General features: G+C 68.0%; 427 protein-coding genes, 7 tRNA genes, 1 other RNA gene and 1 pseudogene (2 of these 436 running past the window's edge). 174 read left to right on the forward strand and 262 right to left on the reverse strand.

Translation table 11 applies throughout. From position 1 onward, the window contains the following. Positions 1-649: the 5' portion of a lysophospholipid acyltransferase family protein gene (locus IEV96_RS02755; protein WP_188509179.1), read on the reverse strand. The gene continues 131 nt to the left of window position 1, outside the view; only the first 649 of its 780 coding nucleotides appear in the window; the start codon lies at positions 647-649; its stop codon lies beyond the left edge, outside the window. A 128-nt stretch (positions 650-777) separates the two neighbouring features. On the opposite strand from IEV96_RS02755, the gene IEV96_RS02760 reads away from it, so the two are divergent. Continuing rightward, a complete protein-coding gene (locus IEV96_RS02760; protein ID WP_188509180.1) occupies positions 778-1743 on the forward strand; it encodes a siderophore-interacting protein in 966 nt (321 codons plus the stop codon). A gap of 6 nt (positions 1744-1749) precedes the next feature. Here IEV96_RS02760 and IEV96_RS02765 read toward each other — a convergent pair whose 3' ends face one another. Then, positions 1750-2196: a hypothetical protein gene (locus tag IEV96_RS02765; protein WP_188509181.1), complete on the reverse strand. Its 447-nt coding sequence runs from the start codon at positions 2194-2196 to the stop codon at positions 1750-1752. A gap of 9 nt (positions 2197-2205) precedes the next feature. Next, positions 2206-3030: a DUF1295 domain-containing protein gene (locus IEV96_RS02770; RefSeq protein WP_188509182.1), complete on the reverse strand. Its 825-nt coding sequence runs from the start codon at positions 3028-3030 to the stop codon at positions 2206-2208. Between the two features lie 43 nt (positions 3031-3073). Here IEV96_RS02770 and IEV96_RS02775 point away from each other — a divergent pair, with 43 nt between their 5' ends. The 4 genes from IEV96_RS02775 to IEV96_RS02790 all read left to right on the forward strand — a co-directional run bounded on the left by IEV96_RS02775 (position 3074) and on the right by IEV96_RS02790 (position 5712). Further along, positions 3074-3652: a CDP-alcohol phosphatidyltransferase family protein gene (locus IEV96_RS02775; protein WP_229732975.1), complete on the forward strand. Its 579-nt coding sequence runs from the start codon at positions 3074-3076 to the stop codon at positions 3650-3652. A 161-nt stretch (positions 3653-3813) separates the two neighbouring features. Continuing rightward, a complete protein-coding gene (locus IEV96_RS02780; protein WP_373282408.1) occupies positions 3814-4329 on the forward strand; it encodes an FHA domain-containing protein in 516 nt (171 codons plus the stop codon). Beyond that, the gene (ftsR, locus tag IEV96_RS02785) at positions 4329-5027 is read left to right on the forward strand and encodes a transcriptional regulator FtsR (RefSeq protein WP_188509184.1); all 699 of its coding nucleotides are present in this window, start codon (positions 4329-4331) and stop codon (positions 5025-5027) included. Before IEV96_RS02780 ends, ftsR begins: the two co-directional genes overlap by 1 nt. Before the next feature lie 136 nt (positions 5028-5163). Continuing rightward, positions 5164-5712 carry a MerR family transcriptional regulator gene (locus IEV96_RS02790; protein ID WP_188509185.1) on the forward strand — a complete coding sequence of 183 codons (549 nt, stop codon included), beginning with the start codon at positions 5164-5166 and terminating at the stop codon, positions 5710-5712. Positions 5713-5781: 69 nt separating this feature from the next. Here IEV96_RS02790 and IEV96_RS02795 read toward each other — a convergent pair whose 3' ends face one another. Then, positions 5782-6588, reverse strand: coding sequence for a ParA family protein (locus IEV96_RS02795; protein ID WP_188509186.1), 807 nt, complete (start codon positions 6586-6588; stop codon positions 5782-5784). Between the two features lie 67 nt (positions 6589-6655). On the opposite strand from IEV96_RS02795, the gene IEV96_RS02800 reads away from it, so the two are divergent. The 3 genes from IEV96_RS02800 to def all read left to right on the forward strand — a co-directional run bounded on the left by IEV96_RS02800 (position 6656) and on the right by def (position 11988). After that, positions 6656-10060 (forward strand): pyruvate carboxylase, encoded by a 3405-nt coding sequence (locus IEV96_RS02800; protein ID WP_188509187.1) that lies wholly within the window; start codon positions 6656-6658, stop codon positions 10058-10060. Positions 10061-10136: 76 nt separating this feature from the next. Continuing rightward, complete coding sequence (locus IEV96_RS02805) at positions 10137-11489, forward strand: MinD/ParA family ATP-binding protein (RefSeq protein WP_229732977.1); 1353 nt, start codon at positions 10137-10139, stop codon at positions 11487-11489. 4 nt (positions 11490-11493) lie between these two features. Continuing rightward, complete coding sequence (gene def / locus IEV96_RS02810; RefSeq protein ID WP_188509188.1) at positions 11494-11988, forward strand: peptide deformylase; 495 nt, start codon at positions 11494-11496, stop codon at positions 11986-11988. Between the two features lie 18 nt (positions 11989-12006). Here def and IEV96_RS02815 read toward each other — a convergent pair whose 3' ends face one another. Next, entirely contained in the window at positions 12007-13830 is a 1824-nt protein-coding gene (locus IEV96_RS02815; RefSeq protein ID WP_188509189.1) for an AMP-dependent synthetase/ligase, read from the reverse strand. Between the two features lie 115 nt (positions 13831-13945). On the opposite strand from IEV96_RS02815, the gene IEV96_RS02820 reads away from it, so the two are divergent. The 3 genes from IEV96_RS02820 (at position 13946) to IEV96_RS02830 (ending at position 17135) form a co-directional block, all read left to right on the forward strand. Next, positions 13946-14893 (forward strand): ROK family glucokinase, encoded by a 948-nt coding sequence (locus tag IEV96_RS02820; protein ID WP_188509190.1) that lies wholly within the window; start codon positions 13946-13948, stop codon positions 14891-14893. Positions 14894-14924: 31 nt separating this feature from the next. Next, positions 14925-15671, forward strand: a complete 747-nt coding sequence (locus IEV96_RS02825; protein WP_188509191.1) for a lysophospholipid acyltransferase family protein — start codon at positions 14925-14927, stop codon at positions 15669-15671. Positions 15672-15764: 93 nt separating this feature from the next. Beyond that, complete coding sequence (locus IEV96_RS02830) at positions 15765-17135, forward strand: class II 3-deoxy-7-phosphoheptulonate synthase (protein ID WP_229732978.1); 1371 nt, start codon at positions 15765-15767, stop codon at positions 17133-17135. Between the two features lie 57 nt (positions 17136-17192). Here IEV96_RS02830 and pknB read toward each other — a convergent pair whose 3' ends face one another. Continuing rightward, a complete protein-coding gene (pknB, locus tag IEV96_RS02835; protein WP_188511093.1) occupies positions 17193-19142 on the reverse strand; it encodes a Stk1 family PASTA domain-containing Ser/Thr kinase in 1950 nt (649 codons plus the stop codon). Between the two features lie 103 nt (positions 19143-19245). After that, complete coding sequence (locus tag IEV96_RS02840; RefSeq protein WP_188511094.1) at positions 19246-20478, reverse strand: LysM peptidoglycan-binding domain-containing protein; 1233 nt, start codon at positions 20476-20478, stop codon at positions 19246-19248. Between the two features lie 330 nt (positions 20479-20808). On the opposite strand from IEV96_RS02840, the gene IEV96_RS02845 reads away from it, so the two are divergent. Continuing rightward, positions 20809-21147, forward strand: coding sequence for an Rv2175c family DNA-binding protein (locus IEV96_RS02845; protein WP_188509192.1), 339 nt, complete (start codon positions 20809-20811; stop codon positions 21145-21147). 23 nt (positions 21148-21170) lie between these two features. Here IEV96_RS02845 and IEV96_RS02850 read toward each other — a convergent pair whose 3' ends face one another. Continuing rightward, the gene (locus tag IEV96_RS02850; RefSeq protein WP_188509193.1) at positions 21171-22289 is read right to left on the reverse strand and encodes a polyprenyl synthetase family protein; all 1119 of its coding nucleotides are present in this window, start codon (positions 22287-22289) and stop codon (positions 21171-21173) included. 77 nt (positions 22290-22366) lie between these two features. On the opposite strand from IEV96_RS02850, the gene IEV96_RS02855 reads away from it, so the two are divergent. The 22 genes from IEV96_RS02855 (at position 22367) to IEV96_RS02960 (ending at position 47534) form a co-directional block, all read left to right on the forward strand. Next, entirely contained in the window at positions 22367-22738 is a 372-nt protein-coding gene (locus tag IEV96_RS02855) for an SCO2097 family morphological protein (protein ID WP_188509194.1), read from the forward strand. A 234-nt stretch (positions 22739-22972) separates the two neighbouring features. Beyond that, entirely contained in the window at positions 22973-23404 is a 432-nt protein-coding gene (mraZ, locus tag IEV96_RS02860; RefSeq protein ID WP_188509195.1) for a division/cell wall cluster transcriptional repressor MraZ, read from the forward strand. 103 nt (positions 23405-23507) lie between these two features. Then, the gene (gene rsmH, locus IEV96_RS02865; protein WP_188509196.1) at positions 23508-24461 is read left to right on the forward strand and encodes a 16S rRNA (cytosine(1402)-N(4))-methyltransferase RsmH; all 954 of its coding nucleotides are present in this window, start codon (positions 23508-23510) and stop codon (positions 24459-24461) included. Further along, positions 24458-25102, forward strand: coding sequence for a cell division protein FtsL (gene ftsL, locus IEV96_RS02870; protein WP_188509197.1), 645 nt, complete (start codon positions 24458-24460; stop codon positions 25100-25102). The genes rsmH and ftsL overlap by 4 nt, the downstream gene beginning before the upstream one ends. An 82-nt stretch (positions 25103-25184) precedes the next feature. Further along, the gene (locus IEV96_RS02875) at positions 25185-26948 is read left to right on the forward strand and encodes a peptidoglycan D,D-transpeptidase FtsI family protein (RefSeq protein WP_229732985.1); all 1764 of its coding nucleotides are present in this window, start codon (positions 25185-25187) and stop codon (positions 26946-26948) included. A 33-nt stretch (positions 26949-26981) separates the two neighbouring features. Next, on the forward strand, positions 26982-28574 hold the full coding sequence (locus tag IEV96_RS02880) for a Mur ligase family protein (protein WP_188509198.1): 1593 nt from the start codon (positions 26982-26984) through the stop codon (positions 28572-28574). Further along, on the forward strand, positions 28571-29512 hold the full coding sequence (locus IEV96_RS02885) for a UDP-N-acetylmuramoyl-tripeptide--D-alanyl-D-alanine ligase (protein WP_188509199.1): 942 nt from the start codon (positions 28571-28573) through the stop codon (positions 29510-29512). The genes IEV96_RS02880 and IEV96_RS02885 overlap by 4 nt, the downstream gene beginning before the upstream one ends. Then, positions 29513-30646 carry a phospho-N-acetylmuramoyl-pentapeptide-transferase gene (gene mraY / locus IEV96_RS02890; RefSeq protein ID WP_188509200.1) on the forward strand — a complete coding sequence of 378 codons (1134 nt, stop codon included), beginning with the start codon at positions 29513-29515 and terminating at the stop codon, positions 30644-30646. Continuing rightward, entirely contained in the window at positions 30625-32193 is a 1569-nt protein-coding gene (gene murD / locus IEV96_RS02895) for a UDP-N-acetylmuramoyl-L-alanine--D-glutamate ligase (protein ID WP_188509201.1), read from the forward strand. Before mraY ends, murD begins: the two co-directional genes overlap by 22 nt. Continuing rightward, entirely contained in the window at positions 32138-33604 is a 1467-nt protein-coding gene (gene ftsW / locus IEV96_RS02900) for a putative lipid II flippase FtsW (RefSeq protein ID WP_188509202.1), read from the forward strand. Before murD ends, ftsW begins: the two co-directional genes overlap by 56 nt. After that, complete coding sequence (locus IEV96_RS02905; protein ID WP_188509203.1) at positions 33601-34704, forward strand: UDP-N-acetylglucosamine--N-acetylmuramyl-(pentapeptide) pyrophosphoryl-undecaprenol N-acetylglucosamine transferase; 1104 nt, start codon at positions 33601-33603, stop codon at positions 34702-34704. Before ftsW ends, IEV96_RS02905 begins: the two co-directional genes overlap by 4 nt. A gap of 11 nt (positions 34705-34715) precedes the next feature. Further along, complete coding sequence (gene murC, locus IEV96_RS02910) at positions 34716-36140, forward strand: UDP-N-acetylmuramate--L-alanine ligase (protein WP_188509204.1); 1425 nt, start codon at positions 34716-34718, stop codon at positions 36138-36140. Between the two features lie 8 nt (positions 36141-36148). Further along, on the forward strand, positions 36149-37351 hold the full coding sequence (locus tag IEV96_RS02915) for an FtsQ-type POTRA domain-containing protein (protein ID WP_229732987.1): 1203 nt from the start codon (positions 36149-36151) through the stop codon (positions 37349-37351). A 178-nt stretch (positions 37352-37529) separates the two neighbouring features. Beyond that, entirely contained in the window at positions 37530-38687 is a 1158-nt protein-coding gene (gene ftsZ, locus IEV96_RS02920) for a cell division protein FtsZ (RefSeq protein WP_188509205.1), read from the forward strand. Then, positions 38688-39377, forward strand: coding sequence for a YggS family pyridoxal phosphate-dependent enzyme (locus tag IEV96_RS02925; RefSeq protein WP_188509206.1), 690 nt, complete (start codon positions 38688-38690; stop codon positions 39375-39377). Positions 39378-39410: 33 nt separating this feature from the next. Beyond that, positions 39411-39926, forward strand: coding sequence for a cell division protein SepF (locus IEV96_RS02930; protein ID WP_188509207.1), 516 nt, complete (start codon positions 39411-39413; stop codon positions 39924-39926). A gap of 70 nt (positions 39927-39996) precedes the next feature. Next, positions 39997-40296, forward strand: a complete 300-nt coding sequence (locus IEV96_RS02935; protein WP_188509208.1) for a YggT family protein — start codon at positions 39997-39999, stop codon at positions 40294-40296. Between the two features lie 134 nt (positions 40297-40430). Next, complete coding sequence (locus IEV96_RS02940; protein ID WP_188509209.1) at positions 40431-41282, forward strand: DivIVA domain-containing protein; 852 nt, start codon at positions 40431-40433, stop codon at positions 41280-41282. Then, positions 41266-41844 (forward strand): signal peptidase II, encoded by a 579-nt coding sequence (lspA, locus tag IEV96_RS02945; protein WP_229732989.1) that lies wholly within the window; start codon positions 41266-41268, stop codon positions 41842-41844. The genes IEV96_RS02940 and lspA overlap by 17 nt, the downstream gene beginning before the upstream one ends. Beyond that, the gene (locus tag IEV96_RS02950; protein ID WP_188509210.1) at positions 41844-42764 is read left to right on the forward strand and encodes an RluA family pseudouridine synthase; all 921 of its coding nucleotides are present in this window, start codon (positions 41844-41846) and stop codon (positions 42762-42764) included. Before lspA ends, IEV96_RS02950 begins: the two co-directional genes overlap by 1 nt. 48 nt (positions 42765-42812) lie before the next feature. Beyond that, positions 42813-46355 carry a DNA polymerase III subunit alpha gene (gene dnaE, locus IEV96_RS02955; protein WP_188509211.1) on the forward strand — a complete coding sequence of 1181 codons (3543 nt, stop codon included), beginning with the start codon at positions 42813-42815 and terminating at the stop codon, positions 46353-46355. Positions 46356-46580: 225 nt separating this feature from the next. Beyond that, positions 46581-47534 carry a hypothetical protein gene (locus IEV96_RS02960; RefSeq protein WP_188509212.1) on the forward strand — a complete coding sequence of 318 codons (954 nt, stop codon included), beginning with the start codon at positions 46581-46583 and terminating at the stop codon, positions 47532-47534. A gap of 88 nt (positions 47535-47622) precedes the next feature. Here IEV96_RS02960 and IEV96_RS02965 read toward each other — a convergent pair whose 3' ends face one another. Continuing rightward, complete coding sequence (locus tag IEV96_RS02965; protein WP_188509213.1) at positions 47623-48159, reverse strand: flavin reductase family protein; 537 nt, start codon at positions 48157-48159, stop codon at positions 47623-47625. A 79-nt stretch (positions 48160-48238) separates the two neighbouring features. On the opposite strand from IEV96_RS02965, the gene hisD reads away from it, so the two are divergent. The 3 genes from hisD (at position 48239) to IEV96_RS02980 (ending at position 51168) form a co-directional block, all read left to right on the forward strand. After that, complete coding sequence (gene hisD, locus IEV96_RS02970) at positions 48239-49549, forward strand: histidinol dehydrogenase (RefSeq protein WP_188509214.1); 1311 nt, start codon at positions 48239-48241, stop codon at positions 49547-49549. 61 nt (positions 49550-49610) lie between these two features. After that, positions 49611-50090, forward strand: coding sequence for a transcriptional regulator NrdR (gene nrdR, locus IEV96_RS02975; RefSeq protein WP_188509215.1), 480 nt, complete (start codon positions 49611-49613; stop codon positions 50088-50090). A gap of 49 nt (positions 50091-50139) precedes the next feature. Next, entirely contained in the window at positions 50140-51168 is a 1029-nt protein-coding gene (locus tag IEV96_RS02980) for a quinone-dependent dihydroorotate dehydrogenase (protein ID WP_188509216.1), read from the forward strand. Between the two features lie 84 nt (positions 51169-51252). Here IEV96_RS02980 and IEV96_RS02985 read toward each other — a convergent pair whose 3' ends face one another. After that, complete coding sequence (locus tag IEV96_RS02985) at positions 51253-51837, reverse strand: DUF3043 domain-containing protein (RefSeq protein ID WP_229732992.1); 585 nt, start codon at positions 51835-51837, stop codon at positions 51253-51255. A gap of 40 nt (positions 51838-51877) precedes the next feature. On the opposite strand from IEV96_RS02985, the gene IEV96_RS02990 reads away from it, so the two are divergent. From IEV96_RS02990 to IEV96_RS03015, 6 genes are all read left to right on the forward strand, one after another. Further along, a complete protein-coding gene (locus IEV96_RS02990; protein ID WP_188509218.1) occupies positions 51878-53293 on the forward strand; it encodes a dipeptidase in 1416 nt (471 codons plus the stop codon). Positions 53294-53303: 10 nt separating this feature from the next. Next, positions 53304-53672, forward strand: a complete 369-nt coding sequence (locus IEV96_RS02995) for a HesB/IscA family protein (RefSeq protein WP_188509219.1) — start codon at positions 53304-53306, stop codon at positions 53670-53672. A 106-nt stretch (positions 53673-53778) separates the two neighbouring features. Next, the gene (ctaC, locus tag IEV96_RS03000) at positions 53779-54648 is read left to right on the forward strand and encodes an aa3-type cytochrome oxidase subunit II (RefSeq protein ID WP_373282434.1); all 870 of its coding nucleotides are present in this window, start codon (positions 53779-53781) and stop codon (positions 54646-54648) included. 6 nt (positions 54649-54654) lie between these two features. Then, complete coding sequence (gene ctaD / locus IEV96_RS03005; protein WP_188509221.1) at positions 54655-56373, forward strand: aa3-type cytochrome oxidase subunit I; 1719 nt, start codon at positions 54655-54657, stop codon at positions 56371-56373. A gap of 2 nt (positions 56374-56375) precedes the next feature. Next, complete coding sequence (locus IEV96_RS03010) at positions 56376-56801, forward strand: cytochrome c oxidase subunit 4 (RefSeq protein ID WP_188509222.1); 426 nt, start codon at positions 56376-56378, stop codon at positions 56799-56801. Then, positions 56770-57228 carry a GNAT family N-acetyltransferase gene (locus tag IEV96_RS03015; protein ID WP_188509223.1) on the forward strand — a complete coding sequence of 153 codons (459 nt, stop codon included), beginning with the start codon at positions 56770-56772 and terminating at the stop codon, positions 57226-57228. Before IEV96_RS03010 ends, IEV96_RS03015 begins: the two co-directional genes overlap by 32 nt. A 13-nt stretch (positions 57229-57241) precedes the next feature. Here IEV96_RS03015 and IEV96_RS03020 read toward each other — a convergent pair whose 3' ends face one another. From IEV96_RS03020 to ctaE, 5 genes are all read right to left on the reverse strand, one after another. Continuing rightward, positions 57242-57976, reverse strand: coding sequence for a methyltransferase domain-containing protein (locus IEV96_RS03020; RefSeq protein ID WP_188509224.1), 735 nt, complete (start codon positions 57974-57976; stop codon positions 57242-57244). A gap of 92 nt (positions 57977-58068) precedes the next feature. After that, the gene (gene qcrB, locus IEV96_RS03025) at positions 58069-59742 is read right to left on the reverse strand and encodes a cytochrome bc1 complex cytochrome b subunit (RefSeq protein WP_188509225.1); all 1674 of its coding nucleotides are present in this window, start codon (positions 59740-59742) and stop codon (positions 58069-58071) included. Then, positions 59739-60833: a cytochrome bc1 complex Rieske iron-sulfur subunit gene (gene qcrA, locus IEV96_RS03030; protein ID WP_188509226.1), complete on the reverse strand. Its 1095-nt coding sequence runs from the start codon at positions 60831-60833 to the stop codon at positions 59739-59741. Before qcrA ends, qcrB begins: the two co-directional genes overlap by 4 nt. Positions 60834-60914: 81 nt before the next feature. After that, positions 60915-61724, reverse strand: a complete 810-nt coding sequence (qcrC, locus tag IEV96_RS03035) for a cytochrome bc1 complex diheme cytochrome c subunit (protein ID WP_188509227.1) — start codon at positions 61722-61724, stop codon at positions 60915-60917. A gap of 21 nt (positions 61725-61745) precedes the next feature. Continuing rightward, entirely contained in the window at positions 61746-62375 is a 630-nt protein-coding gene (ctaE, locus tag IEV96_RS03040; RefSeq protein WP_229732994.1) for an aa3-type cytochrome oxidase subunit III, read from the reverse strand. A 94-nt stretch (positions 62376-62469) separates the two neighbouring features. Here ctaE and trpD point away from each other — a divergent pair, with 94 nt between their 5' ends. Further along, the gene (trpD, locus tag IEV96_RS03045) at positions 62470-63525 is read left to right on the forward strand and encodes an anthranilate phosphoribosyltransferase (protein ID WP_188509229.1); all 1056 of its coding nucleotides are present in this window, start codon (positions 62470-62472) and stop codon (positions 63523-63525) included. Positions 63526-63534: 9 nt separating this feature from the next. Here the strand turns inward: trpD and IEV96_RS03050 are convergent, their stop codons facing one another. After that, positions 63535-63942, reverse strand: coding sequence for a YchJ family protein (locus tag IEV96_RS03050; RefSeq protein ID WP_188509230.1), 408 nt, complete (start codon positions 63940-63942; stop codon positions 63535-63537). Positions 63943-64048: 106 nt separating this feature from the next. Between IEV96_RS03050 and IEV96_RS03055 the strand changes: the two genes are divergently transcribed. Then, positions 64049-64879: a universal stress protein gene (locus IEV96_RS03055; RefSeq protein WP_188509231.1), complete on the forward strand. Its 831-nt coding sequence runs from the start codon at positions 64049-64051 to the stop codon at positions 64877-64879. 7 nt (positions 64880-64886) lie between these two features. Here IEV96_RS03055 and IEV96_RS03060 read toward each other — a convergent pair whose 3' ends face one another. Beyond that, positions 64887-65255, reverse strand: coding sequence for a DUF4180 domain-containing protein (locus IEV96_RS03060; protein ID WP_188509232.1), 369 nt, complete (start codon positions 65253-65255; stop codon positions 64887-64889). An 86-nt stretch (positions 65256-65341) separates the two neighbouring features. Between IEV96_RS03060 and IEV96_RS03065 the strand changes: the two genes are divergently transcribed. Continuing rightward, positions 65342-65902: a dihydrofolate reductase family protein gene (locus tag IEV96_RS03065; RefSeq protein ID WP_188509233.1), complete on the forward strand. Its 561-nt coding sequence runs from the start codon at positions 65342-65344 to the stop codon at positions 65900-65902. Positions 65903-65919: 17 nt separating this feature from the next. Here the strand turns inward: IEV96_RS03065 and IEV96_RS03070 are convergent, their stop codons facing one another. From IEV96_RS03070 to IEV96_RS03090, 5 genes are read right to left on the reverse strand one after another with little or no spacing between them, the layout of a single operon-like run. After that, entirely contained in the window at positions 65920-66738 is an 819-nt protein-coding gene (locus IEV96_RS03070) for an MBL fold metallo-hydrolase (protein WP_188509234.1), read from the reverse strand. Continuing rightward, positions 66735-67922, reverse strand: a complete 1188-nt coding sequence (locus IEV96_RS03075; protein ID WP_188509235.1) for an ABC transporter ATP-binding protein — start codon at positions 67920-67922, stop codon at positions 66735-66737. Before IEV96_RS03075 ends, IEV96_RS03070 begins: the two co-directional genes overlap by 4 nt. Further along, on the reverse strand, positions 67919-68716 hold the full coding sequence (locus IEV96_RS03080; RefSeq protein WP_188509236.1) for an ABC transporter permease: 798 nt from the start codon (positions 68714-68716) through the stop codon (positions 67919-67921). The genes IEV96_RS03075 and IEV96_RS03080 overlap by 4 nt, the downstream gene beginning before the upstream one ends. Further along, positions 68713-69624, reverse strand: coding sequence for an ABC transporter permease (locus tag IEV96_RS03085; RefSeq protein ID WP_188509237.1), 912 nt, complete (start codon positions 69622-69624; stop codon positions 68713-68715). Before IEV96_RS03085 ends, IEV96_RS03080 begins: the two co-directional genes overlap by 4 nt. A 3-nt stretch (positions 69625-69627) precedes the next feature. After that, positions 69628-70689 carry an extracellular solute-binding protein gene (locus tag IEV96_RS03090; protein ID WP_188509238.1) on the reverse strand — a complete coding sequence of 354 codons (1062 nt, stop codon included), beginning with the start codon at positions 70687-70689 and terminating at the stop codon, positions 69628-69630. A 158-nt stretch (positions 70690-70847) separates the two neighbouring features. Between IEV96_RS03090 and IEV96_RS03095 the strand changes: the two genes are divergently transcribed. Continuing rightward, positions 70848-71876 (forward strand): LacI family DNA-binding transcriptional regulator, encoded by a 1029-nt coding sequence (locus IEV96_RS03095; protein WP_188509239.1) that lies wholly within the window; start codon positions 70848-70850, stop codon positions 71874-71876. On the opposite strand, the gene IEV96_RS03100 is transcribed toward IEV96_RS03095, so the two are convergent. Beyond that, entirely contained in the window at positions 71873-72631 is a 759-nt protein-coding gene (locus IEV96_RS03100; protein WP_229732996.1) for a lytic transglycosylase domain-containing protein, read from the reverse strand. The genes IEV96_RS03095 and IEV96_RS03100 overlap by 4 nt on opposite strands. A gap of 220 nt (positions 72632-72851) precedes the next feature. Here IEV96_RS03100 and IEV96_RS03105 point away from each other — a divergent pair, with 220 nt between their 5' ends. The 3 genes from IEV96_RS03105 to lanKC all read left to right on the forward strand — a co-directional run bounded on the left by IEV96_RS03105 (position 72852) and on the right by lanKC (position 77515). Further along, complete coding sequence (locus IEV96_RS03105; RefSeq protein WP_188509240.1) at positions 72852-74090, forward strand: sensor histidine kinase; 1239 nt, start codon at positions 72852-72854, stop codon at positions 74088-74090. Positions 74091-74104: 14 nt separating this feature from the next. Continuing rightward, positions 74105-74734, forward strand: coding sequence for a response regulator (locus IEV96_RS03110; RefSeq protein ID WP_308419461.1), 630 nt, complete (start codon positions 74105-74107; stop codon positions 74732-74734). 84 nt (positions 74735-74818) lie between these two features. Further along, on the forward strand, positions 74819-77515 hold the full coding sequence (lanKC, locus tag IEV96_RS03115) for a class III lanthionine synthetase LanKC (protein WP_188509242.1): 2697 nt from the start codon (positions 74819-74821) through the stop codon (positions 77513-77515). Between the two features lie 69 nt (positions 77516-77584). On the opposite strand, the gene IEV96_RS03120 is transcribed toward lanKC, so the two are convergent. The 3 genes from IEV96_RS03120 to IEV96_RS03130 form a co-directional block, all read right to left on the reverse strand. Then, positions 77585-77797 (reverse strand): three-helix bundle dimerization domain-containing protein, encoded by a 213-nt coding sequence (locus tag IEV96_RS03120; RefSeq protein ID WP_188509243.1) that lies wholly within the window; start codon positions 77795-77797, stop codon positions 77585-77587. Between the two features lie 78 nt (positions 77798-77875). Then, positions 77876-78112: a hypothetical protein gene (locus IEV96_RS03125; protein WP_188509244.1), complete on the reverse strand. Its 237-nt coding sequence runs from the start codon at positions 78110-78112 to the stop codon at positions 77876-77878. Between the two features lie 92 nt (positions 78113-78204). Next, entirely contained in the window at positions 78205-78774 is a 570-nt protein-coding gene (locus IEV96_RS03130) for a small multidrug efflux protein (RefSeq protein WP_188509245.1), read from the reverse strand. Positions 78775-78935: 161 nt separating this feature from the next. Between IEV96_RS03130 and IEV96_RS03135 the strand changes: the two genes are divergently transcribed. Both IEV96_RS03135 and IEV96_RS03140 read left to right on the forward strand, forming a co-directional pair. Continuing rightward, positions 78936-80183 carry a sensor histidine kinase gene (locus tag IEV96_RS03135; protein ID WP_229732998.1) on the forward strand — a complete coding sequence of 416 codons (1248 nt, stop codon included), beginning with the start codon at positions 78936-78938 and terminating at the stop codon, positions 80181-80183. After that, positions 80180-80806 carry a response regulator transcription factor gene (locus tag IEV96_RS03140; protein WP_268235573.1) on the forward strand — a complete coding sequence of 209 codons (627 nt, stop codon included), beginning with the start codon at positions 80180-80182 and terminating at the stop codon, positions 80804-80806. Before IEV96_RS03135 ends, IEV96_RS03140 begins: the two co-directional genes overlap by 4 nt. A gap of 6 nt (positions 80807-80812) precedes the next feature. Here the strand turns inward: IEV96_RS03140 and pgi are convergent, their stop codons facing one another. Next, complete coding sequence (pgi, locus tag IEV96_RS03145) at positions 80813-82540, reverse strand: glucose-6-phosphate isomerase (protein WP_229733000.1); 1728 nt, start codon at positions 82538-82540, stop codon at positions 80813-80815. 145 nt (positions 82541-82685) lie between these two features. After that, positions 82686-83165, reverse strand: coding sequence for a MarR family winged helix-turn-helix transcriptional regulator (locus IEV96_RS03150; RefSeq protein ID WP_188509248.1), 480 nt, complete (start codon positions 83163-83165; stop codon positions 82686-82688). Positions 83166-83188: 23 nt separating this feature from the next. On the opposite strand from IEV96_RS03150, the gene IEV96_RS03155 reads away from it, so the two are divergent. Then, complete coding sequence (locus IEV96_RS03155) at positions 83189-83449, forward strand: hypothetical protein (RefSeq protein WP_229733002.1); 261 nt, start codon at positions 83189-83191, stop codon at positions 83447-83449. A gap of 484 nt (positions 83450-83933) precedes the next feature. On the opposite strand, the gene IEV96_RS03160 is transcribed toward IEV96_RS03155, so the two are convergent. The 4 genes from IEV96_RS03160 to IEV96_RS03175 form a co-directional block, all read right to left on the reverse strand. Further along, complete coding sequence (locus IEV96_RS03160; RefSeq protein ID WP_188509249.1) at positions 83934-86321, reverse strand: ATP-binding cassette domain-containing protein; 2388 nt, start codon at positions 86319-86321, stop codon at positions 83934-83936. A gap of 137 nt (positions 86322-86458) precedes the next feature. Further along, complete coding sequence (locus IEV96_RS03165; RefSeq protein ID WP_188509250.1) at positions 86459-86932, reverse strand: heme-degrading domain-containing protein; 474 nt, start codon at positions 86930-86932, stop codon at positions 86459-86461. Between the two features lie 13 nt (positions 86933-86945). Further along, on the reverse strand, positions 86946-87407 hold the full coding sequence (locus IEV96_RS03170) for an NUDIX hydrolase (RefSeq protein ID WP_229733004.1): 462 nt from the start codon (positions 87405-87407) through the stop codon (positions 86946-86948). Then, positions 87400-88161, reverse strand: a complete 762-nt coding sequence (locus IEV96_RS03175) for an SDR family oxidoreductase (protein WP_188509251.1) — start codon at positions 88159-88161, stop codon at positions 87400-87402. Before IEV96_RS03175 ends, IEV96_RS03170 begins: the two co-directional genes overlap by 8 nt. A gap of 83 nt (positions 88162-88244) precedes the next feature. On the opposite strand from IEV96_RS03175, the gene IEV96_RS03180 reads away from it, so the two are divergent. The 4 genes from IEV96_RS03180 to IEV96_RS03195 all read left to right on the forward strand — a co-directional run bounded on the left by IEV96_RS03180 (position 88245) and on the right by IEV96_RS03195 (position 90968). Then, a complete protein-coding gene (locus tag IEV96_RS03180; RefSeq protein WP_188509252.1) occupies positions 88245-88721 on the forward strand; it encodes an NfeD family protein in 477 nt (158 codons plus the stop codon). 23 nt (positions 88722-88744) lie between these two features. Further along, positions 88745-89644: an SPFH domain-containing protein gene (locus IEV96_RS03185; RefSeq protein ID WP_373282435.1), complete on the forward strand. Its 900-nt coding sequence runs from the start codon at positions 88745-88747 to the stop codon at positions 89642-89644. A 53-nt stretch (positions 89645-89697) separates the two neighbouring features. Further along, the gene (locus IEV96_RS03190) at positions 89698-90420 is read left to right on the forward strand and encodes a glycerophosphodiester phosphodiesterase family protein (protein ID WP_229733006.1); all 723 of its coding nucleotides are present in this window, start codon (positions 89698-89700) and stop codon (positions 90418-90420) included. 182 nt (positions 90421-90602) lie between these two features. Continuing rightward, complete coding sequence (locus IEV96_RS03195; RefSeq protein ID WP_188509254.1) at positions 90603-90968, forward strand: RNA polymerase-binding protein RbpA; 366 nt, start codon at positions 90603-90605, stop codon at positions 90966-90968. A 51-nt stretch (positions 90969-91019) separates the two neighbouring features. Here IEV96_RS03195 and lnt read toward each other — a convergent pair whose 3' ends face one another. The 10 genes from lnt to IEV96_RS03250 all read right to left on the reverse strand — a co-directional run bounded on the left by lnt (position 91020) and on the right by IEV96_RS03250 (position 101334). Next, the gene (gene lnt / locus IEV96_RS03200; RefSeq protein WP_188509255.1) at positions 91020-92582 is read right to left on the reverse strand and encodes an apolipoprotein N-acyltransferase; all 1563 of its coding nucleotides are present in this window, start codon (positions 92580-92582) and stop codon (positions 91020-91022) included. Between the two features lie 9 nt (positions 92583-92591). Continuing rightward, positions 92592-95222 (reverse strand): DEAD/DEAH box helicase, encoded by a 2631-nt coding sequence (locus IEV96_RS03205; RefSeq protein ID WP_229733007.1) that lies wholly within the window; start codon positions 95220-95222, stop codon positions 92592-92594. Next, positions 95219-95974, reverse strand: coding sequence for a twin-arginine translocase subunit TatC (gene tatC, locus IEV96_RS03215; RefSeq protein ID WP_188511104.1), 756 nt, complete (start codon positions 95972-95974; stop codon positions 95219-95221). The genes IEV96_RS03205 and tatC overlap by 4 nt, the downstream gene beginning before the upstream one ends. 59 nt (positions 95975-96033) lie before the next feature. After that, positions 96034-96249 carry a twin-arginine translocase TatA/TatE family subunit gene (tatA, locus tag IEV96_RS03220; RefSeq protein WP_188509256.1) on the reverse strand — a complete coding sequence of 72 codons (216 nt, stop codon included), beginning with the start codon at positions 96247-96249 and terminating at the stop codon, positions 96034-96036. After that, positions 96236-96586 carry a hypothetical protein gene (locus IEV96_RS03225; protein WP_188509257.1) on the reverse strand — a complete coding sequence of 117 codons (351 nt, stop codon included), beginning with the start codon at positions 96584-96586 and terminating at the stop codon, positions 96236-96238. The genes tatA and IEV96_RS03225 overlap by 14 nt, the downstream gene beginning before the upstream one ends. Beyond that, positions 96583-97575 carry a helix-turn-helix transcriptional regulator gene (locus tag IEV96_RS03230; RefSeq protein WP_188509258.1) on the reverse strand — a complete coding sequence of 331 codons (993 nt, stop codon included), beginning with the start codon at positions 97573-97575 and terminating at the stop codon, positions 96583-96585. Before IEV96_RS03230 ends, IEV96_RS03225 begins: the two co-directional genes overlap by 4 nt. Beyond that, positions 97568-98557, reverse strand: coding sequence for a helix-turn-helix transcriptional regulator (locus tag IEV96_RS03235; protein WP_188509259.1), 990 nt, complete (start codon positions 98555-98557; stop codon positions 97568-97570). Before IEV96_RS03235 ends, IEV96_RS03230 begins: the two co-directional genes overlap by 8 nt. Before the next feature lie 73 nt (positions 98558-98630). Continuing rightward, positions 98631-99611, reverse strand: a complete 981-nt coding sequence (locus tag IEV96_RS03240; protein WP_188509260.1) for an FKBP-type peptidyl-prolyl cis-trans isomerase — start codon at positions 99609-99611, stop codon at positions 98631-98633. 47 nt (positions 99612-99658) lie between these two features. Next, positions 99659-100660: a tRNA (adenine-N1)-methyltransferase gene (locus IEV96_RS03245; RefSeq protein ID WP_188509261.1), complete on the reverse strand. Its 1002-nt coding sequence runs from the start codon at positions 100658-100660 to the stop codon at positions 99659-99661. Then, on the reverse strand, positions 100657-101334 hold the full coding sequence (locus tag IEV96_RS03250; protein ID WP_188509262.1) for an HAD family hydrolase: 678 nt from the start codon (positions 101332-101334) through the stop codon (positions 100657-100659). The genes IEV96_RS03245 and IEV96_RS03250 overlap by 4 nt, the downstream gene beginning before the upstream one ends. A 76-nt stretch (positions 101335-101410) precedes the next feature. Between IEV96_RS03250 and IEV96_RS03255 the strand changes: the two genes are divergently transcribed. Continuing rightward, positions 101411-102334 (forward strand): PAC2 family protein, encoded by a 924-nt coding sequence (locus tag IEV96_RS03255; protein ID WP_188509263.1) that lies wholly within the window; start codon positions 101411-101413, stop codon positions 102332-102334. On the opposite strand, the gene mshC is transcribed toward IEV96_RS03255, so the two are convergent. From mshC to IEV96_RS03285, 6 genes are all read right to left on the reverse strand, one after another. Continuing rightward, positions 102335-103549, reverse strand: a complete 1215-nt coding sequence (gene mshC / locus IEV96_RS03260; RefSeq protein ID WP_188509264.1) for a cysteine--1-D-myo-inosityl 2-amino-2-deoxy-alpha-D-glucopyranoside ligase — start codon at positions 103547-103549, stop codon at positions 102335-102337. A 54-nt stretch (positions 103550-103603) separates the two neighbouring features. Beyond that, positions 103604-103768: a hypothetical protein gene (locus tag IEV96_RS03265; protein WP_188509265.1), complete on the reverse strand. Its 165-nt coding sequence runs from the start codon at positions 103766-103768 to the stop codon at positions 103604-103606. Between the two features lie 98 nt (positions 103769-103866). Continuing rightward, positions 103867-104580 (reverse strand): GAF and ANTAR domain-containing protein, encoded by a 714-nt coding sequence (locus IEV96_RS03270; protein WP_188509266.1) that lies wholly within the window; start codon positions 104578-104580, stop codon positions 103867-103869. A gap of 40 nt (positions 104581-104620) precedes the next feature. Next, positions 104621-105331: a GAF domain-containing protein gene (locus IEV96_RS03275; protein WP_188509267.1), complete on the reverse strand. Its 711-nt coding sequence runs from the start codon at positions 105329-105331 to the stop codon at positions 104621-104623. A gap of 75 nt (positions 105332-105406) precedes the next feature. Beyond that, the gene (locus IEV96_RS03280; RefSeq protein WP_188509268.1) at positions 105407-106258 is read right to left on the reverse strand and encodes an undecaprenyl-diphosphate phosphatase; all 852 of its coding nucleotides are present in this window, start codon (positions 106256-106258) and stop codon (positions 105407-105409) included. Between the two features lie 19 nt (positions 106259-106277). Then, entirely contained in the window at positions 106278-107582 is a 1305-nt protein-coding gene (locus tag IEV96_RS03285) for a M20/M25/M40 family metallo-hydrolase (RefSeq protein WP_188509269.1), read from the reverse strand. A 132-nt stretch (positions 107583-107714) separates the two neighbouring features. On the opposite strand from IEV96_RS03285, the gene IEV96_RS03290 reads away from it, so the two are divergent. Continuing rightward, positions 107715-107798: transfer RNA gene (locus IEV96_RS03290), tRNA-Leu, on the forward strand. Positions 107799-107971: 173 nt separating this feature from the next. On the opposite strand, the gene IEV96_RS03295 is transcribed toward IEV96_RS03290, so the two are convergent. Continuing rightward, complete coding sequence (locus tag IEV96_RS03295) at positions 107972-108958, reverse strand: NAD(P)-dependent oxidoreductase (protein WP_268235574.1); 987 nt, start codon at positions 108956-108958, stop codon at positions 107972-107974. Then, positions 108868-109785 (reverse strand): SDR family NAD(P)-dependent oxidoreductase, encoded by a 918-nt coding sequence (locus IEV96_RS03300; RefSeq protein ID WP_188509271.1) that lies wholly within the window; start codon positions 109783-109785, stop codon positions 108868-108870. The genes IEV96_RS03295 and IEV96_RS03300 overlap by 91 nt, the downstream gene beginning before the upstream one ends. Positions 109786-110060: 275 nt before the next feature. Between IEV96_RS03300 and IEV96_RS03305 the strand changes: the two genes are divergently transcribed. Further along, positions 110061-110897, forward strand: coding sequence for a helix-turn-helix domain-containing protein (locus tag IEV96_RS03305; protein ID WP_188509272.1), 837 nt, complete (start codon positions 110061-110063; stop codon positions 110895-110897). Between the two features lie 58 nt (positions 110898-110955). Here IEV96_RS03305 and IEV96_RS03310 read toward each other — a convergent pair whose 3' ends face one another. The 8 genes from IEV96_RS03310 to IEV96_RS03345 form a co-directional block, all read right to left on the reverse strand. Next, positions 110956-112554 carry a cation:proton antiporter gene (locus IEV96_RS03310; RefSeq protein ID WP_229733008.1) on the reverse strand — a complete coding sequence of 533 codons (1599 nt, stop codon included), beginning with the start codon at positions 112552-112554 and terminating at the stop codon, positions 110956-110958. 239 nt (positions 112555-112793) lie between these two features. Further along, positions 112794-113159: a RidA family protein gene (locus IEV96_RS03315; protein ID WP_188509274.1), complete on the reverse strand. Its 366-nt coding sequence runs from the start codon at positions 113157-113159 to the stop codon at positions 112794-112796. A gap of 36 nt (positions 113160-113195) precedes the next feature. Next, a complete protein-coding gene (locus IEV96_RS03320; RefSeq protein WP_188509275.1) occupies positions 113196-113927 on the reverse strand; it encodes an alpha/beta fold hydrolase in 732 nt (243 codons plus the stop codon). Between the two features lie 107 nt (positions 113928-114034). Further along, positions 114035-114373, reverse strand: a complete 339-nt coding sequence (locus IEV96_RS03325; protein WP_229733011.1) for a winged helix-turn-helix transcriptional regulator — start codon at positions 114371-114373, stop codon at positions 114035-114037. A gap of 338 nt (positions 114374-114711) precedes the next feature. Continuing rightward, a complete protein-coding gene (locus tag IEV96_RS03330) occupies positions 114712-117462 on the reverse strand; it encodes a helix-turn-helix transcriptional regulator (RefSeq protein ID WP_188509277.1) in 2751 nt (916 codons plus the stop codon). 254 nt (positions 117463-117716) lie between these two features. Next, the gene (locus tag IEV96_RS03335) at positions 117717-119390 is read right to left on the reverse strand and encodes an FAD-dependent oxidoreductase (protein ID WP_188509278.1); all 1674 of its coding nucleotides are present in this window, start codon (positions 119388-119390) and stop codon (positions 117717-117719) included. Between the two features lies 1 nt (position 119391). Next, entirely contained in the window at positions 119392-120282 is an 891-nt protein-coding gene (locus IEV96_RS03340) for a LysR family transcriptional regulator (protein ID WP_188509279.1), read from the reverse strand. 208 nt (positions 120283-120490) lie between these two features. Next, on the reverse strand, positions 120491-120859 hold the full coding sequence (locus tag IEV96_RS03345) for a cupin domain-containing protein (RefSeq protein ID WP_229733013.1): 369 nt from the start codon (positions 120857-120859) through the stop codon (positions 120491-120493). Between the two features lie 234 nt (positions 120860-121093). Between IEV96_RS03345 and IEV96_RS16840 the strand changes: the two are divergent. Beyond that, positions 121094-121504, forward strand: a pseudogene (locus IEV96_RS16840) (pyridoxamine 5'-phosphate oxidase family protein); the annotation flags it as partial. Between the two features lie 201 nt (positions 121505-121705). Here the strand turns inward: IEV96_RS16840 and IEV96_RS03355 are convergent. After that, positions 121706-122449: a DNA-3-methyladenine glycosylase I gene (locus IEV96_RS03355; RefSeq protein WP_188509280.1), complete on the reverse strand. Its 744-nt coding sequence runs from the start codon at positions 122447-122449 to the stop codon at positions 121706-121708. A gap of 126 nt (positions 122450-122575) precedes the next feature. On the opposite strand from IEV96_RS03355, the gene IEV96_RS03360 reads away from it, so the two are divergent. Further along, the gene (locus IEV96_RS03360; protein WP_188509281.1) at positions 122576-123598 is read left to right on the forward strand and encodes a TDT family transporter; all 1023 of its coding nucleotides are present in this window, start codon (positions 122576-122578) and stop codon (positions 123596-123598) included. Positions 123599-123626: 28 nt separating this feature from the next. Here IEV96_RS03360 and IEV96_RS03365 read toward each other — a convergent pair whose 3' ends face one another. Both IEV96_RS03365 and IEV96_RS03370 read right to left on the reverse strand, forming a co-directional pair. Beyond that, positions 123627-124556, reverse strand: a complete 930-nt coding sequence (locus IEV96_RS03365) for an alpha/beta fold hydrolase (protein ID WP_188509282.1) — start codon at positions 124554-124556, stop codon at positions 123627-123629. Positions 124557-124774: 218 nt separating this feature from the next. Further along, complete coding sequence (locus IEV96_RS03370; protein ID WP_188509283.1) at positions 124775-125740, reverse strand: alpha/beta hydrolase; 966 nt, start codon at positions 125738-125740, stop codon at positions 124775-124777. Positions 125741-126103: 363 nt separating this feature from the next. On the opposite strand from IEV96_RS03370, the gene IEV96_RS03375 reads away from it, so the two are divergent. Next, positions 126104-126670, forward strand: coding sequence for an NADPH-dependent FMN reductase (locus IEV96_RS03375; RefSeq protein ID WP_188509284.1), 567 nt, complete (start codon positions 126104-126106; stop codon positions 126668-126670). A gap of 84 nt (positions 126671-126754) precedes the next feature. On the opposite strand, the gene IEV96_RS03380 is transcribed toward IEV96_RS03375, so the two are convergent. Next, positions 126755-127072, reverse strand: coding sequence for a hypothetical protein (locus IEV96_RS03380; protein WP_188509285.1), 318 nt, complete (start codon positions 127070-127072; stop codon positions 126755-126757). Between the two features lie 65 nt (positions 127073-127137). On the opposite strand from IEV96_RS03380, the gene IEV96_RS03385 reads away from it, so the two are divergent. Beyond that, positions 127138-128355, forward strand: a complete 1218-nt coding sequence (locus IEV96_RS03385) for a glycosyltransferase family 4 protein (RefSeq protein ID WP_188509286.1) — start codon at positions 127138-127140, stop codon at positions 128353-128355. On the opposite strand, the gene IEV96_RS03390 is transcribed toward IEV96_RS03385, so the two are convergent. Beyond that, a complete protein-coding gene (locus tag IEV96_RS03390; RefSeq protein WP_229733015.1) occupies positions 128328-129356 on the reverse strand; it encodes a glycosyltransferase family protein in 1029 nt (342 codons plus the stop codon). The two genes, IEV96_RS03385 and IEV96_RS03390, sit on opposite strands and share 28 nt — an antisense overlap. Positions 129357-129591: 235 nt before the next feature. Between IEV96_RS03390 and IEV96_RS03395 the strand changes: the two genes are divergently transcribed. Together IEV96_RS03395 and IEV96_RS03400 are read left to right on the forward strand one after the other, a co-directional pair. After that, positions 129592-130578 (forward strand): glycosyltransferase family protein, encoded by a 987-nt coding sequence (locus IEV96_RS03395; protein WP_188509287.1) that lies wholly within the window; start codon positions 129592-129594, stop codon positions 130576-130578. Beyond that, complete coding sequence (locus IEV96_RS03400; RefSeq protein ID WP_188509288.1) at positions 130575-131846, forward strand: glycosyltransferase family 2 protein; 1272 nt, start codon at positions 130575-130577, stop codon at positions 131844-131846. Before IEV96_RS03395 ends, IEV96_RS03400 begins: the two co-directional genes overlap by 4 nt. 3 nt (positions 131847-131849) lie before the next feature. Here IEV96_RS03400 and IEV96_RS16615 read toward each other — a convergent pair whose 3' ends face one another. Next, a complete protein-coding gene (locus IEV96_RS16615) occupies positions 131850-133301 on the reverse strand; it encodes an ATP-grasp fold amidoligase family protein (protein WP_229733017.1) in 1452 nt (483 codons plus the stop codon). A gap of 254 nt (positions 133302-133555) precedes the next feature. Here IEV96_RS16615 and IEV96_RS03410 point away from each other — a divergent pair, with 254 nt between their 5' ends. The 3 genes from IEV96_RS03410 (at position 133556) to IEV96_RS16620 (ending at position 138553) form a co-directional block, all read left to right on the forward strand. Next, the gene (locus tag IEV96_RS03410; RefSeq protein ID WP_188509289.1) at positions 133556-135013 is read left to right on the forward strand and encodes an Hsp70 family protein; all 1458 of its coding nucleotides are present in this window, start codon (positions 133556-133558) and stop codon (positions 135011-135013) included. A gap of 15 nt (positions 135014-135028) precedes the next feature. Continuing rightward, on the forward strand, positions 135029-137551 hold the full coding sequence (locus tag IEV96_RS03415) for a LuxR C-terminal-related transcriptional regulator (protein ID WP_188509290.1): 2523 nt from the start codon (positions 135029-135031) through the stop codon (positions 137549-137551). A 177-nt stretch (positions 137552-137728) separates the two neighbouring features. Further along, entirely contained in the window at positions 137729-138553 is an 825-nt protein-coding gene (locus IEV96_RS16620; protein ID WP_229733019.1) for an IniB N-terminal domain-containing protein, read from the forward strand. A 525-nt stretch (positions 138554-139078) separates the two neighbouring features. On the opposite strand, the gene IEV96_RS03425 is transcribed toward IEV96_RS16620, so the two are convergent. From IEV96_RS03425 to IEV96_RS03475, 11 genes are all read right to left on the reverse strand, one after another. After that, complete coding sequence (locus IEV96_RS03425; RefSeq protein WP_229733021.1) at positions 139079-140698, reverse strand: dynamin family protein; 1620 nt, start codon at positions 140696-140698, stop codon at positions 139079-139081. A 5-nt stretch (positions 140699-140703) separates the two neighbouring features. Next, positions 140704-142659 (reverse strand): dynamin family protein, encoded by a 1956-nt coding sequence (locus IEV96_RS03430; protein WP_229733023.1) that lies wholly within the window; start codon positions 142657-142659, stop codon positions 140704-140706. 11 nt (positions 142660-142670) lie between these two features. After that, the gene (locus tag IEV96_RS03435; protein ID WP_188509292.1) at positions 142671-142814 is read right to left on the reverse strand and encodes a hypothetical protein; all 144 of its coding nucleotides are present in this window, start codon (positions 142812-142814) and stop codon (positions 142671-142673) included. A gap of 141 nt (positions 142815-142955) precedes the next feature. Next, positions 142956-143987: a hypothetical protein gene (locus tag IEV96_RS03440; RefSeq protein ID WP_188509293.1), complete on the reverse strand. Its 1032-nt coding sequence runs from the start codon at positions 143985-143987 to the stop codon at positions 142956-142958. Between the two features lie 236 nt (positions 143988-144223). Next, positions 144224-144607: a RidA family protein gene (locus IEV96_RS03445; RefSeq protein ID WP_188509294.1), complete on the reverse strand. Its 384-nt coding sequence runs from the start codon at positions 144605-144607 to the stop codon at positions 144224-144226. A gap of 16 nt (positions 144608-144623) precedes the next feature. Beyond that, positions 144624-145517, reverse strand: coding sequence for a formylglycine-generating enzyme family protein (locus IEV96_RS03450; protein ID WP_268235575.1), 894 nt, complete (start codon positions 145515-145517; stop codon positions 144624-144626). Further along, positions 145517-147058 (reverse strand): arylsulfatase, encoded by a 1542-nt coding sequence (locus IEV96_RS03455; protein WP_188509295.1) that lies wholly within the window; start codon positions 147056-147058, stop codon positions 145517-145519. Before IEV96_RS03455 ends, IEV96_RS03450 begins: the two co-directional genes overlap by 1 nt. A gap of 24 nt (positions 147059-147082) precedes the next feature. After that, the gene (locus IEV96_RS03460) at positions 147083-147388 is read right to left on the reverse strand and encodes an SHOCT domain-containing protein (protein WP_188509296.1); all 306 of its coding nucleotides are present in this window, start codon (positions 147386-147388) and stop codon (positions 147083-147085) included. A 26-nt stretch (positions 147389-147414) separates the two neighbouring features. Then, positions 147415-147849, reverse strand: coding sequence for a DUF6325 family protein (locus IEV96_RS03465; RefSeq protein ID WP_188509297.1), 435 nt, complete (start codon positions 147847-147849; stop codon positions 147415-147417). Between the two features lie 88 nt (positions 147850-147937). Further along, entirely contained in the window at positions 147938-148837 is a 900-nt protein-coding gene (locus IEV96_RS03470; protein WP_188509298.1) for an HAD family hydrolase, read from the reverse strand. A gap of 52 nt (positions 148838-148889) precedes the next feature. After that, positions 148890-149573, reverse strand: a complete 684-nt coding sequence (locus tag IEV96_RS03475; protein WP_188511110.1) for an endonuclease/exonuclease/phosphatase family protein — start codon at positions 149571-149573, stop codon at positions 148890-148892. Positions 149574-149705: 132 nt separating this feature from the next. On the opposite strand from IEV96_RS03475, the gene IEV96_RS03480 reads away from it, so the two are divergent. Continuing rightward, positions 149706-149981 carry an acylphosphatase gene (locus IEV96_RS03480; RefSeq protein WP_188511111.1) on the forward strand — a complete coding sequence of 92 codons (276 nt, stop codon included), beginning with the start codon at positions 149706-149708 and terminating at the stop codon, positions 149979-149981. 14 nt (positions 149982-149995) lie between these two features. On the opposite strand, the gene IEV96_RS03485 is transcribed toward IEV96_RS03480, so the two are convergent. After that, positions 149996-150928 carry a J domain-containing protein gene (locus IEV96_RS03485; protein ID WP_188509299.1) on the reverse strand — a complete coding sequence of 311 codons (933 nt, stop codon included), beginning with the start codon at positions 150926-150928 and terminating at the stop codon, positions 149996-149998. 147 nt (positions 150929-151075) lie between these two features. On the opposite strand from IEV96_RS03485, the gene IEV96_RS03490 reads away from it, so the two are divergent. The 3 genes from IEV96_RS03490 to IEV96_RS03500 all read left to right on the forward strand — a co-directional run bounded on the left by IEV96_RS03490 (position 151076) and on the right by IEV96_RS03500 (position 154640). Continuing rightward, complete coding sequence (locus IEV96_RS03490; protein ID WP_188509300.1) at positions 151076-153199, forward strand: RecQ family ATP-dependent DNA helicase; 2124 nt, start codon at positions 151076-151078, stop codon at positions 153197-153199. A gap of 74 nt (positions 153200-153273) precedes the next feature. After that, positions 153274-153780, forward strand: a complete 507-nt coding sequence (locus IEV96_RS03495; RefSeq protein ID WP_188509301.1) for a glutathione peroxidase — start codon at positions 153274-153276, stop codon at positions 153778-153780. Beyond that, positions 153777-154640: an aldo/keto reductase gene (locus tag IEV96_RS03500; RefSeq protein ID WP_188509302.1), complete on the forward strand. Its 864-nt coding sequence runs from the start codon at positions 153777-153779 to the stop codon at positions 154638-154640. Before IEV96_RS03495 ends, IEV96_RS03500 begins: the two co-directional genes overlap by 4 nt. Positions 154641-154676: 36 nt before the next feature. Here IEV96_RS03500 and IEV96_RS03505 read toward each other — a convergent pair whose 3' ends face one another. Beyond that, positions 154677-155090 carry a hypothetical protein gene (locus tag IEV96_RS03505; RefSeq protein ID WP_188509303.1) on the reverse strand — a complete coding sequence of 138 codons (414 nt, stop codon included), beginning with the start codon at positions 155088-155090 and terminating at the stop codon, positions 154677-154679. Positions 155091-155233: 143 nt separating this feature from the next. Between IEV96_RS03505 and IEV96_RS03510 the strand changes: the two genes are divergently transcribed. Further along, the gene (locus IEV96_RS03510; RefSeq protein WP_188509304.1) at positions 155234-155440 is read left to right on the forward strand and encodes a hypothetical protein; all 207 of its coding nucleotides are present in this window, start codon (positions 155234-155236) and stop codon (positions 155438-155440) included. A gap of 38 nt (positions 155441-155478) precedes the next feature. Here IEV96_RS03510 and IEV96_RS03515 read toward each other — a convergent pair whose 3' ends face one another. The 5 genes from IEV96_RS03515 to IEV96_RS03535 form a co-directional block, all read right to left on the reverse strand. Then, positions 155479-155769 carry a hypothetical protein gene (locus tag IEV96_RS03515; protein WP_188509305.1) on the reverse strand — a complete coding sequence of 97 codons (291 nt, stop codon included), beginning with the start codon at positions 155767-155769 and terminating at the stop codon, positions 155479-155481. A gap of 9 nt (positions 155770-155778) precedes the next feature. Beyond that, the gene (locus IEV96_RS03520; RefSeq protein ID WP_188509306.1) at positions 155779-156630 is read right to left on the reverse strand and encodes an ABC transporter permease; all 852 of its coding nucleotides are present in this window, start codon (positions 156628-156630) and stop codon (positions 155779-155781) included. Next, positions 156627-157631 carry an ATP-binding cassette domain-containing protein gene (locus IEV96_RS03525; protein ID WP_188509307.1) on the reverse strand — a complete coding sequence of 335 codons (1005 nt, stop codon included), beginning with the start codon at positions 157629-157631 and terminating at the stop codon, positions 156627-156629. The genes IEV96_RS03520 and IEV96_RS03525 overlap by 4 nt, the downstream gene beginning before the upstream one ends. A gap of 101 nt (positions 157632-157732) precedes the next feature. Then, the gene (locus tag IEV96_RS03530) at positions 157733-159166 is read right to left on the reverse strand and encodes an MATE family efflux transporter (protein ID WP_188509308.1); all 1434 of its coding nucleotides are present in this window, start codon (positions 159164-159166) and stop codon (positions 157733-157735) included. Positions 159167-159302: 136 nt separating this feature from the next. After that, positions 159303-159749, reverse strand: a complete 447-nt coding sequence (locus tag IEV96_RS03535; RefSeq protein WP_188509309.1) for a MarR family winged helix-turn-helix transcriptional regulator — start codon at positions 159747-159749, stop codon at positions 159303-159305. Positions 159750-159814: 65 nt separating this feature from the next. Between IEV96_RS03535 and IEV96_RS03540 the strand changes: the two genes are divergently transcribed. Then, on the forward strand, positions 159815-161482 hold the full coding sequence (locus IEV96_RS03540; RefSeq protein ID WP_188509310.1) for a cation:proton antiporter: 1668 nt from the start codon (positions 159815-159817) through the stop codon (positions 161480-161482). Here IEV96_RS03540 and IEV96_RS03545 read toward each other — a convergent pair. Further along, positions 161479-164406 (reverse strand): AAA family ATPase, encoded by a 2928-nt coding sequence (locus IEV96_RS03545; RefSeq protein WP_188509311.1) that lies wholly within the window; start codon positions 164404-164406, stop codon positions 161479-161481. The genes IEV96_RS03540 and IEV96_RS03545 overlap by 4 nt on opposite strands. After that, positions 164403-165566 carry an exonuclease SbcCD subunit D gene (locus IEV96_RS03550; RefSeq protein ID WP_188509312.1) on the reverse strand — a complete coding sequence of 388 codons (1164 nt, stop codon included), beginning with the start codon at positions 165564-165566 and terminating at the stop codon, positions 164403-164405. The genes IEV96_RS03545 and IEV96_RS03550 overlap by 4 nt, the downstream gene beginning before the upstream one ends. Positions 165567-165647: 81 nt before the next feature. On the opposite strand from IEV96_RS03550, the gene IEV96_RS03555 reads away from it, so the two are divergent. Together IEV96_RS03555 and IEV96_RS03560 are read left to right on the forward strand one after the other, a co-directional pair. Further along, entirely contained in the window at positions 165648-166319 is a 672-nt protein-coding gene (locus IEV96_RS03555; RefSeq protein WP_188509313.1) for a histidine phosphatase family protein, read from the forward strand. 49 nt (positions 166320-166368) lie between these two features. Beyond that, the gene (locus tag IEV96_RS03560; protein WP_188509314.1) at positions 166369-166932 is read left to right on the forward strand and encodes a dihydrofolate reductase family protein; all 564 of its coding nucleotides are present in this window, start codon (positions 166369-166371) and stop codon (positions 166930-166932) included. On the opposite strand, the gene IEV96_RS03565 is transcribed toward IEV96_RS03560, so the two are convergent. Next, complete coding sequence (locus IEV96_RS03565) at positions 166929-167951, reverse strand: LLM class flavin-dependent oxidoreductase (protein ID WP_188509315.1); 1023 nt, start codon at positions 167949-167951, stop codon at positions 166929-166931. The two genes, IEV96_RS03560 and IEV96_RS03565, sit on opposite strands and share 4 nt — an antisense overlap. 88 nt (positions 167952-168039) lie before the next feature. Here IEV96_RS03565 and IEV96_RS03570 point away from each other — a divergent pair, with 88 nt between their 5' ends. The 5 genes from IEV96_RS03570 to IEV96_RS03590 all read left to right on the forward strand — a co-directional run bounded on the left by IEV96_RS03570 (position 168040) and on the right by IEV96_RS03590 (position 171646). After that, positions 168040-168324 carry a GNAT family N-acetyltransferase gene (locus IEV96_RS03570; RefSeq protein WP_188509316.1) on the forward strand — a complete coding sequence of 95 codons (285 nt, stop codon included), beginning with the start codon at positions 168040-168042 and terminating at the stop codon, positions 168322-168324. Between the two features lie 6 nt (positions 168325-168330). Continuing rightward, entirely contained in the window at positions 168331-168978 is a 648-nt protein-coding gene (locus tag IEV96_RS03575) for a phosphoribosyltransferase (RefSeq protein ID WP_188509317.1), read from the forward strand. A gap of 78 nt (positions 168979-169056) precedes the next feature. Beyond that, positions 169057-169713 carry a M50 family metallopeptidase gene (locus IEV96_RS03580; RefSeq protein WP_188509318.1) on the forward strand — a complete coding sequence of 219 codons (657 nt, stop codon included), beginning with the start codon at positions 169057-169059 and terminating at the stop codon, positions 169711-169713. Positions 169714-169722: 9 nt separating this feature from the next. Then, positions 169723-171189, forward strand: a complete 1467-nt coding sequence (locus IEV96_RS03585) for a phytoene desaturase family protein (RefSeq protein ID WP_188509319.1) — start codon at positions 169723-169725, stop codon at positions 171187-171189. Between the two features lie 7 nt (positions 171190-171196). Continuing rightward, on the forward strand, positions 171197-171646 hold the full coding sequence (locus tag IEV96_RS03590; RefSeq protein WP_188509320.1) for an SRPBCC family protein: 450 nt from the start codon (positions 171197-171199) through the stop codon (positions 171644-171646). A gap of 18 nt (positions 171647-171664) precedes the next feature. Here the strand turns inward: IEV96_RS03590 and IEV96_RS03595 are convergent, their stop codons facing one another. Then, positions 171665-172699 (reverse strand): SDR family oxidoreductase, encoded by a 1035-nt coding sequence (locus IEV96_RS03595; protein ID WP_188509321.1) that lies wholly within the window; start codon positions 172697-172699, stop codon positions 171665-171667. A 222-nt stretch (positions 172700-172921) separates the two neighbouring features. Here IEV96_RS03595 and IEV96_RS03600 point away from each other — a divergent pair, with 222 nt between their 5' ends. Further along, the gene (locus IEV96_RS03600; protein ID WP_188509322.1) at positions 172922-173908 is read left to right on the forward strand and encodes a hypothetical protein; all 987 of its coding nucleotides are present in this window, start codon (positions 172922-172924) and stop codon (positions 173906-173908) included. Here IEV96_RS03600 and IEV96_RS03605 read toward each other — a convergent pair. The 4 genes from IEV96_RS03605 to IEV96_RS03620 form a co-directional block, all read right to left on the reverse strand. Further along, entirely contained in the window at positions 173905-174444 is a 540-nt protein-coding gene (locus tag IEV96_RS03605) for an SRPBCC domain-containing protein (RefSeq protein WP_188509323.1), read from the reverse strand. The two genes, IEV96_RS03600 and IEV96_RS03605, sit on opposite strands and share 4 nt — an antisense overlap. Continuing rightward, complete coding sequence (locus IEV96_RS03610) at positions 174441-175010, reverse strand: TetR/AcrR family transcriptional regulator (RefSeq protein ID WP_188509324.1); 570 nt, start codon at positions 175008-175010, stop codon at positions 174441-174443. Before IEV96_RS03610 ends, IEV96_RS03605 begins: the two co-directional genes overlap by 4 nt. 62 nt (positions 175011-175072) lie before the next feature. Continuing rightward, the gene (locus IEV96_RS03615; protein WP_188509325.1) at positions 175073-178549 is read right to left on the reverse strand and encodes an AAA domain-containing protein; all 3477 of its coding nucleotides are present in this window, start codon (positions 178547-178549) and stop codon (positions 175073-175075) included. 58 nt (positions 178550-178607) lie between these two features. Further along, positions 178608-180128, reverse strand: a complete 1521-nt coding sequence (locus IEV96_RS03620; protein WP_188509326.1) for an HNH endonuclease signature motif containing protein — start codon at positions 180126-180128, stop codon at positions 178608-178610. Between the two features lie 161 nt (positions 180129-180289). Between IEV96_RS03620 and IEV96_RS03625 the strand changes: the two genes are divergently transcribed. Beyond that, a complete protein-coding gene (locus IEV96_RS03625) occupies positions 180290-180877 on the forward strand; it encodes a GNAT family N-acetyltransferase (protein WP_188509327.1) in 588 nt (195 codons plus the stop codon). A gap of 36 nt (positions 180878-180913) precedes the next feature. Here IEV96_RS03625 and IEV96_RS03630 read toward each other — a convergent pair whose 3' ends face one another. The 3 genes from IEV96_RS03630 to IEV96_RS03640 are packed head-to-tail and all read right to left on the reverse strand — an operon-like array spanning position 180914 to position 182798. Further along, complete coding sequence (locus IEV96_RS03630; RefSeq protein ID WP_188509328.1) at positions 180914-181612, reverse strand: bleomycin resistance protein; 699 nt, start codon at positions 181610-181612, stop codon at positions 180914-180916. Position 181613: 1 nt separating this feature from the next. After that, positions 181614-181748 carry a PDDEXK family nuclease gene (locus tag IEV96_RS03635; protein WP_188509329.1) on the reverse strand — a complete coding sequence of 45 codons (135 nt, stop codon included), beginning with the start codon at positions 181746-181748 and terminating at the stop codon, positions 181614-181616. Positions 181749-181757: 9 nt separating this feature from the next. Continuing rightward, positions 181758-182798: an aldo/keto reductase gene (locus IEV96_RS03640; RefSeq protein WP_188509330.1), complete on the reverse strand. Its 1041-nt coding sequence runs from the start codon at positions 182796-182798 to the stop codon at positions 181758-181760. A gap of 219 nt (positions 182799-183017) precedes the next feature. Here IEV96_RS03640 and IEV96_RS03645 point away from each other — a divergent pair, with 219 nt between their 5' ends. Continuing rightward, the gene (locus IEV96_RS03645) at positions 183018-185216 is read left to right on the forward strand and encodes a transglycosylase domain-containing protein (protein WP_188509331.1); all 2199 of its coding nucleotides are present in this window, start codon (positions 183018-183020) and stop codon (positions 185214-185216) included. Here the strand turns inward: IEV96_RS03645 and IEV96_RS03650 are convergent. From IEV96_RS03650 to IEV96_RS03665, 4 genes are read right to left on the reverse strand one after another with little or no spacing between them, the layout of a single operon-like run. Further along, positions 185213-185914, reverse strand: a complete 702-nt coding sequence (locus IEV96_RS03650; RefSeq protein WP_188509332.1) for a hypothetical protein — start codon at positions 185912-185914, stop codon at positions 185213-185215. The genes IEV96_RS03645 and IEV96_RS03650 overlap by 4 nt on opposite strands. A 2-nt stretch (positions 185915-185916) precedes the next feature. Continuing rightward, entirely contained in the window at positions 185917-187767 is a 1851-nt protein-coding gene (locus IEV96_RS03655) for a DUF2207 family protein (protein ID WP_188509333.1), read from the reverse strand. Between the two features lie 10 nt (positions 187768-187777). After that, entirely contained in the window at positions 187778-189283 is a 1506-nt protein-coding gene (locus tag IEV96_RS03660; protein ID WP_188509334.1) for a serine hydrolase domain-containing protein, read from the reverse strand. Between the two features lie 52 nt (positions 189284-189335). Next, positions 189336-190670, reverse strand: a complete 1335-nt coding sequence (locus IEV96_RS03665) for an FAD-binding oxidoreductase (RefSeq protein ID WP_188509335.1) — start codon at positions 190668-190670, stop codon at positions 189336-189338. 84 nt (positions 190671-190754) lie between these two features. Between IEV96_RS03665 and IEV96_RS03670 the strand changes: the two genes are divergently transcribed. Then, positions 190755-191303: an MOSC domain-containing protein gene (locus IEV96_RS03670; RefSeq protein WP_188509336.1), complete on the forward strand. Its 549-nt coding sequence runs from the start codon at positions 190755-190757 to the stop codon at positions 191301-191303. Positions 191304-191345: 42 nt separating this feature from the next. Then, positions 191346-191906 (forward strand): J domain-containing protein, encoded by a 561-nt coding sequence (locus IEV96_RS03675; RefSeq protein ID WP_188509337.1) that lies wholly within the window; start codon positions 191346-191348, stop codon positions 191904-191906. On the opposite strand, the gene IEV96_RS03680 is transcribed toward IEV96_RS03675, so the two are convergent. Continuing rightward, the gene (locus IEV96_RS03680; protein WP_188509338.1) at positions 191903-192718 is read right to left on the reverse strand and encodes an SDR family oxidoreductase; all 816 of its coding nucleotides are present in this window, start codon (positions 192716-192718) and stop codon (positions 191903-191905) included. The two genes, IEV96_RS03675 and IEV96_RS03680, sit on opposite strands and share 4 nt — an antisense overlap. Positions 192719-192779: 61 nt before the next feature. On the opposite strand from IEV96_RS03680, the gene IEV96_RS03685 reads away from it, so the two are divergent. From IEV96_RS03685 to IEV96_RS03695, 3 genes are read left to right on the forward strand one after another with little or no spacing between them, the layout of a single operon-like run. Then, on the forward strand, positions 192780-193106 hold the full coding sequence (locus IEV96_RS03685; protein ID WP_188509339.1) for a tryptophan synthase subunit alpha: 327 nt from the start codon (positions 192780-192782) through the stop codon (positions 193104-193106). Positions 193107-193160: 54 nt separating this feature from the next. Further along, complete coding sequence (locus IEV96_RS03690) at positions 193161-196481, forward strand: DEAD/DEAH box helicase (protein WP_188509340.1); 3321 nt, start codon at positions 193161-193163, stop codon at positions 196479-196481. Between the two features lie 25 nt (positions 196482-196506). Beyond that, positions 196507-197832: a GNAT family N-acetyltransferase gene (locus IEV96_RS03695; protein ID WP_188509341.1), complete on the forward strand. Its 1326-nt coding sequence runs from the start codon at positions 196507-196509 to the stop codon at positions 197830-197832. A gap of 3 nt (positions 197833-197835) precedes the next feature. Here IEV96_RS03695 and IEV96_RS03700 read toward each other — a convergent pair whose 3' ends face one another. Continuing rightward, positions 197836-198672, reverse strand: coding sequence for a DarT ssDNA thymidine ADP-ribosyltransferase family protein (locus IEV96_RS03700; protein WP_188509342.1), 837 nt, complete (start codon positions 198670-198672; stop codon positions 197836-197838). A gap of 93 nt (positions 198673-198765) precedes the next feature. On the opposite strand from IEV96_RS03700, the gene IEV96_RS03705 reads away from it, so the two are divergent. Then, positions 198766-199455, forward strand: coding sequence for an HNH endonuclease family protein (locus IEV96_RS03705; RefSeq protein ID WP_188509343.1), 690 nt, complete (start codon positions 198766-198768; stop codon positions 199453-199455). A gap of 30 nt (positions 199456-199485) precedes the next feature. On the opposite strand, the gene IEV96_RS03710 is transcribed toward IEV96_RS03705, so the two are convergent. Then, positions 199486-200706: a GAF domain-containing protein gene (locus IEV96_RS03710; RefSeq protein WP_188509344.1), complete on the reverse strand. Its 1221-nt coding sequence runs from the start codon at positions 200704-200706 to the stop codon at positions 199486-199488. Positions 200707-200820: 114 nt separating this feature from the next. Continuing rightward, on the reverse strand, positions 200821-201591 hold the full coding sequence (locus tag IEV96_RS03715; RefSeq protein ID WP_188509345.1) for an SGNH/GDSL hydrolase family protein: 771 nt from the start codon (positions 201589-201591) through the stop codon (positions 200821-200823). Between the two features lie 101 nt (positions 201592-201692). Here IEV96_RS03715 and IEV96_RS03720 point away from each other — a divergent pair, with 101 nt between their 5' ends. After that, on the forward strand, positions 201693-203792 hold the full coding sequence (locus tag IEV96_RS03720; protein ID WP_188509346.1) for a S9 family peptidase: 2100 nt from the start codon (positions 201693-201695) through the stop codon (positions 203790-203792). Here IEV96_RS03720 and IEV96_RS03725 read toward each other — a convergent pair. Next, positions 203789-204295 carry a MarR family winged helix-turn-helix transcriptional regulator gene (locus IEV96_RS03725; RefSeq protein WP_188509347.1) on the reverse strand — a complete coding sequence of 169 codons (507 nt, stop codon included), beginning with the start codon at positions 204293-204295 and terminating at the stop codon, positions 203789-203791. The two genes, IEV96_RS03720 and IEV96_RS03725, sit on opposite strands and share 4 nt — an antisense overlap. Positions 204296-204536: 241 nt before the next feature. Here IEV96_RS03725 and IEV96_RS03730 point away from each other — a divergent pair, with 241 nt between their 5' ends. Next, a complete protein-coding gene (locus IEV96_RS03730; protein ID WP_229733027.1) occupies positions 204537-204761 on the forward strand; it encodes a hypothetical protein in 225 nt (74 codons plus the stop codon). On the opposite strand, the gene IEV96_RS03735 is transcribed toward IEV96_RS03730, so the two are convergent. Further along, the gene (locus IEV96_RS03735; RefSeq protein WP_188509348.1) at positions 204758-205102 is read right to left on the reverse strand and encodes a hypothetical protein; all 345 of its coding nucleotides are present in this window, start codon (positions 205100-205102) and stop codon (positions 204758-204760) included. The two genes, IEV96_RS03730 and IEV96_RS03735, sit on opposite strands and share 4 nt — an antisense overlap. An 88-nt stretch (positions 205103-205190) precedes the next feature. Here IEV96_RS03735 and IEV96_RS03740 point away from each other — a divergent pair, with 88 nt between their 5' ends. The 3 genes from IEV96_RS03740 (at position 205191) to IEV96_RS03750 (ending at position 208690) form a co-directional block, all read left to right on the forward strand. Further along, complete coding sequence (locus IEV96_RS03740; protein ID WP_188509349.1) at positions 205191-205802, forward strand: DedA family protein; 612 nt, start codon at positions 205191-205193, stop codon at positions 205800-205802. Between the two features lie 75 nt (positions 205803-205877). Continuing rightward, positions 205878-207182 (forward strand): maltokinase N-terminal cap-like domain-containing protein, encoded by a 1305-nt coding sequence (locus tag IEV96_RS03745; RefSeq protein WP_188509350.1) that lies wholly within the window; start codon positions 205878-205880, stop codon positions 207180-207182. Positions 207183-207298: 116 nt separating this feature from the next. Beyond that, positions 207299-208690, forward strand: coding sequence for a flavin monoamine oxidase family protein (locus IEV96_RS03750; RefSeq protein WP_188509351.1), 1392 nt, complete (start codon positions 207299-207301; stop codon positions 208688-208690). Here the strand turns inward: IEV96_RS03750 and IEV96_RS03755 are convergent. Next, positions 208650-209321 carry a Pr6Pr family membrane protein gene (locus tag IEV96_RS03755; RefSeq protein ID WP_188509352.1) on the reverse strand — a complete coding sequence of 224 codons (672 nt, stop codon included), beginning with the start codon at positions 209319-209321 and terminating at the stop codon, positions 208650-208652. The genes IEV96_RS03750 and IEV96_RS03755 overlap by 41 nt on opposite strands. Before the next feature lie 44 nt (positions 209322-209365). On the opposite strand from IEV96_RS03755, the gene IEV96_RS03760 reads away from it, so the two are divergent. Continuing rightward, positions 209366-209581 carry a toxin-antitoxin system YwqK family antitoxin gene (locus IEV96_RS03760; RefSeq protein ID WP_188509353.1) on the forward strand — a complete coding sequence of 72 codons (216 nt, stop codon included), beginning with the start codon at positions 209366-209368 and terminating at the stop codon, positions 209579-209581. Positions 209582-209613: 32 nt separating this feature from the next. Beyond that, positions 209614-210222 carry a nucleoside deaminase gene (locus IEV96_RS03765; protein ID WP_188509354.1) on the forward strand — a complete coding sequence of 203 codons (609 nt, stop codon included), beginning with the start codon at positions 209614-209616 and terminating at the stop codon, positions 210220-210222. A 37-nt stretch (positions 210223-210259) separates the two neighbouring features. Here the strand turns inward: IEV96_RS03765 and IEV96_RS03770 are convergent, their stop codons facing one another. Next, the gene (locus IEV96_RS03770; protein WP_188509355.1) at positions 210260-210727 is read right to left on the reverse strand and encodes a DUF5997 family protein; all 468 of its coding nucleotides are present in this window, start codon (positions 210725-210727) and stop codon (positions 210260-210262) included. Positions 210728-210799: 72 nt separating this feature from the next. Here IEV96_RS03770 and IEV96_RS03775 point away from each other — a divergent pair, with 72 nt between their 5' ends. Further along, positions 210800-211492 (forward strand): LysR family substrate-binding domain-containing protein, encoded by a 693-nt coding sequence (locus IEV96_RS03775; RefSeq protein ID WP_188509356.1) that lies wholly within the window; start codon positions 210800-210802, stop codon positions 211490-211492. 7 nt (positions 211493-211499) lie between these two features. Here the strand turns inward: IEV96_RS03775 and IEV96_RS03780 are convergent, their stop codons facing one another. Together IEV96_RS03780 and IEV96_RS03785 are read right to left on the reverse strand one after the other, a co-directional pair. After that, positions 211500-212171 carry a GAP family protein gene (locus IEV96_RS03780; RefSeq protein WP_188509357.1) on the reverse strand — a complete coding sequence of 224 codons (672 nt, stop codon included), beginning with the start codon at positions 212169-212171 and terminating at the stop codon, positions 211500-211502. 15 nt (positions 212172-212186) lie between these two features. Then, positions 212187-213371: an AI-2E family transporter gene (locus IEV96_RS03785; RefSeq protein ID WP_229733028.1), complete on the reverse strand. Its 1185-nt coding sequence runs from the start codon at positions 213369-213371 to the stop codon at positions 212187-212189. 89 nt (positions 213372-213460) lie between these two features. Here IEV96_RS03785 and IEV96_RS03790 point away from each other — a divergent pair, with 89 nt between their 5' ends. Genes IEV96_RS03790 through IEV96_RS03800 form a run of 3 tightly spaced genes read left to right on the forward strand, consistent with a single transcriptional unit; the run spans position 213461 to position 215921 of the window. After that, positions 213461-213856: an SHOCT domain-containing protein gene (locus tag IEV96_RS03790; RefSeq protein WP_229733030.1), complete on the forward strand. Its 396-nt coding sequence runs from the start codon at positions 213461-213463 to the stop codon at positions 213854-213856. Between the two features lie 47 nt (positions 213857-213903). After that, on the forward strand, positions 213904-215004 hold the full coding sequence (locus IEV96_RS03795; RefSeq protein WP_229733032.1) for an FUSC family protein: 1101 nt from the start codon (positions 213904-213906) through the stop codon (positions 215002-215004). An 11-nt stretch (positions 215005-215015) separates the two neighbouring features. Then, entirely contained in the window at positions 215016-215921 is a 906-nt protein-coding gene (locus IEV96_RS03800) for a hypothetical protein (RefSeq protein ID WP_188509358.1), read from the forward strand. Between the two features lie 39 nt (positions 215922-215960). Here the strand turns inward: IEV96_RS03800 and IEV96_RS03805 are convergent, their stop codons facing one another. Then, entirely contained in the window at positions 215961-216443 is a 483-nt protein-coding gene (locus tag IEV96_RS03805) for a GNAT family N-acetyltransferase (protein ID WP_188509359.1), read from the reverse strand. Positions 216444-216494: 51 nt separating this feature from the next. Between IEV96_RS03805 and IEV96_RS03810 the strand changes: the two genes are divergently transcribed. The 5 genes from IEV96_RS03810 (at position 216495) to IEV96_RS03830 (ending at position 223611) form a co-directional block, all read left to right on the forward strand. Then, positions 216495-217241: a hypothetical protein gene (locus IEV96_RS03810; RefSeq protein ID WP_188509360.1), complete on the forward strand. Its 747-nt coding sequence runs from the start codon at positions 216495-216497 to the stop codon at positions 217239-217241. A gap of 237 nt (positions 217242-217478) precedes the next feature. Next, positions 217479-218198, forward strand: coding sequence for a DnaE2-dependent mutagenesis accessory factor ImuA' (gene imuA', locus IEV96_RS03815; RefSeq protein ID WP_229733034.1), 720 nt, complete (start codon positions 217479-217481; stop codon positions 218196-218198). Beyond that, positions 218195-219754, forward strand: coding sequence for a DNA polymerase Y family protein (locus IEV96_RS03820; RefSeq protein ID WP_188509361.1), 1560 nt, complete (start codon positions 218195-218197; stop codon positions 219752-219754). Before imuA' ends, IEV96_RS03820 begins: the two co-directional genes overlap by 4 nt. A gap of 16 nt (positions 219755-219770) precedes the next feature. Next, a complete protein-coding gene (locus tag IEV96_RS03825; protein WP_188509362.1) occupies positions 219771-223229 on the forward strand; it encodes an error-prone DNA polymerase in 3459 nt (1152 codons plus the stop codon). A 178-nt stretch (positions 223230-223407) separates the two neighbouring features. Continuing rightward, positions 223408-223611 (forward strand): cold-shock protein, encoded by a 204-nt coding sequence (locus IEV96_RS03830; protein WP_131418413.1) that lies wholly within the window; start codon positions 223408-223410, stop codon positions 223609-223611. Between the two features lie 117 nt (positions 223612-223728). Here the strand turns inward: IEV96_RS03830 and IEV96_RS03835 are convergent, their stop codons facing one another. The 3 genes from IEV96_RS03835 to IEV96_RS03845 all read right to left on the reverse strand — a co-directional run bounded on the left by IEV96_RS03835 (position 223729) and on the right by IEV96_RS03845 (position 227291). Further along, the gene (locus IEV96_RS03835) at positions 223729-225534 is read right to left on the reverse strand and encodes a DEAD/DEAH box helicase (protein WP_229733347.1); all 1806 of its coding nucleotides are present in this window, start codon (positions 225532-225534) and stop codon (positions 223729-223731) included. Positions 225535-225687: 153 nt separating this feature from the next. Continuing rightward, positions 225688-226944, reverse strand: a complete 1257-nt coding sequence (dinB, locus tag IEV96_RS03840; protein WP_188509364.1) for a DNA polymerase IV — start codon at positions 226942-226944, stop codon at positions 225688-225690. 80 nt (positions 226945-227024) lie between these two features. Then, positions 227025-227291, reverse strand: coding sequence for a GlsB/YeaQ/YmgE family stress response membrane protein (locus IEV96_RS03845; protein ID WP_188509365.1), 267 nt, complete (start codon positions 227289-227291; stop codon positions 227025-227027). A 166-nt stretch (positions 227292-227457) separates the two neighbouring features. Between IEV96_RS03845 and IEV96_RS03850 the strand changes: the two genes are divergently transcribed. Further along, positions 227458-228231 (forward strand): SGNH/GDSL hydrolase family protein, encoded by a 774-nt coding sequence (locus IEV96_RS03850; RefSeq protein WP_188509366.1) that lies wholly within the window; start codon positions 227458-227460, stop codon positions 228229-228231. A gap of 82 nt (positions 228232-228313) precedes the next feature. Here IEV96_RS03850 and IEV96_RS03855 read toward each other — a convergent pair whose 3' ends face one another. The 3 genes from IEV96_RS03855 to IEV96_RS03865 form a co-directional block, all read right to left on the reverse strand. Then, the gene (locus IEV96_RS03855) at positions 228314-229417 is read right to left on the reverse strand and encodes a fatty acid desaturase family protein (RefSeq protein WP_229733036.1); all 1104 of its coding nucleotides are present in this window, start codon (positions 229415-229417) and stop codon (positions 228314-228316) included. Between the two features lie 137 nt (positions 229418-229554). After that, positions 229555-230781, reverse strand: a complete 1227-nt coding sequence (locus IEV96_RS03860; protein ID WP_188509368.1) for a D-alanyl-D-alanine carboxypeptidase family protein — start codon at positions 230779-230781, stop codon at positions 229555-229557. 14 nt (positions 230782-230795) lie between these two features. Continuing rightward, positions 230796-232337, reverse strand: a complete 1542-nt coding sequence (locus IEV96_RS03865; RefSeq protein WP_188509369.1) for an APC family permease — start codon at positions 232335-232337, stop codon at positions 230796-230798. Between the two features lie 105 nt (positions 232338-232442). On the opposite strand from IEV96_RS03865, the gene IEV96_RS03870 reads away from it, so the two are divergent. Then, complete coding sequence (locus IEV96_RS03870) at positions 232443-232694, forward strand: hypothetical protein (protein ID WP_188509370.1); 252 nt, start codon at positions 232443-232445, stop codon at positions 232692-232694. A gap of 1 nt (position 232695) precedes the next feature. On the opposite strand, the gene IEV96_RS03875 is transcribed toward IEV96_RS03870, so the two are convergent. After that, the gene (locus IEV96_RS03875; protein ID WP_188509371.1) at positions 232696-233508 is read right to left on the reverse strand and encodes a TrmH family RNA methyltransferase; all 813 of its coding nucleotides are present in this window, start codon (positions 233506-233508) and stop codon (positions 232696-232698) included. 122 nt (positions 233509-233630) lie between these two features. On the opposite strand from IEV96_RS03875, the gene IEV96_RS03880 reads away from it, so the two are divergent. Further along, complete coding sequence (locus IEV96_RS03880) at positions 233631-234494, forward strand: Sir2 family NAD-dependent protein deacetylase (protein ID WP_229733037.1); 864 nt, start codon at positions 233631-233633, stop codon at positions 234492-234494. Between the two features lie 39 nt (positions 234495-234533). After that, complete coding sequence (locus IEV96_RS03885; protein ID WP_188509372.1) at positions 234534-235166, forward strand: histidine phosphatase family protein; 633 nt, start codon at positions 234534-234536, stop codon at positions 235164-235166. Here the strand turns inward: IEV96_RS03885 and IEV96_RS03890 are convergent. Next, positions 235163-236086 (reverse strand): alpha/beta fold hydrolase, encoded by a 924-nt coding sequence (locus IEV96_RS03890; RefSeq protein ID WP_188509373.1) that lies wholly within the window; start codon positions 236084-236086, stop codon positions 235163-235165. The genes IEV96_RS03885 and IEV96_RS03890 overlap by 4 nt on opposite strands. Before the next feature lie 104 nt (positions 236087-236190). Between IEV96_RS03890 and treS the strand changes: the two genes are divergently transcribed. The 3 genes from treS to IEV96_RS03905 all read left to right on the forward strand — a co-directional run bounded on the left by treS (position 236191) and on the right by IEV96_RS03905 (position 239078). Next, the gene (gene treS, locus IEV96_RS03895; RefSeq protein ID WP_188509374.1) at positions 236191-237915 is read left to right on the forward strand and encodes a maltose alpha-D-glucosyltransferase; all 1725 of its coding nucleotides are present in this window, start codon (positions 236191-236193) and stop codon (positions 237913-237915) included. 9 nt (positions 237916-237924) lie between these two features. After that, positions 237925-238617 carry a 3'-5' exonuclease gene (locus IEV96_RS03900; RefSeq protein WP_188509375.1) on the forward strand — a complete coding sequence of 231 codons (693 nt, stop codon included), beginning with the start codon at positions 237925-237927 and terminating at the stop codon, positions 238615-238617. Between the two features lie 131 nt (positions 238618-238748). Beyond that, positions 238749-239078 (forward strand): nuclear transport factor 2 family protein, encoded by a 330-nt coding sequence (locus tag IEV96_RS03905; RefSeq protein WP_188509376.1) that lies wholly within the window; start codon positions 238749-238751, stop codon positions 239076-239078. A gap of 173 nt (positions 239079-239251) precedes the next feature. On the opposite strand, the gene IEV96_RS03910 is transcribed toward IEV96_RS03905, so the two are convergent. The 3 genes from IEV96_RS03910 to glgA all read right to left on the reverse strand — a co-directional run bounded on the left by IEV96_RS03910 (position 239252) and on the right by glgA (position 241600). After that, complete coding sequence (locus tag IEV96_RS03910; RefSeq protein WP_188509377.1) at positions 239252-239500, reverse strand: type B 50S ribosomal protein L31; 249 nt, start codon at positions 239498-239500, stop codon at positions 239252-239254. A gap of 93 nt (positions 239501-239593) precedes the next feature. Then, positions 239594-240376 (reverse strand): ABC transporter ATP-binding protein, encoded by a 783-nt coding sequence (locus IEV96_RS03915; protein ID WP_188509378.1) that lies wholly within the window; start codon positions 240374-240376, stop codon positions 239594-239596. 33 nt (positions 240377-240409) lie between these two features. Continuing rightward, a complete protein-coding gene (gene glgA, locus IEV96_RS03920; protein ID WP_188509379.1) occupies positions 240410-241600 on the reverse strand; it encodes a glycogen synthase in 1191 nt (396 codons plus the stop codon). A 45-nt stretch (positions 241601-241645) separates the two neighbouring features. Here glgA and IEV96_RS03925 point away from each other — a divergent pair, with 45 nt between their 5' ends. Beyond that, entirely contained in the window at positions 241646-242887 is a 1242-nt protein-coding gene (locus tag IEV96_RS03925) for a glucose-1-phosphate adenylyltransferase (RefSeq protein ID WP_188509380.1), read from the forward strand. Between the two features lie 112 nt (positions 242888-242999). Beyond that, the gene (gene serB, locus IEV96_RS03930) at positions 243000-243638 is read left to right on the forward strand and encodes a phosphoserine phosphatase SerB (RefSeq protein WP_188509381.1); all 639 of its coding nucleotides are present in this window, start codon (positions 243000-243002) and stop codon (positions 243636-243638) included. A gap of 30 nt (positions 243639-243668) precedes the next feature. Here serB and fabG read toward each other — a convergent pair whose 3' ends face one another. Beyond that, a complete protein-coding gene (gene fabG / locus IEV96_RS03935; RefSeq protein ID WP_188509382.1) occupies positions 243669-244391 on the reverse strand; it encodes a 3-oxoacyl-ACP reductase FabG in 723 nt (240 codons plus the stop codon). A 79-nt stretch (positions 244392-244470) separates the two neighbouring features. On the opposite strand from fabG, the gene IEV96_RS03940 reads away from it, so the two are divergent. Genes IEV96_RS03940 through IEV96_RS03950 form a run of 3 tightly spaced genes read left to right on the forward strand, consistent with a single transcriptional unit; the run spans position 244471 to position 245842 of the window. Next, positions 244471-244773 carry a DUF3099 domain-containing protein gene (locus tag IEV96_RS03940; protein WP_188509383.1) on the forward strand — a complete coding sequence of 101 codons (303 nt, stop codon included), beginning with the start codon at positions 244471-244473 and terminating at the stop codon, positions 244771-244773. Further along, entirely contained in the window at positions 244770-245003 is a 234-nt protein-coding gene (locus tag IEV96_RS03945) for a hypothetical protein (RefSeq protein ID WP_188509384.1), read from the forward strand. The genes IEV96_RS03940 and IEV96_RS03945 overlap by 4 nt, the downstream gene beginning before the upstream one ends. Then, positions 245000-245842 carry an SURF1 family cytochrome oxidase biogenesis protein gene (locus IEV96_RS03950; RefSeq protein WP_188509385.1) on the forward strand — a complete coding sequence of 281 codons (843 nt, stop codon included), beginning with the start codon at positions 245000-245002 and terminating at the stop codon, positions 245840-245842. Before IEV96_RS03945 ends, IEV96_RS03950 begins: the two co-directional genes overlap by 4 nt. 29 nt (positions 245843-245871) lie before the next feature. Here the strand turns inward: IEV96_RS03950 and IEV96_RS03955 are convergent, their stop codons facing one another. Next, positions 245872-247470, reverse strand: coding sequence for an ABC-F family ATP-binding cassette domain-containing protein (locus tag IEV96_RS03955; RefSeq protein ID WP_188511117.1), 1599 nt, complete (start codon positions 247468-247470; stop codon positions 245872-245874). Positions 247471-247612: 142 nt separating this feature from the next. Here IEV96_RS03955 and IEV96_RS03960 point away from each other — a divergent pair, with 142 nt between their 5' ends. From IEV96_RS03960 to IEV96_RS03970, 3 genes are all read left to right on the forward strand, one after another. After that, positions 247613-248218 (forward strand): biotin transporter BioY, encoded by a 606-nt coding sequence (locus IEV96_RS03960; RefSeq protein ID WP_188509386.1) that lies wholly within the window; start codon positions 247613-247615, stop codon positions 248216-248218. Positions 248219-248327: 109 nt separating this feature from the next. Next, complete coding sequence (locus tag IEV96_RS03965) at positions 248328-249335, forward strand: glycoside hydrolase family 6 protein (RefSeq protein WP_188509387.1); 1008 nt, start codon at positions 248328-248330, stop codon at positions 249333-249335. A gap of 60 nt (positions 249336-249395) precedes the next feature. Then, a complete protein-coding gene (locus IEV96_RS03970) occupies positions 249396-250325 on the forward strand; it encodes a response regulator transcription factor (RefSeq protein WP_188509388.1) in 930 nt (309 codons plus the stop codon). A 63-nt stretch (positions 250326-250388) separates the two neighbouring features. Here IEV96_RS03970 and IEV96_RS03975 read toward each other — a convergent pair whose 3' ends face one another. After that, entirely contained in the window at positions 250389-251825 is a 1437-nt protein-coding gene (locus IEV96_RS03975; RefSeq protein WP_229733039.1) for a glycosyltransferase family 2 protein, read from the reverse strand. 189 nt (positions 251826-252014) lie between these two features. On the opposite strand from IEV96_RS03975, the gene IEV96_RS03980 reads away from it, so the two are divergent. Beyond that, positions 252015-252617 (forward strand): hypothetical protein, encoded by a 603-nt coding sequence (locus IEV96_RS03980; RefSeq protein WP_188509389.1) that lies wholly within the window; start codon positions 252015-252017, stop codon positions 252615-252617. Here the strand turns inward: IEV96_RS03980 and IEV96_RS03985 are convergent. From IEV96_RS03985 to sufB, 7 genes are read right to left on the reverse strand one after another with little or no spacing between them, the layout of a single operon-like run. Then, complete coding sequence (locus IEV96_RS03985; protein ID WP_188509390.1) at positions 252614-253732, reverse strand: GGDEF domain-containing protein; 1119 nt, start codon at positions 253730-253732, stop codon at positions 252614-252616. The two genes, IEV96_RS03980 and IEV96_RS03985, sit on opposite strands and share 4 nt — an antisense overlap. Continuing rightward, positions 253729-255375, reverse strand: a complete 1647-nt coding sequence (locus tag IEV96_RS03990) for a sensor histidine kinase (protein WP_188509391.1) — start codon at positions 255373-255375, stop codon at positions 253729-253731. Before IEV96_RS03990 ends, IEV96_RS03985 begins: the two co-directional genes overlap by 4 nt. A 50-nt stretch (positions 255376-255425) precedes the next feature. After that, positions 255426-255755 (reverse strand): metal-sulfur cluster assembly factor, encoded by a 330-nt coding sequence (locus IEV96_RS03995; protein ID WP_188509392.1) that lies wholly within the window; start codon positions 255753-255755, stop codon positions 255426-255428. Positions 255756-255759: 4 nt separating this feature from the next. Beyond that, the gene (gene sufC, locus IEV96_RS04000; protein WP_188509393.1) at positions 255760-256524 is read right to left on the reverse strand and encodes a Fe-S cluster assembly ATPase SufC; all 765 of its coding nucleotides are present in this window, start codon (positions 256522-256524) and stop codon (positions 255760-255762) included. An 11-nt stretch (positions 256525-256535) separates the two neighbouring features. After that, positions 256536-256880 (reverse strand): non-heme iron oxygenase ferredoxin subunit, encoded by a 345-nt coding sequence (locus IEV96_RS04005; RefSeq protein ID WP_188509394.1) that lies wholly within the window; start codon positions 256878-256880, stop codon positions 256536-256538. Next, positions 256880-258112 (reverse strand): Fe-S cluster assembly protein SufD, encoded by a 1233-nt coding sequence (gene sufD / locus IEV96_RS04010; RefSeq protein WP_188509395.1) that lies wholly within the window; start codon positions 258110-258112, stop codon positions 256880-256882. Before sufD ends, IEV96_RS04005 begins: the two co-directional genes overlap by 1 nt. Beyond that, on the reverse strand, positions 258113-259531 hold the full coding sequence (gene sufB, locus IEV96_RS04015; RefSeq protein WP_188509396.1) for a Fe-S cluster assembly protein SufB: 1419 nt from the start codon (positions 259529-259531) through the stop codon (positions 258113-258115). A 268-nt stretch (positions 259532-259799) separates the two neighbouring features. On the opposite strand from sufB, the gene IEV96_RS04020 reads away from it, so the two are divergent. Further along, complete coding sequence (locus tag IEV96_RS04020) at positions 259800-260765, forward strand: COX15/CtaA family protein (protein ID WP_188509397.1); 966 nt, start codon at positions 259800-259802, stop codon at positions 260763-260765. Positions 260766-261084: 319 nt separating this feature from the next. On the opposite strand, the gene IEV96_RS04025 is transcribed toward IEV96_RS04020, so the two are convergent. Then, complete coding sequence (locus IEV96_RS04025; protein WP_188509398.1) at positions 261085-262005, reverse strand: heme o synthase; 921 nt, start codon at positions 262003-262005, stop codon at positions 261085-261087. Positions 262006-262303: 298 nt separating this feature from the next. Between IEV96_RS04025 and tkt the strand changes: the two genes are divergently transcribed. Genes tkt through pgl form a run of 6 tightly spaced genes read left to right on the forward strand, consistent with a single transcriptional unit; the run spans position 262304 to position 270511 of the window. After that, a complete protein-coding gene (gene tkt, locus IEV96_RS04030) occupies positions 262304-264397 on the forward strand; it encodes a transketolase (protein ID WP_188509399.1) in 2094 nt (697 codons plus the stop codon). A 34-nt stretch (positions 264398-264431) separates the two neighbouring features. Continuing rightward, complete coding sequence (gene tal / locus IEV96_RS04035) at positions 264432-265544, forward strand: transaldolase (RefSeq protein ID WP_188509400.1); 1113 nt, start codon at positions 264432-264434, stop codon at positions 265542-265544. Next, the gene (locus tag IEV96_RS04040; protein WP_188509401.1) at positions 265541-267139 is read left to right on the forward strand and encodes a phosphoglucose isomerase-related protein; all 1599 of its coding nucleotides are present in this window, start codon (positions 265541-265543) and stop codon (positions 267137-267139) included. The genes tal and IEV96_RS04040 overlap by 4 nt, the downstream gene beginning before the upstream one ends. 32 nt (positions 267140-267171) lie before the next feature. Continuing rightward, positions 267172-268713: a glucose-6-phosphate dehydrogenase gene (gene zwf, locus IEV96_RS04045; RefSeq protein WP_188509402.1), complete on the forward strand. Its 1542-nt coding sequence runs from the start codon at positions 267172-267174 to the stop codon at positions 268711-268713. Next, a complete protein-coding gene (locus IEV96_RS04050; RefSeq protein WP_188509403.1) occupies positions 268710-269717 on the forward strand; it encodes a glucose-6-phosphate dehydrogenase assembly protein OpcA in 1008 nt (335 codons plus the stop codon). Before zwf ends, IEV96_RS04050 begins: the two co-directional genes overlap by 4 nt. Further along, positions 269714-270511: a 6-phosphogluconolactonase gene (gene pgl, locus IEV96_RS04055; RefSeq protein ID WP_188509404.1), complete on the forward strand. Its 798-nt coding sequence runs from the start codon at positions 269714-269716 to the stop codon at positions 270509-270511. Before IEV96_RS04050 ends, pgl begins: the two co-directional genes overlap by 4 nt. Positions 270512-270773: 262 nt before the next feature. Here pgl and IEV96_RS04060 read toward each other — a convergent pair whose 3' ends face one another. From IEV96_RS04060 to coaE, 12 genes are all read right to left on the reverse strand, one after another. Next, a complete protein-coding gene (locus IEV96_RS04060; RefSeq protein WP_188509405.1) occupies positions 270774-271139 on the reverse strand; it encodes an RNA polymerase-binding protein RbpA in 366 nt (121 codons plus the stop codon). A 23-nt stretch (positions 271140-271162) separates the two neighbouring features. Further along, positions 271163-271411, reverse strand: a complete 249-nt coding sequence (gene secG / locus IEV96_RS04065; protein WP_188509406.1) for a preprotein translocase subunit SecG — start codon at positions 271409-271411, stop codon at positions 271163-271165. A gap of 85 nt (positions 271412-271496) precedes the next feature. Next, a complete protein-coding gene (gene tpiA / locus IEV96_RS04070) occupies positions 271497-272303 on the reverse strand; it encodes a triose-phosphate isomerase (RefSeq protein ID WP_188509407.1) in 807 nt (268 codons plus the stop codon). Then, complete coding sequence (locus IEV96_RS04075; protein ID WP_188509408.1) at positions 272294-273508, reverse strand: phosphoglycerate kinase; 1215 nt, start codon at positions 273506-273508, stop codon at positions 272294-272296. Before IEV96_RS04075 ends, tpiA begins: the two co-directional genes overlap by 10 nt. Before the next feature lie 21 nt (positions 273509-273529). Next, positions 273530-274537, reverse strand: a complete 1008-nt coding sequence (gene gap, locus IEV96_RS04080; protein WP_188509409.1) for a type I glyceraldehyde-3-phosphate dehydrogenase — start codon at positions 274535-274537, stop codon at positions 273530-273532. Between the two features lie 90 nt (positions 274538-274627). Continuing rightward, positions 274628-275254: a superoxide dismutase gene (locus tag IEV96_RS04085; protein WP_188509410.1), complete on the reverse strand. Its 627-nt coding sequence runs from the start codon at positions 275252-275254 to the stop codon at positions 274628-274630. Positions 275255-275390: 136 nt separating this feature from the next. Further along, the gene (gene whiA / locus IEV96_RS04090) at positions 275391-276371 is read right to left on the reverse strand and encodes a DNA-binding protein WhiA (RefSeq protein ID WP_188509411.1); all 981 of its coding nucleotides are present in this window, start codon (positions 276369-276371) and stop codon (positions 275391-275393) included. Positions 276372-276428: 57 nt separating this feature from the next. Further along, positions 276429-277304: an RNase adapter RapZ gene (gene rapZ, locus IEV96_RS04095; RefSeq protein WP_188509412.1), complete on the reverse strand. Its 876-nt coding sequence runs from the start codon at positions 277302-277304 to the stop codon at positions 276429-276431. Between the two features lie 28 nt (positions 277305-277332). Next, positions 277333-279252, reverse strand: coding sequence for an excinuclease ABC subunit UvrC (gene uvrC / locus IEV96_RS04100; RefSeq protein ID WP_188509413.1), 1920 nt, complete (start codon positions 279250-279252; stop codon positions 277333-277335). A 47-nt stretch (positions 279253-279299) separates the two neighbouring features. After that, positions 279300-282173 carry an excinuclease ABC subunit UvrA gene (gene uvrA, locus IEV96_RS04105; protein ID WP_188509414.1) on the reverse strand — a complete coding sequence of 958 codons (2874 nt, stop codon included), beginning with the start codon at positions 282171-282173 and terminating at the stop codon, positions 279300-279302. Between the two features lie 101 nt (positions 282174-282274). Next, positions 282275-284344: an excinuclease ABC subunit UvrB gene (uvrB, locus tag IEV96_RS04110; RefSeq protein WP_188509415.1), complete on the reverse strand. Its 2070-nt coding sequence runs from the start codon at positions 284342-284344 to the stop codon at positions 282275-282277. A gap of 52 nt (positions 284345-284396) precedes the next feature. Beyond that, positions 284397-285002: a dephospho-CoA kinase gene (coaE, locus tag IEV96_RS04115; protein WP_188509416.1), complete on the reverse strand. Its 606-nt coding sequence runs from the start codon at positions 285000-285002 to the stop codon at positions 284397-284399. A gap of 39 nt (positions 285003-285041) precedes the next feature. On the opposite strand from coaE, the gene IEV96_RS04120 reads away from it, so the two are divergent. After that, the gene (locus IEV96_RS04120) at positions 285042-285656 is read left to right on the forward strand and encodes a DUF4126 domain-containing protein (RefSeq protein ID WP_229733041.1); all 615 of its coding nucleotides are present in this window, start codon (positions 285042-285044) and stop codon (positions 285654-285656) included. On the opposite strand, the gene rpsA is transcribed toward IEV96_RS04120, so the two are convergent. The 5 genes from rpsA to polA all read right to left on the reverse strand — a co-directional run bounded on the left by rpsA (position 285653) and on the right by polA (position 292343). Further along, on the reverse strand, positions 285653-287113 hold the full coding sequence (gene rpsA / locus IEV96_RS04125; RefSeq protein WP_188509417.1) for a 30S ribosomal protein S1: 1461 nt from the start codon (positions 287111-287113) through the stop codon (positions 285653-285655). The genes IEV96_RS04120 and rpsA overlap by 4 nt on opposite strands. Before the next feature lie 122 nt (positions 287114-287235). Further along, positions 287236-288924, reverse strand: coding sequence for a DUF885 domain-containing protein (locus tag IEV96_RS04130; RefSeq protein ID WP_188509418.1), 1689 nt, complete (start codon positions 288922-288924; stop codon positions 287236-287238). 17 nt (positions 288925-288941) lie between these two features. Next, positions 288942-289211 (reverse strand): HPr family phosphocarrier protein, encoded by a 270-nt coding sequence (locus tag IEV96_RS04135; RefSeq protein WP_188509419.1) that lies wholly within the window; start codon positions 289209-289211, stop codon positions 288942-288944. A gap of 19 nt (positions 289212-289230) precedes the next feature. Next, a complete protein-coding gene (locus tag IEV96_RS04140) occupies positions 289231-289665 on the reverse strand; it encodes a PTS mannitol transporter subunit IIA (RefSeq protein WP_188509420.1) in 435 nt (144 codons plus the stop codon). Beyond that, entirely contained in the window at positions 289665-292343 is a 2679-nt protein-coding gene (polA, locus tag IEV96_RS04145) for a DNA polymerase I (protein WP_188509421.1), read from the reverse strand. The genes IEV96_RS04140 and polA overlap by 1 nt, the downstream gene beginning before the upstream one ends. Before the next feature lie 53 nt (positions 292344-292396). On the opposite strand from polA, the gene IEV96_RS04150 reads away from it, so the two are divergent. Next, the gene (locus tag IEV96_RS04150; protein WP_188509422.1) at positions 292397-292825 is read left to right on the forward strand and encodes a PaaI family thioesterase; all 429 of its coding nucleotides are present in this window, start codon (positions 292397-292399) and stop codon (positions 292823-292825) included. A gap of 175 nt (positions 292826-293000) precedes the next feature. On the opposite strand, the gene IEV96_RS04155 is transcribed toward IEV96_RS04150, so the two are convergent. Further along, the gene (locus tag IEV96_RS04155; RefSeq protein ID WP_188509423.1) at positions 293001-293606 is read right to left on the reverse strand and encodes an ANTAR domain-containing response regulator; all 606 of its coding nucleotides are present in this window, start codon (positions 293604-293606) and stop codon (positions 293001-293003) included. Positions 293607-293644: 38 nt separating this feature from the next. Here IEV96_RS04155 and IEV96_RS04160 point away from each other — a divergent pair. Further along, positions 293645-293727, forward strand: a tRNA-Leu gene (locus IEV96_RS04160). A gap of 285 nt (positions 293728-294012) precedes the next feature. Next, positions 294013-294195, forward strand: coding sequence for a hypothetical protein (locus IEV96_RS04165; protein WP_188509424.1), 183 nt, complete (start codon positions 294013-294015; stop codon positions 294193-294195). 84 nt (positions 294196-294279) lie between these two features. Here the strand turns inward: IEV96_RS04165 and pyk are convergent, their stop codons facing one another. From pyk to IEV96_RS04235, 14 genes are all read right to left on the reverse strand, one after another. After that, complete coding sequence (gene pyk, locus IEV96_RS04170; RefSeq protein WP_188509425.1) at positions 294280-295728, reverse strand: pyruvate kinase; 1449 nt, start codon at positions 295726-295728, stop codon at positions 294280-294282. Between the two features lie 66 nt (positions 295729-295794). Further along, positions 295795-297252 carry a glutamate synthase subunit beta gene (locus IEV96_RS04175; protein ID WP_188509426.1) on the reverse strand — a complete coding sequence of 486 codons (1458 nt, stop codon included), beginning with the start codon at positions 297250-297252 and terminating at the stop codon, positions 295795-295797. Further along, complete coding sequence (gene gltB / locus IEV96_RS04180) at positions 297245-301822, reverse strand: glutamate synthase large subunit (RefSeq protein ID WP_188509427.1); 4578 nt, start codon at positions 301820-301822, stop codon at positions 297245-297247. The genes IEV96_RS04175 and gltB overlap by 8 nt, the downstream gene beginning before the upstream one ends. Before the next feature lie 75 nt (positions 301823-301897). Further along, complete coding sequence (gene lgt / locus IEV96_RS04185; protein WP_188509428.1) at positions 301898-302932, reverse strand: prolipoprotein diacylglyceryl transferase; 1035 nt, start codon at positions 302930-302932, stop codon at positions 301898-301900. 66 nt (positions 302933-302998) lie between these two features. After that, the gene (gene trpA / locus IEV96_RS04190; protein WP_188509429.1) at positions 302999-303781 is read right to left on the reverse strand and encodes a tryptophan synthase subunit alpha; all 783 of its coding nucleotides are present in this window, start codon (positions 303779-303781) and stop codon (positions 302999-303001) included. Then, positions 303778-305028, reverse strand: a complete 1251-nt coding sequence (trpB, locus tag IEV96_RS04195; protein ID WP_188509430.1) for a tryptophan synthase subunit beta — start codon at positions 305026-305028, stop codon at positions 303778-303780. Before trpB ends, trpA begins: the two co-directional genes overlap by 4 nt. Beyond that, on the reverse strand, positions 305028-305798 hold the full coding sequence (gene trpC / locus IEV96_RS04200; protein ID WP_188509431.1) for an indole-3-glycerol phosphate synthase TrpC: 771 nt from the start codon (positions 305796-305798) through the stop codon (positions 305028-305030). Before trpC ends, trpB begins: the two co-directional genes overlap by 1 nt. Before the next feature lies 1 nt (position 305799). Further along, positions 305800-306030, reverse strand: a complete 231-nt coding sequence (locus IEV96_RS04205; RefSeq protein ID WP_188509432.1) for a DUF6704 family protein — start codon at positions 306028-306030, stop codon at positions 305800-305802. 93 nt (positions 306031-306123) lie between these two features. Further along, complete coding sequence (locus tag IEV96_RS04210) at positions 306124-306726, reverse strand: Trp biosynthesis-associated membrane protein (protein ID WP_229733043.1); 603 nt, start codon at positions 306724-306726, stop codon at positions 306124-306126. Beyond that, positions 306723-308261, reverse strand: coding sequence for an anthranilate synthase component I (locus IEV96_RS04215; RefSeq protein WP_188509433.1), 1539 nt, complete (start codon positions 308259-308261; stop codon positions 306723-306725). The genes IEV96_RS04210 and IEV96_RS04215 overlap by 4 nt, the downstream gene beginning before the upstream one ends. Beyond that, complete coding sequence (gene hisI, locus IEV96_RS04220; RefSeq protein WP_188509434.1) at positions 308258-308638, reverse strand: phosphoribosyl-AMP cyclohydrolase; 381 nt, start codon at positions 308636-308638, stop codon at positions 308258-308260. The genes IEV96_RS04215 and hisI overlap by 4 nt, the downstream gene beginning before the upstream one ends. Further along, positions 308635-309396, reverse strand: coding sequence for an imidazole glycerol phosphate synthase subunit HisF (hisF, locus tag IEV96_RS04225; RefSeq protein ID WP_188509435.1), 762 nt, complete (start codon positions 309394-309396; stop codon positions 308635-308637). Before hisF ends, hisI begins: the two co-directional genes overlap by 4 nt. A 2-nt stretch (positions 309397-309398) precedes the next feature. Then, complete coding sequence (hisG, locus tag IEV96_RS04230; RefSeq protein WP_188509436.1) at positions 309399-310238, reverse strand: ATP phosphoribosyltransferase; 840 nt, start codon at positions 310236-310238, stop codon at positions 309399-309401. A gap of 45 nt (positions 310239-310283) precedes the next feature. Beyond that, a complete protein-coding gene (locus IEV96_RS04235) occupies positions 310284-310547 on the reverse strand; it encodes a phosphoribosyl-ATP diphosphatase (protein ID WP_188509437.1) in 264 nt (87 codons plus the stop codon). A 62-nt stretch (positions 310548-310609) separates the two neighbouring features. On the opposite strand from IEV96_RS04235, the gene IEV96_RS04240 reads away from it, so the two are divergent. Beyond that, positions 310610-311563: an LLM class flavin-dependent oxidoreductase gene (locus IEV96_RS04240; RefSeq protein WP_188509438.1), complete on the forward strand. Its 954-nt coding sequence runs from the start codon at positions 310610-310612 to the stop codon at positions 311561-311563. A gap of 61 nt (positions 311564-311624) precedes the next feature. On the opposite strand, the gene IEV96_RS04245 is transcribed toward IEV96_RS04240, so the two are convergent. From IEV96_RS04245 to IEV96_RS04425, 37 genes are all read right to left on the reverse strand, one after another. Next, positions 311625-311999, reverse strand: a complete 375-nt coding sequence (locus tag IEV96_RS04245; RefSeq protein ID WP_184235498.1) for an FKBP-type peptidyl-prolyl cis-trans isomerase — start codon at positions 311997-311999, stop codon at positions 311625-311627. Positions 312000-312430: 431 nt separating this feature from the next. Further along, positions 312431-313837, reverse strand: a complete 1407-nt coding sequence (locus IEV96_RS04250) for an 8-oxoguanine deaminase (RefSeq protein WP_188509439.1) — start codon at positions 313835-313837, stop codon at positions 312431-312433. A gap of 16 nt (positions 313838-313853) precedes the next feature. Then, positions 313854-314618: a nucleoside phosphorylase gene (locus tag IEV96_RS04255; RefSeq protein WP_188509440.1), complete on the reverse strand. Its 765-nt coding sequence runs from the start codon at positions 314616-314618 to the stop codon at positions 313854-313856. Positions 314619-314630: 12 nt separating this feature from the next. Then, positions 314631-315608 (reverse strand): nucleoside hydrolase, encoded by a 978-nt coding sequence (locus tag IEV96_RS04260; protein WP_188509441.1) that lies wholly within the window; start codon positions 315606-315608, stop codon positions 314631-314633. 78 nt (positions 315609-315686) lie between these two features. Beyond that, positions 315687-316346: a ribulose-phosphate 3-epimerase gene (gene rpe, locus IEV96_RS04265; protein ID WP_188509442.1), complete on the reverse strand. Its 660-nt coding sequence runs from the start codon at positions 316344-316346 to the stop codon at positions 315687-315689. Positions 316347-316348: 2 nt separating this feature from the next. Next, positions 316349-317710 carry an RsmB/NOP family class I SAM-dependent RNA methyltransferase gene (locus IEV96_RS04270; RefSeq protein ID WP_188509443.1) on the reverse strand — a complete coding sequence of 454 codons (1362 nt, stop codon included), beginning with the start codon at positions 317708-317710 and terminating at the stop codon, positions 316349-316351. Continuing rightward, complete coding sequence (fmt, locus tag IEV96_RS04275; protein ID WP_188511121.1) at positions 317707-318645, reverse strand: methionyl-tRNA formyltransferase; 939 nt, start codon at positions 318643-318645, stop codon at positions 317707-317709. The genes IEV96_RS04270 and fmt overlap by 4 nt, the downstream gene beginning before the upstream one ends. Before the next feature lie 128 nt (positions 318646-318773). Then, on the reverse strand, positions 318774-320777 hold the full coding sequence (locus IEV96_RS04280) for a primosomal protein N' family DNA-binding protein (protein WP_188509444.1): 2004 nt from the start codon (positions 320775-320777) through the stop codon (positions 318774-318776). A 29-nt stretch (positions 320778-320806) separates the two neighbouring features. Further along, a complete protein-coding gene (gene metK / locus IEV96_RS04285; RefSeq protein ID WP_188509445.1) occupies positions 320807-322003 on the reverse strand; it encodes a methionine adenosyltransferase in 1197 nt (398 codons plus the stop codon). A gap of 35 nt (positions 322004-322038) precedes the next feature. Then, complete coding sequence (coaBC, locus tag IEV96_RS04290; RefSeq protein WP_188511122.1) at positions 322039-323223, reverse strand: bifunctional phosphopantothenoylcysteine decarboxylase/phosphopantothenate--cysteine ligase CoaBC; 1185 nt, start codon at positions 323221-323223, stop codon at positions 322039-322041. Between the two features lie 29 nt (positions 323224-323252). Then, positions 323253-323513: a DNA-directed RNA polymerase subunit omega gene (rpoZ, locus tag IEV96_RS04295; RefSeq protein ID WP_184235522.1), complete on the reverse strand. Its 261-nt coding sequence runs from the start codon at positions 323511-323513 to the stop codon at positions 323253-323255. Positions 323514-323562: 49 nt separating this feature from the next. Further along, positions 323563-324459, reverse strand: a complete 897-nt coding sequence (gene gmk, locus IEV96_RS04300) for a guanylate kinase (RefSeq protein WP_188509446.1) — start codon at positions 324457-324459, stop codon at positions 323563-323565. Next, complete coding sequence (gene pyrF / locus IEV96_RS04305) at positions 324456-325304, reverse strand: orotidine-5'-phosphate decarboxylase (RefSeq protein WP_188509447.1); 849 nt, start codon at positions 325302-325304, stop codon at positions 324456-324458. Before pyrF ends, gmk begins: the two co-directional genes overlap by 4 nt. Next, entirely contained in the window at positions 325301-328603 is a 3303-nt protein-coding gene (gene carB / locus IEV96_RS04310) for a carbamoyl-phosphate synthase large subunit (protein ID WP_188509448.1), read from the reverse strand. The genes pyrF and carB overlap by 4 nt, the downstream gene beginning before the upstream one ends. Then, positions 328603-329781 carry a glutamine-hydrolyzing carbamoyl-phosphate synthase small subunit gene (gene carA, locus IEV96_RS04315; RefSeq protein ID WP_188509449.1) on the reverse strand — a complete coding sequence of 393 codons (1179 nt, stop codon included), beginning with the start codon at positions 329779-329781 and terminating at the stop codon, positions 328603-328605. Before carA ends, carB begins: the two co-directional genes overlap by 1 nt. After that, on the reverse strand, positions 329778-330278 hold the full coding sequence (locus IEV96_RS04320; protein ID WP_188509450.1) for a PH-like domain-containing protein: 501 nt from the start codon (positions 330276-330278) through the stop codon (positions 329778-329780). The genes carA and IEV96_RS04320 overlap by 4 nt, the downstream gene beginning before the upstream one ends. Continuing rightward, entirely contained in the window at positions 330271-331596 is a 1326-nt protein-coding gene (locus IEV96_RS04325; RefSeq protein WP_188509451.1) for a dihydroorotase, read from the reverse strand. Before IEV96_RS04325 ends, IEV96_RS04320 begins: the two co-directional genes overlap by 8 nt. A 5-nt stretch (positions 331597-331601) precedes the next feature. Continuing rightward, on the reverse strand, positions 331602-332549 hold the full coding sequence (locus IEV96_RS04330; RefSeq protein ID WP_188509452.1) for an aspartate carbamoyltransferase catalytic subunit: 948 nt from the start codon (positions 332547-332549) through the stop codon (positions 331602-331604). Positions 332550-332551: 2 nt separating this feature from the next. Beyond that, a complete protein-coding gene (gene pyrR / locus IEV96_RS04335; protein WP_188509453.1) occupies positions 332552-333085 on the reverse strand; it encodes a bifunctional pyr operon transcriptional regulator/uracil phosphoribosyltransferase PyrR in 534 nt (177 codons plus the stop codon). Between the two features lie 56 nt (positions 333086-333141). Further along, positions 333142-333729: a DUF2238 domain-containing protein gene (locus IEV96_RS04340; protein WP_188509454.1), complete on the reverse strand. Its 588-nt coding sequence runs from the start codon at positions 333727-333729 to the stop codon at positions 333142-333144. A gap of 67 nt (positions 333730-333796) precedes the next feature. After that, on the reverse strand, positions 333797-334384 hold the full coding sequence (locus IEV96_RS04345; RefSeq protein WP_188509455.1) for a mismatch-specific DNA-glycosylase: 588 nt from the start codon (positions 334382-334384) through the stop codon (positions 333797-333799). Beyond that, positions 334384-335241, reverse strand: a complete 858-nt coding sequence (locus tag IEV96_RS04350; RefSeq protein WP_188509456.1) for an endonuclease/exonuclease/phosphatase family protein — start codon at positions 335239-335241, stop codon at positions 334384-334386. The genes IEV96_RS04345 and IEV96_RS04350 overlap by 1 nt, the downstream gene beginning before the upstream one ends. Positions 335242-335363: 122 nt before the next feature. After that, positions 335364-335777: a transcription antitermination factor NusB gene (nusB, locus tag IEV96_RS04355; protein ID WP_188509457.1), complete on the reverse strand. Its 414-nt coding sequence runs from the start codon at positions 335775-335777 to the stop codon at positions 335364-335366. An 11-nt stretch (positions 335778-335788) separates the two neighbouring features. Next, complete coding sequence (gene efp, locus IEV96_RS04360) at positions 335789-336352, reverse strand: elongation factor P (protein WP_188509458.1); 564 nt, start codon at positions 336350-336352, stop codon at positions 335789-335791. Between the two features lie 92 nt (positions 336353-336444). Next, on the reverse strand, positions 336445-336885 hold the full coding sequence (locus IEV96_RS04365; RefSeq protein ID WP_188509459.1) for a type II 3-dehydroquinate dehydratase: 441 nt from the start codon (positions 336883-336885) through the stop codon (positions 336445-336447). 21 nt (positions 336886-336906) lie between these two features. Further along, positions 336907-337122: an SHOCT domain-containing protein gene (locus tag IEV96_RS04370; protein WP_188509460.1), complete on the reverse strand. Its 216-nt coding sequence runs from the start codon at positions 337120-337122 to the stop codon at positions 336907-336909. A 10-nt stretch (positions 337123-337132) separates the two neighbouring features. Continuing rightward, positions 337133-338209 carry a 3-dehydroquinate synthase gene (gene aroB, locus IEV96_RS04375; RefSeq protein WP_188509461.1) on the reverse strand — a complete coding sequence of 359 codons (1077 nt, stop codon included), beginning with the start codon at positions 338207-338209 and terminating at the stop codon, positions 337133-337135. After that, entirely contained in the window at positions 338206-338730 is a 525-nt protein-coding gene (locus IEV96_RS04380) for a shikimate kinase (RefSeq protein ID WP_188509462.1), read from the reverse strand. Before IEV96_RS04380 ends, aroB begins: the two co-directional genes overlap by 4 nt. Then, positions 338717-339925, reverse strand: coding sequence for a chorismate synthase (gene aroC, locus IEV96_RS04385; protein WP_188509463.1), 1209 nt, complete (start codon positions 339923-339925; stop codon positions 338717-338719). Before aroC ends, IEV96_RS04380 begins: the two co-directional genes overlap by 14 nt. 78 nt (positions 339926-340003) lie before the next feature. After that, complete coding sequence (locus IEV96_RS04390) at positions 340004-340843, reverse strand: shikimate dehydrogenase (RefSeq protein ID WP_229733045.1); 840 nt, start codon at positions 340841-340843, stop codon at positions 340004-340006. Next, positions 340840-342114: an endolytic transglycosylase MltG gene (gene mltG, locus IEV96_RS04395; RefSeq protein ID WP_188509464.1), complete on the reverse strand. Its 1275-nt coding sequence runs from the start codon at positions 342112-342114 to the stop codon at positions 340840-340842. The genes IEV96_RS04390 and mltG overlap by 4 nt, the downstream gene beginning before the upstream one ends. Continuing rightward, a complete protein-coding gene (gene ruvX / locus IEV96_RS04400) occupies positions 342111-342578 on the reverse strand; it encodes a Holliday junction resolvase RuvX (RefSeq protein ID WP_188509465.1) in 468 nt (155 codons plus the stop codon). Before ruvX ends, mltG begins: the two co-directional genes overlap by 4 nt. A gap of 3 nt (positions 342579-342581) precedes the next feature. Then, positions 342582-345236: an alanine--tRNA ligase gene (gene alaS, locus IEV96_RS04405; RefSeq protein WP_188509466.1), complete on the reverse strand. Its 2655-nt coding sequence runs from the start codon at positions 345234-345236 to the stop codon at positions 342582-342584. A 65-nt stretch (positions 345237-345301) separates the two neighbouring features. Further along, positions 345302-345496 carry a hypothetical protein gene (locus tag IEV96_RS04410; RefSeq protein WP_188509467.1) on the reverse strand — a complete coding sequence of 65 codons (195 nt, stop codon included), beginning with the start codon at positions 345494-345496 and terminating at the stop codon, positions 345302-345304. Positions 345497-345525: 29 nt separating this feature from the next. Then, positions 345526-345900, reverse strand: coding sequence for a DUF948 domain-containing protein (locus IEV96_RS04415; RefSeq protein ID WP_188509468.1), 375 nt, complete (start codon positions 345898-345900; stop codon positions 345526-345528). A gap of 157 nt (positions 345901-346057) precedes the next feature. Continuing rightward, positions 346058-346687, reverse strand: coding sequence for a 30S ribosomal protein S4 (gene rpsD / locus IEV96_RS04420; RefSeq protein WP_184235596.1), 630 nt, complete (start codon positions 346685-346687; stop codon positions 346058-346060). A 212-nt stretch (positions 346688-346899) separates the two neighbouring features. After that, positions 346900-348324 (reverse strand): replication-associated recombination protein A, encoded by a 1425-nt coding sequence (locus tag IEV96_RS04425; RefSeq protein WP_188509469.1) that lies wholly within the window; start codon positions 348322-348324, stop codon positions 346900-346902. 106 nt (positions 348325-348430) lie between these two features. Here IEV96_RS04425 and IEV96_RS04430 point away from each other — a divergent pair, with 106 nt between their 5' ends. From IEV96_RS04430 to IEV96_RS04440, 3 genes are all read left to right on the forward strand, one after another. Further along, on the forward strand, positions 348431-349219 hold the full coding sequence (locus IEV96_RS04430; RefSeq protein WP_308419463.1) for a peptidylprolyl isomerase: 789 nt from the start codon (positions 348431-348433) through the stop codon (positions 349217-349219). 94 nt (positions 349220-349313) lie between these two features. Continuing rightward, complete coding sequence (locus tag IEV96_RS04435; RefSeq protein ID WP_188509470.1) at positions 349314-350546, forward strand: DUF349 domain-containing protein; 1233 nt, start codon at positions 349314-349316, stop codon at positions 350544-350546. A gap of 92 nt (positions 350547-350638) precedes the next feature. Continuing rightward, positions 350639-351193: a type IV toxin-antitoxin system AbiEi family antitoxin gene (locus tag IEV96_RS04440; RefSeq protein ID WP_188509471.1), complete on the forward strand. Its 555-nt coding sequence runs from the start codon at positions 350639-350641 to the stop codon at positions 351191-351193. On the opposite strand, the gene IEV96_RS04445 is transcribed toward IEV96_RS04440, so the two are convergent. From IEV96_RS04445 to IEV96_RS04520, 16 genes are all read right to left on the reverse strand, one after another. Beyond that, positions 351180-353432: a RelA/SpoT family protein gene (locus IEV96_RS04445; protein ID WP_188509472.1), complete on the reverse strand. Its 2253-nt coding sequence runs from the start codon at positions 353430-353432 to the stop codon at positions 351180-351182. The two genes, IEV96_RS04440 and IEV96_RS04445, sit on opposite strands and share 14 nt — an antisense overlap. A gap of 31 nt (positions 353433-353463) precedes the next feature. Further along, positions 353464-354498 (reverse strand): protein translocase subunit SecF, encoded by a 1035-nt coding sequence (gene secF / locus IEV96_RS04450; RefSeq protein WP_188509473.1) that lies wholly within the window; start codon positions 354496-354498, stop codon positions 353464-353466. After that, positions 354498-356228, reverse strand: a complete 1731-nt coding sequence (secD, locus tag IEV96_RS04455) for a protein translocase subunit SecD (protein ID WP_188509474.1) — start codon at positions 356226-356228, stop codon at positions 354498-354500. Before secD ends, secF begins: the two co-directional genes overlap by 1 nt. Positions 356229-356318: 90 nt before the next feature. After that, entirely contained in the window at positions 356319-356834 is a 516-nt protein-coding gene (locus tag IEV96_RS04460; protein ID WP_188509475.1) for a preprotein translocase subunit YajC, read from the reverse strand. A gap of 68 nt (positions 356835-356902) precedes the next feature. After that, positions 356903-357946 carry a Holliday junction branch migration DNA helicase RuvB gene (gene ruvB / locus IEV96_RS04465; protein WP_188509476.1) on the reverse strand — a complete coding sequence of 348 codons (1044 nt, stop codon included), beginning with the start codon at positions 357944-357946 and terminating at the stop codon, positions 356903-356905. Beyond that, on the reverse strand, positions 357943-358554 hold the full coding sequence (ruvA, locus tag IEV96_RS04470; RefSeq protein WP_188509477.1) for a Holliday junction branch migration protein RuvA: 612 nt from the start codon (positions 358552-358554) through the stop codon (positions 357943-357945). Before ruvA ends, ruvB begins: the two co-directional genes overlap by 4 nt. After that, positions 358551-359159, reverse strand: coding sequence for a crossover junction endodeoxyribonuclease RuvC (gene ruvC, locus IEV96_RS04475; RefSeq protein WP_188509478.1), 609 nt, complete (start codon positions 359157-359159; stop codon positions 358551-358553). The genes ruvA and ruvC overlap by 4 nt, the downstream gene beginning before the upstream one ends. A gap of 6 nt (positions 359160-359165) precedes the next feature. Then, complete coding sequence (locus IEV96_RS04480; protein ID WP_188509479.1) at positions 359166-359924, reverse strand: YebC/PmpR family DNA-binding transcriptional regulator; 759 nt, start codon at positions 359922-359924, stop codon at positions 359166-359168. A gap of 44 nt (positions 359925-359968) precedes the next feature. Further along, positions 359969-360571 carry a hypothetical protein gene (locus tag IEV96_RS04485; RefSeq protein WP_188509480.1) on the reverse strand — a complete coding sequence of 201 codons (603 nt, stop codon included), beginning with the start codon at positions 360569-360571 and terminating at the stop codon, positions 359969-359971. 20 nt (positions 360572-360591) lie between these two features. Continuing rightward, a complete protein-coding gene (gene pdxT, locus IEV96_RS04490) occupies positions 360592-361194 on the reverse strand; it encodes a pyridoxal 5'-phosphate synthase glutaminase subunit PdxT (RefSeq protein ID WP_188511125.1) in 603 nt (200 codons plus the stop codon). Positions 361195-361200: 6 nt separating this feature from the next. Beyond that, on the reverse strand, positions 361201-362103 hold the full coding sequence (gene pdxS / locus IEV96_RS04495; protein ID WP_188509481.1) for a pyridoxal 5'-phosphate synthase lyase subunit PdxS: 903 nt from the start codon (positions 362101-362103) through the stop codon (positions 361201-361203). Between the two features lie 40 nt (positions 362104-362143). Continuing rightward, entirely contained in the window at positions 362144-362701 is a 558-nt protein-coding gene (locus tag IEV96_RS04500; protein WP_188509482.1) for an HIT family protein, read from the reverse strand. Further along, complete coding sequence (gene thrS / locus IEV96_RS04505) at positions 362701-364680, reverse strand: threonine--tRNA ligase (RefSeq protein ID WP_188509483.1); 1980 nt, start codon at positions 364678-364680, stop codon at positions 362701-362703. Before thrS ends, IEV96_RS04500 begins: the two co-directional genes overlap by 1 nt. Before the next feature lie 467 nt (positions 364681-365147). Beyond that, positions 365148-365219: transfer RNA gene (locus tag IEV96_RS04510), tRNA-Val, on the reverse strand. A 25-nt stretch (positions 365220-365244) separates the two neighbouring features. Further along, positions 365245-365315, reverse strand: a tRNA-Cys gene (locus IEV96_RS04515). 41 nt (positions 365316-365356) lie between these two features. After that, a tRNA-Gly gene (locus IEV96_RS04520) sits at positions 365357-365428 on the reverse strand. Positions 365429-365696: 268 nt separating this feature from the next. Here IEV96_RS04520 and IEV96_RS04525 point away from each other — a divergent pair. Continuing rightward, positions 365697-365769, forward strand: a tRNA-Val gene (locus IEV96_RS04525). A 71-nt stretch (positions 365770-365840) separates the two neighbouring features. Next, the gene (locus tag IEV96_RS04530) at positions 365841-366644 is read left to right on the forward strand and encodes an EI24 domain-containing protein (RefSeq protein ID WP_188509484.1); all 804 of its coding nucleotides are present in this window, start codon (positions 365841-365843) and stop codon (positions 366642-366644) included. On the opposite strand, the gene IEV96_RS04535 is transcribed toward IEV96_RS04530, so the two are convergent. The 5 genes from IEV96_RS04535 to zapE form a co-directional block, all read right to left on the reverse strand. Next, complete coding sequence (locus IEV96_RS04535) at positions 366628-367407, reverse strand: amino acid ABC transporter ATP-binding protein (RefSeq protein WP_188509485.1); 780 nt, start codon at positions 367405-367407, stop codon at positions 366628-366630. The two genes, IEV96_RS04530 and IEV96_RS04535, sit on opposite strands and share 17 nt — an antisense overlap. Continuing rightward, positions 367394-368062 (reverse strand): amino acid ABC transporter permease, encoded by a 669-nt coding sequence (locus tag IEV96_RS04540; protein WP_188509486.1) that lies wholly within the window; start codon positions 368060-368062, stop codon positions 367394-367396. The genes IEV96_RS04535 and IEV96_RS04540 overlap by 14 nt, the downstream gene beginning before the upstream one ends. After that, positions 368059-368877, reverse strand: coding sequence for an amino acid ABC transporter substrate-binding protein (locus tag IEV96_RS04545; RefSeq protein ID WP_188509487.1), 819 nt, complete (start codon positions 368875-368877; stop codon positions 368059-368061). The genes IEV96_RS04540 and IEV96_RS04545 overlap by 4 nt, the downstream gene beginning before the upstream one ends. Positions 368878-369025: 148 nt before the next feature. After that, positions 369026-370291 (reverse strand): ammonium transporter, encoded by a 1266-nt coding sequence (locus IEV96_RS04550; protein ID WP_188509488.1) that lies wholly within the window; start codon positions 370289-370291, stop codon positions 369026-369028. A gap of 197 nt (positions 370292-370488) precedes the next feature. Next, the gene (gene zapE / locus IEV96_RS04555) at positions 370489-371508 is read right to left on the reverse strand and encodes a cell division protein ZapE (RefSeq protein ID WP_188509489.1); all 1020 of its coding nucleotides are present in this window, start codon (positions 371506-371508) and stop codon (positions 370489-370491) included. Positions 371509-371638: 130 nt separating this feature from the next. Between zapE and IEV96_RS04560 the strand changes: the two genes are divergently transcribed. Then, a complete protein-coding gene (locus IEV96_RS04560) occupies positions 371639-372541 on the forward strand; it encodes a sulfurtransferase (RefSeq protein WP_188509490.1) in 903 nt (300 codons plus the stop codon). Positions 372542-372543: 2 nt separating this feature from the next. Next, positions 372544-372981, forward strand: a complete 438-nt coding sequence (locus tag IEV96_RS04565; protein ID WP_188509491.1) for a SufE family protein — start codon at positions 372544-372546, stop codon at positions 372979-372981. Here the strand turns inward: IEV96_RS04565 and IEV96_RS04570 are convergent. Continuing rightward, on the reverse strand, positions 372978-374141 hold the full coding sequence (locus tag IEV96_RS04570) for an alpha/beta hydrolase family protein (RefSeq protein WP_188509492.1): 1164 nt from the start codon (positions 374139-374141) through the stop codon (positions 372978-372980). The genes IEV96_RS04565 and IEV96_RS04570 overlap by 4 nt on opposite strands. Before the next feature lie 129 nt (positions 374142-374270). On the opposite strand from IEV96_RS04570, the gene IEV96_RS04575 reads away from it, so the two are divergent. The 4 genes from IEV96_RS04575 to IEV96_RS04590 all read left to right on the forward strand — a co-directional run bounded on the left by IEV96_RS04575 (position 374271) and on the right by IEV96_RS04590 (position 379528). Continuing rightward, the gene (locus tag IEV96_RS04575; RefSeq protein ID WP_188509493.1) at positions 374271-374867 is read left to right on the forward strand and encodes a DUF3000 domain-containing protein; all 597 of its coding nucleotides are present in this window, start codon (positions 374271-374273) and stop codon (positions 374865-374867) included. Between the two features lie 52 nt (positions 374868-374919). Continuing rightward, positions 374920-376110 (forward strand): HRDC domain-containing protein, encoded by a 1191-nt coding sequence (locus IEV96_RS04580; RefSeq protein ID WP_229733355.1) that lies wholly within the window; start codon positions 374920-374922, stop codon positions 376108-376110. Positions 376111-376184: 74 nt separating this feature from the next. Continuing rightward, positions 376185-377390 carry a thiolase family protein gene (locus IEV96_RS04585; protein ID WP_188509495.1) on the forward strand — a complete coding sequence of 402 codons (1206 nt, stop codon included), beginning with the start codon at positions 376185-376187 and terminating at the stop codon, positions 377388-377390. Then, a complete protein-coding gene (locus tag IEV96_RS04590; RefSeq protein WP_188509496.1) occupies positions 377390-379528 on the forward strand; it encodes a 3-hydroxyacyl-CoA dehydrogenase NAD-binding domain-containing protein in 2139 nt (712 codons plus the stop codon). The genes IEV96_RS04585 and IEV96_RS04590 overlap by 1 nt, the downstream gene beginning before the upstream one ends. An 85-nt stretch (positions 379529-379613) precedes the next feature. Here the strand turns inward: IEV96_RS04590 and IEV96_RS04595 are convergent, their stop codons facing one another. The 8 genes from IEV96_RS04595 to dut form a co-directional block, all read right to left on the reverse strand. After that, on the reverse strand, positions 379614-380591 hold the full coding sequence (locus tag IEV96_RS04595) for an aldo/keto reductase (protein ID WP_188509497.1): 978 nt from the start codon (positions 380589-380591) through the stop codon (positions 379614-379616). After that, a complete protein-coding gene (locus IEV96_RS04600) occupies positions 380588-380974 on the reverse strand; it encodes a MerR family transcriptional regulator (RefSeq protein WP_188509498.1) in 387 nt (128 codons plus the stop codon). The genes IEV96_RS04595 and IEV96_RS04600 overlap by 4 nt, the downstream gene beginning before the upstream one ends. 58 nt (positions 380975-381032) lie before the next feature. Continuing rightward, positions 381033-381632, reverse strand: coding sequence for a hypothetical protein (locus IEV96_RS04605; RefSeq protein WP_188509499.1), 600 nt, complete (start codon positions 381630-381632; stop codon positions 381033-381035). 37 nt (positions 381633-381669) lie between these two features. Further along, complete coding sequence (gene dxs / locus IEV96_RS04610; RefSeq protein ID WP_188509500.1) at positions 381670-383616, reverse strand: 1-deoxy-D-xylulose-5-phosphate synthase; 1947 nt, start codon at positions 383614-383616, stop codon at positions 381670-381672. Between the two features lie 9 nt (positions 383617-383625). Beyond that, a complete protein-coding gene (acnA, locus tag IEV96_RS04615) occupies positions 383626-386454 on the reverse strand; it encodes an aconitate hydratase AcnA (protein WP_188509501.1) in 2829 nt (942 codons plus the stop codon). 148 nt (positions 386455-386602) lie between these two features. Beyond that, positions 386603-387334 (reverse strand): DUF3159 domain-containing protein, encoded by a 732-nt coding sequence (locus tag IEV96_RS04620; protein ID WP_188509502.1) that lies wholly within the window; start codon positions 387332-387334, stop codon positions 386603-386605. A 2-nt stretch (positions 387335-387336) separates the two neighbouring features. Further along, positions 387337-387966 carry a DUF3710 domain-containing protein gene (locus tag IEV96_RS04625; protein WP_188509503.1) on the reverse strand — a complete coding sequence of 210 codons (630 nt, stop codon included), beginning with the start codon at positions 387964-387966 and terminating at the stop codon, positions 387337-387339. Next, positions 387963-388421: a dUTP diphosphatase gene (gene dut / locus IEV96_RS04630; protein WP_188509504.1), complete on the reverse strand. Its 459-nt coding sequence runs from the start codon at positions 388419-388421 to the stop codon at positions 387963-387965. Before dut ends, IEV96_RS04625 begins: the two co-directional genes overlap by 4 nt. 55 nt (positions 388422-388476) lie before the next feature. Between dut and IEV96_RS04635 the strand changes: the two genes are divergently transcribed. Further along, positions 388477-388941, forward strand: a complete 465-nt coding sequence (locus IEV96_RS04635) for a DUF3093 domain-containing protein (protein ID WP_188509505.1) — start codon at positions 388477-388479, stop codon at positions 388939-388941. Here IEV96_RS04635 and IEV96_RS04640 read toward each other — a convergent pair. Then, the gene (locus tag IEV96_RS04640; protein WP_184235691.1) at positions 388938-389231 is read right to left on the reverse strand and encodes a DUF4193 domain-containing protein; all 294 of its coding nucleotides are present in this window, start codon (positions 389229-389231) and stop codon (positions 388938-388940) included. The genes IEV96_RS04635 and IEV96_RS04640 overlap by 4 nt on opposite strands. A 202-nt stretch (positions 389232-389433) precedes the next feature. On the opposite strand from IEV96_RS04640, the gene sepH reads away from it, so the two are divergent. Beyond that, positions 389434-390471 (forward strand): septation protein SepH, encoded by a 1038-nt coding sequence (gene sepH, locus IEV96_RS04645; RefSeq protein ID WP_188509506.1) that lies wholly within the window; start codon positions 389434-389436, stop codon positions 390469-390471. 2 nt (positions 390472-390473) lie between these two features. On the opposite strand, the gene IEV96_RS04650 is transcribed toward sepH, so the two are convergent. After that, positions 390474-391568, reverse strand: coding sequence for an alkaline phosphatase family protein (locus IEV96_RS04650; RefSeq protein ID WP_229733047.1), 1095 nt, complete (start codon positions 391566-391568; stop codon positions 390474-390476). Positions 391569-391625: 57 nt separating this feature from the next. On the opposite strand from IEV96_RS04650, the gene IEV96_RS04655 reads away from it, so the two are divergent. Continuing rightward, positions 391626-394112 (forward strand): DNA gyrase/topoisomerase IV subunit A, encoded by a 2487-nt coding sequence (locus IEV96_RS04655; RefSeq protein WP_188509508.1) that lies wholly within the window; start codon positions 391626-391628, stop codon positions 394110-394112. A 101-nt stretch (positions 394113-394213) separates the two neighbouring features. On the opposite strand, the gene IEV96_RS04660 is transcribed toward IEV96_RS04655, so the two are convergent. The 3 genes from IEV96_RS04660 to IEV96_RS04670 all read right to left on the reverse strand — a co-directional run bounded on the left by IEV96_RS04660 (position 394214) and on the right by IEV96_RS04670 (position 397590). Next, a complete protein-coding gene (locus IEV96_RS04660) occupies positions 394214-394903 on the reverse strand; it encodes a tetratricopeptide repeat protein (protein ID WP_188509509.1) in 690 nt (229 codons plus the stop codon). Between the two features lie 177 nt (positions 394904-395080). Beyond that, positions 395081-395479: a hypothetical protein gene (locus tag IEV96_RS04665; RefSeq protein ID WP_188509510.1), complete on the reverse strand. Its 399-nt coding sequence runs from the start codon at positions 395477-395479 to the stop codon at positions 395081-395083. 23 nt (positions 395480-395502) lie between these two features. After that, complete coding sequence (locus IEV96_RS04670) at positions 395503-397590, reverse strand: DNA gyrase/topoisomerase IV subunit B (protein WP_188509511.1); 2088 nt, start codon at positions 397588-397590, stop codon at positions 395503-395505. Positions 397591-397825: 235 nt separating this feature from the next. Between IEV96_RS04670 and IEV96_RS04675 the strand changes: the two genes are divergently transcribed. The 3 genes from IEV96_RS04675 to alr are packed head-to-tail and all read left to right on the forward strand — an operon-like array spanning position 397826 to position 400010. Beyond that, positions 397826-398059 carry a DUF7455 domain-containing protein gene (locus IEV96_RS04675; RefSeq protein ID WP_188509512.1) on the forward strand — a complete coding sequence of 78 codons (234 nt, stop codon included), beginning with the start codon at positions 397826-397828 and terminating at the stop codon, positions 398057-398059. A gap of 38 nt (positions 398060-398097) precedes the next feature. Continuing rightward, positions 398098-398853, forward strand: a complete 756-nt coding sequence (locus tag IEV96_RS04680) for an alanine racemase (RefSeq protein WP_268235598.1) — start codon at positions 398098-398100, stop codon at positions 398851-398853. Beyond that, a complete protein-coding gene (gene alr / locus IEV96_RS04685; protein WP_229733048.1) occupies positions 398850-400010 on the forward strand; it encodes an alanine racemase in 1161 nt (386 codons plus the stop codon). The genes IEV96_RS04680 and alr overlap by 4 nt, the downstream gene beginning before the upstream one ends. On the opposite strand, the gene IEV96_RS04690 is transcribed toward alr, so the two are convergent. From IEV96_RS04690 to IEV96_RS04715, 6 genes are all read right to left on the reverse strand, one after another. Then, complete coding sequence (locus IEV96_RS04690) at positions 400003-400740, reverse strand: ParA family protein (protein WP_188509515.1); 738 nt, start codon at positions 400738-400740, stop codon at positions 400003-400005. The two genes, alr and IEV96_RS04690, sit on opposite strands and share 8 nt — an antisense overlap. A 34-nt stretch (positions 400741-400774) precedes the next feature. Then, the gene (locus IEV96_RS04695) at positions 400775-401524 is read right to left on the reverse strand and encodes a type 1 glutamine amidotransferase (protein WP_229733050.1); all 750 of its coding nucleotides are present in this window, start codon (positions 401522-401524) and stop codon (positions 400775-400777) included. Further along, positions 401521-402789 carry a MurT ligase domain-containing protein gene (locus tag IEV96_RS04700; RefSeq protein WP_188509516.1) on the reverse strand — a complete coding sequence of 423 codons (1269 nt, stop codon included), beginning with the start codon at positions 402787-402789 and terminating at the stop codon, positions 401521-401523. The genes IEV96_RS04695 and IEV96_RS04700 overlap by 4 nt, the downstream gene beginning before the upstream one ends. 4 nt (positions 402790-402793) lie before the next feature. Then, positions 402794-404173, reverse strand: a complete 1380-nt coding sequence (locus tag IEV96_RS04705) for an RNA polymerase sigma factor (RefSeq protein WP_188509517.1) — start codon at positions 404171-404173, stop codon at positions 402794-402796. A gap of 153 nt (positions 404174-404326) precedes the next feature. Continuing rightward, positions 404327-405661, reverse strand: a complete 1335-nt coding sequence (locus tag IEV96_RS04710) for an MFS transporter (protein ID WP_188509518.1) — start codon at positions 405659-405661, stop codon at positions 404327-404329. Positions 405662-405703: 42 nt separating this feature from the next. Next, entirely contained in the window at positions 405704-406630 is a 927-nt protein-coding gene (locus IEV96_RS04715; protein ID WP_188509519.1) for a proteasome assembly chaperone family protein, read from the reverse strand. A gap of 105 nt (positions 406631-406735) precedes the next feature. Between IEV96_RS04715 and IEV96_RS04720 the strand changes: the two genes are divergently transcribed. The 3 genes from IEV96_RS04720 (at position 406736) to sucB (ending at position 411335) form a co-directional block, all read left to right on the forward strand. Next, positions 406736-408232: a leucyl aminopeptidase gene (locus IEV96_RS04720; RefSeq protein WP_188509520.1), complete on the forward strand. Its 1497-nt coding sequence runs from the start codon at positions 406736-406738 to the stop codon at positions 408230-408232. Positions 408233-408327: 95 nt separating this feature from the next. Beyond that, a complete protein-coding gene (gene lpdA, locus IEV96_RS04725) occupies positions 408328-409701 on the forward strand; it encodes a dihydrolipoyl dehydrogenase (RefSeq protein ID WP_188509521.1) in 1374 nt (457 codons plus the stop codon). Positions 409702-409784: 83 nt separating this feature from the next. Then, a complete protein-coding gene (sucB, locus tag IEV96_RS04730; RefSeq protein WP_188509522.1) occupies positions 409785-411335 on the forward strand; it encodes a 2-oxoglutarate dehydrogenase, E2 component, dihydrolipoamide succinyltransferase in 1551 nt (516 codons plus the stop codon). A 36-nt stretch (positions 411336-411371) separates the two neighbouring features. Here the strand turns inward: sucB and IEV96_RS04735 are convergent, their stop codons facing one another. Beyond that, positions 411372-412895 (reverse strand): protein kinase domain-containing protein, encoded by a 1524-nt coding sequence (locus tag IEV96_RS04735; protein ID WP_188509523.1) that lies wholly within the window; start codon positions 412893-412895, stop codon positions 411372-411374. Between the two features lie 130 nt (positions 412896-413025). Between IEV96_RS04735 and IEV96_RS04740 the strand changes: the two genes are divergently transcribed. Beyond that, positions 413026-413736, forward strand: a complete 711-nt coding sequence (locus IEV96_RS04740) for a DUF4191 domain-containing protein (protein WP_188509524.1) — start codon at positions 413026-413028, stop codon at positions 413734-413736. 304 nt (positions 413737-414040) lie between these two features. Here the strand turns inward: IEV96_RS04740 and IEV96_RS04745 are convergent, their stop codons facing one another. Beyond that, positions 414041-414478: an RDD family protein gene (locus IEV96_RS04745; protein WP_188509525.1), complete on the reverse strand. Its 438-nt coding sequence runs from the start codon at positions 414476-414478 to the stop codon at positions 414041-414043. A 136-nt stretch (positions 414479-414614) separates the two neighbouring features. Between IEV96_RS04745 and glnA the strand changes: the two genes are divergently transcribed. Further along, the gene (gene glnA, locus IEV96_RS04750) at positions 414615-416039 is read left to right on the forward strand and encodes a type I glutamate--ammonia ligase (protein WP_188509526.1); all 1425 of its coding nucleotides are present in this window, start codon (positions 414615-414617) and stop codon (positions 416037-416039) included. 173 nt (positions 416040-416212) lie between these two features. Here glnA and IEV96_RS04755 read toward each other — a convergent pair whose 3' ends face one another. The 6 genes from IEV96_RS04755 to IEV96_RS04780 all read right to left on the reverse strand — a co-directional run bounded on the left by IEV96_RS04755 (position 416213) and on the right by IEV96_RS04780 (position 426190). Further along, positions 416213-416659, reverse strand: a complete 447-nt coding sequence (locus tag IEV96_RS04755) for a nitroreductase family deazaflavin-dependent oxidoreductase (RefSeq protein WP_188509527.1) — start codon at positions 416657-416659, stop codon at positions 416213-416215. 96 nt (positions 416660-416755) lie between these two features. After that, positions 416756-418192 carry a UDP-glucose dehydrogenase family protein gene (locus IEV96_RS04760; protein WP_188509528.1) on the reverse strand — a complete coding sequence of 479 codons (1437 nt, stop codon included), beginning with the start codon at positions 418190-418192 and terminating at the stop codon, positions 416756-416758. A 56-nt stretch (positions 418193-418248) separates the two neighbouring features. After that, on the reverse strand, positions 418249-419742 hold the full coding sequence (locus tag IEV96_RS04765) for a glycosyl hydrolase (RefSeq protein ID WP_188509529.1): 1494 nt from the start codon (positions 419740-419742) through the stop codon (positions 418249-418251). After that, entirely contained in the window at positions 419729-421309 is a 1581-nt protein-coding gene (locus IEV96_RS04770) for a glycosyltransferase family 2 protein (RefSeq protein WP_188509530.1), read from the reverse strand. The genes IEV96_RS04765 and IEV96_RS04770 overlap by 14 nt, the downstream gene beginning before the upstream one ends. Positions 421310-421879: 570 nt before the next feature. Next, the gene (locus tag IEV96_RS04775) at positions 421880-424825 is read right to left on the reverse strand and encodes a bifunctional [glutamine synthetase] adenylyltransferase/[glutamine synthetase]-adenylyl-L-tyrosine phosphorylase (protein ID WP_188509531.1); all 2946 of its coding nucleotides are present in this window, start codon (positions 424823-424825) and stop codon (positions 421880-421882) included. 27 nt (positions 424826-424852) lie between these two features. Further along, positions 424853-426190, reverse strand: coding sequence for a glutamine synthetase family protein (locus IEV96_RS04780; protein WP_188509532.1), 1338 nt, complete (start codon positions 426188-426190; stop codon positions 424853-424855). A 106-nt stretch (positions 426191-426296) separates the two neighbouring features. Here IEV96_RS04780 and IEV96_RS04785 point away from each other — a divergent pair, with 106 nt between their 5' ends. Together IEV96_RS04785 and panB are read left to right on the forward strand one after the other, a co-directional pair. Next, a complete protein-coding gene (locus tag IEV96_RS04785) occupies positions 426297-426650 on the forward strand; it encodes a hypothetical protein (RefSeq protein WP_188509533.1) in 354 nt (117 codons plus the stop codon). Between the two features lie 43 nt (positions 426651-426693). Beyond that, the gene (gene panB, locus IEV96_RS04790; protein ID WP_188509534.1) at positions 426694-427509 is read left to right on the forward strand and encodes a 3-methyl-2-oxobutanoate hydroxymethyltransferase; all 816 of its coding nucleotides are present in this window, start codon (positions 426694-426696) and stop codon (positions 427507-427509) included. A 4-nt stretch (positions 427510-427513) separates the two neighbouring features. On the opposite strand, the gene IEV96_RS04795 is transcribed toward panB, so the two are convergent. Next, a complete protein-coding gene (locus IEV96_RS04795) occupies positions 427514-427684 on the reverse strand; it encodes a methionine aminopeptidase (RefSeq protein ID WP_188509535.1) in 171 nt (56 codons plus the stop codon). Positions 427685-427764: 80 nt separating this feature from the next. Here IEV96_RS04795 and map point away from each other — a divergent pair, with 80 nt between their 5' ends. The 8 genes from map to IEV96_RS04835 all read left to right on the forward strand — a co-directional run bounded on the left by map (position 427765) and on the right by IEV96_RS04835 (position 437663). Next, positions 427765-428634, forward strand: coding sequence for a type I methionyl aminopeptidase (gene map, locus IEV96_RS04800; protein ID WP_188509536.1), 870 nt, complete (start codon positions 427765-427767; stop codon positions 428632-428634). Positions 428635-428658: 24 nt separating this feature from the next. Beyond that, positions 428659-429423, forward strand: a complete 765-nt coding sequence (gene ppgK, locus IEV96_RS04805; RefSeq protein ID WP_188509537.1) for a polyphosphate--glucose phosphotransferase — start codon at positions 428659-428661, stop codon at positions 429421-429423. Positions 429424-429926: 503 nt separating this feature from the next. Then, positions 429927-430016 carry a K(+)-transporting ATPase subunit F gene (kdpF, locus tag IEV96_RS16590; protein WP_194425753.1) on the forward strand — a complete coding sequence of 30 codons (90 nt, stop codon included), beginning with the start codon at positions 429927-429929 and terminating at the stop codon, positions 430014-430016. After that, complete coding sequence (gene kdpA / locus IEV96_RS04815) at positions 430016-431692, forward strand: potassium-transporting ATPase subunit KdpA (protein ID WP_188509539.1); 1677 nt, start codon at positions 430016-430018, stop codon at positions 431690-431692. Before kdpF ends, kdpA begins: the two co-directional genes overlap by 1 nt. Positions 431693-431695: 3 nt before the next feature. Continuing rightward, a complete protein-coding gene (kdpB, locus tag IEV96_RS04820; protein ID WP_188509540.1) occupies positions 431696-433852 on the forward strand; it encodes a potassium-transporting ATPase subunit KdpB in 2157 nt (718 codons plus the stop codon). Between the two features lie 14 nt (positions 433853-433866). Then, positions 433867-434475: a potassium-transporting ATPase subunit KdpC gene (gene kdpC, locus IEV96_RS04825; RefSeq protein ID WP_188509541.1), complete on the forward strand. Its 609-nt coding sequence runs from the start codon at positions 433867-433869 to the stop codon at positions 434473-434475. A gap of 18 nt (positions 434476-434493) precedes the next feature. Next, positions 434494-436986, forward strand: a complete 2493-nt coding sequence (locus IEV96_RS04830) for a DUF4118 domain-containing protein (RefSeq protein WP_188509542.1) — start codon at positions 434494-434496, stop codon at positions 436984-436986. Beyond that, a complete protein-coding gene (locus IEV96_RS04835) occupies positions 436983-437663 on the forward strand; it encodes a response regulator (protein WP_188509543.1) in 681 nt (226 codons plus the stop codon). The genes IEV96_RS04830 and IEV96_RS04835 overlap by 4 nt, the downstream gene beginning before the upstream one ends. On the opposite strand, the gene IEV96_RS04840 is transcribed toward IEV96_RS04835, so the two are convergent. Further along, the gene (locus IEV96_RS04840; RefSeq protein ID WP_188509544.1) at positions 437660-438031 is read right to left on the reverse strand and encodes a DUF1801 domain-containing protein; all 372 of its coding nucleotides are present in this window, start codon (positions 438029-438031) and stop codon (positions 437660-437662) included. The two genes, IEV96_RS04835 and IEV96_RS04840, sit on opposite strands and share 4 nt — an antisense overlap. 45 nt (positions 438032-438076) lie before the next feature. Here IEV96_RS04840 and IEV96_RS04845 point away from each other — a divergent pair, with 45 nt between their 5' ends. Beyond that, positions 438077-438508, forward strand: coding sequence for an SRPBCC family protein (locus tag IEV96_RS04845; RefSeq protein ID WP_188509545.1), 432 nt, complete (start codon positions 438077-438079; stop codon positions 438506-438508). Here IEV96_RS04845 and IEV96_RS04850 read toward each other — a convergent pair. Next, positions 438505-438969 (reverse strand): Lrp/AsnC family transcriptional regulator, encoded by a 465-nt coding sequence (locus IEV96_RS04850; protein WP_188509546.1) that lies wholly within the window; start codon positions 438967-438969, stop codon positions 438505-438507. The genes IEV96_RS04845 and IEV96_RS04850 overlap by 4 nt on opposite strands. Before the next feature lie 94 nt (positions 438970-439063). On the opposite strand from IEV96_RS04850, the gene IEV96_RS04855 reads away from it, so the two are divergent. Further along, positions 439064-439528, forward strand: coding sequence for a DUF2000 domain-containing protein (locus tag IEV96_RS04855; RefSeq protein WP_188509547.1), 465 nt, complete (start codon positions 439064-439066; stop codon positions 439526-439528). A gap of 9 nt (positions 439529-439537) precedes the next feature. After that, a complete protein-coding gene (locus tag IEV96_RS04860) occupies positions 439538-439999 on the forward strand; it encodes a GNAT family N-acetyltransferase (protein WP_188509548.1) in 462 nt (153 codons plus the stop codon). 12 nt (positions 440000-440011) lie between these two features. Here IEV96_RS04860 and rnpB read toward each other — a convergent pair. The 9 genes from rnpB to IEV96_RS04905 all read right to left on the reverse strand — a co-directional run bounded on the left by rnpB (position 440012) and on the right by IEV96_RS04905 (position 451245). Beyond that, an RNA gene (gene rnpB / locus IEV96_RS04865) (RNase P RNA component class A) lies at positions 440012-440384 on the reverse strand. A gap of 25 nt (positions 440385-440409) precedes the next feature. Next, positions 440410-441150: a zinc ribbon domain-containing protein gene (locus IEV96_RS04870; protein ID WP_188509549.1), complete on the reverse strand. Its 741-nt coding sequence runs from the start codon at positions 441148-441150 to the stop codon at positions 440410-440412. Between the two features lie 44 nt (positions 441151-441194). Continuing rightward, the gene (locus tag IEV96_RS04875; RefSeq protein ID WP_188509550.1) at positions 441195-442016 is read right to left on the reverse strand and encodes a Nif3-like dinuclear metal center hexameric protein; all 822 of its coding nucleotides are present in this window, start codon (positions 442014-442016) and stop codon (positions 441195-441197) included. 9 nt (positions 442017-442025) lie between these two features. After that, positions 442026-445184 (reverse strand): cytosine permease, encoded by a 3159-nt coding sequence (locus IEV96_RS04880; protein ID WP_188509551.1) that lies wholly within the window; start codon positions 445182-445184, stop codon positions 442026-442028. 9 nt (positions 445185-445193) lie between these two features. Beyond that, on the reverse strand, positions 445194-446108 hold the full coding sequence (locus IEV96_RS04885) for a DMT family transporter (protein ID WP_188509552.1): 915 nt from the start codon (positions 446106-446108) through the stop codon (positions 445194-445196). 84 nt (positions 446109-446192) lie between these two features. Further along, positions 446193-449024: a metallophosphoesterase gene (locus IEV96_RS04890; protein WP_188509553.1), complete on the reverse strand. Its 2832-nt coding sequence runs from the start codon at positions 449022-449024 to the stop codon at positions 446193-446195. A gap of 53 nt (positions 449025-449077) precedes the next feature. Beyond that, complete coding sequence (locus tag IEV96_RS04895) at positions 449078-450601, reverse strand: Ig-like domain-containing protein (RefSeq protein ID WP_188509554.1); 1524 nt, start codon at positions 450599-450601, stop codon at positions 449078-449080. 215 nt (positions 450602-450816) lie between these two features. After that, the gene (locus tag IEV96_RS04900; protein WP_188509555.1) at positions 450817-451038 is read right to left on the reverse strand and encodes a hypothetical protein; all 222 of its coding nucleotides are present in this window, start codon (positions 451036-451038) and stop codon (positions 450817-450819) included. A gap of 134 nt (positions 451039-451172) precedes the next feature. Next, a tRNA-Val gene (locus tag IEV96_RS04905) sits at positions 451173-451245 on the reverse strand. 57 nt (positions 451246-451302) lie between these two features. On the opposite strand from IEV96_RS04905, the gene IEV96_RS04910 reads away from it, so the two are divergent. After that, entirely contained in the window at positions 451303-451995 is a 693-nt protein-coding gene (locus IEV96_RS04910; protein WP_229733051.1) for a DUF1345 domain-containing protein, read from the forward strand. A gap of 307 nt (positions 451996-452302) precedes the next feature. On the opposite strand, the gene IEV96_RS04915 is transcribed toward IEV96_RS04910, so the two are convergent. Both IEV96_RS04915 and IEV96_RS04920 read right to left on the reverse strand, forming a co-directional pair. Next, positions 452303-453562 carry a M18 family aminopeptidase gene (locus IEV96_RS04915; protein ID WP_188509556.1) on the reverse strand — a complete coding sequence of 420 codons (1260 nt, stop codon included), beginning with the start codon at positions 453560-453562 and terminating at the stop codon, positions 452303-452305. A 40-nt stretch (positions 453563-453602) separates the two neighbouring features. Beyond that, entirely contained in the window at positions 453603-454082 is a 480-nt protein-coding gene (locus IEV96_RS04920; RefSeq protein ID WP_188509557.1) for a peroxiredoxin, read from the reverse strand. 218 nt (positions 454083-454300) lie between these two features. Between IEV96_RS04920 and aceE the strand changes: the two genes are divergently transcribed. The 3 genes from aceE to IEV96_RS04935 form a co-directional block, all read left to right on the forward strand. Then, positions 454301-457027, forward strand: a complete 2727-nt coding sequence (aceE, locus tag IEV96_RS04925) for a pyruvate dehydrogenase (acetyl-transferring), homodimeric type (RefSeq protein ID WP_188509558.1) — start codon at positions 454301-454303, stop codon at positions 457025-457027. Positions 457028-457029: 2 nt separating this feature from the next. Then, a complete protein-coding gene (locus IEV96_RS04930; protein WP_229733053.1) occupies positions 457030-458220 on the forward strand; it encodes a PucR family transcriptional regulator in 1191 nt (396 codons plus the stop codon). Positions 458221-458362: 142 nt separating this feature from the next. Beyond that, positions 458363-458500 carry the start of an alpha/beta fold hydrolase gene (locus IEV96_RS04935; RefSeq protein WP_188509559.1) on the forward strand. It continues 717 nt past the right edge of the window, so 138 of the gene's 855 nt are visible here — the first part of the coding sequence; the start codon lies at positions 458363-458365; its stop codon lies off the right edge, out of view.

Here is a 458500-nt window from a genome sequence, read left to right on the forward strand (position 1 = left end):
TGGGGTAGCGCTCCTGCAGCGAGTGGACCAGCGACTGCAGCGTGTGCTGCAGCTCACGGGTTACGGCGGCCGCGTCATCCGTCTCGCTGGGGAGGATGGGCGCCCCGATCGCGAAGCCGACGGGCACACCGAACTTCTGGCGGAGCGTCGATCCGACCGCCTTCGTGAGCAGGCGCTGGCCGCCCCACACCGCGACGGGGATCACCGGCACGCCGGCCTCGGCGGCCATGCGGATCGCGCCCGACTTGAGTTCACGCACCTCGAACGAGGCGCTCACGCCGCCCTCGGGGAAGATGCCGAGCATCTCGCCGTCGCGCAGCGCCCGCACGGCGAGGCGGTAGGCGTCGGCTCCGGCCTTCATGTCGACCGGGATGTGGCGCATGCCGCGCAGCAGGAATCCGACGCCCGGCTTGTCGAACGCTCCCTTGGTCGCGAGGAAGCGCACGTGGCGGCGGTTGCGCATCCACACCACCCACTCGGTGAGGGCGAAGTCCAGGTAGCCGAAGTGGGTGATCGCGAGCACGGCGCCCCCGGTCTCGGGAAGGTGCTCCGCTCCCGTCACCGTCGGTTTGACACCGAGCAGACCGAACAGGGTGCGCCCGGCACCGATTGCCACTCCGTAGATGGGGTCAGCCCCGCGCCTCGTCATGGGTTCAGGATACGGCCTGCGTCGGAGGCGTTGCCCGGCCCGCTGGCGCCCGGTATTATCCGGCGGACCGGACGGGCGTGCTGATCGCGCGAATAGGTGGCCGAGGTTAGGTCTGCCATACTTAGGCGATGCTTACTTCCAGCGAGACGCTCGTCGCCCGACCGACGACCGTCCCGGATTCCCGTCCGGCGTACCGGCCGTTCCGGGTGCGGGTGCGTCGCGTGACCCCGTTGAGCGAGCACTTCGTGCGCGTCACCTTCACCGGCGACGACCTCGCGACGTTCGGCACGCTCGGCCTCGACCAGCGCATCAACCTCGTCTTCCCGCTCCCCGGGATCGGCTTCAGCGACTGTGGCTGGGACGACGCACAGCCGTTGGCCGACGGCCACTGGTACTCGAAGTGGCGCGCGCTGCCCAACGAGGCACGCAATCCGCTCCGGGTCTACACGGTGCGCGACATCCGCCCGCTCGAGCGCGAGCTCGATGTGGACTTCGTCGTGCACGGCGACGGTCCGGCAGCGCGCTGGCTGGCGGCCGTGAGCGTCGGCGCCGAGATCATCGTCATCGGACCGGACGCGCTGAGCGAGAAGTCGAGCGCCGGAAGCGACTGGCACCCGGGAGCGGCGCGGAACCTGCTGCTCGTGGGCGACGCCACGGCGGCGCCCGCCATCGCATCCATCCTCGAGTCCCTGCCGCCCGAGCGCGCGGCCCACGCCATCATCGAGATTCCGGACGCCGCCGACCGCTTCGAGATCCGCCACTCCGCGCGGGTTACCGTCGACTGGATCTCGAGGGACGACGCTGCCCCCGGCGGCCGACTGCTTCCCGCCGTCCACGAGTGGGTCGCCGACCGACCCGACGTCGTCGGATCGACGCTCGCGGCAGCCGCGCAGACCGTCGTCGAGTCGACCGATCCCGACGCGATCCTCTGGGACGTGCCGGAGGCGCCGGAGGGGGCGAGCCTCTACGCCTGGGTCGCGGGCGAGGCGGGCGCCATCACGAGCATCCGCCGCTACCTCGTGCGCGACGTGGGCATCGACCGCGGGCAGGTGGCCTTTATGGGCTACTGGCGTAACGGACGCTCGAACGACTGACCGCCGCTAGTTCGCGACCGCGAGCTCCGATTTCCAGCGCACGAGCGAGCGCACGGTGTCGGAGGCGTCGTCGGCGAGCCGGTCCATCACGTCGGCCGGAACGAAGAAGTTGACGGCGAGCCAGCCGCGCACCGTCTCCGACTCGTCGTCGGCGAGCGAACGCAGGATGTCGCACGGCACCGACTCGTTGCGGGCCAGGCATGCGCGCACGCCCGCGTCGGGATCGTGGGCGAGTGCCTCGAACAGGTCTTCGGGCGCGTGGTAGCTGCTCGCTACGCTCTCGCGGATCTTCGGGTTCTCGTGGGTCGCGAGCAGTCGCAACCGCGCGATCTTCGACTCGGTCACCGCGGGGGCGGGATGCAGCGCGGCCGCCTCCTCGGGCGTGAGCATGACGGGGGCGTGGTCGCGCATGGCCTGGCGCTGCGCCGGGGTGTTGAATCGGATGCAGGACATGCGTCAACGCTATACGTCCGTCGCCGGGGCCGGGGGAGCGACCCTCCGGCGCCGCGGCCACCACGGCACGATGGCCGAGGTCGTCGCCTGGTACTCGGCGTACTCCGGGTATTTGCCGCGCGTGATGCTCTCGGTGAAGATCGTCGATCCGACGAACAGCAGCGTGAGCAGCAGCGGTCCGAGCACCGTCCACTGCAGCAGCGAGCCGGCGGCCGAGGCGCCGATGAGGAAGAACACCCACCACTGCGCCTGTTCGAAGAAGAAATTCGGATGTCGCGAAAGGCGCCACAATCCCGTCTGCAGAAACCGTGGACCGGCCGCGCCCCGTGCGCGTTTCCACGCATGGAACCGCCACTGCTGTTCGTCGGCGACCGTCTCGCCCACGAGCAGGGCGACGAAGACCGCGGCGAGCAGCCCGTCCACCGCGCCGAAGGGGGTTCCGCGGTGTTGCCAAGCGGTGAGGGCCGGCAGCGCGAGCAGCACCAGCACGGTGTTCTGGTACAGCACGATGAAGAAGAGGTTGAAGAAACCGAACTGCCAGCGTCGCATCCGGCCCCGCAGAACCGCCCAACGATAGTCCTCCGTGCCGGTGTAGCCGCCCTTCCTCGCGAAGTTGAAGGTGAGGCGGGCGCCCCAGAGCGTCACGAGAACCGCCATCACGGTGAGGCGCGCGTCGTCGAGTCCGGCGGACAGGGCGAAGACCCACACGTAGGCCACCGGGACGATCGACCAGAACCTGTCGACCCAAGAATGGTCGTGGGTGACGAGCGACAGCACCCAGGCGACGACGCACACCGCGGCGGCGATAGTGACGACCACGGCGAGAGGACCCATGGCATAAATGGTAGAACCGCAGGCGTGACTAGACTCCTGTCTTGTGACAGCCGACGATGCGCCCACGGTCAGCTCGAGGGTGTTCACCGTGCCGAACATCCTCAGTTTCCTGCGGCTGGCGTTGGTGCCCGTGTTCCTCGTGCTCATCCTGCGCGGCGACGACGCTCTCGCCCTGCTCGTGCTGGTGATTTCGAGCGTGACCGACTACCTCGACGGCGTGATCGCGCGGCGGTTCCACCAGATAACCCGTCTGGGCCAGCTGCTCGACCCCGCCGCAGACCGGCTGTTCATCTTCGCGGCTCTCGTCGGACTGGCAGCGCGGGAGATCCTGCCCTGGTGGCTCCTCGCCGCCATCGTGGGGCGGGACGTCATGCTGCTCGTCGTCGGCGTCGTGCTGGCCAACCACGGGTACGGACCGCTGCCGGTGCACCACCTCGGCAAGGTGGCGACATTCTGCCTGTTCTACGCGCTGCCGATCATCATGATCGCGCACGCGTTCCCCGTTACCGCGCCCGTCGCCGTGCCCGTCGGGTTCGCGTTCGCGCTGTGGGGAGCGTTCCTCTACTGGTGGGCCGGGGGCGTCTATCTGCGCGAGGCAGCGCGGGTTTCCCGGCTTCACTAACAGTTGCGGATTCTTTCGACTCGGAACCGGCCCCGCATCCGTTACGCTGGACAATCAGCAAGGCCGGTCAAGCGGCTCGCTCTAGCCGGCTGGCTAGCCGGGCGTTTGGCCAGTATGGGAGGTTCACGATGACTGATTCCGAGATTCCGGACCGTTCTGACATGAATCGACCAGGCGACGATCCCGCTGACGAGAACCCGACCCGAGATGCCCCCAGAGCGCAAGAGGAAAAAGCCAACGTGCCCCAGGAAAACGACACGACGCTGACATTCGGCAACGAATTCGGCGCGCAGCTTGCCGCTCTCGAGGGAGAGGTATCGGCCGAAGAGCAAGAAGCCATCGCGGCACTCCCGTCCGGTTCGGCCCTCCTCATCGTGCGTCGCGGTCCCACCGCCGGCGCACGCTTCCTGCTCGATGCAGACGTGACCACCGCCGGGCGTCACCCCGAGGCGGACATCTTCCTCGACGACGTCACCGTCTCGCGTCGTCACGCGCAGTTCCTGCGCCACGGCACGCGCTTCGAGGTTAAAGACCTCGGCTCGCTCAACGGCACCTACCTCAACGGCGAGCGCATCGCCACCGAGGCGCTCGGCGACCGGTCCGAGGTGCAGGTGGGCAAGTTCCGCCTCACGTTCTACGCTTCGCGCGTCGACCTCGCGACCGCGGCTGGTAAATAGTGGCTCGAGCAGCCGCCCAGGCCGGTGTGCCTGGGGGTTCGGGTCTGTTGAGCATCGGGCAGGTGCTCGCCAAGCTGAACCCTGAGTTTCCCGACCTCACCCCGTCGAAGCTCCGCTTTCTCGAGGAACGCCAGCTGATCACCCCCGCCCGCACCGACTCGGGCTACCGCAAGTTCTCGGGCGCCGACATGGACCGCCTGCGGTTCGTGCTCAGCATGCAGCGCGACCACTACCTGCCGCTCAAGGTCATCCGCGGCTACCTCGACGAACTCGACGCCGGCCGCCAGCCCGAGTTGCCCGGCGGAGCCGTGCAGGCGCCCTCCATGCTCAGCGCCGAACGCCGACTGTCGCGCGACGAACTCGTACGCGAGGCGGGCGCGAACGCGATGCTGCTCAACGACGCGGTATCCGCCTCGCTCATCGTCGCCGCCGACACCTTCGGCGAAGACGTGCTCGCCGTCCTCAAGTCGCTCGTCGAGCTGCAGCGCTCGGGAATCGAGCCGCGGCACCTCCGCGGATTCCGCGCGGCGGCCGAGCGTGAGCTCGGTCTGATCGAGAACGCGCTTATGCCCGTCGCCCGTCGCAAAGACGCCTCCAGCCGCGCCAAAGCGGCCGAAATGGCCCGCGAGATCGCGAGCCAACTCGAAATCGTCCGCAGCAGTCTCATCCGGTCTGCCCTCACGCGACTCGATTCGTAGTACCGTCGAATATCAGCACGTGCGACACGCCGGGCAGTTTCGCCGGATGAGCCGCACGAGCGTCGGGTGTCTCGGTACCGTGGAGTTCGACAACATTAAGCGTCAACTTCACGATGAAGGTTAAGAGGACAGAGCCATGAGTGAACTCAGCCGTAGCGAGGCATCCCGCTACGACCTAGGCCTCCTCTTCACCGACGGAATGCCCGACCACGACGACGCCACCGGCTACCGCGGCGCCGTAGCCGCCCGTGCCGCAGGCATCAGCTACCGCCAGCTCGACTACTGGGCCCGCACCGACCTCGTCGTCCCCACCGTGCGCGGAGCGGCCGGCAGCGGGTCGCAGCGCCTCTACGGTTTCCGCGACATCCTCGTTCTCAAGCTCGTCAAGCGCCTGCTCGACACCGGCATTTCCCTGCAGCAGATCCGCATCGCCGTGAACCAGCTGCGCGAGTCGGGCATCAACGACCTGGCCCAGACCACGCTGATGAGCGACGGCGCGAGCGTCTACCTGTGCACGAGCAACGACGAGGTCATCGACCTCGTCAGCCGCGGCCAGGGCGTCTTCGGCATCGCCGTGGGCAAGGTGCTGCGCGAGGTCGAGACCAGCCTCATCGAGCTCGACTCGGTCGCGGCCGAAGACCCGGCAGACGAACTGGCCAAGCGCCGCGTGAGCAAGGCCAGCTAGCTGGCACTCAGACACAAAAAACCCCGGCTCGCGATGAGCCGGGGATTTTTTATGTCAGGATGTCGCGGCTCAGCGAACCTCGCTGTAGTCACCGATCTTCGCCGTGCGCATAATGCGGTCGAGCAGCTGGTCGAAGTTGTGGGCCATCTCCTCGGCACTCTCGCCCGGCCAGACGTGCAGCGGCTTCGCGGCACCCTGCGCCTGCTGAAGCGAGGTGCGCTCCGGCAGCTGCGGGCTGAGCACGAGCGGGCCGAACATGTCGCGCAGTTCCTTGATGCGGAACTGGTGCTCGAGCGACTGGATGCGCACGCGGTTCACGATGATGCCGAGCGGCTGCAGCCGGGGGGAGAGACCACGGCGGATCTCCTCGATCGCGCGCAGGGCGCGGTCGGCGGCCGCGACCGAGAACAGGCCGGGCTCGGTGACGACCGTCACGCGGTCGCTCGCCGCCCACGCGGTGCGCGTGAGGGCGTTGAGCGATGGCGCGCAGTCGATGAGAACGAGGTCGTAGTCGCTCTCGACGTTGGCGAGGGCCTCCTCGAGCTTCCAGATCTCCCGGATGCTCGGGTGAGGGCCGTCGAAGTTGATGGCCGAGGGCGAACCGATGAGGACGTCGATCTTGCCGGGGCGTCCGCGGGTCCACCCGCTCGGGGCGATCGCTGCTCGAACGACTTTTTCTTTCGGCGACGCGAGCACATCCGCGATATTCAGGCGACCCGTGACGTCGATATCCATGCCGGTCGAAACGTCGGCTTGTGGATCGAGGTCCACCACGAGCGTTCGCAGGCCTTTCGCGAAGGCGGCAGAGGCGAGTCCAAGGGTGACCGTGGTCTTGCCCACACCCCCCTTGAGGGAACTGACGCTGAGTACATGCACGAGTAACGACGATACCTTCACTAGTCTTAAAGAACCTAAACGTCTGCGGTGTGCCGAAGGGGCTCAATTGTTCAAGAAGATTCTCGTCGCCAACCGAGGTGAAATTGCGATCCGTGCTTTCCGGGCTGCCTACGAGCTCGGTGCCAAGACCGTGGCGGTGTTCCCCTACGAGGACCGCAACTCGATGCACCGGCTGAAGGCCGACGAGGCATACCAGATCGGCGAGCCGGGTCACCCGGTGCGCGCGTACCTCGACGTCGACGAGATCATCCGGGTCGCCGTCGAGTGCGGCGCGGACGCCATTTACCCGGGTTATGGCTTCCTCTCCGAGAATCCCGACCTCGCACAGGCCGCCGCGGCCGCGGGCATCACCTTCATCGGCCCGCCCACCAAGGTGCTGCAGATGGCAGGCAACAAGGTCACCGCGAAGGAACACGCGATCGCCGCGAACGTGCCCGTTCTCAAGTCGACGGCCGCCAGCAAAGACATCGAACTGCTGCTCGAGCAGGCCGCCGACATCGGCTTCCCGATCTTCGCGAAGGCCGTCGCCGGAGGCGGTGGACGCGGAATGCGCCGCGTGAACACACAGGAAGAACTCAGGGGAGCGCTCGAGGAAGCGATGCGCGAGGCCGACAGCGCCTTCGGCGACGCCACCATGTTCCTCGAGCAGGCCGTCGTGCGCCCGCGTCACATCGAGGTCCAGATCCTCGCTGACGCCCACGGCGGCACCGTGCACCTGTTTGAGCGCGACTGCTCGGTGCAGCGGCGCCACCAGAAGGTCATCGAGATCGCCCCCGCGCCGAACCTCGACGAGAACATCCGCCAGGCCATGTACCGCGACGCCATCGCGTTCGCGAAGTCGATCGGCTACGTGAACGCCGGCACGGTCGAGTTCCTCCTCGACACGGTGGGGGAGCGCGCGGGCAAGCACTTCTTCATCGAGATGAACCCGCGCATCCAGGTCGAGCACACCGTGACCGAGGAGGTCACCGACGTCGACCTCGTGCAGTCGCAAATGCGCATCGCGTTCGGCCAGAGCCTGGCCGAGCTCGGCCTCGAACAGCAGGACATCCACCTGCGCGGCGCCGCCCTGCAGTGCCGCATCACCACGGAGGACCCGGCCGCCGGCTTCCGCCCCGACACCGGCAAGATCACCACCTACCGCTCGCCCGGCGGCGCGGGCATCCGCCTCGACGGCGGAACGGTGAGCGCCGGCGCGCAGATCTCCCCGCACTTCGACTCCATGCTGGTGAAGATGACGTGCCGCGGCCGCAACTTCGCCGCGGCCGTCACACGGGCACGCCGTGGTCTCGCCGAGTTCCGGCTGCGCGGTGTCTCCACCAACATCCCGTTCCTGCAGGCCGTGCTCGACGACCCCGACTTCATCGCCGGCGACCTCAGCACCTCGTTCATCGAGGAACGCCCCCAGCTGCTCAACTCGCACCAGTCGAAGGACCGCGGCACCAAGATCCTCAACTGGCTCGCCGATGTGACGGTCAACCAGCCCAACGGCGATGGCGCCGGCCTCATCAGCCCGCAGGTCAAGCTGCCGGTCGTCGACCTCGAGGCGGAGGCTCCCGCCGGGTCTCGACAGAAGCTGCTCGAGCTCGGCCCCGTCGGATTCGCGACCGCCCTGCGCGCGCAGACCGCCCTCGCCGTGACGGACACCACGTTCCGCGACGCCCACCAGTCGCTACTCGCCACCCGCGTGCGCACCCGCGACCTGGTCGCGGTGCTGCCGCACGTCGCGCGCATGACGCCCGAGCTGCTCTCCGTCGAGGCCTGGGGCGGGGCGACCTACGACGTCGCGCTGCGCTTCCTCGGCGAAGACCCCTGGGAACGCCTGGCCACGATGCGCGAGGCGCTGCCGAACATCAACATCCAGATGCTGCTGCGCGGCCGCAACACCGTCGGCTACACCCCGTACCCGACGAAGGTGACCGACGCGTTCGTGCGCGAGGCCGCGTCGACGGGTGTCGACATCTTCCGCATCTTCGACGCGCTCAATGACGTCTCGCAGATGCGCCCGGCGATCGACTCGGTGCTCGAGACGGGCAGCACCCTCGCCGAGGTGGCGTTCTGCTACACGGGCGACCTGCTCGACCCGAACGAGAAGCTCTACACCCTCGACTACTACCTGCGTCTCGCCGAACAGATCGTCGACACCGGCGCGCACGTGCTCGCCATCAAGGACATGGCCGGCGTTATGCGCGCGGGAGCCGCCGAGACGCTCGTCACCGCCCTGCGGGAGCGTTTCGACCTCCCGGTGCACGTGCACACGCACGACACCGCCGGCGGCCAGCTGGCCACCTTGCTCGCTGCGGCCCGCGCGGGCGCCGACGCGGTCGACGTCGCCAGCGCGCCGATGGCCGGCACCACGAGCCAGCCCTCCGCCTCGGCGCTCGTCGCCGCGCTCGCCCACACCGATCGTGACACCGGCCTCTCGCTGCAGGCCGTGAGCGACCTCGAGCCCTATTGGGAGGCCGTGCGCCACGTCTACAAGCCCTTCGAGTCCGGCCTCGCCGGCCCGACCGGCCGCGTCTACCGGCACGAGATCCCCGGCGGCCAGCTGTCCAACCTGCGCCAGCAGGCGATCGCCCTCGGCCTGGCCGACCAGTTCGAGAAGATCGAGGACCTCTACGCCGCGGCGAACGAGATGCTCGGACGCCCGCCCAAGGTGACCCCGTCGTCGAAGGTGGTGGGCGACCTCGCCCTCGCCCTCGCCGCCGCGGACGCCGACCCGGCCGACTTCGAGGAGAACCCCTCCAAGTACGACATCCCCGACTCGGTCATCGGCTTTATGGCCGGCGAGCTCGGAGAACTGCCCGGCGGATGGCCGGAGCCGTTCAGATCGAAAGTACTCGCCGGCCGCACGGTTAAAATCGGCGTCGAGGAGCTGAGCGCATCCGACCTCGAGGCCCTTGACAGCGACCCCAAGACCCGTCGTGCCGCCCTCAACCGTCTGCTCTTCGCCGCTCCGGCGAAGACCTACGAGCAGGTCCGCGAGAACTACGGCGACCTCTCGGTGCTCGACACCACCGACTACCTCTACGGCCTGCACCAGGGCGTCGAGCACGTCGTCGCGATCGACAAGGGCGTGAGCCTGTTCGTCGGGCTCGAGGCGATCGGCGACGCGGACGACAAGGGCATCCGCACGGTGATGGCCACGTTGAACGGCCAGCTGCGCCCAGTGTTTGTGCGGGACAGGGGCATTTCGGTGACCACCGCGAGTGCCGAGAAGGCGGATGCCGCGGTGCCCGGCCACGTCGCGGCGCCGTTCTCCGGCGTCGTCACGGTGCAGGTCGAGGTGGGCGACACGGTCGAGGTCGGCCAGAGTGTCGCGACCATCGAGGCGATGAAAATGGAGGCCGCCATCACGTCCAGCGTCGCCGGAACCGTCGTCCGTCTGGCGATCCCGAAGACGCAACAGGTCGACGGCGGCGACCTGCTGCTCGAGGTCAAGGCGAAGTAGTTTCGCACTAGCGGGCGGGCCACGGCGGCTCGGGCAGTAAACTGAGGGTTGTACTGCACCGAAAGGGAATGCCGCCGTGGCTATTAGACGCATAAGGGAAGACGGGTCGATCCAGGTTCTCGACGACGAGACCGCCGACTCCACCCCCGAAACTGGAGAGTTCCACAGCGAGCTCGCCGACGACTCCGGTGCCGACCTCGCTGCCGCCCTGCCCGAGAGCCTGACGGTGAACGTCGAGCTGCCCGCGCCGGTGCACTCCGCGCCCGAAGACGAAGTGGCCGTCGCGATCGACGAGAACACGATCAACCCCGGGGAGGTCGTGCTCAGCGCCGATCCCACGACGACCACCATCTCGGTCGTCGCCGAAGACGTGACCATCCACCCGGAAGAGCCCGTCGTCGAGCCGAAGGTCATCCCCGAGCTGCCCACGGCCGACCGCCAGTTCAGCCGCCGTGACCGTCTTCGCGGCCAGACGTCGAACGCTCCCGAGACCGCGGCGATGCTCACCGCAGACCGCCTGCTCGAGACCAAGGGCAAGCGCCGTCACGCGCCCGAGGGCGGCTGGCCCGCCTTCGTCTACGCCGCCTCGCTGCACACTATCAACCTCGGCGACTCGCAGAAGGTGCGCGAGCGCAAGGCGGTCGAGGCCCGCATCGACCGGCAATGGGAGGGCTCGGCACGGTTCGTGCCCGTACTCACCCGCAAGGGCGGCGTCGGAAAGACCACGATCACCACCATCATGGGGATGGCGTTCGCCGACGCGCGCGAAGACCGCATCGTGGCTATCGACGCCAACCCCGACCGCGGAACCCTCGCCGAGCGCATCAACAAGCAGACCCGCGCGACCGTGCGCGACGTCGTGACCCGCGCCCCCTCGATCAACGGCTTCACCGACTTCTCGACCCTCGTCTCCCGCGACGAGACCCGGCTCGACGTGCTGGCTTCCGACACCGACCCGCTGCTCTCCGAGGCGTTCGACGAGAACGACTACAACGTCGTCGCCGACCTCACCGAGCGGTACTACTCGCTCGTGCTCACCGACTGCGGAACCGGCATCGTGCACTCGGTCATGCGGGCCACCCTGCAGCGCGCCGATTCGATCGTGATCGTGTCGGGCGGCAGCGTCGACGAGGCCAGGCTCGCCTCCGAGACCCTCACCTGGCTCGAGGCCAACGGCTACGGCGACCTCGTGCGCAATGCCGTCGTCGCTCTCAACACGGCGACTCAGGGCACCAACCTGATCAAGCTCGAGGAGATCGAGGCCCACTTCCGTTCGCGCGTGCGCGAGATCGTGCGCATCCCGTACGACCCGCAGCTCGCCGCCGGTTCCGTCGTCAACTACCGCGAACTGCGCCCCATCACGCGCAACGCGGCCCGCGAGCTCGCGGCCCTCGTCGCCGACGGCCTGCCCGTCCGTCGTAACTCGTAGCGCCGTGACGGTCAGAGAGATCCGCCTCTTCGGCGACCCCGTTCTCCGTTCCTCCTGCGACCCGATCCGCCCGGGCGACGCCAAAGCCTCGGCACTCATCGGCGACCTGCTCGACACCGTGCGCGTGCCGGGCCGCGCCGGCGTCGCCGCGAACCAGATCGGCGTCGGACAGCGCGCCTTCAGCTACAACGTCGACGACGTCGTCGGGTACATCATCAACCCGGTGCTGGTCGAGGTGTCGGGGGAACCACACACCGTCGACGAGGGCTGCCTGTCGGTTCCCGGCTTCTACTTCCCGCGGTTGCGCTACCCGTACGCCCGCGTCACCGGCATCGACCTCGAGGGCAACCCGGTCGAGCTGAAAGGCGACGGCCTCATGGCCCAGGCCCTCCAGCACGAAACCGACCACCTCGACGGGCACCTCTTCATCGAGGGGCTCGAGCCCGAAGCGAAGCGCGAGGCGATGAAGCTCATCCGCCAGTCGGAGTGGTGGGCGTAGCGCCTGCTTCGGGCAGTGCTACTTGAGGCTCAACCCCATCGTGGCGTTGTTGTCGCTGTAGAGGTCCGCGATCTCCTGGGCGAAGTCCTCGAGGATCACGGCCCGTTTGATACTGAGCTTGGGCGTCAGATGACCGCTCGCCTCGGTCAGTTCGGTCTTCAGGATCGCGAACTTGCGGATCGACTCGGCCCGCGACACGAGCGCGTTCGCCGCGTCGATGGCCTTCTGGATCTCCGCGACGACGCGCGGGTTGACGGATGCCTCGGCGAGAGTGAGCGACGTGTCCTCGCCGTTGTTCTTCAGCCAGGTCGGCAGCATGTCGGCGTCGAGCGTCACGAGGGCGGCGATGAACGGCTTCTTGTCGCCCACCACGATGACCTGGCCGACGAGCGGGTTCGCGCGAATCGGATCCTCGAGCGCCGCGGGGGAGACGTTCTTGCCGCCGGCGGTGACGATGATCTCCTTCTTACGTCCGGTGATGGTGAGATAGCCGTCGGTGTCGACGGCGCCGATGTCGCCGGTCTTGAACCACTCGCCGTCCATGACCTCGGCCGTGGCCTCCGGGTTGTTCCAGTAGCCGCCGAAGACGTTCACGCCCTTGATCGAGATCTCGCCGTCGTCGCCGATGCGGATGCCGACGCCGGGCAGCGCCGGTCCGGTCGTGCCGATCTTGAACTTGTCCGGCAGGTTCACGGTCGCCGGCGCGGTGGACTCGGTGAGTCCGTAGCCCTCGAGGATGCGCAGGTCGAGGCTGCGGAAGAAGTGACCGAGGCGCGGCCCGAGCGGGGCGGAACCGGAGACGGCGAACTTCACCCGTCCGCCGAGCGCCGCGCGGATCTTGCTGAGCACGAGCCGGTCGTAGAGCGCGAACTGCAGCTTGAGGCCGAGCGGCACCGTGCCCGCGTCGAGGGCCTTCGAGTGCGCGATCGCCACGTCGGCGGCTTTGCGGAAGATCTTGCCCTTGCCGGCGCTCTCGGCCTTCTGCTCCGAGGAGTTGTAGACCTTCTCGAACACGCGGGGCACCGCGAGGAGGAAGGTCGGCCGGAACGACGCCATCGACGGCAGCAGCAGCTTGGTGTCGGGCTGGTGGCCGACCTTCACGCCGGCGTGGATGGAGAGCACCGAGATGAAGCGGGCGAAGATGTGCGCGGTCGTGATGAAGAGCAGGGTGGATGATCCGGGCGCCAGCACCTCGTGCATCACGACGGCGGCGTTCCTGGTGAGTTCCACGAAGTTGGAGTGGGTGAGGACGACGCCCTTGGGGCGGCCGGTCGACCCGGACGTGTAGATCAGTGTCGCCACGTCGGAACCCGTGGCGATCGAACGACGGCGTTCGACCTCGGCGTCCGTGACATCCGCCCCCGATGCCGCGAGCTTCTTCAGGTCTCCGAGGTCGACCTGCCATACGTTCTCGATGGTGTCGATGTCGCCGCGCACCTCGTCGAACTTGGCGAAATGGTCGGCGGTCTCGAGGATGATCGACGTGGCGCCGGAATCGGTGAGGTTCCATAGAACCTGGGTGGGCGAGGACGTCTCGTAGATCGGCACCATGATGGCGCCGCTGAACCAGAGGGCGAAGTCGACGAGTGTCCACTCATACCGGGTCTTGCACATGAAGGCGACCTTGTCGCCCGGCTCGACGCCGTTCGCGATGAAGCCCTTCGCGAGGGCCACGACCTGGCGCAGGAACTCCTCGGCCGAGAGATCGGACCAACCGCCGTCGGCGGTGGGGAGAGCGAAGAGCGGCTCTGTGGGCGTCGCTTTGACGCGGGCGACCAGAAGATCGGTCGCGTTGGCATCGGGATCCGGCTCCACCACGGGTGGGACGAAGTATTCGGTCACGGTATCTCCTTTGGCACCGGTCGGACTGCTTGACTTTTCTTACTCTAATGGGGTTTGCCACCGCCGACGCCGCGAAGTCGCGGGGGTGTGCCGCGGCTAACTAGACTGACTCCTCGTGCATGCCATCGGAATAGACATCGGCGGGACCAAAATCGCCGGAGCGCTCGTGAGCGAGAACGGCGAGATCATCGCCGAAGACCGCCAGCCGACACCGGCCGGGGATGCGGCGCACATCGTCGACATCGTCTCCTCGATGATCACGAGGCTGCAGGCCGGGCACGAGGTCGTCGCCGCCGGCGTCGCGGCGGCCGGATTCGTCGACGCGGGCCAATCCACCGTGTACTACGCCCCGAACATCGACTGGCGCAACGAACCGCTGCAGCGCTACATCTCCGAGCGCGTGAGCCTCCCCATCACCGTCGACAACGACGCCAACGCGGCCGGCTGGGCAGAGTTCCGGTTCGGCGCCGGCCGCCTCCTCACCGACATGACGATGCTCACCATCGGCACGGGCGTCGGCGGAGCCATCGTCACCCAGGGCCGCCTCTTCCGCGGCGGCTTCGGCGCCGGCGCGGAGCTCGGCCACCTGCGCGTCGTGCCCGATGGGCTGCCCTGCGGTTGCGGCGCCCGCGGCTGCATCGAACAGTACGGTTCCGGCCGCGCCCTGCTGCGCATGGCCAACGGCATCGCAGACGCCGGCGGCATCGGTCTCGCCCTCGCCGACGCGCGCTCGCGTCACGGCGAACTCAACGGAACCATCGTCGGCGAGATGATCGCCGCTGGCGACCCCGGCGCCGTGAACGCGCTGCAGGAGCTGGGCCGCTGGCTCGGACAGGCCTGCGCCTCCCTCGCCGCCGTTCTCGACCCGCAGGTGTTCGTGTTCGGCGGCGGGGTGTCGGTGGCCGGCGACCTGCTGCTCGACCCGATCCGCGAATCGTTCCTGCAGCACCTCCCGGCGCGCGGGTACCACCCCGAACCCGGCTTCGTGATCGCCGAGCTCGTGAACGACGCGGGGGTGGTCGGCGCGGCCGACCTCGCGCGAATCCACGCGGGCCGGCGTTAGAGTAGTGACCCCAAGCGGAGGCAGATAAACGATGTTCTACTGGTTCATGAAGAACCTCGTGGCCGGCCCGATCCTGAAGACGGTGTTCCGTCCGTGGGTGACGGGTCTCGACAACATCCCGAAAAAGGGTGGCGTCATCATCGCGAGCAACCACCTCTCGTTCATCGACTCGGTCTTCCTGCCGCTCGTGCTCGACCGTCGCATCTTCTTCCTCGCCAAGAGCGACTACTTCAAGGGTCGCGGCCTCAAGGGCTGGGCCACGAAGGCGTTTATGAACGGCACGGGCATGCTGCCCATCGACCGTTCCGGCGGCAAGGCTTCGGAAGCCAGCCTCAACACCGGCCTGAAGGTTCTGCACGACGGCGAGGTGCTCGGCATCTATCCCGAGGGAACCCGCAGCCCCGACGGCAAGCTCTACCGCGGCCGCACCGGCGTGGCCCGGATGATCCTCGAGGGCAATGTGCCCGTCGTGCCCGTCGCCATGATCGACACCGAGAAGGTGATGCCGATCGGAACCAAGATCCCCAAGGTGCAGCGCATCGGGATCGTCATCGGCGAACCGCTCGACTTCTCCCGCTTCGCCGGGCTCGAGGGCGACCGGTTCATCCTGCGCTCCATCACCGACGAGATCATGTACGAGCTCAACCGCCTCAGCGGCCAGGAGTACGTCGACATCTATGCGTCGAGCGTCAAGGACCGTCTCGGCGCCGCTGCTGCGAAGGCCGGCACCGCAGCCAAGGCTGGCGCTGCTGCGGAGGCCGGCGCTGCGAAGCGCTGACCGCGCACTCCGTAACACACCACCCCCGTGCCGATAAGCTCGGTAGTCGGGCCGTCGTGCCCGCCCAGTCCCATCCCCAACGAAGGAAATACCGTGGTAGACCCGTCAGAGCAAGTCGTTCTCGCCGATCCAGCAGTGATCGCCGGGCTCGACTATTGGCGTGAACTGCCCATCAAGCAGCAGCCGGAATGGCCGGATGCCGCGGCTGTCGCCGAGGCGAGCAGCCAGATCGCCAGCTTCCCGCCCCTCGTCTTCGCCGGCGAGGTCGACGAGCTGCGGGGCAAGCTCGCCCGTGCCGCTGCCGGCAACGCGTTCCTGCTGCAGGGCGGCGACTGCGCCGAGACCTTCGCGGGCGCGACCGCCGAGCAGATCAAGAACCGCGTGAAGACCATCCTGCAGATGGCCGTGGTGCTCACCTACGGTGCATCCATGCCCATCGTCAAGATGGGACGTATGGCCGGCCAGTTCGCCAAGCCACGCTCGACCGACACCGAGACGCGGGGAGACGTGACGCTTCCCGCCTACCGCGGCGACATCGTTAACGGCTACCCGTTCACCGCCGAGTCGCGCACCCCCGACCCGCAGCGTCTCGTGCAGGGCTACCACACGGCCGTCTCGACGCTGAACCTCGTGCGCGCCTTCACGCAGGGCGGCTTCGCCGATCTGCGCGAGGTGCACCGCTGGAACCAGGGCTTCGCCCGCAACCCGGCGAACAAGCGCTACGAACTGCTCGCCCGCGACATCGACCGCGCCATCAAGTTCATGGAGGCCGCGGGCGCGGACTTCGAAGAGCTCAAGCGCGTCGACTTCTACGCGAGCCACGAGGGCCTGCTCATGGACTACGAGCGCCCCATGACCCGCATCGACTCGCGCACCGGCACGCCGTACAACACGAGCGCGCACTTCCTCTGGGTGGGTGAGCGCACCCGCGACCTCGACGGCGCGCACATCGACTACTTCTCGCGCGTGCGCAACCCGATAGGTGTGAAGCTGGGCCCGACCACGAGTCCCGACGACATGCTGCGTCTCATCGACAAGCTCGACCCCGACCGCGAACCCGGCCGCCTCACGTTCATCACCCGCATGGGCGCGAGCAAGGTGCGCGACGCGCTGCCGCCGCTGCTCGAGGCCATCAAGGGACACGAGGCGACGCCGCTCTGGGTTTCCGATCCGATGCACGGCAACGGCCTCACCACGTCGACCGGCTACAAGACCCGCCGCTTCGACGACGTGGTCGACGAGGTCAAAGGCTTCTTCGAGGCGCACCGCGCCGCGGGAACGCACCCGGGTGGCATCCACATCGAGCTCACCGGCGACGACGTCACCGAGTGCCTCGGCGGATCAGAGCACATCGACGAGGCCGACCTCGCGACGCGCTACGAGTCGCTCTGCGACCCGCGCCTGAACCACATGCAGTCGCTCGAGTTGGCGTTCCTCGTGGCGGAAGAGCTCGCGGCGGTCTGACAGCCTGAATAGAAAAGGCGGTCCGCTCTGGCGGGCCGCCTTTTCTGTGTCGACGCGTTAGTAGTTCAGGTTGATCTCGATGGTGGCGCCGCGAAGGAGTTGCTCGTCGCCGGGTGTCAGGCTCTTGACGACTACGCGCCTGTCGTTCTGGAAGTCGCCGGGAAGGCTGCTATTCACGTCGCCGACGACAAAGCCGGCACCCTCGAGCGCTTCGCGCGCGGCGGCTAGCGATCCGCCAACGACATCCGGCACCTCGACCAGGTCGGGGCCCTTCGACACGACCAGGTTCACTCCGGCGTCACCCGGGGCGAGCGGGGTGTCGGCGGTCACCGGCTGCATGCTGACGACGCCACCGTCGGCGACGTCGTTGCTGAACACGCGTTCGGGCAGCTCCGTGGCGGCGATGTTCTTGGTGCCAAGAAGGGCGATCGCGTCGTCGACGGGCAGTCCGGTCACGTCGGGTACCGCCCCCGCCGAAACGAGGAAGGTCACAGGCTTCTGGTCGAAGTACTCGTTGCCGGTCGCGAGCTGGATGCGCGCACCGTCGGGACCGACGCCGTAGGTCGCGAGCACGGTGCCTTCGGCGACTCCCTCGTCGAACCGACGTTCGCTGTCGGTCGGTTGGAAGCCGGTCGTCGTCGCGAGGTCTTTTGCGGCCTGCTCGGCCAGGCCGGTGAACTCCGGCACGGGGACGGGCTGCGGGCCCTTGGAGATCTTGAGCGCCACCACCGTGTCGCGAGCCAGGGGGACGCCGAGGGCCGGGTCGGTCTCGGCGACGCTGCCGACGGGCACGTCCACGGAGAACACCTCGTCGCGTGAGTCGGCGACGGAGAGCCCCGCCTCGGTGAGAACCGCCGTCGCGGCATCCGGATTCTGACCGATCACGTCCGACGGCTCCACGGTGACCTGCGACAGCGGGCCCGAGCTCAGCGCCCAGCCGACGCCGCCCGCGGCTCCGGCGAGGAGGATGAACAGCACGATCCACCACCAGGCGCGATTGTGGCGTTTGGTGGCCTGCGCGGTGAGCGCGGCCGTCGCGTCGGAGACCGGGGCCACGGGACCGGACGGCTGTGGGGCGCGGATGACCTGGGTCTGGTCGCCGGTTCCGAAGGTGGTGGCGGCGAAGCCGGCGGCCGGAAGCACGGTGGTGCGCTGGATGATCGACGTCGCACCGGTGGGCAGCGCCGTCTGCAGCTGGTTCTGTGTCTCGATGACCTGCTCGAGCATCACGCGCGCGTCGCGTGGGCGTTCGTTGGGCTCGCGCGCGGTGGCCCAGAGCACGAGCTCGTCGAGCTCGGCCGGCACGTTGGGGTTCTTGGTGCTCGGCGTCGGCACGGAGTCGTTGGCGTGCTGGTAGGCGATCTGCATCGGCTGCTCGCCGCGGAAGGGCTGCTCGCCGGCCAGCATCTCGTACATCATGATGCCGATGGCGTAGATGTCACTGCGTGCGTCGGCGATGCCCCGCGTCACGAGTTCGGGGGAGAGGTAGGCGATCGTGCCGAGCAGGGCGGCACCCGTCGCGGTGTTCGCGCTCACGGCACGGGCCAGTCCGAAGTCGCCGATCTTGATGCGGCCGTCGTCGGCCAGCAGCACGTTCTCGGGCTTCAGGTCACGGTGGACGATGCCCGACTTGTGGGCGGCGGCGAGACCCGCGAGCACGGCCTCGAGGATGTCGAGGGTCTGCTCGGGAGTGAGGATCTTGTGCTCGGTGAGCAGGTCGCGCAGCGTGATGCCGTTGAGGTACTCCATCACGAGGTAGGCCATGTCGCTGTCCTGACCCTGGTCGTAGACGTTGACGACGTTGGGGTGGGCGAGACGCGCGGCGCTTCTCGCCTCCTGGATGAAGCGTTCCTTGAACTGGCTGTCGTCGGCGAGGTGGCCGTGCATGATCTTGATCGCGACGCGACGCTCGAGGCGCAGGTCGGTCGCCAGGTAGACGGTTGCCATTCCGCCGCGGGCGATGCGCGATTTGACCTGATAGCGACCGTCGATGAGACGGCCAATCATCGGGTCGGTAGTCTGCGTGCTCACGTGGCCATTCTAAAGATCGTGGGCCGCAAGACCCCTCCCAACACGGGGTGTTCGCCAACCTCGCCGGGCCGGGCCACGGTTACTTCAGGTCGGCGAGCCAGAAGCGCGCGGAAGCTTCCCATTTCGCGTAGGCGTCGGGGTACGCCGAGATCTGTACCTTCTGCGCCGCCTGCGTCACGGTGAGCGACGACCAGCCCGGGATGTCGAGCAGGCCGCGGGTGATGCCCTTGTTCGGGTTGGTCGGCCCGCCGTAGAAGAGTTTCGCGGCATGGGTCGCGTTCGTGAGCTGACCGACGGAGCCCCAGCCCGAGCTCGGGCGCTGCTGGAACAGGCCGACCGAGTCGAGGTGTCCGTAGTTGAGGTTGCGCATGCTCGACTCCTGCATAGCCGTCGCGAGCGCGATGACGATGCCGTAGTCGCTGACGCCCAGGTTGCGGCCGACCGACACGATGACGCGCGCGTTGGCCTCCATCTCGGCGTCGAGCAGGGTGATGGCGCCGGCGCTGGCCGTCGGGACCGAGGCGGTGACCGCGCCGGGCACGGTGAGCGTGCGGCCGGCGAAGATGACGCTCGTCGTGGTGAGGTTGTTGGCCTTCAGCAGTGACGTGAGGCTCACCTTGAGCTTGCTGGCGATCTTGGTGAGGTTGTCGCCGGAGACGATGGTGTAGGTGCCGGATGACGCGACGGGGGCGGCGGTGACCGGCGCGGATACCGGCGTGGCCTTGACCGGAGTGGCCTTGACCGGAGCGGCCTTCACCGGCGCGGTGGAGGTCGCGCCGCCTGGGATGGCGAGCGACTGTCCGGGGTAGATGATGCTCGAGCCGGCGAGTCCGTTGGCGCTGAGGATGGCCTGCGTGGTCACGCCGAACTTCGACGCGATGCGGCTCACCGTGTCTCCGCTGACGATCGTGTAGCGTCCGCTCGAGGCGGCCGGAGCCGCTGTGATCGCGACCGGGGCCGCGGCGACGGCGCCCGAGTTCAGCTTCAGTTCTTGGCCGGGGAAGATCGTCGACTTCCAGCCGAGGCCGTTGAGGGCGAGCACCGAGGCGGTCGACAGGCCGTACCGGCCGGCGATGCTGCTCACTGTGTCACCGGAGGCGACGCGGTAGGTTGCGGGCGCGGCAGCGGTGCTGGTCTCGCCCTCCGGCGTGGCGTCCGCGACGGGCACGCCCGCGTCCTCGATCGCGACGTCGGCGTCGTCCGCGGCCGGCTTGTGCGCCTTGTCGTTCGATGGCGATTTGGCTTCGACCCGCTCGATCGGACCGGTGAGGTTCATCGACAGGGCGAGCGACCCGACCACGAGGATGGGCATCGTGGCGTACATCGTCTTGCTCAACTTGCTCTGGTCGCGCGAGGCGACCGAACGCACAAACGGTGAGGCGGGAGTCGGCACCAGCCCTGAGAGGATCGTTCCAGCTGTGGTCTGCGTGTCGTGCTCGAAGTTGTGTGACATGAGTTCCCCGTGTTGCTCCCGGCCAGGATGTGCCGCACGCAATTGTGGTGCGACTACTCCAAAGTGGCACAGATGTATATGAGAGTCAATCAGTGTGGATGATGTGACTGGGGTTAATCTGCCTGAAACATTTGCGTCCTGGGCACGTCACTACCGGCGAAAGCAGGTCGGTCGTGGCACTCTTAATGGGTGACTGAAACTCCCGACGCCACGTGGCTCACCGTTCCCGACCTCACCGAACTGCTCGGAATCAAGGTCAGCCAGGTCCGCAGACTGATCGAAGACCGCGCCCTTCTCGCCCGCAAAATCGACGGCGTGTGGAAGGTCCCCGCCGCGTTCATCGTCGACGGCGAGCCCATGAGCGAACTACGCGGAACGCTCGTTGTGCTCGGTGACAGCGGGTTCACCGACGACGAAGCCATGGACTGGCTGTTGAACCCCGAAGACAGCTTGGGCGTCAGCCCCATCGAAGCACTGCACGCCGGGCGCAAGGCCGAGGTCCGTCGCGTCGCCCAGGCGCTGGGCTAGTACCACTTTACCCGGTACCGCGACTAGGCGGTGCGCTGGATGACCGTGTCGGCAAGCTGCGTGAGCTGAGCCCGCGCACTCGCGCTGAGCGGGGCATCCTGTAGGGCCGCCCTCGCCAGACCCACGTTGTGCGCGATGATGCGTTCGACCCGGTCGATCGCGCCGCTCTCACGGATGATGCCCTGCAGGACCTGCACCTGCTGGGCGTCGAGCTCGGGGTCGCCGAGCAACTCGTCGAGGAGCGTTCGCGCGTTGGCGGGCAGCGCGGTCCGGGCGAGCGCGATGATGACCGTGCGCTTGCCCTCGCGCAGGTCGTCGCCGGCCGGTTTTCCCGTCACCTGCGGGTCGCCGAAGACGCCGAGCAGGTCGTCGCGCAGCTGGTACGCAACACCGAGTGGGAGTCCGAAGCCGCGGAGCGACTCCGTCTGTTCGGCCGTGGCACCGCCGAGCGCAGCCCCGATCGCGAGGGGCGCCTCCACGCTGTACTTCGCCGACTTGTAGACGATGACCCGGTGGGCGCGGGGGAGCAGCTCGCTCTCGGGGTGATTGCGCCAGGCGTTCTCCTCGACGATGTCGAGGTACTGGCCCACGGTGACCTCGGTGCGCATGAGGTTGAACTCCTTGCGCGCCGCCGCCGCCGCGTCGGGGTCGGAGAGCGTGCGCAGGCCGGAATCGAACACCTCGTCGCTCCAACCGAGCAGCAGGTCACCGAGCAGGAGGCCGGCCGAGTCGCCGAAGGTACGGGCGCTGCCGAGCCACGCGTTGTCGGTGTGGAGCGATTCGAAGCGCTTGTGGGCCGACGGACGGCCGCGGCGCGTATCGGAGTTGTCCATGATGTCGTCGTGCACGAGTGCGGCCGCGTGGAACACCTCGAGGGCGGCGGCGGCGGTCACGACGGCGGGGAAGTCGACGCTCGTGGCATCTTCCGTCACGTCGAACCCGATTCCCGGGGTACTCACGGAATGCCAGCCCCAGTAACAGAAGAGTGCACGGAAGCGCTTCCCTCCCGACAGCAGATCCCGCGAGAACCCGAGGAAATCGTCGATCTCGGGGGCGATCGCCGTCAATTGCGGTGCCCGATCCTCCAGAAATTCGTCTATGCGTTCTTGAACCAGATCAACTAACCGCGTACTCTCAGCCACACTCATAGCCTAGCGAGCCTCGCGAGGCGTAACATTGAACTCAATCGCGTCAACAATCCGAGCCGGAGGGGATCAGGATGCCACTTTCCGAGCAGGAGCAGCGTCTCCTGGAAGAGATGGAGCGGGGTCTCTACCAAAACGACGCCGATTTCGTCGCGACAGTAGGCCAGCGCAGAGGTAAGCCCAACTACACGGTCGTAGTGGTCGGTGCCCTGCTCGCGGTACTCGGTATCGCCACGCTGCTCGTCGGCGTCGTCATCCAGCAGCCGCTGGTGGGCGTTCTCGGATTCATCATCATGTTCGGCGGGGTACTGCTCGCCATCGCCCCGCCGCGCAGGCTGCAGGCCGCCGCCCCCGAACGCAAACCGGGCAAGCCGACGAAGGCCACCGGGTTTATGGACGGGCTCGGCAATCGCTGGGACAAGCGCCAGGGCGAACGAGGCCGCTAAAACCCCGCCATCCGTCAAAAGCAGGACCGACCCCCGGGTCGGTCCTTTTTTTGTGCCCAAAACTGCCCCGAAACAGCCAAAATCACTCCATTTCCCTCCACCCGCTATACGCCGCATATTTGCTGGGCTGTTTGCCCCCAGAACGGGAATATATCCGGGGTTTCCTAGTTTTGTGGTGGATTGTGGAGTAAAGTGGAGGATATCTATCCGGGCCGGAGTGAAGGGGAGTGTTCCGTGTTTCTTGGCACCTACGCCCCCAAGCTCGACGACAAAGGCCGGGTCATCCTTCCCGCGAAGTTTCGCGACGAGCTCTCCGGCGGGCTTGTCATCACGCGCGGTCAGGAACGCTGCCTCTACGTCTTCACCGAACGCGAGTTCGAGAACGTGCACGAGAAGATCCGACAGGCGCCCGTCTCGAACAAGCAGGCGCGCGACTTCCTGCGCGTGTTCCTCTCCGGTGCCAGCCAGGAACGCCCCGACAACCAGCACCGCGTCACCATCCCGGCGACGCTGCGCGACTACGCCAACCTCGGCCGCGACCTGACGATCATCGGAGCGGGCAGCCGCGCCGAGATCTGGGACACCGAGACCTGGAACGCCTACTACGAGAGCACCGAGGCCGCGTTCTCCGACACCGACGAGGAGGTGATCCCCGGACTCTTCTAGATCGCCGGCAGTGACTCCCAGCCGATTTGCCCTGACTTTCTTCCCCGATGTCAGGTCACTCCGGATGGGGATCAGTGCCAGTGAGGCAAGGAACCGAAAGATTATGAGCGACAACGACATCCACACCCCGGTGAACCTCGAGCGCAGCATCGAGCTCCTAAGCCCCGCGCTCGAACGTGACGGAGCCGTCCTCGTCGACGCCACCCTGGGAATGGGCGGACACGCCGAGGCCTTCCTTACGCGCTTCCCCGGCATCACCTTCGTCGGCATCGACCGCGACACCGACGCGCTGGCGATCGCGGGGAAGCGTCTCGCGCCGTTCGGCGACCGGGTGCACCTCGTGCACGCCGTCTACGACGAGATCCCCGACGCGCTCGACGCCCTCGGCATCCCCGAGGTGTCCGCCTACCTCTTCGACCTCGGCGTCTCGTCGCTGCAGCTCGACGAGGTCGACCGCGGCTTCTCCTACTCCAAGGACGCCCCGCTGGACATGCGTATGGATGCGACGTCGCCGCTCACCGCGGAGCGCATCCTCGCCGAGTACAGCGAATTCGAACTTCGTCGGATCTTCTATGACTACGGCGAGGAGAAGCTCGCCCCTCGCTACGCGAGCAAGATCGTGCAGCGTCGCGAGATCGAACCGTTCGTTCGTTCGTCGCAGCTCGTCGAGGTCATCATCGCCGCGACGCCGGCGGCGGTGCAGCGAGCAGGTCACCCCGCGAAGCGGGTGTTCCAGGCCCTCCGCATCGAGGTGAACCAGGAGCTCGCCGTGCTTGAGCGCGCCATTCCCGCGGCGATCGACACGCTCGAGGTCGGCGGCCGCATCGTCGTGCTCTCCTACCAGTCGCTCGAGGACCGCATCGTCAAGCGCATCCTCGCGGCCCGATCGGCATCGACCGCGCCCGCCGGACTGCCGGTCGAGCTTCCCGAACACCGCCCTGAACTCAAGCTGCTCGTTCGCGGAGCCGAACTCGCGTCCGAGGCCGAAAAGGCCGCCAACCCCCGAGCGACACCCGTGCGACTGCGCGCCGCCGAACGACTGAGGAGAATCACGTGAGCAACCTTGCTTTCGCCACACCGCTGCGCGCCCCCGCCGAAGAACAGCACCCGCGCCACATCGAGATCGTCTCGAGCCGCGCACAGCGTCGCGCCCGGCCGCGCGCCGTCTACGCGGTCGTCGCCGTCGCCGGACTCTTCGTGCTGTTCATCGCCCAGCTGCTGCTGAGCATCGTCGTCTCCGACGGCGCGTACCGCATCGCCGCCCTGCAGACCTCGCAGCGCGACCTCGGACGCGAGCAGCAGGCTCTCAGCGAGCAGCTCGACATGCTCTCGTCGCCGCAGAACCTCGCGACGCAGGCCGAGTCGCTCGGCATGGTGCTGAGCAACACCAACCCCGTCTTCCTCCGTCTCGCCGACGGCGCCATCCTCGGCACGGCGGCGGCCGCCGACGCCGGCGAGAGCGTCATCACCGGCAGCGCGGGCAGCCTCGTTCCCAACTCGCTGCTCGGGGGCGTGCCGCTGGTCACCGCGACGCCCACCGTGGACCCGGCGGCAGCCGCGGACGCGGCTGCTGCCGCGGCGGCCGCCGGCGCCGCCGCGACCGCGGGTCAGGCCGCCGCTGGCGCGCCTGCGACGGCCCCGACCCCCGGGTCTGTACCGTCGAACCCGACAACGTTGCCCTCGCCCGTCACCCGCTGATCGCGATCGGGCCGGCTCCCGCGGTTAGTGGGGGAGCCGGGCAACCGGGGGAACCGGGCAGTCAAGGTAAGGAATCGATGCAGTGAACGACGCTCGCAAGACCAAACGACGCACGGCGCTGGCGGTTCTCGCCATTTTCGCTGTCGTCGCTCTGTTTGTGGTGCGCCTCGTCGACATCCAGGTCGTGAGCGCCGCAGAACTCAACAAGGAATCGTTGAGCAAGCGGTCGGTGAGCCAGACGACCTACGGTTCCCGCGGCAACATCGTCGACACCAACGGCAACGTCCTCGCCGACAGCGTCGACCGGTTCGACATCACCGCGAGCCCTCTGCTCGTGAATACCTTCGAGCGCGAGACCGACGACGGCGCGTCGAGCGTCGAGGTTCCCGTCACCGACGCCATCGCCGAATTGTCGGTCGCGACCGGCGCCACCGTCGCCGACATCACGACCGCCCTCACCGAGAAGCCCGGCTCGAACTTCGCCTACGTGGCCAAGTCGGTGACGCTCGAACAGCTCACCGCGGTGCGCGCGCTCGGCATCCCCTGGGTCTACGACGTCCTGCACCCGAGCCGCACCTACCCGATGGGCAGCGTGGCCGGCAACCTCGTGGGCTTCATCGGAACCGACGGCCCGCAGAACGGCCTGGAAGTCACGCAGGACACGTGCGTCGGCAGCGCCAACGGGACCTCCACCTACGAGCGTGGGGCCGACGGCATCCGAATCCCCGGCAGCACGGTCACGACCAAGGAAGCCAGCGACGGCGGCACCCTCAAGCTCACGATCGACAGCGACTTCCAGTGGTACGCCCAGCAGACCCTCGCCCAGCGCTCGATGGAACTCGGCGCCGACTGGGGGACCATCGTCGTCGTCCGTGTGAGCGACGGGCACCTGATGGCCGTCGCCGACTACCCCTCGGTCGACCCGAACAACGTCGACGGTGTCTCGAGCAGCGACCTCGGGTCGCGCGCGTTCAGCTCACCGTTCGAGCCGGGCTCCACCATGAAGTCGCTCACCATAGCGTCGCTGCTCGACGCCGGCACCATCACACCGACGACCACGGTCAACGTGCCCGGCCGACGCGACCTCGGCAACGGCCAGTCGATCAAGGACTCCTGGGCGCACGGCGACATCCGCTACACGGCGACGGGCATCCTCACGAACTCGTCCAACATCGGCACGTCGTACCTCACCGACTCGCTGCCCAACAAGGAAGCGCGTCGCGACTACATGACGAAGTTCGGGTTGAACTCGCTCACCGCGGTGAACTTCCAGGGCGAATCATCCGGTCTCATCCTCCCCACCAGCCAGTGGGACGCCGTCACCAACTACGCCGTGCAGTTCGGCCAGGGCATGACGGCGACCTCGGCGCAGATGGCCTCGGCCTATCAGGCGCTCGGCAACAACGGCGTCCGCATGCCGCTGACCCTCGTCGAGGGCTGCACGCTCCCTGACGGCACGGTGACCGGACTGCCGTCGACCGAGGGAACCCGGGTCGTCTCCGAAAGCGCCGCCGACACGACGGTCGCGATGATGGAGAACGTCGTCAACCAGGGCAGCCTGAAGAACGCGCTCACCATCCCCGGCTACAACGTGGCGGCGAAGACCGGAACCGCCGAGGTCGCGGACGCCAGCGGTTACGGCAGCGACCGCATCATCTCGATCGCCGGTCTCGTTCCGGCCGAGGCGCCCGAGTACGCGATTGTGGTCACCTTTGCCAAGCCGGATACCATGAAGACATCGGGCGCCGTGGCGTCCACGTTCAAGAAGATCACGACACAGGTGATCAAGACCTTCAAGATCGCACCCTCGACGGTGCCGCCCACGCAGTTCCCGCTCAACTACTGATGCGCGACGTGGGACCCAGACAAGCAGCACAACATGAGAAATGAGAATCGCGTGACCGCCAGGATCCCCCCGGTACTTCGACCGGAGCATCCGTCGGCCCGATCTCTCGCCGAGCTCGCGAGCGCGTTCGGTCTCGACCACCGCGGTTCGCTCGACACTGTGGAGATCACGGGAGTGACTCTCTCCACCGCCGACCTGCACCCCGGCGACCTCTACATCGGCATGCCGGGCGCCCACAGCCACGGTGCCAGCTACGCCGAGCGTGCCAAGGAGGGCGGCGCCGTCGCCGTGCTGACCGACGCCGCGGGGGCCGAACTGGCCGCCTCGTCCGGGCTCCCCATCCTCGTCGTCGATTCGCCGCGCGCCGCGCTCGGCGAGATTTCCGCCTGGGTCTACCGCACCAACGAGCACCCGCCGCTGCTGTTCGCCACGACGGGCACCAACGGCAAGACCTCCACGTCGTACCTGCTCGAGGGCATCCTCAAGCAGCTCGGCCTCGTGACCGGGCTCAGCTCCACGGCCGAGCGCCACATCGGCGACCTCACCGTGGTGAGCCGCCTCACGACCCCCGAGGCCAGCGAGATGCACGCCCTGCTCGCCCGCATGCGCGAGAGCGAGGTGCGCGCCGTCGTCGTCGAGGTGAGCGCCCAGGCCCTCAGCCGCAACCGCGTCGACGGACTGCTGTTCGACGTCGTCGCGTTCACGAACCTGAGCCACGACCACCTCGACGACTACGCCGACATGGAGGAGTACTTCTACGCGAAGCTCCCGCTCTTCCAGCCCGACCGCGGAAAGCGCGGCGTCGTCTCGCTCGACTCGCCCTACGGCCAGCGTGTCGTCGACGAGTCGCGCATCCCGCTCACGACAATCTCGTCGACCCCCGGCGTCGTGGGGGAGTGGAACGTCGACATCACGGCCGAGGAGGCCGCGTACACCGCGTTCACCCTCACCGGCCCCGAGGGCCGTTCGCTATCGAGCCGGGTTCCGATCATCGGCCGCCACATGGCCGCCAACGGCGCGCTCGCCATCGTGATGCTCGTCGAGGCGGGTTTCGAACTCGAGGCCATCGGCCAGGCCCTCGAGCCGAGCGAGGACAACCCGGAGGGCGGCATCGACGCCTACCTCCCCGGCCGCACGGAGCGCGTCTCGGGCGACCGCGGGCCCAGCGTCTTCGTCGACTTCGGCCACAGCCCCGATGCGTTCCTCAACACCCTCGATGCCGTGCGCACCTTCACCACCGGCAAGGTCATCATGGTGTTCGGCGCCGACGGCGACCGCGACGCGACCAAGCGGCACGAGATGGCGCGGGTCGCATCCGAGGGTTCCGACATCCTCGTGATCACCGACCACCACCCCCGTTTCGAGAACGCGGCCTCGATCCGCGCGACCCTCGTCGAGGGTGCGGCTCTTGCCGAGCATCAGGCCGAACTGCACGAGGTGAGCCCGCCGGAGAAGGCGATCCGCGTCGCCGTGTCGCTCGCTCAGGAGGGTGATTCGATCCTCTGGGCCGGCCCCGGACACCAGGACTACCGCGACATCGAGGGCGTACGCACGCCCTACTCGGCACGCGAAGAGGCCCGCGCGGCCCTGCGCGAAGCCGGCTGGGACGAAGCCGGCCGGGTGTGATCGTCGCCATCGCCGGCAGGCGTGCAGCGTCAACCCGCGTCCTGCTGGACGCGTTGCTCGCCGATGTCGCCCACACGTTCACCACCGACCCGGCCGAGGCCGACGTCGTGGTGCTGTTCGACGCTGAATCCGACCTCGGTCGTCTGCGCGACGAGGTCTTGGTCGTCGCCTATGCGGATGACCCCGCCCTCGCACAGGCAACGCAGCAGCTCGCGGCTCGGGTCGTGACCTTCGGGTTGGCTGCGTCGAACGACGTGCGGGCCGAGGCGATCGAGTCGACCGTCGATGGCACGGGCTTCGTGCTCGTCTCCGGCGACTCCAGCGCGCCCGTCGCCGTCAGCGTGCTCGGCGAATCGGTGGTTCCGCTCGTGCTCGCCGCCCTCGCGGTGACGGCCGCGGCGGGCATCCCGACTGCGCAGTCCATCGCGGCCCTCGCCGGGCTCACCGAGCTGGCCCCCCACGACATGCGCGTCGCGCGCCCCGAGCCCGGGGTCCTGATCGTCGACGACACCGCCGACGGCTCGCCACGCTCCACCGCCGACGCCCTCAAGGCGCTCGCCCAGTTCACCACCGACGGAACCCGTTCGGTCGCCGTGCTGGGCGAACTCGACCTGCCCGCACACGCCGACGCCATCGACTCCCGCGACGAACACGACCGAATCGGCCGCCTCGTCGTGCGGCTGAACGTGTCACGGCTCATCGTCGTCGGGCAGTCGGCACGCCACATCCATAACGCTGCCGGCCTCGAAGGTTCGTGGGACGGGGAGTCGGTGCTCGTCGATACCCTCGATGAGGCATACGATTTGCTGCGGGACACCGAGCTCTCATCGAGCCGCACCGAACCAGTGGTGCTGCTCGTGAAGTGCGGCGCATCCGCGAATCCCGGCGACCTGGTAGACAGACTTGCCCTCACCACACGATCAAGAAGGGCGACCTAAATGATCGCGCTCCTCACGGGGGCGGGCTTCTCGCTCATCTTCACGCTGCTCACCACACCGCTGTTCATCAAGCTGTTCAACCGCATCGGGTGGGGCCAGTTCATCCGCGACGACGGCCCCCAGTCGCACCACGCCAAGCGCGGCACACCGACGATGGGCGGCATCGTCTTCATCATCGGCGCGGTGCTCGGCTACTTCGTCGGTCACCTCGTCGCGGACGCGCCGTTCACGCTCGTCGCGTTCCTCGTGATGTTCCTCATGGTGGGCCTCGGTGCCGTCGGCTTCCTCGACGACTTCCTGAAGACGCGCAACCAGCGCAGCCTCGGCCTCGGTGGCTGGTCGAAGATCCTCGGCCAAGTGATTGTCGCAGCGATCTTCGCCGCGATCGCGCTGAACTTCCCCGACGAGAACAATCTGACCCCGGTCTCCAAGATGCTCGACGGGGTGCAGCACACCTACATCTCGTTCGTGCGTGACATCGAGTGGCTCGACTTCGCGACCTTCGGCCTGATCGGCGGCGGGATCCTGTTCGCCCTCTGGTCGATCATCATCGTGGTGAGCGCCTCGAACGGCGTCAACGTCGCCGACGGTCTCGACGGCCTGGCAACCGGGGCCTCGATCCTTGCCATCACGTCGTACATCTTCATCGGCTTCTGGCAGAACAACCAGTCGTGCTTCAACCCCAATGTCTACGACGACGTCGACCTCGCGTTCAAGTGCTACCAGGTGCGTGACCCGCTCGACCTCGCCGTCATCGCGGCGTGCATCGTGGGAAGCCTCATCGGATTCCTCTGGTGGAACACCAGCCCCGCGCAGATCTTCATGGGCGACACCGGCTCGCTCGGCCTCGGCGGCGCCCTCGCGGCCCTCGCGATCCTCACCCGCACCGACCTCCTCCTCGTGTTCATCGGCGGCCTGTTCCTCATCGTCACCGGTTCGGTGATCCTGCAGCGGGCATACTTCAAGATCACCAAGGGCAAGCGCATCTTCCTGATGAGCCCCCTCCACCACCACTTCGAACTCAAGGGCTGGGCCGAGATCACCGTCGTGGTGAGGTTCTGGATTATCGCGGGCCTCTTCGTCGCCGCCGGCGTCGGAATCTTCTACCTCGAATGGGCGACAGCGCGACCGTGACGGATCTGACAACACTCACGAGCTGGCACTCCGACTGGGAGGGCCTGCGCGTAGCCGTGCTGGGGCTCGGGATGACCGGGTTCGCCGCGGCAGACACGCTCGTCGAACTCGGCGCCGAGGTGCTCGTCGTCGCGGCCAGCGCTCCCGCGGAGACGGCCGACCTGCTCGACGTGATCGGCGCCGAGCTCTTGCACGAGCCGAACCTCGATACCGTTCCGCAGCGGCTCGCCGACTTCGCCCCCGAACTCGTGATCGTCTCGCCGGGCTTCCACCCCGACCACGCCCTCCTGTTGTGGGCGGCGGCCGCGGGCATCGCCGTATGGGGCGACATAGAACTCGCCTGGCGGGTGCGCGACAAGGTGCGCGCCGCCGAGTGGATCACCGTCACCGGAACCAACGGCAAGACCACGACCGTGCAGCTCACGGCCCACCTGCTCGCCACGGCCGGCCACCGCGTCGCCGCGGTGGGCAACATCGGGGTACCCGTGCTCGACGCGGTGCGCGACCCGATCGGCTTCGACGTGCTCGTCGTCGAGCTGTCGAGCTATCAGCTGCACTGGATCAACCAGACTCCCGAGGGGGCGATCTCGCCGTTCGCGAGCGTCTGCCTGAACCTCGCGGACGACCACCTCGACTGGCACGGCTCGGCCGACGCCTACGCCGCGGCCAAGGGCAAGGTCTACGACAACACGCGCGTCGCCTGCGTCTACAACCTCGACGACGACGCGACGCGGCACATGGTCGAAGAGGCCGACGTGGTCGAAGGATGCCGCGCCATTGGCTTCGGACTCGGTGCGCCCGGCCCCAGCGACCTCGGCATCGTCGACGGCATCATCGTGGACCGTGCGTTCCACGACGACCGCCGCAACTCCGCGTTCGAGCTCACCACCCACGGCGAGTTGGCGCAGGCGGGACTCACGGCGCCGCACTCCGTTGCGAACGTGCTCGCGGCATCCGCCCTCGTGCGCGCCTTCGGGGTCGCCCCCGCGGTCGTCCGCGAGGCCATCGCGACCTTCCGAATCGACCACCACCGCACCGAGACGGTGCTCGAGTCCGACGGCGTGCTCTGGGTCGACGACTCCAAGGCCACCAATCCGCACGCTGCGCAGGCCGCCCTGCTCGCGTTCGACCCGATCGTCTGGGTCGTCGGCGGACTGCTCAAGGGCGTCGACATCGACCCGCTCGTCGAACAGAACGTCAAGCGGCTGCGGGCCGCGATCATCATCGGCGAGGATCGGCTGGCGCTTCGCTCGGCATTCGCGCGACACGCGCCCTCCCTCCCGGTGTTTGAGGTTCAGGCAACCGAGACTGATGGGGTAATGCCGCAGGTCGTGCGATTCGCGATCGCGGCCGCTCAGCCCGGCGACACGGTCCTCCTGGCACCGGCCGCAGCATCCATGGACCAGTTCGACAGCTATTCCGACCGCGGCAGACAGTTCGCCGCAGCGGTGCACGACCAGACGAGAACCACGAACCCAGGAGGTGCAGCGGATGACGACGACACGCGATCCGGGCACGAACCGGGCCCGGACACCACGGCCGCCTGAGCCGACTGAGTCGAACGAACCGAACGGTTCGAACCGGCGAACGGCTCCGCCCAAGACCGACTCGCCCAAGACCGACTCGGGGCCGGCCGTCGTCGTCGGAGTGCGCAAGCTGTTCCAGGCGGAGACACCCAACTACTTCCTGCTGCTCGGCACCACGATCTTCCTGGTGGCCTTCGGGCTCGTGATGGTGCTGTCGTCGTCGTCGGTGGAGTCGCACCTCGAGAGCGACGACTTCTTCGCCTCGTTCTCGAAGCAGGGCCTCTTCGCGCTGATCGGCGTGCCGTTTATGCTCGTCGCCTCCCGCATGCCGATCACCTTCTGGAAGCGCTGGGCCTGGCCCGCGATCTTCGTCGGCATGGGCCTGCAGCTGCTCGTCTTCGTGCCGGGAATCGGCTGGGGCTACGGCGGCAACCAGAACTGGATCCGGATCGGTAACATCAGCGCGCAGCCCTCCGAGGTCCTGAAGCTGGCCGTGATCGTCTGGATCGCCTTCATCCTCACCACCAAGCCGGGCGTTATGGGCAACTGGAAGCAGCTGGTGCTCACCATCGGCCCCGTCGCGGGCGCGGCCATCGGCCTCGTGCTGTTCGGCCAGGACCTCGGCACCGTGGTCGTCATGGCGCTGATCGTCTACGCCTGCCTCTTCATCGCGGGCGTCAAACTCAGCTGGCTCGTGACCTCCGCGGTGCTCATCGGCACCTTCGGCATCCTCTTCGCCTTCTCCGGCGAGTCCCGCACCGAGCGCATCAACGCCTGGATCAACGGCTGCACCACCGCCCAGTACGAGACCTTCTGCTGGCAACCGACACACGGCAAGTGGGCGCTCGCGTCCGGCGGCTTCTTCGGCGTCGGGCTCGGCAACTCCAAGGCCAAGTGGTCGTGGCTGCCCGAGGCGGACAACGACTACATCTTTGCGATCATCGGCGAAGAACTCGGCCTCATCGGCGCGGTCGTGGTGCTCGTGCTGTTCATCGTGCTGGCCTTCGCGTTCATCCGCGTCATCCGCTCGAACAACGACCCCTTCGCGCGCATCGTAACCGCGGGCGTCGGCATCTGGATCGTCGGACAGGCTTTCATCAACATCGCCGTGGTGCTCGGCGTGCTCCCGGTGCTCGGGGTGCCGCTGCCGCTCATCTCCGCCGGCGGGTCCGCGCTCATCGCGACGCTGCTCGCTATCGGTGTGGTGCTGTCGTTCGCGCGGGAACCGTCGACCGCTCCCGATGCGCCCCTCGCTCCCGGCCCGCGCACCGCCGGCTCCCCGCGCGGGCGTCGACAGACCCCGCAGGCCCCGACGGTCGCGCAGACCCCGGCCGAACGCTCGCGCCTCGCTGCCGCCGAGCGCGCCCGAAGCTCCCAGCGCGCGCAGGCCTCGCAGCGCACCCAAGCCTCACAGAATCGAACCACCCGTTGACCACCTATCTCCTCGCGGGCGGTGGAACGGCCGGACACGTCAACCCGCTCCTGGCCACCGCCGACCGCATCGTCGACCGTCACCCCGAATCATCCGTTCTCGTGCTCGGAACCAAGGAGGGACTCGAGGCGCGCCTCGTGCCCCTGCGTGGCTATGAACTGCTGACAATCGCCCGACTGCCCTTCCCCCGGCGACCGAACGCGGCCGCGCTGCGCTTCCCGAAGGCGTTCGCGAATGCCGTCGCCGAGACGCGGGCCATCATCCGCGACCGCGGGGTCGACGTCGTCGTCGGGTTCGGCGGGTACGCCTCCGCGCCGGCCTACATCGCGGCCTGGCGCGAGAAGGTGCCCCTTGTCGTGCACGAGGCCAACGCCAAGCCGGGCATCGCCAACCGGCTCGGCAGCTGGGTCACCGACTACGTCGGCGTCGCGTTCGCCTCCACCCGGCTGCGCCATCGCCGCCTCGTCGGCATGCCGTTGCGTCGCGAGGTCGAGACCCTGGACCGTCACGCCGAGCGCGCCGCCGCGATCCGATACTTCAAGTTGGATGAAACGAAGCCCACGCTTCTCGTGACGGGCGGCTCGAGCGGCGCCCGCAGCGTCAACGCCACCGTGTCCAACGCCATCGCCCTCATCCTCGGGGCCGGTTGGCAGGTCGTGCACATCGCGGGTGCGAAGTCCGAGGTCGTCGACCCCGGGCTCGCCGGGTACCGGCTGCTGAAGTACTGCGACCGCATGGAGCTCGCGATGGCCGTCGCCGACCTCGCCGTCTCGCGTGCCGGTTCGGCGACCGTCAGCGAATTCTCGGCCGTCGGCGTTCCCGCGGTCTACGTTCCGTACCCGGTGGGCAACGGCGAGCAGCGGTTCAACGCGGCCGACGCGGTCGCCGCCGGGGGAGCACTGCTCGTCTCCGACGCCGACTTCACCCCCGACTGGGTGCTCTCGATGCTCGTGCCGCTGTTGCTCGACCGCGCGCTCATCGCCGAGATGGCTGCAAGCGTCACGAGCGTCGGTATGCTCGACGGCGCCGACCGCATGGTCGACCTCATCGATGTGGCCCTGACCGACACGGCCCTGACCGAGCCCACAGCAGAGAAGTAAAATCGAGACCGATGATCTATCCTGACTTTTCCCAGCCGCTCCCCGGCGACCTCGGCCCCGTGCACTTCGTCGGCATCGGCGGCTCGGGAATGAGTGGTATCGCCCGACTCTTCCTCGCCGCCGGACACACGGTGACCGGCTCCGACCGCAGCGAGAACCACAACACCGAGGCACTGCGCGCGCTCGGCGCCACGGTGCACATCGGCCACGCCGCCGCCAACCTCGGCGACGCCGACGCGCTCGTCTTCACCGGTGCGCTCTGGCCCGACAACCCCGAGTACCTCGCGGCGGTCGAGCGGGGCATCCCGGTCCTCCACCGCTCGCAGGCGCTCGCGTGGCTCATCAGCGGACAGCGCCTCATCGCGGTTGCCGGAGCCCACGGCAAGACCACCTCGACGGGCATGATCATCACCGCCCTGCTCGAGACGGGTGCCGACCCGAGCTTCGTCAACGGCGGTGTCATCCAGTCGATCGGTACGAGCGCCGCGGCGGGCAGCGGCGAGCTCTTCGTGATCGAGGCCGACGAGTCCGACCGCTCGTTCCTCCTCTACGACAAGGCGGTCGCCCTCGTCACGAACGTCGACGCCGACCACCTCGACCTCTACGGTTCGCACGAGGCGTTCGACGATGCCTTCGTCGAATTCACCTCGACCGCGCGCGAGCTCGTCGTCATCTCGAGCGACGACCCGGGCGCCGTGCGGGTCACCCGCGCGCTGCGGGAGAAGGCCGACGCTCCGCGCATCCTGACCTTCGGCGAAGACGCCGCGTCCGACGTGCGCCTGCACTCGATCGTGGCCGACGGCCCGGTCTCGTTCAGTCTCGCCTGGCAGGGCGTCGACTACGCGGCCCGCCTGCGGGTGCCGGGCGTTCACAACGCCCTCAACGCGGCTGGTGCCTTCGCCGCCCTCGTCGGCCTGGGATTCGAGCCGGAAGCGACGCTCGCCGGCATCGAGGCGTTCGGCGGCACCGAGCGCCGCTTCGAGCTGCACGGCGTCGTGCGGGGCGTGAGCGTCTACGACGACTACGCCCACCACCCGACCGAGGTGGCCGCGGCCCTGTCCGCCGCCCGCAGCGTGGTGGGGGAGGGCAGGCTCATCGCGATCCACCAGCCCCACCTCTACAGCCGCACCCAGCTCATGGCCGGCGACTTCGCCCGGGTCTACGAGCAGCTGGCCGACCAGACCATCGTGCTCGACGTCTTCGGTGCGCGCGAAGACCCGATCGAGGGCGTCACCGGCGCCCTCGTCTCCGAGCGTTTCAGCGACGCCGGGCGGGTCGACTACCTCCCCGACTGGCAGCAGGCGGCCGACCGCGCCGCGGCGATCGCCCGCCCGGGCGACATCATCATGACGCTCAGCTGCGGGGACGTGTACCGCATCGTGCCGCAGGTGCTCGAGGCGCTCGCGCAGCCGGCCACCGCGGCGAACCAGGGCTAGCGGCAACGGTGAAGAGGCCAGAAGGGTTCGACCCCAAAGGCCCGGACGCTGACGCGTCGGGCAAGCAGCGCGCACCCCGCAGGGGCGCCGCGCAGCCGCCGACGAACCGCCAGGTGCCGACGAAGACGCAGCCCCCCGCGGCCGTCCAGCCGCCCACACCACCGACGAGCCCCCGAGAGCCGTCCACACAGCGTCGGCCCGCCACACCGACGACCCAGCCGCGGCAGTCCGGTACCGCCGGGGGACCACGTCGGCCGGTGCTGCCGGGCAGCGTGACCTCGCCCCCTGAGCCGTCGACAGCCCCGCGCGAACCCAGGCGGCTCTTCCCCGACCGTGAGCCGCGTGACAAGCGCGAAGCGCGAATCACGCCCGAGCCAGCGGCGAAGTCGGCACGCACACCGAAGGCACCCAAACAACCCACCGCCGCCACCACCGAGCGCGAGGCCCGCCGCGAGCTCGCCCGCGCCGCCCGTGCGCGCCGACGTTTCGAACGAGGCGAGGTCAAGCGGTTCACCCGCCGGTCGCGCAGCCGCCGCCGGGTGTGGATCTCGCTCGCCGGCGTCGCAGCGGTGCTCATCGGGGTGCTCGCCGTCGCGGTCTACTCCCCGCTGCTCGCGCTCCGCACGGTGTCCGTCGACGGCACCGCGCGCGTCAACGCGCAGGAGGTCGTCGACGCCGTCGACTCCCAGCTGGGCACTCCGCTCGCCCTCATCGACTACGGCGACATCACCGAGAAGCTCGCCGACTTCCCGCTCATCCGCAGCTACGTCACCGAGATGGTGCCGCCGGACACCCTCGTCATCCACATCGTCGAGCGCGCGCCGGTCGCCGCCGTCGTCAACGGTCCCGAGTTCGACCTGCTCGATCCCGCCGGCGTGGTCGTGCAGTCGAGCACGACGCGTCCCGACGGCGTGCCGATCATCAGCATCGGCGACCAGGGGGTCGAGAGCGCGGCGTTCGCCTCCGTCATCGAGGTGCTCCTCGCACTGCCGCCCGAACTGCTCCCGCAGGTCGACACCATCTCGGCCACCACAAAAGACAACGTGACCTTCTCGCTGCGCGGTGTCGGGCAGACCGTCGTCTGGGGCAGTTCCGAGAACTCCGCCTACAAGGCGAAGGTCTTGGCCGCGATGGTGGCCAACGAGGATGCCGCGGCGAAGGTCGAATACGACGTGTCGGCTCCCGGCAGCGTCGTGGTCACTCCGAAATAGGTTCGGTTTCGCGTCATCCGTCGCTCGCGCCCCGATTGTTTGCGACACGCTGAGAGTCCTACACCTCCTCGCCAAGCGCCCGACCTACCCTCAGAGCAGTAAAAGATAAACTGAGTATAACTTTAGACCTCAAGTAGAGGTTGAGAGTTTCGGTACTGATTTCCAGCGGAGGCCGGACGTGACATCAAACCAAAACTACCTAGCCGTGATCAAGGTCGTCGGCATAGGCGGCGGCGGCGTCAACGCCGTCAACCGCATGATCGAACTCGGTCTGCGGGGCGTTGAATTCATCGCCATCAACACCGACGCGCAGGCCCTGCTGATGAGCGACGCCGATGTCAAGCTCGACGTCGGTCGCGAACTCACCCGCGGCCTCGGCGCGGGCGCCGACCCGGAGGTCGGCCGACGTGCCGCCGAAGACCACGCGGAGGAGATCGAAGAGGCCCTCGCCGGGGCCGACATGGTCTTCGTCACCGCGGGCGAGGGTGGCGGAACCGGAACCGGCGGCGCCCCCGTCGTCGCGCGCATCGCCAAGTCGATCGGCGCGCTCACCATCGGTGTGGTCACGAAGCCGTTCGGCTTCGAGGGCAAGCGCCGCGCCTCGCAGGCCGAGATCGGTGTCTCCACCCTCAAGAACGAGGTCGACACCCTCATCGTCGTTCCCAACGACCGTCTGCTCGAGATCAGCGACCGCGGCATCAGCATGCTCGAGGCGTTCGCCACGGCAGACCAGGTGCTTCTCGCCGGTGTCCAGGGCATCACCGACCTCATCACGACCCCCGGTCTCATCAACCTCGACTTCGCCGACGTCAAGTCGGTCATGCAGGGCGCGGGATCGGCCCTCATGGGAATCGGATCCGCGCGCGGCGCCGACCGCTCGATCAAGGCGGCAGAACTCGCGGTCGCCAGCCCGCTGCTCGAGGCGTCGATCGACGGCGCCCACGGTGTGCTCATCTCGATCCAGGGCGGTTCGAACCTCGGTATCTTCGAGATCAACGACGCGGCCCGGCTCATCCAGGAGGCCGTGCACCCCGAGGCGAACATCATCTTCGGAGCGGTCATCGACGACACCCTCGGCGACGAGGTGCGCGTCACCGTGATCGCCGCGGGCTTCGACGGGGGCGAGCCGGCTCCGAAGGCGCTCGAGTCGAAGCGCACCAACTTCGTCGCTGCGGAGTCCGGCCAGCCGGTCGCTCCCGCCGCCGCGGCAGCCGAACCCCGTCCCGAGGCCAGTGCGTGGACTCCCGAGCCCGAGAGCGTTCCGTCGGCCCCCGTCGACCGCACGTTCGACGACGACGAGAGCAACGACCTCGACATCCCGGACTTCCTCAAGTAGGTGCAGTCCACACCGTCTCTCGCCGACCGCCTCGCGCTCGTCCGCTCAGCTGTCGCTGACGCCGTGCGCGAGGCCGGCCGTGCCGAGAGCGAGGTGACGACCATCGTCGTCACCAAGTTCCACCCCGCGAGCCTCGTGCGGGAACTTGCCGCGCTCGGCGTGACCGACGTGGGCGAGAACCGGCAGCAGGAGGCGAGCGAGAAGGCCGCGGAACTCGCCGACCTCGATCTCGCCTGGCACTTCATCGGGCAGCTGCAGAGCAAGAAGACCCGGGCCGTGCTGGCCTTCGCGAGCGCCATCCACTCGCTCGACCGTCCGTCGCTCGTGACGGCGCTCGGCAACGCGCTCGAGCCGGGTGCCAGCGTCGACGCCTTCATCCAGCTCAACCTCACCGACGACCCGGCGCGCGGGGGAGTGCGACCGGTCGACCTCGAACCGCTGGCCGAATCCGTGCTCGCGACCGACGGCATCCGTATGCGCGGACTCATGGCAGTCGCTCCGCTCGATTCCGACCCCCGCGCGCAATTCGCGCGCGTGCGCAAGCTCGGCGAGAGGGTGCAAAGGATGGCCCCGGATGCCACGGACCTCTCCATGGGGATGTCGGGCGATTACCGCGCCGCCATCCTCGAAGGCGCGACACACCTACGCATCGGCACGGCAATCACGGGAAACCGGCCGGTCGCCGGTTAATCTGGCTGCACGAGCTATCACCGGAGGAACACAATGGCAGGTCCACTGCGCAAGACCATGGTTTACCTTGGCCTCGCTGACGAAGAATACGACTACGAAGCAGCGCAGCCGAGTGCCCCAGCCGCACCCGCGGCCCACACCCCCGCTGCGGCGCACAACGGCCCCGCACAGGGTGCTGCCTCGAACAGCGCGCCGACCCAGAACCGCGCCCCCGTTACCCCGCTGCGTCGCCCTACGGCCGCACGCCAGGCAGGACCCGCAGACATGAACGAGATCCTCACGGTTCACCCCCAGCACTACAAAGACGCGCAGATGATCGCGGAGAACTTCCGCGAGGGCATCCCCGTCATCATCAACCTGTCGCAGATGAGCGAGCCCGACGCCCGCCGTCTGGTCGACTTCGCGAGCGGACTCTCTCAGGGTCTGTATGGAAAGATCGAGCGTGTGACGGGCAAGGTCTTCTTGCTGTCTCCCGCCCACGTCGTTGTGAGCGGCGATCACGCCGAGGCCGAGACCGACGTCGAAGCATCCTTCTTCTCGCAGCCGTGATCTCCGATTTCCGGGCGCGGGCCTGTGTTGCTCGCAACGCAGGTGCGCCCGCTGAGCATGTGATGGCCCAGTGAACGGTGTTTCCGTAATAGCGACGATTATCTATGTCGCGTTGAATATCTTCGTCGTCGTGATGTGGGCGCGGTTCGTGCTCGACCTCGTGGCAATGCTCGCGAGGGACTGGCGCCCGCGCGGCTTCGTCCTCGTGCTGGCCGAATTGGCGTACACGATCACCGATCCTCCGGTGAAGGCCGTGCGTAAAATCGTTCCTCCGCTGCGCGCCGGCGGCATCCAGATCGACTTTTCCTGGAGCATCGTGCTCATCGCCACGATCATCCTCAGCTATATCGTCGCGGGATTTATCAATTAGTCTCGCGCATGTACTCTGGAGAGCATTGATCAGCTCGATAGGGACCAATCTGGGGCGACCAAAGCTCCCGTGAAGTATTTGTAGCGTTAGCTAAACGTTACGTTCAGTTTGAGAAAGTTTTAGAGGTGACGGATATGGCTTTGACTCCCGAAGACGTAGTCAACAAGCGGTTCCAACCAACGAAGTTCCGCGAAGGTTATGACCAGGATGAGGTCGACGACTTCCTCGACGAGGTAGTGGTCGAGCTCCGACGTCTCAATCAGGAGAACGAAGAACTCCGCCAGCGTCTGATCGCGAGCGACTCGCGCATCAACGAACTGCAGCGCAGCCAGGGTTCGGCCCCGGCCGCGGCACCCAGCTTCGTCTCGGCTCCCACCGAGTCGTTCAGCCAGCCCGAGCCGGCGAGCCAGCCCGAGGCCCCCGTCGAGGCGCCCGCCGCACAGCCGGCGCCCGCGTCGTACGCCGCCCCCGACACCTCGGTCGACCCCAACAACACGAACAACCTCCTGCAGCTCGCTCGTCGCCTGCACGAGGAGCACGTGCGTGAGGGTGTCGAGAAGCGCGACGCGCTCATCGCCGAGGGCCACGAAGAAGCCACCCGCGTCGTCCAGGAGGCGGAGGCCGCCCAGCGTGCCGCCGCAGCCGAGGCGGAGGCCGCCCAGCGCGCCGCCGCGGCAGAAGCGGAGGCCGCCCAGCGCGCCGCCGCAGCCGAGGCCGAATCCGCCCAGCGTGCGCAGCTCGCGACCCTCGAGCAGGAGCGTCAGCGGCTCGAGCAGGAGCGTCAGCAGCTCGAGGGCAAGGTCGAGGAGCTCCGCAACTTCGAGCGCGACTACCGCCAGAAGCTGAAGAGCTACATCGAGGGCCAGTTGCGCGAGCTCGACTCGACCAACGCGATCGGCAACTCGAACGGTTCGTCGTCGGCCTACGCCGCACCGAGCGGCCAGTCGAACGCTGCTAACTACACGGGTTTTGCCGGCACCAACTAGCACCGCCACGGAGGCCAGTGCGCCGAAGGTCAGGTTTCTGGCCCTCGGTGTGCTGGCCCTCGTTGCTGTGTGCGTCTACGCCCTCGACCAGCTCGCCAAGTTCCTGATCGTCGAGAACCTCACCGAACGCCAGCCCGTCGAGGTCATCGGCCACCTCGTGCAGTTTTACTTCGTGAAGAACGCGGGCGCGGCGTTCTCGCTGGGTAGCGGCAGCACCTGGATCTTCGCGATCATCGCCTCCGCTGTCGCCATCTTTATAGTCGCGTTCGCCCCGCGCATCCGCTCGCTCGCCTGGGCCGCCCTGTTCGGCCTGCTGCTCGGCGGCAACCTGGGCAACCTCACCGACCGGCTCTTCCGCGAGCCCGGCTTCGGCGTGGGGCACGTCATCGACTTCATCCAGGTGCAGTATTTCCCCGCCATCTTCAACGTCGCCGACATCGCTATCGTCGCGAGCATGGGAGTCTTCATCATCCTCACCGTCCGCGGTGTGCCCCTCTCGGGCAAGCAGCCCGCGATTTCGCAGACGATCGCTCCGGATGCCACGTCTACGGATGTCTCGTAGTGGAAACCCGTAGCCTTCCCGTGCCCAACGGCCTCGTCGGCCAGCGCGTCGACGCCGCCATCGCCAAACTGCTCGGTTTCTCGCGCACCTTCGCCGCCGAGGTGGCCGAGGCCGGGGGAGTGACCGCCGACGGCGTCGTGCTCGGCAAGTCCGACCGCCTGCAGGATGGCGCATGGCTCGAGGTCTCGTGGGAGGACAAGCACGCCCCCGAGGTCGTTCCCGTCGTCGTCGCCGATCTCGGCATCGTCTACGACGACGACGATTTCGTCGTCATCGACAAGCCCGTGGGCGTCGCCGCTCACCCCTCGGTCGGTTGGACCGGCCCCACCGTGCTCGGCGCCCTCGCCGGCGCCGGCTTCCGCATCTCCACCTCGGGAGCGTCCGAGCGCGCGGGAATCGTGCACCGGCTCGACGTCGGCACGAGCGGCCTTATGGTCGTCGCCAAGTCGGAGCGCGCGTATACCGAGCTCAAGCGCCAGTTCCACGACCGCGAGGTCGAGAAGATCTACCACGCCGTCGTGCAGGGCCACCCCGACCCGCTCGCCGGAACCATCGACGCGCCGATCGGGCGCCACCCCGGCAGCTCGTGGAAGTTCGCCATCACGGCCGACGGCAAGCCCTCCGTCACGCACTACGAGACGCTCGAGGCCTTCCCCAGCGCGTCACTGCTGGAGGTGCACCTGGAGACGGGACGCACGCACCAGATCCGCGTGCACATGGCGGCGCAGCGTCATCCGTGCGTCGGCGACGCGATGTACGGCGCAGACCCGACCATCAGCGCCAGACTGGGGCTCTCGCGACAGTGGCTGCACGCCATGAAACTGGAGTTCACCCATCCGGGCAGCGGGGAGCGGGTGCGCTTCGAATCGCGCTACCCCGACGACCTGCAGCACGCCCTCGATGTCCTCCGTGAGGCTTAGGCTTAACCCCTCCCGATCGTCCGTCGTTCTCTTCTAGTCGGAGTTGTTTTGCCCAGTAACGATTCATTCGTTCACCTGCATGTCCACAGCGAGTATTCGATGCTCGACGGCGCGGCGCGCGTCGGCCCGCTCATGAAAGCCGCGGCGGCTGAGGGCATGCCCGCGATCGCCATGACCGACCACGGAAACATGTTCGGCGCCTACGACTTCTGGAAACAGGCCACGGCCAACGGTGTCAAACCGATCATCGGCACCGAGGCCTACATCACTCCTGGCACGGCCAGGGGCGACCGCACGCGCGTGCGCTGGGGTGGCCAGCACCAGAACCAGGACGACGTCGGCGGTTCCGGTTCGTACACCCACATGACGCTGCTCTCCGAGAACAACGAGGGCATGCACAACCTGTTCCGGTTGTCGTCGCTCGCCTCGATCGAGGGCTTCTACTTCAAGCCGCGCATGGACCGCGAACTGCTCAGCCAGTACGGCAAGGGCATCATCGCGACCACCGGTTGCGTGGGCGGCGAAGTGCAGACCCGCCTGCGGCTCGGACAGTACGAGGAGGCCAGGCAGGCCGCATCCGACTTCCAAGACATCTTCGGCAAGGAGAACTTCTTCGCCGAGGTCATGGACCACGGCATCGACATCGAGCGCCGCACGATGCAAGACCTGTTCCGGCTCGCCAAAGAGCTCGACATGCCGCTCGTCGCCACCAACGACCTGCACTACACGCACGCCCACGACGCCACGGCACACGCCGCGCTGCTCTGCGTGCAGTCGGCCTCGACCCTCGACGACCCGAACCGCTTCAAGTTCGACTCCGACGAGTTCTACCTCAAGTCGGCGGCGCAGATGCGTCACCTCTTCCGCGACCACCCCGAGGCTTGCGACAACACGCTGCTCATCGCCGAGCGCTGCGAGGTCAACTTCGAGCACCGCGACCTCATGCCGCGCTTCCCGGTCCCCGAGGGCGAGACCGAGGCCAGCTGGTTCGAGAAAGAGGTCGCGGCCGGCATGATGCGCCGGTTCCACAACGCGCCCTCCGAGGCCCACCTGGCGCAGGCCAAGTACGAGGTCGACGTCATCAAGCAGATGGGGTTCCCCGGCTACTTCCTGGTAGTCGCCGACTTCATCACCTGGGCCAAGCAGCAGGGCATCCGTGTGGGTCCCGGCCGTGGTTCCGCCGCCGGCTCGATGGCCTCGTACGCGATGGGCATCACCGAGCTCGACCCGCTGGCGCACGGCCTCATCTTCGAGCGCTTCCTCAACCCCGACCGCGTCTCCATGCCCGACGTCGACGTCGACTTCGACGACCGGCGCCGCGGCGAGGTCATCCGCTACGTCACCGACAAGTACGGCGACGACCGCGTCGCGCAGATCGTGACCTACGGCACCATCAAGGCGAAGCAGGCGCTGAAAGACTCGTCGCGTGTTCTCGGCATGCCGTACTCGGTCGGCGAGAAGCTGACCAAGGCCATGCCTCCGGCCATCATGGGCAAGGACATCGCGCTCGGCGACATCATGAACAAGGATGCGCCCCGCTGGAAAGAGGCGAGCGACATCCGGGCGGTCATCGAGACCGACATGGAGGCCGCCAAGGTCTTCGAGACCGCGCTCGGCATCGAGAACCTCAAGCGCCAGTGGGGGGTGCACGCGGCAGGTGTCATCCTGTCGGCGGAGCCGCTCCTCGACGTGCTGCCGATCATGAAGCGCGAAGACGACGGCGCCATCATCACCCAGTTCGACCAGCCGCCGCTCGAAGACCTCGGCCTGATCAAGATGGACTTCCTCGGGCTGCGCAACCTGACGATCATCGAAGACGCGCTCAAGATGATCGAGAAGAACACGGGCTCGAAGCTCGTGATCGAAGACCTCGACCTCGACGCCGACCAGAAGACCTACGACCTGCTCGCCCGCGGCGACACGCTCGGCGTGTTCCAGCTCGACGGCGGGCCGATGCGCGCGCTGCTCAAGCAGCTCAAGCCCACCAGCTTCGAAGACATCTCGGCCGTCATCGCCCTCTACCGCCCCGGGCCCATGGGCATGAACTCGCACACCAACTACGCCCTGCGTAAGAACGGTCTGCAGGCGATCGAGGCCATCCACCCCGAACTCGAAGAGCCACTGCGCGAGAGCCTCGGCATAACCTACGGTCTCATCGTCTACCAAGAGCAAGTGATGTTCGTGGCGCAGAAGGTCGCCGGGTTCTCGCTCGGCCAGGCCGACGTGCTGCGCCGCGCGATGGGCAAGAAGAAGAAGAGCGAGCTCGACAAGCAGTTCGCCGACTTCGAGGCCGGAATGGTCGGCAACGGCTACAGCGCGGGCGCCGTCAAGGTGCTCTGGGACACCCTGATGCCCTTCGCCGACTACGCGTTCAACAAGGCGCACTCGGCCGGCTACGGCGTGCTCAGCTACTGGACCGCGTACCTCAAAGCCAACTACCCCGCCGAGTACATGGCGGCGCTGCTCACGAGCGTCGGCGACTCGAAAGACAAGCTCGGCATGTACCTCAACGAGTGCCGCCGCATGGGCATCAAGGTGCTCGCGCCCGACGTCAACGAGTCGTTCGTCGACTTCACCGCCGTACCGACCGCCGAGGGCGCCACCGGCATCGGCGACATCCGCTTCGGCCTCGGTGCCGTGCGCAACGTCGGCGCCAACGTCGTCGAAGGAATCCGCGCGGCGCGCGAGGCGAAAGGACGCTTCGAGTCGTTCCACGACTTCCTCGCCAAGGTGCCGCTGCAGGTCACGAACAAGCGCACCGTCGAGTCGCTCATCAAGGCGGGCGCGTTCGACTCGCTGGGTTCGACGCGCCGGGCGCTGCTGGAGATCCACGAAGACGCCGTCGACGGCTCGGTCAACGTCAAGCGCACCGAGGCGACGGGGCAGGCCGGCTTCGACTTCGACAGCCTCTTCGACGAGCCGCAGGAGACCAGCAAGGTCCCCGACCGCCCCGAGTGGGCCAAGCGCGACAAGCTCGCCTTCGAGCGCGAGATGCTCGGCCTCTACGTCTCCGACCACCCACTCGCCGGGCTCGAGGTCGCACTCGCCAAGCACGCGAGCGCCACGATCACCGACCTGCTCGCGGGCGAGGTGGCGGGCGACGGCGAACACGTCACGGTCGCCGGACTCATCACCAGCGTGCAGCACCGCGTGGCCAAGAACTCGGGCAACCAGTACGGCATCATCTCGGTGGAGGACTTCGGCGCCCAGATCGACGTGATGTTCCTCGGCAAGGCCTACCAGGAGTTCGCGCCCGAACTCGTCAACGACTCCGTGGTGGTCATCCGCGGACGGGTGAGCCTGCGCGACGACGGCATGAACCTGCACGGCTCGAGCCTGATGGTGCCCGAACTCGGCCAGGGCGGCGTCGCCGGATCGATCATGATCTCGCTGCCCGACACGAGGGCGACGCCGCCGACGATCCGCGCGCTCAAAGAAATGCTGCTGCGCCACAAGGGCGACGGCGAGGTGCGCCTGCGACTGACCAAGGGCGACACGGGCCGCATCTACGAGGTGCCCTACTCGGTGCAGACCACCGGGGACTTCTTCGGCGAACTGAAGAGCCTGCTCGGGCCCGGCTGCCTGGTGTAGCCGGGCCGGTGGGCGGCCGCGCACGTGGCCGCCGCACACGTGGCCGCCGCACATGAGGCGATTCCGGCGATATGAGCCAACCGCGGCTGGCTCATTTCGCCGAAACCGGCTCGGTACCGGTCGGCACTCGCCTGGTAGTGCTTGGGGCCGTCCTCCACAGGGTGCGTTATGCACCGGATCGCGTTCGGCGTGCCGGTGGCCACTCCGCTGGACCACGCTCGGGGGATGTCTAAACTCCCCGTTCTTTTCTTGAGCCGCGAGGCCGAGCAGCTCGGCTCCGCGCGTCTGTTGCGGCAGCAGTGCGCGGCCGGGATCTTCACGCGCGTCGCGCCCGGCGTCTATGTGGATCGTGCCGAATGGACCGGGCTGAATGACGACGACCGCTATCGCGTCCGCGTGCGTGCGGCGGCTTCGCGTTCCGCCCCCGGGTCACAGTTCTCACACGACTCGGCAGCTGCGATGCTGCGCCTGCCTTCGATCGGAGCATGGCCGGCGAGGGTACACGAACTCGTGGCACCGGCCGCCGGCGGTACCTCGCGCCGGGGCATCCTGCGACACGGCCTCGGTCTCGACCCGAGGGCGACGGAGATCGACGGCGTGTGCGTCACCTCCATCGAGCGCACAGTGATCGACGTGGCGTGCACCACGACCTTCGTGCGCTCGGTCGCCATGATCGATCAGGCGCTGCGGCCCGAGCGGGAGGGCGAGCCGCGTTGGAACCTCGGTATCCCACTCGCGACGAAGCCGGGGCTCCTGACCCTGATCGACGAACTCGACCCGTACCGCGGGCTCGTGTCGGCGCGCCGGGCGGTCGAGTTCGCCGACGGGGGAGCGGGCTCCCCGGCCGAGTCGCTCGGGCGCGTACAGTTCCATGCTCTGCGGTTGCCGCCGCCCGAGTTGCAGGTGCCGTTCTTCGATGACCGGGGTCTCATCGGGTACGCCGACTTCTACTGGCGCGAGTTCGACCTCATCGGCGAGGTCGATGGTCGGTCGAAATACGGGCCGCAGCGGCACTTCCAACGGGGTATCCCGCTCGAAGAACTCCTGTGGCAGGAGAAGCAGCGCGAGGACCGCCTGCGCGCGGCTGTGCGCGCGTTCGTCCGTCTGGATTGGGCGGCATTGAACGACCGCTCCGGTCTCGCCTCGCGCATGTCGCAGCACGGACTAAGGCGCAAATGAGGCTCTTCCGGCGATATGAGCCCGCCGTGCCAGGCTCATCTTGCCGAAAGTGGCTCGCGAACCGGTTGGAGCCGGCGGCCGGCCGCGCTCAGCCCAGCTCGCCCGGCTTCATGTAGGTGCGTTCGTGGTACAGCAGCGCGTCGTCCTCGGCGCCCAGCGCGCCCTCTTCGATCTGCACGACGACAACCGCGTTGTTGTGCACCGGGTGCACCTCGATGATGCGGCCGACCATCCAGGCCGTGACATCCTTCAGGATCGGCACCCCGTGCGGGCCGGGCGCCCAGTGACCGCCGACGAACCGCACCGCGTTGTCCGCGGCCAGCTTCTCGGCCTGGTGCCGCGACCGCGGGCCGAGCGTGTGGATGGCGACGCGGTTTCCGACCGTCATGGCGGGCCAGGCGCTCGCGATGCGAGCCATGTTGAACGTGACGAGCGGCGGCACCGCGGCGAGGCTCGCGAGGCTCGTGGCCGTGAAGCCGACCGGGCTGCCCTCGGGGGACAGCGACGTGATCGCCGCAACTCCCGCGGCGTGCCGGCGGAAGGTCTGCTTGAAGGCCTCCAGGTCGCCGGGCTGCTCGACGGGCGGTTGCGAGCCTGGATCGTGAGGGGGAGTGGTCTCGTTCATACGCAGGTATCAATCATCAGCGGGCTTTGCCTATTCCCTGCACGTCGTCACCGGTGCACACAACTAACATGGTGAGGCCATGATCCAACTCATTGACCTCCGTGACCTCCAGCCTAATCGCGTCGACCTCACCGAACTGATTCCCCGTTCCCAGAACGACCCCTCCCAGGTCACCGACGTGGCGCAGGGCCTCATCGACGCCGTTCGCGAGCGCGGCGAAGCCGCCCTGCTCGACCAGGCCGAGCGCCTCGACGGGGTGCGCCCCGCGCAGATCCGCATCCACGCCGACGAGATCAACAGGGCCGTCCGCGACCTCGACCCCGCGGTTCGCGACGCGATCGAGGAGGCCATCCGCCGCGTCACGATCGCCTCGCAGGCTCAGCTTCCCGCACCCGTCGTCACGACCCTCGGCGACGGCGCCCAGGTCATCCAGCGCTGGCAGCCGGTCAAGCGGGTCGGTCTCTACGTTCCGGGCGGCAAGGCGGTCTACCCGTCGAGCGTCGTGATGAACGTCGTTCCGGCACAGGTCGCCGGCGTGTCATCCATCGCTCTCGCCTCTCCCGCACAGAAGCACTTCGACGGTTCCGTGCACCCGACCATCCTCGCGGCCGCCGGCCTGCTCGGAGTCGACGAGGTCTACGCCATGGGCGGCGCGGGCGCGGTCGGCGCCTTCGCCTACGGCGTGCCGTCGATTGGGCTCGACCCGGTGCACGTCATCACCGGCCCCGGCAACCAGTACGTCACGGCGGCCAAGCGCCTCGTGCGCGGTGTCGCCGGGATCGACTCCGAGGCCGGCCCCACCGAGATCCTGGTGATTGCGGATGCCACGGCCAACGCCCGCCTCATCGCCGCCGACCTCGTCAGCCAGGCCGAACACGACGAACTGGCTGCCGCGGTTCTCGTCACCGACTCCCCGGAGCTCGCCGAGCGCGTGCGCGTCGAACTCGTGTCGGTTGCCGCGTCCACCCACCACACCGCGCGCGTCGCGGAGGCTCTCGCCGGCCAGCAGTCGGCGATCGTCCTGGTCGCCGACCTGGCCGCCGCGGCCGCCTTCAGCAACGCCTACGGCCCCGAGCACCTCGAGATCCAGACCGAGGAACCCGGCGCGGTTCTCGACCTCATCGACAGCGCGGGCGCGATCTTCCTCGGCGAGAACTCGCCGGTGAGCCTCGGCGACTATCTGGCTGGCTCGAACCACGTACTGCCGACCGGCGGCCAGTCCCGCTTCTCCTCGGGGCTCGGCGCCTACACGTTCCTGCGCCCGCAGCAGGTCATCAACTACGACCGTGCCGCGCTGCAGGCGGTGGAGGCCCGCATCGTCGCCCTCAGTTCGGCCGAAGACCTGCCCGCGCACGGCGACGCCGTCACGGCCCGGTTCACGCAGCAGTAGCACCGCGGCGCACCGCCGGCCTCCCGCGCCGCGGGGGTGACCGGGGTACAATCGAGCCACCATGTTCTGCCCCTTTTGCCGCCACCCCGACAGCAGGGTCGTCGATTCCCGCACGAGTGACGACGGCATGTCCATCCGCCGCCGTCGCCAGTGCCCCGAGTGCGGCCGTCGTTTCAGCACCACCGAAACCGCGAGTCTCATGGTGATCAAACGCAACGGCGTCGTCGAGCCGTTCAGCCGCGAGAAGATCGTGAGCGGCGTGCGCAAGGCCTGCCAGGGCCGCCCCGTGACCGACACCGATCTCGCGGTTCTCGCGCAGAAGGTCGAGGAGTCCATCCGCGCCACCGGGGCAGCGCAGATCGAGGCGAACGACATCGGCCTCGCGATCCTGCCGCCGCTGCGCGACCTCGACGAGGTGGCCTACCTGCGCTTCGCGAGCGTCTACCAGGGCTTCGACTCGCTCGACGATTTCGAGAGCGCGATCACGTCGCTCCGCGTGGCCCACGCGCACACCGCGGCCCTCGACAAGAGCGGCGAGTAGGCACCCGCGAAGAGCCGCAACCGGTCGGCGCTGTAGCGTTGACCCCAGCATGTACAGACTCTTCTTCTCCACGGTCCTCACCCGCATCGACCCGGAGCGCGCCCACCACCTGGCCTTCATGGTCATCCAGCGGCTGCCGCTCATCGGCATCGGTGCGCTCGTGCGCCGGTTCACCCGGCCCGACCCGAGCCTCGCGGTCTCGGCGCTCGGCCTGACGTTCGACTCGCCGTTCGGTGTGGCGGCCGGGTTCGACAAAGACGGCAAGGCCATCCGCGGACTCGGGCAGCTCGGCTTCGGCCACGTGGAGGTCGGTACCATCACCGCACGCCCGCAGCCGGGCAACCCGCGGCCGCGACTGTTCCGCCTGGTCGCCGACAGCGCCGTCATCAACCGCATGGGCTTCAACAACTACGGCGCCGCCGCCGCGCGCGACCGCCTCGCGAAAGAGGCGTCGCGGTCGTCACGGCCGATCATCGGCGTCAATATCGGTAAGTCCCGGGTGGTCGAGGTGGATGACGCGGTCTCCGACTACCTCGAGAGCACCATGCTGTTGGCGCCGGCCGCCGATTACCTCGTGGTGAACGTGAGCTCGCCCAACACCCCCGGCCTGCGGGGCCTGCAGGAGCTCGACAAGCTGGCGCCCCTGCTCTCCGCCGTGCAGGGCGCCGCGGGAAACACGCCGGTGCTCGTAAAAATCGCGCCCGACCTTTCCGACGGCGAGGTGCGCCGCATCACCGAGCTCGCCCTCGAACTCGGCCTCGACGGCATCATCGCCAACAACACGACCCTGTCGCGCGAGAACCTCGCCACCGACCCCGCGATCGTGACGGCGGCCGGGGCGGGCGGCCTCTCCGGCGCACCACTGGCCGCGCGGTCGCTCGAACTGCTCGTCCTGATCCGGTCGCTCGTGCCGGACGATTTCTGCGTCATCTCGGTCGGCGGCGTCGACACCGCCGCCGACGTGCGCGCGCGTTTGGCCGCTGGGGCCACCCTCGTGCAGGGCTACACCGCGTTCCTCTACCGCGGCCCGTTCTGGGCGAGGTCGATCAACCGCGGACTCGCGGCGCACGGCGCGTAGCCGAAACGAGGCTCAGCCAAAACGAGAAGAGCCCGTCGAGAATCTCGACGGGCTCTTCTCACACTCTGTCAGCTCGGTACCGGGTCAGCTCGGGTACTGGCGGCGCTTGACCTGCGGCTTCGGCAGGCGCATCAGGCGCAGCTGCAGCGCGCGCATCGCGGCGTACCAGCGCAGGCCGGCCTCGACCTTGTCGGCGCCGAACTTCGCGGCCAGCTTCTTACGGATGATGAGCCCGACGATCACGCAGTCGATCACCGCGGCTATGAAGAACAGCCAGAGCAGGCCGAACGCGCCGACCTGGACCTCGGGGGACGGCACGACGGTGGCGATCAGCACGATGACCATCACGGGGATGAGGAACTCGCCGATGCTCGTGCGTGCGTCGATGTAGTCGCGCACGTAACGGCGCTGCACGCCGCGGTCACGGGCGGGCATGTACTTCTCGACGCCGTTGGCCATGCCGATGCGCTGCTTCTCGCGTTCGGTGGCGAGCACGGCGCGCGACTGGCGACGGGCCTCCGCGCGGTCGTTGGACACGAGGGGCCGCTTGCGGGCCTCCTCCTTCTCTTTGCGCGTGGGCGTCGGGCGCCCCTTGCCAGCAGAGGTGCTGTCTTGGTTGAGCTCGTACCGGGCGTCGTTGTCGGTCGAGTTGTCGGTGTTCCTGGCCACGATGAGTCCTTGCGATTGGGGGCGTCTTAAGATTACCTCTATGACAGATTTCGAGCAGACAATCCCGACAGGCTCCCACCCGGAGCTCGCCGCCCTGAGGGAGTCCGTGCAGCTCGGGCTGCCCGCGGCGATCGCCGACCTCTCCCGGCTCGTGCGCATCCCCTCCGTCTCCTGGGACGGCTTCGACCCCGCCCACGTGGCCGCGAGCGCAAACGCCGTGAAGGGTCTCCTCGACGACCTCGGCGTCTTCGACTCGGTCGAGATCGCCCGCGCCCCGATCGGCTCGACCGAGACGCTCGGCCAGCCCGCCGTGCTCGCTACCCGCGCGGCCCGCAACGGCCGCCCGACCATCCTGCTCTACGCCCACCACGACGTGCAGCCGCAGGGCAACGAAGACGACTGGGACTCGGCGCCGTTCGAACCCACCGTGCGCGGCGACCGCCTCTACGGCCGAGGCGCCTCCGACGACAAGGCCGGGGTGATGTCGCACATCGCGGCCATCCGCGCCTTCGCCGCAACGGTCGGCTCCGACTTCGATCTCGGCCTCGCCGTCTTCATCGAGGGGGAGGAGGAGTTCGGCTCGCGTTCGTTCTCGAACTTCCTCGCCGAGAACGAGACCGCCCTGCGCGCCGACGTCATCATCGTCGCCGACTCCGACAACTGGAACGTCACCACCCCGTCGCTCACCGTCGCCCTGCGCGGCAACGTCGCCTTCAAGCTGAAGGTCTCCACCCTCGCGCACGCCTCGCACTCGGGCATGTACGGGGGAGCGGTTCCGGATGCCATGCTCGCGACGATCAGATTGCTCGCGACCCTGCACGACGAGACCGGATCCGTCGCGGTCGCCGGTCTCACGACGCACGAGGCCGACACGCCCGATTACCCCGAGCAGCAGTTGCGCGACGAGACGGGCCTGCTCGACGGTGTCTCACCGATCGGCACCGGACCCGTTCTCAGTCGCCTCTGGTGGCAACCGGCCATCACGATCACCGGTATCGACGCGCCGACCGTCGTCAACGCGTCCAACACGCTCATCCCCTCGGTCACGGTGAAGCTGAGCGCCCGTATCGCCCCCGGCCAGACGGCGAGCGACGCGTACGCGGCCATCGAGGCGCACCTGACCGCCAACGCCCCCTTCGGCGCGCATCTGGAGATCACCGACGTCGACCCGGGCAACCCGTTCCTCGTCGACACGTCCGGCTGGGCCGCCGTCGAAGCCAAGGCGGCCATGCACGAGGCGTGGGGTACCGCGCCGGTCGAGACCGGCATCGGCGGCTCGATCCCGTTCATCGCCGACCTCGTCGACGTCTTCGGCGACGCCCAGATCCTCGTCACCGGCGTCGAAGACCCCGACACGCGCGCGCACAGCCCGAACGAGTCGCAGCACCTGGGAGTCTTCCAGCGCGCCATCCTCACCGAGGCCGTTTTGTTCGCAAAACTCAACGACCGCGCGTAGAATCGCGAACATGACTGACACCACCCTGACCACTGCTGCGCCAGTAGCCGCGCACGGCGTCGGACTTTCGGATGCGGCAGCGCAGAAAGTCCGCAGCCTCATGACCCAGGAGGGTCGCGACGACCTTCGCCTGCGTGTCGCCGTCCAGCCGGGCGGCTGCTCGGGCCTCATCTACCAGCTGTACTTCGACGAACGCTTCCTCGACGGCGACGCCTCGGTCGACTTCGGCGAGGGCGTAGAGGTCGTCGTCGACAAGATGAGCGTGCCCTACCTCGACGGCGCGTCGATCGATTTCGAAGACACGATTCAGAAGCAGGGCTTCACCATCGACAACCCCAATGCCGCGGGAAGCTGCGCATGTGGAGACTCGTTCCACTAAAAAAGGGTCGAGACACGACGCACAAGGGGCACTGACCGGAAGGTCGGTGCCCCTTCGGCGTTATAGACTCGAATAGTTCCAGTCCGTGTCATCCGAGAGGTTCCAGGTGCGCTCCAAACGCCTAAGTCGATGGGCCATAATCCCCATTGCGTTAGCAGTCTCGGTGGTTCTCGCCGGGTGCACGCAGGCCCAGTTGCAGGGTTACCTGCCTGGTGATCCCGATACCACCAACCACACGAGCCGCATCATGGGCCTGTGGGTCACCTCCTGGATCGTGCTCCTCGCGGTCGGTGTCACGACCTGGGCTCTCGTCATCTGGGCCGCGGTCGTCTTCCGCCGCCGCCGTGGCCAGACCGGTCTCCCCGTGCAGCTGCGTTACAACCTCCCGGTCGAGATCTTCTACACGATCGTGCCGCTCATCCTCGTGCTGGGCTTCTTCGCCTTCACCGCGCGTGACCAAGCCGAGATCGAGGCAGACCCGGGCAACCCCGACGTCAAGGTCGAGGTCTTCGGCAAGCGTTGGGCGTGGGACTTCAACTACCTCAACGAGAACGTCTACAGCGCCGGCGTTCAGGCCACCGAGCTCGAGACCACCGACGGTGTCGACAACGACGCCCTCCCCGTTCTCTACCTGCCGGTAGACAAGAAGGTCGAGATCGACATCGAGTCCCGCGATGTCATCCACTCGTTCTGGGTCATCGACTTCTTGTACAAGAAAGACATGATCCCCGGCAAGACGAACCACATGTACTTCACGCCGACCAAGATCGGCACCTACCAGGGCAAATGCGCCGAGCTGTGTGGCGAATACCACTCGCTCATGCTGTTCCAGGTGAAGGTCGTCTCTCAGGACGACTACGACGCCTACATCGATGCTCAGCGTGCCGCCGGCTTCGAGGGTCGCCTCGGCGCCGAATACAACACGAACACCAACCTGCCGGGCACCGGCGCGGTTGACCACAGCGAAGAAGGCTAAGTCGCGATGAGCACAGCAACAGCAACGAGGCCAGGCCTCAGCACTCCAGCGGTAGTGCGTCGGGGCAACGTCCTGGTCAGTTGGATCACCTCCACCGACCACAAGACGATCGGGTACATGTACCTGATCAGCTCCTTCGTCTACTTCTGCATCGGCGGGGTGATGGCGCTCATCATCCGCGCCCAGCTCTTCGCTCCGGGTCTGAACATCGTCGACTCCAAAGAGCAGTACAACCAGCTCTTCACGATGCACGGCACGATCATGCTCCTCATGTTCGCGACGCCGCTGTTCGCGGGGTTCGCCAACGTGCTGATGCCCCTCCAGATCGGTGCACCGGATGTCGCGTTCCCGCGACTCAACGCGTTCGCCTACTGGCTCTACAGCTTCGGCAGCCTGATGGCCGTCGCTGGCTTCCTCACCCCGCAGGGTGCCGCGTCGTTCGGCTGGTTCGCCTACGCCCCGCTCTCGAGCACGACGTTCTCGCCCGGAGTGGGCGGCAACCTCTGGGTCTTCGGCCTCGCGATGAGCGGTTTCGGAACGATTCTCGGTGCCGTCAACTTCATCACGACCATCATCACGATGCGCGCCCCCGGCATGACGATGTTCCGCATGTCGATCTTCACGTGGAACGTCATGGTCACCTCGATCCTCGTTCTGATGGCCTTCCCGGTTCTCGCCGCGGCCCTGTTCGGACTCGGCGCAGACCGCGTGTTCAACGCCCACGTCTACGACCCCGCCAACGGCGGTGTCATCCTTTGGCAGCACCTCTTCTGGTTCTTCGGCCACCCCGAGGTGTACATCATCGCGCTACCGTTCTTCGGAATCATCTCCGAGGTGCTGCCGGTGTTCAGCCGCAAGCCGATCTTCGGCTACAAGACGCTCATCTACGCGACCATCGCGATCGCCGCGCTTTCCGTGACCGTGTGGGCTCACCACATGTACGTGACCGGATCCGTGCTGCTTCCGTTCTTCTCGCTTATGACGATGCTCATCGCGGTCCCGACCGGTGTGAAGATCTTCAACTGGATCGGCACCATGTGGCGCGGCTCCGTGACGTTCGAGACACCCATGCTGTGGGCCATCGGCTTCCTCATCACGTTCACCTTCGGCGGACTGACCGGCATCATCCTGGCCTCGCCGCCGCTCGACTTCCACGTCTCCGACTCGTACTTCGTCGTCGCCCACTTCCACTACGTGGTGTTCGGCACCGTGGTGTTCGCGATGTTCTCGGGCTTCTACTTCTGGTGGCCCAAGTGGACCGGCACGATGCTCAACGAGCGCCTCGGCAAGATCCACTTCTGGCTGCTGTTCATCGGCTTCCACACCACGTTCCTCATCCAGCACTGGATCGGTGTCGTCGGTATGCCGCGTCGTTACGCGACGTACCTCCCCGAAGACGGCGTGACGTGGATGAATCAGGTTTCCACGGTCGGAGCGGCGATCCTCGCCACCTCGATGCTGCCGTTCTTCTACAACGTGTACCTCACGGCGCGTACCGCGCCCAAGGTCACCGTGAACGATCCGTGGGGCTTCTCCCGCTCGCTCGAGTGGGCCACCTCGTGCCCGCCTCCCCGCCACAACTTCACCTCGATCCCGCGCATTCGTTCCGAGGCTCCCGCGTTCGACCTGAACCACCCCGAGGCAGAAGTGCCGATCGGTATCGGTCCGGGTAAGGACGCGCCCGACGCCCCCGTGTACGACATGTCAGACGAGAAGGTCAAGTAAGCATGAAGGCCAATATCAACCTCTTCTGGGTGCTGTTCGCGTTCTGCGTGGTCGCCGACATCGCCTACATCATCTGGTCGCTGGCCGACCCGATCCACGGCGGCCGGATCGAATGGGTGGGAACCCTCGGAATCGGTCTCGCCGGCGTGCTGTCGGGCTTCATCGCTTTCTACGTCGGTGCGGTCCACCGCTCGCAGGGCGGGGTTCTCCCCGAAGACCGTCTCGACGCGAACATCGACGACGGCGACGCCGAGCAGGGCTTCTTCAGCCCGTGGAGCTGGTGGCCGGTAATGCTCGCGGCCGCGCTCTCGCTCATGTTCCTCGGGCTCGCAGTCGGTGTCTGGATCTCGATCATCGGCGCCGCGATCGTCGCCATCAGCATCGTTGGGTGGGTTTATGAGTACTACCGAGGCAACTTCGCCCACTAGCCAGGTGCTGATCCGTCCGGCGCGTGCGAGCGACGCCGACGTGGTCTTCACCCTGCTCAACGAGCTCGCGGTCAGCTATCTGCCCGACCGCGATGCCTTCGATCTCACGTTCGACTCCTTCGCAGCGGGGGAGTCGAACGCCCTCCTCCTGGTGGCCGAGGTCGACGGCGTGGTGCACGGCTACGCCCTGACCACCATCTCCCGACTGCTGTACACCAACGGTAGCTCGGCCCAGTTGCAGGAGCTCGTCGTCGAATCGTCCGCCCAGGGTGCCGGCCTCGGCTCGCTGCTGGTCGAGGCGACCGAGCGCGAGTGCAGGGAGCGCGGCGTGCGCCAGCTCACCGTCGCGAGCCGTCGGGCCTCGGGCTTCTACGAACGCCTGGGCTACGGCTCTACGGCCGACTACCTCAAGCGCTCCTTCGACTAGAGCCTGCTTTCGACTAGAGGCTGGTGTAGACCGACACGTCGACCGCGACGGTCACGGTCGTCGACGATGCGTCGTCGGGCCGCGGATGCGCCCCGTGGTGTCCGCTCGGACCCATCGCCGCGAGGTCGGCGACCTCCGCCTCGTCGAGCCGTACGTCGTAGGCCGTCGACAGCCTGTCCCGCAGCGCGAACCGAGCCCCGAGGGTCTCGTCGAGGTGCCCGAGCTTGTGCGGCTGGATGCCGATGAGCTGCCCGCGCTGGCGGAGCTGCTCGAGGTGGCTCGGCGCCGGGGTCACGACCACGAGGGTCCCGTCCGGGCGCAGCATTCGCGCGAACTCGTCGGCGTTGCGCGGGGCGAAGACGCACAACACGACGTCGGCGCGGGCGGAACGCACCGGCAGCGGCCGCCAGACGTCCGCGACCACCCCGGGAGCCCCTGTGGCCCGCACGGCTAGCGTGACGGCGTCGAGTGACACGTCGAGCTCGAGCAGGCGCGTGAGCGGTCTGCGGGCCCTGAGAGCGGCCGCGTAGTAGCCGGAGCCGCATCCGGAATCTACGACGTCGAGGGCGGCCTGTGTCGGCAGCGCCGCGTCGAGCAGGTCGACTATGGGGGAGTAGTGGCCGAGGGCGAGGAATCGCTCCCGAGCCTCGAGGATCTCACGCGTGTCGCCGAGGATGCCGCGCGAGCGGTCGACGAGGTTGAGGTAGCCACGCTTGTTCGCGTCGAAGGTGTGACCGGAGGAACACAAAAGCGACCAGGAGGCGGACCCTGCGCTGTCGAGATCTCTCTCGCAGCGCGGGCACCGCAACCAGGTCGCCAGTGTCTGAGCGTCCGAACCGATTAGTGGTCGTCTCCGTGGTGAGCGCCCTCGATCTCGCCCTTCGAGACCGGAAGGATGCGGTCTTCGAAGAACCAGCGCGAGAAGCCGGCGCGGAGGCGCTGGGTGACCGTGATGCGGCCGTCGCTGTTCGGGCGGATCATGAGCGGCTCGTAGTCGGTGTAGCTGGTCAGTCTCCAGCGCTCGGCATCGCTGAGCGGCTGGTGGACCTCGATGTACTCGCCGCCGGGGAGGCGCACGATGCGGCCCGACTCGAAGCCGTGGAGCGCGATCTCGCGGTCCTTCTTCTGCAGGCCGAAGCAGATGCGCTTGGTGACGATGTACGCGATGATCGGGCCGAGGAAGAACAGCGCCTGCAGGGCATGGATGACGCCCTCGATGCTGAGCTTGAAGTGCGTGGCGATGAGGTCGGAGCTCGCCGCCGCCCACAGCACCGCGTAGAACGTCACGCCGGCCGCGCCGATCGCCGTGCGCACCGGGGTGTTGCGCGGGCGGTCGAGGATGTGGTGCTCGCGCTTGTCGCCGGTGATCCACGCCTCGATGAAGGGGTAGAAGGCGACGAGGCCGAGGAACACGGGCAGGATGATGAGCGGAAGCAGCACGTTCATCGAGAGCGTATAGCCCCAGACCACGAACTCGAGTCCCGGCGGTACGAGACGCAGGGCGCCGTCGGCGAAGCCGATGTACCAGTCGGGCTGGGTTCCCGCGGACACCGGCGAGGGGTCGTAGGGGCCGTAGTTCCAGATCGGGTTGATCGTGAAGGTCGCGGCGATCAGCATGATCACGCCGAAGACGATGAAGAAGAAGCCACCGGCCTTCGCGGCGAACACCGGCATGACCGGAACGCCGACGACGTTGTTGTTGGTCTTGCCCGGGCCGGCGAACTGGGTGTGCTTGTTGATCACGAGCAGCAGGAGGTGCACGCCGAGTGCGGCGACCAGGATGGCCGGCAGCAGCAGGATGTGCAGCGTGTAGAAGCGGCTCACGACGTCGGTTCCGGGGAACTCGCCGCCGAAGAGCAGGTAGGAGATCCAGACGCCGATGATCGGGACGGCCTTGACCATTCCGTCGATGATGCGCAGGCCGTTACCGGAGAGCAGGTCGTCGGGGAGCGAGTAGCCGGTGAAGCCCTCTGCCATCGCGAGGATGAAGAGGACGAAGCCGATGATCCAGTTGATCTCGCGCGGCTTGCGGAAGGCACCCGTGAAGTAGATGCGCAGCATGTGCAGACCGATGGATGCCACGAAGAGCAGCGCAGCCCAGTGGTGTACCTGGCGCATGAGCAGTCCGCCGCGGATGTCGAACGAGATGTCGAGGCTCGACGCGTACGCGGCCGACATCTCGATGCCCTTGAGCGGCACGAACGAGCCGTCGTAATGCACCTCGACCATGCTGGGCTGGAAGAAGAAGGTGAGGAACGTGCCCGAGAGCAGGATCGCCACGAAGCTGTAGAGGGCGACCTCGCCGAGCATGAACGACCAGTGGTCGGGGAAGATCTTGCGACCGACCTCCTTCACCAGGCCCGAGATGCTCGTGCGCTCGTCGATGTAGTTCGCTGCCGCGCCGGTGAAGCGCGCGCCGCGGGTGGGCGACGCGAACGGGCCGTAGGCGGTCGAGGTCGAGCCCGCGGTGGTGGCGGGTTTTGCGGTGACGGGGGTTTCCGTTGCTGTGCTCACAGCTCACGCTCCCAGAAGCTCGGGCCGACGGGTTCTAGGAAGTCGCTTTGGGCCACCAGGTATCCCTCGTCGTCGATGGCGATAGGTAGTTGGGGTAGGGGCCGGCTTGCCGGTCCGAAGATCACCTTCGCCTGGTCCGAAACATCGAACTGCGACTGGTGACACGGGCAGAGAAGGTTGTGGGTCTGCTGTTCGTACAGCGCGACCGGGCAACCGACGTGGGTGCAGATCTTCGAGTAGGCGACGATTCCCTGGTACGACCAGCTGGCCTTCTCTTCGGTCTCGATGAGGTCTTCGGGACGCAGGCGCATAAGCAGCACCGCGGCCTTGGCCTTCTCTTCGAGCTTGTGTTCTTCGTCGTTGAGACCCTCGGGGATCACGTGGAAAGCCGATCCGTACGTGACATCCGAAGCTTTGATGGGGGTACCGGAGGGGTCGCGCGTAAGGCGGGTTCCCTCTTTCCACATGGTGTGACGCAGCAGTTCGCCGGGCTCTTCGGCCGGGGCGAGGTCGCGGAACAGCACGACAGCCGGGATTGGCGTGACGGCGAGGGCCGCGATCAGGCTGTTACGGATGAGCGTGCGGCGGCCGAAGCCCGACTCCTTGTTACCCAGGGTGAAGACCTCGACGGCCTTCGCGCGGGTGGTATCGCTGCCGCGGGTACCGTGACGCTCCTCGGTGATCTCCGCGTCGGACATGAGCGCCTTGGCCCAGTGCACGGCGCCGACTCCGATGCCGAGCAGGCCGAGGCTGATCGCCACACCGAGGCTCAGGTTGCTGATGCGCACCGAGTCGAGGTTGCTCGGGTCGATCGGGAACAGGAAGTAGAACACGACCGCGAGAACGCTGCCGATGAGCGACAGGAAGAAGAGGGCGGAGACGCGGCGGGCGGCCTCCTTGTCTTTCTTCGGGTCGAGGTCGGTGACGCGAAGGCGGTGCGGCTGGTGTCCGGGGTTCGGGATGCCGTCTGACACGACGACTGCGGTACCCGAGGAGACCGTACGAGGCACGGACGTCTCGACAGCGGTGCCGGCCTCTGTGCTGCCGGACTGGCCTGTGCTGCCGGACTGGCCACCGTTATGGTCTGCCATGGTGTTCCCTTCAACTGTGCGCGGTGCGCGAAGTGCGATGTAGTTGTGAAGCTGTCGGCCGACCGGGGTCGGCCTCGGCGGTTAGTTGGACTTGGCGGTGAGCCAGACGGTGATCGCTACGATCGCGCCGAGGCCGAAGATCCAGATAAACAGACCCTCGGAGACCGGACCGAGGTTGCCCAGGTCGAAGCCGCCGGGAGACGGGTTCTCGTCGAGGAACTGCAGGTAGGTGATGATGTCTGCTTTGTCTTCGAGCGTGAGGTTGTTGTTGTTGAACACCGGCATGTTCTGCGGGCCGGTGACCATGGCCTCGTAGACGTGGGTCGAGGTGACACCCGAGAGCGACGGGGCGAACTTGCCCTGGGTGAGCGCTCCACCGGCGCCGGCGACGTTGTGGCACATGGCGCAGTTGATGCGGAACAGTTCGCCACCGAGGGCGGCGTCGCCTTCTCCGGCGATCGTCTCTTCATCGGGGAGGCCCGGGCCGGGCGACTGTGCGCCGACGTAGGTGTAGAGGGCCTCGATCTGGTCCTCGGTGAACTGCACGGGTTTCTCTTCGGCCTGCGGGCCGCTGGCCGCGAGCGGCATGCGGCCGGTGGAGACCTGGAAGTGAACGGATGCTTCGCCGACACCGATGAGCGTCGGGCCGACGTCGGTGCCCTCGAGTGCGAGCCCGTGGCAGGAGGCGCAGTTCGCCGCGAACAGCTTGCCGCCCTCTTCGACGAGCTGCTGCTGCGAGGCCGAGGTGTCAGCCGTGGCGCTCGTGGTGGCGAGCGCGTAGACGCCGCCGGTGCTGAGGAGGCCGATCACGATGAGGGCGACGGACGCGAGGGGGTGCCTGCGGCCAACTTTTCGCTGGTCGGTTGTGGTGCGTGAAGACTTCTTCGCCATGGTGCTTACGGGTTCCGATTCTTACTTGAGGATGTAAATGATGAGGAAGAGGCCGACCCAGACGACATCGACGAAGTGCCAGTAGTAGGACACGACGATCGCGCTGGTCGCCTCCTTGTGGCCGAAGTTCTTGACCGCGTAGCCGCGGCCGATGATAAGCAGGAAGGCCATGAGCCCGCCGATCACGTGCAGGCCGTGGAAGCCCGTCGTGAGGTAGAAGGCCGATCCGTAGGAATCGGAGGAGAGGCTGAGGCCCTCGCTGACGAGTACCGCGTACTCGTAGATCTGGCCGACGACGAAGATCGCGCCCATGGCGTAGGTGAGGAAGAACCACTCGACCATGCCCCACTGGGTGGGCTTCCATCCGGTGCGTCGCGGCTGCAAGCGCTCGGCGGCGAAGACACCGAACTGGCAGGTGAGCGACGAGAGCACGAGGATGATCGTGTTCGCGAGCGAGAACGGCACCGTCAGCAGGCTCGACTGGGATTCCCACAGCTCGGGGCTGGTCGAACGCAGCGTGAAGTAGATCGCGAAGAGGCCGGCGAAGAACATGACTTCGCTTCCGAGCCACACGATGGTGCCAACCGCTACCGAGTTGGGGCGGTTAACCACAGGGGCGCCGACAGATGGGCTGATGGAGGTCGTAGTCACCTCTCCATTATGTCCGATAACCGAGGCTCCGTTTCCCTTTCGGGCGGTCTGTCGCGAGCCGGCGCGGACGAATGCGGTCATTAGAATTCGTTCTATGTCGTCCCCACTGACCTGGCCCCGCATTCTCGGAACCCTCGTGAACGGGGAGAACCTCTCCATTTTCGAGTCGACCTGGGCGATGAAGCAGGTCATGGCCGGTGAAGCGACCTCGGCGCAGCTGGCAGGACTGCTCGTCGCCCTGCGGATCAAAGGCGAAACCGTCGACGAAATCGTCGGCTTCCGCGATGCGGTGCTCGAGAACGCACTTCCCCTCGACGTCGACCCGATGGTGCTCGACATCGTCGGCACGGGGGGAGACCCGTACGGCGCCGTGCTGAACATCTCCTCGGTCGCCTCGGTCATCGCCGCCGCCGCAGGGGTGCCCGTCATCAAGCACGGCAACCGCGGCGCCAGCAGCGCCTCCGGTGCATCCGATGTTCTTTCCGAGCTGGGTCTCAACCTCACCATCCCGCCGGAGCGCGTGGCCGAGGTGCAGCGCGAGACCGGCATCACGTTCGCCTATGCGGCGATGTTCCACCCCGGGTTCCGCCACGCGGGACCGACCCGCAGCGAGCTCGGCATCTCCACCCTGTTCAACGTGCTCGGCCCGCTCTGCAATCCCGCGCGTCCCGAGGCGTCGGCGGTCGGCGTGGCAAGCCTCGAGCGCGTGCCGCTCGTGGTCGGCGTCTTCCAGACGCGGGGTGCGACGGCGCTCGTCTACCGCGGGGACGACGGCATCGACAAGCTCACGACGACCGGTCACAGCCACATCTGGGAGGTCTCCCTCGGCTCGGTGACCGAGCACGACCTCGACCCGCTCGACCTCGGCATCCCGCGCGCGCCGATCGAGGCGCTGTTGGGTGCATCGCCGGCCCACAACGCGGGAGTCATCCGCTCCGTGCTCGCCGGCGACACCGGCCCCGTGCGCGACGTCGTGCTGCTCAACGCCGCCGCGGGCCTTGTCTCGTTCGCCCTGGCGGAAGACCCCGACCAGTCGCGCGTCCCGATCCTCGACCGGCTGGCACAGAAGATGGAAATCGCCGCGCGGGTCGTCGATTCGGGCGCGGCAGCGGCGAAGCTCGACGAGTGGGTCGCGGCGACGAACCGCTAGATCGACCGGCTACAGCGCGTCGACGTAGTACCAGCGGCGCCGTTCGCGCACGAAGCGGCTGTTCTCGTGCTGCTCGCCCGCGCGGCCGCCGAGCCGGTACTTCGCGATGAACTCGACGGTGCCGACGTCGTCGAGCATGCCGCCGCGCGACGTGCGCACGATGTCGAGCAGGAACCAGCGCTGGTCGGCGTCCAGTTCGAGGGTCGAGGGCCGGGTGGTCGGATGCCACGTGGCGAGCAGATAGCGCACGTTGCCGGTGACGTAGGCCGAGTAGCGCGACCGCATCAACCGTTCGGCCGACGGGGCGAGGGCCTCTCCCCGGTGGAACGGGGCGCAGCAGGCGCCGTAGGTCGCACCGCTCAGGCAGGGGCAGCGCGCCGAGTCGTCGGGCTTCGGCCACGGCGCTGAATCGGTCATGCGCCCATTATCGGCCGATTCTTCCGCCGCGTCGGGGTAATGATTGTTGCGTTTATACCGTCTCGGGGGACTTGGCTGGGCGGCACGGCGGTGGAAAAATAGCAGCGTGGAGAGAGTCTGCGTTGCCATCGACGGCACCGCCTCGGGCGAGGCGGCGATCGACTGGGTCGTCGAGCGCAGCGCACACACCGACCTCGAGATATCGGTCACGGCCGTATACGACCCGCTGCCCTCCGAATCGGTGCTCGCGGGAGGCGACTACCGCGCTCTGTTCTCCACCCTCCTCGGCGAGGCGGTGCGCAGAATCGAGGAAGCGGCGCCCGGCGCCCGGGTCGAGGGCACCCTGCGCACCGGCCAGCCGCGGGCCCAGCTCGTTGCGGCGTCGAGCGAGGCCGACCTGCTCGTGATCGGGACCGGCCGTTCGGGGGCCGGGTCGTACGCGACGCTGCCCATCCGGATCGCCTCGACCGCCCGGTGTCCCGTCGTGGTGGTTCCGGCTCCGCGTCCGGCACCCGACAGCGGAGTCGTCGTGGGTCTGGAGAGCACGGCGCAGCAGCCGCTCGTCGTCGACTTCGCCGCGAGCGAGGCGCAGAAGTCGGGCCAGCCGCTCACCGTCGCGCACTGCTGGAGCGTTCCGAAGCTGATCGCCGTGGCGATGTTCGCCCATCCGGGCGTCTGGTCGAGGATGCAGGACCTGCACGCGAGAGCCCTGGCCGAGACGCTCGCGCACGTGCGAGCCGGGTGGCCGGGCCTCGAGCTGCACCAGCGGTTTCGGGAAGGGCCGTCGGCGGTCATCCTCGCCGAGGAGGCCGCGGGCGCATCGCTGCTCGTGGTCGGACGGCACGACCGAGCGACGGTCGGGGATACTCTGCTCGGCAGCACGAGCCACGAGCTGCTGCTCGGCATGACCTGCCCGATCGCGGTGGTACCCGAGTAGTCGGTCGCTAGACGGCTCGTGTCGCGAGCTTGCCGGTGAGTGTCGCCTCGTCGGGCACGAACCAGATGTGCTCGCCGCGATTCGACTCCCAGACGAAGTCGCGGAAGGCGGCGCTGCGCGACTCGAACGCGCCGATGTCGCCGATGACCGCGACGGTGACGCGGTAGTTGACCGCCTTCTGCGCGAACTGGCCGGCGAACTGCGAGCTCAGGTCGAAGAAGGCCGGGTCGATGCGCTCGACCGGGATCGCCACGACGCCGACGTGCTCGAACCAGGCGTTGCCGATCAGGTCGGAGGTCTCCTCGGCGGTGGAGAGGGCGGGACCGTCGGTCTCGAGGAAGAGGATGCGGGTGCCGCCGACGCCTTCGATGCGCATGCTCACACGGTAGTGCTCGAGGGCGGCCGGGCGCACCGGTATCCGGGGCCTGTTTCGTGTCGGTGGCTATCGCTAACATCGCCCGCATGGGACGCATACTCTTCGACACCGCGACCACGATCAACGGGTGGATCGCCGACAGCAACAACTCACTCGCCTGGCTTTTCGCCGTCGACGGGGGTGAACACCCCGACAAGGGGCTGTTCCCCGCCGGCGTCGGGGCACAGGTCGAGGGTTCGACGACCTACGAGTGGGTTCTGGCCGAGTCCGACATTCTCGCCCACCCCGAGAAGTGGGCCGAGTTTCACGGCGACCGTCCGACCTTCGTGTTCACGACCCGCGACCTGCCGGTGCCCGAGGGCGCCGACATCCGGTTCGTGCGCGGTTCGGTGGCCGAGCACCTGCCCGCCATCCGTGAGGCAGCGGGCGACGGCGACATCTGGGTGGTCGGCGGCGGCGATCTCGCCGGGCAGTTTCTCGACGCCGGAGCGCTCGACACGATCGCCCTGTCGGTCGCGCCGGTCGCGCTCGAGGGTGGGGCGCCGCTGTTCCCTCGCCGCATCGAGTCCGACCGGCTACGGCTCGTCTCGGCCGAGGCGCACGGCCAGTTCGCGCGGCTGATCTACGACGTGGTGCCGCAGGCCTAGGGAGGAGTGGCGGCGCGTCAGGCGGGCTGCGCGACCCCCGCGGTGTGCCGGTCGCCCGGACGGGCGAGCACGGTAGCGACGGTGTCGCCCGCCGCCGCGACGGCGTCGGCGAGAATCTCCGACGCGAGCGAGGGGTCTGCGATGTGGGTGACGAGCAGCGTGGTGGCCCCGACCGCCATGGCGAGCGCACCCGCGCCGGCGCCGGTGAGGTGGCCGTGTCCCTCGAGCTCCTGCTCGGTGGCCCGCAGGTAGGTCGCCTCGCAGACGAACACGTCGGCGCGGTCGGCGGCGGCGCGCACGCCCGCGCAGTCGGCTGTGTCGCTCGAGAACGCGACGACGGCACCCGACGCGTGGTGCTCGAAGCGCAGGGCGGCGCTCGGCACCGCGTGCTTCGCGGCGTGGGCGGTGAGCACGAGACCGTCGAGGATCTCGATCGGCGTCGGGGTCACGAGGTCGAGGCCGCGCACGTCGAAGGCCTGCGCGAGAGGCTGCTGCAGGGTCGGCACGGTGGGGATGCCGATGAGGTCGTCGAAGGATGCCACGTAGTCGAGGCTCTCGGCCGGGAGGTAGAGCGGGATGCGTTCGGCGCGGGGGGTCGGGAACTGCACCCGGAAGGCGAACGCGCCGAGGTCGAGCGCGTGGTCGGCATGCCGGTGCGTGACGACGATCGCACGGACGTCGTCGAGCAGTCCGCGGCGGGCGAGCTCCATCACTACGCCGGGGCCACAGTCGACGAGCACGGAGCCGCTCTCGGTGGTGAGCAGGTAGCCGCTGGCGGCCGAGGTCAGCACCGGCGCGGTGGCGGCGACGCCGATGATGTCGAGGGTGAGGGTCATGCGTGGGACTCCTGGTGGATCGAGGGCGAGAGTGTTGGCTGGTGGGGCGCCGGGGTGGGGGCGGTGCGGCCCCGGTCACGGTGCACGGTGGTCCCCGTCATCCGGAGTTCGAATCGCAACCGCGTGCCCGGCAGCCACGGCGTCTCGGCGGCGACCGTGATTTCGGGCCAGCGCGGGTCGGCGACGCCATCGGTCAGCAGGCGCACGCGCAGGGCCCAGTGGCCGCCGTGCGGTTCGGCGTCGACGACGACGCAGTCGCGGACGCCAGGATCGAGCGCGCCGAGCAGATCGTCCGCGGCAGCCTTGTAGACCGAGGCGCCGTTGTCGGGGCGGATCACGACGAAGGCCGAGGCACCCGCGACGGCGTCGGACGGCGAGAAGACGTCGCGCGGCACCTTCCAGTCGTCGGCGATGTGCACGCGGCGTTCGGTGACGCGGGCCGGCAGTACGGCGGCGCCGGCGACGAACTCGGCGACGAACGGCTCGGCGGGGTGGTTCCAGATGCGTTCGACGGTGTCGGCCTGCACGACGCGCCCGGCGCGCATCACGGCGACACGGTCGGCGAGGGCGAGGGCCTCGGACTGGTCGTGCGTGACGATGATCGTGGTGCAGTCGGCCGCCGCGAGCAGCGCGCGCAGGTCGCGCCGCATGCCGTCGCGCAGCTGCGGGTCGAGCGCCGACAGCGGCTCGTCGAGCAGCAGTACGGTCGGGCGGATCGCGAGCGCGCGGGCGAGCGCCACGCGCTGGCGCTGTCCACCGGAGAGTTCGGCGGGCATGCGGGCGGCGAATTCGGTCATGCGGGTCAGCTCGAGTGCCTCGTCGATGCGTGCTCCGCGTTCGGCGCGCGGGACCCGTTGGGCCGCGAGCCCGTAGGCGACGTTCTCACGCACGCTCAGGTGCGGGAACAGCGCGTACGACTGCGGCACGTAGCCGATGCCGCGGCGCTCGGCGCGCAGGCGGGTCGCGTCGTCGCCGCCGAGCCAGACGGTCCCGGTCGACGGAGTCAGCAGGCCGGCGATGAGGCGCAGCAGAGTGGACTTGCCACAACCGCTTGGCCCCACGAGCGCGAGCACCTCGCCGTCGCCGACCGAGAGCGTGACGTCGTCGACGGCGACCGTGCTGCCGTAGGCGTGGCCGACGCCCTCGAGGTGCACGGCGCTGCGGATGGAGGGGGTGGTGATCACGAGGCGTCCTTCCGGGACAGCGAACGACGGGCGAGCAGGGCGGCGGCGATCGCGGCGGGAATCAGCGCGACGCCGAACAGCACCGACCCGGCCGCCCCGAGTTCGAGGCGCTGGGTGGTGAAGGCCGAGTAGAGGGCGAACGGCGCCGTCTGATGCGCCGGAGGCACAACGAAGAAGCTGAGGTTGAACTCGCCGATGGAGAGAGCGGCCGCCATGAGCAGGGCCGCCGCGAGCGGCAGCCGGATGCCGGGCAGGGTGATGGTGAGGAGTCTCCGAAGCGGTCCTGCGCCGAGCGTCGACGCGACCCGTTCCGCCTCGATCAGCTTCGGGTCGGCCAGGGCCGGCACGAGACCGGCGACGAGGAACGGCACCGTCACGAGAAGCTGACCGGCGACGAGCAGTGCGCCGCTGGAGCGCAGCGCGGGGTCGGAGGCCGCGAGGGCGAGGCCAAGTGCGACCCCGGGCACGGCGAGCGGAAGCATCGTGATCTGGCGGATGACCGCTGTTCCCGGCACGATCCGGCGGGCGATCGCGTGGCAGAGCGGCAACACCACGAGCACCGCGCCGACCAGCACGCAGGCGGTGACGGCGAGAGTGGGACCGACCTTCGGCTGCAGGAGCTGCCACGCCAGCACGTACCAGTCGCCCGTGATCCCGCCGACGAACGGGCCGCGCGACGCGTCGGGCGAGAGGGAGACGGCGATCGTGCCGAGGATGGGGACGAGCACGAAGACGAGCACGACACCGAGGGCGAGCGGGCCCACGCGTTCGCGGTAGCCGGGCCGGCGGGTCATCGTGCGACCTGCGCGACGGGAGCGAGCACGAGCGGGAGATCGGCACCGGTTCGCGGCGACCGGCGCTCGAGCAGGCGAGCGACGGCGGTGCAGAGCACGAGCGAGAGCACGGCGAGGAGCGCGAGCACGACGGAGAGGGCGGCGGCGCTGCCCTGGTCGCCGCGGGTGTAGAGGGCGTCGGCGACGTCGAGCGGCAGCACCCGGATGCCCTCGGACAGCGTCGCGGCCGTTCCGTAGGCGCCGAGGCAGGTCGCCATGCAGACGCCGGCGGAAGCGAGCAGGGGAGCGCGAAGCAGCGGCACGGTGACGGTCGCGGCGACACGCAGCGGATAGGCGCCGAGCGAGGCGGCCACGACGGGGAGGTCGGGGTTGAGGGTGGAGGCCGCGCCGCGCAGTGTGCCGATCACGCGCGGGATGCAGAAGTAGACGTACGCGGCGGCGAGACCGCCTGCCGTGTACGCCCAGCGGGCGCCCGGCTCGCCGGTCGTGGTCTCGAGCAGCTGCGAGGCGAGGCCGTTACGGCCGAGAAGAACGATCACGAAGAAGCCGATGACGATTCCGGGGAAGGCGAGGGGGAAGACCAGGATCGCGTCGACCACGGCGGAGAGGCGGGGCCCGGAGCGGGCCAGTGTGAGCGCGGCGGGCGTGCAGACGACGAGGGTGATCGCGGTCACGGCGGCGGAGAGCACGATGGTGGTGACGAGCGACTGTCGCAGGCCGGCGTCGACGAAGACGGCCTGGTAGTTGGCGAGCGTGAATCCGGGCGCGGTCACACCGAAGGTGGTCTGTCTGAAGGAGTCGACGACCAGCTGGGCGAGGGGGCGCAGCAGGAACCAGGCGAGGAAAGCGAGCCCGGGCAGGGCGACCAGAAGGCCGCCCCACCCGGTCCGTCGTGCGAGTGCAGACACGGGTCAGCGGACCTGCGCCTGGTACGCCGTCACGAAGTCGGCCTGGGCGGCGGCGAGTGCCGCATAGTCGACGACCTCCGCGCGCTCGAAGTCGTCGGCGTCGGCGACCTTGGCCGCGACGTCGTCGGGAACCTCGCCCGAGATGGGGCGCACGTAGCCGCCGGCGAGCGTGGCCTGGCCCTCGTCGGAGAGCAGGTAGTCGAGCCACTTCTTGCCGAGCTCGGGGTGCGGCGCGTTCTTGACGAGGCCCGCGATGTAGGGAACCTGGATCGAGCCCTCTTCGGGGATCGTCACTGTGAGCGGCGCGTCCTCGTTGTACTGGGCGGCGTAGCCGTTGAAGTCGGCGTCGATGAGGATGGGGATCTCGCCCTGCACGACCTTCGCCGTGGCGGTCTGGGCCGGGGTCACGGCGCCGTTCGCCTTGAGCTTCGTGAGGTAGTCGAGCCCGGGGCCGAAGTCGTCGATGGTCCCGCCGAGCGCGAGGTTGACAGCGGCGGCGACCGAGTAGCCGACGGCTGCCTGCGAGGGGTCGAGGTATCCGACCATGCCGGCGTACTTCGGGTCGAGCAGGTCGGCCCAGCTCGTCGGGCAGTCGAGGTCGCCGATCGCCTCGGTGTTGCAGATGAAGGCGATGGCGCCGGTGTGCACGGCGAACCACTTGCCGTCCGGGTCCTTCAGGCCGTCGGGGATATCCTCGAAGCCCTCGGGCTTGTAGGCCTCGGTGACGTCTGCGGTAACCGCGCTCGGTCCGAAGGCGATGCCGAGGTAGACGGCGTCGGCCTGGGGCGCGCTCGCCTCGGCGACGAGGGCGGCGAGGGCCTGCCCGGAGTTCTTGGTGTCGCTGGGGGCCTCGACGGAGTTCTCTGCGCCGAACTGTTCGAGAAGGGCGCCGAAGTTGGCGAAGGACTCGGGGGAGTTGTACGTGATCAGGGTGCCTCCGCTGACATCCGACGACCCTCCCGAGGCGGACGAGCCGTCGACGTCTGTGGACGCGCAGCCGGCGAGGGCGAGCAGGACAGCGCCGGATGCCACGGCTGCTGTGGCTCGGGAACGGGTGAAGATCATGGTGAACCTTTCATCGGGGTGGGGTAGCTATAACGTTATAGTCGGTGATGGCGGGGCAATTCGCCTTCCGGTAAATGGAAGATGAACAGCACCCGTCGGATTACCCGGGCGGCCCGCAATCCGCCCGAACCACCCGCCGACGACGCTAGGAATATGCGATGACCGCCGATCAGTCACACCGCCGACGCGTCTCGCTCGCCGACGTCGCGCGCGAGGCGGGAGTGTCGACCTCGGCGGCGAGCTTCGCCCTGAACGGACGCACCGGGGTGAGCGAGCCGGTGCGCGAGCGGGTCAAAGCCGCCGCCGAGGCGCTGGGGTACGTGCCGTGGAATTCGGCCGTCGCCCTACGCACCGGGCGGTCGGGGGCGGTCGCGCTGCTCATCCGCAACCTGCGCAATCCCTTCTTCCTCGACGTGATCAACGGCTTCGACGCGACCTGCGCTACCGCGGGGCTCGCGGTCATCATCGGGTCGGCCGACTACTCCTCCGATCGCGAGCGGGAGCTGGTCTCGACCTTCATCGCCCGGGAGGCCGACGGGCTGGCGCTCGCGCCGATCGGCGGCGGCGACGCGGCAGCGCGCTGGCAGAAATCGACGGGAAAACCGCTCGTGCTCATCAACGCCGCCAACCACTCGCCGCAGCTCGACGTGAGCAGGGCGCACGTCGACAGCGAGTCTGCCGTGCGCCAGGCGGTGGACCATCTGCGCGAGCTCGGCCACCGCCGAATCGCGATCGTCGCGGCGCCGCACGACCGCAGCGCCGACGACGAGCGGGTCGACACGTTCCGGGCGGAGATGACGCGCCACCGGCTCGAGGGTCGGGTCGTCGAGACCGCGATGCAGCACGACCGGGCCGCGGAGGTCGTGGGCGCCGTGATGCGCGAAGACCCCGCGACCCGTCCGACGGCCTACATCACGAACAGCGACTACATCGCGTCGGCGCTCTACTTCGCCGCGGCCGGCGCGGGGGTGCGCGTCGGCGAGGACATCAGCATCGTCGGCCACGACGACCTCTCGACCAGCCGGCTGCTGGCGCCGGCCCTCTCCACGGTGGCGGTAGACCGCTTCGAGATCGGCGTCGCCGCCGCCACCCTGCTGATCCAGGAGCTCGACGGCGGCGAGCGCGACACGGTCGTCATCCCCGCGACCCTCGTGCCGCGCGGGTCGTCGGCTACGGCGGTGAATTAACCGGCTGCCGGCTGCGATCCGACGGCGGTTGTATACCGGTTGGCCATCGCGGCCACGTCGTCGACGTAGCTCTCGAGGTGGTTGTACGAGAACACCGCCGCCCGCCAGTTCTGCGGGCTGCTGAGATCGCCCGTCGCACACAGGTAGCGGGCCGTGGCGAGTGCGGCGTCGTCGATCTGGTTCGGATCGGTCATTCCGTCGCCGTTGCCGTCGGCTGCCCAGTCGGCCCAGGTCGACGGTATGAACTGCATCGGGCCCACCGCCCGGTCCCAGACCGCGTCGCCGTCCCAGACACCGTCTTCGGTGTCGGCGATGGCGGCGAAACCGTGCCCGTCGAGGGCCGGGCCGCGGATCGGGGGCGACGGGTATCCCTGGCCGTCGAGGCGGCTGCCGTCGATGGTGGCGTGCACCGACTCGATCGCGCCGATCGCCGCGATCGTGTTCCAGCCGAGACCGCAGCCGGGCTGCTCCGCGCCGACGGTGAGGTCGGCCGAGGCATAGGCGATTATCGCCCTGGCCGGAATCCCCGTGGCGGCGCCCGTTTCCGCGGCCCACAGCGGGTCGACCCGATCGGTCGGAGCGACGAGCGCCGCGGCATTCGGAGCCACAGGGGCGGCGGCGGCCATCGGCGCCGCAACGGAAGCCGCAATGCGAGCCTCGGGTGCTTCGATCGAGGTGAGCCGCGTCAGCATCACCGCCGCCCCCACGATCACGACGATGCCCCCGTACACGATGACGCGCAGGAAAGCGCTCACGGTGTGATCGCCGCCGCGGCCGGGGAGGGCTGGGTGCGTTGCATTTCGGGTTCTTTCGTCCAGGGCCGGGCAGACGGCGACGAGGCGGCGGCGGCGCTGACATTGTCGTACATCAACGTGGCCGGGAGGTGTCGGGTTCCCGGCTGCCCGCTAACCTATGAGAGCAATCCCCACGTTGCGCGGCATCCCCGGCACTATTCCTCCACAGACTAGAGACGCTTTGGCTTTCAGAACCCCCGTCGCGATGATGAGGCACGTGCCCCTTCCCGACTGGGCGTGGGCGATCATCTCCGGCGTCGCATCCATCGCCTACTTCCTCATCACCATCGAGACGGGCACCAGCTTCTTCGAGGCGAACGGCGGCCCATCCGTCAGCGCCCTGAGCGTGTGGGGGAGCGTCGCGCTCTTCGCGGTGCAGGCCGTTCCGATGATCTGGCGCACACGGGCGCCCGTTCTCTGTTTTGTACTCGTCTACCTGTGCTTCCTCGCGGCGGTCTACATCTCGATCGACCGCAACCTCACGATCACGATCACGTTCCTGTTCGCGATCTTCAACCTCGCCGCACTCACCCCGTGGCGCACCTGGGGTGCAGTCTTGGGCGCGGCGTTCGCCGTCGACCTCGCCGTCCACCTCGTCCTCGCCGCGATGAGCATCGGGGCACTGCCTCCCGTGGCGGTCCTGGCGACGCTCATCCGCATCGTGCCCTCGTATGTCACCCCGATCCTGGCCGGCCTGCTCTACGGTTCGCAGCGCCGCCGAGCCGAGCTCGCCGCCGAGGCCGCCAACGCGCAGCGCCAGGCCCGCGACGGCCAACTCGCCGCCGCCGTCGCCGAAGAGCGCAATCGCATGGCGCGCGAGCTGCACGACGTGGCGGCACACCATCTCTCGGGCATCCTGCTGCAGACGAAGGCGGCGATCCGGGTGCAGACCTCCAACCCGTCGACCACCGCCGAGCTGCTCGAATCGATCAACAGCGAGGGCGAGCTGACGCTGCAGAACCTGCGCGAGGTCGTCGGCGTGCTGCGCGAAGACGACGAGACCGGCGCGGTGTCCGAACCCACCCTCAGCCGGCTTCCCGACCTCATCGAGTCGGTCCGCACATTGCACCCCGCGATCGATCTCACCGTCGAGGGAGACATCGACGACCTGTCGCCCGCCACCTCGTTGGCCTGCTACCGGATCATCCAGGAGTCCCTGACCAACGTGCGCAAGCACGCGCCGGGCGCGTACGTGGCCATCCACGTCGATCGCTCCGCCCGCGAGGTGGTGCTCACCGTCTCGAACTCGGCGCCGCCGACCGACGACGCGACCGCCCCCTCGACGCGCGCCGGCCACGGCGTGGTCGGTATGCGGGAGCGCGCCACGATGCTCGGAGGTCGCCTGGACAGTGGCCGCACGCCCGATGGCGGCTGGCAGACCCGTGCCGTCATCCCGATAGAACGGCGGCCCGTCTCATGATCCGAGTCCTCATCGTGGACGACCAGCTTGTGGTGCGCCGCGGGCTACGGGTGCTGCTCGACGACTTCCCCGACATCGAGGTGGTGGCGGAGGCGGCGTCGGGTCCCGAGGCAGTCGCTCGGGTCACCGAGGTCACACCCGATGTCGTGATCATGGACATCCGCATGCCCGACGGCGACGGCATTGCGGCCACGCGCGCCATCGCGACGAGCGACGACCCGGTCCCCGTGATCGTGATCACCACGTTCGACGTCGACGAGTACGTGTTCGGTGCCATCGAGGCGGGCGCGGTGGGCTTTCTGCTGAAGAACACCGAACCCGACGACCTGGCCGACGCGGTGCGCGCCGCCGCCCGCGGCGACGGACTCGTCTCGCCGGCCGTCACACGCCGCGTGCTCGCCGAGTTCGCACAGCGACGCCGGTCGCCCGTCGCCTCCGACGCCGTCACCGCGGTTCTCACCGCCCGCGAACTCGACATCGTGCGCGCCCTGAGCCAAGGCCTTTCCAACGCGCAGATCGGCGGACTGCTGCACCTCGAGCCCGGAACCGTGAAGACGCACCTCTCGCGCATCATGGGCAAACTCGACATGCAGAGCCGGGTGCAGCTGGTGATCTGGTCGTTCCGCAACGGAATCGCCTCGTAGCGCCGGCGCGTGGCCGAACGGCATACGCCCACTAGTGACTTTCGGCAGACGCGCTGAAGGGCGATTTCGGGCGAGGCTTCTCCCGTGCCATTGACCCACCTGAGTTTCGCGAGCGCCGACCCGTTCTTCTACGACACCCCCTCGCGCGGTCCGGCGGCGCGACGCTCGAACACCTTCGTTCCCGACGCCCAGAGCGATTGGACCGGATGGCGCCACGACGCCGACGACGACCTGTCGGGATGGCGCCCTCGCGATTCGAGGCTGCCCGAGCAGGGGTGGAAGATCCACGTGTCGGCGACGCCGTCCGGCGCCGCCGACATCCTGCGGCTCGTGTCCGGCTACTGCAACGCCGCCGGTCTTCCCTTCACGCACGCGCCCACCGCCGTGGCCCTCCTCTCTCGCAACTCCAAAGACGCCGACCGCACCGCTTCCGGCCGATTCATCACCGTCTACCCGGCCGACGAAACGCAACTGCGCGACGCATTGCTCGCGCTCGACGCTCTGGTCGGCGGGCGGCCAGGACCGTACCTCCTCTCCGACCTGCGCTATAAAGCCGGTCCGCTCCACGTCGGTTACGGCGCCTTCGCCCCGCTCACCGTGCGCGGCGACGGCGAGGACCTGCCCGCGATCCGCACCCCCGAGGGCGACCTGGTCGAAGACCGGCGCACCGCGGGTTTCACGCGCCCGCCCTGGGTCGAGCTGCCGGCATTCCTGCGCGAGCAGCCCGCCGCGCTGGGCGGCGCCGACGCGCTCGACGGTCTCGCCTTCGCGATCACCCGGGTTCTGCACCGATCGAACGCGGGCGGCGTCTACGAGGCGACGGATGCAGCGGGGGAGCGGGTCATCCTCAAGGAGGCCCGACCCCACGCCGGACTCACCCCCGACGGTCGCGACGCGGTGGCCAGGCTTCTGGACGAAGAGAGCCGCTTACGCGCCCTGGCGGATGACACGGTCGTCGGCGTGCGCGCATCCGTCGACCTGCACGGCCACCGATTCCTCGCACTCGACTTCGTCGACGGCGACGACCTTCACTCGGCGGTCGTGGCGCGCACCCCCGCCACCCGCGCGAACGCGGCGGCGGCCGACTACCTCGAGTACCGCCAGTGGGCGCTCGAGGTGGCCGCGCAGACCCAGGCCGCCCTCGAGCGGGTGCATCGACTCGGCTACGTGCACGGCGATCTGCACCCCGGGAACGTGCGGGTCACCGCTGGGGGCCGTGTGACGCTTCTCGACTTCGAGATGTGCCAGCCGGTCGCCGATGCCGGCCCCGTGCTGATCGGGGCGCCGGGTTTCGTCGCCCCGGCCGACGCGGACCCCTCGACCCAGCGCGGTATCGGAGCGGACCGCTACGCGCTGGCTGGCCTGAAGCTGTTCCTGTTCGTGCCGCTCACTCCGCTGCTCGCGCTCGACCCGCTCAAGGTCGACGAGCTGCTGGACAGCGCGCGGGACAACTTCGCGCTCGACGACGACTGGGTCGACGAGATCCGCATCGACCTCGGGCTGCCGGGCCGGGACACGCTCGCGACGCGCAGCAAGCTCGTGTGCGACGCCGATGCCGCCGTGCGCGCCTGGCGCACCGACAGCGAAGACGCGATTCTCGCGCTGCAGGTGATGATCGGCCGCTCGCTCGACGCCAGCGCCGACTTCGCACGCGGCGACCGGGCGTGGCCCGGCGACCCGCGGCAGTTCGGCGGCAACGGTTACGGGCTCGCGCACGGTGCCGCCGGGGTGATCCACGCGCTCGAGTCGACGAGCCTCGAGCTCGACCCGCAGGCGCTCGATTGGCTGGGCGCGGCGACCGACGCTCCGCAGTCGCGACCGGGACTGTACGACGGGCTCGCCGGCGCGGCATGGCTGCAGCGCCGGATCGGCGAAGACCATCTTGCCGACGACCTGCTCGAGCGGGTGCTGCGCGTCGACCTCGAGTCTCTCGGCGCCGACCTGTACGGCGGGCTGCCGGGCATCGGCCTCTACCTGCTCGGCGAGGTCGACCGGTTCGAAGAGGTCGAGTGGCAGCTGGCCCGCATCGCCGAACTGCTGCGCGAGCACTACGACCGCCGACCCGACCCCGACAGGAACGACCCGCGGCCGAGCGCGCGCACGGGTCGTGGCGGGCTGATGTGGGGCGCGACCGGTACGGCACTGTTCGCCCTGCGTCTGTACCAGCGCACGGGCGATGCCGCACACCTGCGGCTGGCGCAGGACGCCCTCGACCACGACCTCGCCCGCTGCACGCTCGCCGCGGACGGCTCGCTGCAGCTGGACGAGGGAGGCCGGCTGATTCCCTACCTGGCCACCGGCTCCGCCGGCATCGGGATGGTCGCGGCCGAGCTGCTGCCGCTCGTCGACAACCCGCGGCGGTATCTCGAGGCGATCGACGCCATCACCCTGGCCGCGTGTGCGCCCTTCGCTGTCGAACCCGGACTCTTCTACGGGCGTGCCGGCCTCATCCACTATCTCGTCGCCGTCTCGCGCGTCGGTCTCTCCAGCCCGGAAACCGACACGGCGCTGGCCGCCCACGTCGCAGCCCTCCAGCTGCACGCGGTGCGCCACAGCACAGGTATCGGATTTCCCGGCCGTGGTCTGCTGCGCCTGTCGTGCGACCTGGCCACGGGTGCCGCCGGGATCCTTGCGGCGCTCCAGGCCTACCGCCTGAGCGTCTACGACCCCTCGCGAGACGGCTGGCAGGACCTTCTTCCGTTGCTCGGCCCCCCAACGGACCGCTTCGCCGATGCCGAACCGACCTGGTACCGGGGATCGTCCGGCCAGACGCGCTGGTGATCCGACAACGACGGAACGGGCCGGCAGGATTCCGAGGGGAACCCTGCCGGCCCGTTCTGTTGTGTCAGTTCAGGAAGCAACCTTGCTGTCGCGCTTGATGCGTTTTTTCGCGGCGCGCTCGGTGAGGATCGACAGGTAGTCGCGCACCGGACGGCCCGCGATGGCGTCGAACTCTTCGCGCGCTACGCGCTCGAGCTCTGCCCTCGGGGTGTCGGGGAGCTTTTCCTGCAGCCGGTCTACGACCTGTCGGATGGTGTCTTCGTCGTCTACGTCTGTGGTCACAGTTGAGTGTGCATGATGTGATCACATCTGGTCAAGAAACGTAGCGGGCTCACTTCCTGACGGTGGAATTTGCCGGGATCAGGCGGCACCGAGGTGACGGATGCCGCGGACGATGGTGCTCGCACCGCCGACGAAGCTCTGCGCCGCGTCATCCGCGGTTCTGAACGTTCCCAAACGGCGGTCGAGCCAGTCATAGAGCACGAACCCGTCGTCGGCGCGCCAGATCGTGCCGATCACGGTGAGGGAATCGTGCAGACGGATGTCCCAGCGCCCCGGTGCCGCGGCGATCAGTTCGAACGTCTCGGTGGTGGTCATGGTGTCCTCCTCGGCGACCAAGGTGTGTGGCGACCACGGTAGACGGCCGAGGTGAACGCCACGGAAACGCCAGCGCAAGACGTGAGCGCTCATCAGCCGGCGCCCTGCACCACGCGGCTGATGACGACGCCGAACACTGTCGACCACGCGAGGATGGCGATCGCCTGCCAGAACAGCACGCGGGCCTTTCCGACGCCCCCGGCGGCGAGCATCGTGGAGGTGAACTGCGTGGGCAGGAGGAGCGGGCCGAGCAGGCTTACCCCCGGCACGCCGTAGCGGTCGAGAGCACGCTGGAACTTCGCCTTGCGCGCCGCCTTGCGGCCGGACAAGGCGTAGTCCTCGTCCATCGCTCGGATCGTCTCGTCGGTCGCAGAGCCGGAACGGGTGCCGCCCGAGGCAAGCACCACCTCGTCGGCGGAGCGGCGGTTGACGACGGCCGACCGGGCGCCCGAGGTCAGGAGCACCAGCACGAGCACGCACAGGAAGTTGCCGATTGCTGCCGCCGCGACGGCGACCACGGGGTTGAGTCCGCCGAGGATGCCGATCGTCGTGGCGCCCTCGCCCTCGACGAACGGCACTGCGCCGGCGGCGGCGACGATGACAGGCTGGAGGAACTCGGGCACCTCGGCAACCAGGTCTTGGAAATACGCGACGATGTCCATGGAAGAACTCTTTCTCTTTCGGGGCGGGACCCGGTCGACCCCGCCGCACTGCCATCAGTCCACCGCCTCCGTCGCGGCGGCGGCAGTGTCGGGATGTCACCGGTTTACGGGCCTTTCTCCCGCGCCATCCGTGACAAATGTCAGGGACCTACAGTGGTGGTGTGATTACGCACACCCAGCTCTCCGAAGCGCGAGAGCCGCGCTCGCTCCCGGTGCGGGCGACGTCCCGCGGCGTTCGGGTCACCTGGTGGTACACAGCAGCGGCAATCGTGTCCTTTGAGCTGATCCTGGTGTTGACCTGGGCGGGAACGCTCCGGCAGGCCGGGCTGCAGGGCGTTGCGACGGTCGCCGTCCTGGTGGGCGGGCTCATCTGGTGCGGATCGACCCTGCCGCTCCTTCTCGCCTACCGGCATCGCACCGGCGAGCCCACTGCACTGCGGTGGCGCACGGTGCTGCTCCCGCTCCTGGTCGCGGTGGCGTACGGTGTGTTCGCCTTCTCCCTCTCGGGCCTCTGGCTGCTGCTCGTGGTTCCCGTCGCGCAGTCGGTGCAACTGCTTGACCGGCCGCAAGCGGAGCGGATGCGGGTGGTGCTGGCGATAACCGCGGTGCTGGCGTGCCTCTGGGTGATCGACGCCAAGATGATCGTCTCCGGCTCGCTCGACATCACGAACGGCTACTACCCGCTGGGCTATATCTCTGCCGCTCTACCGATAATGACGGTGGTGTCGCTGTGGTGGTGGGACGTTCTGATCTCACTCGACCGGGCGCGGGTATCGGAGGCGCGGCTCGCCGCCATCCAGGAGCGGCTGAGCGTCGCGACCGACGTGCACGACCTGCAGGGCCACCACCTGCAGGTGATCGCCCTCCAGTTGGAACTGACGGAACGGCTGCTGCCCAGCGATCCGGCCGCCGCTCTCGAACAGCTGCGGGCCGCCCGCATCAGCGTGGACGAAGCCCGGCAGGGGACACGCGACCTCGCGACCCGGTTCCGGTCCGTCCCGCTCCGCGACGAGCTGGCCAACGCCCGCGACCTGCTGCGTGCCGCCGGAATCGCCGCCGAAACCGTCGTCGGTCAGGACGCGGACAACGCCCCGGCATCCCTGTTCGGCCCGGTCATCCGCGAGACAACGACGAACGTCCTCCGCCACGGCGGCGGCCGGCATGCGACACTTCGGCTCGCCAGAGCGGGGGACCTGTGGCGGTACGAGATATCAAACGATACGGATGCTGCGGCCGCGAGTATCCCGACCCCGGGCTCACCACGGGTCGGCGCGAGGTCGGAGGGGACCGGGCTCGACGGCCTGGCCCGCCGTGCCACCGAAGCCGGGGGAGCCCTCGAGATCGTGCGAGGCGAGAGCGACTTCACCGTGATCGTCACGGTGCCCGCGACCGAGGAGCCCGAGCTGTGACCGACGCAGCTCCGGGCGCGAAGATCCGGGTTCTCATCGCCGACGACGAGGTCATGATCCGCTCGGCTCTCGCCGCACTGCTGCGGCTGGAGGGCGACATCGACGTGATCGCGGAATGTTCCGACGGAGAACACGCGGTCGCCGAGGCCGAACGGCTGAAGCCCGACATCTGCCTGCTCGATCTCGAGATGCCGGGCCTCGACGGGGTCGACGTCGCGGAGCGGCTGAGGCGCACCGTCTCTGCGCGGTGCGTGATCGTGACCAGGCACGCCCGTCCGGGCGTGCTGCGCCGCGCTCTCACCGCGGGCGTGGCGGGATTCCTGCCGAAATCCCGCGACGCCGGCGAGGTGGCCGCGGTCATCCGTCAGGTGGCCGCGGGCGCCCGCTACATCGACCCGGAGATCGCCGCCGACGCCCTGAGCGACGAGCGCTGCCCGCTGACCAACCGGGAACTCGACGTTCTCCGGCTGGGCAGCAACGGCGAGACGACCGCGCAGATCGCCCGTGCGCTCTCACTGGCCCCCGGCACCGTGCGCAACCACATTTCGACCGTGCTCAGCAAGCTGTCCGTCGACACGCGACAGCAGGCCGTGCTCGTCGCCCGCGAGCGCGGGTGGATCTAGCCCCTGCTAGACCCGCAGCTCCAGGTACTTCGCGATGAGCGCCTTGCTCGACGAGTCCTGGGTCGCGAGAGCGGCCGCGTCTCCGGCGACGGCGGGGGTGATCTGCAGGGCGAGCTGCTTGCCGAGCTCCACGCCCCACTGGTCGAACGAGTCGATGCCCCAGATCGTGCCCTCGGTGAACACGATGTGCTCGTACAGGGCGATCAGCTGACCCACGACGCTCGGCGTGAGGGCCGGTGCGAGGATCGACGTGGTCGGGCGGTTGCCGGCGAACTCCCGTGCCGGTACGACCTGTTCCTTGGTGCCCTCGGCGCGCACCTCGTCGGCGGTCTTGCCGAAGGCGAGGGCCTTCGTCTGCGCGAAGAAGTTGGCCATGAACAGGGTGTGCACGTCCTGGCCGGGCTCGACACCCGCGCCGTCGCCGGTCGCGTCCTTCAGCGGGTGCGCGGGGTTGGCGACCGCGATGAAGTCGGCCGGGATCAGCCGTGTGCCCTGGTGGATGAGCTGGTAGAACGCGTGCTGTCCGTTCGTGCCCGGCTCGCCCCAGAAGATCTCGCCGGTCTCGGTCGTGACGGGCGAGCCGTCCCAGCGAACGCTCTTGCCGTTCGACTCCATGGTGAGCTGCTGAAGGTAGGCGGGGAAACGGTGCAGGTACTGGGCGTAGGGGAGTACCGCGTGGCTCTGGGCGCCGAGGAAGTTGGTGTACCAGACGTTCAGCAGCCCCATCAGCACGGGAACGTTCTGCTCGATCGGCGCGGTGCGCGTGTGCTCGTCGACGGCGTGGAAGCCGGCGAGGAACTCGCGCCAGTTGTCGGGCCCGATCGCGATGATGACCGAGGTGCCGATGGCGGAGTCGACGGAGTACCGGCCGCCCACCCAGTCCCAGAAGCCGAAGGCGTTCTCCGGGTCGATGCCGAACGCCGCGACCTTGTCGAGGGCGGTCGACACGGCGACGAAGTGCTTCGCGACAGCGCCGGTGCGCGCCTCGTCCGTGTCATCCAGAGCACCGGCCTTGCCGAGTTCTGCCCACAGCCACTCGCGTGCGAGACGCGCGTTGGTCAGGGTCTCAAGGGTGCCGAAGGTCTTGGATGCCACGATGAAGAGCGTCGTCTCGGGGTCGAGCCCTGCGGTCTTCTCGTAGACGTCGTTGGGGTCGATGTTCGAGACGAAACGGGCCTCGATGCCCGCTTGGACGTAGGGCTTGAGCGCCTCGTAGACCATGACCGGTCCGAGGTCGGATCCGCCGATACCGATGTTGACGACGGTCTCGATGCGCTTGCCGGTGACGCCGGTCCACTCGCCCGAGCGCACCTTGTCGGCGAAGGCGTAGACCTTGTCGAGCGTCGCGTGCACGTCGGCGTCGACGTCTTGCCCGTCGACGATGAAGCCCTTAGGCGGAACGAGGCCTTCGCCGTCCTTGGGGCGGCGCAAGGCCGTGTGCAGTACGGCGCGGTCCTCCGTGGCGTTGATGTGCTCGCCGGCGATCATGGCCTGGTAGCGGCCGGTGACGTCGACGTCCTTCGCGAGCTGCACGAGGTTCGCGACGATCTCGTCGGTGATGAGGCCCTTCGACAGGTCGACCGTGAGTTCCGCGGCCTGGAAGGTGTAGCGCTCGGCCCGGCCGTCGTCGGCGTCGAACCAGCCGCGCAGATCGGGGGAGAAGCCGTCGGCGATGCGGGCGAGGTTGCGCCAGGCGTCGGTGGACGTGGGATCGACAGGGGCGGTTTCGGTCAAGGTGTTCTCCTGAGTGCAGGGACGGAGCTCGGCCCGCGACTCCCGCGGCAGTGCGAGGCGGACCATCATCAACCCTATTCCCGCGACGCGAGCAGGGCGACCGACCGTCGGCGGGAGACGTCGTCTGCTATGCCCCGTTAGTTGGCTATGCCGACGCGAGCGGGGCTATGCGGCCGATGATCGCGGTGAGGCGGGCGTGGAGTTCGGCGAGTTCCTCCACGTCGACGCCCAAAGCCGCCACGACCTGTGGTGGAACGCGCGTGGCCTCCGTCCGCAGCGCGCGGCCCGCCTCGGTGAGCCGCACCTCGAGCTGCCGCTCGTCGGCGGTCGAACGCTGGCGGGTGAGAAACCCGCCGGCCTCGAGACGCTTGACGATCGGGGACAGGGTCGCCGGCTCGAGCCGCAACACGTCGGCCAGCTCGGTGAGGGAGCGCGGCTCGGTTTCCCACAGGGCGAGCATCACGAGGTACTGCGGATGGGTGAGTCCGAGGGGCTCGAGGATCGGGCGGTACGCGCCGATCACCGAGCGGGATGCAACGGCCAGCGCGAAACAGAGCTGCTGGTCGAGCGCGAGCACGTCGGGCCCGACATCGTCGGTGGGCGGTTGCTCTGTACTGGCCGTCATAAATAGTTAGTATACTAAGTGTTATGACGCGAAAGAAAAACGGGGGAGACGAGCGGGTTCGGCGGCAGACCGCCATGAACCCGTTTATCGGCAAACCCGGATTCTTCAACCGGCTCAACCGCATCGTCTTCACGTTCGCCGGGCCGGCGCAGATCGGCATCGGCAAGCCCGAAGCGCCGTACCGTGCGCCGTCGGATCCCGTGTGCCCGATGTGCGGAATGCCGATGGCGCTGCACACGATCGACCGCAGCGGTCCGCGCACCCAGGTCGACTGCCCGCGCTGAGCGGGCGGGGCGCGTCGCCGCGCCCTGGGGGAGTCGTGCCGCGAGAGGCGCATCCGCGACCGGTTTTGGTCGCTAGTCGTTCGATTTTGTGGCCGGACACCGCGGATAGCGTCCAAAAGATACGCGGATGCGCCTCGCGCCCGGCCGCCAGCGCCAAGGCGCGCACCGGGGGCCGATCGCCCGGCGATTTGCGGGAGCGGCGCATCCGGAGCGCGCGTGTGTTCACGCTGACGCATGCCAAATGCAGGAGATTTCCGCGTCGAGGCCGCCCGATCCGCGCCATTGTGTGACTCGAGGCGAAATTTCCTGCATTTGGCACGCAACGGGGCGCGGTCGGGCGAGGAGTCGCGACCAGACGGGCAGTGCGGACAGACGGCGGTCAGACCTCGCGGAATCGCTTACTTGACATAATGTGCATTATCAGCGCGCAATAGTTCCGCCGAAAGGGGCTGCAACGCAGCCGCGTAAAGCGGCAGTGCCCTGCCTACGCGCCAACGTACGACGCCAGGTGCTCGCCCGTCAGCGTCGACCGCCCGGCCACCAGCTCGGCGGGCGTTCCCTCGAAGACGATGAGCCCGCCGTCGTGCCCGGCGCCCGGCCCGAGGTCGATGATCCAGTCGGCGTGAGCCATCACGGCCTGGTGGTGCTCGATGACGATGACCGTCTTGCCCGAGTCGACCAGCCGGTCGAGCAGCCCGAGCAGGTTCTCGACGTCGGCCAGGTGCAGACCGGTGGTCGGCTCGTCGAGTACGTAGACGCCACCCTTCTCCCCCAGATGGCTCGCTAACTTGAGCCTTTGTCGCTCGCCACCGGAGAGGGTGGTGAGCGGCTGCCCGAGGCTGATATAGCCGAGCCCGACGTCGGCGAGCCTGGCCAGGATGGCGTGCACCGCGGGGATGCGCGCCTCCCCGGCCGCGAAGAACTCGAGCGCCTCGGCGACCGGCATGCCCAGCACCTCGCTGATGTCGAGGCCGCCCAGGTGGTAGTCGAGCACCGCAGCGTCGAAGCGCTTGCCCTCGCACACCTCGCACGTGGTCGAGACGCTCGCCATCACCCCGAGGTCGGTGTAGATGACGCCGGCTCCGTTGCAGTTTGGGCAGGCGCCCTCGGAGTTCGCGCTGAACAGCGCCGGCTTCACGCCGTTGGCCTTCGCGAACGCCTTGCGGATCGGTTCGAGCATACCCGTGTACGTCGCCGGGTTGCTGCGCCGCGAGCCCTTGATGGCGCCCTGGTCGATCGACACGACCTCGTCGCGCGTCGCCACCGAGCCGTGGATGAGCGAGCTCTTGCCCGATCCCGCGACGCCCGTGACGACGGTCAGCACTCCGAGCGGGATGTCGACGTCGACGTCGCGGAGGTTGTGTTCGGATGCACCGCGGACCTGCATAACGCCGGTGGCCCCGCGCACCGACGGTTTCACCGTCGCGCGGTCGTCGAGGTGCCGCCCGGTGAGGGTGTCGCTCGCGCGAAGCCCCTCGACGGTGCCCTCGAACATGACCTGGCCGCCGTGGGCGCCCGCCCGTGGTCCGAGGTCGACCACGTGGTCGGCGATCGCGATGGTCTCGGGCTTGTGCTCCACCACGAGCACGGTGTTGCCCTTGTCGCGCAGCTGCAGCAGCAGCGAGTTCATGCGCTGGATGTCGTGCGGGTGCAGGCCGATCGTCGGCTCGTCGAACACGTAGGTCACGTCGGTGAGCGACGACCCGAGGTGACGGATCATCTTGGTGCGCTGGGCCTCTCCCCCGGACAGCGTGCCCGATGGGCGGTCGAGCGACAGGTACCCCAGACCGATCTCGCTGAACGAGTCGAAGATGTGCTGCAGGTTCTTCAGCAGCGGCGCCACCGACGGCTCGTTCAATGCGCGCACCCACTCGGCGAGGTCGCTGATCTGCATCGCGCAGGCCTCAGCGATGTTGAGCCCGTTGATGCGCGACGAGCGGGCGCCCTCGTTGAGCCGGGTGCCCCCGCAGTCGGGGCAGGCCGTGAAGGTGACCGCGCGGTCGACGAACGCCCGGATGTGCGGCTGCATCGCCTCGCGGTCTTTCGACAGGAACGACTTCTGCACCCTGGGGATGAGCCCCTCGTAGGTCATGTTCATGTCGCCGAGCTTGATCTTGGTCGGCTCTTTGTAGAGAAAGTCGTGCAGCTCCTTCTCGGAGTAGTCGCGGATCGGTTTGTCGCCGTCGACGAAGCCCGAGCCCGAGTAGATGCGCACTCCCCAGCCGTCGGCGGTGTAGCCGGGGATGGTGAGGGCTCCCCCGTTGAGCGACTTGCTGTCGTCGTAGAGCTGCGACAGGTCGATGTCGTTAACGGTGCCCATTCCCTCGCAGCGCGGGCACATGCCGCCCGTGATGCTGAAACTGCGCCGCTCCTTGGTCGTCTCGCCGGCGCGCTCGATCGTGACCGCGCCGGCGCCCGAGATCGACGCGACGTTGAACGAGAAGGCCTGGGGCGATCCGATGTGTGGCTCGCCGAGCCGGCTGAACAGGATGCGCAGCATCGCGTTCGCGTCGGTGGCTGTGCCGACGGTCGACCGCGAGTTGGCACCCATGCGCTCCTGGTCGACGATGATGGCGGTGGTGATGCCCTCGAGCACGTCGACGTCGGGCCGCGCGAGCGACGGCATAAAGCCCTGGACGAACGAGCTGTACGTCTCGTTGATCATGCGCTGCGATTCGGCCGCGATGGTGCTGAAGACGAGCGAACTCTTCCCGGAGCCCGAGACGCCGGTAAAGACGGTAAGCCTGCGTTTCGGGATCTCGACGCTGATGTCTTTGAGATTGTTCTCGCGGGCACCCTGCACCCTGATCACATCGTGACTGTCGAAGCCGTGTGTGCCAGCCGGCTGTTCAGCGGTCGTGACCGTGCTCATCCGAGTCTCCATCCGTCGTCGTTGTCGTCGGCCGCCATAGCGGTCGGGGTGGGTCACCTCCGAGCATAGGGCCGGCCACCGACGGCCGGACGGCTCACGCCGCCTGGCGAAAGAACGCGAGGTCTAGAAGCCGCCCGTCACTCCCCCAGAAACTCTTCGAGGGCCTCCACGACGAGGGCGTGGTCGTCGGCCTGCGCGAGGCCGGACACGGTGACGGTGCCGATCAGTCCCGCGTCGCGGATGACGATCGGGAAGCAGCCGCCGTGCGCCGCGAAGAGAGCGAGGGGCAGGCCGGATGCCTCGTTGAAGTCTTTGCCCGCGGCTTTGTGACGGCGGCCGATGAGAAACGAACTGGCGGCGTAACGCTTGACCGTGCGGGTCTTGCGCGCCACCCAGTCGTCGTTGTCGGCGGTGGTGCCGGCCAGCGACACGTGGAACACCTGCTGCTCGCCCTTGGTGATGTCGACGGTGATGCCGAGCGAGCGCTCGGTGCCGAGACGCACGAGGATCAGGCCGAGCGCCAGGGCGTCCTCGTGGGTGAAGCGCGTGAACTGGAGGCGGGCCTCCTGCTCCTCGATCTCGGCGATCTGGGCGGCGAAGTCTTCGGTCATCGGGGCAACTCTCCTATGAGTGGTCAGGCAGGTTCGTGCGGACGAGTTCGACCAGGTTGGCCGGTTCGTAGCTGTCGGTGAGCGCTTCGAGCTCGGCGAGGCTGAACCAGCGGTGCTCGAAGACCTCGACCTTCTCGTCTTCGGTCCAGTTGTCGTGCGACGGTTCGAAGTTGTCGACGACGGCGGTGTAGAACACGGCGTGGCCGGTGTCGTGGTCGGCGCTGTCCCACGCGACATCGAAGTCGTGCTCGAAGACGGGTTCGCCCAGGTCGACGCCGGTGAGACCGGTCTCTTCGAACAGCTCGCGGTACGCGGCATCCGAATGGTTCTCCCCCGGGTCCACTCCCCCGCCGGGCGTGAGCCAGCGGGACATTCCGCTCGTGTCGGGTGCCAGCGTGAAGAACAGCAGCACCCGGCCCTCGCGGTCGAAGAGTACGACGCGCGAGGTGAGCCGGTGGTGGTGCAGGTTAGGCAAGGAAGCCGCTCACGTCGCCGACGTAGCGCGTGTTGTCCTCGGGAACGGGCTCGACAGCGGCCGCGGCGACCTCGGCGGCGAACTCGCTCACGTTGTAGAGGCGTCCGGCCGCTTCCTTGCGCTGGCCGATCGCACCGGGGTTGGCGCGTTCGAGCAGCGTGGCGGTGATCGTTCCCTCGATCATGTCGCCGGAGACGACGACGAACTCGATGCCCTTCTGCGTCAGCTCCGGGACCATGGCGCGCAGGGCGTCTTCGCCGGCGCGCTTGCTCAACGCGACCTGCAGGTACTCCGGCATGGTCTCGGCGGTGTGGATGAAGTGCGCCTGGTGGCTCGTGACGAACACGACGCGTGCGCCGGGCGCGAGCAGCGGCAGCGCGGCGGTGAGCAGCTTCACCTGGGCGTCGCGGTTGAGCTGCATGGCGTAGTCCTCGGCCATGCCGCTCTCCATGCCGCCCGAGGCGTTCATCACCAGGATGTCGAGGCCGCCGAATTCTGCCGCGATGGTGTCGAAGAGTTCTGTGACGGATGACTCGTCGGTGAGGTCTGCACCGACGGCGATCGCCGACCCGCCCTTCGCCTCGATGGCGGCGACGAGCTTGAGCGCGCGTGCCTCCTTGTTGCGGTAGTTCACGACGACGCGTGCGCCGCCCTCCGCGAGGTAGGAAACGGTGTCTGCGCCGATGCCTCTCGACGATCCGGTTACAAGGGCGCGTTTGCCGGTCAGGGATCCGGGCTGTACAGGGTTGCTCACGACAGAAGAGACTACCAATAGCCCCGTCCGACGGACGTGCGTGTTAGGTTCGGAACGATACGACACGCGAGAGGTGCCGACCGATGCTGCTGGATTTCCTGATCGATTACGCGTGGGTCGTGTGGGTGTGTCTCATCCTGATCTTCCTCGTCATCGAGGTGTTCACGCTCGACTTCACCTTCCTGATGCTCGCGGTCGGCAGCGTCGCCGGACTCGCCGTGAGCTTCACGCCCATCGACTTCTGGCTGCAGATCGTGATCGCCGCGCTCGTCGCGGTTCTGCTGATCTTCGCCGTCCGCCCGTCGCTCATCCGCCGCCTGCACCGCGGCGACGATCCGACGCTCAGCAACGTCGACGCGCTGCTCGGCCAGCCCGCGACGGTGACGGCCGACTTCGTCGGGGCCAACGGCTACGTCAAGCTCTTGAACGGCGAGACCTGGACGGCACGGCTCACGCCGACCTCGTCGTCGCACCCGCTCGAAATCGGCGACCGCGTGGTCGTCGTCTCTATAGACGGGGCGACCGCAGTGGTCGCGCCCGCTGAAAGGACAGCACCGTGAACTCCGGCGAACTCTTCGGGCAGATCGTTCTCGTGATCTTCCTGGTCGTCATCGTGGTCTTCGTGATCGTGGTGCTCTTCCGGTCCATCCGCATCATCCCGCAGGCGAACGCCGGCGTCGTCGAGCGGCTGGGTAAGTACCGCAAGACCCTGATGCCCGGACTCAACATCCTTGTTCCGTTCATCGACCGGGTGCGACCGCTCATCGACATGCGCGAGCAGGTCGTCTCGTTCCCGCCGCAGCCCGTGATCACCGAAGACAACCTCGTGGTCTCGATCGACACCGTCGTGTTCTTCCAGGTCACCGACGCCCGCGCCGCGACCTACGAGATCGCCAACTACCTGGGGGCCGTCGAACAGCTCACCACCACGACCCTGCGCAACGTGGTCGGCAGCCTGAACCTCGAGGAAGCGCTCACGAGCCGCGACACCATCAACGGCAAGCTGCGTGTGGTGCTCGACGAGTCGACCGGCAAGTGGGGCGTTCGCGTCGGCCGCGTCGAGCTCAAGGCGATCGACCCGCCCGTTTCCATCCAGGACTCGATGGAGAAGCAGATGCGCGCCGAGCGTGACCGTCGCGCGCAGATCCTCACCGCCGAGGGCACCAAGCAGGCCGCGATCCTGCAGGCAGAGGGCTCGCGCCAGGCGTCGATCCTCGAGGCCGAGGGCGAGGCCCAGGCCGCCGTCCTCCGCGCCAACGGTGAGGCCCAGGCCATCGAGACGGTGTTCGGGGCGATCCACGCCGGCGACCCCGACCCGAAGCTGCTCGCCTACCAGTACCTGCAGATGCTGCCGAAGATCGCCGAGCAGCCGTCGAACAAGCTCTGGATCATCCCGACCGAGCTGACCGAGGCGCTCAAGGGAATCACGTCCGGCTTCATGACCGGCCGCGGCCCGACGCCGCCGACGCCGCCCACGGTCTAGACAGCCCGAGAGCCACCACCATCACGCCCTATTTCACCCCCGCTCCCCCACGGGTGCTCGCCCACAGGGGCCTCGCGCTCGAGGCTCCCGAGAACACCCTGCTCGCCTTCGTGGCGGCGATCGGCATCGGCGCGACGCACATCGAGACCGACGTGCACGCGTCGAGAGACGGTGTCGCGGTCGTCAGCCACGACCCCGAACTGGACCGGGTCGCCGGCATCCCCGGCCGCGTCGACGGCATGACCATGGCCGGGCTGCGCGGGATCGACCTCGGTCACGGCCAGTCGTTCTGCTCGCTCGCCGAGGCGCTCGACGCCTTCCCCGAGACGCGCTTCAACATCGACCTGAAGAGCGCCGCCGCGGTGGCGCCCACGGTCGCCGCCATCCTCGACGCGAAGGCCGTCGACCGGGTGCTGGTCACGTCCTTCAGTGAGAAGCGGCGCCGCGCCGCCGTGCGCCAATTGCCGGGCGTCGCGACATCCGCATCATCTCTCCTGTTCGCGGCGGCCTTCGCGGCCGGCCGTCTGCACGCCGCTCCCCTGCTGCGCCGTGTCCTGCGCGGCATCGACGCGGTGCAGATACCCGAACAACACGCCGGGGTCCGGATAGTGACCGATCGGATGATTCGGCTGCTGCACTCCGCTAAGGTCGAGGTGCACGTCTGGACCGTCAACGACGCTCCGGCTATGCACCGGCTCCTCGATCTCGGGGTAGACGGCATCGTCACGGATCGCGCCGACATCGCACTCGGCGTCCTGACCACTCGCGCGCAGTAGGGCGAATCGCGGCGTTTCGCGCCCGCTTTCGACCGCTCTGTGAAGCTGTGACGTTCCTGTGAAAGACCCTCATTCGAGGTGCTCTTGGAAGGTTACGTACAGCTTGCGGGTTTATTAATTCGTATGTATCGCGAGAGTGCAATTTCGTCTCGTGTGAAGTTTTTTCTAGAGGAGGCCACACAATGGCAGACCGTAGTTTGCGCGGCATGAGGCTCGGAACCCAGAGCCTGCAGAGCGAAGTAGGCGTTGAGTTCTCGCCGCGAAAGAAGAGCGTTTACCGCACTGCCGACGGGGAGACCTTCGAAATGGTGTTCGCCGCAGATGCCGAGGTTCCCGGGGTATGGGAGTCGGCGAAGAGCGGCATGGAGGGCGTACTGCTCGACGACGAGGGCGTAGCCGTCATCTCGGAGGCCGTGGAGACGAAGATTCCCCGCAGCCACTGGGACATGCTCCTCGAGCGTCGCACCCGCCCCGAACTCGAGGAGCTTCTCCAGGAGCGCCTCGACTTCCTCCGCGCACGTCGCGGACAGCAGAAGATCGGCGCCTAGGCGTCGGATCAGCTCCACGGACGGCCAGCCTTCGGGCTGGCCGTTCGTTCGTTAAGCGCGCTTGCGAGGGCCCCGCAGGAGTAGGCCGGCGAGCACGACTCCGAGCATGCCGATGCCGCTGACGAGCCACTCGACCTGGCGGCCCAGCAGCACGGCGGGCGTGGTGACGCTCGAGAGCGGCACGTCGTCGACCATGGCCGCGGCGGTAAACGTCGGCAGCTGGTCGATCGTCGAACCGTCGGGCGCGATGATCGCGCTCGTGCCGACGGTCGAGACGTTGACGACGCTGCGCCCCAGCTCGATCGCGCGCACCCGGGCGATGGCGAGCTGCTGCACGCTCTCGTCGCTGCGGCCGAAGTCGGCCGTGTTCGACTGGGCGAAGATGATGCGGGCACCCTCTTCGACCGAGTCGGTGAGGATCTGGTCGTCGACGATATCGAAGCAGATGTTCACGGCGGCGATCACCCCGTCGATGTCGAACACCGTGTCGGTCGTGCCCGGCGTGTACTCGCGGCCGACGAGGTCGATGAGGTCGGGGGCGAACGGACGCCAGAACGCGCGGTCGGGCACGTACTCGCCGAACGGCACCGGGTGCTTCTTGTCGTAGTAGTCGAGCTGTCCCCTGCCGGCCTGCCAGAGCATCGAGGTGTTGTAGTAGGTGTCGGGGGCACCGTCGTCTCCCGCGCGGGTGGTGACGGCCCAGGAAACGAAGGGCGCATCCATCTCGCGGCTGACGTAGTCGAAGACCTTCGCCGTGTAGGCGTCGTCGAGCGGGCTGGAGTCGGAGCCGCCCTCCGGCCAGACGACCACGTCGACCTTCTCGTCGCTCTCGTCGTTCTCTTCGATGACGGGCAGGGTGGCGTCGACCTGGGCGTCGAGCAGGTCGCCCGACTGCCGCTCGTCGAAGTAGCCGGCCTTGCCGTTGCCCTGCACGGCCGCGACGCGCATGGTGCCGTCGGTCAGCACGGGGAAGGCCGGGACGGCGAGGATGACGGCGGCCAGCCCCACAGCGACGGTGGCCCGCACGAGCCGGTCGGCAGTGCGCAGGCGCAGGCACTCCACGACCACGGCTACGAGGTACACCATCACGAAGCTGACGCCGGAGACACCCACCCAGCCGAAGAGCGCGGCGAACGGGCTCTCCGACTGGGAAAGGGCGACGCGTCCCCAGGCGAATCCGCCGTACGGCCACACACTGGCGATGGCCTCCCGCGCGGTCCACAGGCCGGCGACGACGAGCGGGAGGAAGAGCAGGCGGGCCCACGTGCCGCGCCAGACGCGAGGGACCCAGCGGTAGGCCAGCGTGATGCCGACCGTGCCCACCGCGAAAAACAGGGACTCGAGGGTGGACAGCGCGACCATGGGCACCAGGCCGAGGAAGAGCGAGGCCCATTCGATGTGGATGAGGTAGAACGACATGCTGGCCACGAAGCCGACGAGGAAGCTCCCCCATCCGCTGCGGCCGATGGCGGCGGCGAGCACGAGCCCGATACCGACGAAGGTGGCGGGCCACCAGCCCCGGTCGGGGAAGCCCGCGTCGAGGATCGGACCGGCCGCGAGCGCTACGAGGAGCGCCGCCCACAGGGGTAGCGCGCGACGGGCTGGTGGATGCACGGATGAAGCCTAGGCGACGGAACTGTAAGCGACGATTCCGCGTCGGATCGCGTCGAGAGCCTTACGCGCGGTGGCACCGACGGGCGAATCGGCGACGACCGAGAGCTGGTCGAGGAGGTCGATCGTCTGCTTAGTCCAGCGCACGAAGTCGCCCGCCGCGAGGTCGGTCTCCCTGAGCACGTTGTCGAGGCGGCCGCCCTTGGCCCACTGGTACATGCCGAGGCACAGGCCAGTGGCGAGCGGGTTGCTTCCGGGTAGACGCTTGTCGCGCTCGAGGTCGTCGAGGTTGCTCCACAGGTCGCCGGTGGCGTCGAACGCGGCGCGGAACGGACCGTGCGGCAGGTTGCGCTCGTCGGCCTGGCCCTCGTCGCGGCGGGGTTCGTAGATGAGGGCCGCGGCCATGGCCGCGAGCGAGGGCGCGTCGAGGTTGTTCCACAGTCCGAGTCGCAGCGACTCCGCGACCAGCAGGTCGCGTTCACCGTAGATGCGACGCAGCATCCGGCCCGCGGGCGCGAGCACGACCCGGCCGTTCGCGTCCGACTCGAGGTAGCCCAGAATCGTCAGCACATCGGTGACCCGGTCGAACACTTTGGCGACGGCGCCCGTGCGCGTGCGGATCTCGGCCGTGATCTGGTCGGTCTGCTTCTTGAGCTTCCAGTACCGCTCGGCCCAGCGGGCGTGGTTCTCGCGGTCGGGGCAGAGGTGGCACGGGTGCAGCTTGAGGCGCTTGCGGAGCGAATTGAGCTGGTTCTGCCGCTTCTCGCGTTCGCCGCGACTCGAGTAGTCGCTGCGGCCGGCGCCCTTCTTCTCGAGGTCGCTCAGCTCGCGGCGGATCGTCGAATATTCGGCGAAGTCGCCGAGGTGGCACGTCATCGACTTCTGGTAGCCGGCGAGCGACTCCTGCTGGCTGCGCACCTTCTGGGCGAGGTCGACGACGGCGCGGTCGGCCTGGAACTGCGCGAAGCTCGACTCGAGGATCTCGCGCGTGCGCTGCCGGCCGAACTGGTCGATGAGGTTGACGGCCATGTTGTAGGTGGGCTTGAAACTCGAGTTGAGCGGGTACGTGCGGCGCGACGCGAGCGACGCGACCGCCTGCGGGTCGAGACCGTCGGCCCACTGGATGACCGAGTGGCCCTCGACGTCGATGCCACGGCGGCCGGCACGACCGGTGAGCTGGGTGAACTCCCCCGACGTGATCGGCACGCGCGCCTCGCCGTTGAACTTCTCGAGCTTCTCGAGCACCACCGTGCGGGCGGGCATGTTGATGCCCAGCGCGAGCGTCTCGGTGGCGAACACCACCTTCACGAGCTTCTTGCGGAACAGCTCCTCGACGACCTCCTTGAAGGCCGGGAGCATGCCGGCGTGGTGGGCGGCGACGCCCCGCTCGAGGCCGTCGAGCCACTCGAAGTAGCCGAGCACGCCGAGGTCTTCGTCGAGGAGGGTGCGGCAGCGTTCCTCCACGATGGCGCGGATCTCGTCGCGCTCGTGCTTCTGGGTGAGGCGCACACCGGCGCGCAAGACCTGTTGCACGGCGGCGTCGCAACCGACCCGGCTGAAGACGAAGAAGATGGCCGGCAGCAGGTTGCGCGAGTCGAGCAGTTCGACGAGGGCGGTGCGGTCGGTGCGGGCTCCCCCGCCGCTTCCGCCGAAGCCGTTGCCGTTGCCGCCGTTGCCGCCGCGGTTCTGCTTGCCACCGCGACCCTCGTGGCGCTTGCCGCCGCCGTCGAACCCGCCGCGGCCGGCCGGCGTGCGCGGGCCCCCGTGCGAGAGCCGCACCAGCTCGGGGTTGACGCGCGTGGTCGTGAGCCCGGGCAGGGCGGCCGGGTGCTGTTTCGTGCCGCGGTTGCGCGCGGGACGGTCGCCGTAGGCCACGGTGGGAGCGATCGCGACCGGCTCTGCGATGGTCGTCGACACGGCGGCCGGCATCCGCGATCTGGCTTCATTCGGCCCACCGGCCGCGTCGAAGAGGTCGAGCAGCTTGCCGCGCACGAGCACGTGCTGTTCGAGCGGCACGGGTCGCTCCTCGGAGACGATCACCTCGGTGTCGCCGCGCACGGCCTGCAGCCAGTCGCCGAACTCCTCGGCGTTGGAGACGGTCGCGCTGAGCGAGACCATGCGCACCGAGCGGGGAAGGTGGATGATTACTTCCTCCCACACGGCGCCGCGGAACTTGTCGGCGAGGAAGTGCACCTCGTCCATAACGACGTAGGAGAGGTTGGTGAGCAGGTCGCTGCTCGCGTAGAGCATGTTGCGCAGCACCTCGGTCGTCATCACGACGATGCGCGCCTGCGAGTTGACGTTGGTGTCGCCGGTGAGCAGGCCGACCGACTCCGCGCCGTACTCGGCGACGAGCTCCTGGAACTTCTGGTTGCTCAGCGCCTTCATCGGCGCCGTGTAGAAGACCTTGGCCCTGCTCTCCTGCATGGCCTTGAAGATCGCGAACTCGGCGATGATCGTCTTGCCCGCGCCGGTGGGCGCGGCGACGAGCACGCTCTTGCCCTGCTCGACGAGCGCGCACGCCTCGCGCTGGAACGGGTCGAGTGCGATGGGCAGCTTGTCGGCGAAGGCGTCGAGGATCGGCAGGCTCTTCTTCGCCTTGGCCTGGGCGAAACGCTCGGAGGGGCTCAGTTCAGTCGTCATGCGAGGAGGCCACCGGTATCCGTTTCGAGTGCGGCGAGTCGTCTGGCGACGGCCCGGTCGTGCAGCCACGCGACGCCGGCCGCCAGGTAGTAGAGGCCCACCATCGGGATGGCGAGCATAAACATCGCGAGGATGTCGGCGCTCGGGGTGGCGAGGGCGGTGAAGATCACGATGCCGAGCACGGCGATGCGCCAGCCCTTGAGGACGGCCTTGGCCGAGAGGATGCCGATGAAGTTGAACAGCACGAGGAACACCGGCAGCACGAAGGCGATGCCCACGGCGAGCACGAGCTTGATGAAGAAGTCGAGGAAGTAGCGCGCGGTGAGGAAGGTGGAGAAGTCTTCGGGGGCGAAGCTGAGCAGCAGTGTCACGGTTCGCGGGAAGATGATCGCGCCCAGGGCGGCCCCGGCGAGGAAGAGCGGGATGGCGCTGCCCACGAACGCGAGCGCGTATCGGCGCTCCTTGCGCAGCAGAGCCGGCACGATGAACGCCCAGATCTGGTAGAGCCAGATCGGGCTCGTGCCGACGATGCCCACGAGGAAGGCGATCTGCACGTTCGTGTCGAACGCCTCGGTGATGCCGGTGTAGTTGATGGTCGCGCGTTGCGAGGCGGCGATCGACTCGATCGGTTCGCTCAGCGCCTCCCACAGCGTGGGGGCGATGATGAAGCCGCCGATGGCGCCCAGGAAGATCGCGATGCCGCTGATCGTCAGTCGTTTGCGCAACTCGATAAGGTGCGCGCCGAGCGACATGCGCCGCTCATCGACGCGGGGCTTACGTGGAGGCATCAGCCCGTTCCGAAGGGGGGAAATCAGGACTTTGGTGCGTTGTCACCCGGAGCGACGGGTGCTCCGTCGGCGGGCTTCGCCGCGGCGTCTTCGTCTTTGCCGGTCTTGATCTCGCTCTTGAAGATGCGCAGCGACTGCCCCATGCTCTTCGCGAGCGCGGGAAGCTTGGGTGCACCGAACAGCAGCACAACGATGATCAGGATGACCCACCAGTGGCTGCCGAGATTAGCGAGGCTCATGTGGCCACTCCTTCAGGTCGATTGTTGCGGTTGTAAGCATTTTACCCCTTTGGATGCGGGCTTGCCTGCGAGCGTGCTTACGTTCGGCCCGTCGAGCCATGCGCGCACCGGTGGTGGCCCGCACCTCGTCGCCCTCGCGCAGGATCGCGTTCATTGGCCGGGCCTCGGTCTCGGCCGCGACGCCGTCGAGGATCGACAGCTTCTCGGTGACCACGAAGACATCGTCGAGCAGTGCGAAGAACCGTTTGACCAACCGCCAGCCGAGCAGCGCGACCACGGCGAGCAGCGCGATCACGAGCCCCGACCAGATGAGCAGCCAGCCCCACCACGGGATCACGATGCGTCCCCGTCGTAGCGCGCGGCGCCGGCCGCGGCCCACTCTGCGACCACGCGCCTGGCCTCGGCCGGTTCGACGACGGTGGCGACGCCCGACATACCCGCCATCAGCCGCTTGAGCCCGTGGTAGTGCGAGACGCGCACGGTCGTGCGCACGCGCCCCTCGAGCTGTTCGCGGGCGGCACCGTCGGGAATGTAGTCGGCGAGAAGCGCCGCGGCCGAGTTGGTGACCTCGACGGTGACCACGAGGTCTTCGGCCGAGCTCTCGAACAGGGTGTCGGGAAGGACCACGTCGCCCGCGCTGTGGCTGATCGGCTGTTCGCTCACACGCGGGTTGGAGATGCGGTCGAGCCGGAACGTGCGCACGGCCTCGCGCAGGTGGTCCCAGCCGCGCAGGTACCAGTCGGCGTCCATCGATTCGACGCGCAGCGGGTCGACTCGACGACGCTCGCGCGTGCCGCGGGCGCCCAGGTAGTCGAACTCGAGCTGGGTGCCGGCGGTGACCGACTGGCGGATGAGCGCCAGGGTCGCGTCGCTGCCGGTGTCTTCGACGGCGAGCTGGCTCGGCTGGGCGGAGGCGCCCCGGGACAGCTTGGTCATGAGCGAGGCGACGGCCGTGCGGTCGGCGTTCTCGGGCAGCGCCGACAGGTACTGGAGCCCGGCGATGAGCGCGGCGGCTTCGCGCGCCGAGAACCGGGGCGAGTCGTCGAGCGCCACCTGGTTGGTGAGCACGATCTGGTCGTTGTCTTCGAAGTCGTCCCACGCGATGTCGAAGAGGTCTTCGTACTGGTAGGTGCTGGTCTCGCCGGGAACACCGGACACGGCGATGAGGCGCACCGCCTCTCGGATCTGCTCCGCATCCACCCCGAAGTGTTCCGCGACCTCGGCGACGCTCACCCGCTCACGCTCGATGAGGAACGGCACGAGCGACAGCAGGAAAGTTAGTTTCTCCTGGGCGTTCATCGCCTTGGGCTTCTTGACTCTAGCCATGGTCGGCCGCCGTTCGGGTCAGTCGGTCGCGAACCGCGGCGCGCAGTTCGGGCGGCGAGGTGACGAGCACCTCGGGACCGAAGCCCGCGAGCTCGTCGGCGAGGATGTTGATGTCGGAGAAGTGCAGGTGCAGTTCGGATGCCACGGCCACCGTTCCCCGCCGCTTCTGCAGTCGCGTGCTCGCGTCGGATCCCGGCTCGACCTCGACGACGGCGGTGTGCGCGTTCCACACCTCTTCGAGCTCGCGGAGGGCGCGGGCGCTCTGGTCGTCGTCGGGTGCGGGGAAGGTCTTGCCGGTGATGGTGACCCGGCCGACGATGCGGCGCAGCAGGAACGTCTTGCGGATGCCCGTGCCGTCTTCCTCGGCGGAGAGGTGCCAGCGGCCCTGGTGCTGCACGAGTGCGAGCGGGGCGACGGTGCGCACACGCGCCTCCCCCTCCCCCGGCTTGAGGTAGGCGAACCGCACGTAGGCGTTGCGTCCGAGCGCGGCGTTGAGCGTCTCGAAGGCGGCGTCGCGCACCCGCACGCGCGGCGCGTAGCCGAGCACGGGTTCGTCGGCGGTCACGCCGAGCGACCGCAGCTTCAGCAGGGCCCGCCGCGATTCGGCCGAGAGCGAGCCTTCGCGCCAGACCATCGCGGCCAGGTTCAGCAACGTCGTCTCCTCGGCGGAGAACGCGATGTCGGTGGGCAGCTCGTAGGCGCCGCGCGGGATGCGGTAGCGCAGGTTCTGGTTGTTGCCGGGATCACCGGGCGACTGCACGGTCTCGAGCGGCACGCCGAGCTCGCGGATGTCGTCCTTGTCGCGTTCGAACTTGCGCTCGAGGTTGGCGTTGTCGCCGGTCTGCGCGAAGTCCTGACGGTAGCCCTGGACGGTCGACAGGATCTCGGTCTTCGTCAGGCCGTTTTCGGTCGCCAGCAGGGCGAGGACGAGGCTGAACAGCCTCTCCTCGACGGGTACCTTGGCGGAATTCTCGAGCGACACGAATCGATCCTATGGTGAGGACACCCGGCCAGTGTCGGTGGTTGCGTGGTGCGAGGGGCTGGAGCCCGCCGCGCTAGTCCTTCTGGATGCCGAGCACGTCGACCACGTACACGAGCGTGTCGGTGGCGGTGGCGCCGGTGGGCAGCGTCGCGCCCTCGGCGAAGCTGTCGTCACCCGGGGGAACCACGACGAGCAGCTGGCTGCCGACCTTGGCGCCGATCAGCGCGTCGGCGAGGGCGGGGATGACGCCCGCGCGGGAGCCGGTGGCGTCTTCGGTCGCGAGCACCGTGGTGGGAACGGCGGGCTTGTCGCCGACGACCCAGGTGGAGTCGAGAACCGTCTTGCTCTCCCACGACAGGATCGTCTGGTGCAGCACGACGCCGTCGTCCTCTTCGACGGTCTCGCCGGAGCCGAGGATCGTGGTCGCGGTCTGCGTCTCGTCGGGCGCTTCGGCGTTGGGGATCGTGACGCCGGGCTGGCCGCTCGGCGCGAGCGCGATAGCCGGCATGCCGTTCTCCGCGAGCTGGGCGACGCCGTCGGCGCGACCGATGAAGCTGCGCACGACGTCGATGATGAGCACGACCGTGGTCTTGTCGGTCGGGTCGGTCGAGAGTCCGATTTCGCCCACCTCTGCGGTGACGCCGAGACGGTCGCCGACGGTGGAGCACTCCAGGATCATGCCGAGCGGGTCGGACGTGTCGCCGGCGGTGCGGCGCACGATCGACGCGGCGTCGAGACCCTGGAGGGTGATGACCTCGGCCGTCTCGGCGTCGACGAAGGTGACGTGGAAGTCGGCCACCTCGCCCGGGTAGACGGTCTTGCCGTCGCCGGCCGAGATCGTCGAGACCTCGACGCCGTCGGTGATGAGCGGCGTGGGGAATTCGGGCGTGAGAACGGTGCCGGGCTTGCCGGTCGCGTCGATCAGCGCGGAGGCGTCACCCGACTTCGCGGTCGGCTCGCACGAGCCGGACTCGTCGGAATAGCTGGCGGGGGCACAGGCAGACAGTGAAGCCACCAGTCCGACGGTGATGATGGCCGCGGTGAGAGTGCGCACGAATCCTCTTTCTTGGGTGCCCGGGTACCGGACGATCTTACCCTTGTCTATTCTGTCGAATTTTCGGCCGCGACCGCCGCGTCGGCGACCGCCTGGGCGTGCCGGGCGGTCTTGCGCAGGCGCTTGTCGCTCGACGACCGCTCGCCGAGCGAGCCCGGTGTCCAGGCTTCTACGTCTTCGTCGCTGAAGTCGCTCTTCGACGCGCGACGCTTGAGCTCGGGCAGCACCGTGCCTGGCGCGAGCCGGCGGGCGGTGAGCAGGAAACCGGTGTGTCCGATCATGCGGTGGTCGGGGCGCACGGCGAGTCCCTCGACGTGCCAGCCGCGGATCATCGTCTCGCTGGACTCGGGGTTGGTGAACTGGCCGGTGCGGCGGAGCGCCTCCGACACGCGCGACAACTGGGTCACGGTGGCGATGTAGCAGATGATCACGCCACCGGGCGTGAGGGCCTCGGCCGCGACATCCAGGCACTCCCACGGGGCGAGCATGTCGAGCACGATGCGATCGACGGTGCCGGGTTCGGCCACCTCGGGGAGGGTCTCGGCGAGGTCGCCGAGCGTGATGTCCCAGTTCTCCGGTGTCGCGCCGAGGAAAGCGGTGACGTTCGCGCGCGCGACGTCGGAGAACTCCTCGCGCCGTTCGAACGAGTGCAGCGTGCCGGTCGGGCCGATCGCCCGCAGCAGCCAGAGCGAGAGCGCCCCCGAGCCGACGCCCGCCTCGACAACGGTGGCGCCGGGGAAGATGTCGGCCTGCGCCAGGATCTGGGCCGCGTCCTTGGGGTAGATGATGGCGGCGCCGCGTGGCATCGACATCACGAAGTCGGTGAGCAGCGGGCGCATCGCGAGGTACTCGACCTCGTTGGTCGAGAGCACGACCGACGCGTCGGGCTGGCCGATGATCTCGTCGTGCTTGAGCACGCCGCGGTGCGAGTGGAACTCTCCCCCGGCCTCGAGGGTGATGGTGTTCATGCGGCCCTTGGGGCCGGTGAGCTGCACGCGGTCGCCGGCGCGGAAGGGTCCGCTCTGGCGGCGGAAGGTGTCGTTGGTCATTTTTGAGTTCCCGGTCGTGCGGCGACGTAGACGTCGGTGAGGTGGCTGAGGGTGCGGCCGGCGAGGGTCGGCCAGAGGGTGTGGGTGTCGGCCTCGTCGATCGGCACCATGTGGGGCACGCCGATCGAGACGGCGCCGGATGCGACCGCAGAGGCGAGTCCCGGCAGTGAGTCCTCGAGGGCGACGCACTCGGCGATGTCGACACCGAGCAGTTCGGCTCCGCGCAGGTAGGCCTCGGGGTGCGGCTTGCCGTGGGTGACGTCGTCGCCCGAGACGATCGCCCCGAACACGGGAACCGGCATGAGCGAGACGACGAGTTCGGCGAGCGTGCGCAGCGACATGGTCACGAGGGCCGTCTTGATGCCCGCCTCGTGCAGCTCGGTGAGCAGCTCGAGGGCGCCGGGTCGCCACGGGATCTCCACGCGGATCTGGTCCATCACCCTCGCGGTGAGGCCCTGGATGAGTTCGTCCTCCGACAGGTCGACGCCCTTCGCGCGCAGCACGCGGGCGGAATGCCAGAGACTCTGACCGACGAGGGAGAGGGCCTCCTCGTGGCTCCACGTGCCGCCGTACGACTCGACCAGCAGCGTTTCCGCACGCATCCAGTACGGTTCCGTGTCGACGATCGTGCCGTCCATGTCCCAGAGAACGGCCGCCGGTTGTAGAGAAGTCACAACGGGCGAGTCTACCGAGGTTACGCCGAGGGCAGAACGCGGAAGGTTCGGTTCGGAGAGACCTATTCTTATAGACATGGCAGACAACACGGGCTTCGCAAGCGGCCGGCTTCTGGTCGTGGCCTTCGAGGGCTGGAACGACGCCGGAGAAGCGGCGAGCAACGCGGTGCGCACTCTCGAGGAACAGCTCGAGCTCTCCCCCATCGCGCGCGTCGACCCCGAGGACTACTTCGACTACCAGTTCAACCGCCCGACGATCTCGCTCGACGACGACGGCAACCGCGTTCTCGAGTGGCCGGGTGTCACGATGTACGGACCCACGGATCCGGATGCCACGGCTTTCGTTCCCCTCGCGGCGGATGCCGAGCTCGCGGTCACCGGAGACAACGGCTCCAACGTCTACCTGCTCATCGGCACCGAGCCCTCGCGCGGCTGGAAGACCTTCGTCGCCGAGATCCTCGAGTCGATCGACGCGAACGGCATCACCTCGATCGTCTTCCTCGGCTCGATGCTCGCCGACGTGCCGCACACCCGGCCCATCTCGGTGTTCGTCAGCAGCGAGAACGCGGGCGTGCGCGACGAGCTCTCCATCGAGCGTTCGACCTACGAGGGCCCCGTCGGAATCCTCTCGGCGCTCGGCGACGCCGCCGACAAGGCGGGCATCCCGACCCTCTCGATCTGGGCGTCCGTGCCGCACTACGTACACAACGCACCCAGCCCCAAGGCCACACTCGCGCTGATCGACAAACTGGAGGAGATCATCGACGTGGTCATCCCCCGCGGCGACCTCGTCGACGAGGCGGCGGCCTGGGAGACCGGTATCGACGCGCTGGCCTCCGACGACGACGACATGACGAGCTACATCGAGCAGCTCGAGCAGGCGCGCGACACCGTGGACTCCCCCGAGGCGAGCGGCGAAGCGATCGCCCACGAGTTCGAGAAGTACCTGCGCCGTGAAGACGGCAAGCCCGACTCCGGCGGCAAGGCCGGCGGCAGCTAGCTACAGGCGCACACCCAGTAGTGCGTCGATCGCGTCGACATCGGTGGCGGTAGCGCGCTCGCCCGAGGCGACGCGTGCGTCGACGGCCGCGAGGGCGGCCGGGGTGTCGAGGTCGTTCACGAGCGCTGACCGCAGCGTGTCGACGAGAGTCGCATCCGCACCCTCGACCGCTTCCGCGGCCCAGGTCTCCCACTCGCCCAGTCGGCACTGGGCCTCGGTGAGCTGGACCCGCGTCCACTCCCAGTCGGCGCGGTAGTGCCGGTCGAGCAGGGCGAGGCGGATGGCCCGCGGGTCTACCCCGTCGTCGGTGAGGCGCGAGACGAGCACGAGGTTGCCGAGCGACTTGCTCATCTTCTCGCCGTCGTACGCCACCATGCCGGCGTGCGCGTAGAGGTCCGCGAGCGGGCGTCCGGTGAGCGCGGCGGCGTGACCGGCGCTGAACTCGTGGTGCGGGAAGACGAGGTCGGAACCGCCGCCCTGCACCGTCATCGGGGTGTCGAGGTAGCGCTGCGCTATGACCGAACACTCGATGTGCCAGCCGGGCCGGCCGGCTCCGACGGGTGACGGCCACGACGGTTCGCCGTCGCGTTCGCCGCGCCAGAGCAGCGGGTCTAGGGCGTCGCGCTTGCCCGCTCGTTCGGGGTCTCCCCCGCGCTGCGCGCTGAGGGCGAGCATCGTGGCGCGGTCGAAGCCGCTTTCGTCGCCGAGGGTCCAGACCGCGGATGCCGCGGCGGAGTTGTCGAAGTACACGTCGTCGTCGAGGCGGTAGGCGATTCCGGCGTCGAGCAGCTGGCGCACGCCCTCCGCGACCTCGGCGATCACGTCGGTGACCGCGACGAAATCGGTCGGCGGCAGGACGCGGAGGCTCTCCATGTCGCCGCGGAACAGGTCGATCTGCTCGGCGGCGAGGGCGCGCCAGTCGACGTCGGTCGCGGCAGCGCGCTCCAGCAGCGGATCGTCGATGTCGGTCACGTTCTGCGCGTAGCGCACGGTGAAGCCGCCGTCGGTCCACAGGCGCACGAGGGTATCGAAAGCGAGGTAGGTGTTGGCGTGGCCGAGGTGCGTCGCGTCGTACGGCGTTATGCCGCACACGTAGAGGCTGGCGGATTCAGCGGGAGAAGCCGCCCGCACCGTGCGCGTCGACGAGTCGAACAGCCGGGGCACCGGCGCGCGGCCGGGCAGCGAGGGAACGACGGGCCTGGTCCACGATTTCACTGGGTCAGCTTACGCGGGGGTCGCTGGGAAACCGACCCCCCGCAGCCGACGCGGTCAATCCAGCCCGGTGTGCTCACCCGCACTCTGGAACGCGCGCAGATCGGCGTCGCTGAACGGGTGGGCGGTCGTTACGAACCGGATGGGGCTCTCGTACAGCCGGGGTTCGCTGACCGAGCCGATGTCGGCGTCGAACACGATCTCGTCAATATCGTTGGACATGATGGCCTCCTCGATAGTCTCACTGGAACAGTAAGCCGAGGTCCGGGGCCGTGAATGCTTTAAGGGTACGCCTGTTTCCGCGATTGGGAAGGGGGTGACTACAGGGAAAGCGACCGATTGACGACACGCTCGGCAACGTCGCGCAGGTTGAGATTGTTGCCTCGGGCGTAGGCGCGCAGAGTCTGGAACGCGGCATCCATGTCGACATCGCGCATGTACGCGATCACGCCCTTCGCCTGTTCGATGAGCACCCGGCTGTCGAGCGCGTGCTGCAGTTGGTTCTTCGCGATGTCGGCTTCGCGGATGGCACGTTCCTGGAGAATGCCGATGGTGGCGACATCGGCGAGCCCCTGCGCGACGGACTTGTCTTCGTCGGAGAGCGCCCCGGTGGTGGGGCGGAACAGGTTGAGCGTGCCGATCATCCTGCCCCGCAGACGTAACGGAACGCCGTGCACCGATCGGAATCCCTGCTCCAGGGCCGCTTTGCTGAACTCGGGCCATCGTTCGTCCAGTTCGGAGACATCACTCACGGTGACGACGGAGCCCGAGGCGAAGCACTCAACGCACGGCCCTGCGCCGGAGCTGAGCTGGATTGTCTCGACGATGCGGCTCTTCTCGCTCGTCGACGCGACGACGGCCAGCTCGCCCGTGGAGTCGGCGAGCATGATCCCGGCGGCCGACGCGTCGAGCAGATCGGCGCAGGTGTCGACGAGGGTCTGCAGCAGATCGACCACGTCGTAGCCCGCCACCAGTGTGTCTGCGAGAGTGACGAAGGCCGTGGTCAGCCGTCGTTCCCGCGTATCGCTCGCCATTCTCAGAGTTTACTCCGCGCGGTGATCAGTGCGCACCGGGTCATAGCGTGCCATCAAGCGCGAAGTCGAGGCGGCGCTCGATGATGTCGTTGGCGATCTCCGCCACCGTGCGCCCGCTCGAGAACGCGTGCGCCCGCAGGAGGAGGGCGGCGTCGGCGGCCGAGATGCCGAGCTGCGCGAGGACCATGCCCGTCGCCTGGTGCACCTCGCGCCGGTTGTCGGTGCCCTGCGGTTCGAGGTCTCCCGTGGGCTGGTCGGCGAGGATCCGCCGGAGCAGCTGCCACGCGGCGAGCGACGCTAGTTTCGTGGCATCCGACACCTCGTCTTCGTCCAAGGGGGCGTTCGACGACGAATACAGGTCGACCGCGCCGATATCGAGAGAACCGAGAGCGAGCGGGAACGCGTAGACGGCGCGGACCCCCGACCCCAACGCGTCCTCGTGCAGTGCATTGGCGAAGAGCGGCCAGGTGTGCCGACCGGAGGCCGGGAAGTCGGGGCTGAGCACGGGGAGCCTGGTCGACAGGGCGTCCCAGCACGGCCCCTCGCCGAGGTCGAACTGCAGCTCGTCGAGGCGCGCCGCGATGTCGTCGCTCGCGCACACCGTCGACTGGCCCAGCGAACCGGCGAGCACCGAGAGGGAAGCGCCTGCTACCGGAAGCACCGAGACGAAGGGGGCGCACAGGCTGCCGTTGCGCTCGTGTGCGTACAGAAGGTCGAGCTGTGCCTGTTTAAAGGCCTGTCGTGTCGGCATGATGCCTTACCCCCATTGGTCGCGGGGTCAAGGCGAGTCAACGAATTTTGCGTGAACCCCAGCGTACCGCTCGAACTATGTCGCCTGCAGGATTCCCGTGGAAAGTAGCACGATGAGGGCTACACCGAGCACCAGGCGATAGATCACGAACGGCAGGAAGCTGTGCGTCGAGATGTACTTCATGAGGTACGCGATCACGACGTAGCCGACCACGAAGGCGATGGCAGTAGCGACGGCTGTCTCGGCGTAGCCGTAGGCGCCCTGCGGCTCGCTGAAGCTGTGCTGCAGCTCGTAGAGTCCGCTGCCGAACACGGCGGGGATGGCCAGCAGGAAGGAGAAGCGCGCGGCGGCCGGGCGTTCGTAGCCGAGGGCGAGACCGGCGGTCGTCGTCGCGCCCGAGCGCGAGACGCCGGGGATGAGGGCGAGCATCTGGGCGAGGCCGATGCCGATGCCGTGGCCGTAGGTCATCTCGGTGAGCGGGCGGCTCTTCTTGCCGAACCAGTCGGCGAGGCCGAGGATGATGCCGAACACGATCAGCACGATCGCCACGATCCAGAGCGAGCGGAACGTCGAGCGGATCGCGTCCTGCGCGAAGTAGCCGAGCAGAACGATCGGCACCGTGCCGATGATGATGAGCCAGCCGAGACGCACGTCGGGATCGTTCTTCGCGACGCGGTGCGAGCTCGACCCGCCGCCGTTGCCGAACGACCGGAACCAGCGCCCGATGATGCGGGTGATGTCTTTCCAGAAGTAGATGATCACGGCGGCCTCGGTGCCGAGCTGGGTGATCGCGGTGAAGGTCGCACCGGGGTCGGTGTGCGAGGGAAGGAACTCGCCCACGATGCGCAGGTGGGCGCTCGACGAGATCGGGAGGAATTCGGTGAGGCCCTGGACCAGGCCGAGGATGATCGCCTCGATGAAACTCATTGGTGCTCCGCTGTCGAAATTAGTAGGTGGAGAGAAGGTCCGCGAGAACCCGCCTGCCAAAGACTAATGCGTCGAGCGGAACCCGCTCGTCGACGCCGTGGAACATGCCCGGAAAGTCGAGGCCGGCCGGCAGCTTGAGCGGCGCGAAGCCGTAGCCGGTGATTCCGAGCAGGCTGAGGGCCTTGTTGTCGGTGCCGCCGCTGAGCAGGTAGGGGAGCACGGGGATGTCGGGATCGTGCTTGCCGAGCGATGCGACCATGGCGTCGACCAGCGCGCCTTGGAACGGGTTCTCGAGCCCGATGTCGCGGTGCATCACGACGATCTCGATCTCGGGGCCGACGAGCCGCTGCACCTCGGCGATGACGTCGTCTTCCTCGCCGGCCAGCGTGCGGATGTCGATGAGCGCCTCGGCCGAGTCGGGGATGACGTTGTGCTTGTAGCCGGCCTTGAGCAGCGTGGGGTTCGTGGTCGTGCGCAGGGTGCCCTGGATGAACCCGCCCGCACTGCCGGTGGCGAGCACGACCTCCTCGGGTGTGACTCGCTGCGGGTCGACGCCGAGGATGCGAGCCAGTTCGCCTACGAGCTGCTCGGTGGTGTCGGTGAGGTGCACGGGCCACTCGCGTCGTCCGACCTTCGCCACGGCTTCGGCCAGCTTCGTCACGGCGTTGTTGTGCATGACCCTGCTGCCGTGCGACGCCGTGCCGCGGGCGATGAGCTTGATCCAGACGAGCGCCTTCTCGCCGGTCTGCAGCAGGTAGGCACGCTGGTCGTTGATGGTGACGGAGTAGCCGCCTACCTCGCTGATCGCCTCGGTCGCCCCGGCGAACAGTGTGGGGTGCTCCGTCACGAGGTGATGGGAACCGCGCACTCCCCCGGCCTCCTCGTCGGCGAAGAAGGCGATCACGAGGTCGCGCTTCGGCTGGGCGCCCGAACCCAGGATGTCCTGCAACGCCGTGATGATCATGGCGTCCATGTTTTTCATGTCGACGGCGCCGCGGCCCCAGAGCATGCCGTCCTGGATGACGCCGCCGAACGGGTCGACGCTCCAGTTGTCGGGGTCGGCGGGGACCACGTCGGTGTGGCCGTGCACGACGAGCGCCGGGAGGCTCGGGTCCGATCCCTTCACGCGGGCGACGACGCTCGTGCGACCCGGATCGGAATCGACGTAGGTGGTCTTCAGGCCGAGATCTTCGAGCAGCGAACCGAGGTATTCGGCGGCGTCCGTCTCCCCGTTGGAGACGCCCTCGCCGTAGTTCGAGGTGTCGAACCGAATGAGTTGCTGGGCAATCGCGGCTGTTGCTTCAAGCTCTGGTTCGGTTGTCATGCTGCAACGCTACCCGTCGGATACGGCGTGTCGGGTCGCCGTGGCGCCAAGTGACAAAACCACCTCCCAGAGCGTGCTATTCTCGTTTCTCGGCGGTCAACGCGGTGTAAAAACCACAGAGACTGGCCATGCGCGCGGATGGCGGAATTGGTAGACGCGCTAGCTTGAGGTGCTAGTGCCCGTAAGGGCGTGGGGGTTCAAGTCCCCCTTCGCGCACTTGGAATTGTTCGGTGTATTGCCGGAATCAATCCAGGGAATTGAGACAAAAAAGGCTGGACGATCGGAAAACGATCGTCCAGCCTTTTTTGTGTTGATTTCACGTTCGCCATCAGCGGGTGGCGGGAACCACAAGAAGCACCCGTTCCAGCTCGGCTAATGGTCTGTGCGGATCAGGCAGCGTCCCCGGCCGTGCGGCTGCGGTCGACGATGTCGACTACGACCGCGAGTCCGTCGGCCCCCGCTAGCCCCCGGTCTCGAACGGATGCGACGTCGGCGCCCAGTCGCGCAAAACCGTCGGCGAAGTGCTCTATGTCCTTTCGCATGAGTCCTTGCAGATGGCTCGCGATGGACGGAGTGATCTGGGTACCCAACGCCTGGATGATGAAGCTCCCGCCGCTACTCGTGGCGAGAAGGCGTTGCAGCGCGGCCACATCCACGCCCGTGGACTCCGCAATCGTGAATACGTCCTCCGCGTTCTTCAGATTCGTCATGGTCAGTGCGTTGTTCAGCAGCTTTCCCTGCTGTCCCGCACCCGGTACACCCATGAAGATCACTGCGCTGGAGAAGGTGTCGAAAACGACCTTCGCCGCGTCGAAAGCGTCGGGTGTACCACCGACGATCGTGGTGAGCGTGCGGGCCTCGGCGCCCGGTCCCCCGCCGCTCACCGGGGCGTCGAGCATCGCGATCCCTCGCGCGGCGGCGAGGGCCGCGAACTTCTGCGCCTCCTGAGGGTCGCCCGTGCCGTGATTGACGAGGATGGTGCCCGGACGCATGGCCGCGAGGATGCCCCCGTCGTTGAGCACACCGTCCACGTCCTTGTCGTCGCGGAGGACGAGCAGGACGATGTCGGACGCCGCTGCCAGATCGGCCGGCGAATCGTGAACGGTATGAGGGTGGCCGGCGAGGGCGTCGAGCGACGCGGGGCGACGCGCCCACACGCGCAGGTCGAAGGGCGAGTCGGCGAGGGCGCGCGCCATGGGCGCTCCTTGGTCGCCGAGGCCTATGAAACCTACAGTTTGGATGGTGGTCGAAGTGGTCATCGTCTGCCTTTCTCGTCTCGGATGCTTCAGGAGGCGGTAATCAGCGGAAGAGCCGTTTCCCACAGCCGGTCTGCATTTACGGGGTCGAGTGCGTAGAAGGCGACGCCGGACAGCCACCCGTTGCCGTCGTAGACGGTGACGGCCTCGTTGTTGTCTTCGAAGTAGCGCCCGCCGATGCCCTCGAGCAGGGGCGAAGTAGCGACGAACAGGGTTGTCGCCGCTCCCTGCTCGATCGACTTGCGTCCTTCCGGCGGCGTTTTCAAACCGCCGGTGTGCTTCTGTAAACCGGTCGAAATCGCTCCGGGCATGACCGAGTTGACGGTGATGCCGTCGGCAGCCCATCGGCTGCTGGCAGCGACTCCGAAGAGGACGGCCGCTGTCTTCGACTGGCCGTACGCTGCAAGAGGGTCGTACTGGCGGAACCGGAAGTTGATGTCGTCGAAGACGACCGGTGAGAGCAGGTGTCCGCTGGAGCTCACGGTGACGACCCGCGCACCGCCGGCGGCTGCCAGTGCCGGGCGGAGGCCGACGGCGAGAGCAAAGTGTCCGAGGTAGTTCGTCGCGAACTGCAACTCGAAACCCTCGGCCGTTCGCTCCTCCGGCGTCGCCATGACACCCGCATTGTTAATGAGCAGATCGAGTGGGCCGGTCCATTTGGACACGAACTCGCGCACCGACCACAGGTCGCTGACGTCGAGTTCAGCGGCGCGCACCGTCGTGGAACCGGTCGTCGAGCGGATGTCTTCGGCGATCCCGGTTCCGGCTGCGAGGTTTCTTACTGCCAACGTGACGTCGGCCCCTCGCATTGCGAGGACGCGTGCGGTCTCGATGCCGATACCGGACGATGCGCCTGTGACGATGGCTTTCTTGCCCCGTAGGTCGATGCCGGCGGTGACCTCTTCCGCGGTCGAGGTGAATCCGAAGTCGGATGTGATGAGTGTCATGGTGTCTCTCCTTCTGTCGCTGGTTGAAACAGCACGATGCCACCGGGGAATGCCCCGTGTCGTGGGCGAGCTGCTACTGGTAGTAGCACTCCCACGTTGCGGTCCGAGCGCAAAGAGAAGCTATGCCCGGCTTGCTCCGGCTTCTTATGCCGAAGGAGCATCGGCGTCTGATGTGCAGATCAGTTCCGCCTCGACGACCGAGAGCTGACGCGGCTACTGCACACGTGGGGCCGTGGCCCACCGCGACCTGCCGAGCTGACGAGTACGGTAAGGCGATGGATAACATCGACGGAAATCGGATCGGTGAGTTTCTTCGCGCCCGGCGCGAGCAGATCACGCCCGCGGATGTCGGCATCGCCGTGGCGTCCAGACGGCGTGTACCCGGGCTCCGTCGCGAGGAGATAGCGGTCCGGGCGGGCATCAGCAGCGAGTACTACCTACGGCTGGAGCAAGGCCGCGAACAGCACCCTTCAGACGCGGTCATTGCGGGCCTCGCGCGCGCTCTGCAGCTCGACGCCGACGCGACAACGTACCTTTTCGAGATCGCGCGGCCTATCGTGCAACGTCCCCGTCCACCCGAGAAGGAGACGGTGGCCGTCGGGATTCGGCAGCTGCTGTATCTTTGGACCGCTACCCCCGCTTATGTGCAGAGTCGCACGTTAGACGTTCTCGCTTCGAACGAGACAGCTCGCGCGTTGTCTCCGATTTTCACTCCGGGCGTGAATCTGATTCGCGCCGCATTCTTGGACCCGGAGGTCAAGTCCCTGTATCGCGACTGGGATCGGATGACGTCCAACACGGTCGCGGGGCTACGAGCACAGGCGGGCAACGAGGTGGGCGATCCAAAGCTCGCCGCACTCGTCGACGAACTGACAGCCAAAAGTCCCGAGTTCAGCCGGCTGTGGACTCGGCATGATGTCAGGCCGAAAGGTGCCGGGCGGTCATTCCTGCATCACCCCTTGGTCGGAGATCTCGATCTCCGGTATGAAAAGCTCGCGGTCGGCGAGGGACGGTCCGGGCAGATCGTCGTGATCTATCATGCAGACCCCGGATCGTCCTCGGAAACGCGTCTCGCCCTGTTGAGCAAGAGGGCGACCGACGGGGTCAATTGAATGGATGACGCGCGCCAATATCGCTCACACACGAGGCGAACGCGCACCCGGCGCCGATCTACGCCCCGCGGGGACGCCTACGCTGCCGTTGTCGCGGAGCCGACCGTGGCTGGTCGAGTCCGGGTGCCGACGACCGCAACGCGATCTCCTCGGCGTCGATCACGCGCAGGACTGCGATGACAGCCGCTTCGGTGAATCGTCCTTCGGCTCGCGCGTGAATTGTTGCTTCCCATTCGGCTTGGATCATCTGGCGGCGTAGACGCGCGTAAGACTCCAAGAGCGAATCCAGGTCCGGGGTCTCGAGGTGTCGGGCGATCGACTCGGCGGTGAGCGCGGCGTTTCCCCTGAGCTGCGAGACGACACGCTCCTCATCCGCTTCGGTGACGGCTGCCTCCAGCCGCGCCAGCCCGGCCGCGCGAGCTTCCGCCATGAGTGTCTGCCACTCCACACGCTCTTGTTCGATGTCAGGAGGCGGCAGATGAAGCAGGCGTATGAGCGGAGGGAGCGCGAGCGACCCCAGCAACGTGACGACGACGACCACGAAGGCGAGGAACTGGAGAAATTCGCGATTCGGCGTTTCGGCAGGAAGCAGGAAGACCGCCGCGAGGGTGACGACGCCTCGGACACCGATGACAGAGATCACCAAGGCGTTCTTGAACCGCACGTTCTGGTCGCGAAAGCGACGAGGACCGACGCGGAAAAATACGGCAATGGCGAAGATGAAAGCGAATCGAGCGACCACGAGGGCGACGAGGATGACGACGCAGATCAGAACCGATTGCCAGAGGCGGTGGCCTGCGGATCCCGCGCCGGCAACGATACTGGCGAGGTTCATCCCAATGAACAAGAACACCGCGTTTTCGAGGATGAACTGGACTGTGCGCCAGTTCACCGACTCGGCCGTGCGGGCTTCGGCCGATTGCACGACCGGGGAACGGTACCCGAGGTACAGGCCGGCGATCACGACCGCGAGCACGCCGGACCCGTGCATTGCTTCCGCTCCGAAGAACGCCAGGTACGGAGTGACGAAGGCCAGACTCGTGTCGAGGACGGCTGTCGCAAGTCGAAAGCGGAGCTGGGTCATAACCCAGCCGACGACGACGCCGATGACGGTTCCCCCGACCACAGCGAGGGCGAAGTCGCCCGCTATAGACCAAGGTGTGAGTACCTGCGTCATGGCGAGGATTGCAGAGCTCAGCGCCACAAGTGCGGCGGCGTCATTGAGAAGGCTCTCCCCCTCCAAAATCGTCGTCACCCGTCGTGGCAGCCCGATGCGGCTTGCGACGGCAGTCACCGCGACGGTGTCCGTCGGAGCGACCACGGCGGCGAAGGCGAACGCTGCTGCCAATCCGATTGTTGGAAGGACTAGCGCTGTGGCCAGTCCGACAACCACGACGGTGGCCGCGACCGTGCCGACCGAGAGAATCAGAACGCTGTCCCGACGAGCGCGGACGTCGGCGAAGAACGTCTGGCTGGCGGCGGCGAAAAGCAACGGCGGAAGGAGACCGTACATGACGAGTTCGGAGTCGACCTCTACCGATGGCAGACCCGGAATGAATGACGCAATGCCCCCGACCACCACGAGTAGGACGGGCCCTGACCAGCGCAAACGAAGGGCGACCCCGCTTACCGTGATTGTCACCAAGACGAACGCCACGATCCAGCCGATCGCCTCTGCCGGACTCATGGTCGGCAGTTTCTGGGACAGACCGCGAGCACTTTTTTCAGGTCAGCCACGTTGTCCCTCCGAGCTATCGAGCTCCGGACCTGTTCTCCGAAGTCGAAAAGGAGTGCGATTCGTAGCGTCGCACTGGTGGGGGCGGTGAGCGTCGGCCGTGTCTTGGTCGCTACCCGCGGCCGCTCGGCCGACGCTCACCTGGTTCAATGTCGCATCCGTCATCCTCGGGGTATGACTGCGATGCAGTCGATCTCGACTCCGTAGCCCGGCAGTACGGCCCCGACAGCCGTCCGAGCTGGCACCCGACTCCCGAACGCGCCAACGTAGACCGTGTTGAAATCGCTCAGGTCGCGGAGATCGCCAAGGAAGACGCCGCATCGGACGACGTCGTCAAGGCTGGCTCCTGCGGAATCGAGGATCGAAGCGATGTTGTCCAGCACTGCCCTCGTCTGCTCGCCTATGGGGCCCTTCACGATTTCCCCGTCGCGAGTCGGTATCTGGCCGGAGACGAATACGAACGTCCCGTCCGCGATCACTGCGGGTACGTACGGACGTGTGTCCGCTGTCCCCAATCGGATCTTCATATCGCTGTCTGCCCGCCTGCTCAATCCTCCTGCCCGTCACTGACCGGTCGTCGCCGACGCTGCTTCACGGATCAGGTCGACGACTTGGGCGGCTTCAGGGATGCCGACGGTGTGGGAACCGCCTACGAGCTCGACTGTTTTGCGCGAGCCCGCTCGTTCGGCCATGAATCGGTGGACCGCGGCGGGGATATTCCGGTCCTCGGCGCCGAAGAGAAACCAGGAAGGGACCGACTTCCACGCCGCCTTCCCCGACGCTTCGGTGAACGCTGCCTCGAGGATGGGGCGTTGTGTAACCGCCATGACCTCGGCGACCTCCACCGGAGAGTCCGCCGCGAACTGAGCGTGGTACTTGCTCTGCTGTATGTACAGGTCGTTGCCCCCATCAGGGACTGCTACCGAGGTGAGTGTGCCGGCCAGAGTGGAGCCCGGAAGCTTTCCAGCGAGATCGCCTGGCGTCTCGCCCTCCTCGGGCGCGAAGGCCCCGATGTACACCAGTGCCTTGACGTTGGGGTTGTCGGTGCCGCCGCCGCTGATGACCGTACCGCCGTAGGAGTGCCCGACGAGGACGACGTCTCCAGTCACATCGGTGAGCAGGGCTCTGAGGTAGTCAGAGTCGTACTTGACGCCGCGGAGTGGATTGGCGACGGCGATCGCGGGGAATCCATCGGCCAACAGCAGGCTGATGACTCCGCTCCAGCTCGACGACTCCGCGAAAGCTCCGTGGACCAGGACAACGGTCGGCTTACTGGATGGTTCGGTAATGCTCATGGTTATCTCCTCTGGGTTCGGCCCCTGATGTCGGGTCGCATCTACAGTGCGCCGCCGGTGGCGTGTTCTCGATGCTTTGTAGGCATAGCGTCCGGGGCGCGACTCCGTCACTTGAGGTAAGAACGCGACCAGGACGCGAGCGCTTCTAGCGCCGGCACGATCGCTTGTCCGGCGGGCGTGAGCGAATAGGTGATAGTCGTGGGCGGTCCGACTTCGACCTCGCGCCGAACCAGACCTGCGTCGGCCAGTCTGACTAATCGTGTCGAAAGGACAGCGTCGCCGAGCCCGTCGATGGATCGACGCAACGCGCTGAACCCGAGCGGCCCCGGGGTCAATGTGGCCAGGATCAATCCGTTCCAGCGCACCCCGATGACGGTCAGGCTTCTATTGAGATGCTCGCTGACTCGGCGCGACTCAGGGTCGGCGAACAGGGACTCACCGGACACGCGCGGCAACGCGGGGTAGGTCCGCTGCGGTGGATCCGTGCTGAGCGGCCGAGAGGCTCGGACAGAACGGCTGTGCCGCGGGAGGCTCGGCTGGATTGTAGCGCAGGTGTGTCCGGCTCTCGGAACCCCGGCGAAACGGTATGAAACGAACTGCATCGTGCGATTTCATGTACTGGGCTCCTGTCCGGCTTCCGCGGCGCGTCCCGCGCGGTCTTACCTTCCGCCGATTATCGGATGAGCGGATCATCCCGCCGATGCCTGTCGGACATACCGTTCCACGACCGCGTGCGTGGACCGCATGAAGCGGCCTGGGCGGGCGCTGCCTCGGACACCGGCGATCAGTCCTGCGTTTTCGCGAGGTCTGCCAGCGCGGCGTGCAGGGCCGCTCGGGAGGCGATGCCCAGCTTCGGGTAGATCCTGTACAGATGCGCCCCTACGGTTCGCGGCGAGAGGTTGAGGCGCGACGCGATGTCCTTGGTGCTGAGGCCACGAGCGGCGAGCTCGGCGATCTCTCGTTCTTGAGGAGTAAGCGGGTTCCTTTTCGACGGTCCCGACTCCGTGGCTACACGGGTAGCCCGCAGTGCGGCAGCCGACCGGTCCAACCACGCTGTGGAGCCGAGATTGCGGAAGATCCCCATGGCTTCGCGAAGGTGGGGGCGCGCCCCTGCCATGTCGTGGTGGCGACGAAGCCATTCTCCATAGGTCAACTCCAGCCGCGCGCGCTCGAATGGCCAGGTCTCGACCCCCTCCGCCTGCAGCGCCTGTGCGAACAGCTCCGATTGCCGGTGCGGCTCCCCGGTGATCGCCCGTGCGGCGGCCAGATGGAAGGCGAGCCTCGGGGACACTTTTCCGAGTCCCGCTTCCTCGGCGGCGGCGACGAATGCGCGGGCCTCGTCGTGGCGCCCGGTCTTCCATGCCGCCTCGACCGTCTCCAGGAACATCCATAGTGCGTGCGGACGGTACGGCACGAGCACGGAGCCACCTCCGATCTTCATGGCCGCCGCATATTCCTCCTCATAAAGTCCCTCGGACGAGAAAATCCTCATCTTTATGTGCTGGATCCACGCTTCACTCAAGCCGCCACCCCGCGGACGAGCCCAGGCCTCGACGCGGCTGACCTCGACCCGGGCGATCGCCAGGTCGCCTCTGATGGCCGCGACCATGGCGGCGATCGTCCTGAAATCATTGGTGATTTCGGCGAAGCCTGACTGCTCGGTGCCTCGCAATCCGCGATGCGCCATAACCGCAGCAACTTCCAGTTGACCCGACACCATTGCGTCCAAGGCGCTGAGGACCATAGCGATCCAGTAGCTGGGAGCCGACCCGCCGACCTCCTCCTGTTCGATGACCTTCCGTAGGATCTGTCGTTGGTGGGGCAGATTGTCGATGTACACGGACGCCATGCCCATCCATGCCGCGCGCCATGGTTCGAAATCGAGAACCGTCGGTATGAGGCCGTTCAGGCGAGGAGCGAGATCATGAGCGGTCCTGGCCGGATCGGAAAGCGCGTCGCGCGAGAGAGCCACCTCGATCGGGGCGTCGTCCCCCATTCGCTCCAGGATGTTGTCGAGCTGGTGCCAGTGCTCCGGTCGAGATGTTCGTACACAGACGAGGAGAAGAGAGTTCAGCATCTCCTGCACCCATGGGTGCCGGGCGTGTGTTTCTTTTTCGAGCGCATCGGTCAGGAGTCGGAAGGCTGCGAATGTGTCGCCTTCCCAGTTCAGGATCGCGTATGCCAGGACCACGTTGGCGTAGCCCTCGGTCTCTGCTGTCTCCGGACCGGGAGTCTTGCTGGTGCTCCACTCCCGTAGTTCTGCGACTTTCTCCCGAGCCATCATCAGTTGACCGGTCTGGTTGGCGAGATGTGCCGCGAATGCCAGCCGGCGGGCCCGGGTCGACAGGGTCGGAGTCAGTTCCACCGAACGGAGCGTCGCTCTCAATGCGATCTGCGATCCTCCTTTTCGCAGTGATTCGCGGGCGAGGTCTTCCAGGGCGTCGGCGACCTCGGCGTCGAAGTCCGTAGCGGCTGCCGCGCGATGCCAGACCCATAGTTCTGGCCGGGACCGGAGAGCGGCGGCGAGCGCTGCGTGGGCGGCGCGGAGATTGTCTTGCGCTGCGGCCTGCGCCACCGCCGACCGGGCGAGCGGATGATTGAATCGGACGCGCTCACCGAGGCGCTGGACGAGACCCATGTCCTCGATAGCCAACAGATCCGGCAGCCACCACTGCTCGCCCGACGCTACCTGTAACGTGGCGATGAGGCCGGTGCGATCCAAAGCACAGAGCAGCAGCAGCGCCCGCTGGCTATCCGTCAACTCCTCGACCCGCGCGGCGAACACTCGTTCTAGCCTCTCCGAGAGGGGCAGCATTTCGCTCGTCGTCGTCATGCTGCCGCCGATGTGTGCTCGACGGAGGGCTTTGGGAAGCTCTACCAAGGCCAGGGGGTTGCCCTCGGCTTCGGCCATGATGCGGTCCCGCAATTGCCCGACGGGAGCGCCAGGCAAAGAATCGAGAAGCGCTTCGGCGTCTCGGTTGCCCAGCGGGTAGAGCTCGACCTGGCGTATGTCCGAGCGCATCCAGGGTCCCCCTTCTGCTGAGCGGGTACCCACCAGGGTGAACACCTTGCTGTTGGTGATCCGTCGTGCGACGAACGCGAGGACGTTGGAACTCGCCTCGTCGAGCCACTGGACGTCGTCGATGACCAGCATGATCTTCGACTGACTGGCTGCGAAGTCGAGTAGTGCGAGAATCGCATTTGCGAGTTCGAAGGGACCGACAGGTACGTCGTCGCGCGTTGTGAAAGCACGATCCAGCACGGATGAGGTTGCCGGCGGTGCATCGAATGCCTCACGTATCGGTCGCAAGAGCTGATGTAGGCCGGCGAGTTGCTCACCGGCTTCCGTCTGCACCCCGGTACATCGGAACGTCGCCACGCCCGCGTCGCGCGCTTGCGCTGCGACAAAGTTGATGAGCGACGTCTTCCCGACTCCGGCATCGCCCGTAACGAGGAGCGCACGGGCGTCCGGATCGTCCGATTTGCTGGCGGACAGTACTGCGGCAAGGTCGTCGCCACGGCCGAAAAGCTCCACTGAGTACCTCGGGTCCTCTCGGGATGCGACGCACCCGTCCCTCGCCTACGACCATTGACATCCAGTAAGCACCTCGGCGTCTCGGAGGTGGTTCTACTTTCCTATGGGCTATAGAAATACTCGCAGGGCGGCATCGCTGTCAATGGCGGCCATTCGCGGCAGGCGCGGTGATTGACACTGGAAGGCGGTCGACGAGCCGGCGCCGTCGCAGTCGAGGCTCGAGGCGCACGCCGCGGGGCGGGCCGAAGCGCCGGTCAGAGGCGTGAAGCCAGAGCCCGGTGGACGGACGAGACGGCGCTGGCACCTTCGCCTACCGCAGCTGCTACCCGCTTCATGGAACCGTGCCGCACGTCGCCCGCGGCGAAGACGCCGGCCACGGACGACTCGAACGGGAGGGGCTTGCGTCCCTGCGAGCGCCTGCTGGCGGCGAAACGCCGGGCATCGACGTTTGTGTCGGTGTATATGAAGCCGTCCTTGTCGAGGTCCAGGCCGGTGTTCCACGCGGTAGCCGGCGTAGCTCCAATGAAGCAGAAAAGCGCGTGGCAGTCGTGGCGCTCACTAGCACCGGTAAGGCTGTTCGTGTGGGTGATTGCTTGCAGTCCCGCCGTCCCGTGAAGAGCCGTGACGTCCGTGGATGTCAAAACCCGTACGCGGTGATCGGCGACGAGCCTGTCGGCCAGATAGGCGGACATCCCGGCTCCGATGTCCGCGCCTCGGATGATCAACGACACGTCGCACCCTCTGCTCGCGAGGAACAAAGCTGCCTGTCCTGCTGAGTTCGCTCCACCGACGACGACGACGGGTCTCTCTTCGCACGATGCGGCTTCGAGGACGGTGGCACCGTAGTAGATTCCCGCGCCTTCGAATGCGTTCCAATTGAGGAGGTCGAGCCCTCGGTATTTCGCGCCCGTAGCCACTATCACCGCACCTGCTTCTATCTCGGTGCCGTCGGCGATGAGGACGCGGGGCAGCGGGCGTGAGACGTCCACGCTGTCGATTCGGCATGGGGCATAGAGGTGCGCACCGAATTTCATCGCCTGGACGGTGGCGAAGTTGGTCAGTTCGGTGCCGCTGAGACCATTGGGGAACCCGAGGTAGTTCTCGATGCGGGCACTTGCCGCTGCTTGCCCGCCCGGGCTCACCGCATCGAGCAGCACCGTGGAGAGTCCCTCCGATGCTCCGTACACTGCGGCTGCCAAGCCGGCGGGTCCTGCGCCGACCACGGCGAGATCGACGGATCTGTCGCGCTTGCGGTACGCCAACCCCAATCGCTCGCTGAGCTGCCCGGGAGTGGCTCTGACGATCCTGCTTCCGGGGAGCAGGACGACAGGGAGGTCCTCTTCGAGGATGGATGCCTCGGCCATCATCGCGAGTCCGGCGACCGAGTCGACTTCGAACCACGTGTGCGGGATGTCGAGCCTTTGCGCGTAGGTCCGTAGCGCCAGAGAGGCGGCGGAGCTCCGGTTCCCCACGATCTCGACGGTGCGCGAGGCAATGGATTTCACGAGAGCTCGGCGGGCTTGGAACGCCGCCAGGATTATTGCCGACAGCTCGTCGTCCTCTGTCATGAGGCGTCGGAGATTCGCCGGTGGGATCCGGTGGATCCGGCCACCGACCGCTACCCGCGCGCTGAAGAACGCGACCTGCTCGTTGAGAAGGCTGAGCTCCCCGAGAAAACGCCCTGCGGTGTGCCGTGCAATTCTGACCTCGGGCGGGCCGCTGGCAACGATGTCGATCGCACCGCTGTCCACGAGGATCAGGTCCGGGGCGGCGTCTCCGACGCCGTAAAGGACTTCACCCGCGTGTATCACCTGCTCTGTGCCGTATGCGCGGAGCGCTTCGATTTGCTCATTCGACAGCGGCGGGTAGGCGACGCGGTCATCCGCGACGTTCCCGCCCGCCTCCCCGGTCTCATTCGTCACCGCCATGTCAGCCAGCCTTCAAATTCCCGCAGTGTCGAAGGGATAGCTCTACGAGATCCTCCAAGTACGGGCTGATGTTCAACGGCGAGTAGGCGAGGACCACGGAACTGGGAAGAACGCCCACGACCTCTCGGTAGGTGATGTCATCACGGGGATGCATGGCCGCAGCGGAACGGGGAATCACTACGATCCCGTGCTCGGCAGCGACATGCTCGAGGACCTCGTCCATTGACGCTGTCGTGTACTTGCGTCCGCTGACATCACCCCGGGCATACTCGCGATACGCGCCTCTCGGATCATCCAGCTCCTGGACCCCGTCTGGCGGCTGGAGCAGACGGAATCGGTGGAGATCGCGAAGGGACACGTACTCCAGATGCGCGATGGGGTTGGTGCTGGGCAGCGCCACAACGCGCGCCTCTTCGTAGAGGGGGACGATTTCGAGACCGTGTGCGACGAAGGGAAGGCGTGCAAAACAGACGTCGACCCGACCTGTCACGGTCGCCTGCGCCTGTTCGTCAGCGCTGATGCTCAGCAGGTCCACCTCGACAAGTCGGTGAGTGGCGGTGAAGTCTCGGACGATGGGCGCGATCGGGATTCCTTGGGCAAAACCCATCGTCACCTTTTCGGTCATGCGTCTAACCAGGGCGAGTTGTCTCCGAAGCGAATCCGCCGCGTCCAGGAGCGCTGGCGCCTCTGCCAAGAGTCGACGGCCAGCCTCCGTCAAGTTGGCGCCTCGAAACGAACGGGTGAACAATTCGGCGTCCATTTCGCCTTCGAACGCCTTGATCTGGCGAGTGAGGGCCGGTTGCCCGATCCGAAGCACCTCCGCAGCTCGGCGGAATCCTCCATGTTCGGCAACTGCGACGAAGTAGCGCAGCTTTCGCAGATCGACGTCCACCGTCTCACCCCCTGTCTGACTCGGCGGGGCGCGGACCCGGCAGTGCGGGCGATGCCTTCATGCCAACGGGATATGCCATCAGGTGAACTCCTCCTCTGACCGACGGGATGGTCACACGCTATGGCCGCCGGAACGCGCGCGTCCCCTGTCAAATTGCTTAACCGCGTCGTTCACCGAACGAGTTTCCCCGCTGCTGATTGCCGGCCTGTCAGTACGTCGTGACCAGCGGCTCCGTCCCCACGATGAAGTATGTGGACAGCATTTTTGTGGTCAGTGTCCCGACATTCACCGCATTGTGCACGACGCCCGGCGGGATGAGGAAGGGACTGCCGGCATGCAGTTCGAGCGGTTCGCCGTCGTCGAATTCCATGGAAACGTCGCCCTGAATGATGTATCCCACCTCGGGCCCGGGGTGAGTATGCCGTCCGGAAGCGACTCCTTCTGGTATCTCTACCAGGGTCTGTTCGATGAGCCAACCGTCGACGGGTGCGGCGGATTTTTGCAGCAGCGTTCGCTTGAAATCATGCTTCTGGTCGGTGGCGACTGGCACTGCGTTGTCCTGATTTTCCATGCTCATGGGACCCTCCAAGGTCGGCTGGAACGCCAGCGTAGTACCGCCCGCACTGGTGTCGGGAGAATCCCGCGATGCCTGTTCCGCATCGCGGGAGTCTGTGGGGCGGAGCGGCTGCGTACGACCGGTCGGTCTGGCTGTGACGATGCCGAAACGGGATCGTCCGCCGATCTTCGACCGCCGTACGGTCGACAGACGACGGCGCCTCATGCGCCTTCACCACCATCGCCAAGGGGCAACATGAGTGAGCATTACGGCGCAATAGCCTTCACCCGGCAGGTCCGCGACGTGCAAAGGAGCTACGGCAGCGAGAAATTCTACGGCGGCCGGGCGGATCGAGCTGCGGGCACGCCCGGATCAGACGTACTGGGCGAGACGGAGAAAGAGTTCCTGCGCCATCAGGACGGTTTTTATCTCGCCTCGGTCAGTCAAACGGGATGGCCGTACGTCCAATATCGCGGAGGACCGTCAGGTTTTTTGAAAGTCGTAGACAGCCACACGATCGGCTGGGCGGACTTCAGGGGCAATCTCCAATACGTCAGTGTCGGCAACGTCGCAGGGTCCGATCGGGTTGCGATAATCGTCATGGACCATGCGCGGAGGCGGCGCTTGAAGATTTACGGGCATGCGAGTGTCCATGCCGCGGATCCCGACTCCCAGCACGATCACGCTCTAGAGGTTCCCGACTACGACGCCGAAGTCGAGAGGCATATCCTCGTCCGTGTCGAAGCCTTCGACTGGAACTGTCCTCAGCACATCACCGCGCGGTTCACCGCCAGCCAGGTCAGCAGCATCGTTGATCCTCTCCACGAACGGCTCGGGAAATCGGATGCCGAGGTGGCGCGGTTGATGTCAGCGCTGGCCGCCCGGGCCGGCACGGAAACAGCCGCGGACGTGGTCGTTGACCACGCCGATGGACTGCATCCAGGCGTAGACGCTGGTCGGGCCTATAAACCGAATCCCGCGAGCCTTCAGCACCTGCGTGAGCGCGGCGGCTTCGGGGCTCCGCGTTGGCACTGACGCGCCGTCGGCCGGAGACACGTGATCGGCCGGGACAAAGGCCCGGGCCAGAGCTGCCAGATCCAGCTCAGAGTCTCTGACGACCCTGGCGTTGTGGACTGTGGATTCGATCTTGGATCGATTGCGGACGATTTTCGGGTTTCCCAGCATCTGAATCACGTCTTGGTCCGTGAACATAGCGACTGAGGCCGGGTCGAAGTCATGGAAGGCGGCCCTGAACGCATCGCGCTTGTGGAAGACGGTGGTCCACCCGAGACCGGCTTGGAACACCCCGAGACTGAGCGCCTCGAACACTGCCGGCGGGTCGTCGATCGGCGTTGCCCATTCGTCGTCGTGATACTGGCGCAAAGCCGGGTCGGTGCTCCAGTCTCGAATCCAGTTGCACCGCGCGAGTCCGTCTTCTCCGACGGTCGTCGTTCCGAGCCTCCAGTCGGCCACAGCATCCTCCTCGATCGCGAACGTGCGCACTCCGCGGCCGAACGGCGCCGCCGTCGCCCTTCCTGAGTCTCGCTGGGTCGCGGTGGCGAACCGGATGCCGCTCGGGCATCGCCGCGTGCTGCGTCGTCGGACGAGCATTGGACCAAGCGGATCCAGTCCGGCATCAGCACCTTAAAGTGCAATGTCCGCAGCATGGTCCGTGACCGGATGAACAGGGGCCGGCGGCGGATGCCGCGGACCTACAGCGAAGGGTGCGTACCGAACATGACACAGCCGAACGGCGCTACGAGGATCCCGCTGAACACGCTCGCTATCAGCTTCGGGACAGCAGGGCTGGCCAGCATGTGGACCAGTGCCGGAAAGGCCCTCGGCCTTCCCGATTGGCCGGCGGACACGGCGTGGGTCATCGCCGCTGTCGTATGGGTGTGGCTCATCGTGGCGCACACCGTGCGGGGCCGGGCCAGCGCCGATACCCTCGTCGGGCAGCTCCAGCATCCTGCGCAAGGACCGATCGCGGCGATAGTGCCCGTGGTCGGCATGATGCTCGGCGCGCATCTGTTCCTGTATTGGCCTGTCGGGGGCATGGTTGTCGCCCTGACATCCATGGCGGTGACGGCGCTTTACGCGGGTTGGCTCCTCGCGTACTGGGTGACCGGCACGATCGAGATCGATTCTGTCCATGGGGCATTCTTCCTTCCTACGGTGGCCGGGACGCTTATCGCTGCCGCCGTCGCCGCTGACCTGGGCTTCGCGTCGCTGGCGATGGGTGCCTTCGCCGTCGGCGTGTTCTTCTGGGGAGTAATTTTCGCCCTCATCTTGGCGCGGTTGATCTTCCGCCCTGCACTGCCCGCGCCCTTGATCCCGACGTTGGCGATTTTGGTCGCGCCACCGGCGGTCGCGGGCAACGCCTGGTTCGCCATCGTCGGACACAGTATGGACGCCGTGCAGGACGCTTTCGCCGCATCCGCGGTTCTATTGGGCCTCATGCAGCTGGCGCTACTGCCGACATATATGCGGCTGAAGTTCTCTCTCGGATTCTGGTCCTTCACGTTTCCCGCGGCGGCCCTCGTCGGATACGCAGTCGGGTGGCTGGGCATAGTCCGGCCGTGGGGATGGCAGGTCATCGCTGCTGCCGCCCTCGCTCTCGCCACCGGGTTGATCGTGGCTATCGCGGTGGCCTCGGTCCGGCTCGCGATCGCGTCGGGGCGTGACCGTCGTAGGTCTGCTGCCGACGAACTGCGCGATGCGGACTCCGAGATCGAGTCGGACGCAGTCTGGACCTCCTGACAGCGCCGTGACGCTCCAGCCTGCGAGATCAGTTCGGCTGGGACGCCATCTCACGAACCTCCATGATCGCGTCGACGAACGCTCCAGGAGCTTCCTGGGGAAGGTTGTGTCCGGCTCCGCGGACCTGGTGATGCGTCCTCGGACCGGTGAAGTGGTGGGCGGAGGCGGTCCCGTCGGTTGCGGGGAAGTTGCCATCTGCCGTGCCGTCCAAAGTGACGGCGGGAACAGTGATCGGCGGTTGTGTCGCGAGGAGGTTCTCCAGAGCCGCGTAGTCCGGCTCGCCCGGGGCGTAGCCGAGCCGGTGTCGGTACGAGTGGATGACCACATCGACAAAGTCCGGGTTCTGGAATGCCATCGCAGCCCGTTCGAAAGTCGCATCGTCGAAATTCCAGTTCGGCGAATTGCGGATCCAGATGACTCGGGCGATGTCGTCGCGGTTGGCTGTGAGGCCGGCGCGCCCCCGTTCGGTGAGGAAGTAATAGAAGTACCAGAGGCCGGCTTCGAGTTCGGCCTTGATCGGCCTCCACGCTACCGAGATGTCTTGGATGAGGTAGCTGTTCACAGAGACCAATCCGGTGCACCGCTCGGGCCACGCCGCCGCCGCGACACACGCGGCCCGGCCGCCCCAGTCCCAGCCGGCGAGGATGGCGCGGTCGATGTCGAGGGCGTCCATGAGGTCGACTACGTCCTGGCCGATCGCCGCCTGTTGCCCCGAGCGCGGCGTGTCCGGTCGGAGGAAGCGGGTCTGCCCGTGCCCGCGGAGGAAGGGCACAACGACCCTGAGTCCTTCGGCTGTCAGTCGGGGGATGACTTCGTGGAAGGTGTGGATGTCGTACGGGAATCCGTGTAGCAGGACCACGGTTTCGTCGCCCTGCCCGCCCGCTTCGTAGTACGACATTTTCAGCGCGGGTGTCACCGCAACGTGAAGTGGGGCGAGAGACGGCAGATGGACGTTCATTTCAGCTCCAAGGTGTTCGGTGGTTTGGGGATTGCACGGCTGCGGCGCGACTACCGGTTGAGGGAGGGCGGGCGCTCCGACGTGTCGAGAACGCCCACCGGGTCGTGTGCCCTCGTCGTATCGAACCCGACCGTTCGACGCGTCCTTTGGATTGATGCTGGGTCTTGCGCGAGGCGACCCGTGTCGATCCGTCCTCGTCCCGCGCCGTCTTCGGGGGCCTACTCGGAAGCCGGCGGCGTCTGGCTGAATGCGATTTTCAGGTGGTCGATCGCCTGGGCGACGGCCGCGCGCGTGGCACGCGATTCGCTCAACGGGTTGAGGAGCATGAAGTCGTGAATGGTGCCGTTGTAGCGCACCGCGGTGACCGGCACTCCCGCTTCGCGAAGCTTGGAGGCGTAAGCCTCGCCCTCGTCTCGCAACACATCGTTCTCGTCGACGAGGAGGAGCGCTGAAGGCAGACCGCGCAGTTGATCGAGTGTCGCGCGCAGTGGCGACGCGGTGATTTCGGCGCGTTGGCTCGGATCGTCTGTGTAGGCGTCCCAGAACCACTTCATCGACTCGGCTCGGAGATACGGGCCCTCGGCGAACTCCGCGTAGCTGGCGGAGTTCTGAGCCGCATCGGTCACGGGATAAAACATCGACTGTTGCACAAAGGTCACGTCACCGCGCTCCTTCGCCATGATCGCAAGGGCGGCCGTCATATTGCCGCCTACCGAGTCGCCCGCGACTGCGATCCGGCTGGTGTCGAATCCCTCCTCGGCTCCCGAGGCTGTAATCCATTGGGCCGCAGCGTACCCCTGCTCGATCGCTGTCGGGTACTTGGCCTCCGGCGACGGCGTGTACTCCGCGAACACGAGAGCCGCGCCGACCCCCACGCAGAGTTCCCTCACCAACCGATCGTGCGTTGCCGCGTTGCCGAGGATCCAGCCTCCGCCATGCATATAGAGAATTACGGGCAGCACCCCGGTGGAACCGGCAGGAGTTACCACTCGCACCTCGACGTCGCCCACAGCCGCGGGCACTTTGACCCATCTCTCCTTCACGGGCAGCAGCTCGATTGGTGCGGCCTGCAGGTCGTTGAGAACCTTTCGCGCCGCCTCCGGTCCGATGTCGTATAGGTAGGGCGGGCTGGCCGTGGCATCGGCTATCGCTTTAGCCGCTGGTTCCAGAACATGTTTCGTCATGTCTCACACCCTCCGTCAGGGCAACACGCGCGTGCTGCGAGTTCCATGGTCCGTTGCGGAGCAGCCGGTGTTTATGCCGGATGAGCATCGGGTGTACTACGGCCGCATCCACGCTCGGTCGAACCCGCCCGCGGGCGGCCGACGGAAGCCGTGGCGAGTCTGGTTGAGCCGTCTCCCGCTCACTCTCGCTCAAGCGATTCCCGGTCCTATGCCCAAGAAGCATCGGTCGGAGCCTCGGGACGCCGGACGCTTTCTTCGAGGGGTGAAGTGCCCGGGCGGCTTACGCTCGCGGCGACCGACGGCCACGTCCGGCCGCGCCGGTCACCGGCGATCCCTCTCATCACCGCCAGTTGAGGAGCGACAATGCCCAGAATCATGATCGTCGTCGGGAGCGTTCGTCCGGGCCGCGTCGGGCTTCCTATCGCCCAGTGGGTGAAGGGAGCCGCAGAACTCGTCGAAGGATTCGACATCGATTTCGTCGACCTGGCGGAGCTTCACCTGCCGTTTATGGACGAACCGAATCATCCACGTCTCCGCCAATACACCAAGCAACACACTGTGGACTGGAGTGCGAGGGTGACAGCAGCCGAGGGATTTATCTTCGTGGCGCCGGAATACAACCACAGTTATGGACCCGCGCTCAAAAACGCACTCGATTATCTGGCAGCAGAATGGTGGCGCAAACCGGTGGGCATGGTGAGCTATGGCGGAATATCGGCCGGATCGCGCGGGGTGACGGCTCTCGAACCGGTGCTCGCAATGCTCGGCTTGATCCGAGCGGGTGCCGAGGTCGAGATTTCCCTCCTCCCGGACTCGCGGATAATCGACGGTGCTTTCGTTCCGAACGACAGGGAGACCGCTGTTCTCGGCAAGCTGTTCTCGGAACTGTCGATGCTTACCCAGAGCCTGCGATCTGCGCAGACGGACTAGTCCGCTGCGATGCGGGAGAGCGACGCCCGACGGTGGTCGCCGGTCGGTTCGGATCTCTTTGTCCTTTGCGGTCCCCCGCCGTGCTCAGGATTCCCCGCCGACCGCCGGTTCTCCTACGAAAGCGTGGGACTCGCGAGCGAGCTCGGGCCATAGCTGCTGGTCGGCTACGCGTATCCAGTTGCGCGCCGGGTGGTGGTGCGAGGTAAATCTGGCGGCGACGCCTCGCTGCGCCAGGTCGTCGACGCGGGACTCGGAGAGCTCGACCACCAGATCGTCGTTGTCGAGGAACGCGAAGATGGTCCCGTCGACGTAGAGCTGATTCTCATTGACGACCACGCGGGCGTCGTCCTCGAACGAGAACGCGACGTCCTCGTATGCTGATGCGGCTTGGGAAGTTGTCACGTTCTGCCCTTCGTCTGAGTCACCTCAGTTTTACATCATGGGCGTTGGATGCGTACCGTTCAGAAATGGTCACGCGAGAAAGCCGCCCCGCCCGACGTTGGCTCGTGGCCACCACCGAGTACGCGGGGCTCACGGCGTACACGGGCGGAATCGGCAGCCACTACGCGGCACTGCTTCCGGCGATCGTCGAGTCGGGTATCGCGGTCGACCTGATGGTCTTCGCCAGCGGTCCCCTCGCGCCCGACGCCGATCTGCGCGGCGTGAACCTCGTGCGCCACGTCGACCTCGGGCGGATGCCCCGCGTGCTGTCGCTTCCACTGCGCGCCCTGCTCGTTCGGGCGGCGGCGGCCCGCGCCGAGTACGACCGCATCTTCCTCGCCGAGTGGGGCGGCCTCGGTGCGGCACTCCCCCGGCGGGCTCCGCTCGTCACCAACCTCGCGACGAGCATGCGGCTCGCCAACGAAATCTCCGGCCTGACCCCCGCGATGCTCCCCCGCGCCACCCGCGCCGCCGTCGCGATTCAGAACGCGCTGGAAGACCGGCAGATCACCCGGTCTCAGGGAGTCGTGCCGATCTCGCGCGCCATGCTGCGCTGGGCCGAGCGCCAGTACCCCGACCTTCCGCCGTCGCGCATCGTGCGCAACTGCATCAGTGTGTCCGCCGTGGCCGAGGCGGCGTCGAGCGCCGCCCTCCCTGCGGGATGGCCGGAGGGAGACGATCCGGTTGTGCTCTTCCTCGGCCGCCTGGAGCGCCGGAAGGGCGTGACGGATGCCGTCGGTTCCTTTGCCGAGGTCGCGTCGCGTCACCCGGGCGCCCGGCTGGTGTTGGCCGGCGCGAGTGGCGACAGCCGCTTCGAGCCGACCAGGGAGGGTCTGCTCGACCTGTTGCCCGCTCCCGTTCGCGACCGGGTCTTCTGGCTCGGGCACGTCGCCGACGACTCGCTCTATCGCGGCATCCGCGAGGCTACCGTCGCCATCTGCCCGTCGCCGTGGGAGGGCTTCGGTAACGTCGCGCTCGAGATCAAAGCGGCGGGCTGCCCGCTCGTGTGCACGACCGGCAGCGGCTTCGACGACTTCTGTGTCGACGGCGAGGACAGCCTGATGGTGCCGCCGGCCGACCCTAGGGCGTTAGCTCACGCGATCGACCGCCTGCTCGACGACGGCGCTCTGCGCGAGCGGCTCGCGCGCACCGCCGCGGAACGGGTCTCCTCGTTCGCACCCGGTCCCGTGGCCGCCGACCTCGTGGCCGCTACGGATCAGTTCTTCTCGAGCAGTCGCCGGTAGAGCTCGGCGTGCGCGGTCGCGACGGCGAGGTCGTCGACCACGCGCTGCTCGTGCCGCTGCCTCAGCTGCTCGGCCCGCGCCCTGGTGCCCGCTCGGGTCGACCCCGGCGAGTCCGCGAGCTGGCCGAGAGTCGTTGCCAGCGCCTCGCCGCCCGCCCCGGCGGTGAAGGAGGCGACCGAGGGGTGTGCGTGTTGGTCGGCGTAGTAGCCCGTCGACGGCGCGGCCACGGGCACCCCGAGATCCCAGCACAGTTCGAGCCAGCCGGAGTGGGTTCCATAGCCGTACGGCAGCACACAGGCGTCGAGAGCGGCGAGAGCGGCGGCGAGGTCGTCATCGCCGAGGCGGTCGTGTTCGACGAGCGTGATGCGATCCGACCGCCGGCATAGCTCGCGCACGCGGTCGCGCACACGCGTGTCGCGCACCCTCCGGTGCATCCGGACTTCGCCGACGGCGTCGAGTCCTCCGGCCGCGAGGCGATCGAGGGCGGCGTCCAGTGCGCCCACCATCTGCTCGGCGGCGATATTCGACCGCAGGTCTTTGAGGTGCATCCCGACGCGGAAAGCCTTGTCGCCCCGCGCCCGCCTGGGTGCCCGCGGCGGGGTGTCGAGGAGGGCGGGATGGGCGACGACCTCGGCGCGTCGATCCCAGCGCCGGGCGATCTCGACCGCGGCCCCCGGCGTCAGGGTGAGGAGAGCATCCGCGCCGGGCACGAGCACGTCGAGCTGGCGCTGGTACCCGTCCTGGTCGACCAGCTGGGGGTGGACGAGATCGTGGACGGTGAAGACGACGGGCCAGCCCGCGTCGTGCGCCGCGTCGATCGTGGCCTGAAGCCGCTCGGGCGTGAACGACTCTGTGCCGAAGTGGATGTGCAGGATGTCGGCGTCCGCCGCGTGAGCGTCGATCCAGTGCGGGTCGAGCGCGACGGGTGGCCACCACTGGCCGGCGGGGGCGCCCTCGGGACGGGGATCGCCGAGCACCTCGACCTCGGAGGAGGCGGACACGCTGCGGACGTAGGGATGCCCGGCCGGAATCGAGACCACCCGAACTGTGCCGCGGGGCTCGTCCGAATCGGCAGCGCCCGCTGTCCACGCGGGCGCTATGAGCTGTGACACGTCGTTCCTCCCGGAGCGGTGCGAACTGCTCCACGCCTCCCGTCAACATACGCCGAACACGCCGATCGGCAGAACCGACGGTGTCGCCTTGACATCGGGCGCGCCGATAGTCAGCATTGCCCAGATGCCGACCCCAGAACAGCCGTACCTCCTCGTGGCCGGTCCAGCGGAACACGGCGTGCGCCGGTACGCCGCGGATCTCGCCGCCGCGATCGGCGGCGAATCCGGCCCGATGCCCGAAACCCCGCCCGCTCGAATGCACGCGCACGTGACCGACCGCATTTTCGGCTCGTCGCCCGAGGAGGCCGCCGATCGGGTCGAGGCCCTCGGCGCCTCGACCCGGCTCACCATCACCCTGCACGACGTGCCCCAGCAGTCCGACGGCACCAACCTCGGGCGCCGGAGCGACGCCTACCGCAGGTTCATCGGGGCGGCGCGCGGGGTGGTCGTGAACAGCCGCCACGAGGCGATGCTGCTCGACGAGCACCTGGGGCGGGCCGAGGCCGACTCGCGCGTCATCCCGCTGGGTGCCAGGGCCCGCGGTCCCGCGGACCGGCCACGGGCTGGCGGGTTGCGACCGCGCACCGTGCTGATCAGCGGATTCGTCTACCCCGGCAAGGGCCACCTCGAGGCAATCCAGGCCGCGGCCGTAGCGGGTGCCCCCGCAGAGGCCGCACCCGCGACCGTCGTCGCTGTCGGGGCGCCCTCGGCCGGCCACGAACGGGACGCGCACGAGCTCGCGCGCAGGGCCGCGGAGCTCGGCGTCGACTTCAGGGTGACGGGGTTCCTCGACGACCGCGACTACCGGAACGAACTGCTCTCCGACGGCGTTCCCCTCGCGGCACACCAGCACGTGTCGGCGTCGCGTTCGATCCTCGACTGGGCCGAACTCGGGCGCCGCGCGCTCGTCATCGACTCGCGCTACGCGCGCGAGATGGAGGCGCTGCGGCCCGGCTCGATCTCCGTGTTCCGGCCGGACGAGCTGGCCGGAAAACTGGAGGCGGCATGGAACGACCCCGAGTCGACCTGGCTCCCGCCGTCGACGGCCCTCTCGCCGACACTCGACGACGTGGCCGCCGAGTACCGCGCCTGGTGGCGGGACGTCGCATGAGCCGGGCCAGCATCAGGGACGGCGGCTGGGCGCTCCCCCACAACCGGTGGGACCTCATCGCCGACGAGCAGCCCGCGGCTCTTCCCTCGGTCTCGGTCGTGATCGCGCATTACGCACAGCCGATTGAGCTCGCCCGCACCCTGCTGGCACTGGAACGCCAGAACTATCCCCGCGACCTGGTCGAAATCGTCGTCGCCGACGACGGTTCGCCCGAGCCGCCGACGGTCGCCGGGAACGTGCGCGTGGTCAGCCAGCCCGACCGCGGATTCCGGGTCGCCGCGGCGCGCAACCGCGGGGTCGAGGTGACCGGCAACGACGTGCTCGTGTTCCTCGACGCCGACACGTCTCCCGAGCCCGACTACCTGCGACACATCGTGCGGCTGCCGGCGCTGACCTGGGACGCGGTCACCGTCGGTCGCCGTCGCCACGCCGATCTGGCCTCCGTCGAAGCCACAGCGCCGATCGCCGAGGCGGGTCGCGCACACGAACTCGACGAGCCGGCATGGTTGCGCGAGGAGTACACCCGCACCCACGACCTCCTCGACGCGGACCACCGAAGCTACCGGTTCCTCATCGGAGCCGTCGTGGCGTGCACGCGACGGTTCTTCGACGAGGTCGGCGGGTTCGACGAGTCGTTCACCCGGTACGGCGGCGAGGACTGGGAGTGGGCCTACCGGGCCTGGCTCCGCGGTGCCGTGTTGGCACACGTGCCCGAGGCCACGGCCTGGCACGACGGACCCGACCGGGCGGTGCGCGAGCCCGGCGCTCTCGGCGCGAAGAACGCCGAGGTGTTGGCACTCTCGGGCCTGATCCCGGTCGAGGGCTCCCGCCCGCGGGCTCTCGCCGCCGCGAAGGCCGACATCGTCGTCACCGGGCCACGGGCGGGAGGCACCGATGGCCAGGAATTCGTCAGCAGGGACTCGGTGCTCGCGCAACTGCCGTCGGCCGAGCTGGTGCGACCCGGGTGGAGCGCGGAGGCCCGCTTCGACCGGGTGCGGATCCGGGTCGACCTCGAGCGCCCGGTGCGTGTCGCACCGGGAGGCCTCGACGCCGCGATGGAGGCCGTCGAGAGCGGCGCGTACGCCCGGGTCGCGCTGCGGCGGGCCGACGGCGCCGTGCTGCTGCGGCTCGTGAGCACGCGGGCCGAGGTGCGCCAGTCACGCTGGGGCGGCGAGCCGCTGTTGCCGGATCTCGACCTCGTGGCGCCCGGCGTCATCGCGCTCGACGCCGAGGTCGACCTCGAGGGCTACCTCGGCGGCTGGGCCTGACGGTCAGTACGCCTTCGGCACCGTCCAGTGGCTGCCGAACTCGGTGTCGAAGGCGGCCGGCTCGAACGGACTGTATCCCCCGGCCGGATAGCTCGTGAGCTCGCCGAAGACGATCCGTCCCTCGAGCTGGTAGAGGTCGACCCGCACGAAGTCGGTCTCCGCGCCCAGCGTCTCGGCCAGACGGATCATCTCGGCGAGCCCGCTCGGCGGCTCGTGCGGAGGATCGGCCCATGGCGGTCCGCCGCTGAGCGGCAGGTGGGTCCAGTCGGGCAGGAAGAAGTCCTGGGTGCGCCGGTCGAAGCGGCCGTCGTCGACCTGGATGTAGCGGCACACGCCGTGGAAGACGAACAGCTTGTAGTCGTCGGGGATGCTGCCGTCGGGCCCGACGAGCAGTTCCTCGAGGATGATCTGCCGGGGCACCGTGCCGTAGGCCCATTCACGGTTGGGCCCCTGCCCGTAGAGCTGCTCGAGCCACCGCGCGCCCAGCCGGGCCATCGCGTGCCTGTCGGCGTGCGTGGGCAGCAGGTGCCGGTAGACCCAGCTCGCGTCCTCGGTCGGCAGCCGCGTGTCCGGCGCCGCGCGGTGCGACACGACGAACGCCGCGCCGCTGCCGTGGGTCGGCTTCATCACGAACTCGTCGGGCAGGTCGGCGCCGAGCACGACCGCGGGGTCGGGGCTGATCGCGTAGGCCCTCGGCAGATAGCCTTCGCCGATGCGCCGGGCGACGTACTCCCGCACACCCGCCTTGTCGGCGAAAGTCGTGATGAGGGGGCGGTGGTCGCGCAGCATCTTGTAGCGCACCTTCTCGGTGAACGTCACGGGACGGCGGGTGGTCCACAGTCGCCACGCGCGCACCACGCGGCTGCGTTCGCGCATCTTCGCGCGGCCCGCACGCTGGCGACGCCGGTGGGCGACGAACGCGAATCGTCGACGCCATCGCCGCAGCGGGTTCACCTCCGCGAGAAGAGCGGCGACCCCGTGCCATCCGGAGCTCTCGCGGGGTTCGGAGGAATCCCCGCGCAGGCGCGGATCGAAACGGATGCGGCGTTCCGGGCCGAGATGGAGGGCGGCGGCGATCCCGAACCCGAGCCGGTGGCTGTCGCGCGCGACGAGTTCGCTGACCGACCGCCAGTCGGAGGCGCGTACCGCCCAGTTGGTCGAGGTGAGGGGCGGATGCGCCAGGACCGCGCCCAGAAGCGAGCGACGCGCGGCGTCGAGGATGCCGGCGAGCAGCCCGCGGCGCGCGGCCGGTCCCGTGATCGCCACCAGGTCGGGATCGAGCTGGAACGACCGGGCGACGTGCTCGGACCAGCGCGGACCCGGGCGCGCGCCGACGAAAGCGAGCACACCGTCGAGCGGAGTCGGGTAGTCGGTGCCTTCACCGACCACGACGACGGTCACCGCCGGCAGCGGCCTGGCCTCGATCGGGGGCGTGTCGAGTTCGCTGGAGGTCACCGGGCAACGCTAGCCGGATTCCGACCGCGCCTGCGGCTGGTACGCTTGGGGTTCTGCAAATGAGACAGCAGGACCCGGCAGTGTCGGGGCAATATGACTCCGGGTGAATCATCCGGAGTCATTTTTGTATCCGAAGTCGCGCGTTTCGGGCCCTCCGGCGCCGGCGAATTGCGGCAAGGACCGGCCTAGCCGACGGACCCTCAGAGTTCTATAGTGGGGCGCGTAGATTCCTGTCGGGAACGATTGGTCAGTCAGTGAGCGAATCCGAATTCGTTCTAGCGATCGAAATCGGCAGCAGCCACATCGCCGTGGCCACTGCCCGTCTGACGCAGAGCGAGCAAGCCGAGGGCGCCCTTCACGAGGGCCCCCGTTCGCATCGGAGAGCGCCCGCGATCGCCTACCTCGCCCACGACGACACGCTGCTGTTCGGCGAGGAGGCCGCTCGACGAGCCGCTGAAGAACCGGAACGAGCTGTGACCCGCTTCGGCCACCGTCTCGGCGACGACACCCCCTTTGTCATCGACGGGTACGCACTTTCCGCTGAATTCCTCTACGCCAAAGCCGTGTCATGGGCCATCGACTCTGTCACCGAGACCGAAGGGGCAGCCCCGGTCGCACTCACGCTCACCCACCCGGCGCACTGGGGCGAACACCGCCTCACGACTCTCCGGGACGAACTGAACCGGCAGGGCATTGCCGAAGTCGCCCTCATCCCTGCCGCGAAAGCCGCGGCGATGCAGCTGGACGTGTCACACCCGATCGAGCCAGGTGAGACCGTCGCTGTCTACGATCTGGGAGCTGAGACGGTCGAGTGTGTCGTGCTGCGCAAGCGCCACGACGGCCGTTTCGACATTATTGGCGAGGCGGTGCACATCGACAACATCGGGGGCGCCGGATTTGACGATGCCGTTCTCGAACATGTGATCGCTGCCGCCGCGTCTGATCTGGCACGCTTCGCGCCTCACCGCGACGCGTCGCACCTCCGAGACACGGTGCGAGCGGCAAAGGAAGCGCTCTCGTCCCATCCTGATGCGACCATCACCATCCCCGTCGCCGCGACCAGCGTGCGCATCACCCGTGCCGAGTTCGAGGACATGATCGTCGACGACGTCGACCGAAGTCTCGGAGCACTTACGCAGGCAGTCGAATCCGCCGCCATCACACCGGGCGCGCTCCGCGCAATCGTGCTCGCAGGTGGCTCAACACACATCCCATTAATTGCTCAACGACTGTCGGACCGATTCACCTGCCCCGCCGTGCTCGATGTCGCTCCGGAAGCTGCGGCGGTGCGGGGGGCCGCACGCACGAAGCTCGCTGAACTCCGCGCGCAACAGGTCTCCGTCACCGGAGCAGACAGCGAGGTCGACGAGTTCACCGACGACCCACGGTCGTTCTCCCCCGAACTGATCGACGCATCTCCGGCACCTGTGTCCGCTCTCAGGAGGGCCCTCTTCATCTTTTTCGCCATTGTCGCCACGGTGATGGCCGGCGCCATCGTGCTCGGGGGCGCCGCTGCGGTTGGCGGCACCCGTTCCGACCTATCCGGCGGAGCGACACGTTCGAGCGACGCTCTCACCCGCAATCCCACACCCACCCCGTCAACATCGGCAATTACGCAACCCGCTTACCCGCCCCCGCCCCCAACACGCGACCCGACGCGGACCGAGCCAATACCCCCGGCTCAGGAGTTGTCGGGAGCGGATATGGACTGACCCGAAGGATGCCCCATGTCGCCGCTCACCGCGTTGCCGTTGCCAGCCACACGCCCACCCTTCGTATGGGAACGGCATATCCGAACCGCACTCGATGCAGTTGCAGCCCCCACCACCCTCGCGCGAGCCTACGTGGTCGGCAACGCGGGCTCCGGCAAGTCATCCACACTCCGCCACCTCTACCAGCTCCTCCAGGCGCGCGAACGCGATGCGCATCTGATCGGAGATGACTCAACCGGGCTCGCAGGCATCCCGCCGTCACACGTCGTCCTCGTCGACGACTTGCACCTCCTACATCCCGAACAGATCGCCGCCGTGCTCAAGCGCGCGGAACGAGCCGATGCAGGCCTCATCGTAGCCAGCCGGCCGTGGCCGACCTCCGCGACGATCGCGGCGATCGCACACCGCCTGGAACAGACGCGCCCCGCCGTTGTCTTGGGGCACCTCTCACCTTCCGACGTGCGTGACTACCTCGCCGACAGCAACAAGCAGCTCTCGCAACCGTGCCTCGACCACATACTCGAAGCGACCGGCGGTGTTTCCTGGCTCGTCGCCGAGGCACTGCACGCCCACGATGACCGAGACTGCGCCGGCGACACCGCCCACACCGAACTGAGGCGACACCTTCAGGAGCACATCACGCACCGACTCGAGTCGGTGAACCTCCCCCTTCGCGACGCCATCGAGAAGCTCTCGATTGCCCCGCCGGGCCCGGCCAGCGCACTCGCCGACCGCGACACGATCATGCACGGCTACGCCGAAGGCCTTCTGCTGCGCAACGGTCAACCGGTTCCGCTCGTCCGCTGGGCCGTTCACGCCACTATGCCGATTCCGAACCTGGTACACCACGCCAACGACCTCATCGAAGGGATCGCCGACTCCGTCGCCCGCGGTGAGACCGCCTACCGAGACTGGCTCGGCCCCGTGCAAGACAAGGCAATCGGCCACGTCCTCGCCACACACGCCCACCGCCTCCTCGATAAAGATCCTGCGCAGGCGGCCAAGCTGCTGCAGTCGGCAGTCGAATCCGGCCTTGACCCCGCACCGCTGGCCGGGATGCGGGCCCAGGCCGCCTGGGCCACCGGCGACCTCGACTCCGCGAGCCGCATCGTCGACGAGACGGCACCGCAGGAGCCTTCCGTCGAAAACGACCGTCTCATCGACACCGCAGCAGCCATCTGGTCCACCCGCGGCATGATGGAGCAGGCGGACAAGTTCTACCGCGTGAGGAAACCGGTCTCCGCCGAGTCGCAAACGCGTGCCGCAATTGCCGCGCTGGGGGTTGGTGACGGAAGCCAGCTCAGCGACTCCGTTACCGATGAATCCCTACCCCCATCGACGCTCCAAGTTGCCATGCAACTACTGCGTCGCGGCCTCGCCACATCCGTGGCATCCGACCAGCCCGCGGGGGCCCTCGCCGACCTTGTGCGAGCCACCGATCTCTACACCCGAACTCGAACAACCGCGGCCATTCCAGAACTACCGGCAGTAGTCGCCGCGATCGTCGCCCTCAACCTCGGCGGCCTCGCTACGGCAGCGACCATCATCAAGGAGGCCATTCGCGGCCAGCACGGCGGCCAATGGGGACACCGGCGACTCCTGCTGTGGCGTGCCTGGATTGCCGTACAGCAGGCGCGGCCCGCCGAAGCACGTGCAGCCCTCGATCAAGCGCAGGAACGGACAAGCGAAAAAAGCGCACGGGATGCCCTGCTTGCGAGCGCCATCGAAGTCGCCATCGCGCGGCGCTACGACGATGCTGCCGGCCTCGAAAAAGCGTGGCAACGCACTCGCGGCACAATCCTGCGCACCGACGTCGATCTCTACGTCCTGCACCCGCTGGCAGAACTCGTCTGCTCCGCGACGCGACTCGGCGACATCGAATGGATCAGGCCCCATTTTCACCACGCTCTCGACCTCTGCACCCGCCTGCAGGAACCGCCGCTGTGGTCGGCGCATCTGCGCTGGGCGGGGGTGCAACAGGGAATTCTCGCCGGGCGGCCGGAGCTCCTCGCCCCCCATGCAAAAGCCCTGGTCACGGCGTCTGCTCACAGCCGCGTCGCCTCGGTCATGGCGAAAGCCGGACGGGTCTGGACCTCGGTACTCGCGGGCTCCGTCGATGCCGACGCGATCGAAGCCGCAGCAACTGACCTCGCCTCTATCGGACTCATCTGGGACGCTGCCCGCCTCGCCGGCCACGGCGCAGGTCGCACCGACGACCGCAAGATTGCGGCCAGACTACTCTCCTGCGCACGCGCACTTCACCCCACAGAGACCGGACAGCGAGTCACGCCTGCGCCAGACGAGAGCACGAGCGCTCACACCGCCGCCGAAGAGGTGCTGAGCGAACGCGAGATCGAGATAGCTCAGCTCGTTCTGCAGGGAAAGACCTACGCCGCGATCGGAGAAGCGATCTACATTTCGCCCCGGACCGTCGAGCACCACATCGCCCACATCCGCCGACGCCTGGGCGCCACCTCACGTTCTGACGTGCTCGCGAAACTCCGGATCCTGATCGAGGACCACGCGACGTCCACCTAAGCGGCTTTCCCGGGGCGACGCGCGGAGACAGCCCCGTAGGCCCCCTCCCCAGCATCGGGGTCATCCCCGATGCTGGTGCGGGACCGCGAGCAATAGCATCCGACGTGAGACCCGGCCGCTGCGGAGCGACAGAGTTCCGATGCTTCGAACACCTTTATGGAAATGAGAAGTCACATAATGAATTCACCCGTCGCTACCATCGCTGACGCACTGATTGCATTCATACTGAGTCTCCTGCGCGACCCGGACGCCGCAGAAAAATTCACCAACGACCCCCAAGGCGCCATGGCAGAAAACGGCGTACAGGGCGCGAGCTTGGCCGACGTGCGCGACGTCAAACCGGTCATCTTCGACAACCCTCAGGTTGAACCGAAACCGCCCACCCCCTCGGCGCCGGCTTCCGCGGCGGAGCCCGATGAGGTGGTGGTCGAGATCGTGAGAATCATGAACCAGTTCACGACCGTAGACGCGAACCACCTGACGACCGTCGACGCCCGATCGACTATCGTCGACCAGTCCGTGAACCAAAACATCTGGACGGAGGGTGGTGACGTCACCCAACTCTTCGATCAAGAAGCTGTCATCGCGGCCGGCGACGACGCCGTCGCAGCCGGAAACGACGCGAGCACGATCGATCAAGACCTCGACCTGACAGTCGGCGACGTCACCGTCGGCAACGACACCTATAACGACAGCTTCACCGACGCTGACATCGCCGTCAGCGCTCCTCAGCCAGACGCGCCAGACGCCCCAGAACAGACAGACTCGCCAGAACAGACGGACGCCGTGCAACAAGCACCAGGCGCGGAGCCCGAGGCGCAGCCTGCGCCGGAAGCAGCCGAGCCGCCTGTACTCGAAGCGCCGCAGACGCCGGCATCTCTGCCAGAGCCAGCCGACAATCTGGAGTCCGATTTGACGACCGTTTCCGGCGACAGCTACGACCCGGGCACCGCTACTCTTCCCGACGAACAGATCGCCATCGACGATCCTGTCGACGAGTAACGCGCTGCGCCCGTGACCGAGACCTCGAGCGGAACGCCCGCTGTACCCGAGCCTGCCGGTGACGCGCTCACGAGAAGCGTGTCACCCGCAGTGTCCCGTGCCCGAACCGTGAGGTCGGCGGGAACGGCTGATCCGGAACCGACCCACGAGGCTCCCGCGCGACCCTCGCTGGTCAGCGATAACGCCCCGCCCGTGCTGGTCAAGAAGATCGCCCCCTTCTCCGTGCGGCTGAGTCAGTTCTTCTGGGTCGCCAGCATCGCGGTCGGGGTCTTCACCCTCGTCTACTACTTCGTCATCCGCGAAGATCTGTTGCCGCTGGTTGCTGATCGAGCGCGGCAGGTCAGTGCGGGTCGTCCCGACTCGGTCTACGACTCCGCGAGCGACATCATCTTCTGGACCACCTTCGCGGTGCTCGCCGGCACGGTGTTCCTCCAGATCGTATTTCTCGTGTCGTTTATGAGTCGGCGCCCCCGAATCCGGTGGTGGCAGCTGGCGACACTCGCTCTGCTCGGCGCCGTCGTCGCACTAGCGCCGGAATGGATTGCGCTCGGCGAACCGGGCGCGCCAATTCAACCGCTCCTTGCGGCGCAGGTGACGGCGGGGCTCGTTGCGCTGCTCCTCAGCGTCTGGCCCGGGGCTCTCCGATGGTCCGCTCGGCAACACGACGTCCGCCGGGGATCGGAGAGCACGGGCGGCTCCGATTTCTGACGCAATACCGTCGAGGCTTCGGATGACGACCTGGCAGATCATCCGTACCTCGCGGTCCGCCATCGGAGAAGCGGCCAAGCGCCGCCAGTGGGATAGCGCCTCGAATGTTCGCTCCCCCACCTCGTGCGCCTCTGCCTCCCCTGCAAGGCCGAGCCTCTTCTGAGGTGTGACCCCACCCGCGCCCAAGAGCATCTGCGCGGCGGCGGCATCTGCCGGGGACAATGGCAGCGCGTCTGCCCGGGCACGAGCGAGCAGCTCCAGCTCGCGAAACGCGTGCGCACGGCACACAATCGCTTCGATACCGCCGTGGATGCTGCGAGCTTCGGGCCGCGGACGATTGCGCAGCAACCACTCCAGCTGCACGACGATGCCCCGCGCCTTGAGGGCGGCCGAACGTAGAACGAACTGATCCCGCACGAAGTCCTCGAGATCGAGCAGCCCGCTCTGCTGGACAAGCGCAGTCGAGAGTTCGGAGGAGCTCGTCGCTCCACCGCGGACGAGTGCCGTCGCCAGACGGATACCGTACATGCCGAACCGGTCCAGCAGGGACGTCCGTATCGCCGCACTCACCGGCGTCAGACCGGTGGGCCTCATGAACCGGTCGGCTGAGAGGAGGAGACGCTCCCGTGCGACGCGGTCGAGGCGGGCGAGTTCGCGGAGTGCGATGAATTCGCTTTCCCGCAGGGTGCGGGCGCCCTCGGCGACCAGCCCGGCAATGGGAATCACCCCCAGCACAAGTGAAGCGAGATCACCGTGGCGTTCGTAGCGTTGCGCCACCTTCCGCGCCGACAGGAGTGAGTCGATGCGACCCGACCCGATCTCATCGGCCCGCGATAGCACACCCACTGCCGAAACCGTCTGGGCTGCTCCGGGAGCGCTGTCTCGGAACGCTTCCAGAAATCGCACATCCGCCGCATGGAGGTGCCGCATGAGGTAGACGACGGCATCCGCTGCCGACGGCGACTCGTCAGGCGTGAGGTACCGAGCAGCGCGCGCTGACGTGCTCTCGGAGAGCGACGCGATGCCCGGCGTATCGACGAGGGTCAGGGAACGCAGCGACTCCAAGGGCCACGCAACGTCGATCCACTCGATCTCCTCGGCCGACATGCCGCCCAGGGCGAAGACCAACCGACCACCATCACGCCGGATCGGCATGCGCTGTGGTGCGCTGTCCCGGGGATGGATGGTGATTTCCGGCGTCGCCGAATAGCGGTACACGGTTACGACTCGTGTGCATTCCCCCGTGTCCGTCGGCGCGATCTGTTCACCCAGAAAGGCATTGAGCAATGTCGACTTGCCCGCCTTCACGATCCCCGCCACGGCGAGGCGCAACGGCTCACGAAGCCGGGCCTCAAGCTGGTCGAGGAATGTTTCCGCGATCGGATCATCGGCGTACGCCGTGCGCGCCTGACTGAGCAGTTTTTCGGCATCAGCCACGAATGTCACGACGCGCTCCGCACAGCAGGGGCTGAATCCACCATCGATTCGGATGCTGGTGCGGCTGTCAGCTCGGGGAGGGGCGGCACTGCCTCACGCAACTTCTCGAGCTGCGCGAGCTTGGCACGCAGCTCCGCAACCCGCTCATCCCGCCGGGACGTGTACGAGCCTGCCGCCTGCTTCGCCGCCAGCAACGCGTCCGACAGCGACCGGTGCAGTTCCTCTGCAATTCCGCCGAAGTGGTCGCGTGAGATCCGCTGCACCAACCGCAAACGATCCCTCAACTGCTTCCCTACCTGGAAGATGACCTCGTCGATGTATCGGCGCACGTGGGTCTTTGCCTCCTGCTGCCGCCGATGGAGGCGCGTCTGCATGTCCTCCCGGTACGCGCGGCGGCCCACGAAGACCCCGGCGAGCAGCGACAGCGGATTGATCAGCGCCAGCCCGATGAGTCCGGTCGCGAGCCCCACCATGAGCACCCCGCCGTACGAGCCACGGACCCCGATGAAGATCTTCTCCCCCGCACCCAGCCTCCCCGAATCCAGGTACGAAAGCTCCTCGACAGGGTCGAGCACCCCGTCGGTACTGCCCACGTGGATTGCGGGAATGCCGGTTTCCCCCTCGCTGAAAAGACCTGCGACCTCCTCCGACAGCCACCTCGATCGCTCATCCGTCCACACGAACGTCTCGGCCACGGCCGCGGCGACGCGCTGCTCCAACCAGTCGGTAATCTGATCCCAGATCGGACCCGGGTCACCCTCGTCGATTGCTCGTTCCGCCTCCCGTTGTACCTTGCGCAATCGATCTCGGAGATCGTGCTCCATGTCGGCGATGAGATCAGCGATCCCGTCGGTCAGGTGCACCTGCCAGCGAGCTGAGCGCCCCCGGAACTCATCTGCGCGGGCCTTCGCCTCCTCCAATTGCGCGATCATCCGGGGAGTATCCTCCGGGTTCTCCAGCGCGTTCAACTCGATGCGCAGCGACAACATCAGCTGCTCGACAACCGAGGTGAGATCGTGAACGGCGCTGCGTTCATGGATGACCTCGGCGCGACCCAACACCTCCCGCCGGAGGTGGGCGACAAGCGCTGGGAATCCTGACTCGTCATTGAGTTCGTGATCCTGCAGGTCGGCGGCCAGCAACCTGAGGTCGCTGGAAACGGAGAAGAGCGGTACCTCGCCCACGTCAATGAGGTGGTTCCGGTCGATGCGTTCGACCTCACGCCACTGCGGGTACAGATCAGTTTTCGCCAGTACCGCCGCAACGTTCGGCGACAGTCGCATGGCGTGCCGTAGGAACTGGACTTCGGGTTCCGTGTATTCCTGAGATGCATCCGACACCAGCAAGACGGCGTGCGCGGAGGACAGAGCAGCAAGCGTAGCCAGTGAGTTGGTCGATTCGAGGCCACCGACACCGGGCGAATCCACGAGGTTCAAACCGCCACGCAGGATTTCCCGCGGGAGAAACACTTCCGCAGAGAGCACCTGCCGCTGGTTGTTCGGATTTCCGCGCTCCGACACATACGTCGAAACCTCGTCCAGCGGGATAGGACGCCGCGTGAAGCGAGGCGTGGATGTGGTCGAGTCGGGTGCCTCCACGGTTATCCACGCCGACGGCGTGTCGGCGTATCCGACCATCGTGGGCACGCTCGTGGCGACATCGTCATCGACGGGACACGCCGGCGCGTTGATCAGGGCATTGATGAGCTTGCTCTTGCCCTGCTTGAACTGCCCGACAACGATCACCCGCACACCCGGGTCGCGCAGGCGGACCGACGTCTCCTCCAGGCGCCGCGCAAGATCTGTGCGGCCGCTCACCTTCACGATCGCGTTGACGTCGTGCAGTGTCTTCACGAGTGAAACCGCGTCCCGCGAACGCTGCGTCGCCGACGCGGCTTCCCACAGCGGCGGCTGCCCGGCCAGAGCCATGTATGTCTCATCCGTACCTGCAGCTTCGTTCACGTGAACTCCCGTCAGAGAAAAAGGTCGAGGCCGAGCGGTGCGGCCTCGAGACCCGGTTCGTTTGTCTCGTTGCCCCAGAGCACCGCGGTGTCAAGGTCCCATTCGGATGCATCGACGTTCGTGAGTTCGTCGGTGAACAGATTCACGTCGGACACGTCGGAGGCTCGGTCTGCGGGTGGGTCCGTCAGCCACCCTGGCCCGTCGCTTGTCATGACCTTCACCCCCGTTGATTCTGTTCGACCCTATGTGTGTGCCCGGCCGCCCAGAATGGACGGCCGGGCACACGCGGATCCGACCTAGAAGTCGAGATCGTTACCGCTGAGAGGGCTGGCCACCTGCACGTCTTCGATGTCGACGTCCAAGCTGTGGTCGTCGATGGACCAGTTGTCGGAGAGGTCGTTCATCGAGTTGTCTTGGAACGAATCCGTCACCGTAAGGGTGTCGGAGAGATCGTTCGTGGAGTTGTCTTGGAACGAATCGGTCACACTCAGGTTCTCGGAGTAGTCGTTCATCGAGTGGTCGTCGATTGACCAGTTCTGGGAGTAGTCGTTGTTGAACGAGTCAGCGTACGACGTGTTCCCTACCGCGACATCTCCGACGTTGACGTTCGTGTTGACGGTGCTGAACGAGGCGTCGTTGCCCGCAGCGACCGCGCCGTCACCTGAGGCAGTCACGCTGCTCTGGTTGAAATGCTGGCTGACGTTTCCGCCGAGCACGCTTGCGCCGTCTGCCGTGCCACCTGCCGCAATGGCCGCTCCGCTGCCGCCCGCCGCAGTAGCGATGTTCTGGTTGACCGACTGGTCGTTCAGAGTCGATCTGGCGTCGATAGTCACATCGCCGCCACCCGCACCACCTGCACCACCACCGGAGAGGTTGAGGTTGCCGAAACCGGCGCTGTACTGCCGGATGCCCACGTCGATCGAGTTGTCGTTCAGCGTCGTGTTTCCGGAGTCCGCAACCGAGTTGTCCTGGAACGAGTCGTTGATCGAGTCCTTGTAGTTGGAGTTGTCGGAGTTATCCGAGTTGTCGGAGTTGTCTGAGTTGTCGGAATTGTCCGAGTTGTCGGAGTTGTCGGAGTTGTCCGAATTGTCTGAGTTGTCGGAATTGTCCGAATTGTCCGAATTGTCCGAGTTGTCTGAGTTGTCGGAGTTATCCGAGTTGTCGGAATTGTCGGAATTGTCGGAGTTGTCGGTGTTATTCGACAGGAAATCGTTGTCCGAGTTGTCGCTGTTGTCTGAGTTGTCTGAGTTGTCCGAATTGTCGCTGTAATCGCTGTTGTCGGTGTTGGTTTGAACCCCCAAAAAGTTGAGGTTGTCTTCTGCAGCCATGATGTGTCCCCTGCTCGTTGATGAGAGTGCCGAAAGTGGCGTTGCAACGAGTCTGAAACTTCGCCAGAGTCACGACATCGGGGCATGGCCCGAGACATCCCGATTTTGAGGCGGGGATAAGCAGGAAACCCACCCGAGGACAGTAGGGGGTCGATCTCAGCCTGACCCGCGTAGTGAGCGCAGTGTGGATGCTGGTCGTCATCGTCGCAGCGGACGGATCTGCCGCGCCGAATTGTTCAGGGAATCGTCGCGACTGCCTCGATCTCGACGAGGGCGCCCGCCCGGGCCGGTGAAATCGCGAGCACGGTGACCGCCGTACGGGCGGTCCACACCGCACGGCTGGCGGCGTAGGCCGGATCCGGGTCCACGCCCGGGTCGAGGTAGATGGTGAGCTTGGCGGTGTGCGCGGCATCGGTGCCGGCCGCGGCGAGTACGGCCAGCACGTTGCGCAGCGCCTGCTCGGTCTGCGCCTCGAGTCCGTCGAGCAGAGTGCCGCTGGCATCGAGGCCGTTCTGGCCGCTCACGTACAGGGTGGGCGCCGCCGGCAGGATCATGCCCTGCGCGAAGGCCGGGTTGTCCGGCAGGTCGGGAGGGTCGACCGGCGTAGGGGTGGTGGTCATCGTGGGTTCCTTTCGCTCACAGCGCCAGACGGAATCCGACGTGGCTCATTCCGGTGTCGACGGCCTGGCCGCGGCGGGCGGCGGGGCGGTAGCGCTGGCAGTAGCTGTCGGCGCACAGGAACGAGCCGCCCTTCACCACCCTGCGCGGCACGTCGAAGGGGCTGCCGGGTTCGACGCTCGAGACCTCCGGCACGCAGCATCCGGCCGCCTCCTCGTGCGGTGCGTACCAGTCCGACGTCCACTCCCAGACGTTGCCTGCCATGTCGTAGAGGCCGAAGTCGTTGGGCGGGAACGACCCGACCGGCGTCGTCCATCCGTAGCCCGGGCGGGCCCGCCACGGGAACTCGCCGTGCCAGAAGTTGGCGAGGTGGGCTCCGGCCGGTTCGGGGTCGTCGCCCCAGGTGAAGGATGCCGCGTGCCTGCCGCCGCGCGCCGCGAGCTCCCACTCCGCCTCCGTCGGCAACCGCCCGCCCGCCCACTCCGCGTAGGCGGCGGCGTCTTCGTGGGCGACGTGCACGACGGGGTGGTCGGCGCGGTCGGCGATCGTGGACCCGGGACCGAACGGGCGGCGCCAGTTCGCGCCGGGAACCCACGCCCACCACTGGCTGAGGTGACGCAGATCGACCGGTCCCGGCGTGCCGGTGAACACCATCGATCCGGGCTGCAGGTTCTCGGGCGGGGCGCCGGGGTAGCTCTCCGGGTCGAGCGGCCGCTCGGCGACGGTGCGGTAGCCCGTCGCCCGGGCGAATGCCGCGAACTCGCGGTTGGTGACCTGGGTGCGGCTCATCCGGAAGCTCTCTACGTGCGCCCGATGCGCGGGTGCCTCCTCGGGGTAGTGGCGGTCGGAACCCATGGTGAATTCCGCGCCGTCGATCGCCACCAGCTCGGCAGCGGGCGCGATGACCCCCACTAGTCGCCGCCGGTGAGGAAGGACTGCAGCTTCTCGACCACCTGGGAGATGTTGAAGCTCGCTGCCTTCTGGCGGGGTGGGAACTCGTGGAAGGTGGCGAGGAACTCCGACATGAGGATCTGCGACGCGAAGACGAGGTAGGCGTTGTCGAGAAGCCAGTCGTAGTAGGTGTTCGAGGTGACGTCGGCGTGTTCGAACGGGTCGGTGCGCAGGTTGTACAGCTTCGGTACGCGCAGTTCGACGAAGGGCTCGGCCCAGATGGCGAGGGTCCCCCTCGTGCGCTGCTCCATAAAGACGACCTTCCAGTTGTCGAAGCGCAGGGCGAGCACATCGCCGTCGTCGGAGAAATACACCATGCCCTTCCGCGGACTCGTCGCCTCCTCCCCCGTCAGGTACGGCAGCAGGTTGTAGCCGTCGATGTGCGCCTTGAACTCCGTGTCGCCGACCATCGTCGACGCCTTGAGCCGCTCGACGACGTCGGGGTCTCCGGCCGCGGCGAGGAGGGTGGGCAGCCAGTCGTGGTGCTGGACGATCTCGTTGGACACCACCCCGGCCTCGATGTGCCCCGGCCAGCGGATCATCTCCGGCACCCGGAACGCGCCCTCCCAGTTGGTGTTCTTCTCACTGCGGAAGGGGGTCGTGCCGCCGTCGGGCCAGGTGTTCGAGTGCGGACCGTTGTCGGTGGAGTAGATGACTATGGTGTCCTCGGCGATACCGAGCTCGTCGAGCTGGGCCAGCAGCTCGCCGACCAGCAGGTCGTGGTCGATCATCGTGTCGTGGTACTCCGACTGCCAGCGGCCCGACTGGCCGACGTGTTCTGGCTTCGGGTGCGTGCGGAAGTGCATGTGGGTCGTGTTCATCCACACGAAGAACGGGGTCTGCGACTCGTTCGCGCGCGCGATGAAGTCTTTCGCCGCGCCGGCGAATTCGTCGTCGACGGTCTCCATGCGCTTCTTGGTGAGAGCCCCGGTGTCCTCGATGCGTTGCTTTCCCCTGCGGCCGAACCTGCCGTCTTCGGTGTCATCGTCGTCGTCTGTCGCCCAGGAGTGGATGACCCCGCGCGGGCGGGCGCGCTCGTTGAAGACGGGGAAGTCTTCGGGTGCGGGCCAGTTGGGCAGTTCCGGTTCTTCCTCGGCGTTCAAGTGGTACAGGTTGCCGTAGAACTCGTCGAAACCGTGCACCGTCGGCAGGAACTCGTTCTTGTCGCCGAGGTGGTTCTTGCCGAACTGTCCTGTCGTGTAGCCGAGCGGCTTGAGCAACTGGGCGATCGTAGGATCCTCTGCCTGAAGCCCGATCGGTGAGCCGGGGATGCCGACCTTGCTGAGCCCGGTGCGGAACACACTCTGCCCGGTGATGAACGACGCCCGGCCCGCGGTGCAGCTCTGCTCGCCGTAGGAGTCGGTGAACCGCATGCCTTCTTCGGCGATGCGGTCGATGTTCGGGGTGCGATAGCCCATCAGGCCGTCGCTGTAGGCACTCAGATTGGTGATGCCTATGTCGTCACCCCAGATGACGAGGATGTTCGGCTTTCCGTCCGGCATGGTTCCTCCTTGGTCGGGTCAGCATCAGATGCCGAGCAGTTTGGCTTTCGCCGCGGTGAACTCCGCGTCGTCGAGGAGTCCCGCTTGCCGCAACTCGCCGAGCTTGCCGAGCTGCGCGATGGTGTCGACGCCCGTGGAGACGGGCGCGGCGGGCGGTGGTGGTGCCGGCGGTGCGGCTGCGGGCGGTGCGGCCGCCGCAGCCGCCGCCTGCGCGCGCTCTTGCTGGTTGCGTTGGATGCCACCCGAGACCGCGGTCGCCGTGCCCGCGATCACCGCGGTGCGTGCCATGGTTCCCAGCAGCCCTGGCCGGCCGGCTCTGCGACGGATCATCGTTGTCTCCCTAGGTGTAGGTCGGGCTAGTTGTCGAGTTCGGCCACCGCGGCGAGAACGTCGTCGACCACCCGTCCGGGTATGCGGACGCTGTCGAGCAACACCCCGCCCGAGCCGACGATCGCGTCGCGCAGCGGAAGCTGCCAGGTGTGTTCGAAGACGAGCACGGCGGCGGAACTGTTCGGCTCGAGCCCGGCCGCGATCTCCAGCACATCCTCCGCCGAGATCAGCTCGTCGAAACGGTCGACGAGCTCGCTGAGCGCCGCTGCCTCCTCGCCGACCCCGAGTTCGTCGAACTCGGTGTAGCCGATGTCGCCGTTCGGGTCGACGCCGACGAAGAGCCCGTCGATGATCGTGATGGTGCCGTCTTCGACGAGCTTCGCCAGCTCCGGCAGGATCTGTCCGTTGAACCGGTTGCCGGGGAACGCGAGGGTGAGGATCTCGATCTGGGCCAGTGGCATGGAAACCTCCAAGGTGTCGACTGCTTCACTCTCGGGTGCCGCAACGCCCGGTGACAGACCCGAAACGGGCGAACCCCGCGTGAGCCGGTCAGGAAGGGAACACCGTGGCCCAGTCATCCCTGATGCTCACGACGGTGAAACCCTTCTCGGCCGCGGCCGCGAGGGCCGCCTCGGCGCCCTTGTCGTACGGTGCATCTCCACGTCCCGTGTCGTCGTCGTGGTGCACGAGCAGCCGCAGCCCGCTCGTGTAGTCCAGCATCTGCACGTCGCCGTTCGAATTTCCGCAGGCCAGAATCGGCCGCCGTCCGATGCGACTCCAGATGCGCACCGGTTTCTCCGGACCGTCGTCGAGGAAGGCGAGTTCGGCGCCGTAACGCACGGTCGCGTCATCCGTATATTTCAGTCCGAGGGCGGAACCGATCACCCGCTCCGGCGGGATTCCGTAGTACTCGGTCGTCATCGGGCGCATGAAGTCGCGCTCGCCGCCGGAGACGATATAACACGTGAAGCCGTTGGACTCGAGGTAGCGCAGCAGTTCGATCATCGGCTGGTAGACGGCGCCGCTGTAAGGCTTCTTGAGGGTGAGATGCTGGGCCTTGGCGTAGAAGTCGGCGACGGATGCCTCGTAGTCTTCGACGCTCATGCCGTCGGTGGTGCGGACGATCGCCCGCACTATCGCGCCGAGGTCGGAGTCGTCGCCGGCGTAGTGCCTGTCGATGGCGGCGCCGAGCCAGGAGTAGTCGCCCGAGACGGCGGCGGCGTACGGCTGCTCGTCGGCCAGAGTGGGGTCGGCGCTCGCCGCGGCCGCCCACTGCTGCAGCAGGTAGTGCAACTGTGTCGGCATCGGCTTCTCGGCCCAGAGGGTGCCGTCGTTGTCGAACACGGCCACCCGTTGCTCGGGTGGCACACCGCGCCCGTCCAGGTCGGACACGAACGTCTCGATTGCCTGTCTGGCCGACCCGTGATTCCACGAAGGGAGAACATTCATGTCCCCACGGTGCGGTGCGGAGCGCCCCACCGCACCATCCCGATCGGGTGGGTTAGGCCGCCTGCTCCTTGGCGGTCGACGACGCGGTCACCAGGATCGGCAGGTGGTCGGATGCACCGATCGGAAGCGTCTCGACGTTGTCAATGACCATTCCGACGCTCGTGACGAAGTCGAAGTGACCCGTGAAGATCTTGTAGCGCGTGTAGGTGCGGCGGTCGCTCAGCGAGAGATCGTAGCCGGTCTTGCCGATGCGCTTGCCGAGTCCCTTCTGGAACAGCGGGTAGTTGTAGTCGCCCACCATCACGTGGGGCAGGTCGCCCATGGCCTTGAGCGCCTCGTGCGCCGCCTTGATCTGGTTGCGGCGCAGCGAGTTGAGGGCGGTGAGCGGCGAGGCGTGGAACGACGCGGCGATGAACTCGTGGCCGGTCTCGTTGTCGAGGAACCGGGTGCCGATCAGTCGCTCGTGCGTCGGCGAAGCGATGATGTCGTGCAGCGACTTCTTGAGCTCGAAGGTCTTGGTCTCGAGCGGGGTGAAACGCTCGGTGCGGTAGTAGATCGCGAGTCCGAGGCGGTTGAGCTTCGTGGCGTCCGCGAGCTTCATCGGGCCGACCTCTGCGGGAAGCAGCTTGGTGTCGCACTCCTGGAGGCACAGCAGGTCGAGATCGTAGGTGTCGATCAGCCCGGCCAGTTCGGCGCTCGCCATGTTTTTACGAAGGTTGTAGCTTGCGATTTTAATGGTGACTACCTGCTCTGCCGGGTTCGATCTGCACGATTGACTCGCAAAGTCTACGACGGACGTCTGTACGCCCGGCTGAACGCGAGGTAAAGCGGCGTGGCGTCCCGCGACGGTTCGCGCTACCGTTTCGGCATGGCTCAGCAGGTACGGCGACGGGTGATCGTCAGCGGTGTCGTTCAGGGGGTCGGCTTCCGGTGGAGCGCCCGATCGGTCGCCGAGTCGCTGAGCGTCACCGGCTTCGCGCGCAACAGGTCGGATGACACGGTGGAGGTCGAGGCGGAAGGTGACCCGGAGGCCGTCGACGGGTTCCTCGACTGGTTGCGCCACGGACCGCCGAGCGCCTCGGTATCAGGGGTCACCGTAACCGAACTGCCGACCGCCGGGTCGACGGGGTTCGAGGTGGGGTAGCTACCCGCCGCGGGTTACTCGACGAACCGGATGCCGGCGAGCAGCCGGGTGCGCACGTCGAAGACCTCGTTGCCGCCGCTGAGGGCGGAACCCGGCAGACCCTCGCGCAGCAGCGCGGGCAGGTAGGAGAGACGCACGACCGCGGCCGACGCGCCCTTGACCTTTCCCAGTTCGATGACCGGCTCGGCGAGGTCGTCGTCGGGGACCACGATCACCAGGCCGGTGAACTTGAGACGCAGGCTGCGCTGCAGCGCCTTCGCGCGGTGCCCCAGCTCGTTCATCGGGCGGTCGCCGTCCACGGCCTCGCCGATGAGTTCGCCGCCCTTGACCCGCACGGCACCGCCGAAGTCTTCGGAGAGCACGGCGAAGAGTCCGGTGGCTCCGAGGACCACGTGGTCGATCTTCTCGTCGGGGTAGCCCGTGGCGACGTCGTGCCACACCGTGTACCCGATGCCGAGACTCGAGATGGTGCGGGCGGTCGCCTCCTCCGCGAGGGCGTCGGCGAGCAGGTGGCGGATCTCGCGCGGGGCGCTGCGCACGAGCGCGGGGTCGTACGGGTCGGGCAGCGGTGCGCCGAGGCCGACCCACTCGCGCATCAGACCGAGGAAGCGCTCGCGGCGCCAGCCGCCGGGGTGACCGTAGGCGCGGGCCGGAGGCCGGGTGTCTTGGGCCGGCGCGCGTCCGCTCGGGGCCGCCCAGCTCTCGTGCGGCTCGCTGAGGTTGGCGCGGGAACTCGGCCGCCCGCGGTCGTAGGCGGCGCGGTCCTCGGGGGTGCCGATGCGCTCCCAGGCCAGCTGCACGGCCACAAAACGGGCGGAGCTCCCGCCGGTGTCGGGGTGGGTCTCCCGCGCGAGCTTGCGGTAGGCGCGACGCAGTTCGTCGTGGCTGGCCGAGGAACTCACGCCGAGCACCTCGTAGGGCGTCGCTGAGATCGGGCTGTCGGGCATCGGCTCGCTTTCGTGGAAACTGACTGTTCTAGAGACGATACCGAACGGATGCTGCGGGTCGGCTAGGCGTGTCCTCCACGGCTCCTGCGGGCGGCCGGGTTTTGCGAGTGCGCCGTCGGCGTCGGCGGCACCTGTCAGGCTGTACCGATGACCGACACCGCAGCTCCGCTCACGAACACGCGCGAATCCGCCCTCACCGTGCTGCGCACACTCGTCGGCCGCGACGACGCCGACTTCCACGACGGCCAGTTCGAGGCGATCGCCGCGCTGGTCGACGACCGTCGCCGCGCGCTCGTCGTTCAGCGCACGGGCTGGGGCAAGTCGGCGGTCTACTTCGTCGCTACCCTGCTGCTGCGCCAACGCGGTTCGGGCCCGACCATCCTCGTGTCTCCCCTGCTCGCTCTCATGCGCGACCAGGTCGCGGCGGCGGCCCGCGCCGGGGTGCGCGCGGTGTCGATCAACTCGTCGAACGCCCACGAGTGGGCCGAGGTGCTGCAAAAGCTCCGCGACGACGAGGTCGACGTTCTGCTCGTCTCGCCCGAGCGCCTCAACAACCCGTCGTTCCGCGACGAGCAGCTGCCCGCGCTCGTGTCGCGCGCCGGCCTGCTCGTGGTCGACGAGGCGCACTGCATTTCCGACTGGGGGCACGACTTCCGGCCCGACTACCGTCGCCTGCGCGACCTCATCGCCGAGCTGCCCGACGGCATCCCTGTGCTCGCCACCACCGCCACCGCCAACAGCCGTGTGGTCGCCGACGTCGCCGAGCAGCTCTCGGGGCACACGTCTGACGTCCTCACCATCCGAGGCCCGCTGGCCCGCGCATCGCTGCGCCTCGGCGTGCTGCGGCTGCCCACCGCCCAGGCGAGACTCGCCTGGCTGCTCAGCCACCTCGCCGAACTGCCCGGCAGCGGCATCATCTACGCCCTCACGGTCTCGGCGGCCGAAGACACCGCCCGCCTGCTGCGCGACGCCGGACACGAGGTGCACGCCTACACCGGCCGCACCGACACGGCCGAGCGCGAGCAGCTCGAGGGCCGGCTCAAGGCCAACGATCTCAAGGCGCTCGTCGCGACCAGCGCGCTCGGTATGGGCTTCGACAAGCCCGACCTCGGGTTCGTGCTGCACCTCGGCGCCCCCTCCTCCCCCGTCGCCTACTACCAGCAGGTCGGCCGCGCCGGCCGCGCCACCGACAACGCCGACGTGCTGCTGCTGCCCGGCAGCGAAGACGAGGCGATCTGGAACTACTTCGCCACCTCGTCGATGCCGAACAAGCACAAGGCGCTCGCGGTGATCGCCGAACTCGACTCCACGCCGCTGTCGACCCCCGCCCTCGAGGCGCGCGTCGACCTCAAGCGCACCCCGCTCGAACTGCTGCTCAAGGTGCTCGACGTCGACGGCGCCGTGCGCAAGGTGCAGGGCGGCTGGGTGTCGACCGGCGAACCGTGGGTCTACGACGCCGAGCGCTACGAGCGCATCGCCGCCGCACGCGAGGCCGAACAGCAGTCGATGCTCGACTACGAGACCCTCCCCGCGGGCACCGAGGGCTGCCGCATGGAGTTCCTGCAGCGCGCTCTCGACGACGCGACCGCCGTTCCGTGCGGGCGCTGCGACAACTGCGCCGGGGTCTGGTACCCGACCGGCATCCAGACGGATGCTACGGCTGCCGCCGCCCAATCGCTCGAACGTGTCGGCGTCGCCGTCGAACCACGCGCCCAATGGCCGAACGGTATGGCGAACCTCGGCGTTCCGGTGAAGGGCAACATCGCCGTGGGCGAACGCCTCGAGTCGGGTCGCGCGCTCGCCCGGCTCACCGACCTCGGCTGGGGCGGCGCCCTGCGCGACGCCTTCGCCCCCGGGGCGGTCGACGCGCCCGCCTCGCCCGCCATGATCGCCGCCTGCGTTCGCGTGCTCGCCGGCTGGGGCTGGGACGAACGCCCGGTCGCTATCGTCTCCGTGCCGAGCCGCCGGCATCCGCTGCTCGTCGACTCGGTCGCGCGTGGCCTGAGCGCCGCCGGCCGCCTGCCTTACCTGGGTGAACTCTCCGCCCAGAACGGCGGACCAAGCGGCGAGGCCGGCGGCAACAGCGCCTACCGGCTCGCGGGCGTCTGGGACCGGTTCGGCACGGCCTCACTCGACGTGCCCGTGGGCCAGCCTGTGCTGCTGGTCGACGATCTGGTCGACAGCCGCTGGACGATCACCGTCGCTGGACGTGCCCTGCGGCAGGCGGGTGCCTCGGCGGTGCTGCCGTTCGCCCTCGCCCTTCGTGGCTGACACCGCGTGGCTGACACTGCGTGGCTGACACCGCGCGGCTGACGCTCAGGCCAACTAGGCGTATCGTCGCAACCATGACGATCTCCGACACCCCGATTTCTGACATTCCGCTGACGACGATCCGCGGCGAGCAGACCTCGCTCGGCGAGTTCGACGACACGGTGTTGCTCATCGTGAACGTCGCCTCCCGCTGCGGTCTCGCGCCCCAGTACGAGAAGCTCGAGGAGCTGCAGAAGACCTATGGCGACCGCGGATTCTCGGTGCTCGGTTTTCCGAGCAACCAGTTCCTGCAGGAGCTCGGCACCGAAGAGAAGATCGCCGAGTACTGCTCGGCGACCTGGGGCGTGACCTTCCCGATGTTCGAGAAGATCCGGGTGAACGGCAAACAGCAGCACCCGCTCTACGCCGAACTCACGAAGACCCCCGACGCCGACGGCAAGGCGGGCAAGGTCAGCTGGAACTTCGAGAAGTTCCTGATCACCCCCACCGGCGAGGTCCACAGGTTCCGCCCCCGCACCGAGCCGGACGCCCCCGAAATCGTCGGACTCATCGAGTCCTCGCTGCCGGGAGCATCCTCATGACGACGTCGCTTCCCGCCCAGGCGTCCGGCACCTTCGCGATCGGCGGTGACCTGACGGTCAACCGTCTCGGTTACGGCACCATGCAGCTCACCGGCCCCGGAGTGTGGGGCGAGCCGCGCGATCCCGCCGGTGCCGCCGCCGTGCTGCGCCGCGCCGTCGAACTCGGCGTCACGTTCATCGACACGGCAGATTCGTACGGACCGTACGTGGCGGAGCCGCTGATTCACCGCGCAATCGCCCCCTACTCCGACGACCTCGTCATCGCGACCAAGGCCGGTTTCACCCGGCAGGGCCCCGGCCAGTGGACGCCCGTGGGGCGTCCCGAGTACCTGCGCCAGCAGACCGAGATGAGCCTCCGCATCCTCGGCGTCGAACGCATCGACCTGCAGCAGTTGCACCGCATCGACGCGACCGTGCCGCTGGAAGACCAGGTCGGCGAGCTCAAGGCGCTGCAGGACGAGGGCAAGATCCGCCACATCGGACTGAGTGAGGTAACCGTCGACGAGGTCGAGGCGGCGTCGAAGATCGCCACGATCGTCTCGGTGCAGAACCTCTTCAACCTCGCCCGCCGCGACGCCGAACCGCTGCTCGACTATGCCACCGCGAACGGCCTCGCGTTCATCCCGTGGTTCCCCCTCGCCACGGGCAAGCTCCTCGGTGACGGGGGTCCGCTCTCGGCGCTCGCGGCGAAGCACGACGCGAGCCCGTCGCAACTGGCACTGGCCTGGCTGCTGAAGCGCTCGCCCGTGATGCTGCCGATCCCTGGCACGTCGTCGGTCGAGCACCTCGAAGACAACCTGCGGGCCGCCGAACTCGAGCTCACCGACGAGGAGTTCGAAGAGCTCGGCGCGGCGGTCTGACTCGACGCTCTTCCTGTGCCGGCGGTCTAGGCGGCGCTACGTGTAGTCGTCGTCATCGAGTAGCCGCACGCCGTTGCGGTGGCTCAGAAGCACCGCCCGCAGGGTGACGCCGGCCACGCGGCATCCGTCGCTCAGCATCCGGGCCCACGCGCGGTCGGCGTCGGTCAGTCGCTCGGTCGCGTACCGTTCGATGACCACGATGACGTCGGCGCAATCGACCGCGGCCGTTGCGCCACGCAGCAGCTCGCTCCAGTTGTCGAGGTCGTCGTCTGGCGGCGCGACCGGGATGTCGGAGACGGGCAGAACCAGCGGCGACTGCACGTGGTCGCAGTCGAGGAAGAGCAGCCAGATCTGCCGGTTCTGCGCCCGACCGATGAGGGACCCGACCCGGCGCTCGATGAGGGTGTCGGTCGTGAGGGGTTCGAGGTCGGCTTCTTGGCGTTCGATCATGTGTCGAGGGTGCCGCCGGCGGCACGCTCCCGCCCAGACCCGGCGCGATCTGTGGACAAACGGCGGGCGCGGGCCGTTGTGGAGAACAGGCGCCGGGTATTGACTGGAGAGACGATCCGTCCGGACGAATGCAGGAGGAAACCATGAGCAGCATGTATCCCGTCGGGCTTCCCTCGAGCGGCGACCCCTTCAGTGACATGCCGATCGTCGACGAGCAGCTCATCACCGACCGCGACGAACTGGTCGACGACGATTTCGCGGGCGACGACGAGTTCGTCGACGATGCCGACAAACTCGACGACTCGCACATCGATGTCGCGCGGGGCGACGGTCCCGTGCTCGACGACTGACCGCGCCCGATAACCGACGGGGTCTGCAACCGACCGGGTCAGCGCACCCTGAACCAGCGCCCGCGGGCGCGCTCGGTGACCGTGAACGCCGGCACCTCTACCGAGTTACGCGTGGTCGCGACGACGTGCTCGGCGATCTGGGTCGCCAGCTCCGAATCATCCGACTCGAACCGGATCACGATGCGCGCGCTCCCCGCGACGATCGTCACATCGGCGGCCTCCACCATCGTGAGCTCGCCGGCGGCGGCCTTCGCGGCGGGCAGCACGTCCGCGGGTGAGACCCCCGGGCGGAGCGCGCCCATCGTCATGGTCACTCGGTAGTCGGGCACGCCCTCACGTTACCGGGTGCTCACCTTGTCGAACTTGCGCACGGCGAGGGGCACGAAAATGACGAGCATCACGGCGATGCCGATGAGCACGGTGAGTTCGGGGTTCTGCAGGGTCCACACCTCGGGCTCCGGCGTGCCGGGCGGGGTATTGCCGAAAAGGTTGCGTGCGGCCTGCACGAGCGCCGACACCGGGTTGATCTCGGCGACGAACTGCAGGGGCGCCGGCAGGGTGTCGCTCGGCACGAACGCGTTCGAGATGAACGTGAGCGGGAACAGGATCAGGAACGAGACGTTGTTGATCACCTCGGGGCTGCGCACGCTCATGCCCACGTATGCCAGCACCCAGGAGAGCGCGTAGGCGAAGAGCAGCAGCAGCGCCACTGCCGCGAAGGCCTCGAAGAAGCTCGAGCGGATGCGCCAGCCGACGACGAATCCGGTGATCATCATCACCGTCATCGAGATCGCATTGATGAGCAGGTCGCCGTTCGTGCGCCCGATCAACACGGCCGACGGGCTCATCGGCAGGGTGCGGAAGCGGTCGATGATGCCGTCTTTGAGGTCTTGCGCCATCGCCGACCCCGAATAGGTCGAGCCGAACACCACGGTCTGCGCGAAGATGCCGGCCATGATGAACTCGGTGTAGGTGCTGCCGGGGATGTCGATGACGCCCGCGTAGACGTAGGTGAACAGCAGCACGAACATGATCGGCTGCAGCGTGGTGAAGACGAGGATGTCGGGCACCCGCTTGATCTTGATCAGGTTGCGACGGGTGGTGATCCACCCGTCGGAAAACCAGTTCGCGATCGACGGCGCCCCGTCGGGTTCGCGGCGGGTGGTGGTTGTCGCTGCCGTCGCGGTCATGAGACCTTCTCCTTCGCCTGGCGGTGCTCCTTCGCATCGTCCTGGTCTTCGGATGCCACGTGGCCGGTGAGCCTGAGGAAGACCTCGTCGAGGGTGGGTCGCCGCATACCCGCGTCGTAGAGCCGCACGTCGAGCCCGGCCAGTTCGGCGAGGATGCGTTGCAGTGCCGCGGGACCGTCGTCGGCACTCACCGTGAGCGCCCGCCCGTCGTCGGACACCGTGGGGTCGGCGCTGCCGAACCGCCGCAGCACCTCGAGGGCGCGCTGGCTGTCGAGGTCGGAGACAAGGTTCACCTCCACCCGCTGGCCGCCGCTCGACGCCTTGAGCTCGTCCGACGTACCGCGCGCGATCACCTTGCCGAAGTCGATCACCGAGATGCTGTCGGCGAGTTGGTCGGCCTCCTCGAGATACTGCGTGGTCAGCAGCACGGTGGTGCCCTCGCCGACGAGGGAGCCGATGATGTCCCACATGCCGAGTCGGCTCCGCGGGTCGAGCCCGGTGGTCGGCTCGTCGAGGAAGAGCACCTCGGGCCGGGTGACGAGGGCCCCCGCGAGGTCGATGCGCCGGCGCATGCCGCCGGAGAACCCCTTGACCGGCCGGTTCTGCGCCTCGGTGAGGTCGAACAGGTCGATCAGCTCTTTCGCCCGGACGCGGGACTGCTTCGCGCCCAGGTGGTAGAGCCGACCGACCATGTCGAGGTTCTCGAAGCCGGTGAGGTTCTCGTCGACCGCCGCGTACTGGCCGGAGACACCGATGCTCGGCCGGATGCGTTCCGGGTGCTTCAGCACGTCGACTCCCCCGATCGTCGCGCTGCCCGAGTCGGGCCGGATGAGCGTGGTGAGCACCTTGACCGCGGTGGTCTTTCCCGCACCGTTCGGTCCGAGCAGCGCCGTGACGGTGCCCCGCGGAACGCCGAGGTCGAGGCCGTCCAGTGCGTGCACCGGGCTGGCGTTCTTGGGCGAGTACGTCTTGGTCAGACCGGTCGCTTCGATGAAATTCACGCGCTGTCCCTTCGTCTCTCCCCGGGTTGTGGACACTGTACACAATGCCCGGAGGTCGCACCAGAGGTCTTGCGGTCGGGTGTCGTTTTCCATGCACCGGGTCAGGCGTCGACCTGGTCGAGCATCGCCTCGGCCCGCTCGGCGTTACCCTCGGCCAGGCCGCGATCGATGGCGGAGCGGGAGCCGAGCCACATCACCACGCCGATCAGGAACACGGCGACCTCGGTGATCGTCAGCGACCAGATGATGCCGGTGAGACCGAACCACAGGTTGCCGAGGAGCACGACAGGTATGAAGATCACGCCCTGCGACACCGACATCACGATCGCCGGCACCGCCCGACCGGTCGCCTGGAACAGCGAGGTGAGGAGCCCGGCGAAGCCGTTCACGATCATGGCCACCAGTTGGGCGGTGAGGATCGTGACGCCGATAGCCAGCACGGAACGATCGTCGGAGAAGGCGGTGATCACCTGCTCGCGGAAGGCGAACACGGTCGTCGCCGAGATCAGCGTGACGGCGCCCACCGTCAGGGCGGACACCCGGACGGCCGACATCAGCCGTGGCCTGTCGCCCTTTCCGTAGGAGTAGGCGAGCAGCGGCAGCACCCCGAGGGTGACGCCCATCACGAGGAACTCGGGCACCTGCGCGATGCGGACGGCGACGCCCATCGCCGCGAGAGCCGTGTCTCCGTAGGCCGCCGCGAGATTGTTGAGCACGAGCGAGGTGATGATGAGAAATGACGACTGCAGCAGCTCGCTGACCCCCACGCCGAACACGGGCTTCAGCACGGCGGGCGACAGGGTGAACCAGCGGGGCGAGACGCTGATGTGTTCGCTGTGCCGCTGCAGCCAGACGACGAAGTAGATCACGACGCCGAGGTTCGACAAGCCCATCGCGAGGGCCGCGCCGGCGACGCCCCAGTGCAGCACCAGGATGAAGAGGATGTCGAACACGACATTCGCGACGGTCGACGCGATGAGTCCGACCATCACCTGCCGCGCAGCGCCCTCGGCCCGCACGAGCTGTTCGAGACAGAAGGCCGCGGCGAGAACCGGTACGAACGCGAGCAGCACGGCCACAAACGCGCCGGTCGCCGGTGCTGCTGCCGCATCCGCCCCCAACACCATGACGAGGGGATCCAGCGCGAGCAGTCCGATGCCGCCCAGCACCGTCCCCACGATCACGGCGCCCCAGACGGCGAACGACGAGACGTGTTTGATCTCGGCGGCCTTCGACGGCTCCTTCTCGGCCGCGCCGAGCAGGCGCGAGATGAGCGCGCCGCCGCCGACGCCGAACACCCCGCCGACGGCCATGACCAGGCCGAGCAGAGGTGCGCCGAGGGTGACCGCGGCGAGCAGCGTGGCGTCGTGCAGCGAGCCGATGAATCCGGCGTTGATCACGTTGTAGACGGCGCCGACGATCATCGCGGCGGCCAAGGGAATGCAGAGGTGGACGAGGGCGCGGACGATCGGCGCCGACGAGAGATACCAGCGGTTGCTGCCGACAGTGGTTTCGGGGGTGGTTGGGGTGGTCATGGCGTGCTCCTTCTGGGCAGGCGTGGGCGCGCGCCGACGGACGCCGGCACGGCGATGGGGGGATCGACAAAAAGAGGTCGATAAGGAGAGGCGGATGCGCGGACTGGCCGCGCGGCACCGGTGGGAAGCGCGCCCGCTACGAGCGCGTCGGCTGGGGCAGGTGCGCGGTCACCTTCGACAGGAGCGCGTGCAGGGCGGCCCGCTCGTCAGGGTCGAGGGGGGCCAGGATCGTGTCGTCGGCGGCGGCCATCGCGGCCGCGAAGCCGTCGATCAGCTCGACTCCGGCGGGGGTGGCGAAGACGCGCTTGACCCGCTCGTTGCCCTCCTCCGAGCGGCGCTCGATGAGGCCGCGTCGCTCGAGCCCCTGCAGGAGGCTCGAGACGCTCGCGGCGCTCGTGCGAGAGACGGCGGCGATGTCGCGTTGGATGGCGCCCGGGTTCTGCACCAGGTAGCCGAGCACGAAGCTTTGCGGGTGGCTGAGCTCGCGCTCCCTGATCCATTCCTCCCCGGCCTTCATCTGCGCCCAACCGATCCAGCGCACGAGTTCGAGGCTGGTGGTGAGCGGCGGTGCGTGTTCGTCCATAGTCAGAACACTAACCGTTCGAGTTCTAACTGTCAACGTTCGAACTGATCGAATAGGGTGAGGGCATGACCGAATCCCTCGTTGTGATCGTCGTCGCCCTCGTGGCCATCGCCGCGGCCACCGTCGTCGCCCCGCGAATCGGCATCGCGGCCCCCTTGGTGCTCGTGACGATCGGGGTGGTGGCGAGCTTCCTGCCGGTCTTCGAGTCGGTGTACATCGAGCCGGAATGGATTCTCGCCGGTATTCTCCCTCCCCTGCTCTACTCTTCCGCGGTGTCGATGCCGGCGATGAACTTCCGGCGCGAGTTCGGCGCGATCAGCGGCCTCTCCGTGGTGCTCGTCGTCGGCAGCGCCCTGCTGCTCGGCCTCTTCTTTATGCTCGCCCTGCCGGGGCTCGGGTTCGCCTGGGGAGTCGCGCTCGGCGCGATCGTCAGCCCGACGGACGCCGTGGCGACCTCGATCATCAAGCGCACCACGGTGTCGAAACGCGTCGTCGCTATCCTCGACGGCGAGAGTCTGCTCAACGACGCGACCGCGCTCGTGCTGCTGCGCACCGCGATAGTGGCGGCCGCGGCATCCTTCTCCTTCTGGGGCGCGGTCGGCACCTTCGCCTACTCGGTCGCGGTGGCAGCGGTCATCGGCGGGCTCGTCGCGCGGCTGAACCTCGAGGTGCGCAAGCGGGTGACCGACTCCACGGTGAACACCGTCATCTCGTTCACGGTGCCCTTCCTCGCGGCGGTGCCCGCAGAACTGCTCGGTGCCTCGGGGCTCGTGGCGGCGGTCGTCGCGGGCCTGATCACGGGAATCCTCGCACCCCGCCAGCTCTCGGCACAGAATCGACTGTCGGACACCCAGAACTGGCGCACCGTCGAACTCGTGCTCGAGGGGGCGGTGTTCCTCACGATGGGACTGCAGATCAAGTCGATCGTGACGAACGTCGAGGAGGCGCACGCCGGCACCGGGCCGGCCGTGCTCATCGCGGTCGGTGCGCTCCTGCTGACGATTCTGGTCCGGGCCGCCTATGTCGGGCCCCTGCTCGCCGTGCTGAAGAGCCGGTCGCGGCACGCCGAGAAGCTGCAGGTGCAGTTGCAGGGCATGCAGGAGAAGTTCGCCGTTCCCGAGGGTACGCAGGAGGCCTTCGGTGACGTGAACCGGCGGGGCCGGCAGCCGTCCGAACGTGACCTGCAACGATTCGCGGTGCGGGTGACGCGCGGGCTCGCCGACATCGAGTACTTCCGCCGCCAGCCCCTCGGCTGGCGCGAGGGCACCGTCGTCGTGTGGGCGGGCATGCGCGGCGCGGTCACCGTGGCCGCCGCGCAGTCGCTGCCCGAGGACACCCCGCAGCGGTCGGTGCTCGTGCTCATCGCCTTCACCGTCGCCGCCCTGTCACTGCTCGTCCAGGGCGGTACCGTCGGCCCGCTCGTGCGCCGCCTCACACCACCGACGGGCGCCGCAGCAACGGGCGGCCAGGAGAACGACGAACGTGCCCGGATCATCGCCATCATGAGGGCCAGCGCGGACTCGGTCGGCGAGCTGCGGCGCCCCGAAGGCGAACCCACGCCGGCCGACCTGCGCGAGTCGCAGGCCCACCTGCTGACCGTGCTGGCCGCTCAACGGACCGCGCTGCTCGACGCCCGCGACAACGGCACTTTCGACGCCGACGTGCTCGCGAACGCGCTCGCCAATCTCGACGCCTCGCAGATCGCGATCGAGATGCGCGGCGGCCCGCACTAGCCCGCTTCGTAGCTCTCGGCGATCGAACTGTCACCCGTCGGCGACACCGTGATGCGGAGTTTCGCGGGGATCTGTTCCTTCATGGCCTCGACGTGGCTGATCAGGCCGATGGTGCGTCCGCCCTCGCGCAGCCCGTCGAGCGTGGACATGGCGATCTCGAGGGTCTCGCCGTCGAGCGAGCCGAAGCCCTCGTCGATGAACAGGGTGTCGAGCGTGATCGCGCCGGTCTGATTCGTGACGACCTCGGCCAGGCCGAGTGCGAGGGCGAGGGAGGCGAGGAACGTCTCGCCGCCGGAGAGGGAGTGCGTCGCCCGCGTGCGTCCGGTGTGCTCGTCGCGGATGGCAAGACCGAGCCCCGACTTGGTGTTGCGATACTGCAGCGCGTCGTCGTGCTCGAGCGTGTACCGGCCGGCGCTCATGGTGCGCAGGCGCGAGTTCGCGGCCGTGACGATCTGCTCGAGTTGTGCGGCGAGCACGTAGGTCTCGAGTCGCATCCGGCGCGTGTTGGGTTCTTCGCCGCGCACCACGCTCGCGAGCTGGCGCAACTGCTCGAACTCGAGGCGGCGTTGCGCCGTGGCGTCGCGTTGAGCGCTCACCGCGACGACGAGCTGTTCGAACTGCGTCACCCGTCTGCTCAGCACGGCGGTCGTGTCGCGGGCCCGGTCGCGTGCCTCGAACGCCGCCTCCTTCGCCGCACGCGCGGGGTCGACGGCGACCGGCCCGTCGGGCGCCGCCGCGATTCCGGGTTCGTCGAGGGTGGCCTGCGCTGTCGCTCGGGCCTCGTCATGCTCGCGGATGCGCGTCTCGAGCCGTGCGATCTCGGCCGGATCGCGCCGTGCCTCGTTGGCCGCGTCGACACCGTCGAACGCCTGCTCCTCGAGTTGTGCGGCGAGGGCAGCGCTCGCGTGTTCCAGTGCCTCGGCCTTGTTCGCCGCGTCGGCCTCGGCGGCGAGCAGGGCCCGGGCGGCCGCCAGCCGTGTCTCGAGCTCGGCGACGCGAGCCGACACCGATTCGGCGTCGCCCCGGTGCTTGGTCGTGCGCGCGAGGATGGCGTCGCGTCTGCTCGTCGTCTCGGTGAGCGACGAGGCGACGGCGCGCTGATTCTCACGCAGGTGGTCGAGCTGGGCGTCGAGCGCCTCGATCTCGCCGCGCACCCGCGTGCGTTCGGCCTCGATGGCGGCGAGCTCGTCGACGGCGGAACGAGCGCCCCGTAGCGCTTCGGATGCCGCGGCGAGTGCCTCGTCGAGCTCGTCGACGTTCCTGCCGTCTGCCCGGGCCCGCGCGTCGGTCAGGCGCGACGCCGTCTCGTTCGCGGTGGAGTGCGCGTCGTCCATGGCGGTGCGGGCGGCCGCGAGCCGGTCGCGGGCCGCATCGATATCGTCGGCGGTGACCGGAGTCTCGCTGTGCTCGGCCGGCCGCGGGTGACTCGTCGAGCCGCACACCGCACAGGGCTCTCCGGCGACGAGGTTCTCGGCGAGTTCGCCGGCGAACCCGCCGAGGCGGCGTTCGAGCAGATCGTCGAGGTCGACGGCGGCGCGGGTGTGCGCGGAACTCGCCTCTCGTTCGGCGAGCCTGTGCAGCTCGAGCAGCGGCTCCAGTTCGGCCGCCTGCTGTGCAGATTTGAGCGCCGTCGTCGTTCGCGAGACGGTGTCGGCGGCGTCGGCGGAACGCGCCGCTCTGCTCGCGGCGTGCGTCGCCCTCTGCCCGAGCTCGTCGAGCTCGGCGGGGAGCGCGGCGGAGCGTTCGATCGCGGCCGCGAGGGCGACGGCGGCCGTGTCGCTCGAGGCGGCGAGCTCGGAGATGCGGCCGTCGAGGGCCGGCAGGGTGTTCTCTTCGGCAAGCACGTCGGCGAGCGTGCCGAGGGTCGCGGCATACGCCTCGACCGCCTCGTCGAGCGGAGTGCCGTCGGGCTCGTACACGGCGCGAGCCCGCGACGCCCGGTCGGTCGCGCGGTCGAGCGCGGTCTGCGCCCGGTCGCGCGCGTCGATAAGCGGGGCGACCGGGGCGGCGCGGCGTGCGGCGTCGAGTTCGAGCCGGTGGCCGGCCACCTCGGTCGCTCCGTCGTCGAGGGCCGCGATCGTCGTGGCGGCCGTGTCCCGCCGCCGCTGCAGCGCGGCGAGGTCGAGTAGAGCGCGGTGTTCGAGGTCGGCGACCGCGAACTGCTCGTCGGCGGCGTCGGATTCGCGGGTCGCGGCGACGAGGCGCACGGCCAGATCGGCGAGGGCTCCGGCGAACCACTCTGAGTCGGGGGCCGTCGGTGCTTCGTCGAGCTCGAGCAGGCGTACGGCGTGTTCGACCTGCTGGTCGAGGGCTCCGTCTGCGGTGGCCAGCTCGGCCTGGACGGTCTTGCGTCGTTCGTCGAGCGCGACCTCGATCTTCTCGAACCGCTCGGAACCGAAGAGCGTACGCAGCACCGACTGGCGGTCGTCGTTCTTGGCGAGCAGAAACTGCTGGAACCGGTTCTGGGCGAGCAGCACGACCTGCAGGAACTGGTCTTTGGTCAGCGAAACGATCTCGGCCAGCTCGTGGGCCACATCGACGGGCTTGGCCGCGATGACCTCGCCGGCCCGGCTGAGCGAGGCGTCGTGGGCCTGCTTGGTGGTGCCCGAGCCGTTCTTCTTGGGGCGCAGGTATTCGGGCACGCGCCGCACCGTGTAGTCGACCCCGCCGACCGTGAACTCCAGCTCGACGAAGCTCGGGTCTTCGGGCTCGCAATGGTCGCTGCGCAACTGTGCCTGGGTGCCGTCGAAGCGGGGAATGCTGCCGTAGAGCGCAAAACAGATGGCGTCGAGGATGCTGGACTTGCCCGCGCCGGTCTTGCCGGTAATGAGGAAGAGCCCCGCGTCGTCGAAGTGGGTGAAGTCGACCCGCTGTTCGTGCCGGTATGGCCCGAAGCCGGCGAGGGTCAGCGCGCGGATCTTCATGCCGACGCCTCTTTTGCGGCCTGCTCGGCGATCACTTCGGCGACGAGCGCCGCCTCGAAGTCGGTCGGGCCGACCCCGTTGCGCACGAGTTCGAGAAACCCCGCGACGATCTGGTCGTCGGTCTTCTTCTCGATGCGCTCACGGTAGGTGGCCGCGCCGGCCTCCGCCACTACGGCGGGACGGTATTCGAGCATGGCCGCGAAGGGGAACCGGTCTTGCAGGCGCCGCATCGCGTCCATCGGACGGACGCGGTCGGTGAGGACGGCGGCGACCCAGTCGTTCTCGAACTCGCCGTACCGTTCGGAGCCGACCAGCTCGTCGAGATCGCCCGTGAGCACTGTGAGGCGGCGGGGAACGGGCAGGTCGAGCCACTCGACGGTGTCTACTCCCCCGGCGTCGAGCTCGACGAGCCAGCCGCCGCGCGGCTTGTTCGCCTCGCCGAACGAGTAGTGCAGCGGCGCGCCGGAGTAGCGCACGCGGTCGGTGATGACCGAACGGCCGTGGATGTGCCCGAGCGCCACGTAGTCGGGGCCGTCGAACACGGACGCGGGCACCAGGTTCAGCCCGCCCGAGGTGATGTCGCGCTCGACGTCGGTGGCCTCGTTCGACGCTGCGACGCCCGAGGCGAAGCAGTGGGACAGCACCACCGAACGGACCTGCCGAGCCGCGACATCCGACCGCACCTGATTCATCACGAAACCGAGCACCTGCTCGTGCGTCCGCAGGTCTTCGCCCGGGTGCCGAGTTCTGAAGATCGACGGCTCGAGGTACGGGATGCCGTAGAACGCGACCGGACCGTATTCGTCGTCGATGAGCACCGGTTCGAGGTGCTGCTCGGGACGGGTGATGATGTGGATTCCGGACAGGGTGGCCCATTCGCTCTGGAACCCCAGTCGTGTCGCGGAGTCGTGGTTGCCGCTCGTCATGACAACCTGGACCCCGGCGCCGCGCAGGTCGCGCAGCGCGCCGGAGAGCACGGCGAACGCCTCTGCCGACGGCATGGACGAATCGAAGATGTCGCCCGCCACGACGACCACGTCGATGCCCCGCTCGCGCACCTCGGCGACCATGGCGGCGAGCACCACGCGCAGGTGCTCGAGCGTCGAGTGCCCGTGGAAGGTGCGCCCGATGTGCCAGTCGGAGGTGTGCAGGATCTTCATGCTCGCAGGCTACCCGCGACCCCCGACGGTGGCCCTGAGCACACGCCCCGGCGACCGTAAGCCGCCTAGGCTGGAAGGATCATGCGCCTCATTCTCATCCGCCACGGCCAGACGCCCGCCAACGTCCTCGGACAACTCGACACCGCCCACCCCGGACCGGGATTGACCGAACGCGGACTCGAACAGGCCGCCAAGATTCCGGATGCGCTGCGCGCCGAGCCGATCGACGCGATCTTCGCGTCCACCCTGGTGCGCACCCAGCTGACCGCCGCCCCTCTCGCGGCCGACCGCGGTCTTGCCGTCACCATCCTCGGGGGAATCCACGAGATCGAGGCGGGCGACCTCGAGGGCAAGAGCGACCGCGAGTCGGTGCGCGCCTACCTCGAGACCGTTTTCGCCTGGGGGCTCGGCGACCTCGACGTGACGATGCCCGGCGGGCCGGACGGCCACAACTTCTTCGGACGCTACAACGCCGACCTCGCCGAGTTAGTGGAGTCGGGCCTGGAGACGGCCGTCGTCGTCAGCCACGGCGCCGCGATCCGGGTCTGGGTCGCCGGCAACGCGAGCAACATCACCCCGCAGTTCGTGGGCGACCACGAGCTGATGAACACCGGAATCGTCATCCTGGAGGGATCCTTCGACGAGGGCTGGACCCTCCTCGAGTGGGAGAGCACCCCCGTCGGCGGCGCGCTGACGGCCGACGAAGTGGCGGCGGACCCCACCGGCGAGACTCTGGAAGAGGCTCGCGAATAGCGGCCACACCGTCGTAGCATCGAGCCACCACCACACGGGAGGGCCTCTGATGCGTCGCGTCACCTACACGATGGGCGTCTCGCTCGACGGCTACGTCGCCGGAGCGGACGGGAGCCTCGACTGGGGCACGTTCGACGAAGAGCTCTCCCGCATCGTCGTCGACGAGATCCGCGAGGTCGGCGTGCACCTGATGGGCCGACGGCTCTACGAGTCGATGCTCGTCTGGGAGACCGCCGATCAGGATCCGTCGCTCGACGAGGCGATGCGCGAGTGGTCGGGCATCTGGAAGCCGCTGCCGAAGGTGGTGTTCTCGCGGACGCTGACCGGCGTCGAGGGCAACGCGCGACTAGCGACGCGCAGTCTCGCCGAGGAGATCGAGCGGTTGAAGGCCGAACCGGGCGGGGGCACGATCGCCATCGGCGGCGCGACCCTCGCCGCCGAAGCGGCCGAGCTCGGCCTCATCGACGAGTACACGATGCGCGTGAGCCCGGTGTTGATCGGCGGCGGCATCCCGTACTTCTCCCACGACAAACGCCGGACGGACCTCGAGCTCGTCGCGAACCGCACCCTCGATTCGGGTCTCGTCTACCTCCGCTACCGGGTGCCCCGCTAGCGCCAGCCGGCCGCCGGTGCCACGTACTTTACGATGCTCTCGAGCAGCGCGGCGTTGTACTCGACTCCGAGTTGGTTGGGCACGGTGACCAACACCGTGTCGGCCGCCTGCACCGCGACATCCTGAGCCAGCTCGGCCGCGATCACATCGGGTTCTCCGATGTAGCTGCGCCCGAAGCGGGCGAGTCCGCCATCGAGGTGTCCGACCTGGTCCTTGCCCTCCACCTGGCCGCGCAGCCCGAAGTAGTTGCGGTCGGCCTCGGAGACGAGCGGGATGATGCTGCGGCTCACCGAGACGCGCGGGGTGAAGTCGTGGCCGTGTTCCTTCCACTCGTCGCGGTAGATCTGGATCTGCTCGGCCTGCAGCTCGTCGAACGGCACCCCGGTGTCTTCGGTGAGCAGTGTGGAGCTCATCAGGTTCATGCCCTGCTCGGCCGCCCACTTGGCGGTCGCGCGCGTGCCGCTCCCCCACCAGATGCGCTCGCTCAGCCCGGGCGACTGCGGTTCGATCGCGAGCGCGCCGCCCATGCCGCGGTTCATCTGCGGGTTGGCTTCGGCGACAGCAGCACCGTCGATCGCGGCCCGGAAGATGGCGGTGTGCCTGCGGGCCTGATCGGCGTCGGTCTCGCCCTCCGCGGGCCCGTAGCCGAACGACTCGTAGCCGCGCAGCGCGGTCTCGGGCGAACCCCGGCTCAGTCCCAGCTGCAGGCGACGGTTGCTGATCAGGTCGGTGATGGCGGCTTCCTCGGCCATGTACAGCGGGTTCTCGTAGCGCATGTCGATGACGCCGGTGCCCAACTCGATGGTCGAGGTACGCGCGGCCATGGCGGCGAGCAGCGGGTAGGGCGAGGCGAACTGCGGGGCGAAATGATGCACCCGCACGTAGGCCCCGTCGACGCCGACCTCCTCGGCGGCGACCGCGAGCTCGACCGTCTGCAGCAGCGAGTCCTGCGCGGTGTGCACCAAAGAACCGGGAACGTCTTGGTAGTGGCCGAAAGAGAGGAATCCGATGCGCTTCATGATGGATGAAGCGTACCGAGAGTCACGCGTATTCCCGATGTGTTTGCATGGACCGGCCGCAGGGCGCGAAAAGTTCTAGGCTCGATTCGTGACGAAAACCTTCGCGAACGAAACGGACGCGCGGCGCTATGCCCTGCGAGACGGCGACGAGCTGCTCGCCGTTCTCGACTACGCAAGCAACGGGCAGGCGATCTCGCTCACCCGCGCATTCACCTCCCCCGCCCACCGCGGACGCGGTCTCGCAGCCGAGATCGTCGAATACGCCGTGAACGACATCGAGAAGACCGGCACGCTGCGGATCGTTCCGATGTGCTGGTACGTGGGCGAGTGGTTCGACAAGCACCCCGAGCGCTCGGCTCTGCTCACCAGGTAGCCACCCATGGCCGGGATCTTCGAGAATCGGGCGGACGCGGGCCGGCGGCTCGGAGAAGCGGTGCGCCGCTCGCTGGGAGATTCGGATGCGCCTCGCGAAACGGTCGTTCTGGGCCTGCCGCGCGGCGGTGTCCCCGTGGCGAGACTCGTGGCCGACATCATCGGGGCGCCGCTCGACGTGCTCGCCGTGCGCAAATTGGGCGGGCCGCGACATCCGGAATTCGCGGTCGGGGCCATCGCCGAGGGCGGCGTGCGACTCGTCGACGATGACGCCGTGCGGCACACGCACCTGCCAGCGAGCGACCTCGAGCGGGTCGAAGCGGCCGCGCGGGTCGATCTCGCGCGTCTTCTGAGCCTCTACCGCGGCGGTCGCCCCGCGCGCGCGATCGCGGGCAGACGGGCGATCATCGTCGACGACGGCGTCGCGACCGGGGCGACGGCGATCGTCGCCTGCCGCGCCGCCCGCCTGCTCGGTGCCGGCGAGATCGTGCTCGCGGTACCGGTGGCTCCGCTCGGCTGGGAGCGCAAACTCGCCGACGAGGCGGACGCGTTCGTGGTCGTCTCGACCCCTCGCGACCTGTGGGCCGTCGGTCGCTGGTACGTCGACTTCGCGCAGACGAGCGACGACGAGGTCATCGCCGCGCTCGACCGATAGGGGCGTCTGCAACACTGGGGTATCGATACCTTCACCTTCTCCAGCCTGTTCGAACGCTCCGCTCCCCTCGACGTCTCCATGCCCGTGCTCGTGGGGGTCGTCGCCGTCGCGGCGCTGCTCAGCATCCCCCGTCTCACCTGGCAGTGGTTCGGCCTGTTCGCGACCCTCGTGCACGAACTCGGGCACGCCATCGCCGCCATCCTGAGTGGGCGGGTCGTGCACGGCATCCGCATCAGGCGCAACCACTCGGGCGACGCCATGAGCTCGGGGCGACCCGGTTTCGGCACCGTGCTCAGCGGAGTCTTCGGCTACCCGGCCCCCGCGATAGTGGGGGCCGCGCTGTTGTGGAGTGTCTTCAACGGGTATACCGCGATCGCGTTGTTCGTTGGTGGCGTCATCCTGATTCTCACCCTGCTCGTCATCCGCAACCTGTTCGGCGTGCTCGTTGTGCTCGCCTCGGCCGGCGTCGCGGCGCTGCTCTGGTTCTACGGCTCCCCGGAGGTGCGCGGATACGCGCTGCTCGTGCTCGGTGTCGCGCTCCTCGTCGGTGCCGTGCGCGGCCTCGTGACCGTGATCGGCGTGCACACGTCGCGGCGCTCGCAGTTGCAGACCTCCGACGCCTACCTGCTCTACAAAAGCACGGGTGTGCCCTCGCCCGTCTGGCTGCTGCTGTTCGCGGTGCTCATCGGCGCAAGCCTCACCTTCGCAATAGGGACTTACGCGGCCAACGGTTAGCGTGAGAGCATGACCGACTACGACGCCATCATTGTGGGCTCCGGCCCGAACGGGTTGTCCGCGGCGGTCACCCTCGCCCGCGCCGGGCTGAAAGTGATCGTGTACGAGCGCAACCCGACGATCGGCGGCGGCGCTCGCACGGCCGAACTCACCCTGCCGGGTTTCCTGCACGACGTGTGCTCGGCCGTGCACCCGATGGCACTCGCTTCGGGGTTTTTCCGCAGGTTCGGGCTCGATCAGCGCATCGACCTGCGCGTGCCCGAGGTGTCGTATGGGCACCCCCTCGACGACGGACGCGCGGGCATCGCGTGGCGTGACCTCGATCGCACCGCCGACGGGCTCGGCGTCGACGGGGCGGCGTGGAAGAGCCTGATGGGGCCGCTCGTGGCCAACGCCGGCCGGGTGGCGCAGTTCACCGGCTCCCAGTTGCTGCAGCTTCCGAGACATCCGCTCACCGCCGCCCTTTTCGGCCTGCGCTCTCTCGAACAGGGCTCGCCGGCCTGGAACCTGCGCTTCCGCGAAGATGTCGCGCCCGCGATGCTCAGCGGCGTCGGCGCGCACTCCATCCGTCCCATGCCGAGCCTCGCCACGGCGGGCGCGGCCCTCTCCCTCGGCACCTACGCGCACGCGCACGGCTGGCCCATCCCCATCGGCGGAAGCCAGTCGATCGTGAACGCGCTCGCCGACGATCTCCGCGCCCACGGCGGTGAGATCGTCACCGACACCGAGATCTTCTCGCTCGACGAACTGCCGTCATCGAAGGCCGTTCTGCTCGACGTGAGCGCGAAGTCGATGCTGCGCCTCGCCACCCTGCCCGAGGCCTACCGTCGCCGGGTCGAGCGCTTCCGCTACGGAGGGGCCGTCGCCAAGGTCGACTTCGCGCTCTCCGGGCCGGTGCCGTGGACGAACCTCGACCTGCGCCGGGCGGGCACGCTGCACGTGGGCGGGACCCGCGCCGAGATCGCGGCGGCCGAGGCGGATGTCGCGGCCGGACGTCACAGCGAAAAGCCCTACGTCCTCGTGGCACAGCCCTCGATCGCCGACCCCACGCGCGCGCCTGAGGGTGGTCACGTACTCTGGGCCTACACCCACGTACCGCACGACTCGTCTCTCGACCAGACCGAGGCCATCACCCGGCAGATCGAACGGTTCGCGCCCGGTTTCCGCGACCTCGTGCTTGCCCGCTCGAGCATGACGGCGCGCGACATGGAGAACTACAACCCCAACTACGTCGGCGGCGACATCGCCTCGGGCGGCGCGAGTTTTGCCCAGTTGCTCGCGCGTCCGGTGCTCTCGCCCGAGCCTTGGCGCACGCCCGCCCCCGGCGTCTACCTCTGCTCGTCGTCGACGCCCCCCGGACCCGGAGTGCACGGCCTGCCCGGCTACTACGCCGCCCGCAGCGCTCTCCGGCACGAATTCGGCATCACCGCCGCCCCGAACCTCGCCCCGTCCCCCGCCACAACGTCTGCGCCGTAAGGATCACATGTCAGTCAACGTCCGCACCATGAACTGTTCCCCCGAGGCGGTCTTCGCCGTTCTCGCCGACGGGTGGATCTTCCCGACCTGGGTTGTCGGGGCGTCCAGGATGCGAGACGTGGATGACGCGTGGCCCGCCGTGGGCTCGAAGCTGCAGCACTCGTTTGGGGTGTGGCCCGCGCTGATCAACGACGAGACGACCGTACTCGAGTGGGATCCGCCACGGCGGATGGTGATCCAGCCCAAGGGCTGGCCGATCGGTGAGGCCCGGGTGACGCTCGACGTGAAGCCTCGCGGGCACGGCTGCGTCGTGCGCATCACCGAGGGCGCAGTGAAGGGCCCGGGCTCCCTCGTTCCCGACTTCCTGCTCGACCCGCCGCTCTATCTCCGCAACATCGAGACGCTGCGCCGCCTGGCCTACATCGCCGAGGGCAAGAGCTCGAACGGCGACGCGTAGCGCCGTTCGGCCCCCCGGTTACTTCTTCTTCGCCACCACGGTGGCGATTGCGCCGCCGAGCGCAGCTGCCGTCGCCGCGGCGAGACCCCAGCTGAGCCCGCGGTTGCGGATGGCCCACACCTGCGGCGACCCGTTGTGGGCCTGGTCGCTGAAGATACCCGTGGCGCCCTGGTCGCCGGGTACCGGCGCGTACAGGTTGTTCGGCAGCATCGGCTCGGTCTTCTCGGGAGCCTGCTGGCCGTCGTAGCCGCTCTTGGCCAGGTACCAGTCCATAAAGCCGGCGGCGAAACGGTTGCCGAGCACGGTACCGACTGTCGGCTCCCCCACCCAAGTGCGGCGGCGCGGCTTCTCTGCGACGGCCACGATCGCGCGGGCCCCGACCTCGGGCTCGAAGATCGGTGCGACGGGCATCGGGTGATGCGGCAGATCGGTCTTCACCCAGTTGAACTGGATGGTGTTGAGCGCGGGCATGTCGACGGTGGAGATCTTCACGGCGCTGCCGTTGTGAATCAGCTCGGTGGTCACCGACTCGGTGAAGCCTTGCACGGCGTGCTTGGCGGCGCAGTAGGCGGCCTGCAGCGGGATCCCGCGGTGGGCGAGCGCCGACCCGACCTGGATCACGTGGCCGTGGTTGCGCGGGACCATGCGGCTGAGAGCGGCACGGGTTCCGTTGACGAAGCCGAAGTAGTTCACCTGGGTGGCGCGCTCGAAGTCGGCGGGGTCGGTCGAGAGGAACTCGCCGAACACCCCCACCATGGCGCCGTTCACCCAGAGGTCGATGCGGCCGAGTTCGGCCTCGGTGCGGTCGGCCGCGCGTTCGACGGCTTCTCGGTCCGAGACATCCGTGGAGATTCCGATGGCGCGCTGTCCGAGTGCTTCGACGTCGCCGACCGCGCCGGCAAGACCGTCTTCGCCGCGTGCGAGCACGGCGACGTCCCAGCCGGCGGCGGCGAGCTGTCGCACGACGGCGCGGCCGAGACCGGCGGAGCCTCCCGTGACGACGGCGACCCTGCTCTTCGTGGATCCTGCTGTTTCGTGCTCTGCGGCGGACATCGGGCGCTCCTCAACGTGTGACGGACTTCCACCCTACGAAGCGCCGCGCCATTCGCCGCCTCCGTGGCTGGGCCTTGACCGGCGGTGCGCGACCTGTAGTCTCCCGCCGGCGTCAGCGCGCCGCCCGCACCCTTTCCTCCCCAGCCGATCGGCCGTGCCGCGAGCCCACTGTTCGTCGGTCCCGGCGCCCTGCCCCGCCCGGCGGAATCTACGGTTCCAGTCATGATCATCGAATCCGGAATCGACGTGCTCCAGGCGCTCTGCGGCAGCGTGAGCAGCGACAACCCCGACGGGCTGTGGATCGTGGCGATGGACGAGAATCTCCGCCTGCTCTACGTCGAACCGGTGGTCCGGCAGCTGTCCGGCCCGGTCGAGCAACATCTCGACGACATCGCGGAATACCTCGGCAGCGCGCGGGACATCGCCTACTTCGCGCTCGGGTGGACCAGTGCGGTCGAGGTCGACAGCGAGTCAACGTGGTTGGCCGACGTCGACCGGCGGCTGCACGAGGATCCCGGCGTCGCGGTATCCCGACTGCTCGGCATCATCGTGTTCGACCGCTCGTCGCTCTACTCGAGCCTCCCCCACTGCGAGTTCAGCATCGAGCGGGGTTTTCAGGACCTGCCACGCGCGATGATGGTGGCCGGGCCGCACGGGTTGGACTGCTCGTGTCCGCCCTGTGCCGCCGAGCGTCGCGCCTTCGATCAGTCGACGGACGACTCGTACGGTGACGGCCTCTACGGCGACGACCCGTACGGCGAAGACCCCTACGGTGGCGGTGCATATGGCGAGGGTGCATATGGCGACGGCGCGTACGGCGGCGGCGCATATGACAGCGGCGGCTCGTACGGTGACGACGGCTACACCCCGTATGCCGACGAGCGGTTTGCCGACGGGCCGTACGTTCCGACCCCCGGTCGGCGCCGGTCGCGTCGTCGGCGGCGCCCGCGCCTCTACGACCCCGACTACGAGCCGCCGATGGCGCTCGACGGACTGCAGTTCGACCGGTTCACCAACCGCTGGCACCCGCCTCCCGCCCGTGCCGGCAAACGCTGGACACGCGACGAAGAGCAGACCATCGCGCTGTCCCACGAGCAGGGGCTCAGTTGTTTCGACATCTCGCTGCTGGTGCAGCGGCAACCGAAAGCCGTGGCAAAGCGCCTGAACAAGCTGGGCCTGTCATCGTCGACGATGGTGCCGTCGTTCTAGTCGGGCAGTTCGCTCTCGACCCGGTCGCGCAGCGCGGCGTTCATCGCGTGGAACGACGGCGCCGTCTCCCCGTGCAGCATCCCGGTGACGAAGAGCACGGCGACGCCGCGGAACTGCTCGTTCTGGGTCAGCCGGGTGCGCCCGTCCGGCAGTGCCTCCAGCGTGAAGCTGTGTTCGCCGTCGAAAATGCCGACGACGCCCAGGTGTCCTTCCCAGCGCAGTTCGCGGTTGCGTTCCACGTCGCGAACCGTGGGGGTGAAGGTCATGCCGTCGGTCTCGAACGTCAGCCGCGCGCCCTCTTTCACCTCACCGCGCATGCCCGTCAGGGTCGGGTTCCACTCCGGGTACGCGTCGAAATCGGTGAGGGCCGTCCACACTCGCTCGGGTGGCGCGTCGATGTCGACGCTGGTCTGGATCGAATACGGATGCGCCCGCTGCCACAGCGCGAGAATCAGCACGATCGCGAGCATCGTCACGGCGCCGATGCCTGCTCGGCGCCAGTCGAACCGTCGCTTGGCGCCCGGCATCCCGGTCATCGCGCGCCAGCCAGCACGGTTCGCACGAGCGCCCGCGCGTACGCGTCGTCGAGGGACCCGCCCGTGATCAGCACGCGGTAGTAGACCGCTCCCGCCAGTTCGTCCGTCACAACCTCCGGGTCGAGGTCTCGACGCAGCGCGCCGCCCGCGATCCCGCGCTCGAGCACCGCGGCGGTCGCCGCCCGACGGTCGGACCACAACCGGTCGACGGCCGAGCCGAGATCGTCGTCGCGCATCCGGGCGGCCGCGAGCTCCGCAACGAGCCGACGTATCGGCGCGGGATCGAGCACGTGACACATGCCGCCGGCGATCGTGGTGAGGTCGTTCGCGATGTCGTCTGCCTCGTCGCCGGTGTTCGGAACGTCCACCACGCCCTGCCAGCCGGCGACGACGCTCACGACCAGATGGTTCTTCGTGGGCCAACGGCGGTACACCGTCGTCTTCGCCACACCGACACTGCGGGCGATCTCGTCGACGACGAGCCCGTCGTAGCCGTCCTGCAGCAGGGCTTCGGCCGCGGCGGCGAGGATGAGCGCGTCGGACTCGGTGTTACGCGGTCGCGCCATTCTGCCCCCTCGAGATAAGACTACCGAGGTAGCGTAACACGGGACGGGGACGGCAGCCGGGCCTAGGCCTCTACCAGCCCGATGAAGGCGCTCAGCTGGGCCAGCGCCACCGGGTTGGTCGGCAGGTACTCGACGAGCGCCGGCGAGTAGAGCAGGTAGGCGGCCCACTGCGCCCGCGAGATGGCCACGTTGAGCCGGTTGGCCAGCAGCAGGAACTCGAGTCCGCGCGGCACCTCGTCGGCCGACGACGCCGCGAGCGACACGATCGCGATCGCGGCCTCCCGGCCCTGGAACTTGTCGACCGTGCCCACGGGAACGCCATCGAGACCGGCTGCGGCGAGCTGCTCGCCGATCAGTTCTACCTGCGCGTTGTATGGCGCCACGACTATAACGTCGTCCTGCTCGAGCGGGCGGGTCGTGCCGCCCTCCGTCCACGCCCTGCCGAGTGCGTCGCGCACCAGCTCGACGACGCGCGCCGCCTCCTCGGGCGAGGAGGTCGAGTTGAGGTGGTGATATACGGGGATCGGATGGAGTCCGGGCTCGAGCCCCACGAGCATCCGGTCTTCTGCCTTCGATTCCAATTTGCCCTCGTACGACAGTCTCGACACCGGCGCGCACACGTCAGGGTGCATGCGCCAGCTCTTCGCGAGGAAGTAGCCGAACTCGGGCGGCAGGACGTCGTGACCGTCGCTGAGCCAGCCGAGCGCCGAGACGTCGACGGGTTCCGGATGCGACCCCTGGCTCACCTGGGGAAGCTGTTGGGGGTCGCCGAGCAGTAACAAGCGCTGCGCCGACACGGCCGCGGCGATCGTCGAGGCGAGGGAGAACTGTCCGGCCTCGTCGACCACGAGCAGGTCGAGAGACTCGCGGGGAATCGTGCCGGCGTTTGCGAACGTCCAGGCCGTGCCGCCGATGACCCAGCCGTCGTCTTGCCCGGTGAAGTCGGAGATGTGGGCGGGCGTGCTGAGCGTGACCCACGGGTGGTCGTCGATGTCGCCCTTCTTCGGCTTCTTGCCGATGCGCTCGGGGTCGAGGCCGGCGGCGGCGATCGCGCGCAGCATGTTCTTCACGGTTTCGTGCGACTGGGCAACGATGCCCACGCGCCAGCCGTGGTTCTTCACCAGGTCGGCGATTACCCGCGATCCCGTGTAGGTCTTGCCCGTTCCGGGCGGGCCTTGCACTGCGAGGTAGGAGTGGTCGAGCGTCATCAGGCTGTCGCGGATGGCTGCAACGGTGTCGTCGCCGGCGGGCGCCAGCGTCGCGCGCGGCGGCACGCGGCGAAGCACGTCGAGCGCCGCGTTCGGGAGCATGTCGGGCAGCGCGCCGAGCACTCGGGCGCCCCACTCCTCGATGGCCTCCGGCTGAGGGGTCGCTCGGGGCGGCGCGGGCGGGGTGAGCGCCGCGGGGAGCTCGTCGAACTGGTCGGCCCCCGTCTCGAGCAGCTCCTGGATGACGTAGGTGACGTGCCCCGCCTCCTCGATGATGTCGATGATCTCGCCCTCACTCGAGGCGCGAGCGCCCGGTGAGCGTCTGGCCGAGATCGGCGGCTGCGGGTCTTCGTAGACGAGGTAGGGGTTCTGCTCGGCCTTGAACGAGCTGCCGGGCGACACCGTGCCCGACACCTCGATGATGCGGCGGTCCTTCTTCTGCCGGCCCTCGCGGAACCACGGTTTCACAACCTCCGCGTGTTCGATCACGAGCACGTTGCGCGTGTCCGACCATTCGTCGAGCGGCGAGACCAGCCGGTCGAAGTGGTCCTGCCAGAACTTCTTGCCCTCGCGACGGTGGTAGTCGATCGCCGCGGACGCCAAGGCGATAGCCGTGTCATCCGGCGTTCGCTCCCCTGGCTGCACGTCGGCGACGTGCTGCGACAGTGCGAGGTATACGGGGCTCGGCTCGCGCACGATCGGAAGGTCGAGCTCGAGGTCGCGGGCGGGCGTCGGCGAGATGCCGTTCTCGGACGCGCGCGCGCGCAGCCAGTCGCGCAGCCGCAGCGTCGACACGCAGTCGTACTCGTTGTAGCTGGCGATGGCGTCGAGCTTGGCCTGACCGGCCGCGATATCGCCGTCGCGCATGAGCTGACGGGCGTCGGCGTACTCCGTCACGGAATCGGCCGCGTTGGCCACGCCGCTGCGCTCGCTCGGCATGTAGAGCGGCTCGAGCTTCTTGATGGAGTAGCTGTGCGAGCCGACCCGCACGCTCTTCTTGACGAGCGGATACAGGTCGACAAGCACGTCGTCGCGCAGCAGGTCGTCGACGGCGTCTTCACCGACGCCGTGACGCGCCGCGAGGGAGAGCAGGTGCGTGCGTTCGTAGGCGGCGTAGTGGTAGATGTGCATGCCCGGATGCTTCGCCCGACGTTCGGCGACGTAGGCCAAGAACTGCTCGAGGGCCACCCGTTCCTGGGCATAGTCGTGGGCCCAGAAGGTGCGGAACGTGTCATCCGGCTCGACGAGTCCGAAGAGATAGTCGAGGCCCCACTCGACGGCCGTCGCCCCAGCGCTCGACGGGGCGGCGCTCGACGGGGCGGCGATTGACCCGGCCGTACCCGACTCGGAGTAGAGCGGATCGCCTTCGAAGTCGAAGAAGATGTCTCCGGCGTCGGGAAGCGGCAGCGCTGCGAGGGCCTGGGGGTTGTACACGTCGTACGCCGGCGCGTCGCCGTCGTGGGGTGCCGTCTGGATGCGCGCCTGCGAGCGGAGCCCGGCGAGCGTCGAGGCACTCAGCCCCTCCACCGACGGTCGACCGTCTAGCTGGTCGGGAACCTCAGCGAGCTGCTCGATCGTCGTGATCCCGGCGGCGTTGAGCTTGCGACGCTGGGTGAGCCGCATTCCGGCGACGAGCAGCACGTCGCGATGAAGCTCGACCTGCTGCGTACACGCGGCGCAGCGACCGCAGATCGAGTACCGCGGGTCGCCCCACGGTGTCGCGGCGTCATCCGCGATGCGGTCGTCGAGCATGGTCTGCAGGCGTTCGCGGCGCTTGCGGTAGACCGGAAGAATGTCGCGCAGGGCGTGGGTGCTCGTGCGGCCGTCGCCGAGGATGAGGTGCACGTTGTCGCCGACCTCCACCCCGAGGGCCATCACCTGATCGCTATAAGCGGCGAGCTGCAGCAGGGCGGTGATCTTGGCGCTGCGGGCGAGCTTGGTGTCGTAGACCTCGTACACGCCGTCGTCGTTCAGCATGATGAAGTCGGCGAATCCGAGCAGGCGGCCGTCGAAGAATGTCGCCTGGAACAGCACGTCGGCACCGTCACGCAAAGCCTGCGCCGTGATCGCGGCCGCTTCGCCATACTGGTCGAAGTCGGGGTGGTCGAACTCGACGACCTGCCGCGTCTTTTTCAGCGTCTCGAGCACGCGCAGCTCGTGGGCCGTTCCGAGCAGGCCGGCTCGCACGAGCATGTCGTCTTCGATGTCGTCGACCCGCTCGACCCGGCCGAGTTTCGCGTCGAGCTTGCGCATCAATGCCCACTCGCACTTCGCGGCGGCGGTGAGGTCGCTCGCCGAATAGATGACTGTCGTCGGGTCGATCAGAATCACGGGGCTCCTCGGAACTGGCTCTCGTCAGGCTAGCGCGCACGACCGACCTCGGGATGACCTAGAACGGCATGGTTCCCTCCCCCGGGTACTCGGTGGATTCCCACGCGCTCGATGCGCCGATGTCGGAACCCTGCCGCGGGTCGGGTTTGAGTGCTTCTACGAAGGCGGGCGACAGGCGCCGGATTGGCGTCACCCGTCGGATGCGCCCGCAGGGTGAGATCCACTGCTTGTCGCCGTTAGCAAGCTTGTTCATAGTCCAGCGGGTGTTGTGAACGAGGCGATGGTCGGGTTTGCAGAGCAACGCGGAGTTGTCGAGCGACGTGTCGCGCGATTTTTGCCACTCGTTCGGATGGTGTCCGTCGCTCTCCTGCGGTGTGGCATCGCACCAGGGCCCGGTGCAGGTGCCGTCGACGAGTCGTACCGCCCGCCGGAGCGAGGCGGGCAGAAATCGGAACGTATCGTCGAAGGCCACGACCGATCCGGTGACGGGGTCGGTGAGGAGACGGAAGAACCCGGGCGCATCGGCCACCAGTTTTCGAGCCGTCGCCGGGTCGATCGGCACTTTGCCCTCGAGCGTCGCTGGGGCGGTGTCGAGCCCGAGCAGGGTGAGCACCGGTACCTCGATGTGCACGTTCGCGACGATGCCGTGACCGAGACGTTTGCCGTCGGAGGCCATGGGGTCGGCATCATCGTCGAGCGCGGCACACAGGTCACCCTTGATAAGGATCTCGGTCGCGACATCCGCCCGTCTCTGCGCCAGTGTGCGCGGATCGTCTTTGACCTTCACCAACGCGATGTCGGTGACGCGGTTGTAGATGGCGGCGATGACCTCGTTGGAATCGCGCAGGGTGAGGTACCCGGTGCCGTCTTCACCCAGCTCGATGGAGACGTTGCGGAAGGCGGCGGCCCGCTCGTGCCGCTCCTGCATGGTCTCGGAGTGGATGCGCTCACGCGTCGACACCACCCGGGCACGGAACGCGCTCAGAATCAGAGTCGAGGCGAGCGGAACGAGTTCTGCCTCGAACTCCGCGCGGGACTGTTGTGGGAGGGTCCAGGCGGTCGACGCGATGACCCTGGCGTGCTCGTAACGGATGGCGCCGTCGCCAAGAGCCCCGAGCGTCAGAGGCAGGTCGGCCACGAGGGTCTCGCTCTCGGCCAGCAGGGTTCTCGCGGCGTTCTTCGACAGGTTGAAGGCCGTTGCGAGTTCGGTGGCGAGTTCGGTCTTTGCGCGGTTCTCGATCGACCAGCCCGAATCGGCGCCGCCTGCGGCTCGCAGATGGGATGGCCGGGACTCGTCTTCGGTGCTCTCGTCGGCGGCGATCGTTACGGATACCCGCCGTAGCTCGTCGATGCGGCGGGCTCGCTCGGCCATGGTGATCGAGAGCTGTCGATCGGTGATCTCTGCCCGATCGAGAAACTCGGCGAAAAGCGCGCGGCGCTGCGCGTGTCGCGACGCGGCGTATGGGTTCACCGAACCCGGAAACCTCCCGGGCTCGGCCACCTCGGGCGGTGGTTCGGTGGGCGGGTAGAGACCCGGCGGCACCCCGCCCGGGTCTTCGAATTGCTCGTCTGTTCTCATGCGTTAATTCGAAATCAACCCACCGACATTGCGAGGGCATTCGAGGCGAAAAAGGGCCCGTTTCGGGCGGCCTGTGGAAAAGGTTTCGAAAATCAGTGGACTGGCGCGAGCGGGCGCCGATACTTCAGCATCGTTGCACGCTATCCCCTACCCTCGACTTCATGATCGCGATCCGTTCCGCGTCCGAGGTCCCCTGGGCCGACCTCGAGCGAGTCTTCGATACGCCGGGCGATCCGCGCACCTGCTGGTGCCAGTACTTCAAGGTCACCGGCGCCGAGTGGGAGGCCACCGCCGCGAAGGCCCTCGCGCCCAGGCTGCGCGAGCAGACCCGCCGCGGTGATCCGACCCCGGGCCTCATCGCGTACGTCGACGACGAGCCGGCCGGATGGGTCGCCGTCGAGCCGCGCGGCAACTATCCGCGATTGCAACGCAGCCGCATCGTCACGACCGGTTCCGCGCAGGCGTGGGGCGACGCATCCGTCTGGTCCGTCGTCTGTTTTGTGGTGAGGCGCGACTTCCGGCGCCGAGGTGTGAGTTCGCGGTTGCTCGACGCGGCCGTCGAACACGCGAAGGCCGGGGGCGCGCGGGTGGTGGAGGGCTATCCGGTCGATCTCGCCGGGATCACCGGCTCCCCTGCCGGCTCGCTCTATCACGGCACCGTTTCGATGTTCGAGGCCGCGGGGTTCGAGGAGATCGCCGTCCCCGACCCGGCGCGACGAGTGATGGCTCGAGTACTCGCCGACCGCTAGCTAACGCAGTCGCATGACTCAAGCGTCAGCCATGCGCTACAAGGCGTCGTCTGTCTCGAGTTCGCGCGCCGCGTCGAGTTCGGGTTGCAGCGTCGCTCTGTCGTCCGCGGACAACGGCGTCTCCCGCACCTCGGCCAGGGTCGCGCGTGCCGCCTCCGCCTCGCCAATGCGAAGCTGTAACTCGGCGAGGTATACCAGCGCGGGCACTCGTTCGACCGGCCCGGCGTCGGAGTATCGGGCGAGTCCGGCATCCAGAATTGCGATCGCGGCCCGCTCGTCGCCGCGAGAATCTCCCTGTCTCGCTGCGTTCTCGAGCACGCGCGCCATGCCCTTCGGCGTCTCGTGCTGTTCGGGTTCGCCGGCTCGAACGACCCGGAGCCAGTTGCCGCCCGGGTCGATGACGCTGAACCCCCCGGATGTGCCCTGCTTCTTGCGCGGACGAGTGATGCGCGGGATGCCGGTAAAGGGCAACCTGCCGAGTCCGGTCCGGAGGCCCGCCGCGAACGCTTCGAACAGCACGTCGGTGTCGGGTGTGACGATGAGAACGCTCGCATACGAGCTCGCCGGGTCGAACCCGGCCATCTCGAACAGGTGGATCCCGATATTGCCCCGTTCCACCACCGCGGTCGCGTAGGGACGCTGCTGACGGTACGTGCACTCGAACCCGAGCAGCCGGTAGAACTCGACCGACTCGTCGACCGAACGACACGGGAGGAGCGGTACCGTCCGTTCCACGCTATCCAGCTTCCTCGATGCGGTAGCGGAAGCCTCGAGCGTGGAGCGCCCGCCGCACCAGCAGCTCGGGCTTGGTATCGCGGCCGCGGTTGCCCAGCATCGAGGTGCGCGTCGCCGCGTTCGTCGCCCAAGACATGCGACAACGCTAGCGCCGGCGGCGCGCTGCCTCCAGCCAGTAATTCGTGAATCCCGCGTCATCCGGGTTCAGGTTCGTTCCGGGCGGCACGATCTGGTCGATGCGGTCGAGCGTCTCGGTGGTGAGCTCGAGCGAGGCGGCGTCGAGCTGGGACTCCAGCTGCTCCATCGTGCGCGGGCCGATGATGGCGCTCGTGACACCCGGGTGGCGCAGCACGAAGGCGAGAGCGAGGTGCACGAGCGGCACACCGAGGTCGTCGGCCAGTTCGCCGAGCGCCGACGCCGCGTCGAACTTCGCGGCAATGCCCGGCTTCGAGAGATCGTACCGGCCGGGATCGCGATCGCTGCGGTGAGTCGTCGGCAGGTCCTGCCCGGCACGGAACTTTCCGCTCAGCCAGCCCCCGGCGAGTGGGCTCCAGACCAGCGTGCCCACGCCGTGCCGCAGGGTCGTCGGCAGCAGGTCTGCCTCGATGCCGCGGGCCAGCATCGAGTAGGGCGGCTGCTCGGTGACGAAGCGGGCGGTGTGATTCTGGCGGGCACTCCACTGTGCTTCCACGACCTGCGAGGGCTGGAAGGTCGACGAACCGATGTAGCGCACCTTGCCCTGCGTCACGAGGTCGCTCAGTGCGCCGAGGCTCTCGTCGATGTCGGTGTGCTCGTCGGGGCGGTGCATCTGGTAGAGATCGATGTAGTCGGTGCCGAGGCGGCGCAGCGAGTCTTCGACCGCGCGCACGATCCAGCGACGCGATCCCCCGCGGTAGTTCGGCTGCTGTTTCATGCCATTGAAGAACTTGGTCGCGATCACCAGATCGTCCCGTTTGCCGGCGATGGCCTTGCCTACGATTTCCTCGGACTCACCGAACGAGTAGATGTCGGCCGTGTCGATGAAATTGATACCGGCATCGATCGCCCGATGGATGACACGGATGGAGTCATCGTGATCGCGGTTACCCCAATCGCCGAACATCATGGTTCCGAGGGCGAGGCGGCTGACCTCCACTCCTGTGCGGCCGAGGTGAGTGGTGGGCTGAGGTACGGTCTGCTCTGACATGGTCTTTACGCTACGCCCGAGGCGCGCGAGATGCGCTGGACGTGTCATCCGAAAGACTGAGATTGTAACGAGTCTGCGCGAGGCTGGCGCGGCGTGGTGAATGCTCAGACTCGTTATCTAGAGTTGAACACGGATTGCTCGTGCCGCGAGAGTTGCCGGGGGTGACGCTTTCGGAACAGGTCCGCACGACCTTCGTTACTTTTGGGGACACAGACACACATGTTCGACAACGGATCAACCGACTACGAGCCCGACCGCAGCAGGCGCAACATCGTGCGCGGTTTCGGCGGACTCGTCGTGGCCAGCATCGTTGCCGGCCTGCTCGTCGCCACCAGCCTCGCGCCGATCGCCGCGGTGACAGGTGTCACCGCCCGCGACGGTCTCGACGCCTTCGACGCTCTGCCGAGCGAGATCAGCCTCGGCGACACCGCCCAGCGCAACACGATCTACGCCACGCGCGACGGTCAGCCGGTCAAGATCGCCGAGGTCTTCGACCAGAACCGCGAAGACCTCCCGTGGGACCAGGTCTCGCAGTTCCTGAAGGATGCCGCCGTCGCCGGCGAAGACCACCGCTACTACGAACACGGCGCCGTCGACCCCAAGTCGCTGGCGAGGGCGGCGTTCGGCTACTTCACCAACACCGGCGACTCCGGTGGATCGACCATCGCAATGCAGCTGGTGAAGAACATCCGGGTGCACGAATCGCAGCAGCTTCCCACCGAGGAGGAGCGCAAGGCAGCCTACGTCGAGGCCATCGACAAGTCGCCGACCCGCAAGGTGCAGGAGATCCGTCTCGCCATCGCGCTCGAGAAGAAGTACACCAAAGACGAGATCCTGCTCGGCTACCTGAACGTCGCCGGCTTCGGCCGGGCGACCTACGGCGTCGAGGCGGCGGCGGAGCGCTATTACTCGTCGTCGGCGAAAGACGTCACGCTCGCCCAGGCGGCCAGCCTCATCGCGACGGTGCAGACCCCCGACTCGTTCAACCTCGGTGATCCGGCCAACTACCCGAAGAACCAGGCGCGTCGCGACCTGATCCTCAACAACATGCTCGAGTACGGGTACATCACGCAGGAGCAGCACGACGAGGCGATCACGACCCCGATCGAGTCGTACGTGAAGCTTTCGAACCCGACGCAGGGCTGCCTCTATGCGTCGGACGCGCAGTTCTTCTGCGACTACGTGTTGCGCAGCGTGCCGTACCTCACCGCCCTGGGCGCAGACGCCACGGAGCGCGAGGCCAACTGGAAGCGCGGCGGCTACGAGATCCACACGAGCCTCGATCTGAATCAGCAGGATGTCGCGCAGGCGCAACTGAACGCGCGGGCGCCCGCCGAAGAGGCGAGATTCGAGTTGGGTGCAGCGGCTGTCGCCCTGCAACCCGGCACGGGCAAAATCCTCGTGATGGCCCAGAACAAGTCGTTCAACAACACCCCGCAGGCCACGGCAGCTCAGACTTCCATCAACTTCAATACGGACCAGGGCTTCGGCGGGTCGACCGGCTTCCAGACCGGGTCGACCTACAAGATCTTCACGCTCGTCGACTGGCTCAAGGCCGGCCACACCGTCCGGGAGTCGGTCAACGGATCGGAACGGGTCATCCCGGCCAACCAGTTCAAGTGCAACGGGGTAGCCGGTGCCGGCGATGCGTTCGACGTCGGAAACGACACCCCGGGTGAGGGCGGCAACCAGTCCGTCCTGTCGGCGACCGCCCGCTCGGTGAACGGCGCGTTCGCGAGCATGGCCCAGAAGCTCGACCTCTGCCAGATCCGAGATGTAGCGGTGTCGATGGGCGTTCACCGTGCCGACGGCGGCGAACTCGACGTGTTCCCGTCGTCGATTCTCGGAACGAACCAGATCGCGCCCATGACCATGGCTGCCGCCGTGTCCACCATCGCCGCCAACGGTGTCTACTGCGTTCCGACCGCTGTCGACCGCATCGTCGACACCTACGGCAAAGACCTCGGCGGTGAGACCGCTCAGTGCGCGCAGGTTATCGAGCCGAACATCGCGGCGACGGCCGCATACGCGCTCGAGGGCGTTTTCACGACCGGCACCGCGGTGTCGGCGAACCCCCGCGACGGCGTCGCGATCATGGGCAAGACCGGAACCACCGACGGTTCGTACCAGAACTGGTTGATCGGCTCGACGACCAAGGTCGCCATCGCCGTCTGGGTCGGCAACATCAGGGGCAACCCGGCGAAGGCGACCACCAAGAACCCCGGCGGCGAGCAGAGCCTCCGGCGCATCACGGTGGCGAGAAACAACGGCGCCAACATCAAATTCGTCGTGTTCGAAGAGATGCTGAAATCGTTCAACGCCAACCCGGCATACGTCGGTGCCGACGATTTCCCCGCGCCCGACCCCGCCCTCGTGAACGGCAAGGGCAAGGTCACACCGCGCGCTGACGGCGACTAAGCCGTTCCCACGGCCCGCACGTGATAGAGGCTCGCCGCAGTCTCGAGCACGTCGAGCACGAGTGAGAGCGATCCCGCCGTCATGGCGTCCGCGTTCGCGTCGAGGTCGAAGGACCCCGACCGCCCGCGGGCGATGGCGCCGAAGGCAGTCCAGCTGCTGCGGATCGCCACCGCGGCGTTCGGCACCTCGGTGAATTCCGCCACGACGGTGGCCGCGACCTCGATCTTCCTGCCGAGACCGACCGGCAGTTGACGGGTCACCGGGTTGGCGTCGCCGAAGACCGCGGCGTGAACCGTCTTCCAGTCGCGTTCCTGGCGCGGGAGTGACTCGAGCACGCCGCCGAGCGACGTCGCGAGCCGGTCGGAATCGCGGATGTCTCCCCAGACCTCCGAGAGCAGCCGGGTTCTGCGTTCGGTCGGATCGTCGGCCTCGAGCAGCCAGATGGCGATGGCCGCGGATTCGAGGGACGAACGCAGGAGCGCGAAGCGGGTGGCGACGGATGTCACGTCGACCAGCTGCTCGGTCGCGGCGACGAACGTGTGGCGGGCCAGCTCGGACAGTCTGAGGGGTGCCAGCGCCGCGTCATCGCTCGCGAGCACCGAGGTCGGTGCGACCTCGAAAAACGTGGTCTCACGCAGGCCGGCGAGAAACGCGCGGCGGTCCGCGAGTTCCGCGTAGACGGGGGTCAGGTCGGTCATGATCAGCGGCCTCCGCCGCCACCTCCCCCGCCGCCACCTCCGGAGAACCCCCCGCCGCCCGTGCCGCCGAAGCCGGAGCCGAACGAGCTGCCGGTGGCGCCGCCGCTCTCCCAGGTCGGCGCCGTGTACGAGATCGCGCCGGACGAGCCGCGCAGCGCCGAGGTGAGCGCGAGGGCGGTGAAGCCGTTGTTGCTGACGAACCAGTCGGGCTGCACGTCGGCCTCCGCGGCGCGGATCTCCAGCTCCTTGCTCCACTCGTCTTCGACGCCCCAGATCACGGCGAACGGCAGAAGCTTCTCGTAGAGCTTCACGACCTGCTTAGTGTCGCCCACGTCGACGCGTTCCGCGCCATCCGGGCTCTGCAGCATGCGGAACCGTTCCTGTTCGGCGAGCTTCAGGTACACCTGCATGCCGAGCAGGTAGTCCCTGGCCTCGGCGCCGAGGGGCGTCAGGTGCCCCTTCCGTTGCACGAGCAGCGCCGCGACGACCGCCGCGACGATCGAGAGCAGAATGGATGCGAGGGGCCAAGGTGCGAGGGAGTACGCGCCTATGGTGGCGATCTGGTTCACGACCGCCACGGCGAACGCGAAGACGGCGAGCACGGCGAACGCGATGCCGCCGAGTGTGAGCGGCAAACGGAGTCCCGACGTGACGACGGCGGCTCGCGCCGCATCGGACACGGCGAGCACCGAGCTGCCGAGCGACTCGTCGCCCGGCGTGAGCTCACGCACCGCACCCGGCTCCGGGTCCGTGCCGAAGACGGCGACGAGCAGGCTGCGCTCGAGGTCGTCGGCGCCGTCGGAGGTGATGTACTGCAGCGTGTACTCGGCGTCGCCCGTGGTGACCGGATAGTCGAGGATGCGCAGGTTCTTGCGCACGGCGAGACTCACGAGTTGCGCGGGGATCGCGGTGGCGCCGCGGTCGACGAGGTGCGCGGCCACCATGACGTTGACGTTCTTCGGCGCGGAGTACTGCGGGATGATCGTGCCCCGCCCGCGGGCACCGTTTCCGCGCCTGACCCGGGAGACGATCGCGCCGACGAGGAGCGCCAGGGCACCAACCCCGGTGATGCCCGAGAGCAGGTTCGACCACCAGGGTGCCGGAGTATCGACCGACGGCACGCGCGGCACGGGCTGGGTCTTCGCGCCCTGCACGAAAGTTCCCTCGGTGAACCCGACGACGACGGTGAGCGTCTGCTCGGCGCCGAGGCCGGTCTCGTCGGCGGTGAAGAGCGTCGCGCCGGTGGCATCGGTCGCGCTGGTGAGGGCGCATCCAGTGGTCTCTCCCTGGGAACCCCGGAAACACGCGGTCTCCCCCGTGAGCGTGCCGGTCAGGGCCGGATCGACCCGCACCGTCGACGACACTCGGTCGAAGGGTTGGGCGAAGCCGGTGCCGTTGACGTCCCAGTAGAACTCGTCGTCGCCCTGGTCGGCGAAGGTGCCGACCACGTTCTGCATGGAGTAGCTGATCACGTAGGTGTTGGAGCCGTAGACGTAGTCGTCGGTGCCGAGGTTGAGCACGAGGAACTCGTCGCCCGGCACCTCCTCGTAGAAGACCGGCGCGCCGTTCTCGTCGACGACGGAGGTCACCGTCGGGTTGAGGGCCGCGCGCTGGTACCACCGCGGCAGGGCTCGCACGATGCCGCGGTTCTGGTCGTAGTCCGGAAACTCGGCGACGATCGTCTCGGTGACCTGCACGACCGAGGTGCCGTCGGCGGCCTGGCTCAGCGCGTAGTCGGCGTCGAAGAGCGAGAACTCGAAGTCCGAGGTGTCGGCGACGGCGGGGGTGGTGGCCCCGGCCACGAGGGCGGCCACGCCGATCAGGGTGAGCAGGACTCTGGAACGTGAGCGCATGGCTGCGAGCCTAGACGAGCGGCCGGTAGTGGCGGATGACACTGGACAGAGCCGTCAGCCCGGTGCGGCGTTCGATCTCCACCCGCTGCAGCATGGGAGGCTCCGTCGGCGTCAGCTCGATGCGGCACTCGAGTTCGCCGCTGATGCCGGTAATCGACCATGCCACGTGTGCCTCACTCGTTGCCCAGATCAGACGGTCGCCGATCGGAGCGGCGGAGGCCGTGAGACCGCCGATCTCGTCGATGAGTGTCGCGAGCCGGGACGCGCGCACGTCGGCCGGCACGTCGCTCAGCAGGTTCGGGCTGAAAAGCGACTCGGCGACCGTGATGTCGCCGCCGGCACGCACGGCCTCGTCGATCGCGGTCGCCGCGGCGACCGTCTGCGGCCACAGCGTGACGTCGCGGGCGGGCGGGTCGAGCTCGTCGAGCACAGCGCGCAACATACCCGCGGCGGCGATGCCCGGCTTCACCCCGTTCGTGTTGGCGAAGACCACGACGCCGATGCCCGACTCCTGGTGCCAGCGCATGTTCGACGACCAGCCGGGCAGGCCCCCTGAGTGCTGGGCGATGAGGCCGAAGCGCACGTCGTTCTCGACCATCAGGCCGAGCCCGTAACCGATGCCCTCGAGCTGGGGTTCGGCCGGACGGTCGGCGGGTGCCGGCATCGAGGTGTGGATGCGCTGCATCAGGCGGCGTGACGCGCGGCTGAGGACCGTGTCATCCGAATTTTTTCTATCGAACGCGCTCGACAACCAGCCGCTCCACGCGGCGATGTCGGAGACCGTGCTGAACATGCTCGCGGCGCACCCGCCGATACCGGTGCCGACGACGGGGCGGTCGAACCAGGAGGCGCCCTCGTCGAAGGTGCCGAAACCGTGGGCGATGCGCGTCGCGTCGGACTCGGGGTAGTCGCCCACCGAGTATCGCGTGTCGGCCAGGCCGAGCGGCTCGAGCAACGTCGTTCTGGCGAAGTCTTCGAACGACTGCCCGCTCACGTTCTCGACGATCACGCCGAGCAGCCAGAAGCCGATGTTGGAGTACTGGTACCCGAAGCCCGGCGTTCCGGCGAAGTGCAGGCCGCGGGCGATGATCGCCAAAAAGTCGTCGCGCGACAGGCCGAGTTCGTGGTCGGCCCAGCCGTTGTCCTCGGGCAGCGCGGACGAGTTGCTCATGATCATCCGGACGGTGACCGGCATGGGCGCACCGAACGCGTCGACCGGGTCGGTGAACTCGGCGACGTGATCGGAGACGAGGTCGTCGAGCGCGAGCAGGCCGCGTTCGGCGAGCACGAGCACGGCCGCCATTTCGAAGCTCTTCGACATCGACGCGATGCGGTAGACCGTGTCGACCTGGGGGGTGCGGCCGTCGAGCTGGAACTCGCCGATCCCGTGCTGGAAGACGACTCCGCCGCGATCGAACACGGCGTAGTTGATCGAGGGGGTCACCACCTCGCGCTCGTCGAACCAGTTCGTGAGCGTCGTGGCGAGGGCGGCGGGGAGTTCGATGGGGGAAGGCACCCGTCCAGTGTGTCCTAATCCGGTGTGTCCTATTGCCGTCGCCGGGTGGGCGCTACCGCCAGTCGACGGCCCGCGGGCGGATGTTGTGGTTCTGGTCGAACAGGTTGAACGGGTCGAGTTCGGCCTTGACCGCCTCGAGTCTGGCCAGCGTCGCGGGCGGGTACATCAGCGGTGTCGCCACGTCGCTCGTGAGCATAGAGAAGTTGCCGTAGAGGCCCTGCAGGTGCGGCAGGAGGGAGTCCCACCCCGACTGGTACGCCGCGACAGCCTCGTCGGGTGCGTCGGGCGGGAAGAAGGCTGCGGAGATGACGAGAACCTCGCTGTCGCGGTATGCGAAGGCCGTGGCATCCGGCTCGACCCGGTTGAACGCGCCGCGCAGGTACCGGATCATCAGCACCGACGAGGGCGTCTTCGCGAAGACGCCGGCGAGGTCGTTGATCGTGGCGTCGTCGAACTCGGCCGCGAAAGCGTTGTTGTTCACCATGCGCACCCCGTCGGGAGCGTGCGCCTCGGCGAGGATCTCGGCGTAGGCGGTCGCCGCGACCGTGTTTCCGGTAACCGCGCCCAGTTCGAGCAGCGGTGCGATCGCGGCGTCGGCCGCCTCGTCGTCGGAACCGGCAAAGCAGACGGTGATCTGCGGCCCGCCCTGCATGCCCGGAAACGAGGGCATCCAGAGGAACGTGGTGTTGAGTCGCTCGGGAGCCTCGCGCATCACGTCGCGCCAGCCGCGCAGCAGCGTCGCGAGGTCGTCCGGTTCGAACTGGATGGCACCCGCGACGACGCCGTCGAGGTGGTGTGCCCGAAAGGTGAAGCTCGTCACGATCCCGAAATTGCCGCCCCCGCCGCGCAGCGCCCAGAACAGGTCGGCGTTGTCGGTCTCGTTCGCGGTCACGACGTCGCCGTCGGCGAGAACCACGCGCGCCTCGACGAGCTGGTCGAGGGCGAGGCCGTGCTCGCGCACCATCCAGCCGAAACCGCCGCCGAGGGTGAGGCCGCCGACGCCGACGGTCGAGGTGTCGCCGGAGCTGATGGCGAGGTCGTGGTCGCGCAACGCGGCGGCGACCGCTCCCCAGGTCGCGCCGCCACCCACCCGCACGATGCCGTCATTGAGCACATCGATGGCGGCCAACAGCGAGAGGTCGATCACGACTCCCCCGTCGTTCGTGCCGTAGCCGCCGCCGCTGTGGCCGCCGCCGCGGACCGAGAGTGTGAACCGGTTGTCGCGCGCGAAGTCGACGGCCGCGGCGACCTCGTTCTCGTCGACCGGTTGGACGACGATCGCCGGGCTGCCGGCCCGGGCAAACACGGTACTGGCACGGGTGTAGTCGTCGTCGCCGGGAAGCAGAATTCTGGTCGTACCGAGGTCGTCGAGCTCGTAGGTTGTCATCCGTGGCCTCCTCACCAGCCTCCGATTTTTCCGGCCGCGGGCCCTCGTGGTCAATCCCCCGGCGACGGCTGACAGAATCGAAGTATGAATCGCATCCCCGGAGCCGTCGTCGCGGTGAGTCGATCGTCCAGCCACGACTTCAGCAAACCCACCGCGGGAGCGATCACGCTGGTGGAGGGCTGGGGTGTGGAGGGTGACGCGCACGCGGGGGCGACCACCCAGCACCTCTACCTGGTGAAGAAAGACCCCACGCGGGCGAACCTCACCCAGGTGCACCTCATCCAGGAGGAACTCTTCGCCGAACTGGCCGACCGGTTCGTTGTCCGGCCCGGAGAGCTAGGCGAGAACGTGACCACTAGCGGTGTCGACCTGCTCACGCTTCCGCTCGGCACGCGACTCCACCTCGGCGACGACGCGGTGGTCGAGGTGACCGGGCTGCGCAGCCCGTGTTCCAAGATCAACGCCTACCAGGGCGGCCTGATGAAGGCTCTCGTCTCGAAAGACGGCGACGGGCAGATAATCCGGAAGTCCGGCGTGATGGGCATCGTGGTCACGGGCGGAGTGGTGATGCCGGGCGACCCGTTGCGGGTCGAACTGCCCGAGGGCGAACACGTCGCCCTCGGTGTGGTCTAGCCACCACTGGCAAGGGCGCCGGTCAAGGCGCACAGTTGACTCATGACTCCCGAAGACGCGGCCGCGATCCTTCAATTGCGCCCGAACGCCACCGCGGGAGACGTCGAGCGGGCCTTTCGCGCCCGCGCGAGGATGCTGCACCCCGATCGGCTCACGGGCGCATCCGAAGAGCAGGTCGCGGCCGCTGCCGAGAAGTTCGCCCGCCTGACGGAGGCGCACGAGGTGATGCAGCATGCGATCGCCGACGCGCCCATCATCGCGACGATCGAACCCGACGGGCCGCCGCCGAGCGCGCGCTGGCTGATCGTCGGCTGGCTAGGGGTGATGCTCGTCGCGGGGGTGATCTCGTTCTTCGGCGGGGCCATCCCGTACTCGACCGCCGACGTGGTGCTGCGGCTGCTCCCCCTCGCGGCCGCGGCGACGGCCTTCGCGCTGACCGGTCGCCGGGTCTACTACGCCGCGACGGTGGCGCTGCTCGCCGCGAGCGTGCTCATCACCCTCGCCCTCGCCAGCTTCGGTTCGCTCGTGGCACTCGGGCTGCTGCTCGTGCCGGTCGTCGGGCTCATGGTGCAGGGACGGAAGGTCGCGGCGTACCGCGCCTAGCCGCGACGCCAGTCGTCGGAGACCAGGTGGGATCCGCCCTGCGGACCCATCTGCAGCATGCCGCCGTCGGCCACGAACGACGCCCCCGTGACGTAGCTCGACTTCGCCGAAGCGAGGAAGGTGATGACATCGGCGATCTCGCGCGGGTGACCGGGGCGGCCGAGCGGGATGCCAGGACGGTGCGTCTTACCCGCGTCGTCCGCCTCCGCGTTGTTCATGGGGGTCGAGATCTCGCCGGGGGCGACCGAGTTCGCGGTGATGCCGAACTCGCCGAGCTCGAGCGCCAGCGACTTCATCAGTCCGCCGAGACCGTGCTTGGCCGCGTCGTAGGCGCTCGAGCCGACCCGCGGCTGGTGCTCGTGCACGCTCGTGACCGCGATGAGACGTCCGCCCGACGCGGCATCCACCATGATCTTCGCCGCCCGCTGGAGGCACACGAACGCTCCGTCGAGGTCGGTGGCGATGATGTCGCGCCAGTCGTCGAGACCGAGTTCGAGGAACGGCGTGTGCTGGCCGAGCCCCGCGTTGTTGACGAAGACGTCGAGGCCGCCGAGGTCCGCTGCCAGCGCGTCGATGACGTCGCCGCAGGCCTCGAGTTCGGAGGTATCGAGCTGGCTCACGAAGGCGCGCCGACCCTCGGCACGCACGAGTCGCGCGGTCTCCTCGGCGCCCTCTTCGTCGGAGTGCCAGGTGATTCCCACGTCGAGACCGTCTTCGGCGAGTGCGATGGCCGTCTCGCGGCCGATGCCGGAGTCGGAACCGGTGACGATCGCTAGGCGCGGCAGGAATGAGGGGGCAGGGTTATCAGACATCTGTCGAGCATCTCTGAGCGTCGCCGTCACACGCAAGGCCTTGCGCGCGTAGGCTTAACCGATGGCCGTGAACAACCACATCCCCCGCGGTCGGGCGAGTCTCGAAGTGCTGCGGGCCGAGGCCCAGCAGGAGCGGGAGACCATCGTCGAAGAACGCCTGATGAGCGGCGAAGATCCGTGGGCGTTTATGGAAGAGCTGCCTTCCGTGGACGAGCTCGTCGTCTACCTGCTGCGAGCCGATGCGATCAACGCCAACGACGGCCGGCGACCCTCGCCGACTCGTGAATACCGCGTTCTGCGGCAGATAGCGCTCGAGCATCCGGGGCTCACCAAGACCGTCTGGCGCCTGCTCGGCGACAACGGACCGTTGGCGCGGGAGTACTGGTAATCCGACAGGCTCGATCCGCGATCCGATGTCGTGGGGCCGTGGGACGATTGAGCCATGTCGTCTGACGCCGCCCCCCTCGTCGACGTGCGCGACCTGGTGCGGCTCGTGGGTCAGGGCGCCTTCCAGCGCGGCCGCGAATACGCGCGCGACGGCGCCGTCTCCGAGATCGACTGGGACGAAGAGTCCGGCCTGCTCTCGAGCACCGTTCGGGGCTCGCTCGAGAACCCCTACCGCTGTCACGTCGAACTCGCGCCGGCGCGCGACGGCTACCACCGCCCGGTGAGCGGCAACTGCTCGTGCGCGGTCGGCTCCAACTGCAAGCACGTAGCGGCGACGCTGCTCGAGTGCAACACCGTGCACCTGCGCGAACCGATCACGTCGATCGCGGGGGTGTCACGCGGCAGCGATCTGGCGAAGAAGCCCGAACCCATCGCGGCGGCGGTGTCCGACTGGAAGACGGCGCTCGGGTCGCTCATCGAGCCGTCGGTGGCGTCGGCGCTCGGCCTGATCAGCACCGAGACGCCGCTCGCGCTGCAATTCGAGCTACGCGAACAGACTCCGCGTTCGCGCGACCGCTGGCGCGGGCCCACGGCGACGACCGCCACGAGCCGTGAAGAGGGCGTGCAGTACCGCCTCGGTGTGCGACCGGCGATCCTCAGCGCCGCGGGCAACTGGGTGCGCGGCAACGTCACCTGGAACTCTCTCGGTTTCCAGACCAACCGCCTCACGCTCAACAGCGAGCACCAGCGCTGGTTCGCCCAGTTCGCCGCGCTCTACCGGGCGACGACGCGCGACGTCTACACCGGCCAGGACACCGACTGGATCTATCTCGACGAATTCCACAGCGACCTGCTCTGGCGACTCGTCGCCGACGCCCGACGCATCGGGGTCGAATTCATCGGCTCGAAGAAAGACGCTGCAGTCCGGGTCGGCGCGGTCGCCGAGGTGCGCTTGGACGTTGCGCGAACGGATGACGCGGCTCTCGCCCTCTCGCCGGTGCTCACCATCGACGGCTCGCCTCTGCCCGTCTCCGCCGCCGGTGCCCTCGCCGACCACGGCGTGTACACGACCGAGTTCGGGCCGACGGTCATCACCCTCGCCCCGACGGCCACACCGCTCAGCCCCGAACAGCGCGCGCTGCTCGGGCGCGAGAGCGGCGTCGTGATCCCGTCCGGCGACGTCGACGAGTTTCTCACCAACTACTACCCGTCGCTTCGCCGTTCGATCGACATCTCGAGCACCGACGACTCGGTCGACCTGCCACAACTGGTGCCGCCGACCCTCGTGCTCGCCGTGAGTTTCGGCCGCAAGCAGTCGCTGAAGACGAAGTGGACGTGGGAGAACGCCGGCGACGCGGCCATCGAAGCGGCCATCACCATCCGCGTCGTCGACGTGCTCGACGAGCTGCCCGTCGCGACTACCCTGCAGGGTCTGGCCGCGGCCGAGTTCAGCACGCAGGTGCTGCCGCTCCTCCAGAAGATCGACGGCGTGCGCGTAGAAATCACGGGCAAGCAGCCCGACTACCGGGAGCTCACCGAGGTGCCCACCCTCGTCGTCACCACCGTCGAGACCGAGCAACGCGACTGGTTCGACCTCGGCGTGCTCGTGAGCATCGACGGCCGCAAGGTGCCGTTCGGGCCGCTCTTCACCGCGCTGACCAAGGGGCAGAAGAAGCTGCTGCTGGTCGACAACTCCTATCTGTCGCTGCAGCAGCCGGTGTTCGAGGAGTTGAAGCGGCTGATCGACGAGGCATCCGCCCTCGCCGAATGGGAGACCGACGCGCCCAAGATCAGCCGCTATCAAGCGAGCCTCTGGGCGGAGTTCGAAGACCTCGCGGATGAAACGCAGCAGGCGGTCTCGTGGCGCGCCACCGCGGCCGGGCTGATGGCGGCCGACGGGGTGGAGTCGACTCCCCTGCCGGCCGGCGTGAACGCATCGCTGCGGCCCTACCAGCAGGAGGGCTTCGACTGGCTCGCGTTCCTCTGGCGGCACGGGCTCGGCGGCGTGCTCGCCGACGACATGGGGCTCGGTAAGACGCTGCAGACGCTCGCCCTCATCCAGTACGCCAAGGAGCACACGGTCGCTGAGCCTGTCGAAGGGACGCTTCGACAGGCTCAGCGGCCGTTCCTGGTGGTGGCACCGACCTCGGTGGTGGGCAACTGGGTGGCCGAGGCCGAGCGTTTCACCCCGGGGCTCGTGGTGCGCGGCATCACCGCGACGAACGTCAAGAGCAGGGTCCCGCTGGCGAAGCAGACCGAGGGTGCCGACGTGATCGTGACGTCGTACGCGCTGTTCCGGCTCGACTTCGCCGCCTACCAGGCCGAGTCGTGGGGCGGGCTGGTGCTCGACGAGGCCCAGTTCGTGAAGAATCCCGCGTCGAAGGCCCACGAGGCCGCGCTCGACCTCGCGGCCCCGTTCAAGCTCGCGATCACGGGCACCCCGATGGAGAACAGTCTGATGGACCTCTGGTCGCTGTTCCAGATCGTGGCACCCGGGCTGTTCCCGTCGTGGCGACGGTTCACCGAGGACTACATCAAGCCGATCACCTCGGGCGCCGCGAATGAGTCGGAGCGCGCCGCACAGTTGCTCGCCCAGTTGCGCAGGCGCATCCGGCCCCTCATGATGCGCAGAACCAAGGACCTGGTCGCGAAAGAACTGCCGGCGAAGCAGGAGCAGGTGCTGCGCATCGACCTGTCGCCGCGCCATAAGACGCTCTACGACACGTTCCTGCAGCGCGAGCGCCAGAAGCTTCTCGGCCTCATCGAAGACATGGACAAGAACCGGTTCATCGTGTTCCGGTCGCTCACGCTGCTGCGGATGCTCTCGCTCGACGCCTCGCTCGTCGACGAGATCTACAGCGACATCCCGTCGAGCAAACTCGACGTGCTCTTCGAGCAGCTGGAGGACGTGATCGCCGAGAACCACCGCGCCCTCGTCTTCAGCCAGTTCACCAGCTTCCTGAAGAAGGCGGCGGGGAGGCTCGACGCGCAGGGCATCGCCTACGAGTATCTCGACGGCGCCACCCTCAAGCGCGCCGACGTGATCAAACGGTTCAAGCAGGGCGACGCGCCCGTATTCCTCATCAGCCTCAAGGCGGGCGGGTTCGGACTCAACCTCACCGAGGCGGACTACGTCTTTATGCTCGACCCGTGGTGGAACCCTGCCACCGAGGCGCAGGCGATCGACCGTACCCACCGCATCGGCCAGACCAAGAACGTGATGGTCTACCGCATGGTCGCGAACGGCACGATCGAGGAGAAGGTCATGGCCCTCAAAGACCAGAAGTCGCGCCTGTTCGACGCCGTGATGGACGACGACGCGGTCTTCAGCGCCGCCCTCACCGCGGACGATATCCGAGGCCTGCTCGAAGGCTGACGGATGCCTCGACTAGCCTGAAGCAGTGAGCAACGACTACCTACGCGCCCCTATCGACCCCAACTCGGCACAATCGCTCGAAGCCGGTGGTCTCCGTCTCGATCTCGTCGACACGGCGGACGCGGAACAATTCGGCTCGTGGCTGCAGGCCGAGGCGCGCGGGTTCCACGACGGCGCGGCCAGCGACGAGACGATCGCCGGCCAGGTCGCCGGCCTCGCCTACCGCCGCACCACCGGCGTCTGGGACGACACGGCCGCGGACGCCGCATCCCCGGTCGCGACCGTCAGCTCGTGGTCGACGCCGGTCACCGTTCCCGGCGAGCGGGCCATCGACGCGTGGGCTGTCAGCGCCGTCACCGTGGCGCCCACCCACCGCCGCCGCGGCATCGCACGCGCGATGCTCGAGGCCGAGCTGCGCACCGCCCGTTCGCTCGGTGTGCCGCTCGCGATGCTCACGGTCTCCGAGGCCACCATCTACGGCCGGTTCGGATTCGCCCCGGCCGTTATGGCCGCCGACTGGAAGATCGACACGCGGCGGGCACACTGGACCGGCCCGACGCCCGACGGGCGGCTCAACTTCATCACCGTCGAGCAGCTCAAGGAGCAGGGTCCCGCGATCGTCGAAAAGGTGCGGCTGCAGTCGCCGGGCGAGATCGAACCGTGGCCGCTGTTCTGGGATCGCGCCCTCGGACTCACGGGCAGCGAGGCCGAGCGCCCCAAGAACCTGCGCGTCGTCCGGTATGACGACGCGGCCGGAGAACCGCAGGGCTTCGCGACCTATGTGGTCAACGAGGTGGCCGGCGACGTGTTCGGCCACTCGCTCGAGGTGCGCATCGTGTCGACCGCCACCGATGACGCCTACGCCGGCATCTGGCGCTACCTGATCGAGATGGACCTCGTCGGCGACGTCATCGCTCCCCTGCGCGCGGTGGACGAGGCGTTCGCGTGGCAGATCTCCGACTTCCGGGCCGCGACGAAGACCAGGCAGCGCGACCACCTGTGGACGCGCATCATCGACGTGAAGGCCGCGCTGGAGGCGCGCCGCTACAGCGCGCACGGTTCGATCGTGCTCGAGGTGAGCGATGCGCTCGGTTTCGCCGAGGGGCGCTTCCTGCTCTCGATAGCCGACGACGGGACCGCGCGGGTGCGCGACTGGCCGGGCGCCGCCCCCGACAACGCGGCGATCGTCGCACTCGGGGTGAGCGAACTCAGCGCGCTCTACCTCGGCGGAGTCTCGGCGGCGACCCTCGCCCGAGCCGGCCGCATCACCGAACTGCACGCCGGTTCGGCCAGTGCGATCGACGCGTCGTTCCGCTCGCCGATCACACCGTGGCTCTCTATCTGGTTCTAGCGCCTACTCGGCGCGCATGAACCACGGCGGGTAGACCGCGACGCGGGTGGAGTAGTCGGACGCTTTGACGATGGCCTTCACGGCGTCGCGGGCGCGGTCGTTGGCGACTCCGATGAGCGAGACCAGTTCGATCGGGAACTCGTCTTTGACGAGGTACTCGGCCGCCAAAATCTGCACGGAGTCTTCTTCGGCGCGCAGTTTGCGCAGCACGCGGTCGCCCGCCTCGCGGGTCGTGGCGAACCGGGTGAGGGTGTGGGCGGCGTCGCCGTCGGTCACGACGATCGCGGCGTCGCGCTCGTCGGCGTCGGCGTCGTGGGCATCGACGACGCTCTGCACCGAGCTGACCAGGATGACGTAGTCCGACGGGATGGCCTCGCGGATGGCGTCGGACAGGCGTGGATCGGCGACCCGCTCGCGCACGCTCACCCAGACGCTCGACGTGGGGCTCAAGAAGAACGGCACGTAGCTGGCGACGCTCGCGTCGTTCTCGTCGGAGACGACGATGGTGCGGCGTGACTCGCGGGTCTCGGCCGACGAGATGTCGACGGCCGGGCGGGACTCCCACGTCTCACTCGCGTCGGCGAGGAGGCGGCCGGCGCTCAGGATGCTCGCGAGGTTGTCGACGTGCGTGACGTGGTAGATGCGCTGGTCCCCCACCTCGACGGGCGGGTTGCGCAGCGAACCCGCGGCAGCAGGCTTGCGCGGCGACGTAAGCGAAGAGGCGCGCGGGCGGGTCACCCGGGGCTTGGAGACGACGGCCACCGCGACATCCGGCACCGCCTTCGGGAAGCAGGCGTCACAGAGCCCATAATCGAGTCCGTGGATGCATTCCTCGCCCAAATCAAAACCTTTCGTTGTCGTGGAACAGTCCACCTGTCAACGTTACGCGGGTTTTGGTCGGAGTGCGCACCAGCGCGAACGTAAGCTGATCGGATGTCTGCCCGCCGTCTCTCGCTGCGGGCCGTGCTCGTCATCGCCGTCTTCGCGGTTGCCGCCTACCTGATCAGCGCTACGGGCTCGCCTTCCGGCACCGCACCGCAGCCCACCTCGGCCGGTCCCGTCTCGGCGACAACGGCGCAGTCCCTCGCCGTCTTGGACACCCTCGAGGTGAAGGGACGCGCACCGAAGACCGGTTACGACCGTGACGACAAGTTCGGAACTGCGTGGGTCGACATGGACCAGAACGGCTGCGACACGCGCAACGACGTGCTGGCCCGTGACCTCGTCGTCACCACGATGGCCGACGCGTGTCGCGTGCTCACCGGCACCCTCGCCGACCCGTACACCGGCACGTCGATCGCCTTCGCGCGCGGCGAGAGCACGTCGAGCCTCGTGCAGATCGACCACGTCGTGGCGCTCTCGAACGCCTGGCAGACGGGCGCGCAACAGTTGAATGCCGAACGTCGGTACGAATTCGCGAACGATCCGATCAACCTGCTCGCTGTCGACGGGGCGACGAACAGCTCGAAGGGTGACGGCGACGCGGCGACCTGGTTGCCGCCGAACGCGTCCTTCCGGTGCGCCTACGTGTCGCGCCAGATCACCGTCAAGGCCGCGTACGACCTCTGGGTGACGAGGGCGGAACACGACGCGATGACCAGCGTGCTCGCCGGCTGCCCGTAGCGTTCGACCGGTCCGCTGTGAGGGCGGGCTCTACTGCGGCTCGTTCTGCGACGGCGATCGGAGCTCGTTCTGCACCATCAGGGCGAGACCGCGCAACAGGGCGGCGTCGGCGTCGGAGAACCCGCGGGGCTGCGGGTCGAAGACGCTGAGGGTTCCGACGCGCACGCCGTTGGGGGCCTCGATCGGGTACCCGGCGTAGAAACGGAGGTGCGGTTCGTCGAGCACCAGCGGGTTGTCGGCGAAACGGGGGTCCTTCGTGGCGTCCTCGATCGCGAAGTGCTCGCGTCCCTGGATCGTGATGTCGCAGAGCGTGCTGAACCTCGGCATCTGCTCCTTGTCCACGCCGATGCGGGACTTGAACCAGTGGCGCTCGCGATCGATGAGGGTGATGGCCGCCGACGTGGTGCCGACCAGGTCGCGAGCGGTGCGCGTGATGCGGTCGAACCGCTCCTCCGGCTTCGAGTCGAGGATGTTCAGGGCGTCGAGCGTCGACTGCCTGGCTGCCTCGTCGACGGGGGTCGCCGGAGCGGGTTCGCCCCGCACTCCCGTGTAACGCAGGCGGGCGGAAATGGGCTCGGCGAGCAGTCCGGCCCAGGTCGAATAGGTGGCGGAACTGCGGAACCTGTCGGTCTCGCCGCCGCCGGCGGCATCGAAGGGGAGGTAGGTCACGTGCTCGAACTGGTCGCTCAGCTGGCGGCTGGCGTCGTTGAGCGTTCTGGCGTGCTTGCCGGCGAGCAGGCGGATGAACGCCGGATACCGCATCAGGGCGGGAAGCGGCGGCACCGCGACGATGAAGATCTGCACGTTCGACGACCCCGCCGTGGTGATCTGGTCGATGAGCGCCGTGAGCTCGATGCGCCAGGTCGGCACCGGGGTGAAGGTGAGGGCCTCGATCAGGCCGAGCGCCACCACCACGGCGTCATACCGGGCGACCGGCTGGGCGGAAAGCGCGGCGGGAGCGGTCTCCGAGGTCATCTCGCGGTCGACGACCACGTCGATGTCCAAGGCGCGGTCGATCATCGCCGAGATCTGTCGGCCGAGGTGGCCGGCGAGAGCGAGGTCGTGGGACAGCACGCCGAATCCGATCGAGGCGCCGCTGCCGAGCAGCAGCATCCGCATCGGGTTGGTGCCCGCAGTGTGCACGGCGTCGGAGTGTTCCGGTCTCGGGATGAGCGCGCGGGACAGGGCTGTCGACGACAACCAGAACTTCACCCCCGGCCTGGCGAGAGCGTGCACGGCGCCGCTCAACACTCGGACTCCTTGCCGGACCGCGAGGGCCGATCGGTGAACGCGCCAGCCGCATCCGAAATCAGTGTAGAGCGCCGTCGCGGCGACGCCGTGTTCTGCCGCGTGCCGATAGGACCCCTACCCGCTGCCGTCGGATTGCTCGGTGTTACGGGGACACTCGGCAGACAGGCCCCGCGCCACCGTGTCGGCGATGAGACCCGCCCAGGCCCGATACGTTTCCGTGCTCCGGTAGCGGCCGAGGTCGGTCGATCGGCCCGGCGCGAACGGTACGAAGGTCACGTGGTCGAACCGGTCGCACACCGAACGGAGACGGTGGTTGAGCGTTCGCGCGTGACGGTCGGTGATCCACCGCACGAAGGAGGGAAAACCAGCGATCGATTCCAGCGGCGGGATGGCGACCATAAAGGCGGGCAGGTGCGGAGTGGCCGGCGAGTTCAAGAAGGCCAGCAACCTGTCGATGTCTGCTTCCCAGCGCTGCACCGAACTCAGGGCGAGTGCCTCGTTGACGCCGATGGTCAGCACGATGCCGTCGTAGGGCTCGAGGTCCGCCCCGCGCAGCGTCTCGATGGCCGAGCCCGCGGTCATCTCACCGTCGGCGATGACCGCGACGTGCGTGGGGCGGCCGGTTGCCAGCGTCGTCTGGCGCCCGAGGTGGCCCGCGAGCGAGAGGTCGTGCGAGAGCACCCCGTACCCGACACTCGCACCGTTGCCGACGAGCAGCACGCGGTCCGAATCGTGCTCGGCGGGCTCGCGGTTGTCGGGTGACGCGGGCCGCGGCAGCAGCGGGTCGGACATCTCCGCGGTGCGTACCCAGAGCCGCACTATCGGGCGGGCCGCGGCGCTGAGCAGCCGGTCAGCAGCGCTGATGCCGTGCGCCCGATGCCCCATCGACTCTCCCTCGACTCAGCCTCAGTCTAAGGAGCTGCCCGGAAACGGCGAAAGCCGACGCGCGTCGGCGCCCGGTCGGTGTGGGCGGCTAGCCTGAAGCCATGTCGTCGCAGCCTCCCATCGCCCGCAAGATCCCCTCCGAACGCATTCACCACGGCGACGTCTTCGTCGACAACTACGAGTGGATGCGCGACAAGCAGAACCCCGAGGTCGTCGCGCACCTCGAAGCGGAGAACGCGTACGCCGACGCCCAGACCGACGACCTCGCTCTTCTCCGCGAGCAGCTGTTCGAGGAGATCAAGAACCGCACGCAGGAGACCGACCTGAGCGTGCCGGTGCGCGAGGGTGGCTGGTGGTACTACACCCGCACCGTGGAGGGAAAGCAGTACGGCATCCACTGCCGCGCGCCCATCGCGGACGCCGACGACTGGACCCCTCCGGCCGTCGACCAGATCACCGGCGAGCAGGTGCTGCTCGACGACAACGTCGAGGCCGAAGGGCTCGAGTTCTACTCGCTCGGCAGTTTCGACGTCACCGGCGACGGGGCGACCCTGCTCTACGCCGTCGACACCGAGGGCGACGAGCGCTACACGTTGCGCCTGCGCGACCTCGCGACCGGCGACAATCTCGCCGACGAGATCGAGGGCACCGCGGGCGGCGCGGTCTTCGACGCCACCGGCCGCTATGTCTTCTACACGACCGTCGACGACGCCTGGCGGCCCGACACCGTCTGGCGCCACGAGATCGGCACCGCGGCCGACTCCGACGTCTCGGTCTTCCACGAACCCGACGAGCGCTATTGGGTGGGCGTGGGGCTGACCCGCAGTCGCCGCTACCTCGAGATCGAGCTCGGCTCGAAGATCACCAGCGAGGCCCTCCTGCTCGATGCCGCAGACCCGACGGGCGAGTTCGCCGTTGTCTGGCCGCGTCGAGAGGGAATCGAATACTCGATCGAGCACGCCGTCATCGACGGTGACGACCGGCTGCTGATCGTGCACAACCACGGTGCGGTCGATTTCCAGGTCACGGATGTCTCGGCCACCGATCCCCAGGGTCCGGCCCGCACGCTGGTGCCCCACCGCGCGGGCACGCGGATCGAGAGCATCGACGCCTTCGCGGGGCACCTGGTTCTCGAATACCGCCTCGAAGCGTTGCCGCGGGTGGCCGTGTTGCGGCTCGACCGGCCCGACGAGGGGTTCGCCGAGATCCCCTTCTCCGAAGAACTCTTCACGGTCGCGGCGGGCGGCAACCCCGACTGGGACCAGCCGGTCGTGCGTCTGCACTACGGCAGCTTCGTCACCCCCGCGACGGTCAACGACTACGACGTGTCATCCGGCGAACTGCGCCTGCTCAAGCAGCAGGCCGTTCTCGGCGGCCACGACCCCGCGCTCTACGTGCAGCGTCGCGATTGGGCCACCGCCTCCGACGGCACGCGCATCCCGATCTCCCTGGTCTACCGCGGCGATCTCGTCACGGGCGACGAGCCTGCTCCCCTGCACCTGTACGGCTACGGCTCCTACGAGCACAGCATCGACGCGGGCTTCGCGATCTCGCGGCTCAGCCTGCTCGACCGCGGCGTGATCTTCGCGGTCGCCCACGTGCGGGGCGGGGGCGAGCTGGGTCGGGACTGGTACGAGAACGGCAAGACCCTCACCAAGCGCAACACCTTCACCGACTTTGTCGCCGTGGCGCAGCACCTCACCGATACCGGCATCACCAGCGCGGACCGGCTGGTCGCGGAGGGCGGAAGCGCGGGCGGCCTGCTGATGGGCGCCGTCGCCAACCTCGCCCCCGACGCCTTCGCGGGCATCCTCGCCGTCGTGCCGTTCGTCGACCCGCTCACGAGCATCCTCGACCCGTCGCTTCCCCTCTCGGTGATCGAGTGGGACGAGTGGGGCGACCCGCTGCACGATGCCGACGTCTACCGACTGATGAAGTCGTACTCCCCCTACGAGAACGTGCGCGAGATGCGCTATCCCCGCATTCTGGCCGTCACGAGCATCAACGACACCCGCGTGCTCTACGTCGAGCCGGCCAAGTGGGTCGCACGGCTACGCGAGGTCGGTGCATCCGTCATTCTGAAGACCGAGATGAGCGCCGGCCACGGCGGGGTGAGCGGCCGATACGAGTCGTGGCGCAAACGCGCCTTCGAGCTCGCCTGGGTGCTCGACGTGCTCGGCCTGCACAACACGCGTCCCTAGTCCGCGGGCGTGGCGCGGGGCGACTCGCCGTTCGCGGTGAAGCGGTTCTGCGGATCGATGGTGTGCAGCACCCGCCCCATGATGCGGTCGAGATCGGCGACGTCCGCGTCGGTGAGCGGCTCGATCACGTTCTGACGCACGGTCCGCACGTGCCCGGGCGCCGTCGCCACGACCTTCTGCCAGCCCGCCTCGGTGAGCGTCGCGTTGGTCGCGCGACGATCCTCGGGGCACGGGTTGCGGTCGACATAGCCCCGTTTCTCCAGACGGGACACCACGTGCGACAGGCGCGGCAGTGTCGAGTTGGTCGCGGAGGCCAGAGAGGTCATGCGCAGCGTACGCTCCGGCGACTCGGAGAGCATCGCCATGGTGAAGTACTCGAAGTGGGTCACGTCGGAATCGTGCTGAAGTTGCGAATCCAGGATGCCAGGGAGCACCTCGACGACGGCGACGAACTTCTTCCACGCGGTGAGCTGTTCGGGGGTGAGCCACCGGGTGTCGTCCATTCCCGAAGTTTAGTGTCTTAGTTGATCCGACAACTAAGCGGGAGAGCGGGCTTGACAGCCTTTTTCGGCCCCGTCATGGCAAGCGCTTCCCACCCCGAAAATAGCGGGACTTTTTCACCTACGACGCGCTGTTACGCTGCTGTTCCTCTATCGAACCCACCGCGTTACAGTGGTCGTCGGGGGATCGATATCGGCGCGGTGCTGGTGGAGTCACTCCATCGACGAAGCCGGAGGCAACAACGTGCGACTCCCACAGCAGATCCTTCTGGAGATCTGCCCGCGGTGCGAGACCGGATACCCGCTTGAAATCGTCTACGGGTTCGCGAGCGCGGAGATGTTCGACTCCGCCCTCGCCGGACACATAGCCCTCGGAGGCTGCACCTTCGACGACGACAGCCCCGCCTACCGTTGCCGACGGGCCGACTGCGAGACAGAGTGGGGCCGCTGGGGCGACTTCCCCGACTAGGAGTCGATCTTCTCGAGCAGGCCCTTCGCCGCCGAGACAATCGATCCGTGGTCGTTCTGCGCCGCGCGCGATTCGACGGCGATCACCGCACAGCGGTGGATCGTGCCGAAGTCCCCGAAGGGAAAGCTGTAGCGCCCCTTCGTCTCGTCTGACGCGGACCTGTCGATCCCGAGGTGCCACTTCGCATACTCGGCGTAGCCGTGCTCGTCGATGAAGTCGTTCTCGTCTTCGGCCTTCGGCGAGTGCCCGCTCCATTCGTCGCGATCGTCGTGGGTCGCCTTCCCCTGGGCAATCAGCTTCTCGGCATGGGCGAGGGCGTCTGTGTTCAGGGTGATCGTCATGACCCCACTGTCGCAGGGCGGTGCAACCGTCGCACGGCCTTGACGGGGCCGACCCCGAGCGTTTACCTCGCGGCGGTACAGATGGCGCATGGAACAAATCACGGATGCCACGTTGCTGCTTGCCGCATCGCCGTGGGTCTACGTCGTCGTGTTTCTGCTCACGGTTCTCGACGCCTTCTTTATAGTCGTCCCGAGCGAGACGGTCGTCGTCGCGCTCGGCGCTCTCGCCCTGTCGACGGGGTCGCCCGACCTGACGATCCTGATCCCCGTCGCCGCTGTCGCCGCAACGATCGGCGACAGCCTGACTTTCTGGCTCGGTCGGGTCGTGGGGCTAGTGCGCTTCGCCTGGATGCGTCGCCCCCGCGTCGCGCGCGTGCTCGGCTGGGCGGCCCGCTCGCTTGATGACCGGGCGGCGGCGGTGCTGCTCACTGCCCGGTTCGTTCCCTTCGGACGAATCGCCGTGAATCTCACGGCGGGCGCCAGCGGGTTCCGCTACTCGCGCTTCCTGGCTCTCACCGCCGTCGCGGGAGTCTGCTGGGCCTCGTACAACGCGCTCGTCGGTGCGCTGTTCGGCGCCTGGTTCGAGGGAAACCCCCTCCTCGCGGTGGCGATGTCGGTCGCCGTGGCGCTCGTGCTCGGAGTTCTCGTCGACAGGGCGGGCGCGCGGCTTAGCACGGCTTGGAATTCGCGGCGTAACTAGCGTTAGGCCTCGCCTTCCGGTCGCGCAGCGGGTAGACAGGTGACCGTAGGCAAACCCGGAGGTCTGATTCAGAGTATGAGCACAACGCTGGAATGTATCGCACAGTGGATCACGCGACAGCGTTGGTATGCGGGCAAGGGGCACGAGCCCCGGCTGCGTATCCTCTCGCACGAATCCGTGCCGTCCGACGATCCCGACGCCCGGGTGAGCGTGCTCCTCGTGATGGACGACGAGGGCAACATCCCCACCCTCTACCAGGTCCCCATCGTCGAACGCTCGTCTGTCCAGCCGGCGCAGCACGCCTACCTCATCGGCCAGAACGACGAAGGCGACTACATCTTCGACGGCCCACACGACGAGGCCTACCCGCGCGCGCTGCTCGCCCTGCTGGCTCCCGACCTCGCGCGTGAGGTCACGGTGACCCGCAGCACGGTGCTCTCCGGCGAGCAGTCGAACACGTCGATCATCTTCGAGATCGACGGCACCCCCTCGATCATCTGCAAGGTGTTCCGCGCCCTGCACCACGGCGACAACCCTGACGTCACGCTGCAGGCCGCGCTCAGCGCCGCCGGCTCGACCGCCGTGCCCCGCTTCGTGGGCGAGATGCACGGCGAATGGGACGACGTGGGTCGCCCCAACGGCCGGGCCTCGGGTCACCTCGCCTTCGCGCAGGAGTTCCTCGCCGGGGCGGAGGACGGCTGGAAGGTCGCGCTGCGTTTCGCCGCCGAGGGCAGTGACTTCACCGAGCTGGCGCGCTCGCTCGGCGAGCAGACGGCTCGCGTGCACTCCGGCCTCGCATCCGTCATGCCCACCACCGAGGCGACCGACGACGCCATCGCGGGATTCGGCGTCTCCTGGGCCCGGCGTCTCCGCCTGGCCATCCAGGAGGTCCCCGCACTCCTCGACAGCCGCGACGATATCGCCGCGGTCTACGAGACGGCTCGCACCGGCACGTGGCCGCTTCTTCAGCGCATCCACGGCGACTTCCACCTCGGTCAGGCGCTGCTCGTCCCCGAGCGCGGCTGGGTGCTCGTCGACTTCGAGGGTGAGCCGCTGCGGCCGATGAACGAGCGGGACAGACCGGATGTCGCGCTCCGCGACGTCGCCGGAATGCTGCGGTCGTTCGACTACGCTGCCGGAGCGACCCCCGGCAACCCCACCGAGTGGGCCGAGGCGTGCCGCGAGGCGTTCACCGCCGGGTACCTCGCCGAGTCGGGAGTCGACATCGAGACCTTCCGGCCCCTGCTCGACGCGTTCGAACTCGACAAGGCGGTCTACGAGGCCATCTACGAGGCACGCAACCGGCCCGACTGGCTCGCGATCCCGTTGCGGGGCATCGAGCACCTCCTCGCGGCGCGCACGGCGCGGCTCGGAGCGTGACGGTCCGCTAGCGGCGAGATCCCCATACGCCGACGCTACGCGCGGGTGCCGTCGCCGACCGTGCACGCCGGTGGCTTGCGCTCCCGCCGTGCACGGTCAGGTACAGTGGCGCTGAGATGTCATTCACTCGTCGCACTTTCCTCATCGGAGCGGGATCCGGCCTTTCCGTGCTGGTTCTCACCGCGTGCGCGGTCGACGCCCAGCCCGAGCCGACGCCCAGCCCGACGCGCACCGCCACCGGAGTCGTGCCGTCGCCCGCGTCGTTTGCTCGCAGTGCGTGGGGGAAGGACTCGTTCGCCCGCGGTGCCGTGAGTTTTATGGCCGTCGGTTCCACGCTCGAACACCGCAGGGCGCTCAGCGTGCCCCTGCTGCGCCGCGTTTTCTTCGCGGGTGAGGCCACGAGCGTAGACGACGCGGGGACAGTGCTCGGAGCACGACTCTCCGGTCGCGCGGCCGCGGCGGCTGTCGCCGAGGTCGGAAACGCCAACGACAGGATCGCCGTGATCGGTGCCGGCGCGGCCGGTGCGGAAGCCGCCAAGCGGCTCACCGAGAACGGTTTCGACGTCGTCGTCATCGAAGCGCGCAAACGCACCGGTGGTCGCATCGACACCGTCTCGGGCGACGCGTGGCCCTTCCCCGTCGAGCTGGGCGCCTGGCGGATCTCCGACGTCGACCTGATCGCCGAGCTCGAGGGTCTCGGAGTCTCCACGGTCGAACTCGGCGCCGCGACCGACAGCTCGGTCTTCCGGTCCACGACGGGCGAGAGCGGCTCCGACGACGTCGGCGCGGTAGCCGTCGAGTCGGCACTCGCCTGGGCAAAACAGCAGGCACGGGATGAATCGCTCAAGACGTCTCTCGAAGAATCGGGCGCCGACGCGGCAGCCGCGGCATCCGACACCGGTGAGCTCTCGGGAGGCGACCTGCTCGGCCAGCACCTCGCGACGCTCGCCACCGTCTACGGGGCCGACGCCTCCGAGCTGTCCAGTTGGTTCACCGGCGACGATGTGGGATCCGCCCGCGTCGTCACGGGCGGACTCCGGTCGGCGATCGACGACTCGCTCGACGGCGTAGAGACCTTCCTCTCGACCACCGTGGTCGGGGTCGCCTACAGCGACGAACGGGTGAGCCTGCGGCTCGGCACGGGAGAGTCGCTCTCGGTCGACCGCGTCGTCGTCACTGTCCCGCTCGGCGTGCTGCAGGACGACGGCATCGACTTCGACCCCCTCCTGCCCTTCGAACACCGCACGGCCATCGCCGCTCTCGGCATGGGCACGATCGACACCGTGTGGCTGCGGTTCGACGAGCCGTTCTGGACCACCGACGCCGTGCTCTGGAATCTCGTCGGCACCGAGGACGAGATCACCACCTGGTACAACCTCGAGCCGATCACCGGCGAACCGGTGCTCGTCGGCGTGGTGGGCGGCGCGGCGGCGGAACGCACCGAGCTGCTCAGCGACGACGAACTGACTACGACTGTTCTACAGACGCTCGCACCGTTCGCGCGCTGACGCGCTCCGCGACCGGTTTCAATCGGGCGAGTGAGATGACGCCCGTGCTCGTCACGGCGAAGGTCAAGAGCGCGATCGACGAGTACGTGACGAACTCGAAGGGGTCGGTCACTTGGTCGGGGTCGAGGAAGAAGTAGGGGTACCAGCCGACGACCGCCCCGCGCACCAGGGTTATGCCACCCCAGATCACGGGATAGCCCACCGTGAGCGTGATCATGCGCCACTGGGAACGTCCGCGGCCGCGTGAGATGATCCACTCGAGCAGTGCGAAGGCCGGCAGCCAGAAGTGCAGCACCTGGTCGCTCCACGGTACCTCGAGCCGGAACCCGCGCTCCCCCGCCTGCTGCACGAGGATCGCGAACACGATCCCGGCCACCAGGATCCAGCTGAGAACGACGGCGTGCAGGTTGGTGAGCCACGGCGGGTCAACCGTCGATTTCAGGGCGACGATGCCGCCGACGACGCAGACGACCATAAAGGCGATGTTGCTCTGGATGGTGAGATAGGCGAAAAAATTGCCGGGCGCGAAGCTCGCGGTGTCGAGTCCCCAGATGTAACGCGCCACTAACGAAACGAGTTCGACGAGCGCGAAAATGAAGCGAGCGGCACCGACGGCGACTCGAGAATTCACCTGGCGCCCTTCACTTGATAAGTCTACGAACCCGGGAGTTGAGCATGAGCACCACAGTGAGCGAGGAAAAGTTCAGCGACGGCACGATCTCGGGCCGGGGCCCGGTCGACGCGCACGGAGTGAAGTCTGGCAGTTGGGAATTCTATTACCGAAGCGGCACGCTCAAGGGCACCGGCGACTTCGTGGCGGGAGAGCAACGGGGACAGTGGAAGACTTATGACGGTGCGGGCGACCTCGCACGCACCACGGACTTTCACTGAACCACTCAGGCCACACACCCGCAGGAGCCCCGATGACCCATTCCTTCGCCACCAGCGTCACAGCCGAGTTGCCCGCCTGGCTCGTCGCCGAACTCGACGACTACACGAGGCCGCTCGAGACGCACGAGCAGCGCATGGCCGTCGTCAACGGTCTGGCCGCCCGCAACTGGCGCGAGGGCAACGGGGGGCCGTTCGCCGCGATCGTCGTCGACCGCGCCACCGACCTCATCGTCTCGGTCGGCGTCAACGTCGTGCTCAGTTCCGGTCTGAGCGCGGGCCACGCCGAGTTCACCGCGCTGTCACTCGCACAGACGCGACTGGGCAACTGGGACCTCGGCGGCACCGCGGAGCAGGACCTGGAACTCGTCGTCAACTGGCGGCCCTGCATCATGTGTTACGGATCGCTCATCTGGTCGGGCGTCAAGCACCTCGTCATCGCCGGCGACGGACCCGAGCTCGAACGGCTCAGCGGATTCGACGAGGGCCCGATCCCCGGCGGCGACTGGAAGCGCGAGCTCGAGGCCCGCGGCATCAGCGTCACGATGGACGTGCTGCGCGACGAGGCCATCGCGGTCTTCGCCGAGTACGGCGAGTCGAACTCGATCGTCTACAACGCTAGGGGAACCGGCTCACGCAACTAGAGTCCGGTCCCTGAGCCTGCGAAGGAGGCCTAGCGGGCTACTTGCCTTCGCGCTCGGCGCGGGCGGCGCGGTTGGCCGCGTCGCTCGCCTCGCGCTCGGCGATGCGCTCCTGCTTGGCGGACCACTCGGCGCGTTCCTTGTCACGCTGCTTGAGACGCGCGTTCTCTTCGCGCACGTCGGCCTGGGTACGGCGCTCCGTGACGAGCCAGCGCGGTGGGGCCGCGAGAAGCTCCTGGATCTGCTCGGTCGTCAGCGCCTCGTCGACTCCCCCGCGGGCAAGGCCGGCGTTGGACACGCCCAGCTTGCCGGCCACGATGGGGCGGGGGTGCGGACCGTGCAGGCGCAGCTGCACGAGCCACTCCGGCGGGTTGGCGAGGAGCTCGTTCAGCTCGGTGCGGGTGACGTCGTTTTTCTGGAAGTCTTCGGGCGCCGCAGGCAGGTAGATGCCGAGCTTCTGCGCGGCCGTCGAGGGCTTCATGGACTGCGGGGAACGCTCGGTACTCATGCCTAGAGCGTAGCCTGAGCTACGACACTTGCCCATTTGGCTCGTTCCACCACCAGCGATCGAAGGGATACCGTGACTCTCACCCTCGCCTTCGTGCCCGGCGTCACGCTCACCAAGTGGACCAGGCTGTGGGAGGAACGCCGCGCCGACGAGGCCCTCGGGTTTCTCGCGACGACCGAGTCGACGCAGGCGGACGCGCTGCTCGACGGGAGCGCGCAGGTGGGGTTCGTGCGGCTGCCGTTGCCCCCGCACGCGGAGCGTGAGCTCAGTGTCATCCGTCTCTACAGCGAAGTCCCCGTCGCGGTGCTGCCCGAGGACCACCCGCTCGCCGACCAGGATTCCGTGACGCTCGCCGACCTCTCCGAGATCACGCTGCACGACAACCAGGGGCCGCTGCGCGACGCCGTCGAACTCGTCGCGGCCGGCGTGGGGGCGCTCGTCGTCCCGCACGCGCTCGCCCGCCAGTATTCGCGTAAAGACGTCGTTTCGCGCGACGTCACCGATGCCGACGAGACCTGGATCGCCGTGGCCTGGCGCACCGAGGGTGAGACCGCCGACATCGAAGAGTTCGTGGGCATCGTGCGCGGACGCTCGGCCAACAGCTCGCGGGGCGGAACCATCGCGCCGCGCAAGGAGAAGGTCGACCCCGACCTGCAAATCGCGAAAGAGAAGCCGGAGAAGAAGCCGGCCGTCAAACCGCGGGGCAAGTACGTGCACCGCTCCACCGCGCGGCCGCAGGGCAAGCGCCGCCGTCAGGGCCGATAGCGTCGGGCTAGAACTCCGCGATACCCATGCCGACGATCACCACGCCGAGGAAGAGCAGCGCGGTAGCGGTGACCGTCGAGATGTTACGCAGCAGCCACTCGCGCAGCCCCTCGAGACCGGTCGTCACCCGGGGTGCCCCCGAGAAGAAAGCGACGACGGGCGCGGCAATGGTCGACGCCGCGAGGGCGACGAAGATTGCCATCACGACCGTCGCGGGTGCCAGCGCGAGCCTCGCCGAGCCGATCACGACACCGGCCGCGAGGGAGATCAGCAGGTTCTTGGGCCGGAACGCCGAGTAGACGAAGCCGACAGCGAGCCCGCGCCAGAGCGTGAGCGAGTCGATGGCGGTGATCCAGCGTGGTACCGGCGGCGACTCCCCCGCCCGGGGCCGCGCGCGCCAGGTGCGCACGGCCAGCACGATGAGCAACAGTCCGAGCAGCATCTCGATCGCGCCGATCAGCACGTTCGGGGTGTGCGGCCGCACGCTCGGTAGCAGCGCGGCGAGCAGCACGAAAAGCGTCGTCATCACCGTGATGCCCGCCACCCAGCCGATCAGGAACCCCACGCTCGTGCCGCGGGCCTTCGGCGAGAGCAGCATGATCGTGGTCGCCATGATCGGCAACGGGCTGATGGCGATGCCGAGGGCCAGCGGAAGCACGTCGCCGATGACCGGTCCCACTTGAGCCTCCCGTCGCTACTTCTGGCCGCGCCGACGGTTCTTACGCGCGGCGTCTTCCGCCTTCATCACCGATTTCGTGCGCGCGAGGTCGCCGATGACGGGGCGCCACCAGCCCGCCTGGGGATCCGAGTCGATCAGAAGCGCGCGCACGATGAGGGTGAGAGGTACGGCCAGAATTGCGCCGACGGGACCGATGACGGTGGCCCAGAAGAGCACCGAGAGGAAGGTGATGGTCTGGCTGAGCGCGACCGCGTTACCCACGACGCGCGGTTGCACCAGCGTCTGCACCACGCCGTTGACCAGCGCGTAGACGATGATCACCGGAATGGCCGTCTGCCAGCCCCCGACGAGGAAGCCGAACACGACGGGCGGGATGATCGCGATGAAGTAGCCGATGTTGGGGATGAAGCTGCCGAGGAACGCGAGCAGCCCCCAGAGGAAGGCGCCGGGGACGCCGAGGATCACCAGGGCGATCGCGTTGAGGGCGCCCTGGGCGATGCCGAGCGCCGCGGTCGCGATCATGTAGCGGCGGATGCCCGCGGCCAGGATCTCGAGCGACGTCACGATCCGCGCGCGGCCGGGTCGCAGGTCGGCGAGGATCGCACCGAGGTAGCTGGAGTCGGCGGCCATCAGGATCAGCGTGGTCAGCACGACGACGAGTGCGACGGTCAGATTCGCGACGTTGCCGAACACCCCGTAGACGAGGTCGAGGATGCGGCCGGGGTCGAAACCGCCCACGATCTCCTGCACTTGGCTCGTGCTGATGCCGAGGTCGGCCAGCCCGGCGCCGATCGTGCGGCCGATCTGCGCGATCTCAGGGGCGAACTGCGGGAGCAGCGTGGCGAACTGGGCCAACGCCACGACGAGGGCGGTGACGAACGCCGCGAGGGTGAGGAACACGGCGAGGGCCACCGTGCCCGTCGCGATCCCGCGCGGGACCCCGCGTTTCTCCAGCCCCGTGCGCAGGGGGTGCGCGCAGATCGTGAGCACGAGGGACAGCACCACCGGGGCGACGATCGACCGCAGCGACGAGAGGCCGTAGGCGACGACGACGGCGCCGGCGAGTCCGAGCAGGATTGCCGTGCCGCGCGGCATGCCGGCCCGGGGCGGCTCGACGGGTACCGGGGGCAGTTCGGGGGCCGTGCGCTTCCACCACATGATGCAGATCAGGATGCTGCCGCCGGCGGGTGTTCGGTTCACCCGGCAGGGGCGAGGCCGCGCGAGGGGTGAGGTCGCCACTCTGGAGTCACGCTCACTACCTAGGGTGCAATCGACGAACGGGGACTGCGGTGAATTGGGACAACTTCTGGGAAGTCATCTGGCTCTTCTTCTGGGGCTTCGTGTTCATCGCCTACCTGATGGCGCTGTTCTCGATCGTCGCGGACCTCTTCAGGGACCACACGCTGAGCGGCGGATGGAAGGCCGTGTGGATCTTCTTCCTGGTCTTCGCACCGTTCATCACCGCGCTGGTGTACCTGGTCGCACGCGGCGGCGGGATGGCCGAGCGCAACCACCGTGCGGAGCAGGACGCCCGGGCGGCCACGGACCACTACATCCGCGACGTCGCGGGCACGAGCCCCGCCGACGAGATCGCCAAGGCCAAGACCCTGCTCGACTCCGGCAGCATCAGCGCCGAAGAGTTCGACCACCTCAAGTCGCGCGCACTGGGTTCGGTGCGCGCCTGACCTCCGGAACAGCCGGCGGCGGGGCGCATCCCGCCTAGGCTGGTCGCGTGACGGATCCCGGCAACTCGCGCTTCAGGCGCCTCGCCGAACTCGGGCTGGCACCCGCGCGTTACGCGCGGGTGCTGCGGGCGTCCGACCGCACTCCCCTGCTGCAGGTCGTCAAGACCGCCGTGGCCGCGAGCCTCGCCTGGATCGTCTGCCTTCTCGTGCTGCCGGGCGACCTGCCGATCTTCGGCACGATCGCCGCGATCCTCGTGGTGCAGCCGAGCATCAACCAGTCGTTCTCGAAGGCGCTCGAACGCACGGTCGGGGTCATCGCCGGCGTCGTGATCGCCTCCCTCGCCGCCGCGTTCTTCGGCGTGGAGAGCTGGCTCATCCTCGCCAGCATTCTCGTGTCGTTGCTCCTGGGCTGGGCGTTCCGGCTCAGCCAGTCGACGACGGCGCAGATCCCGATCAGCGCCCTGCTCGTGCTGACGATCGGCGCGGCCACTCCCGGCTACGCGGTCGAGCGCGTCATCGAGACCGTGCTCGGCGCGGCGATCGCCGTCGTGGTGAACGTCATCGTGGTTCCTCCCGTCCGACTGAGACCGGCGCAGGACGCGATCGCGGCTCTCGGAGCCGAGGTCGCGAATTCGCTGGACGACCTGGCCAGGCTGATCAGGGAGCCGTCAACGGCAAAACAGCGGATGTCGGCCCTCGTGACCGCGCGGCTGCTGCGCCCGATGGAACTGAAGGCGGTCGCCGCCGTGACCGGCGCCGAGGAGAGCCTGCGGTTCAACCCGCGCCGCTCGGTGCACCGCTCGACCCTCGCCACCGACCACCAGCTGCTCGACACGCTCCACGTGCTCGTGCTGCGGGTGCCGGGGATGATCCGTGCGCTCGACGACCGCTACGACGAGACGATCCACACCGAACCGACAGCCGCGGGGCTCTCCACCGAGGTGGCCCGCGCGGCGCACGACCTGCGGCTCGTGATGCAGCAGGCGGAACCCGAGGAGGCGGCGACCGACGAGGTGCCGACGCTCACCGAGCCGTTCACCGTGCTCGCGCCGAGCGCCGCACACTGGATCCTCATCGGGTCGCTGCTCGAAGACCTGCGCCGGGTGCGCGAGGTGATCGTGGAGGCATCGGACGACCGGACGCCGTGAAACAATCAGGGGTGACCTCGACTCCCGCCCCTTCCGTTACCGCGCCCCTCGGCCTGCTCCTCGACGTCGACGGACCGGTGGCAAGCCCCGTCAGCCGCAGCATCGGCATCCCGAGCATCGTCTCCGACCTCGTCTTGTTGGCCGGAGCGGGTGTGCCGATCGCCTTCATCACCGGCAGGTCCGACGCGTTCATCCGCGACGAGGTGATCACTCCCCTTCTCGCCGCCGGACTGGGCGAGGCGCTCGCCCGCCCGGCAACCAGCATGTTCGGCGTGTTCGAGAAGGGCGCGGTGTGGGCCCCCGTGACCGCCGACGGCCTGGGCGACATCGTGGTCGACGAGGCCGTGGCGCTGCCGAAGGCCGTCGTCGACGAGCTGCGCGAGCTCGTGGCATCCGAATTCTCCGACACCATGTTCTTCGACGAGACCAAGCACGCCATGGTCTCGGTCGAACAGCGCACCGACGTGTCGCGGGAGGTCTACCTGCCGACGCAGGAGCGTTTCAACGACGCGTCGTTCGCCGTTCTCGAGCGCCATGGAATCGGCGTGCGCCTGGGCGACCGCGAGGCCCCGGATGCCGCGGGGCAGGTGCCATTCCGTCTCGACCCGACGATCATCTCGACCGACATCGAATCCGTGCTGCTCGACAAGGACCGGGGCGCCGAGCGCGCCCTCGAGTATTTCGCGGCGAGCGGCCCGCTGCCGACGCTGTGGCGTTCGGTGGGCGACTCGCGCAGTGACTACCTCATGGCCGACCACCTCCACTCCGCCGGGTACGACGTGGCGCACGTGGACGTGCGCCCGCTCGACGGCATTCTCGACCGGCCCTACGACATCATCACCGAGGGCGAGCTGATCCACGACGAGGCGGGCGCCGCGTTCCTCGGCCACTGGGTGACGAAGCTGGGCCTGCGCTAGCGGTTGCCGGCCGAGCGGGGCCGCCCGCCCCGAGCGGCGTCATCCCGTCAGGGGGCGACGCATGCGGTAGTTGGTCAGCACGCTGCCACGCCGCTCGACGCGTTGCTCGGCGACGATCTGGAAGCCGTGGCGTTCGAAGAACGGACGCGCCGTGATGCTGGCGTTCGTGCTGAGTTCGGCGCAGCCGCGAGCGTTCGCGAGGTCGACGATGCGCTGCAAGAGTGCGGATGCCACGCCGGTGCGGGCGGCATCGGGGTCGACGAACATCATGTCGATGTACCCGTCGTCGTCCACGTCGGTGAAGCCGACCGGTTCGCCGTCGCGCTCGGCGACCCAGGTCTCGGCGCTCGCGCGTCGACGCCCCCACGCGTCGAGATCGACATCGCCGGGCGCCCACGACTCGATCTGCTCGGGGTCGTAGTCGCGCGAGGCCGTGCCGCGCACCGCCCGCTGGAAGCAACGCAGGGTCGCCGCCGCGTCAGTCGGCACGTAGCGCCGGAGGTGGAGTTCGTGTTCGGCCATCTCCAGCACCGTACCCTTCCTTGCCGCGGCGGCACGGGATCACAATGGGGTATGGCCAACCACGCCTTCCCACCGTTGCCCGAGGAACCTCCTCGCCAGCCTGAGGTGCCGCTGGGCGTACGGGCCCAGTTGCTCGCCACCGAGCACTGGGGTCTGCTCGCATCGAGGAGCACGGCGCAGAGCGAGGTGCTCACGCGCATCAGCATGTTCCTCACCCTGACCTCGGCGGCGCTGGTCAGCCTCGCGCTCGTCGGGCAGGCCACCGGCTTCTCCGAGTCGTTCACGGTGCTGGCTCTCGTGCTGCTCGGTGTCGTGGTGCTCGTGGGCTTCCTCACCCAGCTCCGCGTCTTCAACGTGGGGATGGAAGACCTGATGTACGTGCTCGCGATGAACCGTCTGCGGGGCGCCTACGCCGAGATCGATCCGTCGATCGCCCGCTACCTCATGGCATCCCGGCACGACGACCTCGCGGGTTCGGTGCGCACCTACTATTTCTTCGGCGGCCGGAGCGATTTCAGCCAGGTCGCCGGCAGCAGCATGGTGTTCATCGGCGCGGTGAATTCGGCGCTGTTCGGGCTGCTCGTCTCCACGGTCGCCGGGGTTCTCGCCGCTCCGACACCGCTGACGGTCACGGTCGGGGCCGTGGGCGGCGTCGTCTGCTTCGTTCTCTCGCTGTGGGCGGGGCAGCGGAAATACCTGGCGGCCTGGGCGTCCTACCGGCCGGAATTCCCGAGTCCCCCCGAGGATCCGCGCCGTCAGACAGGACGAGATGGCCCGGTCGCACGCTCGACAGGATGATTCGGGCCTGACGAGCCGGGGCATCCTGTCGAGCGCGCAACGCCGACACGCGCGGGCCGTTGCCGACACGCCGGGCGAATGTCGGTGGCGATTGACATATTCGAACGTATGTTCGAACATGAAGAGATGCCAGCGGCAGCGTCTTTCCTTTCCCCAGCCGTCCCGGCGAGCCATCCGGCCGTCGGTGAGTACCCCGCGCGCTCGGGCCGGACTCTCGGGGGCACAGATCTCCGGGATTTGGCCGCTGCCGCTGGCGATTCCTCCCCCGCCGACAAGGCGCAGAAGGTGCTCGAACTGCAGTCGCGCATCCGTTCGATGCAGTCGACCAAGCTCGACACCCGCACCCTGCCCACCCACCCGGCCATCGCGCGACTGCTGCCGGGCGGCGGGCTGCAGCAGGGTTCCGTCTACTCCGTCGTCGGCTCGACCACGCTGCTTATGGCGCTGCTCGCCGGTCCCAGCGCCGCGGGGTCCTGGTGCGGCGTCGTGGGTGTGCCCGAGTTCGGCATCGAGGCCGCCGGGCGCTTCGGCATCGACCTCGAGCGTCTCGTGCTCGTGCCCAACCCCGGCGACCAGTGGCTCGGCGTCACGTCGGCTATCGCCGACGTGATGAGCGTCGTCGTCGCCCGGCCGCCGAAGCGCGCGAGCGACGGGGCGGTCGCCCGGCTGGCCGCCCGGCTGCGTCAGCGCGGCTCGACCCTGATCGTGCTGGGTGCCTGGCCGCAGAGCGACGCGATCCTCACCCTCTCGCAGAGCGACTGGAGCGGCCTCGGCGACGGTCACGGCTACCTCGAGGCGCGCCAGGCCACCGTCACGGTCACGAGCAGCACGGGCGGCCGCCCGCGCAGCACCCGGCTGTGGCTGCCCGACCAGGCCGAGCAGTTCCGCGAGGTCACCCCGCTCGGTGCCAGTCACGCTGCGCGCGAGACGCCGATGCGAGAGGCGGCGACCGCATGAGCACGCCGACCCGCACCATGGTGCTGTGGAGCCCCGACTGGCCGGTCACGGCGGCGAGCCGCGATCTCGGCCTCGACGACTCGCTGCCGATCGCCCTGATCGACAAGGGGCTCGTTCTCGCCTGTTCCGCCCCGGCCAGGGCCGAGGGCGTCAAGCGCGGCATCCGCGTGCGCGAGGCGCAGGCGCGCTGCTCGGGGCTCGTGGTGCTGCCGCACCGCCCCGATGTCGACAACCGCGTCTTCGAGCCCGTGATCACCGAGATCGAACGGATGACTCCCGGGGTGCAGCTGCTGCGCCCCGGCAGCCTGGCGATCCGCGCGCGCGGGCCGGCACGCTACTACGGCGGCGAGAAGCCGGCCGCCCTCGCGCTCATCGGCGTGCTCGACGACCTCGGCATTACCGGCGCGCGCGTGGGTATCGCCGACGGACCCTTCACGGCCGAGCAGGCGGCACGGTCGACCGGCACTGCGCGCGCTGCGGTGCGTGTGGTCGCCGAGGGCGCATCCGCCCAGTTTCTGGCCCCGCTCCCCCTCGCGGTCTTCGACCAGCCGCCCCTCGCCGTTCTGCTGCAACGCCTCGGCATCCGCAACCTCGGCGCCTTCGCCGCGCTCGAGGCGACCGACGTGCGCGACCGCTTCGGCGAGCCCGGGGCGCGCGCCCACGCTCTCGCCCGCGGGCTCGACGCGCAGCTGGTGGCGCCGCGCGTTCCCCCCAGACATCTCGAGCAGACGGTGTCGTTCGAACCGGCCCTCGACCGCATCGACCAGGTGAGTTTCGGCGTGCTCGCCCTCGCCGACGCCTTCATCGCCGGGCACATCGCGGCGAAACTCGTCTGCACGGGCATCCGCATCGACATCGAATCCGACTCGGGCGAGGTATCGGGGCGCAGCTGGCTGCACCCGCGGTCGTTCACCGCGAGCGAGGTCGTCGACCGTGTGCGCTGGCAGCTGCAGGGCGGCGCGGCCGAGTCGGGGCTGAGCTCCGGCGTGACGCGCGTCACCGTGACCCCCGAGAACGTCGACTCGGTCGGCAACCACGAGGAGGGGCTGTGGGGTTCGGGGCCCGACGAGCGCATCCATCACGGGCTCTCCCGCGTGCAGGGAATGCTCGGCCACGAGGCCGTGCTCACCGCGGTCGTGAGCGGCGGGCGCACCCTCGGCGACCGCGCGACGCTCGTGGCCTGGGGCGACCGGCCGCCCGCCGTCGCATCCCGCCCGTGGCCGGGGCAACTGCCGCAGCCCGCACCGGCCACGGTGTTCCCCACCGGGCACCCCGTGCACGTGTTCGGCGCCGACGGCCGCGCGGTCACCGTCGACGAGCGCGGCACGCTCTCCGCCGCGCCGGTCGAGTTCAGCGCCGGGTCAGGCTCGAAGCTCCGCAGGGTCACGGCGTGGGCCGGCCCGTGGATCATCGACGAACGCTGGTGGGACGCCGCGACGAGCCGCAGGGCGAGCCGGTTCCAGCTGGTCGACGATTCGGGGCAGGCCTGGCTGCTGGTACTGAACAGCCGCGGCGCCGACGGCTCCGACTGGGTCGCCGAAGCGCGGTACGACTGATGGCCGGGAGCAACTGATGGGCTGGAGCAACCCGCCGATCCCGTGGTCGGAGTTCGAGCGCAAACTCTCCGACGCCAGTCGCCCGAGCACGCTGCCACCCGGTGCCGACGGCGGCGACAGCCCCGCGTGGTCGGCCAAGCGGGGCGCCTTCAGGGCTTCCATGCAGCAGAGGGCGGATGACGCGGGGCTCGTGCCCTACGCCGAGCTGCACGCGCACTCCAGCTTCAGTTTCCTCGACGGCGCGTCCTCCCCCGAGTCGCTCATCGAGGAGGCCGCGCGGCTCGGCCTGCACGGACTCGCCCTCACCGACCACGACGGCTTCTACGGCATCGTGCGCATGGCCGAGGCGGCCGCGGCGCAGAGAATCCTGAACGACCGGGCGCCGGCCACGATCTTCGGCTCCGAGCTCTCGCTCGGGCTGCGCACCCCGCAGAACGGCATCGCCGACCCCGAGGGCAGCCACCTGCTCGTGCTCGCCCGGCAGCGGGAGGGCTACCACCGGCTCGCCCGCGCTCTCACCCACGCGCAGCTCACGGGCGACGAAAAGGGCCGCCCGCTCTACGACCTCGAGCTGCTTTCCGAGCAGTCGGGGGCGGGGCAGTCGGGCGGCGAGTGGACGATCCTCACCGGCTGTCGAAAGGGCGCCGTGCGGCAGGCGCTCACCCGCCCGGGCGTCAACCGCAGCGACAGGGAGCGCGATGCCGCCCGCGAGGTCGACATGCTCGCGGCGCTCTTCGGCCGCGACCGGGTGCTCGTCGAGCTCATCGATCACGGCAACCCGCTCGACAGCGTGCACAACGACGCCCTCGCCGCGATCGCCGCGGCGCAGGGGCTCGGCGTCGTGGCGACCGGCAACGTGCACTTCGCCACCCCGAAGCAGCACCACCTGGCGAGTGCCCTCGCCGCCGTGCGCGCCCGCCGCAGTCTCGACGAGATGGACGGCTGGCTGCCGGCATCCGGCTCGGCGCACCTGCGTTCCGGCGCCGAGATGGCGGCCAGGTTCGCGCGCTACCCCGGCGCGATCGAGCGCACCGTCGAGATCGCCGACGACCTCGGTTTCGAGTTGAGCAGGGCCAAGCCCGAGCTGCCGAAGCAGCGGGTTCCCGAGGGGCACACGCCCATGAGCTGGCTGCGCGAGCTCACCTGGCAGGGAGTCGCCCTGCGTGGCATCGTTTTGAGCCCGGATGACACGGCTCGGGTCGAGAGCGAGCTGCAGGTCATCGAGGACAAAGACTTTCCCGGCTACTTTCTGATCGTGCACGACATCGTGCGTGAGGCCCGCAGCCGCGGCATCCTGTGCCAGGGGCGGGGGTCCGCCGCCAACTCGGCCGTCTGCTACCTGCTGATGATTACGGCGGTCAATCCGATCCAGTACAAGCTGCCGTTCGAACGCTTCCTCTCGAGCATGCGCGAAGAAGAACCAGACATTGACGTCGACTTCGACTCCGACCGGCGCGAGGAGATCATCCAGTACGTCTACGGCAAGTACGGGCGAGTCAACGCGGCGCAGGTGGCCAACGTCATCCAGTACCGGCCGAAGTTCGCGGTGCGCGACATGGCCAAGGCGCTCGGGCACAGCCCCGGCCAGCAAGACGCGTGGTCGAAGCAGGTGGAGCGTCACGGCGCCCTCACCGAGAGCACCGAGCACGACATCCCCGAGGCGGTGGTCGACCTCGCGCTCGAGGTGATGAAGTTCCCGCGGCACATGGGCATCCACTCGGGCGGCATGGTGCTCACCGACCGTCCGGTGGGTGAGGTGGTACCGATCGAACGCGGACGCATGAAAGACCGCACCGTCGTGCAGTGGGACAAGGAAGACTGCGCGTGGATGGGTCTCGTGAAGTTCGACCTGCTGGGTCTCGGCATGCTCTCGGCCCTGCAGCACGGCTTCGACATCGTGCGCGACTCGGTGGGCGACCGCATCGACCTCGACACGATCCCCAAAGAGGAGGCCGGCGTCTACGACATGCTGTGCGCCGCCGACGCGATCGGCGTGTTCCAGGTGGAGTCCCGCGCGCAGATGGGGCTGCTCCCCCGGTTGCAGCCGCGCCGCTTCTACGACCTCGTCGTGCAGATCGCGCTCGTCCGTCCCGGTCCCATCCAGGGCGGCGCCGTGCACCCGTTCGTGCGCCGCAAGCTGGGCGAAGAAGAAGTGACCTACCTGCACCCCAAGCTGAAGAAGCCGCTCGAGCGCACCCTGGGGGTCCCGGTCTTCCAAGAGCAGCTGATGCAGATGGCGATGGAGGTCGGCAACTGCACGGGCGAAGACGCCGACCTGCTGCGCCGTGCCATGGGGTCGAAGCGCGGCATCGAGCGCATCGAGTCGTTGCGCACCAAGCTCTATGCGGGCATGGCGGAGAACGGCATCGAGCCCGCCGTCGCCGACGAGATCTACGGCAAGATCCAGGCCTTCGCCAACTTCGGGTTCGCCGAGAGCCACAGCCTGAGCTTCGCGCTGCTCGTCTACGCGAGCGCGTGGATGAAGCTGCACTACCCGGCCGCGTTCCTCGCCGCGATGCTGCGCGCCCAGCCGATGGGCTTCTACTCGGGACAGAGTCTCGTGGCCGACGCCCGCCGGCACGGGGTCGAGGTGCTGCGGCCCGACATCCTGCTCTCCGGTGTGGGGTCGGGGCTGGAAGGTCTCGATACGGGCGCTAGGGCGCCCTACTCGACCAGCAGCAACTGCCTCGACCGCGAGCAACCACCCGTTCCGCAGACGTTCGACCGTGGCATCCGTCTCGACTATGCGGCGCACCGCCGCGACGCCGCATTCGCCGTGCGTCTGGGGCTCGACGAGGTGAAGGGCATCGGCGCGCCGCTCGCCGGACGCATCGTGGCCGAACGCGAGCGCGGCGGAGACTACTCCTCGATGGCCGACCTGGTGCGCCGGGTCGGGGTGACCACGGCGCAGCTGGAGTTTCTCGCCGCCGCCGGAGCGTTCGACTCGCTCGGCCTCACGCAGCGCGAGGCGTTGTGGACCGCGGGAAGCGCCGCGCAGGACCGCGCCGAGTTCCTCCCCGGGTCGACGGTCACCGTGCAGCCCCCGCTGTTCTCGATGCCGTCCGACGCGGAGCAGCTCAGCTCCGACCTGTGGGCTACCGGCATCTCGCCGACCGACCACCCCATCCGGCACGTGCGGCACCTGCTCGACGCGCGGGGCGTGTACTCCGCCGCCCGCCTGCGCGACGCGGAGAACGGCCGCCGCATCGAGGTGGCCGGCGTCGTGACCCACCGGCAGCGACCGGCGACGGCCAGCGGCATCACGTTCGTGAACCTCGAAGACGAGTCGGGGCTCGTCAACGTGATCTGTTCGGTGGGGGTGTGGAACCGCTACCGGCGTGTCGCACGGGAGGCGCCCGCGATGGTCGTGCGGGGCATTCTCGAGCGCTCCGCCGAGGGCGTCATCAACCTCGTCGCCGACCGCATAGAAGCGCTCACGGTTGGCCAGCAGACGAGTTCACGCGACTTCCGCTGACCACCCAGGGAGTCACCCGCGCGCGACACGGAAAATATTATTTCGTCGAGTTTTGAAGTTATTCCCCATTCCGGCCAATAACTCCTATACCCTTAGCGTGAACTGGCAAGCTCAATCGAGCTTGACGGTAAGGTTCCGACAATCGGAGCCAAGAAGAACGCTCCTGGAGGAGTTTTACATGGCAATTGGCACCGTAAAGTGGTTTAACGCAGAAAAAGGCTTCGGCTTCATTGCTCCCGAGGATGGTAGCCCGGACGTTTTCGCCCACTACTCAGCCATCGCGAGCGGCGGCTACAAGTCCCTCGACGAGAACCAGAAGGTTGAGTTCGACATCACCCAGGGACCCAAGGGTCCCCAGGCGGAGAACATCCGCTCCCTCTAGTCTTTGCAGTAAAGAAGCACAGGCAAGATAGGTAGTACCGATCTAACAGATCAACAAAAACAGCCCCGGTCCTATACCGGGGCTGTTCTTGTTTTAACTGGTTGTCCGAGAAGAGACCTACTGCAGCCCGCGAACGCGCTTGCGCAGGTAGTCGATACGCGCCTGCAGCTGCGTGACGGTGGCCTGGGCGACGGCCGGGCCACCGAGAATCCGGCGCAGCTCGGCGTGGATGAGGCCGTGTGGCTCCCCCGTCATCTTCGACCGGATGCCGACGAGGCTGTTCAGCAGCGTGCGCTGTTCTTTCAGCGTGCGGAACAGCGCGGGCGGATCGCGATCCTCCGCCGGCAGCGCCTTCTGCCGGTCGCCCGACCGCTTGGACTGCCGCGCCTGCCGCTGCTTCAACAGCTCGCGTACCTGGTCGGGTTCGAGCAGGCCGGGGATGCCGATGAAGTCGAGCTCTTCGTCGCTCTCGGGGTCGGCCGCGAAACCGAACTCGCCGCCCTCGTAGAGCACCTTGTCGAAGTTCGCGTCGGACTCGAGCGCCTCCCAGGTGAACTCGTCCTGCAGCAGATCGTCGGAGGTCTTCTCCTCCCGGTTCTCGTCGCTCAGCAGGCCGTCGTCGAGCAGGCCGTCGTCTTGCGTCTCCCGGTCGAGCGCGTGATCGCGCTCGAGTTCCATCGTCGACGCGAGTGCCATCAGGTTGGGGACGCTGGGCAGGAAGATGGTCGCGGTCTCGCCGCGGCGACGCGTGCGCACGAAACGACCGACCGCCTGGGCGAAGTAGAGGGGCGTCGATGCGGATGTCGCGTAGACACCCACGGCGAGGCGGGGCACGTCGACGCCCTCCGACACCATGCGCACCGCCACCATCCAGCGCTGCGACCCCTGGGAGAAGACATCGATGCGCTCGCTCGACTCCTTCTCGTCGGAGAGCACGATCGTGGGCATCTCGCCGGTGAGGCCGTGCAGCACCTTGGCGTAGGCGCGGGCCGTGGTCTGGTCGGTCGCGATGACGAGGCCGCCCGCGTCCGGAACGGCGTGGCGCACCTCGCTGAGCCTGCGGTTCGCGGCCTTGAGCACGGCCGTGATCCAGTCGCCGCCGGGGTCGAGGGCCGTGCGCCAGGCCTGCGAGGTGATGTCTTTTGTGTCGCCCTCGCCGAGCCGGGCCTCCATCTCGTCGCCCATCTTGGTGCGCCACCGCATCTTGCCGGCGTAGGCCATGAAGATGACGGGGCGCACGACACCGTCGGCGAGGGCCCGGCCGTAGCCGTAGTTGTAGTCGGTGATCGACGTGCGGATGCCCTTGTTGTCCGGCGCGTAGCTGACGAAGGGAATGGGGGCGGTGTCGCTGCGGAACGGGGTTCCCGTCAGCGAGAGCCGCCTGGTGGCCGGCCCGAACGCGTCGCGGATGGCGTCGCCCCAGCTGAGCGCGTCGCCGCCGTGGTGGATCTCGTCGAGGATGACGAGGGTGCGCGCGGACTCGGTGATCGTGCGGTGCAGCAGCGGACGTACCGCGACCTGGGCGTAGGTGACGGCGATGCCGTGGAAACGGCGTCCGCCGAACGCCTGGCCGTTGGCGTAGGCCGGGTCGAGCCGGATGCCCACCCGGTGAGCCGCCTCGGCCCACTGCCGCTTGAGATGCTCCGTCGGCGCGACGACGGTGATGCGGTCTACCTCGCGGCGCGCGATCAGCTCGGTCGCGAGGCGCAACGCGAAGGTGGTCTTGCCTGCGCCGGGCGTCGCGGCGGCGAGGAAGTCGCGCGGCTCCTTCTCGAAGTAGGCGTCGAGCGCCTCGGCCTGCCAGGCCCGGAGCGCACTCGCGGTACCGCGGGCCGCGCGCTCGGGATACGACGGCGAGAGGTGCTCGGCGGCGAAGGTTCCGACGTGGGGGTGGAATCCGGTGCCGGGAAGCGGAGCGGGGATCTGCTCGGATTCGTTCGGTGCTGGTTGGCCCTGTGCTGATCCGCTCTGGGCCGCGCCGGTTGATACCGGGGTCTCAGAGGGAGTATTCACTTGATGAAACTTTACCCGCCGTCGCGGGGGTCCGCTGTCAGCGGGCATGCTCGGCGAACGGCATCAGGCGTCTCTGGCGAAGCCTTTGGCCTCGCTCTCGCGGCCTCGGTTGTTGCCGAGGAGCGACGCCTGAGTCACGCTCCCCCGCCCAAACCGGGCGCTCACGGCGTCCATCACGTCTTCTGCGTCGCGCCACGAATCGTCGTCGTCCCATAGGCTCATCTGCCCGCCGCCGCCCTCGGAAAGTTGTTCGACGCGAACGCCCACGAGCCGTACCCGGGCGTGTTGTTTGCCGGTCTGGGCGTAGATCTCGCTCACCTCGTCGTAGATGCGTCGCCCGAGGTCGGTCGACTCGCCGAGGGTGCGGGAGCGGGTGATCGTGGTGAAGTCGCCGAAGCGCAGTTTGAGCACGACCGTGCGCCCCACCGCGCCGCCGCCACGCAGTCGCACGGCGACCATGCCGGAGAGTCGGAGGAGTTCGCGGCGGATGATGGCGGGGTCAGTGACGTCGGTCTCGAAAGTGACCTCGTGCCCGATGCTCTTCTCTACGGCGCGGGGCTGGACGGTGCGAGGGTCGATTCCCCAGGCGAGGTCGTGCAGCTTGCTGCCGCCGGCCTCGCCGACGATGTGCTTGAGCGAGGTGACCGGCGTGTGAGCGAGATCGCCGATGGTGCGGATGCCGTGTTTGGTCAGTGCCTCCTCGGTCTTGCCGCCGACGCCCCACAGGCCGCTGATCGGCAACGGGTGGAGAAAGTCGAGGGTGCCGTCGCGCGGGATGACGAGCAGACCGTCGGGCTTCGCCTTGCTCGAGGCGAGTTTGGCCACGAACTTGGTGGCCGCCGCACCCACGCTGCAGACGAGCCCCGTTTCATCCAACACCCGGCGCCGCAGAATGGTCGCGACGGTGATGGGCGAACCGATGTGCTTGCGCGAGCCGGCGACGTCGAGGAAAGCCTCGTCGATGCCCAGCCGCTCGACCGAGGGGGTGAGTTCGTCGCAGATGGCCATGACCATCGAGGAGAAGTGCTGGTAGCGGTCGAAGTGCGGCTCGAGCACGATCGCCTGAGGGCAGCGCCGCTTCGCGATCGCGAGCGGCATTGCCGAGTTGACGCCGAATTTGCGGGCCTCGTAGGTGGCGGCCGTGACCACCGATCTGGCCGAATCGTGGGCGACGATGACCGGCTTGCCGCGAAGGTCGGGACGCTCGAGCAACTCGACCGAGGCGAAGAACGCGTCCATGTCGACGTGGAGCACGGTGGCGGTGCTGTCGTCGACGTCGACCGCGCTGACCTGGCGCCCGCTGCCGTCTTGTTTGCTCACCGTTCCATCATCCCAGCCCGGTACGACAAAGCGCCCCTTCCCGTAACGGGAAGGGGCGCTCTAAGTCAGCGTGTCGCTAATTATGCGCGACGGCTACCGCGGGTGACGAGGCCGTAGATCAGCAGAACGATGATCGAACCACCGATCGCGAGCAGCCAGGTCTGAATCGAGAAGAAGTCCTCGAGCGGTGCGTTGAAGAGTGCGCTTCCGATGAAGCCACCCAGAAGGGCTCCAACCACACCGAGGATCAGGGTGATGATCCATCCGCCGCCCTGCTTGCCCGGCAGAATAGCCTTTGCGATTGCACCTGCGATAAGGCCCAATACAATCCAGCCAATGATTCCCATGACGACCTCCCAGTCGGTCAGTACTGCAGGTCCCGGGTCTCGGAACCAGCAGTAAGCCAAGCACGCACCTAATTGGGGGGTCAAATACAGCTAAGCTCATTGCCGAATAACCATCACCTGTGCTATGCGACTGGCGATTCTGCGGAACCTGATGCACTCTTAGGTAATGACACAGCAGCACCCGTGGACCAGATACGTCGCCCTGGGCGATTCCTTCAGCGAAGGAATCGGGGATCCGGAGCCGGCGAGTCCCGGAGGATTCCGCGGCTGGGCCGACCGTGTCGCCGAGGTCCTCGCCCAGCAGACCGACGACTTCGCCTACGCGAACCTGGCGATCCGCGGGCGGTTGCTCCAGCAGATCATCGACGAGCAGGTCGAGCCCGCGCTCGCCCTGCGTCCCGATCTCATCTCGATCTCGGCCGGCGGCAACGACATCATCCGCCCCGGTACCGACCCCGACGAGATCTCCTCGCGCCTCGAGGGCGCCGTCGAGCGGCTCACGTCGGACGGGGCGACTGTTGTGCTGTTCAACGGTCCCGACATCGGTACGACGCCTGTGCTCGGCCGCCATCGCGGCAAGGTGGCCATCTACAACGAGAACGTCAGGGGCATCGCGGCGAGACACGACGCCGTGGTCGCCGACATGTGGCCGCTGCGGGAGCTGCGCGACCCGCGCATGTGGGCGCCCGACCGCCTGCACTTCTCCCCCCTCGGCCACCACACGATCGCGCGCATGGTGCTCGCGACGCTCAACGTGCAGAACGACCTCGAGCCGTACGTGCCCGAACCGTTGCCGTCGAGCACGTGGCGCCACGCGCGGGTGGAAGATTTCGGCTGGGCACGCGAGCACTTCATGCCGTGGGTGCTCAGGCGCATCCGGCACCAGTCGTCGGGAGACAACGTCACGGCCAAGCGTCCGGCCTGGCCGGAGGCGGAATAGCCGCCTGACGTGGATCAGGCTGTTTAACGAGGATTGAGCCCGTCGAAATCAGATTTCGACGGGCTCAATCGGTACGCGGGTTTTAGCGGCCGTACCGCATGGCGGCGGGGCAATCGAAGGGATCTCCGCCGGCGGAGAGTCCGACCCGGTTGAGGTACGCGATCACGATCGCGTACGACTCGAGGACGCTCGTCTCGGTGTAGAGGATGTTCTTGCTCTGGCAGTATTCCTTCGTGATCTCGCGGGCACGTTTGAGGTGCGGGCGCGGCATGCTCGGGAACAGGTGGTGCTCGATCTGGTAGTTGAGCCCGCCCATGAAGATGTTCATGTACCAGCCACCGCGGATGTTGCGGCTCGTGAGCACCTGGCGGCGCAGGAAGTCGACCTTGCTGTCCTTCGGGAGAACCGGCATGCCCTTGTGGTTCGGGGCGAACGAGGCTCCCATGTAGAGGCCGAATACGGCCAGCTGGACGCCGAGGAAGGCAAACGCCATTCCGAGCGGCATCACGAGGAACACGGCGGAGATGAAGGCGACGTGGCGCACTGCGAGTAAGACGATTTCGAGCGAACGCTTGTCGACCTTCTTCTTCGGCGAGAATACGGTCATAAAGGCGTGCTGGTGCAGGTTGATGCCTTCGAAGATCAGCACGGGGAAGAACAGCCAGCCCTGGCGGCGGGCGAGGAAGGTGGCGAAGGGACTGGAGACCTTTTCGGCATGTTCCTTCGTGAAGATGATGAAGTCGGTCTCGATGTCGGGGTCTTTGCCCGCGGTGTTCGGGTTCGCGTGATGGCGGGTGTGCTTCGTCATCCACCACGAGTAGCTGATACCAACGAACAGGTCGGCGAGCACACGACCGGTGAGGTCGTTGGCCTTGCCCGACTCGAAGACCTGGCGATGGCTGGCCTCGTGGGCCATGAACGCGTACTGGGTGAAGAGCACGCCCATAACGGCGGCGAGGATGAGGGTGTACCAGGTGCCGCTGAGCAGCACCACTCCGACCCACGACGCGGCCATGAGCAGCGTGATGACGGCGAAGTTGAGAATGTAGAAGGAGCGCTTGCGGTGCAGGAGACCGGCGTCGCGTACGGTGTGCAGCAGAGCGGAGAACTCCGACACCGGGTTGGCCAGCCCGCGCTGGCCCGTCTTGATGATGCGGGCGGCAGGCTGTGATGCTGAATTCGTCACTGGACCTCTATGTCGTTTCGACTTCCCAGTCATGGAGGTGAGCAGGAGCTCTTGGCGGATGTTCGTCAGTCTAGGACGCAACTCTGAGAAACCTGTGCACGCGAAATTGTTTCGCGTGTGGGGTCGAGGTGTGCTAGTCAGAACAGCGCTGCGGGGTTCGTCAGGCGCCACCACGCGCCGGGATCGTCGATCGTCGAGGCGAGCTCTAAGGGGACGGTGATCTGCTCGCCGTCGACCGTGAAGGTGACCTCGCCGACGTCCTTCCCCTTATCGGCCACGCCGACCTCGCCCGCCTCGACGGCGGTGGCCACCGGGCGATCAGACCAGACGACGGCGCTCGAGTCTTTCGTCGCGACGAGGTTGGCGGTGTCGCCCCACGGCGTCGTGTACGTGCCGAACGGCTGGCCCGCCGTCGTGAGCGGGACGACCCGGAAGCTCTCTTCTACGTCGGCGAGCAACGACCGGACCGACACGTTGAGGCTCTTATGGTCGACACCGCCGAGCACGGCGCCCACGATCGTGATCGTCTCGCCGCCCATGACGTAGTCGGCGGCGAACAGCAGGCACGCCCCGGCCTCGTCGAGGGTCCCGGTCTTGATGCCGCGGATGCCGTCGACGCCGAGCAGCGTGTTGCTGTTCTTGAGGTCGCCGACACCGGGGACGGTCTCCGTGCTCGTGCCGACGATGGTGTTGACGACGGGATTGGCGAGGGCGAGCTTTCCCAGCGCGACCAGGTCGCCCGCGGTGCTCACGTTGAGCGGCGACATGCCGGTCGGTTCGACGATCGTCGTCGAGTTGAGTCCGTTGGTCTTCAGCCACTCGTTCGCGACCGGCACGAACTCCTCGACCGACCCGAACGCCCAGGTGACGAGCGACTCGGCGTAGTTGTTGGCCGACTCCACGAGCACGACATCCATCACCTGGCGCTGGCTGAGCACGAGGCCGGCCGTGACCGGCTCGGTGGCGCCGTTGACCGCCCGGTAGGCGTCCCTGATGGCCACGTCTTTCGCGGTGAAGGTGATGTCGGGGCCGGTGTCGCCCACCTCGAGCGGTTTGGCCTGCAGCACGACGAGCGCCGTGACGATCTTGCTGATGGATGCCATGGGTGCGGGCGCCGAGGCTCCCCCGGCCGCCAAGACCCCGTCATAGCCGATCGCTCCCACCGCGCTGGCGCCGAGGGCCGGCCACTCGAGCGCGGCGGCCGGTTGCGCGGCCACCTCGACCGGTGCGACGGCCGCTTCGACGGAGCCGAGGGGTGCGAGCAGGGTCAGCGGCAGATAGAAGACCGTGCCGAGAACGACCGCTGCGGCACCGAAGAACGCCACGCGCCGACGGCGGAGGATTTGGCGACGTGAGGGGGGCATTCGACCATCGTAAGTTAGGCGTACCCGCCATCGACTGAGCGCAGCGGCGGGTGTTCCGTTTCGGGCGCCAGGATGGGCGTCTCCCGGTTGAGGCTCTCGCCGCGGAAGAACGGTTTCGAGCCGGGGAACGCGAACCACAGGGCCATCAACACGACGCCCAGGGCGAGCGATCCGATGCCGACGACGAAGACGCCGCCGATGCCCCAGATCACCGTGTAGCCGTAGTCGGGGTCGAACATGTCGATCGCCGAGAACACGAAGGCGGCGGTGAGCATCAGCGCGCCGAGGAGCGGGAAGACGAGCTTGAAGACTACGTTGTGCGCGTTCGCGAAGAGCTCACCGCGGAAGTACCAGACGCAGGCGAACCCGGTGATCGCGTAGTAGAAGGCAATGGCGAGGCCGAGCGCCAGGATCGTGTCGGAGAGGAAGTCCTCGCTGATGATGGTGAGTGCCACGTAGAAGACGGTAGCGACGACGCCCATAACGAAGGTCGCGAACGCGGGGGTCTTGAATCGCGGATGAACCGTGGCGAATCTCTTCGGCAACGCCTTGTACGCCGCCATGGCGAGGGTGCCGCGGGCGGTCGGCAGGATCGTGGTCTGCGTCGACGACACGGCCGACACCATGACCGCGATGACGAGCAGCCACGCCCACGGCCCGAGAAGCACGTCTTTCAAGGCGAAGAAGACGTCTTCGGCGTTCGTCTCGTTGCCCAGTCCGACGCCGGAGGTGCCGAGACCGGCGTAGGCCATCGTCGCGACCGCGACGCCCACGTAGGTGACGAGGAGGATGACCGTCGAGAGGATCGCGGCGCGACCGGGAGTGCGCTGCGGATCCTTGGTCTCCTCGTTCAGGGCGAGGCAGGTGTCCCACCCCCAGTAGATGAAGATGGCGAGCAGCACGGCCTCGACGAAGGCGGAGGCCGACTCGAAGGCGAACGGGTTGAACCAGTCGAGCTGGGGCGCGGTCGCACCCGCGGGCGCCGTTCCCGTGGCGACCGCGACGACGGCCGCCACCACGAATACCACGAGCGCGAGGTACTGGATGCCGAGCAGTACGTTCTGCAGTCTCTCGCCGATCTCTGTGCCGCGGTAGCTGATCCAGGTCATCACCGCGATGAACACGACCCCGGTCGAGGTGACGACGAACCCGTTCTGGGCGAGTTCCGGGTTGATCAGCAGCCAGAAGTACTTGCCGCCGATCTGCGCGAGGTTGGACAGCACCACCATGCCCGCGACCGCGACGCCCCACCCGCCCATCCACCCCACCCACGGCCCGAAGGCCTTGGTCGCCCAGGTGAACGTGGTGCCGCAGTCGGGCACCTCGCGGTTCAACTCGCGGTAGGCGAAGGCGATGAGGAACATCGGCACGAACGCGATGATGAAGGCGATCGGCGCCTGCGCTCCGACCACCAACACGACGAAGCCGAGGGTCGCCGCGAGCGAGTACACCGGGGCCGTCGAGGCGAGCCCGATGACCGTCGAACCGACGAGGCCGAGCGTGCCGGTAGCGAGACCTTTTCCGGTGCTCGTCGGGCTGGTTTTCTGGTCAGACATCGCCGTCTCCCCTCGGGTGGTACCGAGATACTACAACCTGACCGTCAGCCGTGACGTTGTGGAGCGTTTAGGTTCTGACCCCCGATCGGGGGTAGGGTCGGGAACATGACGAATATTGTTCAGTACCGCATTCAGTTCGAGTGCCTCGGCGCACCGGCACTCGCAACGCGTATGACAGCGTCAGTGAACGAGATCTCCGGCAGTCTCCCTCTGCACCTCGTCGACCCCTCGGACCGCGAACTCCAGGTGGTGCCCGGGGTATGGCGGTACCGGTCGCGCGACCCGCGGTCCCGCGTCGCCACCTACACGCGGCCGGCGACGGAGCACGAGCGCGTGCTGGCCAACTCCTCGTTCTAGATCAGCGCACCCGCAGGGTATAGAGGGCAACCGCACTGGCGGCGGCGACGTTGAGCGAATCGACGCCGTGCATCATGGGGATGGTCACGACCGTGTCGGAGTTTTCCAGCGCGGCCCGACTGAGCCCGTCGCCCTCGGAACCGAGCAGTACCGCCACCTTTTCTGGCATAGATGACGCGAAGGTGTCGAGTTCGACGGCGCTGTCCGACAGCGCGAGTGCGGCGATGTGGAAACCGGCCGCCCGCAGCTGCTCGGCGCCCTCCGGCCACTCGGGCAGACGGGTCCACGGCACCTGCAACACCGTTCCCATGCTCACCCGCACGCTGCGCCGGTACAGCGGGTCGGCACAGCGCGGCGTGATGAGCACGGCGTCGGCCCCGAGCCCAGCGACCGAGCGGAAGATCGCGCCGACGTTGGTGTGGTCGACGATGTCCTCGAGCACCACGACGCGACGGGCGCCGTCGAGCAGGTCGGCGACGGCGGCGAGCGGCGGGCGGTGCATCGACGCGATGGCGCCTCGGTGCATGTCGAATCCGGTGAGCTGCTTGAGCAGGTCGGGCGCCCCGACGAAAACCGGAACGTCGTCGAAGTCGTAGGCGGCGAGCAGCCGCTCGACGTCGGGCAGCCACTGTTCGATGAGCAGGAACGACCGCGGGCGGTGCCCGGCAGCGAGGGCGCGTTCGATCACCTTCGTGGACTCGGCGAGGTAGAGGCCACCGGCGGGTTCGCTCACGCGTCGCAGCGCGACATCCGTCAACGATCTGAAATCGCGCAGCTCGTCGCGCTCGAGGTCGGTGATTCTCTCGATGCGCATGCGGGAACGTCCATTTCTGCAGGGGTGAGGGCGCCGGCGAGGAGACACTGCCAGCAATCGGAAACATTTCGGCAAAGGAACACGTTTACTCTGGAGGTAGCTCGACCGGGAGGAGGAAACGCGTGACATTGCCACAGGTCCATTCTCCCGCGAATCCCGACGAGGGAAGCCCAGACTCCCGGCTCGACGAGGCCGTCGCCCTACTGAAGGGTCGACGTATCGCGATCCTCACCGGTGCCGGGCTCAGCACCGACTCCGGAATCCCCGACTACCGCGGCGAGGGCGCGCCCGTCCGCTCCCCCATGACGTTCTCGCAGTACCTGGGCGACCTGACCTACCGCAAGCGCTACTGGGCGGGCAGCCACCTCGGCTGGAAGCGCTTCGCCGCCGCGGCACCCAACGCCGGCCACCGCGCCGTCGCCGACCTCGAACGCGCGGGCCTCATCAACGGCGTCATCACCCAGAACGTCGACGGGCTGCACCTGCGCGCCGGGTCGCAGCGGGTCGTCGACCTGCACGGGTCGATGGACCGCGTGCGCTGCCTCACCTGCGGGCAGTACTACGCCCGCGGCGACATCGCCGCCCGCCTCGCTGCCGCGAACCCCTGGCTCGACGACGAGGCCGCGATCGAGCTCTCCCCCGACGGAGACGTGCAGATCGCCTCGGTCGACGAGTTCGTCGTGCCCGAGTGCAGCGTGTGCGGCGGCCTGCTCAAGCCCGACGTCGTGTTCTTCGGGGAATTCGTGCCCGTGGATAAGTTCACGGAGGCCTCCGCCCTCGTGCAGAGCGCCGAGGCGTTCATCGTGGCCGGTTCGTCGCTCATGGTGAACTCAGGAATCCGTCTGCTCGATCAGGCGGTCAAGAAGAAGCTGCCCGTCGTCGTGATCAACCGCGGCGTGACCAAGGGCGACTCCCGAGCTGCGGTTAAGATCGATGCAGGAACCTCGGAGACGCTCGTCTCCCTGCTGGAGCGGCTGCCCGTCTAGGCCGCTCGCGGGTGCGGTTCTCGAACCGAGGACCACCGAATGACCACGATCTACCTCGTCCGACACGGCGAAACCGACTGGAACCGCGCGCGCCGCATCCAGGGCAGCACCGACATCCCGCTCAACCAGACCGGCCGCGACCAGGCGGCCGTCACGGGCGCGCTGCTGGCGAGCCGGCAGTGGGACGGCGTGTACGCGAGTCCGCTCGCGCGGGCCTACGAGACCGGCGCGATCATCGCGGACCAGCTCGGTCTGCCGGCGCCCGAGGCCGTGCCGGAGGTGGCCGAGCGTCGCTACGGCGAGGCCGAGGGTCTCACCGGCGACGAGATCGACGCCCGCTTCCCCGGCGACACCCCCGTGCCCGGCCGCGAATCGCGCGAGGAGGTCGCCGCGAGGGTCATCCCCGCGATCGTCGCCCTCGCCGAACGCCACCCGGGCGAGAACATCGTGCTGGTGAGCCACGGCGGCGTGATCCGCACGATTCTGGGTGTCGTCGCCCCCGACGAACACCCGGAGCCGATCCGCAACGGGTCGGTGCACAGCTTCCGCCACACCGACGGCACGCTCGACCTCATCGCCTTCGACGATCCGATCGAGGTACAGTCGCTCGCCTGCGCGACCGACGACATCGAAGACCAGAACGCCGTGGAGTCGCGCGACTCGCTCGTCTAGTTGGCCACGGCCGACTGCTCGGCCAGACTGCCCGCCCCGAGGAAGTCGACGATGAAGCCGGCGGCCTCGCGGGACTTCTCGTAGTGGATGAGGTGCCCCACGTCGGGAATGACGTGCAGCGTGGCATCCGTCATCTCGTCGCGAAGCGCCTCCAACTGGGGCACGGTGGTGATGAGATCGTGTTCTGCCCCGATGAGCAGGGTCGGTACCGAGATGTCGGATGCGACCGAGGTCACGTCGTTGCCGATGGATGCCTCGAAGCCCTCCACCACGGTGCGGCGGTCTGAGAACCTGCCGAAATAGGTGTGGTGCTGGTCGTGCACGAAGCGTCGCAGCCGCTTGTCCCTCGTCTTCACCAGGGACAGGCTCATAAAGCGGATGACGAGCCAGTTGTCGAGGAGCCAGTAGCCGACCTTCTCCGGCAGGGCCATCGCGAGTTTGTAGTACACGACGGTGCCCTGCGTGCGGATCTTGCCTGGACCCTCGAGCGCGTTCGCGGCGATCGGGTTGACGAGCACGAGCTTGGGGGTCGAGACGAGTCCCTTCGCCACCGCGTACGAGGTGACAAGGGTGCCGAACGAGTGGCCGAGCACGATCGCCGAGCCGCCGGGCGCGACGGCGGCCACGAACGCCGCGTACCAGGCCGCGTAGCCGGCGACGTCGTGCTTCACGCCGGGCATGGCGGGCGATTCGCCGAAACCGGGGAGGTCGGGGCTGATGATCCTGATGTCACGCAACTGCGCCACGACGGGCTCGAGCCCGTGGTGTTCGCCGCGGTAGCCGTGGCAGATCACGACGGTCGTCGCCGCGTCGTCGGGGCCGTAGACCCAGTAGTGGGTCTCGGCGCCGAGGATCGAGACGGTTTCGCGGCGGACCGGCAACTCGGCGAGCAGGGCGGCAAAGGGAGATTCGACAGTCATCCCGTTCAGTCTAGGCACGGGTCGCTCCTCGGCCGCGCGACGTGCGCCCCTAGACTCTTTTCGGCACGCGTTTCCGTGTAGCCGCTGCCGCACCGAGGAGTCACGTGACCTTTACCGCCCCCATCCAGTTGCCCGGACTCGCCCTCGACCCGCAGTGGTACCGACGCGCCGTGTTCTACGAAGTCATGGTGCGGTCGTTCGTCGACAGCAACGGTGACGGGGCGGGCGACCTGCAGGGCGTCGTGCAGAAGCTGGACTACCTGCAGTGGCTCGGGATCGACGCGCTCTGGCTTCCGCCCTTCTTCAACTCGCCGTTGCGCGACGGCGGCTACGACGTCTCCGACTTCACGTCGATCCTGCCCGACTTCGGCACACTCGACGAGTTCCGCGACCTCGTGACGAAGGTGCACGAGCGCAACATGCGCGTCATCATCGACCTGCCGGTGAACCACACCTCCGACGCACACGACTGGTTCCAGCAGTCGCGCTCGAACCCGGACGGCCCCTACGGCGACTTCTACGTGTGGAGCGACACCGACGAGAAGTACAAGGACATCCGGGTCATCTTCGTCGACACGGAGGAGTCGAACTGGGCCTTCGACTCCGAGCGCCGTCAGTTCTACTTCCACCGGTTCTTCTCGCACCAGCCCGACCTCAACTTCGAGAACCCCGCCGTGCACGATGCCATGTTCCAGATCGTCCGCTTCTGGCTCGACATGGGCGTCGACGGTTTCCGGCTCGACGCGATCCCCTATCTCTACGAGAGCGAAGAGGGCAACGGCGAGGGCGAACCTGAGACCCACGCGTTCATCCGCAAGCTGCGCGCCATGGTCGATGCCGAGTACCCCGGACGCGTGATGATCGCCGAGGCCAACCAGTGGCCGAGCGAGGTCGCGGAGTTCCTCGGAACGAACGAAGACCCCGAGTGCCACATGGCCTTCGACTTCCCGGTGATGCCCCGCATCTTCTACTCCCTGCGTTCCCAGCAGGCCGGCGAGCTGGTGCGCGTCCTCTCGGAGCACACGTCGATTCCGGATGGCGCGGGCTGGGGTGTCTTCCTGCGCAACCACGACGAGCTCACGCTCGAGATGGTGAACGAGGAATACCGCCAGGCCATGTACGGCTGGTACGCCTACGACCCGCGCATGCGCGCCAACATCGGCATCCGCCGCCGGCTCGCCCCCCTGCTCGACAACTCGCGCGCCGAACTCGAGCTCGCGCACGCGCTGCTCTTCTCGCTGCAGGGCAGCCCGTTCCTCTATTACGGCGACGAGATCGGCATGGGTGACAACATCTGGCTGCCCGACCGCGACTCCTCCCGAACGCCGATGCAGTGGACCCCCGACCGCAATGCCGGCTTCTCGACGGCAGACCCCGGCAAGCTCTACCTTCCGGTCGTGCAGTCGCTCGTCTACAACTACCAGCAGGTGAACGTGGAGGCGCAGCTCGCACAGTCGCGCTCGCTGCTGCACTGGATCCGCAATGTGATCCACGTCCGCAAGGGTCATCCGACCTTCGGCCTCGGAACACTGCGCGTGCTCGAGACGAACCACGAATCGGTGCTCGCCTTCGTGCGCGAGTACAAGGGGTCCGGCACCCACTTCGGCGACCTGCCCGAGAAGGTGCTCTGCGTCTTCAGCTTCGCCCACAACCCCGTGTCGGTCACGATCACCGACCCGGAAAACCCCGGCGAGGTGCTCTACGACCTCTTCGGCGGCGGGGAGTTCCCGTCGGTCGGCGACGACGGTCGGTTGAACCTGACCCTCGCGACCCAGAGCTTCTACTGGCTGCACGTGGGCGGAGCCCACTTTGCCGGTGGTCGCGTTTAGAGTGACGGCATGAGCAACTCGTGGTTTGACCAACTGGGCGTATTCGATCTCGAGACCACCGGAATCGATGTGGAAACCAGCCGCATCGTGTCCGCGCACGTCGGGGTGATCGACGCGTCCGGCGCCGTAATCGAAGAGCGCGCCTGGCTCGCCGACCCCGGCGTCGAGATTCCGCCGCAGGCGAGCGCCGTGCACGGCATCACGACCGCGCGTGCCCGCGCCGAGGGCCGTCCGGCCGCCGAGGTCGTCGCCGAGATCGTCGCCGCGCTCGAAGACCTCGTCGCCCGCGGCCTCGCCATCACCATCTACAACGCCCCCTACGACCTGTCGCTGCTGCACCACGAGGCCGTGCGTTACGGGGTCACTCCCCTGCACGAGCCCGTGCCGATCATCGACCCGCTCGTGCTCGACCGGGCAGTCGACAAGTACCGCAAGGGCAAGCGCACGCTCGAGGCGGCCGCGCTGTTCTACGGCGTCCCGCTCACCGACGCGCACGACGCCGGCGCCGATGCCGTGGCGGCCGGTCGCGTCGCCCAGGCCCTCGCCGGCCGGTACGGCGACCAGCTGGCCGTGACCGGCGCCGAGCTGCACGCGCTGCAGGTCGGCTGGTGCGCCGAGCAGTCCGCGAGCTTCCAGGACTACATGCGGCGCACGAAAGACCCGTCCTTCACGTCGTCCGGGTCGTGGCCGCAGCGCTGGTAGGTCGCGCGCCGCGCCCATAGCCCGCCGGCGACCCGCGTGGCGTTCCACCGGTGGTCCCTCGCCACCTCGGCTGGCCGATCCGTGTGTCCATAAGGCTGTGCTGCGCGCGCCGACGGTGCTAGACCGGAAGCATGACCGATGTCGAGATCGTCACCGCATCCATGGCGGCGTACCGGGCGCAAGACCGGGAGGCCGCCGAGCGCATCTTCGCGCCCGACTTCGTCTTCACCAGCCCGCAAGACGCCCGCATAGACCGCGCCACCTGGTTCGAGGTGTGTTTCCCGACCGCCGATCGGTTCGTCTCGCACGAGCTGCTCGAGATCGTGCGGACCGGCACGGGAGTTCTGTCGCTCTACGAGTACGAGCTGCAGACCGGCGAGCGGTACCGCAACACCGAGCTCGCCGTCGTGCGCGACGGCCAGATAGGCGAGGTGCAGGTCTTCTTCGGCGGCCGGGTCTAGTCGGCTGCCCGTTCGCGCGGCGTCGTGCCCGCGAGAGTGCGGTTGCGCACGGTGTGCGGACTCAGACACCCGCCGTAACTGCACTCCCGCCACGGAGGGGATGGCGCTGCGAAGTGGAATGCCAAAAGGGCGACCGGCCGAAGCCGATCGCCCTTTCGGTGCGTGGGTGAGGACTACTTGTTGAAGCCCTTGTAGCGCGAGTTGAACTTCTCGACGCGTCCGGCCGAGTCCATGATGCGCTGCTTGCCCGTGTAGAACGGGTGCGAGGCGGACGAAATTTCCACGTCGATGACCGGGTAGGTCTCGCCGTCGAGCTCGATCGTCTTGTCGCTGCCGACCGTCGAACGGGTCAGGAACGTCTCACCGGAGGCGAGGTCGCGGAAAACAACCGCGTTGTACGTGGGGTGAATGTCGGTCTTCATGGATTTTCCTCGGTGTGATTAGGGCGTCAAAATAAGAAAAGTGTGTGAGGCGGGCGCACGGATGCGGCGAGCCAAGGGCCTAGCCTACCAGAACTAGACCGCGCGAGCGGCGAAGCGACCCTCGTGTTGTTCCACGGAGATGCGCATGTCGAACGTCTCGCTCAGGTGGTCGTCGGTGATTACCTCGCCGAGCGGACCGGAGGCCTGAACGCGTCCGTTCTTGAGCAGCAGCGCGTGGGTGAAGGCGCGCGGGATCTCCTCGACGTGGTGGGTGACCATCACGATACCGGGGGCCTGGTCGGAGCTGGCATAGCCGCCGAGCAGCTGCAGCAGCTCCTCACGCGCGCCGAGGTCGAGACTCGCGGCCGGCTCGTCGAGGAGCAGCAGCTCGGGGTCGGTCATCACGGCGCGCGCGATCTGCACCCGCTTCTGCTCGCCGTCGCTGAGGCTGCCGAAGCGGCGGCCCTCGAGGTGGTCGAGCTTCCACTCCGCGAGCACGCGGCGCGCACGGCGGGTGTCGATGTCGTCGTACTGCTCGTTCCACCGGCCGGTGACCGAGTAGGCGGCGGTCAGAACGACGTCGAGCACCCGCTCGCTCGCCGGCACACGGCGGGCGAGCGCGGTGGACGCGAAGCCGATGCGCGGGCGCAGTTCGAACACGTCGACCTTGCCCAGGGTGTCGTCGAGCACGCGGGCGACACCGGAACTCGGGTGGATCGACGCCGAGGCTATCGACAGCAGCGTGGTTTTACCCGCGCCGTTCGGCCCGAGGATGACCCATCGTTCTTCACTGTCCACCGCCCACGAAACCGAATCGAGGATGGTGTTGCCGTCGCGGACGACGGAGACGTCAGAGAGCTCTAGAACGCTTGCCATGGTGCGTCCAGCTTAGACGCGCCCGCCTCCCGATTAGGTGAGCGCCGCGTAGATTTCTCGGGTTCGTGCGGCAATGCGGTCCCAGCCGAACTCGGACTCGGCGCGTCGCCGCCCCGCCTCGCCCATCGTCTTCGCCTTCTCGGGGTCGGAGACGACCTCGATGAGGGTCGCGGCGAGGTCGCGCACGTACCGGTCGGGGTCGGTGGGTGTTCCGGTTCCGTCCTGCAGCTGCTCGATCGGCACGAGCCGGCCGGTCACGCCGTCGTCGATGACCTCGGGTATCCCGCCCGTCGCCGTTCCGACGACCGGGGCGCCGCACGCCATGGCCTCGAGGTTCACGATGCCGAGCGGCTCGTAGATCGAGGGGCAGACGAAGGTGGTCGCCTGCGTGAGCACGGCGGACAGCTCGTGCTGGCTGAGCATGCGGTCGATCCAGACGACGCCCGTGCGCTCCTGCTGCAGTGCGGCGACCCCGGCCTGCACCTCGGCAAGGATCTCGGGGGTGTCGGGCGCTCCGGCGCACAGGATCAGCTGCACCTCGGGCGGCAGCATGGCCGCGGCGCGGAGCAGGTAGGGCAGGCCCTTCTGGCGGGTGATGCGGCCGACGAAGACCACGGAGGGGCGGCTCGCGTCGATTCCGAGCGAACGCACGAAGTCTGCGTCGTCGACGGGCTTCCAGCGCTCGAGGTCGATGCCGTTGTGCACGACCGTCACCTTCTCCTCGTCGAGGAAGGGATAGGAGCGCAGGATGTCGCGGCGCATGCCATGGCTCACGGCGATGACCGTCGACGCGGCCTGGAACGACATGCTCTCGATCCAACTCGACACGCGGTATCCCCCACCGAGCTGTTCTGCCTTCCACGGGCGCAGCGGCTCGAGGCTGTGGGCGGTGACCACGTGCGGGATTCCGTGCAGCAGCGACGCGACATGCCCCGCCGCGTTCGCGTACCAGGTGTGCGAGTGCACGAGATCGGCGCCGGCGACGTCCTGGGCGATCTGCAGGTCGACGCCGAGGGTGGCGAGCGCCGGGTTGGCGTCTTTCAACTCGGCGGGCGCCAGATACGACGAGACCCCGGCCTCGTCGCGTGGCGCGCCGAACGCGCGCACGCGCACGTCGAGGTCGCCGCCGGACGCCTTGAGGGCACGCACGAGCTCGGCGACGTGAACGCCGGCTCCCCCGTATACCTCAGGCGGATACTCACGTGAAATTAGATCGACTCGCATAGTCAGACGGTAGTACAGCCTCGCTCCCTCGCATACTCTGTAGCCATGGCATCGAAGAAGATCTTTGGAATTGTGCTCGCTGGTGGAGAAGGCAAGCGGCTGATGCCGCTCACCGCGGATCGGGCCAAGCCCGCCGTGCCCTTCGGTGGCGGTTACCGTCTCATCGACTTCGCCCTGAGCAACCTGATCAACTCGGGACTCACGAAGATCGTGGTCCTGACCCAGTACAAGTCGCACAGCCTCGACCGTCACATCTCCCAGACGTGGCGCCTCAGCGGGCTGCTCGACGCCTACGTGGCATCCGTACCTGCGCAGCAGCGCCTCGGCAAGCGCTGGTTCAGCGGTTCGGCCGACGCGATCCTGCAGAGCCTCAACCTGCTGCGCGACGAGAAGCCCGACATCGTCGTCGTGGTCGGTGCCGACCACGTGTACCGCATGGACTTCAGCCAGATGATCGACGCACACATCGCGTCCGGCCGCGGCCTGACCGTCGCGGCGATCCGCCAGCCGATCAGCCTCGCCGACCAGTTCGGCGTTATCGAGCTCGACAAGGACGACCCCACCAAGATCAACGCCTTCCTCGAGAAGCCGCAGAACGCCGAGGGCCTCGCCGACTCCCCCAACGAGGTTCTCGCGTCGATGGGCAACTACGTCTTCGACGCCGACATCCTCATCGACGCGGTGCTGCGCGATGGCGAACGCAGCGACTCCAACCACGACATGGGCGGCGACATCGTTCCCGACTTCGTCTCGCGCGGGGCCGCCGGGGTCTACGACCTCAACCAGAACGAGGTCCCAGGCTCCACCGACCGCGACCGGTTCTACTGGCGCGACGTCGGCAGCATCGACTCCTTCTTCGAGGCCCACCAGGACCTCATCTCGGCCCTGCCGATCTTCAACCTGTACAACCGGGAGTGGCCGATCTTCAGCCAGCAGCTCAACTCGCCGCCGGCCAAGTTCGTGCGCGACGCGCGCGGCTACCTCGGCACCACGATCGACTCGATCGTGTCGCTGGGTTCGCTGCTCTCCGGAGCGCACATCGAGCGCAGCGTGCTCGGCCCGTGGACGACGGTGGAGTCCGGCGCCATGGTGGTCGACTCGATCGTGTTCGAGCGCGCCCGCATCGAGCCGAACGCCGTCGTGCGCCGCGCTATCCTCGACAAGGACGTGGTCATCGGGGCAGGCGCGCACGTGGGTGTCGACGCCGATTCCGACCGGGCGCGTGGCCTCACCGTCACCGACTCCGGCATCACCATCGTCGGTAAAGGCGTGCACGTCGCGCCGTAACCGCACGTCGCGCCGTAACCGCACGTCGCGCCACAACAACCGCACGTCAGGCATGCCGTAATCGGCGCGGGGCTCCCCCGTTTCACGTTTTCAGGAAGGCTGCAGCGCGCCCATGGCCCGGTTTCTCGTAGTGCTCGATGTCGATTCCACCCTCATCGAGAACGAGGTGATCGAACTGCTCGCCGAAGTCGCGGGAACCCTCCCGCTGGTGGCCGAGATCACGCTGAGCGCCATGAACGGCGAACTCGACTTCGAGCAGAGCCTGCGCGCGCGCGCGGCGACGTTGGCCGGGCTGCCCGAGGCCGTCTTCGCGGAGGTCGCGCCCCGCATCGTCGTGACGGATGGCGTGCCCGAGATGATCGCGGCCGTTCAGGACGCGGGAGGCAGGGTGGCCGTCGTCTCCGGCGGGTTCCACGAGGTGCTCGACCCCGTCGCCGAGCAGCTCGGACTCGACCGCTGGCGGGCCAACCGTCTCGAGATCGTCGACGGCGTGCTCACGGGCGGACTCGTGGGGCCCATCATCGACGCGCGGGCCAAGGCCGACACCCTGCGCGAGTGGGCTGGCGAGTTCGACGTGCCGCTCGGCCAGACCGTGGCGGTCGGCGACGGCGCCAACGATCTCGAGATGATGGCCATCACGGGCCTCGCCGTCGGGTTCGACGCGAAGGCGCCGGTGCGCGATGAAGCCCACGTGCTCATCGACGTGCGCGACATGAGCCAGCTGCTGCCGCTCTTGGGGCTGCGCGGCTAGGTTTCGACAGGCTCGACCCGCGGTGTCGGGTTAGTGGCCCATTCCCAGGCCGCCGTCGACGGGGATGATCGCGCCCGAGATGTAGGCGGCGTCGTCGCTCGCGAGCCACGCGATGACCTTCGCGACCTCTTGCGGCGATGCGAACCGTCCCGCGGGAATCGACTTCTTGTAGTCGGCCTGCACCTCGTCTGACAGGACCGCCGTCATCTCCGTCTCGATCAGGCCGGGGGCGACCACGTTCGCCGTGATGCCGCGCGAGCCCAGCTCGCGGGTCACCGAGCGGGCGAGGCCGATCAGGCCGCTCTTCGAGGCCGAGTAGTTGATCTGGCCGGCGGCTCCCAGCAGACCCGACACGCTCGAGACCAGGATGATGCGGCCGAAGCGCGCCTTCATCATGCCCTTCGAGGCGCGCTTGACGACGCGGAACGCCCCGGTGAGGTTGGTGTCGATGACGTCGGTGAAGTCGTTCTCGTTCATGCGCATGAGCAGCAGGTCGCGGGTGATGCCGGCGTTGGCCACGACGACCTCGACCGGTCCGTAGGCGGCCTCCACCTCGGTGAACGCCGCGTCGAGGCTCGCGGCGTCCGTGACATCCGCCCTCACCGTCAGGGAACCGGCCGGTCCCTCACCTGACCGGGCCGTGACGGCCACGCGGTGGCCCTGAGCGACGAATTCTTCGGCGATGGCGAGACCGATTCCGCGGTTGCCTCCCGTGATGAGAACGGTGCGGATGGTCGGTTCGGCAAAAGTCATGCGCACCAGCTTACTGTCAGCCGGAAAAGACTTAAGCTTGAGGGTGTGAGGGCCATGCGGCCCCCTGAGAGTCCAGGACATGAAGACCCAGCAGTCCATCACCACGCTTCCGGCGTCGCCCGCAGACGACCGCCGCAAGCGCATGATCCAGTACACGGTGGCGATGACCATCCGGCTGGTATGCGTGATCCTGCTGTTCTTCGTGCAGGGCTGGTGGCTGCTCGTCGTCGGTATCGGCGCGGTCGTACTGCCCTACATCGCCGTCATCCTCGCCAACAACGTGCACGGCGGAACGCCGGGTGACGTAGAGCGCCCTGGCGTGATCGTGCCGGTGCGCGACCCGCGAACCGGGAGCCCGTACGGACCGGACCACGACGCGTGATCGGCGGCTCGACCGACGAACTGCGCTGCTCCCGCGCCGGCTGCCGCAATGACGCGACCTGGAACGTGAACTGGCGCAACCCGCGCATCCACCCGATCGACCGCGTGAAGGTGTGGCTGGCGTGCGACGAGCACGGCGACTACCTGCGGGACTACCTCGACACCCGCGGATTCCCGGTCCGGCTGACACCGCTCGGGGTCGCCGTCGACCGGGTCGAGGAGGCGTCGTGAAAAACTGGGGCTTCGCCTTCACCTGGCACTGGGCCCGCTACCTGGCCCTCGCGGTGGTCTTCGCCCTCGTCTGCGTCGGTCTCTGCCTGTGGCAGCTCGACCGTCGCGACACCGCGCTCGAAGAACTCGCCCGCATCGACAACAACTACTCGGCCGACCCGGTGCCCCTCGCCGAGGCCGTCCCCGAGCTGGATTCGTTCGACCTGAGCGACAAATGGACGCCCGTGACGATAACGGGAACCTACCTGTCCGACGACGAGCTGCTGGTGCGCAACCGGCCGTACAACAGCGGTCCGGGCTTCGAGGTGCTCACCCCCCTGCTGCTCGCCGACGGCAGCGTCTTCATCGTCGACCGCGGCGGACTGCCGACGGGACAGAAGCAGGATGCGCCTGACGTCATCCCCGCCGCGCCCTCCGGCGAGGTCACGGTGACCGCGCGGCTGAAGCCCGGCGAGCCCACGCTGCCCGGCCGCTCGGCCCCCGCCGGCCAGATCGCCACGATCCAGCTCGACGAGATCGCCGCGATGCTCGACCGCCCGGTCTACACGGGGGCGTACGGACTGATGGCGACCGAGGACCCGGCACCGGCCGACCGGCCGCTCGCGTCGACCAAGCCCGCCCGCGACGAGGGCCCGCACCTGTCGTACGCGTTCCAGTGGCTCGTGTTCGCCCTGTTCGGTTTCTTCGGGCTCGGCTACGGCCTGCGCCAGGAGTACCGCCGCATCAACGAGAACGATCCGGAAGAGATGGAACGCGCCGAGGCGCGCCGTGTCAAAGACGCCGCGCGCACGCGCACCGACGCCGAGATCGAAGACGAACTGATCGACTCGCGGCGCTAGATTTCGACAAGCTCAATCAGCGAAGCGCGCTAGGCGAGCGTGATGAGGTCGAGGTAGTCGGCGTTCCAGTGGTCTTCGACACCGTCGGGCAGGATGAGCACGCGCTCGGGATTGAGCGCCTCGACGGCGCCCTCGTCGTGGCTGACCAGGACCACGGCGCCCGAGTAGTTCGCGAGGGCGTCGAGGATCTCGAAGCGGCTGGCGGGGTCGAGGTTGTTCGTCGGTTCGTCGAGCAGCAGCACGTTGGCGCCGGACACCACGATCATCGCCAGCGCGAGGCGGGTCTTCTCTCCACCGGAGAGCACGCCCGCCAGCTTGTGGCCGTCGTCACCCGTGAACAGGAACGAGCCGAGAACGCGGCGCGCCTCCATCTCGGTGATGCTCGGTGACGACGACACCATGTTCTGCAGCACGGTGCGCTTGACGTCGATGGTCTCGTGTTCCTGGGCGTAGTAGCCGACCCGCAGGCCGTGGCCCGGCTCGATCTGCCCCGTATCGGGCTTGTCGACGCCCGCGAGCATCCGGAGCAGGGTCGTTTTTCCCGCACCGTTCAATCCCAGGATGACGACCTTCGAACCACGGTCGATCGCGAGGTCCACCGAGGCGAAGATCTCGAGCGAGCCGTAGCTCTTGCTCAGGTTCGAGGCCATCAGGGGCGTCTTGCCGCAGGGCGCGGGCTCGGGGAAGCGCAGCTTGGCGACCCGCTCCACGGTGCGCACCTCGTCGAGGCCGGCGAGCAGCTTCTCGGCGCGGGCGACCATCTGGTGGGCCGACGCCGCCTTCGACGCCTTGGCGCCGAACTTCGCGGCCTGGGTCTGCAGCACGGACGCCTTCTTCTCGGCGTTCGCGCGCTCCTTCTTGCGGCGCTCCTCGTCGGAGGCGCGCTGCTTCAGGTAGTTCTTCCAACCCATGTTGTAGACGTCGATGACCTGGCGGTTGCCGTCGAGGTAGAACACCTTGTTGACGGTCTCTTCGACGAGCGCAATATCGTGGGTGATCACGATCAGACCGCCCTGGAAACTTTTCAGGTAGTCGCGCAGCCAGACGACGGAGTCGGCGTCGAGGTGGTTGGTCGGTTCGTCGAGGAGCATGGTGTCGGCGCCCGAGAACAGGATGCGGGCGAGCTCGATGCGGCGACGCTGACCACCCGACAGCGTGGAGAGCGGCTGGTCGAGGATGCGGTCGGGAAGGCTGAGGTTGCTCGCGATCGATGCGGCTTCCGCCTCGGCCGCGTAACCGCCGAGGGCCGTGAAGCGCTCCTCGAGGTTGCCGTACTTCTTCATCGCGGCGGCGCTGACTGCGGCGTCGGAGCTCGCCATATCGGTCATCGTCTTGTTCATGCCGATGAGCAGGGTGCCGAGGCCGCGGGCGTCGAGGATGCGGGTGCGGGCCAGGTCTTCGGGATTGCCCGAGCGCGGGTCCTGCGGCAGGTATCCGATCTCACCCGATCGGTCGATGCGACCGCCCGAAGGCTGCAGCTCGCCGGCCAGCGTCTTCGTGAGGGTCGTCTTGCCTGCACCGTTGCGTCCGACGAGACCGATCTTGTCGCCCTTGTCAACGCGGAAGTTGACCTCATCCATGAGCACTCTTGCGCCCACTCGTAACTCGAGATCATGCACGGCAAGCACAGGCAAAGTCCAATTGTTTAGGCGTGTTTCAACAACACAGAAGTAAGGGGTGAGACCGATAGTCTACTTGAGCGGACAGCAAAGCTTTCTGCCCATGCACATTGTGCGCGGCCCCGCCACGCACAACACCCTAGGAGCGTTCATGACGACACTGACCCTGGCCGCAGGCCGCCCGACTCTCGCTGACCGCCTGTTCAGCCGCAGCCTCGCCACCGACGCCGTGCTGATCGCCGCGGGCGCCGGACTCACCGCTCTCGCCGCGCAGGTCGTCGTTCCTCTCTATCCCGTTCCGATCACCGGACAGACCGCGGCGGTGCTCATCGTCGGCGGCGCGCTCGGCGCCACCCGCGGCGCGCTGGCCATGGCGCTCTACGCCGTTCTCGGCCTGTTCCTCCCCGTGTACAGCGAGGGTGCGCAGGGAATCAGCGTCATCCTCGGCCCGACCGGCGGATACATCGTCGGCTTCATCTTCGCCGCGGCGCTCACCGGCTACCTCGCCGAGCGCGAGTGGGACCACAAGATCTTCGGCGGCATCGCCGCGTTCCTCGCCGGCACCGTGGTCACCTTCGTCTTCGGCATGACCTGGCTCGCGATCGCTCTCGGGCTGAACCTCGAGCAGACCCTGCAGGGCGGTCTGTACCCGTTCATCATCGGCGGAATCGTCAAGGCCGTCTTCGCCGCGTCGGTCATGCGCCTCTCCTGGCTGGCCGTCCACCGTTCCGACGACCGCAGGAACGACGCCGCGTAAGCGACCCGGGGTATCGTGAAGCGGGGGTTTCCCCGAGGGTCTCTGTAGCACCAGCCGCGAGGCTCGCGTGCCGCGAGCTCCACCCAGACCCATCCGAAGGACCCCCGCCGTGGCAGACACCGCCCCACCCCGCCGTAGTCCGTGGCGGATCGATCGTAAGGGTGTCGTCGCCATCGCCATCGCGGCGGTCCTCGTGGTCGCCGCCGGGGGCTCCTACCTGTGGAACACGGTGCTGTCCGACCTGCCGCTCTTCTCCGGCACGAGCAACCCGATCGGCAGCGGGAAGTTCTTCGTGGACCCAGATTCGAGCGCTGTCCGGGCCGCCGCAGACCCCGCGCTGGACAGCGCCGACTCCGCCGACATCCTGAGCCTGTCGACGATTCCGCAGGCGATCTGGTTGGTCCCGGAGGAGCACCCGACCGCCTCCATCGGGGCCTACGTGTCGCAGGTGGTCGCGGCCGCGGACGCTTCGGACACGATCGCGACCTTCGTCGTCTACGGGATCCCGGAACGGGACTGTGGCAACTTCTCCGCCGGCGGATTGACGGCGGCGGAGTACCCGCTCTGGGTCGATGCCATCGCCGGCGGCATCGGCGACGCGACCGCCGTGGTCGTGCTCGAACCCGACTCGCTCTCGCTCGCCGACGAGTGCGGCAACGCCGATTCGCGTGTCGCGACCACCCAGGACGCGATCACGCGGCTCGAGGCTTCCGACGCCGTCGTCTATCTCGACGGCGGACACTCGAACTGGCACCCCGCAGAGCAGACCGCCGCGCTCCTCCAGCGGGCAGGCGTGGAGCGCGTGCGCGGCTTCGCCACGAACGTCTCCAACTACAACGCCACCGACGGCGAGGTCGCCTACGCCGAGCGGGTGAGCGCACTCACGGGCGACGCCCACTACGTCATCGACACGGGACGCAACGGCAACGGCTCGAACGGCGAGTGGTGCAACCCCGCCGGCCGCTCGCTCGGAACTCCGCCCGCGGCGTTCGCCGAGGGCAACCGCGACGCCGACCTGTGGATCAAAACTCCCGGTGAGAGCGACGGGGAATGCAACGGCGGCCCGGCGGCCGGCGAATGGTGGAACGCCGGAGCGCTCGCCCTCATCCGCAACTAGCGGCGCCCTCCCCCGCCGGTAGCCGAAAACTATTTGTTTCCCGGTTGCTACGATCAGCAGATGGAAAGCGCAACGGCTCCACGGTTCGCGGTAGTTATCGACGACGACGCCGACATCAGGCAGCTCCTGGTCGACGTTCTCACGCAGGCGGGGTTCCAGGCGATTCCGACGGCCAACGGACTCGACGGTGTCGCCGCGGTTCGACAGTTCGAGCCCGTGATCACCACGCTCGACGTGAACATGCCCGGCATGGACGGCTTCGAGACGGCCAAACGGATCCGCGCGTTCAGCTCGACCTACATCCTCATGCTCACGGCGCTCGAAGACGAGATCGACACCCTGCAGGGCCTCGACTCCGGAGCCGACGACTACCTGGTGAAGCCGTTCCGGCCGCGCGTGCTGCGGGCGCGCATCGACGCGATGCTGCGCCGACCACGCGTCGTCGGAAGCGCCGCGGCGACGAAGCAGGCTCCCGCGGCCCCGGCCGCCGCCACGCCGGCAGCACAGGCGCCGGCGACGGAACAGCCCGCCTACGCCGCTCCCCCGCCCCTGGCCATCGCGCAGGAACCCGTGCCGCAGGGTGCGTTCCAGGCGGTGCCGGTCACCGGCGCCCAGGCTCCCGCCGTGTCATCCGCCCCTCCCGCCCCCGGGCAGTCCGGGTGGATGGAGCACAACGGCCTCTGGCTCAACATCGACACGCGGGTCGTGCGCCTTCGCGGCACCGAGCTCGAGCTGACCCGCAGCGAGTTCGATCTGCTCGCGGCACTGCTGCAGTCGAACCGGCGCGTGCGCACGAAGCCCGACTTGGCCCTGCTGCTGCGCGGCGAGAGCTACGTGACGACCTACCTGGTGAGCGAGGCCGACAAGCGCGCCATCGAGGTGCACATGGGCAACCTGCGCAAGAAGCTGTCGGAGAACGTCAATTCGCCGCGCTGGATCGAGACCGTGCGCGGCGTCGGATACAGGTTGACGGCGCCCGACAGCGAGTAGCTGCCGGGCGCCGTCGGGCGCCTGTTCGGGTCAGGCGTGTCTGTTCGGGTCAGACGTTCGGGATCAGACTTTGTAGCCGCGCTGGCGCTGGACCAGCTTGAGCAGCATCGTGAAGGTCTGAATGGCGGTGATGGCTCCGAGAATGGGCCAGCCGATCCAGAGGATCGTCGACTGCACCATGGTGTTGAGCTGGAACCAGGTGAAGACCATGGCCGCGCCGGTGAGCACGAGGACGATGATCGGCACCAGATAACCGTTGCCGGAGCCGCGCTCGGCTTTTGCCTGGGCGGCCCAGTTGTCGGTCTGCTTGCGGCTGAGGAACTTGGTCCAGGCGCGGATGAAGTGGCCCAGGCGCACCCACATGTAGATCTCTGCCGGTGCGAGGGTTGCTGCGAACAGGATGTCTCGGAAGTTGACCTTCTTCATCGACATGGCCGTGCGGATGTTGAGCAGCGTGGCGATCACCGGAGGAACGAGCCAGATCGGGCTGAAGACGAAGGCGTCGATGGAGAGCGACGCGATGAGCAGCACGATGAACATGAGGCGGGTGAAGGCGTTGACGGCCATCGAGAGGTTCTCGAGCCAGCGCAGCCTGAGGTTCGGGTGCAGCGGCTGTCCCTTTGTGTCGCCGCGCTGGCCGGGCCACATGAGCTCGATAGCGCCGAAGTTCCACTTCACCTGCTGGGCGTCGAGGCCGCGCAGGGTGGTCATGCCGCCCACGTCGGCGCGGGCCTGCGCGCTGATCTTGGTGAGGAAGCCCGCGCTCTTGATCTGCAGGGAGAGCAGCGAATCTTCGACCTCGCTGTCCTTCACCCACGGGCTGGACTGGTGGTTGTCGGTCATCGCCTGGCGCAGCGCGAGCGTGGAGAAGATGGAGAACTGCCCGCCGAGGACCGCCATGTTGCGGCCGCGCAGCATGTTCTGCATGTTGAAGGCCGCGAACTGGGCGCGCTGGCCGGCGATGAGGAAGGGTGCGATCGGACCGGAGAACGACGAGTCGTCGATGCTGAAGATCGCCGAAATGCCGCCGATGCGGGTGTCCGAGGCGATCTCGGCCTCGAGGTGCTTGACCGCGTCGGGGTCGGCGGTCGTATCGCCGTCGACGCCGAGCATAAAGTCGCAGGCCTCGACGAGGGTGTAGCCGTAGTTGAGCGCGCCGACCTTCTTGTCTTTGTTCGTCCCGATGTCGTGCACGTACACCTCGGTGAACTGCTCGACACCGTCGATGTCGATCACGTGCGGGCCGGCGTAGCGGCTGGCGATCTCGACGGTCTTGTCGGTCGTGTTGTTGGCGATGACGTGGATGACGTCGGGCACCCGGCTCTGACCGAGCAGCGATTCCAGCACCGCGGCGATCGACTCCTCCTCGTTGTACGCGGGGATGATGCAGCCGATCGTGGGGCGGTGCACCGCCATCGACTCGACGGAGGAGGCGAAACCTTCGGCATCGACATGGAAGTCGTAGGTGTCGGACGGTCCAGTCGCGCGCGTCGCAGTCACAGTGTCATCTCCCGATTGCCGCCCGCTGATCGCGGGCGTGGTGTCGAACGCGGGAGGATGGGCACCCCGTTTCGCCTAGTAATGTCAGTATGAGCGGGGATGATCAAGTTTCACTCGCTGATGGGCGCAACATCGCCCAAGGATTTGCTCAAGAAATGGCAAGCACGGAGCTTGCGACGGGAGAACCACATGAAGAACGCCGCGAAGCACGGCTCCCGGACGGCCGCAACCGGCCTCGCACTGGCGTCGGTGCTCCTCCTCGGTGGCTGCGGTGCGGCCCCGTTCCTCGGCGACGGCGCCGCGACCCCCACACCGACGGCGCCGGGACAGATCACCGCCGTCGACAACGACCTGGCGACGGGTTCAGTAGAACGTACCCTCGCTGCCGGAAACATCTCGCTCGCGGTGAACTACTGGTCCGACCTCCCCATGGACCAGTGGACGGCCGGAGCGAACAAGCCGCTCAACCTGTCGCTGCTCGCGACGCTGGCGAACGACGAAGGCCAGCGTATCTACCTCTCGAAGGTCACCGTCGTCGCCGCGGTATCGGGCGAGGACGGCTCGTTGACCGCACCCGCCTCCCTCGTCGACGCGGCGAGCGTGGCCCCCGGCTACCAGGTGAAGGCCCCGTACAGCTACAGCCAGAGCTTCGTGCTGCCACCGCTCGATCCGGCGGCCACGTCGATCTCGCTCGCCATCACCTACGAGCTGCTGCTGCAGACCACGCCCACGTCGGCGGAGTACGCGAAGCAGACGGCGACCGACCTGCTCACGATCGCGATAGCCCCCTAGCTGGTCTGCGCGAGTCCGGCGACCGCGGCCCGGGCGAGGTCGGCGTAGTCGTAGCCGAGCTCGGCGGTGCTCGCGACCCCGAACGTGGCCAGAGCGCGCACGCCCTCGATCGCGTCGATGGGGTTCTCGGCGATCGCCGTCATCACCCGTTCGGCCACGTCTCGAGGCTCGCCCACCGCGGGAGTCGGCGTCATCACGGCGAACCGTCGAGCGTCGAGTCGGCCGACGATCGAGGCAGTGGGCACGTTGTCGCGGGTGAACCAGCCGACGGTCTGGATCGCACGGTCGCCGAACTCCGACCCGAGTGCGATGTTCATCTCGTCGAGGTTCTCGACCTCGAAGATCGCGAGCGTCAGCGCGGTGTCGCCGCGCTTCGCTCGGCGCAGCCAGTCCTCCGCCTGCTGCTCGAACAGGCTGCGGGACGCCACTCCGGCGATGGAGGAGCGGTCGGATGTCTTCTCCCGCCGGAAGTCGGGATTGCGTTCGCTTTGCAGAACCGAGAACGATATGGATGCCACGGTGAGGAACCCGATGTTCAGCAGGGTCGTGTTGACCGTGCCGAAGTAGCTGAGGAATTCCACGCTCGACTCTCCCGCGGCGAAATAGACGACGGTGCGGGCGAGGTAGTACACCGAGATCAACAGGAACACGACGGTGAGGATGCGGGCGTAGATGCGTTCGCGCAGCTGGCCGCGCAGCGTCTCGACGGCGGTCGCCGCGGTGAACCCCGCTATGGCGAGGTACATCGCGGGAGCACCGGCCCACTCTCCCCCGTTCGGTCCGTGAACGATGACGGCGGCGAATACGAGGGTCGCCGCGACCAACGGCACGACGAGCAGCGAGCGCAGGGCGTTGAATACACGGCAGCCGGCCCACATGGCGCCCATCGCGAAGACGAGAGCGGCGTTGCCGACGCCGGTGATCCACCACAGGTCGGGGCTGTAGCCCCAGACGGCGTAGGCGATGGTGGCCAGCATTCCGGAAATGAAGCCGAGTCCCCACAACCGGGCGACGGCGTCTTCACGTCGGTAGACGGAGCTGATGACGAACGACGCGCCGGCCGCGGTGACGACGAGACCGCTCGCGTAGAGGACGGTGAGGGTGTCGAGGTTCATGCGGCTTCCTGGGTCGTGACCGGCAGGACCAGCGAGAAGGTGCTGCCGACACCCACCTCGCTCGTCACCGAGAGGCTCCCACCGTGCAGTTTAGCGATATCGCGGCTGATTCCGAGCCCGAGGCCCGTGCCGACGACGTCGGACCGGCGGGCCGACCCGGCGCGGAAGAAGCGGTCGAACAGGTGCGCCTGGTCGGCTTCGGAAACACCGACTCCGGTATCGGTGACGTCGATGCGCACGGCATCGTCGGCCGCGTCGACTGAAACCGTGATGGACCCGCCGGTGCGGTTGTACTTGACCGCGTTGGAGAGCAGGTTGTCCAGGACCTGCCGGATGCGGAACGGGTCGGCGTTGATGACCGCCGGTCGGTCGATCGACGTGACCACCGTGAGTCCGCGTTGTTCGGCGGCGAGACCGGACGACTCGACGGCCTGCCGCGCGAGTTCGGCTACGTCGCACGACGAGATCGCGAGGGTCAGGGATCCGTCTTTATCGCTGGCGGTCTGCAGGAGGTCGGTGACGAGGCCGAGCATCCGCTCGGAGTTACGGGCCGCGATGTCGAGCATCCGACGGGTCTCGCTCGTGAGCTCCGGGGCGTCGACGGCGAGCTCGAGGAATCCGATGATCGAGGTGAGCGGGGTGCGCAGTTCGTGGCTCACCGACGCCGCGAGGTTTTCGCGGGCCCGCACGGCTTCGAGTTCTACCGTGACGTCGCGCACCACGACGACCCCACCGTCGGGCTCGCCGTCGATGTTGCGGGTCTGTCGCGAGGTCGCGGAATAGGCGGCTCTCGCCTCCCCCGGCGAGCCGACCCAGAAGACGAGGTTCTCGAATTCTTCCCCGGCGAGGGCACGGGCGTAGGGACGTTCGGCTTCCTCGTAGCGCGTCGTGCCGTCCGGTTCGTAGATCACCGGGTGGATGATGGCGGAGTGGGGGGCGCCGAACTCGCGCAGGGAATGCTCGTGCGCGTTGTTCCGGAGCGTCGCCCGCCCGCGGTCGTCGAACGCGATCACGCCGAACTCGACCGCGTTGAGTACCTCCTCGAGCAGCCGCTCTTGCTTTCGGGCCCGCACGAGCGCCGATTCGACCAGGGCGGACTGCTGGCGAAGCAGCGCGCGTTGGCTCTGGCTGCGGCGGCTGGTCGCGTAGGTGGTCGTGGCGATGAAGGCGAAGGTCAGCGGCAGCAGGATGAGCCCGGCGAAGTCGGAGATGCTGATCGGCACTCCCCTGAACGGCCAGACGCCCCAGATCGCCACCGTGGCGAGGGTCGCGCCGCCCACCGCACCGGCGAAGCCATAGTTGCGTGCGAGCCAGATGACCGGGAGCACGAGCAGCAGGCCGGCACCGAGTTGTGGTTCCGCCTCGCGGATCCCGACGATGGCGAAGATGTCGAGCACGGGCAACAGCGCCGCCCAGCGCTTGCGGCGCGGCGTCCAGTCGGTGAGCAATGCCACACCGGTCAGGATGAAGACGAGCAGGAGCGAGGAGAAGAACAACGGCTCCTGGAACGCGGCCGGTTGGATCGCGAACACCACCACCGCGAAGAGCAGCAGCGCCGCGGAAATCAGGAGCTGACTGTTGACGATGGACCGCGAGATCCGAGAGGACCGGACCGGATCTTGAGGAGCTCTAGAACGGTCCATAAAGAGAGACTACTTCACCCCGCCGGAACGGCCCGCGACCAAAACCCGTGTCACATCGCGAAGCCGAGCGCCCTCATCATGTCGCGGCCGTCGTCGGTGATCTTTTCCGGACCCCACGGCGGCATCCACACCCAGTTGATGCGGAACGCGTCCACGACTCCGTCGAGCGCCTGAGCGGTCTGCTCCTCGAGCACGTCGGTCAGCGGGCAACCGGCGCTCGTCAGGGTCATGCTGATGATCAGCGCGTTGTTCTCGTCGTCCCAGGTGAGGTCGTAGATCAGACCGAGGTCGACGATGTTGACCCCGAGTTCGGGGTCCATGACGTCTTTCAGCGCCTCTTCGACCTGGTCGAAGAGTACGGGTGCGAGTGCGGTGGCCATGGTTCTACGCTACGCCGGTCGCGGAGACATAGCGATCGTAGCCCTCGTCTTCGAGACGGTCGGCGAGCTCGGGGCCGCCCTCTTCGGCGACGCGGCCGTCGACGAACACGTGCACGAAGTCGGGCTTGATGTAGCGGAGGATGCGCGTGTAGTGCGTGATGAGCAGCAGACCGAGGCCGGTGTTGTCCTTCGCGCGGTTGACTCCCTCGGAGACGACCTTGAGGGCGTCGACGTCGAGTCCGGAGTCGGTCTCGTCGAGGATCGCGAACTTGGGCTTGAGCAGCTCGAGCTGGAGGATCTCGTGACGCTTCTTCTCGCCGCCCGAAAAGCCCTCGTTGACGTTGCGCTCGGCGAAGGCCTTGTCCATGCGCAGGTCGGTCATCGCACCCTTGACCTCTTTGAGCCACGGGCGGAGGGCCGGCGCCTCGCCGTCGATCGCGGTCTTGGCGGTACGCAGGAAGTTCGACACGGTCACGCCCGGGATCTCGACCGGGTACTGCATCGCCAGGAAGAGTCCGGCACGGGCGCGCTCGTCGACGCTCATCGTGAGAACCTCGACGCCGTCGAGGGTGACGGAGCCGCCCTCGACGTGATACTTCGGGTGGCCGGCGATGGTGTACGCGAGCGTGGACTTGCCGGAACCGTTGGGGCCCATGATGGCGTGGATCTCGCCCTCGGCGATAGACAGGTCGACGCCCTTCAGGATCTCTTTGGTGCCCTGCTCGGTCTCGACGCTGACGCGGAGGTCTTTTACTTCAAGTACTGACATTGTTGTTGGTCCTAAACGGCGACGGAGTCGCTGGTCGCGATCGGGGTGGGGTCGACGAAGACATCGTCATCGACAATGGAGACCGTGTACACGGGAACCGGCTCGTAGGCCGGAAGGGTGAGGGGTTTGCCCGACGTGAGCTCGAACTTCGAGCCGTGCGCCCAGCACTCGAGGGTGTCGTCTTCGACGAAGCCCTCGGCGAGCGAGATGTCGCCGTGCGTGCAGGTGTCGCCGAGAGCGTGGACCGCTCCCGCCGAGTCCATCACGACCGCGATGGGCTTGCCGTCGACGACGACACGCAGCGCGGTGCTCGGAGACAGTTCGGACTTCGTGCAGACCTTCGTGGGTTCGGCCACTACTCTGCTCCCCCGACCAGCTGGCTCGAGCTGCGGTTCAGTTCGTCGTCGATCGAGATCTGCAGCCGCTGTTCGAGCTCGGGCTTGCCGATCTTCTGGATGATCTCGGTGAGGAAGCCCAGCACGACGAGGCGACGTGCCTCGTGCTCGGTGATCCCGCGGGCCTGGAGGTAGAACAGCTGCTCGTCGTCGAAGCGGCCGGTCGCGCTCGCGTGGCCGGCTCCGAGGATGTCACCGGTCTCGATCTCGAGGTTGGGGATGGAGTCTGCTCGCGTGCCCTCGCTCAGAACCAGGTTGCGGTTCTGCTCGTAGGAGTCGGTGCCCGCGGCTTCCGGGCCGATGAGCACGTCGCCGACCCAGACCGTGTGTGCGCCCACGCCCTGCAGCGCGCCCTTGTAGTTAACGCGGCCCTTGGTGTTGGCGCCCTCGTGGTGCATGTACACGCGCTGCTCGAGGTGCTGACCCGCGTCGGCGAAGTAGAGCCCGGAGAGCTCGCCGTCTGCGCCTTCGCCCGAGAGAGCGACGGACGGGTTGACCCGAACGACCTTGCCGCCGAGCGATACGACGACGTGGCGGAACGTGGCGTCACGTCCGACGGTCGCGAAGTGCGTGGCGAGGTGGATGGCGTCGTCCGCCCACTCCTGCACCGAGACGACCGCGAGCTGCGCGCCGTCTTCGACGACGATCTCGACGTTCTCGACGAGCTGCGCCTGGGACGTGTTGAGCAGGATGACCCGGCCGCGGCTGTTCTTCTTCGCGGTGATCACGGTGTGCGCGCCGCGCGCGGCATCGCCGAGCATCGAGCGCGAGATCGTGATCTCGGAGGTCTCTCCGCCCGTGATGGTGATTGCGAGGGCTTTCTGGAAAGAGTTCCACGCGTTCGCGGAAGACTTTTCCTCGGCCTGACCCGCCAGGCCGACGCGCGCGTCGGTGCGGTCGACCCACTCGGCGTCGGCGCCCTCCGTCTGCGTGACGAGGAACGGGTACGGCGAACCGTCGAGTTCGCCGTCGATCAGCGGACGCAGCAGGTCGACGGGAGTGAGCTTCCACTCGGCTTCGCGGCCGTTCACGTCAGGATGTTCGCTGGGAACGTTCGACTTGAAACGATCGGAGCGGGTCTGCACGGGAACGAAGGCGCCCTCGGGGGCGTCCCAGCCACCGTCGCTGTGCGCCTTCGCTCCGTGCTGGACCTGGGCCGACTGGTCTTGGGTTTCGGGTGTGACGACAGGCATTTAGCCTACGGATCCTTCCATGCTCATCTCGATGAGCTTGTTGAGTTCGAGGGCGTACTCCATTGGGAGCTCGCGGGCGATCGGCTCGATGAACCCGCGCACGATCATCGCCATGGCCTCGTCTTCAGGCATACCGCGCGACTGCAGGTAGAAGAGCTGTTCGGCGCTGACCCGCGACACGGTGGCCTCGTGACCGAGCTGGACGTCGTCGACCCGGATGTCGATGGCCGGATACGTGTCGGAGCGCGAGATCGTGTCGACCAGGAGGGCGTCGCAACGAACGGTGTTCGCCGAGTGGTGAGCCGCGGCATCCACGCGCACCTCTCCGCGGTAGCCGGCTCGTCCGCCGCCACGGGCGATCGACTTGGAGACGATCGACGACGTCGTGTACGGGGCCATGTGGATCATCTTGGCGCCGGCGTCCTGGTGCTGGCCGGGGCCGGCGAAGGCGACGGACAGCGTCTCGCCCTTGGCATGCTCGCCCATCAGGTAGATCGACGGGTACTTCATCGTGACCTTGGAACCGATGTTTCCGTCGATCCACTCCATCGTCGCGCCTTCATGGGCGACGGCACGCTTGGTGACGAGGTTGTAGACGTTGTTCGACCAGTTCTGGATCGTCGTGTAGCGAACGCGGGCGTTCTTCTTGACGATGATCTCGACGACGGCGGAGTGCAGCGAGTCGCTCTTGTAGATCGGGGCGGTGCAGCCCTCGATGTAGTGAACGTACGAGCCCTCGTCGGCGATGATCAGCGTGCGCTCGAACTGGCCCATGTTCTCGGTGTTGATGCGGAAGTACGCCTGCAGCGGGATCTCGACGTGCACGCCCTTGGGGACGTAGACGAACGATCCGCCCGACCAGACGGCGGTGTTGAGCGCCGCGAACTTGTTGTCGCCGGGCGGGATGACCGTGCCGAAGTACTCCTCGAAGAACTCGGGGTGCTCACGCAACGCGGTGTCGGTGTCCATGAAGATGACGCCCTGAGCCTCGAGCTCGGCGTTGATCGTGTGGTAGACCACCTCGGACTCGTACTGCGCCGCGACGCCGGAGACCAGGCGCTTGCGCTCGGCCTCGGGGATGCCGAGCTTCTCGTAGGTGTCCTTGATGTCGTCGGGGAGGTCTTCCCACGACTGCGCCTGCTTCTCGGTGGAGCGGACGAAGTACTTGATGTTGTCGAAGTCGATGCCCGAGAGATCGGCACCCCACGTCGGCATCGGCTTCATGCCGAAGAGTTTGAGGCCTTTGAGTCGGAGCTTGAGCATCCAGTCGGCCTCGTTCTTCAACGTGGAGATGTCGGTGACGACTTCCTCGTTGATTCCGCGGCGGGCGGATGCGCCGGCGGCGTCAGAGTCGGACCAGCCGAACTCGTACTGTCCGAGACTGTTGAGTTCCGGGCGATCGATCAGCACGTCAGTCATAGTTACCTCTTTCCTACCCGCGGCAACCAAGGTGGGTGCAGCGGTATTCCGTCACGCAGCCTTTTACCGGGAAACTTCTCGTGTGCGCCCGAGCAAGCGGGTGTGATTCCAACACCTTCGACTTGCTTAGACTTGAACCCGGACTGCGGCTTCTGACTCCTGATGAATCGGTCAGAACCGCTCGTCTCCATCGACTCCCGGCACGGGTTGCGCTCTGCGAACCTGTCAATCTTACAAGGAGTCTTCGCAAATAACAGGAGGAACCGCTGTGAATGCCGCAGTGTCTGCCCGATCACGACTCGCCGCCCTACTTCCTGTCGCCGTCGACGCGCGCGTGCGTTTTTTCGCCTGGGCCTCGCTCGTGGTGCAGATCCTGCTGATCGGGACGGGCGGCGCCGTGCGACTCACCGGTTCGGGGCTCGGCTGCCCGACCTGGCCGCAGTGCGTTCCCGGCTCGCTCACCAACACGCCCGAGATGGGCATCCACGGCGTGATCGAGTTCACCAACCGCGCGCTCACCGGAGTGGTCGTCCTCATCGCGATCCTCGCCTTCCTGTCGGTCATCCGATTCCGCGCGCAACGCCGCGACCTCTTCGTGCTCACACTGTTGCAGGGCCTGTCGATCCCCCTGCAGGCCGTGATAGGCGGCATTACGGTGCTCACCGGACTGAACTCCTACATCGTCGGCCTGCACTTCGTCGTGTCGATCGCGCTCGTTGTGCTCACCTCGATGCTGGTCTTCCGCGTCTACTACGGACCGGGCGGCGGGCCTCGGCTGATGCCGACCTGGTACCGCACGGTCGCCCACGTCACCTCGTTGTTCGTGGCGGTGACGGTCGTCGTCGGCATCCTCACCACCGGCTCGGGCCCGCACGCCGGCGATGCGACGACCCCACGCAACGGACTCGACACGAACCTGCTGCAGCACCTGCACTCCTGGCCCGCCTACGCCACGCTCGGCGGAACCGTGCTGCTCGTCCTCGGCGCCCTCACCCTGCCGGGCGCGTCGGCACGCACGCGCCGCTTCACGCTCATCCTGCTCGCCGTGGAGCTCGTGCAGATCGCCGTGGGCATCACGCAGGCACGACTCGGCCTCCCCGAGCTGCTCGTCGGCATCCACATGGTGCTCGCGGGGCTGCTCGTGGGCGCGATGACCGTCGTGGTGTTGACACTGCGCGGCAAGGCACCCGTGCGGCACGCGACATCCGAGGACCTGACGACCGCGAAGCTCTGAACGCCGCTCGCCTCGGACCGGGCGGCCGTAGCCGCCGGTCGACAGGATGAGCGCGCCCGCACCGGTCGGACCGGTCCTGTCGGGTGGGCGCTAGGGCCGGATGATCCTGTGGAACGGGCATCATCGCGGGTTCCACCGGGCTTGGTCATCCGATTGCGCCGTTTTGGGGCAGTCCGCTGACTGAACCGCCCCAAATGGCGCAACACGGTGTGTTCGGGGGCTCGGCGGTCGGCAGGATGCGATCGGCGACCCGGCGCATGACCTTCTCGGGCAAGAGCCGACGCTGGATGGTCCTGTCGAGCTGACTCGGGCTGCCCTGCTAGAACGGCAGCAGCGGGTCGATGCCCACGGCGAGGAAGACGAGCGTCAGGTAGCTGATCGACGAGTGGAAGACGCGCATCGGCGTTACCGTGTCGTGGCGGATGGCCTGGTTGTAGAGGCGGTGCGACTCGTAGATGAACCAGACACCGCTCGCCGCGGCGACGACCGTGTAGGTGATGCCCATGTCGGCGACCGGGATGAGAAGCAGCGAGCAGGCGACCGTCGCCCAGGAGTAGAGGATGACCTGGAGTCCCACGATCTGGCGGCCGCGCACGACGGCGAGCATCGGCACGCTCGCGGCCTGGTACTCGTCGCGGTACTTCATCGACAGCGGCCAGTAGTGGGGAGGCGTCCAGAGGAAGATGACCGCGAAGAGGATGACCGGGGCCCAGGTGAGCGAGCCGGTGACGGCCGCCCAGCCGATGAGCACCGGGAAGCAGCCGGCGATGCCGCCCCAGATGATGTTCTGTTCCGTGCGGCGCTTGAGCCAGAGGGTGTAGACGAAGACGTAGACGAGGATGGCGACGAGCGACAGGCTGGCCGCGAGCCAGTTGGCGAAGACGCCGAGCCAGACGATGGATGCCACGCCGACGATCCACGCGAAGACGAGCGCTTCGCGGTCGGTCAGCTCCCCCGTGACCAGGGGCCGCTTCTGCGTGCGCTTCATCAGGCGGTCGATGTCGCGGTCGATGTAGCAGTTGAACGCGCTGGCCGATCCGGCGCTGAGCGCGCCGCCGATGAGGGTGGCGATGACGAGCCAGAGGTCGGGCAGTCCGCCCTGCGCGAGCACCATGACGGGGGCGGTGGTCACGAGCAACAGCTCGACCACGCGGGGTTTGGTGAGCGCGACGTAGGCCTTTGCCTTACGGGCAAATCCGATCCGCCCGGTGGCAGGGCGGCTCTCTACGGCTACGTTCATGACTCCTCTAACGACAACTGGGCAGTTCAACCAATTCTAGGCGCTCATCACCCGGGACATCGCCGCGTGTCGGGCGTAACAGCCCGCACGAGCACTCCCAGCACTCCCTATACTTGAATGTGCTTGCCACCCGACGGCAGAAGAGTCCGACACCTCAGAACGATCGAGATTGCCTGGGCTACCCGCGGGAGTGCCGATGACGTCACTGTCCATAAATGAGACAACGGCAAGCGAACAAAACCTCTCCGCAGTGATCGTTCTGATTTTCTGCTGTGCAATATGAAGGGTCAGAAATCACGTGGCAGCTTTCCAATGGGATTCCATCGATAACAAGGCCGTTGACACCGCCCGTATTCTCGCGGCGGACGCCGTAGAGAAGGTCGGAAACGGTCACCCTGGCACCGCGATGAGCCTCGCCCCCGCCGCCTACCTCCTGTTCCAGAAGGTCATGCGCCGCGACCCGAACGACAACGAGTGGATCGGTCGCGACCGTTTCATCCTGTCCGTCGGCCACAGCTCGCTCACCCAGTACGTGCAGCTCTACCTCGGTGGCTACGGCCTCGAGCTCGACGACCTCAAGGCCCTGCGCACCTGGGGCTCGCTCACCCCCGGCCACCCCGAGTACGGACACACCGACGGCGTCGAGATCACCACCGGCCCCCTCGGCCAGGGCCTCGCGTCCGCCGTCGGCTTCGCCTACGCCGCCCGTTACGAGCGCGGCCTGTTCGACCCCGAGGCGGCCCCCGGCACGAGCCCGTTCGACCACTTCATCTACACCATCGCCGGCGACGGCGACCTCCAGGAAGGCGTCACGAGCGAGGCATCCTCGCTCGCCGGCCACCAGGAGCTCGGCAACCTCATCGCGATCTACGACTCGAACCAGATCTCGATCGAAGACGACACAAACATCGCCTTCACCGAAGACGTGCACGCCCGCTACCTCGCCTACGGCTGGGACGTCCGTGTCGTCGACTGGAAGAAGACCGGCGAGTACGTCGAAGACGTCGCCGAACTGAACGACGCGATCGAGGCCGCCAAGGGCGTCACCGACAAGCCGTCGCTCATCATCCTCAAGACGATCATCGGCTGGCCCAGCCCGAAGAAGCAGAACTCCGGCAAGATCCACGGAGCCGCTCTCGGCGCGGAAGAGCTCGCCGCGGTCAAGGAGGTTCTCGGCTTCGACCCCGAGAAGAACTTCGACGTCGCCCCCGAGGTCATCGCCCACACCCGTCTCGCCCTCGAGCGCGGCACCGCGGCGCACAACGAGTGGAACGAGCAGTTCGAGGCGTGGGCCGCAGCCAACCCCGAGAAGAAGACGCTGCTCGACCGCGTGCTCACGGGCGACCTGCCCGAGGGCGTCGAAGAGGCCCTCCCGGTCTTCGAGGCCGGCACCGAGGTCTCGACCCGCGCCGCGTCAGGCAAGGTCATCAACGCCCTCGCCGGTGTCATCCCCGAGCTGTGGGGCGGCTCGGCCGACCTCGCGGAGTCGAACCTCACGACCATCAACGGAGCCGGATCGTTCGTGCCCGAGAAGTGGTCGACCCACGAGTGGTCGGCCAGCGCCGCCGGTCGTGTGCTGCACTTCGGTATCCGCGAGCACGCCATGGGCGCGATCCTGAACGGAATCGTGCTGCACGGCAACACCCGCCCCTTCGGCGGCACGTTCCTCATCTTCAGCGACTACATGCGCCCCGCGGTCCGCCTCGCGGCGCTGATGAAGGCTCCCGCCATCTACGTCTGGACCCACGACTCGGTGGCCCTCGGCGAAGACGGCCCCACCCACCAGCCGATCGAGCAGCTCGCGACCCTGCGCGCCATTCCCGGTCTCGACATCGTGCGCCCCGGCGACGCGAACGAGACCGCGTGGGCGTGGAAGACGATCCTCGAGCGCCGCAACGGCCCGGCGGGCATCGCCCTCACGCGCCAGAACATCCCGGTGTTCGCTCGCGGCGAAGGCGAAGCGACCGGAGACACCTTCGCCTCGGCGAAGTACGTCGCGAACGGCGCGTACGTTCTCGCCGAAGCGCCTAACGGCACCCCCGACGTGATCTTCATCGCGACCGGCTCCGAGGTGCAGATCGCGATCGAGGCCCGCGAGGTGCTGAAGGGCGAGGGAATCAACGCCCGCGTCGTGTCGGCCCCGAGCCTCGAGTGGTTCGAGGAGCAGTCCGCCGAGTACCGCGAACAGGTCCTCCCCGCCGCCGTCACCGCGCGCGTCTCCATCGAGGCCGGAATCAGCCTCACCTGGGACAAGTACGTCGGCACCGCCGGACGCAGCGTCTCGATCGAGCACTTCGGTGCCTCGGCCGACTACAAGACGCTGTTCCGCGAGTTCGGGATGACCACGGAATCCGCAGTTGCCGCAGCCAAAGACTCGCTCGCCGCTCTCTGAAGCGCCTGAGCACTAAGAAAGAAGAGACGAAATCATGACGAACACCACCCCCACCGCCGACCTTTCGGCCGCCGGCGTCAGCATCTGGCTCGACGACCTCTCCCGTGAGCGCATCAACTCGGGCGGACTCGAGAAGCTCATGGCCGAGCGCAACGTCGTCGGCGTCACCACCAACCCGACCATCTTCGCCAGCGCTCTCGCCAAGGGCGAGGCGTACGACGAGCAGGTCGCCGTTCTGGCCAAGGCCGGCACCAACGTCACCGACGCTGTCTTCGAGATCACCACCGACGACGTGGCAGCAGCCAGCGACGTGTTCCGCCCGATCTTCGACAGCACGAACGGCTTCGACGGCCGCGTGTCGATCGAGGTCGAGCCGGGCTTCGCACACGACGCCGCCGCGACCATCGCCCAGGCCAAGCAGCTCTGGGCCAAGGTCGACCGTCCCAACGCGCTCATCAAGATCCCCGCGACCGTCGAGGGCCTCGAGGCCATCACCGAGACCATCGGCGCCGGCATCAGCGTCAACGTCACGCTGATCTTCAGCCTCGAGCGCTACCGCGAGGTCATCAACGCCTACCTGTCCGGTCTCGAGAAGGCCAAGGCCGCGGGCATCGACCTCTCCACGCTGCACTCGGTCGCATCCTTCTTCGTCTCGCGCGTCGACACCGAGATCGACAAGCGTCTCGACGCCATCGGAACCGACGAGGCCAAGGCCCTCAAGGGCAAGGCGGGCGTCGCCAACGCCCAGCTCGCCTACGAGGTCTTCGAGTCCGCATTCACGACCGAGCGCGCCCAGGTGCTGCTCGCCGCCGGTGCGAACAAGCAGCGTCCCCTCTGGGCGTCGACCGGTGTCAAGGACCCCGCCGTCCTCGACACCACCTACGTCGTCGAGCTCGTCGCGCACGAGGTCGTCAACACGATGCCGGAGAAGACCCTCGAGGCCACCTTCGACCACGGTGTCATCGCCGGCGACTCGATCACCGGTTCGTACGCCGCCGCCAACGCGGTTCTCGACCAGATCGCCGCGCAGGGCATCTCCTACGAAGAGGTGACCGCGCTGCTCGAGAAGGAGGGCGTCGAGAAGTTCATCGTCAGCTGGAACGAACTCCTCGACACCGTCACGGCAGCGCTCGAAGCCGCCAAGTGAGTGTAAAGATCGCGGTGAGCGGAGCGGCCAAAGAGGCCGTCAACCGCATCGTTCCGCAGCTCGTCAACGACCTCGTTGCGAGCCGCATTACGGGCCTCGATTCGACGCTGTGGGGCACCGACGCCGAGGAGGAGGCGGGAAAGCGCCTCGGTTGGACCGAGTCGGTCACGGTATCCACTCCCCTGGTGCCCGACATCCTGGCGCTGCGGGACAAGTTCCGCGCGGCGGGTATCACCCACTTCGTGCTCGGCGGCATGGGCGGATCGTCGCTCGCTCCCGAGGTCATCACGAAGACCGCGGGTGTAGCGCTCACGGTTCTGGATGCGACCGATCCGAGCCAGGTCCGGGCATCGCTCGCCGACCGTCTCGCGACCACCGCGGTGATCATCTCGTCGAAGTCCGGCGGAACCACCGAGACCGACAGCCAGAAGCGCGTGTACGAGAAGGCCTTCCGCGACGCGGGCATCGACCCGATCGACCGCATCGTGGTCGTGACCGACCCGGGCTCGCCGCTCGACGTCTCGGCCCGCGCCGACGGTTACCGCGTCTTCAACGCCGATCCGACCGTCGGCGGGCGCTACTCGGCGCTCACCGCGTTCGGCCTCGTGCCGTCCGGTCTCGCCGGTGTCGACATCCAGCAGCTGCTCGACGAGGCCGACGCCATGTCGTACTCGCTCGCTATCGACGAGGAGTCCAACCCGGGGCTCGTCCTCGGCGCGGCCATCGCCGGCGCGCGTCCCCTGAAGGACAAGCTCGGCATCGTCTCCGACGGCACGCACATCGTGGGCCTCGGCGACTGGATCGAACAGCTCGTCGCGGAGTCGACCGGCAAGATCGGCAAGGGCATCCTTCCCGTCGTGCTTCCCACCGACGCTCCCGAGCTCGGCCAGGACCTCGCCGACCTGCAGATCCTCCGCCTCGTCGGTGACTACAAGGCCACCGAGCACCTCAACGAGGGCGACATCGAGATCACCGGGACCCTCGGCGCTCTCCTTCTCACCTGGGAGTACGCCGTCGTCGTGGCGGGACGCCTTCTCGGCATCAACCCGTTCGACCAGCCCGATGTGGAGTCGGCGAAGGTCGCCACCCGCGGGCTGCTCGACGCACGCCCCGAGCCGGTCGCTCCCGCATTCGTCGACGGGGGCATCGAGGTGCGCGGCACCGAGTCCGTCGTGGCCGGTGTCTCCGATCTGGCCGGCGCCGTGTCATCCGTGCTCCGATCCCTCGGCGACGACGGCTACGTCTCGATCCAGGCCTACCTGGACCGCGTGAAGTACCCGGCGCTCGAAGCGACGCGCAACCTCGTCGCGGCCCGCGCCGAGCGCCCCGTCACCTTCGGTTGGGGACCCCGGTTCCTGCACTCGACCGGCCAGTTCCACAAGGGTGGCCCCGCCGTCGGCGTCTTCATCCAGATCACCGAGGTCGCCACCGTCGACCTCGAGATCCCCGAGCGTCCGTTTACCTTCGGACAGCTCATCCAGGCCCAGGCAGCCGGCGACGCGAGCGTGCTCGCAAACCACGGCCGTCCCGTGCTCACCATCACGCTCACCGACGCTGCGACGCAGCTTCCCGCGCTCATCGCAGCGCTGAGCTAGTCGAAAACTAAGTAACAGCACCAAGGAGCTGCATGTCCCCCGTGGATATCACACCGGAATTCAATCCCCTGCGGATTCCTTCCGACCGCCGCCTGAACCGCATCGCCGGTCCGAGCGCACTCATCATTTTCGGCGTGACAGGCGACCTGTCCCGCAAGAAGCTGATGCCGGCCGTCTACGACCTCGCCAACCGCGGTCTGCTTCCCCCCGGCTTCGCGCTGGTCGGGTTCGCGCGCCGCGACTGGGAAGACCAGGACTTCGAAAAAGAGGTCTACGAGGCCGTCAAGCAGTACGCGCGTACTCCCTTCGATGAGGACGTCTGGCGCCAGCTCGCGCTCGGCATCCGCTTCGTCCAGGGCGAGTTCGACGACGCGGAAGCCTTCGACCGCCTCAAGGAGACGATCGAGGAACTCGACCGCGACCGCGGAACGATGGGCAACCACGCGTTCTACCTGTCGATCCCGCCGAAGTCGTTCCCGCAGGTCACCGAGCAGCTTCGCAACTCCGGACTGGCCGAGCAGCAGGACGGCCACTGGCGCCGCGTCGTCATCGAGAAGCCGTTCGGCAGCGACCTGAAGACGGCCCGCGAACTCAATGCGGTCGTCGAGAGCGTCTTCCCGCCCGACAGCGTGTTCCGCATCGACCACTACCTCGGCAAGGAGACGGTGCAGAACATTCTCGCGCTGCGCTTCGCCAACGAGATGTACGAGCCGATCTGGAACGCCAACTACATCGACCACGTGCAGATCACGATGGCCGAGGACATCGGAGTGGGCGGCCGCGCCGGCTACTACGACGGCATCGGCGCTGCGCGCGACGTCATCCAGAACCACCTCCTGCAACTCCTCGCCCTCACGGCGATGGAGGAGCCCATCTCGTTCAACGCCGCAGACCTGCGCGCCGAGAAGGAGAAGGTCCTCGCGGCGGTCAAGCTCCCCGCCGATCTCAGCAACTCGACGGCCCGCGGCCAGTACTCCGGCGGGTGGCAGGGCGGCGAAAAGGTCGTCGGCTTCCTCGACGAAGACGGCATGAACCCCGAGTCGCTCACCGAGACGTTCGCGGCGATCCGCCTCGACATCGGCACGCGCCGCTGGGCGGGTGTGCCCTTCTACCTGCGCGCAGGCAAGCGCCTCGGCCGCCGCGTCACCGAGATCGCCGTGGTCTTCAAGCGCGCCCCGCAGAACCTGTTCGCGGAGAGCCAGACCGGCACGCTCGGCCAGAACGCCATCGTGATCCGCGTGCAGCCCGACGAGGGTGTCACCATCCGCTTCGGCTCCAAGGTTCCCGGCGCCACCATGCAGGTGCGCGACGTGACCATGGACTTCGGTTACGGCCACGCCTTCACCGAGGCGAGCCCCGAGGCCTACGAGCGCCTCATCCTCGACGTGCTGCTCGGCGACCCGCCCCTGTTCCCCCGTCACGAAGAGGTGGAGCTCAGCTGGAAGATCCTCGACCCGATCGAGGAGTTCTGGGAGACGCAGGGACAGCCTGAACAATACCGACCGGGCACCTGGGGACCACAGTCCGCAGACGACCTTCTAGCCCGCGACGGCAGAGTATGGAGACGACCATGATTGTCGACCTTCCCGACACAACGACCAGCAAGATCTCGAAGACGCTCGTCAAGATCCGCGAAGAGGGCGGCGCTGTCGCCCTCGGCCGCGTTCTGACGCTCGTCATCTCGACGACGCTCGGCGAAGAAGAAGAGGCCATCGAGGCCGCGAACGATGCGTCGCGCGAGCACCCGATGCGCGTCATCGTGATCTCGACGAGTCAGGGTGCGGATGACGCGTCGGACTCGCGTATCGACGCCCAGATCCGCGTCGGCGGCGACGCCGGAGCGAGCGAGGTCATCGTGGTGCGCGCCTACGGCGACGCCGCGAGCGACCAGGAGGGGCTCGTCACCGGGCTCCTGCTCCCCGACGCGCCCGTCGTGGCGTGGTGGCCCGGCATGGCGCCGGCGAACGCCTCCAAGTCACCGCTCGGCGTCATCGCCCAGCGCCGCATCACCGACGCGGCCTCGAGCTCGAACCCGGCGCAGGCGCTCGTGCACGTCGCACAGACGTACGCGCCCGGTGACACCGACTTCGCCTGGACCCGCCTCACCCTGTGGCGCGCCCAGCTCGCCGCCGTTCTCGACCAGCCTCCGTACGAGCCCGTGACCGGCGTCACGGTGCACGGTGCGGCCGACTCGCCCTCGACGGTGCTGCTCGCCGCCTGGCTGCAGTTGCAGCTCGAGGTCGACGTCAACCTCGAGGTGACCAACAAGTCGCACGGGTCCAGCGGAATCCAGGGCGTCGTCCTCGAGCGCGCCAGCGGAAAGATCGAACTCGAGCGCACGCTCGTGAACGTCGCCACGCTGATCCAGCCGAACCAGCCGACGCACGACATCTCGCTGCCGCGCCGCAGCCTCCGCGACTGCCTCTCCGAGGAACTGCGCAGGCTCGACCCGGACGATCTCTTCGGAGATGTCATCCAAAGCGGACTCGGCCAGCTCGGCAAGGTCACACCGCACCTGCACACGGGTACGATCACTGCAGTGAAGATCGACGAGGAAACCGGAGTGGCCACCGCGTGACAGTAGGACGGCGGGTGCTCGTGCACCCAGATAAAGCAGCCCTCGCAGCATCCGTTGCCGCGAGGTTCATGACGAAGATGGTCGACCTGATCGACGAATTCGGCGTAGCAACCGTCGTCCTCACCGGTGGCACCATGGGAAGCGCGGTTCTTCGCGCCATCAACGAGTCGCCGGCCCGTGACACGATCGACTGGTCGGGCGTGCACTTCTGGTGGGGCGACGAGCGGTGGCTCCCCCGCGGCGACGCCGAACGCAACGAGACCCAGGCGCGTGAAGCGCTCCTCGATCACATCGCGATCGACGCCGGCAACATCCACGCGTTCCCCGCCTCGGGCGAGGGCATCGAGCTTGAGGCTGCCGCGGAGGTCTATGCGCTGGAACTCGCTGCCCACGCCGCCGAGGGTGCCACGCTCCCCCGGTTCGACATCACCTTCCTGGGCGTCGGTCCCGACGGGCACGTCGCCTCGCTCTTCCCCGAGCAGGCCGGCATCCGCGAGAACGACGCCACGGTGATCGCCGTGCGCAACGCGCCTAAACCGCCGCCCGAGCGCCTCTCGCTCACCCTTCCGGCGATCAACTCGTCCACCCGCATCTGGATGGTCCTGGCCGGAGCCGACAAGGCTTCCGCCCTCGGGCTCAGCCTCGCGGGTGCGAGCATCAACGAGGTGCCGGCCGCCGGCGTCGAGGGACGCCGCAGCACGCTGTACTACGTCGACAAGGAAGCCACGGCGGAGGTTCCGGAGAACCTCACCGCCACGGAGATCTTCTGGACGGCAGCGGACGCGACCGACTGACACCACCGACGACAAGAGGCCGGCCCCGGATCATCCGGGCCGGCCTTTTTTCGCGCCTGCCTTCTGCCAAATGAAGGAGATTTCGACGTGGGGGCCCCGCGATCCGCGTAAACGTGTGGCTGAGACCCCGGATCTCCTTCATTTGGCAGGTGCACGGGTGTGTCAGGAGCACAGGTGTGGCGGGTGCACAGAGCGGATGCCCCGGGCCGGGTTAACGACGGATGGCCGCCACCCGAGGGTGACGGCCAGTCGTGCGGTGCGGCTAGTTCGAGGGGGCGCTTCCGCGGCGGGCCCGCAGCTGGGAGAGCGCGTCGCCGAGGAGGGATTCTGCCTCTTCCTCGGTGCGGCGCTCCTTCACGTAGGCGAGGTGCGTCTTGTACGGCTCGAGCTTCGCGACCGACGGCGGGTTGTCCTTGTCCCGACCGGCGGGCAGACCGCTCTGCGGGGAGTCGATCGTGAGAGGGATCTCGTCTTCGGGAAGATTCGCTGCGAAGTGACGGACGGTCTCGTTGCCGAGTTCGTCCCAGTAGGAGACCTGCACGCGCTCGGCGTGATATCCCCGGTCTTGCTCGCCCATCGGTCCTGCGCCCACACGCGATCCGCGGATCGCACTGCCTCCTGAAGCCACGGTGCCCCTCTTTTGTTTAGGTTCTACGAACCGTCGAACTTGGTAATGAGACCAAGCACGACGATGGACGTGATCCAGACGACGGCCAAAATCACGGTGATGCGGTTTAGGTTGCGCTCGGCCACACCCGAAGCGCCGAGGTTCGAGGTGACTCCGCCGCCGAACATGTCGGAGAGTCCACCTCCGCGACCACGGTGCAGGAGGATGAGAAGCGTCAACAAGAGGCTCGTAATGCCGAGAATTACTTGCAACGCAACTTGGAGAATGTCCACGGGTAACCTTTCAAAGCGGCCGAGAGGCCTCAAGTAGTATATCTACGCTTCCGCGCAGCAAAAGTGGCTCTTGAAATAGCCGGTCTCAGGTGCCCACGTGCTTGTGGAAACGCGAGATGCTCGCAAATTCGTCGAGGTCGAGGCTGGCGCCGCCGACGAGAGCGCCGTCGACGTTCGATTCGCGCATGAACGAGGCGATGTTCGCGGCTTTGACCGAACCGCCGTAGAGAACACGGGTGACCGCGGCGACGTCTTCGCCGAGCAGCTCGACGAGGGTCTCGCGCAGTTTCGCGGCGACCTGCTCGGCCTGGTCGGGCGTCGCGGCCTGGCCGGAGCCGATGGCCCAGACCGGCTCGTACGCGACGACGATGTCGACGGCTCCGGTGACTCCGGCGAGGGCGGCACGCAACTGGGCCACGGGAACGGCGCTCGCGCCGTGCTTTTCGAGGTCTTCGGCCGTTTCACCGACGCAGATGACGGGGACGAGGTTGTGACGCAGGGCCGCCTCGACCTTCGCGGCGACGACCTCGTCGGTCTCGTTGTGCAGGGTGCGACGCTCGGAATGCCCGATGATCACGTACTGGCAGTCGAGGGCGGCGAGGAACGCGCCCGAGATCTCGCCGGTGTATGCGCCCGAATCGTGGGCGGACAGGTCTTGCGCGCCGAGCGCGAGGTCGAGCTTGTCGGCGGAGATGAGGGTCTGCACCGAACGCAGGTCGGTGAACGGCGGGAACACCGCGACCTCGGCCGTGCCGAAGTCGTGGCGAGCGTCTTTCAACGTCCACGCGAGCTTCTGCACGAACGCGATCGACTGCAGGTGGTCGAGGTTCATCTTCCAGTTGCCGGCGATGAGGGGCACGCGCTTGTGCGTCGTGCCTGCTACTACTGCCATCCGAGGACCTCCAGGCCGGGCAGGCGCTTGCCCTCGAGGAACTCGAGGGATGCGCCGCCACCGGTAGAAATGTGACCGAACTGGTCGTCGGTGAAGCCGAGGGCGCGCACGGCAGCGGCGGAGTCGCCGCCGCCCACTACGCCGAGACCGTTGATCGTGGTGAGAGCCGCGGCGACGGCCTTGGTGCCGGCCGCGAACGGGGCGAGTTCGAAGACGCCCATGGGGCCGTTCCAGAACACGGTCTTCGAGGCCGAGATGACCTCGGCGAAGCGTGCACCGGAGTCGGGACCGATGTCGAGGCCGAGACCGGATGCACCGAACTCGGTGTCTTCGATGGCGTCGGCCGGCGTGGTGACGAATTCGGCGTCGGCACCGAACTTCGACGCCACCACGATGTCGGTGGGCAGCACGATCTCGACGCCGAGTCGGGCAGCCTCGTCGAGGTAGCCCTTCACGTTGTCGATCTGGTCGGTCTCGAGCAGGCTCGCGCCGACCTTGTGGCCCTGGGCGGCGAGGAAGGTGAAGAGCATGCCGCCGCCGATCAGCAGCGTATTGACCTTGGGGAGCAGGGCGCCGATTACGGCGAGCTTGTCGGACACCTTCGATCCGCCGAGCACGACCGTGTAGGGGGCTTCGGGGGTGCGGGTGAGCCGCTCGAGAACCTCGAGCTCCGCCTGGATGAGGAGGCCGGCAGCACTCGGCAGCAGTTCGGCCACCTCGTAGACGCTGGCCTGCTTGCGGTGCACGACGCCGAAGCCGTCCGAGACGAAAGCGTCGGCGAACGCCGCGAGCTTCGCGGCGAAGTCGCCACGCTCCGCGGCATCCTTGCTCGTCTCCCCCGCGTTGAACCGCAGGTTCTCGAGAAGGGCGATGTCACCGTTGGCGAGAGCGGAAACCGTCTCGTCGGCGGAGGAACCGACCGTGTCGCTCGCGAAGGCAACGCCTTTGCCCAGCAGTTCGCTCAGTCGCTGGGCGACGGGAGCGAGGCTGTACTTGGCGTCCGGCGCGCCGTCGGGCCGCCCGAGATGGGAGACGACGACGACGCGGGCGCCGGAGTTGACGAGGGCGTTGAGCGTCGGAAGAGAGGCGCGGATGCGGCCGTCGTCTGTGATCTCTCCGTCTTTCAACGGGACATTCAGATCACAGCGGACGAGCACGCTCTTGCCGCTCAGGTCTCCGAGGCTGTCGATGGTGCGAAGCGACACGGTCGGTGTATCCAGTTATCTCTAGAGGCGGTCTGCGACGTACTTCGTGATGTCGACGAGACGGTTGGAGTAGCCCCACTCGTTGTCGTACCACGAAGCGACCTTGACCTGGTTGCCGATGACCTTGGTGAGGCCGGCGTCGAAGATCGAGGAGTGCGGGTCGCCCTGGATGTCGCTCGACACGATCGGGTCCTCGGTGTAGCTGAGGATGCCCTTGAGGGGACCCTCGGCCGCAGCCTTGTACGCCGCGTTGACCTCGGCGACGGTGACGGGGCGCGAAGCCTCGACCGTCAGGTCGGTGATCGAGCCGGTGATGACGGGAACGCGGAGCGCGTAGCCGTCGAGCTTGCCGACGAGCTCGGGGATGACGAGGCCGAGGGCCTTGGCGGCACCGGTCGATGTCGGGATGATGTTCTGCGCTGCGGCACGTGCGCGGCGGAGGTCGCTGTGCGGGCCGTCCTGCAGGTTCTGGTCTGCGGTGTAGGCGTGCACGGTGGTCATCAGACCACGCTCGATGCCGAAGTTGTCCATGAAGACCTTCGCGAGCGGCGCGAGGCAGTTCGTCGTGCAGGACGCGTTCGAGATGATGTCGTGGATCGCCGCGTCGTAGGTCTCTTCGTTGACGCCGAGCACGAGGGTCGCGACGTCGTCGCCGGTCGCGGGAGCGGAGACGACGACCTTCTTGGCACCGGCTTCGATGTGCTTGCGTGCATCTGCGGACTTCGTGAAGCGGCCGGTCGACTCGATGACGACCTCGACGCCCAGTTCGCCCCACGGCAGCAGGGCCGGGTCGCGCTCGGCGAGCACCTTGATGGGCTTGCCGTCGACGTAAATGGTGTCGCCGTCCACGGTCACGGTGGCGTCGAGACGGCCGCCGGCGGTGTCGTACTTGAGCAGGTGCGCGAGTGCGGCGGGGTTGTCGAGGTCGTTGACGGCGACTATCTCGAGCTCACTTCCCTTGGCGAGCGCTGCGCGAAGGAAGTTGCGGCCGATGCGGCCGAACCCGTTGATACCGATTTTGACGCTCAATGAAACTCCAGGTTTTCGGGCGCCTCTCGGCGCACAGATGGTGGATTTTGTGGAGAAAGGCCGGGGCTTGTGACCCCGGCCACTACGCCGCTACGAGAGTAGCAGCAGGCCTTCCGTCTTCACGCGAGCGACGTCGAAACGCTGCTGGACGTTCTCCCAGTTGGTGATGGCCCAGAACGCCTTGACGTAGTCGGCGCGCACGTTCTTGTAGTCGAGGTAGTAGGCGTGCTCCCAGACGTCGAGCATCAGCAGCGGGACGATGCCGGCGGGGAGGTTGCCCTGCTGGTCGAAGAACTGCACGATGATCAGGCGCTGCCCGATGGAGTCCCACGCGAGGACGGACCAGCCGGAGCCCTGAACACCCATCGCGGTCGCGGTGAAGTGCGCCTGGAACTTGTCGAACGAACCGAAGTGGTCGTCGATGGCCGCGGCCAGCTCGCCGGTGGGCTTGTCGCCACCGTTGGGCGACATGTTGGTCCAGAAGATCGAGTGGTTGACGTGGCCGCCGAGGTTGAACGCCAGGTCTTTCTCGAGCTTGTTCACGTAGGCGAGGTTGTCGGAGTCGCGAGCCTCTGCCAGCTGGGCGAGGGCGGTGTTCGCACCGGTCACATAGGCCTGGTGATGCTTGCTGTGGTGCAGCTCCATAATGGCGCCGCTGATGCTCGGCTCGAGCGCCGAATAGTCGTACGGAAGTTCGGGAAGGGTGTAGTCAGCCATCGATTTTCTCCTAGCAAAATAGGCCCCGCACCTGAGTTAGCTCGGGCCGGGGTGACGTTTCCAGTCTACTCACGACAACCGCTCAGACCCTGAGATGCTTCCGTCAAACGGAGGATTGGTCTAATGGCCGAGAGGCTCAGACGTCGTCGATGTCAGGAGGCAGGTTGGCGTCGGTGCCGGGGATGTCGAGATCGCTCGCACGCTTGTCTGCCATGGCGAGCAGACGCCGGATGCGCCCCGCTACCGCGTCCTTCGTCATGGGCGGGTCGGCGTGGTGGCCGAGCTCGTCGAGGCTCGAGTCGCGGAAGCGGAGACGCAGCTCGCCCGCGTAGCGCAGGTGCTTCGGCGTGGTGTCGTCGAGGATCTCGAGGGCGCGCTCCACTCGCGCGCACGCTGCGACTGCTGCCTGCGCGGAACGGCGCAGGTTGGCGTCGTCGAAGTTGACCAGGCGGTTGGCCGTCGCGCGCACCTCGCGGCGCTGGCGCATCTGCTCCCACGCCTCGACGCTGGCAGTCGCCCCCATGTGTACGAGCATGCTGCTGATGGCCTCGCCGTCGCGGATGACGACGCGGTGCACGCCGCGCACCTCGCGGCTCTTGGCGGCAATGCCGAGGCGGCCGGCGGCGCCGACCAGGGCCATGGCGGCCTCGTTGCCCGGGCAGGTGACCTCGAGGGCCGCCGATCGGCCGGGGTCGGTGAGCGATCCGGCGGCGAGGAACGCGCCGCGCCAGACGGCGGCGATCTCGTCGCGCGAGCCGGTGGTGAGCTTGTTCGGCAGGCCGCGGATGGGGCGACGGCGCGCGTCGAGGAGGCCGGTCTGCCTCGCGAGGGTCTCTCCCCCGTCGACAACGCGCACGACGTACTGGTTGGTTCGGCGTGTTCCCGAGGCCTGGATGACGGCGGCCTCGCTGCGCACTCCGTAGAGCTCGGCGAGGTCTTTGCGCACGCGGCGGGCGACCTGGGCGGAGTCGAGTTCCGACTCGACCGCGATGCGGTTCGAGATCATGTGGAGCCCGCCGGAGAACCGCAAGATCGTGGCGAGCTCGGCTGCCCGAACCGTGGTCTTGCTGACCTCTAGCCGCGCAAGTTCTTCTTTGACGTCGGCCGTTAATGCCACTGAAAGGTCTCTTTTCTTGGGTGTCGTCGGAAAATCTGGGAGGGAGCGCGCCGTGCGCTACTCGCGGCCGAGGTCGCGGTGCTTCACGCTGACGGCGACGCCGGGAAGGGAGCGTAACAACGTCGCCAGTTCTTCAGCGACGGCCACCGATCGGTGTTTGCCCCCAGTACATCCAACAGCGATCGTAGCGTGTCTCTTGTTTTCGCGTTGGTAGCCGGCGAGCACGGGCGACAGGGCGGTCGCGTAGGCGTCGACGAACTCCCTGGCGCCTTCCTGGCCGAGTACGTACTCCCTGACTTCCTCGTCGAGCCCGGTGTGCGGGCGCAGTTCGGGGATCCAGAACGGGTTGGGAAGGAAACGCGCATCGGCCACGAGGTCGGCGTCGGCGGGTAGCCCGTATTTGAAGCCGAAACTCAGGATGGTCACCTGCGCTCCTGGCGTCTCGGCCTGGGCGAACCTCTCCTGGATGGTGGTCGCGAGCTGGTGGATGTTGAGTTCGGAGGTGTCGACGATGAGGTCGCTGCCCGAGCGCAGCTCCATCATGAGCTGTCGTTCGGCGCTGATGCCGTCGAGCAGGGTTCCGTCTTCCTGCAGCGGGTGTGGGCGGCGGACCTGCTCGAAGCGGCGCACCAGCACCGCGTCGGTCGCCTCGAGGAAGAGCACCTTCACGTCGGCGTTCTCGCGCATGGTCGCGACGGCCTCCTGCACGTCGGCGAAGAGCTTTCCGCCGCGCACGTCGACGACGGCCGCGATACGCGGGAGCGCATTGCCCGCGTGCTGTGCCAACTCGACGAGCGGGCGGAGCATCTGCGGGGGGAGGTTGTCGACGACATACCAGCCCAGGTCTTCGAGGGCGTTGCCGACCGTCGAGCGCCCCGCGCCGGACATGCCGGTGACGATGAGAAGTTCTTGACGATCTCTGTGAGTGCTCATGAGGGTCTAAGGATACCGAGCGTGGGCGTCATGGGTTGCGTAACCCCTCGACGATCTGCTGCGCGAGAGCCGCGCCGATGCCCTTCACCTCGGTGATCTGCTCCACCGTGGCGGCCCTGAGTCGCGTGACCGACCCGAAGTGCGTGAGCAGGTCGCGCACCCGCTTCGCCCCGAGCCCGGGGATGTCGGCGAGGCGCGAGGTGATGTCGGACTTGCGGCGCTGTCGTTGGTAGGTGATCGCGAAGCGGTGCGCCTCGTCGCGGATGCGCTGGAACAGGAACAGCGCGTCGCTGTTGCGCGGCAGGATGACCGGGTAGTCGGAGTCGGGCAGCCAGATCTCTTCCAGCCGTTTGGCGATGCCGCAGAGCTGGATGCCCGTGACCCCGGAGTCGTCGAGTGCGCGCTGGGCCGCGGCGACCTGGGGCTGGCCGCCGTCGACGATCAGCAGGTTCGGCCGGTACGCGAACCGCTTGCGCTCGACGGCTACATCGTCGCCGCCGACGACGACGGTCGCATCCGTCGACAGGGCGATCGCGGCCTCGGCAGCCTCCCCCGCGTCCGGCTCGTCGTCGAGGTGGGCCAGTCGACGCATGAGCGTCTGGTAGATCGACTCGGTGTCGTCTGTCGACTCGGCGATCGAGAATCGGCGGTACTGGTCTTTGCGCGGCAGGCCGTCTTCGAAGACCACCATCGACGCGACGATGTTCGTGCCGCTGAGGTGGGAGACGTCGTAGCACTCCATGCGCAGGGGGGCGTCGGACATGCCGAGGGCCTCCTGGATGTCGGCGAGGGCCTGGGACCGCGCCACGAAGTCGCCGCTGCGCCGCGTCTTGTAGAGCATGAGCGCGTTACGCGCGTTGGTCGAGACCGTGAGCGCGAGGGCAGCCTTGTCACCGCGCTGGGCGACACGCAGTGCGACCTTGCCGGGGGCGTCACGCAGGTCGGTGAGGAACCGCTCGAGCTCGGTGGCGTCTTCGGGCAGGGCGGGCACGAGGATTTCCCGCGGCGGCTCCTGGTCGCCGTAGGCGTTCTGCAGCACCGTGTCGACGAGCTCGGGCAGTTCGAGATCGAGCTCCTTGTCGACGACCCAGCCGCGCACACCGCGGATGCGGCCGCCGCGCACGATGAACTGCTGCACCGCGGCGGCGAGTTCGTCGTGCGCGATTCCGAAGATGTCGGCGTCGACCTCGTCGTTCAGCACGACGCTGCTCTTCGACAGCGCGTTCTCGAGCGCGGAGAGCTGGTCGCGGTAGCGCGCGGCCGACTCGTAGTCCATCTCCTGCGACGCGGCCATCATTTTCTTCGACACCTCGGCGGTGTAGCGGGTGTCGTTGCCGCCCATAAACGACGCGAAGTCGAGAGCGATCGACTTGTGGTCTTCTTTGCTGACCCGCCCGACGCACGGCGCCGCGCACTTGCCGATGTCACCGAGCAGGCAGGGCCGGCCGGTCTGCTCGGCTCGCTTGTAGGTGGCGTCGGAGCAGCTGCGCATCGGGAACGCCTTGAGCATCAGGTCGACGGTTTCGCGGATGGCCCACACCTTGGTGTACGGGCCGAAATAGCGGGCACCCTTGAGGTTCTTGTTGCGGGTGACGAGCACCCGTGGCACCGTCTCGCCGAGTGTGATCGCGAGGTACGGGTAGCTCTTGTCGTCGCGGAACTTGACGTTGAACGGCGGGTCGAACTCTTTGATCCAGGTGTACTCGAGCTGCAGGGCCTCGAACTCGCTGCCCACCACGGTCCACTCGACGCTCGCCGCGGACAGCACCATGCGCCTGGTGCGCTCGTGCAGGCTGCGCAGCGGTTGGAAGTAGTTCGCCAACCGCGCGCGCAGGCTGTTCGCCTTGCCGACGTAGAGCACCCGCCCGCCGGCGTCGCGGAAGCGGTAGACGCCGGGCGCGGTCGGGATCTCCCCCGCCTTCGGTCGCCACGTGACGGTGTCGCTCATGGCCTCATTCTCATGGATGCACTGGGCTCATGGATGTACTGGCGCGCCTAGGCGCGCACGCCCTCCAGCATCTCCTTGAGGAAGAACCCGGTGTGGCTGCCCTCGATCTTCGAGAGCTGCTCGGGCGTTCCGGTGGAGAGCACCTGGCCGCCGCCCGCTCCGCCCTCCGGTCCGATGTCGATGATCCAGTCGGCGCTCTTGATGACGTCGAGGTTGTGCTCGATGACGAGCACGGTGTTGCCCTTGTCGACCAGGCTGTTCAACACGAGGAGCAGCTTGCGCACGTCCTCGAAGTGCAGACCGGTGGTCGGCTCGTCGAGAACGTAGATGCTGCGGCCGTTGGAGCGCTTCTGCAGCTCGGTCGCGAGCTTGACGCGCTGCGCCTCACCGCCCGACAGGGTCGTCGCGCTCTGGCCGAGACGCACGTAGCCGAGGCCGACCTCGACGAGCGTCTTCAGGAACCGGTGGATGGCGCCGATGGCCTCGAAGAAGTCGGCGGCCTCGCTGATCGGCATGTCGAGGACCTCGGCGATGTTCTTGCCCTTGTAGCGGACCGCGAGGGTCTCGCGGTTGTACCGGGCGCCGTGGCACACCTCGCACGCGACGTAGACGTCGGGGAGGAAGTTCATCTCGATCTTGATCGTGCCGTCGCCCGAGCAGTTCTCACAGCGGCCGCCCTTGACGTTGAAGCTGAAGCGGCCGGGCAGGTAGCCCCGGGCCTTCGCGTCCTGCGTCTCGGCGAACAGGTTGCGGATCTTGTCGAACACGCCCGTGTAGGTGGCGGGGTTCGACCGCGGGGTGCGCCCGATCGGGTTCTGGTCGACGTGCACGACCTTGTCGAGGTGTTCGAGGCCGGTGACGCGGGTGTGCTTGCCGGGGATCTGGCGGGCGCCGTTGAGCTCGTTGGCCATCACCTTGTAGAGGATGTCATTGACGAGGCTCGATTTGCCCGAACCGCTCACACCGGTGACGGCGGTGAACACGCCAAGCGGGAAGTCGACGGTGACGTTGCGCAGGTTGTTGGCCTTCGCGCCCTCGACCCGCACCTGGCGCTTCTTGTCGACCTTGCGGCGCTTCTTCGGCGTCGCGATCGACCGACGGCCGGCGAGGTAGTCGCCGGTGACCGACTCGGTGTTCTCGAGCAGCTGCTCGTAGCTGCCCGAGTGCACCACGACGCCGCCGTGCTCGCCCGCGCCCGGTCCGATGTCGACGACCCAGTCGGCTGTGCGGATGGTGTCTTCGTCGTGCTCGACGACGATGAGCGTGTTGCCGAGGTTCTTGAGCTTCACGAGGGTCTCGATGAGACGGCGGTTGTCGCGCTGGTGCAGGCCGATGGAGGGCTCGTCGAGCACGTAGAGCACGCCCGTGAGCCCGGAACCGATCTGGGTGGCCAGACGGATGCGCTGCGCCTCCCCACCGGACAGGGTGGCGGCGGCGCGGGACAGGTTGAGGTAGTTGAGCCCGACCTCGATGAGGAACTCGAGGCGCACCCGGATCTCGCGCAGCACCTGCGCGGCGATCTTCGCGTCGCGCTCACTGAGCACGACGGTGTTCATAAACGCGTAGGAGTCGGCGAGGCTGAGCTCGCAGACGTCGGAGATGTTCTGGCCGTCGACCGTGACCGCGAGCACCTCGGGCTTGAGGCGCTTGCCGTTGCAGACGGGGCAGGGGATCTCACGCAGGTAGTTCGCGAACCGCTGGCGCTGCACGTCGGTCTCCGCCTCGAGGAACTTACGCTCGATGTAGGGCATCACGCCCTCGAAACCGGTGGAGTACTTCATCTCGCGGCCGAAGCGGTTCTTCCACTTCACCGTGACCTCGAAGTTGTTGCCCTTGAGGATGGCGTCTTGCACCTCGGGGGACAGCTCGCCCCACGGGGTCTTGAGCGAGAACTTCATATCCTGCGACAGACCGAGCAGCAGCTTCTCGAAGTAGTTGAACAGGCCCTTACCCGACTGGGCCCAGGGCAGGATGACTCCGTCGGCGAGGCTCACCGTGGGGTCCGCGATGAGCAGGTCGGCATCGACCGACATGCGCGTGCCCAGCCCCGAGCACTCGGGGCAGGCGCCGAACGGGGCGTTGAACGAGAAGGTGCGGGGCTCGATCTCGGTGAGCTGCAGCGGGTGGTTGTTCGGGCAGGAGAGCTTCTCGCTGAACGTGCGCGTCGCATCCGCACCCTTCTCGTCGACGAGATTGATGGCGACGAGGCCGTCGGTCAGTCGCAGGGCCGTCTCGAGGGAGTCGGTGAGCCTGGTGAGCGCATCGTCGGATGCCACGAGCCGGTCGACCACGACGGAGATGTCGTGCTTCACCTGCTTCTTCAGGGTGGGCGGGTCGCTGAGCTGGATGACCTCACCGTCGACCACGGCGCGGGAGTAACCGGCGGCCGCGAGCTCGCGGAAGGTGTCGACGAACTCGCCCTTCTTCTGCGAGACGATGGGGCTGAGCACCTGGTAGCGCGTGCCGGTCTCGAGCTCCATGAGCTGGTCAGCGATCTGCTGCACGGTCTGGCGCTGGATCTTCTCGCCGCAGACCGGGCAGTGCGGCACGCCGATGCGGGCCCAGAGCAGGCGCATGTAGTCGTAGATCTCGGTGATCGTGCCCACCGTCGACCGCGGGTTGCGGTTCGTCGATTTCTGGTCGATCGAGACCGCGGGGCTCAGGCCCTCGATGAAGTCGACGTCGGGACGGTCGACCTGGCCGAGGAACTGACGGGCGTACGCCGAGAGCGACTCGACGTAGCGACGCTGGCCTTCGGCGAAGATCGTGTCGAACGCGAGGCTCGACTTGCCCGACCCCGACAGGCCGGTGAAAACGACAAGGGAGTCGCGCGGGATCTCCAGGTCGACGTTCTTGAGATTGTGGACCCTGGCTCCGCGCACGTTGAGCGTGGGCACACCAGTTACAGGAGAAATCGACACTCTAACAATTGTATGGATGCCACCGACATTGGGTGGACCGGTTCGCTCAGTGCGTACTCAGGTTCGTCTGCGCACGCCGTCTGAGCGGCCGGTCGCCATCGCTAACGCAGGTGACCGGCGGCTTCCATCTGTCGTAGCTCTTTCTTCAGGTCGGCGACCTCGTCGCGCAGGCGGCCGGCGAGTTCGAACTTGAGTTCGCCCGCGGCGAGCAGCATCTGGTCGTTGAGGTCGCGGATGATGCCCTCGAGCTCGTTCGCTCCCGCCGCGGCCTTGCCGTGCTGGCGCAGGTTGGGCGTCGGTGACTTCTTGCGGCCGTCGCCGCGGCCGGCGAGCAGCGCGGCCGTGTCGGCGTTCTCCCGCTCGAGCGCGTCGGTGATATCGGCGATCTTCTTGCGCAGCGGTTGCGGGTCGACACCCTTCTCGAGGTTGTAGGCGATCTGCTTCTCGCGGCGGCGGTCGGTCTCGTCGATTGCCCGCTTCATCGAATCGGTGAGCACGTCGGCGTACATGTGCACCTCGCCAGAGACGTTGCGGGCCGCGCGGCCGATGGTCTGGATGAGCGACGTGGAGGAGCGCAGGAAGCCCTCCTTGTCGGCGTCGAGGATCGCGACGAGCGAGACCTCGGGAAGGTCGAGTCCCTCGCGCAGCAGGTTGATGCCGACGAGCACGTCGTAGACGCCCTGGCGCAGTTCGGTGAGCAGCTCGACGCGCCGCAGCGTGTCGACGTCGGAATGCAGGTAGCGGACGCGCACACCGGACTCCCCCAGGAACTCGGTGAGCTCCTCGGACATCTTCTTGGTGAGGGTGGTGACCAGCACGCGTTCGTTGCGGTCGACGCGCAGATTGATCTGCTCGAGCAGGTCGTCGATCTGGCCCTTGGTGGGCTTCACGACGATCTGCGGGTCGAGCAGGCCCGTCGGGCGGATGATCTGTTCGACCACCGAGTCGGTGATGCCGAGCTCGTACTTGCCGGGCGTCGCCGAGAGGTAGACGCGCTGGCCGACGCGGTCGAGGAACTCCGGCCACTTGAGCGGTCGGTTGTCGAGTGCGCTCGGCAGGCGGAAGCCGTGCTCGACGAGGGTGCGCTTGCGGCTCGCGTCGCCCTCGTACATGGCGCCGATCTGCGGCACGGTGACGTGCGACTCGTCGATCACGACGAGGAAGTCGTCGGGGAAGTAGTCGATGAGGCAGTGCGGCGCCTCGCCGGGCGACCGGCCGTCGATGTGCGCCGAGTAGTTCTCGATGCCGTTGCAGAACCCGATCTGCTCCATCATCTCGAGGTCGAACGTCGTGCGCATGCGCAGGCGCTGCGCCTCGAGCAGCTTGCCCTGCTTCTCGAGCTCTTTGAGCCGCTCTTCGAGCTCGTGCTTGATGGTGCCGATGGCACGGTGCATGACATCGGTTCCGGCGACGTAGTGCGATCCGGGGAACACGGAGACGGCGTCGAGCTTCTTGACGATGTCGCCGGTGAGCGGGTGCAGGGAATAGAGCGCCTCGATTTCGTCGCCGAACATCTCGATGCGGATCGCGAGTTCTTCGTACATCGGGATGATCTCGATGGTGTCGCCGCGCACGCGGAAGTTGCCGCGCGAGAAGTCGACGTCGTTGCGCTGGTACTGCATGGAGACGAACTTGCGGATCAGGGTCTCGCGGGGAATCTGCATTCCGACCTGCAGGGCGACCATGGCCTCCATGTAGCCCTCGGGGGTGCCTAGACCGTAGATGCAGGAGACGGTGGAGACCACAACGACGTCGCGACGGCTGAGCAGCGAGTTGGTCGTGGAGTGGCGCAGGCGCTCGACCTCGGCGTTGATCGAGGAGTCCTTCTCGATGAAGGTGTCGGTCTGCGGCACGTAGGCCTCTGGCTGGTAGTAGTCGTAGTACGACACGAAGTATTCGACCGCGTTGTTGGGCATGAGTTCGCGGAACTCGTTGGCGAGCTGGGCCGCCAGTGTCTTGTTGTGCGCCAGCACGAGTGTGGGACGCTGCACCTGCTCGATGAGCCAGGCCGTCGTGGCCGACTTGCCGGTACCGGTGGCGCCGAGCAGCACGACGTCGGTCTCGCCGGCGTTGACGCGGCCGGCCAGTTCGGCAATTGCCGTCGGCTGGTCTCCACTGGGGACGTATTCGCTCACGACCTCGAAGGGGCGGACTGCGCGCGTGGGTTCCATTCCTCCAGCTTAGGCTCGGCCTCCGACACGCGCTGGTCGGTGCGCCGCCGTGCTACAAGGCGCCGATTTTGGCATAGAGCGCGTCGGCCTGCGCGAGGGTCTCAACGAGCGAACCGTCGCTGTCGATGACCACGTCGGCGATCGCCAGACGCTCGGCGTCGGTCGCCTGGGAGCCGATGCGGTTGCGTGCCTCCGCCTCGCTCATGCCGCGCAGCTCGACGAGCCGTTTCAGGCGCGTCTCCGCGCTGGCACTCACGACCACGACGAGGTCGAAGGTGATCGGCCGGTCGGCGGCCGCCTCGGCGAGGAGCGGCACGTCGTAGACGACGACTGCGTCGGGGTCGTGGCGCTCCGCCTCGTCGAAGAGCTCGCGCGCGCGACGCCAGACCGCCGGATGGGTGATGGCGTTGAGGGCGAGGCGCGCCTCCGGGTCGCTGAACACGATCGCGCCGAGCGCGGGACGGTCGAGGCCGCCGTCGGGAGAGATGACCCCCGGGCCGAAGCGGTCTGCGATGGCGGCGAGACCGGGTGTGCCCGGCTCGACGACCTCGCGCGCGAGGAGGTCGGCATCCACCACCACCGCTCCGCGCTCTGCGAGACGTTTGGCGACGACAGATTTGCCGGATGCGATTCCTCCGGTGAGACCGATCAGGTACATTCCAGCAATGCTAGCCTCGGCGCAACGAGAGGAAGTGTCGTGCTGGAGATCCTGACGGGAACCGGACTCGCATTCGCGGCCGGGCTCAATGCCTACATCCCGATGCTGCTGCTCGGCCTCGGCGCCCGCCTCGTCGACTTCATCGAGCTACCGGCGGGCTGGGCCTGGCTCGAGAACGAGTGGGTGCTGGGCATTCTCGCCGTGCTGCTCGTGATCGAGTTCTTCGCCGACAAGATCCCCGCCGTCGACTCGGTCAACGACGTGATCCAGACCGTCGTGCGGCCGACCTCCGGCGGCATCGTGTTCGGCAGCGGCTCCGCGAGCGAGACCGCGGCGGTCACCGACCCGGCCGCTTTCTTCTCGTCGAACCAGTGGGTGCCGATCGTCACCGGTGTTGTGATCGCCCTGCTCGTGCACGGCGCGAAGACCGCCGTGCGCCCCGCCGCGAACGCGGCGACCCTCGGGCTCGCCGCGCCGCTGCTGAGTGTCGCCGAAGACGTGAGCAGCGTCTTCCTGTCGGTGTTCGCGATCCTCGTGCCGGTTCTCGTCGTGGTGGCGATCGCCGGGCTGGTCGTGCTGTTCGTGGTGCTGCGCAGACGACGAATGGCCGCCACCCGCAAGGGTGACGGCCATTCGGTGATTCCTAGTGACTAGGAGTTGTTGCTGAGCTTCTCGCGAAGAGCCGCGAGCGACTCGTCGTCGGCGAGCGTTCCGGCCGAGGCCGAGTCGCTCGAGAAGGTCGATGCGCCGGAGGGCACGTCGCCCGAGGAGGGGTTGGCCTCTTCGATGGCTGCGGCTGCAACCTGCTTCTTGTGCGACTCCCATCGAGCCTGGGCTGCAGCGTACTCCTGCTCCCACTTCTCGCGCTGGGTCTCGAAGCCTTCCTTCCACTCCTGGGTCTCCGGGTCGAATCCGTCCGGGTACTTGTAGTTTCCGGCTTCGTCGTACTCGGTGAGCATTCCGTAGAGTGCGGGGTCGAACTCGGTGCCCTCGGGGTCGACGCCCTCGTTCGCCTGCTTCAGCGAGAGGGAGATGCGGCGACGCTCGAGGTCGATGTCGATGACCTTGACGAACACCTCGTCGCCGACCGAGACAACCTGCTCGGCGAGCTCGACGTGCTTGCCCGAGAGCTCGGAGATGTGGACGAGGCCCTCGATGCCCTCTGCGACGCGAACGAACGCGCCGAAGGGAACGAGCTTCGTGACCTTACCCGGTGCAACCTGTCCGATTGCGTGGGTGCGGGCGAATACCTGCCACGGGTCTTCCTGGGTGGCCTTGAGCGACAGCGACACGCGCTCGCGCTCGAGGTCGACCTCGAGGATCTCGACGGTGACTTCCTGGCCAACCTCGACGACCTCGGAGGCGTGCTCGATGTGCTTCCACGACAGCTCGGAAACGTGGACGAGACCGTCTACGCCGCCCAGGTCGACAAATGCACCGAAGTTGACGATCGAGGAGACGACACCCTTGCGGACCTGGCCCTTGGCGAGGTTCGCGAGGAACGTGGTGCGGCTCTCGCTCTGCGTCTGCTCGAGGAGCGCGCGGCGGGAAAGCACGACGTTGTTGCGGTTCTTGTCGAGCTCGAGGATCTTCGCTTCGATCTCCTGGCCGAGGTACGGCGTCAGGTCGCGAACGCGACGAAGCTCGATGAGCGAGGCGGGAAGGAAGCCACGAAGACCGATGTCGACGATGAGGCCACCCTTGACGACCTCGATGACCGAACCGGTGACGATTCCGTCCTCGTCCTTGATCTTCTCGACGTCGCCCCACGCACGCTCGTACTGAGCGCGCTTCTTCGACAGGATGAGACGGCCTTCTTTGTCTTCCTTCTGGAGGACAAGAGCCTCGACGGTGTCGCCCACCTGGACGACCTCGCTCGGGTCTACATCGTGCTTGATGGAGAGTTCGCGGGAGGGGATTACACCCTCGGTCTTGTAACCGACGTCGAGGAGAACCTCGTCACGGTCGATCTTTACGACGGTACCTTCGATGAGGTCGCCATCGTTGAAAAACTTCAGCGTCTTTTCGACCGCTGCAAGGAAGTCTTCTGCGGATCCGATGTCATTGATCGCGACCTGCTTGGGCGCCTTGGCGGGCGTTACGAGTGTCATGTAGTTAGTGCTCCAGTAAGGGCATAATTCGGGCCAGCGACGAGATGGTTCTGGATGTTCGCCGATGGCAGGCGGATAGTTGTGTCACGAATGTGACATTCCAGCATACCGAATCGCGCGGGTTAACGCGCAACCCGCGGCTGCAGCGCCGCCTTGAGCGTGTCGAGGCCGACTCCGCCGATGTCCAGGGCCCGCTTGTGGAACGCCTTGATGTCAAAGTCGGCCCCGTCACGCTGCGCCGCTTCGTCGCGCAACTGCTCCCAGATGCGCTGTCCCACCTTGTACGACGGCGCCTGGCCGGGCCAGCCGAGGTAGCGGTTCACCTCGAAACGCACGAACTCGGGACTCATGTTGACGTTCGCGCCGAGGAAGCCGAAGGCGTACTCCCCCGTCCACGGCCCCGAGCCGTCGGGCAGCGTCTTCTCGAGGTGCACGCCGATGTCGAGAACCACGCGCGCCGCGCGCATCCTCTGCCCGTCGAGCATGCCGAGCCGGTCGGCCGGATCGTCGAGGTAGCCGAGCTGCTGCATCAGCCGCTCGGCGTACAGGGCCCAGCCCTCCGCATGGCCCGAGGTGCCGGCGTTGCGGCGCCAGGTGTTGAGCATCGCCTTGTTGTAGACGGCCTGGCCGATCTGCAGGTGATGGCCGGGCACGCCCTCGTGGTACACCGTGGTGAGCTCGCGCCAGGTGTCGAACTCGGTCACTCCCTCGGGCACGCTCCACCACATCTGCCCGGGGCGCGAGAAGTCGTCGGTGGGGTTCGTGTAGTAGATGCCGCCCTCTTGCGTCGGTGCGATCATGCACTCGAGGCGCTTGACGACATCCGGAATCTCGAACTGCGTACGCGACAGCTCTTCGACCGCGCGGTCGCTCGTCTCCTGCATCCAACGCTGGAGGGCGTCGGTTCCGTGCAGCTTGCGTGTCGGGTCGCCGTCGAGGTGGTCGATAGCTTCGAGAACGGATGCCCCTGGCTTGATCTCTCTGGCGATGGACTCCTGTTCGGCGACCATGCGGGCGAGCTCGTCGATGCCCCACTCGTAGGTCTCGTCGAGGTCGACGGTCGCGCCGAGGAAGCCGCGGGAGGCGAGCTCGTACAGCTCGCGGCCGACGGCGTCTTTCTCGGGGGCGTGCTGGGCGAGCTCGTCGCGGAGGAACGTCACGAGCGTGGCGTATGCCTCGGCGGACGCGCGGGCGCCACTCTCGAGGTCGCCGACGACGGACGCGGGCAGCTCGGCCTCGCCCGCCCGCGCGTTCCCGGCCAGTTGGAAGAAAAAGCCCGTCTCGGCCGCTTGCTTCTTCGCCTGCGCCATGACCTCGGTCACCTGGCGGATCGCGGGGGTGTTGCCGGCGGCGATGCCCCCGCGCAGCGACTCGATGTAGCCGGCCATCGCCCCGGGCAGGTTGTGCATGCGGGTCGCGACGTGCGACCAGTCGTCGACCGTGTCGGTGGGCATCAGGTCGAAGATGTCGCGCAGCTCTTGTGCGGGGCTCGCGATGACGTTGAGGTCGCGCTGGTCGAATCCGGCCTCGTGCTTGTCGATCGTGAGCTGCAGTTCGCGCTCGAGGTCCATCTTGGTGACCGCGTCGACGTCGTCGACCGCCGCGACCGCGCGGATCTCGGCGAGGGCCGTGCGCGTGTGGGCGATCGCGTCTTCCACCCCGGCCGGCGAGTAGTCGGCATACTCGCCCTCGCGGGCCGCACGCCCGAGGTAGACGCGGAACTCCGGGTAGAGGTCGAGCTCGGTGTCGACCCACTTCTCGGCGACGGCGTCGGTCGGTGTGGACGGGCGGGCGGTGTTCTCTTCGCTCATGCTGTGAGCCTAGCCAGCTATTCCCGGTCGAGGTCGGTTTCGAGCACCGTCGCGAGGGTGTCGATCGCGGCGTCGGCGCCATCACCCTCGGCGGAGAGCGTCACCCGCTCGCCGTGGCCGATACCGAGCGACAGCACCCCGAGGATGCTCGCGGCGTTGACGCTGCGACCGGCGGCGGAGGTGAGCATAACCGTGACCCCCGTCGCGGCTGCCGCCTGGGAGAAGAGCGAGGCCGGCCTCGCGTGCAGGCCGACGGCGGAAGCGACGGTGACGGTGCGTTCGGCCATGGTGACTCCTTCGTCGTGCTTACTGGGAGAGAGCTCGGTAGACGTCGTCGGTGCTGGTCGCGTCGCGCAGTGCGGCGGCGCGCTCCGGTTCGAGCAGCACGGCCGCGAGTTGCGACAGCAGGCCGACGTGACCCCGCCCGCGGGCGGCGAGCCCGATGACGACGTTCACGTCGTTGCCATTCCAGTCGATGGCGTCGGCAAAGCGCAAGAGAACGAGGGCATCGTCGTGAACGTTCGACTCCGACGCCAGCGTGCCGTGGGGCACAGCCACGCCCTCCCCCACGTAGGTCGACACGGTCTGCTCGCGCTCGAGCATGGCGGCCGTGTACTCGGCGTCGACCGCGCCGGCGGCGAGCAGCGCGGCGCCGGCCTGCCCGACGGCGTCGTCACGGTCGGCCGCCACGGCGTCGAGGATGATCGACGACGCGGCGAGCAGGTCGGTGAGCGCGGCCATCAGTGCGCCGCTGCGTCCCAGTTGGGGCCGGTACCGACCTGCACCTCGAGCGGCACGCGCAGCTGGGCGGCTCCGCCCATGCGGTCGCGCACGATCGCCGTGAGGGTGTCGAGCTCGTCGGGGGCGACCTCGAACACGAGTTCGTCGTGCACCTGCAGCAGCAGGCGCGAGCCGAGGCCCTGGTCGCGCAGGTCGCTCGCGACGCCGAGCATGGCGATCTTGAGGATGTCGGCTGCCGATCCCTGGATCGGCGCGTTGAGCGCAGCGCGCTCGGCGTTCTCGCGCAGCACCCGGTTCGACGAGTTCAGGTCGCCGAAGGGGCGACGACGGCCGTAGATGGTCTCGGTGTAACCGTCGACCTTGGCCTGCTCCACGACGTTGCGCAGGTAGTCGCGCACGGCCCCAAAGCGGTCGAAGTAGTCGGTCATCAGCTTGCGGGCCTCGCTCGACTCGATGCGCAGCTGCTTCGACAGGCCGAACGCACTGAGACCGTAGGCGAGGCCGTAGGACATGGCCTTGACCTTGGTGCGCATGAGCGGCGTGACGTCGGCAGGCTCGACCCCGAACACGGTGGAGCCGACGAACCGGTGCAGGTCTTCGCCCTCGTTGAACGCGGTGATGAGCCCCTCGTCGCCGGAGAGGTGCGCCATGATGCGCATCTCGATCTGCGAGTAGTCGGCCGTGAGCAGGGTGTCGAAACCCTCGCCCTTCTCGAACGCGGACCGGATCTCACGCCCGACCGAGGTCTTCACGGGCATGTTCTGCAGGTTCGGGTCGTTCGACGAGATGCGGCCGGTGCTGGTTCCGGTCTGATCGTAGGTGGTGTGCACCCGGCCGTTCGCGTCGACCGCCTTCTCGAGGGTCTCGATGATCTGCCGCAGCTTGGTCGCGTCGCGGTGCTTGAGCAGGAGGTCGAGGAACGGATGCGGCGACTGCTCCTGCAGGTCGGTGAGGCTTGCGGCGTCGGTCGAGTAGCCCGTCTTGTTGGCGCGGGTCTTCGGCATGCCCAGCTCTTCGAACAGCACCTGCTGCAGCTGCTTGGGAGAGCCGAGGTTCACCTCGCGCCCGATCTCGGCGTAGGCCCGGCTGGCGAGGTCGGCGCTGACGTTGGCGAGTTCGCCCGAGAGCTTCGACAGGATCGGCTGGCTGACGGCGATTCCGTCGAGCTCCATGGTGGCGAGCACCGGAACGAGCGGCAACTCGATCTCGTCGAGCACCTTGCGGTCGCTCCGCCCGAGCTTCTCGATAAGGTACTCGGTGACCCGCAGCACGTACCAGGCCTCGGTGGCGAGGCTCACCGCGTCGATGTCGGGCACGAGCTGGTTGGGGTCGGCCTGCGGCAGAGTCTCGCCGAGGAAGTCGTAGACCTGGCTGGCGAGGTCGTCGGCCTTGCCCGCGGGCTTGAGCAGCCACGCGGCGAGGCTCGTGTCGAAGGCGATGCCGTCGAGCTGCAGCCCGGAACGGCGGAGGGCCTTGAGCTGCTGCTTAGAGCCCTGCAGGTACTTCGGGGCGTCGCTCGCGAGCCACGACTCGAGGGCCACGTAATCGGGCCGGTCGGGCTCCCACGGCACGAACGCACTGTCTTTCGACGACGCGATGCCGATCGCTGTGACGATGCCACCGTGCGTCTCGACCCGCAGCCCGAGGGGAACGGTGCCCTGAGCGGACTGGGTGTCGAGCCACTTCGCCAGCTCTTCGTCGACCATGGTGCGCACGGGCGGAACGGCGGTCTCTTCGACCTCCGCGACGGGGAGATCCGTGGCATCCGACTCTCGCAGGTGGCCGTCTTCCCCGGCGAGTTTGAGCACCCGCTCGAGCAGGGTCTTGAACTGCAGTTTGTCGAAGACGGCGCGCACGGCCGTTTCGTCGATGGGCTGGCGCTCGAGGTCGGACGGGCCGAACGGCAGGTCGACGTCGGTCAGCAGGTGGTTGAGCTTGCGGTTTCGGATGGCACGGTCTTTTTGCTCCCGCAGCTTCTCGCCGACCACGCCCTTGATCTCGTCGGCGTGCTCGAGCACGCCGTCGAGGCCGCCGTACTGCACGATCCACTTGACGGCGGTCTTCTCGCCGACCTTGTCGATGCCGATCAGGTTGTCGCTCGTCTCGCCGACGAGCGCGGCGATGTCGGGATACTGGTGCGGCTCGATGCCGTAGCGCTCGAAGACGGTGTCGCGGTCGTAGCGCTTGAGCTCCGAGACGCCGCGAGCGTTCGGGTAGAGCAGGGTGACGTCGTCGTTGATCATCTGGATCGCGTCGCGGTCGCCGGAGACGACGAAGACGTGGAAGCCCTGTTCCGCGCCCTCGCGGGCGAGCGTGGCGAGGATGTCGTCGGCTTCGTAGTCCTCTTTCGAGACGGTGGGGATGCCCATCGCCTTGAGCGCCTCCTCGAGGAGCGGGATCTGACCGATGAACTCGACGGGCGTCTCGCCGCGGGTGCCCTTGTACTCGGGGTACTCCCGCGTGCGGAACGAGAAGCGGGAGATGTCGAACGCCACCGCGAGGTGGGTGGGCTTCTCGGCCTTGAGCAGGTTGATGAGCATGGCGATGAAGCCGTGGATGGCGTTGGTGTGCTGCCCCTCACGGTTCATGAAGCTGTCGACCGGCAGCGCGTAGAACGCGCGGAACGCCAGCGAATGGCCGTCGATTATCAGGAGGGTAGGCTTTTCGTTGTCCGACACGACAGCCAGCCTAGCCTCGGTCACCGACACGCTGGGCCGAACGAGAGAGTGCCATGACCACCTTCCCCGCAGATCTCGATCCGGAACTCGTCGAACGGCTGGTCGAGAGCGGCGGGGGCGAATTGGCCGTCAAAATGGGCATCGAATTCGTCGAACTGTCGGCCGATCACTCGGTCGCGACCATGCCGGTAGAGGGCAACCGCCAGGTCGTCGGGCTGCTGCACGGTGGCGCGCACGTCGTGCTGGCGGAATCGCTCGGCTCCGTGTCATCCGCGATCCATGCCGGCCCCGGCCGCTTCGCCGTGGGCATCGAGATAGGCGCGACCCACAGCCGTTCGGTGACCTCGGGCACCGTCACGGCGACCTGCACCGCCCTCAGCCTCGGCGGCACCTTGGCCACGCACGAGATCGTCGTGCGCGACGAGGAGGGCCGGCGCCTGTCGACCGTGCGCATGACGAACATGCTGCGGGACAAGCGCTGACGGCTCCGCCACCCCGAGGCGCGGGTCGTATTCACATCCGCAGGAGCACCCCGCAATGCTGTGTTCTGGTTGCGATGCGCGCGCTCGAACGGGCGCACCGCGGCCCAACGACAGCAGACTGCGGTTAACGAGAGCGGGCCCGGCACCGAGGGTGACGGGCCCGATCGCGGCGGTGCTACTTCTTGGCGCTCAGCTGCTCGATGATCGCCTGGGCGACGTCGTGCATGGTGAGGCGGCGGTCCATGGACGCCTTCTGGATCCAGCGGAACGCCTCGGGCTCGGTGAGCCCCATCTTCTCGTTCAGGAGGCCCTTCGCGCGGTCGACGAGCTTGCGGGTCTCGAAACGCTCGACCAGGTCGGCGACCTCGGCCTCCAGCGTGATGATCTGCGTGTAGCGGCTGAGGGCGATCTCGATCGCGGGCAGCAGGTCGTTGGGTGTGAACGGCTTGACGACATAGGCGAGGGCGCCGGCCTCGGACGCGCGTTCGACCAGTTCCTTCTGGCTGAACGCGGTGAGCAGCACGACGGGCGCGATGTGGTTCTTGGTGAGTCGCTCCGCGGCGGAGATGCCGTCGAGCTGGGGCATCTTCACGTCCATGATGACGAGGTCGGGGCGGAGTTCGGTGGCGAGGGCTACTGCCGTCTCGCCGTCACCGGCTTCTCCGACGACTTCGAAGCCGTTGTCGCGGAGGATCTCGACGATGTCCATGCGGATCAGGGACTCGTCTTCTGCCACCACTACTCGACGGGGAGCGGCCGGGGTTGATTCTTGGTCAGTCACGTTATCGAGCCTACGGTATTCTTTGACAGTTGTTGTGCGCCGGATTGGCGGAATGGCAGACGCGGAGCACTCAAAATGCTTTGCTCGAAAGGGCGTGCGAGTTCGAGTCTCGCATCCGGCACAACGGAGGAACGGCGCGGTCAGCGGTACGGCCGCCGCGGGCGGGTAACTATAAACCCGCGGTCGACGGCTGTATAGCCCCCGGTCGCGGTCTACCGCGGCGCGTACATTCACCAGTGAACGACGTTTCGCGTGGCACAACCTCCCGGTCGGTCCGCGAACCCGCTCCGCCATCTTCTGCGACTCGCAGGAAGGTGACGTGGGGCGGTGGCGGCCAGCCCTGCCACCGCCTCAAAAGCCCCGCCGCCGCGACGGACGCGGCGATCGCCACCTCCGAGGAGACGCCATGTCTGACACCGACGCCCGCAATGACAGCCCAGGGGACGAGCTCGACCCGGCGCCCGGGCTCAGCGGGACCGCCGACACGGAAGACGGCGTCCTCTCCCCCGGTTCCACCGCGACCGGAGCGGGCACGACCGACGCCGACGTGACCGACGGGCGGGAGCAGAAGCTCCCCCGCGTCGACTAACCCGCAGACGGGAACGACGAAGGGCCGGGCAGTCGAAACTGCCCGGCCCTTCGTCGTTCCTGTGTGCGGCCGGTCTCCCCGCGGCTACTCGACGACCGCGTAAGCGGGCGCCACAGCGTTCTTCGCATCGCCCACGCGGTGCACGCGCAGGTCGTTGGTGAAGCCCGAGATTCCGGGAGGCGAACCGGAGATGACGACGACGACATCGCCGACCTGGGCCAGGCCCTCGCCGAGCAGGATCTCGTCGACCTGGATGTACATCGCGTCGGTGTGGGTGACCCGCTCGACGACGTAGGAGTCGATGCCCCAGATGAGAGCCATGCGTCGACGGATCGCGGGATCCGGCGTGAAGGCCTTCATCGGGACGTTGAAACGCAGGCGCGACATGCGACGTGCCGAGTCGCCCGACTCGGTGAAGATGCAGACGTACTTCGCCTCGACGAAGGTCGCCACCTCGGCGGCGGCGAGGGTGATCGCGCCGCCCTGCGTGCGGGGCTTGGTGCCCAGCTCGGGGATGCGCTCGAGTCCGTGCTCCTCGGTGGAGGCCACGATGCGTGCCATGGTCTGCACGGTGATGACGGGGTACTCGCCGACGCTGGTCTCGCCGCTGAGCATCACGGCGTCCGCGCCATCCAGAACAGCGTTCGCGACGTCGGATGTCTCGGCTCGCGTGGGCACGGGGCTGGAGATCATCGACTCGAGCATCTGCGTCGCGACGATGACCGGCTTGGCCATACGGCGGGACAGTTCGACCGCGCGCTTCTGCACGATCGGCACGGCCTCGAGCGGAAGCTCGACACCGAGGTCGCCGCGGGCGACCATGATCGCGTCGAACGCGTCGATGATGGCCTCGAGGTTGTCGACGGCCTGAGGCTTCTCGATCTTGGCGATGACGGGCACGCGACGGCCCTCCTCCTCCATGATCTCGTGCACGCGCACGATGTCGGTGGCGTCACGCACGAACGACAGGGCGATGAGGTCGCAGCCGAGGCGGAGGCCCCAACGCAGGTCGTCCTCGTCCTTTTCGCTGAGCGCGGGCACGTTGACGGCGACGCCGGGCAGGTTGATGCCCTTGTTGTTCGACACGGCGCCGGCGACGATGACGACCGTCGAGACGACGGGACCCTCGACGCCGGTGACCTGCACCTTGACCTTGCCGTCGTCGATGAGCAGGAAGTCGCCGGGGCTGACGTCCTGAGGGAGTCCCTTGAACGTCGTGCCGGAGAGTTCGCGCGTTCCGACCACGTCTTCTGTGGTGATCTTGAAGACGTCGCCGACGGCGAGGTCGTACGGACCGCCCTCGAACTTGCCCAGACGGATCTTCGGACCCTGCAGGTCGACCATCACGGCGACGGCGCGACCGGAGTCGTCCGCTGCCTGGCGCACGTTGGCGTACACGGCCTCGTGAACGTCGTACGAACCGTGGCTGAGGTTCATTCTCGCCACGTCGACGCCCGCGTCGATGATCGCGCGGATGTTTTCATAGCTGGAGGTTGCCGGGCCGAGCGTAGCGACGATTTTCGCGCGTCTCATGAGTTCCTTCTGTGGTGGTGGATTGAATCGGGTGGAGAACTGGTCGGTGGTCGAGCGTGGAGAAACCTAGATCGCGATCGCGTGATCGGTCGGCTTGACCGGGAACGGCAGTTGCGTCGTCCCTTCAAGGTACCGATCAACCGCGGATGCCGCAGCACGCCCTTCGGCGATTGCCCAGACGATGAGCGACTGCCCGCGACCCGCGTCGCCGGCGATGAAGACGCCGGATTCGCTCGTCTGGTACTCGCCATCGCGGCCGAGGTTGCCTTTCGCGTCGATCGGAACCGGGAGCTGGCTGTCGATCGTGTCGGTCTCTGGGCCGGTGAAGCCCATCGCGAGCAGCACGAGGTCGGCGGGGATTTCACGTTCCGTTCCCGCCTTGGGAACCCGGCGTCCATCGAGGTACTCGGTTTCGGCGACGCGGATCGCGCGCACCTCGCCCGCCTCGTTCGACAGGAACTCGATGGTCGACGCGAGGAAGACCCGCTCGCCGCCCTCTTCGTGGGCGCTCGACACCTCGAACAGGGTCGGTGTCATCGGCCACGGCTGGTGGTCGGGACGCTCGGACGCGGGCTGCACGCCGATCGCGAGGTTGGTGACGGAGAGCGCGTGCTGGCGGTGCGCGGTGCCGATGCAGTCGGCTCCGGTGTCGCCGCCACCGAGGACCACGACGTGCTTGCCCTCGGCGTGGATCTGCTCGGCGACCGAGTCGCCGGCACCCACGCGGTTCTGCTGGACGAGGTAATCCATGGCGAAGTGCACGCCGAGCAGGTCGCGGCCGGGGATCGGCAGGTCGCGCGGCACGGTGGCGCCGGTCGCCACGATCACGGCGTCGTAGCGGGCGCGCAGGTCGCTCCACGAGATGTCGACACCGATGGTGACGCCGGCGCGGAAACGGGTTCCCTCGGCTTGCATCTGCGCGAGGCGCGCTTCGATGTGCTTCTTCTCCATCTTGAAATCGGGGATGCCGTAGCGCAGCAGGCCGCCGATGCGGTCGTCACGCTCGAACACGGCGACGGTGTGGCCGGCGCGCGTCAGCTGCTGGGCGGCCGCGAGACCGGCGGGGCCGGAGCCGACGACGGCGACGGTCTTGCCGGTGAGGCGCTCGGGCGGGTGCGGTGTGACCCAGCCCTTCTGGTAGGCCTCGTCGATGATGGAGACTTCGACGTTCTTGATCGTGACCGCGGGCTGGTTGATGCCGAGGACGCAGGATGATTCGCACGGTGCCGGGCACAGGCGGCCGGTGAACTCGGGGAAGTTGTTCGTGGCGTGCAGGCGTTCGATGGCCTGGTGGCCTTCGCCGCGCCACATCAGGTCGTTCCACTCGGGGATCAGGTTGCCGAGCGGGCAGCCCTGGTGGCAGAACGGGATGCCGCAGTCCATGCAGCGGCCGGCCTGCTTACGCACGGTGGCCGAGTCTCCCTGCTCGTAGACCTCTTTCCAGTCCATCAGCCGCAGTGCGACGGGGCGACGAGCCGGGAGCTCGCGCTCCTTTACCTTCAGGAATCCCTTCGGATCAGCCACCGGTAACCTCCATGATTCTCGACCAGACAACATCGCCGTCGGGGTCGAGACCCTCGGCGACGGCCGTCTGGCGTGTTGCAATGACCGCTGCGTAGTCGCGAGGCAGAACCTTCACGAATCGCTCGATCGTCTCGTCAATGGTGTCGAGCATCCGTCTCGCGACGGCGGACCCGGTCTCGTCGAAGTGACGCTGCAAGAGGTCGGTGAGGATCTCCACGTCGGCGCTTCCGAGGGGCAGCAGCGTGAGTTCGCCGCTAGCGAGCGAGTCGGGGTTGACCCGCTCGTTGCGCAGGTCGTAGACGTACGCGGTTCCGCCCGACATTCCCGCGCCGAGGTTGCGGCCGGTCTCGCCGAGGATGACCGCGAGGCCGCCCGTCATGTACTCGAGGGCGTGGTCTCCCACTCCCTCGACGACGGCGGTCGCACCCGAGTTGCGCACGAGAAACCGCTCGCCCACGATTCCGCGCAGGAACATCGAACCCTGCGTGGCTCCGTAGCCGATGACGTTTCCGGCGATCACGTTGTTCTCGGCCGCGAAGCTGCTGCGAGCGTCGGGCAGCACGACGATCTCGCCGCCGCACAGGCCCTTGCCAACGTAGTCGTTGCTGTCGCCGACGAGACGCAGCCGGATGCCGCTCGGCAGGAAGGCGCCGAGCGATTGGCCGGCGGTGCCGGACAGGTTCACCTGGATGGTTCCGGAGGGCAGGCCGTTCTCGCCGTGGCGGAGGGTGACCGCGTTGCCCAGCATGGTTCCGACGGCTCGCTCGGTGTTCTTGATCGGCAGGTCGATGACCACGGGGGTGCCGTGCTCGAGCGCGTTCTCGCTCTGCCGGATCAGCTCGACATCGAAGTGCTTCTCGAGCTCGTGGTCCTGCGCGCGGAAGTTACGGCGCGGCGCGTCATCCGCGAACTGCGGTCCGACCAGCACCGGTGTGAGGTCGAGTCCGTCGGCCTTCCAGTGTTCGATGGCGCCGTTCACGTCGAGCATCTCGTGGTGGCCGACCGCCTCTTCGATCGAGCGGAAACCGAGGGCGGAAAGGTACTCGCGCACCTCCTGGGCCAGGAACTCGAAGAAGTTGACGACGAACTCGGGCTTGCCGGTGAAGCGGGCGCGCAACTCGGGGTTCTGCGTCGCGATGCCGACGGGGCAGGTGTCGAGGTGGCAGACGCGCATCATGACGCAGCCCTCGACGACGAGGGGCGCGGTCGCGAAACCGAACTCCTCCGCGCCGAGCAGTGCGCCGACGATGACGTCGCGGCCCGTCTTCATCTGGCCGTCGACCTGCACGACCACGCGGTCGCGCATGCCGTTGAGCATGAGGGTCTGCTGGGTCTCGGCGAGGCCGAGCTCCCACGGGGTTCCGGCGTGCTTGAGCGAGTTGAGCGGGCTGGCGCCCGTTCCGCCGTCGTGGCCCGAGACGAGCACGACGTCGGCGAGGGCCTTCGTCACGCCGGCCGCGACCGCGCCGATTCCCGACTGGCTCACGAGCTTCACGTGCACCCGGGCGACCGGGTTGGCGCGCTTGACGTCGAAGATGAGCTGCTTGAGGTCTTCGATCGAGTAGATGTCGTGGTGCGGGGGCGGCGAGATGAGGCCGACACCGGCGGTCGCGTGGCGGGTGCGCGCGATCCACGGGTAGACCTTGGTGGGCGGCAGCTGGCCGCCCTCGCCGGGCTTGGCACCCTGCGCCATCTTGAGCTGGATGTCGGTCGAGTGCGTCAGGTACATGCTCGTGACGCCGAAGCGGCCGGACGCGACCTGCTTGATGGCGCTGCGACGCGTCGGGTCGATCAGGCGGTCGGTGTCTTCGCCGCCCTCGCCCGTGTTGCTCTTCGCGCCGATCGAGTTCATGGCGATCGCGAGCGTCTCGTGGGCCTCGGCGCTGATCGAGCCGTAGCTCATCGCGCCGGTCGAGAAGCGCTTGACGATCGACGACACGGGTTCGACCTCGTCGATGGGCACGACGGGGCGCTGACCGGTCTTGAACTCGAACAACCCGCGGATGGTCATGAGCTTCGAGGCCTGGTCGTCGACGAGCTTCGTGTACTCGCGGAAGATGTCGTACCGGCGGGCGCGCGTGGCGTGCTGCAGCCGGAACACGGTGTCGGGGTTGAAGAGGTGCGGCGGACCCTCGCGACGCCACTGGTACTCGCCGCCGGTCGCGAGACGCTCGTGCGCGCTGATGGCGCCGTCGTCGGGGTAGGCGGCCTCGTGGCGCGCGGCGCTCTCGGCCGCGATCACCTCGAGGCCGACACCGCCGAGCAGGCTCGACGTTCCGGTGAAGTACTGGTCGACGAAGGCCTGCTCGAGGCCGACCGCCTCGAACGCCTGGGCGCCCGCGTACGAGGAGACGACCGAGATGCCCATCTTCGACATGATCTTGAGAACGCCCTTGCCGAGCGCCTTGATCAGGTTCTTTACGGCCTTCTCGGGAGTGACACCGGTGAGCATGCCGTTGCGGACGAGCTCTTCGGCGGTCTCCATGGCCAGGTACGGGTTGATGGCGGAGGCGCCGTAGCCGACGAGCAGCGCGATGTGGTGCACCTCGCGCACGTCGCCCGCCTCGACGATGATGCCGACCTTCATGCGGTTCTCGCGGCGGATCAGGTGGTGGTGGATCGCCGCGAGCATAAGCAGCGACGGAACCGGCGCGTACTCCTTGTTCGAGTCGCGGTCGGACAGCACGATGAACTGCGCGCCGGCGTCGATCGCCTCGTCGACCTCGTCGCACATGGCCTTGAGGCGCTTCTCGAGCGCCTTCGGTCCCTTGTCGACGCGGTACAGGCCCTTGATCGTCGTTGTGAGACGGCTGCCGGGGGTCGGGTCGATGTGCTGGATTTTGGCGAGCTCGTCGTTGTCGATCACGGGGAAGTCGAGGATGACCTGGCGCGCGTGCTCGGGCGTCGCCGCGAGCAGGTTGCGCTCGGGGCCGAGCCCGAGCTTCATCGAGGTGACCACCTCTTCGCGGATCGAGTCGAGCGGCGGGTTCGTGACCTGGGCGAACTGCTGCGTGAAGTAGTCGAACAGCAGGCGCGGGCGCTCGGACAACACCGCGATGGGCGTGTCGGAACCCATGGCCCCGAGCGGCTCGGCGCCGTTCTTGGCCATCGGCATGATCATGATGCGCACTTCTTCTTCGGTGTAGCCGAAGGTGCGCTGGCGGCGGGTGACCGAGGCGGGCGTGTGCACGATGTGCTCGCGGTCGGGCAGGTCTTTCAGGTGGATGCGCCCCTGGTCGAGCCACTCGCCGTACGGCGCGGAGGAGGCCAGCTCGCCCTTGATGTCGTCGTCTTCGATGATGCGTCCGGCCTCGGTGTCGACGAGGAACATCTTGCCCGGGCGCAGGCGGCCCTTGCGCACGACCTTGGCCGGGTCGATGTCGAGCACGCCGATCTCGCTCGCCAGCACGACGAGGCCGTCGTCGGTGACGAGGAAACGGCCGGGGCGGAGCCCGTTGCGGTCGAGGGTGGCGCCGACGAGCGAGCCGTCGGTGAAGACGAGGGCGGCGGGGCCGTCCCACGGCTCCATGAGCATCGCGTGGTACTCGTAGAACGCCTTGCGGGCGGCCTCGACGTCGGTCTGGTTCTCCCAGGCCTCCGGCACCATCATCATGATCGAGTGCGGGAGCGAGCGGCCGGTCAGGCTGAGCAGCTCGACGACCTCGTCGAACGACGCGGAGTCGCTCGAACCGGGGGTGTTGATCGGCAGCAGGCTGGGGATGTCGCCGAGCAGCTCGGACTCGAGCTGCGACTGGCGGGCGCGCATCCAGTTGCGGTTGCCCTGCACCGTGTTGATCTCGCCGTTGTGCGCGATCATGCGGAAGGGCTGCGCGAGCGGCCACGAGGGGAAGGTGTTGGTCGAGTAGCGCGAGTGCACGAGCGCGAGCTTCGAGGCGAAACGCTCGTCGCCGAGGTCGGGGTAGAACGGCTCCAGCTGCAGCGTGGTGACCATGCCCTTGTAGACCAGGGTTCGGCTGGAGAGCGAGGGGAAATACGCGCCGAAGCCGTGCTCGGCCCGCTTGCGCAGGCGGTAGACCTGGCGGTCGAGTTCGATTCCGGAGATCAGCGACCCCGTGTCATCCGTTCTCGTGGAAGCGAGGAACAGCTGCTCGAACACGGGCATCGCCGCGCGCGCCAGGTCGCCGACCTGGTCGGGGCGCACCGGCACGTCGCGCCAGCCGAGGACGGTGAGGCCCTCCTCTTTCGCGATCGACGCGATGCCGGCCTTGATGGCGGCTCGGTCGTCGTCTTCGACGGGAAGGAACGACATGCCGACCGCATAGCTGCCGGCGGGCGGCAGCTCGAAGCCCGAGACGGCGCGCAGGAACTCGTCGGGGATCTGGGTGATGATGCCCGCTCCGTCGCCGGTGCCGGCATCGGAGCCGATGGCGCCGCGGTGTTCGAGGTGACGCAGGGCGTCGAGCGCGGCATCGATGATGTCGTGCCCCGCGGTTCCGCGGAGTGTGGCCACCATCGCCAAGCCGCAGGCGTCTTTCTCACGACGGGGGTCGTAGAGGCCTGTCGCCTGGGGCGTGGTGCTGAAGCGCTGGAGTGCTGGCGTGAGAGCCATCAAAGTCCGTCCTCACGATGTGTTGGTACGTGTGGGACGTCGGCGGCCCATCGGGTGTCAGAGGTGGCCCTGTCGTCAGGACTTGGCGCCTTCTACGCTTTGTGCGGAGCCGCTTGTGGCGGTACCGCTTGGGACGAGCTCTTCGGTGGGGGACGCGGCGTCATTGCCTGGTTCGTCGGTGTCCGAATAGGTCTCTTCTGATTCTACCCCAGTGCCCGGCTTGACCCATCCTCGACCCGCGACGTAGGGGCTGGGCTCGAGGCCGGTGTGGCGCCTGTTCTGCACCACGATGATCACGATTCCGATGATCACGGCGAAAATAGCCGCCCAAACGTTACTCCGCAGGCCGAAGAAGACCTCGCTCGGGTCGATGCGGATCGACTCGAAAACGGTGCGGCCGAGGCCGTACCAGACGAGGTAGAGGCCGAGGACCTTGCCCCACTGCAGGCGCATCTTGCGCTCGATGATGAGGATGAGGGCGAAACCGACGAGGTTCCAGATGATCTCGTAGAGGAACGTCGGGTGGAACAGCGTGCCCTCGGGGAGGCCGGCCGGGTAGGCGGGGTTCGACGACTCGATCTCGAGGCCCCACGGCAGGTCGGTGGGCTGGCCGAAGAGCTCGTGGTTGAACCAGTTGCCGACGCGGCCGAAAGCCTGGGCCAGCAGAAGCGCGGGCGCCACGGCGTCGGCGAAGGTCCAGAAGCGGATGCCCGAGAAACGGCAGCCGATCCACGCGCCGATGGCGCCGCCGATGAGCGACCCGAAGATGGCGATGCCGCCCTCCCAGACCGCGAATACGCGCCACCATTCCTGACCGTTGAAGTAGTCGTCGGTGTGGGTCAGCACGTGGAAGATGCGGGCGCCGATGATGCCGAGGGGAACCGCCCAGATGATGATGTCGAGCACGACGCCCGGCTCCGCGCCGCGACGTGTGAGGCGGTGGTTCGTGAGCAGTGTCGCAGCGACGATGCCGATCAGGATGCAGATGGCGTAGGCGTGGATGTTCAGGTCGAAAGCGAAGCCGGTGAATCCGATGTCACGGATCCACTGGCCGAGGTTGAAGACCTGCCACGCGTAGTCGGGGCTGGGGATACTGAGGGGTGCGGACACGAGGCGGAAACCTTTCGGGGTGTGCGAAGACGTAGTAAGACTAGCCCCGTCAGGGCCGTGGTTTGGTTACGGTCGGGTGCCGGCGCTGAGGGCGGCGGCGGTGCGCGCGACGGCGTCCACTCCCCCGTCGGCGAGTGCCTTGACCAGGGCCGAGCCGACAATGGCGCCGTCGGCATAGCTGAGCACCTCGCGCACCTGGTCGCCCGTGGAGATGCCGATTCCGACGCAGGCGCTCGTGGCACCGGCGTCTCGCAGACGGGCAACGAGCGAGCGGGCCGCCGAATCGACGTCCTGGCGGGCACCCGTGATACCCATCGTCGAGACGGCGTAGACGAAGCCCCTGCTCTTCTCGACGGCCTGCGCGAGGCGGGCATCCGAGGACGAGGGAGCGGCGAGGAAGACGCGGTCGAGCCCGGTACGGTCGGATGCCGCGAGCCAGTCCTTGGCTTCGTCGGGCACGAGGTCGGGCGTGATGAGGCCCGCGCCGCCCGCGGCGAGCAGTTCGTCGGCGAAACGTTCGACGCCGAACTGGATGACGGGGTTCCAGTAGGTCATCACCAGCACGGGGGCGTCGACGCGCGCCGTGATGGCGGCGACGGCCTCGATGCCGTGCTTGAGGCGGAAGCCGTTACGCAGGGCGATCTCGGTCGCGTGCTGGATGACGGGGCCGTCCATCACCGGGTCGGAGTAGGGCAGGCCGAGTTCGAGAACGTCGACGCCGTTCTCGACGAGGGCCACCGCGGCCTCGATGCTGGTGTCCAGATCGGGGAACCCGGCCGGCAGGTAGCCGACGAGGGCACCGGAACCGGCGTCGGTGCGCACGCGGATGGCGTTCTCGACGGCGCTCATCGTTCGGCTCCCTCGTCGACGGGGGCGAGGTCGCCCTCGGCCAGAGCCTCGGCATCGAGGATGTCGAAGTACTTGCCCGCCGTCTCCATGTCTTTGTCGCCACGGCCGGAGAGGTTCACCAGGATGACGGCGTCGGGACCCAGCTCCTTGCCCAGCTTGATCGTGCCGGCGAGGGCGTGGGCCGACTCGATGGCGGGGATGATGCCCTCGGTGCGGCTGAGCAGGCGCAGCGCCTGCATGGCCTCGTCGTCGGTGATCGGCAGGTAGGTCGCGCGGCCGAGGTCGTGAAGCCAGGAGTGCTCAGGACCGACGCCCGGGTAGTCGAGACCGGCGGAGATGGAGTGCGAGTCGGTGGTCTGGCCGTCTTCGTCCTGCAGCATGTAGCTGCGGGCGCCGTGCAGCACGCCGGGACGCCCGCGCGTGATGGTCGCGGCGTGACGCTCGGTGAGGTGGCCGTCGCCCGCGGCCTCGTAACCGTAGAGCGCGACATCCGGATCATCGAGGAAGGCGTGGAAGATCCCGATGGCGTTGCTGCCGCCTCCGACGCAGGCGGTGACCGCGGTGGGCAGGCTACCGGTGAGGTCGATGACCTGCTGGCGCGCCTCCTCGCCGATGATCTTCTGGAAGTCGCGCACCATAGCGGGGAACGGGTGCGGGCCGGCGACGGTGCCGAAGATGTAGTTGGTCGTGTCGACGCTCGCGACCCACTCGCGGTAGGCCTCGTTGATCGCGTCCTTGAGGGTGCGCGTTCCGGTCGTGACCGACACGACCTCGGCGCCGAGGAGGCGCATGCGGGCAACATTGAGGGCCTGGCGGTCGGTGTCGACCTCACCCATGTAGATGACGCACTCGAGGCCGAAGAGGGCGGCGGCGGTGGCCGTGGCCACGCCGTGCTGGCCCGCGCCGGTCTCGGCGATCACCCGGGTCTTGCCGATGCGCTTGGTGAGCAGCGCTTGGCCGAGCACGTTGTTGATCTTGTGCGAACCGGTGTGGTTGAGGTCCTCGCGCTTGAGGATGATGCGGGCACCCCCCGCGTGCTCCGCGAAGCGGGGAACCTCGGTGATGATCGAGGGACGACCGGTGTAGGTCTTGTGCAGTGCCGACAGTTCGGCGGCGAATTCGGGGTCGGACTTCGTGAGCTCGTACGCCGCGCTCAGTTCGTCGAGGGCGGCGACGAGGGACTCGGGAACGAATCGCCCGCCGAACTCGCCGAAGTAGGGGCCGATCTCGTCGCGCAGGTGGGTCATCAGGAACCAAGGAATTCTGTGAGGGTGGCGACGGGATCGCCCGTGACGAGCGCTTCGCCGATGAGGACCACGTCGGCGCCGGCCGCGCGGTAGTGGGCGACGTCGGCGGGCGTCTTGACCGCGGACTCCGCGACCCGGATGACTCCGGCGGGGATGCGGTCGGCGAGGGTGCCGAAGAGGTTCTGGTCGAGTTCGAAGGTCGACAGGTTGCGCGCGTTGACACCGACGAGCTGCGCCCCCAGGTCGATCGCGCGGTCGAGCTCGTCGGCCGTGTGGGTCTCGACCAGCGCAGTCATGCCGAGCTGGTTGATCAGGTCGTACAACTCGGTGAGAAGGGGGGTCTCGAGGGCCGCCACGATGAGCAGCACGAGGTCTGCTCCGGCGGCGCGCGCCTCGAACACCTGGTAGGGCTCGGCGACGAAGTCTTTGCGCAGCACCGGCAGCGACACCGCGGCGCGGACGGCCTCCAGGTCGGCGAGCGAACCGCCGAACTTACGCCCCTCGGTGAGCACGCTGATGACGCTCGCTCCCCCGGTTTCATAGGCGAGGGCGAGGGCAGCGGGATCGGGGATCTCCGCGAGGGCACCGCGGGACGGGCTGGAGCGCTTGACCTCGGCGATGATCTTGACCCGGTCGGATGGCGCGAGTTGGGCGAGGGCGTCGAGGGCCGCCGGGCGCGCCAGAGCGGCCGACTCGACGTCGGCCAGACTGCGGATCGCCCGACGCTCCGAAGCGTCTGCGAGAGCTCCGGCTACGAGGGAGTCGAGCACTCTAGTCGTGTGCCTTCGGCGCGTACTTCGTGCCACCGACGCCGTAGCCGAGTCGCGCGAGGACGACGCCGGTCAGCAGACCGAGCACGGCGAGAACGCCGGAGGCGACCACGAGCCACGGCAGGTCGAACCAGAAGAACAGGGTGCCGAGCAGGAAGGCGACCAGCATGATGATCACGGCAGTCCATGCGGCGGGCGAGTTGCCATGTCCGGAATCAGACTCGATGGTCATGACGCTCCATTCGTTGTTGTTGCCATTGTTGTTTGGCGGTAAAACTCTATCGCGAGCGGGCGGGTGTCACCGACTCGGGGCCAGCGCGGCGCGCTAGTCGTTGGTGGTCGGGTCCTTGCCGCCGCTGAGCGAATCCCAGTCGTCGACGGAGGTGCGCTGGGCGTCCGCGGGTTCGAGACGCGCGGCCTGGTACTTGCGTGTCGCGGTGGGCCAGGTGCGGCTCGTCACGATGATCGCGACGCCGGCCAGGATGATCAGCACGCCGCAGACGATCACGAGCCACGGCCAGAAGCCGCCGTCGATGGTGTCGACGAGGTCGGCGACGGAACTGGCACCGGACACGCCGGTCGCGGTCGAGATGGCCGAGGCGGATGCGGCCACCGGGTCATCGGCCGCGAGAACCCCCGAGAACACTACGGCCACCCCGATGAGCGACTCGAGAGCGCCGAAGACGACCCGGAATACCGGTCCGGCGATGCTCAGCGCACCCACGAGCACGAGACTGGTGAGGGCGAGCGCGGAGAGCGCGGGTGCGGCGACCTGGCCGTCGACGTCGATCGTCGTGCCGTCGACCAGCGTGACACCGAACCACACCTGGGTCCACGACACGAGGGTCAGGATCGCGAGCACGGCGCTGGCCAGGATGACCATCGACTTGGTGCGGCGCGGAGCGCGCCGGGTCGGGGCGTCGGTCACTGCACCCTCCGCATCGCGTTCGCCACGGCGACGGCACGCAGCGGAGCGGCGGCCTTGTTCTGCGACTCGAGGTGCTCGGCCGCGGGGTCGGAGTCGGCGACGAGGCCGGCCCCCGCCTGCACGCGCGCCATGCCGCCGACGATCGTCGTCGTGCGGATCGCGATGGCCAGGTCGAGGTCGCCGGCGAAGTCGAAGTAGCCGACGACTCCCCCGTAGACGCCACGCTGGGCGGGTTCCAGCTCGTCGATGATCTCGAGGGCGCGCGGCTTCGGCGCGCCCGAGAGCGTGCCGGCCGGGAAGGTGGCCGTGAAGACCTCGATCGGCGTGGCATCCGGCCTCAGGTTGCCCTCTACACTCGACACGAGGTGCATGATGTGGCTGAACCGCTCCACCTGCATGAACTCGGTCACCTCGACCGTGCCAGGCGTGCACACCTTCAGCAGGTCGTTGCGGGCCAGGTCGACGAGCATGAGGTGCTCGGAGCGTTCCTTCTCGTCGGCGAGCAGTTCGACGGCGAGTTCGAGGTCGCGTTCGATGTTCTCGGCGCGCGGGCGGGAACCGGCGATCGGGTGCATGTGCACGCGGCCGTCCTGCACCTTCACCAGCGCCTCGGGGCTGGAGCCGACGATCTGGTACGGCTCGCCGTCGGTGTCGACGAGCGTGAGCAGGTACATGTACGGCGAGGGGTTGAGGGTGCGCAGCACGCGGTACACGTCGATGGCGTCGGCGGTGATCTCGTGGTCGAACCGCTGCGAGACGACGACCTGGAAGACGTCGCCGTCGCGGATGTACTTCTTCGAACGCTCGATCGACTCGGCGTACTCGGCCTCGGTGGTGCGCGGGATCGGCTCGGCCTGGATCGACAGGTCGACCTCGGCGAGCCACGCCTCGCTCGGCTCGGCGAGGGTCGACTGCATGGCGTCGAGGCGTCGCTGCGCGCCGGTCCACGCGTCGTCGTTGCTCTCCGCGCCGTCGCCGAGGGCGGTCGCGATGAGCAGCACCGTGCCGTCGCGGTGGTCGATGACGACGAGCTCGGAGACGAAACTCAGCGCTTGGCCGGGCACGCTGAAGTCGGCCGGCGGCACGTTCTCCAGGTTCTCGATCTGGCGGATGGCCTCCCAGCCGATGAAGCCGACGAGTCCGCCGGTGAGCGGCGGGTGGCCGTCGACGTGCGGGGTGCTCCAGCGTTCGTGCAGGTGGGCGAGCGCCGCGAGGGGGCCGACCGGCACCTCGGCGCCCACGAAGTCGGCGCCGAGGGCCCGCTCGGCGCTCATGCCGTAGTCGAGCCAGGAGAACCGCTGCTCGCGCTGCGTGAGCACACCGAAGCTCGCCGCACCGACGAATGAGAACCGCGACCAGATGCCGCCCTGCTCGGCGGACTCGAGCAGGAAGGTGCCCGGCTTGCCCGCCGCGAGCTTGCGGTAGATGCCGACGGGGGTCTCGCCGTCGGCGAAGAGCTCGCGGATGACGGGCACGACCCGGTGGCCGGCGTCGAGGCGGGTGTCGAAGTCGGCGCGCGAGGTGGTGTTGGTCATTGCGCGTGTCCGATCTTCGGAGCGAGGGCGTCGACGTCGAAGCAGGCGTGCGCGCCGGTGTGGCAGGCGGGGCCGATCTGGTCGACGGTGACGAGCAGTGTGTCGGCGTCGCAGTCGAGCGCGGCTCCGCGCACGAACTGCACGTTGCCGCTCGTGTCGCCCTTGCGCCAGTACTCCTGACGGCTGCGCGACCAGTAGGTCACGCGGCCCTCGGTGAGGGTGCGGCGCAGCGCCTCGGCGTCCATGTAGCCGAGCATGAGGACCTCTTTCGAGTCCCACTGCTGCACGATCGCCGGCATCAGCCCGCCGTCTTTGAAGGCGGCACGCTCGATCACGGCTTCCACGGTCTCCGCCGTGAGTTCGATCGAACCGGTCATCTCGTCACCACTCCGCTCTCGGCCAGCGCGCGCTTCACGTCGGCGACTGTCAATTCTCCATTGTGGAAGACGGATGCCGCCAGAACCGCGTCGGCGCCGGCCGCAATGGCCGGGGCGAAGTGTTCGAGCTTGCCTGCTCCGCCGCTCGCGATGACGGGCACCCGGCTGATCTCGCGCATCGCGGTGATCAGCTCGAGGTCGTACCCCGTCTTCATGCCGTCGGCGTCGATCGAGTTGACCAGCAGCTCGCCCGCCCCGCGTTCGATCGCCTCGACCGCCCAGGCGAGCGCGTCGATCGTCGTCTCGGTGCGGCCGCCGTGGGTCGTGACCACAAAACCGCTCGGAACGGTGGTGCTGCGCTTGACGTCGAGGCTGAGCACGACGCACTGCGCGCCGAACCGGTCGGCGATCTCGTCGATCAGGCCGGGTCGGGCGATCGCGGCGCTGTTGACGCCGACCTTGTCGGCACCGCTCGCCTGCAGCCGTGACACGTCTTCGGTGGATCGCACGCCTCCACCGACGGTGAGCGGGATGAACACCTGCTCGGCCGTGGCCCGCACGACGTCGTACATCGTGTCGCGGTTGTCGACGGTGGCCTTCACGTCGAGGAAGGTGATCTCGTCGGCGCCCTGCTCGTAGTAGGTCCGCGCCAGTTCGATCGGGTCGCCGGCGTCACGCAGGTTGAGGAAGTTGACGCCCTTGACCACGCGCCCGGCCGCGACGTCGAGGCATGGGATGACCCGCACTGCCACGCCCACGGTCAGATCCTCGCGGCGTGGATCGAGCTGACGAGGATGGCCCGCGCGCCCAGGTCGTAGAGCGCGTCCATCACGTGGTTGGTGTCGGCCCGGTTCACCATCGCCCGCACGGCGACCCACTCGGGGTCGTGCAGCGGCGAGATGGTCGGGCTCTCGAGCCCCGGGGTGATCGCCGTGGCGGCCTCGACGAGCGCGACGGGAACGTCGTAGTCGACGAGCACGAACTGGCGGGCCACGAGGACACCCTGCAGGCGGCGCTGCAGCGTCGCGATGGCCGCGAGGTCGCTCTTGGCGCTGATGAGAACCGCCGTCGACTCGAGGATCACCGGGCCGAAGATTTCGAGACCCTGGGCGCGCAGGGTGGAACCGGTGCTCACGACGTCGGCGACGGCATCCGCAACACCGAGTTTGATGGCCGACTCGACGGCCCCGTCGAGGCTGACCAGTTTGGCGGTGACACCGTGCTTGGCGAGGAAGTCGCCGACGAGACCGGGGTAGCTGGTCGCGACACGCACCCCCTCGAGGTCGCCCAGTTCGGCGAAGGCGCCGGGGCGGCCGGCGAAACGGAACGTGGAGCCGCCGAAGTCGAGGGCTGCGATCTCCGCCGCCTCCGAGCCGGAGTCGAGCAGCAGGTCACGGCCGGTGATGCCGACGTCGAGGGCACCCGAGCCCACGTAGGTGGCGATGTCGCGGGGACGCAGGTAGAAGAACTCCACGTCGTTGCGCGGGTCGCTCGCGCTCAGCGCGCGGGGGTCGCGGCGGCCGAGGTAGCCGGCCTCGAGCAGCATCTCTGCGGCAGTTTCGCTCAGTGAACCCTTGTTGGGCACTGCAATTCTCAGCATGGTCGAGCCTTTGTCTGGTGGTGGATGGCGCGGAGGAGGCGGGTTCTACAGATGTCGGTAGACATCGGCGGGGCTCAGACCCTTCGCGATCATCATCACCTGGAGGTGGTAGATGAGCTGCGAGATCTCCTCGGCGGCCTCGTCGTTCGACTGGAATTCGGCGGCCATCCACACTTCAGCGGCCTCTTCGACGATCTTCTTGCCGATCGCGTGCACGCCGGCGTCGAGTTCTGCGACCGTGCCCGATCCCTCGGGACGCGACACGGCCTTCTCGCTCAGCTCGGCAAACAGGTCGTCGAAAGTTTTCACGTGGTCAAGGGTACTAGGCGTGACGCCCGCTCCGCGCACGGTCACGGGGATAGAGTGCCAGCATGCTCAACGACCGCGCACTGGGTGTCTCCCTCCCCCGCAATCTGGCCGCCGACCGCATCGTCGACTTCGCCGAGGCGGCCGAGCGTCTCGGCTTCGACGAACTGTGGATCGTGGAGGACTGCTTCTTCCGCGGCGGCATCGCGCAGGCATCCGTCGCGCTCGCCGTCACCTCGACGATCCACGTCGGCATCGGCATCATGCCGGCCGCCGCGCGCAACGCGGCGTTCGCGACGCTCGAGGCCAACACCCTCGCCGAACTCTTTCCGGGCCGGGTGACGATCGGCGTCGGGCACGGCATGCCGGCCTGGATGCGACAGGTCGGCGCGTGGCCGGCGAGCCCGCTGACGATGCTCGAGGAGACGATCGTCGCGATGCGGTCGCTGCTGCACGCCGAGCGGGTGTCGGTCGAGGGACGCTACGTCCGCCTGCGCGACGTCGAACTGGAGAGCCCCGCCGCCGAGCCGCCACTGGTCGTTGCCGGGGTGCGTGGTCCGAAGTCGCTCGCGCTGTCGGGCCGGGTGGCCGACGGCACGGCGCTGGCGGAACCGGTCACCCCCGAGTATCTCGAAACGGTGCGCCGCCAGATCGCCGCGAGCCGGCCGCACCGCATCGTCGCGTACAACGTGGCGGCGGTTCATCCGGAGCCCTCCGTCGCGCGGGATCTGGCCCGCACCCGGCTGGACTGGGTGGGCGAACCGGACGGCCGGGTGCACATCGAACCGTTGCCGTTCGCCGAGGAGTTCTTCGCCCTGCGTGCGTCGGTGGCGTCTCCGGAAGCCTTCGCGGCCGCCCTTCCCGACGAGTGGGTGGATCAGCTCGCGGTCGTCGGCACGGTCGAGGCGGCACGGTCACGGCTCGACGAGCTGTACGCGGCGGGGGCGGACAGCGTCGTGCTGCTGCCTGCCGGTGACGACCCGTTCCAGGCGATCGAAGCGCTGGCGCAGCTGGTCTGACGGACGTCGGCTTAACGAGCGAGGGCCCGCCGATTTCTCGACGGGCCCGCGTGCGGTTCTGCTACTTCGTGCCGAGCAGGTCGATCACGAAGGTGAGGGTGCGACCCGAGAGGCGGTGTCCGCCGCCGACGGGGCCGTAGGCGAGCTCGGGCGGGCAGATCAGCTGGCGACGTCCGCCGACCTTCATGCCGGGGATGCCCTGCTGCCAGCCGGCGATGAGGCTGCCGAGCGGGAAGTTGATGCTCTGGCCGCGGCTCCAGCTGGAGTCGAACTCTTCGCCGCTCTCGAAGTCGACGCCGAGGTAGTGCACGTCGACGGTCGCGCCGGGCTGAGCCTCCGCGCCGGTTCCCTCTTCGATGTCGATGATCACGAGCTCGGTGGGCTCGGGGCCCTCGTAGAACTCGACTTCTGGCTTGGTCTTCGGTGAATCAGTCATGGGTCCATCCAAGCAGATTCGCAGCGCGCGACGCACGGGTTGCGCGCGGGTACGCCCACGGCGCAATCGGTGGGCGTTGACTCTCGCAACTCAGGCAGGAACAGCGGGCGGATGACTCGGGGCCCGGAAACCCGCGGGTGTGCGGCCGCGGCTCGGGTTTCTGCCTGAGTTGCGAGATCACGCCGCCTGATCCTCGGGCGGGCGATCATCATTCAGGACGGATGCCCGCCCGCGCGGCTCGTCGCGCGTAATGGCGCGGGATCGTGCTGGCCGCGGGCGCATCCGCCCTGAATCACGAACGTGGGCTCTCGCAACTCAGGCAGGAACAGCGGGCGGGTGACTCGGGGCCCGGAAACCCGCGGGTGTGCGGCCGCGGCTCGGGATTCTGCCTGAGTTGCGAGATCGGCGCGGGGTGGGCGGCGCAGCGGTGGTCAGGCGACGCCGGCGCGCTCGGCGAGGGCCGAGGCCGCACGGGTCGCCGTACGGGCGACGGTGCGCTCGTCGACGCGGGTGAGCTCGCCGTCGGCGACAACCGTGCGGCCGTGCACGAAGAGCCGGGTGACCGGCGGCTGGGCGCCCAGGGTGAGCGCCGCGACGGGGTCGGCGATTCCGGCGTGCTCGACGCCGTCGACCCGCCAGAGCACGAGGTCGGCCAGCTTGCCGACCTCGATCGAGCCGATCTCGTTCTGGCGTCCGAGCACACGGGCGCCGCCCATCGTCGCGATGTAGAGGCCCTGCCTCCCGGTCATGCCGTCTGCGCCCGCCCGCAGGCGGTTCATCAGCACGGCGTTGCGGATCTCGCTGCCGAGCTGCCCCGACTCGTTCGACGCCGAACCGTCGACGCCGAGGCCCACGGGCACCCCTGCGGCGAGAAGCTGCGGCACGGGCGCGATGCCCGCGGCGAGACGGGCGTTGGACGACGGGCAGTGCGCGACCCCCGTGCCCGTTGCGGCGAAGCGGTCGATCGCGTGCTCGTCGAGGTGTACGCAGTGCGCCATCCACACGTCGTCGCCCAACCACCCGAGGTCGTCGAGGTACTGGGTGGGAGTCTTGCCCCACTTCTCGAGGCAGAACGCGTCCTCCTCCACGGTCTCCGACCCGTGCGTGTGCAGGCGCACGTCCATCGAGCGGGCGAGCACCGCCGCCTCGGAGAGCAGGTCGGATGTCACGGAGAACGGCGAACACGGCGCGATCGCGATCTGCACCATCGCCTCCCGCGCGGGGTCGTGGTACTTCTCGACGGCGTCGGCGCTCGCCTGCAGGGCCGCCGACGTGGTCTCCACGGCGAAGTCCGGCGGCAGCCCGCCCTGCGAGCGGCCGAGGTCCATCGAGCCGCGGGTGCCGTGCAGCCGCACCCCGACGCGTGAGGCGGCCGCGATGATCCCGCCGAGGATGTCGCCCGATCCGGCCGGGAACACGTAGTGGTGGTCGGCAACGGTCGTGCACCCCGAGCGGGCGAGCACGGCGATGGCCGCTTCGGCGCCCGCCTCGACGAGGTCGGCGTCGATCATCGACCACGCCGGGTAGAGCGCGACGAGCCAGTCGAACAGGATCGAGTCCTGCGCCCAGCCGCGGGTGAGCCACTGGTAGAGGTGGTGGTGGGTGTTGACGAGTCCGGGAGTGAGCAGGTGGCCGGCACCGTCGATCAGCTCGACCGTGGGCGGCGAGGCCAGCCTCTCCCCCGACGGCCCGAGGCCGCGCACGGCCCACTCCGGCGCCAGCCCGTCGCCGACCCCGACGATCTCGGCGTCGTCGAACGCGACCCAGCCGGTCGGGTACTCGGTGCCGTGGGTGTCGACGGTGGCGATCGTGGCGCCGCTGATTATGGTGCGGATCATCGAACTTCGCTTTCCGCTAGAGGTCGAGGCTGACGGCGGTCTCGAGGGCGACCTCGATGCTACGCATCCAGCCCTCCTTCATAGCCGCATTCTTGTCGGAGTACAGGGACGCGCCGTCGACCAGGTTGCTGGAGGCGGCGCAGATCATGCCGGCGCGCAGGCCGCGCAGTCGCGCGACGACGTAGAGGGCCGAGCTCTCCATCTCGACGTTGAGGATGCCGAGCCGGTTGAGTTCGCTGATCCACTCCGGGCCTTCGGCGTAGAAGGCGTCGTCGCTGGCGTTGATTCCGGAGAAAACCTTTGTCGACGAGCCGGCCGAGAGTTCGAGGGCTATGCGATGCAGCTCGACCGCGATCTTTAGGTCGGGAACGGCCGGGAACCCGTGGTGCGCGTACGCGGCCGTCGTGCCGTCGTTGCGCAGTGTGCCCTCGCTGACGAGCAGGTCGCCCGGTTCGATACCCGCCTGCAGTCCGGCCGAGCTGCCGACGCGGATGAACGACGTGACACCCACGCGGGCGAGTTCCTCGACCGCGATGGCGGTCGAGGGGCAACCCATCCCGGTCGACGTCGCCGTGATGTGCTTGCCCTTGTAGTACCCGGTCATGGTGCGGTGCTCGCGCTGATGCGCGATGTCTTTCACGTCGGTCAGGAACTCGGCGATCATGGGCACCCGGAACGGGTCGCCCGGCAGCAGCGCGACCGAGCTCACCTCGCCCGGCGCGATACCGATGTGGTACTGGCGGACGCCCTGTCCTTCGGAGTTCTTGTCGACGACGGTCATGACTGTCCTATCTCAAGCGGTGAGCAGTTTGGCGAGCAGGGTCGGTGCGAAGTCGTCGTCGAGTTCGAGCACGACGCGCGCGTGGGCGCCGGACTGTTCCGGGAAGCCGTTGTACATGCCGCGCAGGTCGCAGATGGTCTGGCCGCGGCCGGGGCCGTCGGTGTGGTCGACGAGCACACGCACCACCGGGGCGGTCTTCAGCCCGACCTCGCCGAGCGCGACCGCCACGGCGAGCGGGTCGTGCAGCGCCGAGGCGCGGTGGCCGTAGACGCCCACGTAGAACTCGAAGTAGTAGTCGAGCATGTGGCCGAGGGCGACCGCGACGGGCCGGCCCGACTCGATGAGCGCCTCGCGGTGGTGCTCGAGGAAGACGTTGGGCATGGTCACGTCGAGGGGCACCATCGTGATGAACCAGTCGGCCGCGAAGACTTCCGCCGCGGCATCCGCATCGTTGGCGATATTCGCCTCGGCGACGGGCGTGATGTTGCCGGGCACGTTCGCGGCTCCGCCCATGAGCGTGAGTTCCTTGACCAAGCCGGGCAGCGCGGGATCGAGGCGCAGGGCGGCGGCGATGTTGGTGAGCGGGCCGATCGCGATGACGCGCAGCTCGCCCTCGTGCTCGTGGGCCAGGCGGACGAGCATCTGTTCCGCGGATTCGCCGTCGACGACGGATGACACGGACTTCGCTATCGCGACGTCGCCGATTCCGTTCGCCCCGTGCACGTGCGGGGCACCGCCGCGGAAGCTGCCCACCTGGGGGTCGTGCGCACCGACGGCCACCGGGATGTCGTCGCGGCCGGAGAGCGCGATCAGGTCGAGCGTGTTGTGGGCGCCGACGCTGGCGGAGACATTGCCGCTCACGCTTCCGATGCCGACGATCTCGATGCCGTTCGACTCGTCGGCGGCGGCCGCGAGGAGGTACGCGACCGCGAGGGCGTCGTCGATTCCGGTGTCGCAGTCGAGGTAGTAGGGGACGCGTGCGGTGGTCATGGTGCTCCGGTGGTTCTGAGGGTGGACGTGCCGATGCTAGCCGCGGAGTGTTTCCGGGCTGTTGCGGTGCCGGGTCGGCTAGTGCACGTGGGCCGCAGCGGCGGCGCGCAACGAGGCGATATTGTCGGCGGGCTCGCCGCGGAAGACGCTGGAACCGGCGACGAAGGTGTCGGCGCCCGCCTCGGCGGCGATCACGATCGTGTCGGCCGTGATGCCGCCGTCGACCTGGAGCCAGACGTCGAGGCCGGTCCTGGTCACCGCCTCGCGCAGCAGGCCGAGTTTGGGCATGGTCTCGGCCATGAAGCTCTGGCCGCCGAAGCCGGGCTCGACGGTCATCACGAGCACCTGGTCGAACTCGGGCAGCAGCTCGAGGAACGGCTCCACGGGTGTGCCCGGCTTGAGGGCGATGCCGGCGCGGGCACCGATGTCGCGCAGTTGACGTGCGAGGGAGACCGCGTCTTTCGCCGCCTCGGCGTGGAAGGTGACGGAGAAGGCGCCGAGTTCCGCGTATCCGGGCGCCCAGCGGTCGGGGTCGTCGATCATGAGGTGCACGTCGAGCGGGATGGCCGACAGCTCCTGCAGGCGCTCGGTCATCGTCGGCCCGAAGGTGAGGTTCGGCACGAAGTGGTTGTCCATGATGTCGACGTGCACGAGGTCGGCGGTCTGGATGCGCCCGAGTTCGCGCTCGAAGTTGGCGAAGTCGGCGGCGAGGATGCTGGGGTTGATACGCGCGGGCATGGCTAGACCTTACTGATGAGCTGGATGAACATGGCGTCGGTACCGTGGCGGTGCGGCCAGAGCTGCGCGTGGGGGGCATCGGGAAGATCGAGGGTCGCTTCGGTGACCGTCGCGAGCACCGCCGGGGTGTCGAGGCGCTCGATCGCGGCGCCCCACTTCTTGACGGCGCCCTCGACGATCACCTTCGACTCGGCGAGGTGCGGCGAGCACGTGACGTAGGCGAGCACACCGCCGGGCTTGAGCGCGGTGATCGCGGCGTTCAGGAGGTTCGACTGCAGCCCGGAGAGGTGGGCGACGTCGCGCGGCGACTTGCGCCAGCGCGCCTCGGGCCGACGACGCAGGGCGCCGAGACCGGTGCAGGGGGCGTCGATCAGGATGCGGTCGAACTCGTCGGCATGGTCGTCGCCGACGGTCGTGCCGTCGAGTTCCCACACCTCGGGGGCGGGTTCGAAGACCGCGAGGGCCTTGCGCACGAGCTCGGCGCGGGCCCGCACGACCTCGTTCGCGATGAGGGTGGCGCCGCCCTCCGAGGCCTCCGCGGCGAGCAGCGCGGCCTTGCCGCCCGGGCCCGCGCACAGGTCGAGCCAGCGCTCGCCCCTCTGGATAGGGCGCACCCGGCTGAGGGCGAGGGCGGCGAGCTGCGAGCCCTCGTCCTGCACCCGGGCGCGACCGGCGCGCACCGCCTCGAGCTGCAACGGGTCTCCCCCGTCGAGCACGGCACCTACCGGCGAGTAGGCGGCGGCGTACGCGTCGAGTTCGGCGACGGTGGACTCGCCGGGAAGTGCGACCAGGCTCACCCGCGGCGCGACGTTGTCGGCCTCGAGCAGTTCGTCGAGTTCGGCGTCCCGGCCCTCGGCGGCGAGGGCGGAGCGGAAGGCCCGGATGATCCAGACCGGGTGCGAGTACAGCACGGCGAGTCGCTCGTCGGCGTTCTTCGCGGCGTCGAGGGCCCGTTGCTGCCACTCGGCGGCCGGCGTGCGGGTGATGGTGCGCAGCACTCCGTTGACGAAGCCGGTGGCCGAGTTGGAGCCCACCGTCTTGGCGAGCTGCACCGACTCGTCCACGGCCGCGTGCTGGGCGACGCGCATCGACAGCAGCTGGTGGCAGGCGAGACGCAGGACGTCGAGGATGGCCGGATCGATCTTCTCCACCGGGCGTCCGGCCGCGAGGGCGATCACGGCGTCGTAGTAGCCCTGGCGGCGCAGCGTGCCGTAGGTCAGTTCGGTCGCGAGACCGGCGTCGGCTTCGGAGAGCTTAGCCCGCTGGAGCCGCACGGGCAGGAGGAGGTTCGCGTAGGCATCCGATTCACGCACCGCCAGGATGACGTCGAGCGCGATGCGGCGCGCGGGCTGCACGGCGCTCACTCGGCCACCGCCGGGGCGTCGACGACGGTCGCGGCGTCGGCCGGGCGACCACGCCACCAGTCGCCGGCGTTCATGGCCTTGCGCCCGGCCGGATGGACCGTCACGAGCTGCACGGGGTCTGTTGCTGTTCCAACGAGGATGAGCTTGCCTTCCTGGGCGAAGTGGCCGGGGGCGAGGCGCGGTGCGTCCCTCGCGATCGCGGCATCGATGATCTTGAGGCGCGCCCCGTCGAGCGTGGTGAAGGCTCCGGGCTCGGGGGTGACGCCGCGGACGAGGTTGACGACGTCGTGTGCGGGGCGGGTGAAGTCGACGAGCCCGTCGGCGAGGGTCAGTTTGGGGGCGAGGGTGACGTCGCCGACCTGCGGTTCGGCCCTGGCGTCGCCCTCGGCGATCGCGTCGACGACGGCCGCGAGCAATTCGGCGCCGCTCACGGCGAGCGAGTCGAGCAGGTGGCCCGCCGTCTCGTGGCCGCCGATCGACTGCGTGAACTGCCCGAAGACGTCTCCCGCGTCGAGTTCCGGAACCAGCTGGAAGACCGTCGCCCCGGTGAGATCGTCGCCCGCGATGATCGAACGCTGCACGGGAGCGGCACCCCGCCAGCGCGGCAGCAGCGAGAAGTGCAGGTTGATCCAGCCGTACTTCGGCGCGCTCAGCAGCGGCTCCCGCACGAGGCCGCCGTAGGCGACGATGACGCCGAGGTCGGGGCGCAGCGCGGTGATCGCCTCGGTCGCGTCGCCCGCGAGGCGGTTGGCCTTGATGGTCGGGATCCCGAGCTCGTCGGCGAGGCTCGCGACGGGGGTCGGGGTCAGGATGCCGCGGCGCCCCTGGGGCGAATCCTCACGGGTGACGACGGCGGCGACCTCGTGCCGTCCGGCGGCGAGGGCCGAGAGGCTCGGCACGGCGGCGGCGGGGCTGCCCGCGAAGACGAGGCGCAGAGAAGTCATTAGGTCATTCTCCCCCATCCGTGGATCTAGCTGGTTGAGTAGGTCGCTCAGCGACCGCATCGAAGCCCCGCCCAGGTCTCGATGCAGGCCGCAGGCGGCCCTACTCGACCGGCCGCGCGCTACTGCTCGAGGAAGGGCTCGACGTCGTCGAAGCGCACCTTGAGGCTCACCGGCACGGGACCGCGGGCGGCCTTGCCGAGCGCGCGCCGCCGGTTGGCCGCCGACTTGACGACCTCGGCGCGCAGCGCGGCGGCGATCTCGGCGCCGCGGGCATAGTCGAAGCGCACGATGGTGCGCACTCCCCCGCCCTCGACGTCGACCGGGCCGAGGATGTCGGGACCGTCGACTCCGAGCGTCGCCACGGCGTCGGCGACCGCCTGCACCGTGCCCGTGACGGTGGCGACGCGCACGGCGGGCGGGAAGCGCAGCGCCCGCCGGTCGGCCAGTTCGGAGCGCGCGAAGTCGGCCTGCCGCCAGGTCACGAAGGCGGACGCCAGAGCGCCGCCCACTCCGACGAGCACGATGGGTGCGCGGCGCGCGGCGAGGGCGGCGGCGTTCGACCACCAGCGCAGACAGTCCTCGGCGACCCGCAGGCTCTCGCGGGCGATCATGCTCTCGCCGTCGAGCAGCAGCACGGCGCGATACCCGCCGGCCGCGATCGGCTCGGCGCCGCGGGTGGCGATGATCAGCGCCGGCTCGGCACCGACCGTGAGGATGGGGCGTTCGCCGTCGGCCACGATGACCCGCACGCCCGGGAAGGCGCGGCCGAGGTCTTCGGCGGTTCGCCCGGCGCCGGAACCGACGAAGCGCAGCCGTTCCCCGTCGCAGTTGGCGCATCTCCAGTCGACCGCGAGAGCACCGCACCAGTTGCAGGCGGGCGTCGACCGCGAGGTCTTCTGGCCGAGCGGGCCCTCACACTTCATGCACCTGGCGCTGCGCTTGCAGTCCGCGCAGGAGAGCTTGGGCGCGTAGCCCGGCCGCGCGACCTGGACGAGCACCGGCCCGAACTCGAGCGCGGCACGCGCCTCGCGCCACGCGGTGGAGGGGATGCGGGCCTGCGCCGCGAGCCGGTCTTCCGACGACTGCTGCGCCGTGGGGACGACCTTGGGCAGGACCGCCGGTTGCGGCGCGAAAACGCGCACCCAGTGCACCTCGACGAGGCGCTCGACCTCGGTGCTGCGGGCGTGGCCGAGGAACATCAGCGCGCAGCCGCTCTGTTCCTGCCGCACGAGCGCGGCGTCGCGCGTGTGCACGTACGGGCTGAGCGGCTCGCTGTGCAGCGGGTCGCCGTCGTCGAACAGCGCGACGAGACCGAGGTTCGCGGCAGGGGCGTACACGACCGACCGGTTGCCGATGATCACGACGGGATCGTCGCTCAGGCAGCGCAGGAACGCCCGGTAGCGGTCGGGGTTGGACTGCTTCGCGTCGAGACGGATGACACGTTGCGCCGGCAGAACCGCGGCGAGGGCCGAGGCCAGCTGCTCCTGGTCGCGGTAGTCGGGCACGGCGAGAATGGCCGTCGCCCCTCCGGCGAGTGTCGCGGCCGCCGCGGCCGCCATGGTGACGGCCCACTCGCCCACCCACACGCCCGGCGTCACCTCGGCCACGAGAGGTATGGCGTCGACCGCGAACCGCGAGCGCGCGGCGATGGCGGTCTCGATCACCCCGTCGCCGTAGCCCTGCACCCGCGCCGGGGGGTGCAGCGGGGCGAGCGGCGTCTGAACTTCGGCGGCGAGGTAGGCCTTCTCGACACGCACCTGCCGGTTCGGCACGGCCAGGCGGACGATGTCGTTGGCGTTGCCCGCGGCGCGCTCCGAGACCTTGCGGGCGAGCGCCCAGACCTCGGGCGTGAGCACGGGCACGGCGGAGACGACCTCTTCGAGCTCGCTCAACACCCCGACGTAGTCGCCCGGCGGCGCGATCTCGACGATGAAGCCGTCGGCGACCCTACCCGCCGAGCGCAGCGGAACGCGCACCCGCACCCCGGCGACGGCCTGCTCGCGCAGCGCCTCGGGAATGCCGTAGTCGAAGAGCCGGTCGAGTTGTGGCAGGGGCGAGTCGATGAGCACCCGGGCGATGGGGCGCTGGCCGTGCTGAGCCGGGCCAGGCGACGCCGTGCTCATCGCTGCAGCATCCGTCTCGAAGAGGGCTTCTATAGCTTCGCGGCGGCGCGCAGGGCGTCGACGCGATCGAGTCGCTCCCAGGTGAAGTTCGGCAGTTCGCGGCCGAAGTGACCGTAGGTTGCCGTCTCGGCGTAGATCGGACGCAGCAGGTCGAGCTCGCTGATGATCTTGCTCGGTCGCAGGTCGAAGACCGACTGGATCGAGTCGATGATCGTGTCTTCGCCCACGTGGGCGGTGCCGAAGGTCTCGACGTAGAGGCCGACCGGCGAAGCCTTGCCGATCGCGTAGGCCACCTGCACCTCGAGACGGTCGGCGAACCCGGCGGCGACGGCGTTCTTGGCGACCCAGCGGAGCGCATAGGCGGCCGAGCGGTCGACCTTCGACGGGTCTTTGCCGCTGAAGGCCCCTCCGCCGTGACGGGCGGCGCCGCCGTAGGTGTCAACGATGATCTTGCGGCCGGTGAGGCCGGCGTCGCCCTGGGGGCCGCCGATGTGGAATACGCCGGTGGGGTTGATGAGCACGCGCACGTTGTTCGAGTCGAGGTCGATCGTGGAGAGCACCGGGCGGATGACGATCTCTTCGATCTCTTTGCGCAGCTGCTGCGTGCTGATCGACGGCGCGTGCTGGGTGGAGACGACGACGGTCTCGACGGTGCGCGGGATGGCGCCGTCGTAGCCGATGGTGACCTGGGTCTTGCCGTCGGGTCGCAGGTAGTCGACGAGACCCGACTTGCGCACGAAGGCGAGGCGCTCGGCGAGGCGATGCGCGAGCCAGACGGGAAGGGGCATGAGCTCGGGGGTCTCGATGGTGGCGTACCCGAACATGATGCCCTGGTCTCCTGCACCCTGGAGGTCGTCGGCGTCGCCGCTCGACTCTTCGCGGGTCTCTTGCGCATGGTCGACGCCGGCCGCGATGTCGGGCGATTGCCCGCCGATCGAGACGGAGACGCCGCACGAGCGGCCGTCGAACCAGACGTCGGACGAGTTGTAGCCGATCTCGGAGATGCGCTTGCGCACGATCGTGGGGATGTCGACGTAGCCGCTCGTGGTGACCTCGCCCGCGACGTGGACGAGTCCGGTGGTGACGAGGGTCTCGACGGCGACACGGGCTTGCGGGTCGACCTCGAGCAGGGCGTCGAGGATGCTGTCAGAGATCTGGTCGCAGATCTTGTCGGGGTGGCCTTCTGTCACTGATTCGGACGAGAAAAGACGCAGTGCGGAACTCATTGATTAGCCTCTGGCTGGGAGATAAGTGGAAAGAATTAGAGCAGCAGGTCGAGGATACGTTCGGCCACCGACGCCTTGCTGCCGCTCGCCTCGCTCACTATATCCCCGGCCCTGTCGAGCACGATCACGGCGTTGCCGTCTGTGGCGAAACCCTCCGTCCAGCCCACCCTGTTGAGGACGAGATAGTCGGCACCCTTGCGGGCGATCTTGGCCCGGCCGAGCTCGACGAGCGCGTCGCGCTGCTGTTCCGTCTCTGCGGCGAAGCCGATGATCAGCTGACCGGGCGCACGCGTCGCGGCGAGGCCGACGAGGATGTCGGGGTTCTTGACCAGGGTGAGCTGCAGGGTGTCGCCCTGCGTCTCCTTCTTGATCTTGCTCTGGGCCACGGAATCCGGACGATAGTCGGCGACCGCGGCGGCCATGATGACGACGTCTGCATCCGGCGCGGCGGTCGTGACGGCGGCCTCGAGCTCCAGGGTGGATCCGACGTGGACGACGCTGAGGGATTCGGTTGCCGCGGCGTGCACTTCGAGGTTCGCCCCGATGAGCGTGACGCTGGCACCGCGCGCGGCGGCGGCGCGGGCGATGGCCAGTCCCTGCTTCCCGCTCGAGCGGTTGCCGATGTAGCGCACGGGATCGAGGGCTTCGCGGGTGCCTCCCGCTGTGACGAGGATGCGCTTGCCGGCGAGGTTTTTCACTGCGACCACGGCGAGGGCGGCGGCGACGATGTCGTCGGGTTCGGACAGTCGCCCCGGCCCGCTGTCTTTGCCGGTGAGCTGGCCGACGGCCGGGCCGACGACGTGCACTCCACGCGAACGCAGGAGCGCGACATTGGCGACGGTGGCCGGGTTCTGCCACATCTCGGTGTGCATCGCCGGGGCAATGACGACGGGCGCGGTCGACGCGAGCACCGTGTTGCCCAGCAGGTCGTCGGCGATGCCGGCCGCGAGCTTCGCGATCGAGTTGGCGGTGGCCGGTGCGATCACGATCAGGTCCGCGGCCTGACCGATCGCCACGTGACGGACCTCGGCGACACCCTCGTAGAGGTCGGTGTGCACGGTATTGCGGCTGATGGCCTCGAGGGTTGGCTTGCCCACGAACTTGAGCGCGGCATCCGTCGCGACGACATGCACGTCGTGCCCCGCGAGGACCAGGGCCCGGACGACAGAAACCGCCTTGTACGCCGCGATACCGCCGGTTATTCCGACGACGACGTTCAAGACGGTCACTGGGTGATTCTTACGGGTGATTACTCGCCCGACAGTCTCTTGAGCTCGAGCTTGTCGTTGTTGATCTCGCGGAGAGCGACCGACAGCGGCTTGTCTTCGATGGTCGAGTCGACGAGCGGTCCGACGTTGTCGAAGAGGCTGCCCTCGTGCAGGTCGGCGTAGTAGTTGTTGATCTGTCGGGCACGCTTCGACGCGAAGATCACGAGCTGGTACTTGGAGTCGACTTTCGACAGCAGTTCGTCGATGGGCGGGTCAATGATTCCGCTGTTCTTGTCAGCCATTAGTGCTCCTTTGTAGGGGGAATTGTGAAAAGTAGGCGCGCGCGAACCCCTATGGGGAAACGGGCACTGCCATCAACTCTACGACTTCTCGCGCCGCTTCGCTGACGTCGCGGTTGACCACCTTGACGTCGAACTCGTCTTGGGCGGCCAATTCGACCTTGGCGGTCTCGAGTCGGCGGGACTGTTCCGCCGCGTCTTCGGTGCCGCGGCCGATGAGCCGGCGCACCAGTTCTTCCCAGGTGGGCGGAAGCAGGAACACGAGAATGGCCTCGGGCATCGCCCGGCGGACGAGCCGCGCGCCCTGCAGGTCGATCTCGAGCAACACCCGGCGGCCGGCGCCCAGGGCGGCGTCGATCGGGGGCCGGGGTGTGCCGTAGCGGTAGGAGTTGTGCACGATCGCCCACTCGAGCAGTTCGTCCGCCGCGATCATGCGGTCGAACTCCTCGTCGCTGACGAAGTAGTAGTGCACACCGTCGATCTCGCCGGCACGCGGCTTGCGGGTGGTGGCCGAGACACTGAGCAGCACGTCGGGATAGTTTTCGCGGATGTACGCGGAGACCGTGCCCTTGCCGACCGCGGTGGGACCGGCGAGCACGACGAGTCGTGCCGGTTCGCCGCCCGCGCGTGTCACGAGGTAGTCGCGCAGCTTCACCCGCTGCCGCGTGCCCAGCCCGCCGACGCGCTTTCTGTCGGAGATCGCGAGGGTCTGCATGAGGCGTGCGACGCGCGTGGGGCCGAGGGTCGGGATGCTCGTGAGGAGTTCGGTCACGCGAAGCGATGCCTCGGCGGTGTGGGGCTGCGCCCACGCGGTCTCGGCGACGTCGAGGGCGGTGCGTGACCGGTCGGCGACGGATTTCTTGACGGCGGCACGGGCGCGTCGGGCGGCGACCGCCGCCTGCGCTGCGGCCACCCGGTCGACCTCGGGCGGGGTGGGACGGGGGCTCATGCGAACACCCCCGCGATCTCGGCACTCTGCGCGCCGATAGCCGCATCGATACCCGAGGGGCCGGCGGCGAGGATGCTGCGCGAGGCGCTCACGATGACGCCGGAGGAGGCTCCCCCGAACAGCGTGCCCACGTCGGAGACGAGCGCACCCTGGTGGCCGAAGCCGGGCGCGAGGATCGGCGTGCCGGCGAGCGACCGCGGCGTGATGCCGTAGTCGCCGAGGGCGACGGTGGCGCCGATGACGACACCCGTCGAACCGAGGCCCGTCTCGAGCTGATTCCAGTCGTGCACGTCAGCGACGATACTCGCGGCCACCGAGGTTCCGGCAGTGGGTCCCGCAGTCACGGTCGCCGTCTGCAACGTCGCGGCCTCGGGGTTCGAGGTCGCGGCGAGCACGAACAGTCCTTTGCCGTGGGCGGTGGCCAGATCGTGCGGGGCCTGGATCGACCCCACGCCCTGGAAGGCGCTGATCGTCATCGCGTCGGACTCGAGCGGCGAACCAGGCGTGAGCCAGGCCTCACCGTAGGCCGCGACGCTCGTGCCCACGTCGCCGCGCTTGACGTCGGCGATCACGATCAGGCCGGCGTCGCGCGCCGCGCCGAGAACGGCCTCGAGCGCGGCGTATCCGGCCGAGCCGTGACGCTCGAAGAACGCGACCTGCGGCTTCACGATTCCGGCACGCCCGACGGTGGCCTCGACGACACGCAGCCCGAATTCACGCGCACCCCGCGCGTCATCCGAAAGCCCCCACTGTCCGAGCAGGTAGGCGTGCGGGTCGATGCCCACGCACAACCGGCCCGCGGTCGCGAACGTCGACGTCAGGCGTGCACCGAACGTCGGCGTCATACCGCGGCCAGCTTCTCGGCGCGGTCGATGGCGTAGTTCTGCAACGAACGCACCGAGAACGGCTCGCGCACCGCCTCGAACGAGGCGACGGCCGCTGCCAGCTGAGCGATCGTGGTGAAGAGCGGCTTGTCGGCCGCGACCGTGGCCGTGCGGATCTCGTAGCCGTCGGCGCGCGCGCTGCGGCCGCTCGGTGTGTTGATCACCACGTCGACCTCGCCCTGATTGATGAGGTCGACGATCGTCGGCTCGCCCTCGACGTGCACCTGGCCCTGGAAGTACTTGCGCACGATGCGGGCGGGGATGCCGTTGCGGCTGAGGATCTCGGCGGTGCCCTCGGTGGCGAGGATCTCGAAGCCGAGCTGGCTCATCCGCAGCATCGGCAGGATGATCGCGCGCTTGTCGCGGTCGGCGACCGACACGAAGACGCTTCCCGTGTTCGGGAGTCCGCCGTACGCGGCCTCCTGGCTCTTCGCGAACGCCTTCGGGAAGTTCGAGTCGATGCCCATGACCTCGCCCGTTGAGCGCATCTCCGGCCCGAGCACGGAGTCGACGACGTGGCCCTCCTTGGTGCGGAAGCGCTTGAACGGCAGCACGGCCTCCTTGACGGCGACGGGCGAGTCCATCGGCACGACGGAGCCGTCCTGCGCGGGAAGGAGACCCGAGTCGACGAGCGAGCGGATGCTCTCCCCCACCATCACGAGGGCGGCGGCCTTCGCGAGCGGGATGCCGAGTGCCTTGGAGACGAAGGGAACCGTGCGGCTGGCGCGCGGGTTGGCCTCGAGCACGTAGAGGATGCCCTGACCGATGGCGAACTGCACGTTGAGCAGGCCGCGCACACCGATGCCCTCGGCGATGCCGAGCGTCGCGGTGCGCACGCGGTCGATGACGTCGCGCCCCAGGGTCACGGGCGGCAGGGTGCAGGCGGAGTCGCCCGAGTGCACGCCGGCCTCCTCGATGTGCTCCATGATGCCGCCGATGTAGAGCTCGGTGCCGTCGTAGAGGGCGTCGATGTCGATCTCGATCGCGTCGTCGAGGAAGCGGTCGACGAGCAGCGGCGAACCGGGCTCGATGATAACGAGGTCTTTCACCCGCTCGAAGTAGTCGAACAGGCTCTCGGTGTCGTAGACGATCTCCATGCCGCGGCCGCCGAGCACGTGCGAGGGGCGCACGAGCACCGGGTAGCCGATGTTCTCGGCGATGGCCACGGCCTCCTCGGAGTTGGTGGCCGTGCCGTTCTTCGGCGAGATGAGCGAGGCGTTCTCGAGGATCTTCGAGAACAGGCCGCGCTCCTCCGCGAGATCGATCGCCTCTGGCGTGGTGCCGAGGATCGGGACGCCGGCGTTCTTCAGGCCCTGGGCGAGGCCGAGGGCGGTCTGCCCGCCGAGCTGGACGACCACGCCGACCAGTTCGCCGCTCTGGCTCTCGGCGTGAACGATCTCGAGCACGTCCTCGAGGGTGAGCGGCTCGAAGTAGAGCCGGTCGCTCGTGTCGTAGTCGGTGGAGACCGTCTCGGGGTTGCAGTTGATCATGATGGTCTCGTAGCCGGCGTCGGACAGCGCGAAGCTCGCGTGTACGCATGAGTAGTCGAACTCGATGCCCTGGCCGATGCGGTTCGGACCGGAGCCGAGGATGATCACCTTGCGGCGGTTGCTCGGGCGCACCTCGGTCTCGAGGTCGTAGCTCGAGTAGTGGTACGGGGTGAGCGCCGGGAACTCCCCCGCGCAGGTGTCGACGGTCTTGAAGACCGGACGCACGTCGAGCTGGTAGCGGGCGGCGCGCACGTCGGCCTCGTCGAGCCCGCGGATCTCGGCGATCTGCAGGTCGCTGAAACCGTGGTCTTTCGCATGGCGGAAGGTGGCCTCGTCGAGCGCCTCGGCGCCGGCGACGGCGGCTGCGACCTCGTTGATGAGCACGATCTGGTCGATGAACCACGGGTCGATCTTGGTGGCCTGGAAGACCTCTTCGGCGGTGGCGCCGGCAACGAGCGCCTGCTGCACGGTGACGATGCGGCCGTCGGTCGGCACGCTCGCGAGCTTGAGCAGTGCGGCCTTGTCGCGCAGCTCGTAGCGCCAGTGGAAGCTCGAGCCGCGCTTCTCGAGCGAACGCAGGGCCTTCTGCAGGGCGGTGGAGAAGTTACGGCCGAACGCCATGGCCTCGCCCACCGACTTCATGGTGGTGGTCAGGGTGGTGTCGGCGGCGGGGAACTTCTCGAACGCGAAGCGGGGAACCTTGACGACCACGTAGTCGAGCGTGGGCTCGAAGCTTGCGGGCGTGACCTTGGTGATGTCGTTGTCGATCTCGTCGAGGCGGTACCCGATGGCGAGCTTCGCCGCGATCTTGGCGATCGGGAAGCCGGTGGCCTTCGACGCGAGCGCCGACGAGCGCGAGACGCGCGGGTTCATCTCGATCACGATGACCCGGCCGTTGGCGGGGTCGATGGCGAACTGGATGTTGCAGCCGCCGGTGTCGACGCCCACCGCACGGATGATGTCGATGCCGATGTCGCGCAGGTTCTGGTACTCGCGGTCGGTGAGGGTCAGCGCCGGCGCGACGGTGATCGAGTCGCCGGTGTGCACACCGACGGGGTCGACGTTCTCGATCGAGCAGACGACGACGGTGTTGTCGGCGGTGTCGCGCATGAGCTCGAGCTCGTATTCCTTCCAGCCCATGATGCTCTCCTCGAGCAGCACCTCGGTGGTCGGGCTCTGGTGCAGACCGTCGCCGACCATGCGCACGAGTTCCTCGCGGTCGTAGGCGAAACCGGAGCCAAGGCCGCCCATGGTGAACGAGGGGCGGATGACGAGCGGGTAGCCGAGGTCTTCGGCGAATTCGACCGCCTCGTCGACGGTGTGCGCGATGTAGCTCTTCGCCACGTCGGCGCCGGCGTCGAGCACGAGCTGCTTGAAGATCTGGCGGTCTTCGCCCTTGTTGATCGCCTCGAAGTTCGCGCCGATGAGCTCGACACCGTACTTCTCGAGGATGCCGTGGTTGTGCAGGTCGATGGCCGCGTTGAGAGCCGTCTGGCCGCCGAGCGTGGGCAGGATGGCGTCGGGCTTCTCGGTGGCGATGATCGTCTCGATGACCTGCCAGGTGATGGGCTCGACGTAGGTGGCATCGGCGAAGTCGGGGTCGGTCATGATGGTGGCCGGGTTCGAGTTGACGAGGATGACGCGGACGCCCTCCTCTCGCAGCACCCGGCAGGCCTGGGTGCCCGAGTAGTCGAATTCCGCCGCCTGGCCGATGACGATCGGGCCGGAGCCGATGACCAGTACCGACGTGATGTCTTCCCTCTTGGGCATTAGTTGTTTTCCTCGCTGGTAGAGCTCGTCGAAATCTCGGCGTTCGCCGCCTGCTTAGCCACGACGGCATCACGGAACCGGTCGAACAGGTAGTTGGAGTCGTGCGGGCCCGCCGCGGCCTCCGGGTGGTACTGCACGCTGAAGGCGGGGATGTCGAGGGCGTTGAGGCCCTCCACCACGTTGTCGTTGAGGTTCACGTGGCTCACCTCGACGCGGCCGAACCCGGCGGGCGACTCGGTGATCTCGCCGATGGGCGCGTCGACCGCGAAGCCGTGGTTGTGGCTGGTGATCTCGGTGCGGCCGGTCGACACGTCGACGACGGGCTGGTTGATGCCGCGGTGGCCGAACGGCAGCTTGTACGTGCCGAAGCCGAGTGCGCGCCCCAGAAGCTGGTTGCCGAAGCAGATGCCGAAGAACGGCAGGCCCTCGCGCAGGATCCCCTGCAGCAGGTCGACATGCTGGTCGGATGCGCCAGGGTCGCCGGGGCCGTTCGAGTAGAACGCGCCGACGGGTTCGATCGCCAGCACCTCGTCGAGCGTCACGCTCTGCGGGAGCACGTGCACGTCGAAGCCACGTTGCGAGAGGTAGCTCAGCGTCGAGGTCTTCACGCCCAGGTCGAGCACCGCGAGGTTGCCGATCTTCTCGCCGATGGCGGGGACGACGTAGGCCTCCCGCGTCGACACCTCGCTGGAGAGGTTGAGGCCGCGCATGTCTCGCCCGGCGCGCACGATGTCGAGCTGCTCGTCGTCGCCCAGGTCGGTGTCGGTGCCGGAGAAGATGCCGGCGCGCATGGCACCGGAGTCGCGCAGGCGGCGGGTGACGGCGCGGGTGTCGATGCCGCTGATTCCGACGATGCCCTGCTCGACGAGATCGTCGTCGAGGGAGCGCTGGGAGCGGTGGTTGGAGACCACCCGGGAGGGGTCGCGCACGACGAATCCGGCGACCCAGATGCGGCCCGACTCGAGGTCTTCGTCGTTCATTCCCGTGTTGCCGATGTGGGGCGCGGTCATGAGCACGATCTGGCCGGCGTAGCTCGGGTCGGTCAGGGTCTCCTGGTAGCCGGTCATGCCGGTCGCGAAGACCGCCTCACCGAGCGTGCGGCCGAGGGCACCGTAGGCGCGGCCGGTGAAGCGCGTTCCGTCTTCGAGCACGAGGACGGCGGGAGTGGGGATGCTCATTTCGAGTCCCTTTCTGTGGGTGAGAGAGCGAGAGACTTCGCGGCGGCGAGGAACGCCTCCGAGTTCTCCGCGCGGAAATAGCTTTCGACCTCGGTGTCGGCGAGTGCCCACGCGATCATGGTGAGCCCGTCGGTTTCGACGACCCGGTCGATGGTCCAGGTGGCGCGGTCGACGAGCGCGATGTCGCCCCGCGGGATGAAGATGTCGGGTTGGCCGGCGATCGGCACGACGATGCCGGCCTCGGCGACGACCACGGTGCTCTTCGCCCGGAAGCCCAACCCGTGCACGGCGACGCGGTTGAAGCGGTCGTTCGCGAGGGTCGTGGCGACGTAGAAGCCCGGAAACTCGCCGAATACGGCGCCGAGATGCGCGGGCGGCTGCTGGGGGGCCGCGATGCCGCGCTGGCGGCGTTTACGGCTGTACCAGCCGAGCGCGATGAGCGCGAGGAACACGACGAGGGCCCCGAGCACGATCGCGGCCAGACCGAACCTATCCACGGGCGACCCCGGCGTGCTCGGCGACCAGGCCGGCGTCGACCAGCACTCCGTCGAGCACGGTGGCGTAGCCGTCGTGGATGGTCGCGATGACCTGTCCGGGCAGGGATCGATCCAGGTAGGGCGAGTTGACGCTTTTGCCGTGCAACTCGTCCACCGAGAATCGGCGGGTGACCGTGGGGTCGTAGAGGGTGAAGTTCGCGTGGTCGCCCACACCGAAGGCCGTGGAGTATCCGGCCAGCCGACCGATTTCCGCCGGCTTCGACGAGAGCACTCGCGCGACATCCGCGAAGCCGATGAGTCCGGTGTCGACCATCGCGGCCTGCACGACGCTGAGCGCCGACTCGAGGCCGACCATTCCGTTGGCCGCCTCGTCCCACGCGCACTCCTTCGCCTCGAGCGGGTGCGGGGCGTGGTCGGTCGCGACGATGTCGATCGTGCCGTCGGCGAGGGCCGCGCGGAGTGCGAGCACGTCCTCCTCGCGGCGCAGCGGCGGGTTCACCTTGAAGCGCGAGTCGTAGCCGCGCACGAGCTGCTCGGTGAGCAGCAGGTGGTGCGGCGTGACCTCCGCGGTCACATCGATACCACGGGCCTTGGCCCAGCGGATCACGTCGACCGAGCCTGCCGTGGAGACGTGGCACACGTGCAGGCGGGCGCCGACGTGCTGGGCCAGAAGCACGTCGCGCGCGATGATGGATTCCTCGGCGACGGCGGGCCAGCCGGCGAGCCCGAGCTCGCTCGACAGGGCTCCCTCGTTCATCTGGGCGCCCTCCGTGAGGCGCGGGTCTTGCGAGTGCTGGGCGATGACGCCGTCGAACGTCTTCACGTACTCGAGGGCGCGGCGCATCAGCAGCGGGTCGGAGACGCAGATGCCGTCGTCGGAGAAGACGCGCACCTTCGCCCGGGAGCCGGCCATGGCGCCGATCTCGCTGAGCGCCTTGCCGGCGAGTCCCGTGGTGACGGCGCCGATCGGGCGCACCGTGACGTAGCCGTGCTCGGCACCGAGCGAGGCGACCTGTTCGACGACGCCGGCGGTGTCGGACACGGGGCTCGTGTTGGCCATGGCGAAGACGCTGGTGAAGCCGCCGATCGCGGCGGCGCGCGAACCGGTGAGAACGGTCTCGCTCTGCTCGAAGCCGGGCTCGCGCAGGTGGGTGTGCAGGTCGACGAGGCCGGGCAGGGCGAGGAGGCCGTTCGCGTCGACGACCGTGGCGCCGGCCGAACTGAGGCCGGAACCCACCTCGGTGATGACTCCCCCGTCGACGACAAAGTCGGTGGTCGAACCGTTGGGCAGAGTCGCGCCCGTGATGACGATGGTCATATTTCTCACAACTCCACAGTTCCGGACAGCAGCAGATACAGAACGGCCATCCTTATCGACACCCCGTTGGCCACCTGCTCCAGCACCGTCGACTGCGCGGAGTCGGCGGCCTTCGACGAGATTTCCAGTCCGCGGTTCATCGGCCCGGGGTGCATAACCAGACTAGCCGCAGGCAGGTGCGCGAGCCTCGCGTCGTCGAGGCCCCACTGGCGCGCGTACTCCCGCGCGTTGGGGAAGAACGCGGCGTTCATGCGTTCGCCCTGGATGCGCAGCATCATCACGACGTCGGGGTCGGCGGCGATGGCCGCGTCGAGGTCGTAGCCGACGGTGACCGGCCAGCCCTCGATGCCGAGCGGCACGAGGGTCGCCGGTGCCACGAGATGCACGCGCGCGCCGAGCGTGGTGAGCAGCCAGACGTTCGACCTGGCCACCCGCGAGTGCAGGATGTCACCGATGATCGTGACGGTGACGCCGTCGAGGTCGCGGCCGCGCGCGGCGGCGCCGTGCAGGCGGCGGCGGATGGTGAAGGCGTCGAGGAGGGCCTGGGTGGGGTGTTCGTGGGTTCCATCGCCCGCGTTGACGATTCCGGCGTCGATCCAGCCGCTCTGGGCCAGCACGCTCGGGGCTCCGGAGGCCGGGTGCCGAACGACGACGGCGTCGGCCCCCATGGCAGCGAGGGTCTGGGCGGTGTCCTTGAGGCTTTCGCCCTTCGAAACGCTGGATCCCTTCGCGGAGAAATTGATGACATCCGCGCTGAGGCGTTTGGCCGCGGCCTCGAACGAGATGCGCGTGCGCGTGGAGTCCTCGAAGAACAGGTTCACGACGGTCTTGCCGCGCAGTGCGGGCAGCTTCTTGACCTCGCGGCCAGCGACGTCGGCCATGTCTTCGGCGACGTCGAGGATGGCGACGGCCTCGTCGCGGCCGAGGTCCTTGGTGGAAAGGAGGTGGCGCATGCTCACTCCCCCTCGATCGTGATCTCGTCGACGCCGTCGACCTCGACCAGTCGCACGTTGATGCGCTCGCTCGCCGCTGTCGGCAGGTTCTTGCCCACGAAGTCGGCGCGGATGGGCAGCTCGCGGTGGCCGCGGTCGACGAGTGCGGCCAGGCGCACGGCGCGCGGCCGGCCGATGTCGTTCAGCGCGTCGAGGGCGGCCCGGATGGTGCGGCCCGAGTAGAGCACGTCGTCGACGAGCACGACGGTCTTGCCGTCGATGCCACCGGCGGGAATCTGCGTCGGGCGCGGCGCGCGGGTGGGGTTCTTGGCGAGGTCGTCGCGGTACATCGTGACGTCGAGGAACCCGACGGTGCCGGTACCCGGCTCGATCGAGTCGAGGATCTCGCCGATGCGACGGGCGAGAACGACACCGCGGGTCGGAATGCCGAGGAGGACGAGATCGCTGGCTCCGCGATTGGACTCCAGGATCTCGTGGGAGATGCGGGTCAACGCTCGGGTGATGTCAGCCGATTGCAGCACGAGGCGTGCAGTCATTCTGACCTCCTTCCCCGCCTCTCTGGACGGAACTTAAAGGAAATCTGTTTCGCCAACTATAGCGGAGCGTTCTGCGGTGCCCGCGCGCGGCTGTGCGCTGCGAGGTAGCCGATGAAGCATCCGGCGAGGATCGACCCCGCCGTGCCTGCGGCGAGATCGCCGATCGTGTCGTTGTAGGCCACGAAGATCGTGGGGTCGACGAAGTTGTGGCCCGCCCACTCGGCCATCTCCCACACCACCGCGGCGGCCATACCGAACGCGGTGGTGAACACGACGCCCTGTGCCTTCGTGGCACCTGCGGGAACGACGAGCAGGCGCTGGGCGATGACGAACAGCGCCGCCGCGAGAAGCCCCGTGGCGACGAAGTGCACCAGCAGGTCCCAGCCGGCGATCGAGGTGTACAGGCCGAGCACGCTGCTCCACGAGGCGACGATGAGCGTCGCCCCCAGGGCGATGTCGAACGCCGGGCGCACACCGAGAAATCGGGAGGCGTAGACCCCGAGCAGCGAGAGGGCGCTGACCCAGAAGGCGACCGGCCCCCACCCGATGCCGGCCACGACGACTCCCGCGGTACCGATCACGCGCACGCCGTCGGCTGCCCATTCGGCGCGTCCGACCGGTGGCCGCAGGAAGTTCTCGATCACCCCACGAGCCTATTCGGACGCGGTGGCGAGCGCAGGCTGGCCCCGCGGCCGATCATCGGCGGGCCGGTCACTCCGAAGGCGGCCGGTCGTACACCGCGATACCCGCCGCGACCGCCGCGTCACGGTAGGCGTGCGCGAGGCTGTCGACCGTCTCGTGCGCGTTGAGCCCGCTAGGGTTCGGCACTACCCAGAGCGCCGCGCCGCCCAGCCGCTCGGCCTGCGGTCCGACCGCCGTCTTCGGTCGGGCGAAGGCGGAACGGTACGCGGTGATCCCCAGCATCGCGACGACCGCGGGGGCCAGCGCCGTGACGCGGGTCTCGAGCAGCGCGGCACCCTCGACCAGCTGCTCCTTCGTGAGCTCGTCGGCCCGACGTGTGGCGGCGGCGACCAGGCTGGTGATGCCGATCCCCCGCGCGAAAAGGTGAGCACGGTCGTCGTCGTGCAGACCGGCAGACGCGTCGATGACGCGGTCGGTGATACCCGCGCGGTAGAGGGCGGAATAGAAGCGGTTGCCGCGGAGGGCGAAGGGCGCCTGCACCGCGACCGTGTGCAGGCCGGGATTGATGCCGACGAAGAGCAGCTTCAGGCCCGGTCCTACCGTGTCGGGCAGCGTGCGTCCGTAGAGGGCTGCGTCTTCGGAGGGTGTGCGGGCCATCAGGCGTGGGACGTGGCGGCAGCTGGAGCGGGCGAGGTAGACACGGCGCGCATCCGCAGCACGGCCTGCACCGGCTCGTGGTCGGACGGCGCTGCGCCCTCGAAGCGCGCCGTGTTGATGCCCATCGCCTTCACCTCGATGCCGCCCTTCACCAGCAGCCAGTCGATGCGCTTGCCGCCGACCTTCGGCGGGTGGTAGTTCGAGAAGGTGGTGAAGTCGTCGGAGAGCCGACGGTTGGGCATCAGCCAGGCGTCGACGAGGCCCGCGTTGTACATCAGCTCGCGGTACGGCGCCGAGTCGACGTCGGCGTTCGCGTCGCCGGTGACGATGACGGGCCCGCTCGCCTGACGGACAAGCCGGGTGAGCATCCGGGCCGACTGCAACCGGGCGGCGGCCGACAGGTGGTCGAAGTGGGTGTTGAAGGCGCGGAACTCGACGCCCGTGGCCAGGTCGCGGAACTCGGCCTGCACGACGGCCCGCGGCACGCGGTTGCCCCACGAGCGCGAACCGGGAACGAGCGGCGTGTTCGACAGCGCGAACTGGTGCCAGTCGACGAGCTCGAGCCGGGCGGAGTCGTAGAAGATCGGACTCGCCTCGCCCTCGCGGTTGGCGTTACGGCCGTGACCGACGCGTGCGTACGACGGGCCGAGGCACTCGCCCACGAACCGCGACTGGTCGAGCAGCGCCTCCTGCACGCCGAGCAGGGAGGGCAGCTCCGCCTGGAGCAGCGCGGCAATGAGGTGCTTGCGCCCGGACCACGCGTCCCGGCTGCGTCGCGGGAGCCGCGGCATCCGTCGCCTTATGTTGTAGCTCATAACGTGCAGGTCGGGAGGGGCGGTGGGCCCGATGAACGTCATGGCCCCAGAGTAGGCTGCGGTTTCGGAAATTCAGGATGCCGCGACGGAAACAGCCCGCCACGGCCCGCACATCGGGCTGGGGCGGGCTGACTTCCTGAGTTTCCGAAAGGTGCCGGCGGGGGCTACGCGCGGGTCTGCGCGATGCGCCCGAGCAGACCGTTGATGAAGCCGGCCGAGTCCTCGGTGGAGAGCACCGCGGCGGCCTCAACCGCCTCGGAGATCGCGACGCCGTCGGGGATCTGCTCGTTGAACAGCAGCTCCCAGATGCCGATGCGCACGATGGCGCGGTCGACGGCCGGCATGCGGTTGATCGTCCACCCCTGGGCGTAGGTCTCGATCAGTTCGTCGATCTCGTCACCGTGCTCGGTGATGCCGACGACGATCTCGCGGGCGTACGGCCACGACGAGCCGCGCTTGGGGTCGGCATCGGCTCGTGCCTGCTCGGTGGCGAGGGCCGTGTTGATGGATTCTTCACGGACGTCTGCCCCGTAGAGCAGGTCGAGGGCGCGCTTGCGCGCCTTGGTGCGGGCACTCATATCGGCGGCGCCTAGTCGGTGACGCGGCCGAGGTAGCTGCCGTCGCGCGTGTCGACCTTGACCTTGGTGCCGATGTCGAGGAAGAGGGGAACCTGAATCTCGTAGCCGGTCTCGACGGTGGCGGGCTTGGTTCCGCCGGTCGAGCGGTCGCCCTGCAGGCCGGGCTCGGTGTAGGTGATCTCGAGCGTGACGGAGGCGGGCAGCTCGACGTAGAGGGGGGCCTCGTTGTGCAGCGCGATCGTGACGTTCTGGTTCTCGAGCATGAAGTTGACGGCGTCGCCGACCTGGGCCGCCGAGAGGGTGATCTGGTCGTAGTTGCCGAGGTCCATGAACACGAAGTTCTCGCCGTCGGCGTAGAGGTACTGGTAGTCGGCGCGGTCGACGGTCTCGGTCTCGATCTTGGCACCGGCGTTGAACGTGCGGTCGACGACCTTGCCGCTCATGACGTTCTTGACCTTGGTGCGCACGAAGGCGCCGCCCTTGCCCGGCTTCACGTGCTGGAACTCGATGACGGTCCACAGCTGGCCATCCATGTTGAGAACGACGCCGTTCTTGATGTCAGAGGTAGAAGCCATGCGAAAGAAGTCCGTTCAGATAAGGGAGAGGAGTGCAGGCCATCGTAGGTCGCTCAGCGACCGTATCGAAACCAGAAAGCGATTCTACCGGTTCAGCTCTTGATCCGACCAACGGCGACGAGGGCGAGCAGGTAGGAGTCGAAGCCGAAGCCCGCGATCACGCCCGTGGCGATGCCGGAGATCACGCTGGTGTGGCGGAACTCCTCGCGGGCGTGCGGGTTCGAAATGTGCACCTCGACGAGCGGGATTCCGGCCTTGGTGACGAGAGCCGCGGCATCCCGCAGCCCGTAGGAATAGTGCGTGAACGCCGCCGGGTTCAGGATGACCGGGGTCGCCGTGTCGACGGCCTCGTGCAGCCAGCCGATGAGTGTGCCTTCGTCGTCGGTCTGGCGCAGGTCGATCGTGGTGCCCTCGGGAGCCTCGGCCTCGAGCAGTACGCGCAGCGCCGGGAGGTCTTGATTGCCGTAGACGTCGGGCTCGCGGGAACCGAGACGGCCGAGGTTGGGACCATTGAGAACCAGCACGTTTTTCACGTGCCCCAGTGTATCGAGGCGCTACTCGCGCAGAATCACGGCGCGCGCCTCGGCATGCTCGGCCTGGGAGATGGCGCCGTTCGCGAGCAGGGAGTCGAGCTTGGCCAAGCGTTCGGCCTTGCTGCGCGGTTTGCGGACGCGCAGTACGGCGCCGACGACGACGAGCACGAAGACAACCGTCAGAATCAGCCCGACAATAGCGAAGATGGGACCGAAGGCCCAGTTCCCTTGAGACATGCTCTACAACCTAGACGCCGACCTCCTGGTAGGCGAGGAACAGCATCGACTCGTCGGGCGCCTCGAGCACCGTCGGCAGCGCGAGGTCGTCGAGCACGATGAAGCGCAGCATGCCGGCGCGGGTCTTCTTGTCGCGCTGCATGGTGGCGAGGAGGGTCTGCCAGCGCCCGACCGGGTAGTCGATGGGCAGGGTGAGCGAAGAGAGGATGCTGCGGTGGCGGTCGACCACCTCATCGCTCAATGACCCGGTGAGCCGCGCGAGTTCCGCGGCGAACACCATGCCGACCGAGATCGCGGCACCGTGACGCCAGCGGTAGCGTTCGGCGTGCTCGATCGCGTGCCCGAGGGTGTGCCCGTAGTTGAGGATCTCCCGCAGGCCGGACTCCTTGAAGTCCGCACCGACGACACGCGCCTTGAGCGCGATCGCGAGCTCGACGACGCGGCGGAACTCCGGCGTGGTCGGGTCGGTGACGCGGTCGACGTCGGCCTCGATGATGTCGAGGATCTCGGGCTCGGCGATGAAACCGGCCTTCACGATCTCGGCGAAACCCGCGAGGATCTCGTTGCGCGGGATGGTGTCGAGCGTGTCCAGGTCGACGACGACGGCGGCGGGAGCGTAGAACGAGCCGACGAGGTTCTTGCCCTCCGAGGTGTTGATGCCCGTCTTGCCGCCGATCGAGGCGTCGACCATGCCGAGCACGCTCGTCGGGACCTGGATGAGCTTCACGCCGCGCAACCAGGTGGCGGCGACGAAGCCGGCGATGTCGGTGGTGGCTCCCCCGCCGAGGCCGATGACGGCGTCGGTGCGGGTGAAGTCGGTCTGGCCCATGATCTGCCAGCAGAACGCGGCGACCTCGACGCGTTTGGCGTCCTCGGCGTCCGGCACCTCGGCGAGCAGCACCTCGTAGCGGTCGGCGAGGCTCTCGCGCAGGGCGTTGGCTTTCGCGCCCAGCGTCGGCGGGTGGACGATGAGCACCTTTGCGACCTTGTTGCCGAGCTGGTCGCCGAGGCCCCCGAGCAGGCCGCGGCCGATGAGGATGTCGTACGGGTCGAGCCCCGCGACGGTGACGATTGTGGTGTCGGTCATTCTGACGTCTCCTGGATCCAGCCGACGATGTCGGCGGCGATGTGGTCGATCGGAAGGCTCGAGGTGTCGAACGTGCGCTGCGCGAGCCGGTCGTAGATCGGGCGGCGGGTGTCGACGAGCGCCGACCACGCTTCGACACCGTCGACGAGCGGCCGCTTGCCGCCGGTGATGCGTTTGGCCACGGCCTCCGCGGTCACGGTGAGCTGCACGACGCGATGATCGGCGAGGTCGCGCTGGGTGTTCTCGTCGAGCACCGCTCCCCCGCCGAGCGCCACGACGGCGCCCTCGCGGAGGGCCGCGGCCACGTGCTCCCGTTCGATCGCGCGGAAATGAGGCTCGCCGTGCTCGGCAAACAGGTCGGCTATCGACCCGTGCTCGGCCACGATGCGCTTGTCGGTGTCGACGAACGGTACGTCGAGCAGCTTCGCGACGCGTTTGCCGAGACGGGACTTGCCCGCGCCGGGCGCGCCGATCAGCACGAGGACCGGCCGGGCGGATGCCGCCGGGTCAGGCTCGTTCATCGTAGGTCTGTGCCGTGCGCTGCGCCGCCGGGATGGACGCGAGGTAGCTCTCGAGGTTGCGGGCGGTCTCGGGGACCGAGTCGCCGCCGAACTTCTCGATCACCGAGTTGGCGAGCACGAGCGCCACCATCGCCTCGGCCACGACGCCGGCAGCCGGGACGGCGCACACGTCGGAACGCTGGTGGTGTGCCTCGGCCGCCTGGCCGGTGGCGACGTCGACGGTGCGCAGGGCGTGCGGCACAGTGGCGATCGGCTTCATGCCGGCGCGCACGCGCAGCACGGTGCCGGTGGACATACCGCCCTCGGTTCCGCCCGCCTTGTCGCTGAGCCGGGAGATGAGCGAGCCGTCGGTGACCAGTTCGTCGTGCGCCTGCGAGCCGGGGCGGGTGGTGGTGAGGAAGCCGTCGCCGACCTCGACGCCCTTGATCGCCTGGATGCCCATGAGCGCGGCCGCGAGCTGCGAATCGAGCCGGCGGTCCCAGTGCACGTAAGACCCGAGACCGGGCGGCACGCCGTAGGCGAGAACCTCGACGACACCGCCGAGGGTGTCGCCGTCCTTCTGCGCACCGTCGATGAGGGTGACCATTCGGGCGGATGTCGCGGGGTCGAAGCAGCGCACGAGGTCGGCGTCGAGCGTGGCGACGTCGGTGGGCGTGGGCAGGTCGGAACCCTCGGGCACGCGCACGGTACCGATCGACAGGGTGTGGCTCACGAGCGTGATGCCGAGCTCTCCGAGGAACTTGCGCGCCACGGCGCCGAGGGCGACCCGGGCGGCGGTCTCGCGGGCGCTCGCGCGCTCGAGCACGTTGCGGGCCTCGTCGAAGCCGTACTTCTGCATACCGACGAGGTCGGCGTGGCCCGGACGGGGACGGGTCAGGGGCGCGCCGCGACCCTTGGGCAGGCTCTCGACGTCGACGGGAGACGCACTCATCACGTCGACCCAGCGCGGCCACTCGGTGTTGCCGATGCGGATGGCGATCGGGCTGCCCATCGTCTCGCCGAAGCGCACGCCGCCCGAGATGGTGAGCTCGTCCTCCTCGAACTTCATACGCGCGCCACGGCCGTAACCGAGTTTGCGTCTGGCCAGATCGGCGCGGATGTCGTCGAGGCTCACGGGGACGCCGGCGGGCAGGCCCTCCATGATCGCGATCAATTCCGGGCCGTGGGACTCACCTGCGGTCAACCAACGAAGCATAGGAGAATCCTCCCACACCCCGAGGCACACTCTTTCGGACAGCCGGTCGAGTGGGTCGCGCAGCGACCGTATCGAGACCTATCCGGCGACGGCAGCGCGCATCGCGGCCAGCACGTCGTCTTCACCCGGCAACGTCGCATCCGGAGCACCGTTCACGAAGATCCTGATCTGCGCGACTGCCTGGTGCAGCAGCATCTCGAGGCCCGAGATCACGGTTCCTCCCGCGGCGAGCCACGATGCGGCGAGTTCGGACGGCCAGGGGTCGTAGGCGACATCGAAGAGAACGGATGCCGCGCGGATCGGCTCGGCGAAGGCGAGGCCGTGCGCCCCGTGGCCGGGGATGGTGCTGACGACGGCGTCCGGCACGGCGAACGGGCGGTCGGGCGCGCCGAACTGCCGCACGGCGACCTCGACGCCGAGCAGCTCGCCGAGGGCCACCAGATCGGCGGCCTTGGCCGGTGTGCGCACGGAGACGATGGCGCGGGACGCCCCCAGCTCGCCCGCCGCCACCAAGGCCGACGCCGCGGTCGCGCCGCCACCGAGGATCTCGACCGAGTCGAGGCCGCCGACGCCCGCCTCGCGGAAGGCCTCGGTCACCCCGTAGACGTCCGTGTTGTAGCCGCGCAGCTGCAGCGCGCCGGTCGAGCGGTCGAAGAGGACCGTGTTCGCGGCGCGGGTGAGGGTGGCCGTGTCATCCGCCCAGTCCAACAGCGGAAGCACGTCGCGCTTGAGCGGCATCGTCAACGACAGCCCGCGCCACGATGCGTCGCGGCCGGCCACGAAGCCGTGCAGGGCCCCCTCGGTCACGTCGACGGCGTCGTACTGCCAGTCGAGCCCGAGGGCACGGTAGGCCGCCGCGTGCAGCAGGGGCGACTTGGAGTGGGCGATCGGCGAGCCGAGAACGGCGAGCCGGGTCACCCGCCCGTGTCCCAGTCGGGGTTGTCGCGCACCCACTGCTGCCAGACCTTCACCGCGGCGTTGTGCTCCGCGGCCGTGGTCGAGAACACGGTCTCGCCCGTCTCGCCGTTGACCAGCACGAAGAACAGCCACGGGCCGTCGACCGGGTTCAGCACGGCCTGGATCGCGGCGTCACCGGGGGCGGAGATCGGGCCGATCGGCAGCCCGGGGTTGGCGTAGGTGTTGTAGGGGTTCGACGCGTCGGCGCGTTCCTCGTCTTCAGTGAAGATCGAACCGTTGCCTGTTCCGTAGCTGACGGTGGCGTCGGACTGAAGGTTCATACCGATGTCGAGGCGGTTCTGGAAGACGCGCGCGACCTTGGGGAAGTCGGTGGCCGGGCCGCCCTCTTTCTGGATGAGCCCCGCCATCGTCAGCACGCGGTGGCGGTCTGCGACCGCGACGCCGGCGGCGTCGAGCCGGGTGAACGTCTCGGTGACCAGGCGCTGCAGGATGTCGTGCGCAGTCTGGCCGGGCTGGAACTCGTAGGTGGCCGGGAACAGGTAGCCCTCGAGGCTCGGTGCCTCGGCCGGCAGCCCGAAGCTGGCGAGGTCGGTCGACGCGGCTTGGAAGTCCGCGAGCGGGATGCCCGTGCCCTCAGCGAGGTTCTCGAGCGCCGTCGGCAGCGTCGTGCCCTCGATGATGAGGGCGGAGGAGACGACGTGGTTCGCCGGGTCCTGCAGCGCGGTGAGCGCGGCGCGCGCGCTCATTTCCTTCTGCAGCGTATAGGTGCCCGGCATGAACGTCGGCTCTTCGGCGACGAGCAGGTCGTAGAACGCCTGGCTGGTCATGGTGACCCCGGCGTCGTGCAGCGTGTTCGCGATGTCCGATCCGATGTCGCCGTCGGCGATGACGATGTTCACCGCTTCACCGTTGCCGGAGCCCTCGTAGTCGATGGGCAGCTGCCAGCCGAGGGCCTCGCGCACCTGCGGTTCGAAGAGCGTCCAGGCCGCGAAGGCCGCACCACCGGCGAGAACGACCAGCGTCAGCAGCGCCCAGAGCCAGCCGAGGCGGCGCTTGCGCTTCGGGATGCCACGGAACTCTCCCCCGCCGTCGCGCCCGCGCTTCGGCGGCTTGCCGCCACCCTGGGCGACGGGCTCCTGCTCGGGGCGCTCGCGCTCGCGGCCCTCCGCCTCGCGCAGCTGGCGGCGGGTGAGCGGCTCGGCCGACGGCTGCGCGGCGGCGCTCGAGGGCTGGGAGGTGAAGATCTCGTCCCAGCTGGGATCGTTGGTCACTGTTGCAGTCCTTTGTCCGGGTCAACGACGACGCCAGGCGAACGCTCGCTGGAGCGCTCGAAGTCGAGGGCATGTTGCAAAATTATAACGGCGGCGACCTGATCGATGACGTGACGCGTCTGTTTCGTCGATTTCCCCGAACTACGCACGGCGTTCTGCGCCGACACCGTCGAGAGCCGCTCGTCGACGAGACGCACCTCCACGTCCACCACGGCCGAGAGTCGCTCGGCGAATCCGACGGCGTCCTCGGTTGATGCGGTGCGGCGTCCGGACAGCGCGAGCGGCAGCCCGACGATGATCTCGAACGCGTCGATCTCCGCGGCCACCGCTACGATCCGGGCGATATCGCCGTCCCCGCGCGGCACGGTCTCCACCGGGGTGGCGAGCATGCCGTGCAGGTCGCTGCGCGCCACGCCGATGCGCACGGTGCCGACATCGATGCCGAGCCGGACTCCCGAACGCACGCGCTAGCCCGCGACGGAGGCGCTGATGGCGTCGAGCGCCGCGCCGATCGCGGAGACGTCGGAGCCGCCACCCTGTGCGATGTCGTCCTTGCCGCCTCCGCCGCCGCCGAGAACGCCGGCGGCGAGCTTGGCGAGCGCGCCGGCCTTGGCACCCGCGGTACGTGCCGCGTCGTTGGTGGCGACGATGACCGCGGGCTTGCCGGAGACGTCGGCCGCGAGGGCGACGACGGCCGCGACGTTGCCCAGCCGCTCGCGCACGCTCGTCACCAGCGAACGCAGTTCGTCGCTCGAGGCGACGCTTCCCACGTTCTGCGCCACGAGGGTCACTGAGCCGACGGTGTGGCCGCTGGCCACGAGCGCGGGAACCCGCTCCGAGAGCGCTGCCGCCTCGAACTGGGCGATGCGCTTCTCCGCCGCCTTGAGGCTCGCGAGCAGGTCGCCGACGCGGGCACCGAGCTGGTCGCGCGGGGTCTTCAGGTTGCTCGACAGCTCGTTCACGATGGCGCGCTCGGCGGCCAGGTCGCGGAAGGCCTCGTAGCCGACGAGCGACTCGATGCGGCGATTGGCGGAGCCGACCGAGGTCTCGCTCACGAGGTTAATGAGCCCGATCTCCGACGACCGCGAGACGTGGGTGCCCGCGCAGAGCTCGAGCGACCACGGGCCGCCGATCTGCACGACGCGCACCGTCTCGCCGTACTTCTCACCGAACAGGGCCATCGCGCCGAGCGACTTGGCCTCGTCGAGGTTCATGATCTTGGTATCGACCTCGAGGTTCTCGCGCACCTTGAGGTTCGCGATCTCTTCGATCTCGCTGCGGGTCTCGGGCGATAGCGCCTGGTTCCAGCTGAAGTCGAGCCGCATGTAGCCGGCCTTGTTGTACGAGCCGCTCTGGTGGGCTTCCTGCCCGAGCACCTGGCGCACGGCCGCGTGGATGAGATGGGTCGCCGAGTGCGCCTGCGTGGCTCCGCGGCGCCATTCCTGGTCGACGATGGTGGTGGCGGGGGCGCCTACGGACACTTCGCCGGTGGTCACCTGCACCTTGTGGCTGGTGAGGCCCTTGACCGGGCGCTGAACGTCCAGAACCTCGAGCTCGTAGCCGTTTCCGACGATCGTGCCCGCGTCGGCCTCCTGGCCGCCCGACTCGGCGTAGAGCGAGGTCTCGGCGAGGATCACTTCGGCGATCTGCCCGACGCTCGCGCTCGTCACCGAAACGCCGTCGACGATGAGGCCGAGGATCGTGCTCTCGCTCTGCAGGTACTCGTAGCCGGTGAACACCGTCTCGCCGAGCGCGCGGAAGTCGCCGTAGACCGATAGGTCGGCGAGCGTCGACTTCTTCGACTTCGCGTCGGCCTTGGCCATGGTGCGCTGCTGCGTCATAAGCGCGTCGAACGCGTCACGGTCGACGGTGAGGCCGGCCTCCTCCGCCATCTCCAGTGTGAGGTCGATCGGGAAACCGAAGGTGTCGTGCAGCAGGAAGGCGGTGTCGCTCGCGAGCGCCGGTGCCCCCTCGCTCTTGGTCTTCGCGACCGCGAGGTCGAGGATGCTCGTGCCGCTCGCGAGGGTGCGCAGGAACGCCTCCTCCTCGGCAAGCGCGAGGCGCTCGATGCGGTGGTACTCGGTCTCCACCTCGGGGTACGAGTTCTTCATGGCGTCGCGCGACGCGGGGAACAGCTCCGCGAAGCTGGGAGCGTCGACGCCGAGGAGGCGCATGGAGCGGATGGTGCGACGCATCAGGCGACGCAGGATGTACCCGCGGCCCTCGTTCGACGGGGTGACCCCGTCGGACATCAGCATGAGCGACGAGCGGACGTGGTCGGCGATCACGCGCATGCGCACGTCGTCTTCGTGATCCGCACCGTACCGGCGGCCCGACAGTTCGGCCGCGCGGTCGAGCACGGGGCGCACCTGGTCGGTCTCGTACATGTTCTCGACGCCCTGCTTGAGGAACGCGACGCGCTCCATGCCCATGCCGGTGTCGATGTTCTTCTTCGGCAGTTCGCCGAGGATCTCGAAGTTCTTGCCCGCGCCCTCGCCGCGCAGGTACTGCATGAAGACGAGGTTCCAGATCTCGACGTAGCGGTCGTCGTCGGTCGCCGGGCCACCGTCCCGCCCGTACGCCGCTCCGCGGTCGAAGAAGATCTCGGAGCAGGGGCCGGCCGGCCCGGGCTGGCCTGTCGACCAGTAGTTGGTGTCCATGTCGAGCCGCTGGATGCGCTCGTCGGGAAGACCGGCGGTCTTCTTCCAGAAGTTGATCGCCTCGTCGTCGTCTTTGTAGACGGTGACCCAGAGGTCCTTCTCCTGGAAGCCGAGCCCGCCGTCGGACTCCGACGACGTGAGCAGCTCCCAGGCGTACTCGATCGCCTGCTCCTTGAAGTAGTCGCCGAACGAGAAGTTGCCGTTCATCTGGAAGAACGTGCCGTGGCGCGGGGTCTTTCCGACCTCTTCGATGTCGAGGGTTCTGATGCACTTCTGAACGCTCGTCGCACGCGGGTACGGCGCGGGCACCAGCCCGGTGAGATAGGGCACGAACGGGACCATGCCGGCGACCGTGAAGAGCAGGGTCGGGTCTTCACTCACGAGCGAGGCGGAGGGAACGACGGTGTGTCCGCGGTCTCCGAAGTAGGTGAGCCAGCGGCGTTGAATTTCTGCGGTCTGCATGGAGTCCTGAAATTAGAAGGAACCGGCCGCGCAGGCCGGTCGAGGTGGAGAGGGAGGAGGTGGGTCTAGTTGATGTCGTCGATGGCGGCGCGGAGTTCTGCCTCGCGCTGCTTGTACCCGTCGACCACGGCGTCGCTGAAGTCGTGCGCCTTGGCATTCACGTCGTCGAAGAACTTCTTACCGCCGGAGGTCTTGGCGATCTGGTGAGCCGCCACAAATCCGACGCCCACGCCGACGACGAGCCACAGTACTTTTTTCACGGGTTTCTCCCTAGAGATCGGTGTTCAGCTTACTTCTTGGCCCGTCGACGCCCGGTGCCCGGGAGTCCGCCGAAAGCGGCGCGCACGCCGGCGGAGAACGCGGCGACCTTGATGAGCGGGCCGCCGACGGATGCTGCGAAGAGCGAGACGAGGGCGGTCAGGTTGCCCGTGGTTTCCGCGATATCGCCGGTGATGGTGTCGAGCCGGCCGAGCTGCTTGTTCGACTCGCTGATGGTCGTCGTCGCCTCCTCGAGGAGGGGTGTGACGTTCTCGCCGAGGTCCTTGATCGCCTTGCTCGTCTCGTCGAAGACCCGGCCGAGCTTGATGAGTGGCACGGCGAGGAGTCCGACGAGGATCGCGAAGATTCCTGCCGCGATGAGGCCAGCGATGTCTCCACCAGTCATTGTGTGTCTCCTTGAGCTCGTGGCGATGTGCCGACATTTACCCTAACGGGAGAAGCCAGCACCCGTCGTCGTATTGCGCGAGCCCCGCCACATCCGAGGGGTCAAAAAAGGGGCCGTGGCGAAAGCCACGACCCCTTTCAGATGAGTATCTGAATACTTAGCGAGCTGCGTAGTACTCGACGACGAGCTGGACTTCACACGTCACGGGGACCTCGACGCGCTTGGGGCGACGCACGAGGCGGGCCTGCAGCTTGTCGAGTTCGACCTCGAGGTACGGGGGAAGCTTCGGCAGGAGGTCGACGTGACCGCCGGCTGCTGCGACCTGGAAGGGCTCGAGGCCTTCGCTCTTCTCGTGCACGTGCACGAGCTGGCCGGGCTTGACGCGGAACGACGGGCGGTCGACGCGCTGGCCGTCGACCAGGATGTGGCGGTGAACGATCAGCTGGCGTGCCTGAGCGGTCGTACGGGCGATCGCCGAACGGACGAGGATCGCGTCGAGACGCATCTCGAGCTGCTCGACCAGGTTCTCACCGGTCAGTCCGGCGGCACGACGTGCCTCTTCGAACTGGATCTTGAGCTGGGCCTCGCGGATGCCGTACTGGGCGCGCAGGCGCTGCTTCTCGCGCAGACGGACGGCGTAGTCGCTGTCCTGCTTGCGCTTGGTGCGGCCGTGCTCACCCGGAGCGTACGGACGCTTCTCGAGGTACTTGGCGGCCTTCGGCGTGAGGGCGATGCCCAGAGCGCGCGACAGGCGGGTCTTGCTACGGGTACGTGACTTAGTAGACACAGTGTCCTTTTCTTCGTAAATCCAACGTGGAAAACCGGCTGCTCGCGAACACGCATGCGCGCGCAAAACAGGACCGATGAAAGTAGAGGGATTTGCCGCGGAGACCGGTCGGCTACAGACCAGAGGCTCCTTGACCGGGAGTTCGCAGCAGCCGTGCGCGAACAACCGATATCAGGCGGGGTCAAGATTAGCACGAACGTCGCGCCTGGCGGTCATTTGCCGCGGATGATCCGCCGCAGCTTCGCCCACCGCGCGAATACCTCGCGCTCGTTGCCGTGTTCGGTGGGCTCGTAGTACTTCGCCCCCAGCAGCTCGGTCGGCGGATACTGCTGCTGCACCACCCCGATGTCGTAGTCGTGGGGATACAGGTAGCCCTTGCCGTGGCCGAGTTTCTTAGCGCCCGCGTAGTGCGCGTCACGGATCGGCTTGGGCACGCGGCCGATCTTGCCGGCCCGCACGTCGGCGATGGCCTTGTCGATGCCGATGTACGAGGCCGGCGACTTCGGAGCGGTCGCGAGGTAGACCACGGCCTGCGCGAGCGGGATGCGCCCCTCCGGCATGCCGATGAACTGCACGGCGTCGGCGGCGGCGACCGCGATCACGAGCGCCTGCGGGTCGGCGAGGCCAATGTCTTCCGACGCGCTGATGATGATGCGGCGGGCGATGAACCTCGGGTCTTCCCCGGCCTCGATCATGCGCGCTAGGTAGTGCAGGGCGGCGTCGGCGTCGGAACCCCGGATCGACTTGATGAACGCGCTGATGACGTCGTAATGCTCGTCGCCCTGGCGGTCGTAGCGCAGCAGGGCACGGTCGACCGCCCGCGACACGGTGTCACCCGTGACGATCGGCAACTCCCGCGCGGGGGCCGCCGGCGTGTCATCCGCGTCTTCGTCTTCGTCTTCGTTTTCGTATTCGAGCGTCGCCGTCTCGCGGTCGTACTCGGCCTGCGCTGCGACGGACTCCCCGGAGGCGCTGAGCGCGGATGCCTCGAGTGCGGTGAGCGCGCGCCTCGCGTCGCCGGAAGCGAGGCGGATGATCGCTTCGCGCCCGCTGGGGTCGAGCACGACACTGCCGTCGAGGCCGCGCGGGTCGGAGACCGCACGGTCGATGACGGCCCCGAGATCGTCGTCGGTGAGCTGCTCGAGCGTGAGCAGGAGCGACCGGGACAGCAACGGCGAGATCACTGAGAACGACGGGTTCTCGGTGGTGGCGGCGACGAGGATCACCCAGCCGTTCTCGACACCGGGCAGCAAAGCGTCTTGCTGCGCCTTGGTGAAGCGGTGGATCTCGTCGAGGAAGAGCACGGTGGAGATGCCGTACAGGTCGCGGCGCGAGAGCGCCTCCTCCATGACCTGGCGCACGTCACGCACGCCGGCCGTGACGGCCGACAACTCGACGAAGTTGCGACCCGAGCTGTGGGCGACGAGTTTGGCCAGCGTCGTTTTGCCGGTTCCGGGAGGCCCCCACAGGATGATCGAGACCGACCCCTGTTCGCCGGACTTGTCGGTGGCGAGGCTGACGAGGGGCGAGCCGGGCCGCAGCAGGTGGCGCTGACCGGCCACTTCGTCGAGGGAGGTGGGACGCATGCGCACCGCGAGAGGCGTCGCCCCGCTGCGAAGTCCTGGCTGGGCGCTCATGTGCACAATGCTAACCGCGCCCGGCGACACGCATTTGGCCGGTGCGCGCCCGCCACCGTAAAGTTCATCGAGGCATCGGGCCGTCGAACGTTCTGTAGGAGAAATTGTGGCTTCGAACAAAAACCAGGAACGCGAGGCACGCGAGGCACGCGAGCGCCTGAAGCTCTACAACGCCCGACAGGGCGTGCACGAGCACCGGGTCAAGCGCCGCCGTCGCGACAACATCATCGCCGTTCTCGGAGCCCTCGTCGTCATCGCCCTCGCGGCCGCCACGCAGATCTTCTACTTCTCCGCGGGCCCCGGCGTTCCCGAAGCCACGCCGAGCGCCAGCGCCACCCCCGAAGCCACGGGTGAGAACGTCGGCGACGTGCCGGCCGCCGACACCGCCGAGGCGCGCACCTGGACCGGCGAGATGACCCTCAACGACATCCCGCTCGGTATCTCCCTCGACGGCGCCCTCGCCCCGCAGGCCGCGGCCTCGCTCATCGGCGACATCCGAAACGGCTACCTCGTCGGCAAGACCTGCCACCGCCTCGCGGACAGCGACAGCTTCAAGGTGTTGCAGTGCGGCTCGCTCGATGGAACGGGCGCCAGCGATGCATCCTATTCATTCGGTCCGATCGAAAACGCGCCGGCCGACGAGGTCTACCCGACGGGCACCATCGCCATGGCCCGTGTCGGTGAGGACGCCTACAGCAACGGCCACCAGTTCTTCATCGTCTTCGGCGACACGACGATTCCCTCCGACAGCGCGGGTGGCTACACGGTGGTCGGTCTGGTGACCAGCGGACTCGACCAGCTGCAGACCGGCATCGTCGACGGTGGCATCGTCGACGGCGCGGCCGACGGCGCTCCCGTCGTCCCGACCACGATCACCGCCGCAACAATCCAATAAGAACCGTTCTCGCATCTTTCCGCGCTATGCGAGTGGCATAGGCTGGAACATGGTCAGTCAGCAGCTACTGGCACGAGAAGCAAGGTGAAATCACGTGGCATCAAACGATCAGGCTCCCTGGGGACGCGTCGACGAGACAGGCACTGTCTACGTCCGCGAAGAATCAGGCGAGCGCGCCGTAGGTCAGTACCCCGACGGCAGCCCAGAAGAAGCACTCGCGTACTTCGAGCGTAAGTACGTCGAGCTGGCCGGCCAGGTGACGCTGCTCGAACAACGCACCAAGCGCGCCGCGTCGGCCGCCGACGTCTCGAAGGCGGTCAAGGCGCTGTCGTCGACGATCGCGACAGCCAACGCCGTGGGCGACCTCGCGTCGCTGCAGCGCCGCCTCGAGGCCCTCAGCGGCACCGTGAGCGAGCTGACCGAGAAGCAGAACGAGGAGAGCAAGGCCGCCGTCGCCGCAGCCGTCGCCGAACGCACCGCCATCGTCGTCGAGGCCGAGACGCTTGCCGCGCAAGACCCGGCCAAGGCGCAGTGGAAGCAGGTGACCGCGGCGATCGACGAGATCTTCGCACGCTGGCAGAAGCACCAGGCCGACGGCCCCCGCCTCCCCAAGAACGAGAGCAACGAGCTGTGGAAGCGGTTCCGCGCCGCCCGCTCGACCATCGACACGCACCGCAAGGCGTTCTTCTCCGAACTCGACGCCGTGCACCGCGACGCGCGCACCCGCAAGCAGGAGCTCGTCGAGAAGGCGGAAGCCCTCGTCAGCAAGGGCGTCGACGGCATCCCCGCCTACCGCGGTCTGCTCGACGAGTGGAAGCTCGCCGGTCGTGCCGGCAAGAAGCTCGACGACTCGCTCTGGGCCAAGTTCAAGGCCGCCGGCGACGAGCTCTACTCGGCCAAGTCCGAGGTGGAGGCCGTCGACAACGTCGAGTTCGAGGCGAACCTCGCCCTCAAGCTCGAGCTGCTCGAGGAAGCCGAGCCCCTGCTCACCGCGACCGACCGGGTGAAGGCCAAAGAGACCCTTACCTCGGTGCAGCGCCGTTGGGACAAGATCGGCAAGGTTCCGCGCGACAAGGTCAAGACGGTCGACGACCGCCTGCGCAAGGTCGAAGCGGCCGTGCGCAAGCTCGACGAGGACCACTGGCAGAAGAGCAACCCCGAGAAGCAGGCTCGTTCCGAAGGACTCGCGAGCCAGCTGCAGGATGCCATCGCCAAGCTCGAACGCGAACTCGCGGACGCGCAGGCCAGCGGAGACAAGAAGAAGATCGCCGACGCGCAGGAAGCGCTGGATGCCCGCAAGCTCTGGTTGGGCGCGATCAAGAACTAGCGGTTAGACGGCCGCGATATCCACAGACGGCACCTTCGCACCGATCACCAGAACGGGGGCGAGTCGACATCCACCGGTAGCACTATCGGTTCATGTCTCGACTCGCCCCCGTTCTGCATGCGGGAGACCTCCCCCTTGCAGAACTCTGCGCCGCCCGGCTCGACGGCGAACTCTTCGGCGCCGACGAGGCGTTCCTGCCGATCGACGTCGGGGTCGGCCCGCTCGAACGGGCAACGGCCGCCGGGCGGTTCTGGCCGGGGCGGCTCATTGCCGAGCGTGCCACCGCGGCCTGGATCTGGGGCGCGATGCCCGATCCGCCGCTGCGCCACCAGCTGTGCGCCAGCAAAGACGCACGTGCCCGCCCTCCGGTGCCGGCGCGCAGCACCGTACGCGAGGTGACGATAGCGCCCGACGAGTATGCGTACGTCGCGACTCTGCGGGTCACCACTCCCCTGCGCACGCTCGTCGACCTGGCGCGTTTCGGCGACGACTACACCGACGCCGACCGCGGGATCGCCCGGGCGCTGATCGCACTCGACGACCTCACGGTGGCACACTGCCGTCAGGCGCTCGACCGGAGACGCAACCTGCCGGCCAAGAAGCTGGCCTGGTCGCGCCTCCTGTCGGTGTTCGCTAGCCCGAGTTGACGCGGTAGACGTCGTAGACCGCGTCGATTCGGCGCACGGCGTTGAGCACGCGGTCGAGGTGCGTCGTGTCGCCCATCTCGAACACGAAGCGCGAGATCGCGAGCCGCTGGTTCGAGGTGGAGACGGTCGCCGACAGGATGTTGACGTGGTTCTCGCTGAGTACCCGGGTGACGTCTGACAGCAGCCCGGAACGGTCGAGGGCCTCGACCTGGATCTGCACGAGGAACAGGCTCTTCGACGACGGCGCCCACTCCACGTCGATCATGCGCTCGGGCTCGGTCATGAGCTCTTTGACGTTCTTGCAGTCGGCGCGGTGCACCGAGACGCCGGCGCCGCGCGTGACGAAGCCGACGATGGTGTCGCCGGGCACGGGCGTGCAGCACTTCGCGAGCTTGACGAGGATGTCGGGAGCGCCTCGCACCAGAACGCCGGAGTCGGCGTTGCGGATCTTGCTCGAGCGGCGCTGCGAGGCGAAGGTGACCTCGGAATCCTCGTTGTCGACCTCGGTCGCGATGGCCGCGAGTACCTTCTCGATCACCGACTGCGTGGAGACGTGCCCCTCGCCGACGGCGGCGTACAGCGCCGAGACGTCTTCGTAGCGCATCTGGGCCGCGACGTCGTTGAACGAGTCCTGGCTCATCAGCTTCTGCAGCGGCAGGTTCTGCTTGCGCATGGCTCGGGCGATCGCGTCGCGGCCCTGCTCGATGGCCTCGTCGCGGCGTTCCTTCGTGAACCAGCCGCGGATCTTGCTGCGCGCCCGGGGCGACTTGACGAAGTTCAGCCAGTCCTGGCTCGGGCCGGAGTCGGGGTTCTTCGAGGTGAAGACCTCGACGGAGTCGCCGCTGTGCAGTTCGCTCTCGAGCGGGACCAGCCTGCCGTTGACCTTCGCACCCATCGTGCGGTGGCCGATCTCGGTGTGCACGGCGTACGCGAAGTCGACGGGGGTCGCGCCGGCGGGCAGTCCGATGACCTTGCCCTTCGGAGTGAAGACGTAGACCTCTTTGGCACCGATCTCGAAGCGCAGGGAGTCGAGGAATTCGTCGGGGTCGCTCGTCTCGGCTTCCCAGTCGGAGATGTGCGCGAGCCAGGCCATGTCGCCGTCGTCCTGCAGAGCGGTGGACGCGCCGCGGCCGCCGTTGACCCGCTCCTTGTACTTCCAGTGCGCGGCGACGCCGAACTCGGCGCGCTGGTGCATCTCCTGCGTGCGGATCTGGATCTCGACAGGTCGCCCCTGCGGTCCGATGACCGTGGTGTGCAACGACTGGTAGAGGTTGAACTTCGGCGTCGCGATGTAGTCCTTGAACCGGCCAGGGATCGGATTCCAGCGCGCGTGGATCGATCCGAGCACGGCGTAGCAGTCGCGCACCGAGTTGACGAGGACACGGATGCCGACGAGGTCGTAGATCTCGTCGAACTCGCGGCCGCGCACGATCATCTTCTGGTAGATCGAGTAGTACTGCTTCGGCCGACCCGCGACCGATCCCTTGATCTTCGACGCCTTGAGGTCGTCGTTGACCGACTCGATGACCTGCTGCACGAACTCCTCGCGCTGCGGCGTGCGCTGACGCACCAGGCTCTCGATCTCGACGTAGAGCTTGGGGTAGAGCACCGAGAACGAGAGGTCTTCGAGCTCCCACTTGATGGTCTGGATGCCGAGACGGTGCGCGAGGGGCGCGTAGATCTCAAGCGTCTCCTTCGCCTTGCGGGTCGCCGTCTCTTCGCTCACGAAGCCCCAGGTGCGGGCGTTGTGCAGGCGGTCGGCGAGCTTGATCACGAGCACGCGGATGTCTTTCGACATGGCGACGACCATCTTGCGCACGGTCTCTGCCTGAGCGCTGTCGCCGTACTTCAGCTTGTCGAGTTTTGTGACGCCGTCGACGAGCATCGCGATTTCTTCGCCGAAGTCGTGGCGCAGGGTCTCGAGCGCGTAGTCGGTGTCTTCGACGGTGTCGTGCAGCAGCGCCGCAGCGACGGTCTTCGACCCGATGCCCAGATCGGCGAGGATCTGCGCGACCGCGACCGGGTGGGTGATGTAGGGCTCGCCGCTGCGTCGCTTCTGTCCGCGATGCGCGAGTTCCGCCGCCGCGTAGGCGCGCTCGATGAGCGCGATATCGGCCTTCGGATGGTGCAACCGCACCGTCTTGATGAGACGGTCGACCGCGCCGGCGGGCTGAGCCCGGGAGAAGATCCTCGGGATGAGGCTGCGCAAAGACGCCGTCGTGTTGGATGTCTCGGTCATGCGCGCCTCATTTGCCAATAGTAGTCGCGCGTTAGCTGGCCGTCTCGACCGTGCTGACCGGCGTCTTCACGCTGGCGGCACGAGCCGTCTGCAGGCGCTTGGTCTGCTTCAGGATGGCGGGCTCGTTCTCGCGCAGCTGCGCGTAGAGCGGGGCGGCGATGAAGATGGTCGAGTAGGTGCCGATCAGGATGCCGATGAACAGCGACAGGGCGATGTCGCGCAGGGTCCCGGCACCGAGCACGACCGCTCCGATGAAGAGGATCGCGCCGACGGGCAGCGCGGCGACGACACCGGTGTTGATCGAGCGCACGAGGGTCTGGTTGACCGCGAGGTTGACGGATTCGCCGAAGGTGCGGCTGGAGGCCGGACCGTCTTCCGCCGTGTTCTCGCGGATCTTGTCGAACACCACCACCGTGTCGTACAGCGAGTAGCCGAGGATCGTGAGGAATCCGATCACCGCCGACGGCGTGATCTCGAACCCGAGGATGCCGTAGACACCCGCGGTGATGATGATGTCGTGCAGCAGCGAGACGATCGCCGCGACCGACATCTTCCAGGTGCGGAAGTAGAGCGCCATCACGATCGCGGCGAGGATGATGAACACCACGAGCGCGCGCACGGCCGACGTCGTGATGTCGGCACCCCACGACGGGCCGATGAACGAGGCGGTCACCTGGGTGGCCGGAACGTCGAATGTCTCCGCGAGGGCGCCGGCGAGGGTGTCGGACTCTTCCTGGGTGAGCTGTTCGGTCTGAACCCGGATACCGCTGTCACCGACGGTCGTAACGCGGGGCGAAGCATCCGGGACTATGGATTCGACCGTGGCCGTCGCCGTGTCCTGGTTCGCGATGGGGTCGGTGTCGAGGTTCGCGATGTCGGAGACCTGGAACTCGGATCCGCCGCGGAACTCGATGCCGAACACGAACCCGCCACGGAGCGCGGGGCCCACGATCGACGCGAGGATCATCACGGCGGCGATGATGTACCAGAGGCGACGCTTGCCGACGAAGTTGAACGACCGCTCCCCCGTGTAGAGGTCATTGCCGAACTTGGCGAAGCCGCCCATCAGGAGTCCTTCCGATCAACGTTGCTATCGCTCGAGGCGCCGGCGAGCTCTGCGGCCTTGCGTTCGGCGATCGTCTGGCGGCGGGCAGCCTCCTTGGCGGCACCGGCCTTGGACGTGGCGGGGGTGGGGGTGCGGAACTGGGCGCGACCGCGGTAGACGGCGCCGAGGGCGTTCGGGTCGAGGCCGCTCATCGGGTGGCCCGACGAGAAGTACTTGGTGGTGGCGAGCAGCTGTAGCACCGGGTGGGTGAAGAGCACCACGATTATGACGTCGATGATCGTCGTGACACCGAGGGTCAGCGCGAATCCACGCACGTTGCCGACCGCGAGGATGAAGAGCACCACGGCAGACAGCAGGTTGACGGCCTTGGCGGCGAAGATCGTGCGGAGGGCACGCTTCCAGCCGGCCTCGACCGCGGAGACGAGCGCTCGGCCGTCGCGCAGTTCGTCACGGATTCTCTCGAAGTAGACGATGAACGAGTCGGCCGTGAAACCGATGGCCACGATCAGACCGGCGACACCGGCGAGCGACAGGCGGTAGCCCTCGCGCCAGGACATGATCACGATCACGAAGTAGGTGACTATCGCGGCCACGACGAGCGAGGCGACGGTGACCAGGCCGAGCAGCCGGTACTGGAAGAGCGAGTAGCCGAACACGAGGATGAGGCCGATGAGACCGGCGATGAGGCCGCTCTGCAACTGCGACGAACCGAGGGTCGACGAGATGACCTCGGAGCTCTGCACCTCGAAGCCGATGGGCAGCGCGCCGAACTTCAGCTGGTCGGCGAGGGTCTTGGCGGTCTCCTGGTCGAACGACCCGCTGATCTGCGGCTTGCCGTCGGTGATCGCGGCGTTCGTGGACGGTGCCGAGATGACACGGCCGTCGAGCACGATGGCGAACTGGTTGCGCACGTCCCCGACGCCGTAGCCGAAGAGGCGCGTCGTGACGTCGGCGAACTGCTCGGTGCCTTCGGCGTCGAACACGATGTTGACGCCCCACGCACCGGTGCTGACGCCCTGGCTGTTGAGCACCAGTCCGCTGGTCGCGTCGCTGATGGTCGAACCGGCGACCTCGGTCGGGCCGAGGATGTACTTGTACGTGCCAGTCGAGTCGCACGTGACGAGCGGCTGGTCGGCGGGCGCCACGTTCGCGCCCTCCGCGTCGAGGTTCGCGCAGTCGAAGTTGGTGTACTGGTCGGCGAGAGCCGGCGTGATCCAGTTGGCGTCGCTCGCGTCGGTGGGCGAGACGCTCGGCGTTGACTCGAGCGACGGGCTCGCGGCGTCAGTGGGAGTCGGCGTGGCGGTCGAGCCGTCGTCGCCGACGGCCGAGGTGGCCGCCGCTTCGGTCGACAGCACCGGGCGGAACTCGAGCTTGGCCGACGACTGGATGCGGTCGAGGGTGGCCTTGTCGGGGGTGCCGGGGATCGAGACGACGACGTTCTGGTCGCCCTGGGTGGTGATCTCGGCCTCGGAAACACCGCTGGCGTCGATGCGGTCGCGGATGATCGACACGGCCTGGTTCAACTGTTCGGGCGTGACATCCTGCCCGTCTTCCAGCTGAGGCGCGAGGATGATCTGCGTGCCGCCCTCGAGGTCGAGGGCAAGCTTCGGCGTCCACGACCAGTTGGCCCACGCGACACCGGCTCCGTTGATGCCCACTAGCAGAGCAATGATGACGGTGAGCCAGGCCAGCGAACGCCAGGCCTTCTTTACCGGGGTGGTTCTTGCCACGTACGGACTCAGCTTTCTATGGAGACGCGGAATTGCGCCTGACACTCAGATGGCGCCCTCGCGGACGCCAGCACCCAGGGGTAGTAGTTGTTACTCGTCGACCTTTTTGGTGGACGCACGACGCACGGGCTTCTTGACCGGCTCGCCATCGACGGCGGGCTCTTCGACGACGGGCTCGACGACGATGATCTCCTCGGCCGGCTTCTCTGCGGGCTCGGCGAGCTCGCCGAATTCGGGGTTCGCGGCCTTCTCGCGGGCCTCGGCCTCGCGGTTCGCGATCTCCATGGCCTCTTCGACCGAGCGCGGCTCGCCGGTGCTGACGCCGCTGACGGTGGAGTCGGCCTCGGTCACGACCTTCGCGAGGGTCTGGCGGTGCACGCGCACGATGTTGCCGGGCGATACCTCGAGCTCGGCCACGTTGCTGACCTCGTCGACGGAGACGAGCGTGCCGAACAGTCCGAAGTTCGTCATGACCTCGACGCCGGGAACGATCTGCGCCTTGAGCTCCTCCTGCTTGGCCTTGTTCTTGCGGCTGTTGCGGAACGCGTAGATGACAAAGAGCGCCAGTACTACGACGAGGGCGATGTTAAGGAAGGTGTCGTTCATGGGAAAACCTCTCGGAAAGCGTGGGGGCCGGGTCAGTCTAGGGGAGTCAAGCTGAGGGGCCACCCAAATTATAGTTCATCGCCGAACAGCGGCTGGTTGTGCGTGCCCGCTTCGTGTTTGGTCAGTCCGAAGTGCTTCCAGGCCTCCCGGGTCGCGACGCGACCGCGCGGGGTGCGAATGAGCAGGCCGATGCGAACCAGGAAGGGCTCGACGACCGCCTCGATCGTCTCGGCTTCCTCTCCGACGGATACGGCCAGCGTGTTGAGTCCCACCGGTCCCCCGTCGAAACGGTTCAGCACGATGTTCATCACGGCGCGGTCGAGCCGGTCGAGCCCGAGTTCGTCGACGTCGTACAACTCGAGCGCCGCATTCACCGCGTCGATGCCCGCGCCCTTGCCCGTGACGATGGCGTAATCGCGCACGCGGCGCAGCAGCCGGTTAGCGATGCGCGGGGTTCCGCGGCTGCGACCGGCGATCTCGGCGAGGGCGGGGCGCTCGATGTCGAGCTGCAGCATGTGCGCGGCGCGGACGAGCACCTGCTCGAGCTCGCTGGATTCGTAGAACTCGAGGTGTGCCGTGAAGCCGAACCGGTCGCGCAGCGGGTTGGGCAGCATGCCGGAACGGGTGGTCGCGCCGACGAGGGTGAAGGGCGCGAGGTCGAGCGGGATCGACGTCGCGCCGGCGCCCTTGCCCACCATGATGTCGATGCGGAAGTCTTCCATCGCCAGGTAGAGCATCTCTTCCGCGGAGCGTGCCATGCGGTGGATCTCGTCGATGAACAACACCTCGCCGGGGACGAGCGAGGACAGCACGGCGGCGAGGTCTCCGGCGTGCTGGATGGCGGGCCCGCTCGACATGCGCAGCGGGCGTCCGCTCTCGTGCGCCACGATCATCGCGAGTGTGGTCTTGCCGAGGCCGGGGGGTCCGGCGAACAGGATGTGGTCTGCCGTGCGTCCCTGCATCGAGGCGGCCTGCAGCAGGAGTTGCAGCTGGCCGCGGACCTTCTGCTGGCCGACGAACTCGGCGAGCGACTGCGGTCGCAACGCTCCCTCGAAGGCGAGTTCGGCATCCGATTCTGGTTCGACGCTGATGATGTCGTCGGCGGGAGTCACTTCGTCGCCCCCTGTGGTCCGAGCTGGGCGAGGGCGATGCGCAGCAGGCTCGGCATGGTTTCGCGTTCCAGGTCGGTGGCGGCGAGCATCGCCTCGTCGACGGCGACGACGGCGGAGCGTTCGGGCCAGCCGAGGCCCATGAGCGCGAGCAGCACGCTGTCGCGGACGGGCGCGGCGGCGGGGCGCGCGGCGGCCTGGGACTGCGGCACGACGGCGAGCTTGCCCGCGAGCGACACCACGATGAGCTTGGCGGTCTTCGGCCCGATGCCCGACACCTTGCGGAAGGCCGCGTCGTCTTCGGCGGCGATCGCACGCGCGATCTCGTTGGGGTCGAGCGCGGCGAGCACCCCCATGGCGCTGCGCGGGCCGACACCGGTGACGCTGCGGAGGAGGTCGAACACGGCGAGTTCTTCGGCGTCGGCGAAGCCGTAGAGGCTGAGGTCGTCTTCGCGCACGATGAGGGTGGTGCGAAGGGTCGCCTCGTGACCGACGCGCAGGCCGATCGCCTGTTGCGGCGTCACCTGCACGGCGAGGCCCACTCCCCCGACCTCGATGACCGCGGTGGAACCCTGGGCTGCGAGCACTGTGCCTCGCACGGAAGAAATCATGCTCCCAGCCTACGTTTGGCCGCCGACTCGGCCGCGCGCCACGCGCTCTGCGCTGGCGTGAGAGAGCCGGATGCCACGGCGCCCGTCTTCCCGGGGCCGGCGCCCGCGCGGCTGGCCGCCGTTGCGACTCCCCCGCGCCACGCGTGGCAGATGGCCAGCGCAAGCGCGTCAGCGGCGTCCGCGGGTTTCGGCACGTCGTCGAGTCCGAGGATCTTCGCGACCATCAGGCCGACCTGGGCCTTTTCCGCGGCGCCGTACCCGGTGACGGCCGCCTTCACCTCGCTGGGTGTGTGCAGGCCGACGGCGAGGCCGCGCGAGGCCGCCATGTGCATGGCGACGCCGCTGGCCTGCGCGGTTCCCATCACGGTGCGCACGTTGTGCTGGGCGAACACCCGCTCGAGCGCCACCGCGTGCGGCGCGTGCTCGTCGATCAGCTCGGCGAGTTGCGTGCCGATGATGAGCAGGCGCTGCTCGAGCGGCATCTCCGGCGGTGTGCGGATGACCCCGTAGTGCACCAGCGACGCCTTGCGCGTCGACGTGACATCCACCACACCGACGCCGCACCGGGTCAAGCCTGGGTCGATGCCCAGCACCCGGAGCGTCATCGGTGTCTAGTCTTCGTCCAGCTGGGCCTGGACCTCGGGAGTGATCTCGAAGTTGGCGAAGATGTTCTGCACGTCGTCGGAATCCTCGAGCGCGTCGATGAGTCGGAAGATCTTGCGGGCGGTCTCGGCGTCGACCTCGATGGTGAGGTTGGGCACGAACTCGAGCTCCGAGGAGTCGTAGTCGATGCCGGCGTCTTGAAGGGCCTTGCGCGAGGAGACGAGGTGCGACGGGTCGGTGATGACCTCGAAGCCGCCGCCGTGGTTCTTCACTTCTTCGGCGCCGGCGTCGAGCACGGCCTCGAGGATGTCGTCTTCGCTGACACCGTCGGTCGCGGCGATCGAGATGACGCCCTTGCGGTTGAAGTTGTAGGCGACGCTGCCCGGGTCGGCGAGGGCTGCACCGTTGCGCGTCATGATGGCGCGCACGTCGGCGGCCGCGCGGTTCTTGTTGTCGGTGAGACACTCGATGAGCATCGCGACGCCGTTGGCTCCGTAGCCTTCGTAGATGATGGTCGTGTACTCGACCGACTCGCCGCTGAGTCCGGCACCACGCTTGACGGCGCGGTCGATGTTGTCGTTGGGTACCGAGGTCTTCTTGGCCTTCTGGATGGCGTCGACCAGGGTCGGGTTACCCGAGAGGTCTGCACCGCCCATCTTGGCTGCGACTTCGATGTTCTTGATGAGTTTGGCGAACGACTTTGCACGGCGCGAATCGGTGATCGCCTTCTTGTGCTTGGTGGTTGCCCATTTGGAGTGGCCTGACATGCTGAATATTCTAGCCAACCGGCGCGGGCGGGGCCGCCATATCCTCAGGTGAGCCGAACTCCCGACGACTTGAGTTCGAGCGCCGCGAGCGACCGCATCACGGCCTCGTCGCCCCGTCGCCACGCGGCCATCGGATCGGCGTCGATGGCGCCTAGCGTCGTGAGGCGCTGCGTCGTGAGCGCCCGCAGCGCGAGCAGGTCGAGACCGGCACCGGCCGACACGAGGCGCCGTGCCGTGGCCGCCCGGCGAGCGAACCGCAGGCGCGGCACCAGCCAGAGCACGAGGATCGCGAGCACGGGGAGCACCGCGATGCCCAGACCGAGTCCCAGGGCGAGGTTCTGCACCGCCACCTGCTGGCTGGCGCCGGCCGCCTCGAGCGTCGCACCCGCGACGCTCGCGTTGTCGAACGGGCCGCGGATGCCGCCGCCGATGAGGGGCACTCCCCCGAGGTTCTCGCCCACGTCAGTCATCGTCTCGCGGAAGCCGGCACCCGCCTGCTCCATCTGCACGCCGAAATCGGTCAGCCCGATCACGAGCGAGTGCACGAACACCCCGAGCCAGATCCACGCCGCCATAAAGGCGATTGCGAGCACGTCGACGGTGATCTGGCGGGAACGCTGGGCGGCAAAGTCTGAGTAGAACTTCATACGCCCACTGTCGCACGCCGTCAGACCCGGGCGCGCACCTTCTCGACGAAGTACTCGTGGAACCGCGTCTCCCCCGTGATCTCCGGGTGGAACGAGGTGCCGAGCAGGTTGCCCTGCTCCACCGCGACGATGCGGCCGTCGTCGAGTGCCGACAACACCGTCACGCCCTCGCCGACGGTCTCGACCACCGGCGCGCGGATGAACACCGCGTGCACGGGCTCGTCGCCCAGCACCGGCACGTCGAGGTCGGTCTCGAAGGAGTCGAGCTGCGACCCGAAGGCGTTGCGCCGCACCACGACGTCGAACCCGCCGATGGTCTGCTGTCCGTCGATCGCGTCGCGCACGGTGTCGGCAAGCATGATCAGTCCCGCGCAGGTCCCGTAGACGGGCAGACCGGATGCCACGGCCGCCTTGAGCGGTCCGGCAAGACCGAACAGGCGGCTGAGCTTGTCCATCACGGTCGACTCGCCGCCCGGAATGACGAGCCCCGCCACCCGCTCCAGGTCTTCGGGGCGGCGCACGGAGACGGCCTCGACCCCGAGTTCCCCGAACATCGCCAGGTGTTCGCGGAAATCGCCCTGCAGGGCCAGAACGCCTATCGGCCGGTCAGTCGTCACGCTCAGCGTTGCCTACCAGCCGCGCTCTGCGAGGCGGTGCGGGGCCGCGAGGTCGGACACGTTGATGCCGACCATCGCCTCGCCGAGTCCGCGCGACGCGTCGGCGATCACGGCGGCGTCGTCGAAGAACGTCGTCGCGCGCACGATGGCGGCGGCACGCTTGGCCGGGTCGCCCGACTTGAAGATGCCCGAGCCGACGAACACGCCGTCGGCGCCGAGCTGCATCATCAGGGCGGCGTCGGCCGGGGTCGCGACTCCGCCGGCGGTGAACAGCACCACGGGGAGCTTTCCGGTGCGGGCGATCTCGAGCACGAGGTCGTAGGGCGCCTGCAGTTCTTTTGCCGCGACGTAGAGCTCGTCGTGCGTCTTGGCCGAGAGGGCCGCGATCTCGCCCTTGATGGTGCGGATGTGCTTGGTGGCCTCCGAGACGTCGCCGGTTCCGGCCTCGCCCTTCGAGCGGATCATGGCGGCACCCTCGGTGATGCGGCGCAGCGCTTCGCCCAGGTTGGTGGCGCCGCAGACGAACGGCACGTCGAACTTCCACTTGTCGATGTGGTTGACGTAGTCGGCGGGGCTGAGCACCTCGGACTCGTCGATGTAGTCGACCTTGAGCGCCTCGAGCACCTGGGCCTCGACGAAGTGGCCGATGCGGGCCTTGGCCATCACGGGGATGGAAACGGCGGAGATGATGCCGTCGATGAGGTCGGGGTCGCTCATGCGGGCGACGCCGCCCTGCGAACGGATGTCGGCGGGGACGCGCTCGAGGGCCATGACGGCGACGGCGCCGGCGTCTTCGGCGATCTTCGCCTGCTCGGCGTTGACGACGTCCATGATGACGCCGCCCTTCAGCATTTCGGCGAGTCCGCGCTTGACGCGGCTGGTGCCCTGCTGGTCTGTCGTTTCGCTAGTGCTCATGGTCCCTAATTCTACTGGTGCTGTGGAGGGGTGGTGCGGCTCACGCGGGCCACGCCGCGGCGACCTCGGCACGCACGTCGCCGAGGAGACGGGGCAGCGCCTTGGTACCGGCGATGATCGGGAAGAAGTTCGAGTCGTGCGCCCAGCGGGGAACGACGTGCTGGTGCAGGTGGTCGGCGATGCCCGCGCCGGCCAGCTGGCCCTGGTTCATGCCGATGTTGAAACCGTTCGCGCCCGAGGTGGCGGTGAGCACGCGCATCGCCTTCTGGGTGAGGCTCGCGATCTCGGCGACCTCGGCGTCGGTCGCCTCGTCGTAGGTCGACACGTGCCGGTACGGGCACACGAGCAGGTGGCCGCTGTTGTACGGGAACAGGTTGAGCAGCACGAAGGCGTGCTCGCCGCGCGCCACGATGAGCGCCTGCTCGTCGCTCAGCGTCGGAGCGACGCAGAACGGGCACGAGTCCTTCGCCGGCTGCTGTCCGCTCTCGATGTAGGCGATGCGGTGGGGCGTCCACAGCCGCTGGAAGGCGTCCGGGACCGCGGCGAAACCGTCGACCGACTCGACGTTGTCGTACTCGGTTCCGTCGTAGTCTTTCATCAGACCTGCGCCTTCGTGCGGATCGACTCGAGGATGCGTTCGACGGCCTCGTCCACGGGGATGCCGTTCTCCTGGTGTCCGTCGCGGAAGCGGAAGCTGACGGCGTTGTTCGCGCGGTCGTCTTCGCCGGCGATGAGCTGGAACGGGATCTTCTGCAGCGTGGCGTTGCGGATCTTCTTGGGCATGCGGTCGCTCGACGAGTCGAGTTCGACGCGGACGCCGTGCGACTTGAGCTTCGCGAGGACCTCCCACAGGTAGTCCTCGTACTGCTCGGCCACGGGGATGCCGATGACCTGCACGGGCGACAGCCAGACGGGGAACGCGCCCGCGTAGTGCTCGAGCAGGATGGCGAAGAAGCGCTCGATCGAACCGAGCAGGGCACGGTGGATCATCACCGGCTGCTGCCGGTTGCCGTCGGAGGCCGTGTACTCGAGGTCGAACAGTTCGGGCTGGTTGAAGTCGAGCTGCACGGTCGAGAGCTGCCACGTGCGGCCGATCGCGTCGCGCGCTTGCACCGAGATCTTGGGGCCGTAGAACGCGGCACCGCCCGGGTCGGCGACGAGTTCGAGACCGGAGGCCTCGGCCACCTCGCGCAGGGTGTCCGTCGCAATCTCCCACTGATCGTCGGTGCCGACCGACTTCGCGGGGTCGCGGGTGGACAGCTCGAGGTAGAAGTCGGTGAGCCCGTAGCCGCGCAGGGTCTCGAAGACGAACTCGAGCTGGCTCGCGACCTCCTCCTTGACCTGGTCCTGCGTCACGTAGATGTGGGCGTCGTCCTGGGTGAGACCGCGTACGCGCGTGAGTCCCTGCAGGGTGCCGCTCTTCTCGTAGCGGTACACGGTGCCGAACTCGGCGAGGCGGAGCGGCAGCTCGCGGTAGCTGCGACCGCGTGCCTTGAAGATCAGGTTGTGCATCGGGCAGTTCATGGGCTTCAGGTAGTAGTCCTGGCCCTGACGCGTGACGTTGCCCTCGGCGTCGACCTCCTCGTCGAGGTGCATGGGCGGGAACATGCCCTCGCGGTACCAGTTGAGGTGCTGGCTGGTCTCGAACAGGTGGCCCTTGGTGATGTGCGGGGTGTTGACGAGGTCGTAGCCGTTCGCGAGCAGACGCTCGCGCATGTAGTTCTCGATCTCGGCGCGGATGATGCCGCCCTTGGGGTGGAAGACCGCGAGCCCCGAGCCGATCTCCTCGGGGAAGGAGAAGAGGTCGAGCTCCTGGCCGAGCTTGCGGTGGTCGCGCTTGGCGGCCTCCTCGAGTCGCGACTGGTATGCGCGCAGTTCGTCCTTCGTCGGCCACGCCGTGCCGTAGATGCGCTGCAGCTGCTTGTTCTTCTCCGAGCCGCGCCAGTAGGCGGCGGCGGTGCGCTGCAGCGACCAGCCGTTGCCGATGAGGCGGGTGGAGGGCAGGTGCGGGCCGCGGCACAGGTCGCTCCAGTAGACCTCGCCGGTCTTCGCGTCGACGTTGTCGTAGATCGTGAGCTCGGCACCGCCGACCTCGACGCTCTCGTTGTCGGCGCCCAGCTCGATGGCCTCGGCCGCACCGTCGGCACCGCCCTTGAGGCCGATGAGCTCGAGCTTGTACGGCTCGTCCGCGAGCTCTGCGCGAGCCGCGTCATCCGTCACGACCCGGCGCTGGAAACGCTGGCCCTGCTTGATGATGCGCTCCATGGCCTTGTCGATGGCCTTCACGTCTTCGGGCGTGAACGGCGTCTCGACGTCGAAGTCGTAGTAGAAACCGTCGGTCACGGGCGGGCCGATGCCGAGCTTCGCCTCGGGGTTGATCGACTGTACCGCCTGCGCCATCACGTGCGCGGCGGAGTGGCGCAGGATGTTCAGGCCGTCGGGGCTCGAGATCTCGACAGGCTCGACCGTGTCGGACTCGCTGACGGTGCTCGCCAGATCCCTCAACTCGCCATTGACGCGCATGGCAACGATGCTGCGCTCGGTGAACAGGTCGAATCCGGTTTTCTGGTCAGTCATTCTGACAACTTTAGTGCCGCCCGATGCCCCCTTCCGCCCGCCCTGCCCGTCTCGCAACTCAGGCAGAAAAAGCGGGCCGGATGCCCGGGGTGCGGAAACCCGCGGCCCTCGCGTCGCAGGCGCCGCGGCATCCGAAAATCTGCCTGAGTTGCGAGAAGGAGCGACGCTCTGTGTTCGTGCTTCAGGACGATTCACCGGCCGGGCCGTCACACCCGTGCATCTGCGGGGGCGGCTCCGCGGTCGCGGGCGATCGGTCCGGAATCGTGAACACCCGCCTCCGCAACTCAGGCGGAAAAAGCGGGGCGGATGCCCGGGGTGCGGAAACCCGCGGCCCTCGCGTCCCGGGCGCCGCGGCATCCGAGAATCTGCCTGAGTTGCGAGAGGGAGCGACCGCCAGACGGCCGGGCTAAACCGACGGTCGAGTTAAGCAGAAAAGGCCCCGAACTCGTCGGGGCCAATTCTTCGTGTGAGCGATACTGGGATCGAACCAGCGACCTCTTCCGTGTCAGGGAAGCGCGCTACCGCTGCGCCAATCGCTCATGCTTTATTCGGTTATATCTTACGAGGTGAAGACGGGATTCGAACCCGTGTAGACGGCTTTGCAGGCCGCTGCCTAGCCTCTCGGCCACTCCACCAGAGGCGGGAAAGCCTCCGGCGGACCGACTGCTCCCACTCGAGCGGATGACGAGATTCGAACTCGCGACCCCAACCTTGGCAAGGTTGTGCGCTACCACTGCGCCACATCCGCATTTGCGCGCATTTCTGCGTGCTTTGAAACTATAACCAATAGATTCTCGTCGCGCGAATCCACGACACGCGTACCGGCTCAGATTACGCGGGCGAGCGCGGAGTTTCCAGCGAACTCGAGGCGAATATCTGCCGAATAAAAGTTTGAGCGCGTTCAATCCCGTGATTTCCGGGCGGATATGCAAGGCGATACGGGGGTGTTGGCGTGCGCGCGAGGGGCGTCGAAAACCCGATATGATCGTTGTCGCTGGTCGTCAAGACCGGCACGAGGGCGATTGGCGCAGTTGGTAGCGCGCTTCGTTCACACCGAAGAGGTCATCGGTTCGAGTCCGGTATCGCCCACCCTCGCTGAAGGCCCGAGATCGTTCCGATCCCGGGCCTTTGTGGTTCCCTCCCTCACCTACGATGAGCGCATGCCCTCGACGACCTCGCCTCGCCCCCGGTTCATCTCCCGCTATCTCGGCGGGGTGCGGCTGCTCGGTTCGGGCCTCAGGATGTGGCTTACCGACCCGCGCATCATGCTGATGGGCGCTATCCCCGCGCTGATCGTCACGGCGGTCTACCTGGCCGGCATCGTCGCCCTCGCGAGCAACATCGACGGGCTGGCGGCCTGGGCCACCCCCTTCGCCGACGACTGGGACGAGACCGGGCGCACCGTCGTGCGCGCGGTCGCCTCGCTCGCGATGCTCGCGGCCGCCCTGCTCGTTTTCGTGTACACCTTCGCGGCAATCACCCTCGCCGTCGGGAGCCCGTTCTACGAGAAGATCTCGCGCAAGGTCGAGGAGCGACTCGGCGGCATCGACTCCCCCGTCGAGGTGCCCTTCTGGCGCGGCGCCGGGCGCGGGCTGGTCGACGCCGTGCGCGTGCTCGCGACCACCCTCGTGATCGCGGTCGTGCTGCTGGTGCTCGGCTTCATCCCGGTGATCGGGCAGACGGTCGTGCCGGTACTCGGCGCGACCGCCGGCGGGTGGCTGCTGGCGCTCGAACTCACCGGCTTCTCGTTCGAAGCGCGTGGCCTCGACGGCTCGGCTAAGCGCCGCGCTCTCGGCGTCGACCGGGCGCGGACGCTCGGCTTCGGTATGGCCACCTACCTCGTATTCTTCATCCCGTTCGCCGCCGTCGTCATCATGCCCGCCGCGGTCGCCGGCGGCACGATGCTCGCGCGTTCCGCAACCGGGACCGCGACCGGCACGCGCGAGGTCAGCCCAGCGGGTTGAGCAGGCGGTGCAGGAACTGCTTCGTGCGTTCCTGCGTCGGCTCGACGAGGATCTGCGACGGCGCCCCGCGTTCCACCACGACGCCGCCGTCCATAAACACGACCTCGGTCGCCACCTGGCGGGCGAAGGCCAGTTCGTGGGTGACGACGACCATGGTCCAGCCCTCGTCGGCGAGCTCCTTGATGACCGCGAGCACGTCGCCGACCAGTTCGGGGTCGAGCGAGGAGGTCGGTTCGTCGAACAGCAGCAGGTCGGGCTTCAACGCGAGCGCGCGCACGATGCCGACGCGCTGCTGCTGCCCGCCCGACAGCTCGAACGGGTAGCTGTCGCGCCTGTCGAGCAGCCCCACGCGGTCGAGCAGCCGCTCGGCGTCGGCCTTCGCCACCGCGACCGCGACCTTCTGCACCTGCACGGGTCCCTCGATTATGTTCTCGATCACCGTCTTGTGCGGGAACAGGTTGTAGTGCTGGAACACCATGGCCGACCGGTCGCGGAGCGCGAGCAGGTCGCGCTTCGACACGGGCTGGGTGAAGTCGACACTGAGGCCGCTGGCGAAGGCGACCGTGCCGCCGTCCGGCACGGCGAGGGCGTTCAGGCTGCGCAATACCGTGGTTTTGCCCGAGCCCGACGGTCCGATGAGCGCGACGACCTCGCCGCGGCGCACCTCGAAGTCGATGCCCCGCAGCACCTCGTTGTCACCGAACGACTTGCGGAGGCCGTGCACGGCGACGAGCGGCGGGCCGGTCGGATCAGTGGGCGACATAGCGGTCCAATCTCTTCTCGAGCACGTTCTGGCCGCTCGACAGCACGAGGCAGATGAGCCAGTAGACGAGCGCCGCCTCGAGGTAGAGCAGCATGAACTCGTTGCTGAAGGTGGCGATCTGCTGGGCGCGTCGGAACAGCTCGGTCACCAGGATGAGCGAGGCGAGCGAGGTGTCCTTGACGAGGCTGATGAACGTGTTCGACAGGGGCGGCACCGAAACACGCGCCGCCTGCGGCAGGATGATCCGGCGCAGCGTCTGCGCGCGCGACATACCGATCATGTGACCGGCCTCCCACTGGCCGACCGGAACGCTCAGGATCGCGGCGCGGATGACCTCGGCCGCGTAACCGCCGACGTTGAGGGCGAACGCGATGATCGCGCTCGGCCAGGGGTCGATCAGCAGCCCGAGCGAAGGGAGCCCGTAGAAGATCACGAAGAGCTGCACCAGCAGCGGCGTGCCCCTGATGATCGAGATGTACACGCGCGCGGCCCCCGACACCACCCGCACCCGCGACAGGCGGGCGAGGGCGACGCCGAGGGCGATCGCCAGTCCGAGCACGAAGCTGGTCAGCGCCAGCGGGATCGTGCCGGTGAGCGCACCGGACACGATCGGCCCGAGCGACGTCCAGAGCAGCTCCCACTGGGATTCGGTCACTCGGTGACGTCTTCCCCGAAGTACTTCTCCGAGATCTCGGCGAGCGTACCGTCGGCGCGGAGTTCGACGAGCGCGTCGTTGACGGCCTCGATGAGCGCCGATTCGCCCTTCTTGACGACGAAGGCGTTGCGGGAGGGATCGTCGGTCTCGGCAGCGATCTTCAGTCCAGCTGCTCCGGCCGCATCCGTCTCCTTGTAATCGAGGAAGGTCAGCTTGTCGTTGATCGTCGCGTCGACGCGGCCCTGTTCGAGCAGCGCGACGGCCTGCGCCCACCCCTCGACCGATTCGACGTTGGCGCCGTTGGCAACCGCGAGTTCGTACCAGTTGCTCGACAGCGACTGCGCCGTCGTCTTGCCGCTGAGGCTCTCGAGCGAGTCGATGCCCGACGTGTCCTTGCCGACGATCACGACGCCGGGGCTCACGGTGTAAGGCTCGGAGAGTTCGTACTTCTCTTCGCGCTCGTCGGTGATCGAGACCTGGTTGGCGATGATGTCGAATCGTCCGGCATCGAGGCCGGCAAAGATGGCGTCCCACTGGGTCTCCTGGAACTCGGGCTCGACGCCGAGCTTCTCGGCGACCGCGGTGGCGATCTCGACGTCGAAGCCGGTGAGGTCGCCGGACTCGTCGTGGAAGGTGAACGGGCGGTAGGTGCCCTCGGTTCCGATCGTCAGCGTGCCCGAGTCCTGCACGTCGCTGAGGCTCGTGTCCGCACCCGCGTCGCCCTCGGCGTCCGGGGTCGCGGCCGACTGGCAGCCCGTGAGGGCGATGGCCGTGGCTGCGACGATGCCCACGAGGGCGAGACGGGAGTTCTTCATAATGGATCCTTTGCTGGGCGGGTGCTACCGACACGATACGAGCGGATGCGCCCCGCCGCGAATTCGTGTCGCAGTATTGCGCGCGAAAGGGGTGCCGCTCCGAAGAACGGCACCCCTGCCGAGTGCTGTGTCGGGTGAGACCCGCTAGTTAGCGGGCATCGGCGAGAACGTAGCCCTCTTCACCGTGTACAACGGTGTCGATGCCGGCGATCTCGTCTTCGTTCTTGACGCGGAAGCCCATCGTCTTCTCGATGACGAACCCGATGAGGAACGCGAGCACGAACGAGTAGACCAGCACGGAGAGGGCCGCGATGAGCTGCACGATCAGCTGCGTGAACTCGCCGCTGTAGATGAGGCCGGTGCCGTTGGCGAAGATGCCGAGGTACAGGGTTCCGATGAGCCCACCGACGAGGTGGATGCCCACGACGTCGAGCGAGTCGTCGAATCCGAACTTGAACTTCAGGTCGATCGCGAGGGCGCAGACGGCGCCGGCGACGAGCCCGAGCACGATCGCCCAGAACGGGGTGAGCGAGCCACAGGCCGGCGTGATGGCGACGAGACCGGCGACGGCACCCGACGCGGCACCCACGGAGGTGGGCTTGCCGTCCTTGAGCTTCTCGACGAGCAGCCAGGCCAGCAGAGCGGCGGCGGGGGCGGCGATCGTGTTGACGAACGCGAGGGCCGCGGTACCGTCGGCCGCGAGCTCGGAGCCGGCGTTGAAGCCGAACCAGCCGAACCAGAGGAGACCGGCGCCGAGGAGCACGAACGGCGGGTTGTGAGGAACGCTGACACCCTTTGCGAAGCCGACGCGCTTGCCCAGAACCAGTGCCAGGGCGAGAGCTGCCGCACCGGCGTTGATGTGCACGGCGGTTCCGCCGGCGAAGTCGATCGCGCCGACGCCGAAGACGTCCTGCAGGCCGTGGGTCAGCCATCCCCCGTAGGCGAAGCTGCCGTCTTCGGCGAGGCCGAAGTTGAAGACCCAGCTCGCGACCGGGAAGTAGACGACCGTGGCCCAGATGCCGGCGAAGACCATCCACGCGCCGAACTTGGCACGGTCGGCGATCGCGCCGGAGACGAGCGCGACGGTGATGATCGCGAAGGTCGCCTGGAAGGCGGCGAAGGCGAGCGGCGGGTAGGCCGCGTCTTCGGGCGTCTCGAGGAGGTTGGCGAGACCGAGCGCGCCGGTGTCGATGGTCCAGGGGGCGAGGGTGCCCTCGGCTCCCGGGAACGCGATGGCGTAGCCGTAGAGAACCCAGAGAACGCCGATGAGTCCCAGTGCGCCGAAGCTCATCATCATCATGCTGATCACGCTCTTGGCCTTGACGAGTCCTCCGTAGAAGAACGCGAGACCAGGGGTCATCAGCAGCACGAGGGCCGCGCAGATGAGAATGAAGGCGGTGTTGCCTTGATCCATTGTTTTACCTCTCTTACGTTTGCAAAGGATGCACCGAAAGACAAACCTTTTCGCGAGAGCGCACGGGTTCCTCGGGTACGCACACAGTTTGTCGCCGCCAAGTTTCAGGGGCTGTGTGGGCGTGTTTCCGTTGTGTTACGCGAGAACGCCGCGTGTAAACATCGTGTTTCCCGGCGGCGGGAATTCACCGTGGGTTGCTAGAGGCCTTCGCCCGAGGTGAGTGCGATCAGGCGCGATACCGCGCGCAGGTACTTCTTGCGGTAGCCGCCCGCGAGCATGTCGTCGGGGAAGACCCGGTCGAGCGCGACGCCGCTCGACAGCACGGGCACCTGCGCGTCGTACAGGCGGTCGACGAACGCCACGAAGCGCAACGCATCGGTCTGGCTGGTGAGCACGTGCACGTCGGTGAGGGCGACGGCGTCGAGACCGTCGAGCAGTTTGACATAGCGCGACGGGTGCACCTTCGCGAGGTGGGCGAGCACGTCGTCGAAGCGGTCGACGGTGAGTGCGCCGCTGAACCGGGCCACCGCGGCCTCGAGTTCGTCGTGCCCGAGCGTCAGCGCGTGGCCCTCGATGTCGCGGCGGCGGTAGTCGAGGCCGTCGATGCGGATGGTCGTGAACTGGGCGGAGAGGGCGTCGATCTCGCGCAGGAAGTCCTGCGCCGCGAACCTGCCCTCGCCGAGCGCGTTGGGCGGAGTGTTCGAGGTGGCCGCGATGCGGGTGCCGGATGCCGCGAGCTCGCCGAGCAGGCGCGACATGATCCGCGTGTCCCCCGGGTCGTCGAGCTCGAACTCGTCGATGCAGATGAGGGAGGCTCCCGTGAGCACCTTCACGGCGCCCGCATACCCGAGGGCGCCGACGAGGGCGGTGTACTCGATGAAGGTGCCGAAGTACTTACGGCCGGGGGCGGCGCGCCAGAGCGATGCGAGCAGGTGGGTCTTGCCGACGCCGAAACCGCCGTCGAGGTACAGGCCGGGCAGCGTCTCCTTGTTTCTCCGCCGCGAGAACAGACCGCCGGGACGCCAGGCGGCGATGAACGACTGCACGGCGGAGACGGCCTCGGTCTGCGAGGGGTAGTCCAGGTCGGGACGGTAGCTGTCGATGGTCGCGGTATCGAACTGGCGCGGGGGCACGAGGTGGTCCACCATCTGCTCGCCCGTGAGGGTGGGGAGCCGGTCGGCGAGATGATCGTGGGTGCGGGGCGCGTCGCTAGTCATGGTCACCAATGCGTCTCGAAGTTGCAGGCTCCCAGCGTGCGGCACACCTATTGCGTATCGTCGTTGCGTGGGGTTTCGGCTTTCAGCCTAGACCGCCGCCGCAGGACACCCGCACTAACAGGAGGCACCCATGACCGTCGAGGTCGACACACACCCGAAGTTCGCCGAGTACGCCCACCCGGAGCGACTGGTCAGCACCGAATGGGCGGCAGCGCACCTCGACACCCCCGGCGTCGTTTTTGTGGAGAGCGACGAAGACGTCCTGCTCTACGAGACCGGCCACCTCCCGGGCGCCGTCAAGATCGACTGGCACACCGACCTCAACGACCCGGTCGAGCGCGACTACATCGACGGTGCCGCCTTCGCCGAGCTGCTCGGCTCGAAGGGCATCACCCGCGACACCACGGTGGTCGTCTACGGCGACAAGAACAACTGGTGGGCCGCGTACGCCCTCTGGGTCTTCACCCTGTTCGGCCACGCCGATGTGCGTCTGCTCGACGGCGGCCGCGCGAAGTGGGAGGCCGAGGGGCGCGAGTACACGACGGCCCGCGAGTCGGCCGAGCGGGTCGACTACCCCGTCGTGGAGCGTGACGACCGTGTCATCCGCGCCTTCAAAGACGACGTCCTCGCCCACTTCGGCAACCCGCTCATCGACGTGCGCTCGCCGGAGGAGTTCAGCGGCGCGCGCACGACGGCCCCGGCCTACCCGGAGGAGGGCGCACTGCGCGCCGGCCACATCCCCAGCGCGCAGAACGTGCCGTGGGGCAAGGCCGCGGCCGACGACGGCACCTTCCGGCCGCTCGACGAGCTCTCCGCGATCTACCGCGACGGCGCGGGGCTGGCCGACGGCGACAGCGTGATCGCCTACTGCCGCATCGGCGAACGTTCGAGCCACACCTGGTTCGTGCTCACCCACCTGCTCGGCTTCGAGGGCGTGCGCAACTACGACGGCTCGTGGACCGAGTGGGGCAGCGCGGTGCGCGTGCCCATCGCCACCGGCACCGAACCGGGCACGGCCCCGGCGGCGAGGTAGAGATGAACGCCACACTCCCGGCAGCCCTCGACGACATCAAGACCGACTTCACCGAACTCGGCCTGAAAGACCGGCTGCAGTTGTTGCTGGAGTTCTCGAACGAACTGCCCGCCCTGCCCACGCACTATGCGGAGCACCCCGACCTGCTCGAGCGGGTCGAGGAGTGCCAGTCCCCCGTGTTCATCTTCGTCGACGTCGACGACAGCCGCACCGTCCACCTGTACGCCACCGCACCGGCCGAGTCGCCGACCACGCGCGGTTTCGCGTCGATCCTGGTGCAGGGGCTCGCCGGGCTGTCCGTCGACGAGGTGCTCGCGGTGCCCGACGACTACCCGTCCGACCTCGGGCTCACCGAGGCGGTCAGCCCGCTGCGCATCCGCGGCATGACCGCGATGCTCGGCCGCATCAAGCGCCAGGTCGTGAAGAAGGCGGCCGCCTAGCCCCTGCGGAAGCGTTCGCGCGTCGCGGCGGCGCTCGGCGCGAGGGCGGCGAGCCACGCGGCGATGTCGACGTTCCACCGGCCGGCGTCGTAGTTCCACAGCTTGGTGTGGCGCGCTACGGAGAACGCGTCGAACGTGACGATGTCGGGGCGGGCCTCTGCCAGCGCGTGCGACGAGGTGGACGGCACGTAGCCGTCGTCGTCACTGTGCATGAGCAGGATCGGCCAGGTCAGCTCGTCGGCGCGGGCCACGAAGTCGAGTCGTGCGAGGTCGATCGACTCGTGCTGCCCGGTGAGGCGCTTGCCCCATCTGTTGCCGATCACGGCGAGCACGGCCTTGCTGGCCACCGCGGGCAGGCGCATCTCGGCGCCCTGGAAGCCGAGGACGCTGGCCCAGTCGATCACGGGAGAGTCCAGGACAATGCCCCGGATGAACCGGGCGTGCGCCGACCGCGTCGCCGTCTGCAACACGATCGCCCCGCCCATCGACCACCCCATGAGCACCACGTTCTTGGCCCCGTTGGCGACGGCGTACGCCAGCGCGGCGTCGACGTCCTTCCATTCGGAGTCCCCCAGCGAGTAGCGTCCGTCGGCACTCGCCGGTGCGTCTTCGTCGTTGCGGTACGACACCAGCAGCGACGTGTAGCCGGCCTCGCGGAACACTTCCACGGCGCGCAGCGTCTCCGAGCGGCGCACGGCACGGCCGTGCACCTCGATGACCCAGGAATCGCCCGGCTGTTCGGCCGGGATCAGCCACGCTGGCGCCGGGCCCAGTTCGGTGGCGATCTCCACGTCGCTGTAGGGGTAGCCGAGCTCCTTCGGCGAGAGGTAGAACCAGCCGCTCAGCCGCGCCCGCGCCCCCTGGCCGAGCACCCCGTAGTCGACCGAGATGAGCTCGCGGGTCACGGCGGTCGACGTGGCGTCGACGACAGCCCCGACGCGGGCATAGCCCTCGCCCTGGTCGAACCAGAGCCCGTAGCGCCCGGGCAGCAGCGAGTCCTTCGTGGCCGTGAGAGTGATGGTCTTGTCGCTGACCGCGATCACCCTGATGTCTTCTTCGCGCGTCTTCGGCGGGGTGACCACCTGGCGGGCGACGCGTACGGTGAGGGCGGCAGCGACGACGGACGACAGCGTGGCGATGCCGACGACCCCCAGAGCCACCCCGCCGACGATGCGACCCGCGACCGAGTCGGGCTGGGCTGAATGTGCGATGGAGGACTCCGGATCTTTGCGGCCTGCGAGGCGGCGTGCCTCAACGTCGAAAATACCAATAAAGCCTAGTCTTCAGGGGTGCCCGACACACTCTCAGGAACACCGGTCCCGGCGGCCTTCGCGGCTGCCCTCGAGGCCGTTCGACGCGCGAAGCCACGCGACGAACTCGTTGTGACCGAAATCCCCGCCCCGACAGGGCTCGCGCCCTGGTCGATCGCGCTCGCCGCGGACGTCAGGCCGTCACAGCACGCGACCGACTCCGACTATGGCACCGGGCGCTTCGTGCTGCTGTACGACCCCGCGGCGCCCGAAGCGTGGGGCGGCGTCTTCCGCATCGTATGCTTCGCCCAGGCCCCGCTGGAGACCGACATCGGGTCCGACCCGTTCCTCGCCAGCGTGACGTGGTCGTGGCTCGTCGACGCGCTCGACTCCCGCGGCGCGCTCTACGACCTCGCCTCCGGCACCGCGACGCGCATTCTCTCCACCGGTTTCGGCGAACTCGAGGAACAGGGCGAGGGCGCCCAGATCGAACTGCGGGCCTCCTGGACCCCGCTCGACCCCGACGTCACGTCACATGTGGAAGGCTGGAGCGAACTGTTGTGCATGCTGGCCGGCTTCCCGCCGACGGCTGAGGGAGTAAGCGTGTTGTCAACCCGTCGAGCGTCGCGTGAGTAGCGCCCAGGAAACGCCGGCGCTCGCCGACGCCCCCGTCCAGGCCCCGCACACCGTGGTCCACGTGATCGCCACCCGCGACGAATACCTCGCCGCCGTCGAGAAGATCGCCGCCGGCCACGGCCCGATCGCGATCGACGCCGAGCGGGCCAGCGGCTTCCGCTACTCGCAGCGCGCCTACCTCATCCAGATCTTCCGCCGCGGCGCGGGCACCTTCCTGTTCGACCCGCCGCCCATCGGCGACTTCAGCGAACTCAACGCCGCCATCGAAGACGAAGAGTGGATCCTGCACGCGGCGAGCCAAGACCTCACCTGCCTGCGCGAGATCGGGCTCAACCCGAAGCGCATCTACGACACCGAACTCGGCGCACGTCTCGCCGGCCTGCCCCGCGTCGGACTCGGCACGGTGGTCGAGGACCTGCTCGGCATCCATCTCGCAAAGGAGCACTCGGCCGCCGACTGGTCGACCCGCCCCCTCCCCCAGGCCTGGCTCGTCTACGCCGCACTCGACGTGGAACTGCTCGTCGACCTGCGCGAGAAGATGGGCGAGCTGCTCGAGGCCGACGGCAAGACCTTCATCGCCGACCAGGAGTTCGACTCGGTCGCGAAGCGCGACTTCACGATCGTCCGGGTCGAGCCGTGGCGCCGCCTGAGCGGGCTCGCCTCGATCCGCGGCCAGCGCGGACTCGCCGTGGCGCGTGAGCTGTGGGAGGCCCGCGACGCCTACGCACGCGAGATCGACACGGCTCCGGGACGTTTGGTTCCGGATGCGGCCCTCACCGCGGCGGCGAAGGCACTCCCCGCGACCAAGCGCGATCTTTCCGCCATCAAGGAATTCACCGGCCGGGCGAGCCGCTCGCAGCTCGACCGCTGGTGGGCGGCGATCGAACGCGGAATGGCGACGACCGACCTTCCCGCCACCCGTGCCCCCGGCGAGTCCATCCCCGCCCCGCGCATCTGGAGCGACCGCAACCCCGAGGCCGACAAGCGCCTCAAGGCCGCCCGCGCATCCCTCACCGAACTGAGCGAGTTCTTCCACATCCCGCTCGAGAACCTGCTGACCCCCGACACACTGCGCCGGGTGGCGTGGGCTCCGCCCGCGGAGATCACGGTCGAGTCGATCAGCGCGGCGCTCGCGGAGCTCGGAGCGCGGCCCTGGCAGGTTGACGCAACCGCACAGAAGATCGTGGTTGCCTTTGTCGAAGCTAGCCAAACGATCGAGCAGGGCGACGAACCCGCTTCGTAGAAACAGTCAACGGATTCTCCGGCCAAAATGGGCCACCCTAGGATCGACAACACGCTCAAAGTGTTGGAGGCAAAGTGGCCGAGAAAGCTGAAGTTGTGTTCGTCGACGGGGTCCGTACCCCGTTCGGCCGAGCTGGTGAAAAGGGAATGTACTGGCAGACCCGTGCAGACGATCTGGTGGTGAAAGCCATGATCGGGCTGATGGAGAGAAACCCCACACTTCCCCCCGAGCGCGTCGACGACGTCGCCATCGCAGCGACGACACAGACCGGCGACCAGGGCCTCACCCTCGGACGCACCGCGGCCCTCCTGGCCGGCCTACCCAAGACGGTCCCCGGCTACGCGATCGACCGCATGTGTGCTGGCGCCATGACCAGCGTGACGACCATCGCCGGCGCCATCGCTTTCGGCGCCTACGACGTGGGCATCGCGGGCGGGGTCGAGCACATGGGCCGTCACCCCATGGGGTTCGACGCCGATCCCAACCCCCGGTTCCTGTCGGAGAAGCTCGTGAGCGCCGACGCCCTCAACATGGGAAACACCGCGGAGCGCATCCACGACCGGTTCCCGCAACTCACCAAAGAGCGTTCCGACCGCTTCGCGATGCGCAGTCAGCAGAAGGCGTTCGCCGCCTACGAGAACGGCAAGATGCAGCCCGATCTCATCCCCATCGCCACCCGCAACGAGACGGGCTGGGGGCTCGCGACCCGCGACGAGACGCTGCGTCCCGAGACCACGATGGAGGGCCTTGCCGCCCTCAAGACGCCGTTCCGTCCGCACGGCCGCGTAACCGCCGGCAACTCGTCCGGTCTTAACGACGGCGCGACCGTGAGCATCATGGCGAGCGCGGACGCCGCGAAAGAGCTGGGCCTCACCGCCAAGATGCGCATGGTGAGCTTCGCGTTCGCCGGTGTGGAGCCGGAGATCATGGGCATCGGTCCGGTCCCGTCGACCGAGAAGGCCCTCCGTAAGGCCGGGCTCACCATCGACGACATCGGCCTGTTCGAACTGAACGAGGCCTTCGCCGTGCAGGTTCTCTCGCTGCTGGACCACTTCGGCATCGACGACGAAGACCCGAGGGTCAACCAGTGGGGTGGCGCCATCGCCATCGGGCATCCCCTCGCGTCATCCGGCGTCCGCCTGATGATCCAGCTCGCGGCACAGTTCGCCGAACGACCCGACGTGCGCTACGGCCTCACCGCCATGTGTGTCGGACTCGGCCAGGGCGGCAGCGTCATCTGGGAGAACCCGCACTACACGGGCAAGAAGGGCAAGAAGTAATGGCCTACGAATTCACCGCCGCCGACTTCGACGACCTGAAGGCGATCTCCGGCGACGAGGTCGTCACGCACTCCTACGTGCGCGACGTCCCCCTCTCCGGCGGCAAGACCCTCGCCCTCATCACCCTCGACAACGGACGCGACCACACCCGCCCGAACACCCTCGGGCCGGTCACGCTGCTCGAGCTCGCGGGCGTGCTCGACGAGCAGCGGGCGCGCGCGTCGCGTGGCGAGATCGCCGGCGTCGCCGTCACCGGCAAGCCGTTCATCCTCGCCGCGGGAGCCGACCTGTCGAAGGTCAGCGACATCCCCAGCCGCGCGGTCGCCAAGCAACTTGCGCAGCTCGGCCACTGGACCCTCGGCAAGCTGAGCGAACTCGGCGTACCGAGCTTCGTCTTCATCAACGGTCTAGCCCTCGGCGGCGGTGTCGAGATCCCCCTCAACGCCGACTACCGCACGATCGACCGCTCGATGCCGGCCCTCGCACTCCCCGAGGTCTTCCTCGGCATCATCCCCGGCTGGGGAGGCGCGTGGCTTCTCCCCAACCTCATCGGCATCGAGAACGCCCTCAAGGTCGTCGTCGAGAACCCGCTGAAGAACAACCGCACCCTCAAGGGCCAGGAGGCCTTCGACCTCGGCATCGCCGACGCGATCTTCAACCCGGCGACCTTCCTCGAAGACTCCATCGCATGGGCCGACGGGGTGATCTCGGGACGCATCAGGGTGAAGCGCCCGAACGAACCGGGCAAACTCGAGCGCGCCGTCAAGTGGGACATCGCGATCGGCATCGCCGAGAAGATGCTCAAGAGCCGCATCGGCGAGGTCGCGCAGTCGCCGTACAAGGCCCTCGAACTGCTCAAGGCGGCGAAGAACACCGACAAGCACACGGGGTTCCGCGCCGAAGACGAGGCGCTCGCCGAGCTCATCAGCGGCGACCAGTTCCAGGCCAGCATCTACGCGTTCAACCTCGTGCAGAAGCGCGCGAAGAAGCCGGCCGGCGCGCCGGACAAGGCGATCGCCCGCAAGGTGACGAAGGTCGGCATCATCGGCGCCGGGCTCATGGCGAGCCAGTTCGCCCTGCTGTTCGTGCGCCGCCTGCAGGTTCCCGTGGTGATCACCGACCTCGACCAGGGCCGGGTCGACAAGGGCGTCGCGGGCATCCGCTCGGAGATCGACGCGCTGCTCGCCAAGGGCCGCATCTCCCCCGACGAGTCCAACCGGCTCAAGGCGCTCGTCACCGGGACCACCGACAAGGCGGACTTCGCCGACTGCGACTGGGTGATCGAGGCCATCTTCGAGGAACTCGCGGCGAAGCAGGACGTGTTCGAGGAGATCGAGAAATACGTCTCCCCCGAGGCCATTCTCGCGACCAACACCTCGTCGCTCTCTGTGGAGCAGATCGGCGCCAAGCTGGCGCATCCGGAGCGCCTCGTCGGGTTCCACTTCTTCAACCCCGTCGCGGTGATGCCGCTCATCGAGGTCGTGAAGACCCCCGCGACCAACGACGAGTCGCTCTCGACCGCCATGGTGACCGCCGCCAAGCTGCGCAAGAACGCCGTCATCACGAAGAACACTCCGGGGTTCGTGGTGAACCGCATCCTCGCCAAGGTGCTCGGCGAGGCTATGCACGCCGTCGACACCGGCACGCCGTTCGAGGTCGTCGAACAGTCGACCAAGCCGTTCGGCCTCCCGATGACACCGTTCGAACTGCTCGAGCTCGTCGGGCTGAAGGTCGGGGCGCACGTGCTCGACACCCACCACGCCGCGTTCCCCGACCGGTTCTTCGAGAGCGCCAACCTGCACCGCCTGGCGGAACTCGGGCACATCTTCGAGCGCGACGCCAAGGGGAAGATCAAGGGCATCGACAAGAAGGCCCTCGACATCGTCAAGGGCGGCACCTCGCCGATGACGGCGCAGCAGCTGCAGACACGGATCGAAGACGGCCTCGCCGACGAGATCCACCGCATGCTCGAGGACGACGTGGTCGCGGCCGCCGAGGACATCGACCTCTGCCTCATTCTCGGCGCGGGCTACCCGTTCCAGATGGGCGGGGCGACACCGTATCTCGACCGCGTCGGCGCCTCGGAGCGGGTGTTCGGCGGCACCTTCCACACCCCGCCGATCCGCGGGGTGGCGTAGCCCGTAGACGCGGAGTGAGCCTGTCGAAATCCACCCTTCGCTCGCGACGGGACGATCTCGGCAGGCTCACTCCACGTGGGGTGGGTCAGCGGTTGAGCGGCGACATGTCGGCGTAGCGATCGCCGACGGGGGCCGTCAACGCGTCCAGCGTCGCCAGCTGGTCCGCGCTCAGCTCGATGGCGTCCGCCGCCACGTTCTCCTCGAGGTAGCTCACGCGCTTCGTGCCGGGGATCGGAACAATGTCGTCACCCTGGGCGAGAAGCCACGCGAGCGCCACCTGACCGGGCTTTGCGTCGAGTTCGCGAGCGACGGCATCCACCTGCTCCACAATGCGGATGTTCGCCTCGAGGTTGTCTCCCTCGAACCGCGGGTTGTTGCGACGGAAGTCGCTCTCGTCGAGCTGGTCGAGCGAGCGGATCGCCCCCGTGAGGAAGCCGCGGCCGAGCGGCGAGTAGGCGACGAAGCCGATGCCGAGCTCGCGCACGACCGGCAGGATCTCCGCCTCCGGGTCACGGGACCAGAGCGAGTACTCGGTCTGCAGTGCGGTGACCGGATGCACGGCGTGCGCGCGGCGGATGGTCGCGGGCGCGGCCTCGGACAGTCCGTACCCGCGCAGCTTGCCCTCCTGGATCAACTCGGCGAGGGCGCCGACGGTCTCCTCCACGGGTGTTCCCGGGTCCATCCGGTGCTGGTAGTAGATGTCGATGTAGTCGGTGCCGAGGCGCTTCAGCGATCCCTCGATCGAGAGCCGCACGTTCTCGGCGCTGCCGTCGAGACCGCGCTCCCCGTCGCCGCGGTGCAGGATGGTGCCGAACTTGGTGGCGATGACGGCCTCGTCCCGGCGGCCGGCGATCGCCTTGCCGAGCAGTTCCTCGTTGACGTAGGGGCCGTAGATCTCGGCGGTGTCGAGCAGGGTGACGCCGAGTTCGAGAGCGCGGTGGATCGTCGCGATCGATCCGGCCTCGTCGGTGCCGCTGCCCGTGTAGAAGGCGCTCATTCCCATGAGGCCGAGACCGATGCGGCCGACCTGCGGTCCGTGTGCGCCGAGAGTGATGTTCTTCATGAACGTCCTGCTTTCATCGTTTCGTAGGTGGTGATCTTGTAGTCGATGGCCGTGAGGCTCTGCGTGATCGTCTCCAGTTGGGCCGCGACAGAGATGCGGTGCAAAACCAGCAGGTCGTGTCTCGCCTCGACCGTCTCGTCGCCCCGGCGAACGAGCTCGACGTACTCGAGCATGCGCGCGATGGGCATCGACGTCGATCGCAGTCTGGTGAGGAAGACGATCCAGTTCACGTCGGACTGCGTGTACCTGCGGTGTTGGGACGACGCCCTGTCGACCGCGCGCAGCATGAGGCCGGCGCGCTCGTAGTAGCGCAGGGTGTGGGCGGTGAGGCCCGTCGCCTCGGCGACCTCGGAGATGGACAGCAGTTCCTCGGTCATCGACATGACTACAGGCTAGAACTTAGAGCGCGCTCTAAGTCAAGCGCGCGAGCGAACGTGTCGGTCAGCCGACCGGAGCGCGGGTCGCGGCGACAGCGTAGGTGACCTCGACGGCCAATGGGTCGCGGGTGCAACCGTTCTCCGTCGCCGCGCCGGTGACCGTGTCGGAGTAGGTGATGGTGCCCGTGAGCGTGGCCGCGGTCGTCACGCCGTCGCCCTCGGAGGTCTCCCCCAGGGTCAGCGACGCGGTCTGCTCGTAGGCGAAACCGTCCACCACGAGAACACCCCCGGTGGCGGCGTTCATGCAGTCGAGGCTGCCGGTGAACCCGTAGTCGAAGCCGCCGTCGGTCTGGGTGAGTGCGGTCTCCTCGCGGTCCTCGAGCGTGGCGCCGCTCGACACGGTGCCGTCGCAAAGCGCGGCGCCGCAGTCGTCGCGCTCGACCAGCACGTAACGAACAGAGGTGGCACCGACGGCGCGGGTCGCGTTCGTGGGGTCGTTGCTCGCCGTCACGGTGCGGGTGACCACCCATTCGCCGGAGATGTCGGCCTGCGGCGTCGTGACGGTCGCCGTGTCATCCGGCTGCGAAGCGCCCGCCGTGCAGCCGCTCAAGACGACCAGGGCGGCCGAGGCGAGCAGAAAGGCGACGACGCGGCGGGAGGGCATCAGAGAATCATCCCAGCTACCGCTGCAGCGGCCAAACTCAGCTCGGCTCCTGGCGCAGGCGGACGTCGACCTCGGATTCGTGCGGCAACGGCCGGGCGATGGGGATCTTGCTGCCGAGCACCTGCGACACGAGATCGCGGGCGATGTCCTGCGGAGTGAGGCCGACACGGGCGAGGATCTGATCGCGGGTGCCGTGGTCGAGGAACTCGTCGGGCAGGCCGAGCTCGGTGACCGCGGTGTCGACCCCGGCCGCGCGCAGGTCCTGCCGGATGCGCGTGCCGATGCCGGCGACGCGCACGCCGTCTTCGATCGACACGACGATGCGGTGCTCGGCGGCGAAGTCGACGACGCTCGCGGGAACCGGCACGACCCAGCGCGGGTCGATCACGGTGGCACCGATGCCCTGCGCGGCGAGCCGCTCGGCGACCTGCAGACCGATCTTCGCCATCGGGCCGACGGTGATGATGAGCACGTCCTTGTCGTCGGACTCGCGCAGCACGTCCACGCCGTCGGCGGTGCGGCGTTCGGCATCGAACTCCGTGCCCACGTCGCCCTTGGAGAAGCGCACCACTGTCGGGCCGTCGTCGACGGCCACGGCCTCGCGCAGCTCTTCGCGCAGGCGCACGGCGTCGCGTGGCGCGGCGATGCGGATGTTGGGGATGACCTGCAGCAGGGCGAGGTCCCACATGCCGTGGTGGCTGGGGCCGTCGGGGCCGGTTACGCCCGCGCGGTCGAGCACGAAGGTCACGCCCGCCTTGTGCAGGCCGACATCCATAAGCACCTGGTCGAAGGCGCGGTTGACGAACGTCGCGTACATCGCGACGACGGGGTGCAGCCCGCCGAACGCGAGGCCGGCAGCCGAGGTCACGGCGTGCTGCTCGGCGATGCCGACGTCGAGAACCCGGGAGGGGAAGCGCTCGGCGAACTTGTGCAGGCCCGTCGGACGCAGCATCGCGGCGGTGATGCCGACGATCTTCGGGTTCTCGGCGGCGATGTCGACGATCTCGTTCGAGAACACACTCGTCCACGACGGTTTGCTCGTCGCCTCGATGGGCTCGCCGGTCTCGGGGTCGATCTGCCCGACGGCGTGGAACTGGTCGGCGGTGTCGGCCAGGGCGGGCTGGTAGCCGCGGCCCTTCTCGGTGATCGCGTGCACGATGACGGGGGCGCCGTAGTTCTTCGCCTGCTGCAACGCGGCCTGCATGGCGACGAGGTCGTGGCCGTGGATCGGGCCGATGTACTTGATGTCGAGGTTCGAGTAGAGGGCCTCGTTGTTGGTGAAGCGGCTGAGGAAGCCGTGGGTGCCGCCGCGGATGCCACGGTAGAGCGCACGCCCCGGGTGGCCGAACTTGCCGAAGAGCTGTTCGCTCGTCCGGTGCAGCTGGCGGTAGGAGCTCCGGGTACGCACGTCGTTGAGGAAGTGCGCCATGCCGCCGATGGTGGGCGCGTAGGAGCGGCCGTTGTCGTTGACCACGATCACTAGGTTGCGCGAGTTGTCGTCGCTGATGTTGTTCAGCGCCTCCCACGTCATTCCGCCGGTGAGCGAGCCGTCGCCGACCACCGCGACGACGTGACGGTCGGCCTGACCGGTCATGGTGAACGCCCGGGAGATGCCGTCGGCCCACGAGAGCGAGCTAGACGCGTGCGAACTCTCGACGATGTCGTGCGGGGATTCCGAACGCTGCGGGTAACCGGCGAGCCCGCCCTCGAGACGGAGCTTGCTGAAGTCCTGGCGACCGGTCAGCAGCTTGTGCACGTAGGTCTGGTGGCCGGTGTCGAACACGATCGCGTCACGTGGGGAGTCGAACACCCGGTGGATGGCGAGCGTGAGCTCGACCACACCGAGGTTCGGCCCGAGGTGACCGCCCGTCTTCGACACCTCCGTGACGAGGAACTGGCGGATCTCAGCGGCTAAATCGACGAGTTCGCCCGGTGACAACGCATCGAGGTCACGGGGACCTGTGATCTTCTCCAGCAAACTCATCCTGCGAGCCTAGACCAGCGACCTCAGAACGTACTGAAGGATTCCGCCATTGCGGTAGTAGTCGGCCTCACCCGGCGTGTCGATGCGCAGCACGGCGTCGAACTCGACCGTCTCCTTGCCCGCGGGCGAGTTCTCGGTCGGTTCGGCGACGACGTGCAGCGTCTTCGGCGTGCGGCCCTCGTTCAGCTCTTCGACGCCGGAGATCGAGATCGACTCCGTGCCGTCGAGGCCGAGGCTCTGCCAGGTCTCCCCGTTCGGGAACTGCAGCGGCAGCACGCCCATTCCGATCAGGTTCGAGCGGTGGATGCGCTCGAAGCTCTCGGTGATGACGGCCTTGACGCCCAACAGCGACGTCCCCTTGGCGGCCCAGTCGCGGCTCGAACCCGAGCCGTACTCCTTGCCACCGAGGATGACGAGCGGCGTGCCCTGCGCCTGGTAGTTCTGGCTGGCGTCGTAGATGAACGACTGCGGACCCTCGGGCTGGGTGAAGTCGCGGGTGTAGCCGCCCTCCACACCGTCGAGCAGCTGGTTCTTGAGGCGGATGTTCGCGAACGTGCCGCGGATCATGATCTCGTGGTTGCCGCGACGCGAGCCGTAGGAGTTGTAGTCCTTGCGCTCGACGCCGTGCTCGTCGAGGTATTTGCCCGCGGGGCTGTCGGCCTTGATGTTGCCGGCGGGGCTGATGTGGTCGGTCGTGACCGAGTCGCCGAGCTTCGCGAGGACGCGGGCGCCGGTGATGGATGACACGGGGGTCAGTTCCATCGTCATGCCATCGAAGTACGGGGGCTTGCGCACGTAGGTCGACTCCGCGTCCCACTCGAAGGTGGCGCCGACGGGCGTCGGAAGGTTCTGCCAGCGCTCGTCGCCGTCGAAAACGGCCGAGTACTCGTGGCGGAACATGTCGGTGTCGATCGACGTGTCGATGGTGGTCTGCACCTCGGCGGCGTCGGGCCAGATGTCCTTGAGGTAGACGTCTTCGCCGTCGAGGCCCGTGCCGAGGGCGTCCTTTTCGAAGTCGAAGTTCATCGAGCCGGCCAGCGCGTAGGCGATGACGAGCGGAGGCGACGCGAGGTAGTTCATCTTCACGTCGGGATTGATGCGTCCCTCGAAGTTGCGGTTGCCCGAGAGCACGGCGGTCACGGCGAGGTCGTTCTGGTTCACGGCCTCGGAGATCTCGTCGAGCAGCGGACCGGAGTTGCCGATGCAGGTGGTGCAGCCGTAGCCGACCGTGTAGAAGCCGAGGTCTTCGAGGTACTCGGTGAGCCCCGCCTTGGCGTAGTAGTCGGTGACGACCTTCGAGCCGGGCGCGAGCGTGGTCTTGACCCACGGCTTCGACTTGAGGCCCTTCTTGCTCGCGTTGCGGGCGAGCAGGCCTGCGGCGAGCATGACCGAGGGGTTGGACGTGTTGGTGCACGACGTGATGGCGGCGATCGCGACCGCGCCGTGGTCGAGCGTGAAGCCGGTGCCGTCGTCGAGCGAGACGCGTGCCGGGTTGGTCACCGTCGAGGGCGCGTGGCTCGTGTGCACGTGGGCGTGGGCCGTCTCCTCGTCCTGGGGCGTGAGGCCGATCGGGTCGGAGGCGGGGAAGGTGCCCTCGAGCGCCTCGTCGACCAGCGAGTGGTCCGCCGACGCGTAGGCGTCGAGGTCGAGGATGAACTGGTCCTTCGAGCGGCTGAGCTCGACGCGGTCCTGCGGGCGCTTGGGACCGGCGATGGAGGGAACGACGGTGGCGAGGTCGAGTTCGATGTACTCGCTGAAGACCGGCTCGACGCTCGCGTCGTGCCAGAGCTTCTGCAGCTTGGAGTACTGCTCGACCAGCGCGACCTGCTCCTCGCTGCGGCCGGTGAGGCGCAGGTAGTCGAGCGTGACGTCGTCGATCGGGAACATGGCGGCGGTCGAGCCGAACTCGGGGCTCATGTTGCCGATGGTGGCGCGGTTGGCGAGCGGGACCTGCGCGACCCCTTCGCCGTAGAACTCGACGAACTTGCCCACGACGCCGTGCTTGCGCAGCATCTGCGTGATGGTCAGCACGACGTCGGTCGCGGTGACGCCGGTGGGGATGGCGCCGGAGAGCTTGAAGCCGACGACCTTGGGGATGAGCATGGAGACGGGCTGGCCGAGCATCGCGGCCTCGGCCTCGATGCCGCCGACGCCCCAGCCGAGCACACCGAGGCCGTTGACCATGGTGGTGTGCGAGTCGGTGCCGACGCAGGTGTCGGGGTAGGCGCGCAGCACCTCGGAACCGGTCGCCGAGTCTGTCGCAGTGCGGGTGAAGGTGACCTGGGCGAGGTACTCGATGTTCACCTGGTGCACGATGCCGGTTCCGGGCGGGACGACCTTGAAGTCGTCGAAGGCCGTCTGGCCCCAGCGCAGGAACTGGTATCGCTCGCCGTTGCGCTCGTATTCGAGTTCGACGTTGCGCTCGAGGGCGTTGTCGGTGCCGAAGAGGTCGGCGATCACCGAGTGGTCGATGACCATCTCGGCGGGAGACAGGGGGTTGATCTTCTTCGGGTCGCCGCCGAGCTCGACGACCGCCTCGCGCATGGTGGCGAGGTCGACGATGCAGGGAACGCCGGTGAAGTCCTGCATAACGACGCGGGCCGGGCTGAACTGGATCTCGGTGTCGGGCTCCGATTCGGGAACCCAGTTGCCGAGGGCCTCGATCTGGCTCTTCGTGACGTTTGCACCGTCTTCGGTGCGCAGCAGGTTCTCGAGCAGCACCTTGAGGCTGAAGGGGAGCTTCTCATGCCCCGCAACGCTATCGATCCTGAAGACCTCGTAGTCGGTTGAACCTACCGTGAGGGTGTCCTTGGAATTAAAGCTGTTTACTGCGGACATAGTGTCGTCTCCCTTGCTGACCTGGCTCCATCCTCACAGGTACGCCCGACGGCGTGCCAGCAAGGCAAGCCTAAGCCTGCGGCACACGGGTTTTCAGCACTCGTGAGGGTGATCTCGAACCAGTATATATCTCGACGTCGAGATACTTTTACCCGTGGACACCGGGGCCGGATGCGGCGGCGGCGCCCTTGGCGTACACCGCACGCACGAGCAGCCAGGTCACCCACAGCGTCGCGGCGTAGAGCGGAAGGCCCATGATGAGCTTCGCGCCGCCCAACAGCTGCGTCTGGTCGGCGTAGTAGAGGGGAACCTGTACGGCGAGCCGAGCGGCGAACATGCACGTCCACAGAACGGTGGTCACAAAGGCGATGCGGTACTTGGCCTTGTCCGCGCGCCACGCGGTGCCCTCGCCGCGCAACAGCCCGACGATGATGCCGATGACGGGCCAGCGCGCCAGCAGCGACACCAGCAGGCCGACCACGTAGGCACCGTTGAGCCAGAAGCCGAGCACGAAGTTCTCTTTCGCATCGCCGGAGAAGATGGCGAGTGCTGCGGAGACCGCGATTCCGAGCAGGCCGACGAGCGCCGGTACCACCGGGGTGCGGGTGACGAGGCGCACCAGCACGAAGAGCACCGCGATGGCCGCCGGGATCAGCACCGACGGCAGGGTCTCCTGGGTGATCGCGTAGACGACGACGAAGACGAACCCGGGCAGCAGGGATTCGACGATGCCGCGCACACCGCCCATGGCGCCGAGCAGGGCACCCGCCGTCGGGGTCTCCCCCGGAGCTACCTTGCCGAAGCCCGAGTTCTGCGCGGCGGCCGACAGCGCGTCGGCGAGCGACGGCGGAGTCGGCGAGTCGCCCCGATCGTGAGACATTGCTAGCCCGCGGTCGGCGTGGACGTGACGTCGCCCGACGGCGTCGCCGCGGGCATGTTCAGCGGAATCAGGTCACGCGGCGGCATCGGGGTGTTGCCGCGCACGACGACGATGCTGCGGAAGAGGTCTTCGATCTGTGCCGCGGCCTCGGGATCGACGGCACCTTCGCCCGCGATGACGCCGCGGAGGAACCAGCGCGGTCCGTCGACTCCGACGAACCGGGCGAGCCGGGTGCCGGTCTGTCCCGCGGTGGTGACGGGGATCTCGGCGAGCACCTCGGGACCGAACGGGCCGTTGGCGATCGTCGTCGTGCCGCCCTGCTTGTGGATCTGGTCGACGATCTGCGCGCGGATCTCGTTCCAGAGACCGCTCGTGCGAGGGGCGGCGAACGGCTGCACCTGAAGCGACGAGCCGGCGTAGTCGAGACCGACGGCGACGACGCGCTTGCTGCCCTCCTCGACCTCGAGACGCAGCTGCAGGTCGGGACGGGGGACGATCTTGACGCCGCCGAGGTCGACGTAGGGACGAACCGCGTTCGCCTCGCTCTCGTCGAGCGGGCCGTTGGTCTCGCGGTCGGCGGGCGCCGACTTGGCGTCGTCGTCTACCTGTGCTGCGAATTCGTTGTCGCTCACGCGATGTCTCCTGACTTGGTTGCGCTGTACCCGGTGGATCCGAAGCCCTTGTCGCCTCGGTCGCTCCCCGGAAGTTTCTGAACCGGTATAAATCTCGCTCGGGATACCGGCATCACGACGAGTTGCGCGATGCGGTCGCCGACCGCCACAGAATACGCCACCGAACTGTCCGTATTCAGCAGCGTCACCCGGATCTCGCCGCGGTACCCCGCGTCGACCGTGCCCGGGCTGTTCACGACGGTGATGCCGTGCTTGGAGGCCAGGCCGCTGCGCGGAACGACGAACGCGACGTAGCCGTCGGGAAGTGCGATCGACACCCCCGTGCCGACGGTCGACCGTTCTCCCGGCTGCAGCTCGACCGATTCCGCCGCCGTCAGGTCGGCTCCGGCGTCTCCGGGGTGCGCGTACGCGGGCACGGATTCGGACGAAATGAGCACCTCTACGGAATCTGACACGTCACGAGGGTAGTGCAGAACATCCGGCCGGCCGAAAGTCTGATCGAATAGGAGCATGACCACCCACTACCGCGAGAGACTGTGGCCAGCGCCCTGGCTCTTCGTCGCAACAGCCCTAGTAATCCCCGCGAGCCTCTTGGTCTTCCTGCCCATCAGCATGCTGGCCGGGATCGTCGTCGCGATCGTGCTGTACGCCGGCTGTGTCATCCTGCTCATCCTCGGCGGACCCGTGATAGAGGTGACCGACACCGAGTTCCGTGCGGGACGGGCGAGTCTTCCGCTCTCGATCGCGGGAACCGTAGAAGGGTTCGAGGGCGACGAGGCGCGGGCGGAACGTGGAGTGCGGCTCGACGCCCGTACGTGGCTGCTCATCCGCGGATGGATTTCACCGCTGGTGAAGATCCAGAATCTCGACGAACGAGACAGCGCTCCGTACTGGGTTGTGTCGACGCGGCATCCCGACGCCGTTGTCGCCGCGATATCCGCGGCGAAGCAACGTGCGTCCGGCGGGATTGGTTAGGCCGCGCACTCCAGGCAGATCGGTCCGAGCTTGGTCTCGTGATCGATCTGCGAACGGTGCTTCACGAGGAAGCACTCCACACAGGTGAACTCATCGGCCTGTGCGGGAAGAACGACCACGTCGAGGTCGTGCTCACTGAGGTCCCCACCCTCGAGTTCGAAACTGCCAGGGTTATCGGCGTCATCAACGTCGACTGAGCCAGACATCTTGTCTGGAACGCGCTCCTTCAGGGCCTCGATCGACTCTGTGTCGTCGTCGGTCTTGCGGGGTGCGTCGTAGTCGGTTGCCATGCCCATCCACTTCTTGTATGCGTCTAGTTATCTAAATCGGCGGCCACAGTTTGCATCATTGGTATGCGAATAGCAAACCCAATTTGACACTTGTCGTGGCGCCAGAAACGGTAACTTGCGGCGCGCCCGGCGTATTCCCGAGATATGCGCGAAACCCGTGACATCCTTAGCGGGAATATCGAGCGCTGGAGGGTATCTCAGCATGCAAGACCTGCGAGTAATCGGAGTAGAGAACGGGGCACTCCTCGTGTCTTCCGTTGACGGCAACCGCTTCAGGATCCCGATCGACGAGGTGCTGCAGTCCAAGCTGCGCCAAGCCGTTCCCGACCCCGGCTCGGGACGGAAGGTCGCCCCGCGGGAGATCCAGGCGCAGATCCGCTCGGGGATGTCGGCTGCCGACGTCGCCGCGATCACCGGGGTGCCGTTGGAGTACATCCAGAAGTTCGAGGGTCCCGTGCTCGCCGAACGCGAGTTCGTGGTCGAGACCGCGCTCGGCGTCGCCGTGCACACCGCCATCGAATCCGACCCGATGAGCGCCGGCCGCACCTTCGGCACGGTCATCCGCGAGCGTCTCGTCGGCCTCGGCGCCGTCGGTGAACGCTGGGCGAGCTGGAAAGACCCCGAGACGGGCTGGATCGTGAAGCTGGCCTTCACGGCCGAACAGATCGACCACGACGCGCGCTGGCGATTCGACCCGAAGAAGCTCACCCTCGCCCCGCTCAACAACGAGGCGATCACCCTCTCCCAGCAGGGCGAGTCCCAGGGCGCCCTCATCCCCCGCCTGCGCGCGGTGAACGGCGACGACCGCGAGGCCGACAACTCCCGCTTCGACAGCGGCGCCTTCGACCTCGACGACGACAGCCTCACCCTGCACGAAGACGAGTCGCGCCCGAACCGCTTCGGTTCGAACGCCCCCGTCGAGCACGAGCCGGTGCACGACCACAACCAGACCGCAGACCTGCTCGAGGCGCTGCGCCGCCGACGCGGCGAGCGGGAGGCGGCCAACTTCGCCGAAGACGAGGGTTCGAACCACCCCTCGCGGTCGCCGCAGACTCCCGGTGGGATTCGTCTCGTCGACGTACCGCTGGACGGATTCGGTTCGGATGACACGGAGCACGGCCGTTCGACGGCGCCACAGCCGATCATCCCGACCAAGAGCCCGGCCCGCAAGGGCCGCACCGCCATGCCCAGCTGGGACGACATCGTGTTCGGTGCGCGTCCCGACGACGACCTGACGTAGGGCTAGCGGCGGGCGAACGCGCCCAGCCGCAGCAGCGGCACCTGCACCTCGGCCGGCGAGAACGAGCCGTGGTGCCCGACCATCGCGTGGCCGGGTTTGAGCGTGCGGCTGTCGTAATAGGCGATGCCCTTGCGGGCGGCCACCAGCAGATCCCCGATGCGCGGCTCGACCTCGGGCCGCACCTCCCCGAACCAGCCGGCGGCGATCGCCTCGTCGCGGGTGGCGATCCACGAGCGTTCGCCCTCGGCATCGCGCCAGGCGGCCGTCGTCGCGGCACGCACTCGCTCGCTCGCGTCCGGTGCGAAGTGCAGTTGCAGGCAGCGTGGCTCTCCGGCGACGAATCGTACGCCGTCGATGAGCGGCGCCTCGGTGTCGAAGAGGATGTGGTTGCGTTCCGCGATGTCTACGACGCCGTGGTCCGCGGTGATGACGAGCCCGTCATCCGGACCCAACTGCGCCTCTAACTCACGCACCGCGGCGTCGAGGATCTCCAGCCAGTTCGTCCACTCCACCGACTCGGCGCCCGTCGCGTGCCCGGCAACGTCGAGTTCGGGCACGTAGACGTAGGCGATGCCGGTGGCAGCGGGCTCGCGCAACCACTCGGCCGCACGCTGGAGGCGCTCGCCGATCGACGACTCCCCCAGATACTCGGCGCCGCGCAGGACCGCCTTGCTGAACCCGCTGTCGCGGTAGCGCTCGGGTCCGATGACCACGGCGGAATGACCGAGGGCGGTCGCCCGCTCGAACACGGTCGGCATCGGCTGCCAGGCGAACGGATCGATTTTGTCGTCCCAGCCGGAGAGCTGCTTGATCACCCGGTCGTTGGCCGGGTCGAGCACCGTGTAGCCGACCATGCCGTGCTGGCCGGGCGCGGTCCCGGTGGTGAGGGTCGCTAGCGCGGCAGCGGTCGTGGTCGGGAAGCCGGAGTCGATGACGGATGATCCGGAGAGATACGACATCAGCGTGCGGGCATGCCCCGCGCGGGCCTTGAGCGCAGCCGCGCCGAGCCCGTCGACGAGCAGCACGACGGTCTTCGAGGCCTGCGGGAGGCCGAGCCGGTTATCCTCGCCCGAAATTGCGGAGAGACACGCGGTCATCACATCGGCGAGGCTCGGGCGGAGTGATTTCGGCGCCGGTAACATAGGGGCAATCTTATGGCTACTCCCGCGAACCCCCCTGCCCCCGTGTCCTCCGCCACCCAGCCCGGGGAGCACATCGAAGAGGTCGACGTTTCGTCCGAGATGCAGGGTTCGTTCCTCGAATACGCCTACTCGGTCATCTACTCGCGGGCTCTCCCCGACGCGCGCGACGGCCTGAAGCCGGTGCAGAGGCGCATCCTCTACCAGATGTCCGAGATGGGACTGCGTCCCGACCGCGGCCACGTGAAGTCGGCGCGCGTCGTCGGCGAGGTGATGGGCAAGCTGCACCCGCACGGTGACGCCTCCATCTACGACGCCATGGTTCGCCTCACCCAGGACTTCATCCTGCGCGTGCCGCTGATCGACGGCCACGGCAACTTCGGCTCCCTCGACGACGGCCCCGCCGCGCCCCGCTACACCGAGGCCCGCCTGCACGCGACCGCCCTCGCCATGACCGAGAGCCTCGACGAAGACGTCGTGAACTTCGTGCCCAACTACGACAACCAGCTCACCCAGCCCGAGGTGTTGCCCGCCGCGTTCCCCAACCTGCTGGTCAACGGCGCAAGCGGCATCGCGGTCGGCATGGCGACGAACATGGCGCCGCACAACCTCGTCGAGGTGATCGGAGCGGCCAGGCACCTGCTGCACAACCCGAACGCCACGCTCGACGACCTGATGGAATTCGTGCCGGGCCCCGACCTACCGACCGGGGGAACGATCAGCGGGCTCGCCGGCATCAAGGACGCCTACGCCACCGGCCGCGGCGCCTTCAAGACCAGGGCAAAGGTGTCGACCGAGAGCATCTCGGCCCGTAAGACCGGCCTCGTCGTGACCGAACTGCCCTACATGGTCGGTGCCGAAAAGGTGATCGAGAAGATCAAAGACGGCGTCAACAGCAAAAAACTCAGCGGCATTTCGGATGTCACGGACCTCACCGACCGGCGGCACGGCCTCCGGCTCGTCATCGGCATCAAGACGGGTTTCAGCCCCGACGCGGTGCTCGAGCAGCTCTACCGTTTCACCCCGCTCGAAGACAGCTTCAACATCAACAACGTCGCCCTCGTCAACGGCGGCCCGCAGACCCTCGGGCTGCGCGACCTGCTGCAGGTCTACGTCGACCACCGTCTCGATGTCGTCACCCGCCGCAGCCGCTACCGTCTCGCCCGCCGACTCGAGCGACTGCACCTCGTCGAGGGCCTGCTCATCGCGATCCTCGACATCGACGAGGTCATTCAGGTCATCCGCCAGAGCGACGACTCCGAGGCCGCCCGCTCGCGCCTGCGCACGGTTTTCGACCTCAGCGAGCTGCAGGCCGAGTACATCCTCGAGCTGCGCCTGCGCCGCCTCACCAAGTTCAGCCGCATCGAGCTCGAGAACGAGAAGCAGCAGTTGCTCAGCGAGATAGCCGAACTCGAGGCGCTGCTCACCAGCCCGGCACGGCTGCGCGACCTCGTCTCGGTCGAGCTCGATGAGATCTCCGACCGCTTCGGAACCCCCCGCCGCACCCTCCTCACCGAGGCCCGTCCGTCGATCGCCACCTCGGCGTCGTCGCGCAAGAACGCTCCCGTGCTGGAGATCGCCGACACCGCCTGCCGCGTCTACCTCTCCACCACAGGTCGTGCCATCCGCGTCGACATCGCCGAACCGGTCGAGGGCGCCGACGAGACCGCCGTTCCCCTCGTGCGTCGCCGCACCAAGCACGACGCCATCCGGTCCTCCGTTGTGACCACCGCCCGTTCGGAGATCGGCGCGGTAACCAACCTCGGACGGCTCATCCGGTTCACCGCCGTCGACCTTCCCAACGTGCCGACCAACTCGATCCAGCTCGGCGCAGGGGCGCGCATCAGCGACTACCTCGCGATGACGAACAAGAAGGAGCGCGTGATCGCGTTCGTATCGCTCGAGTCAGAGGACTCGATCGTCGTCGGCACGCGTCAGGGCGTCGTGAAACGCATCGCGACCGGCGCGTATCCCAACAAGCCCGAGTTCGAGATCATCGCGCTCAAGGCCGGCGACGAGGTCGTCGGCGCCGCCCAGGGCCCCGACGGCGAGGAGCTCGTGTTCGTCACCTCCGACGCGCAGCTGCTGCACTTCTCCGCGTCGGCCGTGCGCCCGCAGGGAGCGGCCGCCGGCGGTGTCGCGGGCATCAACCTCGGTGCGAAGGCGTCGGTGATCTTCTTCGGCTCCGTCGACCCGGCGCGCGAGATCGTGGTCGCCACCGTGTCGAGCGCGACCGACGCGCTGCCCGGCGTCGACCCCGGCCGGGCGAAGGTCTCGCTGCTCGGCGAGTTCCCCGGAAAGGGGCGCGCGACGGGCGGGGTGCGCGCGCACTCCTTCCTCAAGGGCGAGGACGTGCTGTCTCTCGCCTGGGCCGGTCCCGCTCCGTCACTCGCGGTCGGCACGGACGGCTCGGTGCGCCAGCTGCCCGACGCCGGCGCGAAGCGCGACGCCTCGGGCACGCCGCTCGACGCTGCGGTCGGGTCGATCGGCACGTCGCTCTAGCGGGCACGCGCTGGTTGCCGTTTCCGCCGACAGGATGGGCGTGGCCTTGGCCGCCGATCCGTCCTGTCGAACGGTGGCGGACGGCACGCCGTCCTGGTGACCTACGTCGCCGAGGTCTCGATCCCGCGTTCGTCAAGCAGGTTCACGGCTTTCAGGTCGCCGCCCCGAGCGGCCTTCACATACCAGTCGACGGCGGCAAGCTCGAGTCCCTCTTCTTCGAGCAGCAACCCGAGGTTGAAGGCGCAAAAAGCGTCGCCCATTTCGTAGCCCTCACGCAGCACCGCTACCGCCTCGCTCACACGACCGGCAGCCTCGAGCACCAGGGCGAGGGGAATATGACTCGCTTCTTCGCCGAGCTCGTACCCGACCCGTAATGCCTCTTCGGCCTCGGTGAGACGACCCTCCTCGCGGAGGAGGTTGCCGAGCGAACCCTGCGCGTCCTGATTCACCGCGGCGCCGATACGCAGCAACTCCTCGGTGTCCCCGCCGGCGTCGCGGGCCTGGAGCCAAAGACCCAGGTAGGCGGATGCCTCGGGAGAGTCTCCATCGTCCTGGGCGATGTACTCGCGCAGGTACTGCTCGGCGGCGACATCGTCGCCGCGCTCACGTGCACACCACGCGCGACCCCACCGAGCGATGATGTAGCCGTCGGCCTCGAGCTGCGCGTAGATCAGCTCGGCATCGGAGTACAAGCCACGGTCGACGAGAAGTGCCGCGAACTCGTCCCCGGTCTCGCCATCCCGGGCCGTCAGCCACGCCGCACGCGCACGCGAGAGTTCGTCTTCGGGCATGGGGTGAGTCTAGGGGCGCGGGCCGTCATGATGAGGTGGGCATACCGCCGACAGGATGGGCGTGGGCGGAGCCGCCAATCGGTCCTGTTGGACGGCGGCCGACGGCACACCGTCCTGTCGAGGCGTCGTGCTCGCACCGGGTGTCGATGCGGTCGCTGAGCGACCTACTCGTCCGGCTCAGCCCTCGTGCGTGTACGCGTCGATGCGGATGCGCAGGCCCGCGCGGGCGATCAGTACGGCATCGCGCGGCTCGATCTCGAAGACGAAGGCGTTGTGCCGTGCGTTGAGGGAGACGGAGAGACTGCCGTACACCCTGCCCTCGAGCTGCGTGTCGGCCATGCGCCCGAGCACGGGGCGCAACAGCACCAGATGCGGCTCGAGGATCTCGCTGTCGCCGCGCACCGGCGCGTCGTAGTGCCACTGCGAGAGTTCTCGGGCCGGACCGGTCGGATCGAAGTCGTGCACGGGCGACCCGATCGGAAGCCAGCGGCTCGCCTCGACGCCCGCGTACTCGTTCAGCTGGTGGAGGCTGTGGCCCGTGGTGGCGATGTTGATGCTGACGCGGAAGATGCTCATCGTTCAATAATGGCGCAGCGCGGCTACACGTCGATGCGGCTGCGGTTGAGGCCCTCGCCGGCGATGATGAACTCCTTGCGCGGCGCCACCTCATTGCCCATGAGCAGCTCGAACACGCGGGACGCTTCCTCGGCGGCCTCAGCGTCGACAACCGTGACACGGCGCAGGGTGCGGTACCGGCGGTCCATGGTGGTCTCCGACAGTTGGTCGGCGTCCATCTCGCCGAGTCCCTTGTAGCGCTGGATCGGGTCCTGGTAACGCTTGTTCGCCTTCTTCAGCCCGGCGAGCACCGTCTCCAGTTCTTTCTCGGAATAGGTGTAGATGGTCTCGTTCGGCTTCGACCCCGGGTTCATCACGATCACCCGGTGCAGGGGCGGGACGGCCGCGTAAACGCGACCCGCCTCGATCATGGGCCGCATGTAGCGGAAGAAAAGGGTGAGAAGCAGAGTGCGGATGTGGGCGCCGTCGACGTCGGCGTCGCTCATGATGATGACCTTGCCGTACCTGGCCTGTTCGATGTCGAACGTGCGGCCGGAGCCGGCGCCGATCACCTGGATGATCGAGGCGCACTCCGCGTTCGACAGCATGTCGGAGACCGATGCCTTCTGCACGTTGAGGATCTTGCCGCGGATGGGCAGCAGCGCCTGGTACTCGCTGTCACGGGCCAGCTTCGCGGTGCCGAGCGCGGAGTCACCCTCGACGATCATGAGTTCGCTGTTGAGCACGTCGTTCGACCGGCAGTCGACGAGTTTCGCGGGCAGCGAGCTGCTCTCGAGCGCATTCTTGCGGCGCTGCGTCTCCTTGTGGGTGCGCGCGGAGATGCGCGACTTCATCTCGGCGACGATCTTGTCGAGCACCAGGGCCGACTGGGCCTTGTCGTCGCGCTTCGTCGAGGAGAAGCGTTCGGCCATGGCCTTGGCCACGACGTTCGCCACGATGTTGCGCACCGCCGGCGTGCCGAGGATCTCTTTGGTCTGCCCCTCGAACTGCGGTTCGGGCAGGCGCACGTTGAGCACGGCGGTGAGACCGGCGAGGATGTCGTCTTTGTCGAGCTTGTCGTTGCCGACCTTGAGGCGCCGCGCGTTGAGCTCTACCTGCTGGCGCAGGAACTTCATCAGCCCCGCCTCGAAGCCGGCCTGGTGCGTTCCGCCCTTCGGCGTCGCGATGATGTTGACGAAGCTGCGGAACACCGTCTCGTAGCCGGTACCCCAGCGCAACGCGATGTCGACCTCGACGTCGCGGGTCAGCTCGGTGGGGACCATCGCGCCGGTCTCCTGCAGCACGGGGACGGTCTCGGTGAAGGTGCCGTCGCCCTGCAGGCGCCAGGTGTCGGTGAGCGGGGCGTCGGCGGAGAGGAAGTCGACGAACTCCGAGATGCCGCCCGCGTAACGGAAGGTCTCGCTCGTGGTCTCTTCGCCGCGCTCGTCGGTGATATCGATGCCGAGTCCCGGAACGAGGAACGCGGTTTGGCGCGCCCTGCCGGTGAGTTCCTCGGTCTGGAACGCCGCGCCACGGGTGAAGATCTGCGGGTCGGCCCAGTAGCGCACGCGGGTGCCGGTGACGCCCTTCTTCACCTTGCCGACGACGCGCAGTTCGCTGCCCGAAATGAACGGTGTGAAGGGCGAGTCGGGACTCGGGCCGTCGGTGTCGGCGAAGTTTCCGGGCTCGCCTCGGTGGAACGACATGGCGTAGGTCTTGCCGTCGCGGTCGACCTCGACGTCGAGACGGGCCGAGAGGGCATTCACTACGGATGCGCCCACACCGTGCAGTCCACCCGAGGCCGCGTACGAACCCGATCCGAACTTGCCGCCCGCGTGCAGTTTCGTGAAGACGACCTCGACACCGCTGAGCCCGGTCTTCGGCTCGATGTCGACGGGCACGCCTCGGGCACGGTCGCGAACCTCGACGCTGTCGTCTTTGTGCAGGATGACGCTGATCTCGCTGCCGTGGCCGCCGAGGGCCTCGTCGACCGAGTTGTCGATGATCTCCCACAGGCAGTGCATCAGGCCGCGGGAGTCGGTGGAGCCGATGTACATTCCGGGTCGCTTACGGACGGCTTCGAGCCCCTCGAGAACGGAGAGGTGCCTCGCCGAGTAATCCGAACCCGCCACGGGAACTCCTTTTGAATAGTGCAGTCTCGGCGCGCGGGAACAAACCGGGCCCGGGCCGTCGTTAACCCTACTGAATCACGCGCCGACGACAGCGCTCCGACACCCTCCGCCGTACCTAGCTGGGTAACTCATACGCGTTCAGCGAAATAGACGGTAAATGTCGCGCCGCCGTAACAACGGCGTGATTGTATAGACACACGGAATTAGTTCGTGATTACGCCCGAAGGAGCAACACATGTCTCAGATCGCCACAGAGAACAACGTTGACGAGCTTGAGCCTGCGTACACGCTCACCGCACTCGACCGTTGTGACAGCTGCGGAGCCCAGGCGTATGTGCGAGTGACGATGAAGAGCGGCGAGCTGCTCTTCTGCGCGCACCACGGCGCAGAGTTCAAAGAGAAGCTGTCTGCGACCGCTCTCCACTGGCACGACGAGTCCGACCGTCTGGTCGAGGCTTCGCGCAACTGAAACGCCGACCTATTAGCGGGGCCACGCGTGTCGCGAGCATCGATCTCGCCGCGCTGACCCGCAATCTGGAACTTCTCTCCGACGCCCTCGGTGTCGACCAGCCACTGGTCGACCTGAGGGCGTCGGCGTATGGTCACGGCCTCGTCGAGATCGCTCGCGCCGCGGAAGCGGCCGGGATCACGGCCTTCCGGGTGTCGAGCCTCGCCGAGGCGCTCGACCTTCGCGCCGAAGGCATCGCCGCAGATATCTGGTCTCCGCTTCGCGAAGGCGAGGCGCAGCGGGCGCGGGAGGCGGACATCCGGATTCTCGACGACGCGGCGGAGGCTCCGGATGACGCGGCCCGCCGAGACCTCGGTGCCGGCGTCTACGGACTCGCCTCCCCCGCCGGCATCCGCACCACGGCGGTCATGACGCTCACGGCCGAGGTCATCGCCGTGAAGACCGTCACGGCCGGTACCGGCGTCTCCTACGGCTACACCTACCGCGCGCCCGCCGACACCTCGATCGCACTCGTCTCGATCGGGTATGCCGACGGTGTGCCCCGTCTCGGCTCGAACACCGCTTCCGCCCGACTCGCGGGCGCCACCTACCCCGTCGTCGGGCGCATCGCAATGGACCAGCTCGTTCTCGACATCGGCGCCGCCCACGCCGAACCGGGCGACCTCGCCACCGTCTTCGGCGACGCGTCGCTCGGAGCGCCGACCGCGGTCGAATGGGGACTCCGCACCCGGCGCCCCCCGCTCGCCCTCACCGCCGGCCTCGGGCCCCGCATCGTGAGGACGTACGCGCAGTGACCAGCACCGACCTGAACCGCCACGACCCGGCGGGCACCGACCCGGCGGAGGCCCACCTGGACGCTGCCGTCGCCACCGTCGACCTGGCCGCGTTCCGCCGCAACGTCGAGTTGCTCGTCGCCACCGCCGCGCCGGCCGAGGTGATGCTCGCCGTCAAGGCGAACGCCTACGGCCACGGCATGCTGCCGATCTCGCTCACCGCGCTCGAGGCCGGGGCCACGGCCCTCGCCGTTCTGGAGGTAAGCGCGGGTCTCGAGCTGCGCGCGGCCGGCATAGGCGTGCCGCTGTTCGCCTGGCTGCACGGGCGCGACACCGACTTCAAGGCGGCCGCGGAGTCGAAGATCGACGTCGGCGTCTCAGCCGTCTGGCAGCTCGAGGCCATCGCAAAGAGCGGCGCCCGGGTGCCCGCCCGCGTGCACCTCAAGATCGACACCGGGCTCAGCCGCAACGGAGCCTCGGCCGAGGACTGGCCCGAACTCGTCACCACGGCCCTGCACCTCGAGTCGCAGGGCTTCCTCGAGGTCTACGGGGCGTGGTCACACCTGGCCGACGCTTCGACGTCCGACGACGAGATCGCCCTCGCCAAGTTCACCATCGCGGTCGAGGTGGCGGAATCGCTCGGAGCGACGTTCGAGAAACTGCACCTCGCCGCGAGTTCGGCCGGCCTGCGGATGCCGAAGGCCCGCTTCGACTACGTGCGCTTCGGCATCGCCGCGTTCGGCATTTCGCCGTTCGACGATGTCGACGGGCAGGGTCTCGGGCTCGAGGCGCCGATGACCCTCAGTGCTCCGGTGATCGCTGTCTCCGACCTCGACGCCGGCCACGGCTGGTTCGGCGGGCTCGAGTACGACCTCGCCGAGCCCGCTCGACTGGCCCTCGTCGCGGCCGGATTCGGCGACGGCGTGCAGTCCCCCGCCGCCGACACCGCCGAGGTACTGCTCGGCGGTGAACGCCGCCGCATCGTGTCGCTCGGTGTCGACCGGATGCTCGTGGACGCCGACGACCTCACGGTGGCCGCGGGCGACACGGTCGTGCTGTTCGGCAGCGCCGAGCGCGGCGAGCCGACGGCCGAGCAGTGGGCGGCGCACGCCGACAGCATCGGCGACGAGATCGTCTCGAGTGTGGCTCCGCGGGTGCCGCGCCGCTACATCAACTGACGCGCGCGCTCACCAGGCTCCACAGGTCGCGATACGCCACCGCCGCGTCCGATCGTGAGGCGTATACGCCGATCGGCGCCAGTTCGTAGCCCATGCGCTCGACGATGACCGTCGCGGGGACGACGATGTCGCTCACCTCGGGACGATGGGCGGCGAGCCGGTCGACCGCGGCGCGGTGGGCCGACTTGCGGCGGTCGACCATCGAGAGGAACCCGACGACGGGAACCGGACGCTTCGACTCCGCGACGACCTGCAGAACCTGGTCGAGCGACCGCAGCGAGAGGGGCGAGGGAACGAGCGGCACGACAACGACGTCCGCGCCGTAGACCGCGTTCTCGGCGACGAGCGACGACCCGGGCGGGCAGTCGAGGATCACGACGTCGTAGTCGTCGGCCATCCTGTCGAGCACGTGGGCGATCTGGTGCGTCTGCTTCTTCGCCGCGTCGAACAGGTGCTCCAATTCGCGGTAGCTGTCGTCGGCCGGCAACACGTCGAGGCCCTCGTAGGCCGTCGAGCGGATGGCACGGTGCAGCGATGTCTTGCCTTTGACGAGGGCGTCGACCCCGTCGCGCAGTTTTGGCTTGACCTGCAGGATGAACGTCGTCGCGCCCTGTGGATCGAGGTCCCAGAGCAGCACGCGGTTGGAGCGCGATGCTTCGTAGGCGAGGCTGACGGCGGCCGTGGTCTTACCCACACCGCCCTTGGTGCTGTAGACCGCGACGACTCTCATGGCTACAGGCTATCGGGGCCCTCGGCCGTGGTGGCTAGAGACCGAGCCGCTTCGCTATCGCCGCACGGCTGTTCGAGGCCGCCAGGTCGATACCGGCGAGCGTCTCGCCGCCGTCGAGTGCCGTGTCGAACCCGCGGTTCTCCAGCGCGGCTTTCAGCAGCCGGTCGGCGATCACGGGGTTCATCGGAAGCAGCGGCCCGTGCAGGTGGGTGCCGATGCTCGCGCCGTCGACGACTCCCTCGAGCGACAGACCCGCGGATGACGCGGCGCCCGCGTTGCCGTGGCCTGCGGTCACCGTGCCGAAGGGCGAAGCGCCGGCGTCGAGGGTGGTGACGGCGCCGTGGTTCTCGAACCCGGCGACGGTCCCCCACTCGGTCGAGACGACGATCTCGCCGACGGCGCGCTTGGCGACGAGGGTGCTGGTGGTCGGGAACAGCCCGGCGGCCGCGAAGCGCTCGCCCGTTTCATCCACTATCGACGAACCGAGAAGCTGCCAGCCTCCGGCGATCGCGACCACGGGGACTCCCGCGTTCTTCCACGCCGCCAGCCGCGGGGTGATGAGGGCGAGGTCGGCCTGCACCGCGAGCTGGGCGGTTCGCGGCCCCGAACCGATGTGGACGAGGTCGACCGACTCGGGCAGCGTGTCGCCGACATTGTGCTCGACGACGGTGACGTCGATTCCGCGCGCCTCCGCGCGCACCCGCAGCGCGAGCACGTTGCCGGAGTCGCCGTTGATGCCGAGCTGGCGCGGGTAGAGCGAGATGATGGTCAGCGAGCGGCTCACGGTGCGTTCTCCAACTCGAGGAAGCCGAGCAGCTTGCGGATGAGCATCATCTGCTCGTAGTTGACGATCATGGTCTTGGTGCCGCGCGACGGTGCGGGCAGCTTGAGGAACGCCTCGAGCGCCGGCTTCAGCTCGGGCATCACACTGCCGACCGGGATCGCGCCGTAGCCGAACCGGGTCGCGAGCTGCCAGGCCTTCGTGCCGGAGACGATGTCCACGTGGTCGATGTGGCTGAAATCGGTGTCGTACATCCACGACGGGTCGGGGGTGCCCTCGTCGACCGCGACGAAGAGCTGCTCGGGAGCCTCCTCGAGATAGTCGAGGTTCAGCTGCAGGCTCGGCGGGTTCTTCATCATGATGACTTCGATGTTCTCGCCGTTGTAGGTGAGGATCTCGCCGCGTCCGTAGACGGTGTCGAGGGCGAGCATTGCGGATGCCACGAGCTCGGGTCTGAACGACGCGCCGAGAAGGCGTTCCGCCATGGCCGCGGCGCCCGCGACGTCGACCGCGTAGTGCAGGCCGCGCGCGGGAAGCCGCACCTCGACCTCTGTTCCCGCGACGGACAGGGTCGATTCGATCCCGGAGAGCCGCTCGACCACGACGCGGGCGACGGGAGCCGCGGCATCCGACTTCGCGCTGTAGACCTCGGCGTTGGCGAGTCCGTTGGGCGATCCGCTGAGCAGCGCGGGATCGACCCCGAAATAGCTCACCTCAGCGCCGCCCGCCAGGCCGGCCGCGACGGCGACGAGGTTGTCGTCGTTGGCGTTCACGACGACGTGGGCGTCGGCGGCGTTCGCGATCGTCGCGAGCATCTTCACCACCCGGTCGGGCTCGAAGAATCGGTTGAGCTGGTCGATCTGAACGTTGAGCAGCAGCACGCTGGAGGGCCGCAGAACCTTCGCGAGGTTGACCCCGTAGGCCTCGTCGACCTCGAGGACGGCGATCTGTTCGCGCAGGCGGCCGTCGAGCGGCACGCTGGCGAGCAGCGCCGAGGCTATGCCCTGCGGCAGGTTGCCGCCGGACGGGTTGCTGAACACGTCGACGCCGTGGGCGCGCAGGATGCCGACGAGCATGTTGGTGGTCGTCGACTTGCCGTTCGAACCGGAGACGAAGACGACGCCGAGGGGCATACGCTCCACGGCCCGCTCGAGCGCGTTCGGCGCGACGGCCAGCAGCACCCGGCCGGGCACGGCGGAGCCGCCGCCACGCAGACGCGTGGCCCATCGCGCCATCCTGCCGAGCAGGATGGCGGCTGCGATGCGCACGTGTTTACTCGAGGTAGTCGCGCAGCGACTGCGACCGGGACGGGTGACGCAGCTTGGCCATCGTCTTCGACTCGATCTGGCGGATGCGCTCGCGCGTGACGCCGAACGTGTCGCCGATCTGGTCGAGCGTCTTCGGCATGCCGTCGCCGAGACCGAAACGCATGCGGATCACGCCGGCCTCGCGCTCGGAAAGCGAGTCGAGCAGGCTCTCGAGCTGCTTCTGCAGCATCGTGAAGCCCACGGCGTCGGCCGGAACGACGGCTTCGGTGTCCTCGATCAGGTCGCCGAACTCGCTGTCGCCGTCTTCACCGAGCGGGGTGTGCAGCGAGATCGGCTCGCGGCCGTACTTCTGCACCTCGATGACCTTCTCGGGGGTCATGTCGAGTTCGCGGCTCAGCTCTTCCGGTGTGGGTTCGCGACCGAGGTCCTGCAGCATCTGGCGCTGCACGCGGGCAAGCTTGTTGATGACCTCGACCATGTGCACGGGGATACGGATGGTGCGCGCCTGGTCGGCCATGGCGCGGGTGATCGCCTGGCGGATCCACCAGGTGGCGTAGGTGGAGAACTTGAAGCCCTTCGTGTAGTCGAACTTCTCGACGGCACGGATGAGGCCCAGGTTTCCCTCCTGGATGAGGTCGAGGAACTGCATTCCACGGCCGGTGTAGCGCTTAGCGAGCGAGACTACGAGACGCAGGTTGGCGCCGAGCAGGTGGCTCTTGGCGCGCGCTCCGTCTTTCGAGACCCAGATGAGTTCGCGGCCCAGCTGCGACTTCTTCTCGGCGTCGCTCATCTGCGACAGCTTGTCTTCGGCGAACAGGCCGGCTTCGATGCGCATCGCGAGCTCGACCTCTTCGGCCGCGTTCAGCAGTGCGACCTTACCGATCTGCTTCAGGTAGTCCTTGACCGGGTCGGCGGTGGCGCCGGTGATCGCGGAGGAGTAGACGGGAATGTCGTCTTCCTCGTCGGCGATCGAGATGACGAGGGCGCCGGTGGGCAGGGCCTCGTCTTTACCCGTCGACTTCTTCGCCTCGGCGTCGTCGTCTTCGGTGTCCTCCGCGACATCCTTAGTCTCGTCGCCCTCGACCACGTCGGCGACGACAACCACGACGTCGTCTTCTTCGTCGTCGCCCTCGACGGGCTCGGTCGGCTCTTCGCCCTCGGGGTCGATGGCCTTGGCTCCGCGCTTCGCGGCGGGCTTGGTCGCGGCGGCAGCCTTCTTAACGGGCGCCTTCTTCGCGGCAGCAGCGGTCGCGGTCTTCGCAACGGCGGGCTTCTTCGCCGCCGGGGCCTTCTTCGCCGCGGCCTTCGCGGGGGCAGCGTCTACATTGACCTGCTCCGCGTCCGTGCTCTCGACGAGCTCAGCGGTTTTCGTTCGGGTTGCCATTAGAACACCTTTCAGGGTTTTCGGGCAGTACTAAGACCCATGTCAAGTCCTTCTTCGCTGCGCAACGAATCGAAGCGGCGAACTAACGGAACCTGAACGGGTCTTAGAACAATTATTGCACGAGTTGGCCGCATCACTTGACAAACGGCGAGGTTACGTTCGGTTCCCACGTCGGCGCCAACCCCTGACCAATGCAACCCAAAGGGGGGCCACGCGTATTCCCTCTTCCTCGTGCAGCCGACGGCGGGTTTTACGCCGGGCGAGCAGCAGGAACACCACCCCGAGACCGACGACCGGGATCTGCACGAGGAACGCCACCCGGAACGCCTCGAGCGAGTAGAGCTCGGACGGCGCACCCGTGCCGCCGTTGGCCCTGTCGATGACGTCGAGCACGACCCCGATGAGCAGCATCATGACGAAACTGGCGAGGAAACCTCCCACGTTGACGATGCCGCTCGCCGAGCCGAGGCTGCGCGCCGGGTTGAAGGTGCGCGCGAAGTCGAACCCGATGAGCGAGCCCGGACCACCGATGGCCACGACGACGAGCAGCAGCACGACGAGCCAGACAGGCGGCTCCCCCGGCCAGAGCAAAACGGCCGCCCAGGCGATGCCCATCGCGGAGACGATGCCGAGCACGATATTGCTGCGGCGGTACGGGTAACGCGCGCTCAGGATACCGAGCAGCGGACCGGCCACGACACCGACGGCCACGATGAGCGTGAGGAAGAGGGACGCGGTGGTCGCGCCGTAGCCGAGGCCGACGGAGATGAACGGGAATCCCCAGAGCAGTGTCAGCACCGCACCGGGCGACTGGGTGACGAAGTGCGACCAGAAACCCAGCTGCGTGCCCGGTCGGCCGAGGCTCTCCCTCAGCTGGTGCAGGGCGGCCGGCCACCCGCCGGGCCGCTCGACGGGCACCGTGCCCGCTGGGGCGTTGCGCACGAACAGTATGACGAGCACGAAGGCGAGAACCGAGAGCGCGGCCGCGCTGAGGTAGGCGGGTTCCCAGCCGAACTGGTGCAGCACTATAGAAAGAGGTATGGCACTGAGCACCTGCCCGAGAGCGCCGGTCGTTCCCATCGCCTGCGACAGCAGCGGTAGTGCGCGGCCGCTGAACCACGATGCGATGAGCCGGGAGACCGAGATGAAAGTCATCGCGTCGCCGGCCCCGACGAGGATGCGCCCGATGATGGCCACGCCGATCGAGGGCGCGAGGGCGAGGGTGACCTGGCCGGCGACCATGAGCACGGCTCCGGTCGCGATCAGCACGCGCGGTCCGTGCCGGTCGAGCACCACGCCTACCGGTATCTGCAGCCCCGCGTAGACGATGAGCTGCACGACGGCGAGGCTCGACAGTGCGGCGGCCTGCACATCGAACCGCTCCGTGGCGTCGACGCCCGCGATTCCGAGCGAACTGCGCTGCATCACCGCGATGAGATAGGCGAAGACGGAGACCCCGAAGACGAGCCAGGATCTGCGGGAATTCATTGGTTCAGAGTACCGCCCGCCGTGCGGGGCGGTCATGCGGGGCTACGGACGCAGCGGGTCTTCGTCTCCGGAACGACGCAGCGCCAGGAAGTTCTCGAGTTCGGCGGCGATATCGTCGGCGCTCGGCAACTCGCCGTCGATATCGGTGAGGGGCGACCGCAGCGGGTTGTCAAGCATGTAGCTGTCGTGACGTTCCTCGAGCGTTCCGACGAGCTTGCCGAGTTCCTGGTTGGTCTCGACCTGTCCGTCGATCTTCGCGATGAACTCACGGCCGTCTTCGCGCAGCCGTTCGGTGGGGAAGATCAGCCCGGTCGCCGCGCTGACGCTTTCGAGGGCCGTGACTGCGGCGACGGGGTACTCGGTGTCGGCGAGGTAGTGCGGGATGAGGAGCACGAACCCGGCGACCGGATGGGCCAGCTCCTGCAGCCGGTACTCGATGAGGTGCAGCGCGTTGGCGGGCACCTGGGTCTGGGGCTTCCACACGGACATCGACTCGATGAGTTCGGCGCGGTTGCCACTCACTGTCACGCCGATCGACCGCGTGTGGGGTACCGGCATCGGGATGGCGTGCACCCACGTCGTGGTCTTGACCTGGAACAGGTCGACCAGCTGCAGCACCGCGGCGGTGAACCGTTCCCACTGGAAGTCGGGCTCGTAACCGGTGAGGAGCAGGAAGGGCTGGCCCACCTCGTCTGTCGCGAGGTAGACGGCCAGCGTCGCCGGCGTGTAGTCGCTCAGGTGGTCGTGGTCGAAGTACACCAGCGGGCGGCGGGCGCGATAGTCGAGCAGCGCGTCGTTGTCGAACGTCGCCACCGTCTGGGTGTCGAGCGTGTCGAGCAGGTAGTCGCTCAACTGGGTGACGGCGGCTCCCGCGTCGGCGAATCCGGTGAGGGCGGCGACGAGGGGCAAGCCCGTCGGCACGTCGGAGACGTCGATGGAGAGGTCGAAGAGGCCAGCCGGATCGCGCATGCGTCCACTCTAATCGCGGTGTTCACACCCCGCCGGGTGTCGTGCGTGCGCCGGGTGATGCTCACAGCGAACAGGGCCGTCGCACCGCATGGTTACGATTAGACAATGACTGTTGCGGCGCTGAGCGTCTCCCCCGAACCCGTTCTTTCCATCGCCGCCGACGTTCTGGTCGTCGCGGTCGCGTCCTCCGAGGCCGGGCCGACACTGCTGTCCGACCTGCCCGAGGTGCTCGAGCTGCAGGGCTCGCTCGCCGCCATCGGCGTGACCGGGGCCGTCGACGAGATCACCCGCCTGCCCTTCGCGGCCGGAGGGACGACGAGCATCGCGCTCGTCGGCGTGGGAAGCGCCACCCTCCCGGTCGATGCGCTGCGCGCCGCGAGCGGCACTGCCGCACGCCAGCTCCGGGGCATCGACTCGCTCCTGATCGCATTGCCCGTCGCGAGCGACGACGAGCTGCTCGCCGTGCTCGAGGGCGCCGCCCTCGGGTCCTACGCCTACACCCAGTACCGGTCGTCGACCCTCGAGTCGACCAAGCTGCCGGCCGCGGCGATCATCGTCGCGAGCGCGCACCGGTCCGACGCCGACCTGGTCGCGCGGGCGACGATCGTCGCGACCGCCGTGCACACCGTGCGCGACCTCGTGAACGCGCCGCCGCGCGACCTGTACCCGGAGACCCTCGCCGACGCGACGGTGGCCCACGCGGCACACGCCGCAATCGACGTCACCGTCTACGACGAAGCGGCCCTCGTCGACGGCGGCTTCGGCGGCATCCTGAGCGTGGGGCAGGGTTCGTCCCGCGCACCGCGTCTGGTCAAGGTCTCCTACAACCCCGCCGGGGCCCGCAAGCACCTCGCCCTCGTCGGCAAGGGCATCACGTTCGACTCCGGCGGACTCTCGCTCAAGCCCGCCGCGTCCATGCTCACCATGAAGACCGACATGACGGGCGCCGCCACGGTGATGGCCGTCGCCGTCGCGGCCGCCGACCTCGCGCTGCCGGTCAGGATCACGGCCTGGATGTGCATCGCCGAGAACCTACCCTCGGGCACCGCCACCCGCCCCGATGACGTCGTGCGCATCTACGGCGGAAAAACCGTCGAGAACCTGAACACCGACGCCGAGGGCCGCATCGTGCTCGCCGACGGACTCGTGGCGGCGAGCGAGGAGAACCCCGACGCGATCATCGACGTGGCGACGCTCACCGGCGCCCAGGTGGTGGCCCTCGGAAACCGCACCACCGGCGTGATGGGCGACGAGCAGCTCGTCGAGCGCGTGGTCGCGACCGCGAAGACCGTGGGCGAGCCGTTCTGGCCGATGCCCATCCCCGGCGAGATGCGCGCACTGCTCAACTCCGACATCGCCGACATCGCGAATGTCAAGCCGGGCAACACTGCGGGCGGAATGCTCGTGGCGGCCTCGTTCCTGCGCGACTTCGTCGGCACGACCGGCGAGGGCGACGACAAGCGCCAGATCCCGTGGGCGCACCTCGACATCGCCGGTCCCTCGTACAACTCGGCGGGCGGCTACGGCTTCACCGGCAAAGGCGCGACGGGTGTAACTGTACGAACCCTGATCGCCGTGGCAGAGGACTTTTCACGCGCGTAGTACAGTCATAAGGGCGGGTATTTCCGCCCCCGGCGGTCGAGTGCACACCAGCGCGCGAGCCGTCCCACATCCTGAAACACCAAGGGAGTTGCCGAGTGTCGGAACAGAATTTTGACCTTGTGATCCTGGGCGGCGGAAGCGGTGGCTATGCAGCCGCGCTTCGCGCGAGTCAGCTCGGACTGTCCGTAGGCCTCATCGAGAAGAACAAGCTCGGCGGAACGTGCCTGCACGTGGGCTGCATCCCCACGAAGGCGCTGTTGCACTCGGCGGAGGTCGCCGACGTCACCCGCGAGGCGGCCAAGTACGGCGTCACCGCCGAATTCGGCGGCATCGACATCTCCGCAGTCACCGCGTACCGCCAGGGCATCGTCGCCAGCAAGTACAAGGGACTCCAGGGACTGATCAAGGCACGCGGCATCACGGTCATCGAGGGTTCCGGCCGTCTCGTCTCCCCGCACAGCGTGCAGGTCGGCGACGACGTGATCACCGGCAAGAACGTCATCCTCGCCACCGGCTCGTACTCCCGCTCGCTCCCCGGTCTCGAGATCGGCGGCCGCGTCATCACCTCCGAGCAGGCACTCGAGCTCGACTTCGTGCCGAAGAAGGTCATCGTCCTCGGCGGCGGCGTCATCGGTGTCGAGTTCTCCAGCGTGTGGAAGAGCTGGGGCGTCGACGTGCAGATCGTCGAAGCCCTCCCCCATCTCGTGCCGAACGAGGACGAGGCGATCAGCAAGCAGTTCGAGCGCGCCTTCCGTAAGCGCGGCATCAACTTCAGCCTGGGTGTGCGCTTCCAGAGCGTGACCCAGAACGACCAGGGCGTTGTCGTGACCCTCGAAGACGGACAGACCTTCGAAGCCGAGCTGCTGCTCGTCGCCGTCGGTCGCGGACCCGTCACCGCGAACCTCGGCTACGAAGAGGCCGGCGTCACCGTCGACCGTGGCTTCGTCATCACCAACGAACGCCTTGAGACGAGCGTGCCCGGCGTGTACGCCGTCGGCGACATCGTTCCCGGCCTCCAGCTCGCGCACCGCGGATTCCAGCAGGGAATCTTCGTCGCCGAAGAAATCGCCGGCCTGTCGCCCATCGTGATCGACGACCTCAACATCCCGAAGGTCACCTACAGTGACCCGGAGGTCGCATCCATCGGCTACTCGGAGGCCAAGGCCGCCGACAAGTTCGGTGCGGACAAGATCACGTCCTACGACTACAACCTCGCGGGAAACGGCAAGAGCCACATCATCGGCACCGCCGGGTCGGTCAAGGTCGTGCGAGTCAACGACGGCCCCATCGTCGGTGTCCACATGATCGGCGCCCGCGTCGGCGAACTGATCGGAGAGGCCCAGCTCGCAGTGAACTGGGAGGCCTACCCCGAAGACATCGCCCCGCTCATCCACGCGCACCCGACCCAGAACGAGGCACTCGGCGAAGCCTTCCTCGCACTGGCCGGAAAGCCGCTGCACGCACTCTAAGAAAAAATCGGGCCACGCCAATCCGGCGTGACTCAGAACTAAGCTGGCTAGAACAAGTTTTTGGTTACTAAGGAGCATCACTGATGAGCGAATCCGTCAACCTCCCGGCACTCGGCGAGAGTGTTACCGAGGGCACGGTCACCCGCTGGTTGAAGAAAGTGGGCGACCGGGTCGAGGTCGACGAGCCTCTGCTCGAGGTTTCGACCGACAAGGTCGACACCGAGATCCCATCGCCCGTCGCCGGCGTGATCGAGGCCATCCTGGTTCAGGAGGACGAGACCGTCGAGGTCGGAACCGCCCTGGTGACCATCGGATCGGGCGAGGCACCCGCCGAGCCCGAGGCGCCCGCCGCACCCGCAGAGGCCGAGGCCCCCGCGGCCCCCGCCGAGCCAGCAGCTCCCGCCGAGACCCAGGTCGAGGCACCGCAGCCAGAAGACGCCGCCCCGGCCGAATCGGCCGCACCCGCAGAAGAGGTTCCGTCGACCGAGGCGCCCGCGCCCGGCCAGACTGATGAGGCCGCCGAGGCTCCCGAGCCCGAGCCGGTTGACCCCGCTCCCGCCGCAGAGGCAGAGCCGGCACCGACCGAGGCCGCTCCAGAGCCGGCTTCGACGCCCGAGCCCGCTCCGGCAGCCACCCCGGCTCCCGCAGCAGCCCCGGCACCCGCAGCAGCTCCGGCAGCAGCACCGGCCCCGGCAGCAGCACCGGCCCCGTCAGCAGAGCCCGCCCCGGCCCTCACCGCCAACGCCGGCTACGTCACCCCGATCGTGCGCAAGCTCGCCAACGACCGTGGCATCGACCTGTCGACGCTGAGCGGCACGGGCGTCGGCGGACGCATCCGCAAGCAGGACGTTCTCGCGGCCGTCGCCGCTCCGACCGAGGCTCCCGCCGCGGCATCGGCTCCGGCGCTCGAGACCTCGCCGCTGCGCGGCACGACGGTCCCGATGTCACGACTGCGCAAGGTCATCGCCGAGCGCGCCGTCATCTCGATGCAGGCTTCGGCCCAGCTGACCAGCGTTGTCGAGGTGGATGTCACGAAGGTGGCGGCCTTCCGCGACCAGGTGAAAGCGAACTTCCAGGAGAAGGCGGGCGTCAAGCTCTCCTTCCTGCCGTTCTTCGCCCTCGCCGCCGCTGAGGCGCTCAAGGCGTACCCGATCGTCAACGCGACGATCGACGGCGACACCATCGTGTACCCGGCGCACGAGAACATCTCCATCGCCGTCGACACCGAGCGCGGCCTGTTGACCCCGGTCATCAAGGACGCGGCGTCGCTCGACCTGGCCGGCATCGCCAACCAGATCGCCGACCTCGCCGCCCGCACCCGCGACAACAAGCTCAAGCCCGACGAGCTCGCCGGCGGCACGTTCACGCTGACCAACACCGGTTCGCGCGGCGCGCTGTTCGACACCCCGATCGTGTTCCTCCCGCAGAGCGCCATCCTCGGAACCGGAATCGTCGCGAAGAAGCCCGTGGTCGTCTCCCACGACGGCGTAGACTCGATCGCCATCCGCTCCATGGTCTACCTCGCGCTGTCGTACGATCACCGCATCGTCGACGGAGCAGACGCGGCCCGCTTCCTCGTCGCGGTGAAGAACCGTCTCGAGGGCGGCGACTTCGCCGGAGTACTCGGCGTCTGAGCCCCGACAATCGGAACCTGAAAGGTCACTGCGGCGTCACTCGTCGAAGTAGTCCCTGATCCGCCAACCGGCCTCGCCCCTCATCACGAGGGCCGAGGCCGGTTGCGTTTCCGGCACGTCGCCGAGGTCGAGCAGCGCCGAGTCGCCCAGCCGTTCGACCAGCACGGGGCCCTCGGCGCTGATCGCGGCATCCGAGGTCTGTTCACCACCCGCCTGCAGCGCACGGACGACCGCCGCGTCGCGCTCCATCGCTGCGGATCCTGCCTGGGCGACGCCGTCGAGGCACAGCACCGAGATCTCCCGCAGGCAACGGTCGCGTTCGTCCAACAGGACGACGATCGCGGCGACCGGGTCGTCGCCGAGCACGACCTCGCCGACCGGCGCTACGCCGTCGTCGCCCCGCGCGTCATCGCCCCGCGCTTCGTCGTTCCCCCGCGCGTCATCGCTTCCCCGCGCGTCATCGCCCGGAACGGCGCCGTCGGGTGGCGCCGCCGAAGCGCCCGTGTCCGCCGACTCGACCCGTTCGGACTGCTGCCCGCCCGGCTCCGCCCGGGTGTCGCCGGTCGGAATGGCGAGTGCGGCCACCAGCAGGCTGACCGCCATCCCGGCGGCCGCGACCCAGACCCCTCGTCGCACGCCGCGCGTACGGACGGCGAGAGCGCGGGCCGCCGCGACAAGGCGGGTCGTGACGGTGACTCCGCCCGGCGCGTCGACGGCCGCGGCGGGGCGACGCGGCTGGGCTGCCGTCACGGGCGGGGAGCCGTCGTCGCGCATCCGCACCGGCTGCGCCTCGGCGAGGTCGAACAGCGCGTCGCTCAGCCTCGCGGTGAAGTCGTCGGCGGACTGCGGGGCCCGCTCGAGCCACGACTCGATGCCGCGGGCGCCCGGGTGCTCCACCCGTTCGAGCACGGCGCCGACGAGGCGCGCCAGCTGCACCCGGTCATCGAGCACCTCCGGGTGCGCGGCGAGAGCGGCGGGCGGAAGCGCGGCCTCGATACGGGTCGCGTGTCCGAGGCCGGCGAGCACCGGGGCGCCCGACTGCCGGAACAGCACCCGCGGGAGACGGATGTCGCGGTGCACGAACCCGGCGGCGTGCAACGCCTCGACCGCCGCCACGAGGGGTGCGAGGATCGTGACCGCCTCCCCCGCCGCCAGGCTCGAGCGGTTCGCCACCAGCCCGGCGAGCGTTCCGGCGGCGCAGCGCTCGACCACGAGGCAGGGGCGGCCGTCGGGCGCGGTGGCGATGTCGATGAGCCGCAGCACGTGCGGGTGGGAGACGGCGGCGAGTGCGGCTACCTCGACGTCGATGCGCTCGGCCGGGATGCCGGGCCGGTACACCTTCACCGCGGCCGCGCGGCGCGGTTCGTCGTCTGCCGCGGTGTCGGCGTGCCCGAGGTGCACGACCGCCGACCGTCCCTCGCCGAGCACGCGCACCAGGCGGTAGCCGCCGACCCGCTGCTGCCCGTCGTGGCGTGTGCCCCACGGTCGCTCCGCAGCCGACCGCGCCGGACGCTCGTCGGCCGGGCGTACCAGATCGTTGGGTCGAGGGTGTCTGCGCACCCGTAAATCCTGTCGCGCCATCCTGCGCGACGGCGGCGCGGCATCCGAATCGGGGGCTTATCGCTGGCAGCGGAAAGGTGGAGGACAGGGTGACGTTTTGCCGTGCTGATCTGCCCGTATCCTTATACCCATGGCACGCACCAAAAAAGACCCGAACAAGGAACCAGGCCGCATCAAGCAGATGTGGCAGGTTCTGCAGATGACCCGGCGATACGACTCGCTCGCCGTCTGGTACCTCGCTCTCGCTTTCCTGCTCCCCGTACTGCTCGGTGTCGCCCTGGCGTTCCTGTTCTCGAACCCCACCGACCAGATCATCGGCTTCGTGCTGTTCATCATCGCGGGCCTGCTCGGTGGACTGCTCGCCTTCCTCATCGTTCTCGGCCGCCGCGCCGAGAAGGCCGCGTACTCGCAGATCGCCGGCCAGCCCGGCGCCGTCGGGGCCGTGCTGAAGAGCTCGCTGCGCCGCGGTTGGGCCGCGAGCGAGATGCCCGTCGCGGTCAGTCCGAAGACACAGGACGCCGTCTACCGCGCCGTGGGCAGGGGCGGCATCGTGCTCATCGGCGAGGGACCCCGCAGCCGCACCCAGCGCATGCTCGACGACGAGCGCCGCTCAGTGGTGCGCATGCTGCCGAACGTGCCCGTCAACTTCGTCTACGTCGGCCCCGACCCCGAGTCGGTGCCACTGCACAAGCTCGCCGGCAGGCTCAACAAGTTCAAGACGGCCCTGCGCAAGCCCGAGATCCTCGCGGTGAGCAACCGGCTGAACTCGCTCGGCAAGAACCAGCTGCCGATCCCCAAGGGAATCGACCCGTTCAAGGTGCGCTCGAGCCGACCGCGCTAGTCGCCGCCGAGAAGGGCCCCGTTCCGACTGGAACGGGGCCCTTTCTGGTCGTCGCCGTTCATGATTCAGGATGAACCGGGGCGGACCTCGGGCGACGCGCGGTATACCGGGGTTCGCGCGGGCCGTCGGCGCATCCGCCCTGAATCCCGAACCGTCGCCGTCGCCGTCACCCCGTCCCTTTCGGAAGCTCAGGGAACGGCGTCGCCGACCGGCGAAGCGCCCGCGGGAATACGCGGAGCCACGAAGCGCCACCGACGGCGACGCCTGAATTTCCGAAATGGCGCGGGGCGTGCGGGGGTGGGTGCTAGCGGCGCACGAGGACCGTGCCGGCGAGGCGGTCGTGCATGCCGCGCTGGTCGCGGTCCCAGATGACGGCGGGGATGAAGAGGCAGAGCAGGGCGGTGCGGATGACCGGCTTGAGAACGCCGATCCAGCCCGAGTTGAGCGGCACGACGCGCATGCCGAGGGCGAGGTGGCCCAGGCTGCCGCCCAGGGTCGGGATGAACAGCACCTGCAGGAGCGCGAAGGCGATGAGCGTCGCCGTCGGGTTCGACGCTCCGAGACGCTCGAGCACGGTCTCGCCCGACGTGAAGAAGACCACCGAGATCGTGGTGGCGATGGCCCAGTCGAGGGCGACCGCGATGAGTCGTCGCGGGGCCCGGGCGATGGATCGGGGGCCCTGTTGTGGAAGACCGAGTCGCTTTCCCGGCCAATCTGTGGCGGGGCTTGACTGAGTCGGCATCCGATAATCCTAAACTGGAATACGCTCGTAACACGCCGGAAACAATTGTGTCACCCCGGCGAAATGCCTTACCTCTACCCTCGACAGTGGCTGCGAACGCAGTCCACCCCGCACCAAGCTCATTGGAGTACCTCACATGTTCAGTGATTCTTCCGAAGTGCTCAAGTTCATCAAGGACACTGACGTCAAGTTCCTTGATATTCGCTTCACCGACCTTCCCGGCGTGCAGCAGCATTTCAACATCCCCGCGTCTACCGTCGATGAGGAGTTCTTCTCCGTCGGCCAGCTCTTCGATGGCTCGTCGATCCGCGGTTTCGCGTCGATCCACGAATCCGACATGCAGCTCATCCCCGACGTGACGACGGCCTACCTCGACCCCTTCCGCGTCGAGCGCACGCTCATCATGATCTTCGACATCTACAACCCCCGCAGCGGCGAGATCTACGCCCGCGACCCGCGCCAGGTTGCCAAGAAGGCCGAGAAGTACCTCGTCTCCACCGGCATCGCCGACACCGCGTTCTTCGCCCCCGAGGCCGAGTTCTACATCTTCGACGACGTGCGTTACGAAGTGAAGCAGAACACGAGCTTCTACTCGGTCGACTCCGAAGAGGGCGCCTGGAACTCGGGCCGCGTCGAAGAAGGCGGAAACCTCGCCAACAAGACCCCCTTCAAGGGCGGCTACTTCCCCGTCAGCCCCGTCGACAAGCAGGCCGACCTGCGCGACGACATCAGCCTCAAGCTGATCGACGCCGGCCTCATCCTCGAGCGCGCTCACCACGAGGTGGGAACCGGCGGCCAGGCCGAGATCAACTACCGCTTCGACACCATGGTGCACGCGGCCGACGACATCCTGAAGTTCAAGTACATCGTCAAGAACACCGCCGAGCAGTGGGGCAAGACGGCGACGTTTATGCCGAAGCCGCTCTTCGGCGACAACGGCTCGGGCATGCACACCCACCAGTCGCTGTGGAACGGCTCGACGCCGCTCTTCTACGACGAGGCCGGCTACGGCGGACTCAGCGACATCGCGCGCTGGTACATCGGTGGACTGCTCAAGCACGCCCCCGCGGTTCTCGCGTTCACGAACCCGACGCTGAACTCGTACCGTCGTCTCATCCCCGGATTCGAAGCCCCCGTGAACCTGGTCTACTCGGCCGGCAACCGTTCGGCATCGATCCGCATCCCGATCACGGGCACGAACCCGAAGGCCAAGCGCATCGAGTTCCGCGCGCCCGACGCCTCCGGCAACCCGTACCTCGCCTTCGCCGCCCAGCTCATGGCCGGCCTCGACGGAATCAAGAACAAGATCGAGCCGCACGAGCCCGTCGACAAGGACCTCTACGAGCTTCCCCCCGAGGAAGCAAAGAACATCCCGCAGGTTCCCGCGTCGCTCGAGGACGCCCTCAAGGCCCTCGAAGCAGACCACGAGTTCCTCACCGCGGGTGGCGTGTTCACGAACGACCTGATCGAGACCTGGATCACGTACAAGCGTGAGAAGGAGATCATCCCGGCCGCACAGCGTCCGACGCCGTTCGAGTACGAGCTCTACTACAGCGTCTAAACCCCGCTGACACGAAAGGCCGCATCCCCGTCGGGGGTGCGGCCTTTTGCGTTGTGCCGGTTCGTCGTTCAGGACGGATGCGCCGCAACGCCGCCCCCGCCGCGGGTTACCGCGCGTGGGAGGTGCCCGCGCCCCGGTTCATCCGGAATCACGGACGCCGCCGGTCTCGACGCTCAGGCGGCGGGGTCGAACGGCTCCAGTACGAAGACCGGGATGAGCCGCTCGGTCTTGCGTGCGTAGGCGGCGTAGTCGGGATATGCGGCAACGGCGCGCTGCCACCAGAGGTCGCGTTCCTCCCCCTGCGCCTCGTGGGCGAGGTAGTCGCGCTTGTGCGCACCGTCTTGCAGTTCTACGTGCGGGTGGGCGACGACGTTGTAGTACCAGACCGGATGTTCCGGTGCACCGCCGAGCGATGCGACGACCGCGTAGCGGCCCTCGTGTTCGACGCGCATCAGCGGGCTCTTGCGCAGCAGCCCCGTCTTCGCGCCGACAGTGGTGAGCAGCACGATCGGCATCCCCCGCAGGGTCGCCGAACGCTGTCCCCCGCTGGCCTCGAAGTCCTCGGCCTGGCGGCGTGACGCTCGGGATGTTCCGGGCGCATAGTCTCCTTCGAGCGGCATGGGCTCTCCTCTCGCCTTTTCTCCCGACACTACCGCCCGGGAACGGCGGAAGGCCGCATCCTCGCGAACGAGGATGCGGCCTTCCGAGCGGGGTGACTAGCGCGCCGCGACCAGAGTGCGCAGCGGGCCGGTCGTGACGGGCACCGACGGGGCCGCGACGGGGGCGGGGCGGCCGAGGGCACGGAAGTCCCAGCCGGCTCCGCGCCAGGCGTCGGCGTCGAGGCAGTTGCGGGCGTCGATCACCACGGGGGTGTTGACGAGCTCGTGCATCTTGACCGGGTCGGCGTCGACGAACTCGGCCCACTCGGTGAGCACGAGCAGGGCGTCGGCGTCGGCGACCGCGTCTTCCATGTTGTCCACGTAGGTGAGCGTGGGGAACATGGCCTTGGCGGTGGCGCCGGCCTCCGGGTCGAAGACCACGACCTGCGCGCCGCGCAGGTGCAGCGCGGCGGCCACGTTGAGGGCCGGCGAGTCGCGCACGTCGTCGGTGTGCGGCTTGAAGGCCGCGCCGAGAACGCCGATGCGGCGGTTCAGCACGGATCCGCCGAGCGCCGAGAGGGCCAGGTCGATCACACGCTGGCGCTGGCCCATGTTGATCTCGTCGACCTGCTGCATGAGCGAGGCGGCCGAGTAGGCGCCGAGTTCGCTCGAACGGTACATCAGCGCGCGGATGTCCTTCGGCAGGCAGCCGCCGCCGAAGCCGAGGCCGGCGTTGAGGAACTGGCGTCCGATGCGCACGTCGTGGCCGAGCGCGTCGGCGAGCACCGACACGTCCGCCCCGGCGGCTTCACAGACCTCGGCGATGGCGTTGATGAACGAGATCTTCGTGGCGAGGAACGCGTTGGCGCTCACCTTCACGAGCTCGGCCGTCGGCAGGTCGCAGGCGATCACCGGGGTGCCGGTGGCGATCGGCATGGCGTAGACGACGCGCATGAGCGCCTCGGCCTGCTCGGAGGCACCGCCGAACACGATGCGGTCGGGGGCCAGCGTGTCCATGACCGCCTTGCCCTCGCGCAGGAACTCGGGGTTCCAGATCAGCTCGGCGCTGACGCCGTCCGGCAGCGCGCCGGCGACGATCTCGCGCAGGCGCATTCCGGTGCCCACGGGCACGGTCGACTTGCCGACGATCAGGCCGTCGTGGGTCATGCTCGACGCGACCGCCGAGGTGGCGTCCTCGACGAACTTCAGGTTGGCGGCGTTGCTGCCGCGCTGCTGGGGCGTGCCGACGCAGATGAAGTGCACGTCGGACATTGCGGTGGCTTCGGCGATGTCGGTCGTGAAGCGCAGTCGGCCGCTCTGCACGTGCTTGACGATCAGCTCGGGGAGCCCGGGCTCGAAGAACGGGACCTTGCCGGCGCTGAGCGCTTCGACCTTCTTCGGGTCGACGTCGACGCCAACGACCTCGAAGCCCATCTCGGCCATGGCGGCGGCGTGGGTCGCCCCCAGGTAGCCGGTGCCGATCACGCTGATACGGGGTGGTGTTGCCTTGCGGTCCTGGGGCGTGTTCTTGGTGGATTCTGTCTTGGCATTCATGGTGAACCTCCCTGATTTCTCTGCGTGATGTGAACGGTGGTTTGTGGATGAGTCGGTCATGGTGTGGGAATCGGAGTCAGGTTGAAGTTGTCCTCCGGTCTGAGGATCCCCGCCTTGAACGCTTCGAGACTCTCTGGCCGCGAGTCGATGCGCCAGTCGTTGGTTGCCAGTTCGCCCTCGGTGTAGCTGGTGACCGCGAGGTTGAACCAGCCGAGACCGACGATGTCGGCATTCTTCGGATCGGCGAGGGCGTCGAAGACCGAGGTGATCCACTTGGCCTTTTTGCCGCCGACCTCGGACGCGCCGATCTCCGCCAACACGATCGGCTTGTCGCTGATCTTGCGCAGCTGGTCGAGCGTGGAGCCGAACGTGTAGTCGAAGGTGAAGTTGTTGTCGGCCTTGTACGCGGGACGCAGGTAGCCGGAGACTCCGACCCAGTCGACGTACTCGTCACCCGGGTAGAGCGAGGTGAGGAACTCGACGCTCTTGTTCGCGGCGGGCAGGTTGTTCACGATGTTCGGCGCCCAGGTCCAGATGACGAGGTTGTTCGCACCCTCCTGTTCGAAGATGTCGTGCACGTGCTGCCAGGTCTTGACGTAGTCGCCGACACGGTTGCCGTTGATCGGCTCGCCCTTGCCGGTCGTCTCCGACCAGGGGTACCAGACGCCGTTCATTTCGTGGTCGAAACGGATGGCGAGAGGAAGTCCCGTGGCGACGATGTCCTTCGCGTACTGGCGGATGTACTCGTCGTATTTCCCGGGGGTTCCGGTTGCCGGGTCGCCGATGATGGCGGGGAGCTGGTAGTCGGGTTCGTCCACCTGGCTGTTCGGCGAACCGATGGGACGCGACTCCCAGGTGAGCATCGGGAGTTGGTTCCGGTCCCAAGCCCGCGTGACGGCGTTCGCGCGGAACGTCTCGTCCCAGCCGCTGAAGTAGCCGACCATGCTCGGCTCGTTGCCGAGCTTCGTCGCGACCTCGTCGTAGGTGGCCCAGTTGAAGGGTGCCTGCGTCGTGTAGAGACCGAGGTAGCGCGAGGTGGGGTTGACGATCTGCGCCTTGGTCGGGATGACGACGGGCTCTTCGACCGGTGCCGCGACGACGGGGGCCGGGGTCTTCACCGGCGCCTTGACCGGGGTCGGTGTCTTGGCCGGAGTCTTGGCCGGCATCTTGGCCGGAGTCTTCGACACGGGCGGGTTGTTGTCTTTGACCACGGGGGCGGTCTCGACGGTGACCTCTGCGAGCTTGCGCTGGGTCGACTCGAGCTGGGTGGAGAGGCGGGCCAGCTGGCCGTTCTTTTCGTCCATCTTCGACTCGAGCTCGACCGTGCGGCTGAGCAGCCGGTTGCGCTCCTGCTTCATGTCGGCGACGGTGGCCGGGTCGACGACCGCGGCGGTCACCGAGTCACGCACTTCGGCGATCGGGTTGGCGGGCGACATCCAGACGAAGTAGCAGACCGCGATGAGGGCGAGTGCGATGGCGCTCGCGCCGAGCGTCGTGCGTCGTGCGCTGGACGTGCTCGACGCCCACCACGAGGAATTAGACCTGGACAAGAAGTACCGCCTCTACGAAGAAAATGGTGAAGCCGATGAGATAAGGGAACGCCGCCTTGGGGTTGAGACGACGCCGGGGAGTTGTCTGTCGCATGACAGGCTTCTGAACATTGGGTCGGATGGCCTCCGCGCGACGCTCCGCGACCAGTACGCTGCCCGGTTGGGCGTCGTACCCGGTCGCCTCGCCCGCGGAATGCGCGGGGGCGGATGTTGCCCACGACGAATCGATATCGCCGAGGTCGACCTGGCTCGTCGGAGCGAGGTGGCCGGGGTTGTCGACGGCCTGTTCGCGCGACGCATCCGTCGCGTCATCCTGTCCTCCACCGGCGTAGGCGCCGGCTCGCGTTCCCCAGCCGCTCGCGTGGCCCATGCGGAAGAAGCCGATGAGACGCACGGGCATAAGGAAGAAGGTGGAGGCGAGGATGAAGATCGGCAGGCGGAAGAAGTCGGAGGGCTTCTCGCCGAGGTGGCGCATCTGCCGGATTCCCATGCTGAGAACGGAGGACACGACCATGAGCCCCACGATCCAGAGCAGTCCCGACTGCACGCCGTACTCGCTCAGCAGTCCCTCGTAGAAGTTGTAGCCCTGGCCGGTGACGGCGCGGTAGGCCCAGCCGCCGATGACGCCGGCGAGCAGGAAGGGAAGGATGATGTCCATCACGAAGAACAGGGCGAGCAGCGGAGCGTGACCGAGCATCCACGGCAGCATGCGCAGCGTGTTGTACTGACTGCCGCGGGCCCAGCGCAGCTGCTGCTTGAAGAGCTTCTTGATCTGCAGCGGAGCGTCGGTGTAGACGAGGCTCGTGTGCTGGTAGACCGTGCGGTAGCCCTCTTTCAGCGTGAGGTTGGTCAGCGTGCGGTCGTCGGAGACCTCGAGGAAGACGCCCATAAAGCGCTCGGTCATGAACTTGTCCATGACCGTCATCAGGATCGAACGGCGGAAGGCGATCGTGCGGCCGGGGAGGCAGCCGACCTGGCCCATGACGCTCTGCGCGGGCATGGAGTACAGCGACCGCGAGTTCTCGAGCCAGTCGGCCCAGCGGGTGATCCAGGAGCGCTCCGGCTCGAGGATGCGCTGGCGGGTGGTGACACCGCCGACGCGGGCGTCGGCGAACGGCTTGACGAGTTCGTCGAGCGCGTTGGGCATCCACACGGTGTCGGAGTCGACGAGCACCGTGATGTCGCCCTTCGACAGGTTGGTGCCGATCATCACGGCGTTGCGCTTGCCGGGGATTGGGGTGTGCACCCAGCGGACGAGCGGCGCGTACTCGTCGCACACGGCCTGCAGCGCCGGGTTCTCGGCGCCGTTGATGACGACGATGATCTCGCCCGGCTTCTGCTCGACCATGCGCTCGATGACGTCGCGGAACAGGTCGAGGGGCTCGTCGACCACCGGTACGACGACGCTGGTGGTGCCGGTGTAGGTGCCGGTGAACGGGCGGTACTGGCGTGAGACGAGCACCTTGATGATCCACAGGATCCAGATGCAGGCGGAGTACACCGTGAACAGGTAGAGCTCCGGGTGACCCTCGATGAGGTGGCGGATCTGAAGAATGAAAATGAACAAAGGTCCCCCAGTGTGCTGTGGCTTTTATGAACTTCCACAGCATTGGGGAATTGGAATGTCGCGCTTCGGGTATGGCAAGTATGTGTGCCGTGAACGGGGGCCGCAAGGCGATTTCGGCGGCGTGCGTAGCGGCGCGAAACGGTGAACGCCGACAGCTGCGAAAGCCTCAGTTGAGCGCTGTCCTCGCTTTGGGGGACTCACGATTCGTGCCCGACGGATGACACGGAAACCAGCGTTCTCCGCGGCCGGCCGGGCACCCGGTGAACGACGTCAGACCCGCGTTTCCGCGGGCGCCACCTCGCCGGACCGGCGCGACGGACCATCGCGGGAGGCCCACGCTCGCGCGTTCGCCTGGACCCTTTTGGGGGGCGAAATCACGAAACGGGGTACAAGCCTCTCAGGCTATTTTCAGGGTCAGGAACGGTCGAAAAATCGGCCAAAAAATATTTTCCTCAGTGAATGCGTACGCATCATTCCTGTGATGGCGGTCGAGAAGGCGCACGAAAATTGCGTGAGAATGCTCTCATCCGCGCCGTGTGGGACCGATCGGCGCGAAGCGCGGAGGCGGGCTCAGGTGGAGTACGGGCCGGTTTTCGTCGGTGAACCGTAAAACTCACGCTCGAAAACGTGCCGGGCCAGCCGGGTCGTGCGCAGATAGTCTTCCTCGAGCTGCGAAGCCGCGCCGGGCGGATACTCGAGCAGTCGCGCGATCCCCTCGAGCTGCGGGCGGTCGGTGGGCAGCACGTCGGCCGTCTTCGAGCTCCAGAGGGTGATCGCGCTGCGCGCCCGCGATGCGAACACCCACGCGTCGTGGAGTTTGGCGGCGTCCTGCTGGGCCACCAGCCCGGCCTCCACGGCGTGCGCGAGGGCGGCGAGGGTGGAGGTCGTGCGCAGCCCGGGGTGCGCCGCACCGTGCTGGATCTGCACGAGCTGGACGAACCACTCGACGTCGCTCAACGACCCTCGGCCGAGTTTGAGGTGCCGGGCGGGGTCGGCCGCCTGGGGAAGCCGCTCGGACTCGATGCGCGCCTTGATGCGCTTGATCTCGCGCACATCCTGCTCGCTGAGGGCCGACGGGAAGCGAACCTCGTCGGCGAGCGACTCGAAGGCCTCGATGAGAGGCCCGTCGCCGACCACACCGCGCGCGCGGAGGAGCGCCTGAGCCTCCCAGGTGAGCGACCAGCGGGCGTAGTACGCGCGGTACGACTCGAGCGACCGCACGATGGCGCCGTTCTTGCCCTCCGGCCGCAGACCTGCGTCGAGGTCGAGCGGCGTGCGCAGGTCTTCGGTGAGCCGGGAGAGCGAGCGCACGATGTTCTCGGCGCGCGACTGCGCCTCGGCATCGGTGGCACCCGCCGGGCGGTAGACGTACATCACGTCGGCATCGGAGCCGAAGCCCAGCTCCCCTCCCCCGTATCGGCCCATGGCGATGATCGCGAACTCGATGCCGTCGCCGTAGCGGTGCGCGATCGCGAGGACACCCGTGAGGATGGCGGTGGTGATGTCGGAGAGGCCGGCGCCGAGTTCCTCGACGGTGATGGTGCCGAGGATGGCGCTCATGGCGAGCCGCAGGATTTCGCGTCGCCGCGCGGTGCGCAGAACGAGAGCCGCGTCATCCGCATTGTCCGGGTGTCGGGAGACCGTCGCGCGCGCCTCGTCGAGAAGCACAGACAGGGGGCGCGGGCGCAGCTCGCTGTCGTTCTCCAGCCACGCCGCCGCCTCGGGGATGCGCTCGAAGAGGTCGCCGACGAACCGCGACCCGGAGAGCACGTGCGTCAGTCGCTGTGCGGCCGCCGACGAGTCGCGCAGCATGCGCAGGAACCAGTAGGCCTCCCCCAGATCGTCGCTGAGGCGTCGGAAGGCCAGCAGCCCGTGGTCGGGGTCGGCGCCCTCGGCGAACCACTGCAGCATGACCGGCAGCAGGTTGCGTTGGATGGTCGCGCGACGCGAGACCCCGCCGGTGAGCGCGGCGATGTGGCGCAGGGCGCCCGCCGGGTCGCGGAAGCCGATGGCGGCTAGCCGGGCGGTGGCCTGCTCGCTGCTGAGCGCGAGTCCGTCCTCGGGCAGGGCGGCGACCGCCGACAGCAGCGGGCGGTAGAACAGTCGTTCGTGCAGGCGGCGCACGGCGTTCTTGGTGCGCTTCCACTGCTCGGAGAGCTCGGTGCCGCTCGGTGACACCCGGCTCGCGCGGGCGAGCACGCGCAGCGCGTCCGGGTCGGTGGGCATGATGTGGGTGCGGCTGAGCTTCGTGAGCTGCAGCCGGTGCTCAAGCAGTCTCAGGAAGCGGTAGTCGCGCGAGAACTCGGCGGCCTCGACGCGGCCGATGTAGCCCTGGTCGGCGAGTGCCGTGAGTGCCGGCAGCGTCGCGCCCTGCCGCACGGCGGGGTCGGCCTGACCGTGCACGAGCTGCAGCAGCTGGATCGTGAATTCGACGTCGCGCAGGCCGCCCGGGCCGAGTTTGAGCTGCACATCGAGCTCGTCGCGCGGGATGTTGTGGGTGACGCGCTCGCGCATGCGCTGTACCGAGTCGACGAAGCCCGCGCGGCTCGCGCTCGACCAGACGAGGGGCGCGACGGCCTCGGCGTATCGCGCGCCGAGCTCGGGGTCGCCGGCGAGCGGGCGGGCCTTGAGCAGGGCCTGGAATTCCCAGCTCTTCGCCCAGCGGTCGTAGTAGGCGAGGTGCGACTCGAGCGTGCGTACGAGAGCGCCGTCCTTGCCCTCGGGGCGCAGGTTGGCGTCGACCTCCCAGAGTTCCGGTTCGAACGCCGTCTCATGGATGCCGCGCATGGTCTCCATCGCCAGACGCGTGGCGATCTCGACGGCGCGGTCATTGGCGAGGCCGTCCGCGGCCTCGGCGACGAAGATCACGTCGACGTCGCTCACGTAGTTGAGCTCGCGCGCGCCGGCCTTCCCCATGCCGATGACGGCCAGCCGCGTTCGCTCCACGTCGGCGGCGGGGAATCCCACCGAGCCGCGGGCGATCGCGATGGACGCGTCGAGGGCGGCCGCGGCGAGATCGGCCAGGGCGGCGGCCACCACGGAGACGGCCGCGAGCGGGTCGTTCTGTTCCAGGTCCCAGACGGTCAGCTGCAGCAGGTGCCTGCGGTAGCGCACGCGCAGCGCGGTGACCGCCGCGTCGACGTCGAGTCCCTCGGTCGCGCCGAGGATGTCCGCGCTGTACTCGGTGACCGACAGCGGCCGCGCGACGGGATCCAGCAGCGCGTCGAGTTCGGCCGGGCGGCGCAACAGGAAGTCGCCGAGCCCGGCGGAGGCGCCGAGAACCCGGACGAGCCGGGAGGCGGCCGCGCGATCGGCAAGCACCTTCTCCACCTGCGCCGGAGCGTTCTCGCGCAGGCGGCAGAGCGCGAGCAGCGCCTGGTCGGGGTCGGCGGCGGCCGCGAACAGCGGCGTGACCGGCTCGGCCAGGCCGTCGAACTCGGTCAGCCGCTGCCGCGAGGTCTCGAGGTCCGCGAATCCGAGCCGGGCCAGGTCAGTCAGCGTCGTCTGATGGCGCATGCTTGCCTCTACTTACAACAGGTCGGCCTACAGGATTTCGAGATTGCTCTCCAACTCGTACGGAGTGACCTGAGCGCGGTATTCCTGCCACTCGCGACGCTTGTTCAGCAGTACGTAGTTGAAGACCTGCTCGCCGAGGGTCTCGGCGACGAGCTCCGAGTCCTCCATGAGCGAGACGGCATGGTCGAGGCTGGTCGGCAGCTGGCTGTAGCCGAGCGCGCGGCGTTCGGCGTCGGTCAGCTCCCAGACGTTGTCCTCGGCCTCGGGCGGGAGCTCGTAGCCCTCCTCGATGCCCTTGAGCCCCGCCGCGAGAAGCAGGGAGTAGGCGAGGTAGGGGTTGGCGGCCGAGTCGATCGCGCGGTATTCGACGCGGGCGCTCTGGCCCTTGTTGGGCTTGTACAGCGGCACGCGCACGAGCGCCGACCGGTTGTTGTGGCCCCAGGTCACGAAGCTCGGGGCCTCGTCGCCGCCCCAGAGGCGCTTGTACGAGTTGACGAACTGGTTGGTGACGGCGGTGATCTCCGGCGCGTGCTTGAGCAGGCCCGCGACGAACTGGCGGCCGATCTTCGAGAGCTGGTAGTGACCGCTGGCATCGTAGAACGCGTTGCTGTCGCCCTCGAACAGCGAGAGGTGCGTGTGCATGCCGCTGCCGGGCTGGTCGCTCATCGGCTTCGGCATAAACGTGGCATACACGCCCTGCTCGATCGCGACCTCTTTGATCACGGTGCGGAAGGTCATGATGTTGTCGGCCGTGGTGAGCGCGTCCGCGTAGCGCAGGTCAATCTCGTTCTGCCCTGGGCCGGCCTCGTGGTGGCTGAACTCCACCGAGATGCCGAGGTCTTCGAGCATGCGCACCGAGCGGCGGCGGAAGTCGTGCGCCGTGCCGCCGGGAACGTTGTCGAAGAAGCCGGCCGAGTCGACGGGCTCGGGCCTGCCGCCCTTGAGCTTCGACGACTTGAGGAGGTAGAACTCGATTTCCGGATGCGTGTAGAACGTGAATCCGCGATCCGCGGCCTTCGCGAGGGTGCGCTTGAGCACGTGGCGGGGGTCGGAGACGGCCGGCTGGCCGTCCGGGGTGGTGATGTCGCAGAACATGCGGGCGGTCGGGTCGATCTCGCCGCGCCAGGGAAGAATCTGGAAGGTCGTGGGGTCGGGCTGGGCGAGCATGTCGGCCTCGTAGGCGCGGGTGAAGCCCTCGATAGCCGAGCCGTCGAAGCCGAGTCCCTCGGCGAACGCGCCCTCGACCTCGGCCGGCGCGATCGCGACGCTCTTCAGGGTCCCGACGACGTCGGTGAACCATAGGCGGATGAACTTGATGCCTCGTTCTTCAATGGTTCGAAGAACGAAGTCCCGCTGCTTGTCCATCCGGCTCCTCATGTTGGTTCTGGGGGTGGTCGTTTACGCGCTCTCAGGCTACTGGCTCCGCCACCTCTCCGCTTGGCGCCCGGCCGGGTGGCCTTACACTTCGATAATGGCTAAGCCCGTTGCATCCAGAACCAGAGCCTCGGCGAAAGCCTCGACGAAGCGGGCCCGTCCGACCAGGGCGATCGTCATCCTCTACCTCGTCTACGCAATCGTGTTCGTGGGCGTCGCGTTCTACACGGTGCTGCACCTCGTGTTCTTCGGCTTCTCGGGCGACCCGGTCGGCATCGACCTCGGCGCGGCCCTGCTGCTGCCCCTCGTCTGGATCGTCGGACTGCTGCGCACCGTGAAACTGCGCGACCGGCCGACCGCGGCCCTCACGTGGGGCTACAGCGTCATCGCCCTGCTCGTGATCGCGCTCATCGTCGACACGTTCTGGTTCCAGCCGATCCTCGCCGGCTGACGCGGCCCGGGGGACGTCCGCGCGGCGAAGCTAGACTTGCCGAATGGCAGAGCAGGCAGTCAAACGCGTCCGTACCCGGCACTTTCAGAACGCCAAAGAGAACGGGATCAAGATCACCGGCCTCACGAGCTACGACCAGCTCACGGCGACCATCTTCGACGAGGCCGGCATCGACTTCCTCCTCGTGGGCGACTCCGCGGGCAACACGGTCTTCGGCCACGACACGACGCTGCCGGTGACCGTCGACGAGCTCATCCCGTTGGCCAGGGCTGTGGCGGGTTCGGCCAAGCGGGCCTTCGTGGTCGCCGACATGCCGTTCGGCTCGTATGAGACCAGCCCCGACGAGGCCCTGCACACCGCGTTCCGCTTTATGAAGGAGACCGGCGCCCACGCCGTCAAGCTCGAGGGCGGCGTGCGCAGTGCCGAGCAGATCCGCCGCATCGTGTCGGCCGGCATCCCCGTCATGGCGCACATCGGGTTCACACCGCAGAGCGAACACGGACTCGGCGGCCACATGATCCAGGGCCGCGGCGAGGGTGCAGAGGCGCTGCTCGCCGACGCCCGCGCCGTCGAAGAGGCCGGAGCGTTCGCTGTCGTACTCGAGATGGTGCCGTCGGCCATCGCCGCCCGGGTCACCGAGGAGCTGCGCATCCCGACCATCGGCGTCGGCGCGGGACCGCACGTCGACGGGCAGTTGCTCGTCTGGACCGACTGGGCCGGCCTCTCGACGGGACGCATCCCGAAGTTCGTCCGCCAGTACGCCGATCTCAAGGGCGTCCTCGCCGACGCGACGAAGGCCTACATCGCCGACGTCGGCTCCACCGCGTACCCCGCGCCGGAGCACGAGTACCCGGAATAGACCGCTAGCGGTTCTGCGCCTCTTCTTCGGCCCATTTGCGGGCGCGCTCGGCGATGATCTGCGGGGCGCGCGCGGCGTCTTCACGCGTCGCGAAGGGGCCGTCGCGGTCGGAACCGAGCGACTGAGCGCCCTCTTCCACTTCGCCGGTCTTGTTGTTGTACCACCACTCGGTCATCGCTGCTCCTGTCGGTCGTTCTCCCTCCAGACTATGCCCGTCGCGGCGGGCGCCGCCGCACGGAACCTAGACTGGTCGGCATGCCTAGGGACAGTAACGGACACCTCATACCCGGACGGATCTCACCTCCGAGGAGCGTGCCGAACGAGATCGCGCGACCCGAGTACGTGGGCAAGAAGGCGCCGAAGAACCACGCGGGTGGTGACGTCTACCCCGCAGCATCCATCGATCTGATCCGCGAATCGAGCATCATCGCGGCGCAGGCCATCCAGGCCGTCGGTCGCGCGGTGCGGCCTGGCATCACGACCGACGAGCTCGACCGGATCGGCCACGACTTCGTGGTCGCGGCCGGTGCCTACCCGTCGTGCCTCGGCTACCGCGGCTTCCCCAAGTCGGTGTGCACCTCGCTCAACGAGGTGATCTGCCACGGCATCCCCGACGACACCGTGCTCGAAGACGGCGACATCATCAACATCGACATCACCGCCTACAAGAACGGCTTCCACGGCGACAGCAACGTGACGTTCCTCGTCGGCGAGGTCTCCGCAGAGGTGGTCGACCTCGTCGAGCGCACCCGGGAATCGCTCAACCGCGGCATCAAGGCGGTCGCTCCCGGTCGCGCTGTCAACGTGATCGGCCGGGCCATCGAGTCGTACGCCAAGCGCTTCGACCTCGGCGTCGTGCGGGACTTCACCGGGCACGGCGTGGGCGCGGCCTTCCACTCGGGCCTGATCATCCCCCACTACGACTCGGCGCCGCGCTTCGACGACGAGATCGTCGAGAACATGGTGTTCACGATCGAGCCGATGCTCACCCTCGGCGGCTCGCCCGCGTGGGAGATGTGGGCCGACGGCTGGACGGTCGTCACCGAGGACCGCAGCTGGACGGCGCAGTTCGAGCACACCCTGGTCGTCACCGAGCGCGGCGCCGAGGTGCTGACGCTGCCCTAGCCGGCACTCAACTAGGCTGAGAGTATGACAACGGCGCTGGGTATCGACATTGGTGGAACCGGAATCAAGGGAGCCATCGTCGATGTCGACAGTGGCGAACTGCTGAGCGAGCGCGTGAAGCTGGCGACACCGGCCGGCGGAGAGCCGGAGGCCATCCTCGCCACCGTCGTCGAGATCATCGAGGCCCTCGGCGGGGTCGCCGCCGACGTGCCGCTCGGCGTGTGTTTCCCGGCGATCGTGAAGAACGGCAAGACGCTGTCCGCCGCGAACGTGTCGCAGAAGTGGATCGGCCTCGACGCCGAAGCGCTGTTCGAGAAGACGCTGGGTCGGGACATCACCTTCGTCAACGATGCGGATGCGGCCGGAGTAGCCGAGGTGCGCTTCGGGGCCGCGAAGGGTGTCGACGGTCTCGTCATCCTCACGACGCTCGGCACCGGAATCGGTTCGGCGATGATCTACGACGGAGTGCTCATCCCCAACTCGGAGCTCGGCCACCTCGAGATCGGCGGCAAGGACGCCGAGACCCGCGCCTCGTACGCCGCCAAGGAGCGCTCGCGCATGACCTACGAGAAGTGGGCGACGAAGCGGCTGCAGCGCTACTACTCGGCCGTCGAGTTCCTCTTCTCCCCCGACCTGTTCATCGTGGGCGGCGGCGTCTCGAAGAGCCACGAGCAGTTCCTCCCCCTGCTGAAGCTCACGACGCCGATCGTTCCCGCCAAGCTGCGCAACAACGCCGGCATCCTGGGCGCCGCCGCCCTCGCCGTGAAGAAGCCCGAGGGCATCGCGTAGTCCGCGCCGCGCGGTTCTCACCCGCGGTCTCGGCCGCCCGTCTCGACGGGTTGCTGCGCGTCAGTTGCGCCGTTCGGGGCAACTGCCGCGGATAAGTGCCCCACACGGCGCAACTCGCGACCCACGCCGGCGCGCACGAGCCGTTCGCACCCGCCGGTTTCGGAAATTCAGGCGACGCCGTCGATGGCGCGCTGCCCTGCCGCGGAATGGTGCGGGCGGGGTGCGCGGGGCGCATCCGGAGTCCTGAGTTTGCGAAAGGGGCGGCGGGGTCGCGCACGGCTCCCGTTAGGGAATGGCCGCCGGGCGTTAGGAAACCGTGAGGACGCGTCAGCGCGCCCGAATGCGGGTGTTGCATCCCTATGTGGCCAAGCCACCGGTGCGCGCTCGGAAGCGCGTGCCGCGGAAACGCAGCTGGAGGCATTCGTGCTCGATATCGCATTCATTCTCGGCGTGGTAGTGCTCGTCGCTATCGTCGCCCTCGTGGGCTGGGGGGCGCAGAAACTGTGATCGTCTTTACAGTCGCCGGCCTCGTGCTGGCCTTCGCCGCCATCGGCTACCTCGTGTACGCCCTCGTGAAGCCGGAGCGGTTCTGATGTCGCCCGCCTGGGCGGCCATCGCCGTCATCGCCACCATCGTGGCCATCCTCGCGCTCATCCACCGCCCCCTCGGCGGCTACATGGCGCGCGTCTACACGACCACCAGAAACCTCGGGGCAGAGAAGCTGATCTACCGCGTCGTCGGCGTCAGCCCCGCCGTCGAGCAGAGCTGGCAGGTCTACCTGCGCAGCGTGCTCGCGTTCAGCGCCGTCGGCATCATCGCCGTCTACCTCGTGCAGCGCCTGCAGTCCGTGCTGCCGTTCGCTCTCGGCCTGCCGCCCGTCGAGGAGTCGCTCGCGTTCAACACCGCGATCAGCTTCGTGACGAACACCAACTGGCAGAGCTACTCCCCCGAGCAGACCATGGGCTACACGGTGCAGCTCGCCGGTCTCGCCGTGCAGAACTTCGTGTCGGCGGCGGTCGGCCTCGCCGTCGCCGTTGCGCTGATCCGCGGGTTCGCCCGCACGAAGTCGGGAACGCTCGGCAACTTCTGGGTCGACCTCACCCGCGGTGTCGTGCGCATCCTGCTTCCGCTGTCGGCGGTCGCCGCGGTGCTGCTGGTCGCGGGAGGTGTCATCCAGAACCTCAACGGCTTCACGGATGCGGCCACCCTGACCGGCGGCACACAGTCGCTGCCCGGCGGACCCGTCGCGTCCCAGGAGGCCATCAAGCTGCTCGGCACCAACGGCGGCGGCTTCTTCAACGCGAATTCCGCGCACCCGTTCGAGAACCCGGGCGGGCTCACTAACCTGCTGGAGCTCGTGCTCATGTTCGCCATCCCGACCGCGCTCACCCGCACCTTCGGCATCATGGTCGGCGACCGCCGCCAGGGGTACGCCGTGCTCGCCACGATGGGCGTCATCGCCATCGCGAGCGTGTCGCTGCTCATCGTGGCGGAGACCGCCGGCGCCGGATCGGCCCCCGCGGCCGCCGGCGGCGCGATGGAGGGCAAGGAGACCCGCTACGGCCCCATCCTCTCGGCGATCTTCGGCGCCTTCTCGACGCTCACCTCCACCGGCGCCGTCAACTCGATGCACGACAGCTTCACGGCGTTCGGCGGCGCGATCACGATGATCAACATGATGCTCGGCGAGGTCGCCCCAGGCGGTGTCGGTTCGGGCCTCTACGGCATCCTCGTGATGGCGATCATCGCGGTGTTCGTCGCCGGCCTGATGGTCGGACGCACCCCCGAGTACCTCGGCAAGCGCATCGGCCGACGCGAGATGACGTTCGCGAGCCTGTACATCCTCACGACGCCGGCCGTCGTGCTGGCCGGTACCGCGCTCAGCTTCGCGATCCCCGCGGTGCGCGACGGCGTCGAGAACGTCTCCATGGCGAACTCGGGCCTGCACGGCTTCAGCGAGGTGCTCTACGCGTTCACCTCGGCGGGCAACAACAACGGCTCGGCCTTCGCCGGACTGACCGCCAACACCCCGTGGTTCAACACCGCGCTGGGAGTGGCCATGCTGCTCGGCCGGCTGCTGCCCATCGTGTTCGTGCTCGCCCTCGCCGGCTCGCTCGCGGCGCAAGACAGGGTTCCGGTCACCGCCGGCACGCTGCCCACCCACAAACCCCTCTTCGTAGGTCTGCTCGTCGGCGTGATCGTCATCGTCAGCGCGCTCACCTACTTCCCCGTTCTCGCGCTGGGTCCCCTGGCGGAAGGGCTGCTGTAGACCATGACAACCACCACAATCCCCGAACCCACCACGACCGAGGCGCCCCGCCCCTCCCGCGAACCCGCGGGCATCGGCGCGCGCCAACTGGTCGAGGCGCTGCCGGGCGCCCTGCGCAAACTGGATCCGCGCACGATGCTGCGCAACCCGGTCATGTTCATCGTCGAGGTCGGCGCCGCCTTCACCACCGTGCTCGCGGTCGCTCAGACCCTCGGCCTGCCCGACGACCCGGGAACCGCGGCGAGCTCGCTGCTGTTCTCCTGGTCGATAGCGGTCTGGCTCTGGCTCACCGTGCTGTTCGCGACGGTCGCCGAGTCCGTGGCCGAGGGCCGCGGCAAGGCGCAGGCTTCCGCGCTGCGCAAGACGCGGTCGACCACGATGGCGACCCGGGTTTCCCGGTACGACGAGACGACGGATGCCGCGGCCACCGCCACGGCGACCGAACAGGTCGCTTCGGCCGACCTGCGTCTCGGCGACACGGTGATCGTGACCGCCGGCGAGCTCATCCCGGGCGACGGCGACATCGTCTGGGGTATCGCCTCGGTCGACGAGTCGGCGATCACCGGCGAATCGGCCCCGGTCGTGCGCGAGTCGGGCGGCGACCGCAGCGCCGTCACCGGCGGAACGCGTGTGCTCTCCGACCGCGTGGTCGTGCGCATCACCTCGAAGCCCGGCAAGACCTTCATCGACCGCATGATCGCCCTCGTCGAGGGTGCCAGCCGGCAGAAGACCCCCAACGAGATCGCGCTCAACATCCTGCTGGCCAGCCTGTCGATCGTCTTCCTGCTCGTGGTGATCACGGTCAACCCGATCGCCGCGTACTCCGGCGCCGCGCAGTCGCTGCCGGTGCTCGTCGCCCTGCTGGTCTGCCTCATCCCGACGACGATCGGCGCGCTACTCAGCGCGATCGGCATCGCGGGCATGGACCGGCTGGTGCAGCGCAACGTGCTCGCGATGTCGGGTCGCGCGGTCGAGGCCGCGGGCGATGTGACGACGCTGCTGCTCGACAAGACCGGAACGATCACCTACGGCAACCGGCAGGCGAGCGAGTTCGTGACGCTCGCGGGCGTCGACAGCTTCCGCCTCGTGCGGGCCGCCGCCGCATCGTCGGCGAGCGACCCGACCCCGGAGGGCAAGTCGATCGTGGAGCTGGCGGAGGCGGAGGGGTACTCCCCTTCGACGAACTCAGGGACCGAGGGGACAGTGGTGCCGTTCACCGCGCAGACCCGCATGAGCGGTGTCGACTACGGCGACGGGCGGCAGGTGCGCAAGGGCGCCGCGTCGATGGCCATCGCCTGGGTCGAGCAGAGCACACCGATCGGCGCGGCCCAGCGCCACGAACTGGACGGGGCCGTGACGGCCGTGTCGCAGAGCGGTGGCACACCGCTCGTGGTCGCGGAGCGAGACTCGGCCGGGGTGGCCCGCGTGCTCGGTGTCATCCATCTCAAAGACGTCGTGAAGACCGGCCTGAAGGAGCGGTTCGCCGAGCTGCGGGCCATGGGCATCCGCACCGTTATGGTGACGGGCGACAACCCGCTCACCGCGCGGGCCATCGCCGCGGAGGCGGGGGTCGACGACTTCCTCGCCGAGGCGACGCCGGAGGACAAGCTCGCGCTCATCCGCCGCGAGCAGGACGGCGGCAGCCTGGTCGCGATGACCGGCGACGGCACCAACGACGCCCCGGCGCTCGCGCAGGCCGACGTGGGAGTGGCGATGAACACGGGAACGTCGGCGGCGAAAGAGGCCGGCAACATGGTCGACCTCGACTCCGACCCGACCAAGCTCATCGACATCGTCGCGATCGGCAAGCAGCTGCTCATCACGCGCGGCGCACTCACCACGTTCTCGATCGCGAACGACGTCGCCAAGTACTTCGCCATCATCCCGGCGATGTTCGCGGCGGCAATCCCCGGCCTCGCGGCGCTGAACTTCATGCAGCTCGGCTCCCCGTCGAGCGCGATCCTCAGCGCGGTGATCTTCAACGCCATCGTGATCATCGCCCTCATCCCGCTGTCGCTCAAGGGCGTCGGCTACCGCGCGGTCTCGGCGTCGAAGCTGCTGGGCCGCAACCTGTTCGTCTACGGCCTCGGCGGCCTCATCGCGCCGTTCATCGGCATCAAGCTCATCGACCTCGTCGTGAGCCTCCTCCCCGGCTTCTAGAAGGAAGAACCAGAATGTCTACGCAACGCGGAACAATCCGCCAATACTGGGTCGCCATCCGCATCCTCGCGGTGTTCACCCTCCTGCTCGGGGTCGTCTACCCCCTCGCCATCACCGGCGTCGGGCAAATCGCCTTCGGCGCCCGGGCCAACGGGTCGGTCCTGACCGTCGACGGCGAGACCGTCGGTTCGAGCCTGATCGGGCAGAGCTTCGCGGATGCTGACGGCGCCGCGCTGCCCGAGTGGTTCCAGTCCCGTCCCTCGGCGGCCGGCTACGACGGCCAGGGCTCGACGGGCAGCAACCAGGGCCCGGAGAGCACCGACCTGCTCGAGGCCATCGCGCAGCGACGGGAGTCGATCGCGTCCCTCGAGGGCGTCGACCCGGCCTCGGTCCCGGCCGACGCGCTCACCGCGTCCGCATCCGGTCTCGACCCGGCGATCAGTCCCGTCTACGCGCGGCTCCAGGTCGCCCGGGTCGCGGCGGAGCGCGGTCTCGACGAGTCGGAGGTGGCGGCGCTGGTCGAGTCTAAGATTCAGGGTGGAGACCTCGGCTACCTCAGCGAACCGACGGTGAACGTGCTCGAGCTGAATGTTGCCCTCGCAGATCTGGACAGTAATGACTAACCGAACGGCACACCCGGCATGAGCCGCGGTCGGCTGGTCGTGCTGCTCGGCGCCGCCCCGGGCGTCGGCAAGACCTACGCCATGCTCGAGGAGGGGCGACGCCTCGCCGCGGCGGGCAAAGACGTGGTGGTCGCGGTCGTGGAAACCCACGGCCGCGCCGCCACCGCCGCCCTGGTCGACGGCCTCGAGGTCGTGCCGCGGACGGCCGTCGAGCATCGGGGGGTGTCGCTCACCGAACTGGACCTGGACGCCGTGCTCACCCGCCGGCCGGCCTGGGCGCTCGTCGACGAACTCGCGCACACGAACGCGCCGGGGTCGCGCAACGGCAAGCGCTGGCAAGACGTGGAAGAGCTGGTCGCGGCGGGCATCAACGTCATGTCGACGGTGAACGTGCAACACATCGAGAGCCTCAACGACGTCGTGCAGCAGATCACCGGCGCGACACAACGCGAGTCGATCCCCGACGCCGTTCTGCGCGGCGCCGACAAGGTCGAGCTGGTCGACCTCGCGCCGCAGTCGCTGCGCGACCGCCTCGGCGAGGGACTCGTCTATCCCGCCGCGCGGGTGGACGCGGCGTTGTCGAACTACTTCCGGCTGGGCAACCTGACCGCGCTCCGCGAACTGGCCCTGCTCTGGCTCGCCGACGAGGTCGACAGCGCGCTGCAGAAGTACCGCGCCGAGCACGGCATCGACTCCAAGTGGGAGGCACGCGAGCGGGTCGTCGTCGCGCTCACCGGCGGCCCGGAGGGCGAGACGCTGCTGCGCAGAGGCGCCCGCATCGCGGCCCGGTCGAGCGGCGGCCAGCTGCTGGCCGTGCACGTGACGACGACCGACGGCCTCGCCGAGATCAACCCGGGCGTGCTCGCCGCACAGCGCCAGCTCGTCGAAACCCTCGGCGGCAGCTACCACCAGGTCGTCGGCGAGCAGATCTCCAAGGCGCTCGTCGAGTTCGCACGCAGCGTCAACGCCACCCAGCTCGTGATCGGCGTCAGCCGGCGCGGCTGGCTCAGCACCCTGCTCAGCGGGTCCGGTAACGGCGCGGCGGTGATCCGGGAGGCCGGCGACATCGACGTGCACATCGTCTCGCACGCCGCGGCGGGCCGTCGATCGCTCCCCCGCGTCGGCGGAGCCCTGTCGACGAAGCGCAGGCTCACCGGCCTCGCGCTCGCCGTGGTCGGCTTGCCGGTCGTCACCTGGCTGCTCGGTCTCGTGCGCACCGACGCGTCGATCACGAGCGACGTGCTCGCCTTCCAACTCTTCGTGGTGGTCGTCGCGCTCGTGGGCGGCATCTGGCCGGCTCTCGTCTCCGCGCTGCTCGCCGGGTTCCTCCTCGACTTCTTCTTCGTCTCGCCGCTGTACACGATGACCGTCAGCGATCCGCTGCACCTCGTGGCGCTCGTCGTGTTCGTCATCGTCGCCGTGCTCGTCAGCATCGTCGTCGACCAGGCGGCACGCCGGTCGCGCGCGGCCGCCCGAGCGCTCGCCGAATCGGAGACCCTGGCGACGGTCGCCGGCAGTGTGCTGCAGGGGCAGGACGCCCTCGAGGCCCTCGTGACGCGCATGCGCGAGGCCTTCCGCATGACGAGCGTCATCGTCTACGACCGCGGGGTCGCCCTCCACACGGCCACCGATGCCGACCTCGCGTCCCCCGACGACGTGGAGACCGACCTACCGCTCGGCGAGACCGCCCATCTGTACCTCCGCGGACCCGATCTGCCGCCGTCGGACAGGCGCATCCTCGAAGCATTCCTCTCCCAGATCGAGTCGGCCCTGCAGCGCCGCTCGCTCGTCTCGGAAGCCGAGGGCATGCGGCCGCTCGCCGAAGCGGACCGCCTGCGCACCGCCCTGCTCGCCGCCGTCGGTCACGACCTGCGCCGCCCGCTCGCCGCCGCCACCGCAGCGGTCACCAGCCTGCGCTCCACCGAGGTCGAGCTCTCCGCCGCCGACCGCGCCGATCTGCTCGAGACCGCGGAGGAGAGCCTCGACGGCCTCGCCTCGCTCGTCACGAAACTGCTGGACGCCTCCCGCCTGCAGGCGGGAGTGCTGGGGGTCTCGGTCGAACCGACGGCGGTCGACGAGGTCGTCCTCGGGGCCCTCGACGAACTCGGCACCTCGCCGGGAGAGGTGCGGCTCGAACTCGCGTCCGACCTGCACGCGGTGTCGGCGGACCCGGTGCTGCTGCAGCGGGTGATCGTGAACCTCCTCGCCAACGCGCTGCGCTTCTCGCCGGACGGTACCGCGCCGGTAATCGCGACGAGCGAGTTCGGCGGACGGGTCGAATTGCGCGTGATCGATGCCGGTCCCGGCATCCCCGCCGAGCGCCGTGACGACGTGTTCGTGCCGTTCCAGCGGCTCGGCGACACCGACAACACGACGGGAGTCGGCCTCGGCCTCGCCCTGTCGAAGGGCTTCGTCGAAGCCATGGGCGGTACGCTCGAGCCCGAAGACACCCCGGGTGGAGGACTGACCATGGTCGTCGCCCTCCCGCTCTCGACAACGGATGCCCCGTGAAAATTCTGATCGCCGACGACGACCCGCAGATCCTGCGTGCGCTCCGGATCACCCTGTCGGCCCGGGGCTACGACGTGCTGACGGCGAGCGACGGGCGCGAGGCCCTGCGTCTGGCCGCCGACGGTCACCCCGACATCATCGTGCTCGACCTCGGCATGCCCGGACTCACCGGAATCGAGGTGATCGAGGGGGTGCGCGGCTGGTCGAGCGTGCCCATCCTCGTCGTCTCCGGGCGCAGCGACTCGCTCGACAAAGTCGAGGCGCTGGATGCCGGCGCCGACGACTACGTCACCAAGCCGTTCGCCGCGGACGAGCTGCTCGCGCGCATCCGCGCCCTCGGACGTCGGACGCCGACGGCCACGGATGAACCGGTCGTCACCTTCGGCGACGTCACCGTCGACCTGGCCGCCCACGTTGTCAGCCGCTCGGGCGCGACGGTGCGACTCACACCGACCGAGTGGCGCCTGCTCGAGGTGCTCGTGCGCAACCCCGACCGGCTCGTCACCCGCGAGACCCTGCTCACCGAGGTGTGGGGGCCGCAGTACACCACCGACACCGGCTACCTGCGGTTGTACCTCGCGCAGCTGCGCAAGAAACTCGAGGCGGAGCCGTCGAAGCCGCGCTTCCTGCTCACCGAGGCGGGCATGGGCTACCGGTTCGCGCCCGCCGGCGGTTAGACGGACTCGGGCAGCAGCGCCACCCAGTCGCGCACGACGTGCTGCAGCGGGAAGCGTTTTGCCGTGACGTCCGCGGCGCTGGTGAACCGCAGCTCGCGGCGGTCCGCCCAGGTCCCGGTCATCAGCCCGGTCGGATCCGCGACCAGACCGTAGGGAAAGACGAGGATGAGCCGCAGAAAGCCGGTGGGCCGCAACTCGAAGGCGCCGAGGTCGTCTGTGCCGACGTGGAAGCTCGGCGACTTCCACTTGATGCGTTCGGTCACGCGCGGGTGGGCGGCCAGGATGTATTGGCGCACCGTCTGCAACTCCGTGGCGAACGGGTGATCGAGCGAGTCCATATACGAATCGACCGCGGCTGTGCCATCCATGGGCCCAATCTAGACCGAACCGGTGGGGCGCGGGAGACTGGACCCATGGCATCCGAATCACGGCACATCTCCGTCGACGTCAACCGACCACCCGACGAGGTGTACGGCTACACCTCCGACCACACCAACCTGCCCGCGTGGGCGAGCGGGATCGGCGACAGCATCGAGCTCGTCGACGACGAGTGGGTGGTGGAATCGCCGATGGGGCGCCTGACGATCCGGTTCGCCGAGCCCAACGATCTCGGTGTGCTCGACCACACGGTGACCCTTGCGAGCGGCGAGATCTTCTACAACCCCATGCGCGTCATCCAGCACGGGACGGCCAGCGAGGTGATCTTCACCCTGAGACGCTCCGACGACCAGTCCGACGAGGAGTTCGAACACGACGCCGCGACGATCGCCGCCGACCTGCACACGCTGAAGGCGCTGCTCGAGGGCGAGAACGCGGCGGAGGACGGCCTGGAGCACGCCGTCTAGACCACCGGCGAGATCGCGCGATTGCGCAGGTGCTCGTACACGATCGACGTGCGCACGTCGGCGATCTCGGCACGCTCGGTGAGCTTGTCGATCACGAACGCGTAGAGGCTGTCGTTGTCGGGCACGGCGACGTGGATGAGGAAGTCCTCGTTACCCGAGGTGACGAACACGCCGAGGGTGTCGGGCAGGGCGCTCGCCCAGTTGCGGAAGTTCTCGATGTTGCGTCGCGACGGCGGTCGGATGCGCACGGCGATCATCGCCTGCACCGGGCGGCCGATGGCGGAGAGGTCCACGTCGAGGCTCGCTCCGGTGATCACGCCGCGGTCGCGCAGGGCGCGGGTGCGGTCGAGGGCCGTGGTCGGGGAGACTCCGACGGCGGAGGCGACGTCGCGGTTGCTGCGCCGTGCATCCGACTGCAGTTCGGCCAGTATCGCCGTATCTAGTGCGTCCAGCGCGGTCATGGGGGGCCTGCTTCCGTACTTAATCCGAGAGGTTTCACAGATCACATTACGCCTGCTTAGCATGGGGCTCTAAACCCGTACGAACAGGAACTCAATGACCACACCCGCCTTTTCCCCGGACGAAATCAACACCGGCGATGCCACCCGCGCCGCCCGCCTGAAGTGGGTCGTGATCGTCGACCGCGACACGCCTCCCGGCCGGATGGTCAACGCCGTCGCCTGCGTGTCTGCCGCGACGGGGGCGGTCGTCGACGGCCTGATCGCCGGGGGCGGTGCGGACGCGGCGGGCACCGACCACCCCGGACTCCCCTGGTCCGGCTGTTCGGTTCTCGCCACGAGCGCTGAGAAGCTCGGGAACGCCCGGGCGAAGGCCGTCGCGGTCGACGGACTGCTCGTAGTCGACATGCCGCTCGCCGCGCAGACCAACCGGGTCTACGACGGCTACCTCGCGGAACTCGCGACGACCGCCCCCGCCGACCTCGCGGTCAGCGCCGTGAGCATCGTGGGCGAACGTGCCGAGGTGGACGCGATCGTGAAACGCCTCTCGCTGCTCGCCTAGGCTGACCGCATGACGATTCGCCTCGAGCCCATGGCGCAGAGCCGCCTCACCGACTGGATAGAAGCCCGCCACACGGACTACCTCGAGTCGCGCATGCTGGCCGGGGAATCCCGCGAGGTCGCGACCGAGAAGGCGCTCGCCTCCCGCCGCGAGAACTTCCCGGGCGGCCGACCGCTCGACACCCACCTCGTTTTCGACGTGTGGTCGGATGACGCGGTCGTCGGCGACCTCTGGCTGGGGCCGCTCCCCGCCGGCGGCACGGACTGGTGGGTGTTCGACATCCAGATCGCCGAGGCGCACCGTCGACGCGGTTACGCGAGGCGTGCGCTGGAGCTCGGACACGTCGCGGCGAAAGAGCGCGGAGCCACCGCCATCGGCCTGAACGTGTTCGGCTACAACACAGGCGCGAAAGACCTGTACGAGTCGCTCGGCTACGCCGTCACGGCCACGCAGATGAAGCGGCCGCTCTAACGACGAAGGGGGCGAATGGGCCGGCTGATACGCCGGGTTCTGTTGACGCGCATCCGGAGATGCGCGCTGGACGGCCATCTATCTACGACGTACGTTGCCGCACGCCTCTAGCGATCTACCCGGAAGCTGGACGAGCAGCCCGTAACGCTTCCTGTGTGATCTTGCTCCTAGCGAGGTTTACATAGCCGACCGGGTCGCCCCGGCCGCTGGTGGTCTCTTACACCGCCGTTTCACCCTTACCTTCGGCTTGCGCCGCGGGCGGTCTGCTTTCTGTTGCACTGTCTCGCGGGTTACCCCGGGTGGGTGTTACCCACCGCCTTGCTCTGCGGAGCCCGGACGTTCCTCGGGGTCTGTTGCCAGACCACGCGACCGTCTTGCCGACCCATTCGAAGGCAAGTCTACCGGTGGGCTCAGAGCCCGGATTCCTTCGTGCGTACCAGGATGCCCTCGCTCGTGGCGCACATGATCACGTCGTCGGGGGCGGCGGCGCGGATCTCCGCCATCTCGTTCTCGAGCAGCTTCACGCCGCTCGCGCTGGAGACGCCGTAGCGCAGGTGCGAGGCGCCGACGCCGTAACGCAGGCGCTGCTTGTCGTAGAGCGCGAGCAGGTCGTCGGGCACGGTGCCGGCGATGGCCGCGCGGTCGGCGTCGGCCGCGACGATGTCGGCCTGCAGCCCGACGAGCTCCGCGTCGCGCTCGACGACGATCGCGTCGATCTGCGCCTGCAACGCCGAGATCTGCTCGTTCGTCGCTGCGAGGGCGTTCTCGCGTTCCTCGAGCTTCTCCATCACGGTCAGCTCGATCTCTTCGAGGTCGTACTGGCGCTTGGCCAGGTTGGCCAGTTCGTGCTCGAACGCCTGGGCGTCTTTCGCCGAGGTGGAGTGCTGGGCGCGCTCGGTGTCGCGCGCGATGCGGGCGGTGACGAGAGAGACATCCGATTCGATGCGTCCGAGCTCGGTGAGAACGTCTTCACGGGCACCCGACTGCTCGAGGAGCACGATGCGCAGCGAGTCGATCTCCGTCTGGAGCTTCGCGATCGCGGCGTGCTGTGGCAAGCCCTTCGCCCGGTGCGTGAGCTGGGCGATCTTCGTGTCGAGGGCCTGCAGGTCGAGGAGCCTCGCCTGCGCGTCTGGACTGGCTTTCAGAGCCATGAGGCCGTCACCACTTTCTGTTCGTGCGGAAAAAATCTGGGGAATTACTGGAGGACAACGAAATCCCAGGGGTCGGTGCGGAGATCGCTCACCGTCACGGTCACTCCGGGCAGGCTTTCGCGCAATTCGGCGGCCGCGGTCTCGAGCCACAACCACTCGCTCGCCCAGTGCGAGACGTCGATGAGCGCCGGGCCGGATCCGAGCTGCGCGTTCTCGCGGGCCTCGGAGGCCGGGTGGTGGCGCAGATCGCTCGTGATGTACACGTCGGCGGCGAGCACCGCCGGGTCGGAGAGCAGCGAGTCGCCCGCTCCCCCGCACAGCGCCACGGTCGTGACGGGAGCATCGAAGTCGCCGGAGACGCGGATGCCGCTGGCCGTCGCGGGCAGGATGTCGCCGAGTTCGCGAGCGAGCGTTCCGAGGGTGGTCGGGGTGGCGAGGCGGCCGACGCGGCCGAGGCCGTGGGCGGGGTTCGACGAGGAAGGCACGATGGGTGTGGCGTCGAGCAGGCCGAGCTTCTGGGCGAAGACGGCGGACGTGCCGGACTCGACCACGTCGGCGTTCGTGTGCGCGGCGATCAGCGCGCAGTCGGCGCGGATGAGCGTGGCGAGCAGCGCGCCCTTGTAGCGGTCTTCCGCGACGGAGGTCACGCCGCGCAGCAGTAAGGGGTGGTGCACCAGCAACAGGTCGGCGCCCGCGGCGACCGCCTCGTCGACAGTGTCGGCTACGGCGTCCACGGCGAGGTGGATCGAGGAGACGGTGCGCGCCGGGTCGCCCGAGAGCAGGCCTGGCGCGTCCCACGACTCGGTGCCGGAGAGCGGCCAGAGTGTTTCGGCGACCGCGTTGACCTCGGCGAGTGTGTGGAGCATGCGTCGATTCTACTTTGGCGTCGCGCGACCTAATTGGCGCGCGGCTGCTTCCTGTCGGCGGATCGTGCCGATACCGGTGACAATCGGCGTGAGGATCCCGAGGACGAGCGCGATGAGCACCCCGACATCGCTGCCGGCGAAGTCGCCGTCGAGGGTTACGCCGACGAGCGAGAAACCGAACCCCTGCCAGCCGAGCCCGGCGACCGTCGCGGAGGTGAATGCCCAGCCGACCGCCGTGATGACGACGAGGGCGGGCAGGTTGATCCAGTTGACGTTCGGGTAGACGCCCCCGGCGCGCAGCAGCGAGTCGGTGTGGAAGGGCCGGTTGCGGATCATGGTGTCGGCGGCGAAGATCCCCGCCCAGGCTGCCACCGGAACGGCGATCGTGGTGGCGAGGTCGCGGAACACGTCGACGAGGTCGACGTCGGCGAGGCTGAACGCCACGGCGGCCACCGCGAGGAGCGCGCCGACGACGAGCGTCGCCCACTGGCGTTCGACGCGCACGCCGACGCCCTGCAGAGCGAAGGCGCCGGAGTAGGTCGACAGCACGACACCCGAGAGCAGCCCGAAGCCGGTCACCACGATGAGGGGAACCGCGTACCATCCGGGAAGGATCGACGAGAGTGCGTTCACCGGGTCGCTCATGAGCGCGGAGCCGAGCGCCGCGTCGGAGGCCGCGAGCAGCGCGCCGTAGGCCACCAGCAGGAAGCTCGGCAGCGTCGTGCCGAATCCGGCCCAGAGCATGTTCGATCCGCTGGAGCCAGCCGACGCGCCCGGCCGCTGGTAGCGGGCGAGGTCGGACGCGCTGTTGGCCCAGACCAGGCCGAGGAACGCGAACACGGCGACCGCTCCGGTGAGCACGAGGACCCACGGTCCGTCGGTCACCGAGAGCGCCGCGGCGAAGTCGACCCGCTGCCAGCTGAGGGCGACGAAGCCGACGATGAGCACGGCCGACACGATGCTCACGATCAACTGCACACGGGCGAGCAACCAGTAGCCGAGGAACGCGACGACCACGGCGAGCATGACTCCGACGACGATGAAGACAACCACGAGTCCGGCCGTGGATCCGCCGCTCCCGACGCTGGACGAGACGGATGACGCGAAGAGCCAGAGCAGCACGGCGCCCCAGAACACCCGCGACACGAGGGCGAGCGCGGCGGGTAACAGGTTGCCGACGATGCCGAAGGCCGCCCGCGACACCACCACCGTGGGCTGCCCGCTGCGCTTACCGGCCAGCGTGCCGAGTCCGAGCGGGATGAACGACAGCGCGACCCCCGCGAGGGTCGCCACCACCGACTGCCGCAGGCTCATTCCGAGCGCGAACACCATAGCGCCCATGCCGAGGCTCACCACCGAGGAATTGGCGGCGAACCAGAGCCAGAACAGCCGAGCGGCGTGGCCGGTTCGCAATTCCCGCGGTGTGGGCCGCTCTCCCGACTGCTCGAGGGTGAAGACGGCGACGCGCGCCGGCGCTACCGCGGGAGCGGCTGCGGGGTCCTGGGGGCTGCCGTCAACGACGGCGACGCCAAAAGGGCGCTTTCGTTTCTCCTCCGGCGCGACTTCGACCGCCGTCTGGGCCGACGGCTCGGCGGGCGGATCGGGCGGTGTGTCGACGGCGATGAGTTCGTCGAACTTGGGCACCGGATAGCCGGTGGGCACCGCCACCGGCGCTACCGGGGCGGCTTCGACGACCGGCGCCGGGGCGTCGCGTTCGATGTCGCGCACGATGTCGTGTTCGTCGTCGGCTTCCTCGGGTGCGGACGGGTTCGCCAGGGCGTCGAACCAGGACTGCGGCATGTCGTGCTCGGCCTCGTCGGGCTCGGGCTCGGGCTCCACCGGGAGCGGCTCTACCGGCGCGGGCTCTACCGGGTTCTCGGAGCGCGGCGGCAGCTGGTCGTCCGCCGGATACTGGATCGGGATCGCCTGGGTGGGAACCAGCTCGGTGGGGATGACGATCGCGCTGAACTCCGGCCGCACCTGCTCCACGACGGCGAGTGCCTCGGGTGTACCGACGGCGAGCATGGAGTTCTCCCACTCGCGGTACTCCTGCACCTCTTCCTCGCGCAGGCGCATTTCGTTCTCGAGGGCATCCATGGCGCTGAGGGTGCCGCCGGGCCTGCTGTCGGTCGCCTCGAGCACGCTGAGGAGTTCGTCGTCGGGAAGCGAGCGCCGCTGCGGAATCCACGGCTGTCCGGCCGGCGGCGCGTGCGCTGCGAGGGTGGCGGCCTCATCGTCGGGGGTCATATAGCCCGTCGGTGCGGCTGGCTCGGCGGCGGTGGGTTCCGGCGCGGCGGGCTCTGGCTCGGTGGGCTCGGGTGCCGGAACCTCCGGTGCCCGGGTCTGCGGTGGCGTTGTCTGGGCGGCCGGGGTCTCGGTGCCGACCGGGGTCTCGGTGCCGACCGGGGTGGGAGGGGCGTCGGGGAACAACGCGTTCCACAGCGGGGTCGTCTCGGCGAAGGGCTCGGGCGTCCAGGGGCGGTACGGATCGTTGCGCGGCGCCGGCGGGGTGTTCGGCAGCTCGGTCCGCTCGGGCAGACCGGTGTCGAGAGACCACACGGGCGCGGGTGGGAGCGGCTCGGCGTCTGGGCCGTTGTCGTCGGGCGAATAGGTCGGCGGCCGCACCGTGTTCCAGTACGCGTCGGCGTCGACGTGGGTGTCGGGCGTCCACGGGCGGTACGGCGACGTCGGCTCGACCGGTGGCTCGGCGGGCAGGTCTGCCTGGGGCGTCCAGACGGGCGCGGCCGTGAGCGGCTCGGCGACGGGAGCGGCGGGCGGTGCGGTCCAGACCGGGGTCTGGATCACGGGCGGGGTCTCGATCACGGGCGGGGCCTGGACCACGGGCGGGGCCTGGATCGCCGCGGGCTGGACCGCGGGAGCCGGGTCGGCCGCAGCGGGCCGGGTCACGGGAGGCGCCCACGTCGGCGGCGATTCCTGCTGAGGTTCGGGGGCAGCGGGCGCCTGTGGCGGCGCGGCCTGCACGGGAGGCGCAACGGTCACAACGGGTTCGGCGGGAGCCGCCACCGGCACCACTGCCTCGCGATACTGCGGCGGCGGCGTGTAGGTCGAGCGGCGAATCCGGGGCGGAGCGAACTCTTCTTCGGCCGACGAGTCGATGTGATCGACGCCGTTCACGTCGTCGCCTCGTGTGTCGCCCGTGCTGTTCATGCCGAAATCTTAGAACGCCGTGCGCGGTTTGGGCGGTTGCCGAGCCGTAATCAGCACTGTTACGCCGCCGAGTATGAGTGCGAGACCCGCCCAGCCGAGCAACTCCAGCCGCTCCCCCACCACGAGCACGGCGAGCAGGGTGGCGACGAGTGGTTCGATGAGTGTCACGGTCGTGGCGACGCTGCTGCGCATGTGGGTGAGGCCGTAGCCGAATAGCAGGTACGCGACGAACATCGGGCCGACGGCGAGGTAGGCCGCGATGCCCACGCTCTGCGCCGACTGGAGCAGCGGAGCGCCGAGCGTCAGCAGCACGGGCAGCAGAGCGACGGCGCCGAGCCCGAACATGCCGCCCATGACACTGCGACCGTCGTGGCCGACGGCGATCGCGCGGCTCGATGCGTAGGTGTAGAGCGCATACGCCACACCGGCGAGAAGGCCGAGCAGGACACCCGCCCCGATGCCGGACGATTCCGACGTGTCATCCGCGTGGCGTCCGAAGCTCAACAGGGTGATGCCCGAAACCGCGATCGCCGTGGCCACCACCCAGCGGGCGGAGAGCCCGCGCCGCTCCCAGACCCACTCGAAGACCGCCGCGAAGACCGGGCCCGAGCCGAGCGCGACGACGTTGCCGATGGCGACGCCGGCGAGATCCATGGCGCTGTAGAACGCGAGGGTGTAGACGAAGACCCCCACCGCCCCGATGGCCAGCCAGCGACGCGCGGCCGAATCGCGCAGGGCGGCGACGGCGGACCTGGCCGAAACGCCGAAGAGCAGGATGCCGCCGAGCGCCATGGTGCTCGCGCCGATGGCGAGCGGGCTCACGTCGTCAGCGAGGAAGCTTGCGGCCGTGCCCGTGGTGCCCCAGAGCACGGAGGCGGCGACGAGCGCCAGTGTGCCCGCGGTCGTGCCCCGAGAATTGCCCACCCCGTCACTCTAGGGCCGGGCACGAGCACGGGGACGCACCGCTGCAGTCGGCAGCAGTGCGTCCCCGGTCGCCGTGCGCGGCGCCTAGTGGGCGCGACGCGTGCCGCGGGCGCGGAGGATCCCGCCGATGATGAGCGCGGCCGCGGCCACGAGGAGCGTCCCGAAGATCGACACACCCGTGTAGGCGAGCACGCCGACCGCGGCCGACGGGGAGACGGCCGCGGGCCGGGTGCCCGCCGTTCCCGTCTGGTTTGCGCCGGGGGTGCCAGGAACCGCCGCGATCGGATCGCCGATCGGCGTGACGACGGGCCCGTCGCCGACGGCCGCCACGACGCTGACGCGCTGCCAACCGAGCACCGCGCCGGTGGACGAGTAGACCGCGATGCGGTGTTCGCCCGTGGGGAGGCTCGAGGGCGTGACGACCCGGACCGTCGAATCCGCGCCGATCCTCGCCGCGCCGAGCGCGGTGGGAGTCGAGAAGGCGAACACGTAGCCGGTCTGGCCCTCGTATCCCGCGGGCACGGTGATCGTCAGCGCGTCACCCGCGGTGAACGGGTTCGGGGTGACCGTCACGTCGCCCTCGAGGCTGGCGAGGAGGTCGGCGTCGGACGGCGTCCAGGCGCTGCTCTCGCCGATCACCAGCACCGCCTGGCGCGCGCTGCCGTCGCGGGTGCCGATGGACTGCACGAAGGTCAGGCCGTACGACCCCGAGCCGGTGAGCGGAGCGTCGAGGCGCACCGTCCAGGAACCGTCGGCCGCGACATCCGCCCTGCCGACAATCGCTCCCTCGCGTTCGACGCGCACCGAGGCGCCCGCGAGACCCTTGCCGGTGAACGTCGTTATGCTCGCGTCGGACGGGTAGACACCGCCGAGGTCGGTGGTCACCTCGAAGTTCGGCCCGGTGGCGTCGATGTCGAGCCGGTTGTAGAGGAACTGGCTCGAGGCGAGGGCGTGGTCGACGATTCGTGTCTCGCCGACGCAGCCGTTCCAGCCGTGCTCGACCTCGGAGTCCCAGGTCGATGCGCCGATGATCCACGGCATGAAGTCGGAGGCCATCATGCCCCCGACCTTCGAGGCGTTGCGCAGCACGGGCACACCGTCGACATACATGATGGCGGTGTCGGCGACGGGGTTGTTGACGATGGCGACGTGATGCCAGGCGCTCTGCATGATCTCGCCCGACCACAGCGTGTAGCTGTTGCCCGAGTCGGAGTCGGCCGCCGAGTACTGGTATTCGCGCAGGTTGGAGATACCCAACCAGGACACACCGGCGCCCGCGTCGGAACTGTCGTTGATGCCGGCCCACTCGCGCGAGCCGCCGCGGGTGAGCGCCGCACTCCAACGGTTGGCGGTCTCCGTCCATTCGGCGTCGAGCTGCAGGAACGTCTCGATGGTGTAGCCGTCGGCGGCGTCGAGGTCGGCGAACGTGGCGGGGGCGCCGTACTCGGTCGTGATGTACGACAGGCGGTCGGGACCCGTCGTGTTCCTGGTCGCGTCGGTGAAGCAGACGGCCCCGGCGTCGGCGGAGTAGTGCGCCGCATTGGCGTGGGTCACGTTGACGTCCTCGAGCTTCTCGGGTGAGTCGGTCGTGTCGATCGCGTTGCGGTACATCGGGCTCGAGCCGGCGATGTCGGGGATGACGGTCGTCTCGTCGACCACGCCCTCCGGAACGCCGCCGAAGCGCCAGTGGGCTACCGTGCCGTCGACCTTGACGTAGTCGTTCGCGGCTCCGGCAGCAGCACGCACGTCGCCCGCACCGTCACCGACCCAGCCCTTCGACACGATCGTCTTGGCGAGCTCGGAGAGGTCCGCGCCGTCCTCCTGCGTCGCATCCGTTTTCCAGCCGAAACGGCCGTCGAAATCGAAGGCGAAACTGAACGACTGGTTCGGTCCCGTCAACACCGGGGTGTCGGACGAGGCGCGCGAGTCGGCGTCCTTCACCGTGACCCAGGGCGAGACCGATTCGACGTCGATCCTCTGGTTGGTCAGGTCGAACTCGAACAGCGTCATGATGCCGTTGCCGCCGTCGGCCGCCATCTGGTAGTCGGTCAGGATCTGGTGCACGGGGTGGCCGAAGTCGTTCGTGCGCGTCTGCTGGGTGGACCCGTGGAAGTGGCCGTTGACCGTCAGCATGATCTGGTCGTTCTTGCGGATGAGCGTGTCCCAGAGCAGGTCGCCCCACCACCACGGTGCGGGCGAGGCCTGGTCTTCGGCGATGTTGATGATGGCGTGCGAGGAGAGCACGACCGGCACGTTCTTGTGCTGGTTCAGAATGCCCTGCGCCCAGGCGAAGGTGTCGTCCGACGCGTTCCAGGCGATCGCGAGCGACATCCAGGTGTGCCCCTCGGCCTCGAACAGGTACGCCGATGAGAGGCCGTCCTGGAAGGTGCCGAGCAGGGTGCTGCCGGTCTTCGAGGCCTGGGCGGCCATCGCCGTGGCGCCGAAGCGGGCGCGGTAGTTGGCGGAGATGCCCGTCGACGAGCGCGCGTTCATGTCGGACACGTCGTGGTTGCCCGGGATCACCGAGTAGGGGACGTCGCCGGCGGTGAGGATGTCCATCGCCTTGTCGGCGGCCTCCCACTCACCCGTGACGCCCTGCTGGTCGACGACGTCGCCCACGTGCACGGCGAAGGGCATGTTCAGTTCGTCCTGGTTCTCGACGATCCACTTTGTCTGCACCTCGAACGGGTTCGTCCCGTACTTCGGATAGAACTGCGAGGCGCTGTAGCGCGAGTAGAACTGGGTGTCGGGGATGACGGGGAGGACGAAGCTCGACCGCTGGTCGACCTGCGGCGTCTCGGGCGTCGCCGCGGTGGCGAGGCCGGCGCCGGCGGTCGCCAGGCCGAGGGCCACGGCGGTGCTGATCGAGGCGGCGAGTGCCCGACGCAGGGTGCGTGAGCGGGAGTGGGATGTCATGGGGTTTCCTCGTGAGAATGCGCTGCGAAAAGTGGGGGTACGACGAGCCGCGGTCAGCGGGTCGGGGCGAGCTCGGGGCCGTAGACCTCGAACTCGGAGAGGGACATCCAGGTGGCGGTCGACTTGACCGAGAAGACGACGCGCGCGCCCGTGGCGAGCACGGGGGCGCTGTCCACGGTCAGCTCGAGCTTCGGCGTGGTGTTGACGTACGGCCAGACCGTGTTCGTGGCTGGCAGGTCGACCCACCCGCCGGTCAGGTTGCGGTACTGCACCGTGGCGGTGCCCACGTTGAGCTTGGCGTCGGTGCCGCGGTCGAAGACGGCGGCGCCGGTGATCTGGCGCGGCTGGTCGAAGAAGTACATGACCTTGTTCGTGGTGACCCGGTTGGTCGCTCCCCCGCTTCTCCAGTCGGAGAATCCGGCGCGATCGCGGTTGCCGTCGTTGAGGGCGGCGCCTTCACCGAAGAACGCACCGAAGTGCACGCCGGCGCCGCGGGCGATGTTCACGTTCGCCGTCGCGACGATCGTGACGACGAGCTTGGCCGTGAAGCCGGTGCCCGCGGTCGCCGGCACGGTGAAGGTACCCGCCCGCGCTGTCGTGTCGTCGGTGATGCCGGCCCAGTCCCACGTGACGGGCGCCGAGACCGTGCTGGTGGAACCGGAGACCGTGCGCTGCACGCGCGTCGGTTCGAGCATGCGCAGCTGCTTCACGGTGATTCCCGCGTGCCCGCTGATGGTCGCGTCGACGGCGGCCCCGAGGGAGCCGACGGTGTAGCTGGCCGTGAGCGGCACGGCTTCACCGAAGTACCCCGTGCCCGTTCCGTTGACGGTGACCGTGCCATCGATGGCCCACACCGCAGGGTCGGGCATGGTCCAGACGATCGACGTGAGGGGCGCCGTCGTACCCCAGCTGTACTTCGCGGTGCGTGACGTCGGAGGCGTGGGGGTGACGCCGGTGTCGGTGCGGCCGGAGAAGGACTCCACCTCGGGCGTGAGCGAACGCATCAGCCACTTCTGCACGGCGGCCGTGCCCGCGTCGTAGGTCTGGATCTGCGAGCCGTCGTCCGTCTTCCAGTCGTACATGTCGAGGGCTGCCGTGCGGCCGCTCGGGTCTTTCTGCACATTCTGCAGGTAGACCGCTCCGCCGCCCGCATCCACGGCCGTCCACTGGGCGTACGGGTTCTGGGCGGCGGCACTGATGCCCGCGGTCGACGTGCTGAGGTACCGGAAGTTCAGAGAGTCATTCGCCTCCCGCACGAGAACCTCGCCGACGGTGTTGGCGAACACGTAGGTGGCGGTCTTTCCCAACACGGGGTAGGCGGTGACCGCCTGGGCCGACAGCGCGGCCGGTGCCGTCGCGCGCGCGAAGATCGCGGCGGCGGCGGTCACGGCGTTGTCCGGACCGGTCGTCTGGGCCAGATCGTTGCCTATTTCGAGCACCTTGCCCGCCGCGTGCACGTTCTCGATCAGGAAGCGCTCGGGTGCGCCGACGCCCTCGGGCTCCGTGACCGCCAGGGCCGGCGGCACGGGAACGGTGGTCGACACAGCGAGCATCAGCGCGAAGGCGCCGGTGATCACGGTCAGGTTTCTCAGTGTTTGGGTAGTGGTTCGCATCCGCAATCTCGTCCGTCTCGGGGCGCGCTCGATGTGCGGGCCGAGAGGGAGGCTACGGTCGGCAGGTTGTGGACGCTGACGCGACAGTTACGAAGAACTGAACGCGTCTGGACGTTTTGGCGTTCTGCCCGGCGGACACGAAAAAGCCCCCGGCATGCCGGGGGCTCTCGCTGTGCGCGCTACTCTTCGTCGCGCAGGTCGATCGAGTCGGGGTCGATCGTTCCCTCGTGGAGTTCGGGCTCGGCTTCGAGCGGCTCGGACCCGGTGGCGCCGGCGTAGTGGCCGGTGTCGATCACGGTCTCGCCCGCCACCGCGTCGTTCGTCACGGTCTGCTTGTCAATCGCAGGGTCGGTGAAGACGTCGTCGTTCTCTTCCACTCGGCCGCTGGTTGCATCGCTCATGGTGTTCTCCTGTTGCTCGTGATGGATGGTGGCTTCGTCCACACCATCACCCGATGCCCCTCGGCACAAGCCGTCTCGGACATCGGCGTCATCGGCTAACAAAAAAGCCCCCGCCAGAGCGGGGGCTTTCACTGTGGGCCCTACCGGGCTCGAACCGATGACATCCACGGTGTAAACGTGGCGCTCTACCAACTGAGCTAAAGGCCCGTCAATTCGCGCGGGGCGAAACAACGAATCTCCATAGTACGACATACACTCGGGCCCGTGAGCCCCACCCCAGAGCGCGCCGCGCGCGCCGAACACCGTTGGCCGGCGGTGGCGGCTCTCCTCGTCGCCATCGTCCTGTACGCCCTGCTGCCGAGCAGCTTTCTGCCCGAGCTGCGTTACACGGCGGTGGCGATCGCCGCGCTGATGTTCATCCCGTTGATCGCGGTGAACCCGCTGCGCTTCCACCGGCAGACGAAGTGGTCGCGTCGGTTATCGGTCGGCCAGGTGCTGTTTCTCGGAGCGGCCAACCTCGTCGCGCTCGTGCAGCTCGTCTACGAGCTCGTGCACGCCGACAAGAGCGACGGTCCGGGACTGCTGCTCGCCGCCGCGCAGGTCTGGATCACCAACGTGATCGTGTTCGCGCTCATCTACTGGGAAATGGACCGCGGCGGCCCCGTCACCCGCACCCAAGCGAAGCGAACGGATCTGCCGCGGGCCGACTTCCGCTTCCCGCAGGACGAAGACCACGACGCCGTGCGGGAGGTCGCCGTGAGGTCGTCGAACACCTCGGACTGGACAGCGAGTTACGTCGACTACCTGTACTTCTCGGCGTCGAACTCGATGGCGTTCAGCCCGACCGACGCCATGCCGCTCTCGCACCGGGCGAAACTGCTGATGCTGATCGAGTCGTTCGCCGGGTTCGTGATCCTGGCACTCGTCATCGCTCGAGCGGTCTCGCTGCTCGGCTAGGCTGCGGCCGGTTGGGCGGCGGTCGGCTGGGCGGCAGTCGGCTGGGCGGCAGTCACTCCGAGCGCAATTCAGGCAGAAAAACCGGTGGGCGGATGCTCGTGGCCGAGTTTCCGCGGATCCGCACGATCGCGCCCCGTGGCATCCGAGATCCTGCCTGAGTTGCGGCGGTGGCGGGGTGCGGGCCCGGCTGGCTGGCGGGCGGGCGGGCGGCGGGCGGGCCGGCGGTAGTGCACTTGCGGCGGGTGCGACGCGGCCCCGACCCGCCACAAGTGCACTACCGCCGCACCGGTAGCTCTGCCGTGCTCGACTAGGCCTGCTGGAACGCCGTGAGCGCCGCGGCGAGGTCGGCGGGGTCGCCCACCGCGCACAGCTCGCGCGCGGAGTGCATCGACAGCAGCGGGATGCCGACGTCGACCGTGCGGATGCCGAGCCTGGTCGCCGTGAGCGGGCCGATCGTCGACCCGCAGGGCACGGCGTTGTTGGAGACGAACTCCTGGTACGCGACACCGGCCGAAGCGCAGGCACGAGCCCACTCGGCGGCGCCGCGCGCGTCGGTGGCGTAGCGCTGCTTGGCGTTGATCTTGAGCAGCGGGCCGCGCCCCATCACCGGCTTGTTCGCGGGGTCGTGGCGCTCGGCGTAGTTCGGGTGCACGGAGTGTCCGGCGTCGGCGGAGAAGCACCAGGAGGCGGCGAACGCCCGCAGCCTCTGCGATGCGGTGGCGCCGAGGCCGTCGCCGATGCGGGCGAGCACGTCGGCCAGGAATGGGCCGGCGGCACCGGAACGCGTCTCCGAGCCCACCTCCTCGTGGTCGAAGGCGGCGAACACCGACACGTGGTCGGCGGCCAGCGGCGTGGCGATGACCGCCGCGAGTCCGGCGTGCACGGAGACCAGGTTGTCCATGCGTCCGGCCGCGAAGAACGCTCCGTCGAGGCCGAAGACGGCCCCGGGTGCGGTATCCGCGACGGAGATGTCGTACCCCGCGACATCCGACGCCCGGATGCCGGCCAACCCCGCAAGGTGTCCGACGACATCGCCGGTCGACAGGTCGCCCAGCCCGTAGACCGGGTTGAGGTGCTGCTGCGGGTCGAGCCGCAGTCCCTCGTTCACCGCGCGGTCGAGGTGCACGGCGAGCTGCGGGATGCGCAGGAACGGGCCCGTGCGTACGAGGTGTTCGTCCCCGTCGAGCGTGACGAGGCGCCCGGCGAACTCGAGCTCGCGGTCGAGCCACGAGTTGAACAGCGGCCCGCCGTAGACCTCGACGCCGGCCTGCAGGAAACCGTGCGCGGCCGTGCTCGGCTTCGGCTTGAGCTTGAAACCGGGCGAGTCGGTGTGCGTGCCGACGATGCGGAACGGGGTCTGGCCGGCCGCGCCCTCGGGCTGCACCCAGGCGATGACGGCACCGTCGCGCACGACGAACCGCTTCCCGGCCTCGGCTGGCCACTCCTCCGTCTCGTCGAGGCGCGAGAAACCGGCGGCTTCGAGGCGGCGGGCACATTCGTCCGCGGCGTGGAACGAGGAGGGCGAGGCGGCGATGAATGCCGCGAGGTCGCCGAGATGATCGGTCATACGACCATTCAAGCAGTCCGGATGACCCGAGGCCGGTCTATCAGGCGTGGACCGGAACCGGCACGATCTCTTCGAGGGCGGCGCGGTACTCCTCGATCGAACGCGGCTCGCCCGGCGCGGTGATGAAGCTCGCGCGGATGATGCCATTGATGTCGATGAGGAAGGTCGCGCGGTTCGCGTAGCCCTTCTCCTCGAGGAACACGCCGTACTCCTTGGCGACGGCGCCGTGCGGCCAGAAGTCGGCCAGCAGGGTGAAGTCGTAGCCCTCGGCCTCGGCGAACGCGCGGAGCGTCGCCTTGGAGTCGGCGGAGATGCCGATCAGCTCGACGCCGTTGCTCTTGAACATGGCGAGGTTCTCGCTCAGTCCGCAGAGCTCGCTGGTGCAGGTCGAGGAGAAGGCGAGGGGGAAGAAGACCAGTGCGACCGGCTTCTTTCCCTTGAATTCTCCGAGTCGAACGTGCTCGCCGAACTGGTTGGCGAGTTCAAAGTCGGGTGCCTGGGTGTCGTTCTCCAGAGCCATGATTGCGTCCTTTCGTGCCCGGCTAACAACGTCGAGCAAACACGATTGGTTATCCTACGCTCGCTCCAGCCAAATGCGCAGATTGACGCAATTGCGCGTGCCAGCCGGAACCTCTCGCGATGCATAGAATGTTCTGGCGTAGTCCTACAAAACCGGCAGCGTAATCCTTGCTCGACGGCGGCTCGCACGATCTGACTCAACCCAGGAAGAGGTCAACGGTGACGGTTAACGACCAGGATCCATACTCGGTGAACAACATCGACGGAGACCCTGAGGAGACCGCCGAGTGGCAAGAATCACTCGACGCCCTCGTCGAAGCTCACGGACACCAGCGTGCTCGCGAGATCATGCTGAGCCTTCTCAAGCGTTCCAAGGAACTCCACCTGGGCGTGCCGATGGTGCCGACGACGGACTACCTCAACACGATCGCACCCGAGAACGAGCCCGAGTTCCCGGGCAACGAAGACCTCGAACGCCGCTACCGCGCCTGGATCCGCTGGAACGCGGCGATCACGGTGCACCGCGCGCAGCGCCCCGGCATCGGTGTCGGCGGCCATATCTCGACCTACGCGTCATCCGCAGCTCTGTATGAGGTCGGACACAACCACTTCTTCCGCGGCCACGACGCGCCCGGCGGCGCCGACCAGGTGTTCTACCAGGGTCACGCCTCCCCCGGCATGTACGCCCGCGCCTTCCTCGAGGGACGCCTGTCGACCGACCAGCTCGACGGCTTCCGCCAGGAGAAGTCGCACTTCACCGGCGGCCTCTCGAGCTACCCGCACCCCCGCCTTATGCCCGACTTCTGGCAGTTCCCGACCGTGTCGATGGGCCTCGGCCCGATCAACGCGATCTACCAGGCGCAGGCGAACCGCTACCTCACCAACCGCGGCATCAGAGACGCCTCGGACCAGCAGGTCTGGGCGTTCCTGGGCGACGGCGAGATGGACGAGGTCGAGAGCCGCGGCGCCCTGCAGTGGGCCGCCAACGAGGGTCTCGACAACCTCAACTTCGTCATCAACGCGAACCTGCAGCGCCTCGACGGGCCCGTGCGCGGAAACGGCAAGATCATCCAGGAGCTGGAGAGCTTCTTCCGCGGTGCCGGCTGGAACGTCATCAAGGTGGTCTGGGGCCGCGAGTGGGACGACCTGCTCAAGAACGACACCGAGGGCGCCCTGCGCGACCTGATGAACCGCACCCCCGACGGCGACTACCAGACCTACAAGGCCGAGAGCGGCGCCTACGTGCGCGAGAACTTCTTCGGTCGCGACCCCCGCACGCTCGAGATGGTCAAGGACTACTCCGACGAGCAGATCTGGAACCTCAAGCGCGGCGGCCACGACTACCGCAAGGTCTACGCGGCCTTCAAGGCGGCGACCGAGCACAAGGGCCAGCCGACCGTCATCATCGCGAAGACGGTCAAGGGCTACGGCCTCGGCCCGTCGTTCGAGGGCCGCAACGCGACCCACCAGATGAAGAAGCTGACGCTCGACAACCTCAAGCAGTTCCGCGACGAGATGCGCATCCCGATCACCGACGCGGCCCTCGAAGAGAACCCGTACCAGCCGCCGTACTACACCCCCGGTGAGAACGACGAGGCGATCCAGTACATGCACGAGCGCCGCCGCGCGCTCGGCGGCTACCTGCCCGAGCGCCGGTCGAAGTACACCCAGATCGCCCTCCCAGAGGAGTCGGCCTGGGACATCGCGAAGAAGGGTTCGGGCAAGCAGGAGATCGCCACCACCATGGCGTTCGCCAGACTGCTGAAAGACATGCTGCGCGCCAAGGACTTCGGCCACCGCATCGTGCCGATCATCCCCGACGAGGCACGCACCTTCGGCATGGACGCGTACTTCCCGACCGCCAAGATCTACAACCCGAACGGGCAGAACTACACGTCGGTCGACCGCGAACAGCTGCTCGCCTACAAGGAAAGCCCGCAGGGCCAGATCGTGCACGTCGGCATCAACGAGGCGGGCGCCTTCTCGGCGTTCACCGCGGCCGGAACCTCGTACGCGACGAACGGCGAGCCGCTCATCCCGGTCTACGTCTTCTACTCGATGTTCGGCTTCCAGCGCACCGGCGACGCCATGTGGGCAGCCGGCGACCAGATGGCCCGCGGGTTCATCATGGGCGCCACCGCGGGACGCACGACACTGACCGGCGAAGGCCTGCAGCACGCCGACGGTCACTCGCTGCTGCTCGCCTCGACCAACCCCGCCGTGGTGTCCTACGACCCCGCCTACGGCTACGAGATCGGCGCGATCGTCAAGGCCGGCCTCGAGCGCATGTACGGCGGAACGCACCCCGACCCGAACGTCATGTACTACATCACGCTCTACAACGAGCCGCTGCAGCAGCCCGCCGTCCCCGAGAACTTCGACGAGGAGGGCGCCCTCCGCGGCCTCTACCTGCTGAAGACCGGTGAGACCGAGGGTCCGAAGGTCCAGCTGCTGGCCTCCGGTGTCGCGGTTCCGTGGGCGCTCGAGGCCCAGCACCTGCTCGCGCAGGACTGGGGTGTCTCGGCGGACGTCTGGTCGGTCACCTCGTGGACCGAGCTGCGTCGCGAGGGCCTCGCGGCCGAGGAACACAACTTCCTCTACCCGAAGGAGGAGCGCTGGATCCCCTATGTGACGAGCAAGCTGTCGCGCACCCAGGGTCCGTTCATCGCGACGACCGACTACATGCACGCCGTTCCCGACCAGATCCGCCAGTTCGTTCCCGGCGACTTTGCGACGCTCGGCGCCGACGACTTCGGTTTCAGCGACACCCGCGCCGCGGCACGCCGCTACTTCAAGATCGACGGTCCCTCCATGGTCGTGCGCGCGCTCGAATCGCTCGTGCGCCGCGGCGAGATGGACTCCTCGGTTCCGGCCGAGGCGATCGAGAAGTACCGCCTGCTCGACGTCAACGCCGGCACCACCGGCAACGCCGGCGGCGAAAGCTAACGGTGGCCGTCACCCCCAAGACGAAGGAGCAGACGCTCGCCTGGCTGCGCACCATTTCCGGTGAACTGTCCACGGCGACGCTGAAGCGGCTGGACGACACGCTGCCCTGGTATGGCGACATGCCACCGGGGCGGCGGTCGGCCGTCGGTCTCGTCGCCCAGGCGGGCATCACCTCCTTCATCAGCTGGTTCGAAGACCCGAAGTCGACCCCGTGGATCGCCGCGGACGTCTTCGGGGCGGCCCCGCGCGAGCTGCTGCGTTCGGTGTCGCTGCAGCAGACTCTGCAACTGATCCGCATCACCGTCGAGGTCGTCGAGGCGCGCATCGGCCTCGGCGACGACGTGCTGCGCGAGGCGATCCTGCTCTACTCCCGCGAGATCGCGTTCGCGTCGGCCGACGTGTACGCGCGCGCCGCGGAAGCCCGTGGCCTCTGGGACGCGCGCCTCGAGGCGCTCGTCGTCGACTCGATTCTCAGCGGAGAGTACGACAACGAGCTGCCGAGCCGCATCGCCGCCCTCGGCTGGAACGGCCACGGCGAGGTCTGCGTGCTCGTCGGCACCACGCCGCGCATCCTCGACGTCGACCAGCTGCGCCGCACCGCGCGCCACCTCGACGCCGACGTGCTCATCGGCGTGCAGGGCAACCGTCTGGTTCTCGTGATCGGACGCTCCACCCCGATCGCGGACGAGACGGATGCCGCGACCCGGATGCCCTTCATCGAGATCGCCTCGCAGCTCGAACCCGGCTTCGGCCCCGGACACCTCGTGCTCGGTCACGAGGTCTCCACGCTCGTCGACGCGTCGAAGAGCGCGAAGGCCGCCCTCGCCGGGTTCGCCGTCGCCCGGGCCTGGCGCAACGCCCCGCGCCCGACACTCGCCGACGACCTGCTGCCCGAGCGCGCGTTCGCGGGCGACCCGCTGGCCCGTTCCACCCTCATCAACCGCATCTACCGCCCGCTGCAGCAGCACTCCACCGAGCTGTTGTCGACGCTGTGGTGCTACCTCGACAACGGCCGGTCGCTCGAGGCGACGGCGCGCGAACTCTTCGTGCACCCGAACACCGTGCGCTACCGTCTCAAGCGCATCAGCGAGGTCATCGGCTGGGACGCCACGGGTGCCCGCGAGGCGCTCATCCTGCAGTCCGCTCTCATCATCGGGTCGATCGCGGAACCCGACGCGGCCCGCAAGCGCTGAGCCGAGTCATCCGCCCGGTCCTCTGCGTACCAAATGCAGGAGATTGTCGCTCGAGTCACACTTTGAGTGCGATCGGCGGGCCTGTTTGCCGAAATCTCCTGCATTTGGTGCGGTCGGAGCGGGCGGGTGGCAGCATCTACGGGTGACAGAGGCCGGGTACCGCAGAATCGGGATCAGAAGCGCGGATGACGCGGAGACCGTCGTCGAGGCGTTCGGGCACACCGGCCCGCAGATGCTCTTCCTGCCGGCGCTCGGCGTTCCGCTGCACTACTACCGTCTG

Origin of the sequence: Conyzicola nivalis, assembly GCF_014639655.1 — a bacterium.
Lineage (GTDB): Bacteria > Actinomycetota > Actinomycetes > Actinomycetales > Microbacteriaceae > Conyzicola > Conyzicola nivalis.

Coding starts and splice junctions, on each gene's coding strand:
- IEV96_RS03740 (WP_188509349.1), top strand. CDS start 205,191: ATGGAACAAATCACGGATGCCACGTTGCTGCTTGCCGCATCGCCGTGG.
- IEV96_RS03910 (WP_188509377.1), bottom strand. CDS start 239,500: ATGAAGACCGACATTCACCCCACGTACAACGCGGTTGTTTTCCGCGAC.
- IEV96_RS03455 (WP_188509295.1), bottom strand. CDS start 147,058: ATGCCGGACGGAAAGCCGAACATCCTCGTCATCTGGGGTGACGACATA.
- dxs (WP_188509500.1), bottom strand. CDS start 383,616: ATGAGTTTGCTGGAGAAGATCACAGGTCCCCGTGACCTCGATGCGTTG.
- kdpC (WP_188509541.1), top strand. CDS start 433,867: ATGTCTACGCAACGCGGAACAATCCGCCAATACTGGGTCGCCATCCGC.
- IEV96_RS03635 (WP_188509329.1), bottom strand. CDS start 181,748: ATGTCTTGGGCGACGAACGCGGCGACGCGCACCTCGATGCTGGGCAAC.
- sufC (WP_188509393.1), bottom strand. CDS start 256,524: ATGTCAGTACTTGAAGTAAAAGACCTCCGCGTCAGCGTCGAGACCGAG.
- IEV96_RS03580 (WP_188509318.1), top strand. CDS start 169,057: ATGCCCGTGCTCGTGGGGGTCGTCGCCGTCGCGGCGCTGCTCAGCATC.
- IEV96_RS03605 (WP_188509323.1), bottom strand. CDS start 174,444: ATGACCGGGATGCCGGGCGCCAAGCGACGGTTCGACTGGCGCCGAGCA.
- IEV96_RS04480 (WP_188509479.1), bottom strand. CDS start 359,924: ATGTCAGGCCACTCCAAATGGGCAACCACCAAGCACAAGAAGGCGATC.
- IEV96_RS03905 (WP_188509376.1), top strand. CDS start 238,749: ATGACCGATGTCGAGATCGTCACCGCATCCATGGCGGCGTACCGGGCG.
- IEV96_RS03180 (WP_188509252.1), top strand. CDS start 88,245: ATGCTGCTGGATTTCCTGATCGATTACGCGTGGGTCGTGTGGGTGTGT.
- IEV96_RS04445 (WP_188509472.1), bottom strand. CDS start 353,432: ATGACCGAGACATCCAACACGACGGCGTCTTTGCGCAGCCTCATCCCG.
- IEV96_RS03320 (WP_188509275.1), bottom strand. CDS start 113,927: ATGAGCATTACCGAACCATCCAGTAAGCCGACCGTTGTCCTGGTCCAC.
- IEV96_RS04280 (WP_188509444.1), bottom strand. CDS start 320,777: ATGAGCACGGCGTCGCCTGGCCCGGCTCAGCACGGCCAGCGCCCCATC.
- IEV96_RS04740 (WP_188509524.1), top strand. CDS start 413,026: ATGGCACGCACCAAAAAAGACCCGAACAAGGAACCAGGCCGCATCAAG.
- IEV96_RS03940 (WP_188509383.1), top strand. CDS start 244,471: ATGAAGACCCAGCAGTCCATCACCACGCTTCCGGCGTCGCCCGCAGAC.
- IEV96_RS03160 (WP_188509249.1), bottom strand. CDS start 86,321: ATGAGCACGGTCACGACCGCTGAACAGCCGGCTGGCACACACGGCTTC.
- IEV96_RS03745 (WP_188509350.1), top strand. CDS start 205,878: ATGAGCACAACGCTGGAATGTATCGCACAGTGGATCACGCGACAGCGT.
- IEV96_RS03530 (WP_188509308.1), bottom strand. CDS start 159,166: ATGACCACCCCAACCACCCCCGAAACCACTGTCGGCAGCAACCGCTGG.
- IEV96_RS03575 (WP_188509317.1), top strand. CDS start 168,331: ATGGCCGGGATCTTCGAGAATCGGGCGGACGCGGGCCGGCGGCTCGGA.
- IEV96_RS03150 (WP_188509248.1), bottom strand. CDS start 83,165: ATGACGGCCAGTACAGAGCAACCGCCCACCGACGATGTCGGGCCCGAC.
- mraY (WP_188509200.1), top strand. CDS start 29,513: ATGATCGCGCTCCTCACGGGGGCGGGCTTCTCGCTCATCTTCACGCTG.
- IEV96_RS03825 (WP_188509362.1), top strand. CDS start 219,771: ATGGGCTGGAGCAACCCGCCGATCCCGTGGTCGGAGTTCGAGCGCAAA.
- IEV96_RS04900 (WP_188509555.1), bottom strand. CDS start 451,038: ATGAGCGATGCAACCAGCGGCCGAGTGGAAGAGAACGACGACGTCTTC.
- IEV96_RS04675 (WP_188509512.1), top strand. CDS start 397,826: ATGTCTCAGATCGCCACAGAGAACAACGTTGACGAGCTTGAGCCTGCG.
- IEV96_RS04775 (WP_188509531.1), bottom strand. CDS start 424,825: ATGCGCCATCAGACGACGCTGACTGACCTGGCCCGGCTCGGATTCGCG.
- acnA (WP_188509501.1), bottom strand. CDS start 386,454: ATGTCCGCAGTAAACAGCTTTAATTCCAAGGACACCCTCACGGTAGGT.
- IEV96_RS04920 (WP_188509557.1), bottom strand. CDS start 454,082: ATGGCTCTGGAGAACGACACCCAGGCACCCGACTTTGAACTCGCCAAC.
- IEV96_RS03890 (WP_188509373.1), bottom strand. CDS start 236,086: ATGACTGTCGAATCTCCCTTTGCCGCCCTGCTCGCCGAGTTGCCGGTC.
- trpB (WP_188509430.1), bottom strand. CDS start 305,028: ATGACCCACCTGCGCGACGAGATCGGCCCCTACTTCGGCGAGTTCGGC.
- rsmH (WP_188509196.1), top strand. CDS start 23,508: ATGAGCGACAACGACATCCACACCCCGGTGAACCTCGAGCGCAGCATC.
- coaE (WP_188509416.1), bottom strand. CDS start 285,002: ATGTACCTGATCGGTCTCACCGGAGGAATCGCATCCGGCAAATCTGTC.
- IEV96_RS03495 (WP_188509301.1), top strand. CDS start 153,274: ATGACGATCTCCGACACCCCGATTTCTGACATTCCGCTGACGACGATC.
- IEV96_RS03270 (WP_188509266.1), bottom strand. CDS start 104,580: ATGGCGAGCGATACGCGGGAACGACGGCTGACCACGGCCTTCGTCACT.
- IEV96_RS04325 (WP_188509451.1), bottom strand. CDS start 331,596: ATGACCATCGTCATCACGGGCGCGACTCTGCCCAACGGTTCGACCACC.
- IEV96_RS03760 (WP_188509353.1), top strand. CDS start 209,366: ATGAGCACCACAGTGAGCGAGGAAAAGTTCAGCGACGGCACGATCTCG.
- alaS (WP_188509466.1), bottom strand. CDS start 345,236: ATGCAGACCGCAGAAATTCAACGCCGCTGGCTCACCTACTTCGGAGAC.
- IEV96_RS04830 (WP_188509542.1), top strand. CDS start 434,494: ATGAGCCGCGGTCGGCTGGTCGTGCTGCTCGGCGCCGCCCCGGGCGTC.
- IEV96_RS04215 (WP_188509433.1), bottom strand. CDS start 308,261: ATGACCAACACCACCTCGCGCGCCGACTTCGACACCCGCCTCGACGCC.
- IEV96_RS03645 (WP_188509331.1), top strand. CDS start 183,018: ATGTTCGACAACGGATCAACCGACTACGAGCCCGACCGCAGCAGGCGC.
- IEV96_RS04745 (WP_188509525.1), bottom strand. CDS start 414,478: ATGCCGACTCAGTCAAGCCCCGCCACAGATTGGCCGGGAAAGCGACTC.
- pyrR (WP_188509453.1), bottom strand. CDS start 333,085: ATGACTGCACGCCTCGTGCTGCAATCGGCTGACATCACCCGAGCGTTG.
- IEV96_RS03265 (WP_188509265.1), bottom strand. CDS start 103,768: ATGTCCAACGATATTGACGAGATCGTGTTCGACGCCGACATCGGCTCG.
- pdxS (WP_188509481.1), bottom strand. CDS start 362,103: ATGAGCACTAGCGAAACGACAGACCAGCAGGGCACCAGCCGCGTCAAG.
- IEV96_RS04240 (WP_188509438.1), top strand. CDS start 310,610: ATGCTCAACGACCGCGCACTGGGTGTCTCCCTCCCCCGCAATCTGGCC.
- IEV96_RS03485 (WP_188509299.1), bottom strand. CDS start 150,928: ATGCCCGACAGCCCGATCTCAGCGACGCCCTACGAGGTGCTCGGCGTG.
- IEV96_RS04755 (WP_188509527.1), bottom strand. CDS start 416,659: ATGCCGCTCGAAGGAGACTATGCGCCCGGAACATCCCGAGCGTCACGC.
- IEV96_RS03860 (WP_188509368.1), bottom strand. CDS start 230,781: ATGCCCCCCTCACGTCGCCAAATCCTCCGCCGTCGGCGCGTGGCGTTC.
- IEV96_RS03165 (WP_188509250.1), bottom strand. CDS start 86,932: ATGACCGAAGACTTCGCCGCCCAGATCGCCGAGATCGAGGAGCAGGAG.
- IEV96_RS16620 (WP_229733019.1), top strand. CDS start 137,729: ATGAATTCACCCGTCGCTACCATCGCTGACGCACTGATTGCATTCATA.
- IEV96_RS04350 (WP_188509456.1), bottom strand. CDS start 335,241: ATGACGTTCATCGGGCCCACCGCCCCTCCCGACCTGCACGTTATGAGC.
- IEV96_RS03810 (WP_188509360.1), top strand. CDS start 216,495: ATGGCCAACCACGCCTTCCCACCGTTGCCCGAGGAACCTCCTCGCCAG.
- IEV96_RS04165 (WP_188509424.1), top strand. CDS start 294,013: ATGTCTGACACCGACGCCCGCAATGACAGCCCAGGGGACGAGCTCGAC.
- gltB (WP_188509427.1), bottom strand. CDS start 301,822: ATGGCTCTCACGCCAGCACTCCAGCGCTTCAGCACCACGCCCCAGGCG.
- IEV96_RS03875 (WP_188509371.1), bottom strand. CDS start 233,508: ATGCGCATCGAGAGAATCACCGACCTCGAGCGCGACGAGCTGCGCGAT.
- pknB (WP_188511093.1), bottom strand. CDS start 19,142: ATGATTGGCCGTCTCATCGACGGTCGCTATCAGGTCAAATCGCGCATC.
- kdpB (WP_188509540.1), top strand. CDS start 431,696: ATGACAACCACCACAATCCCCGAACCCACCACGACCGAGGCGCCCCGC.
- IEV96_RS04050 (WP_188509403.1), top strand. CDS start 268,710: ATGATTGTCGACCTTCCCGACACAACGACCAGCAAGATCTCGAAGACG.
- IEV96_RS03510 (WP_188509304.1), top strand. CDS start 155,234: ATGAGCAGCATGTATCCCGTCGGGCTTCCCTCGAGCGGCGACCCCTTC.
- IEV96_RS04140 (WP_188509420.1), bottom strand. CDS start 289,665: ATGGCCGCGCTCACCGACCTGCTCGCCGCGTCGTCGATCATCCTCGAC.
- IEV96_RS03465 (WP_188509297.1), bottom strand. CDS start 147,849: ATGCCACTGGCCCAGATCGAGATCCTCACCCTCGCGTTCCCCGGCAAC.
- IEV96_RS03990 (WP_188509391.1), bottom strand. CDS start 255,375: ATGGACCGTTCTAGAGCTCCTCAAGATCCGGTCCGGTCCTCTCGGATC.
- aroC (WP_188509463.1), bottom strand. CDS start 339,925: ATGCTTCGTTGGTTGACCGCAGGTGAGTCCCACGGCCCGGAATTGATC.
- IEV96_RS03125 (WP_188509244.1), bottom strand. CDS start 78,112: ATGACCACCACCGAGACGTTCGAACTGATCGCCGCGGCACCGGGGCGC.
- IEV96_RS03850 (WP_188509366.1), top strand. CDS start 227,458: ATGACACAGCAGCACCCGTGGACCAGATACGTCGCCCTGGGCGATTCC.
- IEV96_RS03480 (WP_188511111.1), top strand. CDS start 149,706: ATGGCTCAGCAGGTACGGCGACGGGTGATCGTCAGCGGTGTCGTTCAG.
- IEV96_RS03915 (WP_188509378.1), bottom strand. CDS start 240,376: ATGGCAAGCGTTCTAGAGCTCTCTGACGTCTCCGTCGTCCGCGACGGC.
- zwf (WP_188509402.1), top strand. CDS start 267,172: ATGTCCCCCGTGGATATCACACCGGAATTCAATCCCCTGCGGATTCCT.
- hisI (WP_188509434.1), bottom strand. CDS start 308,638: ATGACCGGTTCGATCGAACTCACGGCGGAGACCGTGGAAGCCGTGATC.
- IEV96_RS03050 (WP_188509230.1), bottom strand. CDS start 63,942: ATGACCGATTCAGCGCCGTGGCCGAAGCCCGACGACTCGGCGCGCTGC.
- ruvA (WP_188509477.1), bottom strand. CDS start 358,554: ATGATTTCTTCCGTGCGAGGCACAGTGCTCGCAGCCCAGGGTTCCACC.
- IEV96_RS04760 (WP_188509528.1), bottom strand. CDS start 418,192: ATGAATGCCAAGACAGAATCCACCAAGAACACGCCCCAGGACCGCAAG.
- IEV96_RS03980 (WP_188509389.1), top strand. CDS start 252,015: ATGAAGAACGCCGCGAAGCACGGCTCCCGGACGGCCGCAACCGGCCTC.
- IEV96_RS03765 (WP_188509354.1), top strand. CDS start 209,614: ATGACCCATTCCTTCGCCACCAGCGTCACAGCCGAGTTGCCCGCCTGG.
- IEV96_RS03715 (WP_188509345.1), bottom strand. CDS start 201,591: ATGGGGCATCGGGCGCACGGCATCAGCGCTGCTGACCGGCTGCTCAGC.
- IEV96_RS03090 (WP_188509238.1), bottom strand. CDS start 70,689: ATGATCTTCACCCGTTCCCGAGCCACAGCAGCCGTGGCATCCGGCGCT.
- IEV96_RS03400 (WP_188509288.1), top strand. CDS start 130,575: ATGAGCCGGGCCAGCATCAGGGACGGCGGCTGGGCGCTCCCCCACAAC.
- IEV96_RS02760 (WP_188509180.1), top strand. CDS start 778: ATGCTTACTTCCAGCGAGACGCTCGTCGCCCGACCGACGACCGTCCCG.
- IEV96_RS03610 (WP_188509324.1), bottom strand. CDS start 175,010: ATGGCGCGACCGCGTAACACCGAGTCCGACGCGCTCATCCTCGCCGCC.
- IEV96_RS03600 (WP_188509322.1), top strand. CDS start 172,922: ATGATCATCGAATCCGGAATCGACGTGCTCCAGGCGCTCTGCGGCAGC.
- IEV96_RS03845 (WP_188509365.1), bottom strand. CDS start 227,291: ATGGGAATCATTGGCTGGATTGTATTGGGCCTTATCGCAGGTGCAATC.
- IEV96_RS04665 (WP_188509510.1), bottom strand. CDS start 395,479: ATGAGCATCTTCCGCGTCAGCATCAACATCGCCACCACGGGCCACAGC.
- IEV96_RS04415 (WP_188509468.1), bottom strand. CDS start 345,900: ATGACTGGTGGAGACATCGCTGGCCTCATCGCGGCAGGAATCTTCGCG.
- IEV96_RS03970 (WP_188509388.1), top strand. CDS start 249,396: ATGGAAAGCGCAACGGCTCCACGGTTCGCGGTAGTTATCGACGACGAC.
- qcrA (WP_188509226.1), bottom strand. CDS start 60,833: ATGGCAGACCATAACGGTGGCCAGTCCGGCAGCACAGGCCAGTCCGGC.
- IEV96_RS03985 (WP_188509390.1), bottom strand. CDS start 253,732: ATGAACCTCGACACCCTCACCGTCCTCTACGCGAGCGGTCTCGTCGTC.
- IEV96_RS04550 (WP_188509488.1), bottom strand. CDS start 370,291: ATGGATCAAGGCAACACCGCCTTCATTCTCATCTGCGCGGCCCTCGTG.
- IEV96_RS03640 (WP_188509330.1), bottom strand. CDS start 182,798: ATGTCAGAGCAGACCGTACCTCAGCCCACCACTCACCTCGGCCGCACA.
- IEV96_RS03555 (WP_188509313.1), top strand. CDS start 165,648: ATGCGCCTCATTCTCATCCGCCACGGCCAGACGCCCGCCAACGTCCTC.
- IEV96_RS04620 (WP_188509502.1), bottom strand. CDS start 387,334: ATGTCTCACGATCGGGGCGACTCGCCGACTCCGCCGTCGCTCGCCGAC.
- IEV96_RS03305 (WP_188509272.1), top strand. CDS start 110,061: ATGGATAACATCGACGGAAATCGGATCGGTGAGTTTCTTCGCGCCCGG.
- IEV96_RS03130 (WP_188509245.1), bottom strand. CDS start 78,774: ATGGACATCGTCGCGTATTTCCAAGACCTGGTTGCCGAGGTGCCCGAG.
- IEV96_RS04840 (WP_188509544.1), bottom strand. CDS start 438,031: ATGGATGGCACAGCCGCGGTCGATTCGTATATGGACTCGCTCGATCAC.
- IEV96_RS04500 (WP_188509482.1), bottom strand. CDS start 362,701: ATGAAAGACTACGACGGAACCGAGTACGACAACGTCGAGTCGGTCGAC.
- murC (WP_188509204.1), top strand. CDS start 34,716: ATGATCTATCCTGACTTTTCCCAGCCGCTCCCCGGCGACCTCGGCCCC.
- IEV96_RS03705 (WP_188509343.1), top strand. CDS start 198,766: ATGTCTGCCCGCCGTCTCTCGCTGCGGGCCGTGCTCGTCATCGCCGTC.
- IEV96_RS03625 (WP_188509327.1), top strand. CDS start 180,290: ATGATCGCGATCCGTTCCGCGTCCGAGGTCCCCTGGGCCGACCTCGAG.
- IEV96_RS04780 (WP_188509532.1), bottom strand. CDS start 426,190: ATGGACAAGCAGCGGGACTTCGTTCTTCGAACCATTGAAGAACGAGGC.
- map (WP_188509536.1), top strand. CDS start 427,765: ATGCCTAGGGACAGTAACGGACACCTCATACCCGGACGGATCTCACCT.
- tatA (WP_188509256.1), bottom strand. CDS start 96,249: ATGAGCCTCGCTAATCTCGGCAGCCACTGGTGGGTCATCCTGATCATC.
- IEV96_RS03490 (WP_188509300.1), top strand. CDS start 151,076: ATGACCGACACCGCAGCTCCGCTCACGAACACGCGCGAATCCGCCCTC.
- IEV96_RS03460 (WP_188509296.1), bottom strand. CDS start 147,388: ATGATCCGTCGCAGAGCCGGCCGGCCAGGGCTGCTGGGAACCATGGCA.
- IEV96_RS02770 (WP_188509182.1), bottom strand. CDS start 3,030: ATGGGTCCTCTCGCCGTGGTCGTCACTATCGCCGCCGCGGTGTGCGTC.
- sucB (WP_188509522.1), top strand. CDS start 409,785: ATGAGCGAATCCGTCAACCTCCCGGCACTCGGCGAGAGTGTTACCGAG.
- IEV96_RS04705 (WP_188509517.1), bottom strand. CDS start 404,173: ATGGCAACCCGAACGAAAACCGCTGAGCTCGTCGAGAGCACGGACGCG.
- murD (WP_188509201.1), top strand. CDS start 30,625: ATGGGCGACAGCGCGACCGTGACGGATCTGACAACACTCACGAGCTGG.
- IEV96_RS03245 (WP_188509261.1), bottom strand. CDS start 100,660: ATGACCAACGACACCTTCCGCCGCCAGAGCGGACCCTTCCGCGCCGGC.
- IEV96_RS03675 (WP_188509337.1), top strand. CDS start 191,346: ATGACTCCCGAAGACGCGGCCGCGATCCTTCAATTGCGCCCGAACGCC.
- hisD (WP_188509214.1), top strand. CDS start 48,239: ATGATCCAACTCATTGACCTCCGTGACCTCCAGCCTAATCGCGTCGAC.
- ctaD (WP_188509221.1), top strand. CDS start 54,655: ATGAGCACAGCAACAGCAACGAGGCCAGGCCTCAGCACTCCAGCGGTA.
- uvrB (WP_188509415.1), bottom strand. CDS start 284,344: ATGGAACCCACGCGCGCAGTCCGCCCCTTCGAGGTCGTGAGCGAATAC.
- IEV96_RS03470 (WP_188509298.1), bottom strand. CDS start 148,837: ATGAATGTTCTCCCTTCGTGGAATCACGGGTCGGCCAGACAGGCAATC.
- IEV96_RS04590 (WP_188509496.1), top strand. CDS start 377,390: ATGGCCTACGAATTCACCGCCGCCGACTTCGACGACCTGAAGGCGATC.
- IEV96_RS04860 (WP_188509548.1), top strand. CDS start 439,538: ATGACGATTCGCCTCGAGCCCATGGCGCAGAGCCGCCTCACCGACTGG.
- IEV96_RS03535 (WP_188509309.1), bottom strand. CDS start 159,749: ATGGACGAACACGCACCGCCGCTCACCACCAGCCTCGAACTCGTGCGC.
- IEV96_RS03960 (WP_188509386.1), top strand. CDS start 247,613: ATGACGACACTGACCCTGGCCGCAGGCCGCCCGACTCTCGCTGACCGC.
- IEV96_RS04255 (WP_188509440.1), bottom strand. CDS start 314,618: ATGACCGTCGTCGACAAGAACTCCGAAGGACAGGGCGTCCGCCAGTAC.
- IEV96_RS03865 (WP_188509369.1), bottom strand. CDS start 232,337: ATGTCTGACCAGAAAACCAGCCCGACGAGCACCGGAAAAGGTCTCGCT.
- IEV96_RS03415 (WP_188509290.1), top strand. CDS start 135,029: ATGTCGCCGCTCACCGCGTTGCCGTTGCCAGCCACACGCCCACCCTTC.
- trpA (WP_188509429.1), bottom strand. CDS start 303,781: ATGAGCGCCGTCGAGAACGCCATCCGCGTGCGCACCGACGCCGGTTCC.
- IEV96_RS03335 (WP_188509278.1), bottom strand. CDS start 119,390: ATGGCGGTGACGAATGAGACCGGGGAGGCGGGCGGGAACGTCGCGGAT.
- nrdR (WP_188509215.1), top strand. CDS start 49,611: ATGTTCTGCCCCTTTTGCCGCCACCCCGACAGCAGGGTCGTCGATTCC.
- IEV96_RS03995 (WP_188509392.1), bottom strand. CDS start 255,755: ATGGCCACCGCACTCGCACCCGTACTCTTCGACCAGGTCGAAGAGGCG.
- IEV96_RS03015 (WP_188509223.1), top strand. CDS start 56,770: ATGAGTACTACCGAGGCAACTTCGCCCACTAGCCAGGTGCTGATCCGT.
- IEV96_RS02790 (WP_188509185.1), top strand. CDS start 5,164: ATGAGTGAACTCAGCCGTAGCGAGGCATCCCGCTACGACCTAGGCCTC.
- IEV96_RS04605 (WP_188509499.1), bottom strand. CDS start 381,632: ATGCCCTCCCGCCGCGTCGTCGCCTTTCTGCTCGCCTCGGCCGCCCTG.
- IEV96_RS03680 (WP_188509338.1), bottom strand. CDS start 192,718: ATGTCTGATAACCCTGCCCCCTCATTCCTGCCGCGCCTAGCGATCGTC.
- panB (WP_188509534.1), top strand. CDS start 426,694: ATGGCAGAGCAGGCAGTCAAACGCGTCCGTACCCGGCACTTTCAGAAC.
- IEV96_RS04650 (WP_229733047.1), bottom strand. CDS start 391,568: ATGACCGCGTGTCTCTCCGCAATTTCGGGCGAGGATAACCGGCTCGGC.
- fabG (WP_188509382.1), bottom strand. CDS start 244,391: ATGACTTTTGCCGAACCGACCATCCGCACCGTTCTCATCACGGGAGGC.
- qcrC (WP_188509227.1), bottom strand. CDS start 61,724: ATGGCGAAGAAGTCTTCACGCACCACAACCGACCAGCGAAAAGTTGGC.
- aroB (WP_188509461.1), bottom strand. CDS start 338,209: ATGACCGACACCACAATCGTCACCGTCGCGGGGCTCGACCCGTACGAC.
- carB (WP_188509448.1), bottom strand. CDS start 328,603: ATGCCCAAGAGGGAAGACATCACGTCGGTACTGGTCATCGGCTCCGGC.
- IEV96_RS04690 (WP_188509515.1), bottom strand. CDS start 400,740: ATGAGAGTCGTCGCGGTCTACAGCACCAAGGGCGGTGTGGGTAAGACC.
- IEV96_RS03665 (WP_188509335.1), bottom strand. CDS start 190,670: ATGACAACCTACGAGCTCGACGACCTCGGTACGACCAGAATTCTGCTT.
- pyk (WP_188509425.1), bottom strand. CDS start 295,728: ATGAGACGCGCGAAAATCGTCGCTACGCTCGGCCCGGCAACCTCCAGC.
- IEV96_RS04530 (WP_188509484.1), top strand. CDS start 365,841: ATGCCCTCGACGACCTCGCCTCGCCCCCGGTTCATCTCCCGCTATCTC.
- IEV96_RS03395 (WP_188509287.1), top strand. CDS start 129,592: ATGCCGACCCCAGAACAGCCGTACCTCCTCGTGGCCGGTCCAGCGGAA.
- ftsW (WP_188509202.1), top strand. CDS start 32,138: ATGACGACGACACGCGATCCGGGCACGAACCGGGCCCGGACACCACGG.
- pyrF (WP_188509447.1), bottom strand. CDS start 325,304: ATGACGCCGACGTTCGGTGCACGCCTGACGTCGACGTTCGCGACCGCG.
- sufB (WP_188509396.1), bottom strand. CDS start 259,531: ATGACTGACGTGCTGATCGATCGCCCGGAACTCAACAGTCTCGGACAG.
- IEV96_RS02765 (WP_188509181.1), bottom strand. CDS start 2,196: ATGTCCTGCATCCGATTCAACACCCCGGCGCAGCGCCAGGCCATGCGC.
- IEV96_RS04425 (WP_188509469.1), bottom strand. CDS start 348,324: ATGAGCGCCCAGCCAGGACTTCGCAGCGGGGCGACGCCTCTCGCGGTG.
- IEV96_RS03280 (WP_188509268.1), bottom strand. CDS start 106,258: ATGAGTTTCATCGAGGCGATCATCCTCGGCCTGGTCCAGGGCCTCACC.
- IEV96_RS04545 (WP_188509487.1), bottom strand. CDS start 368,877: ATGAAGAACTCCCGTCTCGCCCTCGTGGGCATCGTCGCAGCCACGGCC.
- IEV96_RS04880 (WP_188509551.1), bottom strand. CDS start 445,184: ATGAACAGCACGGGCGACACACGAGGCGACGACGTGAACGGCGTCGAT.
- IEV96_RS03805 (WP_188509359.1), bottom strand. CDS start 216,443: ATGGCCGAACACGAACTCCACCTCCGGCGCTACGTGCCGACTGACGCG.
- IEV96_RS03735 (WP_188509348.1), bottom strand. CDS start 205,102: ATGACGATCACCCTGAACACAGACGCCCTCGCCCATGCCGAGAAGCTG.
- IEV96_RS04130 (WP_188509418.1), bottom strand. CDS start 288,924: ATGAGCGAAGAGAACACCGCCCGCCCGTCCACACCGACCGACGCCGTC.
- IEV96_RS04260 (WP_188509441.1), bottom strand. CDS start 315,608: ATGACCACCGCACGCGTCCCCTACTACCTCGACTGCGACACCGGAATC.
- IEV96_RS03725 (WP_188509347.1), bottom strand. CDS start 204,295: ATGGACGACACCCGGTGGCTCACCCCCGAACAGCTCACCGCGTGGAAG.
- IEV96_RS03255 (WP_188509263.1), top strand. CDS start 101,411: ATGGCAGACAACACGGGCTTCGCAAGCGGCCGGCTTCTGGTCGTGGCC.
- uvrC (WP_188509413.1), bottom strand. CDS start 279,252: ATGAGCGACACCGTCACGTGGCGACCGAAGGCGGGGGAGATCCCGACC.
- IEV96_RS03360 (WP_188509281.1), top strand. CDS start 122,576: ATGACACAGCCGAACGGCGCTACGAGGATCCCGCTGAACACGCTCGCT.
- IEV96_RS02980 (WP_188509216.1), top strand. CDS start 50,140: ATGTACAGACTCTTCTTCTCCACGGTCCTCACCCGCATCGACCCGGAG.
- IEV96_RS04485 (WP_188509480.1), bottom strand. CDS start 360,571: ATGAAGTTCTACTCAGACTTTGCCGCCCAGCGTTCCCGCCAGATCACC.
- IEV96_RS03365 (WP_188509282.1), bottom strand. CDS start 124,556: ATGAACGTCCATCTGCCGTCTCTCGCCCCACTTCACGTTGCGGTGACA.
- IEV96_RS04560 (WP_188509490.1), top strand. CDS start 371,639: ATGACCGTCGAGGTCGACACACACCCGAAGTTCGCCGAGTACGCCCAC.
- IEV96_RS02940 (WP_188509209.1), top strand. CDS start 40,431: ATGGCTTTGACTCCCGAAGACGTAGTCAACAAGCGGTTCCAACCAACG.
- IEV96_RS03620 (WP_188509326.1), bottom strand. CDS start 180,128: ATGAGAACAGACGAGCAATTCGAAGACCCGGGCGGGGTGCCGCCGGGT.
- IEV96_RS04845 (WP_188509545.1), top strand. CDS start 438,077: ATGGCATCCGAATCACGGCACATCTCCGTCGACGTCAACCGACCACCC.
- IEV96_RS03205 (WP_229733007.1), bottom strand. CDS start 95,222: ATGACGACTGAACTGAGCCCCTCCGAGCGTTTCGCCCAGGCCAAGGCG.
- IEV96_RS04850 (WP_188509546.1), bottom strand. CDS start 438,969: ATGACCGCGCTGGACGCACTAGATACGGCGATACTGGCCGAACTGCAG.
- IEV96_RS03650 (WP_188509332.1), bottom strand. CDS start 185,914: ATGACCGACCTGACCCCCGTCTACGCGGAACTCGCGGACCGCCGCGCG.
- IEV96_RS03595 (WP_188509321.1), bottom strand. CDS start 172,699: ATGTCCGCCGCAGAGCACGAAACAGCAGGATCCACGAAGAGCAGGGTC.
- IEV96_RS04135 (WP_188509419.1), bottom strand. CDS start 289,211: ATGGCCGAACGCACCGTCACCGTCGCTTCCGCCGTCGGCCTGCACGCG.
- IEV96_RS02880 (WP_188509198.1), top strand. CDS start 26,982: ATGAGAAATGAGAATCGCGTGACCGCCAGGATCCCCCCGGTACTTCGA.
- IEV96_RS03820 (WP_188509361.1), top strand. CDS start 218,195: ATGAGCACGCCGACCCGCACCATGGTGCTGTGGAGCCCCGACTGGCCG.
- IEV96_RS03925 (WP_188509380.1), top strand. CDS start 241,646: ATGGCATCGAAGAAGATCTTTGGAATTGTGCTCGCTGGTGGAGAAGGC.
- IEV96_RS03445 (WP_188509294.1), bottom strand. CDS start 144,607: ATGACCACCACCCCTACGCCGGTCGACCCTCCCGACCTGCCGGACAAC.
- IEV96_RS03300 (WP_188509271.1), bottom strand. CDS start 109,785: ATGACACTCATCACATCCGACTTCGGATTCACCTCGACCGCGGAAGAG.
- IEV96_RS04380 (WP_188509462.1), bottom strand. CDS start 338,730: ATGAACGAGCCTGACCCGGCGGCATCCGCCCGGCCGGTCCTCGTGCTG.
- IEV96_RS03440 (WP_188509293.1), bottom strand. CDS start 143,987: ATGGCTGCAGAAGACAACCTCAACTTTTTGGGGGTTCAAACCAACACC.
- metK (WP_188509445.1), bottom strand. CDS start 322,003: ATGAGTTCCGCACTGCGTCTTTTCTCGTCCGAATCAGTGACAGAAGGC.
- IEV96_RS03285 (WP_188509269.1), bottom strand. CDS start 107,582: ATGACAACCGAACCAGAGCTTGAAGCAACAGCCGCGATTGCCCAGCAA.
- rpoZ (WP_184235522.1), bottom strand. CDS start 323,513: ATGGCTGACAAGAACAGCGGAATCATTGACCCGCCCATCGACGAACTG.
- ppgK (WP_188509537.1), top strand. CDS start 428,659: ATGACAACGGCGCTGGGTATCGACATTGGTGGAACCGGAATCAAGGGA.
- IEV96_RS03720 (WP_188509346.1), top strand. CDS start 201,693: ATGTCGTCGCAGCCTCCCATCGCCCGCAAGATCCCCTCCGAACGCATT.
- hisG (WP_188509436.1), bottom strand. CDS start 310,238: ATGCTGAGAATTGCAGTGCCCAACAAGGGTTCACTGAGCGAAACTGCC.
- IEV96_RS03685 (WP_188509339.1), top strand. CDS start 192,780: ATGGCCGTGAACAACCACATCCCCCGCGGTCGGGCGAGTCTCGAAGTG.
- IEV96_RS03010 (WP_188509222.1), top strand. CDS start 56,376: ATGAAGGCCAATATCAACCTCTTCTGGGTGCTGTTCGCGTTCTGCGTG.
- IEV96_RS03560 (WP_188509314.1), top strand. CDS start 166,369: ATGCGTCGCGTCACCTACACGATGGGCGTCTCGCTCGACGGCTACGTC.
- IEV96_RS04250 (WP_188509439.1), bottom strand. CDS start 313,837: ATGATCCGCACCATAATCAGCGGCGCCACGATCGCCACCGTCGACACC.
- IEV96_RS04785 (WP_188509533.1), top strand. CDS start 426,297: ATGGCTAAGCCCGTTGCATCCAGAACCAGAGCCTCGGCGAAAGCCTCG.
- efp (WP_188509458.1), bottom strand. CDS start 336,352: ATGGCTTCTACCTCTGACATCAAGAACGGCGTCGTTCTCAACATGGAT.
- IEV96_RS04330 (WP_188509452.1), bottom strand. CDS start 332,549: ATGCGCCACCTCCTTTCCACCAAGGACCTCGGCCGCGACGAGGCCGTC.
- IEV96_RS04795 (WP_188509535.1), bottom strand. CDS start 427,684: ATGACCGAGTGGTGGTACAACAACAAGACCGGCGAAGTGGAAGAGGGC.
- IEV96_RS03500 (WP_188509302.1), top strand. CDS start 153,777: ATGACGACGTCGCTTCCCGCCCAGGCGTCCGGCACCTTCGCGATCGGC.
- IEV96_RS02780 (WP_373282408.1), top strand. CDS start 3,814: ATGAATCGACCAGGCGACGATCCCGCTGACGAGAACCCGACCCGAGAT.
- tal (WP_188509400.1), top strand. CDS start 264,432: ATGACGAACACCACCCCCACCGCCGACCTTTCGGCCGCCGGCGTCAGC.
- nusB (WP_188509457.1), bottom strand. CDS start 335,777: ATGAGTGCCCGCACCAAGGCGCGCAAGCGCGCCCTCGACCTGCTCTAC.
- IEV96_RS03690 (WP_188509340.1), top strand. CDS start 193,161: ATGTCGTCTGACGCCGCCCCCCTCGTCGACGTGCGCGACCTGGTGCGG.
- IEV96_RS04085 (WP_188509410.1), bottom strand. CDS start 275,254: ATGGCTGACTACACCCTTCCCGAACTTCCGTACGACTATTCGGCGCTC.
- trpD (WP_188509229.1), top strand. CDS start 62,470: ATGTCGTCCCCACTGACCTGGCCCCGCATTCTCGGAACCCTCGTGAAC.
- IEV96_RS04875 (WP_188509550.1), bottom strand. CDS start 442,016: ATGCTCCACACACTCGCCGAGGTCAACGCGGTCGCCGAAACACTCTGG.
- IEV96_RS04370 (WP_188509460.1), bottom strand. CDS start 337,122: ATGTCTCAAGGGAACTGGGCCTTCGGTCCCATCTTCGCTATTGTCGGG.
- IEV96_RS04855 (WP_188509547.1), top strand. CDS start 439,064: ATGACCACACCCGCCTTTTCCCCGGACGAAATCAACACCGGCGATGCC.
- IEV96_RS02990 (WP_188509218.1), top strand. CDS start 51,878: ATGACAGATTTCGAGCAGACAATCCCGACAGGCTCCCACCCGGAGCTC.
- IEV96_RS03375 (WP_188509284.1), top strand. CDS start 126,104: ATGCCCAGAATCATGATCGTCGTCGGGAGCGTTCGTCCGGGCCGCGTC.
- sufD (WP_188509395.1), bottom strand. CDS start 258,112: ATGCCTGTCGTCACACCCGAAACCCAAGACCAGTCGGCCCAGGTCCAG.
- IEV96_RS02995 (WP_188509219.1), top strand. CDS start 53,304: ATGACTGACACCACCCTGACCACTGCTGCGCCAGTAGCCGCGCACGGC.
- IEV96_RS03545 (WP_188509311.1), bottom strand. CDS start 164,406: ATGAAGATCCGCGCGCTGACCCTCGCCGGCTTCGGGCCATACCGGCAC.
- IEV96_RS04025 (WP_188509398.1), bottom strand. CDS start 262,005: ATGAACGTAGCCGTAGAGAGCCGCCCTGCCACCGGGCGGATCGGATTT.
- IEV96_RS04600 (WP_188509498.1), bottom strand. CDS start 380,974: ATGTCGATGACCGAGGAACTGCTGTCCATCTCCGAGGTCGCCGAGGCG.
- IEV96_RS03070 (WP_188509234.1), bottom strand. CDS start 66,738: ATGACCCTCACCCTCGACATCATCGGCGTCGCCGCCACCGCGCCGGTG.
- IEV96_RS03095 (WP_188509239.1), top strand. CDS start 70,848: ATGACCGCCGATCAGTCACACCGCCGACGCGTCTCGCTCGCCGACGTC.
- ruvC (WP_188509478.1), bottom strand. CDS start 359,159: ATGACGCTCCGGGTGCTGGGCATCGACCCAGGCTTGACCCGGTGCGGC.
- IEV96_RS02930 (WP_188509207.1), top strand. CDS start 39,411: ATGGCAGGTCCACTGCGCAAGACCATGGTTTACCTTGGCCTCGCTGAC.
- zapE (WP_188509489.1), bottom strand. CDS start 371,508: ATGACTAGCGACGCGCCCCGCACCCACGATCATCTCGCCGACCGGCTC.
- IEV96_RS03550 (WP_188509312.1), bottom strand. CDS start 165,566: ATGAAGATCCTGCACACCTCCGACTGGCACATCGGGCGCACCTTCCAC.
- IEV96_RS03155 (WP_229733002.1), top strand. CDS start 83,189: ATGACGCGAAAGAAAAACGGGGGAGACGAGCGGGTTCGGCGGCAGACC.
- IEV96_RS04205 (WP_188509432.1), bottom strand. CDS start 306,030: ATGACCATCGAGTCTGATTCCGGACATGGCAACTCGCCCGCCGCATGG.
- IEV96_RS04710 (WP_188509518.1), bottom strand. CDS start 405,661: ATGAATTCCCGCAGATCCTGGCTCGTCTTCGGGGTCTCCGTCTTCGCC.
- tatC (WP_188511104.1), bottom strand. CDS start 95,974: ATGTCGCTCGGCGCGCACCTTATCGAGTTGCGCAAACGACTGACGATC.
- IEV96_RS03385 (WP_188509286.1), top strand. CDS start 127,138: ATGGTCACGCGAGAAAGCCGCCCCGCCCGACGTTGGCTCGTGGCCACC.
- glnA (WP_188509526.1), top strand. CDS start 414,615: ATGTTCAGTGATTCTTCCGAAGTGCTCAAGTTCATCAAGGACACTGAC.
- IEV96_RS02825 (WP_188509191.1), top strand. CDS start 14,925: ATGTTCTACTGGTTCATGAAGAACCTCGTGGCCGGCCCGATCCTGAAG.
- IEV96_RS03900 (WP_188509375.1), top strand. CDS start 237,925: ATGAGCAACTCGTGGTTTGACCAACTGGGCGTATTCGATCTCGAGACC.
- sepH (WP_188509506.1), top strand. CDS start 389,434: ATGCAAGACCTGCGAGTAATCGGAGTAGAGAACGGGGCACTCCTCGTG.
- IEV96_RS04245 (WP_184235498.1), bottom strand. CDS start 311,999: ATGACTGATTCACCGAAGACCAAGCCAGAAGTCGAGTTCTACGAGGGC.
- glgA (WP_188509379.1), bottom strand. CDS start 241,600: ATGCGAGTCGATCTAATTTCACGTGAGTATCCGCCTGAGGTATACGGG.
- IEV96_RS03065 (WP_188509233.1), top strand. CDS start 65,342: ATGGGACGCATACTCTTCGACACCGCGACCACGATCAACGGGTGGATC.
- IEV96_RS04635 (WP_188509505.1), top strand. CDS start 388,477: ATGACCACCCACTACCGCGAGAGACTGTGGCCAGCGCCCTGGCTCTTC.
- IEV96_RS04915 (WP_188509556.1), bottom strand. CDS start 453,562: ATGACCGATCATCTCGGCGACCTCGCGGCATTCATCGCCGCCTCGCCC.
- IEV96_RS03370 (WP_188509283.1), bottom strand. CDS start 125,740: ATGACGAAACATGTTCTGGAACCAGCGGCTAAAGCGATAGCCGATGCC.
- rpsA (WP_188509417.1), bottom strand. CDS start 287,113: ATGACACTCGTAACGCCCGCCAAGGCGCCCAAGCAGGTCGCGATCAAT.
- IEV96_RS04535 (WP_188509485.1), bottom strand. CDS start 367,407: ATGTCGCCCACTGATCCGACCGGCCCGCCGCTCGTCGCCGTGCACGGC.
- IEV96_RS03830 (WP_131418413.1), top strand. CDS start 223,408: ATGGCAATTGGCACCGTAAAGTGGTTTAACGCAGAAAAAGGCTTCGGC.
- IEV96_RS04890 (WP_188509553.1), bottom strand. CDS start 449,024: ATGACATCCCACTCCCGCTCACGCACCCTGCGTCGGGCACTCGCCGCC.
- IEV96_RS03565 (WP_188509315.1), bottom strand. CDS start 167,951: ATGAAGCGCATCGGATTCCTCTCTTTCGGCCACTACCAAGACGTTCCC.
- IEV96_RS03520 (WP_188509306.1), bottom strand. CDS start 156,630: ATGACCGCGACGGCAGCGACAACCACCACCCGCCGCGAACCCGACGGG.
- IEV96_RS03885 (WP_188509372.1), top strand. CDS start 234,534: ATGACCACGATCTACCTCGTCCGACACGGCGAAACCGACTGGAACCGC.
- IEV96_RS04655 (WP_188509508.1), top strand. CDS start 391,626: ATGGCTACTCCCGCGAACCCCCCTGCCCCCGTGTCCTCCGCCACCCAG.
- gmk (WP_188509446.1), bottom strand. CDS start 324,459: ATGAGCCCCCGTCCCACCCCGCCCGAGGTCGACCGGGTGGCCGCAGCG.
- IEV96_RS03750 (WP_188509351.1), top strand. CDS start 207,299: ATGTCATTCACTCGTCGCACTTTCCTCATCGGAGCGGGATCCGGCCTT.
- IEV96_RS03060 (WP_188509232.1), bottom strand. CDS start 65,255: ATGCGCATCGAAGGCGTCGGCGGCACCCGCATCCTCTTCCTCGAGACC.
- IEV96_RS04660 (WP_188509509.1), bottom strand. CDS start 394,903: ATGCCCGAAGACGAACTCTCGCGTGCGCGTGCGGCGTGGCTGACGGCC.
- IEV96_RS03585 (WP_188509319.1), top strand. CDS start 169,723: ATGACCGACTACGACGCCATCATTGTGGGCTCCGGCCCGAACGGGTTG.
- rpe (WP_188509442.1), bottom strand. CDS start 316,346: ATGCCCGCGCGTATCAACCCCAGCATCCTCGCCGCCGACTTCGCCAAC.
- IEV96_RS02840 (WP_188511094.1), bottom strand. CDS start 20,478: ATGCCCATCCTCGTGGTCGGGTCGCTCGCCCTGTCGATGAACCTCACC.
- IEV96_RS03275 (WP_188509267.1), bottom strand. CDS start 105,331: ATGCCGACACGACAGGCCTTTAAACAGGCACAGCTCGACCTTCTGTAC.
- IEV96_RS03540 (WP_188509310.1), top strand. CDS start 159,815: ATGACCGAATCCCTCGTTGTGATCGTCGTCGCCCTCGTGGCCATCGCC.
- carA (WP_188509449.1), bottom strand. CDS start 329,781: ATGAGCATCCCCACTCCCGCCGTCCTCGTGCTCGAAGACGGAACGCGC.
- IEV96_RS03870 (WP_188509370.1), top strand. CDS start 232,443: ATGACGAATATTGTTCAGTACCGCATTCAGTTCGAGTGCCTCGGCGCA.
- IEV96_RS03355 (WP_188509280.1), bottom strand. CDS start 122,449: ATGCTCGTCCGACGACGCAGCACGCGGCGATGCCCGAGCGGCATCCGG.
- IEV96_RS03195 (WP_188509254.1), top strand. CDS start 90,603: ATGGCAGACCGTAGTTTGCGCGGCATGAGGCTCGGAACCCAGAGCCTG.
- IEV96_RS04345 (WP_188509455.1), bottom strand. CDS start 334,384: ATGGCCCGCACACCCTCCGAAGACGCAGCCCTCTACGGACGCACGCTG.
- IEV96_RS04565 (WP_188509491.1), top strand. CDS start 372,544: ATGAACGCCACACTCCCGGCAGCCCTCGACGACATCAAGACCGACTTC.
- IEV96_RS03230 (WP_188509258.1), bottom strand. CDS start 97,575: ATGGCTAGAGTCAAGAAGCCCAAGGCGATGAACGCCCAGGAGAAACTA.
- IEV96_RS03770 (WP_188509355.1), bottom strand. CDS start 210,727: ATGAGTACCGAGCGTTCCCCGCAGTCCATGAAGCCCTCGACGGCCGCG.
- kdpA (WP_188509539.1), top strand. CDS start 430,016: ATGTCGCCCGCCTGGGCGGCCATCGCCGTCATCGCCACCATCGTGGCC.
- IEV96_RS04440 (WP_188509471.1), top strand. CDS start 350,639: ATGTCTCGACTCGCCCCCGTTCTGCATGCGGGAGACCTCCCCCTTGCA.
- IEV96_RS02965 (WP_188509213.1), bottom strand. CDS start 48,159: ATGAACGAGACCACTCCCCCTCACGATCCAGGCTCGCAACCGCCCGTC.
- IEV96_RS03315 (WP_188509274.1), bottom strand. CDS start 113,159: ATGAAGATCCGATTGGGGACAGCGGACACACGTCCGTACGTACCCGCA.
- IEV96_RS03590 (WP_188509320.1), top strand. CDS start 171,197: ATGTCAGTCAACGTCCGCACCATGAACTGTTCCCCCGAGGCGGTCTTC.
- IEV96_RS04870 (WP_188509549.1), bottom strand. CDS start 441,150: ATGGCTCTGAAAGCCAGTCCAGACGCGCAGGCGAGGCTCCTCGACCTG.
- rapZ (WP_188509412.1), bottom strand. CDS start 277,304: ATGAGCACTCACAGAGATCGTCAAGAACTTCTCATCGTCACCGGCATG.
- tpiA (WP_188509407.1), bottom strand. CDS start 272,303: ATGGCAGTAGTAGCAGGCACGACGCACAAGCGCGTGCCCCTCATCGCC.
- IEV96_RS02960 (WP_188509212.1), top strand. CDS start 46,581: ATGTCTAAACTCCCCGTTCTTTTCTTGAGCCGCGAGGCCGAGCAGCTC.
- IEV96_RS04715 (WP_188509519.1), bottom strand. CDS start 406,630: ATGCGCGATCCGGCTGGCCTCTTCGACCTCTCCATCGACGTCTCCGAC.
- thrS (WP_188509483.1), bottom strand. CDS start 364,680: ATGACTGACCAGAAAACCGGATTCGACCTGTTCACCGAGCGCAGCATC.
- IEV96_RS04150 (WP_188509422.1), top strand. CDS start 292,397: ATGACCACCTTCCCCGCAGATCTCGATCCGGAACTCGTCGAACGGCTG.
- IEV96_RS03080 (WP_188509236.1), bottom strand. CDS start 68,716: ATGACCCGCCGGCCCGGCTACCGCGAACGCGTGGGCCCGCTCGCCCTC.
- IEV96_RS02855 (WP_188509194.1), top strand. CDS start 22,367: ATGCCACTTTCCGAGCAGGAGCAGCGTCTCCTGGAAGAGATGGAGCGG.
- IEV96_RS04640 (WP_184235691.1), bottom strand. CDS start 389,231: ATGGCAACCGACTACGACGCACCCCGCAAGACCGACGACGACACAGAG.
- IEV96_RS04720 (WP_188509520.1), top strand. CDS start 406,736: ATGACTGTTGCGGCGCTGAGCGTCTCCCCCGAACCCGTTCTTTCCATC.
- IEV96_RS03655 (WP_188509333.1), bottom strand. CDS start 187,767: ATGCGCTCACGTTCCAGAGTCCTGCTCACCCTGATCGGCGTGGCCGCC.
- IEV96_RS04595 (WP_188509497.1), bottom strand. CDS start 380,591: ATGAAGAACATCACTCTCGGCGCACACGGACCGCAGGTCGGCCGCATC.
- IEV96_RS03345 (WP_229733013.1), bottom strand. CDS start 120,859: ATGAGCATGGAAAATCAGGACAACGCAGTGCCAGTCGCCACCGACCAG.
- IEV96_RS03670 (WP_188509336.1), top strand. CDS start 190,755: ATGAATCGCATCCCCGGAGCCGTCGTCGCGGTGAGTCGATCGTCCAGC.
- IEV96_RS04460 (WP_188509475.1), bottom strand. CDS start 356,834: ATGAACGACACCTTCCTTAACATCGCCCTCGTCGTAGTACTGGCGCTC.
- serB (WP_188509381.1), top strand. CDS start 243,000: ATGGCCCGGTTTCTCGTAGTGCTCGATGTCGATTCCACCCTCATCGAG.
- secF (WP_188509473.1), bottom strand. CDS start 354,498: ATGGGCGGCTTCGCCAAGTTCGGCAATGACCTCTACACGGGGGAGCGG.
- IEV96_RS03505 (WP_188509303.1), bottom strand. CDS start 155,090: ATGATCGAACGCCAAGAAGCCGACCTCGAACCCCTCACGACCGACACC.